Genomic DNA, 461,373 nt, shown 5'->3' on the forward strand with positions numbered 1-461,373 from the left:
CACGCCTTTCCTTTAGAGCCTTCTCGCCAGAGGTCCATCCGGGTTGTGCTGCGTAGTTCAGCAGCAGATTGGCGATCACCGCTCCGATATCAAAGCCCATGGGTCCGTAGTAGGCAAATTCAGGGTCAATGACCTTAGTCGATTCGGTCGTTACGAAAATGCTGCCAGTATGAAGGTCACCGTGCAGAAGCGCTTCGGTTCGTGTCAAAAACTTTTCTCGCAGCAAAGCCACTTCCAGGTGAAGCACTTGATCTGTACGTAGTGCCTCTGCTTCGTCTTCGATGTACGCACCATAGTTGTTATTATCTGAGAACCGATACGGTTCATCCAGAATCAGATCCTCAGTTATTTTGCAGAGATCCGGGTTGATAAAGCGTTTAACCAGGTCTTTTTTATCCTGCTGATTCATGCCCAAATCTGAGGTAAAGAAGAGCGTGCGTGCCAGAAACTCCCCAATATGATTAGCGAAATATGGATAGGTGTTTCCTTCTATTAGTCCCTTGCGCATGATGGTGTGTGAGCTAAGATCCTCCATCACGGTCAACGCAAGCTCATCGTCATACGCCAGTACCGCAGGAACCAATTCGGGGCAAATGTGGTGTTCCTGCTGAAGTGCCTCACGTTCAATACGGGCACGATCCAGTGAAAGCGGCCAGGATTCACCCACAATTTTTACATAGGGAAGTGCCTGCTTGGCAATGATACTCTTGTTAGATTCAGAATCCGTAATATGAAAAACCAGATTTAAGTTACCATCACCGATTTCTTGGCATTCCAAACGGGCTTCCTGACTAAAAAATCCGGGGATGTTCTTCACGAATTCGATTGCTTCTTCAGTCGTTAAAGGATGATATTGGGACAACGAAGTCACCTCCATAAAATGTGCGCATGTAAATAGTTTGAAAATATCACAATATTAAACCAAGTATTTTGATAGGATAGAGAAAGTATAACGAAAATCATTGAAGTTTTGTACATTTTTTTTATGGGGATTGAAAGAGGAAGAAAGGAGTACCCTTTTTTTGTTTCGTCTCCGTATAGAGAGGGTAAATATGAAACAGACGTCCGGCAGGTGATATTAGGATGCCCGCTGGCGTCTTACCGTCAGCAATGACGGTGATGGATACGTAAACGTTCCTGAAAATCAATTTGATGAAAAAGGAAGGGATTTATGATGGCTAAAACAACAAGTAACTCGAAAAATACGCAAACCAAATCGGTGGAGGAACTTTTAAACCGTCAAGTCGCTAACCTCAATGTGTTATATGTAAAAATTCATAACTATCACTGGTATGTGAAAGGCTCCAGTTTCTACACACTCCATGTTAAATTTGAAGAGTTATACAATGAAGTGACATTGAAAATGGATGAGATCGCCGAGCGTTTGCTCGCGTTGAAAGGTTCTCCTTCCGCAACGTTGAAGGAATACCTGGAGCTGTCGTCTATTCAGGAAGCAACCGGCAACGAAGATGCTCCTAAGATGGTACAAACCTTGATCGAGGATTTTGCAACTGTATGCGAGGAGTTTCAGGAAGGTATCGAACTGGCGGAAAGCAATTCCGACCAGCCAACTGCAGATTTGCTGATTGGTTATAAAGCGGATCTGGAGAAACATATGTGGATGCTTCGCTCTTATTTGGGCTAATTGGCAGAATTTCGCTCCATCACTTAATGCCTAGTTCGGTGAATTTAATTCCACTCCATAGTGATGGGGTTACGCTCTGAAATAAACTCTCTACATGTAAAACGCTACTGACGTCATGCTGTCAGTAGCGTTTTTATGGCTGAAAAGAGATCATGCATCTCATGTTTATTGTATAAATTTATAATTATATGAACAACCACAGGATGAATTTTGCCATTTGTGTGCCCGGTAGGGTGAACATTTTATGAAGAAAGTTGGATAACGTGTGTCTGTTGGTTGCACCCTTAAAGATATTTATTATAAAATAACTTGAGAATCATTGAGAATCAGTTTAGAATGATTATAAATAAATTTTTAAATATTACTTGAAATCAGGGGGCTCCCCTGTTTAAATATACTTTCTGATTTCGACACCACACTACATTTTTTGGAGGGTATTGCGAATATGGCTACAAACTTTAAGATTGAAGGTCTCAAAGCGACCATTGAAGGCAAGGAAATTTTGAAAGGTATTAACCTCGAAATGAAGGGCGGAGAAATCCATGCCATCATGGGTCCTAACGGTACGGGTAAAAGTACACTCGCGTCTGCTTTGATGGGTCATCCTAAATATGAAGTCACAGATGGCAAAGTAACTTTGGATGGAGAAGACGTGCTGGATATGGAAGTGGATGAGCGTGCACGTGCAGGATTGTTCTTGGCGATGCAGTATCCGAGTGAAATTGCAGGGGTAACGAACTCCGACTTTTTGCGTAGTGCGATTAACGCGCGCCGTGAAGAAGGACAAGAAATCTCCCTGATTAAGTTTATCCGTCAAATGGAAAGCAAAATGAAAGAGCTTGAAATGAACCCTGAGTTTGCTCACCGTTACCTGAACGAAGGCTTCTCTGGTGGTGAGAAAAAACGGAATGAAATTTTGCAAATGATGATGATTGATCCGAAAATTGTCATTCTTGATGAAATCGACTCCGGTCTGGATATCGATGCTTTGAGAATCGTGGCTAGCGGTGTCAACGCTATGCGTTCCGAAGAGCGTGGTTTCCTTATCATTACTCACTATCAACGTCTGTTAAACTACGTTAAACCAGATTATGTACATGTGATGATGCAAGGACGTATCGTTAAATCTGGTGGTCCTGAGCTTGCTGAGCGTCTGGAAGCGGACGGTTACGACTGGATCAAGGAAGAGCTGGGTATCGTTGATGAAACTGTAGGACAAGAGGCGTAAGCCGGAAGCGAGGAGGAAAACTAATGACTACACAAACAATCCTTCCGGTAGATTCCGAGCAACTGCGTGTTCTGTCCGAACGTAACGGCGAACCATCTTGGTTGGCCGAAGACAGACAAAAAGCACTTGAGCTTGCAGGCAAACTGGAGCTTCCGGTATTTGAAAAAACAAAAATCGAACGTTGGAAATTAAACGATTACGGTCAACATAAACAGAGTGAGGTCATTGCATCGGTAGGGCAGGTTCCTGCAGCCATTGCTGATCTGGTCAAAGAGCAACAGGAGGGCGGTCTGATTATTCAGCGCAACTCCGGCGCGGTATATGTGAAACTGAGCGAGGAATTGGCGGCGCAAGGCGTCATTTTCACGGATTTGCAAACAGCGGTTAAAGAGCATGCTGACTTGGTTAAAGCTCATCTGAACACAGTTATTAAGGCTGAAGAAAATTCATTATCTGCATTGCACGCAGCACTCTGGAACGGTGGAGTATTTGCTTATGTGCCTAAAAATGTAGAGCTGAACGTTCCGCTTCAAGCTGTATTCCTGACGGACGATGCGACTGCAACGTTTGCACCGCATGTGCTGCTCATTGTCGAAAGCCACAGTTCCGTGACGTACGTAGATAACTATGTATCTGCGGATTTGGCGGCACCTGTTCTTCATAACGGTGCGGTAGAAGTTGTTGCAAATGCAGGAGCTAAAGTACGTTATGCGACAGTCCATCAGTTTGGAGAGCAAGTAACGGATATTTCGATTCGTCGTGCCACGTTGGGAAATGACGCAGCTATCGAATGGATTGTGGGCGAAATGAACAACGGTAATACAGCAAGCAATACCATGTCCGTGCTCAAAGGCAATGGCTCCAATTCGGATGCCAAGATCATTGCTGTTGGTTCTGGCTCACAAAAGCTGAACTATACGACACAAGCACAGCATTTTGGTAAAAATTCCGCTAGTCAGATGATTACGCGCGCAGTAATGCGTGAAGAAGCGTCTTCCATCATTAACGGAATTACAAAAATTGAAAAAGGTGCTACCAAAGCAGACGGTCAGCAAACAGAACGTGTTCTGATGCTCAGCCCGAAAGCGCGTGGTGACGCTAACCCGATCCTGCTGATTGATGAAGATGATGTAACGGCAGGTCACGCAGCATCGGTTGGTCAGGTTAACCGTGAACAAGTGTATTACTTGATGTCCCGCGGGATTAGTCGTGCAGAAGCTGAACGTCTGATTATTTATGGCTTCTTGGCACCTGTCGTATCTGAAATTCCGCTCGAAGGACTTCAACATCAGCTGCAAAGCCTTGTTGAAAGGAAGTTAGGCCAATGAATACTGCATTGATCCGTGAACAGTTCCCGATTTTACATCAGGAGATTAACGGTCATCCGCTGGTTTATTTGGATAATGCGGCCACTTCGCAAAAACCGCTGGCGGTCATCGAGGCGATCAAGCACTACTACGAATATGATAATTCAAATGTTCACCGTGGGGTGCATACCTTGGGTAGTCGCGCAACGGATGCTTATGAAGGTGCGCGGGAGAAGGTAGCCCGCTTTCTGAATGCAAAGCGCAGTCAGGAAATTATTTTTACAAGAGGAACAACAACGGCGCTGAATCTGGTCGCTTCTTCCTATGGCAGGGCTAATTGCCAGGCAGGTGATGAAATTGTCATCACACAAATGGAGCATCACAGTAATCTGATTCCGTGGCAACAGGTAGCCAAAGCCACAGGCGCGACTTTGAAATATATTCCACTTCAAGAGGATGGTAGCGTTGATCTTGCTGATGTGGAGAATACCGTTACAGAAAATACGAAAATTGTAGCGATTGCGCATGTCTCCAATGTGCTTGGTGTTGTGAACCCTGTCAAAGAGATTGCAGCTATTGCGCATCGCAACGGCGCAGTCATCGTTATAGACGGTGCACAAAGCACACCACATATGAAAGTAGACGTGCAAGACATCGATGCTGACTTTTATGCCTTTTCGGGTCACAAAATGTGTGCTCCTACTGGGATCGGAGCACTGTATGGCAAGAAGGCGCTGCTGGAAAATATGGAGCCCATTGAGTTCGGCGGTGAAATGATCGACGATGTGGGATTGTATGAATCCACATGGAAGGAGCTTCCTTGGAAATTCGAAGGTGGAACCCCGATTATAGCCGGAGCCGTTGGCTTGGGAGCTGCCATTGATTTTCTGGAAAGCATCGGACTGGACGCCATTGCACAGCATGAAAGCCGTCTGGTCGACTATGCTCTCAAACGTCTCCGTGAAGTGGAGGGGTTGACGATTTACGGACCAGCAGAACGTCATGTCGGACTTGTAACATTCAACCTGGATGATGTGCATCCGCATGATGTAGCTACCGTATTGGATAGCAAAGGGGTGGCTGTACGTGCAGGCCATCATTGCTGCCAGCCATTGATGCGCTGGTTGAAAGCCAGTGCGACTGCACGTGCCAGCTTTTACCTCTATAACACGGAAGAGGAAGTCGACGCTTTGGTCAGCGCCTTAATCCAAACAAAGGAGTATTTTGGCGATGCAACTTGATGACTTGTACCGACGCGTGATTATGGATCATTATAAAAATCCGCGCAATCGCGGACGTTTTGAGGACGATGCCGTTACGGTGGATTTGAATAATCCTACGTGTGGTGACCGGATTTCTCTTCAACTCAAAACGAAAGACGGCGTGGTCGAAGATGCCCGTTTTACTGGCGAAGGCTGCTCGATAAGTATGTCCTCAGCTTCGATGATGACAGAAGCGGTTAAAGGAAAAACGATTGATCAGGCACTGGATATGGCGAGCCGCTTCTCTTCTTTAATGAAGGGAGAAGCCGTCGAATTCGATGATTATGAAGAATTGGAAGCTTTGTCAGGCGTAAATAAGTTCCCGGCCCGCATCAAATGTGCGACACTGGCTTGGAACGCGCTGCGCAAAGGGATTGATGAAGATAAATAATTTAAATAGAACAGAGGAGGTTTGAGAAACATGGCCAAGAAAGCACCGGAAATGGAAGAGTATAAATATGGCTTTCGTGACGAGCACAAGTCCATTTTCCAAACAGGTAAGGGTCTCACTCCGGAAATTGTAAAGGAAATCTCCAAAATTAAGGATGAGCCAGAATGGATGCTGGAGTTCCGTCTGAAAGCACTGAAACAGTTTGAAAAAATGCCAATGCCAAACTGGGGCGGAGATCTGGATGAACTGGATTTCAACGATATCCAGTACTATGTAAGACCTTCCGAGAAACAAGGGAAGACATGGGAAGAAGTTCCGACGGAAATTAAAGAAACCTTTGATAAACTGGGTATTCCTGAGGCGGAGCAAAAGTTTTTGGCTGGTGTATCCGCACAGTATGAATCCGAGGTTGTCTACCACAGTATGCAAAAGGAACTGGAAGATCAGGGCGTTATTTTCATGGATACCGATACGGCGTTGCGTGAGCATCCTGAGATTCTGAAAGAGTATTTTGCAACAGTTATACCTCCTGCGGACAATAAGTTTGCTGCACTGAACAGTGCGGTATGGTCAGGCGGTAGCTTCATCTATGTACCAAAAGGTGTGAAATGTGAAGTTCCATTGCAGGCTTACTTCCGTATTAACTCGGAAAACATGGGTCAATTTGAGCGTACGCTCATTATTGCCGACGAAGACAGCTTTGTGCATTATGTAGAAGGTTGCACGGCTCCAATTTACAGCACGAACTCGCTGCATAGTGCTGTGGTCGAAATTATTTGTAAGAAGAACGCACGCGTTCGTTATACAACGATCCAGAACTGGGCACCAAACATCTATAACCTGGTAACCAAACGTGCGGTTGCAGAAGAAAACGCAACGATGGAATGGGTAGATGGTAACATCGGTTCCAAGTTGACGATGAAGTATCCAGCCGTTGTATTGAAAGGCCGTGGAGCGAAAGGGATGGTCCTGTCCATCGCTGTTGCAGGCAAAGGCCAGCATCAGGATGCTGGTGCGAAAATGATCCACTTGGCACCAGATACCACATCCACAATTGTATCCAAGTCGATCAGTAAGCACGGCGGTAAAGTAACGTATCGCGGATTAGCTTCATTCGGTCGTCAGGCTCAAGGTGCAAAATCGAATATCAAGTGTGATACGCTGATTTTGGATAATCAATCAACTTCAGATACTATTCCTTATAATGAAATCATGAATGACGACATTACGCTTGAGCACGAAGCAACGGTTTCCAAGGTATCGGAAGATCAGCTGTTCTATCTGATGAGCCGTGGTTTGACTGAAGCAGAGGCAACGCAAATGATCGTTATGGGCTTTATTGAGCCGTTCACCAAGGAGCTGCCGATGGAATATGCGGTAGAAATGAACCGTTTGATCAAGTTCGAAATGGAAGGCAGTATTGGTTAAAACGCAGTAATCCTTGGTGTGACAAGGTTTTTGATAGAAGGCGAACTTTTTAAGTTCGTCTTCTTCTATTTTTTCCGTAATGTCTAAAAAGACTTCGGCAGTTTTCTGAAACCGCTTTTATAAGGGGAGATGGAATTAAAAAAATTATTGTTAGGACTGCGGATAATTGCCTAGCACTTAACTATGTTTGCTTAATAGGATATTGTAAAGCCACAAAACATAGGAGGCAGGCAACGGATGCAGAAGAATAAACCTACAGTAAAGAAGAAAACAATCTCTTCTAAACAGACACAGAGGCATGTACATGAATTTGAAGGTAGTACCAAACTGGCTGAAGAAGGCGCAGACCGACATAATCACCGCTTTGCAGGTGTTACTGGGCAAGCGATTCGAGTTGGAAGAAGTCATGTCCATGAAATTGATCTTTCAAAAACTGATTTCGTGAACCATTTTCATAATCTGAGAAGGATTAGAACAGGACCCGCTATTCCAGTCGGAAATGGCAAGCACGTACATTTTGTTACAGGCCAAACCACATTAAATGATGGTCATGTACACCAGTTCAATTTCGCAACATTGATTCAGGAACCTCTTATTTAATAAACAAATGTAGCAAATAATATAGTAGTAGAAACGCGTTTTTATTGTTTTTGATCGTTGTAAATTGTGACTAGGTTAATGTCCGTAACATAAAAAGAGGCTGTCCTTCGTAGAAGAACCTACGAATCAAGGACAGTCTCTTTTTATTCGCGTAGCCTGGGCTTCGGCAAAACATTTCGTTCCACCGAAGTAACGCCGGGAGGCAGTAGCGGATCAGGATTCCAAATAAATTTCATCAATGGATACATGGCGTTCCCTAGACAAATCTACATATTCATCATCGTTAATTCTCACTAAGGGTCTGAAGTAATCAGCAGGATTGTTCAGAATAATCGTTCCTGTCTGCCCTGTAGTCAGCAGAACCTGCTTATTAATGAAATTAGGAAGCATATGTCTGATGAACACTTGGGTAGCTTCTGGGTTTAGATGTCCAAAACTCATGCTGTGTAGCTCGCGTAATACGGCGAGTAGCTCCTGCTTCGTCTGGTACACACGATTGGAAATCATCGCGCTATACACGTCTGCAATAGCTGTTATGCTGGCAAAAGGATGAATTTCTTCCTTGAACAGTCCATGGGGATATCCACTTCCATCTTCACGCTCGTGATGCTGCAAGGCAACAATTGCAGAAATCTCATCGCTGGTTGAATTGCGAATAATATCATAGCCATATAGCGAATGTTTTTTCATCTCATGGAATTCTTCGGGTGTCAGTTTATCCGGTTTGTTCAAAATTTCATCCGGTATCATGGATTTGCCTATATCGTGTAAATATCCGGCTTTACCAGCGGCATAAGCTTCTTCTTCTGTATATCCAAGCCATGTGGCAATGTAATATGACAGTACACCTACTTGGAGAGAATGATTATAGGTATAGTGATCTCCCCGCTCCATAATTAACAGCAGAGATACGACATCTTTTTGACGAGCCAGCTCTGAAACGAGAGGGCCGAACAGTTCATCAACTCGATATTCATCAAATTTTCCAGTTGAGGAAGCTTCGAGAAACATGCTTTCAAAGCCACTGATCGTCTGCTCCATGAGGGGAACGGCGCGTTTGAGGGATTCAGGGGAAGCTGGAACATCGGGGGCAAAGTCAACCGGAATGCTCGCAGAACCGGCATCAATGTCGATATAATCGACACCATGCATAATGAGTTTGGAAATGTCGTCATGCTGAAGCTCGGTGCCCTGAATCATGACAGGTACACCGTGCCCGTTGTATGTATCGGATTTGAGGCGATCTCCCGGCTTGGCATCGGTAACGTGAACTCTCATGTGCTAACCTCCTTATTGTCGTAAATTTGTCGAAAATATGAAACAACCCTAATATATCAAGAATTATATGGGATGACAACGACTAAATTACTATTATTCCAAGCTGTAAAATAGGTCCCAGGAACCCGTTTCCTATCAGATACCTACAGTAGATAACGTCAATGCTTTTCACTATGTTTATGATGTGAGATTGTTCAGAGAGTACAGCGAAGCTTAAGGACTATGTCCACTCATATGTACCATATTGCTAAATAACATGGTATGCTTAAACATTAGAAGCTCCAAAGTCGATATATATAAAGTATAGAGGAGGGCGGTTATGGAGATGACGACTCGGCAAACGTTGACCATTTTGCATACCAATGATATCCATAGTCATTTTGGCAGTATGCCTTCGATAGCCGCGATGATCGATGAACGAAGAGCCGCATCACGGGATGCGCTGCTTGTGCTCGACATAGGAGACCACATGGACCGGATGGCCCCCGAAACGGAAGGAACGCTCGGTGGGGCAAATGTGGATGTGATTAATCTAACAGGATACGATGCAATTACGATCGGTAACAATGAGGGACTGACTTTTACCCCGGATATGATTGAACAGGCATATGCGGGGATTCATTGTCCGGTCGTATGCGGCAATATGACAGAGCGTGCTACGGGGATGAGCCCTTCGTGGATGAAGGAATCCCTTATCGTAGACAAAGCTGGAATCAAGGTCGGTTTACTCGGTGTGACGGCTCCTTTTGTAGAGTTTTATCAATTGCTGGGCTGGGATGTGCTCAATCCGTTTGAGGTGCTGGGGAAGCAGATCGCGGCACTGAGAAAGCAGGTTGATGTTTTGGTCGTGATGTCACACCTGGGTCTACCTTCCGATCAAAAATTAGCGTCGCAGTTTCCTGAAATTGACGTTATCCTTGGAGGTCACACCCATCATGTGCTGGAGGAACCGCTTTGGATCGGAAAAACAGCTTTATGTGGGGCGGGTAAGTTCGGAACGCTGCTGGGTGAAGTGACACTAAGTCGTAACAATAGCCTCGAACCGTTTCGAGTCACGTCAGGCGGCGTAGTTCCTGTAGATCAGACACTACTGGACGAAAAAGTGGCATCGGCCATTGTGGTGCATCGCAGACAAGCAGAGCGTGCCATGGAGAGCACCATTGCGGTGACGGATCGGAAACTGGAGATCGCATATGATCAGGAATCCCCTTTTGGGAATATGCTGGCACAAGCGGTGTCCCATTTTACAGGAACAGAAATTGCCCTCGTCAATGCGGGACAACTGCTCGGCCCATTACCTCAAGGGGATATCAGCAAAGGAATACTACATTCCTTATGCCCTTCGCCGATTAATGCCTGTGTTATGAAGTTGCGGGGAAGAGATATTCGGTTGGCGCTGGAGCAGTCCTTGCTGCCTGAATTTACAGACAAGCCCATGACGGGCTTTGGCTTCAGAGGCAAAGTGCTTGGCACGATGTGTGTGGAAGGCTTGGCCATTCAGTATGACCCTGGCCGTGCTCCTTATGAAAAAGTGACGGACATTCGTGTAGCGGGTCAACCTTTGGAAGAGCATGAGGAATACACAGTGGGCACGTTGGATATGTTCACTTTCAAAGCAGGTTATGAAGTGCTTGCGAACGGAACAGATCTCCGATTTATGCTTCCAGAATTTTTACGGGATTTGATTGAAATGGAGTTGAAGCGTCCGGGCGCGATGGAAGAATGTTTTGCAGCTAGGTGGCTTCAGGTATCAAAACAATCGGGAGAGGATTAAGCTGCGACTGGTACCTGTTACATTATTGAGAGCCGGCATGAAGCTGGGCAAAAAAATATACAATGAAAACGGAATGGTGCTGCTCTCGGAAGGTGTTGAGCTTACTTCGCGATTGATTGAACGTCTAGGCCAAGTCGGTATTGGATATGTATACATTGAGGATGCTGTGACAGAAGATATCGTCATTCCTGAGATGATCCATGAACAGACAAGGGCCGCGGCGCTACAGGAAATCAAAAAGCAGTTTCAAGGGTTGTCATCCTACTCCGTAGATCATAAGCACAAATATTTTGGCAAGTCATTTTATAAGGTGATGGAATCCATTCTGGACGATATTGGAGGCCGTCAGGACACCATCATTATGTTGATGGATATCGGGGCCGCGGATCAGGATTTGTATCATCATTCTTTGAACGTATGTTTATATTCACTAGTACTTGGAATATCCAATGGCTACGATAATAACCAGCTCATGGAGCTGGGGATAGGTTCACTACTGCACGATATCGGTAAAATGAAAATTTCACCTCAAGTACTCTATAAGCCGGGTAAATTGACGGATGAGGAATATGAGCATATGAAAACACACACGGTGATCGGCTACAAGCTGCTCAAAGACGAACCTGGAATTCCCTTGTTGTCGGCTCATTGTGCATTACAGCATCATGAGCGTATCGACGGCAGCGGATACCCACATGGTTGGAAAAAGGACCAGATCCACGAATATGCGAAATGGATCGGTCTGGCGGACTCGTACGACGCAATGACAGCAAGTCGGATATACAAACAGGCTTTGTTGCCTTATGAAGCGATGGAAGTGCTGTACGCCGGGGCAGGAACGTTATATGAGCAGCGAATGCTGGAAGCCTTTCGTGATTGTGTAGCTATTTACCCCCTGGGACTCTCTGTGGTGCTCAACACGGGGGAAGAGGGGGTCGTGGTGCGTATACATCCCAAAATCCCGCAAAGACCCGTCATTCGCATTGTAAGGGACCGGGATGGGCAGGAAGTGAAGGCACCTTATGATGTCGATTTGTCCGTATCCCTCTCGGTTATGATTACAAACACATTGGGCGCTACTGCTGCCCCTTTCGGAGGAGTACACGTAGATTAGCAGATGATGTGGAAGAAAGCATGCAGGCACTTTACACATCATGATATGATAATTATACGTCTTTTGAGGTTAATAACAGAAATAAGGTGAAAACATAATGACAGTTCTACAAAATAACACGCTACCCCAAATATCGCCAACCTATGATCCGTGGGACCCGATTGTCTCACTGCGTACACATGGTCGTCATTTGCTAACGAGTGTGGAAATGACCGTAACGCATCTATGTAATATGCGCTGTGAGCATTGCGCTGTTGGCGACATGCTGGTTATGAAGGAGGCCCCTTTCCTGCCGTTAGACCTAATGCTGAAGCGTCTGGATGAAGTCGAGCATCTGGAGACCATCAGTATTACAGGCGGGGAACCTGCTTTACTCGATAAAACAGTGGATGAAGTGATCGTTCCACTGCTGAAATATGCCAAAGAGCGCGGTATTCGCTCGCAAATCAACTCCAATCTGACATTAGATATTCGCAGATATGAGAAGATGCTTCCTTATCTGGATGTGATGCATATTTCGTTTAACTACTTGAATGCGGACGATTTTTATGAAGTGGGTTTTGCAAATACCGGCCGACCGACTCCACGTGCGGGCGCTGTTCGCCTGTATGAAAAAATGATGGAAAATGCCCGCAGATTGAGTGAAATGGGAATGTTCATTTCAGCTGAATCCATGATTAATTATCGGACACACACGAAGCTGGAGGGCATTCATCAGTTAATCAATGAAATGGGATGCCGACGGCATGAAGTTCATCCAATGTATGCGTCGAATTTTGCCTCTGCTTTGCCTGTGCTTTCACTCGACGATATGCGAAACTCTATCCATAAGCTGCTGGATGTACGTAATCAGGACATGTGGATGTTGTTTGGCACATTACCGTTCTTTGCTTGTTCGGATCGGGAAGAAGACCGCAAACTGCTTCGCCGCTTGCGTCAGGAACCGAATATTACGGTGCGTAATGATCCGGACGGAAGAAACCGTGTGAATGTGAATATGTTCACGGGTAGCGTGTATGTGACGGATTTTGCAGACATTCCGGCTTTCGGAAACATTCAGGAAGACAGTCTGGACGATATTTTTGGTGAATGGCTGAATGAGCATCCGCTGAATCAGACTGTGAATTGTCATTGTGATGCCGCTGCCTGTTGTGGACCGAACCTGCTCGTGGCGGATATGTACTACAAAGGAATAGATTTTAAATCAAGAAAAGCATTACAATTATGAGTATTTTTGCATGATTCTAATTAGCAGCTTCCAATCAATAAAATTTGGATTGAATTGCTTGCAAACCAAAAGATGCAAAATGCAAACTATAGAAATGGGGAGTTCGTATTGGATGGTCATACCGAGTTTCATTGGGGATTGCTAGCTGTGAATCTCCTCTTGGTACTGCTGCTTGTCTTTCTAAATGGTGTATTTGTGGCCGCAGAATTTTCGTTGGTCAAAATGCGCCAATCCCGATTGACGCAGCTCCAAAGCGAGGGTCATCGCCTGGCAGGCTATGCGCTGAAGGTGAACCAAAAGTTGGATGCTTATCTGTCCGCCACCCAATTGGGCATTACGCTGGCTTCATTGGGCCTAGGTTGGATTGGAGAGCCAGCAATATCCGGCTACCTGATAGAGCCACTCATGCACAAACTCGGTGTAACTGACGGTACACTGATTACAACGGTATCCGTTATCGTCGGATTTTGCGTAATTACCTTTTTGCATATCGTATTGGGGGAACTGGCGCCAAAGTCCTTAGCGATTCAGAAGACCGAAGGTGTGGCGTTGTTTTTATCGGCGCCTTTGCTGCTTTTTTATAAGGTCTTTCTGCCTGTGATCTGGGTATTGAATGCTGCGGCAAACTTACTGTTGCGTGCATTCGGCATTCAGCCGGCGAGTGAAGCCGAAGCGGCTCATTCGGAGGAAGAGATTCGTATATTGATGAATCAGAGCGCCAAAAGCGGTGTGATTGATAAAGACGAAATTAAGCTAATGGATAATATTTTTGATTTTTCTGACTTGCTTGCCCGCGAAATTATGCTGCCGCGTACAGATATGGATTGTTTGTACACGAATTTGTCGTTTAAGGAAAATCTCAAGATTATCAGCGAGACCAAGCATTCCCGCTACCCGGTAGCGGTTGAGGATAAAGACCAGATTATCGGTTTTGTCCATATTACGGATCTTCTGCTAGCTGAGCAGGGAGAGCAACTGGATCTGGCTTCGGTGGTACGTCCTATTTTGAATGTGCCGGAGTCCATGGAAGTGAGTCACGTGCTACGCCTTATGCAGAAAAAACATTCCCAAATGACTCTCGTGGTAGATGAGTACGGCGGAACGGCCGGGCTGCTGACAGCGGAGGAAATTTTGGAGGAAATCGTCGGGGATCTCTATGATGAATTTGAGGATGAACGCCCGAGCGTGGAAATGAAGGAGAACTTCATCTCTGTGGACGGCCGTATGCTCATTGAGGATGTCAATGATTTGACTGGAGTGAATATTGAAGACGACGAGGTGGATTCCATCGGGGGATGGCTGTTCAAGGAATTGGAAGGCATTCCGGTGAAAGGGAAGAAAATTGAGTTTTATAATCTTACCTTTGAGGTGGAGGAAGCGACAAGGCTTCGCATAATGAGAGTGAAGATTCACCGCAAGCCTGAGCCTGTGATTGAAGATGAGCTTTCTACCGATTGATTCCTGATCCACAGAGATAGGTAAGATCAGTTGAGGTATGTAAGTTATTATAGAGTGCTGAAGAAAGAGCTTTTAAATCCACGTACCGTGGTTTTAAAGGCTCTTTTTTGATTAGAAACAGTTCTATAGTTATTTTCTTTGAACAATTATTTTTATCTGTGATTTTTTGTTCGAGACTTGGGCGATGCGGCATATGTTGAATAGTAAAGCAGATGGATCAATCAAAGGAGGTCCCGGCCCGTGAAATTTCCACAGCAAGGTGAGTATGCCCCGTTTGTCGGCCCGTTCGATCCGTGTCCACCCGTCCTGTGCAAGACTTATGTGCTTCCGCCAAACTTATTTGTACAATTTCAGCCCCCTGGTCTACCGCAATTCAGTCCAGATGAGGCGCTGACGAAGGGAACGCTATGGCCTTTGCTTTACAGCCCTTATGAGCCTATGAGAAATCAGGGGGGAGGCGAGTAGAATGGAGAATCCAAATCAGGGTCAGTCCCCAAACCCATTCCAACAGCAAAATCAGCATGAGAGTGGGGATTCACAGCAGAATCAATATCAAAGCCCCTATTCAAATCCGTATCCGTATCAGTATCAGAACCAGAATCAGAACCAGTACCACCAGAGCCAAACACAGGATTACAGTCAGCCCAGAAACCCGGCCCAAGGCTATACGCCCCAGACTAAGCCGGGTGATGCACAGTTTTATGCGCTGTTGGAGAAGCTTCAGGCGGTAGATTTTGTATTGGTGGAACTGAATTTGTATCTCAATACACACCCGGATGATTTACAGGCTATCGAACAGTTCAATAAGCTGACGCAGGAAAGAACGGCGATTGCTAACGAGTACCAGATCTTATATGGGCCTTTACAAAATTTTGGCCGTGCCTATTCCAAGTATCCTTGGGAATGGAACCAAACTCCTTGGCCGTGGCAGGTCTAGGTAGGTACAACCTTTTATAAAGGAGGAACATGAATGTGGGTATATGAGAAAAAACTGCAATATCCCGTACGTGTCAGCAAATGTGATCCTCATATGGCCAAACTGCTTATGGAGCAGTATGGTGGAGCGGATGGCGAGCTGGCGGCGGCTTTGCGGTATCTGAATCAGCGGTATACGATTCCGGATAAGGTTATCGGCGTACTTAATGATATAGGTACGGAAGAATTTGCGCACCTCGAAATGATTGCGACTATGATTTACAAGCTGACCAAGGATGCGAGTGTAGAGCAAATGAAGGCAGCCGGGCTGGGGGAATATTATGCGGCGCATGATCATGCGCTGTATTACCAGAGCGCAGGCGGAGTTCCTTTTACAGCGACCTATTTTCAAGCCAAGGGTGATCCAATTGCGGATTTGTATGAGGATATTGCGGCAGAAGAAAAGGCGAGAGCTACATATCAGTGGCTGATTGATTTAACAGATGATGTGGATTTGCAGGATAGTCTGAAGTTTCTGCGTGAACGCGAAATAATCCATTCGCTCCGTTTCCATGAGTCTGTGGAAATTTTGAAGGGGGAAAGAGACCGGAAGAAAGTGTTCTGAGAAAATGATACACAAGGTCTCTTGGTGAGCTTAAGCTTGCAGGAGACTTTTTTCTTTTGAAGTAATCTAAGCTATGAAATGGTCGTTCCCAAGGAGTAGCAATGGGCATTTTGTATATAAGAGGGGGCAAAAATAAAAGCCCCCAAAAATTGCAGGCTGTCAGCCCGGGTATCGTGCCGAGCACATATCGGCATGATGACTAAAAGGCCGACTACATTAAACGACCTTCCCCGGCGCGTCTTTCTCATCCCTATTGCTTCAGTTGTGCAAAATATTGCTCGTTATATAACACGCTTGGATGGGTAGGATGGTGCAACTTTGCTATGCGATGATGCGATTTTGCCTTTTCGATGTCACCGATTCGGTCGTAACACAGGCATAATTGCAAGTGTGGAAACCAGGTATAGTACGACGAATTGGTTAAGGCCATCACATCTTGTGGAGGCTCTATCAGCGTCGCCTGGCGAAACCAGTAAATGGCTAGAGTGTACCGTTTGTCTTCAATCAACAAATTGCCAAAGACACAGCAGAACTGGGCGCGTGGTACATCAAGGTTAAGTGTGCGAAGCAGAGCCATACGCTGTTCCTGTTTTTGACCCTGGTGAGCGTAGCAATCCGCTAGCTTAAAGCAAGCAGCAATCCGATCTTCAATCCATCCGAGATCTAGACCCAGATAGTGTTTGTACTGCTGGATGGCTTCTAGTATGCGGCCGTTATCATAAAGTTCATTAGCGAAGTAGTAGTGATCTCGTTCAGAAAATGCGGTGCCTTGCTCCCGATGCTTGAGATAGATATGCAAATTACGATCAGTGTAAGCACGTGTCTTTTTATGAGTCACTGCCATATTACTGTGAAAGGTACTGCCTGTCACATTCAGGAATTCGTGAACAAATCCGATCCATCTGAATTTACGATCACGTCGCACCATTCGGTTTCTTTTGAGCTTATGCAGCGGCTGCCCCTGTTCATCTACAGATAGCACATAATCCATCGTAATGCTGTCATACGAGACGGTGGCTTGTTTTTTCCAGTCGAGAAATGCCAGTCGGTCTTGCTCTTCTAAGATGTCGTCGGCATCCAGCCAAAATTGATATTCCTGTGTTGCCTGATCAAACGCATAATTGCGGGCTGCGGAAAAATCATCACACCATTCAAAAGGGTATATCCGAGCGTTGAACGATGCAGCTACCTCTTGGGTACTGTCGGTAGAGCCAGTATCAACGATAATGATTTCATCTACCAGGTCATGGACTGATTTCAGACAGGTATGAAGTGCTTCTTCTTCATTTTTGACAATCATACATAAGCTGACAGTTACCATGCTCTTTGTCCCTCCCAAAAAACTTGATATAATCTCCATTTTATGTAGGATAGCTTGCTCATTATGTAGTAATTCCGATGGAGCATTTAGAGGATGTGTAATGATCATAAATTCAAACTGGCTCTAATAAATTAGAAAATCAAAGTCTGATATGAAGGGGGAGGAGATTGTGCGAAATTCGATTTATCAAGTGCGACCGGGAAATAAATTTGATGGCTAAATGTAGTTGGAAAACAGGTGGAAAACAGAAAAAAGGCAGTTAACTGGATGTTAAGATTGTATTTTTGTATTGATGTCGTTTTCATTGATATTTCCAGGTGTAAGTCCATTCATACCACGCTCACTCCTATATCGCTTGGTCGCAATTATGGTATGCCTTAGGACATGGAGGGAGAACGGTTTATGAGGCTTCTACCTGATGGAGGCGTTGAATCATGCGTATACTAATCGGTAGCCCGGTGCACCAGAAACCGGAAATATTGTCTTTATTTCTTCAAGCTTTGGAGCGACTGGAGGCACCTGACGTGCTGCCCGATTATTTATTTGTCGATGATAATGACAATCCGACTTCAAGCCAATGGCTTGCCGATTTTTCCAATCGGCTGCCGGGCAGGGTTTTGCCCTTGTTGACAGGCTCACAGCAAGTGGAGAATCGAAGTGATGAGCACACTCATTATTGGCCGCCTGCCCTCGTCTGGAAAGTGGCTGATTTTAAAAATCGTCTTATTGATTATGCACTTCAGCATAATTATGACGCGCTGTTTTTGGTCGATTCAGACCTGATTCTTCATTCCCGTACCTTATGTAAACTGGTAGAGGCGGAGAAGGATATTGTATCTGAGATTTTCTGGACACGCTGGCAGCCGGAGGGGCCTCTATTGCCTCAGGTGTGGGTTAGTGATGAATATAATTTGTTCCATCGTGAAGAAGGCGAAGTGTTGTCGTCAGAGGAGCGAGCGCAACGCGAGTTGCATTTCATACACCAATTGCACGTTCCTGGTTTGTATGAGGTGGGTGGTCTAGGCGCTTGCACCCTAATCCGCAGACGTGCACTGGAAGCAGGGATTCACTTTGGTAAAATCAAAAACGTTTCCTATTGGGGAGAAGATCGACATTTCTGTATTCGGGCAGCTGCATTTGGATTTCCACTTTTTGTGGATACACACTATCCGGCGATGCATCTGTACCGGGAAGCGGATAGAATGAAGGCAGAGCAACTACTATTCACCCTAAAGTATTTTACAACGAGTGCTGTTCATACGGACCATTCAGAACATTTAGCATATCTGGATCACTCCTATACTTCTACTAACTCTCCTGCCTTCAATCGTTCTGCATCATCAAGTCCCTCTAAGTTCCCTGAACCTCCTGTTATACCGTATGATCTCCGTGAGTCAGCTGTCTTTGCCAAGTACACTGCAGATTCTTTTGCTGTACCACAAACATTCTCTGGTCCACGACAAAGTGAACTTCATACGCCGCCTGTCTGCAAACCCAAATTGACGCTGACCATGACGGTATACAATGAGGCAGATCGCAAGCTCATTGACGTGCTGCGGAGTCATCGGGAATATATTGATGAAGCGGTCATTATTGATGATGGCAGTCAGGATGATAGCGGAGAGTTGTGCCGTGAGATTCTAAAGGGAATCCCATTGCGTTTAATACGCAATGAAGCAGCTTCTTTTACCAATGAATTAGAGCTGCGAAAACAGCAGTGGAGAGAGACGTTGGCTTCCTCTCCCGAATGGATATTAAACATGGACGCTGACGAAATGTTCGAATCCCGTTTTGCTCAAGGGGTACATTCGTTGTTAGCGGGAACGAAAGCGGATACGATTTGTTTCAGGTTGTTTGATATGTGGAATTCCACGCATTATCGCGATGATGATTATTGGCAGGCTCATCAGTATTACCGTCCTTTTTTAATTCGATATAAGGAAGGGTTCTCTTATAAATGGAAGGAGCAGTCCTTGCACTGTGGGAGATTTCCCGAAAATGTGCTTGACCTACCCAGTGAAATCAGCAACTACCGCATCCAGCATTGGGGATGGTGTACACCTGCTATTCGCATGGCCAAATTTCAGCGATACCAGTTGCTTGATCCAAGTGCTCGTTATGGCTGGAAAGAGCAATATGAATCTATTTTGGACCCGAACCCCCGACTCACGCTTTGGGTAGATCAGGACAACATAAATGCAGAAAAAGAAACTGCACCAGAGTATGAAGCTGCCGATGATGTGAACGCCATGGATGTTGCTGAGATTGCGAGTGTCCAGGTTATTAATAATTCCGACCTACAAATAAAAAGTGAAACAAAGGACTTACTTTATAGTAAATGCAAACTGTGTGGCTCATCTGACACGGCAGTATTTCATAGCTATGAACGCTTTACCTTGATGGGATGCGGCTCCTGCGGATTGGTTTTTCGTAATGATGTGGATCATATACAGCCAGAGGATATGATTGCAAAAATTTATAATGCCGAATGGGTTGCTATGCGGGATAGTGCAGCAGCTTCAACTTATGGAGATCATGCCCTTTTTGGACTCATGCTGCTGGATATGTTCAGTACCGGTAAAGGAAAATTGCTTGAGATTGGATCAGGTACCGGAGAATTTATTCATGCTGCCCTTCAAGCCGGCTGGGATGCAGTGGGCATTGAACCTTCCATAGACTCGCGTGCTTACGCCAAATACAAATATGACGTGGATTTATTGCCGGGTTACTGGGGTGATGAAGCCGAAGGAGATACTCAAACCGAAGAAGCACATGAAATACAGGAATTGAATGAAGAACAAGAAGCAGAAGAAGATACTGACTTATCACTGGATCACAAATACGAGGTCGTAGCATGCTGGCATGTGCTGGAGCATATTGCAGACCCTGTTGCATTTTTGACAGATTTACGCGAACAGATTCAACCTGACGGAACGTTGTATATTACGGTGCCCAACAAAAATTCGTTCACCAATGAGGCTTATGGCGTTTACTCGCCTTTATTTACGGAGGAAGATCATTTGTATCATTATTCTGAGCACACGCTGGCGCTCTTACTGGCAAAGTCTGGCTTGCGCTCAGTGGCTATGTTCACCCGCCAACTTCCCTCTGGTTTGGATGCCTTGCTGCAAGCCCATCCTTTGTACGGTGATCTTGCCTTTACGGAGCAAATGGGATTGTTGGCCAAACTTCAAGGCGAGAAACGGGGTCATGAACTGTGCTGTGTCGCAAGAGTAATTTAATCATCCCTAAAAGGAGGCAGCATCCATGAATATGTCTGACCCGTATCTGTCTCGCTTTTTTGTATATTCTGATCCCAGCTCCTCCAGCATGATTTACAGACTCCCCCAAAGCTGGTGGAGTCGCCCCTATGAGTATGAGTGGTGTCTTCAATTTATGTCTGGGCAAGATACAGTGCTGGACGCAGCATGTGGAATCCCACATCCATTCAAATTTGAGTTGGCCCGCCGTTGCGCTCAGGTCTATGCCTGCGATCTGGATATTCGGATCGTTTCCGTGGATGCCATTTTGGCCGAGGTGCGGCGGGATATCGGAGAGGAGGCCGCCGAGCGCATTCAGGAGATTTTACCGGTTCGGCTCCACTCCGCACATGCCAATCTGACGGCTCTGCCCTATGAGGATGCCAGTTTTGACAAAATTGTATGTATTTCGGTGCTGGAGCATTTAACACCTGATGAATCTTTGGCAGCCTTACGTGAATTTCACCGGACCTTACGCGATGACGGAATGCTTCTGCTGACGTTTGATTACCCTACAGTGGACCTGTCAGCGATGGAGCAATGGATAGAGCAGGCGGGATTTTCGTATTGGAATGGTGTGGATCTCAAGCTTCCACGGGGTGCTTTACACACGGATATGTGGGGCGGTTTGCATTGTTTCAGGACTGTTTTAAAAAAACATAAGAGTTAGCAGTATGCGCAATGAGGTTTACACGGACCTCTCTTATTGCTTATCATGAGAGGGGTTAAAGTTGTAAACCTACATAGGAAAGGAATGACTGATAACTACATGAACAATGCACCTGTGTTGAAGAAACCTGAGGCTATGGTATTTGATATGGACGGTACACTTTTTCAGACGGAGACGCTATTGCTTCCTGCGTACCACAAGCTGTTTGATACGCTGCGCGCCGAAGGGCTTTATGAAGGAGAGACTCCTCCCGAGGAGCTTATTTTGAATAGTTTGGGCATGCTGCTGGATGAAATCTGGAGAAGAGTGATGCCGGAAGCCAGCGAAGCGGCCCATAGAAGAGCGGACGAGCTGCTGCTTCAGCTGGAACTGGAAGGATTGAAGAACGGAAGTCATGCCCTGTATCCACATGTAAAAGAAACACTCCAGACCCTTCATGAGCAAGGTGTCCGATTGTTCGTAGCTAGTAACGGGCTGGAGGACTATGTAAAGGGAATCGCTGCTGCGTATGAAATGGTTCCCATTTTTGAAGGACTGTACAGCGCTGGGGAGTACAGCACGCTTTCCAAAGTGAATTTGCTGGAAATTCTGTTGAGCAAGCACGATATTTCGAACGTATGGATGGTAGGAGATCGTTCCTCAGATGTGGAAGCAGGCAAAAAGAACGGACAGACGGTGATCGGTTGCGCTTATGCTGGATTTGGTGTGAACGATGAATTGAAGGGGTCCGATGCGATTATTACAGACTTTACGCAACTGCTTACACTTTATAAAAGCGCCGAGTAACTGTGAAACACAGGTAATTGGTTATAAATAGGCTCGACGCACCATATAATTAAAACATGCTGGTAGTGTAGGGCAGACGAAAAAAGAAAGGAAGGCAGCCACTTTACGCGGAGCCTTCCTTTGTCTTATTCTCTGTCTTATTCTCTGTCTTATTCTCTGTCTTATTTTCTGTCTTATTTTCTGCTTTATCTTCTGTTTTATCTTCTGCTTTGTAGTCCGTCTGAGGCTTAGGATTAATTTGTGTGTGGTAGACCCACAAGGCATATTCCATGGGCTTGGCGATGGAGCGGCGATAGGTTTCTTTTTCACCAATACGTGAAAAGACCTCACGGGCTGGCTTCGGGTTGACTTCCAGCACGTATATATGACCGTCCTTATTAATTGCCAAATCGAGCGCAAGCTCGCACAGTGCCCCGTAGCTTTCTTCCAGATACGCAGCAATGTCCAGTCCGAGTTTTTCCCCTTGCTTGATGATTTTCTCTCTATGGCTTTCATCACGAATCCATTGCGTCAGCAATTGGCTCATCGGTACCGCCTTGCCTCCACCATGCAGGTTGGAAGTGACACTCCGATGCGCCCCGATTCGCCCGGCACATCCGGTTAGCTCCCATACTCCTTGGCTATTTTTCTGCACCAGCATACGGTAATCATGGACTCTGCCATTCGGCAACTGCACAGGAATGCCTTCCTGAACAATGTAGTTATCCATGTTCCAGCTGCTCAGACGCGGCTCCAGACGGTCTAGACGTACCCGCTGCTGGGGAATAATATGGCGTTTGCGATTGCGGCCCTCAATCAGATACAGGCCTCCTTGCTTGTTAACAGGTTCAATACGTAAAATGCCGCGGCCTCCCGTACCGTTAATCGGCTTGAGGTACACTAGTGAATTCTGTTTGAGCATCCGTTTTACACTATGAAATCCACTGAACAGCTCTGTTGCAGGCAAATGGGCGCGAAAGGCAGACCTTCTCGCAAGCTGCTGATGAATGACCCACTTGTTACTCAGCGGTCGGTTTAAATATACAAGGTCTGTGTATTGCAATCGGAACTGCTTCAACTGACGATATCGCTCACTGCGCTGTACCCGGCAACGGTCGAAAATCATATCTGGAAACTCTCTCCATTTTCGGGTCCATTTTCCGCTGTGTGGATCATAGATTTGGGCAAGGAGCAGCCTGCGATCCTTATGGACATCTGCAGGAGTGAATACATACATATCCAGTCCCAGCCTTTTCCCTTCTGCAATCATGCGCTCATATATGTCGCGCTCCTCCAATTGCTTCTTGTTGTTCAAATACAAGGTCATGATGCCTAGGACAGGTTTTGGCACAGCATTCCACCTTCCTCTGCCGTCTGCTTATCTTGGGATAACTCCCCGTGAAATATCAGCGTGGGTTTCCCGGTCGGTCCAGTCGTCATTTCGTGCGCAACAAGTCCAGCGCGGAAACAGGTTTTGAGACTGGACATATTGTCGGCGGCTACGCTGCACGTCAGACGGCGCAGCTGTTTGAGCTGGGCGGACAGCAGTCTAGCGCCCAGTCTGCGGCCCCGGTAAAGCGGACGAACAATTACGATGCAAGCATCCTTCCCGTAATTCAGAGCGAGGGAAAATCCCGCAATCCGCAGCCCTTTCTCCGTGCGCACATAGGCGCACAGGAGGGAGGAGCCAGGGGTGTTCAATTGCTCGGGCGTTAAAACTGCCAACTGCCGCAGAGCATTACGAGTAATGCGCATGCCCCCTGAGCTACGGGCCAAAAACAGCAACTGTCGTCGTCTCAGCAGCCAGCTTCGGGCAGGCAAATGTTGAACATCGCTAATTTGCGGCATGATTCCACTTCCTTGATCATGATTTCATTCGTCCGGCCAAAAATGAGCTGTACTGGAATATGCGTCTAAGCGACTTTTGGCGGATTTCCGGCTCGTCAAATTTCATCGGTTTGGCATTGGCTTCAAAAAACCAGAGGGTTCCGAGCGTATCCACGCCCAAATCCATGGACATTTCGCCATGAGAAAGACCGGATGCGCGTTCAATTTGACGTGCAATCTGTATGGCCGTACTTTTAACTTTGTTCAGTAGATCCGTGCTGTCCTCAGGCCCAAACAGTGAGGACAGTAGCTTGAACGGGTCCTCTACACTCCCGCCACGCGGGACATGTGTGGTGATGCTCCCTTTACCCGCCAGTCTGGCACCGACCCCGGTTATACTCCAGGAGCCACGGATATTTTTTTGTACCAGGATACGCAGGTCGAAGGGTTTTTTCTGATAGGTTGCCAGATCGATACCCTGTTGAATGATATAAGGCGAGTTGCCTGCTTCCTGGCGGATACGTCCCCACAGCCGGGACAGCGATACGGATCTGTAGGTTACACTTTTTTTGTCATGCTGAATGGTCAGTCTGTAAGCCATTAGATGGTCTGGACGGAATTTAAGAATCATAATCCCCTTTCCGGCTTTACCGTTTTCCGGCTTGAGATACAGGTATGGATACGCAGACAGCATTTTTCCTAAGGAAGACAGATTGCTTAACCGTTTGGTTGCCGGAACAAGCTGACGAGTGGCTTCCGAGGTACGCAACCACTTGAACAGTTCCCATTTGTTAAAAAAGCCTGGATTGTACAGCTCAATGCCTGAGGCATGTGAAATTTCATCCAACTTTGTGCGCACAGAGGTTTTAAGTTCATAATTACGGTTGGGGATGCGATTATAAATGACCTGTGGAGGTGGGAAATTCTGTTCCTCCCACGTCTGTAAGCTCTTGTTGAAGACATAGCCCTTAACCGTCTCATCTGCCAGTTTCAGGTCCCTGACGGTCACAATGTACACCTGATATCCCATCCGTGTTCCCGTTTCAAGAATATCCCTGAAATTGCGCTGATTGCCCTTGAAAAATTGCCCTTCGTCGTGCACTGTCAATACAGCAACGACTGGCTTATGCTCCGCCCGGGTATTCATAGTTCCTCTTTTCTGCGGAATTTACTGAGGTAAAGACAGTGGTCCAAAATATGCTCCACGGATGCTTTACCCTCCGCACGCAACGATGGATGCTGAAAAATGGATCGGCCTGGCTTGGAGTTGGCTTCAAACATCCATACCTTTTCGTCCTGATCAATGCCCAGGTCAAAGCCGATTTCACCCAGTAGATGCTGGTGATGGTGTTCAATGGCTTCTGCGAGCGTAACTGCTACGTTCTTGGCACGTTGAAGCACTTCACCCGCCCGGTCTCCGAATACCCGGTTCAACGCTTGTTCAGGTGTCATAAGGGAGCCGCCATTTTTGATATGGGTTGTGACACTGCCACGTCCGGATTTTTTAGCTCCAATGCCGACAACGACCCACTGGTTATTTCCATTTTTATGCATATGGAACCGGAAATCAATCGGGCAATTGTCAATCTCGATCAGCTGGATGCCCTGTTGAATGACATAACCCTTTAGCATCTGTCCCTGATTGGAGTGAAGCATCCTGAGCATGGAGTTAAAAGAGGTGAATTTTAGCAATACATTGCTATTTTTCTTACGGTACCTCACATAATATCCTTGCTTGGGAACATGGGACAGACGGTAGATTCCTTTACCGAGACTGCCTCCACTTGGCTTGTAATAAGCAAATTGATGTCGCTCCAGCATACCTCGGATACGTTCAGAGCTGGGATTCGTGTATGATTCAGGGACATAGCGGTTAACATCTGGGTTATTCTCCAGCAGATTATAGATATCGGACTTATTGAAAAAGCTCCAGTTAAAGAAGGGAATTCGTTTGCGGGAAAAGCGTTCGCGTAGTTGATTGATCGCCGGGGAAAAATCAGAGCGACGGCTCGGCAAACGATTATAGATCACGTCTGGCAAAGGTACAAGTTTACGTGTAAATTCCCCGCTGGATGACAGAAAATAGCCGTTAATCGTATCATTTTGCCAGTTGATGTCCCGAGGGGTGAAGGCAAAAATATAAGATTTTTTGCTGCCTTCCTTCAGCAGTTGCTTAATAAAGCCTGTGCGTGATCCGAAAGGGCGAGTGGTGGAGGTGGTACCGTCAGACAGCACGCCAATCAACGGCCCTAGCTGTATATCACCATCCAGATTTCGCAAATAGATGGACCCGCTTTTGGGAACACGGATTGCGTTACGTAAGCCGGAGGTCAAGTATAGATGGCGTCCCGCCTTCTGAATTGGTTTTACTGTAGCGGGGATCTGATCCTTACCGAGCCGCAGACGAACGGACTTGGCTCCGGATAATTTAAGGCTTTTCAACAAGGCAGTGGATATATACGCCACCTTGTCGGGCTGCTGTGAGAAATGCACATTGCAATGCGTTAAACTCATCTGTTTATCCTCCTATACCGTATGTTCAAGGGAGGCGTCCGCGCCCTTTGGCCCTGTCGCTTTGGAATGGGTCATTAAATATCGAGCATATTCGAGCGGGCGGTTGACCGACTGGAAAGCGCACTCTGGCTGACGGGTCTGAAAAAAGGAGGCCCGCCCAGGTCGGGAATTAACCTCCAATAGCCAGATGTTCCCGCTCCGGTCAATACCGTAATCAATTCCCAACTCGCCAAGGCGGCCATAACGTTCCTCCAGCGCCCTGGTAATGGTCAAGGACAGCGCCATCATCTGCCCGATGATGAGACGCGTGGTGTCCGCGCCAAATTGTTCACGAAGGTAAGGCTCAGCCGGATGGGCTTCGCCCCCACCGTGCAGATTAGAAGTCAGGGTTCCTTTTCTGCCTTCTCTTACGGCAAAGCCCGTCAGGCACCAATAGCCGTTGCCATCCTTTTGCATGAGTGCACGAACATCAAAGGGATGATTGCTTTGGCTTGTTAATTTCAAATAAGGCTGCACGATATAAGCGCGTTTGTGTGCAATTCCGTGGATCCATGACAATCCTGCATCCAATTCGGAAAATAAGCGCCGGAACGGGCGGTTACGGGAGTCTCTACCCTGTACAAGTAGTCCCTGGCCTCCTTCTGCCAGCCGGAGATACAGTGTGCTCTTGCCATGTGTTCCGGTCTGTGGCTTCATAAAAAGCTCCGAATGGCGTCGTAGCCATTCCACAAGCTGAGTCGTGTCCCGGTAAGGCGCCGTAGGCGGCACAAAGGGACGCACTTTATCTACCGCATGCAAAGAGCGATACACCTGCCATTTGCCAGGTAAGTTACGCGACCAGTAGATGAGCTTGCGCGATTTTTGCTCCGCCATGTCTTCCAGTGTGCGCCTGACATTCTGGCTCTCTTGGATATGGAGACAGCGGTTATACACAATGTTCGGCAACGGAAAGCGACCGGATGTCCATACTCCGTTACGATAAACATAACCTCGTATGGAGTGATCTTCAGGTGAGACTCCTTCGGCGGTAAACGCCATTACGCTAAGACCAGAGCGCCTGCCCAACAGACTTAGCCTGCGGCAAAAATCGGCTTCGGTAATAGGGGGAGTGACAGCCTGATTCCGGCTAACAAGCACGCCCAGCGTACCTGGCACAACAAGAGACACCGACAACAGCTCCTTTGGCAGCCAGACTCTGGAAGAGATGAATTCATTTGAAGCCGGCTGAATAACAGCAGTATTCAATCATTTTTTTAACGGACGGGCGAGTTTTCTGATCATTTAACGGCGTGTTGTCATTCTTCGATGGCTTCGAATTGACCTCCAGCAACCAGATTCGCCCCGTGCTGTCTATTGCCAGATCAATACCAAATTCCGCGAAATGGGCGGGAATTGCTTTTTCCACTCCGCTTGCGATATCCAGTGCTGCTGTTTTGAGAGAGGTATGCCCATTCGATTTAACGGTTGCGGGCAGCGTGGTTTTGGCAAGTGCTTCCTTGACTGTACTCAGCGTGCCGCCTCTTGCCAGATTGGACACAAAGTGGCTTCCTCCAGCGATCCGGGCGACAATGGATGTTACGGTCCAGGTTCCGGACAAATTTTTCTGTACAAGCGCACGAAAGTCGACCGGACGCTTACCGTGATCAATCAAGGTAAGTCCCTGTTGGAGTTGAAAGCGTGTTGTTTTCATTTTTCCCGCTAAGCTTTTGTACAGCTTATCTACGTTGGCATACGTTTGCTTGCGGGGCGTGCCCGCTGTTGTGGATAACACCGAAAAGGTGCCATCGGTTTGCTTGTTAATGCGCATTATGCCTTTACCCAAGCTTCCGCGCACTGGCTTGAGAAAAACAGCGGGATACTGGTTGCACATTTTTTTGAAAACAGCAAAGGTTTGCAGCAAGTGGGACTCGGGTAAATACTTGCGCAGGGAAGAATTTGATTTAAGCGCATCAAATACTTCATTCTTATCCAGAAACTTTTCGTTAAAAATGGTCGTGCCGTACTGCGATTTTACTTCTTTCATGAAATGCTGTACGCTAGTTCTGTTCTCGAGTTTACGGGAGGTAAGACGATTATTGACGACATCGCCGGCGGGCATGACCGTCTTTTTCCAGCCTCCGTCATACACCCATCCCTGAACTCGCCCGGGCTGACTTCCGATATGCTCCGGGGTGAAAAAATACACATATGCTCCTTGTCTGCGGCATTCCCCGACTAGTTCACGGCAGAACAGGGTGATCGACCCGAAAGGCTTGTCGGGTTGTTCGGGATAGTCCCGACTGACCAGCACGCTAATAAGTGGGCCCACTCGAAGTGTCCGGCGACCTCGGCTGTAGGTTACTCGCAGATCACAATTGGCATGAAGCCCCATTTTTCGGGCTAGCACGCTTCCCACACGTAGGCCGCTGTAGCGGGGCACCGATATGACGGTAACCTCTTGGCGGAACGAACCGAAGGCGAGCTGAACGGGGTGGCCAGCGGATATTTTCCATTTGCGAAGCAGGGACTCGCCGACCATGAGTACGTCATCCTGCAAGATGCCCGATCCGATGATTTGAATCGTTGTTTTTTTGATGGACATCGTGGATCTCCTTCCGGGCAGCAACTTGATGTCTTGAAAGTAACGGGAAACGTGAATGGGCTGTAATAGCACTGATTCATCATATGAGGACATATATCCCTTGGTGATTGACGGACAATGTGAAATGTTGACACTAAACTTGTATTGGAGGAATAAACAATCATGAACATCTATGACAAAGCCCATGATTTAGCGAAAGCATTGAAGGAAAGCAAAGAGGTAGAGGAAATTACGTCAGCGATGAAGCTGATCGAAACCGATCCAGAAGCCAAGAAAATGCTCGACGATTTCCGTGAACGCCAAATGGAAGTACAGCAACGGATGATGAGCGGCGATATGCCAGCACAGGAAGAGATGGAAAAGATGGAGAAGCTGTTTGAGGTACTTAGCTTGAACCTCAACATCCGACGCCTGTTCGACGCTGAACGCCGCCTGAGCGTGATTATTGAGGACGTTAACAAAATTATTGCAGACAGTCTTCAAGATTTGTACGGTTCATCTCTGTAAGTTTGTCTCATATTCCTTCCTGTCCTCTCATAGACTAGATACATAGAGTCACAGGGAGAGGAAGGGATACGATTGGGTTCTTTTAAAAAATGGAAACACGGTTTGTACACACTGATTGCGCTGGCTATGGTCTTGGTTGCGTTACCACGCATCTCGCTTGCAGGCGGTTTGAACTGGGTCAACGGCTTTGGGATAGTATGGGTACTTTTTGCGCTGCTAGTCATCGGGGCGAACATGCATTTTTTGCTGGGTGTGGATGAGGAAAAGCGCAAAACGCTGGAGCGTGTGCGGCGGGCCAAAATGCAGCAGTGGCAGATGAAATGGGATAAAAAAGCTGACAAAGGCAGCATGCAGTGAGTTTTTTTAGCTTGTCCTGGGCTTGCCCCCAGATTACAAATCAATCATAGTAAGAAGCGGTCCTTGTAATAGAGGGGATCGCTTTTTTGCTATTTCCGAAGTAGAAAACTCAAAATGAGCAAAGGTCTAAAATAAAGGGATTTTGTGCTATAATAGATACAGAATGATACAGATTGAACGTTGGGGGTGTAACAGAGTTGGACGGGCTAGATGAAACAGTTACGAAGCATGAGCAGCTATTGCGACATATCGAGCAGTTGAAAATAGGCTCCAAAATTTCTGTGCGCAGGTTGGCTAAAGAAATGAGCGTCAGCGAAGGAACGGCCTATCGAGCCGTGAAGGAAGCCGAGAACCTGGGAATTGTCATTACCAAGGAACGGATCGGAACAGTACGAGTGGAGAAACGCCCGCGCGGCTTGTCCGAGCAGCTGACCTTTGCAGATGTCGTGAATATTGTAGAGGGACATGTGCTGGGCGGAAGTGAGGGGCTGGAGAAGCCCTTGCACAAGTATGTGATCGGAGCGATGCGCGAGGAAGCTATGGCCCGATATATTGACGCAGGCAGTTTGCTGATCGTAGGTAACCGTGAGGATGCGCATTCGCTTGCATTGGAGCAGGGGGCAGGTGTGCTGATTACAGGGGGATTCGGTACGAGCCGAGAGGTTAAGCAGCTCGCAGACAAGATCAGTCTGCCGATTATTTCCTCACGCCATGATACTTTTACAGTGGCATCTATGATTAATAGAGCCATATTTGACCGCTTGATCAAAAAGAAAATTATGCTGATTGAAGACATTGCGGCAGGCAAACCGAAAACGTTGACCTTGAAAATCAACAGCACGCTTACCGAGTTTGAAGAACTTTCGGTGACGACTGGACATCATCATTTTGCAATAGTGGATGAATGGAATCGTTTAATTGGTATCGTCAGCCGCAAAGATGTGGAGGGGCTTCAACCTGAGCATACGATGGATAAATGTCTGATCCGCAATCCGATAACGGTCACTTACCAGACCTCGCTGGCTTCAGCCGCGCAAATGATGGCGTGGGAAGGTGTGGATTACTTGCCGGTCGTGGACCGCAATCGCAAGCTGCTCGGGTCCGTTACACGGCGTGAGGTGCTGGAGGCGCTGCGTAATGCCCAAAAGCAGCCACAACTTGGCGAGACGTTCGACCAGTTGATCTGGAACGGGTTTGCTGAAGAGCGTAATGAGGATGGATCGTTATTTTTCCGCGGTTTTATCATTCCGCAAATGGCGACCAATTTAGGCACGATCTCGGAAGGCGTACTGGTCAACGTGATGACACAAGCGGGCTACCGGGCAGCTAGAGACATGACCGGCAAGGATTATGTGCTGGACAATTTGACGACTTATTTTATTAGACCCGTACAGATAGAGGATGCTGTCGTTCTTCGTCCGTTGTTGCTTGAGATGAGCCGTCGCACCTGCAAGCTAGAAATTGCAATTTCACGGGAAAATCATTTGGTATGCAAAGCAGTGATGACGCTTCAATCCATTGAACATGGTTAGTCTACCAATGGATTGGAGCAAGGCGTGAAGTCGAATAGATCGACTTAGTGGCTTTCAGGCAGTCTTTCTTTTGCCTCCAGCCAAATTTGCAGCACACCTTCCATTACAAGCATCGTTTTGACCTGGATCGTATACTCCTTGTCACGAACGGTGTATTTTTTTTGGTGCAGCAACATACGTACCAGCTTGCTGTCAGAGTCAATCTCAAACATATCTCTGCCACGCAGCACCTCCAGATCACGACTGACACGGCGTAGAAGTTCCTTTAGGTTGATAGAATCAATTTTTTCGGCCGAAGCTTCCTCTGGAATCAGCTTGATTTCTTTGACAACGGTTTGGCGCTTGCTGTATTTACGCAATGTTTTGTTGTCCTCCTCGGCTTGCTGGAGCTGGAATTGAAGATCCTGGTTGTTCGTCCATAGCTGATTGAAGCTGGCATGCCAGATGGCATTGTAGATCATTCCTCCCGTAATCATACCGAGTACAAAGACGGAGGATAATTGCATAAAAGGGCGCAGGCGCTCAAAAGGGGGGACTCTCATAGTCGTTTCACCTCACGGTCGTCCGTTGCCGCATACCCACTTGACCAGTTCTGCACCCATATGAGCGCCTAAAAAGGCGAAAATCAAATACAATATCTGCTTAATAGCAGGTGACAAATTACCATCCAACATATTGCTTTCAATGACCCGGATCGGGTCCATCGTCCCCCCCACAGCAGCGGCAAGCGCCCATATTTTAATTCTTCCAGCAACCTCCAGCATCGTCTGGGTAGGCGGCTGAAGCGATACCACAGCTCCCATTCCGCCGAGCATGGCTCCCCCGAGCACGATGCCGAAGGCAATGAAGAAGTCGAGAATCGCTTTGGATATAAAAGTGCTCATGCTCTTTTCCTCCTTAGGTATACGAATCAGGACCGCGCTTGTCCGCCGAGGTCTGTACTTTTATTCTATGGGCGCTACTAACGCGGATATGATAAAATAGTTTGAAGAAAATCAAGCGGTGAAAGGAAGAGAAGCGCATGAGTTCATTTGTCCATTTGCATGTTCATAGCGAGTACAGCCTGCTGGACGGCGCGGCTCGTACCGCGGAGTTGGTCAAACAGGCATCAGCTTACGGAATGAAGGCGCTGGCCCTTACAGATCACGGGGTCATGTACGGTGCCATTCCTTTTTATAGAGCGTGTGTAGAGAACGGCATTAAGCCGATTATCGGGTGTGAGGCCTATATGACGGCAGGATCGCGCAAGGAGCGTGGCAGCCGGAAGGATCAGCCCATATATCATTTAATTTTGCTCGCCAAAAATAAAACAGGCTATCAAAATCTGATGAAGCTGTGCTCCATCGGCCATTTGGAGGGCTTTCACTACAAGCCGCGCATCGACATGGAGGCTTTGGCTGCCCATCATGAAGGAATCATATGCCTGAGCGCTTGTTTGGGCGGTGAAGTGCCACAGCATTTACTGCATGGTCGGGAAGCTGAAGCACGACGAGCAGCGGAACGATATCGTAACATTTTTGGCGATGATTTTTATCTGGAACTCCAGGATCATGGTCTATCGGAGCAAAAACGCGTAAATCCTCTCTTGATCGCACTGGCGAAGGAACTGGATATTCCACTGGTGGCGACGAATGACGTGCATTACTTGACTGAGCCAGATGCGGACGTGCAGGACGTTCTGATCTGTATCGGGACAGGGAAGACAGTTGACGATGAGGAGCGCTTGCGTATACCAACACGTCAGTTGTATCTGAAAAGTCAGGAGGATATGGCTCGCTTATTCCCACATGTGGCAGAAGCCATCGCCAACACGGTGCGTATTGCTGAAAAATGCGAACTGGAGCTGGAATTCGGTCAATCCATTTTACCTGAATATCGTCCACTGCCGGAAGGAATGACCTCTTCGTCCTATTTACGCAATTTGTGCGTGCAAGGGCTGGAGCGTCGCTATGGAAGCGATCCCAGATGGGAGCAGCCGGAGGAACGGGAAAGGCTGAACCAACGGCTAAGCTATGAGTTAAATACCATTGACAGTATGGGTTTCAGCGATTATTTCCTGATTGTATGGGATTTTATTGCCTTCGCTCATAAGCATAAGATTGCAACGGGACCGGGGCGGGGTTCCTCAGCAGGCAGTTTGGTTGCCTATGTGCTTAACATCACGAATGTCGATCCGATGAAATACAACCTGCTCTTTGAACGGTTTCTGAATCCCGAACGAATTAGTATGCCGGATATAGATATTGATTTTAGTGATGAACGGCGTGACGAGGTTATCGACTATGTAGTACAGAAGTACGGAAATGAGCATGTAGCGCAAATCATTACCTTTGGAACGCTGGCGGCAAGAGCCGCTGTCCGTGACGTCGGTCGTGTATTGAACGTGCCATATGGCGAGGTGGACAAGGCAGCCAAGCTGATTCCGGCGCAGCTAGGCATTAATATCCGTCATGCGCTGGAAATCACCCCGGAGCTGAAAACGCTATATGAAACGAAGCCTAAGACACGTGAACTGCTGGATATGGCGATCAAGGTTGAAGGAATGCCTCGTCATGCTTCGACACATGCTGCAGGTGTTGTCATTTCGCGGACTCCATTGACCGATGCGGTTCCGCTTCAACAGGGGAGTGAAGGGGTACCTTTGACGCAGTACTCGATGGAAAATCTAGAGCGCATTGGTTTGCTTAAAATGGATTTCCTTGGGCTGCGTACGCTCTCCATTATTGAACGATGCATACACTGGATTGCGGAAGACCATGGAGAAACCCCTGATTTTAGCCGTATTCCCGATAATGATCCGCATACCTATGACTTGCTGGGCAAAGGAGATACAGGAGGCGTATTCCAGCTGGAGTCGGCCGGTGTACGCCGGGTACTCAAGGATTTGAAGCCGAGTGTATTCGAGGATATCATTTCTGTCCTGGCTTTGTATCGTCCGGGCCCGATGGGCTTTATTCCTAACTTTATACAGGCCAAGCATGGTCAGATTGAGATTTCTTATCCGCATCCTGACCTGGAACCGATCTTAAAGGATACGTACGGTATTATTGTGTATCAGGAGCAAATCATGCAGATTGCTTCGCGCATGGCGGGTTTTTCCCTGGGAGAAGCCGATCTGTTGCGCCGGGCTGTGTCCAAGAAAAAGCGCGAAGTGCTGGATCTGGAGCGCGGGCATTTTGTCGAAGGCAGTATCAAGCAGGGATACACGGAGGAGGAGGCCGGAAGGGTTTACGATATGATTGTCCGTTTTGCTGACTACGGCTTCCCACGTGCTCATGCAGCTGCTTATGGTGTGCTAGCATTTCAGACGGCTTATTTAAAGGCCCATTATCCGGTACAATTTATGGCTTCAATGCTGACAGCGGTGATGGGAAGTCATCGGAAAGTGGCTGAATATGTTGTCGAATGCCGTCGTATGGATATCGCAGTGTTGCCACCTGATGTGAATGAGAGTGGGGTGCTGTTTACTCCGTTACAGCAGGGAGGCATCCGCTTCGGCCTGGCTGCGATTAAAAATGTCGGCACACAGGCGATGGAGAGCATTCTCGCTGTTCGCAAGGAACGGCCTTTCGACAGCCTGCTCGATTTTTGTCGACGTGTCGATTTACGGGTATGTAATAAGAGAGTAATTGAATCGCTTATTCAGGCAGGGGCCTTTGATTCGTTGACGGGTCATCGGGCACAGTTGCTTGCCATGCTGGATGAAACGGTGGATGCAGCCGTCAAATGGCGCAAGGAACGGGATGACTTGCAAATTGATATGTTTGGTTTTGTGGAAATGCCCAATTGGGATATCGAATATCCCAATGTACCCCAATTCAGCGCCAGCCAGCAATTAGAGCTGGAACGTGAACTGCTGGGACTGTATTTGTCGGGGCATCCGTTGGATGATTTTGAGTCGCTGTTGGAAAGTAGCGAGGCGGATCGTTTGATGGAGCTGGGCGATGTCCCCGATGAAACGGTTGTTGTGACTGCAGGCATGGTAGTGTCACTCAAAACAATTACGACCAAGCAGGGTAAGGCTATGGCCTTTATTGAGTTGGAGGATCAGATTGAGCGCTGTGAGGTTGTGCTGTTTCCTGAGGTATGGAAGCGAAGCCAGCAGTGGATTGAAAAGGGAGCTTTGCTTACGCTTCGAGCCAAGATGCAGCAGCAGGACGAGCACTTCAAGCTCCTTGCGGATGAGACCGCCCCGCTGGCGGAAGACTCGCTGGCACGGCTCCTCCAACGCCGACGTGCCAGTACGCGTTCGTCCGCAGTAGCTGGAACATCCGTACCAGCTACTGGCTCTGCTGCTGGCGGTCCAGGCGGAAGAGCGTCACGTGTGTCGCCCCCGCCTTCGGCAGCCCATGCATCTGCTTCGCCTCAGCCGAAGGCGGCCCGTCCCGTGACGGCTGCTTCACCGCGCGGAGCCGAAGCCGATCGCGGTGAGCAGGTGCCGGGCCCGCGCAACTCGGAGCCAACCACTCGTCAGCGGGTGTTTGTCAAAATCACTCGCCAGGCCGAGGAGGACGCCAGCTTGCTGGTCAGTCTCAAGGCACTGCTACAGGAGCATCCCGGTGCTATGCCTACCGTACTTTTTTATGAGAGCAACCAGCGTCTGCTGGCGTTGAGCGATGCTTATAACATTAAGCCTTCTCCTCAGCTTTTTGATCAAATGGAGTCGATGTTGGGTGAAGGCACGGTGAAAGTCAAATGATAGGCACACAGCAAACCGCCCTTATTGTAACGGTTTAATGAACATTTTCCTTCCCTCCCGCATACACTTGGAAAACTGGCGGAACAGGAGATTCAACACGTACCCTGCACCATAAGGCCCCGTACGGTGAAAGAATAGAACTGCACGGTGAAAGCGGGAGGGAAATTATGTCCTATGAATATGCAGAAACTTTGTTAAATCGCAGAGGCATTCGGATCGAGTCCATTGCGGACATTGTTTTTCAGCTTCAGCTAAAATATTATCCTCATTTGACGATGGAAGAATGTATAGACAGTGTCAAAGCGGTTTTGCAAAAGCGCGAGGTTCAATATACGTTGCTCACAGGTATTGCGCTTGATGAACTGGCCGAAAAAAAACTTCTCCCCCAGCCATTGCAAGCCATTATGGAGGCTGACGAACCGCTGTACGGAGTGGACGAGACACTGGCTCTTGGAATTACGAGTGTGTACGGCATGATTGGCTTAACCAGTTTTGGTTATTTGGATAAGGAAAAGACGGGGATTATTGAACAGCTGAACCAAAAAGGCAATGGTATTCATGTGTTTTTAGACGATCTTGTCGCTGGACTGGCTGCCGCTGCTTCTTCGCGCATTGCACATCGGAGCCTCCATGCCAAGCACTATCCTGCATCATTGGACGCTTAATTGACCTGTGTAAACAGAGTTGATGATTTTCTAGGCCCTCCGACGGAACTTGAATGATCAGGAGGGCTTTTGTTGCGGGAAAAAAGTAAGGTATGTTATCATGAGTCTATTATATGGGCTCAAAACTTGAGGCTTAGGGGGTAGAAACAAGGCATGTGGACGGTGATTTATATTGCACCGACGGCCAGACTGGCTGACATGATTAAGCTCAAACTGTCTGAAGAAGGTTTTATGGTGCAGGCCCGGGCCATCAGCGCATCCAAGCAACAGTTTGAGATACTTGTGCCTTCGGGTGAAGTCGAAGAAATTCAGGAAGTGCTTAATTCGATTTTGCGCCCTTGAGTCCGGAACGGCGGAAGTGATACAGCAGCATGAGTGGAACAAAGGATGCACGATCGGCGGTAATGTTTTAGTAACAGGCGTTGACGTGTGTATGAACATAATGCTTAGAGGTGCCGCATAGACGGCAGAGGACCTTGTATCGGTTACGGCTGACAAATAAACGGCTGGAGAGGTGTAGTTGTGTTTAAAGATTTATTCCAAAAGAAGCGTAAATACGCGACCATCCCTTCGGAACGGGCGCTGAGCGGCGATCAAGCGGACATGCCGGATCGTCCCAAACGGGAAATTCCCGAAGGTCTTATGACCAAATGTGGCAAGTGCGGAAGTATTCAATACAGCAAAGAACTAGAGAAAAATTTGAAAGTGTGTCCGGTGTGCGGATACCATATGCGTTTGAATGCAATGGATCGTATTCGCATGGTGCTCGACGAAGACACGTTTACGGAATATGATGCCGATATGATTTCGGTTGACCCGCTGGACTTTCCAGGATATGCGAGCAAGCTGGAGCAACAGACCCTGAAATCTGGCTTGCGAGAGGCTGTCGTTACAGGCGACGGCCTTATTTATGGACATCCTGTTGTTGTTGCTGTGATGAGCTTTGACTTTTTTACTGGCAGTATGGGTTCGGTCGTAGGAGAGAAAATTACCCGCGCCATTGAGCAAGCAATAGACAAGCGTCTGCCACTAATTATTTTCTCAACTTCCGGCGGGGCACGTATGCAGGAAAGTATTTTAAGCTTGATGCAGATGGCCAAAACAAGTGCTGCTCTTGCTCGTCTGGATGAGCAGGGCTTGCTCTATATTTCTGTTATCACCGACCCGACTACAGGCGGAGTATCCGCCAGCTTTGCTACGCTTGGAGATATTAATATTGCGGAGCCAGGAGCTGTATTCGGCTTTGCAGGGCGTATTGTAATTGAACAGACAATCAGACAGAAGTTGCCGGATGATTTTCAAACATCCGAATTTAATTTGCAGCATGGACAATTGGATATGGTTGTACACCGCAAGGAACTGCGTGATACCCTCGGGCAACTGCTTGATCTGCACAGTGTGAAAGGGGTGGAATAGATGGCTGGTGAATTGCCTTATGAAAAGCCCCTGGTCGAGATGCGACAGAAGATCGAAGAACTCAAGCAATTCGGACAGGATAAGCAAATTGATTTTACAGATGAAATCAACCGTCTCGAGGAACGTTATCTCGAGATGGAAGAAGAAATATATTCGAACATTACAGCACCACAAAAAATGCATTTGGCCCGTCATCATCAAAGACCAACGTCTCTTGATTTGATTGAGCAGGTGTTTACGGACTTTATTGAATTACACGGCGACCGCTTGTTTGGAGACGATCTGGCGGTTGTGGGCGGAATTGCCAAGCTAAATGGTATTCCGGTGACCGTCATTGGTCAACAGCGTGGTAAGGATACGAAAGATAATATTGCACGTTTTTTTGGTAGTGCTCATCCGGAAGGATTTCGTAAAGGCTTGCGTCTTATGCAGCAGGCTGATAAATTCAAACGCCCTATTATTACATTCATTGATACGAAGGGCGCTTATCCGGGTAATACAGCAGAGGAGAGAGGTCAATCGGAAGCGATTGCCCGCAACTTGCGGGAGATGGCAAAGCTTTCGGTGCCTGTTATTTGTGTGGTCATCGGCGAGGGTGGAAGCGGCGGTGCGCTTGCGTTTGCAGTCGGTAACCGTGTGCTAATGCTGGAACATGCCATTTATTCGGCCATTTCTCCAAACGGTGCTGCCTCGATTCTATGGAAAGATGCTTCCAAGGCCGATCAGGCAGCTGAAGCCATGAAGATTACGGCTAATGACCTCCTGCGCATGGAAATTATCGAGGATATTGTGCCGGAGCCGAAAGGGGGCGCGCATCGTAACTATGAAGTGACCGCTGCCGCAATCAAGGAGCTATTGGAACGTCATCTGGCAGATCTTACGAATATGAGCTGCGATGAATTGAGGGAAGATCGGTATCAAAAATTCCGAAAAATAGGTCAATACACCTTCTTGAAGCCTTCGGAATCTGAGCCTATGTTGTAATACGCTGTAAACGGGTAACAATAAATATGACGAACTTCCTATACAAATAGGAAAAAGTGTAGTAGATTTAATTGTTGGAAAAAGATATAAAGAGTAGCACCTTTGAAAACGGAGGAAAAACCCAAATGCGCAAAACTAAGATTGTATGTACCATCGGTCCTTCCAGTGAGTCATTGGAAAATGTGAAGAAACTGATTTTGGCTGGTATGAACGTAGCCCGCCTGAATTTCTCTCACGGTGATTTCGAGGAGCATGGCAACCGGATCAAAAACATCCGTCAAGCTTGTAAGGAGCTTAACAAAAACGTTGCTATTTTGCTCGATACGAAGGGGCCGGAAATCCGGACAGGAAAGCTCGAAGTTGAACCTATTGAGCTTGTTCAGGACGAGTTCATTACGCTGACAACGGAAGAAATTCTCGGTACGCAAGATCGTATTTCTATTACGTACAAAGATCTTCCCTCGGACGTGGAGCCCGGCTCCACCATTCTGATCGACGATGGTCTGATCGGACTCACCGTTATTGAAGTATCAGGCACTGAAATCAAATGCCGCATTGTTAATGGCGGAACGATCAAAAGCAAGAAGGGCGTTAACGTTCCAGGCGTCGCTATTTCTTTGCCTGGTATTACGGAGAAAGATGCTAATGATATCATTTTCGGTATTGAGCAGGACATTGATTTCATCGCGGCTTCTTTTGTTCGTAAAGCAAGTGATGTGCTGGAAATCCGCGAATTGCTGGCGAAACACAACGCAAGTCATATTCAAATCATCTCCAAAATAGAAAATCAGCAAGGTGTTGACAACCTGGACGAAATTTTGGAAGCTTCGGATGGCCTGATGGTTGCCCGTGGTGACCTTGGTGTGGAAATTCCTGCTGAAGAAGTGCCTCTGGCGCAAAAATTGATGATTAACAAATGTAATGTAGCTGGCAAGCCTGTCATTACGGCAACACAAATGCTGGATTCCATGCAACGTAACCCGCGTCCAACTCGTGCGGAAGCAAGTGACGTGGCAAATGCTATTTTTGACGGAACAGACGCAATTATGCTGTCCGGCGAAACAGCTGCGGGTAAATATCCGGTAGAATCCGTATTGACGATGTCACGTATTGCAGAAAAAGCTGAGTCCTCTCTGAACTACCGTGATTTGTTCAAAAAACAAAGAACGGCTCAAGAAATTAGTATTACAGAAGCAATCAGCCAATCCGTTTCTATTTCTGCACTTGACCTGCATGCCAAAGCGATCCTGACGTCCACACAAAGCGGAACAACGGCGCGTATGATTTCTAAATACCGTCCAGAAGCTCCGATTATTGCTGTGACAACACAGGAAAGAACAGTTCGTCGTTTGGCTCTGATCTGGGGTGTACATGCAGTACAAGGCAGACCAGTCGTTGACACAACAGACAGTCTGTTTGACAATGCGCTGGAAGGCGGTCGCAAATCGGGTCTCGTTAAAGAGGGTGATTTGGTTGTGATTACTGCGGGCGTACCACTTGGTGATTCCGGTTCTACGAACCTGATCAAAATTAGCTGCGTTCCAGCACAAGCGTAATTGTAGCCTCTACGAAATAATACAGAGACTGTATCTATTCGTTACAACAAGCAAAAGAGCATTCAAGTCAATAGGACTTGGATGCTCTTTTTTTATTTTGTTCTCTAGCTTTTAATCTCTCAGTCCTTCTCGTCGTGTGAAATCAAGAAATGCCTGTTGCATCAAGTTCATGTGTGTATCTTGTTGATACACGATGTTTATTTGATAATGGCTCTTATTGTTATCAGCCTCGGGATAAGGAAGCCATTCCACCGAGGGAACAGCATTTTCATTATTATCGACTCCACTTGCAGGAAAGAAGGCAAGCGCTTCTCCGCCGCTTACGACTTGCTTTACCGCTTCCCAAGAGTTGATTTCCAGATGAGGCTTAACTAGCGAGGAATACTGATCTACAACTGATGAACCGCTATATTTTACCCATATGTGCTTGTCCAGCATATCGGGTCCATCGACCTCCTCTGATTTGGATGCAGGTGCAAGTGCAGATGCAGAACGGATAACTCCTACTTGATCTGAAGCCACTGGCTCTGCCACCGTATACTCTGGAAGAGAATCTCTATCGTCGAGAAAAGCAAAATCAATTTCTCCCTGTTTCAGTAGCTGCTTAATGGCATCCGGGGATTGAATCTCCAACTGAATACGACATTCTGGATATTGTTGAGCAAACTTAGCCATCAAAGTGGGGAGGAGATACGTACCTGATATCGACTCTGCACTCAGATGTAATTGACCCTGGGATTTCTCTGTCCATTCATCTACAGCTTGTCTAGCTTCTTGCTCCAGAGAGATGATCTGCTTTGCGTAAGGTAATAATTTTTTTCCAGCTTCCGTTAGCATAATCCTGCCTTGTTGAAGAGAGAATAGGGAAACACCCATTTCCTTTTCCAAGCTTTTCATATGAAAACTGACGGTAGGTTGTTTAACTTGCAAAGCTTCGGCCACATCCGTCGCCTTATGGAATTTGTCGATCAGCATCAAGATACGCAATTTTAGAATATTCATGGAATCCAACAGCTCTCCTTATATGTCATTCATATGTGAATTTCAAACTATAGATTAATTATATACCGAAAAATAATTTATCTATCAATATTTTATATTTGTTTTACAAAACCACGTCGTTCGTCTAACATTCCAGGCCTACAATGTAAAAGTGTTGATGGTCATAAATAAAAAACCGTCACTTAACTAAGGGGAGGACAATAAAAAATGTTGAAAAAATGGCCGTTCATTCTGATGACTCTCACCATGGTATTTGCACTTGCAGCTTGCGGATCAGGTAACAATGCTGCACCACAAGGAGAAACTGCTACAGGAACAGACAATAAAGCAGCTGCTGAACTGACAGGAAATATTCTGGCTGTTGGCTCCACTGCACTTCAACCATTGGTAGAGCAAGCGGGACAAAAATTTATGGCTGTCGATAAATATAAAGGCATTGCAGTTCAAGTACAGGGCGGCGGTAGCGGTACTGGCTTGACTCAGGTTTCCGGCGGACAAGCGGACATCGGTAACTCCGACGTGTTTGCAAAAGAAAAACTGGAGAGCGGCGCAGATGAGCTGGTCGATCACCAAGTAGCTGTTGTAGCCATGTCAGCGGTAGCGAATCCTAAAGTAGGCGTTACAGACTTGAAAAAAGATCAATTGGTACAAATCTTTACAGGTAAAATCACGAACTGGAAAGAGGTTGGCGGCGCGGATCAAAAAATCGTTATCGTGAACCGTCCAAGCAGCTCCGGTACTCGTGCAACATTTGAAAAATATGCTTTGGGACAAAAAACGGAAGATCTGCCGGGCTCCATTCAAGAAGATTCCTCCGGTACTGTGAAAAAGCTGATTGCTGAAACACCGGGTGCGATTGGTTATCTGGCTCTGTCCTACATCGACAACACAGTAACTACTTTGAAATACGATGGCGTTGAAGCTAACGTTGAAAATGTAGAACAAGGTAAATATCCAGTATGGGCTTACGAGCATATGTACACTAAAGGTGAGCCAAAAGAGCATGTGAAAGCATTCCTTGACTACATTCTGTCTGATGAAATCCAAAAAACGGATGTCGTAGACTTGGGATACATTCCAGTAGCAGGTATGCAAGTGAAACGTGATGCTGACGGTAATATCACGAAATAAGGAGAGCCACAATCTCCTGTTCGGATGAACGCAGCTAACGCGAGTATATTCACGAAGAAGAGGCGGACTAGCGTCCGGCCTCTATTCTTCGGTTAAAGGAGTTACAGTATGGAACCAATTGAAGGGAAGGCATACATGGAACAGAATAAACGATCCCGAGTTATGAAAGAAAGACATTACTGGGAAGAATGGACCGGCCGCATATATACGTCGGTTTGTGTCGTTTTTTTAGTTGCAGTCATTGTCTCCATCGTATATTTTGTTGCCTCCAAAGGTGTAGCTACATTTGCGGTGAATGGAGTCAGTCTGCGAGAGTTTTTCTTTGGAACCAAATGGAGCCCGGATGGCGAGCCTAAGTCCTTCGGCGCGCTTCCGTTTATTACGGGTTCTTTTGCAGTAACCATACTGGCGGCTTTAATTGCCAGTCCGCTCAGCTTATGTGCGGCTTTATTTATGACGGAAATCGTGCCGAAATCGGGTAAACGTATCCTTCAACCCGCGATTGAATTATTATCTGGTATTCCGTCGGTTGTATATGGCTTTGTCGGCTTGACCGTGATCGTCCCGCTGCTGCGGAACGTGTTTGGAGGACAAGGTATCGGCATTCTGGCAGGGTGCCTAGTGTTGTCAGTCATGATTTTGCCGACGATTACGAGCATTATGGCGGATGCGTTGTCTTCCTTACCGGGGGGGCTGCGTGAATCCTCTTATGCTTTGGGTGCTACCCGCTGGCAGACAATTGCCCGTGTTATTATTCCGACGCTGTTGCCTGCTCTTTTAACAGGAATTATTCTCGGTATGGCTCGTGCGTTCGGAGAAGCGTTGGCTGTACAGATGGTAATCGGGAATGCTCCGCATATACCGCATTCCTTGCTGGAATCCGCTTCGACCTTGACCAGCGTCATTACACTTAGCATGGGGAATACAGCAATGGGCTCCGTTCATAACAATGCTCTCTGGAGCATGGCGCTTGTTCTTCTGCTCATGACATTCATTTTCGTGCTGCTGGTAAGGCTGCTTGAAAGGAGAAACCGGGTTTGATGAAAGCTAAAACGACCGACAAGATCGCTACATTTGTAATCTGTTTCTTCGCCTTGTTCATTGTTGCACTTTTGGTGGGATTACTGGGCTTCATTTTGGCCCGCGGAGTCAGTCATATTTCTTTTGACTTTTTAACTAGTGCTCCCCAAACATTACGTGCAGGCGGTGGCATTGGCCCACAACTATTTAATTCCGTATTTTTGTTAATCTTAACTTTGATTATCACCATTCCGATTGGCTGGGGCGCAGGTATTTACATGGCGCAATATGCAAAGCCAGGGAAAATTACGGACTTTATACGACTTGTCGTCGAAGTATTGTCCTCGTTCCCGTCTATCGTCATCGGATTGTTTGGACTACTACTTATCGTAAATACGTTTGATTTTGGCTTTTCCCTCTTATCAGGAGCCTTGGCTTTGGCCGTATTCAACCTGCCGCTGATGGTTCGCACAACTGAGCAGGCTTTCCGAGCTGTGCCGAAGGAGCAAAAGGAAGCTGGACTTGCGCTTGGATTGTCCAAGTGGAAAATCATCACCTCCATTTTGTTGCCAGCTGCGCTGCCAAGCTTGATTACGGGTACCATTTTGGCCGCAGGCCGTATTTTCGGGGAAGCCGCTGCATTGCTGTTTACAGCAGGGATGAGTACGCCGCCGCTTGATTTTACCGATTGGAATCCATTGCATGCCAGATCGCCTATTAACCCGATGCGACCTGCTGAAACATTGGCTGTTCATATTTGGAAGGTCAACAGTGAAGGCATTGCTCCTGACTCCAAAGATATTGCCGCAGGCGCTTCTGCAGTATTGGTACTGCTCGTACTTGTGTTCAACCTGAGTGCAAGATGGTTCGGAAGAGTTGTATACCGCCGCCTGACAGCAGCCAAACGAATGGATTAGAAAGGGGATGGAGAACAATGGAACATGTGATTACGCGAACGGCAAAAACCGCCACACCAGCAACATCCGTTCAGTCTACGCGTTCGGAACAGCTTGCGGGGCAACCACCGCATCCGTTCAGTACTGAGGATTTGAGTATTTATTATGGCAGCTTTGAGGCTGTGAAAAAAGTGAATCTGGCCTTTCCCGAGCAGACAGTGACTGCCCTGATCGGGCCTTCCGGCTGCGGTAAATCGACCTTTTTGCGCTCCCTTAATCGGATGAATGATGAGATTGCGTCTTCCTCTACAACGGGGCACATCTGGATGGATGGACAGGATTTGACGGCACCGGAAACGGACGTGATCAAGCTGCGTCAGCAAATTGGCATGGTGTGGCAGCGTCCCAACCCTTTTTACAAATCCATTTACAATAATATCGCCTTCGGTCCCAAATACCGTGGGGTGCGCAAGAAGAAGCAGCTTGATGAAATCGTCGAAAGCAGCCTACGTAAAGCAGCATTATGGGATGAGGTCAAGGATCGCCTTCACGATTCCGCTCTGGCGCTGTCTGGCGGGCAACAGCAGCGGCTTTGCATTGCACGTGCACTATCCGTTCAACCGAAAATTCTATTGCTTGACGAGCCAGCCTCCGCGCTGGACCCTGTGTCTACAGGCAAGGTAGAAGAGCTCATTACCGAATTAAAAAAAGAACTGCGCATCGTTATTGTGACGCACAATATGCAGCAGGCTGCACGAATTTCCGATTATACTGCTTATTTTTATATCGGAAGTCTGGTTGAACATGGGAAAACGAACGATATTTTCACGAATCCTGAAAATGAGCTGACTCAGGAGTACATCATGGGTCGATTTGGTTAAGCGATGTTGCTAATCGACCTATTTTATATTAGCTCCACGTAAAATCCTCTTACTAATCCAGCATTAGTAAGAGGATTTTTATTGTTTTCAACGTTTTGTAACTTTTTTAATCTATTAGTAAATTAAAATATATTGATCGTTTGGGTATATTTTCATATAATACAACTAACTATTTATCATGCATAAATAGTGGTTCGGTTCCCTTCGCTATCAAAAAGAATCTTCAGCAAGAATATATAGGGTTAAACTGAACGCAAATACCCAATTCAAAATAAGGGAGAGGTTCAAATGAAGAAGAAGATGTGTCCAACCGTAAAGATGATAGCGCTTTCAAGTTTGGCGATTACAGTAACGTCAGGACTCCTAAGTCCCTCATGGGCTGCGGCACAGGAGATGGTGCCGGCTACATATGATTCAGGACGTGAATCGGCGACTGCTTCTTATGAGCTTACCACAGATTCAGCTGTGGGACGGGACGTTTATGGTGGCGATGTAAATTCAGGTGTTTTGGATCGTGAGCAATTATTTGGGCTGTCGGCTGTGGCGAAGCCAACCGCTGTTGTGAATACAGACAGCCTCCTGAACAAAATGCGCGACTTTAGCAAGTTCTCTACGGGGAATACATCGAAGGATACTACGCTTGCCTTAAATATTGTATCCTGGCAATTGCCACATGGCGGATTCTTCAAAGCTATGGAAAAGAATTATAAATCCAAATGGGATGGCAAAACTGCACGCTCCACATGGAAGAGCAAGGATGGTGTTGAGCTCGGAACGTTCGATAACGAGGCCACGACAACCGAGATTCGCTTTTTAGCGGATGTATACAAAAAAACCAAAAATAAAGACATTAAGAACAGTGTACAAAAAGCAGTCGACTTTGTTCTAACCTCTCAATATTCCTCCGGTGGCTGGCCTCAGGTATACCCTAAACGTGGTAATTATTCCGATGCTGTAACTTATAATGATGATGCGATGGTTAGAGTTATGGTTTTGGCTGACGATATTGTGAACAAGAAGCAGCCGTTTGATAGCGATATTTTGGACGATGCATCTCGCTCCAGACTTCAGCAAGCGCTAAACAAAGGTGTCCAGTACACAATTAAGTCTCAAATTGTAAATAATGGTACACCGACAATCTGGGGTGCACAGCACGATCCGGCTACTTATGCATCTGTTGAAGCCCGGGCATTTGAGTTACCTTCCAAAACAACTACGGAATCAGTAGGCATTACTGCTTTTCTCATGTCCCAGCCGCAAACCGCTGAAGTGAAAAAAGCGGCTCAGAGCGCTTTGAAATGGTTTGACGCGAACCGAATCGACGGTATCAAATACAATCGTCAAGGTCCGGAGTTTTTCCAAAAGGACGCATCAAGCGTAATGTGGTATCGGTTCTATAATGTGGAAGACAACAAGTATTTCTTTTCAGATCGGGATGGTAAAAAGTATACTGACATCATGAAAATTAGTGAGGAAAGACGACTTGGTTACGCTTGGGCGGGAAGCCAGGCTAAGAGCTTGCTTAAGCTGGCTTCGGATAGCGGATATTATAAACTGTCCAAGCCGTTGCCACAATAATAAAGGCATTATTATATATGATTTGCGAGGGTGGACCGGTCGGTCTGCCCTCTTTTTGTTCCTGGGCTGTAAATATGGTTTAATGGAGAGAGGGCAAAATAGAGATAAAGATGCACAAAGATAGGAGAGCTTGTATGACTCAAGAGGAGAAACAAACGGAATTACGCTGGTATGGCGCACCGCTACGTGTCCGTTATCAGGAAAGCGACCAGATGGGGGTCGTATATCATGCAAATTATTTGAACTGGTTTGAGATCGGGCGCACCGAAATGATCCGGCAGGCGGGCTTTAACTATCGGAGCATGGAGGAACGAGGAGTCTTGCTGCCAGTTATTGAAATCAATGCGAAATATGCGAGTCCCGCTCGATATGATGATTTAATTACCATTTATACCGCAATTACGGACTTCTCCAGACTACGTCTAAACTATATCTATGAGGTTCGACGGGTAACGGACGATGAGCATCAAAGGTATCTGGGAAAGGTATGGACCCAGGCAGACACGCTGCCGGGAGAGCTGCTTGTCACAGGGATGACACGTCACGTATGGTTGAACACCGAATGGAAGCCTGTTCGACTAGATCAGGCGCTACCTGAGCTGTACACTGCATTAAGGTTTGCTTTTACAGGCGGGGAGGGGCAGAAGTCATGATGATGCGTAAACGTCTGTGGCTGTTGCTGCTGCTCATTCCTTTGGTGGAGCTGTACGGGTTTATATGGGTAAGTCATTGGATTGGAGCTGGCAAAACGATTTTACTCATCATTCTGACGACCCTAATCGGGGCTGCCATGATGCAATTTGAAGGTCGTAAGGTGATTGCCGATGCGAAAAATGAGATGAACCGGGGACAAATGCCCGGCCGTAAAATGCTGGATGGATTATGTGTCTTTTTCGGTGGAAGCTTGCTGCTTATCCCCGGATTTTTAACAGATATTATTGGTTTTACGTTGGTATTCCCTTTAACACGAGCGTTGTACCGACGCTTTTTATTGAAGTGGCTGGAGAAAAAAATGAAAAACGGCAGTATTACGTTTCGGCGGTTTTGACGTGAACTGCCGTTTTTCCTATCCATGATCTAGCGGACTCTTCCAGCGAGAATATAGTTGCGCAAGTCCTGAATGACATTCGCGCGATTCAGTGCATCAACGACAATCAGTGATACAGGTCCGATAATTAATCCTAAAACGCCAAATAGCTTGAGCCCGATGAACATACCGATGAGGGTGGGAAGCGGGTTCAAGCCCACGCTGCTGGCCAGCACCTTAGGCTCCACGATCTGTCGTCCAATCAACAGGGTGATATAAAGGATCGACAATCCTACCCCTAGTGCCAAATTACCAGACATATACGCATACAGTATCCACGGAATCATCACAATGCCAACCCCCAAATAAGGTAGCAAGTCCACCAGCCCGATCATCAAACCGATGGTAAAGGCGGATTCCACACGCAATATGAACAGCCCAACAATGACTGTTAATGCCGTAATGGAGATGATAATAAACTGTGCACGCAAATAGCCGTAAAGTGCTTTACGCAGATCGTGCCATATATCCGACAATGGTTTGCGAATTGTATCAGGAATCGTGTTTGAGAGCATCCGACTATGTCGGTCCCAATCCTTACTAATAAAAAAGGCTGCTAATACAATAACCATTAGAACTGCTCCCATATTAGGCAGAGAGGTTAGCAAGTTCAAAACTCCATTAAAAAATTGAGCGACTAGCGTAGTGACAGCCGAACTCACGGTTTGAGTTGTCTTATCAATATTACTGTTAATGGTATGTTGGTAATCCGGATTATCCCGGATAAAATGGTTAATTTCAATAATTACATTTTGAATCAAATCGCTTTGTGTCCAATCGATAAACAGACTTTTAAAACGCTCAATATGTCCGTCGAAAGTCATGGCCAACTTTATAACTTCTCGGACCATGCGGGTGATTGCCGCAGATAGGATAATTGCAATTCCACCTAAATATACAAATAATGAGACCGTGACAGCCGTCCAACGCGGCATACGGGCTTTGTTACGCAGAAAACCAACTAGTGGATTCATGGCATAAGCCACAAGCCAGGCGAATAGGAAAGGATAGATGAGAGGGAAAAGCGCATATATGCCCAGTAACAGAGCTACAATCACGATTGCCACCCATAGAGCACGAAATATGCGATTCAGGATTAACCGGCTCAAGCTCTCACGGCTCCTTTCTTTTACGATAGTTTTTCATAAAATAAATGCTCTACTATACATATGCGGGAAAGGGGGGAGACAAGACCTGTGTAAAAAAGTGCAAATAAATCAATATTTTTTGTAAGGGGTTTCAAAAATTTCTTTATGGAAGCGATAAAACATTTGAATGTGTTGGAATAGCCCTCAATGTTCACATAAACGACAAAATCCAGTATAGTGAAAGAAGGTTTAAATATTGACATATGGCGTTAACATTACTCAGCTATTTAAAAGACATATCTTACTTTTGAAAATGTTTACATTGCAAGTCCGTTCACAATGTTTTTACAAAGGAGAGATGTAACGATGACAGCGACTAAAGGTCTGGAAGGGATTGTAGCGACCACTTCCTCCATAAGCTCTATCGTAGATGGCGTTCTCACGTACCGGGGTTATAACATTGATGATTTGGCTGTTAACGCCGATTTTGAAGAGGTAGCTTATTTGTTGTGGTTTGGAAAATTACCTGACCAAGAGCAATTGCAGGAGCTCCGCAACCAGTTAAGCGATTACGCTGCTATTCCGGATGAAATTGTTACTCAATTAAAGTTATACCCGAAAAATTTGAGCACGATGGCTGCCTTGAGGTCAGCCGTATCGTCTCTCGCTTTGTATGACCCAGAGGCGGATGATATGTCGAGAGAGTCTAATGTGACTAAAACCGTCAAGCTTCAGGCGCAATTGCCCACCATTGTGGCAGCCATAGCACGTATACGCGAGGGCTTGGAGCCGATTGCGCCTAAAAAAGGTATTTCCATCGCTGAAAACTTTTTGTATCAGCTGACTGGCAAGGAGCCAGAGGAGACAGCTATTAAAGCGTTCAATCAGGCTCTCGTGCTGCACGCCGATCATGAATTAAATGCTTCTACCTTTGCTGCGCGTGTAACGGTAGCCACATTGTCGGATATTTATTCCGGAATCACGTCTGCAATTGGAGCTTTAAAAGGACCACTGCATGGTGGGGCCAATGAGGCTGTGGCCAAAACGCTGGAGGAGATTGGTGGTTTGGATCAGGTGGACTCCTATATTCAGGCGAAACTGGATAACCGCGAAAAAATTATGGGCTTTGGACACCGTGTCTATAAAAACGGTGATCCACGTGCCAAGCACTTGCACAAAATGTCCCGCGAGCTGGGGGAAATGAACGGCGACACAACGTTGTTTGATATGTCAGTTCGAATCGAGGGAATTGTAACAGGGCAAAAAGGCTTGAAGCCCAATGTGGATTTTTATTCTGCCTCTGTGTATACCCAGCTGGGTATCAAGAGAGACCTGTTTACACCTATTTTTGCTGTGAGTCGTGTATCCGGGTGGACCGCACACATTTTAGAACAGTATGAAAATAACCGCCTGATTCGTCCTCGTGCCGAATATACAGGTCCATTGGATCAAAAATATGTATCACCAGAGTTGCGCTAATCCCTTGTCGAAGGAAGATTGAGGTTGTATACCCTGAATTTAAAAAATAAGGTACAATAGAGGGGACGACGAAAGATGTACGTTTTTGTCTGTGATAAAGATCATGTCTTTCGTCCTGTACCCATTCATATCTGAGGAGGAAAAGGAACTTATGGCGAAATTTGAAAAGTTTGAGCTCCCAACTGAAGGCGAAAAAATTACGATTGATAACGGTCAACTACAGGTTCCAAACCATCCGGTAATTCCGTTTATCGAAGGTGACGGCACGGGTCGCGACATCTGGAAAGCTTCCAAGCGTGTACTGGACGCAGCTGTAGAAAAAGCATATAACGGCAGCAAAAAGATTGCCTGGTATGAAGTATTCGCTGGTGAGAAAGCTTTCAATACATACGGCGAATGGCTCCCTAACGATACTTTGGAAGCCATCCGTGAGTATATTGTAGCCATCAAAGGTCCACTTACAACACCTATTGGCGGTGGTATCCGTTCGTTGAATGTGGCATTGCGTCAGGAACTGGATTTATACGTATGTCTGCGTCCTGTTCGTTATTTTAACGGTGTTCCTTCTCCAGTGAAACGTCCTGAATTGGTAGACATGGTTATTTTCCGTGAGAACACAGAAGATATTTACGCGGGGATCGAGTATGCTGAAGGGTCCGAAGACGTGAAAAAGGTTATTCAGTTCCTCCAGCAAGAGCTGGGTGTGAACAAAATCCGTTTCCCTGAAACCTCTGGTATTGGAATTAAGCCAGTTTCTTCCGAGGGTTCAAAGCGTCTGGTACGGGCAGCCGTTCAGTATGCTGTTGACCACGGACGCAAGAGTGTAACGCTCGTACACAAAGGTAACATTATGAAATTTACCGAGGGTGCCTTCAAAAACTGGGGTTATGAAGTGGCTGAGGAAGAATTTGCAGATAAAGTATTTACTTGGGCTCAATATGATGTAATCAAGGAAAAAGACGGTGAGGATGCGGCAAATGCAGCTCAAAAAGCAGCTGAAGATGCAGGCAAAATCATTATCAAGGATGCGATTGCTGATATTGCACTTCAGCAAGTACTGACTCGTCCTTCTGAATTTGATGTGATTGCTACGCTCAACCTGAACGGGGACTATCTGTCCGATGCTCTTGCTGCCCAAGTTGGTGGAATTGGTATTGCGCCAGGTGCAAACATTAACTATGTAACAGGGCATGCTATCTTTGAAGCTACACATGGTACAGCTCCAAAATACGCCGACAAAGACGTAGTGAACCCTGGTTCCGTAATTCTGTCGGGCGTAATGTTGCTTGAACACTTGGGTTGGAAAGAAGCGGCTGACCTGATCTACAAAGGGCTGGAGACGTCCATTAATAAGAAGATTGTAACTTATGACTTTGCTCGTCTGATGGATGGTGCTACACAAGTGAAATGCTCCGAGTTCGCAGATACCATTATTAGTAACCTGTAAGGAAGGGGAATACCACTTGTCCATTCAACGTAAAAAAATATCCATTGTTGGTGCCGGTTTTACCGGTGCCACTACCGCATTGCTGCTGGCTCAAAAGGAGCTAGGTGATATCGTGCTAATCGATATTCCGCAACTAGAGAATCCGACCAAAGGCAAGGCGCTTGATATTTTGGAGGCCGGTCCGGTACAGGGATTTGACAGCCAGATCACGGGCACTTCCAATTACGAGGATGCAGCTAACTCGGATATCGTCATTATTACAGCCGGGATTGCACGCAAGCCGGGTATGAGCCGTGATGATTTGGTAAATACGAACGCAGGAATTGTAAAATCCGTTTGTGAGAACGTAAAGAAGTATGCGCCGGATTCTATCGTCATTATTCTGAGTAATCCGGTAGATGCTATGACCTATACTGCCTATCAAACGCTTGGGTTCCCGAAAAATCGGGTTATTGGCCAATCAGGTGTGCTGGATACAGCGCGATATTGTACCTTTATTGCACAAGAACTGAACGTTTCCGTCGAAGACGTGCGCGGCTTCGTTATGGGTGGTCACGGTGATGATATGGTGCCCTTGGTACGCTATTCCAGCGTTGGAGGTATACCTATCGAAACCCTGATTTCGCAGGAACGTATCGAAGCGATCGTACAACGTACACGCGGAGGTGGCGGAGAGATCGTTAACCTGTTGGGTAATGGTAGCGCATATTATGCTCCGGCAGCTTCGCTTGCACAGATGACAGAAGCGATTGTAAAAGATAAAAAACGGATTATTCCGGTCATTGCCTACCTGGAGGGAGAGTACGGCTATCAGGATTTATTCCTTGGCGTACCGACACTTCTTGGCGGCAATGGCATCGAAAAAGTGTTCGAGTTGGAATTGACAGCCGAAGAAAAAGCAGCGCTCGATCAATCCGCCGAATCGGTCCGCAGTGTGATTAAAATAGTTACCGTATAGATTCAACTTTCTACTAAGACGGTATACTTTTACTTGAAGAGGTGTCCCCAAGCCATAGTCATGGCCGCCGGACACCTCTTTTACTTTTAAGTAATCTATTCGTTTTCTTCCTTATTCCTTTGCTTTGACCCACTTCCCCGGTATAATAGAGTTCATATGTATTGATAGTTGCATGAGGATTTTGCAAAATCCTGGCATAGAAAAGCATGTCCCAAAACACTGAAAAGATGGTAGTCATTCGTTGGAATATGATCGTTCTATGGAAAAAAGTTTGTAAGAAAACAAAGAAATGGAGGTTGTAAAGAATGTTTTTTATTCACATTATTGGATCACTGGCGATGGGTTTTTATTTATTGCTCCCCTTCGTTGTGGGCAAAATCGACAAATTGGCTCCTAGCGTGCAGGAAGGAACGATATCGGCTGTTCAGCTATTGAACCGGTTGGCTCAATTTGCACTGATCCTTGTGCTTGTTAGCGGTATCTATATGATTTTTCCCTGGGGTTCTTATTCGGTAGCATGGATCGTTGTTGTTTTGCTGCTGTTTCTCTCCATTTCTGGTATCGCGGGAGCCATGGGTAAGCCGTTACGGCTGTCGCTGGAAGCGATTCGTAGCCAACAGCCTATTACGCAATACGCTGGCAAAATGCGAATGTTCAGTACACTGCTTGCCGTCTTCCTGATTTTAATTACGTTTTTAATGGTATACAGCCATATTATTTAATTATGCATTTGGTGAGAGCCTATAATCGAATGATGACAAATGCTAAGTTGAAAAAACGGTCTGTGCTGAATAAGCATAGGCCGTTTTTTTTGTGCGCTCAAATAACTACATTTTTCTTTTTTCGTTTAACGAATAACTTTGTGTGGTAAATCAGGAGTAGAGTGGATGCAAATGTTGCATCCTATAAAATATCTGATTTTGAAGGGAGAATGTACAATGCCTAAAAGTAATCAACCTCAGCAAACCTTGCCCCCACAGCATCAGGACCAGCAACCGGGGATTGAGTCCAAAATGTCGCCTGCACCCCAGTTTGAAAAACCAACTTATAAAGCCGCTGGCAAGCTAACAGATAAAGTTGCACTTATTACTGGTGGAGACAGTGGAATTGGACGGGCTGTAGCTGTCACGTATGCCAAAGAAGGTGCGGACGTAGCTATCATCTACTTGAATGAGCATAAGGATGCGGAAGAAACAAAACGTCAGGTAGAGCAGGAGGGACGCAAATGCGTGTTGATTCCTGGCGATATCGGAGATGACCAATTTGCCAAAAAAGCGGTTCAACAGACGGTTAACGAGCTGGGCAAGCTCGACATTGTCGTAAACAATGCGGCAGAGCAGCATCCACAACAAAAGCTGGAGGATATCACCAAAGAACAGTTGGAGCGCACTTTCCGTACGAATATTTTCGGTATGTTCTTCCTGACGCAAGCAGCATTGCCGCATTTGAAGAAAGGGAGCACTATCGTCAACACTACATCGATTACCGCGTATGCTGGGAACAAGACACTCATTGATTATTCATCGACCAAAGGGGCAATCACATCCTTTACTCGTTCCCTTTCACTCAATTTGGCGGATCAAGGTATTCGGGTGAACGCTGTAGCACCAGGGCCAATCTGGACGCCCTTAATCCCGTCTACATTTGATGCCAAGACGGTCAGCGAGTTTGGAGGAGCTCAGCCAATGAAGCGTCCGGGTCAGCCGGAAGAATTGGCGCCAGCCTATGTGTACCTTGCTTCAGACGATTCTTCATATGTAAGCGGACAGGTTATTCATATCAATGGCGGTGAAGTTATAAACGGATAAGAGGACAAGAGAAAGGCTGGGGCCGTGTTATGCTCTGGCCTTTTTTCTTTTCACAGTGGAACATAATGAAGGTAGCCTGTAGAATGAGACTTAACTTACATAAAGGATGGGCATATTTTATGAAATCGTTTCGTTTCAGGCTTACCCTGATCATGCTGATTTTGATTGGCGTATCTGTCCTTGCTGCTGGAATCACGATGGGACAAATTTTTAAAAATTCGAATATGAAGGTGCTAGAGGAGAACATGGGACGGGAGATCGACCTGCTTCGCGCTACATTCCCTTTTGTAAATGCAGATGCCCTATCCAGCACGGATTATGTCTCTTATTATTCTCAAAAGGCGAAGGAAATTGCTCGTCTGACGGAATCTAGGGTGACCTTCATTCGCAAGGACGGGACGGTGGTTGGCGATTCGTTAAGCGATCCGCGTAAGATGGAAAACCACGCATCACGTGATGAAATACGGCAAGCCACGGCGGAAGGAATCGGTCGGACAATACGCTACAGCGAAACCTTGCAGCGGAACATGCTATACGTTGCAGAGCCTGTTGTATCGGACAAGGGATTTGACGGATATATCCGTTTGTCCATGAGTCTGAAAGCGGTGGAGGAGGGAGTACGGCGCGGCTGGACGGCCATCGGGATTGGTCTTGTGTTGCTGTTTATTGCTGCTGGATTGGTGAGCTATCGTATTGCTCGCAGCCTGACCTCGCCTATTGAACATATTACAGGGGTAGCCAACCGCATATCAGGACTGGATTATGACGCAAGAGTCGGTGTACAGCGCCGGGATGAGGTAGGGCAATTGGGTGAAGCCATTAATCGTATGGCTGACAGTCTCCAAAACCAAATGAAAACGATACGTGACAATGAGGATCTCCTCCAGAGCGTTATGAGTAATATGACAGGCGGGATTCTAATGATTGATGCAAGTGAGTGTATTGCGCTTGTAAACCGTGAGTCTGAGCGAATGCTCGGTGTCGTGGGTAAACGGGTGACGGACAAGCCGTATCATGAGCTGAAGAAGCACTATGAGCTCACAAAGCTAATTGAGGGCAGCATACAAAGCCGAGAGAGGCTGCATGGTGAGGTTCATTTGTACAATCCCGAGGAGAGACTCGTGTTGCTGGACGGTGTCCCGATGTATGAGGATGAAGGCGGATACCGCGGGATGCTGTTCCTTTTACAGGATATTACGGCCATTCGACGGTTGGAAAATATGCGGAGCGAATTTGTGGCTAACGTTTCTCATGAGCTAAAAACACCGATTGCCGCGGTCAAGGGCTTTGCCGAGACGTTACTCGGTGGTGGGGTTAAAGATGAAGAGACGGCCCGTTCATTTTTGCAAATTATATATGATGAAAGCGAACGATTGAATCGGCTGATCGGTGACATTCTGGAGCTATCCAAAATTGAATCCAAGCGTTCTCCGCTGGATTGCTCGCCGGTGCACGTTTCGTCGTTCATAGAATCATTGCTGGAAAAACTGAACAATGTTGCGGCCAAAAAAAGAATTACGCTACACATGGATATCCCGGATGAGCTGTTTATGGAGGCAGATGAAGATAAGCTTCAGCAGATTTTCCTGAACCTTTTGTCTAATGGCATCAACTATACACTTGATGGTGGCAAGGTAAAGATTAAGGTTCTAACGATACAGCGGGAGAATGACACGGAAAAGGTCGTATTTACAGTCAGTGATACAGGTATTGGAATTCCGAAGAAGGACCTGCCACGTATCTTTGAGCGCTTTTACCGGGTGGACAAAGGACGCTCGCGCAACTCTGGCGGAACGGGGCTGGGATTGTCGATCGTCAAACACTTGGTCGATTTGCATCATGGCACCCTTTCGGTGGAAAGTGAGCTTGGATTGGGTACCACATTTACAGTTGAATTACCGCTATTGCAACAGGAAGAATGAACTAGAACATTTTTTACATTCTGTTAACAATGCCGTGATAAAATAAACGGGTGTCGCATGAGTATGGAAAAGGTTTCAGGATTTTGACCAATGCGCCTTTAACAGGTAAACAGGAGATGAAGTTATTTATGGGACAACGCTTGCTGGTTATTGAGGATGAACCAACGCTTGCCAGATTGCTATCCTACAATTTGATACAAGAAGGCTTCGAAGTGGACACGGAGGATCATGGCAGTGCCGGGTTTGAAAAAGCTTCCAGAGAGTCCTACGATTTGATCCTGCTGGATTTGATGTTGCCGGGAATGAACGGACTGGACATTCTGAGCAGACTTCGTCATCAGGGGCTGACGACGCCTATCATTATCTTAACGGCCAAAAACGGTGAAGCCGAGGTTGTCCAAGGGCTGAAGTCGGGTGCGGATGATTACATCACGAAGCCTTTTGGCGTTTCTGAGCTGTTGGCCCGCGTGACGGCTGTGCTGCGAAGAACTTCCGGCGGGGATGAAGGAGTGTTGTCTGATCAGAAAGATAGCTCCAAAATTCAATTGGGCGAGCTGGAGATTTACCCTGAAAAATATGAAGTCATTCTTGGAGGTCAGTCCATCAGCCTCAGACCAAAGGAATTTGAGGTGCTTCTTTATTTGTCCCGCAAGCCGGGTGTGGTATTGACCCGAGATGATCTGATGAATGCTGTTTGGGGTTTTGACTACATTGGCGGTCAACGGACCGTGGATGTGCACGTCAGTTCCTTACGTAAAAAGCTGGAGCTAGATCCCGACTCGGTTCATATTGATTCGATCCGTGGAGTGGGATATAAGCTGGTTGTAAATAAAAAAAGAAGCGCTTCTCATTTATTATAAATGAGGAGCGTTTTTCTTTGTCCAAAGCAGTTTCCGGCGACTTTTGTGTCCATTTCGTGATTTTACATTTCATTAACAAAACTAGTCGCCAGAATCAACAAATGACCGATATGATGTTCCCGTCACTCCAAGTAGTTAAAAAAAGGGGACTTCAGAACGATGATAACGGAACCAAAGACCCAGCCGAGTTCCACTGCCGTGATTGAACGTGAAGCATACAAGCCGATTACTACCTATGTGCCATGCCGGGAGGTTCCGATCATTGGTACGGACATGTCTTGTAAAGAACTGTTAGCACTTATGAAAACACAGGAAGATATACCTTGTGTTATTGTTGTGGATAAAAATGATCTTCCACTGGGCATTATTATGAGAGATGCGTACAATCGCCATTTTACGGGCAGATTTGCTGCGGCGTTGTTCTATGACAAGCCTGCGGCCATATTTGCTGACCCCGATACATTAATTGTGGATTTGAAAAGCCGGGCATCGGACATTGTGGAACTGGCGATGTTGCGCGAAGAACAGCGTTTTTACGATTGTGTGTTGGTTAAGAAAGGCACACAATTACTCGGCGTACTCACGATTCGAGATATCCTGTCCGTCGTGCAGCGAATGCAAAGAGAAGCGGACGAAGAGCGGGGCGATGTGATTCGGCATAGCTATGACGGAGTCCAGCGTATTCAGCTGACCGTGCTGGATGCAGCTAAAGAGGCCGATGACAGTGTGCGGCTAACCCGCTCAATGAGTGAATTATCCCGCCGTGGCAAAGTAGAACTGGAGGATGTTCTGCTCTCCTATCGTGCAGTCACGGAGCAAATGAAGCGTCAGCATGAGCAGATGACGGCGCTGACCCAATCGCTGAATGACATTGCGGGTATGGCTTCATCCATTCGTGCACTGGCAGATCACAGCGGACTGCTGGCGATTAACGCGTCCATTGAAGCGGCGCATGCTGGCGAACACGGGCGAGGCTTCCAGATTGTGTCTCAGGAGGTGCGGAATATGTCACTCCAGACGAAAGCCTTTTCCACGCAGATTACAGGCTTACTCACCCATATTGAGCAAATGCTGCGTGACACCGCTGAACTGACGGATACGAGTATGCAGCAGATTCATACAGGCTCTCAATTTATAACTGCTGGAACACAAACATTTGCCAGACTATTGCAGGCTGTCGATGAAATTGAAGCCAAAAACAGCGAAATGTCCCGTTCCGCAGAGGAAGCGGCTTTGAATGCAGCCGGAATTGCGCAGGAGCTTGAGCTCATGCTAAGTTCTTGATCATTTTACATACCGTTAACAAATCCACCACACTGAATTTACACACAGCTTATATAATCTTCATATTGTGCAAATCAGGTGCAATGCTTGAGGCTCATAACTGCAACACGAAGGAGATCATAAATCCATGAATGATTCCGTAATCCGGATAGATAAGCTGAATTTATATTATGAGAAATTTCACGCGCTGAAACATATAAACCTCGATATTCCTGAAAAAACGGTAACTGCCTTCATCGGTCCGTCCGGCTGCGGCAAATCAACCCTGCTGCGTACGCTGAACCGGATGAATGACATGATACCGGGAACGCGTATTGAGGGCACTGTGAGTATCGCAGGCCAGGATATATACGGCGATACAATGGAAGTAGAAGCCCTGCGCAAGCAAGTAGGAATGGTTTTTCAACAGCCTAACCCGTTTCCCAAATCCATTTATGACAACGTGGCCTACGGACCGCGTCTGCATGGAATTCGGCAAAAGGACAAGTTGGACGAACTGGTCGAGCAAAGCCTGCGGCAGGCGGCACTCTGGGAAGAGGTCAAGGACTTTCTGAAGCGTTCAGCTCTGAGCTTGTCCGGTGGACAACAGCAGCGGTTGTGCATTGCCCGGGCGCTTGCTGTACAGCCGGATATTTTGCTGATGGACGAGGCGACATCTGCGCTAGATCCGATCTCCACGATGAAAATTGAAGAACTGGTTCAGGAATTGCGAGATACGTATACCATTGTCATGGTGACGCATAACATGCATCAGGCAGCGCGTGTGTCCGGTCGAACTGCGTTCTTTTTGAATGGTGTTGTGGTGGAAGCGGCGGATACAGAGACGATGTTTTCCACGCCGCAAGATTCACGTACAGAAGATTATATTTCAGGGCGATTTGGCTAAAGCCTACCAGATGAATATGCCAGAAGGGGTGACTTCGAAATGATACGTAGAAAAGGTTTTGATGAAGGGTTAGATGAACTGAGAGCCGTACTGCGCGAAATGGGTGCACACGTTTCGAAGGCGCTCGATCAGGCCATTGAATGTTTGCAGACCAAAAATATAGAATTGGCTCAGCAGGTGGTCAAAAATGATGCATCCCTCAATACGCTGGAAGAGAATATTCTCGATATGGGTTCCAAGCTCATTATTACCCAGCAACCGGTAGCGAAGGATTTGCGCCGGATCATTGTTGCATTTAAAATTTCCAGTGATCTGGAACGAATGGGCGATCTGGCACTTGATATTGCCAAGGTGACACTTCGTTTGGAAGGGCAGCAGATCATTAAGCCGCTGGTGGATATTCCGCACATGGCTTCCATTGTTAAAGAAATGATAGATGATGCGATCAAATCCTATTTGGATGAAAATACAGATCTGGCCTACAAAATGGCCAAAGAGGATGATCGTGTGGATTCCATGTATAGCCACATGATCAGCGATCTCTACGCCTTTATGGTAGAAAAGCCGGCAGAGGCTTCACAAGCCATGCTGCAACTGCTTGTAGGACGATACATTGAACGAATTGGTGACCATGCTACGAATATCGGTGAAAGCACTGTATATCTCGTGACAGGGGAGAGACCAGATTTGAACCAGTAGAGCTTTCAGGTATATAGCGGTTGTTTCTGACCCAGACTTGTCTTTGAGCAAAAGGCAAATTTGGTTAGGAAGCAGCCGTTTTTTTCTGAAAAAGGAGTCTTGTATGTTAAGATAGGAAGAGGAATGCGTAAAACGTAAGAACGTTACGAATGCATTGATGAACTTGCGAGGTGCTAAATGGATAAACTCATGCTTATAGATGGTAACAGTATCATTTACCGGGCGTTTTTTGCTATGCCACCGTTAACGAATTCGAGCGGGCAGCAGACGAACGCGGTGTACGGATTTACGACGATGTTATTGCGGCTCTTGGAGGAGCACAAACCAACACATATTCTGGTTGCCTTCGATGCCGGTAAAATAACGTTTCGCCATAAAGGATACGAGGATTACAAAGGTGGACGGGAGAAAACACCGCCAGAGCTGTCCCAGCAATTTCCGTTGCTGAAAGAGCTATTGACCGCTTTCGGCATTGCTCAGTTTGAACTGGATGGCTATGAGGCGGACGATATTATAGGCACCCTGTCCAAGACAGCGGACGAAGCCGGTTTTAATGTGCTGGTCGTGACCGGGGACAAGGATATGCTTCAATTGGCTTCAGACCATGTCACAGTCGGCTTGACCCGCAAAGGGGTTACTGAGGTGGAGACGTATGGACCTGAGCAAATTCAGGAACGATATGGCCTGAAGCCGCTGCAAATTATTGACCTTAAGGGTCTGATGGGCGATACGTCGGACAATATTCCTGGTATTCCCGGCGTGGGTGAAAAAACAGCGCTCAAGCTGCTGCATCAATACGGTTCAGTCGAAGAAGTGCTGGCGCACACGAATGAGCTGAAGGGCAAAATGAAAGAACGCGTAGAGACACATGCTGACGATGCGCGAATGAGCAAAGATTTAGCGACCATTTATCGGGATGTAACGTTGGACAAGCAGCTGGAAGATGTGGCCTTCGGCGGGCTGCAAGCAGAAACGGCCGGGCCAGCTCTGGCGAAGCTGGAGTTCAAGTCCTTGCTGGAGCGTTTATCCTTTTCAGGTGAGGTTGGCAGTACTGGGGTAGACGTAGAGGAAGCCGCGGCTGACGTAACAGTGCTGGATGAGCAGCGGATTAGCGAATTGGTAGAAGTGTTGGATCGTGTGGATGTGCTGCATGTTGAGACGCATGGTGATAATCCGCATCATGCTGACATCGTAGGTCTGATATTTGCCGCAACGGGACAGCAGTTTTTTATGACACTGGATGTACTGCAAAGCGATGCAGCTACACCTATTCGCGCATGGCTTGCTGACCCTGAACGCAAAAAACGCGGTCATGATCTGCATCGAACGGATTTGGCTTTACACTGGCATGGAATTGAGTTTGCAGGTGCCGAGTTTGATGTGCAACTGGCAGGGTACTTGCTGGACCCAACCGATGCAAACCAGACATTGAGCGGATTGGCAGCCAAATATGGCTTGTCTTCGATCCGTCCAGACGAAGAAGTGTTCGGCAAAGGAGCAAAATATAAAGTCCCTGATGTGGATGTACTGTCCGATCATGTGGCGCGTAAGGCAGCGGTGATTGAAGCTTTGGTGCCTGTGCAGCAGGCTGAGCTGGAAAAAACGGAAATGCATAAGCTGTTTCATGAGCTGGAGATGCCGTTGTCCCGCATTTTGGCGGATATGGAGAAGCAGGGTATTTTGGTGAACGTAGAAGAACTGCGCGCTTTGGGGAAAGAATTTGAAGCCCAGATTGCAACGTTGGTGGGTGAAATCTACAGCATTGCCGGAGTAGAGTTCAATCTAAATTCGCCCAAGCAGTTGGGTGAGATTTTGTTTGATAAACTGGGTTTGCCTGTCATTAAAAAGACGAAAACGGGTTACTCGACTGATGCAGAGGTTCTGGAAAAGCTGGCCCCCTATCATGATATTGTACAAAACATTTTGCAGTACCGTACAATTGCCAAACTCCAATCGACGTATGTCGAAGGATTGCTTAAAGAAATTTCGGAGAAAACGGGTAAGGTGCATACGTATTTCCGGCAGACGGTTGCAGCAACTGGACGCTTGAGCAGTCAATTTCCGAATTTGCAAAACATTCCGATTCGTCTCGAAGAAGGTCGCAAAATCCGTAAAGTATTTGTTCCGTCCGAACCGGGCTGGTCTATTTTGGCGGCAGACTACTCACAGATCGAGCTGCGGGTGCTGGCTGATATTTCGGATGATGAACGTTTGAAGGAAGCCTTTGTCCACGATATGGACATCCATACCAAGACCGCATCCGATGTGTTTGGTGTAGCAGCGGAAGATGTAGACTCCAACATGCGGCGTTCTGCGAAGGCAGTCAACTTTGGGATTGTCTACGGAATCAGTGATTATGGTCTGTCACAAAATTTGAATATTACGCGGAAGGAAGCGGCTCGCTTTATCGACCAGTATTTTGACGTGTTCCAAGGCGTTCGCCGTTACATGGATGATATTGTGAAGGATGCGAAGCGGGACGGCTACGTAAAAACGCTGTTGGAACGCAGACGCTATTTGCCGGAGATTAACGCCAGTAATTTCAACCTGCGTTCATTCGCTGAGCGTACAGCGATGAATACGCCGATTCAAGGTACCGCAGCCGATATTATCAAGTTGGCGATGGTACAGATGGATAAGGCGCTACGTGAACGTAATCTTCGCAGCAGAATGCTGCTCCAAGTACATGATGAGCTTGTGTTCGAGGTTCCGCCTGAGGAAATGGAAACGATGAAAGAGCTTGTCCCGGCTACCATGGAAGCTGCATTAAAGCTGGCTGTGCCGCTCAAAGCCGAAGTAAGCTATGGCAGCAATTGGTATGAGGCCAAGTAAGATATTTCAATGAGTAGATAGTCCCAATTTGACGCTGCTTCCGTTATAATATAGGGTGAGGTGAAGACATCATGCCGGAATTACCGGAAGTAGAAACAATTAAACGAACGCTAAACGAGCTTATCGTTGATAAACATATAGATCATGTCACCGTGAATTTACCGCGGATCATTCAACGGCCCGATGATATCCATGCTTTTGCGATGGAATTGGCCGATCACCGGATTACAGGGGTGGAGAGACGCGGAAAGTTTCTGCGGATTTTGCTGGACGGGCTGGTGTTGGTCTCCCATCTTCGAATGGAAGGGCGATATGGATTGTATTCGCAACATGATCCTGTGGAAAAGCATACCCATGTCATCTTTCATTTTAAAGATGGTACGGAGCTGCGTTATCAGGATGTGCGCCAGTTTGGCACGATGCACTTATTTCCGGCAGGACAAGATTTGCTGGAAAAGCCGCTGAACAAGCTTGGTTTGGAACCGATGGACGAGGCCTTTACACCGGAAATGCTGCGTGCCGCTGTTGGAACTCGTTCGACTTCGATCAAGGCAGCGCTGTTAAACCAGTCATATGTGGTGGGCATCGGGAATATTTATGTAGATGAATCGTTGTTTAAGGCGGGGATTCATCCAGCACAGCCAGCCAAAAGCCTAACGGATAGCCAATTTCATGTCTTGCATGAAGCTATTGTCTCCACGCTGGGTGCGTCAATTCAGGTTGGAGGCTCGTCCATTAAATCGTTCGTTAATGGACAGGGCAAAACGGGCGACTTCCAGCATCAATTGCAAATCTATGGACGTAACGCGAAGCCTTGCATTAACTGTGGCACATTGATCGAAAAATCTGTCGTAGCCGGACGTGGCACACATCATTGTCCGGTCTGCCAACCTCTGCGCTAAACAGGCACAGTCACCCCAAGCCCATCCCTCTCATATATTGTTCCAAGTACCAATACTGCGGAGGGTTTCGGTTGTTATAAGGCCCTGCCTTCGCAATGGGAGGGAATTGGAGTGGCTAATCATTGGGGAGCCCTGCTGTTACTGGCATTTGCGCTAAGTTTGGACAGTTTCGGAGTCGGTGTTACATATGGTCTGCGCAAAATGAAAATTCCACTGTTGTCGATTGCTATCATCTCCGTATGTTCAGGTTTGGTGATTGGCATATCCATGCAATTGGGCGCATTACTATCTCGTGTCCTGTCTCCTGTATATACGACCGTTTTCGGCGCTGTCATCCTGATCTGTATCGGCTGTTACTCTTTGTTTCAAGCTCTGCACCGCAAAGAGGATTCGCTAGAGGATTCAGCGGAGGCCTCTCGGGGGCTGCTTCTTACAGAACAGACTGAGCCAGTGAGCAGATCTGTTCTTGGAGAGAAGAAGATTATAGAGGATGCTGATACAGAGTCTTTCCTTAGCTCAAGAAAAGATCTGTCGGCAGAAGCTTCTATAGAGCAGCAGGAGAGAACGCTATTTTCTCTGGAGTTCCGCAAATGGGGACTTGTTATTCGGATTCTTCGAAGCCCGTCTGCTGCGGACATGGACCGTTCCGGCAGTATATCTGCTACCGAAGCGGTTTGGCTGGGTATTGCATTATCGGTCGATGCGTTCGGAGCGGGATTAGGGGCAGCTATGCTTGGTTTTCAGCCATTGTCTACTGCGCTGGCTATTACGCTATTCAGTGGAACATTTTTGATTGCAGGGATGAAGGCAGGCTTCTTTCTATCAGCATTTCGATTTATGAAGGCGCTGGGTGTATTGCCGGCATTATTACTGATTATGATGGGCATATTGAAGCTGTTATGAGGTGAAAGAGCATGAATATCGGATTAACCGGAGGTATTGCTACCGGAAAAAGCACCGTGTCGGCTCTTTTGGTCGCCAAAGGTGCGCTGCTGATCGACGCAGATGCCATTGCCCGGGAAGTGATGCTTCCGGGGCATCCGGTGCTGGCGGCGGTCATACAGCATTTTGGACAAGCTATAGTGAACAGTGACGGAACCCTGCACCGCAAAAAACTGGGTGAGATTGTATTCGGAGACCCTGCCCAGCGGCAGGCACTTAACGATATTACACATCCTGCTATTCGTGAGGAAATGCGTCTGCGTATGGAAGCATATGAACGGGAACAGCCGGACAAGCTTGTTTTGGCAGATATCCCGTTAATGTACGAGTCCGGGCTGGAGAGCTTGTACGAGGAAATTATGGTTGTGTACGTACCACGTGATATTCAGCTCCAGCGTCTGATGCTCAGAGACGGTCTGACGGAGGAGCAAGCTGGACTTCGGCTGTCCGCACAAATGGATATTGAACAAAAGAAAAACTTGGCCGATATCGTTATCGATAATAGCGGAACACAGTCTGAGACGAAACGACAAATAGATCAATTTTGGCAGCGGAAGGGACTTGCATGAATATTTTGCGAAAGAAAAGAGTCCTGCTCACTTTGTTTGTCGGGTTTGTCCTGATTCTGTTCCTCAATTCAAATTGGATGTCTTGGTTCTATCCGATTCAATATAAGGATGAGATTCGGCAGTATTCACAAACGTATGAAGTGGACCCATTTTTGGTGGCGTCTATTATCCGCGTGGAAACCAATTTTAAAACCAGCAAGCAATCGCATAAGGGTGCACTGGGCCTGATGCAGATTATGCCGAATACAGCAAATTGGATTATGGACAGCGCCCAGATTCAAAAGGTTCCGCTGGACAGTGTCAAGCACGAGCCTGGCACCAATATAGAGCTGGGAACCTGGTATTTGCATAACCTATCCATGAAGTTTCAGGATAATCCTGTAGCGATCGTAGCTGCTTACAATGCAGGGCCGGGTAAAGTTCAAGAGTGGCTCGATAAGGGAGTGTGGGATGGAAAAGAAGAGTCCATTAAGCAAATCCCTTTTGGTGAGACACGACATTATGTACAGCGGGTCATTTATTACTACAGGCAATACACGAAAATTTATAATGATTTTTAAATGACAAGTTAATGACATGATGAGCCTTTTCGCTTTAAAATGAAAAAAGCGCAGGACAGGCTGTTTTTAGCAGCCCGTCCATACACTTTTTCTTGTTATTTCTGCATTATTACCGCGATTATTGGTATTGACCTGCCAATTGTTGTTCGGCGATCGTTACTAGGCGTTTTGTGATGTAGCCCCCGATCGAACCGTTCTCATAGGAAGTCATGTTACCTTGGTATCCATCTTGAGGAATGCTGATACCCAGCTCTTGAGCGATTTCATATTTCATTTGCTCCAGAGCACCGGAGGATCTGCTGACTACCAGATTGTTGGAGTTGCCATTGTTTCCTTGTGCCATTGTTGTTCACCTCCTCGCGATGTGGTAAACATATTATGATCCGTTTTGACAAAATTATTACTAAAAATCTTCGGGAATTTATTGGAAAAAGAAAGTGGTGAGATTATGAAATGTCCGTATTGTGCCTACAATGGCACGAAAGTGTTGGATTCGCGACCTGCGAATGATAACAAGTCCATCCGTCGCCGCCGTGAATGTGAGCAGTGTGCCAGGCGTTTTACTACCTTTGAAATGGTGGAGGAAACCCCACTCATGGTCATCAAAAAAGACGGCAGCCGTGAAGAGTTTAGTCGTGATAAAATGCTGCGCGGTCTCATTCGAGCCTGCGAGAAGCGCCCAGTATCCGTCGAGCAATTGGATATGATCGTATCCCAGGTGGAGAACGCTATCCGCAACACAGCAGCCACAGAAGTGGATAGCCAGCAGATCGGGGAGCTGGTCATGGAACAGCTTTACCCAGTGGATGAAGTCGCCTACGTACGTTTTGCGTCCGTCTATCGTCAGTTTAAAGACATCAATATGTTTATGAAGGAACTGAAAACACTGCTATCTAAAGATACAGCCAGCGACTGATCGCTGACTGTATCTTTTCTGGGCCATGGAGGGAGAAAATTATATTTTTTTATAAAAGTATTGACACAGGGTTGGAAATTTTATATGATATAGAAGTCGCTTGAAACAGTTGATTCACTTACATATTTGGGGCCTTAGCTCAGCTGGGAGAGCGCATCGCTGGCAGCGATGAGGTCAGGGGTTCGATCCCCCTAGGCTCCACCAAACTTTTATTATGGACTCTTAGCTCAGTTGGTAGAGCAGTTGACTCTTAATCAATTGGTCCAGGGTTCGAGTCCCTGAGAGTCCATCCTTTAGAAAAACGGCAGAAATGCCGTTTTTTTGTCGTTGATTAGCATGGTTTATAGAATTTTATGGAAGGTTAAGACTCAAAATCTGTTAGCTACATGCATTTCTTGAATGAAGAGTAGTTCAATGAAAACAATATTTTAGTGAATTGCGTCATAGGGCATCTATCGTATTTTAGTGTAATTTAGATAAATAAGAAAGATAAACAAATTCATCCTGAAAACTGCAAAAGACAAAATTGATTTTAAAGTCTGGAGTGCTGAAAAGTGATTAGAAAAGCGAGTATTATGCATGTTTTTCCTGATTATTATGAAGAGTATAAGCACCGCCATGACAAACTTTGGCCAGAAATGGCTGAAATGCTAAAAAGGCACGGTGCACACAACTATTCAATATTTCTTGATGAGGAAACGGGGAGCTTATTTGCATTCTTAGAAATTGAAGATGAAGAAAAATGGGAACAAATTGCTCAAACAGATATTTGCCAAAAATGGTGGACTTATATGGAGCCTTTAATGGAGACCAATCCTGATGACAGTCCTGTGTCAAGAAATTTAAAGGAAGTATTTTATTTGGAATAATAAATATAAAGAAAATGCTAAATCCGAATTTGTATCATTCCCGAACTGAGGGAGCTGTTTCATGTTCATGAAGAAGATATGGTTTTACTTTGCGAATTTATATATAAATTCAAAGCTAAACGTAAAGCTTTTCTTAACGATTACATTGATTATGCTGACAACACTAGTATTTGTATTAGGGGGCCTTCAATATGCCTTTTCCCTCTATGATGAGCAAATCTATGCAAAATCCTCACAAGTGCTGATGATGTCGTCCAACAATGTAGAAGAGAAGCTTGAAAGAGTAGAAGAAGTTAGTTATAACATAGCAGTCGATCCGTATATTCAAAAAAATTTATTAGATCTTCAAGGAAATGTAAAAGGCTATGATTTCTATCGTCTTGAACAGAAAATTGGAGATGAATTGGAGAAATATGTGGATCCGGCAAATTACGTTCATTCCATTTATCTGTACGATTCAGCAGGTAGGGAGTTTGTGGCCGGGGATAGTAGCGATCCAATAAAGAATAAAGATAGGGAACTTGCTCTTAGTCAGGCGGATAAGGATGAGGGTAAAAACCATTGGATGGAGCTGGAAGGATATAATGGGGATTTAATTTCTGTTCGCCTTATCCAGTCTTATGAGAACCTAAACTTTGAAACCATTGGCAAACTGCTTATTCGTGTTGATTTAGACAAGATTGTAAGCGGTTTACCAAAACCTCATGGAGAAATAGCAGGAAATATTGTGATTACAAAAGAAGATGAGGTTTTTTATTCGGAAAAAGGAATAGATGATTTTAAAGAATATCATTTCAATGCAAAAAATGACCAAGGCTATAGTATTGAATACATTAATGGGGAAAGAACCTTTGTCAGCCATATTACAACCGATTTTAAAGACTGGACATATTGGAGCATCATTCCCTTTAACATGATGTTTTCCAAGATTACTGCTGCGAAATATACCTTGGTACTGGTTTTTATGTTAATGTTTGTTTTTCTTATTTCCCTTGGTTTTAAATTTTTAAGAAAGTTTACGAATCCCATTCAAGAATTAGCATCTACCATGCAGGAAGTCCAAAAGGGGAACTTTCACGCAGTAAATTTATTAAATCCCTCTATAATTAATGAAGGCGAGATAGGGATTCTTTATCGGAATTTTATAACAATGATCCAAAGAATTGATGAGTTGATCCAGGAGAACTTTTCTAAGCAGTTGCTGATAAAGGAAACTGAATTTAAAGCACTGCAGGCTCAGATAAACCCACACTTTTTATACAATACACTGGAATCTGTTAATTGGTTGGCTAAAACAAATAAACAGAAGCAAATTTCAAGCATGGTAGAAGCCCTTGGTCATCTTATGAGATACTCCACAAATTTTAACCGGGATATTATCACTTTCGAAGAAGAACTTGAGATTTTAAAAAGCTATTTAACAATCCAAAAATACCGGTTTGACGACCGGATTGATTTTCAGATGGACTTTCCCTCCCATATTGCAAAATATAAGATTCCAAAGTTAATATTGCAGCCGCTTCTGGAGAATTCGTTCAAGCATGCAGTTGAGCCTTCCATCTATTTGTCAGTTATTAAATTGCATGTTTATCAGGAAGAGGACAAGCTATTTATTCGGATAGAAGATAACGGGCCTGGCATAGATCCTCTAATCCTTCAAAAAGTAAAAGAAGGCAAAATAAATCCTATAGGTACTGGAATAGGATTGAATAATATCGATGATAGGATCAAGCTTTATGCTGGTGAACAGTATGGTTTAAGAATTGAAAATCTTTCGGGAAAAGGGACCGCAATTACGGTAGTTTTACCTGTTCAAACGGGGTGATAGAATGTCATATAAAGTGTTATTGGTAGATGACGAAAGAATTATTGTCGAAGGTATTTCCAGTGTGGTCGATTGGGCAGCATTGGATACGGAGCTTGTAGCAACGGCGAGAAACGGGATTGATGCTTATGAGAAAATTGTTGAACTAAAACCTGATATTGTTATCAGTGATATTAAAATGCCTGGTATGGACGGACTTAGTCTTATTTCAAAGGCGCATAAGAAATATCCTTCTATAAAATTCATCCTATTGTCCGGATACAGTGAGTTTGAATACGCGAGAACCGCCATGCACTATGATGTTAAAAATTATTTGTTAAAGCCATGTAATGAGGATAAAATTACAGCTGCACTTAACGATACCGTTAATGAACTAAATGAAAAAAAGGTTCAGGAAACCTTTATTAATGAAACGTGGGAAAAATATCAAAACGCTCAACCTTATATCAAAGCACATTTGTTAACCGAATTCTTAACGAGTAAAAACTACTTAGATAATGATTTATCATTCTATGAGCAGCTTTTTGATTTTGAAATAAATAATCAGCAGTTAAGAATCGTTCTTTTTATGATGGAAGGTTATTTTTCTTATGAACATTTGTTTGCCATCAAAAATATTGGAGCTGAGATCCTCGACTCTGTCTTGGTAACTACCAATATTGGTGAATATGCACTGTTCCTTATCAAGGATGATCATGACTCGGAAAAATTATATCAACAAATTAAACAAATAAGAAAGACCATTTATCAATATTTCAAAAGAGATACCACTGTTGCCATAAGTGAAGGGAACTATTTCCGAAACGCTAGGAACTTGTACCTTGAGGCAATGGAGTGTTTGGAGCATCGTTTTTATTTGGGGGAAGGAAGCATTATAACGAGAAAAGATATTTTACCGGCAAATACAACCGTCCCCAATGATTTTATTATCGATGAGCAGCAACTTGTTCTAAAAATCAAATCCGGGCATATCCAGGATGTATGTAAAGAAATAACCAGTTTTTTTGAAAAAATGACGGATTTACGGCTAGGGATTGATTCGACAAAATCCTTTTATATACAGCTCTATATTGCAATTGTGCAGACGGTAGATACAGATCGCATGCAAGGTTACCTCAAGGGAACATCTGCACTGTTAGAGATGGAAACTGTCCAGCAGATGAAAGACTATATCGAAGCAATAGCCAGCAAAATGACCAATGAGTACTATAATCGTCTCAAGTCAAAACAGTCTTCCGTAATTAGTAGAGTAATAGAAATTTTAATCGAGAATCTAGGTAATCCTGATTTATCACTAAAAATGGTAGCCAATGATATTCTATATATGAATCCAGATTATCTGGGAAAACTGTTCAAACAGGAAACGGGCCAGAGATTCTCAACCTATCTTACTAAATTAAGAATTGAAAAGGCAGTGGAGTACATTTCAAAAATGGACGATGTGAAGGTGGGCACGTTGGCCAAAATAATCGGTTTTGGTGACAACCCCCAATACTTTAGTCAGGTTTTCAAAAAATATACTGGTTATACACCTTCTGAATACCGAAAAGGTACATGAATCCACCGCTTGTTTTGCCAGCTAAGAGCTAACAACGAATAATATAGGCTCACTCGCAAAAGGGAGGCTAAAGCTTGAAAAAGTTTGGCTTGTTATTATTTGCTTTTATAATGTTCCTTTCAGTCGCTGCTTGCAATTTAAACAATATAGGAAATAATGAAGAAGAAAGTGAAAAAGTAACCCTGCGCGTGGCATGGTGGGGTGACCATTCCAGACATGAATATACGTTGAAAGTTATTCAAATGTATGAGAAAGAAAATCCAAATGTAAAAATTGTAGAGGAATATGCCAACTGGGAGGATTATTGGAAGAGGCTTGCTCCAATGGCTGCCGCTGGCCAATTACCAGATGTGATTCAAATGGATAGAGCCTACCTGTTTCAATATGGTGAAAAAGGTCGACTGGATGATTTAACTCCGTATATAAAAAATGGGACGATTGATATTCGATCCATTGATGAAAACGTCATTTCCGGTGGAAGGATTACAGATAAATTATATGGCTTCACACTTGGATCGAACGTTCTTTCTGTTATTACAAATGATAATCTGTTAAAAGAAGCTAGTATTAAAATTGAAGATGAAAATTGGTCTTGGGATGACTTCGAAAAAGTAGCAATCGAGGTCAAAAATGCTACAGACGTATACGGTACAAATGGAATGTACCCTGCCGATGTATTTTTCCCTTACTATTTAAGAACACAAGGTTCGCGTCTTTATAATGAAAAGGGTACAGGCCTTGGTTATACGGACGATCAATTATTCATTGATTACTTTAAAAGGCAGCTTAGGTTAGTTGATGCAAAGGCCTTCCCTACTCCAGAAGTTCAAGCACATGTAGCAGGAATTCATGATGAATTTATCGTAACAGGAAATGCAGCAATGAGTTGGAACTGGTCCAATCAATATTCAGGATTTGCCGAATCGGCTAAAGCACCCTTATCAATCAAACTGCCTCCTGAGTACGGGAAGGAAACTGCTTTATTTTTAAGACCGAGTATGTTCTTTTCAATCCCTAAGAGTTCAAAACAAAAAGAACAAGCGGCTAAGTTCATTAATTTCTTTGTAAATAATATGGAAGCCAATAAGTTGATCAAAGGTGATCGAGGTGTCCCCGTATCTTCAAAGGTGATCAAAGGAATCAAGCCAGAATTATCCGAAGTTGAAACCAAAATTTTTGATTATGTTGAAAAAGTGTCTCAAAATGTACACACCACGGATCCGATTGATCCACTGGGCCATTCGGAAATAATGAAAGCGCTTGATAATATATCCGAACAGATTTTATTTAAGAAAATTACTTCGGAAGATGGAGCGAGGTCCTTTAGAAAACAAGCTGAAAGGATTTTAGGAAAAAATAAGTAATCAAAACACCTTCAAGAGAATTCATCCGTATCGTCAGATATGGAGATAACCTTGGAGGTGTTTTTGCGTTGGCAACCAGAGTGAGTTTCCCCGTGGGCATAACAATGAAAGCAATCAGTCTATTGAAACAAGTATGTTTTTTAAACGTAATCCACTGTTTTTTTTATAGTTTCAAGAAAGCACTTTCAATACAATAACAGTATAAGTGTAAGCGATGACAAATGAAGATAAAGAGATCATTATTTGGAGGGATTGTTGTGTTGCAGGTAAAAGCTTTCGAAAAGAAAGAGGTCATTGATCGTATTCATTTATTAATGAATAATCTCACACAAATCAAAGACCAAAGCGGTGAATTTTTACTCAATTTTGACGGGTTAATTGTGGATGATAAAAGCTGGAATATTTGGAACTGGCCTCAGGGTGTAGGGTTATATGGAATCTATAAATATTGGAAATTAACTGATGACCCAAGAGCTTTGGATATTATCAATGAATGGTTCAATGCAAGGATCCAAGAAGGTGCACCGCCGAAAAACGTCAATACGATGGCGCCGCTATTAACATTGGCATTTTTATATGAAGATACCGGAAACCAGACATACCTGCCGTATTTGGAGGATTGGGCTGAATGGGTAATGCATGATATGCCTCGTACAAAAGAAGATGGGTTACAACATATGACCTATGGACCGGAGAATAAAAATCAGCTTTGGGACGATACCTTAATGATGACTGTGTTGCCTTTGGCGAAAATCGGTAAGCTGCTAAACAAACCTGAATACCTGCAAGAAGCCAAAAAGCAGTTTCTAGTCCATATCAAATATTTAACGGACAAAAAGACAGGCTTATGGTTCCACGGCTGGACATTCGAAGAAAACCATAATTATGCCGAAGCACTTTGGGCAAGAGGAAATTGCTGGATTACCATTGCGATTCCCGAGATTATTGAGATATTGGAATTGGAAAAGGGGGATTTTCTTCGTGAATTCCTAATTGATACATTGAACAGGCAAATTGAAGCTCTTGCCAACTATCAGGATGCAAGCGGATTATGGCATACACTAATTAATGATCAGACCTCTTATTTGGAAGCCTCAGCTTCAGCTGGATTTGCATATGGAATTTTAAAATCCATTCATAAGCGGTATATCGACCAGGACTATAAAGAAGTCGCCCACAAGGCTATTTGCGGAATTATTAATGAAATTAATAAAGAAGGAGCATTGCAAAGGGTATCTGTAGGAACAGGTATGGGAGATACTTTAGAATTTTACAAGGAAATCAGACAGACTACCATGCCTTATGGACAATCGCTGGCTGTGCTTTGCCTATCCGAATATCTTCATACTTATATCTAATACAACCCCAAAATGGAGGAGAGTAAAGTGGTTAGACAACCCAAATTTATTAATTATTTGTCCTATGGGTTAGGTGATTTCTTAGGGGCAGGCGCGTTTGCATTGACAGCAGCATGGTTGCTTTTCTTCTTAACAACTTTTTGTGGACTAACTGCCATTCAAGCAGGTTCTATTTTCGCTATTGCTCGGATTGTTGATGCGATTGCAGCGCCAACTATGGGATATATTACAGATAATTTTCATAAAACAAAACTTGGCCGTCGCTTTGGAAGACGAAAATTCTTTATATTAGCCGCCATTCCACTTGTACTTGTCTATGCAGCCATTTGGGTTTCCGGTTTTTCTTACTGGTATTACTTATTAACCTATATTTTGTTTGAAATTGTATACTCCATGATTTTAATTCCTTATGATACACTTGCCGCTGAAATGAGTAACGATTATAAAGTGCGTTCGAAGTTTACAGGTGCAAGAATGTTTGTTGCTCAGGCTTCAGCTGTATTCGCTGCATTTATTCCTGGCCGTCTTGTGGAAGCATTGGGTAAGGATGATCCTCTTACATTCCTGTACTCAGGTATTATTTTCACTGTCATATTTGTAGTGGTATTGTCACTGCTTTACAGAAATACATGGGAACGTCCTCTTGAAGAAATACCTGAAGAGGAAGTGATTGGTAATAGAACTTTTTTACAAAATGTTCATAAGATCTATGCGGATTTATTCTCGACTTTACGAGTAAAAACATTCCGTCACCATCTGGGTATGTATTTGGGTGGATATTTAAGTCAGGATGTATTCAACGCCGTATTTACATATTTTGTTGTTTTTGCTCTCCTGCAAAATGCCGTTGCCGCATCCAACTTATTAACCTTTATGTATGTCATGCAGCTTTTTGGCGTATGGATTGCTCTTACCTTAACGATTAAATTGAATCCTGCACCCGCGTTTAGAACTGCAATTTCTCTCTTTATCGCAGGAGTTATTGGATTTATTGTATTAAAGGTCACTGGAACGCTAAATAACACTGTTTTACTGTTTGCTATGATTGGAATTTGCGGGTTGGGACGCGGTGGTTTGAACTACATCCCATGGAACAACTACGCATTTATTCCAGACGTAGATGAAGCTTTAACTGGTCAAAGACGTGAAGGTGTGTTCGCCGGTGTAATGAGTTTGATCAGAAAAGGGACTCAGGCGCTAGCAGTTTTTTTAGTAGGTGTTGCATTGCAAGAAGCAGGCTTTGTATCCGGGCAAGCATCACAACCGGATTCAGCTGTAACAGCTATTATTTCTATCTTGCTGTTTGGTACGCTCTTCTTTTTGGTGGGTGGATTGATTATATCCTATCGTTACAAATTAACTAAAGAAAATCATGTCGTTTTGATGGATGAAATTAAACGCTTGAAAAATGGCGGCTCTAAAAAAGAGGTTACATCGGAAGCCCGACAAGTTTTTGAACAATTAACAGGTTGGGAATATGAAAAAACATGGGGAAATAACCCTGTGGGGTATGAAAATCTTAAAAAATATAAAGATAATCATGAAACCAAACATGAAGTAATGGTATAAGTTTGAAGCTGGTTTAATTGAAATGATCAAGTCAATAAAGCAGGTCATTGGATTTCATATGATACGGCTTTTTGAAATCTAAAATGGAGGACGGCTATGAATGCAAATTTAGGAATTCGGGCACACGATATTGAAAACGTTTCTTTACAAGAAGCAGTGAATATCATATCAAGTAAAAGTCTAACATCCGTTCAGTTAGCCGTAAGTAAATCACTACATGAAGTGAATACAAAATTAGGAAGTTTTAGTCCTGGCATTGCTCACTATATAAGTAGTATTTTTCGGGAAAAAGATGTGCAAATAGCGGTTTTAGGTTGCTACATCAATATGATCCACCCTGACCCAAGTCAAAGAAGAAAAGAATTGGATCGATTCAAGGAGCATATTCGGTTTGCACGTGATTTTGGCTGCAGCATTGTTGGAACCGAGACGGGCAATGTAAACCCGGAGATTGTCTATACCGAAGAGAATTTTACTGAGAAGCCTTTTTTGGATGTAGTGGAAAATGTCAGAGAACTTGTAGCGGAAGCAGAAAAGTTCGGTGTAATCGTAGGAATTGAGGGGGGAATTAATCATCCTATTCATACACCGGAGCGAATGAGAAGATTGCTGGATAGTGTTCCGTCTAATAATCTTCAAGTTATCTTTGACCCGGCTAACTTTATTTCCCTAAATAATTATCAAAACCAGGAATCTGTTTTCCAAGAAGCATTTGATCTTTTTGGAGACAAAATCGTGATTATACATGCAAAGGATTTCATTATTGAGGATAATGCGATAAAGTTTGTGCCTGTTGGAAAAGGGATATTAAACTATAATTTTCTACTGAAATTATTAAAAGATAAGAAACCTTATATAAATATTCTATTAGAAGAAACAAAGGAACAGGATATCGACAAGAGCGTTGCTTATATAAATGGGTTATATGCTTCTTTCCATGTTGACTGAACGTCTCTGCAAGTAGCACTAGCAACCCATTGTTCGCGAGTGTAACTTTGATCTTTGTTTCATCGCAGTTCGCATTTTACAATAACATGAGTTGAGTTCCTAATCATTGAACTGGACTAAGTGAAAACCAATATGATGTCAAAAAGAAGGGGGAACGATGTATCGTATCATTGATTTCGTACTCAATCTGCTCCATGCAAAGCCTGCGGAATAAACAAGGCGAAGCTTGGTATGGAGCGAAATATTTCGCCTGTAGGGATTAGTTATTGGCAGACGCAGGCTTTGCCCTTAAAATGTAAAATTTATTTTAAGGAGCGAGCCCTACATGAATTATTTGAAGGTAACTGATCTACTTCCTGATGATTTGCTTAAGGAAGTAGAGGGTGCCCATTGACGAACTCTCAGAACAATACGGACTCTCTGTAGACCGCATTAAGAAAATCGTATATTCAAAAAAATAAAAAATGTGCCCGCAGAGATGATCTGTGGGTTTTTGTTGTCCTCTTATAAGTATAACGTTACAAATATTTGATAAAAGAACTTGGCATATATCCGAACTTCCAGAATCTTTACAATAAGGTTATTACAGAAGAGCAGGAGGTAAATAATGAAGTATACTCAGAAAAAATTTGAAACACATGACTTTTTAAGGATTAGAGATTTTTTAAAACACTCCCGGAAAAGTAGCCCTTACCTCAAAAATTGGTTTATAGATCGATGGAATTTTTGTGGATATTGGGGACAAATCATGCACAATACATTTGAAATGTGATCTGAGACTGTTGGGATTTGGGAGGATGAGCATAAAGAAATTGTTGCTGTTGTTGCTTGGAAAGCAGTTATTTATGAAGCCATAAAAAGAGTCAAAGACAAAGGTGTAGAAAGAATTTTTGTGGGTTCTGATCAGTCCTTTTATCTTTCGGTGGGGTTTTCATTAGCATATTCAAAAGAAGTATGGCAAAAAAGAACAACCTTGTTTAACGCTGACTGACATAATCGGCAAGTGATTTGAGATACTCGTCATTCACCAATTTTCTTGGGGCGAATACGGCTGTTAAGAAAATTAGAGATTTTGAACGCGCGATTTTTTCATCCATCATGGAATGGTCGGCTTCAGGTAAATGAATCACGGACAGCAGTTCTGGAGGTATTTTCTGGCGATAGACTCGCTCGGTATCCTTTACATCAACATTAATATCTTTGCCAGCCAGAACCAAGAGTATAGGAGAATGGAAGTGACTTAATTCTTCGGTGGAATCAGACAGAAAATTTTTGCCTATAAAGCTCCATCTTTCTTTGGAAATCATATCGTCAGGATCGGCTATGCTTAGATATTCTTCATAAGAAGCATGTTTTTTCAGTAACTGTAGAATTTCTTGATCGTAGTTCAATGTCTTTTGAATTTCTTGCGGAGTAGCTCCTTCTTGTTCCATTTCTTTTCTGGTATTAAATTGTCCTTGGGAAATCCAGTTCACGGCAGGCGATACAAGGATGCTGAATGCAATATCATGCTCCTCTTTAACGATCTTCGGAATGACCCATCCTGCTTGACTGGCTCCCCATAGGCCGATTTTTTGCTTATCAATCATCGGTAAGTTTCTTGCCCAGTCTATTGCATATCGGATCTCCTGTGCACGGTCCTCCATGCTTTGGTCCAGCCAATTGCCAGGAGCGCTGTTAATACCGGGCTTATTCAGTGACAGGGAGGCATAACCCTTGGAAGCGAACTTTTCCCACAGTGGTTTGTATCCATCATCATATGTGTCATTAATAGGACCATCCCCATGGACAAAAACAACCAATCCAACCTTTCCCGAATAGTTCTTAGGCAAAGCTAATGTACCTGTTAACAGCCCTTTAGGTGTCGTAATTTGTATTTTTTCTTCTGTCATCTTGTAGGAATTTTGATATAGAACAACTAGTATCAAGGCAACAGCCAGAGCTGCCGCAATACCAAAAGTAAGCTTGAATGTTTTTTTCAACGATGTTCTCTCCTCGAATGCAGATTCTCTTTCCAACTCATCAGATACCATACAGGCTCCTTGAACCAAAAATGCCGTAACCCATTATACTTGGATTGTTCTACTTTAAACGCCAGTTTGTGATACAAACGGATAGCCCCTTGGTTCTTATGCGCTACATGAAGCGTCAATGCATGAAACCCAGATTCAACCGTAAATTGCTGTGCGAAAGCTAGAAGACGGCGTCCTATTCCCTGGTTACGATGACTTGAACGAATCGCCAAATGATCAATGTAACACTCATTTGCAGCGGGGGTATACTCCAGCGCATGCATACCTGTCAAAAATTTAAATACATTGAAGCAACCAAACTGTTTTAGGAGCGGAGCTAAAGAAATGGGGTTTGTTTCAGGAAGTGAAGAGGAGGTGGCCTTCCATTTGAGGGAAAGAACACCGACAACATCTTCGTTCTCTTTGGCTACAAATTGTTTCATAGATGAAGAATAAGGATTTTGAACCCAAATCTGCATTAACAACTGCTGTATAGCTTGATCCTCCAGTGTAACAAGAGATTGGAATTTTGCTTTAAACGATTCGACTAAAAGACTGCAAACAGCTTCATGGTCTTGTTTCTGGTATGCAACAATGTCAAAGGATTTTGCACTCATTTAACGCCCTCCAAGATTTATTCTACTTTAACCTGAATTTCGTATTGCAGCTTGTTGTTGTCGAACATCGAAAGATAAGATTTTTCTACTAGAACAATCTTGCTTTGGCAGTTATATTGGTGATGAGCTACATATCGTTCCATTTGTTTGATTTCATAATCAATCTCAGGTTCTTCAATGACGGAAAGATGCTTATAAAGATAGTTGCCCTCTTCCAGAATATAGTCAGCCACATCCGCCGTTTCATAACATAGCTTCGCCTGTCCAGCATCTGACAAGTAATGCAGGTCATTTTCAAATAATCGAGGTGGGGCAGGGCGGTGTTCAAATAGGTTTCCGGCAGTGAGCTCTTGACCATTCTCCAATGCAAACCATAGCTTTAAATGACGGGGACCTAATCGTTTGACCTGATACTCATCGTCCTGCTGGGTCCGATTATTATGTTCTTCTAACACTTTATGAATAAACTGTTCATGCATCTTCAAGTTAGCTATTTCAGCCTGTACCTTCTGCAACGAATGCTCTAAAAGCTGGTTATAGTCATCGGCAGCATAGGAAGTCATACATTCTTGAATCTGACCCACAGGGACATTTAATTTGCGTAATAATAAAATATGCGAAAGCTGATAAATCTCATGAAGACCGTACATTCGATATTGATTTTCTTCTGTATGTGATGGATACAGGACTCCCTTTTCTTCAAAATAACGCAGTTGATGTACAGATACATTCATGAGCTGAGCAAGCTGGCTGATCGTAATGTGTTCTTTCAATGACAGGACTCCTTACTGATATTTGAATAACTCCACTATAAACCTTAGGTCAGACCTAGGGTCAATCGAAAATATCAAATCAAATCTTGGATAGGCGTAGGTGTCGAGCATTTGATGCCCACACCAAGGGGGAGACTGGAGAGTTTACCTGTCGGTGATAACCCGTTATAATCATAAGATTAGTGAGCATAAACAAGATGCTCCGGATGAAGGTTAGAATGGGGAAATCATGTTGAAAACTTTTAAAAAGGTATACATTGAGATAACGAGCATTTGCAATCTCGCATGCAGTTTTTGTCCTCAAACACAGCGTGTCAAAAAATTTATTGATCCGGAAGTCTTTCGAAATGTGCTTGATCAGGTCAAACCACATACGGATTACATCTATTTGCATGTAAAAGGGGAGCCGTTGCTCCATCCGAAAATTGATCTTTTGCTGGAAAGTGCTCATGAGAAAGGCTTGAAGGTCAATATAACCACCAATGGTACCTTGCTGCCGAAGACCGGACATAAGCTGCTTGGGCAACCAGCGCTGCGTCAGATGAACTTCTCTCTCCACAGTTTTGACGGGCATGAAGGCTCCGTGGATCGAGAAGGATATTTGGGTAATATTTTCATGTTTGTAAGAGAAGCGGTGAAACACAATGTCATTATTTCGTTCCGTCTCTGGAACTTGACTGAAGATAATTTGACTAATGTGCAGCGTCAGCGCAACCGGGAGACACTTGAACGACTGGAGCAAGAATTTGGACTGGACTATCGGATTGAGGAAAAGGTGATACCGGGCAGTGGGGTCAAAATCGCACCAAACGTTTATTTGAATCAAGACCATGAATTTGAATGGCCGAGCCTCAGTGCCCCGGAAGATGACGGAAAAGGCTTTTGCCATGCACTCCGTAGCCAAGCGGCGGTATTGGTGGATGGAACGGTGGTCCCTTGCTGTCTGGATGGAGAAGGTGTCATTAATTTAGGTAACGTGCATGAGCAATCTTTTTCCGACATTGTGGAAGGGGAGCGTGCAAACCGTCTGTACTTCGGGTTCTCTAAGAGAGAAGCGGTAGAAGAGTTATGCCGAAAATGCGGGTACCGCAAACGATTTGGAACATAACGGAGATTTGGCAGGTGGAGACCTCGAATCTCTGACAAATATTTACCTCCGTTTTGAGTTTAGATCCTTAGGGAAAATCCGCTAAACATCAAGGATTTCTTGGTGTTTAGCGGATTTTTTGCATACGTAAAACATATTTACATTCAACTATTAACCAGCGCTTTGGCATACTGTTTGCCTGCCGAGAGAAGGCTGTCACTCAGTTTAGGATCATTAACAGAACGTGCAAGCACAAGAGAACCGACCATACTGCTGAACAATGCGCTACTCTTGGACAGATCCATTCCTGCCAAATTGGAGATAAACGTAATCATTCGTTCCAACTCCTGCGTGAATATCTGCCGGATTTCTTCGGAAGAACGGGCTATTTCTACGGAAAGGGCAGGAATAATACAGCCTATTTCGGTTCGATCGCGGTGATGGGTGCTTAAATAGTAGTCGATGACAACATTGATTTTGGGAGCTTGCTTTTCTTGGTCAATGGCCTCCTGAAGCAGTGCGAGGGTATCGCTGACGGCATAGCGACAGGCTTCGGCGACTAGCTGTTCTTTGTTATCAAAGTGTGAATAAAACCCGCCGTGAGTTAATCCGGCCCCTTTCATAATAAAGGGAACACTTACATCGTGAATACCGTTGGCGCGGAAAGCCTGGGCAGCACTTTCAACGATCTTACTCCGCACTTTCATCTTATGGCCTTTTGGATAAGGCATTGTAATCACTCCACGGGTTCATAATGCTAACTTTAAAATATTATAATCATCATAATAAAACGTGTCAATTTGTCTTCCTATAACGACAACTTCAGAAAGGCTGATCAAGACTATTGACGCATTTAAAATATGATGACTATAATATATTATGGTCGTCATATTTTGAATCATGCTATTTAACAGGAGGTATTAATTATGAGCAAGCTTGAATCTGTAGAAACACTGGTCATTGGATCAGGGCCAGGAGGTTATGTGGCGGCATTGCGTTCTTCTCAGCTTGGAATGAAAACGGCGATTGTTGAACGCAGTCAGCTAGGTGGAGTGTGCACGCATGTGGGCTGCATTCCATCCAAGGCTTTGATTGCAGAAGCACATCGCTATGAGATACTCAGGCAGGTAAATCAGGCAGATGCAGCGGTGTCATTCGTGAATGCTCAGGCTTTCAAACAGGGGATTGTGAATAAGCAGGCAGGCGGAGTTGGCTTTTTAATGAAAACGGCAGGTGTGAGCATTCTGGAAGGGGAGGCAAGCTTGGTTGATGGGCATACAGCCATCATCAATCAAAATGGAGCGGAACAAACGATATCCTTTAAGTATGCCATATTGGCAACCGGCTCCCGTCCAATCGAACTGAAAGCATTTCCGTTTGGCGGACGTATTTTGTCCTCTACAGAGGCGCTTTCGCTTTCAGAGGTTCCGTCCAGCCTGATCGTGATAGGTGGTGGATATATTGGCATTGAGCTTGGACAAATGTATGCCAAATTTGGAACAAAGGTAACGATCCTGGAGGGAGGGGAGCGGGTGCTGCCGGGATTTGAGACGGACCTTGTGGCCCCTGTTGTTAAGCAATTGAAAACAGATGGTGTAAGCATCGTAACCGGGGCGATAGCCGAAAAAGTCGTGCAGAATACGGATACTATTACGCTGCATTATTCAAAAGATCAAGAGCAGCATCATGTCACCGCTGAGTTTGTATTAGTTACTGTAGGCAGAAAACCGAATACGGATGGCAGATTAGGATTGGAGCACATTGGCTTGCCACTGACGAGCAGGGGGTTGATCGAGACAGACGAGCAGTGTAGAACGGCTATTCCGCATATTTTTGCCATTGGAGATATTACGGAGGGTCCAGCCCTTGCCCATAAGGCTTCCTATGAAGCGAAGATTGCGGCAGAAGCGATTGCAGGTCAAGCTGCTAAAGTGGATTATAAAGCCATGCCGTTGGTTGTCTTTTCTGAACCAGAGCTGGCTAGTGTTGGCCTAAGTGAAACAGAAGCAAAGGAAAAAGCTTTACCGATTGTCATTGGCAGGGCTTCCTTTGCAATTAACGGCAGAGCATTGGCGCTAAGGGCAGCAGAGGGGTACATCAAAATCGTAGCAAAGCAGGGGTCGGGGATCGTACTGGGGGCGCAAATCGTCGGCGTTGAAGCTTCAACACTCATTTCCGAGCTTGCTCTGGCTATCGAGATGGGAGCAACCGTAGAAGACTTAGCTCTAACCATTCATCCCCATCCTACATTGGGAGAAGTAATCATGGAGGCTGCGGAGAATGCGATCAGAAAAATGGACCGTCCAAAGTAGAGGCTCCGTATGAAATCACTTCATTGCCTGTGAGAATAATTATCAACTATAATATATTATAGTTTGAATATGAGTTTGAGCAGGTACGTGGATGGTTTGGATCGGGGGCTGAACAAAAGCAATGAAGTTGAATGATCACATTTTGCTGTGGAATCATGTTTTTATACAGGTGATGGATGTTCGTCATAAGAAGATCGAAGAAGGGGAGGAGCTAAGAACCTATCGACTTCCTGCCAGTGCGTTCTTGTATGCCGTTCGTGGAAACGCACGGGTACGGTTGGATAACAGTATTCACAGGGTAGAGCGTTTCCATGTACTGCATGGCGGAAAAGGAATGTGCCTGAGTATCCTGGCGGAAGAGGTGCTTGAATATTACATCATTTTGTACAAGGCAACGTTGGCCCTGCCTAGCCGCAAAGAGATTGCACAATTGCTGGAAAAGGAAAATCCTTTTCAGAACCAGTATGCTTTCGCACCTCATTACCCACTGCCCCTGTACGATAAAGTGAAGCTGTTGGAGCAAGAATGGCGTGAAGCTTCCGGACTTGGCAAACTGCATGTCAAAGCCTTATTTCAACAATTTGTATATGAGTTGTTGCAGCAGTTGTATCGGCAGGGCATTGAGCCTCTTAAGCCCGACCTGGTGTCGCAGGCTGTAGCCTATATTCGTGAGCATTTTAGTCGGTCTATGACACTTGAGTCCATTGCGGAGGAGCTAGAGTGCAGTACCGGACATTTATCAAGGTTGTTCAAAAGTAAAATGCATACCAGTCCGATTCATTACTTGGGCCAAGTAAGAGCAGATCGAGCGGCAGAACTGCTAATGCAGACGGACGCCACTTTGCAGGAGATCGCAGAGCGTGTGGGATATCCAGATGCCCATTCTTTAAGTCGCAGCTTCAAGAAATATAAGGGACTATCTCCCGTACGGTTCAAAAAGGAGCGGGAGCATCATGCCCAGAAGCAAGATCAGGATTTGCCCCAAACGATGCTTAAATATGCCCTTCAGCGGACATCTGTCGCACGTTATACTGATATTGATTATCAATATCGGTATCATACGGAAGGGGATTTATTCATGTACGGAAGAGTCAAAATAACGGCCATGATGATTATGCTGTGTTTATCATTGATGCTGGGAGCTTGCTCGGCTCCGACAAATACAAATGGAAGCTCGCAAACGAAGGCTAATCATACAGCGACATCATCCAGCAGTGATGGACAAGCGACAGTGCAAGCACAGACAAGAACGGTTAAGACATTAAAAGGCGATGTGGAAGTACCTGCAAACCCGAAACGAGTGGCATCGGATCAGTATATGGGTCATCTTTTGAAGCTGGGGATTATTCCGGTGGGGGTCAGAAGCTTTATGCTGAATGAGGCTTGGATTGATCAATCGGGATATCCCAAAGAGAAATTGGCCGGAATCAAGGATCTCGGTGAATTTCCTATGGATTTGGAGGAACTGACCGTTCTGCAACCGGATTTAATTATCGGTTCAATCGAAAAGAACATCGACAGCTACCAAAAGGTAGGAACGACCGTGTTCCTGCCGTATTGGGAGGGAGAATCTACAGCGGGGCCGCTGGATAAATTTCGCAGAATTAGCGAAATCTTTGGCAAGCAGAAAGAAGCCGAGCAGTGGATTACTGAATATGAGAAGAAAGCTGCAGAGGCTAGAACGAAAATTCAAGGTATCGTTAAAGACGGAGAGACGGTTTCAATTGTACAAGTCGCCAATAAATCGATATATGTTTTGGCAGCGAAAGGCGGCAATTACGGAAGTCCAACCATTTATCAAATGCTAAAGCTGCCACCTACAAAGAAAGCACAGAACATGAAAGAAGGATTTGAAAATATCTCGCTTGAGGTTTTACCCGAGTATATGGGAGATCACATCTTTGTATACGGTTCAGAAGATGAAGGGGATAATCAGATTCTGCATAGTGAGCTATGGAAAGGCCTTCCGGCTGTAAAAAAAGGACAGGTTTATATGTACGGTTCATTCAGCGATAAAGGGGATGAGTTTGTGATGGAAGACCCTTATTCATTGGAGCTTCAATTGGATACCATAGTTAATCTCTTACTAGCCCACAAAAAATAAAGCTGAATACAGCTATAAAAATCGAAAATACGTTACCGATGAAACACTTGATTCATAGACAAAAAAAACTGCTAAAACGAGGGTAAACCTCTGTGTTTAGCAGTTTTTTTGTCGTAATTCAACAGAGGCACTCACCTCAGTCGCTTATTGTAGTCGTCACCACGCCATTAATGACTGCCGTTCGCTGCAACGTCCTCGTTTACAAAAAACAGTGACTATTCTCACAAAAAACGACATCTTCCGACACTGGAATGCCATATTATAGTAAGTGTTGATAGGCTATAATCGTAGCAGTGAAAACGGATTGTCACAAAAATTTATTAGAGTCAGGATTGGTGGTTCATATAATGAAGCTGGCAACAAAATTAACCTGGATGATGCTCATCATACTGCTTCTCGTAGGCTCCTCCATTGGATACTTCGGATATCGTACTGCTTATCATCAAGTGGATGAAGCTGCTGGGATCGAGCTGGTGGGTTGCGCCAATATTACGACTGGCCTTATAGATCCTGCGGATATATCGGCTCTGGTCAGTGGAGATAACAGCAAACTTGCTGCCATTGAAGACCGGATCGGCTGGATTGTAGCACATAAGCCTATTTTTAAGGAGGCTTTTATTATCTCTTTGGATGGAAAAATTTTGGCCGCTGATGCCAACTTCAAGCAAAGAGGCTATCAAGCTGGCGATTCCTTCTACTTCACGGACGAAGACAAAGAAATGATAACTACCATGAAGCATTCAGCATATTCCAAGGTTTATACATATGAAGGAACCTCGCTCAAAACTGGATACGGTCCCATTTATCAGGACCATGATCCCACCAAGCCCATTGTTGCACTGATGGCCATCAATTTTGACGGCTCGTTAATTCAGGAACGGACGTTGGATATTATTGTTCAGCCCTTTATTATTGGCGGCTCCATTTTCATCGTGGCTATCCTTGTTGTTTACCTGTTGATTCGCCATATGGTAAGTCCGCTTACCAAGCTGTCAGCCTCTGTGAACACCATTACCAAGGGCGACCTTACCCATGAACCGCTTCTCTTCAAAAACAGGGATGAAATCGGGACGTTGGCCCGCGACTTCAACGATATGACCATGAACCTGCGCAACCTGATTACTCAGGTCAATGACACCTCTATGCTGGTCGCTTCTTCCTCTCAAGAGCTGTCTGCCAGCGCACAGGCAACGAACCGTGCTGGAGAGCAGAGCGTGAATGTTACGATTGAGTTGGCTGATGGGGCGCATACCCAACTGCAAAACCTGGAAGGAAGCTATAAAGCTATTCAGGATATGTCCCGCTTCATCAGCGATATTGCTGGCAATGCGGACATCGCAATGAACAAGGCCGCGGATAATGTCCAGAAAGCACGCCTTGGCCGGGAATCGATGGATTCCACCACCTCCCAAATGGGAGTTGTCAGCGAAAGCATCGGCGATCTCTCAAGCATTATTCATACGCTTGGCAGCCACTCCAAGGAGATTGAGAACATTGTCGGCACCATTGCCAGCATCGCCGAGGAGACCAACTTGCTGTCTTTGAATGCAGCGATAGAAGCTGCGCGCGCCGGAGAAGAAGGTCAGGGCTTTGCCGTTGTCGCTGGCTCTGTCCGCAAACTGGCCGAACGTTCTGCCCATTCTGCCACACAAATCAGCGAGCTGATTAGTCTGATTATCGCCCAAATGGACAAAGCAGGCGAAACTATGAAGCGTTCCACGGACGAAATGATGCAGGGCAAGGAGTTGATCATATCAGCCGGGCGCTCCTTCTCCGAAATTGAAGTCTCCATCTCCGACATGTCTTCCCAAAGCGAGCAAATATCAGCCACAGTTCGGGATCTGGCGCTGATCTCTGAAGGGCTCGTTGAAGCCATTCAGAATACCGTAATGGTCTCTAACCATACGGCTAAAGGGGCAGAGTCCCTGTCCGCCTCTTCGGAGCAACAGCTTGCTGCCATGCAAGAAGTGGAATCCTCCGCAGCGCTCCTCTCATCACTGGCCGAGAAGCTTCAGGTGCTTGTGGAGAACTTCAAGATTTAAATATTCGAGGTTCAAAGAGAAATAAACCGCTAAAGACGAGGGGAAACCCTGTGTTTGGCGGTTTTTTTATAGTAATTTTACGAAGGCTTTCTCTCAGTCGCTTATGGTAGTCGTTACTGTGACATTGTTGACAGAGGTTGAGGAAGCACTAGAGTTGAAATTAACAATTTCAACGACTACTGTTGCACCAACAATCAGGCCTGTATTTATAATTAGATTTGTAGCAGAAAGCGTTGTTAAGCCGCCTCGCTGCAACGTTCCATTTACAAATACATTGTAGTATCCACTACTGGTCGGAACAACAAGACTGTTTGCCGCGACTGAAGTACCACTATCATTCGTAAAACTTTGTGCCGGGATAGTAGTCACTCCACCTAATATATTACCAAGCACGACGATAGCTGTGTAACGATTAACCACTGGAGTGACATTGATACTTGTTGTAATAGCAATGTTTCCAGATACGATACTGTCTGCCTCCAGATAGATTCGAATAATAGACATAGGAATTCCTCCATTCCTAATATTCCAGATAAATATTATAGTTTATGTGAATATTCTAGATATGGATTGGATGGGGAGGAGTCTTCCAATTATTTCTCTTTGTTCAAGCTTCTTTGGGCCCGGGTTACTATTCGCTTCGTTTCTTTGGTATCCGAAGTCATCAGCCAAGTATTGCGAGCTCCTTTTCGTTGCACAGGGTATACAGAATCATAATACAATTATAGCTTCTCTAAGGTATTTTGACCTCTATTACTCACTTGTTTGCGCTAGAGTGAATAATGAATTTTGGGGAATCTGTCGGATTTATGTAAAGGAGAGGTTGGTATAAAATAGATATGCATGTCTGATAGTAGTTACATAAAGAGTGAGGGAATAACGATGATTAAATTAAAAGATGTAGGCAATTTCGAGGTTATTCCTGAGATAGCGATGCATATCGTTCAAGGCAATATATTTGCTTTACGTCAAGCTCTGACCGAAGGCTGGGATATAGAACAAGGAATCGTACTCAGCAAATATACGACATTAAGTCCATTGGATATTACACTCATCACTGAGCAAATGGAAGTCTTGAAGCTACTGGTCGATGAGGGGGTTCAACTTAATGTGAAGGATAATCCCGCATTCCTGACGGCTGTTCGCTATGGTACCGAAGAGATTGTCCGTTATGTGGTTGCTCATGGCGCCAAGCTGGACGGGAAAAATCATGTCAAATCCGGTGCCTATGAGCAAGCCTACTACGGTAACAAAAGCAATATGCTGCTTATCCATGAGTTGGGCCTCGATATGAAGCAGCATGCTGGAGCAACACTCCGCAACGCAGTTAGTAAGCATGACCTGAAAACAGTAGCATTACTATTGGAACATGGCGTAGATATTAATTTCAATGCCCCTAATATGGTATATCCTTATAAAGCCACGCCTTTGACAGTGGCGGCACGCAACAATGATTTTGCGATGGTGAAGTATTTGGTTCAGCAAGGAGCTGATGTGACGCAGGCAGAAAAAGATGGAGAACGGGCATATACAATTGCACTAAGTAATAAAAACGTAGAAATGGCTGAGTATTTAAAGTCTGTAGAGCCTCCAGCATTTCATAATCTGGAAAATAAACGGCATGCTTTGAAAAGCTACAAGCTTTCAAAGGATATTGTTGCCTTTCTGATGGGGGATCAGCTCCGTGTGGATCTGCCAGAAAATGATCTTGATATTCAATTTGTTGAGTTCTTCTCATTCATAGATACGGTTGAGATGAAGGTGGGTCGGCAAAAGCTGTTGCGTCTGTCTCTAAAAGTAGATAATTACTCGGATATTATATTGGTGTGGAATCCGAAGCAGAAGTGCCTGGGTTATTATGACGAGGAGCATCAGGAATATGCGGATGTGTGCAGCTTTGCCGAGTTTCTTGCACAGCCGGAAGATTATCTGGAGAAGATTATTGAGGGTGAATATTTATCATAACGAGGTGAGCCATGAATGCGGTATGCACGCAGTCATGGCTCTTGTTATTTTAAAATACAGCGCTAGTGTACACAGGTGCCTAATGCCCATCAGGAATGGTTACGTATGAGCTGAATGAGATTTAGAGTAGCGGTAGATAGGGGTTCGTTCTTGCGGGTACAGATGGCGATTGAATTGAGAAGCTGGATGTCTTCTACATATACCCGGCACAGCTCGCCGCGTTCTACATATTCACGCACGACCAGTGAGGACACAAAGTTGGCACCATATCCGGCAATAACTGCGGTAATCGCCTCATGCAGCCCTGTGAAGTTTAGGGTGACTTGGGGTGCGGGGGCATTATAGGTTCGACATAAGGAAAATAATCTCTCCCGTGTCGAGCTTCCCTTTTCACGCATAACAAAGGGTTCATGCATCATTTCCAATAAAGAAACCTGCTGATTTGCATACCGATGATCTGGAGCTACCACGAACCACAGCTCATCACGAAATAGTTCTTCGGTCTGAATCGTATCGGGATATTGCTCCGGCAGTCCCCCATAGATAGCCAAATCCACTTCTATATTCAATAGTTGCTGCAAAGCATCGTTGGAATTTGTAGTGTTAATCGTCATTTCAACATGTTCATATTGCTGTTTGAATTTTGCAATCCAGGCCGGAATGAGAAAATGAGCCGGTAAATAAGTAGCCGCTAGCCGGATATGACCATGGGCTCCATCACGATAATCTTGTGTAAATTTTTCGATTTGCTGTTCGACAGCAAAGAGCCGTTTGGCGAGTACAGCAAGCTTTTTACCAGCATCCGTTAAGGCAATCCCTCTTCCTTGCGGCATGAGCAGTGTGAGGGATATTTCTTTTTCAAATTTTTTAATCTGGGCGGTAATCGCAGGTTGGCTAATATTTAAAAGTTCAGAGGCACGTGTCACACTCCCTGTAGAGGCGACCACGTGAAATAAGCGTAATGCATGCAGGTTCAAGACCATACTCCCTTTCCGACAGATTCATAGATGTAGATTATGAATAGAGCAAAAATATATATTATTTTTATAATAATAATTCATTTACAATCAAATTGTAAGTTAATCCAAAGGAGAGTGGAGCGAATGAATCAAACGAACACGTGGGATCAAGTAGACCAGTATATCTCGGAGAGTCTCATTCCGCATGATGCTATCTTGGAACAAGTATTGGCTACTAACCAAAAGGCGGGACTACCTCCGCATGATGTATCCCCCAATCAGGGAAAGCTATTAAATATCCTTGCTCAAATGCAGGGAGCGCGACGTGTGCTGGAGATCGGTACTTTGGGAGGCTACAGTACAATCTGGTTGGGAAGGGCGTTGCCGAAGGGTGGAAAAATAGTTACGCTGGAAGCCAACCCGATCCATGCTAAAATTGCCCGGTCGAATATATCGTTGGCTCAGTTGGATGGAATGGTGGAACTTCGGGAGGGAGAAGCTTTGGAGCAGTTAGCACAGATGAAAGAGGAGGAAGTTGACCCCTTTGATCTTATTTTTATCGATGCGGATAAACCCAATAATCCATTTTATCTGGATTGGGCACTTTGCTTCTCGCGTCCTGGCACCGTTATTATCGGTGATAATGTTATCCGTGAAGGAGAAGTAATTCAAGCTTATAGCACAGACCCTCGCGTGCAGGGAGTAAGAAAGTTTTATGATATGCTGGCTGAAGAATCAAGAATTACAGCTACAGCTATCCAAACCGTGGGGAGCAAGGGGTATGACGGTTTCGTCATTGGAATCGTTAAGGACTGAGCATGAAGCGTCTCGATTAGCTAAACACAGAGGAGAGCGTTCCCAGTGTTTAGCTTTTTTCTGAGTAGAGAAGGTTGGGACGATTTGTGCGCTTAATGGTAAAATGGTGCTGATGGATGCATCAGAACGTTTTTGAACGTTTATTGCTGAATTCCTATGTAAGAAGAATGAATTTACATAAAAGCAGATGGATTTTCTTTAAAATGTAAACGCAATCATGATGATTGGAGCGGGAATTCACCATTTTGTAAAAAAATGAAGCAGATATGAATTTTTTTGAATCTTTTTGAAGAAAAATGATTGTTTTTTGTCAAGTTTGTGGTACGATATAAACAGTTGGAGGAATGAAAATGCTGACGGAAGAAAGATACAATTTGATAATACAGCGCTTACAAGAACGTGGTGTTGTAAAGTTGCAGGAATTGGCTGATTTGTTGGGAGCTTCTGAATCAACAATTCGGCGCGATTTGATAGATCTTGAGGGCCGTCAGTTGTTAAAACGGATTCATGGTGGGGCAACCTTACTGAATCAGAAAAGTCAGGAACCTGGCATGGAAGAAAAAACATTCAAAAACGTTCAACAAAAAAACGCAGTCGCCCGTATGGCAGCCAAAGAAATTTTGGATGGCGAATGTATTTATCTGGATGCGGGAACAACAACGATGGCGATGATTCCTTACATTGAAGCTAAAGACGTGACGGTCGTGACGAATGGTCTATCTCACGTAGAAGCACTGGTAAGCAAAAGAATCAGAAGCTATCTACTGGGAGGGATGATGAAAATTCATACCAAAGCCGTAATTGGGAGTATTGCCCTACAAAATTTGGACAATTTTCGATTCGACAAGTGCTTTCTAGGAACGAACGGGGTGGATATGGAAATGGGGTATACGACTCCTGATCCTGAAGAGGCGCTAATCAAGCGACGAGCCCATCAGCTGTCTGGCAAAACGTATGTGTTGGCCGATTCTAGCAAAATTGGAGAAGTAACCTTCGCCAAACTATTCGAGCTCAAGGAAGCTATACTTATTACCGAATCGATGCCAGAACGCTCACGCCGATCCATCGCTCAGAAAACTAAGATAATCGAGGGATAACAATGATATATACAGTAACGCTGAACCCTTCCATTGATTATATCGTGGAAGTTGACGATTTGAAGCTTGGTGATTTGAACCGGATGAAACGTGATTTAAAATTGCCAGGTGGTAAGGGGATTAATGTATCACGTGTACTGAACCAGTTGGGAGCAGATAGCACGGCGATTGGTTTTCTCGGAGGATTCACAGGCAGGTTTATCGACGATACATTGCGGGAAGAATCCATTAAAACTGATTTTGTAATTATCGAAGATGACACACGGATTAACATTAAGCTCAAGCATGGCGATGAAACGGAAATTAACGGTTTGGGACCTGCGATTCGTGAGCAAGAGGCCGATGCGTTGGTGCAAAAGCTGGCGGGACTCCAGAAAAATGACATTGTCGTCTTGTCAGGAAGTATCCCGCCGTCACTTGGAGGAGACTTCTATGATCGGCTGATTAGCGTATGCCAGCAAACTGGAGCTGAATTCGTCATCGACACCACAGGTGAGGCGCTGATGAAGGCACTGATTCATAAACCGCTGCTCATCAAGCCGAATCACCATGAGCTGGCTGAGTTGTTTGGCGTAACTATTCATTCAAAGGAGGAGATCATCACTTACGGTCGTAAGCTGCTGGAAGCAGGTGCAAAAAATGTACTGATTTCCATGGCAGGAGAAGGGGCTTTGTTCATTACGGCAGATGAAGTGTATCACGCAAATGTACCAGCAGGAACGGTGAAAAATTCTGTAGGCGCAGGTGATTCAATGATTGCTGGATTCGTGGGTACGCTGGCTCTTCATGGCGATCCGATCGAAGCATTCCGTGCAGGAGTGGCATCCGGAAGCGCAACTGCGTTCTCCGATGATCTGGCTACTAGAGAGAAGATTGAACAATTACGACCGCAAGTCACGATTTCAAAACGGTAATCCAGCTGCATCATGAGCTTATTATGCGTGTCTCGACACGCTGATCGAACTTAGGAGAGTGTGAAAAATGAGAATAACAGACCTGATGATTAAAGAAACGATGATCATGGACCTGCAGGCGACGACAAAAGACGAGGCGATTGAGGAGCTCATCTCTAGTCTCGAAGCAAGTGGACGTATTAATGACCGTGCCTTGTTTAAAGAAATGATTTACAAACGTGAAGCAGAGTCCAGCACTGGAATCGGCGGCGGCATTGCGATGCCGCATGCCAAGACCAAAGCCGTGAATGAAGCGACTGTCGTTTTCGCCAAAAGCAGTAAAGGTGTAGAATTCGAATCGTTGGACGGTGAGCCGGCAAAAGTGTTCTTTATGATTGCGGCTCCGGAGGGAGCAGCAAATACGCATCTTCGCACACTGGCTGCCCTTTCCCGGCTGTTGATTGATACCGATTTTATCGGGAGCCTTATGAAAACGCAAACACCGGATGAAGTAGCTATGCTGTTTGATACCAAGCAGGCGGAAGAAGAAGCTGCCAAGAAAGCAAAAGAGGCTGCCAAAGCACAGCAAACGCCAGACGTTATCGTTGGCAATCCGAATTCTGACGAGTTTGTGGTTGCAGTGACCGCTTGTCCTACAGGCATTGCACACACGTTTATGGCAGAAGATGCTCTCATTAAGAAAGCGAAAGAAATGGGTGTAAATATCCGTGTAGAGACGAATGGCTCGGAAGGCGCACAAAACGTACTGACAGCGGATGAAATTCGCCGTGCCAAAGGTGTAATCGTCGCAGCTGACAAGAAGGTTGAAATGGCCAGATTTGACGGTAAACCTGTATTGCAAAGACCGGTAAGCGACGGTATCCGTAAATCTGAGGAACTGATCCGCAAAGCGCTGAACGGCGATGCCCCAATTTATCGAAGTGAAGGTAAAGGCAGTGCTGAAGAGTCGAAAGCGGAGAAGAGCAGCGTGGGCAGCAAAATCTACAAGGATTTAATGAACGGTATTTCTCATATGCTGCCATTCGTTGTAGGCGGGGGGATTTTGTTAGCAATTTCCTTCTTGATTGAACAAGTGGCAGGAGAAGACAATGTATTGTTCCAACTGTTGCAGACAATTGGCGGTGGAACAGGTGCGTTCCACTTCCTGATTCCGATACTGGCCGGATTTATCGCGATGAGCATTGGAGATCGCCCGGCACTGATGCCAGGTATGGTTGGGGGTCTGATGGCTGTAAACTCTAATGCAGGCTTCCTTGGCGGTCTGGCAGCTGGTTTCATGGCTGGTTATGTGGTGATCTTCCTGCGTAAAGCTTTTGCAGGTCTGCCGAAAGCGCTGGATGGTTTAAAACCAATCTTGTTATACCCTGTATTTGGACTCCTAATTTCAGGCGCGATTATGTTCTACCTGTTCGATCCGATTTTTGGTGGTATTAACACGTGGCTTGTCAATGTTCTGAACAATTTGGGAACAGGTAATGCAGTTATTTTGGGTCTGATTCTAGGCGGAATGATGTCGATTGACATGGGTGGACCTTTTAACAAAGCAGCTTACGCATTTTCGATCGGTGTCTTTACTTCCAGTGGTAACACGAACGGAGCTATGATGGCGGCTGTTATGGCGGGTGGTATGGTACCTCCGTTGGCGATCGCATTAGCTTCGACGTTCTTCAAAAATAAGTTTACTGAGCAAGAGCGCAAGTCTGGCTTGACGAACTATGTACTTGGATTGTCCTTCATTACGGAAGGAGCCATTCCATTCGCAGCTGCTGATCCTCTGCGTGTCCTGACCTCTTGTATTGTAGGTTCAGCGATTGCTGGTGGTCTGACGCAGTTCTGGCAAATCAATCTTCCAGCTCCACATGGCGGAATTTTTGTAGCAGCTCTTGCCAACCATGCATTGCTGTTCTTGCTTGCAGTCGCGATTGGTTCCGTGATTTCCGCGCTCATTCTGGGATTGTGGAAAAAACCGCTCGAAGCGAAATAACGGGTATCACAGGAGTAAAAAAATAAAAAGAGGGCCACATTTCCTTAGGCCTTCAAAATAGTAAAGCCGCTAAACACCAGGTTTCTGAGTGTTTAGCGGCTTTTTCTTTATGCAAAGGTGTCGGCTTTGCCTATATAGCTTATTAGTAGTTATTGCATTGAGCTATAGCCTACAAAGCTCCTTAACCAACTGCATAAACAGCTTTCGGGCCGAAGACATATACTGCTGGTGATGGTTGTTTTGTAGCAGTCCAATGGGAATATTCGAGTCTGTTAATTGGAGGGGGACGGTGATCAGTTCCTTCGGCAAAGGCATTGACGATAGAACCACTCCAACTGAAGGAATCGTTTTTACGAATGAGGGGATCGACGAAATTTGGCTGACAGTATAAAAAAACGGCATCGACGGGAAGCGGGAAAGCTCTTTTTCCAGTCGGATATGGTACAGGCAGTTTTTCCCTCCCGCTATAAGCGGATATTCATACAAATCCTCCAGCTGAAGCTCACTTTTTGCCGCGAAGGGATGATTACGGGACACAATAAAGGCGATGTGTTCGTTATACAAGGGTTCAAAGTGTAAGGAAGGAATCGAGTGAGGTTCCCCAGAGATTGCAAAATCCAGTGTACCGTCCACCAAAGCATTTGCGAGTGCATCCGTGTTTCCAACTGTAAAATGGCACGTAATATTCGGTTTATGCTCTCGAAACTGCTGCAGAACCAAGGGCAGTACAGTAGCCGCCACCGTTTCAATCACACCGATATGGAGCGTGCCAATCTCCTCCTTTTTCAGAGACTTCGCCTGGTCCATTACAAAATTCCAATGCTGAATAAGCCCGTCTATCTCCTCGGCATATAGTTTGCCTGGGGACGTTAACTCTGCATCCCAACCCCTTTTAAAAAGTTGAAATCCCAGCTCTTTCTCTAGCCTCTGGATTTGGCTCGTGACTGTAGACTGAGCGTAGTTTAATTTGGCAGCAGCTTTTGAAAACGTTCCTTCTTCGATTATGGTACGAAATGTAGTTAATTCTTTCAGATCCACGCATGCTCATCTCCATCGGTCAAATTGAATATATTTATGATTATTTTCAATTATACAGATGAAAGCAAGGGGAGTACAATTATCTTATCCCAACGGATAGGAGAGATGAACATGCCATTTGTACGAGTTGGCTACATGGAGCAGCAATACACAGAGCAAGAGCTGCCTTGGATTAGCCGCTGTATCATGAACGCTTTGATCGAACATTTTCAGGTTCCGGAAAAAGATTACTTTCAGGTTTTTCATGCTCATAAGCAAAGCGAGTTTTATTATAGTCCCGATTATTTGAATGTACCCAGAACAGACAAGCTGCTGTATATCCAAATTACAATGGGGACGGGTAGAACTACGGAACAAAAAAAGAGTTTCTACCAAAAGTTAGCGGAGCTCTTATCTATTGAATGTAAGATTAGACCGGAGGATGTATTTGTGACACTGATAGAGACTGAATTAGAGGATTGGTCCTTTGGCAACGGACTTGCCCAGATGATTGTATGAAGCATAAATTGATCAGATCGAGTGTTCGGGAAACGATCGGTGATTTTGCTCCCGCTTTTGTAGGTTATACAGAGGATGTTCTTTTTGGAGATGTATGGAGAAGAAGTGAGCTATCTCTCAGAGAACGGAGTCTCATCACCGTCTCCGCATTGGTAGCGGGTGAGCATGTAAATCAACTTCCGTATCATCTGAAACTGGCCAAGGAGAACGGGATTTCGGAGGAAGAACTGGTTGAGGTCATTACACAGCTTGCCTTTTATGTAGGATGGCCCCGGGCAGCCTCAGCTATTCAGGTTGCCAAAGAGGTGTTTTGCAAAGAGAAAGAGAGTTAAGCATGAACCCAAAAGCTGCTAAGCACAAAGGATTCCGAGTGTTTGGCGGTTTTTTGGCATGTTTGTATTGTTATTCTGTATTGAAAGCGGTATAGTAAGGGTAATTGAATGAGGGGTGAAGTGCCCTTCGGGATTGTTACTGGTAAGCAGGCGATACCCAAATAATGACTAATTGATTTAGTCGTTATTTGGTTTTTTTTGTTATTACAAACTTTGTCATTACATCAATGAGGTGAGCAGATAAATGATCATCCGGCAAATTTTTAACAACAATGTCATCCGAGTCGAAAATCAGGTGGGTCATGAATTTGTTGTCATAGGGAATGGCCTGGGCTTTAAAAAGAAAAATGGTCAGAGGGTCGATGAGGAAAAAATAGAAAAAACCTTTGTATTAAAGTCGGATAAAATTCCACAAAAATTAATAGATCTTATTGGGGAAACATCTGTAGAGTATTTAAAGGTGGCGGATGAAATTGTAGGCGGCGCAAAAAAGGAAATGGGAGATATTTTTAGTGATAATATCTATATTTCTCTGATTGACCATATTCAATTTGCCATCTCTCGATACAGAAAATCCGTGGGACTTAAAAATTCACTCTTATGGCAAATTAAAAAATTTTACAAAAAAGAATTTATGATCGGAATGAATGCATTGGACATCATCCATGCTCAATTTGGCATCCAAATGGATGAGCATGAAGCAAGCTTTATTGCTATGCATTTTGTAAATGCAAGACAAGACGGTCAGGGAATGAAACAAACGGTTGAGATCACCGAGGTCATTGATGACATTTTCAACATTGTAACCGATTACTATCAGATTACACTGGATGAAACTTCGTTCAATTATTCCCGGTTTATTACTCATTTGCAGTACTTTGCCCAACGATTGCTGAGCAATGAACAAGAACAACTAGCTTCAGGGGATAATTTCTTGTATGACCAAGTCAAAGATAAATATGAGAGGGCTTTTCAATGCACCCAATTAATCAATCAATATCTGGAATTAAAGCATGAAAGTGCTATGTCAATTGACGAAAAAGTGTATTTGACGATTCATATACAGCGTGTAACCTCCAGAAACGATATGGCTACTTCTTAGAAAAAAAAGCTTGCAAACGATTTCTAAGTGATTTATAGTAGGCTCACAACTTAAATATAAGGATTGTTACTGGTTAAGCAGGCGATACCTAAATGAATGGCAGTGATCATTTTCTTTGATCATATAGGCCTCTCGTTTAGGTATTTTTTTGTTTTCAGGCAATCTGCCCAAGAGGAGAATGAACATGGACCATAAGAAAATGGGCGAAGACATCGTACGTCTCGTTGGAGGAGAAGAAAATATCAATGGGCTTGTCCATTGTGCTACACGACTCCGATTTGACCTGAAGGACTCACGAAAAGCTGAAAGAGAAGCGCTTGAGAAGCACGAGGGGATCATTACAGTTGTTGAAAGCGGAGGACAATTTCAAGTTGTTATTGGCAGCCATGTTGCCTATGTATATGCGGAGATTATGAAAAACAGGGATTTTGGATCGAATTCCTCTACAGCGAGTGAATCCAGTGGTAAAAAAACATCGGTCATATCCACAATCTTTGAAGTTATTTCCGGCAGTTTCTCCCCGTTGATTCCGGCGATGGCGGGCTCGGGAATGATAAAAGCACTCCTGACGGTTTTGACCTTGCTGGGATGGATGTCTGCAACAAGTGATACTTATATGATCCTGTCTGCTGCAGGGAATGCTGTGTTTTACTTTTTGCCGATTTTACTTGGGATCACGCTTGGTATAAAGCTGAAGGCGAATCCTTATGTAGCTGGTGTGATCGGTGCGGCTCTCATGGAACCCAACTTTACGGGGCTGATGGACAAAGGCTCTGATGTATCGTTTTTAGGAATACCGGTGGTCATGATGAACTACTCCGCCAGTGTTTTCCCGATTTTCATATCCATTAGCATATATGCGTTGGTGGATAAGTTTTTGAAGAAGATCATTCTTAAGGATTTACAACTATTTTTAGTTCCGATGCTGGCTTTAATGATTATGGTTCCGCTATCTGCGATGGCTTTCGGACCTTTCGGTACAGGGGTAGGAGATTGGATTTCTTCAGGTGTGACATGGTTAATCGGTGTAAGTGGAATTTTATCAGGGATTGTTCTTGGCGGTTTTATGACCTTTATGGTCGTCTTCGGACTTCACTGGGGTTTTACACCCATTACGATTCAAAATATCGGTGTTGGCGGTGATCCGATTGAGGCGATGGCTGCAGCAGCTGTATTTGCTCAAATTGGTGTCGCATTTGGTATCTTCCTGAAGGCGAGAAAAGATAAAACACTTAGAACTCTTGCCGGTTCCACGAGTATTACAGGATTGCTGGCTGGTGTGACAGAGCCGATTGTGTATGGTCTGGTGCTTCGTTATAAACGTGTCATTCCGATTGTCATTATCGCAGGCGCTCTAGGCGGAGCTATCAATGGATATTTTGGAGTGAAAATGACGGCTTATGTTTTTCACAACATTTTTGCAATTCCAGTATATACGCCAACCTTAGTTTACGTTATCGCCATTGCATGTTCATTTATAGCTGCAACGATGCTGATCCTTATTTTTGGATATGAAAGCAAGGTGAAGGGGGAGGCCCCAGAAACAGTTGAATCCGTGAAAACAGCAGAACCAGAGCCTGTTGTTACAGCAACCAAGGCCGTTGATATCAAGAAAGAAACGATATACAGCCCGATCACAGGCAGGACCACACCATTGAGTCAAGTAAATGATTCTGCATTTTCTACAGGGGCCATGGGAAAAGGATTAGCCATTGAACCGTCTGTCGGTGAGGTTGTAGCCCCAATAGATGGAGTCGTAACCTCGCTGTTCCCCACAGGACATGCCATAGGATTGACTTCCAATGCGGGTACAGAGATATTAATTCATATCGGAATTAACACCGTTGCGCTGAAAGGGAAGCATTTTAATCCAGTGGTTAAAGAAGGCGACAGCGTGAAACAGGGTGATTTGCTAATTCAGTTTGACAGGGAACAGATTATAGAAGCGGGATACGAAATCGTAACGCCTGTCATCGTCACACTTACGCAACATAAAGTGGACGTATTTGAGACAAATCAGGAGCAGGTCCAGAAAAATGAAGTATTGTTAACTTTGGTTGTGTGATATTGGCAAGCATCATCATGACATATATGAATTGCGAACATCAGAAGGATATAACTATAACTGGAGGGACTATATCATGAAACATAATCAATTGAAGGCATTTCCTGAAAATTTTTTCTGGGGAGCTTCCACTTCCGCTTATCAAGTAGAGGGTGCATGGGACGAAGATGGAAAAGGACCTTCTGTCATTGACATGGCTAATCACGTCGAAGGGGTCACTGATTTTAAGGTAACCAGTGATCATTACCATATGTTCAAAGAAGACGTAGCTCTGATGGCTGAAATGGGCTTTAAAGCATATCGTTTCTCTATTGCTTGGACACGTATTTATCCCCAGGGCGCAGGTGAAGTTAATCAGAAGGGAATCGCGTTTTACAGCTCATTAATTGACGAACTAATTAAATACGGAATTGAACCGATTGTTACTATGTATCATTTTGATCTGCCTTATGCTCTTGAAAAACAAGACGGTTGGTCGAAGAGGGAGACGATTGATGCCTTCGAACAGTATGCCAAAACATTGTTTGAGAACTTTGGAGACAGGGTGAAATATTGGTTAACCATTAATGAGCAGAATATGCTGATTCTTCATCCCGGTTCTATTGGCACATTAGATACAAGTCTGGAAAATCCACAAAAGGTACTGTATCAACAAAATCATCATATGTTAGTCGCGCAGGCGAAAGCAATGGTATTGTGCCATGAAATGCTACCTGACGCGAAAATTGGACCAGCGCCGAATATCGGGGTTATCTATCCAGCCAGTTCCAAGCCGGAAGATACACTGGCGGCTGATAACTATGCAGCGATTCGCAACTGGCTCTATCTGGATATGGCTGTATTTGGCCGTTACAATCACATTGCGTGGAGCTATTTGGTCGAGAAAGGCTATGAGCCTATCATTGAAGAAGGGGATATGGACATTTTAGCGAAGGGGAACCCGGACTTTATCGCATTTAACTATTATACCTCTCAAACCGTAGGAGAAAGCTTAGATGACGGAAATGATTTTTCACATACAGGAGATCAGCATGAAATTGTGGGTGAACCCGGAGCATATCGAGGTTCCGTCAACCCCAACCTGCAAACGACAGAGTTTGGTTGGGAGATTGATCCGGTCGGTTTTAGAACCACATTACGCCAAATTTATTCTCGCTACCACTTGCCTTTAATCGTGACAGAAAACGGCTTGGGCGCTTTTGACAAGCTTGAAGAAGGGGATGTAGTGAATGATCCTTACCGCATTGACTTTTTCAAGAAGCATATTGAGCAGATTCAACTGGCTATTACAGACGGTGTAGAAGTATTCGGCTTCTGTCCGTGGTCTGCGATTGATCTTGTTAGTACCCATCAGGGCTCCAGCAAGCGTTATGGGTTTATCTATGTGGATCGTGAGGAGTTTGATCTCAAGGATCTGCGTCGTATTCGTAAACAAAGCTTCTATTGGTATCAAAAGCTGATCTCCACAAACGGTGAAATTCGTTAATTAAAGCAGCCGTGAAAAAGCACCTCCTTGAAATGGAAGATTTCCATTTAGGGAGGTGTTTATATTTTTTAAACCTTAGGGGAGAGGCTGATTTCATTTAAGCAACAATTATCCCTTTTCCAGAAGTGTGATTATGTATTATATAATAGAAGAAACACAAACGGAAAGGACATCATGCATTGACCTTACAACAATTAAAATATGTCATTGAGGTTGCCAATCGTGGCTCCATGAATGAGGCGGCGAAGCGGTTGTTCATTTCCCAGCCCAGTCTGTCGAACGCGATTCGTGATTTGGAGGAAGAAATTCATATCACCATTTTTGAGCGTACCAATAAGGGGATTTCTTTGTCCAAGGAAGGCGTGGAATTCCTCGGTTATGCACGCCAGGTCGTTGAGCAGGCGGAGTTACTGGAAAGTCGCTATCTGGATGCCAAGCCTTCACCACAGCATTTTGCTGTGTCCACGCAGCATTACGCTTTTGCTGTAAATGCATTTGTGAATCTGGTGAATCAATATGGTCAAGAAGAGTATGAATTGGCTTTACGAGAGACCAAAACCCATGAAATCATACAGGATGTCAAAAGCCTGCGCAGTGAGATTGGAATCCTGTATCTGAACGAATTTAACGCCAAGGTCATTAACAAGCTGCTAAAAGATGCGAATCTGCAATTCAATAGCCTGTTTACGGCCAAGCCGCATATTTTTATCAGTGCCAATAATCCGCTATCCCGACAGTCTATCGTGACCATTGATCAGCTTCATCCGTATCCGTATTTGTCCTTTGAACAAGGGGAGTACAATTCCTTTCACTTTTCCGAGGAGATTCTCAGTACGTTGTCACATCCCAAAAGCATTCGTGTCCATGACCGGGCGACCCTTTTTAATTTGCTCATTGGCTTGAACGGCTATACGATTTCTACCGGGGTGATCAGTGCGGATCTGAACGGTAACGACATTATTTCCGTCCCTCTGGAATGTGATGAGTCTATTAATGTGGGATGGATTTGCCATAAAAACGCTGCGCTCTCCAAGCTGGCTACCGTCTATGTAGAAGCGTTGCATGAGGCGATAGGGGAATAAAAGGTTGGATATAGCCTTAGGCTATAACTAGCTATAGTTTATTGGAGTTACCTTATAACTGAAAATGTATGTTATCTTTCTTACAAGAACTTCACTACAGAAGCGAAAAAGGAGATAACCCTAATGAGCAGCATCCTTGACAATGCATCCCAACGTAAAGTGACCCCTTTTAGACATGATATGGTCGGCAGCTTTTTGCGCCCGCAAGCGATTAAAGACGCCAGAATTCAATTTCAAAATAATGAAATCTCTGCGGACGAGCTGAGAAAGATTGAAGATAACGAAATTATCAAGCTAGTGGAAAAGCAAAAATCCGTAGGACTTCAAGCTGTGACAGACGGTGAATTCAGACGCTCCTGGTGGCATCTTGATTTTATGTGGGGTCTGGACGGCGTGGAAAAGGTACAGCTTTCGAACGGTTACCAATTCCAAGGTGTGGAAACAAGAGCGGAAACCGCACGCTTGTCCGGTAAAATCGGACATTCCCGTCATCCTTTCATTGAAGATTTCAAATTCCTGAAGCAAGTAGCAGGAGAGGATGCGATCGCGCGCCAAACAATCCCGGCACCTGCGCAATTCCTGGCCGAGCTGTTGCGTGGAGAAAATAAAGAAACAACCGATACGTATTACAGCAATCTGGATGAGCTGGTGACGGATATCGCCAAAGCTTACAAATCCGTGATTCAAGCGTTGTACAATGAGGGCTGCCGCAGCTTGCAACTGGATGATTGCACATGGGGTATGCTCTGTGATAAAAACTATTGGGAAGCTAGACAGCATGCGGGTGAGAATGTGGAAGATACCAAAAAGCTGTTTGCCCGTGTGAATCAGGAAACGGTGAAGGATCTTCCAGCCGATTTGGTCGTTACGACTCACGTATGCCGTGGTAACTACCATTCCACCTGGGCATCTTCTGGCGGCTATGAGCCTGTAGCCGAAACTCTGTTCGACATCGACAACATCGACGGCTACTACCTCGAATTCGATACCGACCGTGCAGGTGATTTCACACCGCTTAAGCATCTGAAAGATCAAAAGCAGGTCGTACTGGGCCTCGTTTCCTCCAAAACGGGTGAACTGGAAGACAAGCAGACGGTTATTAACCGTATTAAGGAAGCGACTCAATTCGTCGACATCAACCACATCTGCCTCAGCCCACAATGCGGCTTCGCTTCGACAGAAGAGGGCAATATTCTGACAGAAGAACAGCAGTGGAAAAAGCTTGCTTTCATTAAAGAGATTGCAGACGAGATTTGGAAGTAAGGGTTATAGGGGGATAAATAGGTTTTATTAACCAAAGGTTTCTGCTATATAAAAGACTAGGTGAAGGTGTCATTCATCATTAGCCTTGGACATTATTGAAAAAGAGTGTCTCATGAGTCTGTAAAATAGATTGTGCAAACTCCTAAACCTAGTAAATGGAAGTAATCGAATGGTTACGGTGGGGAGTGAGTACGGCGAACAAGAGATTGCTGTTCCTCGGGATCAATTGGATGGATTTGAGACTGTCGTTGTTAAGAAGCATCAGCCCAACGTAACGGGCATTGAAGACCAAATCATGGCCCTGTACGTCAAAGTAGTCAGCATCCGTGAATTCAGGATCACTTTCAGCATCTGTACGGCGTCGAGGTGTCCCCGACGCCCATTTCCAGTGTCACGAACAAGATCATTCCGCTCATCAAGGAAAGGCAGAAGCGGCCACTTCAAGGCGTGTACGCCATCGTATACATGGACCTACCGACTTCAAGGTGAAGCAAGATGGGGCCATTGCGGACAAAGCGGCCTACATGGTCATCGGCATGGATTTGGATGGTAATAAGGATATATTGGGCATGTGGATGGACGAAAACGAATCCTCCAAGTTCTGAATCAGCGTGCTGAATGACTTGAGAAATTGCCGGGTTCAGGACATTCTCTTCATCTGTGTGGATAACCTGAGTGAGTTCTCTAGGGCCACTGCCGCCTGCTATCCCGAGACTGAAATTCAAAAGTGCATCATTCACTAAATTCGCAATTCCACCCGGTACGTGACTTACAAAGATCTCAAGAAAGTCACCGCCGATCTGAAGCCGATTTACAAGGCAACTACCGAGGAAGGCGCACAGTTGGAGCTGGAATGTTTCGAGGAAATCTAGAGTGTAAAATACCCGATCATTGTACGTTCCTGGCAGAACTACGGGGAAGAACTTTCGCCCTTTTTTAGTTATCCACCGGAGATCCGTAAACTGATTTACACTACAAACATGATCGAAAGCTACCCTGGCAGTTGCGTAAAGTGACGAGAGGCAAGAGTATCTTTCCCACCGATAAAGCTCTGCTTAAAATGCTCTGCCTGGCGACGATGGATGTCACCCGCAAATGGACGGGGCGCATTCAGAATTGGGGCCAGATGTTGCTACAACTTTCCATTTTCTTCCCGGAAACGAGTTGGCGACCACCTACATTAGAAATGCGAAATCCCCCTCCCGGGGGATTCAATCAATAAGAGTTTACATAAAAATTTTGAAAGACTCTGCCTCATCAATCGTAAAAACCAAAATAATGATGGATATTTTGAACTGTGTGATTTTGAAGGCTAGATTTTTGTCCTTTGGCACACTATTTTCGTGTTATAAAATATCTAGAGTCAACTATTTCTTTGCTAATAACTCATCAGCTTTAGCAAAGTTTTCCCCCTCTCTCACTAGTCAATTGTCTGTTTTCTTTCATACCGTGCCGGTCAACATCTTCGAAAAAAGAGTATCCTTCTCTATGTAGTAATATATAACAAATTTTTACATAAAATTATTGACAAGCCCTCTTACCTGGGGTTACATTGGCAATCATTTAATTTAAATTCAGTGGAAGAACGAAATAGGTGATCCTCCCTTTAGGTCACTTTTTTTCCCAATCAGCAACTACATCACAATTCTCTTCTTGTCGCAAGTGATGGTTGGAATGTAGTTCAATCCAGACACGCGCATGTTATTGATTATCGGGGCATCATTCATTGCGATCGTCTTTGTTGGATATTTTGTCTCTAGCATAGAGGAAAACAGTAACAATTGAAGAATTAGAGAATACCTAGGAGGCTACTAAATATAGATCCTACCGAGGACATTCAGTTCATCTCCTGGATTCGCCCGGTTTTTTGCCAAGGTAAGCCATAAGTGGCTTGGAAAAATGAGACGTGGTCTACGCGAGAACATTCGAGGGGCCCTTTCGTGATTGGTATAGACAATGTAGTCCTTGGCACCGTTACTAAAAATTCGCATAATGTTCAACAATTATAATTGATAGTGTGAGGACTTTACTTTTAAATTATTTATTAACTAATAAACGGGAGACTAATCGGGAAAAACTATTTTTTGTGGTTTGCGGTTAATTTACGGTGATTTTCCCGAAAATTAATGGTAAAATATAAATATATTAATATATGAATGATTATTATCCGCTTAATGGAAATTTTTTTATGCGCTGAAAATGAAGTCAATCTAGTACCTAATACTAAGATTGGGAGGAATGAATATGGAAATCTCATCTTACAACGAGTACTTGAAACTGGATGGGGTAGATGATGGAAAGTATTTAATATATAACAGTTTAACTAACGGTTTGGGAGAAATAAAAAAGGATTTGTATGATGCTCTTGTTAATAAGGATTTTTCTCACCTTATACATTGTGAAGAGTTGGAACATTTAATTCAGGGACAATTTATATACATGCATCCCATTGATGAGTTGGAGACAATGGAGAAACTGTTTACTGCAACAAGGTATCAGAAACACACATTACACCTCACTATTTTGCCTACCTTTAATTGTAACTTTAGATGCTCTTATTGTTTCGAGAACCTAACGGAAAAATCGGGTAATCGTTCATTTACAACTCAAGTACAGCAAGATATTTTGAATTATGTACAAACCTCTATGGAGGCTTCAGATTTGAAGCATGTAGTTGTAAATTGGACGGGGGGAGAGCCGCTTCTTGAGTTTAAGAAGGTCACCCTTCTTATGGAGAAAATGAATGCAATGGCTGCGGAAAAACACATCGAAGTGTCACACGATATGGTAAGTAATGGATATTTACTTACTAGGAGGCGTGCTGCTGTTTTGAGGGATTTGGGCTTGAAAAATATTCAGATTACAATAGATGGTAACAAATCAAATCATGATAAAAGAAGAGTTCTGGAGAACCGACAGGGGACATTTGATCAAATTATAGAAAATATTAGAGAAACATGTGATCTAATTCACATAAGTATACGTTCAAATGTGGATCTCCATAATGTAGATTCATTAGAGGAATATATGGATTATATAATGCAACAAGACTTCAAGGAAAAGGTTAGCATCTATTTCTCTGCTACCACCGACTACGTTGCGGGAGGCTGTTCAAGTAGCGGTAGCTGCTTTGCGAATCAGGAGTTTTCGGGAATCATCCTGAGCTTGTACGAGAAAGCGTTAAGAAAAGGGCTAAACATTTCCTATTACCCTCAGTATGCTCCTGTTATCTGTGCTGCTATTGCAGCCAATTCAATCGTTGTGCAGCCAGATGGATGGATTCAAAAATGTTGGAATACCGTAGGAAACCCCAAGTATACCATAGGTCATATTAGTAATTTAATAAATTTAGATCAACGTGCAGAGAAGTGGCTTGATTATTCACCCTATAAAGTTGAAAAATGTCGAAGTTGTTCTGTTCTACCTTTGTGTGGTGGAGGATGTGCGCAACAAGCATTTGAAAGTAATGACAAGCAGCCTGTTTGCTGTGAATACAAATATAATTTAAACGAAATGTTAAGATTTAATTATTATCGACTTGAATTGTAAGCCTCACCTTTGTCTGTATCTAATCTGTTGTGACTTGAAAGGAGGTGAGGAAAATGCGTTGGATTATTGAGCCTAAAGCACTTCAAAGCTCAGTTGTACCAGCTGGTTTTTGCTGGGTAGATAATAAACATGGCTGTATTATGTATAAATCTTAACCTTAAACATCTATGGCCGCCTGTCTTATGTTAACAGGCGGTTATTTCTCTACTCGAAAAATCGAATAAGTATGTATACAATGCATAGGGGGTTAGATGAATGTATAGCATATTACTTATGGATGATCATCTTGAATCAGGTGAGGTTACTAAGTCATTTATTGGACAAGAAGGATATTTTTGTGTCACACGTGTCGCCTCTACAATCGAAGCTGCAGAGGAAATGGTGAAATATAGTTTTAATCTCTGTATTTATTATCTGAATAAGATTATCTTGGAAGAATTAGAGCATATACGTGGGATTCAGGCTATACCTATACTATTTGTCGGTCAGGTTCATACGTATACAATGATAGATAAGTTATTACACATGGGAGTTATAGCATTTATTGATAAAGAATTTTCCTCAGAACAATTGATTCGAGCTGTTCGAAGTGCATTGGATGGAATCGCCGTTTTACCCGTATCTCTGTTACAACAGCTGCATCACCATGAAGGAATGATGGATTATGTACCGCTTAACAACAAGGAGCGTTCTATTTTAGAGTGGATTGCTGAGGGAAAAAGTAACAAGGAACTCGCTACTATTTTCTGTGTCAGCCAACGGACAATTGAATATTATTTAACTAATATTTTTAATAAATTCAAAGTTAGTTCCAGATTAGAGGCTGTAATTGCCGCAAAACGTAGAGGGATTATTAATGTGTAAGGCTACAATTCTTCAGCAAAATAGTAATATAAATATATCATAGCGTGGCGACCAGTGAAATAAATGAATACTATGTTTATTATGACGGGGGCTAAGTGATGATTGTATTTTTACTAAAGTATAGATACAAGTTAATGTTGCTCATCACATTTATTATTCTGTCGAGTCTAATGAATATGTATATGGCCTTTATCTTCAAAGACCTGGTAGACGTTGTTACCGTAGGGAGCGAGCAAGAGTTTGTCGGGACAGCTATTTTGGCCTTATCTTTTATTGTGATAGGTGCAATTCTTAGGCTATTAACTAATTTGTTCCATGCTTCTTATATTCAGAAGACGATGTTATATTTGAAAGAAGTTGTTTTCGGACATATTATGAATAAAAGCCTGACTCAGTTTTCTGCTTATAACAGTGCTAAATATATATCTATTTTTAGTAATGATATCAAGATGATTGAAGATGACTATTTTAAAAACATATTCTCGTTAATTGGAATGTGTATCTCGTTTTCAGCATCCTTAGTTGGCATGTTTCTGCTCAGTCCTACTATTGTAATTTGTCTTCTTTTGTTAACGCTCTTATCCATGTTTATCCCTCGTATGTTTGAGAAAAAACTGGTAAATCGAAAGAGAAAAGTGGCCGATGCTGTAGAGAAATTCATAATTAATACGAACGATATGTATTCAGGATTCGCAGTAATTAAGAGTTTTGGCATTGAGAAGTATGTCAAGGGGCAATATGATCATCTTAATAGGGAAGTAGAAAAAAATAAATATGCATTTTTGAGATTGAGTGCATGGGTTACCTCTATAAGTGAAGTTTTCGGCGGCTTTATGTTTATTTCGGTGTTTATCATCGGTAGTTTTCTCACATTACGGCAGCTTATTACCTTAGGGACCATGATTGCTTGTGTACAATTGACCAATAGTATCGTCAATCCAATACAAATGAGCATTCAATATATAACTCAGATTAAATCATTACGTGATATATCGGCAAAGATTACAGACTTTTTACATACAGAGCATCAGGATGTAGCGTACATTCACAAACCGACGATTAAGAATAAGATTTCACTAAAAGAAGTATCTTTTGGTTATAAAGAAAACAGTTTTAATGTTCACAGGTTGAATATGGAATTGCAACAGGGAAAAAAATACGCCTTGGTAGGGCCGAGCGGATCAGGAAAATCAACTGTGTTACGGCTCCTTATGAAACAGTATGAGAACTATGAAGGTACGATTAGTGTGGACGATGTGAATTTAAAGGAGATTGATGTTGAGGAGTGGTGCCGATTGGAGTCTGTACTACATCAGGATGTTTTTTTATTCGATAGCAACATTAGGGATAATATTTTACTATACCAAACGTATTCAAATGATGAGATCGCTGACGTAATCCTAAAATCCGGTTTGATTACATTAATAAATAAGTTGCCAGAAGGTATAGATACCCAGGTTGGAGAGAAAGGAAGTATACTGTCTGGGGGGGAGAAGCAAAGGATAGCGATTGCAAGAACCTTGATACGTCATACTCCCTTATTGCTAATGGATGAACCGACTTCGTCACTAGATTATGAAACGGCAAATGCTATTGAAGAAACTGTACTGGATTTGGAGAACACTACTTGTGTGATGGTTACTCATCGGCTGTCAAAATCAGTGCTAGAACGATATGATATGATCTTTGTATTCGCTGATGGAACAATTGTGGAGCGGGGAACATTTTGTGAATTAATTGAGCTTCAGGGGTATTTTTATCACATGTATGGGATGGCTGAGGAATCAGCTATGATACGAGATAAATGAAGTTTAGTGAATTAATGAACTTTTCTTATTTGTTCTAACCTTCTGGCAGCGGATACCCAGCGTCTGCAAGAGCCACAGTGCCTTCTTGTGGTTCATCCAAACTCAGTGATCGTGAAGCAGTAACAATTGGAACTGGCGGTATCCATAAATTCATTCGTAGCGTCGATATACCGCTTGAATCAGTGCCTTTGCTTGCCATCCCGGTCGGTATCCTTGCGCTTCAAATAGGCGTAATATTCACCTCTAGACACCCCGAACAACAGACAGAGTTGGATCACCAGGTATTCGGTTGCTAACTTTGCGATCATAGCATTTTTTTGTTGCTCTCCTCCTGCTTCCAGTTTTCCAAACACTTTTTAGCATTTCATTCTCCCGTTTCAACTGTTGCACATACTGATCTTGATTCTTGTATTCTTCATGTTCCCCCTGTTGGACTAACAAGCCGAATTCGCCTTGCTCACGATACTTCTTATCTATCGCTTGACCTGATTCTGAATCTCCAAATGCTTGGTAATCTGTGGATAGGTCCACTTTTCTTCGAGATGTAGGCTAAATGGCCCTTATTTTACAGTGTCAGCATAAGTCTATAATTTTCTCCTTTTTTTGCGGGCATAAAAAATGCAACCCTAGAATTTCTCTCGGTTGAACCCGGGGATTTTCCAATGTTCATTATAGAGGACACTTTATAAGCCACAGGTGGGCTAGCTTGGTTTTCTTAATTGAAACATTTCATTCTTCTTTAGTTGATAATCTCCCGTATCACATTCTTCGCCAAACGTACTTTCTCAGGACTCGATTTTTTGAGCATCGTAATAATTTGTATAACATCTTCATCAGATTCCACGATTTTTGGGTCCTCGCTTACATATGAAAACAACTGAACTAAGTTTACGTCTAGTGCTTTTGCAATTTTAGCTACATTTATCAAAGAAACATTCTTTTCTCCACGTTCGATCTGTCCAATGTATGTAAAATGAAATCCACCTTTTTCCCCAAGAGCTTCTTGTGAGAGGCCTTTTTCTTTGCGTAACACTCTTATTCTAGCCCCAACTAGCTTTAGTACTTCTTTGTCCTGCATTTATCTACACCCCTTCATACTAAAAAGTGTAGACAAGATTTTCTTGGGTAAACATGAGATTAAGAATCGTATATTTAGCATTGATTATATCTATAAGTATTATTTTAGGGTGTAATAAGACTAATATTGAAATTCTCTGGAGGAATAGATATGAAAGAAGCTCCTTCTACCTTTATTCCAAGTTCCACTCAACCGTCCAGACCCTCACAACACCTACATAATTCAATAACGGATTTTCACACTCTATCCCAATACCACATGAAACTAGCCCAAATCCTGTACAAGCACAATCAACTCCAATGCTGCATAATCCTATGTGACTGGGCGTTAACCTCCATGTTAAAAGCTCTATATATGAAAGAAAACAACAGCCTTTTCCCTCCCGGATTCCTGTCTATGAATGATCTGCTGCACTTATTACATACCGAAACCAACCCGGGATTGGATGTTGTCGTATTTATAGGCACCACTCAATTTCTTTCATCCCAGTTAGAAACCCCGCTCCTTCAAAAAATGAAGTACAAGGATGTGAGCAGGTTACTGCGAAGAACGGACGACATTCTCTGCCAGTTGTCATCCAGAGTGACTAGCGATTCATGCGAGACGTATCAGTCCATTTTCTGAGAGGCTCCTCCATGCCAAATAAACTTGCCGATTCGCCCTGTCGTTATCCGCTTTTCTACATACGATAAGAGTAAGCTTTAACGCAAGGAGGGATTCAGACATGGGTGAAGTAGGTTACGGTGGAGCATGGACATCCACAGGAGCGATTTTGGTATTGTTCATTTTGCTGGTAATTATTACTAAGTCTTTTCTGATCTAACAGCAGGTTAGCATCGCTTAAATCCACAAATCGGCCTTCTTTCACGACATCGTGAGGGAAGGCTTTTTTATGCAGAATGGGTGTTAGTCCAGCATGTTGTCTGGCTCTGCAAGCATTGTTATACTTTATATACAGGGAGATTTTCCCTCAAATATTTAGCAATACGGATAGCGTAAGACGTGGAAAAACGGAAAATCGCTGACTGAAATCAGGAGGATCGCATGATGAATACGGCAAGCAGTCCATTTCAATTTACAACAGATACGGCGACTCTTTGCCTATTTGATACGCAAGCTCTTAAGCATCGTTTGGACGATGATCCGGATTGGTGGTCTATCGAAGAGGACGAGCTGGGTGAGTTGAATGCGGGAAATGTAGCTTTTTTGAATCTGGGAGCCGACGGGACCTATGAGGTTTTGATGACAGATCATATTGACAAGCCTGCTGTACGACTGTTTTTGAAGGTTCCCTCAGGCAACCTATTTATTGGAGCAGGGGAGGAAGCCACAAGTGGTGGACTGGAGCCTGAATGTGTATGGGGAGGGACGTTCCTTTCTGTGCAACCGGGACTTTATGAATGCTTGGCGAGCAAAGAAGACAACCGTATTTATCTTTCTTTAAAAAAAGGAAGCGAAGGCAGCAATAGCTTTACAGGTCTGATTCGATTGTAGGTTGCAGGATCAACCCGTAACGGCCCATACAAGCCACCTGAAAAGGTGAAAGCAGGAACAACCGGAACCGGGGAAAATGGAAAAAGGGCTATCCCCACGGCTTACACATCCGTGAAGACAGCCCTTTATCCGTCTATTGATACTTTACAATAATGGCATTGCTGATTTGGCGGCCGGGTGTGGTGAGGTAGGAGCCGTTGTAATACAGCCCGCTGGAAGCACCGCCGTCTAGATTCATGGCCTGATAAGCGCCGGCCTGCTTCATCATTTGGGCGAGTTGCGGTATAGTCGCTCCACTCGTGGTCAGGAGGATCAGCTTATGATCCCGACTCATTCCTATTGCGCTGCGGGCGCCGCCGCCTGTTAATATTTTTGGGTCCTTGAAGCCTTCGGCTTTGACATTTAGGGAAACCTGTCCATTTGTGACCAGACGAGGCCCAGCTTGCAGGGCACCTTCGACGTTACCTTGGCTTAATCTTTGTTCAAAGGCAGAACCCGACACCAGTTCAGCTAAATGATTAGCATCGTAGGTGAAGACCGTCCGTTGGTCACCGGAGCTTTTTTTCAACATCTTTCCGTGACTGACCAGGTAGCCGTAAGGCGTTTTGTAGGAGCTTTTGGTATAGGCGTCAAAGAATGTGCCATTTATGGCTACAACCGCTTGATTACGTTTGGCGAGACTGCTTAAGTCTTCCACTTTGCCGATAGTATTGCCTGCCAGAGCCACATCCAGGCTTACCTTGGGATGGAGCATAGAGATGGTGACCACCTTAGCGGAAAAGGTACGAGATCCGACCTTGAAGCTTTTATGAGCCGTCGTAATGGGTGTAGTATTTCCGGGTAGCTTACCGGTAAGTACCGGAAGCGTGACGGACGTTGTACCCTGCTTAATGCGTACAGCTGAGGTTTCCTTTTGCCATGAGACTTGCAGGTTTAGATATTGGCTGATGAACTGCAAGGGGACATAGGTCGAACCATTATCGGTAAAAGGAGCATTTTGCAAACGGACCGTTTGATCGTTCACTTTGGCAGTAGATTTTCCGGTAAATAGGGTGATCCGAGTATTGCCTTGCACAATTTCTATTTTTTTGTCCGCTGCCGTCATGTTGAGTGTGATTCTTTCATAGCTGTTCAGGAGGCGGAGCGGGATGAAGGAGTGGTTACTCTGGTCCACATAGACCAGCATAGGTGCCGGGGCAGCAGCGTAGATCGGGGTTACAAGTAATAGCAAGGACAGGATAACAAGTGCGATGATTCTTTTCATGAATAGATCAATCTCCTTATGTAGTCTTGACACTTTACGAGGTGCTTGTACTTATATCGGGTTTTATGAGTTGTAAATGTATGTTATGCGAATTTTGAGTGTTTAGCTGATATAGGAAGCGGGAGGTTGGAGATGAGCATTGGCTAGTGGAATGTGCAGAGGAGGGTACAGCCGTAACCAACGAACAGGACGAGTATATTCCCAAGTGGGTGCCGGATCGTCAGGTTCAAACCTGGTTTGAGCTGGCAACCTTCGAAAGTATTGTAGAAGTCCTTAAGGCTGCCGGACAGCCAGTGACGCTTCAGATGGTGATTATGGCGGTAAAATACTATGACAAACGAGATGCCTTTCTGGACTATGAAGAGGTGAAGGCAGTGACAGACCTGTGGTCTGTGCTGACAAAGGTGAGAAACCACCCTACATAATGAACAAAGCCTGTAGAACAAACGGGGCATACATACACTGGATGGGGGAAGCGAATGAGTTGGTTGAATCATGAAATGGCAGCAAAGTGGCGACAGGAAGGAAAAAGGTATGCCGCAGATGTGAATGAATTTGTCAGAGTCGGCATGGAAAGTGAATGGCAGCAGGAGCAATCAGAGCCAAAGCAGGACGAACGCCCCAAGATGGCCAAAGATATTTTTCGTATGATTCAGGAGGCAAATCAGGCTGGTGAAATGGAGCAGTTACGTCGAGAGATTCCAGCCGCGTCTTGGCCGCTTACACCAGCGTTCGAGGAGGCTTTGCAAGCCGTTAGGCCAATAGCTTTTGTGAATGGAGGCAATGAAGTCATTCTACATGCGGGCAATCCTCGGGAACGTGGGACGATCTATGTGACGGGAAAAGATGGAATCTTGCAAATCCCCGGACTGCATCGAGTAGGCTGTTCGCCGGACGGGACTTATTTTGCGTTGGTGGATGAACAGGGGATTCGTATTGTTCGTCAACCGGACCGAAATCTGCAAGGAGAAGAGACAGCACATTTTCAGTGGAAGGATATACAAGGCCGCTTAAAAGCATCCATTCCTGATTTGGAGTGCTTGGGAGATGAGGAGCACCCTGAGGATATATTAGATGAAGTGATTCCGTTTGGCGATGGACAGCGACTTCTGCTGGTTTGCGGTTACGGCGTTTATTTGCTGGGTGTTGATCAGGTGGATTTGATCCATCCCCAGGCGTCTGAACGAAGAAAACTAGAGCTGGAAGACACGATTGTGGATATGGCCCATGGAGCTGTGTCGAGGGATGGACGCTGGATCGCTTACGGCAGCCAGATGAGTGAGCATATGCTTATGGATCTGTCCGATAAGACGGTGCATACATTGGAGCCAAGTTCTAGTTATCCGCATTATGCTCTATTTTCCAAAGATGATCTGGACGTCTGGTACAATGCCTGTCATTTCTACAACGGTGCCACCATTCAAGTGTCGATTGCTGAGGTGGAGCAGGGTCTTGCTCAGAATAAGGAAGAATGGCCGATAATGAATGAAGAAATGCGAGTATACGCTGCAACAGCGCTGACGCAAGGATCTATTTTGGGTGATGCCTACGGTTATCTCCGTCTGATTGACAGGGAGGGTCGTGAACTTTGGCGCTATTTTGTCGGCAGTACGATATCCGGGCTGGCAGTTACACCTAATGAAAGTATGTTGGCGGTTGGAACGTATGGCGGTATGCTTCATTTGATTGATTTGCAGAGCGGCACGAAGGACGAATATAGCATTGGCACCGCGCCAATTCACGAGACAGCGCGTTGGGTGATCTGGTGTAACTATGAGCCATTGCGCTGGTAATACTAATATTCCGCAAATGGTGATAAAAGCAAGTTCTGATAAGCTGAACTTAAAAAGTGTAGTAACACATGATTACAATGCTATTTTCAGATAGAGGGCTTTGGCATTAACCCATGATGCAAAATGTGAATAGAGAGGAAAGAGGTGTAGGACATGGACAAGAAAGCGGATATTCGTACATCCATGAAGGAACTATTTGCTCAGATGGATGAAGCCTTTTTTATGGATGTGGAAGAAAATGTACCGATTGAAATGCGTGATGGGAATGTCGACGAGGAGGGATGGATCAAGTGGAAGCCTCTCCCTTCGCAGATTACTGAACAGGAAGTTCGGGAGATGGAGGAAAAATACCATTTTGAGCTACCGCCCCTGCTGAGGAGTTTTATCATGTCCTACCATTATGTATCTTTACAATTCGATAATGAATCCATTCCGGGAGTATACTGGAGCGATTGTACGTTTGTTGAGTTTCCACGTCTGCCTGTAGGTCAGGGCTTAAAGGCATTTTATGATTTGATCGATCAATGGTCACCTCTGCTATCAGCAGGCTACATTCCTTTTGCAATAGCAGAGGACGACCAGGGTCCCGTTTGTTTAAATGTAGGCAGCAGACATAAGGACGGCGATTATCCTATTGTTTGGTTCTTTCATGAGGACCTACAGCATTTGGATGAGGATGAGCTGCGGATCAGGAGTAATCTGCTTCCCCATGTACAGGGGCTGTTTCCATCTTCTGTTGAAATGTTTAACGTTATGTTTAAGCACATTAGACACTAGCGATTTCCTAAAATGTAATTTTACTGCTCAGTCGACCGAGATATTGACATAAAAAATGAGGAATGTTATAAAAAAGGTAGGCTAGCACTCGAATGATGGGAGTGCTAACAAAGTTGAATCGTTTGCATAGCTCATATCTGCTGGCCTTACATAGGTTCATATCTGAAAGGAGATATCCGAATGGAGAAAAAACAGTTTCAGGCTGAGTCCAAGCGTCTGCTAGAAATGATGATTAACTCGATTTACACGCAAAAGGAAATTTTCCTAAGAGAGCTGATCTCCAATGCAAGTGATGCGATTGACAAAATTTATTACAAAGCATTGACGGATGATCAACTGGTCTTTGACAAAGAAAATTATTATATCAAAGTAACTGCCGATAAGGATAACAGAACGCTAACCCTGCGTGATACCGGGATTGGTATGACCAAGGAAGAACTAGAAAATAACCTGGGTGTTATTGCTAAAAGCGGCTCACTGGCATTCAAAAATGAAAATGAATCCAAGGATGGTCATGACATCATCGGTCAATTCGGCGTCGGCTTCTATTCAGCTTTTATGGTAGCTGATGTGGTTACCGTGACTACCAAGGCTTTGGGAAGTGATACTGCTTATAAATGGGAATCCACAGGTGCAGACGGGTATACCATTGAAGCAGCTGAGAAGGACGAGGTTGGAACCGAGATAGTTCTGAAAATCAAAGCAAACACCGAAGATGAGTCCTACGACGAATATTTGGACGAGTATCGTTTAAAAGCACTGATTAAAAAATACTCCGACTTTATCCGCTATCCGATTAAAATGGATATTACAGGCAAGCGTCTGAAAGAGGGAAGCGATAACGAGTTCGAGGATTACGAAGAAGAACAGCTTATCAACAGCATGGTTCCTATCTGGAGAAAAAACAAAAGCGAGTTGACCGACGAGGATTATCAAAATTTCTATGCGGAAAAACGCTATGGCTACGACAAGCCGCTCCAGCATATCCACGTCAGCGCGGATGGCGCGGTAGTGTACCAAGCTATTCTGTTTATTCCTGAAAATATCCCGTTTGATTTCTACTCCAAGGAATATGAAAAAGGGCTGGAGTTGTATGCCAACGGTGTGCTGATTATGGAAAAATCTCCTGACCTGCTGCCGGATTATTTTAGCTTTGTCAAAGGTATGGTTGACTCCGAAAGCCTGTCACTCAACATTTCCAGAGAAATGCTGCAGCATGACCGTCAGCTGAAGCTGATTGCCAAAAATATCGAAAGCAAAATCAAAGGCCAATTGCTGACCTTGCTCAAAAATGACCGGGAGAAATATGATCAATTCTACAAATCATTTGGCAGACAATTGAAATTTGGTGTCTACAACGATTACGGAAGACATAAAGAAACTCTCCAGGATCTGCTCATGTTCTACTCTTCTACAGAGAAAAAGCAGGTTACTTTGGACGAATACGTATCGCGTATGCCAGAGGATCAGAAGTATATTTATTATGCTTCCGGCGAGTCCAACGAGCGTATTGAAAAACTGCCGCAAACCGAAATGGTGGCCGATAAAGGCTACGAAATTCTGTACTTCACCGATGATATTGATGAGTTCGCTATTAAGATGCTCTTAAGCTACAAAGAGAAAGAATTCAAATCTGTATCGAGCGGCGATCTGGGCATTGAGCCTGACGAAAACGAGAAAGAAACAGAAGCAGAACAAAACGACAACAAAGAGCTGTTCGAGTACATGAAGGGCTTACTGGAAGGCAAGGTATCCAGTGTTAAAGCCTCTAAGCGCTTGAAGACACATCCGGTATGTCTGTCCGCAGACGGCGAAGTGACGATTGAGATGGAGAAAATCTTGAACGCCATGCCTAATAACGCCGATGTCAAAGCGAATAAAGTGCTGGAAATCAACGTAAACCATGCGGTGTTCAACTCTTTGAAAGAAGCTTTTGCCGAGGATAAGGAGAAAGTAAACCTCTATACGGCATTACTGTATAATCAGGCTTTGCTGATCGAAGGCTTGCCGCTGCAAGATCCGGTTGAATTCACGAATGATATTTGCAAAATCATGGTTTAAAAAGCTTTACTGTATAGAGCCGTTCCCATACTGGGGGCGGCTTTATTTATCATAAACGCTTCTTAAAGCTCCATAATAGGTCATATAGCGCTTACAGAAAAAGGGATGGGCCCACACAATGCCGATCATACTCAATACAAAGGAGGGCGATTACATGAGTCTGGATCGAGCCAGCGAGGAACTCCAAAATTTAAACCGAAGTGAGCTTATACAGTTGGTGGAAAAAATCATCAAAGGTGAGGGAACAGAAGAGGAAATCGACAGCATGCTGACCATAGTGATGCAAAATACGCCCCATCCGGGGATCAGTGATTTGATCTACTGGGATGATCGTGATTTGAGTGCGGCAGAGATCGTAGATGAGGCATTACGCTATCAGCCCATAATTTTACCCCCACATGAATCTTCTTCATAGGATGCGGAGGGGTGGTCTTTTGTTTAGAAATAAGATAATATTAACTCTTTAGGGCTATGAGCACTATATTTAAAAAAACTTCCGTTAAATGCGTGCTGACTTCCCTGGAGTGTATGGGGTAATGTTTGTTTTCTGCACACTTTACGGAGCTTTTATTCCTGATTTTGGGATTTGTAAAGTTTTTGTGACATGCTCCTGTGAATTTTGATACAGCAAATTGTCGTTTTTCTTGATTATTTGGTGGGATGTCTTTATAATCATTTTGTTTGCAAGAATGATTAGCGATTAGCGTATGGAATAAGGAGGTTATTTATTTTGGGAAAAGCATTGATTATTGGCGCCGGTGGCGTGGCCAGCGTTGTGGTGCATAAATGTTGCCAAAACCCAGATGTATTTGAAGAAATTTGTATCGCAAGCAGAACTGTTGAGAAATGCGATGCGCTTAAAGAGAAGCTGGGTGGAGGTCGTACGAAGATACAAACGGCTCAGCTTGATGCTGACAACACCGACATGGTCATTGACTTGATTCGAAGCTTTCAACCGGATGTAGTTATCAATGTGGCTCTCCCTTATCAGGATTTGACGATAATGGATGCTTGCCTTGAGACAGGTGTTCATTACGTTGATACGGCGAACTATGAACCGCCGGATACGCCGAAGTTTGAATACAGCTGGCAATGGGCCTACAAAGAAAGATTCGAAAAAGCAGGAATTACAGCTCTGCTGGGCAGCGGTTTTGATCCAGGCGTAACTGGAGTATTTACGGCTTATGCTCAAAAGCACTACTTTGATGAAATTCATACGATTGATATTGTGGATGCGAATGCAGGGGACCACGGATATCCTTTTGCAACTAATTTTAATCCGGAAATCAATATTCGTGAAATTACGGCGAAGGGCCGTTACTTTGAAAACGGAGAATGGATTGAAACTGAGCCACTTTCTGAGAAAAAGGTATACGACCTTCCTGAAATTGGACCGAAAAATATATATCTTTTGTACCATGAAGAACTGGAATCTCTTGCAGTGAATATTAAAGGCGTGAAAAAAATCCGCTTCTGGATGACGTTCTCGGACAATTATCTGAATCATTTAAATGTACTTCAAAACGTAGGTATGACTTCGATCGAGCCTATTGATTACGAAGGACAACAAATCATTCCACTGCAATTCCTGAAAGCTATTTTGCCAGACCCGGCTTCTCTGGGACCAAGAACAAAAGGCAAAACGAACATTGGTTGCATCATCCAAGGCGTGAAAGATGGGAAGCCAAAAACATATTATGTTTACAATGTTTGTGATCATGAGGAATGTTATGCAGAGGTTGGCTCCCAAGCCATTTCTTACACAACTGGTGTTCCTGCCATGATCGGCGCAATGCTTATCATCAAAGGTATCTGGAAAAAACCAGGCGTTTACAACGTTGAGGAATTTGATCCAGATCCATTTATGGAAGCACTAAATAAACACGGATTGCCATGGCAAGAGAACTTTACGCCAACGTTGCTTGATTGAGGTCTGCGATGAATATTGATATTACAGGACTTCCATCACCTTGTTATCTTGTTGACGAAAGACTTCTTGTCAAAAACCTTGAGGTTTTAAATTCCGTCCAAGAGCGGACAGGCTGCAGTATTTTGCTCGCTCTTAAGGGATTTTCGATGTTTTCGACCTTTCCTCTGGTTGGCAAATACTTAAAAGGCGTAACCTCCAGTTCGTTGTTCGAGGCACGACTTGGTCGCGAAAAAATGGACAAGGAAGTTCACGTATACGCACCTGCTTATGTTGACAGTGAATTTGATGAGCTATTGGAGTATGTTGACCATATTGTTTTCAACTCCTTTGATCAACTGAAACGCTACAAAAGCAGAGTGCAAGGCGTAACTTCCAAAAAAATTGACATCGGCATTCGGGTTAATCCGGAATATTCGGAAATCGAAACGCCGTTGTATGATCCTTGCTACAACAACTCCAGAATGGGTGTGACCCTGGCTAACTTTAGACCTGAGGATCTGGATGGCGTGGACGGTATTCATTTTCATACGATGTGTGAACAGAATTCAGATACGCTGGAGCGCACCATTAAAGTTGTGGATGAGAAATTCGGGCCATACATTAAGAACATGAAATGGCTCAATTTCGGCGGCGGTCACCATATTACCAGAGAAGACTATGATCTGGACACGCTGGTACGCTGTATTCAATATTTTCAGGATAAATATGGTGTGCAGGTTTATCTGGAGCCAGGCGAAGCTATTGCTTTGAATACTGGATATCTGGTGGCTACCGTATTGGATACGATGAAAAACGGAATGGATATTGCCATTCTGGATACTTCGGCTGAATGTCATATGCCTGATGTGCTGGCTATGCCATATCGTCCGAATATCATTGATGCAGGCAAGCCTGGTGAGTATGCTTACACCTACAGACTTGGTGGACTTACGTGCTTGGCTGGAGATGTGATTGGAGACTATTCCTTTAAAGAGCCATTGAAGCCGGGAGACAAGCTTGTATTCTGCGACATGGCCCATTACACGATGGTCAAAAACCACATGTTCAACGGAGTCAACCTGCCAGCCATCGCCAGCTACAACGACGAAGAAGGCATTAAGGTAATCCGTCAGTTCTCCTACGAGGACTTTAGCTCACGTTTGTCGTAAGACAAGGGTAATGTGAAATAACAGAGTGTACCGAATGAAATGACTGAACTACAAAAGCCTCGCCCCTTGAGATAGGGACGAGGCTTTTTGGCGTAGTTAGTGATTTATTGATTTTTATTTGCCTTCTGTATGTATCCAATATAACAGCAGGCATTAAATAATGATTAACAATTTGGTAAGTTACATAAATTTAATTAGTCTACCTTACAACTTCAGAAGAGATTTTATAGTCAAATATATGTCCTCCAGGTTGAAGCCCTAGCGCAGAGACTACTAGGTAGTATTCCTTACCTTTTTCAAGATTTACATTAAAAGAATATTGACCGTCTCTTGATCGTGTAACATATTTACCATTACTATCGTAAATTCTTAGTTCCAACCAAGAATCAGAATATCTATCTCCCTGAATTGTAAATTGAACATTGTTTGATTCAAAAGCCTTAAATGTAAATACATCATAGTTTTCCCAAGTTCCTTGTACTTTTTCCCCGAGGGTTCCAATGACAGCATCACCTATAAAATAATAGTTAGCTTGTTCAAAACTATTATTTGGCTCCTGTTCATGATATTCAAGTACGGAGGCAAGAGTTGATTCCCTTTCTACTGGTACAGGATTTGCCTCTTCGGCTAAAGCGACACTGGCAGTAGTACTCAGCATAAGTGTAAGGCCTAATGATGCTAACAACATTTTTTTCATGAATAAGAGTCCTCTCTTTTTTAGGATTTATATTCATTTATATGAATATATTAGTAACCGACATGAGCTATTGTATATTATTTACCAGCAAATTGGAATAATGAAAAGGGATATTTATCAATAAAATAAATATAATAGAATATTTTGTTACAGAATTGCATTTCGCTTGTTTACAGGTTTTTTCCAGGGCTTCTGTTTAAAGGTTAGGTTTCTTGGAGGAAAATATATATGGTATACTCATTGGATTAGGAACAAACTTCGACATGAGTTGGGGAAATAAATTGTAACGATAGGCAGAGGTGAATTGCACATGTTCGATCCGACCGTTTTTGATAATTTAAAAGTGGCGATGGAGAATGCAGTATACGATCTGGATAATTTGGATTCACGTATTGACATTACACAGCGGATTGACAGATTGGAAATGTCTGTGATGTCACGTGAATTTGCTGTCCAATTCAGACTGAGAGAACACCCGAGTGTGACAGCAGAGATTCAACTAAAGGCGGATTTAAACAACTTGGCTGCGGAAATTTTGGAAATCAAAGATCAAGTTCCGGGATGTGTCTTGTTGCTGAGTTTTTACATGGAAATTCGTGAGATTGAGTCACAATGTAGCCGGATTGAAAATATACTGACCGAAATTTGGAAGCCCGATCTTCGACCGGTACAAACGCTTAGTCAGATTTACGGAGAAAAGATGTCTACATACCAAAACAGGATTGAACTCCGATTTTCCAGACAAATTAACGAAGATCAGATGGAAGACATTCCAGAGCTGTTGGAACACATATTGCTGACGCTTATGGAATTAAACAAGGTCTAAAGGGTTAAGGCTCTAATGTAAATGACATTAGTAGACCAACAAGTTAGTTAGAGGAGTTGAAAGTATAAATGAATGAACTTGAATTCTCTCAAGTGTATGCGATTATGGAGGCTTCTTTTCCTGAAACGGAATGCAGAACATCCGAGTCACAGAGGGCTCTGCTTCATCATCCGTGTTATCGTTTACTTACCAAAAAAGACGAACAAGGGCAAATAATTGCCTTTCTGGCGGGATGGGAGTTTACAGATTTTCGGTTTGTAGAGCATATTGCCGTAGATTCGGCTATACGAGGTGGCGGGTTAGGTAAAGAGCTTATGAGCACGTTTATTTCACAGTCTGGTAAACCGGTAGTACTGGAGGTTGAGCCGCCAGTGGATGAATGGACTCGGAGAAGAATTGGTTTTTATGAACGTTTGGGGTTTCATCTGAACCATTTTGGCTATGTACAGCCCCCATTAAGAGAAGGACAGGCTGATCTGCAGCTTCAAATTATGAGCTATCCAGGTGCGCTGGCTGAACAGGATTTTGCTCCGTTTAAAGAGATTTTATATACCGAGGTCTATGGGTTAAATAAGAAGACTATATAGCTAAAGGTGCTTCATTATCGTTCATGTTTTGTCCATGCCATTACAAATTCTTTCTCGTTAGTTTTGGTATCAACAGATTCCGCTTGAATGGTAAATCCATTTTTAGTATAGAAGTTGAATGCTTTCGTGTTCGACTGGTATACCTTTAATTGAATCTCATTATGTTGCTTTTTGATCCAATCTAGTAGTAACTTGCCATAGCCTTTTCTTTGAGAATCAACACGTATAAACAGAGCCGCCAAGTATCCATCCAACATGGAAATGAAGCCGCCAATGCTATGATCATCTTGTATGATAACGTAGTTTTGAGCGAGAGGAAGGTACCTGTTTTCCATCTCGGTAACTTGTGATGCCCAATACTGCGGAGCAATAAAATGATGGGCTTCTATAGAAGCATCTAGCCAGATGGCTGCCAACTCGTTGAGCTCTTCCACATTTGCGGGTCTAATCGACATTGCGTCTCCTCTTTCACAGTGAAGTATGTAATCTTATAGATGATGTTGAAATAAAAAAGACCGTCCGAGGACGGTCTTTCTACCCGTGGCGCTTAATTAAAGCTTTGATCCGTATCCCGCGCCTCCGTCAACTCTGTAAATTAGAGAAGAACGGACCGGGTAAGGGATACGCTCAACATGTGATTATTGATGTTGACGCACCTCCTTTCCTGATGGACCCATTTTACCATATATGGTTTGCGATATCCAGTGATTTTCTTATATTTGCGGAAATGATTCATAGAAAATATAATATAAAAATAGCTTGATTTTATGTTCTATGGGAGATATAATCTAAATTATCGTGATTGAAAAACATCGGTGTGAATACATAATATGCGGTCGTGGCGGAATTGGCAGACGCGCACGGTTCAGGTCCGTGTGGGCTAACCCCCCGTGGAGGTTCGAGTCCTCTCGACCGCATCATAGCCTAACATTTACAGGTTCTTGGATTGGCTGGATGCCACCAAGAGCCTGTTTTTATATGGTTAAGATGCGCGTACCATTATAACTATTTTATTTATACTGAAATATATATTTAATATAGTCTTTTGCACTCTGATCAATGTCATCGTCGCTTGCTTGAAACGAGGCTCCGAAGACAGCGAAATAGGGTAATGTTATGGCGCCAACATGCACTGCGCTTGCCTTAAAAGGTGCTACAACTTCTTCTACAGTAAAAGAAACGGAACCAGTAGGTGAGTAATTTTCTTTTTTATCGCCAATGGACATGGCTATCCCTAGCTTCTTTCCTTTTAGCTTATCACCTTGTGAAACATAAGCCCATCCATGAGTAAAAACATCATCCAACCACTTTTTTAATAAAGGTGGGTAACTATACCAATATAAAGGGAATTGAAATATGATATTACTATGTGCTTCAAGTAACTTTTGCTCTTTCAAAACATCAATGCTCCAGTTTGGGTACTCTTTATAAATTTCGTGAATTGTAATTTCATTGGTATATTGAAGTAATTCTCGTTTCCATTTGTTATTTACTCTAGAATCTTCGATATTGGGATGAGCTAAAATCACAAGAGTTTTCATCATAAATCACCTTTCTTACGTAACATATTTCCCTTTGTAGATGCTCTATTATTATTCTGTATGCTTCAAAAAAAGTAAATACACACAATAAAGTAAGATAGTTACTTGAAAGTGTGCATTGGACTTAGAGTGAAGATATGCAATTATAGATTTAATTAGATAAACTTGTTATTTTAGTGTTGAAGAGGTGGTACTATGAAACAATATAATTTAGGTATAGAAGCAACACTTGAGATCATCGGAGGTAAATGGAAATCACTAATCATTTGTTTATTAATATCTGGTAGAAAAAGGACAAGTGAATTACAGCGTAGTATTCCGGGCATTTCTCAAAAGGTTCTTATACAGCAACTTCGCGAACTTGAAAAGGATGGTATCATAGGTAGACATGTGTATAATCAAATGCCTCCAAAAGTGGAGTATTATATAACGGAATATGGAATTACAGCAAATGAAATTATTGACTTAATGTGTTCTTGGGGGAGAGCTAATATCAAAATAAGACAACAGCAGGGTGAAGATGTGATGTTGTTAGATAATGATTCAAAATGAATAGTGGAGTAAGAAAGCGTTGTAGACTATGATGTTTACGACGGTTTTCTTCGGTTGCCTTCAAGTGCTAGGTTATATGTTGAGCCGCGAGCTGATTTGCTATATAGTTATGACTGGACAACCATTCCATCCATATTAAATGAATGCCAAAGTAGGGGGACCCTTGCAATGATTATCAAACCGAAAATTCGTGGTTTCATATGTACGACTGCACATCCTGCAGGATGCGCGGCTCATGTTAACCGTCAGATCAACTACATCCAAGACAGCACATCAATACAAGGAGCTAAAAAGGTACTTGTGATTGGAGCATCTACTGGATATGGGCTGGCTTCTCGTATTGCTGCAAGCTTCGGTCTGGGAGCGGATACCATAGGGGTATCCTATGAACGTCCCGCATCAGAGGGGCGCACGGCTTCAGCAGGCTGGTACAATACGGTAGCCTTTGAAAAAGCGGCCAGAGCAGCTGGCTACATAGCAGAAAGCATTAATGGAGATGCTTTTTCTCATGAAATTAAGCAGGAGACGTTGAAGCTGGTAAAGGAAAAGCTGGGCAAGGTAGACCTGATTGTGTATAGTGTCGCTTCACCGCGACGGACACATCCCGATACGGGTGAAACCTTTAATTCCGTTCTCAAGCCTATCGGACAGTCTTTTTCTAATAAAACAGTGAATACCAATACAGGTGTCGTATCAGAAATTACGCTGGAACCGGCTACGCAGGAGGAAATTGAGAACACCATCACGGTAATGGGTGGCGAAGATTGGTCCTTGTGGCTAAAAGCGTTGGAAGAAGCTGATCTGCTGGCTGAAGGGGTAACCACACTGGCTTACTCGTATATTGGTCCCGAAATTACGGAGGCTATCTATCGTAAAGGAACCATTGGCCAAGCTAAAAATGATTTGGAAGCTACAGCACATACTTTAACAAAGCAACTGGAGCGTTATCATGGAAAAGCTTACGTTTCTGTGAATAAAGCTTTGGTTACACAATCCAGTTCGGCTATTCCAGTCGTACCTTTGTATATTTCTTTGCTGTTTAAGGTCATGAAGGAAAAGGGACTGCACGAGGGATGTATTGAGCAGGCACAACGTCTGTTCGAGACGCTATACAGTGGGTCCACTGTGGAAACGGATGAAGAAGGACGCATACGTCTGGATAACTGGGAAATGAGAGACGATGTGCAACAGGCTGTCAAAGCAGCTTGGTCCGAAATCACTACAGAAAACGTATCTGAATTGGGCGATCTCGAACAATACCGTCTGGATTTCCTCCAATTATTTGGATTCGGGTTTGATGAAATTGATTATGAATTAGACGTTAATCCAGAAGGTTGATACAACTTTATAAGTGAATATTTGTAAAACAAAAACGGGTACTCTCAAGCGATGCAATTGCTTAAGAGACCCATTTTTTATGTATACTGTCAAAAAAACAAACTCACTAACAGCATTTATCGAGAATTAGACGTGGAAAGTGACTTACGGTGCAGCAAGCGAAAAACGGCAATGGTTATGATAATCCCCGCAACGCCAAAGACTGTAACAGAAGTCAGGGCCCGATAAGCTTGCCAGCCGAACAAAAATGCAATACCACTGCCAAACGTTGTACCTGCCAGTAACCCAAGTGCGCAGGCAATATCCGTTCCAAATTTCATAAACATGTTCCTTTCGAATATATAAATTAAAAAGTAACTTGTACTTTTTCTCTGGACTTGGACACACACTTGTGCGTACAATTAAATAGTAATCGTTTTCAAACGGAATCTATTAATCATTATGGATCATTCTTGTGCAAATTATTCCTTTTTCAGGAGGCTGATGAAATGAATATGAATGAACAGATCAAGCTGTGGAACGAAGAGGCGCAGGCTAGTAACGCTGACCATCCTCACCGAAAGGTTGAATTGTGTATCGAGGTACGAGATGGAGCACTGGAGTCTGTTGTTCCTTATTTGAACCAGCTGGATTATCGTCATGTAACTCTGGTAGAAGATGAGCATACTTCGGCAGCGGCAGGAAAAAAAGTGGCTGAGCTGATCCGTGAGGCAGGTTTGACAGTTGATGTAGTTCGCTTACCTCCGAATGCTGTAGGGGATGTCATTGCTGATGAAACCTATATTATGAAAGTGCTGCTGGGTGTGGTGGATAAGAGTCAGGCTGTACTTGCTGTAGGCTCCGGCACGATTCATGATCTGGTTCGCTTCGTATGTTATAAAATGAATCGTCCGTTCTTGTCAGTACCGACGGCTGCTTCGGTGGATGGTTTTACCTCCGCAGGCGCACCACTAATTGTGGACGGCAGCAAGCAGACATTCCAAGCAGTTCCGCCAGAGGCGATCTTTGCTGATTTGTCCGTGCTGGCAAATGCGCCACAGACGATGACTGCCGCGGGTTTTGGCGATATGCTCGGTAAGTTCACCTCACTAGCGGACTGGCATGTTTCCAGAGATTTGGGAAACGAGCCATATTCACCTGTGGCTAATCGCATTACTGAGGAGGCTCTGCGTGATTGTGTAGAGCATGTCGATGAGATTGCGGCAGGCAGCAAGGCTGGTGTCGAGGTATTGATGAATGCGCTGATTGCATCCGGTATTTCGATGCTGATGATAGATCATTCTCGTCCAGCGTCAGGGGGAGAGCACCATATTTCCCACCGAATTGAAATGGATTTTATTGCAGAGGGACGCAAGCAAGTTTTGCATGGTGCTAAAGTAGGCGTAGCATCCGCATTGCTGTCTGACCTGTACAGGGATTTAGCAGCCAGTCAGGATGTAGAGGCTTTTAAGGTGTATCGGGCTTTGCCTACGTCGGAGCAGATGCGTGCATGGCTGTCTCAGGTTGGAGGCCCATCTACCATTGCCGAGCTGGGGGTTACGGAGGAACAGCTTGCTCGTGCATTGCGCACGGCTCATACCTTGCGTGATCGCTATACTGGACTCAAATATATGAATGAACATCAATTGCTTCGTTCGTAATGTGCAACATTTACGCAAATTGTCCTTAGATATCCGGCCAGTTATGTGTGGCAAGGAAGGGATAAGTGAATGGGTTTACACCTCCGGCAGCAATACGACGATATCCTCCTCCTGTAACATTTGTATGTACAAATGAACGGTATGCTATAATCGTGGAATATGAACAGGTACACGATATTGCAAGTACGGAGGAAATTATGGCGCCCAAATATATACAAGTTAAACAGGAAATTTTGTCCTGGATTCATTCATCTAAACTGGAACCACAAAGCCAGCTTCCATCTGAGCATGAAATGTCTGAACAATTTGCCGTTAGTCGGCAAACGGTGCGTCAGGCGCTGGGTGAGCTGGTGCAGGAAGGCTGGCTGTTTCGGATGCAGGGCAAGGGAACCTTTGTCGCGACACGGGACAGCAAGCAGCCCGAAGATCCAAAGACGATTGGAGTCATTACAACCTATATATCGGATTATATTTTCCCATCCATTGTACAGGGAATTGAATCTAAATTGAGTCGCCAGGGCTACAAGATGCTGCTGTCAAGCACAGGTAATGACCCTGAGCAAGAAAGTCAGTGCCTGGAAATGCTGTTGAGTCAACCGCTGAGTGGAATTATTATTGAACCGACCAAAAGTGGAGAGCGTAACCCTAATCTGAACTATTATTTAACCGTGGAAAATCGCCAAATCCCTTATTTAATGATCAATGCGCGTTATGAGGAAATGGATGCGCCATGTCTGCGAGTAGATGATGAAAAGGGTGGTTTTTTGGCGGCCGAGCATCTGATTAAGCTGGGACACCGACGCTTGGCCGGATTTTTCAAAACCGATGATATGCAAGGGATTCTTCGTATGAAAGGATTTGTGGCTGCTCACCGCAAATATGGAGTGAAATTACACCCGAACGCAGTAACGACTTACCGGACAGAAGAAAAAAATGAGATTCCGCTACAACGTGCGTCGAGGCTGCTGGCGATGGAGGCGGGAGAGCGTCCTACTGGATGGGTGACCTATAATGATGAGCTGGCTATTCGACTCCTGGATATTGTACGTTCGGCGGGCCTGAACATTCCCAATGATCTATCGCTGGTTGGGTTTAATGATTCATTTTTGGCGACAGCAACGGAAATCAAGCTAACGACAATTCGGCATCCAAAGGAAGAATTGGGGTTACGTGCTGCCGATACCATGCTGTCGATGATTGAAGAAAAGGGGTATCATGAAGAAGATCGTCAGTTAATTCTACCGCCTGAGCTCATAGTTCGTGAATCTACGGGGCCTGTCCAGGTAATGCCTGGAGAACACTAGGCTGGAAGATCAGTCGCTTTTATTTCTTAACATGTAAGGACAAGTTAGTAAGTATACAGCTTCAACGCTTAATATTTGATGGCATGTTTCTCGTCATACCGAACAGTCTGTTTTCTGGATTGCAGAAATAGGCTGTTTTTGTTATATTTTTTCTGAAAATGAGTATATAAATCTATCGAAAAAATACATAAAAAAGACTAGCTAAGTTGTACGTACAAGCATATAATGAAAGCGGAACCAAGAATAAAGGGTCGTTACAACCCGCCTGTAATTTCCCATATGAAGCTGGTTTTAGTCACCTCCTCCATTGCAGATTTCAGAAATGATAGTAAAAGGTGTGCCTTATACATAGTAGAACAATTGAAAAAGGAAGTATGGGTGGCCAATTGGCTCTTCCAAGGCGCGGCCTATGAAGAACTGAAAGCGGAGCAACTGGTTGTAATGAATCTACAAGGCGATATTGTCGAGGATGACCTTCGGCCTTCGTCAGATACGCCTACACATCTGGCATTGTACCGTTCTTTCGTTCTGAATACAGAATTCACCTCAATGGATCAGGCGCTGCTGGATAAGCATTTTCTGCGCAAGCATGGGGCCGAACGCTTATGATGGTCAACGATAAAGGAGGAGGCACACAAATGAGCAAGTATACTATTGGTGTCGATTATGGAACGGAGTCTGGCCGTGCGGTCATTGTTGACCTGTCTGACGGAGCTGAAATTGCTACACATGTAACACCTTACCGTCATGGAGTTATTGATGAAGTATTGCCTGGTAGCGGACGCAAATTGGATATGGATTGGGCGCTGGAACATCCGGCTGATTATATTGAAGTGCTTACTACTTCCGTACCTGCTGTTATGAAGGAGACAGGGATTTCTCCAGACGATATCATCGGGATTGGAATTGATTTCACAGCATGTACGATGCTGCCGATTGACGCGCAGGGACAACCGTTGTGCTTTGACGAGAACCTGAAAGATAACCCGCATAGTTGGGTGAAGCTGTGGAAGCACCATGCAGCACAGGATGAAGCGGACCGTTTAAATGACATTGCCTCGCAGCGCGGAGAGGCGTTTCAGCCCCGCTATGGAGGGAAAATTTCTTCCGAATGGATGATCGCAAAAATTTGGCAAATTCTGAACGAGGCACCGGACATTTATGATCAAACAGACCGCTTTGTAGAAGCGACCGACTGGGTAATTTCCCAGCTCAGCGGGGAACTGAAACGTAATCAGTGTACAGCTGGCTACAAGTCTATTTACCATCATCGCGATGGTTATCCGGATCGTGAATTTTTCAGAGCGCTCGATCCGCGTCTAGAAAATTTGACGGATACGAAGCTGCGCGGTGAGATTTATGAATTGGGTGCCCGTGCGGGTGGATTAACAGAGGATATGGCTGCAAAACTCCGACTGAATCCGGGAACGGCAGTAGCGGTAGGCAATGTGGATGCACATGCGGCTGTTCCGGCAGTAGGCGTCGTCACACCAGGCAAGCTGGTGATGGCGATGGGAACTTCCATTTGCCATATGCTCCTCGGTGAGGAAGAAAAAGAAGTAGAGGGTATGTGTGGCGTTGTAGAGAACGGAATTATTCCGGGCTATTACGGGTATGAGGCTGGACAATCGGCGGTAGGAGACATTTTCGCATGGTTTGTGGATCATGCTGTTCCCGGCGAAGTGAAGGAGCAGGCAGCTGCGGAAGGTGTGAACGTCCATGTATGGCTGGAGCGTAAAGCGGCTGAGTATAAGCCGGGTGAAACCGGATTGCTGGCCCTGGATTGGTGGAACGGTAACCGTTCTCTGTTGGTTGACACCAACCTGACGGGGCTGATTGTCGGATATACGTTGCTGACGAAGCCAGAGGAAGTGTATCGTACATTGCTGGAAGCAACTGCGTTCGGAACACGTAAAATTGTCGACGCGTTCCATCATAACGGCGTGCCGGTAGACGTATTGTATGCGTGCGGTGGATTGCCGCAGAAAAATCAACTGCTGATGCAAATTTATGCCGACGTAACCGGACGAGAAATTAAGGTTGCTGCTTCCACCCAAACTCCTGCGTTAGGCGCTGCTATGTTCGCAGCAGTGGCTGCGGGAGCTGAAGCTGGAGGGTACGACGATATTGTCGTAGCAGCGCGTCATATGGCACGTGTACGGGACGAGAGCTTCAAGCCGATCCCTGAGAACGCAGCCGTGTATGATAAGCTGTACGAGGAATACAGCCGTCTTCACGACTACTTTGGACGTGGAGGCAACCCGGTGATGAAAAAGCTAAAGTCCATCAAGGAAGAAGCCGGACGTTCAACTGAAACGGCAAGCATTCATTCTTAAGAAACTGACAAAATATAAGCAAGCAGTATTTAAAGCTCTGTTATCTAAAAAGCACAGTACGCCGAGGAATCGGCAGACTGTGCTTTTTTGCATTTTATATTCTGTGAATTACATGATGTGAAAGTCTCAGCGGATGAAAGATGGTAATGCGTTCCTTTCAAAGACTTTCATGAAAATTACAAGCGTTTCTCTTTTACGGACATTTTTACTTTTTCAGCATGGCATCAGCAAACAAAATGGATTTTGGAATACGGAAAAACTGTTCCGCCTGATCCTGGAAGGTTTGCGAAGGAACGGTACCCTGATGCAACCATTTCCGAAATGTACCGGGGTGAACGCCAATCCAATGACTCACATCGGTCACCGAAATATCATGTACCATGCATAGACCCGCCAAGATCCGATTTTTAACCGGAGAACGAGTCACAGTCCGTTTCATAAAACGGGACGGCGCTGGTTGACAGATGAGTGGTGAACGCCGGACAACCTCTTCATTAAATAGAATATGGTGCGGATAACCAAGTGTATTACACGTCTTTTCCAGATTAGTGTTGCCGGGAATGCGACCTTCATATACCCACGCACTGACACTACGGGAGGAAATGGAAAGCTCCTCGGCAAGTTGGGACAGTTTAATGTCATTAGCCATCAAAACGGCAAGCAAAACGCGATTGCGCACTTGACAGCGTGTTGGTTTACGAAAACGTTTGACACGCACGCCTTTTCCCAAATATTTGCGATTGATCAGAGACCACGCCTGAATGGAATGTTTATCTTGTTGTTTAGGCATATACCCTCCGATTTTTTTAACCACATACTACTATACCCGAAGGGGGGTTTGCAAGTGACTCCTCTCCTGATTTTCTTTTAATCCCATGGGCTTAACCGGTTTATGGAAAATAAGGTCCATTTGTCCTATAAAAGTGGAAGTTTAAGGTGTCGATATATTAAAATGTGACATTATTAATGGAAATGGAGGTAATATGTTCTTCTCTTACGATTGTAAGGATGTACAGAGAGAAAAGTGGGTCTTTACAGCCCAATATGCATTTTTTTGACGAGAAAAGGGAGGTTATACAGCTAGATGATTTGTAAAAAGGTAGTGATATGGTTTCTGACGGCGATTTTAGCGATTAACACCTTGCTGTGTCTGCCTGTTGTAGCAGGAGCAGAAAAACAAGATGCAACGGGCGGAATACAACAAGGTCATGCAGGTTCGGTACAGAAGGAGCTTTCTGATGGAACAGTTTCTTTCAATCCGCCCACTTCTGTAACAAACAGCGTTTATAATGCACTCATGATGAGCTTGGCGGCAACGGTGGAGTATACGTCAATCGTTATCGAACCTGGGGAAACCTATGAATTCGAGAATACAGATACGATCAGTAAGTCCATATATAGCAACGCTTCTCAATCAAAAGGCATTTTGTACGATAGTGTAAGTTACAAAGAGGACGGAGACATCAGCACTGTCCATATGGACTATGGCATAAGCCCCATTGGTGTTCCTGGGGGAGGCACAGCGTTTATTACGAATACAGGAACAGCAGCATTAACCGTAAAAGTAACGGATGTCTTCACCTACAGTACATCGGAGGACCCGGCACTAGAGCGAGTTACGGTCTCTAAAAATGAAAGCTATCGGATTGTGAATGAAGGATGGACTGCCCGTTCGATTCAGCATGATGGGTCAAATGCAGACAATCGCCGTTTTGATTACGCAAAATACAAGGCAGACGGAACTTTATCCGCATCTGATCTTAATAGCATTGCTCATCCCTCTTTGGGTGATGGCGAGGAACTGATTATTACAGGTTCCACTGCCAATGCGGTGACCTTCGGATTTCCATACGGCAAATACAGTATAGAAAGCACCGGCGAGCCGGCTTATGCACGGGTTACCCTAAATCAGGGGGAAAGCTACCAATTTATCAATGTGGGAACCCGATTGGATACGGTGGAAAGTGACGGTACATCTAAAGATAAGCTTGACTATGTTGTTTATCTGGCAAACGGAACAGAGGCTTCACGCGGCAGTGGCACTACGGCGAAGCCGCAGATTGCTGTGGACAGATACGCGGTAATTACCCAGGTCACTGCAAACCCGGTGACATACGGGGCTCCGTATCGCAATTTTATTGCCCGTCCAGTGGGTGGAGATGCAATCAGCCGTGTGGAGCTTGAGGTAGGCAAGAGCTATATTTTCCACAATAATGGTACGCTAATGAATCCGATCTACAATAACTCCAAAAAGATAGGAAGCTTGTTCGACTATGCTATTTACAAGCCGGATGGAACGGTAAATTCCTCTGGTTTTAACAGCCAGTCTGGTCCCATGATCCCGCCTTCGGGATATGCCATTGTGACTGTGATCGGTCCGAGTCCTATTATCTTTGATTATACAGATGATTTTTCCTGGGAAACTAGCAATGATCCTGCCTTTTTACGCGTAACACTGTCTAAAGGCGAAAGTTATGCTTTTACTAATATTAGTGATCATTTGAGGAATCTGCACAGCACAGCCAGTACCGTTAAAGGAAAATATGATGTGGTTCTGTACAAAGCAGATGGTACAGAGCAATCCAGGCGCAATACCGGGAACTCAACCTTTTTGGTTGGTGCAGGTAAAAAGGCCAGTGTGACGGTAACCAGTGACACGCCAATCACGTTTGGTGGTATCTATAGGAGTTTTAAGGCCAGTGAGGATGACGATGGTATCGGGCAAACGACGCTGGAGCCGGGGGATTCATATGAGTTTCGTAATCATGATAGTCAATCAAATTCATTGCGGCATGACAAAAGCAGTGGCAATGCACACTTTGATGCTGCAAGTTATAAAGTACTTCGATTACTGACATCAGATCATTTCAACAATACAGTGGACCCAGAGATTGTCGCTGGCGGTAAAGCAATTGTCACCAATGTATCAGATCGGCCAATTACCTTTACCTATAGCAATAAGGTGGAGGCTTTGCTTAGTGGGCAGGCAGCCTTCCATCGAATTACATTGAAACGCGGTGAAAGTCGGAAATTTATAAATGTAAGCACTTTGGACAAGGCCTTGGATGTCATTTCAGTCAGCGGTATGAAGTGGAATTACATGAATTACAAGGCAGACGGGACGGTGTACAGCCAAGCGAATGATACGACTCAATTGCCATTAGTACAGGCTGGAGGTTATGCCATTGTAACGACGGTTTCGGATGTACCAGTGACTTATGGAGCTGTGTTAGGAATATTCGACGTTGAGGATGCTCAGGTGCCGACAGGCAATCAGATTACCATTAAGCAGGGAGAAAGCTATGTATTCCATAATACTGGTTCACAGGCTTCCTCATTAACCACAGATGCTTCAAACGAAAGCCGCCGCGGAAGTCAGGAGGCCCCTATCGTGACGAATGCGAAGGCGGCTGGTGGAACGTATCAATATACCGTTGCGGATCAGGCTGGAAAAGTGATTCGTGAACATAAAGAGGCTACAGATACTCAACAGCAAGTGCCAGCTAACGCAAATATTCATCTTGCCGTAGCTGCAGCTGCTCCTGCTGTTAACTTTGGAGCGCCATATCGTGTGTTTGCTGTAAAAAATAACGATGACAGCAAGCTGGACGAGCTAATTGAGCTTATAGATAAAGAAGCTGACTTTACGGTAGGCCAACAAGGGAAATATCGGTTTACACCCAAAGAAGACGGGATTTACCGTTTTGCGGTGAAGGAGAAATCCAACTTTGCTGCGCAGCAACCAATTGTAACCTTGTTTACGGACTCTGATTTTAGTAACCAGCTTGTCTCTTCAACAGAGCAAGCACAAATATATGGTTGGGATTACACAGTCTTAGAGTACGAGATGAAGGCAGGCCAAACCGTTTATGTGAAGCTGACAGAAACCAATAGCGGCGCATTACAAACCGTAATTAAGGCAGCACATATGGCGCTTGGTAAGGATACTTCATATGAATATGGAAAAGGGAACCGATTGAAAAAAGTTATTTTGTTCACCGGTGATCAAATTCAACTGGATTATGACTTAAACGGAAACGTCATTAAACGGACGAAAAAGGTATTTCCTTTTACAGATTAAAAGGATGTCTTTGTTTCGAAAGAACATTACAGATAGTTAGATGTACAGGCATTATTAAATAGGGGTGAGCGAGTGTTTAAACGTTATATTTGTAGTCTACTATGTGTGCTGATGTTGCTGGGTCCATGGAGCACATGGGCATATGGAGAAGAAGGGAACGAAGATGCAGCAGCTTCTCAGTCTTCTACTCCACAGATTATTACCAGAGCATGGCTTGCACAGCAAACAGGTAAGGATCAGGCTTGGGTCAATGCACAGTTATCCAAAGGCTATACTTTATATGATATTTATAAAGCTTGGCAAAAAGATGGTGGAGAAAACTCATTACCGGAACAAAGTCCAAGCTTGTGGGTACAGCAGAATGGACTGACATTGAGCACAAATGCAAAGGCGGAACCGTCTGATGAGTCGGCTGAGCTGAAGGAAGGTGAAAAGCCCACTCAGGCCGCCCAGGATGAAAAGGCAACTCAACAACCGCTAGATAAGGAAGAGGATAAAAGCACCGGCTCCAGACACGACTGAGATGGTTATACCATCCATACCCCGTGTAAATGATTCCGTATATGCGCTGATTCCAGGAGAAAACAGTCTGATCGGGCAGGATTTACTTCAACAAAGTTTGTTGCAGGTATCTGCTACAACAGATGTGTATGCTCCTTTTGATCATAAGTTCTTCTATGGAGTTGTTTATTCGACTAATGAAAGAATTAATTTGAGTGCCAGTGCTAAGGCAAAGGCAAAACTGCAGTTCTATACTCTCGATGAATGAACGATAAAACATCACTTTCTCATAAAGGAGTAATAAGGGGATATTGTCATATAGAATATGGGAATACTGGTAAATGGAGAAAAGTGTATTTAGCACACTTTTTATTTACTGATCGTTCTCAATATGTTAAATTAATTGAAGGAGGGAAATGAAATGTCGAGAAGTAAGGAGTTTGATGAGACCGAGGTATTGGATAAAGCGATGCAGCTTTTTTGGGAACAAGGCTACGAGAAGACCTCAATGACAGACTTGGTTAAGCATATGGGAATCCATCGCAGAAGTTTATATGACACATTTGGAGACAAACATACCCTTTTTCTGATGGCGCTGGATCGTTATGACAATAAAATCAGTGATTCTCTTTCAAGAGGAGTTAATCGATCCCAAAATGCTAAGGAAGCACTTCAATCTGTTATTAACATTATGATCTGCGGAGAAGAAAATTCGCCAACAGGATGTCTAATGGTAAATTCGGCAGTGGAGTTGGCTGTGCGTGATGCTGCTGTTAATGAAAAATCTATTTGCGCGTTCTTAAAAGCAGAGCAACTCCTCAAGGAAATCATTCTTTGGGGGCAGAAAGAAGGTGAGTTCACCTCTGAGTACGATGCTGAGGAATTAGCGGAATATCTGCATAATGTAGGAGTTGGGTTAAGAAGTATGCTAAGAACTTCAATTCCTATAGAGAAGCTTCAGCGCATAGCCAATATGTCAATGAGGATTTTGGAAACATGAACAACCCTTTATTTTTCATTTTTTAGAATGAATGTTCTTGTATTTTGTGTTATTTTGAGCACAAACTAAAACCCACAAACAAAATTGTGCACTCAATTTGATACCATTATTATTGCTAATATTCGCTGTGACTTAGAAAATACCATGAATCGATAATTGTTCACACAAAAAATAGAGGTGAAATTGTAGAATGAAAAAAACTGTACTTATTACAGGAGTATCAGGTGGAATTGGGAAAGAGTTAGCGGATCGTTTCGCTAAGGATGGATTTAATTTGGTGTTAGTGGCTCGTAGTAAGGGGAAACTTCTTGAGCTTGCAAAGGAATATCAGAAGAAGCATGGAACCCATGTGGTAGTCATTGCCAAGGATGTTGCGTCACCTGGCGTACCTGAGGAGATTTTTACAGAACTTAAGGAGAAAGGGATCGTAGTTGACTACCTTGTTAATAATGCCGGCTTCGGCTTATATGGAACATTTTTGGAGACGAACCTGGAAGAAGAAACGAATATGATTGATGTTAATATTAAGGCTTTGACAATTATGACAAAACTGTTCTTGCCGGACATGGTCAAAAGAGGTCAGGGCGGCGTGATGAATGTAGCTTCCTTGGTGGCTTTCTTTCCGGGACCTATGATGTCCATTTACTACGCAACGAAAGCATATGTTTTATCATTCACCGAAGCTCTTGAAAACGAACTGAGTGGTACGGGAGTGACTGTGACGGCATTATGCCCAGGAGTTACGTCAACCGGCTTTGTAGACCGTTCGGGCATGGGCGATTCAAAATTGATAAAGAATGGTGCAATCATGGAGGCTGGTCAGGTGGCTGAGGAAGGGTATAGGGGCTTCTTGCGTGGCGATACTATCATCATACCTGGGACTCGCAACCGACTAATGGCCTTTATTCCGCGGTTACTGCCACGCAAATTGGTTACCCGTATGGTTAGATCCACACAAAACAGAACGGGGCACTGATTTCACTTTCTACAAGCTAAATTCGCATTCTGCAATAATTATCAAAAGCTTTTTATCAAGTATGAAGAATAATTGTGCTCTGTCGTGGGGAAGATGTAAGTTTTCTTAAGAATTTCAACCGCTTAAAAGTTAAAGATACAAGTCAAATTCCCTTGATAAAAATACTTTACTGATCGTTCTAAAAATGATAAGATTGCTCTAGGTTAAAAAAACCTTCATTATGATCAAAATAGAACGATCATTCTCTAACGGTCGTTCAATTAAAAGGAGAGAATTGCATGAAGTATACAGTAATTACAGGAGCAAGTTCAGGAATTGGTTATGAGACTGCGTTGGCGTTTGCTGCTCGGGGAAAAAACTTGATCATTGTTGCCAGAAGATTAGATAAGTTAGAAGAACTTAAATCAAAGGTTAAGGAGATAAATTCAGATCTTGATGTTGTTGTTGTTACAAGTGATCTCTCGGTTACTGATCAGGCATACAATTTATATAAGGATTTGAAGAGATATCAAATTGAAACATGGATTAATAACGCAGGGCTTGGAGAAGGAGCCTTTGTTGCTGATCAAAAATTGGAAAAAGTAGAGAATATGCTGAGAGTGAACATTGAATCCTTGACTATTCTTTCTACGCTCTATGTTAGAGACTATGCTGATGTAGAAGGCGCTCAGTTGATTAACGTATCTTCAGCACTTGGATATGCTATCGCTGTAGGCAGTGTCACATACTCTGCATCCAAATATTATGTTAGTGCCTTTACTGAAGGGCTTGCTAAAGAATTGGAACTAAAAGGTGCAAAATTAAAGGCGAAAATTCTAGCACCAGCTATTACGGAGTCAGAATTTGCACAAAAATCAATAGATGCTGAAGCTTTTGATTTTAAAGCAAACATGCCTAAATATCATACTTCTAAGCAAATGGCTGGTTTCATGGTGGAGCTGTATGATAGCAACGAAGTGGTAGGAATTGTAGATCAAAATTATACTTTCAATTTAAGAGGACAAATTTATCCAGTAATTTCAGAATTTTAAATCTAGTTGTAAATCTGTGCAAACTCAATTAATCTCACTTAAATAGGAGGAATAAAATGGAAAAATTATGGAGTAAAACAAAAATTGGAAACATGGAATTGCCTCATCGACTAGCGATGGCGCCAATGACACGCAGTAGAGCACAAGAAGATGGTACACCTGGAGAGTTGGCTGCACTTTATTATGCTCAACGTGCCTCCTTGGGACTTCTAATTACGGAAGGCGCACAACCATCAGACGATGGTCAAGGATACTTAATGACACCTGGAATCTATACAGAAAAGCATATTGAAGGATGGAAAAAGGTGACCAGTGCCGTACATGAAGCAGGCGGATACATCTATATCCAGTTAATGCATGCTGGTCGTGTGTCACACCCTGACAATACACCGCACCATCGACAACCTGTCGCGCCATCTGCAATTGCTCCGGGGATAGAAACGTTTACAGCTACAGGTATGCAGGAGATCCCGGTACCACGTGAACTAAGTAAAGAAGAAATTCAAACAACCATTCAAGATTATCGAAAAGCCGCGGCTGCAGCTATTGCAGCAGGTGCAGACGGTGTTGAAATTCATGGAGCAAACGGATATTTAATTAACCAATTTATTGGAGAAAATTCAAACACGCGGACTGATGAGTATGGTGGTTCTATAGAAAATCGCGCTCGCTTTGCGATTGAAGTAGCCAAAGCTGTCGTTGATGAGATTGGCCCAGAGAGAACTGGCTTCCGCATTTCTCCAGGGACGCCTCTTGGCGGAATTCAAGATGGTGAACAAGGGCCAGAGCTTTACCGTTACTTGACGAAAGAATTAGCTAAATTGAATTTAGCATATCTTCACGTCATGCACCTTGGAAATGATGAATTGCTCCAAGACATTCGTTCTTTATGGACTAATCCGCTATTAGTCAATCGGGCTGGGCGGACAATAGACAATATCAGTGTTGATATTGACAGCGGCCTTGCTGATTTAGCACCTGTTGGAGTATGGTCATTAGCTAATCCGGATTTCGTAGAGCGACTTAAAACAGGCGCTCCATTAAATGAAGCAGATTCTGCAACATTTTATGGCGGCGGAAGCAAGGGGTACACGGATTATCCTACCTTGAAAGAATTAGAGCACAAGGAAAGTAAGTAACTGGATTTAAAATAAAATTGACAATTATTGAAATGCTCAAAATGGCGTACAACTGAAAAATTGTACGCCATAAATTTATCTATGAAAAAAACGACTTAAAGAACAATTTTTTAGAGAAATCCTATTTGGATACAGCCTCTTGGATCAGCATAAAGATCAGTGCTTGACAAGTAAATTGTTCTATGCCAATAAGTATTTGCTGCTTTAAGGAACTACTCCAGGTCATTCTAGAACCTGATATTTGCTTCATTAAAATTAGTTGTGCACATACAAATATTAACTGATTAATTATGGAAATATCTTTTATCAAGCATTGCTTTTTGTGCTTTGATCCATCTGCACCTCTATAAGGAAACAAAAGGAAGGATGTCAATTAACAATGAAAACACTTATGAAAGCAGCTCAAATTACTAAATATTCAAAAAAAATCCATGCTCAAGTCAATGATATTCCTATTCCAGAAATTGCTGACAACGAAGTTTTGGTAAAGGTCAAATCTGCCGCCGTTAACCCGCTCGAAATGTTAGTTATTACAGGTAGCGTGAAACTGATTCAAGATTATAAATTCCCGCTGACACTTGGTAATGAATTGGCAGGGATTGTTGAAAAAGTAGGTAGAAATGTAAAAGGATTTTATATAGGTGATGAAGTGTACACACGACTACCACTAAATAAAATTGGTGCTTTTGCGGAATATGCTGCGATTGATGCTGATGCAATTGCGCCTATGCCTAAAAATTTGTCCTATGCAGAAGCCGCTGCAGCAGCATTGACTGGGCTTACGGCGTATCAAGGCTTGCATGAAGAACTTGAGGCACAGTCTGGAAAGTCTGTATTTATCCCAGGTGGATCGGGTAGTTTTGGTCAAATGGCTGTCCCGATTGCAAAGGATATGGGGCTAAAGGTTATTGTTAGTGGTAACTCACAAGCACGCGAACGTACTTTAGAAATTGGTGCAGACCAATATTTAGATTACACTAAGGAAAACTATGTTGATTTGTTGTCAAATATTGATTATGTGATAGATACCTTGGGAGCCAAGGAATTCGACAATGAATTGAAAATTATTAAACCAGGGGGAAGACTGCTCTCTCTGAAAACGGGACCAAATAGACGTTTTGCAGAAGATCATCATTTTCCATGGTGGAAACAAAAGCTATTTTCTGTTGTTGGAGCAAAATATGATAACAAGGCCAAAAAGAAAAATGTGGAATATCGTTTTATCTTCGTTCGTTCTGACGGCGCACAGTTAAAAGAAATTACCAAAATTATTGAAAAAAATAATATTGTTCCACCGCTGCATCCAAAACAGTTTACTATTAGCGAAATAAATGAAGCGTTAGAATTAGTCGCAAATGGACGTCTGAAGGGGAAGGTGATTATAAATTTCTAAGGAGAACACGATGAAAGCAGTCCAAATAAACGGTTACTCGAAAAAGCTGGAGGCTCACATCAATGATATACCCATCTCCAGAATAGACAAACATCAAGTACTAATAAAAATGTATGCTGCAGGTGTTGATCCACATCTCAAACTAGCGATTAATGGAAAGGTGCGTGTATTTGACCAATATAAGTTTCCATTAACCCTAGGCATTGATGTTTCAGGTGTAATTGAAGCGGTGGGTCAAGAGGTTAGAAATTTAATAACGGGTGACAGAGTATATGCGCTACTGCCCCTGAATACAATGGGAGCTTTTGCAGAATACGTTGTTGCTGATGCAAGTATTGTTGCGAAAATGCCCGGAAATCTTTCTTTTGAAGAAGCCGCAGCAGTTCCATTATCAGCTTTGACGGTTGTGCAGGCATTGAATGTACTGAAGGTGAAAGCTGGCTCGAAGCTGTTCATTCCCGGTGGAACGGGGGGCTTCGGACAAATTGCCATTCCGTATGCAAAATCAAAAAAACTTTTCGTAGCTGTCAGTGGTGATGAATCGTCTCGCCATGTAGCATCATCTATTGGTGCAGACCATTTTATTGATTATCAAAGGCAAGATTATGTTAAGCTACTGAAAGATTTCGATTACGTGATTGACACCCGAGGTGCAAGCGAGTTCAGGAAAGAATTAAGTATATTAAAATCTGGTGGGAAATTGTTATCATTGATTGCTGGGCCCAATGCAGGTTTTGCAGCTCGACAAGGTGGATTTTCAACGATACAGAAAATTATTTTTAGTGCGATTGGAATGCCATTTGACATAGCGGCGTATCTTCAGCATAAAACATATGATTTCTTATATGTTCAGCCCAATGGCATTCAATTAAAAAATATTACTCAATGGATCGATGAAACAGGTGTGAAACCAATAATTGATTCGACATTTCCATTTTCACAAGTGAATGAAGCTATTGCAAAAATCGCACAAGGAACTGCAAAAGGGAAAATTATTCTAACTACCAAGGAGGTAGAAACAACAAATATTTGACAAAGCTTATTAATTTTATTGTCAAATGTTATCCATGACTCAGATATCCCAAGAGTAGGTATTTCACGTTATACCTATAAGTTTTCTGAATGCTCACTTCAATGTATAATGAATGCACGAGGTGATGATTATGGCAAGACATAAAGAATTTGAGGTAAATGAAGTATTGGATAAAGCAATACATCTTTTTTGGGTGCAAGGTTATGAAAAAACTTCGATGCAAGAATTGGTTGAATATATGGGGATTCATAGAAGAAGCATCTATGATACTTTTGGTGATAAGCATGCTTTATTTATGAGTGCACTTAAAAGATATGAAGCTATTCAAAATAACAAAATGAGGCTATTGGTTGAGAAGCAAGAGCCGGTTAAACAATTATTACAATATTTTTTGCAGACCACTTTAGAGAAAGAAGGAGATCCTCAAGGGTGTTTCCTCGTGAATTCTGGTGTGGAACTAGGCATGTTAGATCAAGAGGTATCTTCTTTTGTTGAAGATAGCTATACAAAAACTGAAAAATTATTATACGAACTTATTCTTATTGGTCAGCAAACAGGTGAGATCGCAGCTAAACTTGACCCTGAGGTCCTTTCCCATTACTTTATGAATGCTTGGCTAGGATTACGTACAATGGTCAAAACAGCAACCAATCAAGAGAAGTTATCGGGTATTATTAATACAACACTAAGTATTTTAGATTAAAAAACGAATCTTAAAGCCCCTGATCTGAATTGGGTAGGTCAGTGGTACTTTAAGAACGATCTCTGCGCGAGAAGTGAATAAAATTCAAATTATGTGATGAATGAAGGAAGCTCGACTTTATTAAAGATAATCTCAAGTAATTATATGGAAATAATAGAATGAACATTCTATATTAGATAACTTCGTTAGCTGCATGTATGGCATTATGAATAGTTCGAAAAAGTAAGATGTTCTGCTCAAAAAAACTAAAGGAGTAAAAAAATGAATATTTCTGAACAAGTCGCTTTTGTTACTGGTGCGAATAGAGGTCTTGGTCGCCAACTTGTACTTGAACTTCTCTCCAGAGGGGCTAAGGTTTATGCGGGGGCTAGAAATCCTGATTCAGTTGACATTCCCGGAGTAATACCTGTAAAACTTGATATTACGAACCCTCAGGAGGTATCAGCAGCTATTCTAGCAGCAAAGGATGTTACGCTTCTGATCAATAATGCAGGCACGTCTACCGACACTTCTTTACTTGACGGAGAACTAGATAAAATACACTTGGAGTTTAATACACATGTCTTTGGTACATTATCTATGGTCCGTGCTTTCGCACCTATTATAGCAAAAAATGGTGGAGGTTCAATTCTGAATATTCTTTCAGTGTTATCTTGGGTTAGTATGGGAAGGGAAGGCGCTTATACGGCTGCAAAAGCGGCAGAGTGGGGACTGACAAACGTATTGCGCTTAAATCTGTATCCCCAAAAAGTGAGAGTCGCTAGTCTTCATGTGGGATTTATGGACACAGATATGACGGCAGGCGTTGAAGCTCCTAAATCCAATCCTGCGGATATTGCCAAAATTGCTATTGATGGTTTAGAGTCAGATAGCTTTGAAATTATTGCCGACGATGTAAGCCGCACTGTACAAAGTGGTCTTGCAGGCGGTGTTGCTGCAATATACCCACAGCTCACCTAAAACACGCTGTAATGGGTTCTAAACTTTTGACTAACAAAGCAGTTGAAAAAGGTTTCAGTGTTTACATTAAGCTATGTTTGCAGCATGTTAGTAGAGACTATTTCAAGAAGTTACATCGGGTTGCTTTCCATGTAAGACCGCTTGAGAAAGTGAAAGGTGAGCCCAATACTAAACATAACTTCTCTGCAGATAGCCAATTACCGATAGAAGATTTAATTATTCTCTCAGAAGCTATTAAAACATTGAGACCATCCGAAAGAAAGGTACTTTATCTTAAATTTATGCAGGACCAGACAGATTAGGAAATTGCAGAATCTCTGGGGAGTACTAGACAAGCGGCTACCAAGTTAAGAAAGAAAGTATTACTAAAATTAAAAAGCCACCTGGAGAAACTGAAGTGCACCCCTTAGAATAGACATTGGAATAAACCCCTGGTTTATCCGATGAAATCTAGGGGGTGCATTTTTTATGCCAGGAAAAAAAGAACAAAGTTTAAGGAGTGAGTATACGTTTGAAACCAAGATAGAGGCTATACGACTCCATATCGAAGAAGGTTGGACGTATCGTAGACTGATGGAGAAGTTTGGGATCGCAGATCGACATCGATTAAAAGAATGGATGCGCAAATACAAGGAACTTGGTGAATTCGGGCTAATGGACCAGCGAGGGCGACGTAAGGAGTACATTGATCAGGATAGGTATGTACAGAAGTTGAAACGGGAAAATGACATGCTAAAAAAGTGTTTGGAAATCTGGATACAGGAGATGAAGCGCACAAATATGTAACCATTGAGAAAGCTGCGAAAGACTATCCCATTAGCAAACTATGTACGCTTTTCAAAGTCGCAGGTCTTGGGAATCCGCTCACAAATTCGCCGGAAGCATCGCTGCAACTATGCTTCTTCTACGGAAGGTCGTGTGGCGAAAAATCTGCTAAAACAGGATTTCAAGGTGGACAAACCTAATCAAAAATGGGTCACAGATATCACGCAATATCGTGTGGGGGATTGCTGGTTATATTTGTCTGCGATTAAAGACTTGTTCAATAAGAAATTATCGCGTACCAGTCGAGCCATAGAAATGATAACGAACTGGTTTTACAGACGTTTCGACAAGCCTGGAAACAGCAAAAAGACGTGACTGGCCTCATCGTTCACAGCGACCAGGGATTCCAGTACACGTCCCATGCGTACCATGACATGTTGCCAAAGGTTGGCGCCCGGATCAGCATGTCTCGCCGAGGCAATTGTTATGATAATGCCTCGATGGAGAGCTTCTTCTCGCATCTCAAAACGGAAGGGCTCCTATCCATATGATATCCGAAATATGGACGAGGCACAAAGGAGAATAGAAGAATATATTCGATTTTACAATCAAAGTCGACCACAACGAAAGTTAAATAAGCTGCCTCCAAGAGAGTATTCGGAAGCAGCTTATAGCCTAGGGTCTTTTTCAGTGTCTATAAAATGGGGTCTTGACCAAAGGAACAGCTACGAATACAGGGGGCATTTTTATTCAAAATGTTAGCTATGGTTATAATGGACAATTAGTTTTCAAAAATGTTTGGATAGCACCGACGAGTATCAGCAAACCGTTGCTGACTCTATATTTATTGAACAAGAAGGCATTATCATTAAAAAAGATGGAAGGACTATTAACACTCAATTTTCCAATTCAAATGAATTACTTGATAAGTACCATATTAAACTGATAAGCTGGGACTCTACCCCACCAATCAAGGATAATTTTCCTGAAGCCAAATAATAAGGAAGATGAAAAATTCCTTTTTTCGAGAAGGGGCTTTATTAGACCACAAACGAGACTAATTCTCGCTTGTTTAGCAATAATCAGTTTTCAACGCGTGTATATTATGTCATTATCAAAGCTGCAAAGGACGACTACACGAGTAACTTAAAACAAAATTATAAAGCACTTGAAATTCCTTATGGTGATTTTTTTTGCGTCCCCGTATAATTCTATAAATCTAGTAACATAACTATGACATTTGGGGGATATAGCTTCTTTACAGGAGAAGGCATAAAATCCATTTCCGTTACTCGGGAGCTATGAAACAGCACCACAGAACTTCAATACTTGCGAGCCAGATGGTTATGATTCCGCAAAGTGCAGGTTTATTAATGAGGCGATCCTTACCTTCATTTTCTTCTGGTAGGTTCTACTTCCATCAAAAGAATCTACTAATCGCTTGTACTCTTCTTAACTCCGGCCAATTTATTCACAACTTTGTAACCTTCTCTGGCAGGGGGGTTGCGAGATTGTTTTCAAATTGTTTTACTATATTTACCTACTATAGTCTGGTAATCTATTAATATATATAGGGGGAACGAAAAGACGTCCGGTTCAGTCGGTTCAGATGCGTTTATGTTCTATATGTTGAGTGAATGTCTATATTGCCATGTCCATATCGTCATGTCTGTATAACTTCATAGACAAGCTAGAGATAGCTCCCGCACATTATAAAATACAGCACAGGATGGTGTAATGAATGAAGCTTTTAAAAGTAAAATGGATGGCTGTATGCTTGATGGCAATCTGTTGTTTGGGGTTGCTAGGTATACATACGAATACGGCGAGTGCACAAGCGAAGGCTCCTTTGCTTGGAGTCAATGATGTGTTGCTAGATTCGAATACCATTCAGCCTGTAATGAAAAATGATAAGTTGTATGTTCCTATCGTTACATTAGGGCAAAAGATGGGGATTTCTACTTCGGCCAACGGAAATACATTGGTACTGACTGGACATAATCGCAGCTTTACGCTGGATTTGAACAAGGGGGATGTGTTCGAGCGTGGAGATCGTACAATGGTGCCAATTCGCACTTTGACCGATGCGTTCGGGTTCACTATTACGCTTCCAACAAGTAATCTGTATCGAATTCAGAACGCAAATGCTAGTTTGTCTGATGCACAATTTTTAAATACATTCGCGACACAAATTAAACAGTACGCAGCTGTCAAACCGGGCAAATCCAGCAATACAGGCAACAAGGGAACTGCCTCATCATCCAGCCGTACGATTTATTTGAGCTTCGATGACGGTCCTACGGCGCATACTTCGCAGCTGCTGGATATTTTGGACAAATATAATGCGAAGGCTACTTTCTTTATGCTGGGACCTGAGATTCGTCAACATAGCGCAGTGATGAAAAGAATGGTAGAGGCGGGTCACGGTTTGGGCTTGCATGGGATGACGCATCAGGTGAAGAAAATCTATGCATCCCCGGCAGCAGCACTCGCAGAGATGAATCAGGATAACGAGATTTTATTTCAGGCCACAGGGAAACGCACTTCTTTGATTCGTACACCTTATGGCAGCAAACCATATTTGAAGAAAGCATACCGCGATCAACTGACGGGTGCAGGCTATCATATTTGGGACTGGAATATCGATTCCAATGATTGGCGTTATACTAAAAATCCAGAGCATTTTGTACAGACTGTCCTAAGTGATATTAGAAGATTGAAAAAGCAAGGCAGAACACCAGTCGTTCTTATGCATGATAAGCCATCTACGATCAAGGTTCTTCCACAAATCATGGCCGCTTTGCAGAAAGAAGGATATTCGTTCGAGCCGTTGAATGATAACCTGACTCCGCTTAATTTTTGGAATGATCATCGTTAATTGAATAGCATGAAAGAAAAGACACCTTTTCAACCATTATATAGTGGTTTTGAAGGTGTCTTTTTGTTGTATTCGCTCGGAATTGTGAAGTTTGCAGCATTCTTTATATGAATCTATGAATTCATGTCTATGCACAGGTCATATGACTTTACGGGTTACCACGTCGCTGCATATATTACAGTAACCGCCCCGAGAGGAGGAGAGGTATGAATATTAATCCGAGTATGTTTAGTATGATTTGTGCTACCGCAGGAGCCCTTATTACGTTTGCCTTTGGCGGCTGGAATCAGCTAATGGTGCTATTCACGGTTGCAATGGCTGTTGATTATGTGACTGGAGTCGCCGCAGCAATTAAGACTGGGCAAGGTTTAAGCAGTAAAGCCGGCTTTTGGGGGCTGGCGAGAAAGGCTCTAATGCTAATGGTAATTTCTTTGGCGCATCACGTGGATCTCCTGATGGGTACCGAAATCATGAAAGGGGCAGCGACGTATTTTTATTTATCCAATGAATTAATCTCTATTACGGAAAACTGTTCACGAATGGGTCTGCCGCTCCCACCGAAGCTCAAGAATTTTTTTGCCCTATTAAAGGACAAGGAGTCTGATGGTAAAAATGGCGGAAAAGATCACTAGAATTACAAAGTTTCTTTCCGTATGTGGGGCGTTATGATAAAATTTTCAAGAGAACATTTTAAGATAAGGAGCCTATACGCATGATTAAACATATTGTTTTGTTCAAATTGAAAGACCGCTCCCCCGAAAGCATTGAGCACACAGCATCCATCTTGCGCAGCATGAACGGCAAAATCAAAGAGCTGCTGTCACTCGAAGTAGGTGCGGATGTGATTCGTTCGGAACGTTCTTATGATATTTCCCTTACCGCTGTTGTCGAAACACTGGAGGATTTGCAAACGTATCAGGTACACCCTGTGCACCAGGAAATTATTGTACACATGAATGAAGTGAAGGATGTATCTATCGCAGTTGATTATGAAATCTAAAGCGATTACTGGAGGTGCAGGACCTTGTATTATGTCAACCGGGAACAAATTGAGCTTCGACTAGGGGCTGTTCCCGACATTGTCGCCGGACTTCGCCAGACTTCTGCTGCCTGGAACGGCGATCTGTTGCAGGGGCTAGTGCAGGAGCGCTGTCTTCATCTGGCAATTGAGACGGTAACGGACGTAGGAAGCTATATCATCGACGGATTTATTATGCGTGACGCTAGTAGCTATGAGGATATTATCGGTATCATTCATGAGGAAGGTGTACTGGATGATACCGTATTTCATTCGCTAGTAGAGCTGGTAGGCTTACGTAAACCCCTAGTACAGGAGTACTTCCATTGGGACCGGACAAGCCTTCACCCGCTTACACTAAAGCTGCCTGGGTTGCTGGAGCTTTTTGCATCTAACGTGCATGATTATTTAAATAAGGAATTGGGTCCCCAGCCCGAGGGAGTGTAAAGGCAAAAGTGACGGATAAGTATATCGTACCCGAAATGCCCACTAGGCGCATGATCATGACATTATTAAAAACCCAGGGACCTGTGGGCGTCGGAAGCTTGGCAGCTCAATTGGGCATTACCGAAATGGGAGTGCGCAGGCATCTCAAATTGATGGAGCAGGATGGTCTGATCGTGGCTACGATCGTGAGACAGGCTATGGGACGCCCGACGTTTTTATACAGCCTGAGCGAGCAGGGAAGCGAGCAGTTTCCTCGTAATTATGATCATCTGTTACTGGAACTGTTAGAGGAGCTGGACGAAGAGCAGGGAATGGAAGCTGTTTACTCGCTGTTTGATGGTAGAAAACGTAAAATGATGAAGCGCTACGCCCCTCACATGGAGGGGAAGACTACACTGGCCTCACGTGTGGAAAAGCTTTCGGGCATCCAGAATGCTTCCGGATATATGGCAGAGTGGCGCGAGGAAGAGGATGGTAGCTACTCTATTGTGGAATACAATTGTCCTATCTCTCAAATTGCAGGCCGTTACCGCAAGGCTTGTGAATGCGAGCAGCAAATGTTTGAGGAGCTGCTTGATGCCGAGGTTGTTCGTGAGGATTGTTTGGCGGATGGGGGCCGTTGTTGCCTGTATCGTATCCGCTCTAAAAAAAAGTAAAACTTTTCAGGCTTGTTTCCTGTATCATGACAAGCTCTCCATGCTTATAATGCACTAACAGATGGGCATTCGCCCGGGCACAAGGGAGAGATGATGATGAAGGAGAACTGCAAAAGTTTTATCCGAGGCGCGTTGGCAGGCAGCATTGTTGGTTCGGTTGCTGCTTTGTTATTTGCCCCTAAGTCAGGTCGTGAGCTGCGTCAGAATATTACAGATCAGGCGCGCAACGTAAGTGATAAGGGACAGGAGCTAGCGGGGAAAATTTCAGACACCTCAATTGAGTATACTGACAAAATTAAGGAGACTGCCTCAGCCGTCATTCATGAAATTGGGCAATGGCGTAAAAAGGGTGAAATTATTCCTGAGGTTAGTATTTCATCAGCGACTGTTCAAGAAGAAACGGAAAAAGATGCTCTGTAACGGTCTGTAAAACGTAGGTGAAACACTGAATACAGTTTGAATTCGTGGCTTCTCCCGTTGGGGTGGAGCCTTTTTATTGATCACTTCCTCGTTTTAGGGTAATCTTTTGGGGTACCTTTTACACGAATACGACATAAGGTATGTAGCAACGGATAGCTTTCCGAGATGAAACAACTCATATTTGAACAAAAAAGGAAGCGGTGTGTACGTGCAGCAAGCGATTGCAATATTGGATTCCGGTGTAGGAGGTTTGACGGTTGTAAAAGAAGTCATGCGTCAGCTTCCACGGGAAAAAATCATTTATTTTGGAGACACTGCGCGCACTCCGTATGGCCCCCGACCATCGGAAGAGGTTAAAAAATTTACAGAGCAAATGGTTGATTTTCTGATTCAATTTGATCCGAAAGTCATTATTATTGCTTGTAACACGGCTACTGCCGCGGCATTGGACTATATAAGCCAAAAGGTATCCATTCCGGTGATCGGAGTCATCCACCCCGGGGCTCGTGCTGCGATTAGCGCGACTGCTACCGGGCATGTCGGGGTGATTGGGACTGTCGGTACGATTCGAAGCGGAGCGTATACAGCTGCGCTCAAGCAATTGTCTCCTTATGTAGACGTGGTGAGCCATGCTTGTCCTGCGCTTGTTCCATTGGTGGAACAAGGGTTATTCCGCTCCAAGATGACATCGCAGGTTGTGGAGGAGACATTGAGACCTATTCAAACGTATCCGATTGATTGTCTGATTCTTGGTTGTACGCATTATCCTTTTTTGAAGGAAACGATTCAAGAAGTCATGGGGCCTGCAGTAAAGCTCATTAGCTCGGCAGATGAAACGGCGCGTGAGACGAGTACTATTTTGTATAACAAAGGCAAGTTGGAAGCTGGGGACGAAACGCCGGTACATCAGCTTTTTTGTTCCGGCGATCCTGAATTGTTCCAGCGCATTGCCGCACAGTGGCTCGGGGAGCAAATTCGCCAAACGCCTGTCGTCTGGCAAGTCACCAATTTGGATTAACGAGACAGCCGACTTTTTTTGTCATTGGACAAAAGAAGTCGGTTGTTTTGCTTTTCGCTACATCAAGACACGCCGCGTCTGCATAACATGCAGTAAGGCAGATGGAAGGGGCGTAGTAAGATGAGGGAATATATCGTTCAAAAAGGAGATACATTGCACCGGGTCGCCTCGGCTTTTAAACTATCGGTGGATACTTTGATCGTAGATAATCCGTGGGCCGCCACGCAACCCTACCTGATTAGTGGTCAAGTGTTATATATTCGTCCGTCTACGGATCGTAAATACGTTATTCAGCCTGGTGAGTATGCAAGACAGATTGCCAAGCAGTTTGGTGTGGAGCTTGATGAGTTACGGCTAGCCAATCCAGGACTTGCGGAGCATGATTTTACGGAAGGAAAAACAATTGTTATTCCTGAAGACCATCAGGATCAGATTGTACGATTACGTGGAGAGTATGGATATGAAGATTTAAAGGAAGACCTAGCGACCTTGGCCCGCAGATATCCGTTTATTGAAGTTGGCAGCATTGGCACCAGTGTCATGGGGAAGGATATTCCTTATGTACGTATTGGGCAGGGAGCGCGTAAAATTCATGCCAATGCTTCTGTTCATGCTAATGAATGGCTGACGACGCCTTGTTTGCTGCGTTTTATAGAGCAATATGCACAAGGGATCGATGGGACTGAAGAACATATAGGGACCTCTCAATGGGTGTATGGAGGTTCTCCGCAGGATTTGCTGGAGCATACATCCCTATGGGTGGTTCCGATGGTCAACCCGGATGGAGTAGAGCTGGTGCAACAAGGTGTACTCCCAACTCATCCGTTGTATCATGACCTCAAAAAGTGGAATGAAGGACGTGCTGATTATCGCGGTTGGAAGGCCAATATTCGTGGTGTCGATCTCAACGATCAATTTCCGGCATATTGGGAAGAAGAGGTACGCAGACGCGGTAAAATAGGTCCGTCTCGACGAGACTATGCAGGACCTGCACCTTTGTCTGAACCAGAGTCCAAGGCGCTTGCCGATCTGACGGAGCGCGAACAGTTCGACATGGTGTTATCCATACACAGTCAGGGACAGGAGATCTATTGGAATTATCGGGATCTAGAGCCTAAGGAGAGCCGAGATTGGGCCTTACGGCTAGCTGCCGCAACAGGGTACCGGGCGGTAAAGCTGGGTGGGAGCGATGCAGGGTACAAGGATTGGTTTATACAGCGATTTGGTAAACCAGGGTTTACCGTTGAAGTCGGTCTAGGTGTAAATCCGCTGCCCATGCGTGATTACGATGATATTGCAGCAGAAGTGGGCATGTTAATGGCAACAGTGCTGTCATGGTGAAAAATTCGGCCTACTGAAACGTATCGAATCATTTGCGCGTATTAGGAGGAACACGTTTTTTTATAAGTGTTCCTCTTTACATGTCCCTTCAATGGGGTATATATACTTAGGAGCATTGGAAATGGAGTGAACAACCTATGAAGTGGAAAAGATTACTATCTCTCCGTCAATGGTCACATGTATTTCGTCGTATGCCCCGATTTATTACTTCATCAAGGATTCCGCTGGGAGAAAAATTACTCTTTGCGGTGCCTGTGTTGCTCTATTGGGTATTACCTGATGTCATGCCATTTATGCCCATCGACGATATTGGTGTGACTCTATTGCTTATGAATTGGTTTGTCACCCGTGCCGAACGAAAATATCCAGATGTGCTTGAAAAGCAGCATGTGCGTGTTCGGTAGATAAGCTTATGAATTTCGTGATTGCGATTTTTCACGATTTTCTTTACAATAGGAATATTGCCTTTTGCTATGCTGAATATAATTGTGATCTATTGGCTCATGATGATGTTTCAGACGCAGCTATGCTGCCATAGTACCTCTTTCCCTCTGGGATAGAGGCTAATTATTTGAGTTGTTGATTTTACCCGCTAGGTTGTGTGGTGTGGATATGTATCCAATGAACCACATTTCATTTAATGAATATGAAGGAGATGAAGTTTGATGAACTGCAAAATCACTCGTAACGCAGCTAAAGTATTGAAACTTGAACTGGATAAGGAAGAGAACCAAGGGAAGAGCCTGCGCGTTGTTATTACTCATGCTCATGGAGATCATGCTCATTACGGGCTGGATTTGGACACGCCTAAAGAAACAGATACTGTCGTATCTACAGATAAAGGCATTGACGTAATTTTGGAAAACGGCCAGCCGCTGCTGGATGGTGTAAAAATTGATTACTTGTACTTCCCCGAAGAAGGATTTGTCATTACTAACCCTTCCCAAGGTAATCACGGCGACCACTAAGCCGGAGCTCGGAGGGATGACAGATGGCCAATGATATTCGCGTATGTGATGAATGCAATCATATCCGCTTGAAAACGATCTTGCCCAAGTTGCAAAAGATGGCACCGGATGCCGAGATCAAAATCGGCTGCAAATCGTATTGCGGTCCTTGTGGGAAACGAGCGTTTGTATATGTGAACGGACGTTATGTGAGTGCGGCCACAGAGGATGAAGTATTGGAGAAGGCTGCGCGCTTTATCAAATAGTTCCAGTACGCCAGCATTCGCAATTTTTGAATAGTTCCCCTTCTTCTGATCCATGCTAATGGATGTAGACCACTGCCCAGAAGGAGGAGTGACACATGGCCCAATATGATTCTAATCTCGACAATCACAGTGTTGAGGCTCAAACACAAAACTCGGTGGACAGGCTCCACAATGCCGTCTCTCAGGCATTGTCACATCCGGCTGAGCAACTGATTGAGCAGGCGGAGCAATCTCGCACTCATGCTGAACATGCCATACAGCAGGCAAAGGATAGCCTTGGTGACGACTCAGTAGAAGTTGCGGAGGACATGCTTGGTGAAGAGGTACAACGGCTTGAACAAGCTAAAAAAACGTTGCGTTCCTAGCGCAGTCGAGTGACAATCCATATAAAAAAGCACGATCCACAGCACTTACAAGCTGATGGATCGTGCTTTTTTGTTATATACAGGGCAGTTATGCGATCAACATCCTTCAAGGAGTCCGGGGAGGATGCTATGTTAGCAACCTCCTACAGAAAGTCTATTAGATAAAGAAGGAGTTACTTCTTTGTTTGTGGTTCCCATTCGCGAATAAGATCGTAAGTGATAACCTGATCGGATATGTTCAACCGATTGAGAGCTTCGGTATATCCCGGTCCGCAGGCGTTAACATCTGTAGGCTGGCCTGTACTCAGGTTGTAACAGGTCCCTTTGGAAAATGTACCGTCCTCAGATGGAATGTAGTACACTCGTCCATCTGTGAAAGCACCAGTACGCAGTACAACCATACGAGGCTTCCCGCTAAACAGATCGTTTCCCATAAAATGATATGGTTTTGTAGAAATCCCAAGTAGGTGCATTACGGAAGGCGTCAGATCCAACTGACCTGCCGGTTCCGTATACGTGCCCGCCTGACTTCCGTCAGGAAGATGCACAAGCAATGGCACCTGATTCATGATTTTCTGCATGTCCAGATCCGTAAGTGGCTTGCCTAAAAACTTCTCATACAGTGCTTTGTCTTTAATAGAATTGTCATGATCCCCATAAAACATCAGGATCGTATCATCCCACAGTCCGTCTTTCTTCATCTGATCTACCAATTCGCCCAGTGCTTCATCTACATAATGGACAGATTTCAGATAGTCTCCGAACATGGTACCTTCAAACTCGCCAACGTCCAAATCTACCGCGTCAGGTGACAGGTTGTACGGATGATGGCTGGAGATACCGACCATATAGGCGTAGAACGGCTGCTTAACTTCGGTGGTGAGATCATTGAGCGTTTGACGGAAAAAGGATTTATCTCCCAGGGACCAACCCAGTGGCTCATCTATTTTAAAATCTTTTTTACTGTAGAACTTGTCATAGTTCATTGCCTTATACATGGTGTAGCGGTTCCAGAAGCTGCTGTCGTACACGTGAAACGCATTGGGACTATACCCAGTATCCTTCAAAATGGAAGGTAACGTATCGAATTTATGGTCCGCATAACGGATAAATACCGAGCCAGTAGGGAGCGGATGCAGCGAAGCATGTGTAGAGAAGTCCGCGTCCGAAGTACGACCCTGCGCAGTCTGGTGAAAATAATTATTAAAATACATGCTTTCCTTCGTCAGTTTGTCAAAGTTAGGCGTAATCGCTTGACCGTTGATCTGTTTGCCGATAAAAAAGTTCATGAACGCTTCAGCTTGAATGACCATCACGTTTTTGCCCTTATACTTGCCAGATAGATCATTTTTAACCTGAAGCAACTTCTGGTGCTGATTAAACCATTCCTTATCCTTATCGGATTCTGCTTGAGCCAATGTTGGCTGGGGACCAAGATGATCCTGACCATAACGGTAGATGTCATATCCATGAAATCCGATCAATCCGGTTACGTTGTACAAGGCCATCGACCACCAGTTGCCGACAAATATGCCAGTTGCCCACGTGGAGGTATAATATTTGATCGGCCCAAATGTCAATACATAGCCAATCAGGAAGGCCAATGCTCCTTTGGAGAAGCGAAGCAGGAACCTCTTTGTGAACGAGCTTCGGGAAGCTTCTAAATAAGTATCATTCGTTGTAAGTCGACGTCGTAAGGAAGCCACAAATATGGCATACGGAATGAATAGAATCCAGTCTGCAAAAAAGAAAAGGTCCCACCAGTACATAAGGGATGCGATACTTCCGCCCAGAGAATCAACTTGTCCGGCTTGAAGTAAGACGGGAATCGTAATGAAATCCTGGAAATACCGATAATAAACCATGTCGGAATAAATGAGCGCGGTGAGCAAAACATCGAGCACCACAAGAGCAATCAAACGTCCGCGACGTGGCAGCCATAAGGTCCAGAAGCTCACAAGTAAAAGCGAACCAATAGCGATGACATAATCCAGCGGATTCATGTCAATATTTTGGGCATGCAAGTTATAGTGAATCAGTACGAGCTTGCCGATCATAAGTACAAAAAACAGACCTAATCCAAAATATCGAGACAGCAGCATTCTGCTGAACGTGTTACCAGTGCGACTTGCACTGGACGTGCGAATAACCAACACTTTACCCCCTCCGGCAGAAATGTTCGGCTAGTATAAACTATATATTAACGTAATGTTAAAACCGAAATGCCTTTAATTATTATAGCGCTCATCTCGCGCATTTCAATGATTAAGTAAAGAAAATACAGCACAAATTAGGCCAGAAGAACGAACAGAGGGTTCGTTTCCTGGCCTAAACTTCATCATATTTAAGGCTGCAACGGCGAAGTATCTTTGCGGCGCGGAGGCAGAGGGCCCAGATACTGATAGTATTGGCATTCGATCCGGCCGTTAAACAACTTCCGGCGCTTGTCTGCTTTACGGCCCCAATAATGCTCAAATTGCTTGGTGGAGCTGATGGCAAAGAAGGACCAAGTCTTCATCTCGGCTGCCGTGCGTGCGAGTGAACGGATCAGCTTTTCCACCTCGGATTGCTCGCTCAGTCTCTCGCCATAAGGTGGGTTTGTAATCATCACACCATATTGTCCTTCGAGTCTGACTTTAGTTACAGGCATTATCTTAAGAGGGATGTCTTTAGCAAAGCCTGCTGCTTTTACAGCTGCCTCAGCAACTTGTATGGCATTTGGATCGATATCGCTACCTGCAATCTCAAAAGGAATGTCATCGCGGGTCAAATCCATCGCTTCGTCGCGAGCCTGATCCCATAATTCTCTGCCAATGACAGGCCAGTCTTCCGAGTTAAAGGTACGTCTCAGGCCTGGCGCAATGTTCCAGGCTTGCATGGCAGCTTCGACCAACAAAGTACCGGAACCGCAGCATGGGTCATAGAATGGTCGGTCAGGGCTCCAGCGACTAAGCTGAATAAGAGCAGAAGCCATTGTTTCTTTGAGAGGCGCCTCTGTAACGAGCTTACGGTAGCCGCGTTTGTGCAGTCCTGGACCGGTCGTATCAAGTGTCAGCAACGCACGATCATTCAATAGAATAACCTCAATGACGTAACGAGGGCCATCTTCAGCAAACCAATCTGTGTGGTAGGTTTCCTTGAGCTTCTCTACAATCGCCTTCTTGACGATTCCCTGACTGGCTGGTACGCTACTAAGCTGTGATTTGTGCGAACGTCCCTCTACGGGAAATTCACCATCTACAGGAATCCAATCCTGCCAAGGCAATGCTTTGGTACCCTCGAACAGCTCGTCGAAGGTAGTTGCAGCAAATTCACCCATTTTTATAAGCACGCGGTCTGATGTGCGAAGCCACAGGTTACACCGGCATATATCCATATAATCTCCGGTAAAAACGACGCGGCCATTTTCAACGGTCAGATCTTCGTATCCGAGTTCTCTGAGTTCCCGGGCCACGACGGCTTCAAGTCCCATTGGCGCAGTTGCAATTAGTTGCAGTTGAGTCATTAAACGTATTCACTCCGTCCCCATAATCATGTAAGCTTGGTTCAATCCCTATAGTATAGGTCATTGTACTCGAAGAGACAAATCATTAAGGTAAAAAATTTACGAAGGACACCACGTCCAACCTGCGCTATGATTAAGCAAGAAGGAGAGATGAACCGTGGAAATTACACCAAATATGACGCCTGAACAATATGTAGACCAGCTGGTACAAGAAGATGAAGCACTGCGCAGTATTAGGGAGGCTATCGTTAAAGAAGGTATGCCAGAAGTATCCGTTGCTCATCCTTACGGAAAACTGTTGACCTTTCTAATTGAAGTATCTGGCGCACAGCATGTACTGGAAATCGGCGCATTAGGCGGCTACAGTGGATTATGTCTGGCCCGTGGGCTAGGAGAAAAGGGCCGCATTGTGTCACTTGAGCTGAAAGAAGCGTACGCAGCGCTGGCACATCGACATATGGAAAACAACGGCTACGGTGACCGTGTCGAATACCGTATCGGACCCGCAGCGGATAGCTTGAAGGAACTTCAGGAAGAGGGAAGAACTTTCGATTTTTTCTTTATTGATGCAGATAAGGAAAATTACCCAGTGTATCTGGAATATGCGATTGCTCTGGCGAATCCGGGTGCCATTATTGCGGGAGACAACTGTTTCCTTCGCGGACGGACGCTGAATACGGATAAGAACGGCCCTGCCGTCCAGGCCGTGAGACGTTTTAACGAAACGATAGCAACAGATCCGCGGCTGGTCAGCACGCTTTTGCCAGCGTACGATGGATTGGCGCTAGCTCGAGTTAAATAGCGTTTACTCCCTATGTATGGCTATACAAAAAAAGAACCTCTTGTCCACGGCGGCGTGGACAAGAGGTTCTTATCTGTTAAGGCAGGCTTGTCTTACCTGGAGGTTATCTTACCTAAAATCAGGTGTAGCCTTACGATCAAAAAGCTTCATGCGTACCCAGAATATGTTGACGATTAACAGGACACCTGACATGATAAACAGTCCTTCGATGCCGATAAACCCGGATAGCACCCCGCCAATGACAGCACCCAGCATATTTCCGAGCGCTAGCGAACTGGTATTGAAGCCGAAAGAACGGCTTTCCATTCCTTCCGGTGTATACGTGCGAATCAACGCATTTACGCTTGGTAGCAGACCGCCCATAAATACACCCATGAAAAAACGGATAATGACAAGTTGCCATACTTCATTGACAAAAGCCTGTGGAATGAGCATAACCGCCGTTCCGAGCAGTGCAATGGTCAAGATCTTGTGCGCCCCTATCTTGTCACTCAATCTTCCAAGGAGCGGTGCAGCAACCATATTGGATACGCCTGTAATAGCCGTAACGAATCCGGCAATCAGCGCAATTCCTTCTGCCGATCCATACAGCTTTTGCACATACAACGGCAGCAGAGATACCGTACTGATCATGGCAAACTGGAGCAGAAACGTTACGGTGAACAAAGCCGGAAGCTGGGGCGTATGGCTTAGCTCCTTTAATCCGGCAAGAACCGAAATTTGCGGTATGCGTGCAGCTTCCGTTTTGCTGAAATTTTCTTTAACCAGAAACATTGCGATAAGCGAGGCTATAAAAATTAGAGCGCCTGTAATATAGAAGATCGGTCTGAATCCGACCCAGTCAGCCAAAAATCCGCCTAGCAGAGGGCCGAGAATCGTGCCAGCCATCTGACCGGATTGCATAATCCCCATAGCGAATCCGGTTCGCTCTTTGGGAGTGGTACCCGACACTAGGGAAATCGATGCCGGATTGAAACCCGAAATCGTACCGTTCAGCAGGCGAAGCGCCAGCAGTTGCCACGGGTGGGTGACCAAACCCATACATCCGATGACCAAAGCCATACCAAAGCCTGAGCGAAGCAGCATGACTTTACGTCCATATCGGTCAGCCAGCTTGCCCCACAAAGGCTGGAACATAAATGAGGTCAAAAAGTTAGCGGCAAAAATAACTCCGGCCCATAGACCAATATCGTGCTCTCCCTTCACATGAAGGTCCTGAGCCAGATACAGGGCGAGGAACGGAGTAATCATCGTAATACCCGCATTGACCAGAAACTGACCGAACCAAAGCACAATGAGATTGATTTTCCACGTCTCCCACGTTTTCAATGTGCTTTCACTTCCTTTCTGCCCATTCTCATCCTGTTGTAAATCCTACTTATCAAAGCATAACTTCTCCGGAGCTTTAAAAAAGCCATTTCTCTAGTATAGCACACTTCATTGAAACTTTATCCAAATGTCATGGGTTTGTCATGGTTTGTTCGAGAGCTGCGGTTGTTACGACTCTTGAAAAAGGGCATAATAAAATATAGTATTTATGATTCGAACTGGAGGCTGAAGTCATGACCTACAATGATACTTTTATCCGCGCTTGCCGCAAGCAAGCTGTGGATCATATTCCCGTATGGTACATGCGGCAGGCTGGAAGGTATGACCCTGAGTATCGCAAAATTAAAGAAAAATACACGTTGCTTGAAATATGCCGCCAGCCCGAGTTGGCCGCAGAAGTGACTTTGATGCCCGTGCGCAAGCTTGGGGTGGACGCTGCAATTTTATATTCTGATATTATGAATCCGGTAGCCTCGCTAGGGGTTGATTTTGATATTGTCAAAAATATTGGCCCGGTTATTGATAATCCGATCCGGTCAGCTGCAGACGTAGATAAGTTGCGTCCAATTGATGTGGAACGCGATTTGGGTCATATTTTGGAAACGATCCGTATTTTGGACCGTGAACTAAACGTGCCATTGATTACGTTCGCTGGAGCACCTTTTACTATTGCAAGCTATTTAATAGAAGGAAGACCCTCCAAAGGATATATTCGCACCAAAGCGATGATGTATGGAGAGCCTGAGCTGTGGCATCGCCTGATGGATAAGCTAGGGGACATGGTTATTACATACGTGCGAGCCCATATCGCTAATGGCGGTAAGGCTTTTCAATTGTTTGATAGTTGGGTAGGTGCGCTCTCGCCTTATGATTTTCAAACTTTTGTGTTGCCGACTATTACACGTATTTTCCATGAACTATCTGATCTGGATGTACCTAAAATTTATTTCCCGGGCGTAAGCTCTGGTGAATTGCTCCCACACTTGAATGGGTTAAAAGCCGATGTGATTGGACTGGACTGGCGGGTAAGTATACCTGAAGGACGTCGTCGCTTGGGGAACGGTTTTGGTGTACAGGGAAATCTGGATCCTTATGTGCTTACTGCGCCAATCGATGTTATCAAGCAGTATGCGAAAACCATTGTAGATGAAGGCATCTTGGAGCCAGGTTACATTTTCAATCTCGGTCACGGTTTATTTCCTGAGGCCTCGCTAGATAAGCTAAGAGAGCTTACTAATTATGTACATGAGTATTCCCGCTCGGTTTTGTCAAAAAATGAATACATTAGAAATGTTAAGAGGTGATCTGCTAATGAAAACCAAAGTGGGTGTACTGGTCATGTCCTACGGGACGCCGGAGAGTCTGGATCAGGTGGAAGCCTATTATACACATATTCGTCGCGGTAATGCTCCCTCGCCGGAGCAGTTAAAGGAATTAAAGGATCGTTATGAAGCTATTGTGGGCGGTGTGTTTCCGTTGCGGCAGAATACGGATCGGCAGGTTCAAAACCTGCAGGAAACCTTAAATCGGGAAAATCGCAATCCTGACATTGAATTTGTCTGTTATCAGGGACTCAAACATGCCAAACCGTTTATTGAGGACGGTGTGGAAGCCATGGTGCAAGATGGCATTCGTGCAGCGGTGGGTGTCGTGCTGGCTCCACATTATTCCGTTATGAGTGTAGGCACTTATATTAAGCGCGCACAGGCTAAGGCACAGGAACTGGATCTGGCCATATCATTTGTGGAGAGCTATTATCTTCATCCAAAGCTGATTAAGACGCTGACTGAACGTGTAAACGCCAAACTGGCCCTTTTTGAAGAAGCTGGAGCCAAGCGGGATGAGGTTCGTGTTCTGTTTAGTGCGCACAGCTTGCCTGAACGGATTTTGGCTATGGGTGATCCTTATGTTGAGCAATTAATGGCTACATCGCAGGCTGTTGCGGACAAGGTGGGAATTACCAACTGGCAGTTTACGTGGCAAAGCGCCGGTCGTACAGCAGAGCCATGGCTGGGGCCAGACATTTTGGATACCATGCACAGTCTTAAAGAGGAGCAAGTGGAGTATGTGCTGGCTGCGCCAGTTGGCTTTGTTTCTGATCACTTAGAGGTGTTATACGATCTGGATATCGAAGCACAGGCGTTGGCGAAGGAATTGGATATGCGTTTTCAGCGTATTGATTCACTCAACAGTGATCCACTGTATATGGAGACACTTAGTGATGTCATCATAGACCAATGGAAAAAGGGATGAGGACATAATGGAGCAAAAGTTACGTAATATTGTAATTGTAGGCGGAGGCTTGACCGGTCTTAGCACTGCTTTTTATACACGAAAAATGTACAAAGAAGCTGGCTATACACCTCGAATTACGCTGGTGGAGAAAGCTTCCGTGCTGGGCGGGAAAATTGAAACGCTGCATAAAGATGGTTTTGTAATTGAAAAGGGGCCAGATTCCTTTCTGATCCGTAAAACGGCCATGATAGACCTGGCAAAAGAGCTGGAGTTGGATCATGAGCTGGTGAGCACAAATCCTGAGGCTAAAAAGACATACATTTTGCATGAAGGACAGCTTCATCCGATGCCTCCTGGGCTGGTGCTGGGGATTCCAACAGAGCTGAAACCCTTTTTGCGCAGCGGCTTGATCTCTCTAGGCGGGAAAATACGGGCTATGATGGATTTTGTCATTCCGCCTCGCCGTGTACCGGGAGATGAGGCATTGGGTGATTTTATTGAACGCCGACTGGGCAAAGAAGTGCTGGAAAATGTAACCGAGCCACTGCTGGCGGGGATTTATGCTGCCAACATGAAGACACTAAGTTTGCAGGCGACCTTCCCACAATTTGCTGAGGTAGAGCAACAATACGGAAGCCTCATTCACGGGATGATGACAGGCCGAAAACCAGCTGAAACACATACGGGTACGAAAAAAAGCGCCTTTTTGACCTTCCGTCAAGGCTTGCAAAGTTTGGTGCATGCGTTGCTGAATGATTTGTATGACTGTGATTTACGCACCGGAATTGCTGTTACAGAATTCGCAAAGACAACGGATAGTGGAGACAGCCCATATCGCGTTATGCTGGACAATGGAGAGACGCTAGAGGCAGATGATATTTTTGTAACGACTCCCAACTTTGCTGCTGCGCCGCTATTGCGAGATCATGTCAATGTGGCTGCACTGGAAGCCGTTAATTACGTCTCCGTAGCAAACGTGGTCATGGCCTTCGATAAAACAGATATTGAGAATGTCTTTGACGGTTCTGGTTTTCTGGTCCCTCGCAAAGAAGGACGCAGCGTGACCGCTTGTACATGGACGTCTGCCAAGTGGCTACATACTAGCCCGGATGATAAGGTGCTGTTGCGCTGTTACGTAGGGCGAGCAGGAGCTGAAGAAACTGTAGAGTTACCGGATGATGAGCTGATTGCACTGGTACGTAAGGATTTGAAAGAGATGATGGGAGTTACAGCAACTCCGTTGTTCACGGAAATTACACGTCTTCGCAATTCCATGCCGCAATATCCGGTAGGGCACCCGCAGGCTATAGCTGATTTGCGGGAAGATTTACGCACTGCCATGCCGGGAGTGTATGTGTTGGGTGCTGGCTATGATGCGATTGGTTTGCCGGATTGCATCCGTCAGGCTAAGGAATGGGCCTCCCATGCCGTCCAAACGACACAGCAGGAAGCGGTCAAGGTACAGGTGTAAATGTTCAATGATGAACCCTTCGCGATGCAGGCGAGGGGTTCTATTTATATTGAAATTTGATATATAATGGAGAAGGTGTAAAATTCGCCAGCTAATAATGAAGTTATGCATATGCAATAGCATAGAAGGAGTGAAGAATGTACCCTCCCAGATCACAGAGAAATGAAGGTCGCAAGAAAGCAAGAAAACCAAAAATAGGCAAGGCTTGGATCATTACGAATCTGGTCCTGCTGCTTATGATCGTAGGTCTTTTCGGTTATTATTACATATTTGAACACGACAACAGTGGATCTCTTGCGGAAAATGCAGGGTATTCGCAAACGGAGAAGAAAATCCAAACGGAATCTGCTAGTGAAGAGCGACCTACTCCCTCGGTCAGTGAAAATGTTACAGACTCGTCAAATAAACAGCTGGACGAAGGCCCCCATGCAGATAAGCAATTTGCTGACGATGAAACGAAGCAATCTGCTGCTTCAGACACAAGCCATCGTCCCGCGGCAACGTCTGACACAAATGCTCCCGAAGGCAGCTCTTCAGGAGCAAAATTATCCTCGGGGAAAGACGGGCAGGCAGGGAACGAAACGTCCAAGGATGTATACGACGGTAATCCATCCGCCGATAAGGGAGGAACGGAGGATGTAAAAAAATCCAAAACAGACGGTGCAGATTCTCCGACAGTCACGCTTCGCTTTGTAGGGGATGTGCAATTTTCCGGTAAAGTTGAGCAGCGATTGGAACAGAATGGGTTTGATTTTCCGTATCAATATCTCGGAAACTTGTTTCATAAAGACGATCTGACGATTGCCAATCTGGAAACGCCCGTGACAACGAATGGTGTGGGTGCGTTAAATAAAACGTATGTGTATAAATCTTCGCCCAAGGCGTTAACTGCGTTGGCTGCGGCAGGGATAGATGCTGTCAATTTGGCCAACAATCACATTTTGGATCAGGGCACAGGCGGATTACTGGATACACTGAAATATCTGGATGAAAAAGGTATTGCCCATGCTGGAGCCGGACGTAATGCAAAAGAAGCGTATGCGCCGCATTATTTTGAACGTAAAGGGATCAAAATTGCGTTATTAGGGACTACACGTGTCATGCCTGAAGCCAACTGGAATGCGGGCGCCAAACTGCCCGGTGTAGCAGGAGCCTATGATTCGACCGCTATCGTAAAGTCCATCCGTGAGGCACGAATGCAGGCCGATCTGGTGATTGTCATTGCCCATTGGGGGAAGGAGCGCGCTACTGCACTTGAGCCCCATCAGACCGAGTTATCGCACGCTTTTATTGATGCTGGAGCTGATCTTGTCATTGGCGGTCATCCACATGTGCTTCAAGGGATGGAGCAATATAAAGGTAAATGGATCGCATACAGCACAGGCAATTTTATTTTTTCTAAATCAACGGTGCCAGCCACTTGGGATACAGCGATATTTCAGGCAACCTGTACCCGAAAAGGGGCTTGCGAAATGAAGCTGACCCCTTACCGGGCGGAGCTGGGTCAACCGATCCCATTGAAGGATACGGAGGCCAGCAAAATTTTGCAGAGAGTGGCGGCACTGTCACCGGGAAATGTCTCGATAGGGACGGATGGTACAGTAAGCGCTCAATAGAAGTTCGAAAAGAAACTTTTTATATGGAAATTGACGGAATGATCGTATGAGGGACTCCTTTGTGGATGGAGGTCATAACAAGATGAATCATTTGTGCGTGGCTCACCGCGGTTTTTCGGGGATTGCTCCCGAGAACACGATGGCAGCCTTTAAGCTTGCGTTGGAGCAGCCGTTTGTACACTGGGTTGAGCTGGATGTACAGCTGTCAAAGGACGGTGTTCCGGTGGTAATTCATGATTTTACGCTGGAGCGAACGACGAATGGTACAGGGAAAGTAAAGGATTCAGACTGGAAAGCATTGCAACAACTTGATGCTGGTAGCTGGAAAAGTGCAGAATACCGTGGAGAAATGATCCCTTCCCTTGCACAGGTACTGGATTTATGTCGTGGCCGCGTATCACTCAATATTGAGCTTAAAACAGCGGGAGATATGTATCCGGGACTGGAGAAAGCCGTACTCCGTGAAATTGTGATAAGAGGGATGGAGGAAGAGGTGGTATTAACCTCTTTTGAGCGTGCCGCATTACGCCGGGCTAAGGAGCTGTCTCTTGAGATCCGTACCGGATTGATTATCGACGCACGTCCAGATGATTTGGCAAAGCAACTGGAGCAGCTACAATGCACTTTTTTATCCATGGGCTATCCGCGTTTGGATCGAAACCTGATGAAAGATCTCACTGGACGCGGTATTACTGTCATGGCGTGGACGGTGGATGACCGCCGTATAATGCGGAAATTGTCCTCATTGCATCCTGAATTGATGATTTGCACCAATTGGCCGGATCGCTGGGAGCAGGTTTTTTTGCTTTCCAAGCACCGGATGTGGCACTATATACGTAAACTTATTCGTTAATCAATTGGACTACATACGCGGGAAGGGTGACGGAACGTAATGAACGTGGAAATTCGTAATGTTTACTGTGTTGGGCGCAATTATAAGCTGCATGCGGAGGAGCTGGGTAATGAGGTTCCCGCAGAACCGATGATTTTTTTGAAGCCGTCTCATGCGGTTGTGCCGCTGGATGGCGCCACACTGGAGCTTCCTCAGGGGCAGGGAGATATTCATTTTGAGACTGAGCTGGTCGTGGCTGTAGGACGTAAATACGAACCAGGCATGTCCGCAGATACATGTCTGAACGCATTTGCATTCGGCATTGATTTTACCCTGCGTGATGTACAAAGTGTTCTCAAGAAAAAAGGCCATCCATGGACCGCCGCCAAAGGCTTTAAATCGTCTGCTCCCGTGACACCATTCCTGCCTTTAGAAAAATTGGACATGCTGGAGCAGCAGGATTTTTCCTTGATCAAAAATGGACAGGAAGTCCAGCGTGGACATGTTAAGGATATGATTTTTTCTATCCAGCACATCGTCGAATATATAGCGACTCATTATGGGCTGGGTGAAGGAGATATTATTTTTACAGGTACTCCAGCAGGAGTAGGGCCTACAGCAAGCGGGGATCGCTTTGAGCTTTTCTGGGGGAGTGATCGTCAGGGGAGCTTCACCATCGCATAAACTTGTGAACGGCATCTTGAAGAGGATTAAAAAAGGGAATGTTCTTGGTAGTTGGGAAATAAAGAGCGATTCCCTTAGAAAAGCATTGTGAAGGCCGTGTCCTGTGCCAAAGCATGGGACACGGCTTTTATATAAGTGTAGAGCATTGTACAATAATATACAGAACGAAAAAAGAAAAACGGAGATTCATTTCAAAAGCGGGGGTATATCATGGACTGGATCATCGGATTGCTTTGTGCTGCTGTGGTGGCGGGAGCTGCATTTTATAAAAAATCCTTAACCTTATCTGGCTTTGCCGCGGCTGTACTGATGGGAACCGTATATTATGGGGCGGGTAACCTGTTCTGGTTCGGCACATTGCTCTTGTTCTTTATCACGTCGACCCTCCTGTCGAGGTTCAAAAAGGAGCGCAAGGCTGAGCTGGAAAAATCGTATGCCAAAACCGGAAACCGGGATGCAGGCCAAGTATGGGCCAATGGGGGATTAGGTATGCTGTTATGCCTGGGCTATGCGATATGGCCTCATGTTACGTGGCAGCTGGCTTTTGTCGGTGTCATGGCTACGGTAACATCCGATACGTGGGCAACGGAATTCGGCAGCCTGAGTCGTAGGCCACCCCGTTCGGTGCTTAACGGGAAGGTGTTGGCACCCGGAACCTCAGGAGGAGTATCTGTATTGGGAACGGCTGCGGCCTTGGCTGGGGGTGTACTGATCGGCATAGGTGCATGGGGCTTTGGACACGCCATAGGAACGCCGAGCTTGCCGTTATGGCTGTGGGCACTGGTTGGAGGTATATCCGGTAGCGCCGGGGCCTTTGCTGATTCCTATCTAGGTGCTACGGTGCAAATGATGCGTTCCTGCACGGTTTGCGGACGGGAAGTAGAAGTAGACTCACATTGTGGACAAACGACGGTCTATGTACGAGGCTGGCGTTGGATGAGCAATGATCGAGTGAATAGCATTAGTTCTATTTTCGGAGGATTGGTCGCTCTTGCAGGTATTTTTTTTATACACTGAACACAGGGCTGGAGATCATTAAAAGGAAAAAAATTGTGTTAAGAATTGACCGTGTTTCAATCCTTGTATAAGGAGGTGCTAAGATGGGCGATATACACGGAGATAAATATGAAGCTATTTTGGACGCCGCTTACACCGTCTTTGGCACCAAAGGCTTTTATGAAAGCAAAATTTCCGAGATTGCAGAACAAGCGGGAGTTGCCAAAGGCACAGTATACTTGTACTTTAAAAGCAAAGAGCAGCTATTTACAGCAGTCACACGTAGAGATTGCGAGCGATACCTAGCCGAAATGCAAGGCGCATTAATCAATCGTACTTTGGGAGAAGGACTGCTGCGGATGGCAAATTTGCATCTGCACTACTATTTCAAGCGCAAGCAGCATACTAAATTATTTTTTATGACCCCCAACAGTGACCCCGATTTAATGGAGTTTATGTGGGGATTTATTCAGGACTATACTGATTTGGTCAAAAATAAACTGGCGTCAGAGGGTGTACAGCAGTCCGAGTTTCATGCGAAGGCATTCATTGGTATGTTGGAACGCCTAAAAATGGATATTTTATTGAATAAAGATTTCCGCGAATGTGACGTGGATCAGACGGCTGAATTAGTGGCGAACTTATTTATGCATGGCTGTAAAGCCGGGGTACAAAAATCCTGACATCTTGTTGCTAAAAAACCGTACTGACTTCGTTCAGGTAACGGTTTTTTTAATCATTGGCTGTGTCTGTGTTAAAATAAAAAGGATGCATCACAAAATTGGGGAAGAGTAGGGAATCCGTATGAATATTATGACCGTTGAACATATAACGAAAAGCTATGGCGAGAAAATGTTGTTTGAGGATGCTTCCTTTGGTATGGATGAACGTGACAAAATAGGGGTGGTCGGTGTAAATGGTACCGGCAAATCAACGTTTTTACGGGTAATTTCCGGCTTAGAGCCGCCAGATGATGGCAATATTGCAGTGAACAACGATGTGCGAATTCAGTATTTAGCACAAAATCCGGAGTTTGATCCCGAGATGAAGGTACTCCAGCATATTTTTCATGGCAACCAGCCTGAGATGAAAGCGGTGCGTGAATATACGGAAATCATGGAGTTGTTGGAGTTAAATCCGGGTAGCGAGGAGCTTCAAAACCGTCTATTGCGAGCGAGTCAGCAAATGGATACGTTCCAGGCATGGCAGTTGGAGAGTGAGGCCAAAAATATACTTACCCGACTGGGGATCACCCAGTTTGAGTCTCGTATGGGCGTTCTATCCGGCGGGCAGCGTAAGCGGGTGGCTTTGGCGGCGGCTTTGATCCAACCCTGCGAGTTGCTCATTCTGGACGAGCCTACAAACCATATTGATAATGAGTCCGTTGAATGGTTGGAGCAGTATTTGCAAAAAAGACGTGGTGCGTTGTTAATGATCACGCATGATCGCTATTTTCTGGATAGAGTTGCAAATGTCATGCTGGAGCTGGATCATGGCCGCCTTTTCCGTTATGAGGCTAACTATACCCGTTTTCTGGAGCTGAAGGCAGAACGCGAGGAGCGGGAAGCGTCTACGGAACAAAAAAGGAAGAACCTGCTGCGTAATGAGCTGGCCTGGATTCGTCGTGGAGCAAAGGCTCGTTCCACCAAGCAGAAAGCGCGTATTGACCGATATGAGCAGCTTAGGGATCAGCAACCGGAAGCTCGTTCTGGATCTGTAGATATGTCTGTCGCCTCCACACGTCTGGGTAAAAAAATATTGGAGATCGAGCATCTGTCCAAATCGGTAGATTCCCGTAAGCTGATACAGGATTTGAGCTACATTGCGGTTCCTGGTGATCGTGTTGGTATCCTAGGTCCTAACGGTAGTGGGAAATCCACCCTGCTCCAAATGATTGCACAGCGTGTAGAACCGGATTCCGGCAGTGTTGTGCTGGGGCCGACCGTGAAGATAGGCTATTTTACTCAGGAACATCAGGAAATGAACGAATCACTGCGTGTTATTGAGTATATTAAGGAAGAAGCCGAAGTGATTCGTACAGCAGACGGTTCGACGATTACAGCTGCACAAATGCTGGAGCGTTTCCTGTTTGCACCAAGCGCGCAATGGACGGTTATTTCCAGGCTGTCCGGGGGTGAAAAACGGCGCTTGTATCTGCTTCGTGTTCTGATGTCGGCACCGAATGTGCTATTGCTGGATGAACCAACAAATGATCTGGATATTCAAACCCTTTCCGTTTTGGAAGACTATCTGGATGAATTCCCGGGCGTGGTGTTTATTGTTTCTCATGATCGCTATTTCCTGGATCGGACAGTGGACAAAATACTGGCGTTTGAAGGGGATGGACAGGTACGTGTACATGTAGGCGACTATAGCGAGTATGCAGAATGGATCAGTAAAAATGCTCAATCTTCTGTGAACACGTCTGTCTCGACGAGTACGGCTTCCTCGAATCGCTCTTCCGCGCCTAAGTCTGCGGGTCCTTCCGATTCAGTCAAGGAGACAAGTAAAACCAAGCTTAAATTCACCTTCAAGGAACAGCGGGAATATGAGCAAATTGATGAGCTGATTGAACAAGCCGAACAGAAGTTGGCCGACATTCAGCGGCAGATGGAAGAGTCTTTCAGTGATTCAGCACGACTACAGGAGCTCATGGCTGAGCAAGCAAAGGCCGAACAGCATCTGGAGCACCAAATGGAACGCTGGACCTACCTGAATGAGCTAGCCGAGCAGATTGAACAAAGTAAATCTTAAAAACACAAAAGCAAGTCACCATTCAGAATGGGGCTTGCTTTTTTTATCGAATTATTAATACGTTTTTCATATTAAAAGCAAGTGAATTATATATTTCTAATATTAAATTACAGTGGGTATAATGGATTGCATATGGAGGGGAGGAATTGAAAATGGAATATCGTAAACTTGGAAAAAGTGGTTTGATGGTAAGTGAGATTGCATTGGGAAACTGGATCACCCACGGTGCTCAAGTGGATGATACCATAGCGCAAGCCTGTGTAAAGGCTGCACTAGACTCAGGGATTACCACGTTTGATACCGCTGATGTGTATTCGGATACCATGGCGGAAACAGTTTTAGGTCATTCTTTAAAGGGAATACGCCGTGAAAGTATTGAATTATGTACTAAGGTTTTTCATCCCACAGGTACCGGACGGAATGATAAAGGGCTGTCTCGCAAACATATCATGGAGGCCTGCCATGCCTCTCTTCGACGCCTACAAACGGATTATATTGATGTATATTATGCACACCGTTTTGATCCAACCGTATCGCTTGAAGAAACTTTTATGGCCTTATCCGATTTGGTGCGGCAAGGGAAGGTTTTGTATGTAGGAGTAAGCGAGTGGACAGCAGAGCAGATTAAGCAAGGAGCTGCTCTGGCTAGGGAATTAAAGGTCCCTTTCGTGGCAAGTCAGCCCCAATATTCCATGTTGTGGCGTGTCATTGAAGCTGAAGTGATTCCCGCTTGTGAGCAGGAAGGAATTGGCCAGGTGGTTTGGTCACCTCTGGCACAAGGTATCCTTTCTGGTAAATATGCAGCAGACAAGCCGTTACCCGAGGGTTCACGAGCTTCTACGACAGCAGGGTCACCATTTTTCGAACGTTTGGCTGGACAATGGTTACGTAAAGAAGTCCTTTTGGCAGTAAAGAAAATTCAGCCGATTGCAGAAGAATGCGGACTGACGCTGCCCCAGCTTGCAGTCGCATGGGTTTTACAAAACCCGCAAGTGTCCTCAGCTATTATCGGTGCTTCCAAGCCCGAGCAGGTTAAAGAGAACGTAAAAGCTGCAGGTGTCCGTCTAGATGGGCAGGTCATGAGACAATTGGATAGCATTTTAAATGGTATTGTTGAACGTGATCCGAGAAAAACAGGTTAAGATATACAATCAAGGAAATTTACATGTCTAACTCTTCGTTACAAGCTGTTTCTTCAACCACTTCCAGAAAATGAGTCAGAACAGTTTCATGTGCACCTGTTTTCCATGCAGCATAAAGTGGGATGGACGGAGACTCTTCTTGAAAGGAACGAAATACGACATCACTGCGTTGAAAGACAGAAACGGAAGTAGGGACAATGGAGATACCTATACCAGCCGCTACCAAGTTAACGATCGTATACATTTGAACGGCTTCCTGTACGATTTGAGGCTGAAATCCGTGTTGTCCGCAAAAGTCGAGTATGAGATTATGAAAAGAAGCTCCCATATGAGGCGGAGACAGGATAAAAGATTCGTCCGCTAAAGAACGTAAAGACAAGGTTGAATGGTGGGCTAACGGATGTGCTTGAGGAAGAACGGCCATGAGTGATTCGTTGGTGTAAAGACGAGAAGTGATATGTATAGATGGATCTGTACTGCGCAGGAAGCCCACATGAACTTTACCATCGTGTATGGCTTTCAGTTGTTGGACAGATGTCATTTCAAATAATGTAAGCTTCACATCTGGGAAGCGCTCTCGGAATTTCTTCAAGGCATTAACCATCAGACTGCCAGAGGCTGAATCTACAAAAGCGATGGATAATTGTCCGAATTTCCCCTGACTTGCAAGCTGTGTGATCTTAATAGATCTTTCCAATTGTGCAACCATATTTCTGGATTCTTCTAAAAATATCGCTCCTGCTGACGTAAGTCGAACTTGTCTTTTAGTTCGTTCCAAAAGCTTCACACCAAGTTCTTCTTCAAGGCTTTGAATTTGTTGGCTCAAGGGAGGTTGGGTGATATTCAGTTTTTTCGCAGCACGGTTAAAATGCAGTTCTTCCGCTACTGCGATAAAGTAACGTAGTTTTTTCAGATCCATAGCTGTGATTTCCTTTCACTAAGCCTTCACCGACCTATTCTCCAGTGGAACAGGTCGGTTTTTATCGTTCGAATTAAACTGTCACATAAGCTGCAAGCAGACGTGCAGTGTTCACCACGGCCTGCTTGTGCGTGCGCTCCATTGCATGGGAGGCGTGTACGCCAGGGCCGATCAAAGCAGCCCGGATGTTATTACCTGCTCTTAGTGCAGCCGAAGCGTCCGAACCGTAGTGCGGATAAATATCTACCGCATACGGAATATTTAGCTCTTTGGCCAGTTCAATCAGACGGGTCGTCATATTATAGTCGTAAGGCCCGGAGGAATCTTTGGCACAGATAGAAACATCCGTTTCCTTGCAGCTCAGATCTTCACCCATACAGCCCATGTCGACAGCTATCATCTCACTGATTCCTTCAGGTATGTAAGCCGCTCCGTGCCCCACTTCCTCGTAGTTGGAAATGAGCAATTTAACGGTATGTCGAGGCTTCCAGTTTCCATGTACAGCAGATTCCAGTAGACCAAACAGTGCAGCTACACTAGCTTTATCATCCAGATGCCGTGACTTGATAAATCCACTCGGTGTTACGACTGGACGCGCATCGAACGAGATAAAATCGCCCACCGCAATACCGAGCTGAAGCACGTCTTCTTTTGACTCAACAAGCTCGTCAATCCGAACCTCCATGTGGCTCTCCTTGCGCTCAAAGCTTCGTGCATCATCATAGACGTGCACGGATGGATGGCTGGACAGAATAGTGCCCGTAAACGTTTGTCCGCTTCGGGTATGAATAAGGCAGTATTCGTTCTCAATACTGTTCATCATGAAACCGCCGACGGATGTCAGACGTAGGGTACCTTGTGCTGTAATCGAACGTACCATCGCGCCCAATGTATCCACATGTGCGCTCAGCGCCATCGTACGGTCCGTTTCCTGACCTTCCAGAGTCAAGATGGCACCGCCTTTTGCATTCCATTCGATGGGTACCCCGAGGCTCTCAGCTTCCTTACGAATCAGCTCCATCACATGGTGTGTGTACCCACTGGGACTGGGCGTGTTCAGTAGCTGATTTAAAAAGTTCATTATATAATTCTCATTTAATTGAATCGTCATTTGTTGCTCCTCCTCATTTGGACAACCGATCAGGGTTAGAGGACGGTTGCTCTATATCTTGGTCGAAAGTAGACCCTGTGCTGGAAGAACCAGTCTTGTCATAGGTCACATCCGCGTTTGCTTCCACCGTGGATGTGTGCTCTTCTTGTAATGTATGAAGCTGAGTAGTCAGACGTTTAATCTCTCTCTGAAGCCTATATTGGCGGAAAATACCGAAAGAACCGACAATAAGTCCACCTAGAAGAGTGCAACCAAGAATAAGCAGAATCAAAGGAATGCTAACCATACTGAATAGAAGGTTCACTTGAACCGAATTCACATTAATAACAGCAAATACAGCTGTTAACAGAGCAATAACAAGAGCTGCGATCAAAGACCATTGTGTTTTCAAAATGCCACCTCCTCCCGTTACATTATAAAATCCCTTGCCCGCCATGGACAAGGGATTTATCCGTGCATCATTTCAATGCTGGATTTTAAGTGCGCACGGTTTTACTTTCCTTCAGTTAGCTTTTCCATTTCTGTAATGACTTCTTCGAATACGCTCATCGCTTCGCGGATCGGCTGCGGAGAGGACATGTCAACGCCAGCTTTTTTCAAAATATTAATTGAATAATCACTGCCACCGCTCTTTAAGAAGCCCAAGTAACGGTCAACGGCTGGTTGGCCTTCTTCCAGAATCTGTTTCGAGAAACTAGTTGCTGCCGAGAAGCCAGTAGCATATTTGTAGACATAAAAACTGTTATAAAAATGAGGGATACGTGCCCATTCCATTTCAATGTCTTTGTCTACCTTCATGCCAGGCCCGTGATATTTCACATTCAGATCATAGTAAATTTCCGATAAAAGCTGCGGTGTAAGGGATTCCCCCTGTTCAGCGCGTTCATGTACAATTTTCTCAAATTCCGCAAACATGGTTTGACGGAATACCGTTGTGCGGAATTGATCTGCATAGTAGGTGAGAAGGTACATTTTCTCTTTCGGATCGGTTGATTTGTTCAGCAGGTAGTCCATTAGCAACGCTTCATTGGTTGTGGATGCCACTTCAGCTAGGAAAATGGTGTACTGTGCATCTCTATACTTCAATGCGTTGTCTGAATAGTACGAATGCAACGCATGCCCCATTTCATGAGCAAGTGTGAACATGCTGTTCAGGTTATCTTTATGGTTCAGCAGCACATATGGGTGGGTACCATAAGCTCCCCAACTGTATGCACCAGTACGTTTGTTTTCATTTTCGTATACATCGATCCAGCGCTCATCATAGCCTTTTTGCAGCGAAGCCAGATAGTCCTCGCCCAGTGGCTTAAGGCCTTCTTTTGTTTGCTTTTTGGCGTCTTCATACGTAATGTCCATCTTGTATTCGTCCACAAGCGGAGCGAACAAATCATACATATGGAGCTCATCCACACCTAACAACTTTTTACGCAGCTTGATGTAACGATGGAGCAGGGGCAAGCTTTCATGAATGGTGTCAATGAGATTCGTATACACTTCCTTCGGAATATTGTCACCGTACAGTGACATTTCCAGTACAGAAGGGTATTTGCGAACACGAGAATAAAAAATATTTTTGTTTACATTGGCACTTAGTGTAGAAGCAATTGTATTTTTATTTTTGGCATATGTGTCATATACCGCTTTAAAAGCACGTTCGCGTACTTCGCGGTGCGGACTTTCGAGGAATTGAATGTAGCTGCCATGAGTCAGTTCAACCTCTTTGCCGTTCTCATCCTTAATTTTTGGAAACTTCAGATCAGCGTTGTTGAGCATGCCAAAAATCGTTTGCGGGGCTTGAGCCAGATTGCCAACCTGAGCGAGCAGCGCTTCTTCTGTCTTGCCCAAAATATGTGCTTTTTCCCGCTTCATTTCTTGAAGTGTAAACCGATAATCTGCAAGCTTCGGATCTTCAATGAAGGCATCGAGCTGATGATCCGGCAGTGCCAAAATTTCAGGCGTCACGAAAGAAAGAGACTCGCTAACCTCAACGCCTAATTTTTTGGCTTTTTGCGAAAGACCCTGGTATGTAGGTTCAGCTGTATCCTCATCATGATGCAGATGTGCGTACACATATACACGCTCGGTTTTAAGCGACAATTCATCTTCCAATTTAAAGCAGCTGCCAATCGACTCTGCTGAATTGAGCTTGCCTTGGAATTGTTCAGCCTTTTTGGCTAGTTGTTCGACTTCTTCGTATTCTTGATCCCATGTTTTGCGGTTGGGAAACAAATCTTCCAGTTTCCATGTATTTTCCACTGGCGCATCAGCGCGTTTTACAATTTCACTCATGGAGAGCCTCCTCTGATCGAACGTAATGTGGGGTAGGGCTGCGGCAGTAAGGGACGGATGCCAAAACGAAGAAACCGCCACGCTTACCGTAAGCAGCAGGGCAAGAGGTTTTACAGGATGCATGTAACGGCAGATCCTCCTTATACCATGGCTTGTTATGCCATAGTATGACCTCTTACGCCCGAAAGTATAATTTTCCTTACTGTGGGTTGGAACCTATATTTAATAAGCTGTATACAATAAGATAAAAGGCAAGGCAAACCATGATTACAGCAGTGAGGGCCATCCACTTTTTGAGAGGAGTCGGTATCGTATCACGCTTCATGATCAGCACTCCGCCCAGCGTGAAGGCCAGAATAATGAAGATGAGATAGCTGTTGGACACCATGAATAGGCTAGACCTGTTTGAAAGCGTTCATGATCCGCTGCCACTCTTCCTCATTATCTTGAAAGGACTGCTTGGGAAACCGATTTTGAGCCCAATGCATCAGCGCCGGACGGCTTAAAAACGTGTGGGCTTCCTCGCCCCAATCATCGGATATTTCCCGTAGAACGATGTAACGGCCCTGCACCTCGACAGTCATCATGTTCCAATTGTCTTTTTTGTATATTTCGTGTTTTTTCATCATATGCATGTCTCCGATTTTATAGATGTTTTGGTTCATGATACCGCAGTTTCCGCCGCAAAAGCAAATCATTCCAGCCCGAAAAACCAGGAAAAACATCAATTGCATTGTGAAAAAGCATGAAGTATAATATGGATATTCGCCATAGATGGCGGTATTTTTAGGAGGTTGTTCACTTGAAAGGTACAGTTAAATGGTTTAACGCAGAAAAAGGTTATGGCTTCATTCAAATGGATGGTGGCGAGGACGTATTCGTACATTTCTCCGCAATCCAAGGCGACGGCTTTAAAACTTTGGAAGAAGGTCAAGCGGTTGAATTCGAAATTACTGAAGGTAACCGTGGACCCCAAGCAGCTAACGTAATCAAACTGTAAGTGTAACTGAATTGTAAGAATGGTTCCGTTTCTACGGATGTCTTATATATTACGGTTAAACTATGAATTGAGAGCGCAGTTCCTTAAATTTAAGGAACTGCGCTTTTTTGCGTAAATACGTTTATGATATGAGAAGATTGAGCAGGAATGGGGTATTATACGTAATAAAACTAGGCAGAAGACATCTTAAATTGAAGGAGTTGAGAAAATGAGTGCAGCAGAGGCTAGTCGTAAGCCTTCCCTGATTGAAGGTCCTATTGCCAAAACGCTGTTTATGTTCTCTTTGCCGATGCTGTTCGGAAACATTCTGCAATCCCTGAATGGAACGATCAATTCGATCTGGGTTGGAAAGTTTCTGGGAGAAGCCGCATTGACTGCCGCTTCCAACGGAAATATTATTATGTTTTTTCTTATCAGTTCAATTTTTGGCGTCACCATGGCGGCCACTATTATGATCGGACAAAATATCGGAGCAGGAGACGTAGCTGAAACCAAGCGTGTAGTAGGTACAAGTGCAGTCTTTTTTCTGGTGCTCGCTTTTGCTATAGGTATTATCGGATTTTTGAGTGCGCCTTGGATTCTTCATGTACTCAATACACCTGCCGAATCGGTGGATATGGCGATCACGTATACACGTATTATTTTCGCAGGTATGCCCTTTTTGTACGGCTATAACTACATAATGACTGTAATGAGAGGGGCTGGAGATTCCAAAACACCATTTTATTTTCTAATTGTTTCCGTCGTACTGGATGTACTACTCAACCCGCTGTTAATATTCGGATGGGGACCGATTCCTGCTATGGGCATTGGAGGTTCCGCTACTGCTACCCTGATCGCTCAAGGGATCAGCTTTGTGTTGATCCTCATTTACCTATATCGAGTAAAATATTTTTTGCGCATTACTTCTTCAGAGCTTCATTTACTCAGATTTGATTGGAAGATTATTTGGACCCTAATCCGTAAGGGAGTGCCGATGGGGTTGCAAATGATTGCCGTCTCCACCAGCGCGATTGCTTTAATGAATCTGATTAATGGCTACGGAACAGTGGCAGCAGCAGCTTATACAGCAGCCAATAATTTGTCCAGCTATGTGCAGATGCCGGCAATGGCGTTAGGTGCAGCTGTATCTTCCTTTGCCGCTCAAAATATCGGAGCCGGACGTTGGGATCGAGTGCGCATGACAACCTGGATTGGGATTGTGTATAATTTTGTGTTGACTGGTGGAGCTGTGGTATTAATTTACATGTTTAACCGTCAGGCCTTGCTCATGTTCCTTCCTTCTACGGGGGGTGCATTGGAATTGGGTATGCGGATTAATCTGATCACTTTGTGGTCTTTTGTTATATTCGGTGTTACCAATGTCATTACAGGTGTTGTTCGATCAACGGGTTCCGTAATGATACCGCTTTTAATTACCATTATTTCATTATGGGGCATTCGTATACCTTTGGCCTATGTATTTGTTGATGAGTATGGTCTAGATGCTGTATGGTGGAGTTTTCCTGTAGGTTTTGCTATCTCTGCCGTAGCAGTCATTTTCTATTATGCTTTCGGGAAATGGAAGCAGGCAAGCATGGGAGAGGGAATCCAAGGCGTGAAGCCAGCAGATGACAAGGGATAGGTAGGCCATTTATACTATTTGCGATTAAAGTCTTATAAGGATAGATTTTGTGTAACTCCTATTTTTGACTAATTAAACATTACAGGTATAAAGTCTTTTTGTGAGAATAGCTCATTTTTCTTGAATTTTAAAGAAAAAAGTGAGGTTGTTCATTTGTGCTAAAAGGACGAACATATTATAATGGATATGGTTTGGATAGGTATAATTACGTAGACAACAATGTGGAGGCACCGTCATTTGAGTTATGTTGAGCAAGGACGTTATCAAGTACCGAGAGGCCCCATAGGTCTAATGAGCCGAATGTACAAGCACATTCTCCCTGAAACGAAACTAGAATTGAGTAACTGGAAGAGCAAGGCCGAACAAATTCCGGACCCTGAGCTGCGAAGCCAGGCGCTTGCGAGCATAGCGGATAAGACGTTTCACTGCGTGGGTGGGGCGGTTTATGCCGCAGCCAATATGTCTGCCCGTCAGACGCTAATTCCGCTGATCGTAGCGTATCAGACCATTAGTGATTATCTGGACAACCTGTGTGATCGCAGTACGTCCATGGACCCGGATGATTTCAGGCTGTTGCATCAGGCTATGCTGGATGCGGTTAATCCGACGGCTAGGCCAGTGAATTATTATGAGTTGCGTCGTGAGCAGGAGGATGGCGGTTATTTGACCGGGCTGGTGACAACCTGTCAGTCTTGTGTAAGCAGGCTTCCGGGCTATGAGGCGGCAATGCCTTACGTTCAGGATTTGGCGCGATTATACACGGATTTGCAAGTATACAAGCATATTAAACCCGAGCTGCGGGAACAAGCGCTTTTGGACTGGTGGTCGCTTCATAAAGACCGTACACCAGAGTTGCGCTGGAATGAGTTTGCTGCGGCTACCGGTTCAACTCTGGGGGTCTTTATGCTGTTTCTTGCTGCCAGCGACCAGCATCTGACCGATGCGGGGGCTGCCTCAATACATGCATCGTATTTTCCACATGTGTGCAGTCTTCATATTTTGCTGGATTATCTAATCGATCAAGACGAAGACCGGAAGGGCGGAGATCTTAACTTTTGCAATTATTATGAAGATACCGACATGATGCTAGACCGGATCGCCTACGTTGTGAATCGGGCGCGGGCTGATATTGCAGATGTCCCTGCCAGCTCCTTTCACCGGATGATTATCGAGGGATTGCTGGCTTTATATTTATCCGACCCTAAAGTTAGCGAGCAGCAGGACGTTCGCGCTGTTTCGAGACGTTTAATGAAAAATAGTCCGCTCATGCGTTTGTTTTTCTTATTAAACAGTCGATGGATAAGAAGGCTTATATGATTATTTTGAGGAGGTCATAAATCATGACAGCAGTTAAGAAAATTGCAGTATTAACAAGTGGTGGAGATTCACAAGGGATGAACGCGGCAGTTCGCGCCGTCGTACGTAGCGGATTGTATTTTGGACTGGAAGTATTCGGGATTCAACGCGGTTATCAAGGCCTTTTGAACGATGATATTTTTCCAATGGATCTGAGAAGCGTCGGAGATATTATCCAACGTGGGGGTACTGTACTTCAATCTGCAAGATGCCTGGAATTTACGACTGAAGAAGGGCAGAAAAAAGGCGCTCAAATCTTGCGTAACCGTGGAATTGACGGCGTAGTCGTGATTGGTGGCGACGGTTCCTATCAAGGAGCTAACAAACTGACCAAGCAAGGCATTAAAACCATGTGTCTTCCGGGTACGATTGACAATGACATTTCCTTCACGGACTACACTATTGGTTTTGATACAGCGGTTAGTATCGTAGTGGATGCAATCAACAAGCTGCGTGATACGATGTCATCCCATGAGCGTTCATCCATTGTGGAAGTTATGGGACGTCATTGTGGCGATATTGCTCTGCATGCAGGTCTGGCTTCTGGCGCAGAAACGATTTTGGTGCCTGAGGTAGAATTTGACCTGAATGAAGTATCCGATCGGATGAAACAAAACTTTAAGCATGGCAAACGCCATAGTATCATTATCGTTGCTGAGGGTGTAGGCAAAGGCGAAACAGTAGCACAGGTTATCCAAGAAAACTGTCCGGATTATGAGCCTCGTGTTACAGTGCTTGGACACATTCAACGTGGAGGCACACCAACAGCGTTTGACCGCAACCTGGCGAGCCGTTTGGGTGACTTTGCTGTTCGCCAATTGATCGAGGGCATATCTGACAAGGCTTGCGGAACGATCGACGGTAAGTTGGTGGCTACAGATATTGACAAGGTTGTAAATACCAAAAAAGATTTCAATATGGAGCTTTATGAGCTGGCCTTGCGTTTGTCCCAATAATAAGAGCCTTTATGTAAAATAGATCGGCTCTGATATTGGAAAAGATCAAAATTATGCGGATGACCCGAGTCATCCGCTATTTTTTTAGCTTTGAGTCCTATCAGGAGGTAGTCATACATGTACCTATTCAAAATCGAAGTGGACAGTTCGGAAGGAGCGCTGACCGTCATTCTCGCTGCTGAAAATGAAGAACAGGCATTTGAAGAGATTGAACAACATGTGGAGAGACACTTTCTTTATCCTCCCAAGCTGAACGAAGTGGCTATTGTGGAGAAAAAACGAATAACTTTAGGCGCAGCATATGTAATTGAGACACGCAAAGGCTAAATAGCCTCTGCGTGTTGTTTTTTTTCGGAGAAACGACGTTGTACTTTTACCAGACGCCAGAGAAGTAAAATAGCACCTACTGCCAACCCTGTAATCAAACCGATCCAGTAGCCGTAGGGCCCCAATGAAGTCCAGCGTGCCAGTATATATCCTACAGGAAGCCCAATGACCCAATAGGAGAGGAATGTGAGCAAAAAGGCTGGATTGACGTCTTTATACCCGCGTAGCGCTCCTTGTGTAGGTGTAGCGACAGCATCAGATATCTGAAAGAAAATCGCATAGATTAGAAAATGCTGTGCCAATTGAATGACCTGCGGATCGGTGGAGTAAAGTCGAGCGACCTGTTCACCCCAGATAAGCAGTACAATAGCTGTAATCAGTGATAAACCTACTGCGCTGCTGATACCCATTACACTATAAGCTTTGGCATCCCGTGGGCGAGTAGCTCCTGTTTCATAGCCAACCAGAATCGTAAGTGCCATGCAAATGCTGAGTGGAATCATATACAGCGTAGATGCAAAGTTCATGGCGGCCTGATGTGCGGCTATGGTAGCTGTATTATAGCTGCTCATGAAGAGAGTGACAGCTGAAAAGACGGCAGTCTCAAAAAATATAGCAAATCCAATCGGTACTCCAATCTTGATGAGCTCTTTCAAAGCACCAGCAGCAATCCCATATATTTTGTTAAAGATTCGGTACTCGGCAAATATTTTTCCACGATGCACAGTGATACCGGCAACCAGCATGATGATCCAGTAGGTGGTCGCCGTTGCTACCCCTGAGCCCACACCCCCCAGACGCGGAAAACCCCAGTTTCCATAAATAAGTAGATAATTTAACAATACATTGATGGGTAACGACATGAGCGTGATTAACATCGTAAAGCGGGTTTGTCCCAATGCATCCATAAAGCTTCGGAGCACAGTGTAGGCAAATAGAGGAACAATCCCGAAGGCCATGGCACAAAGGTAGTATAGGGCCACATTATGAACTCTCAGTTCCAAATTCATACCGTTCAAAATAGGTTTGACCAAAATAATGCCAGCAATCAAAACGACCATAGACAGGGCGAGAGAGAGCCAAAGTGCTTGAATGACATAGTAGGAGACTTTATCTTTGCGCTGTGCTCCCACCAATTGAGATACAATGGGCGTGATAGCCATAAGTATTCCGTTAAGGCCTGTTTGTACAGGAACCCATAGGCTTACTCCAATGGCTACTCCAGCCAGATCGGCAGGGGAAAAGTGTCCCGACATATTCGTATCAAAAAAAGTCATGGCAGATAGTGCAAGCTGGGTAATCAGGATAGGGAGCAAAATGTAGAAAAGCTGCTTCCATTTCTGCCCCGTTGTTAGTGTCAATTGCATTTTTGTTTTCCTCATTTACTAGGGATTGATTATTTGTATATATCATAACATGTAAGTATTTATTGTAAGGGATACCGCTACATTTGAACAGTAATAAAAAAGACTGCACCCATTCGCCAAACAACGGGACAGCCTTCGAAATAATTATATAATTTCTAAATTTTGTATAATAAAACGAGAAGTCCGGAGAGATAAATTATTTGTACGTTACTCCACTTGTATAGCGGTTTGTGGCATTCCAGAGTAAATATTCATCCACTTTCATATCCTTAAGCGCTCGAATTTGATCCTCTACTTGAGTTTTCCCATACTTGGCATAATGTCCGCTCCCCAACCAACTTGCGGTAAAATCCTGGATCCAAGGACGAATAATTGGCTTTAGCTTGCCCGTCGGATCGAGCTTTTTGTGTGTATCGGCCATGGAGCCTTTAATCGTCTGGTAAGGATTCTTATCGGGGTCTTTTACTCCGAACCAGCCTGTGGTGTAGTGACTTGGATAAACCATGGGCGAAATGACATCCACATTTTCGGAGATTTTAGTGAAATCCTGTCCGATCCCCTCCGCAGCAGGAACGGATGCGGCATATCCGAAAATATCTACCGATACTCGCACACCTAATGGAGCAAGCTCTTTGCGGGCATATTGTACGAATTCAGCGACTGCATCCGAGCGGGATTGATCTGATTTGGTATATTTCAGCTTGTCTGCTCTTTTCTCAAAGCCTTCGGGAAAACGTACATAGTCAAATTGAATTTCCTTAAAACCAAGTTTGGCTGCTTCCTTAGCGATGGCGATATTATAATCCCATACTTCTTTATTATAGGGATTAACGAACCCGTCTCCTTTGCCGTTTTTCCAGACAGAGCCGTCAGGGTTACGGAAAGACATCTCGGGATTTTTGTTGGCCAGTACCGTATCTTTAAATACGACAATACGAGCAATCGGGTAGACACTATGCTTTTTTAATCGGTCCATCAAACCGGAAATATCCCGAATGAATTTTTGCGGCTTGCCCAATTTGAGCAGCTCGGGATTGGTTGTTGGATAAGTGATGTACCCTGCATCGTCTTTAATATCGATAACCATGGAATTGAGCTCTGTCTTGTCAAGCAGTTCAAGCAACTGGGTCATACGCGAACCGCCTGCGCTATAAGCCGTGACATAGATGCCCTTGATAGCAGGAGTCGTCGGTTGTGGGTCAATTTTAACTGGAGGATTGGAGGCATCCACCTTCATATTATTGTGCTGAGCCTGAATCATGGCGCTGCTAATTGTTGTTGACACCGTATCTTTTACATTTGGAGCGTTGGCTGACTGATCCCCGTTTCCGCCTATCCCCATCGCCAATAGCATAATTGCCCAAATCATATTCATTTCCTAACTCTCTCCCTTATGTATGTCGCTTACCTGATTATACGTAAAGTTATGTATCGAAAAACAACACGCTTGTAACCAATACTGGAATCATCAGGCACAGTCTTACATGATTAACCCAACCGGTGCTCATTGAATCCATAAAAATGCATAAATAATGCCGCTCTCTTCGCGGTCGTAGATGCAACCGGAAGAAGCGGCACTTGGTAAAGAAATTTATTGAAGATAATTATTGTCTTGATGCTCGCAAATACTGTACTGAATAATTTCTAGCGCATCCGTTGGCTTGAGTATGGCCATCCCGTCCCGAAGCACAATCATCGAGTTCAGCTCATCCTTTTTGAGAGAAGGGAGCATTTCCGGGTACCATCTTAAGACAATGTCGGACAGTTTTACCGTTTCCATTTCCACAAAAATCACCCTTTCCTGCTCGGAATCATTCCAAAAGAATCATCCAATACGATTCGGAAAAGCAAAGTGCCTGTGAAATAGCAGGTAAAGCTGGTCTTTATATACTATGGGAACAGCGCAGATATAGTGTACCACAGAAACTGTATTTTGACACTTGGGTTTGTGCTTATCTTCGGCGAAATGAACCCATCACCCCAACCGTTTCCACAATATTGACAAAAGCAGAAGGGTCCACTTCTTTAATGATGCGTTTTAATTCAACTAGCTCGTAGCGTGTCGTGACAGTCATCAGCATGTCCTTTTCGGTATGTGAAAATGCGCCTTCAATTTTTATTTTGCTAACACCGCGTGGTGTGGTCAACATCCGCTCCAGTAGCTTGTCGGTGTGTTCTGTAATAATGTAGACGGTAATCTTCGTGTGACTGACATAGATTTGATCCAATACCTTGCCAGTCACAAAAATAGATAGCATCGACGCAAGTGCAATATTCCAATCATCGTTCAAATATCCTGCTGCAAGAATGACCAGTCCATTCATGCCAACAAGTACAGTTCCTACGGGGAAGTCACGATAACGAGTGACGATGGAACCGATAATGTCAAAACCGCCCGTAGACCCCCCTACCCGAAAGGAAATTCCTGCTCCAACGCCGATCATCACCCCACCAAAAACGGAGGCCAGCAGGGGATCCGACACGACAGATTGCACCGGTACCCACGCCAAAATCCACGTTGTAACGACAACGGATAGAATGCTGAGGCTAATAAAACGCTTGCCTAAAATAAACCAGCCTGCAATAAGCATCGGGATATTGATAATAAAATACATCGCGCTGATATCAAATTTTGTGAAGTAGCCGATTAACATGGAAAGCCCGGCTACTCCTCCGCTCAGCAAGTGGTGTGGCACGAGAAACAGATTAAAACCGCATGCAATGGCAGCGGCTCCAAGAATGACAGTTAAGCAGTTTAACACTATTTTTAACAACTTAATTTCACCTCATTTAAATTATACGGGAAGCAACTTGCTGGTATTCATGAATTGTTCTGTGCTATAATGCGATGTGGATATTCTTGAGTAGGGACCTATGTCCAGAGAAACACTTAAAATTTAAACTGTTTTAAAAAGGATAAATTCGTTTAAGATGTATCGGATAGGTTCCCCAAATTCATTACAGAAAGATGCAGTTATAGGTCTAAATAAACTGTCACTGTATTGGGGAAAACTTATACAATAATATCGCTACTTAAGAATACAGACAACATTGTGGATTGTCCACCACATCCACCATTATGAAGGAGTTTGAATAAATTTGACGACATTTGCAGAATTTGATCTTGAACCGAAAGTAATTCAGGCGATTACAGAACTGGGTTTTGAAGAAGCAACACCAATTCAATCCCAATCCATCCCGATTGCACTGCAAGGCAGAGACATGATTGGCCAAGCCCAAACAGGTACTGGTAAAACTGCTGCGTTTGGTATTCCGCTGATCAACAAAATTTCTAAAAGCGACGAAAAAATCAGAGCCCTGATCATGGCACCAACACGTGAGCTTGCTATCCAGGTAGCTGAAGAAATCGAAAAACTCTCCCGTTTCAAAGGTCTTCGTACTTTGCCAATCTATGGTGGACAAGATATCGTACGCCAGATTCGTGCTTTGAAAAAGAAACCTCAAATTATTATTGGTACGCCAGGACGCTTGCTTGACCATATTAATCGCAAAACCATCAAGCTGGAAGATGTAAACACAGTTGTTTTGGATGAAGCAGATGAAATGTTGGATATGGGCTTCATGGAAGATATTCAATCCATTCTGAAGCAAGTTCCAGACGAGCGCCAAACGATGCTTTTCTCGGCTACAATGCCTCCTAATATTAAAAGATTGGCTGAGCAATTCCTCAAAAATCCTGAGCATGTTTCAGTTATTCCTAAACAAGTTAGTGCTCCACTGATTGATCAGGCCTATATCGAAGTTCCTGAGCGTCAAAAATTCGAAGCATTGAGCCGTTTGATCGACATGGAATCCCCAGAACTTGCTATCGTATTTGGTCGTACCAAGCGTCGGGTAGACGAGCTGGCTGAAGCTCTGCAAAAACGCGGATATTCTGCAGACGGTTTACACGGTGACTTGTCTCAAAATCAACGTGATGCTGTAATGCGTAAATTCCGTGACGGAAGCATTGACGTGCTCGTAGCGACTGACGTAGCTGCCCGTGGTTTGGACGTTTCCGGCGTAACTCACGTTGTGAACTTTGACCTTCCGCAAGATCCAGAAAGCTATGTTCACCGTATTGGACGTACTGGACGTGCAGGTAAAGAAGGGGAAGCTTGGTCTTTCGTAACGCCTCGTGAAATTGACCATCTGCACTTTATCGAACGTGTAACTCGTCACCGCATTCCACGCAAGCCGCTTCCAACGTTGGCTGAAGCTCTGGAAGGCAAACAACGTATCATTGCTGAACGTCTCCTAGAGGCTGTAGAAAGCGGTGAGCTGAACGAGTACAAAGGTTTGGCTATTCAAATGCTGGAGCAATATGATTCTGTACAACTTCTCTCCGCAGCTCTGAAACTGATGACTGGTGAGAAAAGAGAAGCATCGATTGAGCTGACTCCAGAAGATCCGATCCGTGCAAAACGTCGTAAACCAGACGTGCGTTCTGGCGGTCGCAAGCCTTCCAACTATAGCGGTCGCAGCAACGGTGGTTACAATTCCAACCGTTCTGGCGGTACCGGCGGTAGTGGAAGTAAAGGTGGATATGGCGGTTACAACCGCGGCAAAGAAGGCGGCGGTGGCTACAACCGTGATTCCGGAAGCCGCTACAGTGGAGATCGTAAACCACGCCCGAGCAGCAATGGGGAAACTCGTCGTCCTGCAAGACGTGAAGATTCCTCTTCCGAATAAGAAATGAAATAATGAAAAGTCGAAGCAGATGAAGCTTCGGCTTTTTTGTTATGATTGATCAGTATGAATGAACCTTTTAGCGATCTGCTTTAATGGGTCACGTATTGATTTCTCTGGCGTATTAGGGCTGAAATACGGTATGATATAGTCAAGAGCCGGAATTTATAGGCATAGCAACATGAGTCTTGGAACTGCCAAGGCTTGCGGAGGGAGAGACTGACATTGGAGTTTAAAGGAGCTATGGGTGGTATTTACCGCCTCACCGAGTGGATTACCCGACTGGCGGCTACAAATTTATTATGGGTGTTATGTTCGTCGCCTTTTGTATTCTGCCTCATACTGAAACTACTTGTAATGAATCAGAATTTGGCTAATGAGTCTTTACAAATGAATTGGGCGATGGCTGTTTTGGCACCGCTTACTTTATTTCCAGCCACATCGGCTATGTTCACAGTGGTTCGCAAATGGGTAATGGGGGATACCGATACGGGCGTGTTTCGTACCTTTTTTAAAGGGTATAAAGAGAATTATAAGCAGAGTCTGATCGGGGGTATCTTTTACACATTGCTGTTTGTCATCATGTATGTGGATTATACCGTATATATGACACAACTCAGCAACTTGCAAATCGTGGGCGTTATTATGCTTATTCTTATCATTATTTTGCTTGTGTCTATGTTTAACTTCTTTTCGATGGTAGCTCATTATCATATGTCTACCGGACAAATTATTAAAAATGCGGTTTTACTGACGCTGATTCGACCATTCCGTGTATTTTCCACCATGCTCGGCAGCGCCGTTGTTATATTTATCGGAGTCAAATATCCTGTGCTTTTCCTATTCTTCATCGGCAGTGTGGTGGCCTGGTTCGCTTTCTTTAATTTTTATGGAACATTCCTCAAAATGCAGGATCAAATGGAAAAGATGAAGCAGAAAGATGAAGATACGGCAACCATTGAAGACAAGAAAAGTGATAACCTCTAAAAATAAAACATATTTCTCCTAGCATTTACTTTCTGAGTGAGAAGCGCTATAATAAGGTCACATCCTGCGATGCACGTTACGGTCATTTGTTGTTTTGAACCAATGACAATGTCTAGGGAGATCTATACGGATGAACAGCTGAAAAGCCCTGTCAATTCCTGACAAGGGGACTTCAAAAGTTTATTCTGCGGTCACCCACCTGCTAAAGCAGGTTCAGAAGACGCTATGGTCGGACGGCATCGGCGGGTACTCCAAAGATAACGAATACACTCTGTTCATGCTTCGTGCAGAAACAGGGTGTTTTTTGTATGCAACAATGTTAAACTAAGACATGAGGTACTAAGGTCGCATACCACAGGTATGGTCGGTTAACTTTTTGTTGTTTAACGTTTTTATAAAGCGCTTGCAGCAAAAAAACCGATGTGCTGCATTATGGCAACGATTATCGTGAAGGAGGAAATGTCTTGTCGTTGAAGAGGACTCTGGTAGGGATTGTGCGCAGCCAAGAAGGTACAAGCGACCGGGTCAAGGACCCCCAAATGAAGACACGCTATTATAACTTATCGAGAGACAAGGCTTGGGAAGAAGTATCATCTATTTTGAAAAAAATTCCTGGCTACAAGGTACTCCATGAGGTAGCATCTGTAGGTGAGATTACGTTAGAGAAGCGAACGGCGTTCGGTAGAACCGTCGACATTACCGTTTCTATATTGTCCGTCTCGCCAGTTCGGAGTGCGGTGGATATTTATTCTGCTTCACGCGGATCGCTAGGGGACTTGGGCGCGAATTACCGCATCATTTTGCAATTGTTCGCTGTGATTGACAAGAAGCTGTCCGCTCATAAGGTCGTGCAGTGATTGTAGATGTGTGAGCAGTGTTGTGGCAGCCAAACGTCAAAAAAAGCGAGGAAGGCAACCCTTCACTCGCTTTTTTAATATTCAGTCTTGATTTAGACGAGTTTTTTCACTGCTGCAATCGCTTGCTCATAGTCAGGGTGCTCGGACATTTCGCTCAAGTATTCTACGTAAGCGATTTTGTCATTTTGATCAATCACAAAAATAGCTCTATGATCCAAATGGAATTCCTTAATGAACACACCATAAGCTTCGCCGAAGGAATGATCCTTATAGTCGGACAGTGTCAATACGCGGTCGATACCGGCAGCACCGCACCAACGAGCTTGAGCGAAAGGCAGATCGACGCTGACAGTCAGCACCACGACTTGATCCCCAAGGGAATCAGCTTCCTGGTTAAAACGTCGAGTCTGTGCGTCACACACGCCTGTATCCAAAGAAGGAACAACACTGATCAATTTGACTTTGCCTGCAAAGTCTTGGAGCGTAGCTGCTTCTAGCAGGTTTTTCTGTAATTTGAAATCAGGTGCCTGATCTCCAACCTTCAGTTCAGGACCTAAGAGTGTCAAAGGATTGCCTTTAAAAGTAGCAGCTCCTGTACGTTCTTGTGCCATATGTAATAGCCTCCTTGGTTTTTAGCATTGGTTATCGTTGCCGAAATCTATTATAATCTTTTATAAAAGACATTGTCCAATTTGAATAAGGTGGAGACACCCATGAAGGAAGGATTGCCTTGATTTTTTTACGTTATGAGAACTGGAAAAGTTATTTGCGGTTTTACCCAGTAACCTGTCTGATTTTGCTCATTAATATTGTGATGTTTATTGTACTCACCGTACAGGGTGGATCGGAAAATAGTTTGACGCTGATCCGATATGGAGCTTTGATTAATGAAGCGCCATTCACTGATCAACTGTGGCGATATGTATCAGCCATGTTTTTACATGCAGGATTTGATCATCTTCTGTTCAATTCCTTCGCCATACTCGTCTTCGCTCCTCCGCTGGAGCGTTTGCTGGGGTCCTTCCGCTATGTGTTATTGTATCTGGTCACGGGCATTGTAGGGAACATACTGTCCATCGCGCATTACAATATGATGACGGAAACGACAGTCTCTGTAGGAGCTTCAGGAGCGATTTATGGCATCTATGGAGCATTCCTATACGTTGCCCTGTTCCAGCGGTCACTGATGGATGACGCCTCGCGCAAAACGCTGTACACGCTGCTTGGGTTTGGTATCCTGTTTTCTTTCGCTGTAGCGAACATTAACTGGACCGCTCACTTCGGGGGATTGCTCAGTGGGTTTTTCCTTTATGGATTAATGATCAGATTGACTGGCCAACGCAAACGTCACTAAAGACAGTTTTACCGTTAGTTAGTAGGGGAAGAAAGAGGATGATGTTCGATTGACGTCTTCTTCCGGATGTTGAAAAACAGATTGGAGCGAATATCGGAGTGGAATTACGACAGTTACAATACTTCATGAAGGTAGCGCAAAAAGAACATGTCACTCAGGCAGCCGAGGAGCTACATGTGGCGCAATCTGCGGTAAGTCGGCAAATTCATCAGCTTGAAGAGGAGCTGGGAGTCAATCTTTTTATGCAAAAGGGTCGCAATTTGCAGCTTACGCCAGTGGGACAACTATTTTGCAAACGGGTTGAGACGATTATAAAAGATCTAGAGCGAGCTGTTTTGGAAGTTCATGAGTTTTTGGATCCTGAGGGGGGCGAAATCCGCATCGGTTTTCCGCACAGTTTGGGGATTCATCTTATTCCTACGGTGGTGGCTGAATTCCGAAAGCGGTATCCCAATGTTAAATTCAGATTTAAACAGGGGATGTACCCGAGTTTAATTCGTGATGTGTTAGCGGGTGAGGTGGATTTGGCTTTTGTATCTCCTTTTCCGGATCGTCATGATCATGTAGAGGGGGACGTGGTACTAACCGAGGAGCTGTTTGCTGTTCTCCCGCCCAATCATCCTTTAGCTACGGCCAAACACATCACGCTGAGTCAGCTTAAAGGAGAAAAATTCATCCTGTTCAGAGATGGGTATTCGTTACGTCCGATTGTCTGGCAGGCTTGTCTGGAGGCGGGATTTACGCCGGATATCGCTTTTGAAGGTGAAGAGACAGATACGATTCGCGGATTAGTTGCGGCCGGTATGGGAGTCAGTCTTTTGCCTGAAATGGCGTTGTTTCAGACCAACCCGCTTCAACCTGCAAGAGTGTCGATTGTTGATCCAGAGGTCACGCGAACTATTGGCTTGATTCATCGCAGAGATGACAAACTACCCTTAGTTGCAAAGTCATTCCGAACTTTTTTGTTGCAATATTTTGGCCTTAAAGGTAGTGCTGCTACTCCGAATGGAAGTGCTAAAGCGGATTTAGGGCAGTGAGTATAGCTGATTGGTTTTAGATAAAGGAAAAAGGTTGTTCCTCTTGGTGGAGGAACAACCTTTTTTTGTAATACAAGCAATTAATCCCGGCTGTTAAAGATACCGATTAAGCGGATTAGTTCCAGCAATGAAACGAGAGCTGCAGCCACATAAGTTAATGCAGCAGCATTTAATACTTTGGCTATACCCCGTTCTTCATCACTACGGATAAACCCTTCGGAAACCATAATTTCTCGGGCACGGTTGGAAGCATTAAATTCAACCGGTAATGTAATTAATTGAAAAGCAACAGTAGCCGAGAAAAAGATGATACCCAAACCAATCAGGTTCGTGTAGCTGAATAAGAAACCGGCAATCAGCAGAAACGGTGCAATCCCGGAAGCGAAGTTTACGATCGGAAAGATCCGGTGACGGAGTGCCAGCATGGGGTAATGCTCTTTATGCTGAATGGCATGACCAACCTCGTGACAAGCTACGGCAACTGCAGAAATGGATTTTTCATAATAAACGGGCTCGGACAGCCGTACGACTCTTTGTATTGGATCATAATGGTCAGATAAAGCACCAGGTACTGGTTCAATAGGTACATCATGCAAACCATTGCGATCCAGCATATGCCGAGCAGCATCATAACCGGTCAACCCATTTTCATTTGGGACATCAGACCATTTATTAAAAGTACCTTTTACACGGAATTGCGCCCATAAGGATAATCCGAACGCAAGAATAATCAATATATACATACCCATCATAAAGCAACCCTCCATTATTGTTCATCACTAGCCCGGGCATCTACATCATAGAACTATGCTCCAGCAGATACTTCAGAGCTTCGATACAAGCGGCACTTTGTGGTAGTAGACCAGTAAGCAACTTGCGCGCTTGAACGGGTTTGAGCTGCCCCAGAAGAGGCTGTAGTTCATTGACTTCACGTTCTAGACGCTGCATGTGCATCTCTAGACTCGTTAGTTTGTCCGTGACGTGCTCTTCCCCCGCGACCGAGTTCCATTTAATCAGTGTCTGTCTGATTTCCTCGAGGCTATACTTCTCTTGTTTCATTTGGTTAATACGTTCAAGCCTGTTTAAGGTTTCATCATTATAGAGCCGATAATTTTTCAATGATCGTTCTTCAGGTGTGATCAAACCAAGCTTTGTGTAATAATCAATAGTTCGTTCGCTGACACCAGCCGTCTTGGCTAGCTCACCAATTCGATACAGCTTCATATCCCCATCTGTCTTCACCTCGCGCTCTTCGTTCAACCTTCAATATTAGCATTTGCAAACGGAGTGTTTATAAAGAATATTTTACATGATTCCCAACCATACAGTCAAACGTCATGCTTTTTTTTGGATAGAAACAAGCTACTTTTATGGTTAGTAAATGTGACATGGAGTGTTTGGGACCACGTTTTTTTAACATAATAAAAAAAATCTTGTCAACTTTCATGTATTCTGATTATAATGACAATAAGAATTTCACGAAATGTAAAGAAACTTAACATTCGAGGGAGTGGGCTTCATGAGAAAAAAGTGGTTAGTTGTATTATTGGCCATGCTGACAGTATTAGCTTTTCCGGTAGGTGCGTTTGCTGCTGACGGTCCGACAAATATTCAACTTCAAGCTGGGCTAAACACGGCCTTTACGTTCTTGGCATTTATACTTGTATTTTTTATGCAAGCGGGATTTGCATTGCTGGAGGCAGGCTCGACACGAATGAAGAATGCGGGCCATGTCGCTGGTAAAACGATTCTCACCACGGGTGTTGCGGCTTTGTCCTTCTGGGCACTTGGATTTGGATTCGGCTTTGGTAATGATGACGGCAACGGATTTATGGGACTGACGGGTTTCTTCATGAGTGGTACGGATGCTGCAGTATCGTTTGATGCTCTTTCAGGTTTGGATGTTCCGATTACAATTATGTTTTTGTTCCACTTTGCTTTCGCTGCGGTATCACTTTCTATCGCATGCGGGGGGATGGCAGAGCGTGCAAAATTAAGTGTATACATTATCTTCGGTATTTTATTCTCCATCGTAATCTATCCGGTTGTAGCTCACTGGGTGTGGGGCGGCGGATGGCTTGGTAAGTTGGGAATGCAGGATTATGCCGGTTCGACGGTAGTCCATTTGACAGGCGCTACGGCGGCACTTGTCGCTACACTGCTGCTCAAACCGCGTCTGGGCAAGTTCAATAAAGATGGCAAGCCGAACATTATCCCTGGTCATAATCAGGTGTACTCTATCTTGGGTGTTATTATTCTCTGGTTTGGTTGGTTTGGATTTAACCCAGGTAGTGCTGTATCGGCAATGAACGACGGATTCTTTGGATATGTGGCCTTGACTACCAATATTGCTGCCGCGGCAGGTGGAGTTTTCGCTTTGCTCGTATCCTGGATGGTATACGGAAAGGCAGATATTCCTGCTATGCTAAACGGTGTGCTGGCGGCTTTGGTTGCCATTACTGGTTCTTGTGCCTTTGTAGCACCTTGGGCGGCACTGGTCATTGGTGCAGTTGCAGGGATCGTCACTTTCTTCACAGCGCAATGGTTCGAGCGTGCAAGAGTAGATGACCCGGTATATGCTTTCTCCGTGCATGGTGTTGCAGGGATGTGGGGCGCAGTGTCCACAGGGTTCTTCGCTACTCCTGAGCTTGTAAAAATAACAGGTGTAGGTCAAGCGGGTCTGTTCTATGGTGGTGGATTTACACAATTAGGAGTACAGCTGCTTGGACTGATTGGCACCTTGGCTTTCGTGTTCGTCATTTCCTTCATTATTTTGGGTGCGATGAAAGCAATTATGGGTATTCGCGTTACGGAAGAGGAAGAAACGATGGGACTGGATATCAGTGAACACGGTACGTACGGCTATCCTGAGCAAATGAAGTTGGTTGCCGAGGCTGAAAAGCGTTCTGGAATTGTGAACTAATATGTAAAATATAAAGAACCAGTATGGATGAGCGGAGGAGATGGAAGTATGGAACTGCAAAATATGGCCCCTTGGGTGAGTTCCGCCGAAGCGATTGATCATGCAGATACACCTGAATCGCTAAGGCAGGCCAGGGTCGACTCTCAAAAATGGCTGCTGGCTTCCCAAGCCTCCGCTCCGTTATCAGACTGGTTACGAACGGCGAATGAAATGCATGACCGCATCGCGGCCAGAGCTGTACAAATGTGCGAAAAAGGGATGGTTGAGGATGGCTTCGGCCCTCCTCCCGTCCCTTACGCATTTATAGCCTTCGGAAGCATGGGGCGCTCGGAATCGACGCTGTGGAGTGACCAGGATAACGGTATGATTATCAGTGACACAATTTCTGCTGACAAAGAATTGTATTTTAGAGAGTTTGGTCGCAGAGTGTCTGCGATGTTAGAGTATTTGGGATATCCCAAATGTGAGGGGAAAGTAATGTGCTCGGAGCCGTTGTGGCGTCAAACATTGTCTGGATGGCAAAAACAGCTAACGAAATGGTCGGATGATTTTGCTTGGGAGCCGATCCGTTATCTGATTATCTCGTCTGATATGAGGCATATCGCTGGAGATGAGCGACTATCTGCAAACTGGAAACGAAGTTTTTATGAGTTGTTCCGAAAACATCCTGATTTACCCTCGGCGGTACTTAGGAACACAGTGAGGCATAAAGCGACACTTAATATTTTAGGTCAGATCGTTACCGAGCGCTTCGGTGAGCATGCGGGCGATTTTGATGTGAAATACGGGTTGTACATTCCGCTGGTGAACGCAGTCCGTTTTTTGGCGTTGCAACATGGTGTAGAGGAAACCTCCACCTTCAAAAGGCTCAGTCGTCTCGCATCTCTGGAAGCGGCACCGTTGCCTTTACTCGATGCTTGCGAGCGAGCCTTTCGGATTGCGCTTCAGCTACGAATGGCTACGCCAGTGAAGGAGAATGATGGATTGCTGGTCAGCAATGGCTACCTGGCTGTAAAGCCGCTGAAACAAAGTAAAGGCTGGCATGAGTTGCGCGAGGCGCTTTCGACGGTACGACGGCTGCATCGTGCGTTGCAAAGGCAGTTGCGATTTATGGAAGGGAGAAGGTCATGAAGGAACCAGCGCAGGGAAGTGGCTTCTGGAGCGCTCTCCGCAGAGGAGGAGTGCCGTCTGCGATCGCGTCTGTAATGGGGGCTCCTACGGCTCAGCAGATGGCGTTTATTCGCTCCTTGACCCGGGAGCAACGGCGCTCTGAAGTATTGCGGACCCCGCTGGATCGTTTGGAGACGGTAGTTTTTGATCTGGAGACAACGGGATTTTCAGCACAGCATGGAGATGAGATTTTATCGTTCGGGGCGATTCGGGTTGTCGGGGACATGATTATGGAAAAAGAGCAGTTTTATACGCTTGTTAATCCACGGACTGTGATTCCTGAGCACATTACCGAGCTAACTGGGATTACCCGGGAAATGACGGATCAAGCTCCACCACTTATGAATGGACTGCACGACTTTATGTCCTTTGTAGGTGGGCGAGTACTTGTAGCACATGCTAGCGCTCATGATAAGGCCTTTTTGAATGCTGCATTATGGAAAACATCTAAAGTCCAATTGACTCATCGTGTTCTGGATACGATGATGCTTGCCAAATGGCTCGAGCCACAGCAACATCAAACCTACAGTTTGGATGAATTGTTGGCCTACCAATCCATTCCGATTGAAGGGCGGCACCATGCGTTAGAGGATGCGAAAATGACTGCTAAGCTGTGGGTTGCGTATGTTCAGGAAATGCTGAAGCGTAACGTGACCAATTTGGCAGATGTCTATGCGCATTTAAGTCATGCCTGATTCAGTACAGGGCATAGCATTTATATACACATAAAAACAGCAAGTTCGCGATTTCGTGGGTTTGCTGTTTTTTTGCGTCCTGTTCAGATTTAGAAGGTTAGAGGTGGGAACAGTATGGGCATCCTATGGAGAAGGTAAGGGTCATTTAGATGAAAGACAGGTGATAAGACGTGAAAAGATTTCTTTTCATCAGAGCGATGGTTATGCTGGTTGTGGTTGGGGCTTCATGTGGATTTATTGCAAACACAACTTATGCAGCAAGCCTGTCCATAAAAAATGTACCATTAAAAGAGGAATATGGTAGAGAAAGACTTGAAGCTGAGAAAGAGGTAGAAGCTAAAACACAAGCGGTAGAGGTAATGAAAAAGATAAAGCCTGGGCAACGGCTTCCTTCTATGATTTTAAAGGGGTTAAATGGCAAGTCCTACGATGTAGGGGCCACGCGCAATAAAGCTTTGGTTATTAGCTTTTGGGCTTCGTGGTGCGACCCGTGCCGATTAGAAGCGCCTATGCTGAATGAGTTGTATAGTAAGTACAAAGATGATGTGGATGTTTATGGTATCAATGTAACTCGCTATGATCGATTGGAGGATGTACAGAAGTTTTCCCGCTCTTTGGATCTCCAATTTCCCATTTTACTTGATGAGCAAGGAGCATTGTTTGAACGATTTGGAGGGGTGGCTTTTCCGACCCATGTACTGGTTGATCATCATGGACAGGTCCGCGAAATCATAATTGGTATGCTCGATGAGCAGGAGTTGGACCGCAAAATAGAAACTCTTCAAAAAAAGAAGGTGTCTTTGGGAGCCGAGTAGACAGCCAAAGGCACCTTATAGCTCATGCGAGCACCTGATTAGTGATTAACTAATCCATGATGAGTAAGCTCTGCCTGATCGTTTTTTGGAGTTGGTGCTTCCAACAATGCGTAACGGAAACTGTCCAAGAGAGCTTCCCAGCTGGCTTCAATTACATTTTCGGATACACCTACGTTACTCCAGACGTCCTCGTAATTTTTAGACTCAATGAGCACACGTACCTTGGCGGCGGTGGCATCCTTTTCGTCAAGCACACGTACCTTGTAGTCAGCCAAATGCATGTCCCGCAAGGCAGGGAAATATTGAGAAAGAGCCTTGCGGAGTGCGTTATCGAGCGCGTTGACAGGACCGTTGCCTTCAGCTGCGGTATAGACACTCGTCCCTGCGACATTCAGTTTCAAGAATGCCTCGGATACGACCGGGCGGCCGGCTGTTTTCTCTACCAGCACTTTAAAGGACTCAAAAGAGAACATTTCCTTCACTTCACCACCTGCTTCACGAATGAGCAGTTCCAGCGAAGCATCTGCACCTTCAAACTGGTATCCCTGATGCTCCAGTTCCTTGATGCGGCTAATTACGCCACGTGCCTCATTACTGGACGGGTCAAGGGTGATGCCCAGCTCTTGCGCTTTGGATACCACGTTGCTTTGCCCGGCCAGTTCGGAGACCAAAACCCGCTGCTTGTTCCCCACGAGTTCAGGAGCGATGTGCTCATAAGTTCGCGAGTCGCGTAGAATGGCTGACACGTGGATGCCCCCCTTATGGGCAAAAGCTGCATTGCCAACATAAGGCTGGTTCACAGGCATATTGACGTTGGCGACTTCGCTCACAAAGCGGGCTGTATTGTGGAGTTGATTTAACTTTTCAATATCTAGACAGTCGTAGCCCAGCTTGAGCTGCAAATTAGGAATGACGGAGCATAGGTTAGCGTTACCACACCGTTCACCGTAGCCGTTGATGGTACCCTGGACCTGCCTTGCGCCTGCTTGTACAGCACTTAGAGAGTTCGCTACTGCCAATTCGCAGTCATTGTGTGTATGAATACCCAACTGTGACCTCGTTATCTGGCTTTGCAGCATGGTGACAATTTCCTGAATCTCATGCGGTAGGGTACCGCCGTTTGTATCGCACATCACGAGCCAATCCGCGCCTGCTTCCTCAGCTTTTTTCATTACGGCCATTGCATACTCGGGATTGTTTTTATATCCGTCGAAAAAATGTTCGGCATCAAAAATAACCTCCATGCCCCCTTGCTTTAAAAAGGCGATGGAGTCGTAAATCATAGACAGATTTTCCTCCAGTGTCGTCTGTAAGGCGGTGTGTACATGAAAATCCCATGATTTACCCACAAGTGTAGCAGCCTGAGCGCCGGATTCCAGAATTCGTTGCAGATTGACATCCTGTGCTGCGATGCTATCTTTGCGTCGCGTGCTGCCGAAGGCGACAATCTTTGCCTGAAGGCCCAGCTCTTGTACCCGTTTGAAAAATTCGATATCCTTGCTGTTGCTTCCGGGAATCCCGCCTTCAATATAATGAACACCGAGATCATCGAGTTTTTTGGCGATTTTCAATTTGTCATCAGCAGACAAGCTAATTCCTTCTCCTTGAGTGCCGTCTCGCAGCGTTGTGTCAAAGATAGAAATAGCGGTGGACATGAGGGACTCCTCCTTTGCGGATTGCTCAGATTGGTGATGCTCTGCTTTTTTAAGTATATTAATTTAGTTGTTTAACGCTTAAAAACAGGAAAGCGTTAGTTTGTCGTGTTCGTATGTTAGTCGATTATATCAACTTATGACTTCAATTGTAATATATAATTATCATTTTTAGCCGCAAAACCATTATTTTTATGTAAAATAGAAATAGCATTTAAAAGTGCCTCAAGTATAAAATCAAAACACATATTCCCGCGATGACGGGTGAATTTACAGTTAAAAAGAAGGGTTGAGCATGAAAGATGTCAGTGCTTATTATCCGGCTGGTGGGCGAGTTATTCTGCATGTGGATATGAATGCATTTTATTGTTCCGTTCATGCAGCGGAGGAGCCGGAGAAATATAAGGGACTGCCTACCGCGGTGGCAGGCAGTAGTGAGCTGCGCAAAGGTGTAATTGTAACCTGCTCTTATGAAGCCCGACGATTGGGCATTTCAACAGGGATGGTCGTTCAGCAGGCTCGCCGGATCTGTCCACAGCTCATTGTAATACAGCCTGATTTTCACTTGTATCGTCGTTATTCCAAAGCATTTATGAGCATTGCATATTCGTATACGCCTATGCTGGAAGCGACTTCAATTGATGAGTGCTATCTGGATATTTCTGGCTCCAAACAGTTTGGAACACCTATGGAAATTGCTGAGGAAATCCAGCGCAGAGTAGAAGACGAGTTGGGTCTGCCCTGTTCAATTGGAGTTGCTCCTAACAAGTTGCTGGCCAAAATGGCTTCTGATCTGAAAAAACCACGCGGGATATCTATTCTACGTTTGCGTGATGTACCCAATATTTTGTGGAACCTTCCTTGTGGTCAATTGTTTGGTGTGGGCCGCAAAACGGCAGATAAGCTTCTACAAATGAATATTCGTACCATTGGGCAACTGGCTAAGGCCGATGAGCATATGCTGGTTGGCGTATTTGGTGTGACGGGTTCGTGGTTAAAATTGGCCGCTAACGGAATTAACCATTCACCAGTCAGCACTGAGCGGGAGCCAAACAAGTCCATTGGTCACACGACTACCCTGCCTATGGATGTGGTAAAGCTGGAAGAAGCCCAACGGGTACTTCTTAACATTAGTGATCAGGTGGCTCGGCGGCTTCGACGACACGGTATGCTGGCAGGAGGTATACAATTGACGATTCGGACGCCGGATATGAAGACCTTTACGCGTTCTCAAGTCAGGAGCACTCCTACGGAAAGTGCAGAGGACATATATAAGGAAGCTTGTGCGTTGTATCGTCGCCATTGGGGAGAAGATAAGCCTGTGCGCTTACTGGGGATTACGTTACAGCAGCTCATTCCAAAGGAGGAAGCGGCCGTTCAAATGGATCTATTTGAATACCAGGATCAGCCTAAGAAAGAAAGCTTATTGAAGACGATGGATGCGCTGCGCGACAAGTTTGGTGAAAATGCAATTTTGACCGCTGGGATGCTGGGAGATGATCCCTCGGTACTTCTTCGCAACTCCAAGCTGCGCGGAACTTCGCTGCAAAAAGACAATCTACCAACTCCGGAGTGAGCTTTTGGATAGATTATTGCAAGCATCAGAAGCTTACGTTATAAGCATTTTTTACACGAAGGATAAAGGAAAATAATTTGTAATAATATTGGGTTTGTATTAATATGTGAATAGAATGTAAAAGCTGGTTTGTTTGATTGTATAGGAGGAAGAGAAAAGTTATGGCTAAATACACTTGGGTAGAAAAAGATACATGCATTGCTTGCGGAGCCTGTGGCGCTACAGCACCTGACATTTATGATTATGATGATGAAGGTTTGGCTGAAGTGATCTTTGAAGGGGATGCAAACCAAGGCATCAAGGCAATCTCGGATGATTTGTTTGATGATATGCAGGATGCTTGTGACGGTTGTCCTACAGATTCCATTAAAGTAGCAGACGAGCCGTTCAATAAAGAAGGTTAAGCATAAGCTTCTTTGATAGGCACAGCACCGACAGCTCCCTTCGCCGTATAACGGTGAAAGTAAGCTGTCGGTGCTGTTTTTTTTAGATTATAGAATGGTTCAGCGGAGCTGAGCCATTCTATAATCGCAAGAAAAACTTCTGCCAAACGCGGTCTGGCTTCCATGAAAGTCCATCTATAGACGTTTTTTTTATGTGCTGTCCATCGAGTCTATTTTTACCGATATACATAATAGGAAGTATGCAAGATTACACGATCAGGAGGATCCGATGAACCATTCGCCTCATCTTAAATCGTATGTAAAAAAACACCCTGATAATAAAATGGCCTGGTATTTACTCGGCAAAGAGTATGAGAGCAGCGGTCAGGAGGGGAAGGCAAATTATTGCTTCAATCGCGCAGGAGAAGTGTTCGAAGCCTTCGAGCATAAACAGATTCCGGCAGACGTATGGATGGAATATCAGGATAAACTGGTTCAGATGTCCAAGGAGAAGGAGCGAAGGACGGCTCGAACACGTCACCTGTTAACTGCGTTAATGGTACTACTGCTCATATGGGTTCCTTCAGCCAATTCACCGAGACCTTCAAATGAAAATACATCTGTTCCATCCGGAACTGAGCAGGCAGCAATTGATAATATTGAAGTTACGAAAGTGGCCACTGCTGATCCGAAGGAGATGGCCCAGATCGGTGTGGTTGGTGGTGTGTTTACGGCTCAAGCTCGAAAAGGGAGTGGAGCTGGAACGGGGCTTACTGATATGTTGGCTAAGACTAGCCGATTGCCGTCCAAGACTACGGTGTTGGGCATGGAGCAAGGGGGCTCGTGGCTGCTCTGGAGAGAGGGCATGAAGCCATTACTTAGTGTACAGAACAAAGGAAACGGCGGATTAGCTGTTCAGTCTTACGACGCCACTGCGTGTGCTTGCAAGCCGTCAGACAGTGAAAATCTTCGCAAAGCAGGTCTAAAATGGGCTGCTGGACAGGAGGAATTAGCTGTGTTGAATAGCTCGATGCGTGCTTTTCGCTCACAGCATCAACGTCTTCCCCAGAGTCTTGATGAACTGACTCGAGACTTTCCCGCTAACACGATGTACGGTACGACAGACGGGATGAAGAAGGCTTTTACACCTTTGCGTAATTTACTTGCTTCACCTGGACAGGGAACAGGGAAGGCAGTAGATTTAGACGCTGACTCGTCGGCCGAAAGCAGTCCATTACTGGCATCGTCATTGCACGGACGACCTTTTCTAGGGCAACCGCTGCGAATTGTGGTGGACAAATCCAAGCACAGGCTCGCTCTGGTAAGTGGCAATGTACTTATTCGAAATTATCCTATCGGTTTGGGTGGAGAAAGAACACCAGAAGGGAAATTTGTGATTACCGATAAAGTAGTAAATCCGAACGGTAAATCCAACGGTGAGTTTGGTAGTCGTGGAATGCAACTGTCTGCAACGAATTATGCCATTCATGGCACGAACGAGCCGGACAGCATTGGCAAAAATGAGTCGTTGGGTTGCGTCCGAATGGGTAAAGAGGATGTGGAGGAATTGTTTGCACTCGTACCTTCGGGTACGGAGGTGGTCATTGGTAACGGGGGATTGCCTGATCAAGTGATTGTGCCTGGTTCTCGATTTACAAGTGAGCCGCAGCATGACCAGACAAATCCCCGCAAAACCTATCACTGGCTAAATTAACGTTTTGATGCTATTGCTACTTGGTGTTTAACGATTTCCTGCTTGTGCTAAAACAATGACCAGAATAATAACAATGATGAGGAGAACAAAGCTGACGGCGGTCCATACAATCGCTTTCTTGTTCACCTCATCCTTTTTCTTTTGCAGACTGGGCGGCTTGCGCTTGGTCTTCATATCAGCAATCCCTCTTTTCTAACGGGCTAAGGTCTTGTCTTACTATGTCCATTGTAAATGGTTTGATTATACATTTTCAATGACATCTCCATGACAACTGAATTGTTCTGATACTGCACCTCGCAAATTACTTTCTTTTTGGTATGGAAAAAGCTAAACTATTTTGTAGAGATGTTTTTTTAGGATTGTGCAAGGGCATAGAACGGAGTGGATGAATCGTGTTGTATCGAAGGATTGCGAAACCTGTTTTTTTTAAAATGAGTCCAGAGACGGCCCATCATGTAGTGATTGACGGTTTAAAACATGCGGGCTCACTTCCTGGTGGAGCAGCGACACTGCGAGGGATGTACGGAGTCAAGGAAACGGAGGATCTTGCCGTTGATCTGTTTGGCATTCATTTTCCCAACCCGATTGGACTGGCTGCAGGACTGGATAAAAATGCAGAAGCGGTTACTGGTTTTTCTTCTATCGGGTTTGGATTTATGGAAGTGGGAACGGTGACACCTGTGGGACAGCCCGGCAATGATCGGCCCCGTTTGTTCCGACTACCTCCCGATGAGGCGTTAGTCAATCGGATGGGCTTTAACAATCTAGGTGCTGAGAGCATGGCCAAACGTCTGGCTGCACTCAAACATCGACCTGTTCCGGTCGCAGTTAATATCGGTAAAAATAAAATCACGCCCAATGAGGATGCTCATAAGGACTATGAAAAGTGTATTTCCGCACTGTATCCGTATGCGGACTTCTTTGTAGTGAATATTAGCTCGCCGAATACGCCGGATTTACGAAAGCTCCAGCATGGTCATGAACTGAAGTCGCTATTGGAAGCGGTTCGGGCAGAGATGGGAGTCCAGGCGAAAAAGTATGGCAATGCCAAGTCTGTACTGGTTAAAATTGCGCCGGATGTATCGGATGAGGAATTGGAATATATGACAGACGCGATTGCTGCCAGTGGAGTAGATGGCATTATTGCGACCAATACAACAATATCCAGAGCTGGTCTGACGCACCGAAATGCGAGTGAAACAGGAGGGCTGAGTGGTAAGCCGCTGCGTGACCGTTCCACAGAGGTCATCGGACGGGTGTACCGCCAGACGAAAGGGAAGCTGCCTATTATCGGATCAGGCGGCATCTTCACGAGTCGTGATGCCTATGACAAAATTAAAGCAGGCGCAAGCCTGATTGAAATTTATACAGCATTGATCTACGAAGGGCCGGAAGTGAATAGGGCTATACATGCTGGCCTGCGTGAGCTGCTTCGAAAGGACGGCTTTAGACACATTAACGAGGCTGTTGGTGCAGATCACAGATAAAAAAGTGTTGTCGGAAGAGACAGGAGGTACGGGGATGGACGGAAGAGACTGGGGAACATTTTTACTGCCATACGATCAGGCGGTGGAAGAGCTTAAGGTCAAGTTCAAAACAATGCGTGCGGAGCTGAAAAAGCGCGAGGAATACGCTCCTATCGAATTCGTAACCGGACGGGTTAAAAAAATATCAAGCATCCTCGATAAGGCGAAGAGATTACAGGTTCCTTCTGATCAGCTGGAGACGGGAATCGAGGATATTGCAGGTATTCGCATTATGTGTCAATTTGTAGAGGATATTCGGCGGGTGGCCGAATATATCAGAAGACGTAAGGATTTGACCGTACTGTATGAAAAGGACTATATCACCAATTATAAAGACAGCGGCTATCGCAGCTTTCATATGATTGTGGAGTATCCGGTTCAGACAGCAGTGGGGCTGAAAATCGTGCTGGCAGAGATTCAAATCCGTACTTTGGCTATGAATTTTTGGGCAACCATAGAGCATTCTCTTAGCTATAAGTATCGTGAAAGCTTGCCTGATAATATGCGCACACGATTGAAAAAGGCAGCTGAGGCAGCCTTTGTATTGGATAATGAGATGTCTTCTATGCGTCTTGAAATATTGGAAGCGCAGAAAAAGTTTGAGGATGAAGCCAATATCGTATCTAAAGTGCTAACAGGTATGCACCGGCTGTATTTCTACCATAAGATCAGTGAAACGATTGATGCGCAGCGCAGATTTAATGAACTGTGGGAACGGCACGACATGGAAGGAATCAAGCTGCTTCACGATGAGGTTAAAGAGATGCTAGAAGCCTCTACCAAGGAAGAAGACAGGGATGAATATTAAATGGCAAACCTTTCCTACGAACCGCTATACGTGACTTATTTGGTATACTTCAATCGGGATCGGGATTACTTTGAATGTCATGAGGTACTGGAAGAGCTGTGGCTTAAGCTGGACCGTGACCCTGTATATAAAGGTTTGCTGCAAGTTGCTGTAGGACTGTATCATTTTCGAAATGGTAACTATCGTGGTGGACATATGATGCTGAATAGTGCGGTCCACCGGCTGGAGCATGCTCCTTCCCAGGCGCTGGGCATTAATATGGCGAAGCTGGTGGACGAGGCGCGCGTTTGCGCCCGTCAGCTTGCTGAAGCTGTTATGATCGGTACGGAAGAGCTCCAGCATCAACCGCCGGTTTATCGGGATTTGACGATTGAAATCGTCGAGCCTGGGCTGCGCCGGGCCGTGGAGAAGGCATCGTCGTCCATTCCAGTTAACATCCCGCAGCAGAGAGGTCCTCGGCGTGGGGAAAAGCATGAGCAGCGTCAGCAGGCGCTGGAAGCTTCAATTAGGCGAAGACAGGCCGCTGAAGGCTTAGGCTCTGTCTCGGCGGAAACGAAGGATGCGCCTTGAGTTTGAAGCACATGATAAGCAAGCAGCCCGATCCGTTTCATGGGGATCGGGCTGCTTTATCGTTTCAGGTGTGTGAACGTTTGACTAGGAGGTTACGTTCTTTTTATATTTCTCAAAGAAGGCTTTGAAATCGTCGAGTGTGTACCCATTGTCCGAAGGACTTTCCTTCAACCCGCCTACCATACGTTCCTTTTCCACGCCTTTTTCGTAATAAATGAGCGTAGGGGTATACTCAATCTTATACTTGTCCCAGCCATCCTCATACTCACGCAGGTTAAATTCGTGCATCGTAATGTTCTCCTGCTTGCTCAAAGGCAAGAGCTTGGGAGTAGTGGCGCGGCAATGCACACAGTCGGACGCGAAATGATAGACGAAGAAGTTTTCCTTTTTGTCAATTTTGCTCTGTAGATCTTCCGGCTTAATAATTTGCTGATAGTTCGGGTCATTCAGCAGCTCTTGAGTAGCAGGATTTAACGAGGCTGTGGAAACGCCATACAGCTTGTTTTTAGTGCCTGAATTTAAAGCGAGCAGCACTCCAAGCAAAATGACCAGCACAACAAAAAAGCCGATGACAGGTATAAGCTTTTTTTTGTTGGATTTTTGTGCGTTCAATGCAATCTCTCCTATCAAAATTCAAAATATGTAGCTATGAATCTCATTATTATACAACATTACAGCTTGTAGTGAAAGTTTGTAAATCACACCGATATTGCAGGATAACAGGTTGAATATGGTACAATAAAATTTATTTTAAAAGGACAGGATGATTACGATTATGGGTGTACAGCTCCCCACAGCATTTGTAAAGCGCATGGAGCAATTGCTCGGCGATGAATTTGAAGCATTTATGACCGCCTATGACCACACGCCCCATGCCGGGATTCGCGTCAATACGTTAAAAATTCCGATGGAGGACTTTAAGGAACGTTCTCCGTTCGAACTGCGGCCGATTCCGTGGTGTGCCACGGGTTTTTACATTCCGCACGGTACAAAGCCGGGATTACATCCTTACTACCATGCGGGGTTGTACTATGTACAGGAACCGAGTGCAATGTCTCCAGTTGAGCTGCTCAATGTAGCTGAGGACGAAGCTGTATTGGACTTGTGTGCTGCACCGGGCGGGAAATCGACCCAAATAGCTGCCAAACTACAAGGAAGCGGCGTATTGGTGACAAATGATATTAGCACGGACCGAACCAAAGCGTTGGCTAAAAATGTGGAATTGTACGGTGTGCGTAATGCCGTGGTACTGAATGAAAGCCCGGATCGAATCGCCGCTGCCTTTCCACATTTTTTTGACAAGATACTAATTGACGCACCTTGCTCGGGAGAAGGTATGTTCCGCAAGGATGAGGATATGGCAAAACAATGGGAAACGCATTCGGTGGATAAATGTGTAGTCATGCAACGGGACATTTTGCGTGTAGCGGCCTCAATGCTGAGCGCAGGAGGGAGAATTGTCTATTCGACCTGCACCTTTGCGCCAGAAGAAAATGAAGGAATGATCGCAGAATTTCTGGGGGCTCATCCCGATTTTGACGTAGTCCCTGTTCCATCGGAAGCAGGCTTTGCACCGGGCCACCCGGAATGGATGAGTGAAGAGGTCGCGGCAGCACACCCCGAACTGCGGGGAACAGCACGCCTTTGGCCGCATCTCGTAGAGGGAGAAGGCCATTTTATCGCTGTGTTGCAACACCAGGGTGGTCGTATCACTGGGACGGAAGATCACACTGAATCAGAGGATTTGACTCCATTTGAGGACAAGAATGACAGGGTGTTGAACATAGATGCAGCGTATCCACGGAAGAAGCAGTTTTTGTCCGTCAAGGAAGCGCTGACGCCAAGCGGTCAAGGAAGACATGCGACTGGTGAGCCTAAACGAAGTGGTAAAGGAATGGACGGGAAGTCCGGTAAAGGAAAGTCCGCGCGCGGCTTGGGTGGCAATAAGTCTCGTTCTGGCAAAGAGAATGTAAAATCCGCTGCATGCTCCCCACAGGATGTGCTGGAGTCCTATCACCAATTTGTGAAGGAGCAGCTGGAGGTGTGCTTAACAGGCTATACGGTGGTTTACGGAGATCGCATTTATCAGTCGCCACTGGCATCACATCGTTTGGATGGCCTTAAGGTGGTGCGACCAGACTGGTTTATGGGTACCGACAAGAATGGTCGCTTTGTGCCTTCACACCCGCTGGCGGTGGCATTACGCCCTTCAGAGGCGGTTAGAAGCATCAATCTCTCCAGTTCAGATGCTGAGGCCATCCGGTATTTAAAAGGTGAGACCTTGTCCATCCCCGTTGAGAGAATGGCACTGCGGAACGAAGTCCAGCCCAAAGGCTATACTCTCGTGTGCATTGATGGTTATTCGGCTGGGTGGGGCAAATGGCAGGACGGCATGCTCAAAAATGAATACCCTACAGGCTGGAGGTGGACATCGGTATGAGTGGAAAAGGGAGACAAACGCAACGTTTGGACAAAGTTTTAACCCATATGGGATATGGCTCCCGTAGTGATATCAAGAGACAGGTGAAGCAAGGGATGATCACGGTAAACGGGAGAACCACCAAGGATAGCGGCTTACAGGTTCATCCCTACCAGGATCAGATTGAAGTGAACGGGGAACGTGTTGTTTTTCGGGAGTATATATACATCATGCTGCACAAGCCACCGGGCGTCATATCTGCAACTGAAGATACAAGGGAGCGGACGGTGCTGGATTTGCTGAGTGCGGAAGAACGACATTTTGAGCCCTTTCCAGTAGGACGCTTAGATAAAGATACAGAAGGACTATTGTTGTTGACCAACGACGGTAAGCTAGCGCACGAACTACTTTCTCCACGGCGGCATGTCCCTAAAACGTATGAGGCTACCGTGTCGGGTCATGTCACGGAGGAGGATATTCATCAATTTACAGCAGGAGTGGAACTGGATGATGGGTATGTTACCCTTCCCGCGCAGTTGACCATTCTTCGTCACGAACATCCGTACCAGGCAGATGGAGAAGTCATTTCCTATATTTCGCTTGTAATCCATGAGGGTAAGTTTCATCAAGTGAAGCGTATGTTCGAGGCGGTTGGTAAAAAGGTGACCTATTTGAAAAGAACGGCCATGGGGCCATTGAAGCTGGATGAACAGCTTCCAATGGGCAGCTATCGAGAGCTGACTAGTGAAGAACTGGCATGGATCGGCCGGGATATAGCATCTGCGACGTCAGAAGTTTGATAGGCAGATTAAATATAAATAACGCACAGGCTCTTATGAGATTCCTGTGCGTCATTTTATGATATAGACAACCAGACAGAGAATTATTCAAACTTAACGTTCAACACTGAATCGCAGTTTACGAATTATTGTGCGCGTGCTGCCCGGCTTTTTTTCACTTCGGCTGCTTTATAAGCTGTAACCTTGTTTTTACCTGTCGTTTTGGATATGTACATTGCTTGATCGGCCTGCTTGACCAGTTCATCCGGGTTCATTTCCTTCTTCACTATACTGTATCCGACACTGATCGTGACAATGCTTTCTTCCGCGACCCGCTCGCGGATACGTTCTGCGACATGTCCAACCTTGGCACGTCGATCCACAACCATTGCGACCAGTTCCTCGCCACCGTATCGTCCAGTCAGTCCGATTTCATCCAGTTCATCCTCCATAATCTGTGCGACCTGTTTGAGTACTTCATCCGCACGAGCATGGCCCTGTGTATCATTCAGCTTTTTGAAATTGTCAATATCGCAAAAAATGACCGAAACGCGGATTCCTTGATCCATATATCGCCGTAGTCGTCCCGAAAAATATTTACGGTTATATAGCCCTGTCAGGCCATCGGTGATGGAAGAACGGTAAATCCTTTGGAGCAGCTCCACAATCCGTTCAAACAGGATGATGAACAACGTAGTGTAGTACAGCAATGGTAAAAATGACATATATAGGACTGCGTTTGAACTGCCTGCTTCTTCAGGGATGTCATTTCGCAACCACAAATAGCCGAGCCAGAGCAAATACATGAATAAGCCCGATACATACTTCTTTGGCTGCCCGATTCGTGGGGTTATGAACACAAGGCTCAGTATAAGTACCAGTACTCGATAAAACAGAGTGAACCCAACGAGTTTCGCTGCGCTGATCCAAGCGGGCAACAAACCTGCAGTCCAAGCAATAACCGGCAATATCAATAACGCACCCAGCAGCAGCAAAGTCCATGTCTGCACACGTTTCAGCTTCCGGTAGAGTTGAAATACGGCGGCATTGATGAGCACGAAGGCAGACGCCTCCAGCGCATTTTTCCACACGATTCCTTGGAGTTGCATCTTGCCTCCGCCTGCTGAATAGAGATTCATGGCTTCATATGTCATAATAATAATAGCGGCAACCGAAAAAAGGATATAGGCTTTTTTTCGTTGTCTGCTATATATGATCACGCACATCAGTGCCATCATGAGTATAATATACAAACCGCAGGCTGCACTTACGGCCCCGGCCAGAGATGGGAAACCCAAGGTTCCCGATAAGGACAACAACGTCAACATCACCGACTCCATTTGCAAAAATAGTCAATCTATTGAACGGATGATATCGTTCCGATACAATAGACAGGATTTATCCCATTTAAAATGTTATAATTTTCTTTTGTGACTAACATTTATTCTCAATATATCATCTTTCAGAAAATCCGGAAACCTATACATACAATCTGTGATCCGGGCAGTTTAATGCTTGAAAGGGGAAGCACGTCATGAAATTGCTACAGGCTCTCTTTTTCCCACCCGAGCAACCGGGAGGCGTTTCATCCATGATTCCATATCTGCAAGAGCGATTTACATCCCCCCGTTGGGAAATGGAGCTATTTTCAATCCCTAAACGGATTCGCAACAAGGGTAGGGACGAAGTAACTTTTGATACCTTTGACTGGACGAGATATGAACAATATCCAATTGTCCAAAAATATATTCAGACGTACCGTGACTATTTGTGGTGGACACGGCTTCGTATTCAGAAGCCCTATGACCTCATTCATGCCCATCATCCTATTGCCGGAATCGCCATGAAAACTGTTTTTCCTGACATTCCGCTCGTACAGACGATTCACTCTTCCTATGAGAAGGAGTTAATTCTAAACGGGAAAATAGAGGAGAACGGGCCTGAACACCAATTCTTGGTGTCACTGTATGGGGAAATGGAGCAGAAGGCGGATCGCTTGATAGCGGTATCTCATTCTTTTCAGCATTACTTAACTCCTTACGTTCAGAATCCGCAAGACATTGCAGTCATTCCGAACGGATATGATGAGAAGCGCTTCAAGCCCATTCCACACGAAAATGAAGTAACACAGCTCATAACCGTTTGCCGCCTTGTTCCGGCGAAAGGACTGGATATTTTATTGCGGGCCTGTGCTGAACTAAAAAAAAGAAATCTGGAATTTGTGCTTCATATTATTGGAGACGGTCCGGTTCGCCCTGAGCTGGAAGAGATGGCACGACAGCTCGATATATACCATGAGACGATTTTTTATGGATATACCCTTCATCCAGAAGAGTTTATGCCTTTCTTTGACGTATTTGTTTTGCCTTCTCGGGCGGAGGCCTTTGGTTCGGTATTTGCGGAAGCAGCGTTGAGTTGTCTGGCATTGGTAGGTACAGAAGTGGGAGGAATACCGGAGCAGATTGAGGATGGGGTAAATGGCCTGCTCGTGCCACCCGACAATCCGAGGGCACTGGCAGACGCTTTAGAGAAGGTCATTGCTGACCCTGCCTATCGTTACGAGTTGGCTAGATCTGCCTGCGATAAGGCTAAATCAAGCTATTCTTTAAGTCGGGCGGTTAACGAGTTGAAGAAAATGTATTTGAAATTTCCACATTAACCATGACGAGTATCACCTGGTTTGGAATCGGAATGCCGAAAGCTGGAGCGAGGACGTGAGGAACGGAAAGGTCTCCCGCGTCCTGCTATGATCAGTTTACTAACCCACATCAGACTGAGCATTCCGAAAATAGGATAAAGGACAGATAACAGTGAACTGAAGCCGAACTGACTGATTAAAAAACAGGTGAGCATAATGAATAGTGTGATAAGCTTGGGCGAAATTTGGACATGCTGACGAATTTGCAGACTGACTCCATAAATGTCGGCTACAAAGGTACTGAAGATTTCCATGAAAATGAGTAGAATGTATATGATTTCGACTAAGGCACCCAGACGGTAAGCAATGCTTCCCATAGGGATTTCAAATTGCTGAATACCCGGCATATGTGCTGACATGGCAAAGTGCGCAGCCATCAGCATAAATCCGACACCAATTCCTCCCAAAACTCCGCCCCAGCGGATGGTTCTTCGGGAAAAGGTTTGGCTGCCAAGTGGTACAAGCACGGCTTGGGCCATAGTTAGGTTGAAGGACGTGTACAGCAGTGGAGAGAGCAAGGTTCGAAATGTACTGTGATCTGTCGTATTCGTAATAAAACTCTGAGGATTGGGCATGGAGAGCGTGCTGTGAACGAGCAGAAGAGACATAATGATCATCAAAGGGACAACCACAGTGTTCATGTGCAAGATGGCTTTAATGCCTTTACTTAGCAGCAAATAAGTTCCAATCAGTGTAATAAGCAGTCCGGTTTGGTAATGCAGGTGAAGGTGCTCTACAAAAACAGAGCCGGCTCCTGCCAGCATGACGCTGTTTACGCCAATCAGCACGATGAGTGTGAACCAGCTAATCCATTTCCCGGCATTGGCGCCAAAAAGATGTTTGTTCAGGTCCTCGTAGGATTTGGCTGAAATATCATGAGCGATCAGCATCATTTTCGTACCCAACCATACAAATATGATTGTGGATAGCATAATAGTGAGTGTAGCCCAACGACCGTACTGCGTAAAAAATTGCAGAATTTCTTGTCCGGTAGCAAATCCGGCACCGACGATTGTACCGATGTATGTAAAAGCAATCTGAAAAACATGAATATTACGTTTCATCCCCAGTCCCTCCTTGCCTGCTTGAATAACGCTGCAGCGAGCATATAATACAAACTATGTTCAACTGAAATAGGACATGACTGGATGAGACTGAAAATAATTAAAGTGAATTAATGAATAGCTTGACGGGAGCGTAATTTATGGGTCAAATCCTTGCATGGATACTGGAATACGGATATTTGGCAATGTTCGGCTTGCTTGCACTTGGAGTAGCGGGTATGCCGATACCCGACGAAGTGCTAATGATCGCCTTCGGCGGGCTCGTGTCTCAAGGGCACTACAACTTCATTGCTGCACTGGCAGTCACATTTTTCGGTAGTATGACGGGTATGATGCTTAGCTACACACTGGGGCGTCTGCTGGGCAAACCACTTTTGCATCGATACGGAAAATGGGTGAGGCTTACGCCTTCTAGAATTGCCTCTTCTGAAAATTGGTTTGGGCGCTATGGTACCTGGGGAATCCTGTTCGGATATTTTGTCCCCGGCTTGAGACATGTATCCTCATATCTGGCAGGTACAACCCGTCTAGGCGTTTTTCGCTATATCAGTTATGCGTCAGCAGGAGCTTTGCTGTGGTGTGGTACATTTTTGGGGATTGGACATGCGGTGGGCATGCATTGGGAGCAGGTGGCGAAGCTAATGGAGAAGGTGACGCATCGGATAGGGCTGGTCGTTATTCTTTTAATCGTTGTGGGAGGAATCACCGCATGGTTCTGGAACAAGCGTAAAAAAAATGTCACATGACCGCATGGAAAGCAGCTATAGCTTGAAAGCGGCGGGTGAAGTATGGTACTTTTACCGCATAGGAATGCCGTGGGAGGTCATGTAATGGAAGTATTAAAGAAACGAATTTTAAATGAAGGCGTGATTGCATCAGATCAGGTGCTGAAGCTGGATGGTTTGCTTAATCACCAGGTTGATCCAGAGCTGACAATGGCAATGGGACGAGAGTTCGCAGCACGTTTCCGGGAAGAGAAGATCACCAGAGTAGTGACCGTGGAGTCCTCAGGCATTGCCATCGGGTTTGCGACAGCATTGGAATTGGGTGTACCGTTGGTATTTGCTCGTCGTAAAAAGACCCTATTAGCTGATCCAGACGCGCTATGTGAACGCGTACCTTCGTTTACTAAAGGTATTGTTACGGATATTATGCTGTCTCGTCAATTTATTCACGAAGATGACCGTGTTCTGTTCATTGATGATATTATCGCTAATGGTGATGCGGCGCGAGGCATGGTTAAAATCATTCAACGCTCTGGAGCGGAGTTGGTTGGATTCGGTGTCGCGGTGGAAAAAAGCTTTCAGGCCGGAGCGAGAACCATCCGTGAGCAGGGTATTCGTGTAGAGTCATTGGTCAAAATTTCGTCGTTAGCTGACGGCAAGATTGAGTTTGCTGAATAGTAACAATTCAAAACTCCTGATCCTTATTTCTAATAATAACCTTTGCATGAGCTTCAATTTCGCTTATAATATAGATAAGGTTTTGGAGAGGAGGCAGCAACATGGGGAAAGAACAATTGACCGAACAGTTTTTTCTGGAAAAACTGGCAGCGGCTAAAGTACACTTTGAGCGTGCCTTGGATTGTAAGCATACGGAATTCGACGATTTGTATCCCTATATGATTGAACATCCTCAGTTTTTTTGGTATAAACGCTATGTGGCCTGGTCTGAGTTGTTGACGTTGGTTAACCTATGCGAAGAATTGTCCTTCTCTTGGAAAGAAGAATTTACTGCTCACCAAGTGGAGTATGTAGATCAGCGAGTGTTGTCTGCACAAGTGCTGGACTTCTGGTACGAGAAGAATGATACAAAAGAACATGATCACAGTGTAAATCAGTCGGGATAATTTGTCGCTCTGTTGGCAATCCATATAAGTAGTAAGAGAGAAGAGACCTAAATGATTCGCTTAGGTCTCTTTTTAAACTTTTTTCATGTATATAGAATCATGGTTGCTGTGTTAAAAAAGTGAATAAGGAGGGGACAAGGATGATTATGGACGAAGAATTGGATGCTTATCGACTCTCCGGTGAAAAGGTGCGTGTCGTACGCGATGGATTGGAGTCCAACGATGTTGTTGGCATTGTACTGGCATGGGATGATGAACAGGTGCTTATTCGCCGCCAGAATCGACGTGTGGTCAAATTGGATCGCAGCTATACATACCAGCCGTTCAGCGAGCCGCGTCACAATCCGATAAATCTGGATTAGGAATGGGTTGCAAATGGGTGTTGGATAAAAATAACTGGGTGATCCATTAGGCATACAGAAACTCTAAATCGGACACAGTAATGAAGGAAAATACAACAGAGAGGACGTGCTGTGTCAATGACGGTTATGGACGAAAAAGTACATGCATACAAGGATCAAATCAGCCATTTGGAAGATCAGTTGCCCGAGGTAGTTCATGCATATCATCGCTTTACCGGAGAGTGCTTTCAAGCCGGAAGCTTAGATGAGAAAACCAAGCAACTGATTGCGCTAGGCATTGGCATATTTGCCAACAATGAAGTATGTACGTTTTATCACGTGGACGAGGCGCGGTCCAAAGGAGCCAGTGATCAGGAAATTATGGAGACCATTGCTGTAGCCGCAGCGGTAGGTGGAGGACATGCTCTAAGTCAAGGGGTTACGCGTGTACAGAAGGCGTTGCAATAAAGCGAATCATTAATAGATATGCTTATATTTCTTCATAGCGAATATAGATCGATTTGGATATATGATGAATATGGAAAGGAGCTTCCGAGCACAGTTGGTGTCTGCGGAAGCTTTTTTCTTTTGCGTGGTTGTTGTGCGGGGATTATGCTCTTCTGCTTGCAGCAAAAGCAGCAGGGCGAGACGTTTTACGCTTATAGGCCAAAGAGGATGTAACCAAACTTCGTTCAACGATGCGTAGAGGTTTGGAAGTTGAATTGTTTGGTAATTCGGGGCGATGTTTCTCTAGTAAAGGAAGGGCAGCTGTATGAGGCATAGAGGTCGAGAGCCCCAGATATGCTCGCATCCGCTCATACATTTCTTTACGGAATGCTGGCATTGCCATACGGAACTGCTCTTTATTGCCTTTACTTATATAGGTGGCGTGAACGCCGGAGTGGTTTTGTTGTATGTCTAGAACACGAATGTGATATTTATTAAATTCATGTTTTATTTCAGATAGCAGGATTCCGGTACGATCTACACCTGCGTTAACCATTTCGACATAAAGATCAGGGGTTTTCAGCATACCGCTTTCTTCAAGAATTAGGCTGTCCCGCTCAAATACTTTTTGAATAAAGGTAAGGAGCAGATAACTTTTCACAAGAGACCATTCAAGCTGAGTAGTATCTAAAGAGGTCATTACCATTCACCGCCTTAGGAAAATGTGATGATAATTCATAACCGATTGAAGAAAAGGAACCTTCGTTCCCAAGAACCTATGTTCTTATTTTAGTTTATTATTCCTTTTTTATCAAGAGGAAATTAACGAACATAAAAGGTTTGACATCTAGATATGACCATGGTATGATCTATCTTGTCGCTAAGAAAGATTGATCTTTCGAGGTATATGACAACATATATGCGGTCGTGGCGGAATTGGCAGACGCGCACGGTTCAGGTCCGTGTGGGCTAACCCCCGTGGAGGTTCGAGTCCTCTCGACCGCATCATCTTATAATATACAGGTTCATGAATTGCTTTTGTAGCAGTTTATGGACCTTTTTGTATGCTTAAAAGATTTAAGTTGTTACTGCAAGACCTGTGTCGAAGAAATTTCTCCGAAGCTATGAGAACAGGATAATAAGTCTACTGTTGGAATGACCTTATAAGCGCATTCCGGTGGATTTTTCCCCATTTCTATTATGAAGTCGATATTTTCACCTCTTCTATCTCTTTTCTTCCAGCCTTGCCATGCTTGATCTTCTTTCAGTTCAATCTACTCAATATGCTTACCAATGGCTGTGGAAATTTTCCTAATTGAATCTACTGAATACGAGACTTTTGGAGGCACTCAAAAAATAACAAATAAAACAACCGCCGCTCGTAAGATGTAGCGGCAGTTGTTTAGAATTAACTACATGGAATAACTGTATCAAAACTCAACATCTCTTTTTTTCTTGGAGCGCGCCCCTGCCAAACGGACAACTAGCGAAGCTACCACCAAAATTGCAGTTACACCCACAAGGATAACAAAAAAGGATTGATCAAAAGCAGAACGGCCCGCATCTTTCAGTGCTTCTGCAGCCTGGGCAGGCAAACCCTCTGCAGCTATGAGCGCTTCATCCAGGCTGTCTTTCACATTCGCTGGAACGTGGAGTCCCGTAGGGACTTTCATAGCTAGGGAATACGCAAGAGTTGACATGCTTCCGATGATAGCAATCCCCGATGCTCCCCCCATTTCATAGGCAACTTCTTCAATCGATGCAGCCATGCCTGCTTTGTGTGCCGGGGCATAGTTCATAATGGAGTGAGATGCTGCTGTCATACCTGCTCCCAAACCCACACCAAGTAAAGCCAATCCAAGAATCTGCCCGGCCATGCCTGAATTAAATTGCGTGAGATAGATGCCCATTCCCAGACCGGCAATCAGAAGAGAGAAGCTTTTAATACGGATAACGTCATAGCGATGCAATATGGACCCGGTTAAGGGGCCAGCAATGAGAGATGCAATCGGTATGCTGATCGTGTACAGTCCTGCTTGGAGAGGCGACAGACCTTCCACCAGTTGAAGACGCTGGGTTACAATATATTGAATCCCCATCTGTGTAAATGCACCCACCAAGGCAGTTATAAATCCGGTGCTGAACCTTGTAATTTTAAATAAAGTAAGATCAATAAGAGGGCTAGCGCTTTTATTTTGACGACGGATAAAGATGATAAGTGCCAAGACGCCGATAACCGCACCTATTACGGCCAATATTGGAGACCCGTCACGACGGGCAAACTCTTTGATGGAATAGATGAGTCCCACCATGGCGATCATGATTTGGATGGAGCCGGTAAGATCCCATTTTTTCTCTTTATTGCCCGCATGTTTTGGAACATAAATCAGAGTTAATGCAAAAGCAATGATCGCAATCGGCAGGTTAATCAAAAATACAGAACCCCACCAAAAATGCTCTAAAAGAAGCCCCCCGACGATAGGACCTAGTCCTGCTCCTCCTGCAGAAACGGAGCCCCAAATGCCGATCGCGAATCCACGCTCGCGTTCATCTGTAAATGTAACCCTAATGATTGACAAGGTAGCGGGCATCATCATAGACGCTCCGACTGCAAGAAGAACTCGAGACGCCACCAATACAAAGGGCACGGGGGAAAAGGCGGCAGTAAGCGAAGCAGCAGCAAATACAAGCAACCCGAGGGTAAAGATTTTTTTATAACCCAAGCGGTCCCCAAGCGTTCCCATTGCTGGCAGCAGACCCGCCATAACGAGCGAGTAGCCATTGAGAATCCATAATTTTTCTGACGCTGATGCACCGAGGTCATGGGTTAAGCTCGGCAATGCGGTATACAGGATGGTCATATCCATCACAATAAGCAAAAGAGCGCTTGATACGATAGCCAGAACCAACCAGCGTTTGAATTTAGACATGTTGTTCCTCCGTGAATACAAATTTAAGTTATTACAATTTAAAACCTTAATCTATAGGGTTACCCTATAGTCAAGTGCTAATTCTCGGGATAAAATAGACATACTAAACTTCTAAAACATAACGGAGGAATGAGTTATGTCAAAAAGTCACAGCCCATACTTTACTACCAGTGAGCTGGCCAAAACTTGCGGAGTCACCAAACATACCCTGTTCCATTATGATGAGATCGGGCTCTTGAAACCAGAATTCACAAACTCAAAAGGCTATCGTTTTTACTCCATTCAGCAATGCTATGCGCTTGATATTATTAATGTACTAAAGAAGGCGGGGAGCTCACTACTGGAAATCAAGGAATTTATTCAGAATCAGAATACGCCTCTGCTCATAGAGCTATTCAAACAGAAACTACATGACCTGGAAGTGGAACGGATTAGAATAAAACGGATGCAAAGCCTATTGAAAGGTGCCATTGAAATGACGGAGCAAGCCAAGGGAGAGTTACACGATGGACCGTCGATAGAAGAATGTGAAGAGGAATATTTCATTGCCACTCAACTGGAACAGGGTGATGGTGATAAGGAGTTTGCTCACAAATTAAGTGAACATCGAGATTATTGCGAAAATCACTTTACTGATTATGAGTTTCCGATCTGGACTATTTTATGTAAGGATCGGGTAGTGTCAGGGGATTATTATTCGGACTATATTGCCAATAAGCTAAAGGCTCCGACTGTAGGAGAGAGAATAGTTGCCAAACCCAAAGGCCTCTATGCTGTCTTAAATCACAGAGGATCATATGAAACAATGTCTGAAGCGTACTCCGTTATAAAAGAGTATATAGCGAGTAAAGGGATGACTGTGTGCGGGAGTGCGTACGCAGTGGATTTGCTCAACTATTTCGCAGAAAAAAATCCAGACGACTATGTAATACGGATATCGGTTGAGGTTTGTAAAGGGAGAAAATTTCTTTTATAAGGCTATCTTTTAAGATATGATAGAAAATAACGCACTTTATGATGAAGCTATTGAAAGGTTGGATGTAAGATGGAGAAAGCAACTTTTGCAGGTGGATGCTTTTGGTGTATGGTGACTCCGTTTGAGGAGCAGCCGGGCATTCATGGCATTGTCTCAGGCTATGCTGGAGGGACGATTCCCGATCCGACCTACGAGCAGGTTAAAACAGGAACTACAGGTCACTACGAGGTGGTGCAGATTACTTTTGAGCCTGAGCTGTTTCCTTATGAAAAGCTGCTCGAATTATATTGGCCGCAAACAGATCCTACCGACGGGGAAGGTCAATTTCAGGACCGAGGTACACAGTATAAACCCGCAATTTTTTATCATACAGAGCAGCAACGTGAGCTTGCGCAACAGTCCAAGGAGCAGTTGGCACAAAGTGGACGTTTTGATAAGCCAATTGTAACGGAGATTCTTCCTGCTTCGATTTTTTATCCGGCAGAGGATTATCATCAGGATTACCACAAGAAAAACGTGAAGCACTATAAGGAAGATCGGGCCCAATCAGGCCGTGATGAATTTATCGACAAGAACTGGTAAGCAGTTTTAATATACGTTTCTACGCACTGTAAGGCAGATCAGGGATTATTCCATGAGTCTGCCTTATACATATTTAGACGAGGTTACTCACACAATGAAGGGACAGAGAAGGAGGCTGACCCGCAATGAGTACACGACGGAAGCTACACATGAGAAACATAATAAAAAAGGCTTTAAAGGCATCTCGCGGCCGAAAAGAGCCAGCTTATGTACCTGTATTCCATTCAAGCTCCAAAATACGAAGAACTGTAGTGCTCTGTATTTCAGTCTGTATGCTATTCATGGTTTGTAGTACTGGTGTTGCAGAAGCAATAGACAAACAGGACCAGCGGCAAAAGATGGTTGCCGTCATTATCGATGATCTGGGAAACAACATGAAAGGGACTGAGCAGATTTTAAATTTACCCGTTAAAATCACCGTTGCTGTAATGCCCTTCCTACCTACAACCAAACAGGACGCTATGGAAGCGCATAAGCACGGTCATGATGTCATCGTCCATCTTCCAATGGAGCCTAATCAGGGAAAGCCCGAATGGCTTGGACCCGGAGCAATTAAGGCTAATATGACGGATGAAGAAGTGCGCGCCAAGGTGACAGCAGCCATTAAGGATGTTCCTTATGCGATAGGGATGAACAACCACATGGGTTCCAAGGTCACTTCAGATAAGCGCATTATGTCTATTGTTCTTGATGTTTGTAAGGAGCATGGACTATTTTTTGTCGATAGCCGTACTAATTATTGGTCAGTGGTGCCTGAACTTGCCGCTAAAAAAGGAATGCCACCGGTGCGCAATGATGTTTTTCTGGATGATGTCCATACACTCGCTCATGTGAATCGGCAACTTACAAAAGTGGTTGAGTGGCTGGACGAGCACGATACATGCGTAACGATTGGGCACGTCGGTGTTTCTGGCATGTATACATCCTCTGCTCTTCATTCATCGGTCCCCAAGCTAAAGGAGCACGCCAAATTTGTGGGTATTAGCGATTTGGTGCGTGCTGTATGGGGATGGACTGGAGACCCAGCCACTAACACTACCATGCCGTCAGATGCGCAATAATGCCTTCGGCAACAGCTTCAGCAATGCTTTTTTGACCGCGATCCCCGGAAAGCATGGCTCTGTCCTGTTCGTTACTGATAAATCCGGTTTCCACAATTACAGCGGGATGCTGGATTTTATTCAGAAGATAAAAGGGTTTTCCGTACACTGTTTCTCTATTCATGCAAAATAAGCGGTTTAATGAATGCTGAATCCGTTCAGCCAACAGATAGCTGCTGCCTTCATCCTGATACAGCACAATGGGCCCCCGTTTTTCGGTACGTTTGGTCCAATTGACATGCAGGCTTACAACCAAAGCGGTCGGCAGTTGTTCTGTTAGACTTTTACGTTGAGCCAGGTCTTTAAGGTGCCGGGATTTGGACTGCAACCAACGGTTATCGTCACTCAGTGCGTAGTCCTTGTCCCGATTTAGGACAGCAGGGTAACCCTGGGAGCGTAAGATCAAGTACAGCTTTTGAGCAATGGCGAGATTGATATCTTTTTCCAAAAGCCCTTTGTGACTTGTTCCACCATCCACACCGCCATGACCTACATCAATCAGGACAACGGGCTTGGCAAAAGCGTGGTAGGACGAATGTACGTTGGATGGACCCTCTGTATACTTGTTCGGTTCGTTACTTTTCTCGTTGGGCTGAGCAGCTATATAGGTAAATGGGGCAAATACAGCACTGCAAAGGATGCATAGGCTCAACCCCAGCCCTTTCAGCCATATCTTGTTTAACTTTTTTTTTCGCACGTTCTATTCCTCCAGTGGACGAATTAATTGTTTACTGAAAAACCAGGCATAACAGACATCAAACCTAAAGCAACGTAGCTGCCTTCAAAACATAACAATTAGCCTTGAGGTAACTGTTATGTTGAAGATAGTATGTTCCATTTAAGGGAAACCATGCATAGTTATTCCCACAGGGGTTAGACCTTTTGGAAAATGAGCAAGCTAGTTGTATCTTCACCTAACGTGTAAATCCGATATTTTCAGGCAATGTGAATGGACATGATAGGGGCAGAATGGAGGAGGTCATGGAGGATGGCGAAGAGTGACGAACTGGTGACGTATATTACGCAGCGGATTGTTCGCTATATGGAAACGCCGCGTGATGTTCGGCGCAGTCAAAAACAAGCCAGAGAGCCGTGGGTGAGCAAATGGTTTGGCATGTTGCCTCTGGCTCTGAAAATGTGGATGAAATCCACACGCAGAGAACGAAGAGAGCGACATTAAACTCGCCAAAGAGACCACAAGAGGCATAGGGTATGCCATTTGAGGTCTCTTTTTGTGTTGTAGGGATCATTCCGAATCATTTTGCGTGTTTCTTAATAACTAAGAGTCCAAACGATAAAATTCACCAGCTGACAATAACTGTTTTAATGGTACAAATCGGGACAGTCCATGATGGTAGGTTAACGCATATAAATTGGGTTGGGACGGATGATCTGGGGATATCCAGGACTGATACCCACTAATGGATAAGGGCCCTCCAAAGGCAAAATTGATATTTGTGGCAGAAAATATAATACGCGGTGAAATGCTCAGTGTATCCATAAATTGGGCTGTGTTATGGACAGAAAGTTTTTGCTTGGGTTGAAGCCAACCCAGATCGTCATAGGGACCAAAAGGATCAGACGAGACTGCAACCGCTTGCGCCTGTGTTTTCAAAAAGGGTACAGTTGAAGAGAATGCGTTGTTCTGAAGCTTATGTTTCCAACTCCCATCTGCCACTTCTACAGGTAACGGATCGCCAGTTACAGCATCAATACATATTTCGCTGCCTGTAGAGGAACGCACCAGCCAGTAGGCTAGTAGCGGTTCCTCATACATAGGTGTGATTTGCAGCTTGTCGATAGATGAAAGATCAGTATCTGTGAGCGACACCAGGGATTGACGAAGTACATCCATACTATAAGGCCCGCCAGGACCATTCCCGTATTCGTTGAGTTGATATGCGCCATTGGAGTCTGATCCGATAATCAGGTAGCCGATGTATTCTCCCGCACGGTTTACTTGAACAAGCCAACTATGGGTTCCAGGTCCGAGCGGATGATAGCTAAGCTCAGCATCTTTCCACGAGGCAAAAGGGGGCTGCGACGATAGGGATTGTACCGTGTTGTCCGCAGTCTGTTTTACGTCTGCGGGCACGCCTTGCTCCTCAGTAGGAAAACTTGCTGAAACGTCACCCGGGGAAGGGGTAACAGGACTCGTGGAGTTCAATGGAGGAACCCACGAGCTTTCGTTGTAGAGAGACACCGAGTTTAATTTGTTGCCTTGTGCGACTGAGGGAGCCGCATGAATGGAAGTGAACGGACAGACTGCGGACAGGCCGATCAGAACAGCTGCGATCATACCTATGCTATAGTGCCCGGAATGACTCTTATTCAATGTAATCCACCTTTCTGTCGGCTTGATTGCCCGACGGAGGCATTCTTTTTTATCCAGCATACAGCCTGTCCGATAAAAAGACTGCTGCACCTTGTCGGCGTAAATGTCGTATCCAGGTTCGTTTTTTGCTGTCGATACATAGGAGACATGTTTAACCAAACTTGTGGTTACAGCAGCGGAAACTGATGTAGGCTGAAGCAAGATGTTACAAGCTGACGATACCTCTGCAACTCTCCTGCGAAGGAGCGAGAGATATCGGTTACCGCAGATGAAATATCCCGCAGTTAATGGCGGATACGAGTACCTTAGGCTCATATTGCCATACCATTTCTTTACGACGGGCTTGATACTGCTCCGATATGGCCTCTTTTTTATCCTCTTCCTCTTTCTGCTCCTTGATTAGATCATCGTAGTAGTGGTCAATAACCTCCAATTCCTCGCGCAATCGTTCCTTCGCCTGCTCAGCCCAACCATAATCTTGCTGACGGAGTTGTTCAGTGAGGTAGCCTTCAAGCGAGGTGGAAGCTTCAGGGACAGATAGCTTGGCGGGCTGTACATGCATATTGCCTGCCAGCAGCGGGCTGAGCTGCCGGGTTTCGAGCATGGCGCCAAAATCGGTTACAATGGTGCCGCTTTTGAGCGAAATACCTAGCCACTGAAGTTCCTCACGCTTCAAATCGCAGGCGAATTCAATCTTATAGCAAATGCTGAGCCAAGCTTCATAGACTACGGGAGAGCGGGCAGACAGCTGACGGGCATCAGGTTGCTCAAACAAATAAACATATTTCCCTCCATCCCGTGCGGCTTCAAAAATTTGATGCAGCCGACGGCTTCCGTATCGAAGCTCCTCCTGCAAAATACGTCCAGGTCCTAATTGTGGTAACGTCGGTACATGACCGAAGTAACGCCCCATGACCTGATCCTGTGCTGTGTTGCCTGATGCTGGAGTTGGCGGCGTATGATCGGCTAAACGTTCCTGTTCTGTGCGATAGGCTTCCCCATCAAAGATGAAAGTGAAGGACATCGTCTGCGCTGGAACGCCAGTACGCTCTACGTATCCCCAATAGTAGGGGCGGTTTGTTAGGGCTTTATCCGCTTCTGGAGAAAGCTTGACGGTTACATGGTGGGGCGACCTCTCGATGACACTACATCCGGTAGCTTCCAGATAGGTGTGGACAAAACGCTGGACTTGCTGTACATTCATGGTCAAACTAGCGACCTCCTTTCACACTGCGTCGAGCTTTGCCCGGAGGAACCGTATTGCCTGCTAAGCCTAATAAATTCTCGGTGTTTGGCTGCTCTGTGCGCAGTTGTTCCATCTCCTGTTTGATGGAATCTAGCGAGTGGCCCAGATTTTGCATTTTTTTGCGAATTTCATCATCGCTACTGGATTCAAGCATAATTTTATACAAACTTTTTTCAATGGATTCTTTCTTCTCAAACTTCTCCAGAATAACGTCCAATCCGCCAATGACCATCTCAAACATATTTATCTTTTCATGCAGCAGATGCAGGATATGCTCCTCAATCGTTCCAGTTGTGGACAAGTTAAAAATATTAACATCATGCGTCTGTCCAAGTCGATGTACCCGTCCGATCCGCTGCTCCACGCGCATGGGATTCCACGGTAAATCGAAGTTAATCATATGGTGACAAAATTGCAGGTTAATGCCTTCACCACCCGCTTCGGTGGCAATCATGACCTGAATGCGCCCACGGAACAGATCCATCATCCAATCCTTGCGTCCACGGTTCATACCGCCTCGGTAAGGAACAGCAGATAGGCCACGGTCACGGAAATAGTTCAGCAAATACTCCTGTGTGGCTCGGTATTCTGTAAAAATGATCACTTTTTCGTTCATCTGACGGATAAGCTCAAGCGCTTTTTCTGCTTTGGAATTGGCCTTGATCGCTTTAATGTGTGCAACCAAATCCCAGACACGATCGCGTAGAGGAGAGTCTGGAGCCATCTTTTTGGATAAATTGACCAGCGTCACGAACACAGCGTCCCGGCTGCTGCACACTTCCCGTTGAAGGGTGACGAGAGACAGCATGCTACTTAAATTTCCGCCATTCGCCTGGTATTGCTCTTTGACAAAAGAGGTCACCCCATCGTACAGCGCTTGCTCTTCCGGCGAAAGTTCCAAGTGAATGTTAGAAACATTTCGTTTGGTGAATTGAACCGGGCCTTCTCCGCGACGATTGCGGATCATGACTTTAGACAGCTCATCCTTGAGCTGATCTTCATTTTTAGGCAGACGTTTATCTACAACAAAGTTGGCTGAAAAATCGCCATGTCTTCCCAATTGACCGGGCTTGAGCAGTGTAATCAGGTTAAACAGCTCAGACAGATCGTTTTGTACAGGTGTTGCTGTCAGGAGCAAACAATATTTTTTACGCAGCTTCATAATGAACTGGTAGTTGGATGTCTTTTTATTTTTCAGCTTATGAGCCTCGTCTATAATGAGCAGGTCATAATCGGTATCTAGCAGGATGTTACTATGGGGCTCCCGCTTGGCGGTATCCATAGAGGCCACGACGACCTCGGAAGACCAAGAATACGCTTTCTTCTGGGCGACAGCGGGAATACCGAATTTGCTGTTCAGCTCACGCACCCATTGTAGGACCAGGGATGCGGGTACAAGAATAAGCACTTTGGAAGCCAGCCCGCGAACCAGATATTCTTTTAGGATCATTCCAGCTTCGATCGTTTTGCCTAGGCCGACTTCATCGGCAAGAATGGCACGTCCGGACATTTGAAACAGTACCTTCCGAGCGGTATCCAGCTGATGGGGTAGTGGAGTGAGGTCTTGCAAATGCTGTAGACATTGAAGCTCATCGAAGCTCGGCACCAGCTTGGCTTTTTCAGCCTCAATGGCCAGCTGATACAGATTCCAATCTCCCCAAGGGCCACCTTTGCGTAGGCGTTGGTCCAGCTCATCCTGCCAGCTTCGATCAAATTGCACCGGAACAGGCAGTGGCGCTTGATTGTGTATATGCGGGGAACTTGTCGATTTGGCTTTCATGATGATTCCCTCCCTCCTGGTAGTAGCACAGTTGAAGCTCTTGGTTCTGTCACATATGTGGCATCTATTTAGCACAGATCGTAGATGTAGTATGGACGGAAAAAGATATCTTCATAACAGGAGGGATGAAATCCTTTAGCTGCCTTCCATTAACTTTTGGAGTTTACTTTCCGTAGAGGTTTGCGCATTGGGGGTGTAAATGCTACAACGGAGATCAACACTGCCTTGTACCTGAAGAGAAGTCAGGTCAAATAGCATTTTGCCAGCCTTGGCATGTCGAAATTCAATGAGCACCTCCGGTGCGGAGCTTACTTCGCTCTGATTCCAAAGCTCGTTAAACTCTGGGTAGGCCTGGCTCATATTTTGTATAAATTGTGCATACCAGGGGTCTGTCACGTATTGCCCGTAATAAGCGCGGAAAATAGCAAGGAATCCCTTTACAAAGTGTTCCCAATTCACGGCTAGACTTTTAAACTCCTTTTTGGTGAATAGCAGTTCAATCATATTGCGTTGCTCATGGGGTAGCTCGGCAAAATCCAAAAAAACATGAGCAGCAGCGGCGTTCCAGCCGACAATATGACAGCGCCGATCTGAAATAATAGCAGGGCAGTAGTGCAGCTCTTGTACGATCTTTTGCAGAGAGGGGGAAATGACGGCTTGCTCTGCAGGAACAGGAAGGCTGTGAGACCCGGCCTCGATCGCCAAATCATACAAATATTTGCGCTCGTCTGTGTTCAACTGCAATGCGGCAGCAATAGCATCCAACACAGAGGCGGACACCTTAATATCTCGTCCTTGCTCCAGCCAGGTATACCAGGTCGTACTGACACCTGCCAGTTGAGCGACTTCTTCTCTGCGCAAGCCTGGTGTTCTGCGACGTGATCCTTGGGGGAGACCGACCATATGTGGGTGTAGGCGGGCTCTTTTTGTTTTTAGAAAAACAGATAGTGCTTCCAGACGTGCTTCCGTTTTCATAGGTATTTTCTCTCCATTCAATGGGTATATCCGAAGTGAGCAAATAATGCGTTTACTATAGTAGTGTTCATTATACCAGGATAAACAAACACTTGTAATAGGATAAGACAAGGTTAAAATGAGGATTATAAGTAAGTCACCGAGCAGGAGGAATGAATAGCTTATGCAAAGAGTAGTGATAACAGGTATGGGTGTCGTTTCCCCACTGGGTAATGAAGTGGACACGTTGTGGAAGAATTTGCTGGAAGGCAATTCAGGTATACGTAAAATTGATACATTCGATGTGTCCGATTTGAAAGCACAAATTGCTGGACTGGTACAGGATTTTGATGCAGAAAAGCAATGGGGACGTAAAGATGCTAGACGAATGGATCGGTTTACTCAGTTTGCATTATATGCGGCAGAGCAAGCGCTCAAGGATTCCGGTCTGGAACTGGATCACACCGATTTGGAGCGTGTTGGTGTTTATGTGGGATCGGGAGTCGGCGGTTTGGATACGTTGGTGGACAATGTAGATGTGCTGCTACATCGTGGACCGGGTAGAGTTAGCCCAACGCTGGTACCTATGATGATCTCGAATATGGCTGCTGCTCAAATTAGTATCGCGTTTGGAGCGATGGGACCTACGCTTTCACCCGTGACGGCTTGCTCTATTGGGAATACAGCAATTGGAGAGGCGTTTCGGACGATTCGTACAGGAGATGCGGATGTCATTTTTGCCGGTGGGGCTGAAGCGGCGGTAACTAGATTGGCCTTGGCGAGTTTCGCTAATGCGACTGCCTTATCCACACGTAACGAGGAGCCTTCTATAGCAAGTCGACCTTTTGATCAGAATCGGGACGGCTTTGTCATGAGCGAAGGTGCAGGTATTCTGGTACTGGAGTCACTGGAACACGCTATCCGACGTGGTGCGGAAATCTATGGTGAGGTCATCGGTTATGGAGCCAGTTCGGATGCTTATCACATGGTTGCACCGCATCCCGAAGGAACCGGAGCTTACTTGGCGATGAAAGCGGCCCTTCGTTCGGCTCACATCTCCCCTGAAGAAGTGGACGTGATTAGCGCCCACGCGACGAGTACGTCTGTCGGTGATGTCGCTGAGACCCTTGCAATCCACAAGCTTTTTGGTGATTATGCCTATCAGATTCCGGTTACTGCGAATAAGTCCATGCTGGGTCATATGCTGGGGGCTGCGGGCGGTGTTGAAGCGATTGCACTTGTGCAAAGCCTGCGAGAAGGTATCATTCCGCCAACCATGCATCTGGATAATCCAGACCCTGCTTGCGATCTGGATTATGTGCCTCACGAAGCGCGCAAGGTTCCACTAAATATTGGGCTATCTAATTCTTTCGGCTTCGGTGGTCATAATGCGGTTATTGTGCTGAAGCGCTACGAGTCATAATTTGTAAGGAGTTATTGAAACCTCAGGCATTCTATCCGGCTGGATAGAGCACCTGAGGTTATTTTAATCGAAGAATAACAGATTCATTTTAGAGAAGAGATAGAGTAAGATGAAGGAAACATTTGGAGGGACGGGAAACCATGATTTTAATCAGGAACATACAACCAGCAGACGCTGAAGCGTATTGGAATTTGAGACTGGAAGCCCTGCAAATGAACCCTGAAGCTTTTGGAACCTCCTATGAGGAAGCTGCACAAGTTCCATTATCTGATGTGGTGAAGCAGATACAAAATAAACGAGATCATTACATACTTGGCGCATTTACACAGGATCATCAGCTGGCTGGTATGACTGGGTTTAGAAGAGAGCAAAAAATAAAAACGCAGCATAAAGGAACGATTTGGGGAGTTTATGTACCATCGACCTACCGAGGTCAGGGGATCGCTAAAAAACTTTTATTGGAAGTCATCAGCCAAGGTAGAAAATTGGAAGGTTTGAAGCAAATTAACCTGAGTGTGGTAACTACCAATCAAGCTGCTGTTAAGCTGTATAGGAAGTTGGGATTTGAAACCTATGGTATAGAAAAGAATGCTTTAGAATATCACGGACAGGAATATAATGAGGAGCTCATGGCTTATTTTTACTAAGGGTGAAAGGTTTTGAAAAAATGAAAATTGACCGATTGCTTTCTATCGTCATTTTGCTGCTAAAGAAAAATAGAGTACAAGCGAAGGAACTGGCTGATTTATATGAGGTTTCGATCCGGACGATCTATAGAGATATTGAAGCGATTAGTATGGCAGGTATTCCGGTGGTGACTTATCAGGGAGCCAATGGGGGAATCGGTCTGATGGAAGGATACCGCCTGGATCGCAGTATGCTGACGGATAACGATGTCAAGGACATTGTGATGGGGCTGCAGAGTTTGTCCTCGTCGTTGGGCGGCCCAAATGTGTCGCGGTTACTTCATAAATTTGAAAGTATTATACCGGAGTCCGGGAAAGAGCAATTTAGTGTCCAAACCACACAGTTTATCGTTGATCATTCGGGATGGGGAAATCAAGCTGCACAGGAAGGCAAATTGAAAAAGGTGAAAGAAGCAATGAGCCAAGCGCGTACTCTCGCTTTTACCTATCGAAATGCGGAAGGAGCCATAACGGAACGAAATGTTGAACCGCATACGCTCGTTCTGAAAGGACAACAATGGTTTGTATATGCGTATTGTCCCGATAGGGAGCAGTTTCGTCTATTCAAACTCTCCCGCATGAGTGACCCTGTGGTTACAGAGACTGTTTTTGCTCGCAGGGATCTTTCTTATGAAGTGCTGCCGTGGAATGAGGGACGGATGGAGGCATCCAGAGCCGTACAACCATTTACGCTACAATTTAACCGTAACTCAAGGCATTTGGCGGAGGACTGGTTTGGTGTAGAAGCATTGACCGAGCAGGAGGAAGGGATCTATACGGTTTCAGTCCCGTTTCCCGAGGATGCATGGGCGTACGGATTTATTTTAAGCCTGGGGCCGGATGTGGTTGTCAAGGAGCCAGCCCATTTGCGAGACAAGATTCATAAGATGGCGCTACGTATTGCGTCTAATTATGAAGAAGTTCGGGAATCATCTTAGATTAAGTAAAACAAACCTGACCCATAGTTGTCAGGTTTGTTTCGTTATACTGGTGGCATACCTGATATCAGTTAGCGAAAGGGGATTTACAAGGATGGATAAAGTTTGTCAAAGTTGCGGGATGCCGCTGGAGCATGAGGATCAATATGGAACGGATGCACAACATCATAAAACGGATGAGTATTGCAAGTATTGTTACAAGGAAGGCGAATTTGTACAGCCTGAATTGACTATGGAGGGAATGATTCAGCAGTCTGTGCCTTTCCTGGTAGAGAAGGGGATGCAGGAAGAAGAAGCGACTTCGATGCTGCGTAATTACCTGCCGTTTTTGAAACGATGGCGGTCCTCAGAGGATACGGGGCTTACACTAGATGGACCCATTCGGGAAGAATATCGAGGTGAGATCCGTTTGATTGGGTTGCAAGCACGTACCAGTAATCAGAATGAACAAACATCTCACGGGATCATTCCAAACATGTGGGAACGTTTTTGGAGTGAGGACGTGCCTGGTCGGATAAAGGAAAAAGCAGGACATGCTTCTGTCTATGGTTGCTATACTGACTATGAAAATGGAGCTTTGGGCGAGTATACATTTTTTATCGGGAAGGAAGCGGCTGTAGATTTCCAGACTCCTGACGATCTTGAAGAACTTGTCATTCCGGCTGCACGCTATGCTATTTTTCAGGCAACTCAGGAACCTTCTTCTGTCTTCCATGTATGGCAGACGATTTGGGAGTGGGCTGCCATGGGACAAGGGGAGCGGACATACACAGGTGATTTTGAAGTGTATGGCAGTCCAGATGAACCTGTTTTGATTTATATTGCAATCAAGTGATGATTTTGTCGTGACAGAAGAGAACCGCCTGGCCATTATTGTGGACCAGCGGTTTTTTCTGATTCAATCAATAGCAGTCTCCCCATCAAGTTAAACGTCGAGTTACAGCCCAAAAGATGAGAGCCAGAGCACTGACACCAGCTCCTAATAGACACACCCCGTTCCATCCGGCATAGATGTACATATGAGTGGAAGCAATGGCCCCGGTGGCGCTACCGATGGAATAAAATATCATGTAGCCTGCAGTAAGTCGGCTCCGTGCCTCAGGGCGAACATTGAAAATCAGGCTTTGGTTGGTGACATGTACAGCTTGTACGGCCAAATCCAAAAGTATTACGCCAAGAACTAAAGCGAACAGAGAATGCTCGGTGTAGCGGATAGGTAACCAGGATAGCAGCAATACAACTAGTGCGATACCCGTCGTCCGTTGTCCCAAGCCCTGATCGGCAAGACGCCCTGCTCGTGCTGCTGCTAATGCCCCGGCGACTCCAGCCAGGCCAAAGGCTCCGATGGCTGTATGTGAAAGAGATAGAGGCGGGGCACTGAGAGGTAACACAAGCGAAGTCCACAATATGCTGAACGCCGTAAAAATGAGCAGCGCAAGGACAGCACGAATGCGCAAAATTCGTTCTTGCACGAACAGTACGATAACCGAGCGGAGCAGTTGCGGATAGGAAAGTGTCACACTTGTGGGTTCGTTCTTTGGCAACACCCGCAACAGAGCTACAGCCATAAACAGCGTAAGTATAGCAGAAACAAGGTAAACTGAACGCCAGCCTGCCAGATCAGTTAATACACCGGCCACGGTTCGTGCCAGCAGAATGCCGATAACGACTCCACTGGTCACCAGACCTACGATACGCCCACGTTCAGTCGGATTAGCCAAGGTAGAGGCGAAAGCCACGAGTGTTTGAGTGACTACAGCCAGCAGTCCAACCATTGCCATTCCCATAAGCAGTATTGTACGGGTAGGAGCAAAGCTAACCACGATTAGTGCCAGCACGGATAGCAGCATTTGCCCTGTAATCAGTCGCCGTCGATTCAAAAGATCGCCAAGCGGGACGAGCAGCAATAATCCCAACGCATAACAAATTTGCGTGATGGTAATGACCATGCCTACCGATGAGTGCGTAATGCCAAATTCGTTTGCCAGCGCATCCAGCAATGGCTGTGCATAGTAAATGTTAGCGACAGCCAGCCCGCAGGCTATGGCAAACAAGAGTGCCACAGATCGGGACAAGGAGGGAATGGGGGCTGTTTCGGCAGCATTTGCTACCGTTTGATGAGGGAGGAGTACCGCTTTTTCTTCTGACGTCTTCATTTTCACATACCACGTCGCTTTCTGTAAGTTACATACCGTTGAGTATAATATACCGATTGGTATGTAATGAATTTAGGTCAATATAACTCGTGTATATATAAAATGTCAAGAGTTTATCGTGTACATATTTGACAGTTTCTTTTCCTGATCATACAATCTTAATATACTGAACGATATGAAAAGAAAAGAAAAGAAGGAGCTGCTTATGGTTCGACCACGGGAATTTGATGAAGATCAAGCGTTGAATGCAGCGATGCAAATTTTTTGGGAAAAAGGATTCGAGGCTACATCTTTAAGTGATTTAACCTCCAAAATGGGAATTCAGCGCCCTAGTATTTACGCTGCTTTTGGAGACAAGAAGCAATTATTCGAAGCCGCGCTGCGCAAATATACGCAATCCCACGCTGCTTATGTACGCTCTAGACTACAAAGTAATTCTTCTGTAAAAGAAGCGTTTTACAATTTTTTTGGAGGAATCGTGGCAGAAGAGTACGAGGATGGGTCTAATAGGGGATGCTTTTGTATTAATACGATGGTAGAACTAGCCCCTCATGATGAGAAATTTGAAATTTTAACCAGAGAACATCAGATGTATCTATCTGCCGTCTTTCAGGAAACCCTTGAGCGTGGTATACGATCAGGTGAGCTGGAGGCTAGCATGGACGCACGAGCTCTGGCCCATACGATGGTCTCTTTGTTAATCGGGATTACCGTGATGATGAAATCACGTCCAGCGCGCTCTTTTGTAGATCAGGCGGTTGCGACTTTACTTATATTACTGGATGGGAAATAGAGATGAAGGGAAGAAGCAGGGATGCCACAGATAAAGGCCGTTCAAACCCCGATTGGAGCATTGTATGGACGAGATGCGATCTATTTGGACCATGTGCATATGAATTATTCGAAGAAGGAGCTAGTTTTGAAGGGAGAGATTAATGGGGGGCTGGCAGCGGAAGCAACAGATGGTTTTGTGCCCTACGAACTGATATTCACAGAAGTCTACTACTTCAACATGATTGAACTGGACGTCGCTTTGCACCTGTCTGATCGGGAATATACGCAGGGCAGCAGCTTTGATGAGCTTACAGATACGCCGTTATTGGCTACAATAGCAAGCGCACGGGGGAAAAATCTAAAGCACCTCATGCTGAAAACCTATGACGATATTGTAGAAATTGCCTGTGGAGACTATAAGATGACTATATAAACGAGTTAATTTTTAGAAGAGGAGCAGGATCAATGGATACCCAAATTGAACTATTAAACGTGACAATACGTGTGATGCAAGGGGATATTACCCGTTGTATGGCGGATATTATTGTCAATGCAGCAAATACAAGCTTGCTGGGTGGCGGTGGCGTAGATGGCGCGATTCATAGGGCTGGCGGTCCGGCTATCTTAGAAGAATGTGTAAGTATCAGAAACAAGCAGGGTGGATGTCCCGTAGGAGGTGCGGTCTATACAACAGCTGGCAAGCTGGATGCCCAATATGTTATTCATACCGTCGGCCCTATGTGGAATGGTGGCGACCATCGGGAAGAGGAGCTATTGGCGAAATGCTATCAGAATACACTTAAATTGGCTTTAAAACTGAATGCAAGAAGCATGGCCTTTCCGAATATCAGCACAGGCATCTACCGTTTCCCGAAAGAAAAGGCGGCGGATATTGCTATACAGGAAGTGACACGTTTTGTACGTGAACATGCAGCTTTGAATGAGATTATTTTTGTTTGTTTTGATGCGGAAAATGCTCAGTTATACAGCCGTAAGTTACAAGATGGTGTTAAGGATATTCAAAAAGATACAGTTGAATGAGAGAATACATGCGTGGAAATTAGGGGGGATCATGAATGCATGAGGAGCAAAACCAGAAACATTGGCCGGTGTGGGCTACGGAGCCTGTAAAAATAGTGAATCCTGATCCTGCCTGGTCAGAGCAGGGCTTAAAGATCATTCACCAGTTGCGGGAGTTATTACTGCCGTTTAAGGTGACGGAAATCGAACATATAGGAAGCACGGCAATTCCCAATCTTTCCGCTAAGCCCATTATTGATATTATGGCAAAATTAGAATCTTGGGATCAACTGGAACAGATCGTATCTGCTTTACAACCAGCAGGCTGGAACTATGTTCCGCCTGAATTGGACGGTCGGGAATGGAGAAGATTTTTGGTTAAAGTGGAACAGGATCAAAGAAAGGGACATCTGCATCTCATACTGAAATCTGATGAGCATTGGGATCGGCAGCTATTGTTTCGGAACCGACTTCGTGAACAGCCTGAGCTGATTCAGCAATATGATGTATTAAAAAGGCGGCTGGCGATGGAAAATCAGCATGATCGTGAAGCGTACACGGAGGCCAAGACTGATTTTGTGCAAAACGTTCTGAATACCGGACATCCTAAAGATTAGGATGTCCGGACTCCCGAGTACTTTCCGACCAGGCGCCGAAATCTCCGACATTTGTTATTGCCGTGTAGGGGAATGGCCGGAAGGCTTGCCAGCACACCAGAAAAAGCTTATTCAGAAGTTGCTAAAGTAACTTTCATCCAGTACTCATGTTCATTTCATGATAGGAAAAATCGTATTTATAGACGTTTTAAGAATACGCTGATGCGTTCCAAAGCCATTTCCAACTGTTCTCGTGATGATGCATACGAGCAGCGGATAAAGCCCTCGCCGCCTGGGCCAAATGCGGAACCGGGTACAGTAATGACTCCTTCTTCTTCCAGCAACCGCTTGGCAAACTGCTCTGAGCTTAACCCTGTGTGCATAATGGAGGGAAAAGCATAGAAGGCACCGTTTGGTTCGTGACATGGCAGTCCTGTCTGACATAGGCCTTCAACGAACCATTTTCTACGCAGATTGTAGGATTCCATCATACGATCTTTTTCCTCCAGCCCGTTACGCAGGGATTCAATTGCGGCAATTTGCCCGATAATAGGAGCGCACATGGCGGTATATTGATGAATCTTCAGCATAGCTGAAATTAACTCTCTTGGGCCGCACACGTAGCCGACCCTCCAGCCTGTCATCGCAAATGCTTTGGAAAAGCCGCTGATGAGCAGGGTGCGCTCTTTCATTCCCGGCAGAGCAGCGAAGCTTACATGCTTCTGTCCATAGGTCAGTTCAGCATAAATTTCGTCTGATATGACGACAAGATTATGCTCCTCAACCAGGCGGGCAATCGGTAGCCAATCCTCATAGGTCATCACCCCACCCGTCGGATTATTCGGATAACAGAGAATAAGCACTTTGGATCGTGGAGTCAGCTTGGCTTGGAGTGCCTCAGCTGTCAGCTTGAACTGCTGATCCGCAGAGGTTTCAACCGTTACGGTATGTCCTCCGTTCAGAAACGTGATGGGCGAATACGAAATATAACATGGAGCCGGAATGAGTATTTCATCGTGTGCGGTGATCAGGGCGCGTAGTGCCAAATCCAGTGCTTCACTGCTGCCAATGGTAACCATGATTTCATCTGTTGGGTTGTAGGATGTGCTGAAGCTGCTCTCCAGATACCCGGCAATCTCTTCACGAAGCTCGGGAAGTCCAGCATTCGGTGTGTATGATGTTTTACCATTTTCCAGTGCTGTGATACAGGCCTTTCTGACATGTTGAGGGGTCACAAAGTCAGGTTCACCGACACCAAGCGATACAATATCTTTTCTGCCTGTACTATATTCAAAAAACTTACGGATGCCTGAAGGTGGCATTTCCCGTACAGCTGGAGTCAAAAAATCGGTTATAGATACTACTGTCGATACATTTGTCATGATGATTTCCTCCTTTTTGAAAAACAAAAAAACCCGCCCCTGTAAAAGGGACGAGTTTATACCCGTGTTACCACCCTAGTTTCATTCCATAGGAAATGACACTCTGTTCACGTATCCATCAATACGTGTTCCGGTTAACGCTGGAAAGGCGGCAGAGCTTACTTCAGGTTCAGCCCGCTTCTCAGAGATGGCGTTCGGCTACCCTCGGAATGTTGGCTTTCACCTGCCCCAACTCTCTGCAAATCCGCTGTATAGCTTACTCGTTCTCGTCATTGAAATTTGTTACTGTATCAAGTTAGGTGTAATTATAAGCACAACATTTTAGGATGGCAAGTCTTTTTTTTATAAACTTTAAAGACACATCATCATCATTGACGACTGGAAAATAACGTATATAGTGGTATCAAGGGGAATGTGCCCCGGATTTCAATGTGTTATATGACTATATTGCCAGAGAGGAATGGTATCCATATGAACGTATTTGAACGCTTTAGCAGTGAAGTTTTGCCGGCGGATTGGAGCTGGATCAATGAGCCGGCTGAATGGAGATTCGATGATTCCAAGTCTTTGCAAATTTCTGCACCTTCACAGGCAGATTTCTTTAGGGATCCGTCAGGCGCAGCGACTAAATCGTCCGCACCCTTTTTGCATACAACGCTTCAAGGTGATTTTACAATATGGACGAGGGTCCGTGTTGATATGAAGCAGCCTTATGATTCAGGATGCTTGATGATGATGGCGGATGATACCCACTGGGCTAAGCTGTGTTTTGAATATTTTGAAAGCACTCCATCTATTCTTAGTGTGGTCACTCGGGATACATCCGATGATTGTATCTCTGGGGCGATGGACGTGTCCAATCCGTATTTACGAGTGGCACGAGCTGGAAATTGCTTTGCATTCCATTATTCATCAGACGGTCAGCATTGGAAGCTGGCGAGATATTTTGGTATGAATGTTCCTAACCAGCTAAAAGTTGGAGTTGTTGCTCAATCCCCGGTGGGGGAGGGCTGTGCTGTTACCTTTGATGCCTTGACGATAACAAACCATGTATCCGAGGACATACGAAACGTGGAGTAAATAGACAAAGGCTTTCTCTCTAAGTATGAAAGCGCTATAAAACAGGACTTAAAAAGACGTATATACGCATACTCAGGCAGGAGGTAGATGGAAACTTGCTGTTAAGAAGGAATGGCTACAAGCTGCCCAGTTTGTTGGGAGTGCTGCTTGTAGCTACGTTGGGCTGTTTCGGACTCATTATGTATTTACAGTCCACAAGCGGAACGAGGATGTATCAATTTCTGTATTGGGATATATTCCTGGCCTGGGTTCCGGTCTTTATCACTCTGGGAATGATGGCTTTATCCAGACTGCAAAGTACAAAAGTGAGAAGTATTCTTTTATTTTTCTCTTCAATTGTATGGTTGTTTTTTCTGCCGAATGCTCTTTATTTGGTAACTGAGTTACTTCATGCGTTTCGTTTTTACGATGTGAATCCTGATACACGTTTTTGGTTGAACACACAATTTTGGTTAATCTTATTTACGTCTTTTTCAGCAGCAGGGCTGGGCCTTTTTCTTACATCCCTTTGTGTATTGGTAATCCACCATATGTTGAGGAGGATTTGTTCAGGTGGGCTCGCATGGACTGTAGTTTTTGTGTTGTTGTGGCTGGCCAGCTTAGGCGTATATATAGGCAGATTTGCTCGCTGGAATAGCTGGGATGTATTATTGCAGCCACTGGTGCTCCTTGCGGATATTTGGAGATGGGGAGTACATGCAGGACCAAGGCTTCATTTGCTGTCCTTTTGCTGGCTGGTGTTTGGGATAGCAGTCATTTTTTATTTATTGATCTATATCTCTTTAAGTGAGAATCAGGATGTTTAGGCCGAGGACATGTATTCAATGAATACAGGCTTCGGCCTATTTTTTACACGTGTAGTGTCAAGAGCTGGTATTGTCCTCCCCATGCACATCGTAAAGCACGCGCACAAGCAGATCCTGACTGAAATTCCCGAATCTTTTGCCAAAAATAGTGAGCCCTCCTTTGTTTTCCGATTGATCGGTTACAGATAAACGGAGTGTAATGTCGCTTTTATAGTTAAGGTTAATATCGTCTATTGTGACTTCGGATATGCGGCACCCGTCAATGAAGCTGCCATGCTGATTGATGCGAATTAATTTGAGCATACCATATTGATTCAAATGCGGTGGCCACCAATCTGGATTCAGAACCCCCGGCACTTCTCCAAAATCTCCGGCGCTGGTCCAGTGCCCAATAGGGATACCATTAATATGAAAACAAATGTCAGAGGGATATTCCTCACAATAGCAGGGTGCTTCTGAGCCCAGTTCTGCGGAGAATTGAATTTCTTTAAAGGACTGATTCGCTTTCAGATAGTTGGGGATGCGGTATTCCAAAAAGCCTTCAGCCATCCAGATCATTTCCGACTCCAGCCGCCCGGGATCTGCAAAATAGCGTGGATCATCAAAATCGCCGATAATGCTGTCTCGGGTCACCAATCCACAAGTGGGGGACGCTTGGTAGTTACTATAATGACCTACGCGAATCTCAACCTCATACACATTTTTTTGTTCTCTACTGCGCAAATCTACCATCAGCTTATCCTTGTTCAAATAACACATTTTTCGGGTACCGTGCTTGCCGCTCACGGTATTGATCTCCACAAGGCCGCATTCTTCCAACTTTCGAATATGCATTGTAATGGTACCGTTGCTCAAATTAAGTTTGTTTGCAATGTCATTCATACTTTGGCCCTGATAAGCAAGTAGCTCGAGAATTTGAATGCGGATTTCGGAACCCAGTGCTTTAAAAATATCTAACCCTGACATTAAGTCCTTAATATAAATCATAGCTATAGACCATCCTTATCTATAAAAATTGTGATGTAAGCGCTTATATTTTTTACTTTGATTTATGTTAAAATAAAATCAAAAAGAAGTAAACTGCTTTTTTGTAAATTTTTTTTACTAAATAAAGAGGGGAGTGAATTAGACTCCAAATTAGAGATTATTTCATAAATAAATCGTATTTAAGTTTTATTGCTAGTTTTTTAGATGAAAATTAACTTAAATACGATTTGATTTTACTTTTCATGTTACTCTAATCTATGTTTTATAATTATTTAAAAAGATTGAAAAATACATTGACGAACTGAGGAAGAGCATGCTATATTTTGTTTGTAAACGAATTCATTATTGATAAAGTAAAATGTTAATTATATGGTACATGAGAGGGATGATAATCACAGCGGCAATCAACAACGGGTTGTGTACCGCACAGTTAAAGATTAGGCCGAGTGGTATAAAGTTATTTTAGCACCAAATGTATGCGGTTTCATTTAAATTTAGGAGGGGTCGCGTTGATAAAGAAAAAAAGTTTTGCAATAACAATGGTTGTTCTGTTGTTAATGGTGGCTGCACTGGCTGGTTGTAGTGGGGGAAGTTCCAGTAGTGATGGAAGCAAGGAACTGACATTCATGTTCCGTGGTGGAACTGATGAACAAAAGGCATATAAGGAAGTAATTAAGAAATTTGAAGAGGAACATCCTGGCGTAAAAGTTAAAATGGTCGTGACGGCAGCGGATCAATATGCTACAAAGCTAAGAGCTGCGATCACAGGAAACAATCTTCCAGATATCTTTTACTTTGCCCCTGGAGATGTGAAAGCTTATGTAAACAGTGGGGTGTTGAAGAATCTCACTCCTTACATTGAGAAGAACAAGGACATTAAACTGGATAACATCTGGAAATACGGTATAGATTTGTATCGCTATGACGGTAAAATGGCCGGTCAAGGAGATATTTACGGTATGCCGAAGGACTTAGGTCCATTCGCACTCGGCTACAACAAAACGATGTTCGAAAAAGCGGGCGTTCCCTTGCCTGACAAAGACAAACCGTATACATGGGATGAATTTATCAAGGTTAGCCAAGAGTTGACTAAGGATACCAATGGTGACGGCAAGCCAGATCAATACGGTACAGGCTTTAACGTTCAGTGGGCATTGCAAGCCTTTGTTTGGAGTAATGGGGCTGATTGGCTGGATGAGAGCAAAACTAAAGTAACGATTGATGATCCGAAATTTGCGGAAGCGCTTCAGTACTTTGCTGACATGCAAAACAAATATAAAATCACACCTGGTATTGAACAATCACAAACATTGGACACATACCAACGTTGGATGAAGGGCGAAATGGCATTCTTCCCGGTAGGTCCTTGGGATATGAGTACATTTGAAAAACTGCCGTTCGAATATGATTTGCTGCCGTTCCCAGCCGGATCGACTGGCAAATCGGCAACATGGATTGGTTCTCTGGGTATCGGCGTTTCCTCTAAAACAAAATACTCGGATGAAGCTGTTGAACTGGTTAACTATCTGACGACTTCTAAAGAAGGAATGAAGCAGCTCGTAGATGCCAAGGTACAAATTCCGAATCTGCTGGACATGGCTGATGAGTGGTCCAAAGATACAAAAACCAAGCCTAACAATAAACAGGAATTTATTGATATCGTAAATGACTATGGACGCTCATTACCAGGCAACTATACGTATAATGCAGAATGGTACGATATTTTCTTCACAGATATTCAACCTGTGCTGGATGGTAAAATTACGGCGGCAGATTATGTGAAACAAGAACAACCGAAGATGCAGAAACTGCTGGATAAAGCGGTGGAGCAAGAGAAAAAATCACAGAAATAATGCGTAAATAGAGGAAAAAAGGATGATGTTAGTGGCTGAATATCATGCTGCTAACATCATCTTCATTCCAAATTAGAAACAGAGGTGAGCCCTGTGATAACCAAATCTAATCTCTACCGCAAAGAGAAGGTATATGGATACTTATTTATTCTTCCACCTATTCTCGGTCTGCTAATCTTTACGTTATTCCCGTTTGTCTATTCGTTATACGGCTCTTTTACAGACTGGGACGGATTGGGACAAATGAACTTTATTGGTCTCGACAATTTTAAAGATTTATTTAGCGATGAGCTCTTTTATAAATCGATGTACAATACTCTTTTCTTAATGCTGGGTATTCCAATCGGTCTTGTACTAGCTTTACTGCTGGCACTAGGTTTGAATCGCAAGATTCCAGGTACGACAACATTTCGTGTGATTTACTATATCCCGGTTATTTCTTCATTGGCTGCCGTTTCTATTATGTGGAACTGGGCGTACAACGGAGACTACGGTTTGGTGAACCAATTCCTCGAAATATTCGGTATTAAGGGTCCTAACTGGCTGATGGATAAGGATACGGTCAAACCAGCCTTGATTCTCATGACCGTCTGGAAGGGTCTTGGATATACGATGTTGCTATATTTGGCAGCCCTGCAAAGCGTGTCTCGCTCTTATTATGAAGCAGCAGAGCTAGATGGAGCTAGCGGATTCCAAATGTTCCGCAATATTACATGGCCAATGGTGAAACCAGTAACCTTCTTCCTGGTCGTAACTAATATCATTGGTGGTTCGCAAATCTTTACTGAAATGAACATTATGACACCTACAGGGGGTCCGGAATACTCATCCGCCTCAATCGTCTTTTATATTTGGGATAAGGCATTTAAAAACCTGCAAATGGGATATGCCTCCGCGATGGCTATGATTCTCGGCATCTTCATTTTTATCGTAACTTTGATTCAATTCAAAATGAATGAAAAATCATCCTTTGATGGGGATTGATTTTCGCGGAAAGGAGTGAGTCTGATTATGTCCCATAGTCAAAAAACGAAAGTTACCAATATCATTATCTTTATTGTACTAGCGATTGGAGCGATTGTGATGATCGCGCCGCTGCTTTGGATGCTGTCCACTTCGGTGAAAGAAAAGCAGGATGTCTTTGCTCTTCCACCAGTATGGATACCAGAGGTGTTCCAGTTTGGCAAGTATAAGGAGATTTGGGAAGCAGGACCTTTGTTAAGCGGGATCAAGAACAGTGTGATTGTGGCTGTAAGTGTTACCGTTGTGGGTACCTTTACATCCAGTGTGGCCGCTTTTGCATTTGCAAAGCTGAGATTCCCTCATAAAAACAAACTGTTTTTGGCACTCATCGCATCTATGATGATTCCATACCCAACGGTTATGATTCCACAGTTTATGATGTTTTCCAAACTTGGCTGGGTCGATACACTTTTGCCTCTGATTGTTCCAGGTTTGTTCGGAAATGTAGTTATGATCTTCTTCCTGCGGCAGTACTTGCTTAGTGTACCGGATGCCATTATCGAAGCTGCGAAAATTGACGGAAGTTCTTATTTCCGACTCTACTCGTCGATTACGTTCCCGCTCATTAAGCCAGCAGTTGCGGCACAGCTTATTTTATGGTTCATGGGGATTTGGAACGATTATTTGGCACCTATTATTTACTTGAACTCACCAGAAACGCAGACACTGCAGCTGGTTATCGCGAATTTTAATGCGACTTACGCCATTCAGACGGACTATCCGCTTATCATGGCAGCATCGATTATAGCCTTGTTACCTGTACTGATTATATTCTTGATCTTCCAGAAACAAATTATTGAATCGGTTGCCATTTCGGGTGTCAAAGGCTAATTGACACTTGGAGGGTACGGATGAAATATGTAAGGCAGTCACAATATGTAATGGGTAAAGGAAGGAGGAGAATAACAGTTATGGTTATGCTGCTCATGCTGGGTCTATCCGGCTGTGGGGATAACACTCCGGACCCTGTGTATCCGCAGGCTCCGCCTCCCGATCACTTGTATGATCAAAGTTCGATTAACGATGAACAGCGCTGGACCATTAACAATGCACATGACCCGGCGATTATCAAAACAGATCAAGGCTATTATGTCTACTCAACGGATGTAAAGACAGGTGGAGAATTGAGACCTGGTGTTATGGTACGCAAATCGACTGATCTGATTCACTGGAACTGGGTTCAGTATGCACTCCCCGGCATTCCAAAGGAAGCGGAGGCGTGGTCATCAGCAACCAATCTGTGGGCACCGGACATCATCAAGATGGGTGATACCTATCGGATGTATTACTCCGCTTCTACCTTTGGCAGCACACGGTCTGCGATCGGATTGCAGACATCCAACTCCCCAGAAGGCCCTTGGAAGGATGAGGGGCTGGTCGTTAAAACAGGAGAGCATGACAAGCTGAATGCGATTGATGCCAATCCGGTGCTGGATGCAGAGGGAAATCCATGGATGGTATACGGCTCTTTTTTCGGCGGTATTTACATTACGCCGCTTGATCCCCTGACTGGAAAGCTTAAAGAGTCCGGCTATGGCAAAAATATCGCTGCCAGAGATCGGGCAACTGAGGACGGTGCTGTAGAAGGGCCTTACATTGTGTACAATCCAATGTTCCGTAAATACTACTTGTTCGTCTCGTATGATTCTTTGTTCGAGGACTACAATGTTCGCGTTGCTCGCTCAGATTCTATCACAGGGCCTTATGTGGACATTAATGGACATGACATGGCAGATATCAGCTATTTGCCTCAATACGAGATTGGAAACAAGGTATTGGGCGGTTATCGGTTCAGCGAAGGAGAAGGCTGGGTTGCGCCAGGTCACAATTCTGTCCTGAAGGACGGTGCGGATTATTATATTGTACATCATGCGCGGGGAGAAACGGACAAGAGCTGGCCGTACCTGCATGTACGCAAAATATTATGGACGGCAGAGGGCTGGCCGGTCGTCTCTCCGGAGCGCTATGCGGGCGAAAAGGAGCAGGATATACCCAAAAGGCTATTATCCGGCAACTGGGAGCGCATCGTGATAAGGCAGGAAGTAGATGGTCAGGTGGAAGCTGAACCGCTCCGTCTGGAAGATGGAGGTCGGGCAACCAGTGGTTCTCTTGAAGGTCACTGGAGCTTTGATGGCAAGCGTACTCTAACAATGGATTGGGGCGATACATCCGAAGGAACAAAGGAAGAACTGTTATTGCTTCCTTCATGGGACTGGGAGCTCGGCCGCCATACTCTAATTTTCACGGGTATGAATGAAAAGGGAGTTTCCATTTGGGGAAAGCGTATCAGCGATTAATTGTAGGAACTACATACTACACATAGAGGAGAGAAAAACCATGAATCAATCTGTACCCTTTAATAATCCGGTCATTGAGCAACGTGCAGACCCTTGGATTTACAAGCATAGTGACGGATACTATTATTTCACCGGATCTGTGCCAGAGTATGACCGCATTGAGGTTCGACGAGCAAGTACTATTCAAGGCTTGAGTACAGCAGAGCCTGTCGCAGTATGGCACAAATATGAAACGGGCCCGTTAAGTGCGAACATTTGGGCACCGGAAATTCATTATATTAACGACAAATGGTACATTTATTTTGCAGCAGCTCGTACAACGGAAACGAAGGAAGGCCTGTTCGACCACCGGATGTTCGTGCTGGAAAATGATTCAGCTAATCCTCTGGAAGGGGAATGGGTGGAAAAAGGACAGATCAAAACCCGTTGGGAGACGTTCGCCCTCGATGCGACAACCTTCCAGCATAATGGAGTTCTGTATTATGTGTGGGCTCAGAAGGACCCGGACATCGTCGGTAATTCCAATCTGTATATTTCTGAAATGAGCAATCCATGGACGCTGCGCGGTGAGCAGGTCATGATCTCCACTCCTGAATATGATTGGGAAATCATCGGTTTTAAGGTGAATGAAGGAGCAGCGGTTCTGAAACGGAACGGGCGGATCTTTATCAGTTATTCAGCTAGCGCCACAGACCACAATTATTGCATGGGCCTGTTGACAGCAGATGAGAATGCGGATTTACTTGATCCGAAATCATGGACGAAATCACCTGAGCCGGTATTCTGCACCAATGAGGAAACAGGACAATTCGGGCCAGGTCATAACAGTTTTACGGTTGCTGCTGACGGTAGCGATGTAATCGTATATCACGCCCGGAGCTACAAGGAAATTACAGGTGACCCGTTGTATGATCCGAATCGTCATACACGTGTTCAGCCGTTCAACTGGAAGGAAGATGGAACACCTGATTTTGGTATTCCAGTACCAGATGGCGTTTCTGTTGGTAAATAAGCGAAATCTGTTATAGATGGTTGACGTGTTGCACAGCGGCACTGTAACTTTCTAGAAATCATAGGTAATTATGATTCGACTGCGTATAACAAGAGTAATAAGATATCTTCTGAGCCTTCAGGCTGGAGGATATCTTTTTGCTTTTGGGACGGCAAGGAGGACTCTTTTCAAAAACTTCGATTTCTGCTATATTTAAATCGTAATATTTACGAATTGATCAAGGGGTGGAAATCTCGTGAACGAACGGATCGATCCGTTTACCATTAAAAAGGTTGAATACCTGCTGAATGGCTATATTGCGCTAAAGGTGCCAGGCTACGTGCGTTCTGACGTGCGGCTCATTTATCAAATAGAGGATAGTTGTTTGATCTTGACGGAAGAAAGGCCTTCTAATGAAACTGAGTTGTGGGATCGCACGGACATTGTCCAATTTCGCTGGGAAGAAAATCATTGGCATGTATATGCCCGGAAAGAGGCTAAAAGCTGGCAGCGCGTAAAAGAGATTGCACCTAACCCGTGCTTTGAAGAGCAGCTCGAACAGGTAGAAATAGATCCAGCAGGTATTTTTTGGACAGGTTAACGAAGTGCAGAATGATAAGTTCGGAAGATGGAGGTAATGGGAGTCGTCCCGTTAAACTGTATATGGAAGTAAACAGGCTGACCGTAATTCCTTATATGGAAGTTACGGTCATTTGTTTTGTCTGGGGTGGCACTGTCTAGTTTTCCGTTTCCATGTCTTGTTATGAGATTTGTTACGGGTACTGTAAATCAGGGTATGTGAACACAGAGCGTAATTACGAGTGGGGAGCGGTGTGTAGTGAATGAGCAGCAACGTAATGACAGACAAGGGCGCGTAGGTGAGCAGAATCAACCGGAACATGAGATAAGACAAGTAGAGCGGGAGTGTGAAGCATTGTATCCAAAAGGCAGATCCCGAATTGCACTGACAGGCGCCAGTGGTTATATCGGGCATAATCTGCTGCAGAGGCTGACTGAGCATGCAGATGTCATTGCCTTATCCCGCAGTGGAGATCAGCGTGAAAATACAGAGCACGTGGAATGGCGATCGTGTGATTTTTTTTCCATGGAGGATGCAAATCAAGGATTACAAGGAGCAGATTATGCCGTATATCTCATTCATTCCATGCTGCCCTCGGCGAAGCTGACACTTCGCAGATTACCAGTCATGATTCTGCCTCGTTGGACCCGAACCAAGACCCACCCGATTGCATTGGAGGATATTTTGAATGCGCTGGATCGGAGCATCGGCAACCGTACTCTTGATGAACAAATTATAGATGTAGGCGGGCCGGAGGTTATTACATATAGAGAAATGATGCAAAGAACAGCAGAAATAATGGATAAAAAGCGTCGCTTTTTTAATTTGCCATTGCTGACTATCAAACTGTCCCGCCTTTGGGTTACCCTAGTGACTGGAGCCCCCAAAGAGATGGCTTATCCGCTGATTGAAAGCTTGGCTCATCCGATGGTGGCGCAACGGAAACATAAGGTTCAAGGCATCAGCGATGGGAAGATTTCCTTTGACAAAGCAGCTCGAACCTCACTCGAGCAGGAAGAAGAATATCGGCATAAGAAGAATTCCCATAGCAAGTCCAAAAAGCCGTTAAAATCAGCAATTCGATCGTTAAAATCTGATGTACGCTCGGTGCAACGGATCAAACTCCCGCCTGGTAAGGATGCAACATGGGCCGGGGAGCGCTATTTGGCCTGGCTTCCGGTCTTTGCGAAACCTTGGGTGCGTGTCGAGACAGGGGGCCCGGATACTTATCAGTTGTATCTCTTGGGTAGTCGAAAGCCGTTGTTAGAAATGATTTATGACCGTGCGCAGAGCACCTCTGAGTTTGCACTCTATCGAATCACAGGTGGTACTTTTGCCACTGTAAAGGAAGACCATCGCGGCAGGCTTGAGTTCCTGCAAATTCCCTGTACAAATATTTGCGTCGTAGCCATTCATGATTATGTGCCATCGCTGCCTTGGTTTATTTATAAATATACACAGGCCAAAGTACATTTGGGGGTTATGTATGCGTTTGGCAAGTATGTCAAGCGGTTGATTGATACAAATGTTTAATATTTTCCACGAGATGGAAGCTACAAATGTATGGTAAAGTGTAATATATACAAGGTTTTATCCAAATGTCCTATCCAAAGTCTCCTGTGCATACCGAATCCGAATCACACGAGGTGAGAAAAATGCTGCAATCGTTAAAAGCCATTGCTAATTACAGGAAAGAAAATGATCTGGCCTGGGATACACCGACTTGGTTAAAGCTGCTTGTTTCGGCTGAGGAGCGTATTGTAAATTTGGAACGCATTCGATCTATAGGTGAGTTAAAGGATGCCAATCCTGTACTGGATTACGTGGAGCGTACGTTGCTTATTTTGGACGGACTTCCATTGTCATTCTGGGTTAAAGAGCTACTGGAGGATGTTTTGGTATGGTCTGAGACAGCCAAAGGAGGCACAGTCCGCGAGCGGCTACGCTGGCAGCATGAGGGTATTAATTTATTTGTACATAATATCGGCTCCTCCCAACTGTATGTCAGACAGGCCCAAGCGGAGTCCCCTGCGTACCCTCGCAATAGCATGACCCGAATTCTGATTGAGACGCATGGATTGATCGGGCAATATATACGGGGAGAAATTCCTTTTGCGGAAAATCGACTGCTGCTTGAAATTACTCGTAAGGGCTGGCTGAGCTCTGAGGAACTGGAGCTTGTTTTACGGGCCCTGAACGAGTGTATTATCGCCGGGGTAGAACCCGCATTATGGGACCAAGTACGCAGTGAAGTAGAGCAGCTGATCGGCTGGATTGCATGGGATAACGCACCTGTAGTCTGGAGTGTAAAGGAGCGACTGGAGAGATTACGGTCGGTTTCGATTCATGAAGGAGAGCCGTTCGAGCAGGCTTACACAGAACTAGAGCGGGAGTTGAATGTAGAGAAGGCGCTGGCTCCGTTGGAGAATCGGACACTTTGGTATGTAGAATCAGCTTTGCAGGATTTTTCACTTCAAGAACTGGTAAAGGTATTCTTACTCACATTGAGGGATGGCACGGGGCAGGAACAGCCTGCAACCGTTCGCCATATCAGTTTCGAATCGCTCATGAATACGATGTATTATGACTATCGTGGTGTCAAGAAAATTAACGTATATAAAAAACGAATGATAGAAAAATATTTAAGTGCACTGTCTTGGCAGGACATTTCAAAAGGAAAACGGAAGCATAATCCTCACTTGAGTGTGATCGTGGAGCATAAAGAGGAGCTACCGAGTACTGTATTTTTTAATTTTGTATTTTCATCTGCGGCTGAGAAACTGATCGATTTTTGTATTGAGGCAGAAAAAACGCCTCTGTATGACAAAGCAGTCCTGCTGCTGTTCGATCTGTTCGGATTACGGCGTGATGCTTATGATCGCTTTCACAATGAGGAAACGTATCTTACAGATATGAACCAGACCGTAGATTACAAAAGGGTCATTTTAGATTATGTGACGGGAACCCGCATACTGGATATTGGACCCGGCGGGGGCGTGCTGCTGGATCTGATCGAACAGGAAAGACCAGACGCGAAGCCATTAGGTCTTGATATTTCTGTGAATGTCATTGAGGCACTTAAACGTAAAAAGCAATTGGAGCGCCATCGTTGGGATGTCATCAAAGGAGATGCGCTTCGGTTGGAGGAATATGTGGAAACGGAGAGCATGGACACGGTCATCTTCTCTTCGATTCTTCACGAGCTCTATTCCTACATTGAACGAGATGGAATTCGGTTCAATCCACAAACGGTGGAGGCTGCTTTGCAGAGCGCCTATCGTGTGCTTGCACCCGGCGGGCGTATCATCATTCGTGACGGTATTATGACCGAACCAGTAGAGCAGCGCAGACGAATTCGATTCTTGGAGCCGGAGGGAATGGAATGGCTGATGCGGTATGCGCAAGATTTTGCAGGCCGCCACATTGAAATAGAGCGTGTGGGGGAGCATGAGGCTGTTTTGCCAGTAAACGATGCGATGGAATTTCTATATACCTATACATGGGGGGCGGAAGCCTATGTGCATGAAGTGCAGGAGCAGTTTGGTTATTTTACCCCGTCACAGTATGAAGAGTGTATCCGTAACACACTTGGATCACAAGCGATTATCCGGGTGAGCCGCCATTATTTACAGGAGGGCTATGCCGAGGCGCTGTCCAGCCGTGTTGAGTTCATGGATGAGCAGGGCCAGCGGGTTCCTTTGCCAGACAGCACCTGTCTGATCGTGATTGAGAAGCCGAATAATAGGGCTGGAGTTGCTGAATGATTTTTAATTTGAACAAGAGAATGCCTTCTGATTTGTGCCAAGCACGATTAGAAGGCATTTTTTAGAAAGCTAGTGGAGGTGTGTTCATGTATGTCCTCGCAGGTGGAAATATCTGGGTATGACCCGCAGTGGACTGAAGAGTATATGCAAGAGCAAAGGAAAATTGTAGAGGCTCTCAAAGATGTATGTGTCGGCATAGAGCATATCGGTAGTACGTCCGTTCCTAATCTGGGAGCCAAGCCTATTATTGATATTATGGTTGGAGTAGAAGAGTTGGCAAGTCTTCAATCCGAACATCGAGAGCGTCTACAAGGGTTTCAATATGAATATGTACATAAGCCTGATTTTCCAGAGAGAGCTTTCTTTCGCCGTGGAGAATGGGGAGCTGGAACTCATCACTTGCATATTTACAAGTATAAAGGTGAGCATTGGGAAAACCATCTATTGTTCAGAGATTACTTAAAAGCGCATCCTGATAGCCTGCGAGCGTATGATACTTTAAAAAAAGATTTGGCGTACCAATTCAAATATGACCGTGCAGCGTATACCGAAGCCAAAGGACCATTCATTCGGCAGGTGATTGAGCGGGCGAAGCTTGAAAGATATAGGCAGGGACAGATGAATTCTTAGTACGCATGGACAAGGTGGAGGAATGATGAAGAATATGATGCTTGATGCACAGGTAACGCCGAATGGTTTAAAAGACAGAATGATGCTGCTGTCAGCGCTGGACATTATATTGTCCCCAGAAGATTGGTTACGCACGTATCGTATGCAGTCTGAATGGTCTGGTGATGTATGCCTGGGTGAGGTGAACAACGGCGCTGGAGATACGATTCATATGCTATGGACGCGTGGAGGTGTGCTGTTGAAGGGTTTTGACCACGAATCCCCTGTAAGTCCTCATGCGAGAGACGAATATGAGGTCTGGCCGGGCATGTACGACGGTGTGCCTGATGATATGATGGAGCTTTTGGAAGACGAAGCGCTGGAGAAGGAGGACGTTACCTTTTGTATGTGGAGGGAAGCGGAAGATAAGGAGTGGCGTATGGGCAATGCGAACATTCCCGAGGCGTATGACGATGGCGCATCCTTTTTGCTGGGGAAAATTATAGTTACACCGGAGGAATATCAGGATTGGGCTGAAAGTTACTATGAGTTGCCGATTTCTCTAGGGGTGGTAAGCCAGATTTTCAACGGCGTTCCGATCACTGCACAGATGATCTCTGTGCTTCATCCACAGCGTAACGTTACGGAAGCGATAAAGGAGCTAAAGCAGCATGGCGTTCAGGTGCACGAAAGCTAAGAATACAGATTTGTTTTTCTTGACAAGTTTTGTATATAATACAGGAGAAATGGCTGGGTAATCACCTCGAATTAAAGGAGCTGTGTTGAAGATGTCCAAACGTTTGATTCCTTACATCACGATGGATGGAAATGCAAAAGAAGCAATCGAATTTTATGAAGAGGCATTGGATGCTCAACTGCTTTTTATTCAAACCTTTGGGGAAATGCCGGAAAACCCCGATTTTCCCATTCCCGCAGAGGTCAAGGAACGTGTGGGACATGCTACCCTTAAAGTGGGTGAGACAGAGCTCATGTTTTCTGATACCTTTCCTGGATCACCGTTTAGCAGCGGAAATCAGGTGAGCATCTGTATTACAACCGATAGTGTGGAGCAAGCTCAAAAAATGTTTCATGCTCTACAGCAAGGAGGACAGGTGGGAATGCCTTTGCAGGAAACTCATTTTAGTCCCGCTTATGGAAATGTAACAGACAAGTTTGGTGTCACCTTTCAAATGTTCACAGAGGCTCGGTCTTAAGAAATGGAAAACGGCTTGATTCCGCTACTTTAGCGATCTGGCCGTTTTTTTTGCGTGCATGTCCTCGTTTGAAAAATAAATATACATACATAAAGTATGGGAAGTGATATCTTTTTTTACGTATAGTTCATTTCCTAGAATAAATAATGATTTTATTAATGTTGAAATAGAAACAAAAATATATTATATTATGTTGTTAATGCACCAACGGGTGGGAGGACAGGCCATGAACAAAGAAGAACAGGTCATAATGGGTTTCAGGGACTTATATAACAAGATGGTTTGGCTTAATAAAGATAAGATGGAAGATAGTCTTAAGGGTTATAAGTCTTCTGAAGTACATTGCATCGAATACATTGAAAGAAATGTAGATTCCAACGTGACAAAACTTGCGGAGTCCCTTTATATGACTAGCGGTGCCATAAGTAAAATAACTAAGAAGCTCATAAAAAAAGGCATTATCGAAAGCTACCAGAAGCCGGATAACAAGAAAGAAATCTATTTTAGGCTTACGGAGCAAGGGAAAGTAATTTATAAAATCCATGAGGAACTGCACAAAGAGTTTCAAGAGCGGGATAAAGCTGTATTTGAACAGGTAACCGAGGAACAATTTGATAGTATGATTAGCTTCCTGGAAAAGTATAGTAGGCATTTGGATGCAGAAATAAAGAAACAGGGTATAGATATTAAGTCGGAATAAATTTGAATAATGAAAATCAAACCACAGGCAGCCGGGCTCTATTGAGAACGGGCTGCATTTTTTTTGCCACTATTTTGTTGCCGAGGAAGCAAAACTGTGATACGATATTTTTGCTTCCTAGGAAGTAAAATGACAAATTTTTAAGGGGAGAATTTAAGTGTTCAAATTTAGATCACACAATGAACAGAACACAGAACAAATTGTAGATAAACACGCTTTAATATTCGGTCTTATCTCTGTGTTTCTTTGCGGAATAGGCTTCAGTATCATAGCACCTGTCGTCCCATTCTTAGTACAGCCTTATATAAGCAATCCGGGAGAACAAGCTATCGTTGTTACGTTGCTGACCTCTGTTTATGCATTCTGCGTGTTTTTTGCGGCTCCCGTACTTGGAGCTTTGAGCGACAAATATGGCCGTCGTCCATTGCTCTTAGTATGCCTTTTGGGTTCCGCAATCGGGTACTTGGTTTTTGGCATAGGAGGAGCTCTATGGGTACTATTTGCTGGGCGTATAATAGAAGGTATAACAGGCGGGAGCATAAGCACGATCTTCGCATATTTTGCAGACATCATTCCTCCAGAACAGAGAACCAAATACTTTGGATGGGTGAGTGCGGTTGTAGGTGTAGGCACTGTCATTGGCCCAACTCTAGGCGGATTACTCGCCAAGTTTGGTTATTCTGTACCCATGTATTTTGGAGCAGTCATAACTTTATTGAATGTTGTTTATGGATTCTTTTTTATGCCTGAGAGCCTTGACAAGAATAATAGACTGAAAGAGATTACCTTTGTAAGACTGAATCCATTTACACAGCTTGCAAACCTGCTTTCCATGAAAAACTTAAACAGGCTACTTGTCTCAGCGTTCTTACTTTGGATACCCAACGGATCTCTACAGGCCGTTTTTTCTCAATTTACAATGGATACCTTCGGTTGGAAGCCTGCACTAATCGGACTTATGTTTTCAATTATGGGCTTCCAAGACATCATTTCACAAGGTTTCATCATGCCAAAGCTTTTGATAAAACTTAATGATAAACAGATAGCCATTCTTGGAATGGTTTCGGAGATTATAGGCTACAGTCTTATTGCGCTATCTACTTTGTTCTCATTCTATCCTCTTTTTATCGCTGGAATGTTTATATTTGGTTTTGGTGATTCGATCTTTGGGCCTTCATTCAATGGGATGCTCTCCAAGTCTGTCGATTCTAGTGAACAAGGAAGGATTCAAGGAGGTAGTCAATCTATTCAGGCTTTAGCAAGAATGATTGGGCCTATCATTGGAGGTCAAATCTATGTGTCACTTGGTCATGCCGCACCCGCTTTTATGGGTATGATCCTTATAGCAGCGGCAATACCAGTTTTATATAAGCGAACGAATATAAATGAGGATTTTGCAAAAATCTCATAAGCGACTTTCAATGAACAAGATATAGATCGAAATGGTTTAGTTCGTCTATATCTTGCACTTCGGAGCGACTGGAATCGAATTTTGCAAAATCCTGAAATATGTAAACTATCAACTTTCTTTAGGCAATAGGGTTTCAGAACTTAGGGACAAGTTCTGAAACCCTATTTGTTTACAGTTTGAGCCATCCGCATGCGGATGGCTCTTCATAGTATCACCTTGCTAAATTAATTTCATGTATTTGTACTTATACGCCAAAATTAAAATCATCATCTGTCAGCGGCTCTACATTCATCGCCCGCACATAGCCGTTTCCTTTTTTAGAGAAGAAATCATGCTGCTTAGTGTGGGTGCTGATGCCGTTGAATACAATGGGATTAACTTCTTCTTCTTCAAACAGTGGATCAAAGCCCAAGTTCATCATGGCCTTGTTGGCGTTGTAGCGCAAAAAGACTTTCACATCGTCTACGAGTCCAATAGGAGTGTAAATTTGCTCGGTGTATTGTTCCTCGTTATTGTGCAAGTAGCGGAGCAAGCCTACCAGCGTCTGGTAAAGATCACGTTGTTCTTCCTCGGCCAATTCTGCATAAATCTCCTGTGCCAGTACACCTACGTACACACCGTGAATACTTTCATCCCGCAGGATCAAATCGATAATTTCTCCACTGCATGTCAGCTTGCCTTGGCCCGCCAGATAAAGAGGGTAGAAGAAGCCGCTATAAAATAAATAGCTTTCTAACAGCACCGACGCTGCCATCGCGAGATACAGGTCTTTGGGAGTGTGGATATTCATATAATACTGACGAATGGTTTCTGCCTTGGTTTGGAGATGTGGATTCTCTTCCACCCAGCGGAATACACCGTCAATTTCTTCCGTGGAAGCTAGCGTTGTAAAGATGCTACTGTACGACTTGGCATGAATTTGTTCCATCATCGCCATAAAGCTTAGTACGGCTTTGCGTTGCAGTCCGTCCACATGCTCCATAATTTGCGGCATGCCCACGCCGCCTTGAATGGTATCCAGTAGCGTCAATCCGCCCAGCACCTTCATGTAGGCTTCTTTTTCGATATCACTGAGGGTTACCCAGGACATTTTATCGTCAGACAACGGGATTTCATCATCCGTCCAAAATTGCATAATGTTCTGGTTCCAGAACATCAGTGTGAAATCATCGTCCGAGCGATTCCAGTTTACAGCTTGTATACCTGTCATTGTTAGCATTCTCCCTTCAGCTTGCGAGATTCCCTGGAAACACATATTGAAATAGTGCAGGCGAATCATCGTATGCTTGACATACGGAAGCTGTATCCGCGAGGGTCTTGTCCAGTCCCGTAAAGGTCTGAACCACACGCTGGATACAGCTTCTAATGCAAAGCATCCATATCTATTCAAAATCTAATTTTTATACTACAGCTTGTTACCATTTATGCTTTAGATGGAGCAGGTGAGGCACTCTTCTACAGACAGCTTTTTGGTGCGTGTGTAGTATAACGATTTAAGTCCTTTGTGTGCGGCGTACAGATAGCAACGTGCTAACTGACGCGTAGTCACGTCACTGTTCACATGAAGCACGGTCGAAATTCCTTGGTCCACGTGCGGCTGGATTTCTGCAATCAGATCAAGCACTTTGAACTGATCCATTTGATAAGCGGATTTATAGAAGAACACGTTATCCTTTTGCAAATAAGGCATTGGATAGTAGGTCGTCGAATTGGCATAGGTACGGGTTTCAATCTGCTCAACAATCGGCATGACGCTGGATGTTGCATTTTGAATGTACGAAATGCTAGCAGTCGGCGCAATTGCCATACGATAGGCGTGGTACAGGCCATTTTTCATCACATCTGCTTTTAATTTGTCCCAGTCCGCTGAAGTCGGAACATAGATGCCTTTGAACAACTCTTGCACACGTGTAGTTGTCGGACGATAATCTGTGTTCAGGTATCGGTCAAAATATACGCCTGTCGCATAATCCGATTCCTCAAATCCATAAAAGCTTTGTCCAGCTGCTTTCGCAATTTCCATACTCTTTTCGATGGAATGATAGTTCATCGTCATGAAGAAGGTACGGACAAAGTCTTTTGCTTCATTGCTTTCATACGCAATTTTGTTTTTGGCAAAGTAGCCGTGCAGATTCATAACACCCAGACCGACGGAGTGCATTTCACGATTCGCTTTCGCAACACCTGGTGCATTAGCTACTTGGGTCATATCGCTGACTGAAGTGAGCGCGATCATACCCTCATGAACGGATTCGCGAATTTTACCATGTTCCATCACATTTACAATGTTCAGAGAAGCCAGATTACAGCTCACGTCCCGGCGGATAGTATCCTGTTGTCCGTAATCTGTAATTTCGGAAGTTTCCTGCAACTGGAAGATTTCCGTGCATAGGTTCGACATCTTGACTTGACCCACGTTTTTAAGAGCATGTGCCTGGTTCGCGTTACTTTTGTTCATGATATATGGATAACCAGACTCCAACTGAATCATGGCAATTTTCGTCAGCATGTCACGTGCGCTCATCGCTATTTTTTTCTTCACCCGATCGTCAGCGAGCAGCGTGTCGTACATTTCATCCAAATCCATGTCGTCCAGATGCGTTCCATAGGCTTTGAACACACTGTAAGGAGCAAATACATGCAGCGGTTCATTATCTTGAGCCAGCTTGTAAAAGCGGTTTGGCACCAGTAATCCAATAGAAAGTGTCTTGAGACGTACTCTTTCGTCAGCATTGATTTTTTTGCTATCCAGGAACTCAAGCACGTCCCATCCGAAAATGTTGTAATAGGCTGCGCCAGAACCTTTACGTTGTCCCATTTGATCTGCGTAGGAGAAGCCGTCTTCCATCAGCTTCAGCACAGGCATTATGCCTTTTGCTGCGCCTTCTACACCCTTAATTGCTTCACCGCGTGCCCGCAGCTTCGAAAGGTTGACCGCAACACCGCCGCCGATTTTGGACAACTGCATGCAAGTGTTCAGCACATAGTTGATTGAGTTCAGGGAGTCGTCCATTTCGAGCAGGAAGCAGGATACCAATTCCCCACGGCGGCTTTTGCCTGCATTCAGGAAGGTTGGCGTCGCTGGCTGGAGACGTTGCTCCATCATCGAGCGGGACAACAGGCGTGCCGTATCGGCGTTACCGCGTCCTAAATGCAGCGCGACAGCAGCAACCCGGTCAGGGTAATGTTCCAGATAGACTTTACGGTCGTTACTCTTCATTGCATAGTCAGTATAAAACTTGGATGCTGCCATATAGGAAGGAAATTTAAAATTATAGCTATGAGTGATATGGAAAATATCATTAATTTCGTCAGCCGTGTAGCTGTTATAGAAATTTTCGTAATAATCATTCTCAATCATATACAGCACTTGAGCGGCTGTGTCAGCAAACTTCAAACTCCGTTCCTGAACTTCCTTCATAAATTCTGCTACAGCCTCTTGGTCCTTTTCCAATTGGAAAAAGCCGTCTGTATCGCGTTTCATCAACATGTTGTTCAATTCAATATGCCGCAACTCGGCTCACCTCCTGTTTAAAACGCTCTACATCTCCGAACGTTCCAGATAATTCAAATTTACTAATTACGGGGACATTATAGTGGTCGGCAATCAAATCCGCACTTTTGGCAAATTTCTCACCCCAGTTACGGTTGCCGCTTGCAGCTACACCAACAAGGTTTTGTGCATTTTTTTTCAAAAAGGAAGATACCCTCTCAGGTATCTGCCCAAACCCGGTTGTATATGTAATAAGTACGTAAGGTTCTTCTATAGTCATTTGCTCCTCAATCTGAACCGCTGGAAGCTTGAGCTTGTTTATAAATCTTTTTACATTGCCGGTCTTGGAATCATATGCAATCAGCATGGTATGCAACCTCCTTAAACAATTAACGAAAAAAGAAAACGGCATTGCCCGAGATCCATCATAGCTGGAATCCCTTGCTGGCTGTGCCATTTAAAATTTTTGACTCTATATTTACATGTATTTTCATACCTGTATCTTCAAGGTATCGGGCATAAATACGTTTTTTACACTATATTTAGAGTACATTCTCTATTTTATATCTATATATAGTTTTGTCAATCGGTCTAGAGGGGATCAGCGGACCCAGATCGGGTATAAGTCCAAGCGGGGTGCGGAAAAGAGCGAAAGAACTTTTTTTTCGTAAGTATGTTAAAAAAGTATTGGAGTTTTTGAGGGTGAAGATGTACGATTTGTCAATGGGCAATAGAATGGAAAATTTACATTTTACTGTAGAAAGGATGAAGCAGATGGGAAGTGATTTTATGGAATTTCAATCGTTTAATATGATCTTTTTTATCGTATTTGGACTCATTGCTTTTGTAATGATAATGGGAATTGTCAAAACGATAGGAGCGGGCCTGTCCAATCAAGCAGCCGAACGGGTACAACGTTCATGTAAGGTTGTGGATAAACGGACGAGAGTGCGTGGGGGATCAGGCGATTTTTCAGCTTCGACATATTATTATATCACCTTTGAGTTTGACGGGGGTGAGCGTATGGAGCTGGAGGTGAAGGATACAGACTTTGGTATGATTGTGATCGGGGATCGTGGGGAGCTTCATTATAAAGGTACACGTTTTCTGGAGTTTGTGAGAGTAATGGAAGCGTAAAGGTGTTGGCGGGGAGTTAGTATTGCCAAAACAAATACATAATTGGAGGGAAGATTACGATGCCGCATATCATTGGAAAACGAATAGTATTGAGAGAATACCGTCAAGAAGATATACCAGCTATCCGAAAATGGGTCAATGACCCGGAAATCACACGTGGTTTAAGCGACGTGTTTATCTACCCGCATTCACAGGTGAATAGCGAATCCTTTGTACAGATGATGATTGACGGCAACCCCGAGATCAAAGGTTTTGTCATTGCGCATAAAGACACACTGGACTATATCGGACAACTGGACTTATTTAAAATTAACTGGGTGAATCGGCACGCCACCCTTGGAATTGTGATCGGACGTGACGGTGACCTGGGCAAAGGCTACGGTCGGGAAGCAATTCGCCTAATACAGAAATTTGCATTTCATACGCTGAATCTGCATCGGCTGGAGCTGGAGGTCTATGCGTTCAATGAACGTGCACACCGTTGCTATTTGGCATGCGGCTTCAAGGAGGAAGGGCGGCTACGGGAAAAGCTATTCAGGGAAGGGCAATATTATGACATTATTCAGATGGGGATTTTGCGAAGTGAATATGAGGCTGCAGAGCAAGCGACGGAATCCTGAGAGTGCAACCACATAAGCTATTTTACTCCGTCAGCTTTCTTCAATTTTTTATGAGTGAAATCACGGGGACTACACTCATCCTTTTTCTATTAGCTAAAGGACTTTCTTTGCAGAGTGCGAACTTCTTACTAGTTGTATTCTTTGTAAGTATTTTTTTGTTTGAGATACCCACAGGGGCTATTGCAGATAAGTATGGAAGAAAAATTTCTGTTATTTTGGGACTTTGTTGTTTTCTACTCTATAGTGTGTTGTTCGTTTGGACAGATCATATCGGGGTGCTTGTGTTTGCGCAAGTCTTTGGGGGTCTGGCTATATGTTTACAATCAGGTTCGTTGGAATCATGGGTTGTGGAAAATAGTGATAAGCCCATGGAAGTTCTTTTTACAACCTCTAACAGTATACAGTACATTTCGGGATTTATTTGTGGTCTGTTGGGAGCCTTCCTCGCAACTTTTAACTATTCACTTCCATGGGCGGCCAGTATTTTATCTATTATTGTATGTATTTTTCTATGTTTCTTTTATATGGATGAGGAGAACATTGCTCATCGAAAGACGTCTACTACCCGTATTAAAACGATTATCGGAGAAAGTGTCCGTATCGGTTTTGAAAATAAGTCTATCTGGATTGTGTTTATGATTGGCTTATTTATCAGCTTTTCGAACTCGGCGGGGAATACATTTCAACAGCCACGTCTGGTTGGCCTTTCTGAACAAGGGATTTGGATTATGGGGTTTATCAAGGCAGGGTATTCACTATGTATGACTTTGGGAAGTTACCTGGTTCGAAAGCTAGGCGCACGATACAGTGATGTACATATACTCATGTATGCTTGCGGTATGATTGGGATATGGCTCATTTTAGCCGGTGCGTTCAACACATTTTATCCTGTACTGCTTACCTTTTTAATCTATGAAATTGGGCGCGGCATGTATCCGGTTGCCAAACAAATTTTTCTGAACAAAAGAATCTCTAATGAGTATCGTTCTACACTACTATCTCTGGATTCTGCGATTTCACAATTAGGCATGTGCGTAGGTTTAATCGTGACAGGTATCATCAGTCGTAATTTTACGGATTTGTCTTCCGATCAAACACCTATTCAAATATCTTGGGTGATGTGTGGCGGGATTGCGTTGATTCCTATTATTTTATTGTTTTACGTCAATCGTGTTTCAGGGAAAAGTAATTCTTGGAAAGAAAAAGAAACCAAACAGAATGTTTAATGTAAAAGTTAATATAGAAGGGCTGAACAGCATTGTCTGTCAGCCCTATAATATTTCATTAAAAGACAAACCCTATTTTTCGCCGTACCACAACTTCAGGCGATTTTGGATTAGTCCAGTGTAGATTTCTTCAGCTTTTGGCACACCCGCCTGATCCAGCTCTTGGAGCATGCGGTCATACACAGCGTCGAACTGATCTGGCTTGGCAAGTACGGCCTCAGGAATCCGTTTGCGTACAATGTCCTGTGACTTCTGATAAATAACATTGTAATTCGTATTAGTCGGAACGGGCATGTTGTAGGCAGCCCCCCACTCTTTTACCGGAAAATCCTTTTCGTTCGGGAACAGGTCTTTCCACGTCTGGGCTTTGTATGCCTGAAGGGACTCCTTTTCGGCTTGACTATAATTTTCGGTAATCATCTCCGGATAATTGGTTGTGTAATAGTTGCCAGAAGGGTCCTTTACGCTATCGCCGTAATGTGGCCCCCATATCCAGTACAAACCGATACCTGACTCTCTGCTAAAAGAAGCATTATCGGTGTTTTTACGTTGTTGCACATCTGCCGGAATGACTCGTTTGCCGTTCTCTACGTTGTAATGCTGGCCTTCAATTCCCCAATTGCGTAAAATTTGTCCTTCGTCGGAGGCCAGAAAATCCAGAAACTTGATAGCTCGCACCGGATTTTCACATGAGGTTGTAATTCCGATCCCGGATGCGGTATCGAAGCCAATGGGCTGAAGGGAATGATCCTCGTATTTCTCATTTAAAGTGACTGGAAAATGGGCGTAAGTGAATTCATCCTTACCTGCTGCCTTGAGCGCATTTTCGGCATCTTGATAGTTCCATTCCTGATCAATGAGTCCGATGACACGGCCTGCGGCGATTTTGGACTTATACTGATCACTTTTTTGCACAAAAGTATCCTTATCCAACAGTCCTTCATTGTACATATGGTTCAACCAACGGAAATATTCACGTTCTTCTGGGCGCTTGTAGTGAAGAATTGCTTTGTGTGTTTTAGGATCAATATAATATTCGCCATCGTCGGGTCCACCTGTAGCAGTAACAGCCGGGTTAGTCACTGTAATTTGAATTTTCCAGTCTTCGGCATCAAGTGATAGGGGGATGGTTCGCTGGCCATTGGTGGTAGGGTATTTGGCGACATAATCTTTAAGTGCTTTTTCAAAATCTTGAACGGTGCGGATTTTAGGATATCCAAGCTTCTTAAGTGCCTGATGCTGGATTTCGAAGCCGGCTTGTGCATCAAACGCGATGTGATCCACACCCAAATTGGTCGGGATCGTGTAGATGGCTGGATCTTCACTACTATATTTAATACGATTAAAATAATCTCCATACACTTTCTTAATGTTAGGGCCGTATTTGTCAATGAGGTCGGTTAGGTCAATGAGTGCCCCGGCATCGACCAGCTTGCCAATGTCTGATTTGGGGTACACGAGATCTGGATACTCTCCGCTCGCTGCCATTAAAGCAAACTTTTCCTCGCCTCGGCCATTGACAGCATGTTCAGCATTTAGCGTAACGCCCGTTTTCTTGATAATTTCCTGCCCGACAGCATCCTTCATGTTGTTCCAGTTGGAGCTGGAATCACCGCCAAAGAAAGTAAATGTAATAGGGCTGGTGTCATTAGGATCTTCCTTTTCTGCCTTACTGCCTGTTCCGTTCGCACAGCCCGTTGTAACGAGCAGCAGCAAAGACAGGAGCAGGATGGAGCTCTGACGTACCGACCTGTTCATGAACATTTGCAAATCCCCCTTAATAAGTATGATTTACACAATGTAAGTGCTTTCAATAGTAAATTGTAGGAAATAAAAAACCTCACGTCAAGTTATTTATAATTGTTTGTTATGTGGTTTGTTTTTTTATTAAGCAAACATATTTTGGTGGAGGGTGTGGATTTGTACAAATCTATCATTTGATGATCTAAAACAAAGTATGCTACGATGGTACCAGTTTATAGGTACACCCGTGTATTAGAAAGGTTAAGGTAGAAAAAGATTCCGAATAGGGTTGGGTGAGAAGATGCGTGGAAAAGTAACGTTGCAAGAAATTGCGGATGCGGCGGGCGTTTCAAAGTTCGCTGTTTCGCGTGCACTGTCAGGCAAACCCGGTGTAAGTGAAGAGACAAGGGCGGCTCTGGTCAAGCTTGCTGCCCAGATGGGCTATTTTCGCAGTCATCCCAAAATGACAGGGGTAGAGCCTCGGGACACAGATCCCAGAGAATGGTCGGGTACCGTGCTAGTGTTATTTCCGAATATTAGGTACCAGAACAGGGAATCCAGGTACTGGGGGCCTGTATTTGAAGGGATTTCCGAGCGTCTGAACCGTAAGGGTATGGATATGATCACGTTAACGGAGCCCTCGACTGAAGATACGTTTTCTCTACTGAACCCGGAGGCGATTAAAGGGATTATCACAGTAGGGACGATTTCAACTTCGTTGTTGCTAAACATTTATCGGATGGGTATTCCGGTCGTTATGGTAGATCATTGGGATTCTGCATTTTTAAGTGATACGGTGTTTACAGATAATCGCACATGCATGAGTGAATTAATGAAGGACTTGCTGTGCAGGGGCTATACCCGCTTTCAGTTTGTGGGTCATATTGATGACGCTCACAGTTTCTACGAACGCTGGGAAGCTTGTCGTTCCACACTGGAAATGAGCGGAGTAGAATTGCGGCAAAATAAAGCCCTTCTTCACGGAGGAGCGCAGGCGCTTGCCGAGGAAATGGACAAGTTGTCTGAGGACGAACTGCCTGAGGTTTTTGTATGTGCTAATGATGTGACTGCTGCGCAGGTCGTGGATGTGCTGAAAGAAAAGGGGATTGACGTTCCAAGGCGTTGCGGAGTGACCGGGTTTGACGATACGAATGAACAAATGCCGATTTATGCCACGGTGAGAGTGGATAAGGAATTGCTGGGAATGCGTGCAGTGGACCAGTTGTTGTGGCGCATAACGAACCCGGACTCGCCTGTCGAGAAAAAGTTGCTACATGCTGAGCTATTCGTACGGGAAGTTCATGCACCCCGGATCAGTCGGGAAAATGATGACCGTGAGCGTTCCATCAGCACAATCACATATAGTTAATGTCCAGATACGTGTTTGACACCATACACCGTGAAGACGAAGGAGGTCGCTTTTAGCCTGTTTAGGGGCAGAGGGCGACTTTTATTTTGTATTTTGTCATTTGTTCCAAAAAACAATTGACTACTTTGTTAGCTTGGTGTTATTTTTGTTATGTTACTTACAAATCCAGATGTTCCCAATCATGCTTATAGGGAGGCTTGTGACGATGGTTAATGTGATAGGGTTGGATGGCTGGAGGTTTAGGGAAGCACAGAGTGATGAGTGGCTCAGCGCGAAAGTGCCGGGTTGTGTACATACCGATCTTTTACGACATGGCAAAATTCCTGATCCGTTTATCGGTATGAACGAGATGGAGGTACAGTGGATTGATAAGCAGGATTGGATATATGAAGCCCATTTTGAGATAAATGCAGATCAGCTTCAATGTCAATGTGTAGAGTTGGTGTTGGAAGGTCTAGACACATACGCGGATGTAAAAGTGAATGGTCAATCTGTCTTGTCAGCCAATAATATGTTTCGGGTATGGAGACAAGATGTGAGGGCATTTGTTCAGCAAGGGGAAAATCGGCTGGAAATCAGTTTTCGTTCTCCGATTGCTGAAGATGTACCCAAGCTGGAAAGCTTAGGTTATGGACTCCCTGCACCCAATGATCAGTCCGAGATAGGTGGTTTGTCCGACAAAAAGGTAAGCGTTTTCGCACGCAAGGCTCCCTACCACTATGGTTGGGATTGGGGACCGAGGCTGGTGACGAGCGGTATCTGGAGAGAGGTCCGGATCGAGGCATGGTCCGGTCTGATCGTGAGAGACTTGTTTATTCGACAGGACGAGGTGAATTCGGTAGGGGCTAAACTCATGGCAGTGGTAGAGATCGAAAATGCAGATGAGATTAGAGATGCCGAGTTGCGTATTTCCGCTGACGGGAAGGTGTGGTCCAAGCCAGTTCGGCTGCTGAAGGGGAAGCAGCCGGTGGAGCTGGAGCTGGAGATGAAGAAGCCGAAGCTGTGGTGGTGCCGTGGACTGGGGGAGCCGCATCTATATACGTTTGTGGCCGAATTGGTGGAACAAGAACAAGGAGCTGTAATCGCGGAAAAATCGGTAAAAACGGGACTGCGCTCCATCCGTCTTGTACGTGAACGGGATGCAGCAGGAGAGAGCTTTTATTTTGAGCTGAACGGAATTTCGGTGTTTGCAAAAGGGGCTAACCATATTCCGAATGACAGCTTTGTCACTGAAGTTACGATGGAACGATATCGGTATGAAATTGCCAGTGCAGCAACCTCGAATATGAATATGTTGCGGGTGTGGGGTGGCGGTATTTATGAACAAGACGTATTTTATGAGCTTTGTGATGAATACGGTTTGCTCGTGTGGCAAGATTTTATGTTCGCCTGTAGCATGTACCCAGGGGATGAGGATTTTATGGACAATGTGGCACAGGAAGCCGAGGACAATATCAAGCGGCTGCGTCATCATCCCTGCATTGCCTTATGGTGCGGCAACAATGAGATCGATTCTGCATGGGCGCATTATGAAGAGAACGGAGGCTGGGGCTGGAAAAAGGACTACACACCTGAGCAACGGGAGCGCCTGTGGGATGATTATGAAACGCTCTTTCATCGGATTCTACCGGAGGCTGTACACACCTGGTCTGCGCAGACAGCATATTGGCCCTCCTCCCCACTGATTGACCTGACGAGAGATCGGAACCAGCATGCCCATCGGTCTTCAACTGCAGGTGATATTCATTATTGGGGTGTATGGCACGCGTCTGAGCCGTTTGAGAATTACCATGTACATGTGGGCCGTTTTATGAGTGAATATGGTTTTCAGTCCTTTCCTGAATACAAGTCCGTTCGTACTTATGCGGAAGAGAAGGATTTGGAGCTGGAATCTGCGGTGATGCTGGCACATCAGAAGAACGATGCGGGCAATCGTCTGATTAAAGAATATATGGGGCGGTACATGCGAGAGCCAAAGGATTTTACAAGTTTTCTTCCCATGAGCCAAATTTTACAGGCAGAAGCAATGAAAGCAGCTATAGAGGCGCATCGTCGTCACAAGCCCTATTGCATGGGAACATTATACTGGCAAATGAATGACTGCTGGCCCGTTGCCTCCTGGTCGAGTATGGACTATTTTGGTCGTTGGAAGGCGCTCCAATATACGGCTAAGCGCAGCTTTGCCGATGTGCTGTTGAGTGCAACAGATACAGAACAGGGGAATAAGGCACTGCATCTGGTCAACGATACACTAGAGCCGATATCAGGTACGCTGCGGCTGACGCTTTTGCATATCCGTAGCAGCCAGGCTATTCGTGAAGAGAATGTTAAGGTAAAGCAACCAGCAGGCGGTGCAGGAATTGTACATATACTGCCTATCGACAAATGGCTGAGTGGCCTGAACCGGGCGGAGCATATGCTGGTCGCGCGTCTGACACAGAATGGTGAACAGGTGGCCTCTGGTGAAATTTATTTTGCAGACACAAAAGAGATGGATTTACCGCAGGCAAAAATTGAAGTGACAGAGATTCAGGGAAGCGGAGGCAGCAGATTCATGCTGTGTTCGGATGTACTTGCCAGACACGTGTGGCTATCGGCAGAGCAGGAAGGTATTTTCAGTGACAACCATCTGGATCTGGCTCCCGGTATTCCAAAAACAGTGGAATTCTTGGCCTTGCGCAACGGTTCATCAGCATTTGTGGCAACTGCGCCGGGTACATTGACAGTACATTCATTGGTCAATTGGATACAAGGTTAGACAGCAGTAAAAGCTTATCCGTCTTTAAGTAGATGATGGATAGGCTTTTTTTATAATATAAATTTATGTTTATGATATGTAAAGCGTTTTCATAATGTTAATATACATAACAAAAGAGGGCTTTCGATTTAAGCGATAACAGATCATTTGTAAGAAATCTATCTATTTAGCATCTAATTTTGGTAGAATAGGTTCAAAGTATAATCAAAGCCGTATTAAAACTGACATCGCGAGTATGCTTAGTGTTGAGCGGAGCCCTATAGAGAGGGTCATGAAAGCATTAGGCGGCAGGGGGGAGGACATGATGCGAAAGAGCTGGTACAGGAGATTGCTTTTTTCCTATTTCCCGATTTTTATGTTAACGGTGTCGATCCTCATTTTTTTATCCTTCCTGATTGTAAACGAAATATCGCGCAATGAAACTGGAAAGGCGAATCGGATTACAACCGGATTTGTGATGGACAGTGTGGAGAAGTCGCTGACAAAGGTAGAAATGGACGTATTAAGCGAGGCGGAGACGAACAAGAGCTACAGTTCTTTTCTGAATGGGCAGGCGCAAAGTGGCAGCACGATGCTGTATGGGCTAGTTGGAAGCCTGCGCGCGCTTAAGGATAATCATGAACTGGTACATTCCGTTTATATTTATCGAACGAAGGATCACACGGTGTTAACGAGAAGTGGACTTCAAGATGCTTCAACATTCGGTGATTATCCGTATATTGAGCAGGCTCTTCGGTCGGAGGATCGGCAGTGGTCACCTGTGCGGGAATGGACGGAGCCGGGAACACATACGTCAGAACGTGTGATTTCAATGCATAAGCGCCTCCCGTTGCCTTTTGGAGGACAAGGGCTGCTGGTAATCAATATCGGTGTGTATCCGTTGCAGCAAATGATTGGTCAAATGACGAATCCGACAGTTTCCTATCTGGTGATTAATGATGCTAGCGGTCAAACCATTTATCCAGCTGCATCCGGTACAAAAGATGCTGTAAAAGCAGAGGACGGGCAGCAACTGACTCATCTGATGTCCCCCCGGCTGGGATGGAGTTTTGAAAGTGGTATTCGTGCCGGACAGTTGTTCGAGTGGGTGTCTGTTATCTCTTACGTCTGGATTGTAGTTGGATTGGCTGTTGTTATATTAGCGGTGATCTACATTATTTATGTGACTCGCAGAAATTACAGGCCAATTCAGCTGATGATGCAGCGTATTCAACAACTGCCCAGTCGTCCGGGTGAAGAAAACAACAAGGATGAGCTGTGGATGATTGATCATGCGTTGCAAAGTCTGATTCGGCAAACGATCGATTATGAACAGCAGGAGCATGCGAATATACTCATTCGGCGGCGGCAGCTGTTCCTTGATCTTATGGAAGGTACAGGCACCGAAACGGTAGAGCTTCGGCTGAATAATCTTTCTCCTTTTGCGGATGGCGGGAAGAGAGGTGTTACTCTGGTCTATGCTGTCATGGTGGTAGAGTTGCACGATCTGGATCTGCCACAAACAGCAGACGGTAGCAGACGTTTAGAGGATCATGGGGGCGAAGATCAGCGTTTAAGCCTGTCGTTGCTTGGTATGGTACAGGAACTAGCAGCTACCTATGGATGGCAGGGCTGGGCAGAATGGATGAGTCGTAAAAGAATCTCCATTTTATTGCGGAAAGAGGTAGAAGATGGGGAAGGCTTACTGGGTGTGAAGCTGCAAGAAATGGCACAAACAGGCTGTGAGTGGCTGCATGGGCATCTGGGTGTACAGCTCACGATTGGGATAGGTGGCCAGATTCACGAGTTGGAGCATATTCAGGATTCTTATCGGTCCGCCATTTCTGCCCTAAGGTACCGGTTAACGCTGGGAGTACGTGATATTGTGACCAGTGATCAGGTTCCGCAAGCCAATGACATTCCATTATACTCATATTTGCCGCTGATTTCGGAGACGATTCGTTCTTTTCGGCTGGCGAGCCACGATTGGCGTGTACAGCTGGAAGGACTATTTGAAGCGATGGAAACAGACAAGATGAAGGATGGAGATATTTTAACGGTAATGCAGTGGATGCAAGAGCTGCTGGAACGGGAAATGCGTGAGATGAAGGATGTATCGGGGGCGCTGGATCGTTATTTTAACGGACCGGAAGCAGAAAGATGGAAATGTGAGGTCGAGTCTGCGTCTTCATTGGCTGTGATGCATACGCTAATGCTGGAGCACATGACCACTGTGTATCGGACTTATGTTGCCGCCAGTGAAACCAAAAGCTACCGGGCTATGGTTAGCGAAATGAAGCAATATATTGAAGAGCACTATACGAATCCGGATTTATCGTTAAATCATTTGAGTGAACGTTTTGATGTGTCACCTAAATATGCTAGTCATCTATTTAAAACAGAATTTGATATGAAATTCGTTGATTTTTTGACTCGGCTCCGTATGAATCATGCCCAGCAAATGCTGTGTAATACGACCGAAACAGTTCAGCATATTGCGACTCAGGTTGGTTATGCCAATTCGATTACCTTTGGGCGGGTATTTAAGCGGGTAGTCGGCGTAACGCCGGGAGATTATCGCAAGCTGAGATTAAAACCGGAGGATTCATTAACAGGGGGAGCGCTATAGGCGCTCGCCTTTTTTGTTTTTTCATTAAAAGGGGGAGTAAAGCGCGTCAGTTTATGGGGCGGAATTTAGTTTATTGCGGCACAGGTGTTCAAATGCGATACTTATGTCCATATCTTGAACCTACAGGGCGTCAACAGCCGATGTATTGGCAGGCATGATGGCGAACCGGAATGACGGAGGATGGCTATGGCGGACATGTATGTACAAAAGCAACACAGGGATGAGCCGAAGGCTTCCGGCTGGGCCGCAGGCATTGATGTTGGCGGGACGAAGACGCTGATCTGTATCGGCACAGCAGAACAGCAAGTAGTGGTGAGGCATAAATTTCCGACGATTCATACGAAGGATGCCCATTTTTTCTTTGAGAGTTTATTCGAGGAGCTGGAACATTGTCTAAAACAGGAAGGCTTGTCGCTGGCACAGTTAAAAGGCATAGGTATCGGTTTCCCCGGTGTGGTAGATAACGATAGCGGAACGATTACCCACGCCCCGGCAATTCCATGGAGTGTTCAAGATCGTATACATGGCGACAGTACGCATGGCGGTAATGCGCATGAAAGTATACGATCTATTGTTGCACACCGATACAGTGGTCGCTTGGTGCTGGATAATGATGTGAATATGGCTGCTTTGGGAGAACAATGGTTAGGGGCAGCTCGGGGATTACGGCATGTGATGATGATAACGGTGGGAACAGGTATCGGTTGTGGCCTTATTTTAAATGGAGAGATGTATAAGGGAGCCGCAGGCGGAGCAGGTGAATTGGCTTATTGGATTGCAGGCGAGGAACAGGCACGGCAAGCAGCAAAACAAAAAGGGACGGACGAGTTCGGTGTGTTCGAATCTTTGACATCGGGTACGGCGATCACGCGCAGTGTAAAATCAGCACTCGCCTCTGGCATACCAGGTACACACATGATCCAGCTAGCAGGAGGAAGCAGAGATGAGGTAGGGGCGAAACATGTTTTGCAAGCGGCGTCCGAAGGGGATGTAGAAGCACGGATGATTTTAGAGCCTGCACTAGTGCATATGGCGATGGCTTTGACGAATGTGATCAGCCTGCTGAACCCGGAAATGATCGTTGTAGGTGGCGGTGTAGCAGAAGGTAACACGTATTATTTGGATGAAATTCGGCAAAGAGTAGCCTTATGGACGGATACTCCTTGTACTATTGTACCTGCTGGTCTAGGTAATGAAGCCGGGGCCATCGGAGCATTGGCTACGATTCTGGACAGCTCGGTACGCTAAACAACAGGGAGGTTTCCAGATGGTGGGCTCACAAATGCTGAAGCTACGAAGCTTCTATTTGTTTATTGGCTTGGCAGGGGGCATGTTTAATCCGTATTTGACACTACTGCTGGTTCAGAATGGATTAACGAGCAGCAGTGTCGGTGTTCTGATGGCGATGGGTACGCTGGTATCCATTTTGGTTCAGCCGATATGGGGAATTATTGTGGATCAATATCGTCAAATGCGGCTGGTGCTCATTTTGAGTGTAGCGGTTCCGGGAATTATGGCTGTATGTTATCATTCGGAGCGTTTTGTTCTGATGGCGCTTGTGTATTCCATTATGGCAATATTTACGGCAACGCAGGCGCCGATTGCGGATTCCTATGCGATTGTAGCGGCCAAGAAGGCAGGAACGACCTATGGCAGTATACGATTTATGGCGAGTATAGGCAATGCGGTGGGCGGTTACGCCGGGGGGCTATTTGTATCGCTGTTATCTGTGACTATGATGTGGGTGCCTTTTTTGGTGCTGAACAGTCTTGCGGCCCTGACGGCGCTAGCGTTGCCGAAAAATACGGAGGAAGATCTCGTGCTGCGCAAATCGTTTTCGGACGGCATTGGTCAATTGATCCGCAACAGGACATTTTTAATATTTTTGGGGGGCAGTTTTTTAGTAAATCAGACGTTAACCGCATTCAACACCTATTTTGTATTGGCCTTTAAGATGTCGGGAGGACTTACGAGTTTGGTCGGGGTTGCTCTGCTGATTGCGTCCATTACGAATGTCCCCTCAATGCTACTCGCTTCACGAGTGATTCGAAAGATTGGGTTAGAGAGAACTCTTTTGCTAGGGGCAGTCGCTTATATGATTCGATGGGGAATTCAATTAGCTTTTCCCGACCCTACCGTTATGATTGCTGTGCAGGTGCTGCACGGATTGTCATTTGGTTTTTTCTACATCGCAGCGGTCGAGTATGTTTCACATGTAACTGAAAAGGATATGCAAGCGACCGGACAAAGCGTGTTCAATATGGTATTTGCCGGGCTGGCAGGGATTGTAGGTAATTTGTTAAATGGCTTTCTTCTTCACGCTGGAGGACCGCAATTAATGAACCTGGCGTGTCTGATCAGCGCAACCTTGGGGGCATTAATGATGGTTTATGTATCACGTAGCCGTAAGGATGGGAAAACAGGGAAGGTACGCAAGCTATCCATGAGCCTCCCTTCAGAGACTTCACAGTAGGAGTAGTGACGTTAGTATTTCATTGAAATTAACAAAATGTAGTGTGAGCATCGCGCCCCTGATGAGGGTGAGGATGCTCTTTTTTTTGTGTTAAATAACGTGATATGGAATTATAGCTCACACAAAACGAACAAAGAAAATGGTTTATTCACAGGAAAATAGTGATTTTTAATAAAAGTAAGCGCTTCATCATATTCAGTAATCGCTTTCAATCAACCGGTTTATGATTGGAAACTAGTTTATTGTCAGTTTTCCTGCGGTCATGTCATACTAAGGCACATCCCGGATCAAAAGGGACAGACTCATGCCGATGCATGATATGCCATAATCTCCTCATCAGAAGAGGCGACGAACGGGAAAAGCAGACAAAGGGGTGTTCAGGAATGAGTGGGAATAAGGCTGGAGGAACATTGAAGAAGCTTCGTCTGCTGCTTGCAGCTACGGTTGCACTGTCGGTTGTATTGAGCGGATGCTCGTCGGGTGAGGCGGACAAGGCTTCGACCGCTACCGGAAACAAGGGTGGTTCATTGAAGGTTGAAATTTTTGACAGAGGCAATACACCTCAGGGCTATACCATTACTGACAGCTATTTAACCCGATATGCAAAAGAAAACTTTGGCAAACCCAACGATATTGATCTGACGTACGTACCCGTTCAGCGCTCCGAAGAAGTAACCAAGCTGAATGTTCTGATGGCTAGCGGTGGTGATGTACCTGATATCGTGTTCACTTATGATTCCGGAACCTTTGAACGGTATGCGGAGCAGGGTGGACTGACAGACTTGACCCCTCTGCTGAATGAGTACGGCCCAAATCTTAAAAAATTCCTCGGTGAAGATACGCTCAGCTACGGTCAGGTGGGGGGCAAGCAGTTCGCCATTCCCGGCAAGCGTACCATATTAGGAAAATATTCCTCTTTTATTCGCCAGGATTGGCTCGATACGCTGAATATGCCTGTTCCTAAAACGACAAATGAACTATACAACACGCTAAAAGCGTTCAAGGAAAAAGACCCTGGCAAGACCGGCGGCAAGGTAGTTCCACTGGGGATGACGATGGAGCCGGGGCAATATGATCCGCTGTTGTGGTCTTTTATTAAGCCAGTGACAGATGAGCAGAAATATACGCTAACCCAAGAGCTGGGTTCCCGTGACTATCCAATCCTGCTACCTGGATTCAAGGATGGAGTTCAGTTTATGAACAAGCTTTACAATGAGAATCTGATCAGCAAGGACTTTGGTCTGGATAAGGACAAAAAACAGCTGACTCAGGATATTCAGAGCGGAAATACTGGTTTTTTCAGTGAAGATTACGACAACATCTATTATAATGACTCCGCCTATCCGAATCTGTTGGCTAACCAGTCCACAGCGAAGCTGACTCCAATGGACCCTTATACCAACAGTGAGGGTAAACACGCCAAGCCAGAATTTGCATCCAATGGACTCTACATTATGGTACCTAAATCCAGTGAGCATGCCATTGAGGCGATCAAGTATCTCGACTGGATGTCTTCCGAGAAGGTGCTGCTTGATATGCAAAATGGTGTGGAAGGCGAGAACTATACCTTGAAAGACGGAATTCCAGTTGCCAAGGAGAAACCGACACAAGAAGCTCAGGATCGTATCTATAATCAGGGTGATGTGGTCATTATTGCGAATGGCAAGATTGCAGGAGACGATAACAAAAACAAGGAAGCCTTTGTTTTGGGTATGCCGTCCCAATTCCAGGAGGATGTTCGCAAGGCGATGGATATTTCCAACACGGACACAATTTCACCAGTGAAATTTGACCATCCGATTAAAGCCGAGTCCAAATACAGTAACTCATTGCTGGATAAGTTTGACGAAATGGTCGTTAAATCCGTGATGGTGCCTCCGGCGCAGTTTGATGCAACATTCGAAGCGGCGTTGAAGGATTATATGGTGAGTGGCGGTCAAGCGATACTGGATGAGCGTACCGAAGCTTATAAGGCCATGACAGGCAAGTAAGAAGGCGGAAAGTAAAGGAGGAGACAGCGCATGAAAGGGAACGTTTACTTCCGCAGATATTGGCAATTATACGCGTTGCTTGTGCTGCCCCTGGCCTACTTCATTGTGTTCAAATATGGTCCGATGTGGGGCGTACAGATCGCGTTTAAGGATTTCAACTTTTTTCAGGGAATTACAGGGAGTGAGTGGATCGGGTTCGATGCGTTTAGAGAAGTGTTTCGTATGGACGATTTTTATCGAACGCTGCGCAATACCATCGTTCTAAATCTGCTTGATTTGCTGGTATCTTTTCCAGCACCTTTAATCTTGGCGATTTTGCTCTATGAAATGAAAGTAGTCTGGTTTAAAAAGCTGTCACAAACGATTTTGTACGTTCCCCATTTTATTTCGTGGGTGATTATCGGCGGGATTGTGTACCAGGTGTTTGGTACGCAGTCCGGCATGATCAACAATGTGCTTACTTCACTCGGGTTTCAGGCGATTCCATTTTTGACAGATAAAAATGACTGGGTACTCACCTACCTGCTGACAGGGGTGTGGCAAAGTGCAGGCTGGGGAACGATTTTGTACCTCGCAGCCTTGACCGGGATTAACCGGGAATTGTTCGAAGCTGCCGAGGTAGATGGTGCAGGACGCATGAAAAGAATTTGGTATATTACGATCCCTGGCATGAAAACGACAATTGCTACGCTGCTTATCATTAATTTGGGTAATATGATCACCATTGGCTTTGATCGTCCTTATGTAATTGGAAATGTGGCGGTTCGAGATTATTCTGATGTACTTAGCACGTTTGTATATCGCATCGGGATGGAGTCCGGGCAATATACGCTGGCTACGGTGGTGGGCCTGTTTCAGGCTGTGGTTGGTCTCATCTTCGTATTAGGCGCTAACTATGCCTCCAAGAAACTGACAGATGAAAGTATTATGTAAAGGAGCTGACATCTGATGAGTGAACGTACTGCAAATCGCACCTTTGATATCGTAACCACCGTGTTGGTGGCTGTGGCTGTACTGCTGTGCTTGGCCCCGTTTATTCACATTTTGTCTATTTCCTTTAGCTCAAACCGGGCCATTACATCCGGTGAAGTTACTTTGTTCCCGGTTGAGTTCAATTTAAAAGCATACGGAAAGGTCTTTTCCGATATGAGCATGATCCGTTCGCTTGGGTTTACGGTTATGCTGACGGTGATCACGACAGTGCTGAGCATGTTAATGACAATTATCGCAGCATATCCATTAACGAAGAAACACCTAAGAGGTCGTAAAACGATTATGTTCATCATTGTAGTAACGATGTTTTTCAGCGGCGGCATCATTCCTGAATACATTCTGGTGCGCGACTTACATTTGTTGAATAATATGTGGTCCCTTATTTTACCCAGTCTGATCAGTCCGTTTTATTTAATTATTCTAATTTCTTTTTTTAACGGGATTCCGGAAAGTTTGGGAGAAGCAGCAGAAATTGATGGCAGCAGCCAGTTCGGCACTTTGATTCGGATTGTACTGCCGCTGTCCCTGCCCGTGCTGGCGACATTAAGCTTGTTTTATGGTGTAGGCCGTTGGAACGGATTTCAGGATACGCTGATGTATATTCAAAACCCCGATTTGTTCCCTTTACAGCTCAAGCTGTATCAAATGATTCAAAATAATATGGTATCCGAGCTAACCAGGCTGGAAGGAGCCAGTGGCGCAAGAATTACGCCCGAAGGGTTGAAGGCAGCAAGTGTCATTTTTGCAACGGTTCCAATTCTGCTAGTGTATCCGTGGCTGCAAAGATATTTTGTCAGCGGCGTGATGGTGGGAGCGGTGAAAGGATGATGACAATGAAGGCGAAGGGGGAATATTCCTTTTCCACCTGTTGGAATATTAAAAAGCATACGGTCGGCCGAGAACTTGTAGAGGAAATCCGTCAGTTGGGCTTTAGCAGGGTGGAGTTGAACTATAACATTACCCGGGAAATGCTGACGACGATTGAGCCTATGATTGAGCGGGGAGAAATCGGCATATCGAGTGTGCATAATACATTTCCTCATACACCAGACCCGGATTACGGCACGGATTCCGTTCTGCTCGGGTTTGACGATGAAAGCAAGCGACAACGTGCGATAGAGCTGCTGGTGCAATCTGCGGAATATGCGCATCGTTATGGTGCAAAAGCGGTAGTTGTGCATCCCGGAGAGGTTCCATTTCCATATGATATCAGTGAGGAACTAGAGGATATTTTCAATGAGCAGGGCAGGGATTCTGCTGCTTATCAAACGTTATGGGGCCAAATGCTGGAGCGTCGGAATTCACTGAGTGGGCACTATGTACAACGCATCCGTGATAGTCTGGAAGAAGTGTGTGACCGCATCGCATCCAAGGGATATGATGTAGCCATTGGCATTGAAACGCGTTCACGTTGCTATCAGATGCCTACGTTGCAGGAGGCAAAGACGATTATAGATCGTTTGAAGGGTGCACCTGTCTATCTGTGGTATGACATTGGACACGGTATGATTATGGACCAAATGGGACTGTACGACAACGCCAAGGAAGCCAATGAAATGATCGACTATATTCTCGGTGTTCATATTCATGAAACCATTGGATTATCCGATCACTGGTGCCCTTATATTCATAGTGGTGATCTGGAGTTCTTCGATCGTTTCGTGAATATTATCCGGCAGGCCCCTATTAAGGTTTATGAGCTGAAAGCAGCTTGTCAGCCGGAGGATATTGAACGTAGCCATGAGTTGCTGACAAGTAAGATAGCGAAGCTTCAGCCGCAAGGATGATAAACGATTATGCATATTACAGGGGTTGAGAGGAATGTATAGTAAAATCGTAGCGATCAACGATGCCTGGGTAAAACCAGGTATGGACCATCAGGTACTGGATGCTGACAGCCGTTATTACGGCGGAGTGACTGATGATGATAATGGAATCGCTTGGCCTAATCATTCGGTCGGTACTCCTGCCGCAATGGCGATCTGGGCGGCAGCGCTCGTCAATCCAGATTCTGCATATTATCGGAATGAGGATGTACTCATCCGACTGGAGCTGGCTGCGCAGTACATGCTACGTGTGCAGCATGAGGACGGTTCTATTTCACCGGGCTGGACCAATTTTCACTCGCCACCGGATACAGCGTTCGTGGTGGTAGGCTACGCCCAGGTCTATCAGCTGCTGGTTGGTGACGACTGGCTGGAGCTGCGCCGGGTGATTGATGCGATCCGCTTGTTTCTGGAGCGGACGATCCCGGTCATGCTGACCGGAGGTTGCCATACGCCAAATCACCGTTGGGTATTGTGTGCTGCGCTGGGATTTCTACATGAGCTGTTTGACCTGCCCGAGACGCTCGTGCGGGCTGAGGCTTGGCTAGCCGAAGGGCTGGACGGGACGCCAGATGGCGAATGGACGGAGCGCAGCAACGGAATTTATAATGCCGTTAGCGATATTATGCTGATTCATGCTGCCCGATTATTAAAACTGCCGGAGCTACTAGAGTCGGTGCGCCGTAATTTACGCATGATGGTGTACCTTGTCCACCCTGATGGCGAAGTGGTCACAGAGTATTCAGGGAGACAGGATTTTGGGGTGATCATGAACTTATCTTCTTATCTTCTACCATATGCCATGCTGGCTACAGAGGATGAGGACGCTATATTTGAAGCGATGGCTGTCGCCGCTATTCAAGTCATGGATCATCCTGGCGGTGTTCCTATCAATGCAACTGTGCGCTTTTTACTAGATCCGCGTTTGCAAATTCGTGAAGTATCGCCGGCTACATTACCTGTCACCTATAACCAACTACTGAACGGAGACTTCCCAAGGGCTGACTATCTGAGTCGAATGGATGAGGCAGGCCATCACCAGCAGATTTATCATAGCCGACTGCATACGGACTTTGGCGCACCAGTCGTTCGATATCGGCAGGAGGACACCAGTGCCACGCTGATGACCGAGGCTTCATCGTTCCTATCGTTGCGGCACGGAGATGCACGATTATTGGCAGTTCAGGCTGCATCGTATTTCTCGCCTGGTTTTGTACCCATGCAGAAGCTGACAGCTCACGAACATGGTTGGGCTCTGTCGGGCACACAGGTCAAAGGTTATTATGGCCCTGTAGCGACCTTAGATCTGCCGCCTACCTCGCAGGAGGAAGTCAGTCCGTGGTACTTGCTTCCGCATCACAAACGGCCATTAACCCATGAACAAAAGCATGAAATTCGGGTCGATGTGGATCGTCAGGGTGATGTGTGGACGCTTCGTTTTCGCTCAGAGGGTCCAGTAGATTGCATGGCACAGATTAGTTTTATTTTTGGGCGCGAAGGACGCTTCACTTGCGGGGAATACCGGCTGATTAACGAAACGGTTCAATGTTGGACTGGTGGTATGGCGCGCTATGAATCTGGGAATGCGTGGTTTGAGCTGATGGGAACAACCGTAGAGCATATGGCTAATTCGGTAAGGGGAGCCACTCTCCCCATGGATTGCCATACATTGCTGGTCAACTGGATGGCTCCGTTTGATCAGACGATCCGCATTCGTATGTCGCCTTTACCTGTGAGTGAAGTCTAAAACACAGTAAGCATCTATTTTTCGGGGATGAGGTCAATTCCCGGAGAACAGATGTTTTTTTATGTTCATTTATGCCGAGGTAGAGCGCTTCCATTGAGCTTGAAGCCATTGTGGTGTACACTGTCCAGAACAGGTGTAAATTGGAACGTCAGGAAGGCAGGACGGTTACAAGGAGGAAAAGACACATATGTATGCCCGTTTAAGATCGTTAAATTATCCGCTAAAACTCTATGTTTTTTTAGCACTGGCCTTATGCTCCGTAATCAGTACATTGTGGATCATTAACGTGCGACTGCCCTCAGGGGGCCGCCCTTATCTTTTTATTTGGTGGAATATGATGTTGGCCTGGATTCCTATGCTGTTGACGCTACTGCTTGATGTAATGTACAGCTCGTGGAGGCGGGGAACGAGAACATTTTTACTCTGGGTTACGGGGGCGGCATGGCTTTTCTTTTATCCCAATACACCCTATTTGATCACAGATTTGCTGCATGTATTCGCCAGATATCCATTTCTCGGGGAGCAACGTTTCTGGGGAAATCCGTACTTTTGGAATCATGTACTGGGAATGCTGCTGGTAGCCGTACTTGGCCTGACAATGGGTTTTGTATCGCTCGAATCCGTACGACAATTGGTACAGCGTGCACGGGGTGGGCTTGTTAGTTGGCTGTTTATGCTGGCGGTACTCTTGTTGAGTAGCCTGGGTATTTACATTGGCCGTTTCTTTCGAGGGAACACATGGGATATTGTTTCTGCGCCCTCTCAACTGTATGCACAGGTATCTTCCATATGGGCAGACTCCTTGCAACGTACTCATTTTGTGGAGTTTAGTGGGATGGTATTCGTCATTTTGCTCGTCAGCTATGTATCCACGATGTGCGTAGTCTGGATGGGGAACAACCGCCAGGACGAATGGCGTCGCTGGTGATTTGATTGCAGCTGAGTGGCTGAATATCATCAAAAAATGTAAAAACAAAGGAGGAATAGCTACAATGAACGGACAGAATCGATCCGATATCCGCGCTGGTCTTCAGGTAGATATTGTACTTAAAAAGGATCAGCCTACCGGTAAGCTGACACGCGGAACGGTGAAAGATATTTTGACCAATTCCCCGCGTCATCCGCATGGAATCAAAGTGCGTTTGACAGACGGACAGGTTGGGCGTGTCAAACATATCGTAACGAACGAAGGCTAGAGCTTTGGGCTGAGGAGGAATGAAGATGAACCAGGCAACGGCATGGTCTAAAAATGATCGCTACCCGCTTGTTTTACTTGTATTGCTGGCGCTTGCCCTCATTTGGTCCTTGATTCGCCCGGCGGATTATTTTACATGGGTACTGGAAGTTCTCCCGGCGGTTTTGGGAGCTGTGCTGTTGGCGGCTTTGTACCGTAGATTTCGGTTTACCAATCTGGTATACACCCTAATCTGGCTGCACGCATTGATCTTGATTGTCGGTGGACATTATACCTATGCCGAAATGCCACTGTTCAACTGGATTCGGGATACGTTCGGACTGGAGCGCAATTATTATGATCGACTTGGGCATTTTGTACAAGGTTTTGTACCCGCACTCATTGTCAGGGAAGTGCTGTTGCGTAAAACGGCCTTGGGAAGCGGGAGCTGGCTCACTTTCCTCACGGTTAGTGTATGTCTTGCGATCAGCGCTGTGTACGAGCTGATTGAGTTTGCTGTAGCCAAGGTAACCGGAACGGCAGCAGAAGCCTTTTTGGGCACACAAGGAGATGTATGGGATACCCAATGGGATATGCTTCTTGCGTTCATCGGTGCCTTGACCGCAGTGATTTTGTTGAGTGGGGTACATAACAAGCTGCTGAAACAATTAAGGTATTAGCAGAATTTATTTACCTCGCCTTTTTCATGCTATCTGGAATTTCGCTGTTTTTGAAGGCTACATTCGCGTCATGGGACGGCTGTCAAGGTGTAGGGTTGCTGCGTCCATGTAGCTGTCCAGTAGCCGTTCAAAAATACGGTCCCACGTCTGCTCCAGGCTGTAGGCTCTACCCGCTCTGGACATCGAATCGCGAAGTGAGGCATCCTCGTACAACAGGTGTACAGCTTTGGCAAAGGCAGCGGCGTCCCCAGCAGGACACAAAAGCCCTGTTTTTCCATGGATTAGATTATCTTTTACCCCGCCTTCATTGGCACCGACCACAGGTGTACCGCTCGCCATAGCCTCCAGTACAACGTTGCCGAAGGTTTCCGTGGTGGAAGGGAAGAGAAATACGTCGGCTGCGGCGTAGAGTTCAGCTAATTCCGGGCCTTTCACAAAACCAAGCCAGTGGACTGCATGCTCCGGCACTCCTATATCCGCTGCAGTTTTGACCTTATACAATGGACCATCTCCTGCAATGACCAGCACAGAGGCTGCGCGGACGTCGTCGGGTAACTGGAGATAGGAATCCAGTAACGTGTCTATCCCCTTTTCCGGTGCAAGCCTGCCCACATACAAAATAACAAATGCATCTGCATGAACGCCCCATTTCTTCCATACTGCATACCGGTCCACCTTTGGTTGAAATCGGTCAGTATCAATGCCTCTACTCCAGATTTCGAGCTGCCCCATTCCTTTATTGCGCAACAATTCCATGGTTGATTGAGAAGGGACATACACCCTTTCGCAATGTCTGTGAAACCAGAGCATGTATTTCCATAACGCAGGTTCAAGCCAGCGAAGCTTGTAATATTCGAGGTATTTATCAAAGTGGGTGTGATATGAGGCGACGAGTGGAATATGGTGTTTGGCTGCGTAGCTTGTTCCATACAGGCCAAGGTTAAACGGAGTAGCGACATGAATCAAATGCGGGGAAAAGGCTAACAGACGCTCGTTGATCTGTTTGGCGTTGGGGATCGCAAGTCTGCATTCCCGGTACAATAAAAAGGGAATACTTCGAAATCGCTCCACACCCGGCCCAGAGGGCAGATGATGATCTGCCTCCGGTGCGAAGACGAGCGTAGATACTCCATGTGTCTCCAGATAGCCAATCCATCGTTCCAGGGTCAGAGCAGCGCCATTCACGTCAGGCGTATACGTGTCCGTAAATAATGCAACTCGAAGCATGCCTTCATTCCTCCTCCGCCATTCTCATTTATCCTATGACGTTCCAGGGGAGTCCGCTTGGAGGCTCCGGCTTTTATTGTGTCATGATTTTGTTTACGGGCTTGCCGGGTTTTGTAAAAGCTGGCCCGCGGACGGGCGCTTTTCTCGGAACATTCTGTAATAGACGAGGGAGGACAAAATATAGAAAACACCTGTCATGCTGAATGTGATGGCATAGCCCCAGTAGTTGCCATAAGTTGTAACTAAATAGGCTTGTACAGGTCCCATACCTGCGGTGCCTAGCATCCAGGTCGTCTGGAGAATGGAGTTGGCAATGCCACGATTTTTATCTGACACACGTTCGACGAGAATGGCGGTTTGCAGCGGATTGGCTGCATTCATTAGTGCTTGCCTGAATAGAAAGCTGATGGAAGCGATCCATAGCACGTTCGTAAAGCCTGTAATGAGAAGGAACGGTAGCGAAAGCAGTTGGAAGCCAACTACAGCTCTGACCAGTCCAATTCGGCTGCCGAGGGTAGGTCCGATCAACATGGAGAGGATGGTCATGAGCTGGCCGAGTGCAATCAGTAAACTCATTGCGCTGAGCGATACGGAGAAGCGGTTCGTAAAATACAAATTAAGATACGGGATGACCAGACCTGAACCCAGTCCAAGAAAAAACTGGGCAAGAACAAATTGTCCAATAACCCGGCGATCAGAAGCAGCAGCAGGCGTCTCCGAGGCAGGTATATCGGATGTACTGTGCGGCGTATGTACTTGTTCTGTTTGAGGTGAAGATTCGGCAGGAGCTGGTGCTTCTAAGGTTGCCGTAGTTTTTGTGATGAATAATAGAGGAATAAAGGCGGTCAATGTTGCCATTCCTCCAAGGAACAGAGCAACCCGCAGACTGGATAGTGGTGTGATTCCCCACGTCTGCAGCCCATCTGCGAGTACGCCACCCCCGAAGCTGCCTAGGACTTGGGCTGCCAGTACAAGAGCTGAGTAATAGCTGAATATTTTTAAGCGTTGGGCTTTACTTATGCTTTCCGCTAAAAAAGGCACAGCCAGCACCTGAATAAAGGCGGCGAATACACCTGAGATTACGGCAAATACCAACATGCTTCCGCTGGTATCTGTAAAGGTACGGGCGAGAAAGGCCAGGCCGCTGAATAACGCGCCGATGACCAGCATATTTTTGCGGCTCGTCCGATCCCCCAAAAATCCGACCGGAATGAACAGTAACGCCGTCGCTAGCGCCTGCATGCTGACCACTTGGCCGTTCATATCATCGTCAAAGCCAAGCTTTTGGACATACAGGTTGTACAGCACAGAAAACATTCCTGTACCCATCTGGTACAGCAGATTGGCCATAAAAAACAATCGGATATTACGCGGCCACTTTCGGGGCTCTTCTAACATTTTGCTAATCCATGACACGATGAGTTCCTCCTGTGACGTTGTTGCAAATAAGTTAATTCTGTTGATATGTATTCTATCAGGAACTGTACATTTCATAAATATTCCTGATCTCCGATTGTTTTGGGTAATAATAAAGCATGGACTTTACATTGAATTTTCATTATAGTAATTCGGTATGAATAAATTTGAAAGGTAAGCAGGAGGGATGGCTTTGGCTTTTGGAGCACGGGTGTTAAAAACGGGAATCGCAGTGACGCTCGCCCTTTTTCTGAGCACGCTTTTGAACACCCATTCGCCTGTGGGGGCAGCGATAGCCGCTATTTTTGCCATGCAACCGTCGATATATAGGTCGTGGCGTTATTTTCTGGATCAACTCCAAACAAGCACACTAGGTGCAATTATGGCGTTGCTGGGCGGAATGGTATTTTCGAATGAGCCGATTGCAGTCGGACTGGTATGTGTATTGGTACTTATGATATGTCTGAAAATAAATATGGCGGATACGGTTGGATTGACACTTGTGACCGTTGTTTCTGTAATGGAAGCCTCAGGGGACTGGAAATTTGCGGTGACCCGCTTTGCGCTAACTTTGATTGGGATTGTGTCTGCTTTTGTCATCAATGTTAGCGTTTTTCCCCCGAAACCGAAAAGGCAGTTTATTAATCAGATTCAAAATGTATTTAACAGCATGTCTTTGTTGCTGCGTACTGCCATTTCCGATGAGATTAAGGAGTCTGTCTTTAAAGAGGAAAAAGGAAATTTGGAGGGAGCCATTAAATCGTTGTCGGACAAATATCATTTGTTCGAGGAAGAGCAGAAGAAGCTCAATCGCTCTAAGTTTAGTCAAACGAGACAAATGGTAGTATACAAACAAATGCTCGGAAGTTTACACAAGGGATATGAGGTACTGGATGCAGTGGAAAGGCACTACTTCCAGTCTTTACGGCCAAAGGGAACGGATGCTTTTTTTGACAGTCATCTGGAGCTACTGATTCGTTTTCACGAGCATGCTCTACTGAAATTCGAAAATAAGCTAAAACCGAATGAGGACGAAAGTGAATTGTTTCAGCAAGCCAACGGCGAATTTATGAAGCATGCGATTACACGTTTTGACCATTGTCAGGAAGGAATGCTGCGGCTTTCCATTGTGGCTGCGGCGATGTACGACTATGGTCATCAGCTGGAGAGGTTGAGCAGACTGGCCGATCATATTCATCCTGTAGAAGAGAGCAGATAGGCGAATTTCCTAAAAGAAAAGCGACCACATTCATCAATCAGATGGCTGGTCGCTTTTTTATGTAATGAATTCAAGTGTGTAAGAACAGGTTAATAGAAGGTTGCCAGAACGCACAAAAAAAGCCCGCTGGTTGCGAACAGGGACTGAACTTGCTACAATAGAGGATGCTCTGTTTTATGGTGAAACCATATGCATAAGTTGTGAATCACACTTCTTTTTACATTATAGCATGCTTCAAAGGATTAGTCAATTTTCCCGGATCAGGGGGATGCCGCGAGTATGCCCGGGTCCATAATAGAGCATAGTTTGTACGCAAGGGAGCCCTGCGTGGAGCAGGAGGAAACGGAACAGGAGCGATGTCAGTGACTACTGAACAGCAATGGAATGAAGAACAACGAAGAGTAGAAGATGTGACCGCAGTGATTAGCGGGCGTATTCGGAAGCTAGAGACAGAGGTTGGTTCTGTGCGCGGAGATGTCGTCGATATGCGTAAAGACTTCTGGGATGAGGTAACGATCAATTTCAGTGAGGCAGATGATGTGGGCGAGACGTCCACCAGTTTGCGTCAGCAGTCTGAGATTTTGTCTGAGCGGGAACGAAGACACAAGCACTCTACAGAGGCGTTAGGTCGTTTGAAAAAGTTGCTTGATTCACCGTATTTTGCACGCATTGATTTTGCTGAGAAAGGGCAGACTGCGGAACGTGTTTATCTGGGGATTGCCTCCCTGCTGGATAATCAAGATGAGGAGTTTCTGATCTACGACTGGCGCGCGCCTATTTCCAATCTTTATTACGATAACATGCCGGGGCCCGCTTCATATAAGAGCCCGGCAGGGGAGATGGAAGGGGAACTCACGCTCAAGCGCCAATTCTCGATCCGTGATGGACAGATCCGTTTTATGTTCGATACAGGGGTGACGATTGGAGACGAACTTCTTCAAGCAGTATTGAGCCGCAGCTCGGATGCTCAAATGAAAAGTATTGTCGCTACCATCCAAAGGGAGCAGAATCGCATCATTCGTGATGATCGAAGCCGGATGCTCATTGTTCAGGGGGCGGCAGGAAGTGGCAAAACCTCTGCTGCGCTTCAGAGAGTAGCGTATTTGTTGTATAAGTACCGGGATCGCTTACGAGCAGATCAGGTCGTGTTATTTTCGCCTAACCCGATGTTCAACAGTTATGTATCGACAGTATTGCCTGAATTGGGTGAGGAAAATATGCTTCAGGCCACGTTTCAGGAATATTTGGAGCGGCGTTTGGGCCGGGAGTTTCAGTTAGAAGATCCATTTGAACAGCTGGAATATGTGCTTTCAGCGTCGTTACAGCCTGGGTATGAAGCCAGGATGGAGGGTATCCGCTTTAAGTCGTCCAAGACATTCTTGCATGTGATTACAAGCTACAAGACGTATTTGGAACAGGAGGGAATGCGTTTTAAACCCATCCGCTTTCAGGGACGTGAGGTAGTTTCAGTAGAGCAAATGGCACGCAAGTTTTATGAATTCGACTCTACGGTGCGGCTGGCGAACCGATTGGAGCTGCTGCGGGATTGGATGCTCAAAGAGCTGGCCCGCTTTGGTAAGGAAGAATGCTCCGCCCCATGGGTGGATCAACAGATGGATCTGATGGAGCCGGAGGATTATCAGCGTGCCTATAACCGCATGCGCCGTAAATCCAAGAATAAGGGCGATACCTTCGACGATTTTACGCGTGAAAGAGAAATATTGGCGCGTATGGTGGTCAGTGACCGCTTAAAGCCCCTGCGCAAATGGATTAAGGCGCTTCGCTTCGTAGATACGACCCGGCTCTATAGCGAGCTGTTTATGAACGAGACGCTGCTGAGCCAACTGGCGAATCATGCAGAGCTGCCCGTCATCTGGGGTGAAATTAGTCGACAAACTCTGGAACGAATTCAGGCTGGGGAGTTAGCGTATGAGGATGTGACACCCTTTTTATATTTGCGTGAGCTGATGCTGGGTTTCCGTTCTAATAGCAACATCCGTCACGTGTTTATTGATGAAGCACAGGACTATTCCCCATTCCAACTGGCTTTCTTCAAGCGCTTATTTCCACAGGCTAAAATGACGGCACTGGGTGATTTTAATCAGGCTATCTATGCCCATGCCTCGGTGCTTCAGGATGCAGAGCCATTGTATGACTTGTATGGTGCAGATCAGACCGAAATGATTTCCCTGACACGCAGCTATCGCTCAACACAGGAGATTGTTGAATTTACCCGGGAAATGGTCGCTGAGGGAGAGCACATTGTACCGTTTAATCGTAAGGGTGAGAAGCCTCTTGTAACCGAGGTGCGTTCGCGTGAAAAGTTGCATCAACAGATAGCTGGGAATGTCACAGAATTGTTGGCAGAAGGCTATGAATCCATCGCAGTGATTTGTAAAAATGCTGACGAAAGCGCGGCAGCCTACGAAGCGCTGGAAGGAAAGCTGTCAGTGAAGCCAAAATTAATTAAGAAAACAACTCCTGCTTTCGAAAAGGGGATTCATATCATTCCGGCCTACCTGGCAAAAGGCGTGGAATTTGATGCGGTCCTGATTTATGACGGATCAGCGAAACAATACCAGCGTGAGAGTGAGCGTAAGTTATTCTACACCGCCTGTACGCGAGCGATGCATCTGCTGCATATTTATAGCATAGGGGAGATTACGCCATTCGTGAGTTTACGGGATTCGGATACGTATACCCGCAAAGTGGAAGAAAGTGATCGTGTTCTATAGAGAGGACATTGTGCAATCAGCTGGGGACCAATGCCTTAGAAACCCTTGCGATGATTGAATAGATGTAGAGTTGGCTGGCATTATGGAGCGTATTCCAGTAACATAAGCAAATAAGCAAAACAGGTAAGAAGCATAAACGGAGGTTACAAACGTAATGGACATGAAGAGTGTATTTCAACGCCCGCCGCTGGCGGACTGTGTACCCGAGTTGGTAGCTACAGCTAGAGGAGAGCGCAAGGCATCGCTGGTGATCCGCGGAGGAACACTGGTCAATGTGGTATCGGGCGAGTTGCTGCCGGGCATGTCTATTGCTGTGCAAGGTTCTCGTATCGCTTACGTCGGTAGGGACGTCAGTCATACGATTGGAGAAGACACCATAATCATTGAAGCGGAAGGCCGCTATATGGCACCGGGGTTACTGGACGGACATTGTCACATCGAAAGCACACAGCTGACCGTAACTGAGTTCGCTAAGGCTGTACTGCCGCTGGGAGTGACGGGTGGTTTTTTTGACCCGCATGAAATTTCTAATGTACTGGGTCTAAAAGGGCTTCGTCTGATGCTGGACGAAGCACGTACGACACCGCTGGCTGCTTACATGCAGGTGGCTTCTTGCGTGCCGTCCACAGGTCCGGAGCTGGAAACGACAGGTACCTCCTTCGGCCCGGCGGAAGTCGCAGAGGCGTTAAGCTGGGGCCCGGATATGATCGGGCTGGGCGAAGTCATGAATTTCCCTGGTGTCGTCTATGGAGACGATGTGATGATCGGGGAAATTCAGGCCACGCTGCGCGCGGGCAAGGTGGCGGATGGCCATTTTACATGGGCCTCCGATGATTGGCGGCTGCCTGTCTATGCAGCCGCGGGAATTACGGGCGACCACGAGTGTGTCACGCCCGAGGATGTAGCCGAGCGTATCCGGCTCGGCATGTATGCCAAGATGCGGCAAGGCTCCGCATGGCATGATGTGGCCGAGACGATCCGAGCCAGCACGGAAATGGGTCTCGACACGCGCCGTATGATGCTGGTAACGGATGACCGCAGCGCAGAATCCTTGCTCCATGAAGGGCAGATGGATTTCGTCGTGCGTCATGCCATTGCACAGGGCGTCAAGCCCGTAACCGCGTTTCAGATGGCCACGCTGAATACGGCAGAGCGCTTCGGCGTGGCACGGGACATCGGATCGATCATTCCGGGTGCGATTGCCGACATTATTTTGCTTGATGGCCGATTGGCCGAAGTGAATGTGACGGCTACCATCGCAGCGGGCCAGCTGGTGGCCGAGCACGGTCAAATGGTCGCCGATTGGGACGGCTTCGTTTATCCTGCGGAAGTGATGGACACCGTCCATCTGGGGCGAGAGCTGAGTGCTGCAGATTTCCGCATTGCGGCTCCAGTACAGGAGGGAGATGTACCTGTACGGGTGATTCGTGTTACGGAAAATCACGTGGACACGAAGGAAGTGCGGATGACGGTTCCGGTCCGTAATGGAGAAGTCACGGCAGATCCTGCACAGGATTTGTGCAAAATAGCCGTTTTTGAGCGCCATCATGCCAGTGGCAGTCACGCGGTTGCACTTGTAACAGGTGTGGGCTTCACCGAGCCGGCTGCGATTGCCATGACCGTCGCGCATGATAGCCACAACCTGCTCGTCATTGGTAATGATGACGAGTTCATGACCCAGGCGGCGAAGCAGGCTGTTGCCCTGCGTGGTGGCGTGGTCGTCGTATCCGCCTCGGGTGAGACGCGCTTCCCGCTGTCTATCGCCGGGCTGATGTCCCCAGCTCCGTTTGCAGAGGTGGCTGCGCAGTCCGAAAGTATCAGCCGGGCGCTTCAGCAATCCGGCTGCATGCTGAACAACGCGCTGATGACACTGTCACTGCTCGCATTGGTCGTTATCCCTGAAATCCGTCTGTCGGATCAGGGGCTTGTCGTGATCGGAGCGGATGGCATCCGCAAGGTATCTCTTTTCGTGGAAGAGGATGCTGTGGAAGTCTGATAGAACACGTCGCTGGGGGTTATCCTGCAGGTCTGCCCAGACCTGAGGGATAACCCCTGTTTTTCATATACGAAGCCAAAAAAGTTACCTTCGATTCCTTTATAAAAGTCAAGGAGCGGTGAGCAGATGCATCCCTATTATCGTTCATTAGAAAAGATGGCTCATCATGCCTCGATTATAGAGCAGGATTGGAACAGGTTTGTAGAGCAAACCCGTGTGAAGCATGTTCAGCTGGGAATTTGCCTTTTATCTTTTGGAGACGAAAAAAGTGTAATAAGAAAAAATCACATTATACAGTTGTGTTACTTATAATCTTCAGAAAACCGTTCTTCCCAGCGGTAAACATTAACTGATTAATGGATTTTCTTGCGGTATCGTTAAACAAATACCACTCATCTTTCGATACGTCATGAACTAAAATCTCTGGATATTCTGTTGAAAGTTCAGATGGAACAGGACTAATTAAAGAATAAATATCAAAACGAACTAAGCTTTTCCCTTTTTGGTCTAAGAAATCATATTGTGCATTTTTATAATAAGACCCAAATGTGTCAATAGTGAAGCTCCAAGAGTAGTTTGCAGGTGCTTCAACCTTTTCACCTATGTTTTTTGCGAAAATATTATAAATGGTTTCATTAAATGCATTTACATTAATTTGCTGAACTACGCCGCCCATAAACATATGGTATTCATATTGCAATGCTTTTACTTGTACACCGTCTATGAACAATGGTTTAGTATCAACAGTCACTGCAAAGTTGTTGTAATTGACATTACAGCCAAACGTCTCTGCAATAAAACGAAGTGGAACATATATGCGATTATTTTTCGTGTATGGTTTTACATCAAGCAGTATCTTTTCTCCGTTTTTTTCCGCGGTGCTTCTATTTATTGCTAATTTCACTTTCATATCGCTTTTAGCGAGAATAACCTCGGAATTGGACCATTCGACGCTAGCCCCCAAACTTTCACTAATAACACGTAGAGGTACCATTGTGCGTTTGTTCTTCATTTCGGGCTTCACATCGGATGTAGTAGTCACACCGTCAACTTTGATTTGATTTTCTGCTGCATAAGTAGTGGAGGATGAAATAAATAAAAAAATTATAAGAAAAGCCCCAAAGAAAGCTTTTTTCATAAATGATTGCTCCTTTCTTGGTTAAATTTGTTGCGCAGCAACTTTACCCCATATTAAGACGCAACTGGATAAAGATCGTTGCGCTGTCCTGTCTGTTAACTTAACGTAACAACCAGTTTGTACTATTTAATTAACTTCCTATATTTACCGTTTTAAAATTTCTAACCTTCCCGGGGAATTATGTCGATAACATTGAATATTATTCATAAATTTAATCAAAGTAAATCCTTAGGGGGAAAGATAATGAGAATACAGCTAAAAGTTGCGATTTCTCTAGCATGTTTAATGATGCTTATAGGTTGTTCAGCCTCACCAGTATCACAGCAGACGACCAAGATTACACTTTTGAATTCCAAAGCTGAAATAAAAACTCAATTAGAAGAAGTAGCAAAACAATACAATCAAGAGCACCCCGGAGTATCTTTAGAGATTATTACCGCTCCAGAGGGAACGTCTGCATATCAAAAGCTGATGTCGATGTACGGCTCAGGAAGTGCAGCAACCATGTCGATGCTTGATCCGGGAGACACTCAGCAATTTCTGGATAAGGCCCTTGATTTAAGTAAAGAAAAGTGGGTAGCCGATACAATAGAAAATGGACTTGACACCGTTAAGAAAAGCAATGCTGTGCTGGGATTTCCATTCGCAGTGGAAGGCTACGGATTAATATACAATAAGAAAGTGCTGGACAAAGCGACAGGGGGTTCTTTTGATGCTTCCTCGGTAAAAAGCAGAAGCAGCCTGAACTCATTAATGGCTAGGATTCAGAAGACGGGAGTAGCACCGGTCATGCTTTCGCCAATGGACTGGTCTCTCGGCTCTCATCTTTTAGCTTTGTCTTATTCTGTTCAGCCTGGGGGTTTTTCAGAGTTTGTTAAAGGTATGCAGAACAACTCCATCGATATGTCCCAAAACAGTGTAATGTCTGGATGGGTACAAACTTTAGACCTGCTCAAGGATAACAGCATCAATAAGCACTCGCCTTTGGACAGTACATATGACGATGGAGCCAAAGCTTTGGGAGAGGGCAAGGTAGGGCTTTGGTTTATGGGCAACTGGGCGTGGGCTGGAATTAAGAGCAATGATACAGCAAATGAGGAATACGGCTTTTTGCCCCTTCCATTAAGCGATAATACGGATGATCCTAACAATGCTAAGATTACAGTCGGTGTGACAAAGTATATATTCATCGACTCCAAAACTACCACACCTCAGCAGCAAGAGGAGGCAAAGAAGTTTTTGAACTGGCTGGTATACGAAAAGTCTGGACAAGAGTTTTTAGTTAACAAGGCCAATGTTATAACGGCGTTCAAGAATATTGACTTGGAGCCTACCGATCCCTTGAGTAGATCGATCAAGTCATATATGTCGAGCGGAAAGACGCTGCCGTTTATGGCAACCCTCCCACCTGATCATGGGGCCATCACAGGAGCATCTATCCAAAGCTACATCAGTGGAAAGATAGATAAGGCTGAGCTGTTGCGCCAAATACGCATATACTGGAAAGCTCAGCAGTGATGACACGAGACCAGTCACGGGAGGAAGATAAAGATGTTTAAATTAACGCTAAAGAAAAAAATAATTAGTGCAGCGCTCATACTGGTTATCGTACTGTCCCTTTCAAGTGTAATAGGCGTCATTAAGATGTCGGAAATGGGGGAGGCTTCTGATAAGGTAAATAACAAGTCTTTGCCTGCGGTTATTCTTCTTCAAGGTATGGATAAGCAGATTACAGAAATCGATAGACTCACCGTTCGAATGATACTCGAAGAGGATGCTGCTGTTCGCAGCACTTATCAAGAGGAACTAACCAAAGCTACAGCTTCAATGGATAAGAGTGTAAATGAATATCAAAGTTTAGCCTCTACGGCAGAGGAAAAAGAACTGTTCACCAACTTTTATGGTCAGTGGGCAATGTATCTTCGCCATCTCAAAGTGGTTTCCGCTGCCATGGAAGAAAACGACAAAGTGATGGCCTACATGATCATTCATGGAAATTCTTCTATTTATAAGGCAGCATTAGACGATGTAACTAAACTGAAGCTACTTAATGAGCAGTACGCCACGGATGCAGCTAATCAATCGAGTGATTCCTACTATTCAGGTAAACTGTTTATGATTTCTCTGACTATCATATGTACAATCCTTGGAATTATCGGTTCTTTTTTACTGGCTCAATCGTTCACTAAGCCCATATTAAAGATAGCGGAACAGATGAAGCTGGTAACCGGGGGGAACCTACAAGTGGAACCCCTTAGGGTCCGATCAAAAGATGAGGTCGGGGAACTGGCATCCGATTTTAATGAAATGTGCGATTCACTGCGTAACCTTTTAAAGGAAGTCGTGGATAACTCTTTACTGGTTGCCTCTACAGCAGAACAGTTAACGGCCAGTGCGGAACAGACAAGCATTGCAACCGAGCAGATAGCAGTAAGTGCCACTCAAGTCGCAGAAGGATCTCAGACACAGCTTGCAGATATAGCTGAAACGCTGAATTACACGGTAGGCGTTTCTAAAAGTGTAGAGAACATAACCAATCGCTTTGTGAATGTGGCGAATCTTACAACCCAAGCACAAGAAAAAGCAAACAACGGGAAAACCCAAATGTCTTCCACTGTCTCTCAAATAAGAGATGTGCATACCAAGGTAACTCAATCCGCTGAAGTGGTAAATATTCTAGGAGAAAAGTCTGCGGAGATCAGACAGATCACAGCTATGATCCGTGATATATCAGCCCGAACCAACTTGCTTTCACTAAATGCGAGTATAGAAGCTGCGAGGGCGGGAGAGCAGGGAAAAGGGTTTGCGGTTGTTGCTTTTGAAGTACGCAATCTGTCGGCACAAGCAAGTGAAGCAACAGGCAAGATCTCTTCTCTGGTCAACGAAATCACCTTAAGAACAGATGAAGTTGTGATTTCAATGAATGAAGGTGTTCAATCTCTGAATGAAGGCATGATGCTTGTCGAAGGTGTAGGTAACGTTTTTTCTGAGATTGTAGGTGCCGTTGAAGAAGTGAGCGGTGAGGTGGACACAGCAGCTGTAGAAGCAAGATCCGTAAATGAAGGAACCGTTTCTATGGTGGAATCTATGAGAAAAATTGCTGAAATCTCCGAACGTGCAGCAGATTCTACTCAAACAGTCGCAAGCGTAGTCGAGGAAACTACTGCATCCATGCAGGAAGTGTCTGCAGGTGCTAACATGCTTGCCAAGAGGGCGGAAGAGATGAATCAAACGGTGTCGGTATTCAAGATTTAAAATAAGCTTCAAATCAACTGGAGTTAAGAGCGGCAGCCTTGGACGAGAAAAACAAGTCCTAGACTGCCGCTGTTTTTTTAAGCTCAAACCATTAGATTACGAATGAACTGCTTCAGCTTTTTTGGCTGCTCTTTTCAGATCTTGTTTACGGCGTTCCTCCAGATACCGCTCCCCATTCTTCTTGTCTGCTGTCAGTGTAAAGCAGGATATGATGGTGAACAGGCCTGCAATGGAACCCAGAATTACATAAGTAATCGGGAAATTTAATACTTCATACATATGCCCCACAATGGGCGAGAAAATGGAAACCACCAGGGAGCCCATAAACAAATACAGCAGGTACATGGTGGAGGACAGGCGCTGGTCAAAGTTAACGGTAATGTATTTGAAGATGGCCACCAGAATAAGAGGTTTCTCCAGGGAGTGAATCATCTTCATTGCAGCTACCCATATGGAACCGAATGGCAACGAAGAGCCGATAATACGCAAAGACATAATCGACCCGGCAATAATTAATGCCCATTTGGCGGTCGTTTTGTTTACAAACCAAGGGGTAACGAAAAGGAACACAAATTCCAGGAAAACCTGCACAGCGCTCAAATCGCCAAGGAATTGATTTCCTTCCGCTTTGGAACTGAACTGTGATACGAAGTATGTGGCAAACTGTTGGTCATATACCTCATAAATTTGGGTCACCCCAACCATGAATAGCATAAGAAACCAGAACTTTTTGGTACGTACGAGATGCAGCACATCAATTAGCTTCAACGATTCTGTTTTCTGTTGCTCCTGTCCGGAAATTTCGACTTTGGTCAGGAAGATGCAGATCATGGCAACAACGGCAGATACCGAGGCAATCCAGAAGGTCAGATTTACATTGATATTGATGACTCGTCCCGCAACAAAAGTAGCCGCCGCCCACCCGAGTGAACCCCACATACGAACCCGCCCGTATTCAAAGCCATATTTACGCGAAACTTTGTCCATATACGAATCGACGACACCGTTACCTGCATTAAATACTAGGCCGATAAATAGCGCACCAACAATGGCACCAATGACGAACTGCGTTTGAAGCAATGGACCGTACACATAGATAAAAAAGGGTCCGACGAGCAAAAGGATTGTAAAGAGTATGTACAGCAGATGTTTTCTCAAGCCCAGCTTGTCAGATAAGTAACCGAACAGGGGCTGCATGATCAAGGCGACGATTGAATTAGCCGCGTATAAAAATCCCGTATAGGTTTCTGAAATTCCCAGGCTTTGTCCCAGCCAAATGACAAAAAAAGACATGGCGGCAGACCATGTAAACAGATAAGCGAAGTTAAAAATACTCAGAGACCAATAGTTGCGTTTTGCCAAATTCATCATGTTTAAGCACCCCTTTAAATTGTAGCGGCTCCAATTGTATACAACGTCAATATGCATTGTCTGTACTATTAATTGTAAGGATTATTCAGATGCTTCCATAGGGCATTTTCCCAAGATTTCCTGTGCTTATTACAATCAGTTGATAATTCGAATAAAACAGCCGATCCTGATATGGATTATATATGGTAAAATATACAAAATGGATATGTATTACTCTTTCGAACAGAGATGAAGAATGTGATGATTTTAAAGAAATCTAACATAGCGAACGCTTGAGAGTTAACTCACTTTCCTTATCCCAAAGCAACCCGGTAGTTCTTGATGTAAGCGATATGACAGTAACATGAGAACATGCTGTTACATGGGTGTTTGAAGTAATTAAAAACTTTTCGAAACCTACCGGGTGTGTGTAACTACATCTACGTCTTATAAGAAATAAGTCCTAAGTGTAAAATTCCCTTATAGTTCATTAAGCTCACTAAGTAGGAGGAGAAACATAGGGGGCATCATAATTGTAAAAGCAAGGGGATGAAGTGATTTATTTTGCAAGTACAAAGTTACTTGAAACAGTGATCGTATATGGAGTATTGTGTAACGACGAGTTATGACGAAACCCACTCACCCTAAAGGCACAGGTTATCACTGGGCTCAATAGACATTGCTAACATCCAGATAGAAGTAGGTGCGAATCGAGGATACGGCAGTCTTTATAGTTGCCATGTTTACGTTGATTAAAAACTTTCCTACACTAGTCAGAAGGGGGAGCGGATGGCTGTCCCTGATTGGTGCTGGTCATTTAGATCGAACTGAGCATTATTTGTGAAAAGAAAAGCACCAGATTACATACTCTAGGCAATCAGATACCGTTCTTTGGATGCAACAATGGGCTACGTCCCTATTAACATATATTATACAAATTAAAGAGAAAACGAATAAAAACAAAATGTTGTGAATTCGTAGTTGGAGGATTTATTATGTCGAAAAGTGTTTCTTCGTCCTTTATTATCATTATAGGATCAATGCTATTTGCCTTATTTTTTGGTGCAGGGAATCTAATCTTTCCACCTATGCTTGGGCAAATGGCTGGGAAGAATGTATGGATAGCCAATGCAGGTTTCTTGGTTACCGGAGTTGGCTTACCATTACTAGCCGTCACAGCCTTTGTTTTTTCGGGCAAAAGCAATTTGCAAACTTTAGCGAGTCGTGTACATCCTGTATTCGCCATTGTCTTTACAACCATTCTTTATCTAGCCATCGGGCCTTTATATGCAATTCCTAGAACCGGTAGTGTGTCATTTGAAATTGGAGTAAAACCTTTTTTTTCAAACAATGCAGATCATCCTGTCGCACTTTTTGTATTTACTATCCTTTTTTTTGCAGTTGCATGTTTGTTATCACTTAATCCTACAAAAATTATTGATGTAATCGGAAAGTTTTTAACACCCATTAAATTGACATTCATTGGATTACTTGTGATTGTAGCTATTATTCACCCAATAGGAAAGTTCCAAGAACCTGCGGAGGGTTATACATCGAATGTCTTTTTCAAAGGCTTTCAAGAGGGTTATTTAACATTGGACGCTCTTGTAGCCTTTATTTTTGGAATTATCATTGTGAATGCAATTAAGGATAGAGGAGTTACTTCCAAAAAAGAGTTGATGATCATTTGTGCCAAAGCGATAGCAATTGCGGTTATACTCTTAGCTTTTATCTATACGTCTCTTTCATACATGGGAGCTTCTAGCGTTGAAAAATTGGGTGTTTTAGGAAATGGCGCTGAGGTGTTAGCTAAGGTTTCCTCCTATTATTTTGGATCATATGGTTCTATTCTATTAGGCTTAATGATTACAGTAGCTTGTTTAACGACAAGTGTGGGGCTTATCACTTCCTGCTCTTCTTTTTTTCATGGATTATTTCCAAAAATCTCTTACAAAAGAGTTGCTCTCATGTTATCTATATTTAGTACCCTTGTAGCCAACATAGGTTTAACACAGCTCATTAAGGTTTCAACGCCAGTATTAATGGCAATATATCCTATTGCTATTTCTCTAATATTTTTAACTTTTTTACATCCCGTATTTAAAGGAAAGTCAGAAGTATATCAAGGCAGTTTGATATTAACCTTTATCATTAGTTTATTTGATGGCTTGAATGCTGCTGGAATAAAAATTAATGTAATTAATGATTTTTTCACTCATCTTCTTCCATTATATAATGTAGGGTTAGGGTGGTTAATTCCCTCTGTTTTAGGAGGCGTAGCTGGCTACATATTTACTAAGTTAAGAGGAAGAAAAATAATTTTAGTACTTATGAAGCCCAAAAAAAATAAATGATTTATCCTATGCATATTAGTCTGTTATATAAGGGACAGCAAGCGCCTGATCTGCTTCGTGCTGCTTACGGTACTGCGAAGGGGTCAGGCCGTTCCATTTTTTAAAGGTCGCAATAAAATAGCTTAGATTGTCAAAACCAACATCCAGCGCAATATCAACCACTTTGCGATCACTTTGCTCCAGCAACCTGCAAGCCTTTTGAATCCGATGATAGTTAATATATTCTACCGGGCTTTTCTGAACCATCTGCTTAAAAAAACGGCAAAAATGCCCCTCACTCATTCCAATCTCATCTGCGATCTCCCGTAAACGTATAGGCTCATGAGCATGACTGTTAATATACGCCAGCGCTTTTTTGATCCGTTCAACTTTATTGCGTTGCCCCGCCATAATCACATCCTCTCCGTTAGCGGGGGTCATGTGTGGGTACAGACAGGCGATCGTGCTATAGAGCTGCGCCTTGGTCGCCAGTTCACGGGCAGGCGCATTCTGCTCATGGCTGGTGATAATGTGTCGCAATGCAGCCAGCACCTCTTGCTCCCAGGGCTGCACGCCGCGAATGTGAGGGGGAGGGACAAGCTTTTTACTGATAAATGGGTCAATAAACTGCGTTTGCACCGTATCCTGCGTGCGGCTGTGCAGCATGTCGGGGTGAAACACCACCGCAGAGAATACGCAGCGAGCGCTTTTTTGTAAATAACCTGCGTGAAGCTCACCGCTGTTGACAAAAAGAGCTTCACCTTCGTTCACCTCCGTATAGACCATATCCGTCTGAAATACGGCGCTCCCCTGTTCCACTACGATAAACTCCATCTCCTCATGCCAATGGGACTCCAGTACACTATTTCCATTTAGCTGCTCTACGCTCGGATATACGCTAACCGGATACATGGGATTGCCGTGAATGCGATTTTCCCGCAACATTTCTCTTTGCATTTCTATGACTCCTTTTCCGCAAACTGATTTATATAGAAAACATCAAAATATTGATACAATACGTCAAAATAAAAGAAGTAAACCCTTACATAAATCAATATTATTATAGTAAGGATTTCGAAAAAATCCAACAAGCGATTTGGAATCAAGAATATAAAGATCGAGACGGAGGAAGGAACAGATGAAATTTACAGATGGCTATTGGTTGGTTCGTAAGGGCTATGAAATACAAAATCCTGCTGAAATCCGTGATATCGTGACGGACGATGCTTCCATGACGGTATATGCAGCGACCCACCGGATCGAGCATAAAGGAGATACGCTGAACGGAGCGTTGCTGAAAGCGACCTACAGCTCGCCTATGCCGAATGTCATTCAGGTGCGTCTGAACCACCATAAGGGACGGGTCCATCAGGGACCGAATTTTGAAATTCACACCTTGCCAACAGAGGTAGACATTACGGTGGATGAAGACGTAGCGGTACTGAAAAGCGGCGATCTGAGTGTGCGAGTCGACCGTGGGAAGAGCTGGGATGTAGGCTTTTATGTCGAGGATCGCAAAGTCACAGGCAGCGGACATCGGGGACCAGGCTATATTACAGACCCGCAGGATCAGCCTTTTTTCCGGGAACAGCTGGAGCTTGGCATCGGTGAGTACGTATACGGACTTGGAGAGCGTTTCACTCCGTTCGTAAAAAATGGCCAGGTGGTTGATATCTGGAATGAAGATGGCGGGACTAGCAGTGAGCAGGCATATAAAAACATTCCATTCTATCTATCTAATAAAGGGTATGGTGTGTTCGTCAACCATCCAGAAAAGGTATCCTATGAGATTGCATCGGAAAATGTATCAAAGGTTCAGTTTAGCGTCTCCGGCGAATCGTTAGAGTATTTTATTATTGGTGGAGCTAACCCTAAAGAGGTACTGGACAATTACACCAAGCTGACGGGTAAACCTGCATTACCACCAGCCTGGACCTTTGGTTTGTGGCTGACCACTTCGTTCACAACAGATTATGATGAAGCGACAGTGAACCATTTTGTGGACGGGATGGCTGAGCGAGATCTGCCACTCTCGGTATTCCATTTTGACTGCTTCTGGATGAAGGAATACCAATGGTGCGATTTCCAGTGGGATCAAGATATGTTCCCAGACCCGGAAGGCATGCTGCAGAGATTGAAAGCAAAGGGCCTCAAAATTTGTGCATGGATCAATCCATATATTGCGGAAAAATCCACTTTGTTCGATGAAGGCATGGAGAATGGCTATCTGGTCAAAACTGCCGATGGCGGTGTGTGGCAATGGGACATGTGGCAGGCGGGGATGGGGCTGGTTGACTTCACGAATCCGGCTGCAGTCGCATGGTACCAGGATAAGCTGAAGGTGTTGGTAGATCAGGGGGTGGATTGCTTTAAAACTGATTTTGGCGAGCGCATCCCTACCCATGTGGTATATCATGACGGCTCTGATCCACTGAAGATGCATAACTATTATACGCATTTGTACAACAAGGCTGTATTTGATGTGCTGGAGGAAAAGCTGGGTAAAAATGAAGCAGCGTTATTTGCGCGTTCCGCTACAGCCGGGGGGCAACAGTTCCCGGTTCACTGGGGCGGAGACTGCTCGTCGACGTATGAGTCGATGGCGGAATCCTTGCGAGGCGGTTTGTCGCTTGGTTTGAGCGGCTTCGGCTTCTGGAGCCATGATATTAGCGGCTTTGAGTTAACGGCTGCGCCGGACGTGTACAAACGGTGGGTACAATTCGGGCTTCTGTCCTCTCATAGCCGTCTGCACGGAAACGAATCCTATCGCGTGCCTTGGCTGTTTGATGAAGAATCAGTCGACGTGGTGCGCAGCTTTACAAAACTCAAATGCTCGCTAATGCCATACCTGTATCCTTCTGCTGTGGAATCCTCGGTAAAGGGACTGCCGATGATGCGGGCTATGGTATTGGAATTCCCGCAGGACCCAACCTGTGCAACGCTGGATCTGCAATACATGCTGGGGGATTCCATTCTGGTAGCCCCGATCTTTAATAAAGAAGGCAACGTGCAGTATTATGTACCAGAGGGTAAGTGGACAAATTTACTTACGAATGAGAGCGTGTCAGGTGGTCGTTGGGTTAACGAGCATCATGATTTTACAACTTTGCCTGTGCTCGTGAAGCCGAACACACTGTTGGCAATCGGTCATGAGAACAGTCGTCCGGATTATGATTATGCTGATCAAGTGGCGCTTCATTTGTTTGAACTTGGTGAGGGGCAACAGGCTCGAACGTTTATCGTGAATACGTCAGGTGAAGAAGAGCTAACGGTTACTGCTAGCCGCAAGGATTCTGTCATTACGGTGAAGGCAGAAGGTGCTGTTAAACCATGGTCGATAGTCCTGCGCGGTATCCACGAGGCTGTTCAAGTGGAGGAAGGCAGCAGCCAGTCGGGAGAACAGGGTGTAATCATTACACCAGCTTCCAGCGGACAGCAAGAGCTTACTATTCACTTGGGCTAGGTAAGGCGCTAGAAAGTGGATGAAGTATGTCACAATGTAGCGATTATATGCAAAAAAGGGTTTGCCTGATCCAACAGGCAAGCCCTTTTTGATGCAGATTTTTGATAGAGACCAGTTGCAACTTTTAGCTTCGGTATTATTCCTATTCATTCTGCTGGAGTAGCAGCGGTACAATATACTGCCGGAAAATATCCACAGGAGTCCGTTTCTTTTTGAATTTATCAGCGGTAACGACAACAACCATGTCATACGACGGGACGACAACAATATATTGCCCACCAAAGCCGAGAGCGTAAAAATAGTCCGTTTCAGTTCCTGTCTCTGTTTCATCTGAAAAGGAAGAAGTCCACCAGTGCCAGCCGTAAAATGCTTTTTGTGGTTTGGCAGCGGGAAGAAACGGACGGGTTGAATATCGGACTGTCTCTGTTTGGATGATCTGCCGTCCTTCCCAGCCTCCTTCGTTCAGATAAAGCCGCCCGAATTTGAGCATGTCCATCGGCCTGAGATGCAGTCCGAATCCACCCGTATGAGTACCCTGAGGATCGGTTTCCCAATGATAGCTTTCGATACCGAGCGGTTGGAATAATTGCTGCTCGGCAAATTCAGCAACTGTTTGTCCAGAAACATTACGTAGTATGGTGGCCAAAAGTTGAGAACAGCCAGAACTGTATTCCATTCGACTACCTGGCACATCTGATAATGGCTGTGAAAGCACAAATTGCACCCAGTCTGACGTTTTGCTCATGGTAGGAAAAGAATTTTGTCCGCCAAATTCCGTCCAGTTAAAGCCTGCGGACATCGTCAGCAGATGTTCAATCGTAATATCACGCTTACGAGAATCACTATCTGTGGCCAACTGGGGAAAGAATTCGAGGATCGGCGTCTCCGGTTTCGGTCCCCGTTGCTGGTCCATAGCGATACTAACTAATGCGGAAATCACGCTTTTGGTACAGGAATTTATTTTATAGAGTTCATTAGCAATTTGAGGTTCACGATAGTAATTCATGATCATGTTACCCTGCTGCTCAATAAGGCAGCTGCGGGTTTCCAATTCGTTAAGCACGTGAATAAGCGGTTTGAGTTCCAGACTTTTCATGCAGATCCTCCTTGAGGCTTATGGCATAGCAATACATAGTATATCATTTTAATAGTCCAAAATTCGAAGAGTACAAACTGAAAACAGTTCATTTACTAATTTTGAATTTTTTTGTTCTTTCATATTAAAAAAGATATATATGTTCACTAAATAGACACAAATATATTTAAAAATCTATACACTTTTTCTGTTTCATTCAAAAAAACAATCGAATAAAACGATATATAGTAAGTTGGACATTTTATTCAGAAATAACTGGGGGACCGATTCATGAATTTAACAATTAAGGCCAAAATGATTCTTAGCGCGATACTGATTCCGAGTGTGATTGCGGCTATGCTGCTGACCAATTACATTTTAAGCGTACATAGTGAGAATGAGTACAAGGATATTATGAATCGAGAAGAGGCTATTGCGTATAACTCGAAGTCTCTTCAATTTTTGTTAAACGGCATATCTAATGATGAGCGGGCATATTTGCTAACTCGTGATGAACAGTACGGGCGAGAGATCGGAAACAAGCAAAGTGAAGTTGCAAAGTTGCTACAGGAGACAGAAGCTCTGCTTAATACAGGTAATGAGGATTCTAAGAAAAAGATGACTGATCTCAAGACAGGGATTAATACTTACATGAATCAAGTTCATCGTTTACTGACTACAGCGGGGTATCAGAGTACAAGAGACGATGCTTTCCCGCCATTTTCTGATTTGCTCGATGATTTTGAAAACGAACGGGTGTTGCGTAAGCAACTTGATACCAAGGTAGTAGCCTTTGTCAAAGCTCAAGAAGATATGGTAATGGTGAAAGTACAGCAAGCGCATCAAACGATGACGAATACATCTTTGATTACGAGTATTGTAGGACTTCTAGTTATCATTTACAGTATTGTTCAATCCATCGTTTTGATTCGTTCTATTCGTCCATTACACCATATGAATGAGCAGCTGTTGGAAATGTCTGAAGGAGGGGGAGATTTGCGTAGCCGACTGGATATTACGTCCAAAGACGAAATCGGTATGATTGCAAGCTCCTACAACAAGCTTATTGAGGGGTTCCGCAGTATTATTGTGGATGCTCAGGATACGGCGCGTACATTAACCGTAACCGCAGAGCGGGTTAGCGTAAGTACAGAGGAAATGAATCAGGCCAATCGTCATACTTCCGGTGTAATGGAAGAGCTAGCGGCTGGTATGGAGCATCAGGTCGATGATATTACACAAACTACAGATACCGTAAAAGAGCTAGCCCACGAACTGGAGCATATTGCAGCTACGAGCCAGCAGGTGTATGAGTTGTCTGATACAGCCGCTAAAGATGCAGAAGCAGGAGAACAATCTATAGGTCAGGCTATGCGTCAGATGGAGAAGGTAAGCGAAAGTGTAGACAGCTCTGCACGTGCTGTACGTTCACTTAGTGAACAGGCCGAACAGATTGGCATGATCGGAGCTGTTATTACCGGAATAGCCAAACAGACAGGAATGCTGGCGCTCAACGCGTCGATTGAAGCGGCAAGAGCCGGAGAGCAGGGCAAAGGATTTGCAGTTGTAGCCTCTGAGGTAAGAAGATTGGCCGAGCAGGTATCGGTTTCAGCAGCAGAAATCACACAATTTGTGCAAAATATTCAAGAGCATGTTGGAAATGTGGCTTCCAGTATGCAGACAGGGACGGTTGAAGTGCAGTCTGGCGTAAAGGTTATGCAATCCGCAGAAACCGCATTTCGTCAGATTGGAAGTTCCATTCAACTGGTCAGCGAACAGATTCACAGTGTAAATCGGTCTGTAGAACAGATGTCCGGCGGATCCGAGCGCATGGTGGAAGCAGTAGAACGTATTCGTGAAGTAGCAGAGCAGTCGGCAGGGGGAACCCAGAGCGTCAGTGCGGCAGCTGAAGAGCAGCTGGCTTCCATGGAGGAAATTGCATCATCCATTCATACACTGGCGGATATGTCGCAACTGCTAAATGCAAGAGTCGGTGGATTTAAAGTGTAACCGCATAAATCCCCACCAATGTAAACACAATAACATTTGTTGAACGAATCAGAACAGCTGTGTTATTACTTTTGCAAAGGTGGTAACGGGATGCAACAAAATAAAGGGAATCTGCTTGCGTTAGGTTCCATCCCGCTGATGATGACGCTGGGTAATTCCATGCTGATTCCTGTTTTACCGGAAATCGGACGTAAGCTACATGTAAGTTCTTTTCGGATTAGCATGTTGATTACAGTATATGCGGTGGTGGCCATTTTACTGATACCGATTGCGGGCTATCTCTCCGACCGATTTGGCCGTAAGGCGGTGATTGTTCCCTGTCTGATTCTGACTGTGATTGGAGGGGGGATTTCTGCGGCGGGAGCATGGCTGCTTCACGATTCGGCAGCATACTGGACCATTATTGGAGGCCGTCTACTTCAGGGTGCGGGAGCGGCAGGGGCTTTTCCTATAGTCATTCCGCTTGTAGGTGATCTGTATGAGAACGAGGATGAGGCCAGCAAGAACCTGGGCGTAGTCGAGACCTACAACACATTCGGTAAAGTGTTAAGTCCGATCCTCGGTGCCTCGTTGGGAGCAGTTCTATGGTTTTTGCCATTGGCAGTAATTCCAGGCCTCTGTCTGATTTCGCTCATTTTGGTGCTTTGGCTGATCCATGCGCCCAAACGTAAGAACCAACCGATTATGTTTCGAGAGTTTGTGGGAAATGTGAAGCGGGTGCTTGCTGAAAAAGGACGCTGGCTCTATGCTATTTTCGCTATGGGCGGTATTTGCATGTTTGTCATTTTTGGCGTCTTGTTCTACTTATCCGACATACTAGAAAGTCGTTACAACCTCCGTGGAGTCTGGAAAGGTTTTGTGCTGGCCATTCCGCTTATTTCCCTCTGTCTGTGCTCTTATGTAGGAGGCAAGATTATCGGCAAGCACAAAAAGCGCATGAAATGGATCGGTTTCAGCGGTTTGGCCATATTGACGATCAGCTTTGCCATTCTCGGATTTTTTCAACATATTTATGCGGTGATTGGGTTGTTTACGTTAGGGGGCGGCGGAATTGGGCTCGCATTGCCTTGTTTGGATGCCCTGATTACGAAGGGAATTGAAAAAGAGGAGCGCGGAACCATTACTTCGTTGTACAGCAGCATGCGCTTTGTCGGGGTATCGCTAGGTCCTCCGGTTGTTTCCTTGCTGCTGGGTCGCAGTGGACATGGTCTGCTCTTTGGCGTGATGGCCGCAGTGGGAGGCATTGCAGCTCTGCTGATGCTGTTTGCGGTCAAACCCAAGCAGGATGAACCCACAGATGACAAATCCAGTGACCGTATGAGTGTAAATGAGGAGCTAACAGGGGTGGCCCGAGAAAAGCCTCTTTCTTCCAAGCTAAGACGCAAAACTCCTGCGAAATAAATGAAAAAGCACCCGTTGTCCATGAAATCATGGCAACGGGTGCTTTTGATAACTGAGCAAGTATATACTAATATTCATTTGTAAATCATAGTCTTACCCTTCTAGAGGGACATGCGTCTTAGGCCTACGGCTTGCGACGATTTGTATGACATAGATTAATAAGAATAGTACAATAAACAGCGAGGAAAGACGGTACATCCACGCATAATCACTTGCTTTGGCGATAATGCCAAGTATAAGCGCTCCGGCTGCAACCCCGAAATCGAGGGAATTGAGAAACATACCGTTTGCCATGCCCCTCTGTTTAGGAGACACGACCTGAATCATCCAGGTTTGCAGGGTCGGCTGCATGACACCAAACCCGATACCGTAGCAAAGAGCAGACATATACATGAAGACATCACTGTGCGCGTAGGAAAGTAGGATCAGACCGCCAATTAAAAACAGGGAGCCGGGGATGAGCAGTGCTTTTGCCCCTTTTTTGTCATAAATACGGCCTGAGAAGGGACGCACGATAAGCACGGATACTGCATTAAACAGGAAAAAGTAGGCCGGGTGCGCCAGATTTGCTTCATCCCCGTAAAGCGCCATAAAGCCGAGTAACCCACCATATGTGATAGACATCAGCATGTTCAACAAAGCGGGAACCCACAATTTACGGTTAAATGCCGGTTTTCGCCCTTCTTCCAAAGGAACCATAGGTGGTTCGATGTGCCCTTTGGGTAGTGTACGAATGAGCCAGTAAGCCAAAGGGAATATAACAATAATGACAGCTGCTGTTGTATAGGCGAGCAGGTTAAAGCTCCCGTATTGCAGCATTGAGATGCCAATGGTCGGCCCAATCGACATCGCTAGACTGGTGGATAAACTAAAATACCCCATTCCTTCACCAAGGCGCTTGGACGGGATGACGTCAGAGGCCATCGTTGGAAAAGCCGTACTGCTCATACCGAAGCCGATCCCGAATAACATCCGCATGAGCAGCAGCACTGTAATCGTCGGCGAAACACTGTACCCCAGCGTTCCTGCCAATGCAAACAGCAGCCCCACGAAGATCAGAGTGCTGCGATGCCCTTTTTCCAGCATACGGGCGGAAAAGAGCCGTGCCGCAATCGCACTTAAAGCAAATAAAGTGGTAACGAGACTAACCTGAACGGAACTAGCGTGGAATGTATTTTTCACATAAGAAGGAATAGAGGATAGAATCATCTGTAATTCCAAAAACAAAAATAAATTGGAAACCGTAAGAACAATAAATTCCTTGGTCCAAAGAGGTTGCTTGCTTTGTTGCATATTAATCGTTATCTCCTTGTTTTTCTGATTCGGTCATGTTGGCGTGAATTTGTAAAAGAGTCTGGCGGAATTGCTCCAGATCGGCTGAGGAAATTCTTCTTACAAAATCGTGATTGGCATCATATTCGATAGGAAGAATCTCTTTTACAAGCTGTCGGCCTGCTTCAGTCAAATGAAGTAAATAGGCTCGACGATCCTGAGGGCTATTCACACGCCGTACCCAGCCCTTCTTGTCTAATAAATCAATAATTCGAGTCGTGGTCGGCTGGTCCTTCACGGCCTTAGCTGCAATTTCTTTCTGATTTAAACCCTCAGCCTGATAGATTTGGTACAGAACCGACCATTGCTCTGGGGAAATATCATAAGGTTTGAGGCGCTGTAGGAGCTGCTGACTCATTTTGCGGTGAGTAATCCCGAGCAGCATCCCAATGGAACAATCGGGAGGTAAGTTATTCATAAGGTACTCCTTTCTGTTTCCCGTACATAAATTACTTTGAAATTAATTAGTTGTTACAACAATTATATGGATAACAAGTTGTTTTGTCAAAAAAAGTTGTTCAGCATTTTTGGTTCTTGCCCTCGCTAAAGGCAAAACAAAAAAACAGCCCGTAAATTACGGGCTGTTTGGGTTTTAAAAAAAATCGTTTGCCATGACTGGCAAATTAAGCTTTAGGCACGGATTCCCAATCCTTCAGGAAGCGTTCGATGCCACTGTCTGTCAGCGGGTGCTTCCACAGGGAAGGGAGCAAGGAGCCTGGAATGGTGGCGATATGAGCACCAGACAAGGCAGCATCTTCTACATGCTTAATGTTGCGAATGGAAGCCGCAATGATTTCGGATTTCAGACCATGAATGTCCAAAATTTGTCTCAGTTCACGAATGAGCTTCATACCGTCAACAGCAATATCATCCAGACGTCCTACGAACGGGCTGATAAAAGTAGCGCCAGCCTTGGCTGCCATCAAACCTTGAGCCGCGGAGAAAATCAGGGTTACATTCGTTTTGATTCCGTTCTTGGTCAGCTCGTTACAAGCGTACAAGCCGTCCTCGGTCATAGGCAGCTTGATAACCACGTTCGGTGCCCACTTGGCGATATCATAAGCTTCCTTGAGCATATCTTCAGCCTTCAGACCAATAACCTCAGCACTTACGGGACCTTCAACGATACTGCAAATCTCCTGAATGACTTCCTTGAACACTCGACCTTCTTTAGCGATCAGTGAAGGGTTCGTTGTTACACCATCAACCAGACCCAAACGTTCAATACGTTTGATTTCTTCAATGTTACCAGTATCCAAGAAAAATTTCATTTGATTTCCTCCTCAGGTTTATATAATACATAATACATATCACATGCGATGTACAATAGTTCATTTAAATGTAGCATATTGCACACGTTAAACTTATAATTAGTATGTATTACATTCTTAATTGTGACACATTTTAAATTTGAAAACAAGCTGTGTATGATTAAAATTTGATGAATTGTCGGAAGATGCTGAAATTTACCGATCCATGCTCACTTATAATATATACTACCCCACTCCATAAGGAGGTAATCATTATTCAACTGTCTGAAAGACAGCAGGAAATTGTTGATATTGTCCGGCGTCTGGCACCTGTTACGGGGGATAAAATTGCTGAAACACTGGGACTGACACGTCCGACTCTCCGTTCTGACCTTGCTCTGCTCGTTATGCTCGGGCTGGTGGATGCCAAGCCGAAGGTAGGCTACCTTCCAGGACGTTACCCCAAATATGATAGTCATATCGGCAACATGCTCAAAAAGCTGACTGTGGCGGATATACTTAGTGATCCGATTTTGATTTCCGGTGACGCTACCGCCTATGATGCGGTGCTGATGCTGTTTCAGCAAAATACAGGCACGCTGATGGTCACAGGGGAGGAACAGGAGCTCATTGGAATTGTTACCCGCAAGGATTTGCTGAAGGTCATGCTGGGGCATACCGATCTTCACACCGTCCCGGTGACCATGGCAATGACGCGCCGGGCCCAAATGACGACGCTTGCTACAGAAGACACTTTACTGGAAGCGATATCGAAACTGATTCGGCATCAGGTCAATTGTCTTCCAGTTTTGGACGAGCAATGTAGCTCCTCAACTCCAATTCGGGAGTTGGTAGGGCGGGTTACGAAAACGGACATCATGAACGCCATTCTGAGCTTGACAGAAGAAAAAACGTAAAACATGAATAAGGGGGCCTTGTATGTACTGGTTGGCCATGCTGACGATGCTGATTGACCATGTCGGACTTGTGTTTTTTCCGACGGATCCGGCTTGGAGAATTGCTGGCAGGCTTGCTTTTCCAATCTACGCGTACGCGCTGTATTTGGGATATACTCATACCCGAGACATGCGGAGCTATATGCTCCGTCTACTCGGACTGGCTCTGATTTCTCAGGTGCCCTATATGCTGGCGTTTGATGTACTTAGACCGAACGTAATCTGGACGCTATTGGCCTCGTTGCTCGCGCTGGCTGCTGCATCCCACTTGAAGCATTGGACGGCTGTAACGGGTCTGTACGTCCTTTCAGCTCTGGTTATGGAGCTCAGCCAGATGGATTACGGAGCCTATGGACTGCTGTTGGTTCTCATTTATCGATACACCCGTTCATACATGATGATTGCAGCCCATTTTGTTTTGAACGTAGTGTATGATATGGTGCATCACGCGAATCTCCAACACTTTAGTCTGCTGTCCAGCATTCTGATCGTATGTTTTGCAACTGGAGAAAGCGGATTTTATAGTCGGGTACCGCGCTGGTTGTGGCGTAGCTTTTACCCGGTACATCTGGCTGTTATCGCCACAATTCGCATCTGGTCCTAATCTACATCTCATACAACAAAAGAACCTTTAAAACCACGACATAATTGGTTTTAAAGGTTCTTTTTTATCCTTCATTAAGCTAGCCAATGTTTAGGATACCTTGTTGGGACCTTGGGCAAAAGGAAGTGGGCGAAGAGGAGCACCTTCCTTCATGTATTGCACCAATACTTCTGGAATATTGTGTATTCCACCTGCATTGACACGATAGCCGTTCATTTGCCCCGGCGAGTTAATCCCCCGTTTGACCGTGAATGTAACGTCAATTCCCAAGGAACGGCAAATTTCCAGCGTCTCCTTGGTATACCCACCATAAGGGAAGGCAAGTACATTCTGATCATTGTGTAGATGCTTGAACAGCTTCTTGTCAGCCATGTCCAAGTCGGTATAAACCCGCTGTTTGAACTCATTCTCTGTTTCCATTCGCCCCAGCTTTTTCGAATACACAGGCCCCATCAGAAGCGGCTTTTGTTTGGTGCGCGCTGTGTTGGAGTATCCGTAAGCATGCTGGTCATTGGTATGATTGTAAAAATCAATGCCTTCGGCATGCATCTGATGAATTTGATCCCATGTCAGCTTTGGAATACCAATGTGTTTGGGATTGCTGATCGTGGACGTAATGAGAAAATTGGTTGCCGGAACCTGATACTTTTTCAACACGGGAAAAGTGTCCGTATAAAAGGACTCATAGCCATCGTCGAATGTCATGAGTACCGCATTATCAGGAACCTTGGCTTTATGTAAAATAAAGTCCGTATACTCTTTCATCGTGATCCAGTGGAAGCCGTTAGCCTTCATCTCATCCAACTGTCTCGTTAAATTACTAAGCTTGAGAGCGCCGGGATCAGGTGGAGTCTTGGTCACCTCATGATACATCAGGACAATGACTTTGTTTTGGTAATAAACTTTATCTGGCGTAGGCGTCAGTGAGAATAAATGGCGCACCAGTCGATCTGCATTAGCTGTACGTGTACGATGAGTCCCTTTAACTGTAGGTGTGTGGTATATGCTACGTGCTTCATACAGCAAAATCCCTAAAATAGCCAACAAACTTATGATTAGCAATGTTCTTTTAAAAAAAGTGTGTTTCATTGAATGACATCCCCCGCATGCAAAAAATTCTGAAAGTATAGAGGTTTATACTAAATATGAAACTAGCAAAATCTAGTCTATCATACCGAAAACATGCGGGAGAAATATCACAACTTTGTTACCTCTGTGTTGCTTTTACAGATACCGATGAAGAGGTCGGGAAGTAACCGATCTCGACGGCATGCTGGATCATGTTCTGAATAAAATTCAGGTCGGTTGCCGGGCATTGAACGCCAGCTTGTTCCAGCAGAGCTGCGGTTACAGAGCATCCGTAACGATAAGCTGAATCCTTGGCTCCATCACCTTCCAGTTGTCCCATAGCAAGATGAAGTGCATCCTCCTGGATGCCGGAAGACGGATTTAGCAGCCAGACGCTGTAATCGTCAAAAGGCAGGGTTTCTACTGCGTAACCGAGTTGGTTTACCATAGCGATCAGTTCATCATATGGCAGTGGGTTCGGATTGCAGATATGGAAAATGCGGTTTGCGCTTTTTTGATGAACGGACAGCTCTACGATAGCACGGCTGGCGTAATCAATCGGCGTGAAGTCCGTATGCCAATCGGCTTGTGGTGCTTTACCCAGCAGCAGCATCGCCTTCATCATACGATAATAAGCATTGCTGTCGATATTTCGCTGGAAGCGTCCGTTGGCCGAATGAGCTGTCAAATTACCCGCGCGATAGATCGAGACAGGCGTACCCGCTTGAGCTGCTTGGAACAATAGCTTCTCTGCCGCGAGTTTACTGTTCGTGTACAGGTTGTCCACGTTCAATTCGTCTGGGGAGGCAGAAAGCTCCAATGCCGACTCCCATTTTCCCTCGTTTGCAAGATCCTCCGGTATCCCCATAGTGGAGACATGATGGAAGGACACTCCCGGCTTGGCTTGGGCAATTTTCAGCAGTTCCAGTGTACCGATCACATTCGTGCGATCGAAAGCTGCCGAATCACCAAAATGGCGAACGTCAGCGGCGCTGTGAATGATGCCGTCGATTTGGTGCTCCAGCATATGGCGGTCGACGGAAGAGAGACCAAGATCAGCTTGCTCCAGATCCCCATAGACAGCCTTTACCCGTCCTTCGATCAAGCTGGAGATATCTTGTCCAAAATATCCCGTCAATACGGACTGAATACGCTCGATACCGGATGGACCGTCCTGAGAAGGGCGTACCATCGCGTATACTTTGGCTTCTGTCCGTTGTAGTAGGTCATACAGAATGTGCGAGCCTAGATAGCCTGTAGCTCCGGTCAACAAGATCACGCGCAAGTCGCGGACTTCAGCTAAGTCAGAAGCACCAGACAACTCAATAGGATGCTCATTCAAGTCCATTTTTTCTTGAGGAATCGCGAGTGACTTGCGTTGCGGCGTTTGTTCCGTACCTAATTGTTCCACGTATTCAGCAAGCTCACGAATGGTTTTGTAGCGGAAAAAGTCTCCGATGCGCAGCGCGCCATAACGCGGCTTCAGAATAGCCAGCACATGAATGACACGAAGCGAATCGCCCCCGATCAGGAAGAAATCATCGGTAGCGCCGATGTTATTTTTACCAAGCACTTGAGTCCATGCTTCGGCAATAAGTGTTTCGGTTCCTTCTCGGAGAGGTTCCCCGCCAAATGAAAGATCAGACGCTTCCGGTAGTGGCCGCAGGGCCAGCTTTTTGCGATCGATCTTGCCAGTTGGTGAAATTGGCATAGCTTCCAGATGAACGACATGGCTTGGTACAAAATACGAAGGCAGCTTGCCCCCAATATAAGACTGAATAACGTCCTGTGGAATGAATTGTCCATCCGAAGTGGTGAAATAGCCAACTAGCATGTTCTGATCTGTGTGATCTTTGACGGCTACCACAGCGACGTCCTGAACACCTGGATGTTTGGAAAAATGGTCTTCAATTTCTCCAATTTCAATCCGATTTCCTCGAATTTTGAGCTGCGAATCCTTGCGGCTTACGTATTCAATCGTACCGTCTGGCAGCAGCTTGGCGATATCACCCGAGCGGTACATTTTTTCACCCGGAACAAAAGGATTGTCCACGAACGATTGGGCTGTACGTTCTGGCTGATGGAGATAGCCATGGGCCAATGCAGGAGTAGCAATGCATACTTCACCCGGAATATTGACAGGGCAAAGCTTGTTATCATCGTTAACGATATACACTTTGTAATTGTAAATCGGCTTGCCGATCGGAATATTGACGACATGCTCAGGCACGGCACCACGGACCCGATGGGTCGTCGTCGCTACGGTGCATTCGGTCGGTCCATATACGTTTACGATGTCGGTATCTGTACCGAATTTGCTTTGGAACGCTCGAACTTGTGAGCCGTACAGTGCTTCGCCTGCTACAGTAACAATCCGTACCTTAGCGAGTTTGCGATAGCCTTCGTCTGACAAATACGTAGATAGCTGATTAAAGAATACGGTCGGCAAAATGGTAATAATCGTCGTGCCTGTACGTGCAATGGCTTCAGCGAATTCTTCAACAGATACACGTTCTTCGGAAGACAGCAAGTACAATTTTGCACCGTAAAACAAGGCTCCAATTGTATCCCAAACGGATGCATCGAAGCTGTAGGTCGCAAATTGGGTCAATACATCCTGAGGTGTAATGTCGCAATCGCGTTGCACGACAGCTCCTAGGTTAACGACACCGCGGTGAGCAATCAGGGCACCTTTCGGTTTGCCTGTAGAGCCGGATGTATAGATGACATAAGCTAGATCATCCGGACTTACATTAACGTTCGGATTGCTTGCAGCATAGCCTGCCAGTGGCCCGTTAATCGCTAAAATTTCTTTTACCGTCTCAATGGAACCGCACAGTTCAGTCGCTTGTTCCATGAGTGCGGAAGTTGTTAAGACAAAAGGAGAACGCGTGTCTTCGACAATGTAGCTACTCCGGTCAGCGGGGTGGGCGGGATCAACAGGTACATATACGCCTCCGGCTTTCAGGATACCAAGCAGTGAAATGACGGTCTCTAAGCTCCGTTCCATGAAGATGGTCACGAATTCACCTTTGGTAAGGCCTTTGGATAACAAGACACGTGCGACTTGGTTAGCACGTTCGTTCAACTCACGGTACGTGTACTCTCCAGTGTGTGAAGCAATAGCCGGACGATCAGGGTATTGTGAAGCCGCCTCCTCAAACATTCCATGAATAGTTTGGTGCTCAGGATATTTCACGACTGTATTATTTAAAGCTTCGTGAGCAGCTCGATCCGCATCCGATAATATATCAATTGAATTCACAAGTGCATGGCTGTTGGTTAGCGCGCCACGCAAAAGGGTTTCAAAGTATTCTGCGTATCGGACAATCGTTGTTTCCAGCAGGAGTGATTGATCATATCGTATCTGTATTTGATAAGCGCCATTGTGTTCACTAACAGCCCAGTCCATAATACGGGATTCTACACCGCTGTCCGTAGGCAGATTTGCCGAAAATGAAGTATCGGCTTGTGGTTCCGCAAGGTATGCATTAGGCTCACGGAGCATCTCCTGAAATAAGCCTGCTAGTTCATGAAAAGTCGTTTCCTTTTCGACTGTCAGCGAAGCTGTAAGCAGACCGGTTTGCGGCACAAAAGTAGAAAAAGAAACTTCTTCTTCTGCGGATAGGCGATATACCCATGCAGTATATGCTGATAAGAGCAACGCTTGTTTGTCTTCCGCAGTTTTTTGCTGATTTAATTGTTCCGAGATGGACGCTTCTAGCTCTACTTGATAAGTAGAGGATGTATGCTTGCGTTGTATACGTGCACAATCCAAGGGAACTAGGAATGGGGATGGGGTTGTTTGTGTGCTGTTTTGTAGTAATGAAGCCATTACGCTAACCTCCTGAATGTATGATGTCTTAATATAAATGGTAAACTCAGTAAATGCCTCCGATCCCTTCAAATGCATGAACAGGTGGGAGGCATTACCGAATGATTTACTTATGAAAAAAATTTTGGAGTCGATAAATGGTTATTATGATTTGGTACGGTTGGTGTCTGCAATTTTGAAATAAGATGTAATTTCTTGAAGCTCTTCAGACATGGATGTCAATTTATGGGATGAATCAATAATCGAATCCAAAGAAGCTTTTTGTTCCTCCACCGTTCGCACAATGTGAACACTGTTATTGGCTGTTTTGGTTACGGTGGAAGAAAGATCGTCTGCTGTTGCTGTCATTTCCTGTGTACCCGCAGATATTTGCTCAGTAGCACTGGATACTTCTTGGATTTGCCATGCTACATTTTTAGTTGCTTGAAGAATATCATTGAACAGCACGCCTGCTTGTCCGGCAACGACGATTCCGTTTTGAACTTCAACGTTTCCTTGCTCCATCGACTTCACAGCTTGTCCGATTTCACTTTGAATTTCTTCAATCAGGGACGTAATTTGTTTGGTTGCATCCGCAGATTGTTCTGCCAGCTTACGTACTTCACTGGCAACAACGGCAAAGCCTTTACCTTCTTCACCAACACGGGCAGCTTCAATAGAGGCGTTCAGAGCGAGCAGGTTGGTTTGACTGGAGATGCCTGAAATGGTACTGATGATATTGCCAATTTCCTGCGAACGACTGTCCAGCAACTTGATGATACGGGAAGTATTGGTTACTGTATCGGTAATCAAGTGCATTTGGGATGATACCTTACCTACAATCTCGTTGCCTTCATTAGAACGTTTCTCTACCGAATTGGCTTCCTCCGCAACATTGGAAGAACTAGTGGCAATATTTTGAATTACCGAAGCCATTTCAGCCATGGCACGTGCACTATCACCTGTTGCTTTTTCCTGCGAACGGATATTCTCCGTGATTTCACTGATGTTTTGATTGATGATGTTGGAATTGATTCCGTTTTGCTCGCAGATTGCGAGTAATTCCTTGGCAGATTCATTGACTTCATCAGTTGTCTGCTTCACTTTGGTCATAATGCTGTTAATATGACTTACCATATTGTTGAAGTTCTGATTCACGAGTCCCAAATCATCATGACCTGCATGAATTTGAACATCCAGATTTCCTCTGCTTACTTCACTGATACCGTACATCAGTTGCTTAATCGGGGACAGCGTGCGTTTCACAACCCAATATTGAAGCGCCAGGCAGATCAGTAGGAAAATCACTAAAATGGTAGCGCCGCTAATGAGCAGCTTGGTCAATCCTGCAGGTACGGCACCGGCATCTGCATCGACTGCAAAATATGCAAAGATTTTGCCACTTGGATCTTTAATTGGAGTCATCAAAGTCGTCCATGTACCAAAAGAATCATCGTAGAAGCTGGTGAATGTTGGTTTGCCACTGTCCAGCATACCGGTTACGCCTACTGCCACAACATTGGGTTGCTCGTACATGGAGCCAACGAGCAGCTTATCTTTTTCAAATGCTTCTCTGAGATCCGTTGGCATCGCCACAATAGATGTTAGATTGCCATTTTCGAGCTCCGTCCCGAAAATATAGGCATGAGAGATATTCGGATTCGTCGCCATGATGTTATCTAGGTATGCGCGGAGTTTGGTTTGAACGGGTCCATCATAATTTTTCTCTTGAACCGCTTGGGTTACTTCATCGGAATTAATGCCCTGGGCCCACTTCAATGTGATTTTTTCCACTTGCCCATGCAATTGGTCTATCAAAATCGTACGTTGGATCAAATAACTGGACACAATAAGGACTAGCCCAATCAATACGATGTTGAAGAAGGATAATAATAAGTTTTTGGTGAAGAATGATAAGCTACTCCACTTTTTCAAAATGTTCCACTCCCTGGTTGTATTTTTGTATATGGTGTTGAACCGCTTATCGAATGAGATAATCAAGTCCCCCTTACAAACATATTAATCGAGATAATAGACCCTTGAATTTTATGTAATAGGTCTTAAGTCCTTTTATAGACAAGTATGATATCCCTATATATATGTCGTACGAAAAGCCCTTGAAATGAATACCTTACACAATAAAAAATTAATTTTTAATAGGTAAACGCTGTCTGTGTTTCAGTATATTCCAATTTATACTTCTACTTGAAATTCGACTTCATTACAGTCCATAAGCAACTATTCAACAGAAACCATCATACTTTATAATAGAGTCAAATGCACTTATCAATTTGGGACATTTTTCATATTTGACGTTGGAAATGCTTGATTTATCGCGGTTTTTGTGAATTGTTTGCGAAATGAGTCCTTATATCCATGTAAAGAGAAGAGGGATAAGAAGAATGTCCAAGCTTACGATTTTAAAGGTTGAGAGTAATCATGAGGATCTGCATGAGTTGATTCAAAGGCTGGATGAGGACTTGCTGGAAAGGTATCCTGCCGACGAAATTTACTTGGTCGATTTTTCCAATCCGAAAGTTAAAGAAATGGTTTTCGCTGTTGTGTATGTGGACGAAAAACCGGTGGCTTGTGGAGGGCTTAGGCCTATAGATGCGGAAGAAATGGAGCTCAAAAGGTTTTATGTCGATTCCTCTTATCGCAGACAAGGAATTGCGGTGAGTCTATTATCTTTTTTGGAAGAGGAAGCCAGCAAACGGGGAGTTGTAAGAATTAAACTGGAGACCGGAGCGGCTCAACCTGAAGCGATTGCTCTCTACACCAAACGGGGATACGAACCTATTGAACGGTTTGGGGAGTATGAACACGATGAAAACAGCCTTTGTTATGGTAAAAAGCTGTCTCTGTTATTATAAAGCGTTCTCTTATAAAATGGATGATGATCAATACTAGCCTATATAGCGGGAGAGATGATAATGAATTTGAAGCAAAAAGCGGCCGAAAAAGCAGTTGAGGCGATTCAGGACGGCATGAAAGTAGGACTTGGTACAGGCTCGACAGCCTTTTGGGCTATTCAAAAAATCGGTGAGCGTGTAGCGCAAGGATTACATATACAGGCTGTAGCTACATCCCAAGCCTCGGAGGATCAGGCCAGGGAGCTGGGAATTCCCATCATTCCGTTTGATCAGATTGGAAGGCTTGACGTTACCATCGACGGTGCAGATGAAGTGAACGAGCAGCTGGTACTGGTGAAAGGTGGAGGCGGAGCCCTGCTGAGAGAGAAAATTGTGGAAAGCAATAGCGACCGATTAATCATTATTGTCGATGAGTCCAAGGATGTGAAGGTGCTGGGTGCATTTCCTTTACCCGTTGAGGTCGTACCCTTTGCCAGTGAATGGACGTTGGCGGCCTTGCAGCAGACGGGCTGTAAAGCAGAATGGCGTATGAAAGACGGCGGGCGCTTCCTTACGGATAACGGTAATTATATTGCCGATTGTCGCTATGGTACGATTGAGAATCCGCAGGAGTTGGAAATCCGCTTGAATCAAATTCCGGGTGTAGTCGATAACGGACTGTTCATTAATATGGCGGACCAGGTTATTATCGCACGGGCCAATGGACAGATCGACGTCCGTAACAAGTAATGTCTAGGACCCGCCTGCTTCATCATGTGGCATTGATGTTATTGATTTTATATACAGGGCTTCTATTATATTGGATGTTTCTCGGTTTTGGTCGTACATTACGACCAGGACCCCCGTATTCGTATAATATTGTTCCGTTTGATACGATTAGGCAATACTGGCGGGCAATGGAGTCGTTTCCTTTTCGGGTATGGGGTGTTAATTTGCTCGGTAATATTGGCGTATTCATTCCCTTCGGTATCCTTGTGCCTATCATTTGGGTGTCCATGCGAAGTATAGGCAGTCTGTTGTTAACGATAGTGATCGCACTGGTCATTCTTGAGGTGTCCCAAATGCTGCTGGGCGCAGGTACAATGGATGTAGATGACATCATACTGAATGTTCTGGGAGTATTATGCGGCCGTGTCGCCTACGTATTTGTACGTAAGAAGTTAGGGATAACAACATAATCGTCCCGCTCTCTGGATCAGTGCTTTAAGACTGGCTGAGAGCGGTTTTTTTTACATAATGAACTGTAACTTTCACATTAAAGCCGGTAATCCTCCATTAATAGGTGGCAGGAGCAGGGGAGGAACGCTTAAACTTGACAAAAGTGAACAATTAAGATATCTTGGAATAAAGATATGAGTAACGGAGGATGTTAATATGTCTGTAAAACCAGATGATCAGGACTTAGCACTTAATTTGTTCGTTGTTCTGGCTCGTGCTTATAATTCGGTCACGTCCCGTACGAATCGGGACATTCATAGTCATGGATTAAATACAACAGAATTTGGAGTGCTTGATCTGCTGTATTATCGGGGACCACAGCCTTTGCAGAAGATTGGAGAAAAGGTACTAATCTCTAGTGGGAATATTACGTACGTGGTAGATAAACTTCAGAAAAAAAACTTGCTTACCCGTCGTGCATCACAAGATGATCGGCGTGTGATTTATGCAGAATTGACTGATGATGGACGTCATTTCTTTGAGCAAATATTCCCGCAACATCATCGTGTCATTATGGAGACCGTGGATGGCTTATCTGTGGAAGAGAAGGAGCAGGCTATTCATCTGTTAAAAAAGCTTGGACTAACTGCTGAGGGGCAGAAGAGTAATGGATCATAAATTGTGCGTGTGCAGGTTAAATCTGTTTTAGATAAAATACCGACTTCTCGGTATTTTATTTTTTTGTCGTATTTTGGGGAAGTAGGGTTAATGTAGAGACGCAAATCAGGTATAATTGTCTAATAGTCACGTCCGGAACCAATCCCCAGTACCTGTTTCGAATACAAAACCTTGTCGGGGAAGGAGCTGTACATGAGCATACAGCAATATACCGCAGGTGAGTCGCTATTGATGCAAGCAGGAGCTTTGGCTGAATTAGTTACCCATAAGCAATACGAATTACAGCCTGATCTTTTGCAGCGTTTTGGGGATAACGGTAAAATAAAGACAAAACAGGATTCTATATATAGTTTGAACTATTTAGCTGAAAGTGTAATCATGAACAGCCCTATTTTATTTACACAGTATGTTTCCTGGTTAAAAAAGCTTCTGGAGGGTTTCGGCATAACTCAAGAAGATTTGAGCATCAATTTCAGATTAATCCAGGAGACGTTGGTAGAGCACTTCGATCATACGGATAAAACCATGGTGCTGGAGCATCTGAATTTGGGGATACAGCAAATTGGGAAGAAAGAGGAGTATGCCTCTTTTATTACAGATGATAATCCCTATGCTGCTGACGTGGCTCAATATTTGAAATATTTACTCTCAGGTAATCGCAGACAGGCTTTGGATTGGATCGTCCGTTTGCTGGATGAGGGTATCTCTATTCAACATACGTATAAATATATTTTTCAAATTTCGCAATATGAAATAGGCCGTCTATGGCATGAAGGCAAAATCACCGTCGGCCAAGAACATTTTTGCACTGCCGTGACTCAATTTATTATTTCCAGCCTGTACCCCAGATGGATGGGGAGTGGAAGTAAGGAACGCTGCCTCGTGGCGTCGTGTGTAGGCAGCGAGCAGCATGAAATTGGTCTGCGTATGCTGGCTGATATATTTGAAATGGATGGTTGGGATACGTATTATTTAGGCGCTAATGTACCTAACCGGAGTCTGGTTCAGGCCATTGTGACTTACAAGGCGGATGTGGTGGCTATCTCAGCTACCATGGCTTACCATGTCCATTTAGTGAAAGAGTTGATTGCTCTCATTCGACAAGACCCAACTACTAGCCATGTGAAAATTATGGTCGGAGGCTTGCCTTTTAATCTCGATTCCCACTTGTGGCAGGAAGTAGGGGCGGACGGATACGCACCAGGTGCGGAGGAAGCGCTGGAGGTTGCAGGGGACTTACTTTCGCTCAGGAAATAAGGTTAGTTTTGTGAACCTGTAAGTCATTTTGTAAAGGGGGCCTTTTAATATGAAGGAACCGACAGCAGAAATGGCTGTCCTGCGGAAAACGGTCGAACAATTAACGGATGAGATTGTGAAAAGCAAGGCTGAGGAAGAAAAGCTGCTGAATGAATTTTCATCAATGAACAACGAACTGGTCAATCTGCAGCGTCAGCTTGCCAAAAGTAATGCGGAATTAACACGGACGAAGGAAGAAGCGGTACGGGCTAATGACCTAAAGAGCACTTTTCTGGCTGTGGTTAGTCATGAATTCAGAACGCCAATGAATGGAATACTTGGAATGATCGAAATGTTAGGTTCATCCAAACTTTCCCCAGATCAACGGCAGGCCATCGGTGTGATACGTGAGTCAGCCTCCCTGTTGTTGAACATGATTAATAATCTGCTTGATATATCCAAAGTGGAAGCAGGACAGATGGAACTGGAGATCGGAAATGTCAGAGTTCAGGCGATTATGAGCCACGTTGCTCAGTTGTTGGAGCCGCAAATCTATCAGATGGGTAACCGGTTAAGTATAGAGACCGATACCAGTGTGGCAGAGCATCTGGAGGGAGATTCGGCAAGGATCATGCAGATCTTGCTCAATCTGTTGAACAATGCGAATAAATTTACGAGTGAAGGATTGCTCATCGTTCGAACAAAATTAGTGGAGGAAACAAAAGTTTCCCAACGTGTTCGATTTGAGGTGCAGGATTCGGGTATTGGGATTTCACCGGAGGATCAGAATAAGCTGTTTCAGCCCTATGTACAGGCCGGTGAAGGAAGCGCCTCCCAATATGGAGGAACAGGTCTGGGGCTATGGATATGCAGTTCATTTGTGGAACTCATGCAGGGAGAAATTGGGGTCGTCAGTGAAGAAGGCCAAGGCTCTACGTTCTGGTTTGAAATTCCCTTCATGAAAGGATCGGAGCAGGCAGACGAAATGGAGAAGCATGAAAATGGTGATTTGAAGGTATTTAGCGAGTTGCTGCGTGAGCACAGTCATTCTCAAACTATTTTGGTGGCCGAGGATAATCGGGTGAACCGTCAGGTGGTGCAATTACAGCTTAACCACTTGGGATTCCAGCATATTGATTTTGCTGAGGATGGACAAGCTGCTGTAAGAGCGGCCTCCGAACGATCCTACGCTTGTATTCTAATGGATCATCATATGCCTCTGCTGAATGGTCATGATGCGGCGAAAGCGATCCGCCAGCGGGAAGCAGAAAACCAGCAACCACCTGTACCGATCATTTCTTTGACCGGAAATGTGTCCGAGGAGGATCAGGCACGGAGCCGGGAGGTTGGAGTGAATGATTACTTGATGAAGCCAGTAACGATTGAAAAGCTCTCTGAAAAGCTTGTCAAATGGCTTCCAAAGCCGGAAACCGAGCCGATTTTGGATGAGGAAGTTATACGTGAAATTATGCTGCTGGACGAGGATGGCAGCACGGGACTACTGGAGTCATTGGTCGAAATGTATACTAGTGATACACCTGCCAAAATCAATAGGTTAAGAGAACTGGCTGCTGCGGGCGAAGCCACAAAAGTAGTAGAGGCTGCTCATGAGTTGAAATCAGGCAGCGTGAGTCTGGGTGTCGGGCGTTTGTCCTCGTTGCTGTCCGATATTGAACAGCTTGCACGGGAGAACCGACTTGAGAATGCGAAAGCGAAGTTGTCTGCGCTCCAATCTGTCTATCAAGCAACGTGTTTAGAACTGGAACGCTATATTCACCACTGCTAGACAGGTTTCCCCCTTGTTAGACTTGCATACGGAAGGAGGACGTAAGAGACATATATGAAAGAACAGTTGCGTTCCATTCACCCGCTGGCCTGGACGATTATTGTCGGTACTATTTTTGGGCGGATGGCGACATCCATGAGTATCCCGTTTTTGTCTATTTACCTTACCACCCGTCTAGGGGTGTCCCCCTTTCATACGGGGGTGATCGTATCGGTCAGCTCGTTGGTCGGCATTTTTGCCAGCTTTTACGGTGGATATATTTCAGATCGAATCGGACGACGTAAGGTGATGCTGGTGTCCATTGCGAGCTGGGCGCTTGTATTCGTTGCTTTTGCGTTGGCGGAAGCGGCCTGGGCCTTTTTTGTCATTAATGCTCTGAATGGACTGTGCAGATCCTTGTTCGAGCCAACCTCACGGGCACTGTTATCAGATGTAACCCCGAAGGAGAAAAGACTGCTTATCTACAATATGAGATATGCAGCCATTAATGTTGGGGTGGTGGCAGGGCCGTTGCTTGGTTTAATGTTAGGATCTGCATCCACTGGTACGCCGTTTATGGTAGCTGCTGGTGTGTACGCATTGTACGGGGTACTGTTGTTGATCCAATTTGCCCGGTATGCATCGGATCTGCATATAGGTACAACGGCGGGAGAGGCTCCACTGCGGATGGGCGAGGCATTCCGTACAGCCAGCCGTGATCCGGTGTTTATGCCGATTTTGCTGGGAACAGTATTTTGTGTGATGGGCTATGCTCATTCCAATTCCACAATGCCTCAATTCTTGTCCTTATCCTTCGAGGAAGGAACCCGGTGGTTTACATACATGCTGACGGTCAACGCGGTTTGTGTATTGGCATTTCAATATCCGCTGGTGCGACTGGCAAGTCGATTTTCCCCGGTGAATTCCTTGATTGCAGGGAATATATGTATTGCGGTCAGCCTGTTGCTGTGCGGTATGCTAAACTCAGGCTGGATGTTTATACTGGATATGGTGCTGTTTACGGTTGGTGAAGTGTTATTGTTCACGATGTTGGACGTACTGATTGACCAAATTGCAGATGCTCAATATAAAGGGACCTACTTCGGTACAATCGGCTTTAATAATTTGGGAAGCGTGCTGGCTCCTTTATTTGGTGGCTGGTTGCTGGATATCTATGGTCAAACGGCGCCGCTTGCCGTTTTTGTTCCGGTTGCCCTGTCGGTTGTGATTGGCATTCCGTTCCTTCTGGTCGCACGCCGCCGTCTGGTGCAGCGTACAGCACGGATCGCGGCTCAAGGAGGAGAATCGGTGCAGCAACTGTCATCATAAAAAGGGAGTTGAGTGCAGGATGAAGTCGGAAGAAAATGTGCTACGAATCATACAATATATGAATGATCCGCAGGTACTGCAAGACTTGCACTATGTGCGAGAGCTGAAGTTGCCGCAAGGATGTATTGCCGCAGGCTATGTACGTAACCGGGTTTGGGACAAGCTCCATGGCTATACAACTGCTACACCTTTAAACGATATTGATGTTATTTACTTTGACCCGAAAAATACGCTAGAGGAACGAGATGAGTATCTAGAATTGTCCTTGAACCGTAAGCAGGCCGGACGTAACTGGTCTGTCAAAAATCAGGCTCGGATGCATATTCGCAACGGAGAGGCTCCTTATTCCTCGATAGAGGATGCGATGAGCCGCTGGCCAGAGACGGCAACGGCTGTGGCGGTTAGATTGAATGACAAGGATCAAATAGAGGTCATTTGTCCGCATGGATTGGAAGATCTGCTGGATATGCGGGTACGGCAAAGCCCTTTGTTTCGTCACACAACGGCTTTTCGTCAGCGTGTATTTGAGAAGCAGTGGCTTGATAACTGGCCGTTGCTTATTATGGAGAATTAGAGGTAATCCTAATTTCAGGATATTAAGGAGAGACGACAAATAATGTTTAAAAATATAAAAACAGATTCAGATCGTGAGGAGGTTCTGGAGCTGTTAACCTACGCTGTGCTGGATCATCCTGAACGCGGAGAAGCAGCTTTACGTACCTATCAAGCCTCGGATGACTGGAAGCTGTTCGGTGTAGAAGATGAAGGACTTATTGTAGGTATTGTTGGCTTTGAGGAGCAGGAGGATGGAACAACCGTAATTCGCCATCTGGCCGTGTTGCCTGAAAACCGTCATAGAGGGTATGCCAGAGGTATGCTGCTTACGCTTATCCAGGAGCGTAATCCGAAACGGCTTACTGTGGACACGGATGCGGAGGGGGCAGATTTCTTCCGCAATGTGGGCTTTGCCGTATATGGATCAGAGGATTTGCCGGATGGTGGGCAATTCCATTGTGTATATGAAATAGACGAAGAATAAGCGAATCTCCGGGTCCCGCGTTCCTCTTTCTACATAAGATATGTTATGTAGAAAGAGGGAGGTGGGTTTCATTGGCGTACCAATATACAGCGATTGGAGATTCTTTAACAACAGGTGCGGGGACGTTGCTGAGCGGCGGATTTGTACCTATCTATCGGCGAATGGCAGAAAGACATCTCCGTACGCCAGTCAGTTACGAGAATCTGGGAATCAACGGGCTGACATCGCAGGAGTTGCTGTCAATGGTCCGTAACAATCCGCTTTTTCGGTCGGCGCTCAGCCGGGCTGAACTTATAACGGTAACGATCGGCGGGAATGATCTGCGCCCATATATCAGCGCTCTTTCTGGAGGTTCCGGCTTGTCGGGTTCTTCCATTCCGCAAGCACTGAATCACACCAAAGAACATGTGCGCCAAATTGTACATGCTCTGTATCAGATAAAGTCCGGTCAGCGTGAGCCATTTATCATCCGAATGGTGGGATTATATAATCCTTTTCCAGGGGTAAGGGAGGCAGGAGTATATGTGCGCCAGTACAACTCGTTTCTCTATACATTGGGCGGACCGAATTACCAGGTGGCGAACATTTATCCCGCATTTGAGGGCTATGAACGGGCACTACTTTCGTTAGACCGGGTGCATCCGAACAGTCGTGGTTATCGTGTGATTGCGGAAGAGCTGAATCGGCTTGGTTATGCGCCGTTACGCTGAGCGTGAGAGGATGCTTTGGATCGGACAAAGTATATTAAAGAAAAAGGTTCATCATGGCAGTAGAAACTGACCATCATGAACCTCTTTTTCTGCATTGGGCATGCTACATTTCTAAAATAGCTTTCAGCTTGGTGCAGTCCGCCTGTAACTCGGGCAGCTGACCCAAAAATAGAAGGAAGGCTTTCACGTGAGCTATTTCCACGTTTTCTTCCGAGAGTTCACCCTTTAATCTGCTTAGGATTTGCACATATTCATTCCGGGGAGCTTCATTTAATTTAGTTTGTTTCAGAACCGTATCCATACATTGCAGTGCATAGGAGATTTGTTTTCCCTTGGTCCAGATTTGATCAGAATCTTCATGGAATACGGAATCGCGGCCCCACATGATTTGATGTTGAACATCAGGGCTCAGCATTCCTTGTGCCAGCATATCCGTAATGCTGAGCATAAATTCAGCCAGTGTTTTATGCTCCGTCGAGGACAGTTCTGAATCGCTCATTCGGAAGGAATTAATAATGATACTTTTGATGACAAAATTGATATCGTGCGCATAGTCACGTATAGATTGTCCATAAGCATCAATTAAGAAATCAACCATCACGTTAGACAAATAATGTTCAACACGATCAATGGCTTGTGCGATTTTTTCTTCCTTAGAACCGATTAAAGGGACGGAGTATACCAGCAAATGAACTTTATTCTTATAAATCCGGCCCAGCGCAATCAAATACAGTTGTCTCAACTTTTCACGGGAAGGTAGCTGGTGCTTCAAATAAAGTTCTTTAATATCTGCATCAAGAAGTTTTTCAATCAGGACGATTGTCCCCAGCAGCAACTCTTCTTTACTTTGAAAGTATTTATAAAAGGAAGCCTTGACCATCCCGCTTTTGCGGGCAATTTCATCGACCGAGGTGGCATCGTACCCTTTTTCAGAAAACAGGGAAAGGGCGGCATAGATAATATCTTCACTCGTTATTTTTTTCATTGTACCCCCAATTTTTTGCTCTGTCTCTTTAATTTCCAGCGGGCAATAACCATATACAGGGACGGAACCACAAACATCGTAAGAATGGTCGAGTACATCAATCCAAACATAATGGTATACGCCAGCGGTCTAAACATAAGCTCTCCAATAAGCGCAATCGGAATCAGACCGACAATGGCTGTCAGTGAAGTAAGCAATATGGGACGGAAACGCGCTTTGGTCGCTGCAATAACCGCCTCCTTCAGTTCGATCCCTTCACGTCTTGCATCCTCAATAAACTCAATCAGCACAATGCCGTTACGTACGACAATACCTGCCAAGGTCATTAAGCCCAACACGCCCATAAAAGTAATCGGTGTATTTAGAATGAACAAGCCAAGAAATCCGCCTGCTGCTGCCATATACACGGTAGTCAATATGATGAGTGGAGTCGAGAAAGAATAAAATTGCAAAAAGATCAGCATGAAGATTAATAGGATGACGACAACATATAACCATCCTATTTCTGATAAAATGTCATCTTGTCCTGAAATCTCGCCGCCAATTTCCCAAGTGTAGCCTGGAGGAAATTTAATGTCCTGCAATTTAAGCTTGACATCCTTCATGACTTCGGAAGCTGTACGGCCGTGAACTTCAGCTTCAACAGTAATCGAACGCTTTAAATTATAATGGTTAATTTTTTGTGTTGCAAAGGATGGTTTCAACTCAGCCAATTGAGATAAAGGGATTTGAACACCATTGGCATTGGTCACATTCAATTGCTGAAACAAAATTTCAGGATTTTGATCGGTTTGGCTTAGCTTCAGCTTAATATTTATCAAATCTTTCCCCGTATCAAATCGGCTAAAGCTCACGCCATTACCCATTAACAAGAGTGTACGTGTCAGATCATTATTGCTTACCTGATATTGATCCATCGCTTGTTTGTTGATTTGGAAATCCAACGTATAGCCTTCATTTTCCATATTGTCTTGTATGTCCTGTGTTCCTCTGGTAGCCATAATGCCTTCTTTTAACTGCTGTGACAACGAACGCAACTGATCTACATCATTGCCTAAAATCCGAATGGAGATCGGCTTACCGAGAGGCACCCCCACTTTGGCTATTTTCAAGGAAATGGATTGACCCGGATAACGATCCTTTAAGATGGAGGGCCATTTGTCTGCCATTTCATCGGGATCAAATGCACCTTCTTTCCCAATAATAGCAATTTGACCCACGGTTGTGCCTGTTTTGGCGTCAGCGGTCATATCTTGAAACAACCGGGGAGCGTCGCCGCCAGCCGCATAACTGATCGTTTCCACATGAGGTTGCTGCTTCACCCATTTGGCAATATCCTCGGTGACCCGCTTGGTTTCTTCTATAGAAGTACCTGTAGGCATACGCACATTAATGCTTAATTCCGGATCGTTGGTTCTGGGGAACAGGTCGATCGGAATCAGAGCAAGTATGCCGTACAGCGTGGTACTGATCAATAATCCTAATGCAGCATATAATCCAGGTTGCTTAGTGACTCTCGGAATCAGCTTGCTGGTATATACGTTACGAAGAGCATCAATTTGTTTTCCCAGCAGTCCCGACGGCTTCATGGTGGAGTTGGGCGTTTTTTGATTTCGTTGTCCATACCATTCTCTAAAGATTGGGATGACGGTAAAGGACATGAGCATGGAAGCCAATAACGTAAAGATAACAGCAAACGGTAATGGTTTGATAAGGGAGCCTGCATCGCCTGATAAAAAGAACAGCGGGGCAAAGGAGGCTACAGTTGCCAGGGTTGCGGTCAAAATGGAAATGGAAACTTCTTTCGTTCCATTTAATGCTGCTATCTTGGGACTCTCGCCCAAGGTCATCATTCTGCGTTCAATATTATCATTAACCACCACAGCATCATCGACTAGAATCCCCATTACAATAATTAAGCCAATGACCGTAACCTGATTCAATGTTATTCCGAGCATAGGGAGAATAATGAGACCTATGGCGATTGAAATAGGAATAGCCAGTGCCACAAAAGAGGATGTAATCAGATTCAAGCCCAATGTACATACGATCACAACCGCCGCAATGGCAAACAGCAATTCACGGGTCAAGCCATGAAAAATATGATCAATCCGCTCGGTCTGTGAAAATAACGTATTTAGTTGAAACGTATTAGGCAGATTTGGTTTTAACAACTGCATTTCTTTATTTACTTTGCTATAAATCGTGTCTACGTCAGAGCCGGTATTACCGTTAATCGTCAGTGTAATAGCTGGTTTACCGTTAAAAAAGGCCATATAGCTGCTGGTGTTATGTGTAAGCAATACGGTGCCCACATCACTGAGATACACAGGAGCGCCGCTGTCTGTTCTGGAAATAATGACTTTACTCAAATCCTGAGCATCCTTGGACTGCTTTACATTCAAGCGATAGGTACGTTCATTGTAATCCAGATTGCCTATCGGATATTGATCATTTTCCTTCTGCACTGCACTCATGAGCTGTTCCCAACTGATATGGTACTGCTGGAGCTTTTGAGCATCAATTTGAATCTGAACCTCTTGATCCGGTAATCCCTTGATTGTTACTTCCGATACACCGGGAATGGTTTTTAATTGATCCTTCCACGATTTCACCATATCATTTAGTTGATACAATTGCTCCACAGAGTCCCCCGTGATGGCGTAGGAATGGATAAATACCTTATTCAAATCATCGTTAACGAGAGGCTTTTGAGCATCTGTGGGCAGAGAAGACTGGGCATCGTTCATTTTTTTGCGTAATGTATCCCAGGCTTCTGTGGCATTGGCGTTGCCTTCTGTCTCAATGATAATCGTCGAAAGTCCATTTTCGGATGTAGAAGAAATCTTTTTAATATGATTGATTTCTTTCATTTTTTGTTCCAGAGGCTTTGTGACCGTTTGTTCTACCTTTTGGGGTGTAGCTCCAGGGTAGAGGGTCGTGACCACAGCGGTTTTCTTGATAATATCCGGCGTTTCCTGCCGGGGAAGCTGAGAGACACTATACAGCCCGGCAACAATCGACATGATAAAAATAAAGAGGGTCAGTTTTTTCTTTTTGATAAAATATGCAATCATTTGCTCGTTCCCCCCATGATCTGAACGAGCAGCCCATCGTAGATCAGGTTTACTCCGGTGGTAACGATACGATCCCCGACATTCAGCCCCTTGGTAATTTCGAGCTTATTGTTGGACATCTGACCGACATTCACGACCGTCTTGACCGCTTTGTTGTTCACCACTTTATAGACAAAAGTATCTGTACCGTTATTAATGACAGCCTTGGCTGGGAGCAAAATTCGCTCACTTTGGGTCAATTGGCGTCCTGCCTTTACGACTTGTCCCGGGGCCCAATCATGCTGGGTGTTAGGAACAATCACTTCCACGTTGATACTGCCCGTATTGGTGTTGGTGGCCGGATAAATTTTACTGACCGTTCCTTCTCTGTTCTCATCGTACAGTTGAAGCTGGACGGTCTGACCTTGCTTCCAGTTCGTGATTTCATGATCGGGAACAGGGAGTAGCACCTTGAGCTTGTCGATTTGTCCGATACGATATATCGGCTGTCCAGTGCTCGTCAATTGTCCCACCGTTGCCTTTTTCTCCAGAATAACGCCGGAAATGGGGGCTTTTAAAGCTGTCTTGGAGAGGGAAAGTTCGGCTTGCTTTTTGGCAATGACCGCCTGTTGATATGCCGCAGTTGAGTTATCTCGGGTGGCTTCTGCCTGTTCTTTCGCAGCGATAGCAGCTTCTTTCCCGGCTTGGGCTTGCCGCAAGCTGGATGCTGCCGATTGCCGATCTTCTAATGTGGCTCCCTCCTGTATTAAGGAGAGGGCTTCTTGCGCATCCTCCAGATCCTTGGAGGCGTTGGTTAAAGCGAGCTGTGCATTTTCATAATCGTTTTTGGTTGCAGCTCCCTGATCATATAAAAGCTTGGTGCGTTCAGCGGTAGCCTGTGCTTTAGTCAAAGCGGACTGTGCTCTTTGCACTTTGGTACGGACCTGTGCCCTTTCCTGCTCACGGGCACCCTTGTTCACTTTGCTAACTCCAGCTTGAGCTGCTGCCTTTTGCGCGTCGGCGGATTGAATGGAGGCATCTGCACTTGAAATGGCAGCTGTAGCATTTTTGATACCTGCCTGTGCTTCAAGAATAGCTGTACTAGCCTGCTCCAGTTGTAGCTGGTAGCTGGATGAATCAAGCATCGTCAAGATCTGCCCTTGGGATACGGAGTCTCCCACATTGACAACTGTGTCGCGAATCAGTCCGGATAACTCAAAAGATACGGAGGTATCCTCATAGGGCTGTAGTGTGCCTGAAAGGTCAAAAGAAGCAGACAGCGGTTCTTTTTTTACAACCATCGCTTCCACCTTTTGATTTTGTTGTTCCACTGCTTCTTGATCACTCGATCCTGTAGATGAGCAAGCTGAGGTGAACAGAAGAATGAATATAGCAGATATGTAGAGACTGTGTTTCAACAAGATGATCGTCCTTTCCGGTTTTATACTTTTGAGTTTATTTATAAACTCTAAGGTTTATAAGCGGATTATATGACCAGATTTGTGGCATGTCAATAACAGGTTACAAAATAAAACGCTGATCAGGAGGAACAAAATGATTCGATTCAGGTCGATGGAGGAGCTGTGTGGATAAAACGTAAAAACGACCTTTCTCAAAAGAAGAGAAAGGTCGTTAAGGTAAAATATAGATCCGTCTAGCCTATTAATTTACGGAATAAGCTGCGTACAGCCCACTTGCGCTCACTTCGTTTACGGTATTTGGGCAGGGAACGATAGACAGCAATGGACTGGTTAAAGGCTACAGTGGCTTCATCCTTGCGTCCCAGCATACGGTACATCAAGCCTGTCAGATAATAGCCCTCGCTGGAAGAAGACTGAATCTCCTGAAATTGCTGCAGATAATGAAGTGACTTATTTACGTCACGTTCTTTGAAAGCAGCGGCTAAATGCAAATAAGGCTCACCGTATTGCACCCGCGGGTTAATGTCCAGTGCTTTCAGTAAATCCTGTTCTCCATCCTCCAGATGGTTTGTGTGTACTTCAGCCGTTCCCCGTGCGTTCCAATAGTCTGCTGATTCTTCATAACGGGATTGAATTTCCAATAACAGCTCCAAAGCCTGAGGATATTTCTTGCTTTCGATCCAGATACGAGCCAAATTGAACTTGGCAGCCACATCGTTAGCGTTTAGCGTAATCTGTTGGCGCAATCGAGCGGCATTGCGTCTTCTTTTCCATGGTTTGCTGATGCTGGGCAATACACCGACAAAGCTGCGGTCCAATATGTAGATCACGATTAGAAGTACGAGCATTGCCAAAAACGGGTTGCCGAGCAAACTCCATAGTAGAGAGAAAATTAAAAATTTCCCAATCATTCTGCTCCAATCCTCCTGTGCATGTAACAATCCATACTTTCCACATTATAGCATAGGGTCACTTTAAGGGTCATTAGCATGATGAGATTTGGAAGGATGGTAGAGGGGGCGAGAAGAAAAATACTTATTTGTGATGCTCGATGTATAGTTTTACGAGAAAAGGAACCTTTTTTTATTCCCGCCAAAAGGTTGAACAGTCTGCCTTATCCAAAATATTAAACTCGATCATTTTCTCAAGTAATGAGAAATCAACTGGACTATCCCACTGGATACGTACCAACTGCTTGGTGTGATCATAGCCAGCCTGCACAATTAACTCAGAAAAATGATTAATCCCTGCCTTTTCAGGGGCAACGGCCAAATGATGTTTGGCTACGCTAAAGCCAATAATAAATGTGCCGTGATCCGTAAACATAGGCTGACTCCACGCAATTTTTGCCATTAAATTTGGAAACTTCTTGGTTACCCAAGCCAAAACTTCTTGCGTTCGGGCCCGATGTTGGGGGTTATCAATATGCGCTAAATATTCTGCAAAAGCTTCCATGTTGTTCCCTCCTTAATAAAAATTTTATCGTTCAGAAAAGTTCCTCAAACCTATTTGTCATTAAATGATTTAACTATCATTTTATCGCAGCAACATGTTTCTCAAGGAGTAATTGTCTGTTGAAAAATACAAAAATATATTTAGATATAAAAAATACCTTTTATGCCCTGTTATATTCCTCAGCAAGAATAGAGTACAAATATGAATCATGAAACTCGCCTTTGTAATACCAGTGTTCACGCATTAGCCCTTCACGTTGCATTCCGATCTGTTGCATAACCTTCTCAGAAGCCTTGTTTTCTGGACGACATGTTGCATAAATACGGTGGACAGCAAGTGTGCTAAATCCAAAGTCTAGTAACGCTAGTGCTGCCTCTGCTGCATAACCCTTCCCTTGATAATCTGGGTTCAAAACGTAACCCAATTCTGCATTAGTATCTTTGACATGAATACCCATACCGCCGATCAGGATTCCATTGTTTTTCAGACAAACGGCTAGTTCGTAGTCTTGTCGTGGCTGTTCCTGCTGTGAAGCTAGAACTTGTTCTATATATGCCTTTGTATCTTCTTCTGTATTCGGTCCCCAGGCTGTATATCTAGTAACTTCAGGCAATGACGTGTACGTATGTATACTTTCCCAATCAGATCTGCAAATATCACGAATGATGAGCCGATTTGTCTCAAATTGCATAATTATTTATTCCTCCTGTCTATAGTCAAAAGACTCTACCTAGTATTTCAAAACGATTAATACCTCAATCCAATTTTTTAAGCGATCGTAGCCTTTAACGTTATGACCTCCATTTTACAATGAATCCCGACCTTTTGCCGCCTGAACGCAATCCGCAAGGGAGCGTCCAGCAAAAGGCAATTAGAAGATAATGAATGTGGACTGGAATAGCCTACTGTTATTGACTATCTGGTTCGTCCTAAAACAGCCTGCGCGCTGTTACGAAACGTTTCTGCCATTTATCGTCAAGCGTGTCAAAATGAACGCCGCGTTCTTTGGAGAATGTATGCAGCAATTTGTTGTTCCCTGCATAGATAGCCACATGGCCGATCTCTAGCCCGCGTGCGCTGAAGAACAGCAGGTCGCCTTTGCGCAGCTCGTTCAGCCCGACCTCCCGCCCTTCTTTAGCCTGATCGTAAGAGACACGGGGGAGGTCGATAGAGAGCGTATGCTGGAACACTTCCCCCACAAAAGAAGAACAATCAAAGGTCGATGTCTGTCCGGTTGCTGCGCCGAATTCATAAGGGGTACCGAGAAATTTCTCTCCGTAGGCGATGAGTTCATCTCCCTGCCGTTCCGCCAGGGATGGGCTGGAATAGTCGCTGTATTTTGGTTTTGCCGATATGTATCCAGTCAGGTTGTCTTTAGTGCGCACTTCCAGCCAGAGAGCATTGACCTCGCGGATGACGTGAACCTTTTCGCTGGCTGGAATAAGCCGCAGGGAAGGGGAAGCTCCCGATGAATCCGGTTCGCTGCGCAGGTTGACCCTGGAAAGAACTGTTGTGAAAAAATCGTCCCTGGAGGCAATCCGGATTGTCCGGGTAAGGGCATCCCACTTCACTGTGCTCCCAAGTGCTTCGCTCACAAAACGCAGTGGAATCATCGTGTTGCCCTCAACGATCTGTCCCGGAACATTCAGGGACATCGTTTTGCCGTTTAGGGTGGCAGCGAGTTCCCCAATGTGGTAGGTCAGCACCGTGTCGGTTTTGGTTGCTGTTACGGTTTTGCTGAATCCGTTCCAGGAAAGCACAGCTCCTTGCGCCTCAAACAACTGACGCATGGGGACGAGCGTTGTCCCGTCTAGCAGCAGCGGCTGGGCGGCAAGCTGAAGCGGGTGGTCATCCACATAAACGGTCGTCACCGGAGTCAGCGGTTCCGACTTTGCATAAGACGGGTTTGCTTGGAGCAGCGATACTGCCAGCAGAGCCAGCAATACTCCCTTGTTGATTGTCATGCTATCATCACCTCGTTGTTAATGTGTTCATCAAAGTTGTACGAGGCTTCCTCCGATTAGTTGTGTACCAAATATTGGGTTCACTTAAAAAACAAAACAAACAAAAATAAAACCAACAAATATCTGTGTTTTATTATTGACATCAAAATAAAATAAAGATAACATTATAAATGTGAAATGTTTCACTTTAGAGAATAATTCCATATTTATCGAGGCAACAAGAAGTGAATCCTTTAGGAGGCCGATTTTATATGAGCGCACATGTATTTTTTGTACCATCTATCAATCTTATGGGAACAGGCTGTTTGCATGAAGTTGGGCCGTATATAAAAGAACTAAATTTAAACAAAGCTTTAGTCGTTACGGATAAATTTTTGATGAAGAGTGGCATTGCAGGCAAGGTTACATCTTTGCTAGATGATATTGGATTGAACTATGCGGTATACGATGAAGTAAAACCAAATCCGACCTGTAAAAATGTACATGATGGTGTTCAGTTTCTGCAAGAAAACGGATGTGACTTTTTAATTTCGATTGGCGGAGGATCACCACAGGATACGGCTAAGGGAATCGGCATTATTGCTACCAACGGGGGACATATAACCGAGTATGAGGGCGTTCATAAATCCAAGCATAAATCGCTTCCTATTGTGGCTATTAATACCACAGCAGGAACATCGGCTGAAATCACGATCAATTATGTCATTACGGACGAAGAGCGCAAGGTCAAGATGGTTATGGTTGATAAGAATAGTGTAGCTACGATTTCGGTCAACGACCCTGAGCTGATGGTAGACAAACCCGCCGCGTTAACGGCAGCTACAGGGCTAGATGCTTTGACCCATGCTATTGAAGCTTTGGTTACGCCAGGTTCCTATCCTGTAACGGATGCGACTGCGTTGGCAGCAGTAGAGATTATTTTTAATCATTTGGCTCGTACAGTGAGCAACGGTCATGATATAGAAGCACGTGAGCAAATGGTATACGCTATTTTCTTGGGAGGACTTGCATTTAATAATGCCGGATTGGGTTACGTTCATGCGATGGCGCATCAGCTTGGCGGCGTATACGATTTGCCTCATGGTGTTTGCAATGCCATGCTGCTGCCAATTGTGGAAGAGGAGAACGCCAAGCATGTACCAGAGAAGTTTCGTGCCATCGCTAAGGTCATCGGTTTTGAAGATAAGGGGAAAACGGATAAGGAATGCGCAGACTATGTAATCCAAAGAATCAAAGACCTGTCGAAGGAAGTAGGGATTCCTTCCAAACTTTCTGAACTGGGTGTAAATGAAGTGGATTTGGATCTGCTTGCCGAGAACTCAATGAAGGATGCTTGCGCTCCGGGCAATCCGTTCATACCTAGCAAAGAACAAGTTATCGAGATGTTTAAGAAAATTCTTTAAATAAAAGAGGCAATTATTTTACTATATACTATAAGGGCTGTCCCAGGAACTGATCGAAAAATACTGGGAACGGCCCTTTTTATTCGCATTTTCTGCTAAGAGATTTGTGAGACTAGAGATAAGACAACCCCATTGAAGATTAAAGGCACAGCTCTCTCGGCTAAATCTGTAGGAGACTCTTTTTTTCCTTCCACATTCCAGCGAAAGGTTACACCATAAATGGACCAGCTTAAAATGGTCGCGGCAAGTTCTAACGTTCTTTGGTCTGTATTATTGGCTTCTCTTGTTATGAGTTGAAGTATGAATTGCTCTAATTGATTTTTAATATGTTCTTCCAGGATCGGTGCGACTGAATTATATTTATGAACGCATTGGTTACTTGAGTCGTGATAGTCACATAACGAAAGAATAAGTTTCTGAATGATCTCCTCCGACAAACGTGCCTCAGCATCAATCCTCTTAATAACATACTCCAAAAATGCATCTGACAAAAGGGTTTCAAGCAGTGCATATTTATCTTGAAAATGTGCATAGAACGTGGCACGGTTAATGGTGGCTTTTTGGGTAATGTCATTGATCGTAATCGTGTAGAAGTCTTTCTTATTTAATTGGTCAACGAATGCGTCGAGAATTAATCTACGTGTTCGAATGACGCGCGGATCGTTTGGGTTGGGTGAGGTTACACCAGGCATCCTCAAGACACTCCTTTCAGGTAAATCAAATGATTCCCCCATTATAAACATGTGTTGTTTTGTCAACAAGTGAATTTAGATATACAACAATTTTATAACCCTTTTGGTTAAGCAACAGAATGAACATTTTGTCGGTTGAATGATAAATTAAACATTGCTAACATTTCACTTGCACCCCGTTTGATGGTGCACGAGCCTTTTATAGAATCGCTAAAAAGCGATAAAAGAAAATGAGGAGGTACAATCCTTGAGTAATCAACCGCAAAATGTCCATTCAACAGAAGCTTTATTTCAACCTTATACCATTCATAATCTGACCCTACAGACTCGTATTGTAATGCCAGCAATGGGCCGCGCTTTTTCACCACATGGTGTGCCAGGACCGGATGTAGCCGCTTATTATCGCCGTCGCGCAGAGAATGGTGTAGGTCTTATTATTACTGAAGGTGCAGTAATTGACCATCCGGCTGGAACAAGTGAGCCGAGGATACCTAATTTTTATGGAGAAGCGGCTTTAAACGGTTGGGCTGAAGTGGTCAGACAGGTTCATGAAGCCGGTAGCAAAATTTTTCCACAGCTTTGGCATATGGGGATGGCTCGTCCTTTGGGATCTCAGCCGAATCCCGAAGCGCTATCGATTGGTCCATCGGGGCTGGATCTGGAAGGCAATAAAGTGACCGAGCCGATGACAGAAGAAGAAATCGCCAAGGTCATTGGCGCCTATGTCGATGCAGCTGCGAATGCAAAACGACTAGGCTTTGACGGCGTTGAAATTCACGGAGCACACGGCTATCTGGTTGATCAATTCTTTTGGGAGAGAACGAACCAACGTACGGATCGCTATGGTGGTGATATCATAAAACGTGCTCAATTCGCCATTGAGCTTGTGGAAGCTATTCGTGCTGAGGTTGGCCCTGACTACCCTATTGCCATGCGCCTATCCCAATGGAAAATGAATGATTACAACGCAAAACCGTTCGATACACCGGATAAACTGGGGCAATTCCTGAATGTGTTGGTACAAGCGGGCGTGGACATCTTCCATTGCTCGACACGTCGCTTTTGGGTACCTGAATTTGAAGGCTCCGATTTGAGCTTTGCCGGATGGGTGAAGAAGCTGACTGGAAAAACTACGATTACGGTTGGCTCTGTAGGTCTGGATGAGGATTTTGTAAGTTATACGGAAGGGAAAGGGGCAGGACACCAAGATATTAATGAACTTCTGGAACGGCTGGACAACAATGAATTTGATCTGGTAGCTGTTGGGCGTGCGCTTCTGGGCGATCCTGCATGGGCTACGAAAATACGTGAAGGCCGAATTCATGATCTTCAAACCTTTACACCTGAGGTACTTCAAACGCTCAACTAAAACATATCATACTTTGAACACCTCTTCATTTCATAAATAAACACTGTAAGCCAAAATACTCAAAGTCAGGTAAGGAACTTTGGTGTTTTGGCTTTTTTATGCGTCTGCAATAGTAGTCCACCATGAACCATTTTAGATTAAGTCATCACAGATTCCCATTTGTTCACTTTTTTATTCAAGAACTCCTGGAGTTCTTCTTCATTGCTGCTTAACTTATAAAATAAGGAAAGGGCAACCAGAATCACGTCTGCACATTCTTCTTTGACATCAGATATACTCAACTGCTTATATTCGCTTCCGCTTGCATTCACATAGGAGAGCATGGCTTGAGAAGTTTCTCCTACTTCTTCGGACAATTTAAGAACCATCTGCTCTAAAGTTTTCTTTTCTTGGGTACTCAAGTATTTTAATCCTAGTTCTTTGAATCATTCATATACTAAAACCAGATCAGACTGAAACCAACACTTGATATATATAGATGTCTATGTAATAATGCTTGTATGTTAAAAAATAATGCAGCTGCACTGATAGGAACCATTAGAGACTCGATCAATAAATTGATTGTGTCTGAGCTCGAATCGAATGGAATTGAAGGAATTGTTCCTACTCATGGTGGAATTCTAATGTTCCTTTATCAAAAGGACGGGCTTTCCATTAAGGAATTGACGCAAAAAATTTCTCGTCAGCAACCCACTGTCACTGTTTTGATCGACAAGCTAGTGAAGTTGGGGTATGTCGAAAGAAAAAAAGAAAGGGAGGATAGTCGAGTTACCCTGATATTTCTGACCGATAAGGGAAGAGAAATAGAGCCTGTATTTGAGATGATCTCCAATAGATTACAAGAAACCATCTATGATGGTCTCAAAGATGAAGAAAAAGAACAGCTGGAATATTTGCTGGAGCATGTAAAAAACAGATTATAATTTTTTTGAATAAATGTATAGATATCTATATTAATATCAAAATAACAATAAAACATCTGGAGGTTATTAAAATGAAACATCTTATTATCTATGCTCACTCTAACGCAGAAAGCTTTAATCACGCGATACTCGAAACGGTTGTAAATACTCTGAAAGAAAAAGGTGACGAAGTCGTTGTACGTGATCTATATGCCCTTGATTTTCAACCTGTATTAAAACCTGAGGATACTGCCGCTATGAGAGCAGGGCAAACTCCGGCTGATATCAAAGTGGAGCAGGAATACATCTCACAATCGGATACGATTACTTTTATTTCTCCCATCTGGTGGACAGGTCTTCCGGCTATCCTGAAAGGTTACGTTGACCGTGTATTTGCATACGGATTTGCATATACGGCTGGTGCGGAAGGGATTAATAAGCTGCTTACAGGTAAAAAAGGTTTTATCGTGAATACACATGGTACTCCCAACGCGATCTACGATGAAATCGGTATGACCGCAGGATTGAAGATCACATCAGATACGGGAATTTTTGATTTCGTTGGAATTGAATCCGTCGGTCACTTGCTGCTTGGAAGTATTGGTTACCTTGATGAAGATGGCTATAAAGGACTGCTGAAGCAAGTCCAAGACACTGTTAAAACGGTGCTGTAAAGTCAGCTCATATTCTTTTAGAAACGTAAGAGATTCTTTAAATGATGAGGTCAACCCGTATTTAGTGGTTGGCCTTTTCTTGTAAATGCTAATACTTCTCCAACATCCCGGTTCATAGATCTTTTGAAGTTTAAATAGCATCTTGGAGCAGATGTAACTGGACATTCAAGGGTGTGTTGAAGCATGACTCTATGATCTTTCGACGGTTTTGGAATGTCCCTCTACGATTAAGTACATGTAAACGTCAATAGGGTCCTCACGTTCAATTTTAAAACCAAACCGTTCATAAAGACGTCTGGCTGAGCTTCCTTGCAGAACATTTAAGGTTACATGTTTTCCTTTTACATGATTTTGTTCTAGCAGATTTTTTAATATTTGACTGCCGACCCCTTTACCTTGGTAACTGGGATGAATATAAAAATGCTCCAATAAATAACCGTCTAATTTCGGTTTAAAAGCTATGCAGCCCACAAAAAAAGAGTCTTCCTCAATGATCCAGGTATGGACAGAATCGAATGCATCACGAAAGCGTTGACGAACTTCCTCTTCATCAAACCTTCCTAATCTGGTTAAATCGTTCCGCAGTACAATCGCCCGTAAATTAGCAATGCTTTCAACATCCGAATTGTGGGATTGGCGAATAGTAAGCTGTTTCATCTTATGTAACAACTCCTTTATCGTAAACAGGCAAGAGGTGATCAAGCTTATTTTTTCTTATTCGACGCTGAGCTCATTAACCCTTGTATTAAAATTCACAAATATTTCATTGTTATTATCGTGGGCAATTCATTATAGTACATAGTATTAATAGTTAACTGTATGTATTATGTGTTTTGCGGAGGTTCACTATGAAAGATTATGAACTAAGGGACGAATTGAGAGAATCCGTTAACCGGATTTATGACATGGAATTATTCAGTAGCCTGACGGAGCTTGTTCAGGGGGAAAACCATGTGCTTCAATATTTAGTTCAGCATCGGGATGATGAAATTAATCCTTCCTTACTCAGCGATCATCTGCATGTATCCAGATCAAGAATTACGGCAGCGCTTACGGGATTAAGGAAAAAAGGCTATGTGACTATGGAAATGTCTGAGCATGACAGACGACGAATGTGTGTAAGGCTCACAGTAGATGGTGAATCCTTGATCAAACAGAAGCAACAGAGAATTGAAGGTTATTTTGAAGCGCTTGTAGTAGGTTTGGGTGAGAAGAATGTGAAGGAATTTATACGGTTAATTGAGCTTTCTTTGAGTATTATGAATGCGGGTTCTACTGAAAAATAACATAATGTGAGGGTGTACCGGGTGAGATATAAAATAATAGCAGACAGCTGCTGTGATTTAACGAGAGAGCTTAGAGAAGAGATGCAAGTTACTACGATTCCGTTAAATATGACGCTGGGAGATAAATGCTTCGTAGATGATGACACATTGGACTTGCCTCAGTTTATGGAAGAAATGAAAGCCTGTACTACCAAAATTGGATCCGCATCACCGTCACCTATGCTGTATAAGGAAGCCTTTCAAGGTGCGCATACTTCTTTTGCCATTACATTATCCAGCAACCTGTCCAGTTCGTATTCCAGTGCATTGGTAGGAAAAGATATGGCGGAAGAAGAGGGGGCGGATGTTCATGTATTTGATTCGAAAAGCGCTTCGGCTGGACAGCTCTTGTTAGCTCTAAAACTACGCAAGTTGATTGACGAGGGGTATCATAAAAGCGAAATTATTTCTTCCTTGGAGAGCTTTATCAGCAAGATGAAAACGTACTTTGTTTTAGAAAATCTGGATAATTTGGTTAAGAACGGACGGATGAATAAAATCACAGGAAAGATACTTTCACTCTTGCATATCAGGCCTATTTTAGGCTCGGATGGTGACGGGAATATCGCATTTTTTACTCAAGCACGCGGTCAGAATCAAATTATCGAAAAGCTGGCAGATACTATTGAAAAAAGTGGCCGGGCTACCGAAGGAGAAAGCATCGTCATTACTCACTGCAATAATCCTGGGCTGGCGGAAAAATTAATGAATGCGCTGAAGAAACGCTATCAATTTAAAGATATTCATATTGTGTCCACCAGAGGGATTAGTTCAATGTATGCCAATGACAAAGGGATCATTATGGCCTTTTAAAAATATTCAGGGTTTATCCTCGCTGTATGGATAAACCCTTTTTAGTACACTGAAACTTTGCGGGAGTTCAAGCCTATCTCAATTTTCTAATGAGGACAGAAGCGTTTATGCTGGCTTGAGTTCCTCCGGCTTGTGTTTGCAGGGTAACAGCAGTAGTAGAGCTATGGTTTCGCAGAGTAAGGACGTCACCGCATGCCAGAGCGAGGATGGCTTGCCCTGTGTTCTGTTGTGTCCCGGCTCCTGAGCCGTATACAGTTCCCACAGCCAGTGCGCCATTAATAAAGATGGCGAATTGGTTAGGTTCCACACTGGACACCGAAAAGTGAACTTCATATTTTCCAGCATCGGATACAGCAATCTGTGTAGTTCCTGGAACATGAGCAATTCCAGGTGTAAGTATACTGTTCGTATCCAAAATGACATCCCCTTCAATCGGAACAACTTGGGGCTTCACATTATAAATATAACCGAACTGCGCTAAATCACCTATGGTTCCAGAATCCCCTTCAGGCCCTAAAGCGCCATGATTAATATTCACACTTACAAGTTGCTTTTTGACGATGATATCTTTTCCAAACCCTTTCCGTTTCGAGCGGACTTTTCTCTTTGGGGGCTTCTCCTCAAACTTTTTTTCTAACTTATCAAACCAGGCACGGACAAAAACATTTTTTTTACGGCCTTTTTTTCGTTTTAATTCAGGATGACCCAATACAAACACCTCCATATGGTTTGTTGTATACTACTCCATTCATCTAGAGGAGGCATGGATATCTGTCCTGTGATTCATAGGAAACGATCTATTTTGACTAAAAACAGGCTGCTGTACATGGTGCATTCGTCTAGTATGTAAAAAAGCACCTTTGAATGTGCACTTGGATGACAACCAAGGAACAGACAAAGGCGCCAGTAGAGACGTGTCTCATGATGAAGCGGTTTGAAGCCGTTTTTTGCGCACATATAGGGCGTACAAGATGCCCCCAAGCAGGCATAGAATACAGGCGAAGCCTGCCAGCAACCACGCCGAAGAGACTGCTCCACCACGATCCATGCTATTTCCGAGCCATAATGGCAGCAGAGCTCCCCCAACTCCACCTGCGCCGATAAGCAGGCTAGTGGTAGATTCTTCTGTACCCGGCATCATTTTGCTGGCAAAAACAAGTGCGATGGAGAAGATGCCGGACATGCCCAGCCCCAGCAGTACAATAAGGATAAAGGCGCCGGCAGTGCCTTTGATCAGTGGGAACACGCACAGCAGCACGGTCGCTGCCAGCGAGCTCAGGGCGACAAAGACACCGTAGCCGTATCGATCGGCAATGTAGCCTGTGAATAACCGGCCGGTAGCCATTGCTAACCAGAAGCAGGTGACACTAAGTGCTGCTTCGGCTTGTGTGAGACCCAGCCGTTCGATGAACATGGAGGGCAGGAAATTAGCCAGGCTCATCTCTGTCCCTACATAGATAAAGAAAAAGACGATAAATAGTGCAAGTAGCTTCCAATTGCCTATAGGGCTACCCTTAGAAGCCTCCACCGTGGGGGAGTTGGGTGAGCTAGTGGAACGCGTATGGTTATCACCTTGATGTTCCTGTTGGTCTAATACAGCGTCCAGCGTGCCGAAGGACCCGCGCAGCCAAGCTATGACGGTGACGGCTGCAAACATGGAAATGATGGGAAAGGCCAATCGCCACCAACCGAGAGCAATGAGCTGGCTGGCGATAGCGGGCATAGCCAAAGCGCCAATCCCAAAAAAGACTTCCAGACGGCTCATAGCCGCGCCCGTTCCTTGAGTAATACCGCTAATAATAATAGTGCCAATGAGTGTTTCTACCATACCGAAGCCAAACCCGGCTGCTGCCCCGACGGCATATAGCCAACCCCAAGGCGGCAACAATGAGTACAGCACTTCAGCCGCGCACAGCAGGAGCAGGGCGAATACCAGACTTCGGCGTTTGCCGAAACTCCGGGCAAGCCACGGCGACAGCAGGACTCCAGCCAGAAAACCGGAAAATTGAGCGAAGATTAGGCTTCCGCCGTCCGTATAGTTCCTACCGTAATGCTCTAACAACACAGGCAGTAGGGAGCCTACAACCACGTGTGCCAGGCCGATTAAAAAATAAGATAAGCTGCCGATCCATAGCAGTCGTTTCATGATGAACTCCTTTGATACCTAGATTTGACTCATGCAGCAAGCTGAACTGCATGAGTCAAATCTGAGTGATTATGATAGCTCCAGTACTTGAAAGCCGTAGCCTTCAATAGAAATATCTCCTTCCAGGTATTTACCACTGATCAGCTCATTCCCTTTCTGATCATCCAAATGATATTGCTGCGTCTGGGCGTTATGATTCAGAACGAATAGATATGATTTTCCATCTTTGGTCCGTACAGTGGCTTCTACACCCGCAGGAGCGCGCAGCAGGGATGGAATCCCTTTTTGCTCACAAACGTAGCCCAGCAGGCCATCAAGGAAAGTCTCTTCAGGATCTGAAGCAACGTACCATGCCTCACCTTGACCGAAACGATTGCGTGTCAGCACTGGCATGCCCTGATAGAAATCATCGCCGTATTCGGCCAGCACCTCGGCGCCTTCGCTATGCAACAAGTCGCAGAGCAGACCGCATTTATATTCACCTTGTAATACGCCCACCTTTTCTTTCAATACAATGCGATTGTGTGATTCCGGCAGAAGCGCGTCAATTTCTTCCACCCAGATCCCGAGCAAGTTACGTAGTTTACCAGGATATCCTCCGGTTGTGACCAGATCGTTTTCATTTACAATGCCACTGAAAAAGGTCGTTACGAAGGTGCCGCCATGCTCTGTGAATTGTTCCAGCTTCTCGGCGGTACCCGGCTTGACCATGTAGAGTACAGGCGCGATAATGAGATCATATTTCTGGAAATCTGCATCAACAGAAACCAGGTCTACCTGTACATTCCGCCGGAAGAGGGGAGCATAATACTTGTGTACCTGATCCATATATTTCAAGGCGACAGAAGGGCCGCTTGATTTTTCCAAAGCCCACCAATTATCCCAATCGAATAAAATGGCTACTTTGGCATTAACGGTCGCGTCAAGTAGCGTGTTGCCTAATGCGCCAAGCTCACTGCCAAGCTGTGCCACTTCGCGAAATACACGTGTGTTCTCATGCCCGGCATGCTCAATGACGGCCCCGTGGAATTTCTCACAAGCGCCGATCGAGCGGCGAAGCTGGAAGAACATGACCGTGTCCGCGCCATGCGCGACTGCCTGATAGCTCCATAACCGCATAACGCCGGGCCGTTTAAGCGAATTATACGCCTGCCAGTTCTGCTGGCTCGGTGTTTGCTCCATCAGCATAAAGGGTTGCCCATCCTTCAAGCCGCGCATCAGATCGTGCGCCATCGCCGTATAGCTTATCGGAGTATTGGCCCCGGGATAGCTGTCCCAAGATACAATATCCATGTACTTAGCCCATTTAAAATAGTCCAGTTGCTTAAAAAAGCCCATCAGATTGGTTGTTACCATGGCATCGGGAACATGTTTTTTAATCGCGTTATATTCCAATAGGTAGCAATCCAGCATACTGTCTGAATTGAAGCGCGCATAATCGAGGGATATGCCCTGAAAGCAGGAGTGATTTTCTCCCCAATGCTCGCTCAGATTATTTGGCGGTACAATTTCATCCCAATCATAGAAGGTGTGACCCCAGAAGGAAGTATTCCACACCCGGTTTAGCTCTTCCAGTGATCCGTATTTTTGTTTGAGCCACACACGGAATGCGGCCGCGCAGTTATCACAATAGCAATCCCCGCCGTACTCATTGGACACGTGCCACACGAGGATCGCGGGATGGTTTTTGTATCGTTCTGCCATTCGGTCAGCCATCTGCTCCGCGTATTTACGATACGTTGGACTGTTCGGACAGGAGTTGTGGCGGCCACCGAATTTCCGCTTCCGTCCGTCAGCGTCCACCCGGAGAACGTCGGGATAGCGGGTAGCCATCCAAGCAGGGTGCGCTGCCGTGCTAGTAGCTAGACAAACGAAGATATCGCTTTCAAAAAGACTGTCAATCAATTGATCCAGCCATTCAAAATGATATGTGATTTCGTCGGACTGAATTTTGGCCCATGAGAATACGTTGACCGTGGCGATATCAATCCCTGCTTGCCTGAACATCCGTAAATCTTCCTGATGCGTGGCCTCATCCCATTGCTCAGGATTATAATCTCCACCGTAAAATACTTTAGGAAGTTTGCTGCTTATCATGCCAATCACCTCTGTATATAAGAATAATTCTATCTTATAATACAAATAACTGCTTTTTAAATATAATAAAATGAACGTGTATATAACAATATGGATCTACATGTAAAATACATACCCGCATACGCCGGAGGTGCTTTTTATGATTTTAACTCCCCATCATTTAAGATTTTTCCTGACTACGCGTGAGCACTCTTTACCCCTTTTTATTGAAAGTATCGGATTTAACAGCAGGCAGGAGGATGTGTCCCGTCCAGAGGGCTATCCGTGCTTTCACTGGATTCAGACGGTGTCCGGTGAAGGGATGTTTACATTTAAAGGGGGGACCTTCCGTCTGGGAGAGCAGTCCGGGGTTCTGCTGCTACCCGGGGAATCCCATGCATACAGACGGGCGACCAAGGTATGGCGAACGTTATACATTACATTTGACGGCCCCATCGCCGCTGCTGTATTGACCGCACTGGGATTAAAGCATACGCGTGGGTATCATTGGGACCCGGATAGCGAGCTACACAGCTTTGGGGAAACTATGCTCCATTCCATGGTTAGTGAACGTGATTTGTCTGGATTAGATGCTTCGGCCAATATGTATCGTTTTCTGACTCTACTGCGTAAACATGGACAACATAGCTCGATGCCTTCCCTATCCCATAATGTTGAACGTTTAACCCCTGTACTGGCCTTTATGGAGCAAAATTATGCCAGTCCAGATGTGGGCCTAGGTGATATGGCAGTTATGATGAATGTCAGCTCCCGTCATTTAAATACATTATTTAAGCAAGCGTTTGGTGTGACTTCTTATGCTTATCTGATTGTAATTCGGCTGCGTAAGGCCAAGGAAATGATGACGGAATATCCGCAATTAACAGTAAAGGAGATTTCGGAGCGAGTAGGATTCCGAGATGCCAGTCATTTTGTGGCAACTTTTCGCCGAGCTGAAGGAATTACCCCGGAAAGGTTCAAATTACTGTATACATAAGGGTATTTTATCGAAATACTCTTTCTTACTCGGGAATGCTCTTTTTAGGGAGCATTCCTTATTGTTTTTTTCAGGATGAGGGAGTATAAAATAATAGTTCATTTGTTTCATCAATCTGATGTGCAGGTGACATAATAAACATAAGATCCATAGTTCTTTTGCAAAACCCTCATCCAAAGAAGGAGTCAACGAAATGCTGAGTAAAGTCAAAAGATTATTAATCGGTCGTCCGCGAAAGTCGACGGCCCTTGAAGATGAGAAACTGAATAAGCTCAAGGCACTGGCCATTCTGTCCTCAGATGCCTTGTCCTCTGTAGCTTACGGAACGGAGCAAATTCTGCTGGTTTTAATTACAGCTGGCTTCGCTGCCCTATGGTATTCCATTCCTATATCCATTGCGGTATTGGGTTTGCTGATCATTCTGATCCTGTCCTATAGACAGACCATATTTTCCTATCCTGGTGGTGGCGGAGCGTACATTGTTGCACAGGACAATTTAGGAAAGAGTCCGAGTCTGATTGCAGGTGGTTCTTTGCTGGTCGATTATATTCTGACGGTAGCAGTTAGCTCATCAGCAGGTACAGATGCCATTACATCTGCGTTCCCGTCGTTACATGATCATCGGATCGCCATTGCTCTGATTATGATTATCTTTTTGACTATTATGAACTTGCGCGGGGTGACAGAATCTGCCTCGGTGCTGGCTGTACCGATTTATTTATTTGTTGTTGCCATTTTTGTTTTGATTATTAGCGGTATTATTCATTACGTGGCAGGGGGAGCTCATGCTGCAGCACCGCAATTTGGAGCTACGGTATCCAACGTCAGCCTGTTCCTGCTACTGAAGGCGTTCAGCTCGGGTTGCTCGGCGTTAACTGGGGTAGAAGCTGTCTCGAATGCCATTCCGAATTTCCGCAAGCCAGCTGCGAAAAATGCAGCAACTACACTAATGATGATGGGTTTGATTCTCGGATGTATGTTTATCGGAATTAGTTTGCTGGCTTATTGGTACGGTGTTCGTCCTAATCCGCATGAAACGGTCATTTCGCAAATTGCGAACGCCACTTTCGGGCGTGGTGTGATGTATTACATCATTCAGGGCGTAACGGCGCTCATCTTGTTTTTGGCGGCGAATACAGCCTATTCGGCCTTTCCATTACTTGCTTTTATGCTCGCGAAGGACAAATACATGCCGCACATGTTCATGGTTCGTGGAGATCGACTCGGATACTCTAATGGTATCCTGTTTCTGAGTATCTTCTCGGCATTGCTGGTCATCGTATTTGGCGGCAACACAGAAAATCTGATCCCGCTTTATGCCGTAGGGGTATTTATTCCGTTCACGCTCTCGCAACTTGGCATGATGATTCGCTGGATACGGCTCAAACCGCCAGGCTGGATCGTCAAGCTTGCTATTAATACGGTTGGGATGCTGACCACGCTGTCGATTACGCTCATTTTTATCTTTACTAAGTTTAGCCAGGTGTGGGTAGTCTTTATCTTTCTGCCTTTGGTACTGTATTTCTTTATGAAGATCAACGGGCATTACAAAAATACGGCTGAACAACTGCGCATTGATATTACCAAGGATAAACCCATGGTGAAAGGCAATACGATTATTATTCCGGTGGCAGGTATTACGCGAGTCGTTATGAATACGATCAGCTATGCCAAAACCTTGTCGGACAATGTGGTTGCCGTATATGTGGGTGTGGATGATGAAGCGATTCAAAAAATGGAACAGAAGTGGGAAGAGTGGGATGTGGGCATACGTTTAGTAGTGCTGAGATCCCGTTATCGCAGCATCATTAATCCGCTCCGCAAGTTCATCGATACAGTAGAGTGGAAAAAAGCAGACGAGGACCATATCACTGTCCTCATTCCACAATTCATCACCAAGCACTGGTGGGAAAATATTCTACACAATCAGACCAGCTTACTGATGAGAGCTTATTTGATTAACTACAAAGACGTGATCGTAACGACCGTACCTTTTCATTTAAACAAATGAGGATTTTGCAAAAATCCCATAAGCAACTTCCGATGAACAGGATATAGATCGAAATGCTTTAGTTCGTCTATATCTTGCACTTCGGAGCGACTGGAATCGAATTTTGCAAAATCCTGAAATAAAGTCACTGCCAATTAGCCCATACTCATTTGCGTGAGCTGACTATAGCAAGGACAAAATGAACATCTTTTGGCCGCATTTCTTTGCGGTCGGAGGGTGTTTTTTTTTTGCATAACAGAGATATTTACTTTAGTGATACATTTTGTGTATTATAGATACAAAATGTATCATTTGAGACTGTTATGGAGGGATACGATGCCCGAAGCCAAGGGGAAAATGGAAGATGACAAGCTGCAATTTGTAGATACGCTGAGGGCGCTGGCCATTATTGGAGTTTTACTTGTGCATGTCAGCCAGCATGTAGACGGATTAAGCGGATGGTTGCAAAAAGGCTTGAGTGTAGGAGCTAAGGGTGTCGCTTTATTTTATATGGCCAGCGCTTTTACGCTATTTCTGTCCTTGAACAGACGTTCGGGTGACAAGAGGGAAAGAATTTCAGCTTACCTGTTGCGTCGTTTTTTTCGAATTGCTCCTTTGTATTACGTGATGTTAGGAATCTATTTAGTTGTGAACGGGACAGGTCCACGATTCTGGCTTGGAGATCAGGAGGGAGTCACTGCCGCCAATATCGCAGCTCATGTCCTGTTTTTGAATGGTCTGAATCCGTACTGGATCAACAGCATTATTGGTGTGGAATGGTCCATTGCGGTGGAATGTATGTTTTATCTGTTTATCCCCCTATTATTTAAGCTGATCCGATCAGTCCGCCATGCGACCTGGTTTGTTGTGATGGCGCTTGTGGTAAGCTTCGGGCTAAATACGGTATTTGTTCAATATCCGTGGATTAGTGATCACTCATTATGGGGGCACTATCTGTATTTATGGTTTCCGAATCAATTGCCTGTCTTTGGGCTAGGTATATTGTTGTTTTTCATTTGGAAAGACGAGCGGCACTGGAAAAGTATAGACCGGCTCAGTGGGGGGTTGCTGCTGGTTTCTGTGCTATTTGCGTTTTTTGGAGGCATGACTGATTATCTCATAGGTGTAGGGTTGCTGCTGGGAGCGTATGCTTTGTATCACTGGCAGCCGATCTGGCTACTTAATCGGGTATGGTCATGGATCGGCCGTTTTAGCTACAGCATGTATTTGACGCATATGCTGGTTCTGGGGCTAATCGTACAGGTTAAAATCCCTTTTGCTCCCCTAGTCAGCCTCACACTTATGTTTATCATGACGTTACTATTCACCATCGGACTATCCTGGTTTACCTACTCGTGGATTGAACAGCCCGGCATCCGTTGGGGGAAAAAGCTTATATCACGTATGAAGCCTGTGCACAAGCAGGGAGATTCGGTCAAAGAAAGTGTTGCCTAAGCTGCAACTTGAAGTAGCATCCGATAACATTTGGTTGAAGTGCTTGAATAAATCTATGAAATAATTGAAAAGACCTCTTGAAAAGTAGCTCCCAGCCCTTTATATTCGATGTACATCCAAGTTTTTGAATACACCGATGAGGTTTGTTGGAATTGTAAAGGAGATGCATGCATGCTTTTGAAGCCAATCGGCTTTTTGCTTTTCTCCACGCTTGAGGGAGTAGCTGTTTTTGCGCTGATTTTGAGTATTTTTAAAGTTAAAATGACCCCTTATCTATGGCAGGCCATTTTTGTTAACCTGATTATGAATTTGCAAAGTTATATGCTCCGAGAGGAGTTCTCCTTTTCGTATTTGGTGCCTGTCGTAAATATGCTGCTTTTTATTTTTTTACTCGCTACGGTCGTGAAGATTCCGATTGTGTGGTCCGGTATTATGACGGTTACAGGTTATTTTGCATATGCCGTTGTTCAGTCGGTATTCCTAAAAGTCATGTTCGGCAACCTTCCGGTTTCTGAGTTGCAGGATGGGTCCTTGAAGGGCTATCTGCTACAAGTGGTAAGCGCGGCAGTAGGACTGCTTATTTCATTGATGTTGTATCGAAAAGGGATCGGCTTTTCCCCTAATTTCAAGAAGCTAAAGTTCAAAGAGGAATATGGCATTGTCATCACGCTGATTATCCTGTCGCTCATTTCAACTTCTATTGTGCTCTACTATAACGAGGTATGGTTAAATATGATATTTTTTGCACTGGTTTCGGGATTTTTCATCTATTATGCAATCGGAAAGGAATACCGGGATGATTGAAGCGATGGCTTTCAAACTTGCTAACCAGATCAAACGTACCGTGCCTGATCATCCTGCCTCTGTCGCGGTCCTTAAATACGCACTTGCTCTCATTCTGAATGCGTCCATGATCATCGTGTTAACACTATTCGCCTCAATCTTCACGGGGCGGATGGTAGAGGCTGTAACGATTCTCGTCGCTTTCGCCCTACTGCGCCAAATATCAGGAGGCATTCATTTGAAAACGGGCATGGCATGTGTGTTGGTGACCTCAGCAGCTTTTACTTACATATCCTGCATTGCCTTAAATAGTTGGTGGACAAACCTGTTTACCGGAATAGCTCTCATTCTCATTTTATGTTTTGCCCCGTCCAGAATTGAAAAGCAGTCGCGCATACCAGTACGGTTTTATCCCCTCTTGCGACTGTTATCCTCTTTGCTTGTATGTACTAATTTTGTAATCGGTTCCTCTGTAGTGGCTGTTGCTTTTTTGGTCCAAAGCCTAACATTGATCCGGGGAAGGAGGTGAGTGGAATGATGAGGAAAATGGTATATGGATTAGCTACATCGTTGTCTATGTTTGCAACATTTGCTGTATCAGTGGCGAGTTACGTGTATGTTTATCAAGGGGATACACCCGAGGAACTGCTGAAATAAACAAAATGCCGAAATAGAAAAATGATACATAGAGCTGCTATTAAGCAGCTTCTTTTTATGCAAAAAAAATCAGGCGCTCCATTAAAGAGCGCCCGAATGGGAGAGGAGAAACCGGACGAAGAGCTTATGGGGAAACGTAAGTCTTCTCCGCGGTTGTCTACGACATTGGTTGAATGCCGATATCCTAAGGATGCCCAGGGAATGGTTTTTTATACCTGCCTCATCCTAAGTTTTTCAAACGGCGGTGCATGTGGTACGATAGCGTCATAATCTTATATGGTTATGAACACATATAGAAAATAGGTGAGTTTCAGCGTGAGAGTGGTATCGGGTAGTGCCAAAGGAAGGCCGTTAAAGGCAGTTCCCGGCACAGGGACGCGGCCGACCACGGATAAGGTCAAGGAAGCGCTATTTAGCATGATAGGTCCTTATTTTGATGGGGGAGTCGTACTTGATCTGTTTGCTGGCAGTGGTGGCCTGGGTATAGAGGCGCTTAGCCGGGGAATGGACAAGGCTGTTTTTATTGATATGGAATCCAAAAGCATTGATGTCATTAAAGAAAATTTGCGAAAAACTGGATTGGAAGGGCAGGCTGAAGTGTTCCGCAATGATGCCGGACGAGCGCTCAAGGTGCTGGCAAAACGTGGAGCTCTTTTTGATGCTGTTTTTCTGGACCCACCCTATCGTCTCAAACACGGAGATGAATTAATGAGCCGTATGGCTGAGTTGAACTTGCTTCGTTCAGATGCAATCATCGTGCTGGAGTATGAATCAGGACATGAATATCCGGAAAGCTTTGGGCCGTTCGAACAGGTCAGAAAAGCAGTCTATGGTGAAACGGCGTTATCTATTTATCATTTTGCAGCCGATGCTTTGTCGGATGTCGTAGAACATACAGAAGCCGGAGGGGTCAAATTCGGCATCAGCGAATCAGACGGGGAGGATCATCATGATTGAGCACAAACCACGTATTGCCGTATATCCGGGAACCTTTGATCCCGTGACGATGGGGCACCAAGATATTATTCAAAGAGCAGCCAGACAGTTTGATCTATTGATTGTCGCGGTTCTTAACAATATTAGTAAAAATCCGCTGTTTTCACTTGAGGAACGAATGGAGTTACTGCGAACGGTAACTCGCGATATCCCCAACGTTGAAGTGGACAGCTTCCGTGATCTGACAGCTAATTATGTACGTCAAAAAGGGGCCCAGGTTATTGTCAGAGGAATCCGGTCGGTGACTGATTTTGAATATGAGCTGCAATTAGCCTCTACAAATCATAAGCTGAACCCGGATGCGGAAACAATCTTTATGATGACTAATCCGGCTTATTCATATCTGAGTTCCAGTATGGTGAAGGAAATTGCGCATTTTGATGGCAAGGTTGTAGATCTGGTGGCACCGGAGGTGGAAGACGCACTGCGTGCGAAGGTCAACGCGAATCGCGGCGGCTCCACCATGAAGTCATAAAGGAAAAGGCCAGCAGGGTAACTATAATTGTACCTAGCAGTGCAATGGACAGTACGGTTAGTTGCCAGGGGTACATAGATGTTCCTTCAATTTGTGTTAATAAGCCGCTGGCTCCGGCCATGACAGGATGCGTGGCGGATTCATTTACGCTTTCCGCAAAAGAAGACACAGAACTGCGACTGACGTAAGCGGGAGTTGTATTGCTGAAGATGCGGCTAAGCGGGACCCATGTCGCCAAGGTAAGTCCAAAAGCAATGATCCCATGGAGCACTCGTGACAGGGTGAAGGTGATACCCTTGTCGGAAGGCCTGGTGACGGCGGTAATTTGAAGCCAGCCGCACAGGCCGCCCCAGCCCAACACAGCACTGATCAGGGCTGCTTGTGTACGGAGATCGTAGGGAAGACGGCTGATTTCATAGGAACCCAGATGGATTTCCATCCAGGCAGGCCATATGAAAGAAAGCGATCCTTGGCCTGTATATATGGACAGCAGTCGAATCAGTACGGAAAAGAAAATAATGAATCCACCTGTCACCATCAGCGTCTGTACAGCATGGGATACGGTTTCGCCCAACAGTTTTCCGAAACTGCGGCCGTCCCGTTCTCTGGCAGAGCGGGTAGCTTCCCATGCGGATCGGATCAGGGAGGGAGAAGTACGGGAAACTGAGGTGCGCCGGAGGGCAGCTGGCGTTTCCCGTTTTTGCAATTCTTTGGACGGTACAGGTAGTCTGGCTGTGATCCAGCCTGCCAGCAGCCCGGAAATCCAGTGAATGGCAAGTAACATCACGCCTGCGGCAGCATTGTGCAGTAGCCCTGTCCCGATGACGAGCAGGATGGTAATCGGATTACAGAAATGAGCGATAGCGGTTAGACGTCGAAGCTGAAACGCGGTCATATCCTCCTGCTGTGCCCATTGGCGCACTGCTTCCGCAGCAGCCGGGAATCCTGCGGTCAGGCCGAGGGCCAACACCCAGCCGCTTCGCCCGGGTAGACGGAACCAGAATCGCATAAACGGCTCCAGCAGGACACCTAGTCCATGTACTAGACCAAAGGCGATGAGCATTTCGGACAGCATCAAAAAAGGCAGCATGGCCGGGAAAATAATACTCCACCATAGCTTAAGGCCTTGAGTAGAGGCTTGAAATACTTTTTCTGGTGAGGCGACAACAGCCAGTACAAGTAAAATGGCTCCAAGGCCAAGCAGTACGGTTGTCCAATAAGGAGCGGAATGGGCTTCCTTTTGCATCAAAGAATTCACCTCTCATAAATATACTAAGGAGAGTCGGATGCTGTCTCCAGCGTTTATTCACGTTCGTTGTCTTGGGATAGGTTGTTCGTATACGTTGTCGTAAACAATGTATGCTTTTTCGGAAGGCTTGAGAACATGTGGTGCAGAGGCACTTGGGTAGGATAGGAGAAGTTAGGCTGCAAGGGGGGAGAAGCAAATGAAACGAATAAACCGGAAAAAAGTTTTTTTTACAACCGGTTATGTCTTAATGCTGGCTGCAATGGTCTATGTGCTGGTCTATATGCCAACCCCTTATCTGATCTATGGACCAGGTGGGGCAAACGAGATCAAACCGATGGTTAGAGTCCAGGAGGGGGACAGCATCGAACGGGGGACCTTTATGATGACGACGGTATCGGCGCGTTATGCCAATGTTATCATGTTGGGAATGTCCAAGCTGGACCGCAATTCGGAGATTCAACGCAAAGAGGATCGTCTGCATGGAAGAAGTGAAGACGAATATGCGGCAGAACAGGTATGGTATATGGGGGATTCCCAATCTTCCGCAATGGAGGCTGCCTACACCCGTGCCCATGTCCCCTATCGGATTGTGCCAGATTATGTATATGTATTTAAGATCCCGGGATCGAACAGCGTTTTCGAGCCTGGAGATGAAATATTGGAGCTGAACGGCGTGAGGGTGACCGATAATCGGTCCATTCGGAAGGCTTTGGAGGACGAAAAACCGGGAACAATGGCTAAAGTGAAGCTAAAGCGCGATGGAAAGTTGCTGACCGTGCAAGCTCCCTTAACGACCATCACGGACAGTGAGACAGGCAAGCAACGTTCCGGATTTGGCGTCAGTATTGCCACGGTACAGAAGGTAGAGCCGAAGGATGGACGTAAAACGATTCATTTTACATCTACGGATGTTGGCGGTCCTTCGGCAGGTTTGATGTTTACCATGGAAATCTATAATCAACTGACACCAGGTGATCTGAGTAAGGGATATCGTGTAGCAGGTACGGGTACTATTGATAAGGACGGTCAGGTTGGAGCAATTGGTGGTGCAAAGTATAAAATAGTTGCTGCTGACCGTCAGGGTGCGGATTTGTTTTTCGTCCCTGCGGATAATTATAAAGAGGCGAAGGCCAAAGCTGAGCAAATTGGAACCCGGATGAAGCTTGTTCCGGTTCGCAAGCTTGGCGATGCGCTGAATTATATGGAAAAGCTGCCCATCAAACCATAATGGGCGGTCGCAAGTAATCAGCATACATGTCGCGGATGGCGGGACGTGGCATCCCGGCTGCGTGTATGGCGGCTGCGGCTGTATCCCAGTCCAGCTGAGGATGTGATCCGGCAGACAGCTTGACCCATACCGGAAGGGTGGCTGTCTGCTTCATACGTGCCAGCAGCTCGCGTCCAGCCCTGTTAAAGCCGAGCACGCGGATATAGCCCGGACCTTTCGCCAGCTCAGCCGGAGTCATATCGGCTTTGGCATGATTCAGCAAAATATGTGTACACATCCGCTGAAGCTTCGTACGAGTATAGCGCCTTGTCTTGATTGCGACGAGCAGGGCCTCCACAGAAGGCTGGGGCAGCGTGTACAGCGATTGCCGCAGACGATGCTCCAGCCCTTCGGTGACCTCGTGCAGCTCCGCCAGCTGCTGCGGGCTACGTGTGATCAGGGCGTTCAGCAGCGGCTGGCTGAACGCTTCCCAATGCAGCGGCGCGCGTTCGGCTTGCCACTCGCGCCGCAAAATCTCCAGTGTCGCCGCAGGTATGTACGGCGACGCAGCCACCGGCCCGCCGTCCAGCAGCAGACGGCGGATGGCCGTGGCGCTGGCGATGACTCCGTCCGCAGGGGCCACGGCTTCATGGTAGCCTGATCCCGTGCGGGCTACCGTGAAGGGCTTGATTGTGCTGCCCAGCCGTTCCAGCGCAATCAAGTAATGCAGCCCCAACGTATTGTTGGGCTGCTGCATGAGGGCGGCGAGCGCAGCGCCGTCCTCTCCTTCGGCCGCCAGCGCGGCTGCGGCTCCCGCGTAGGCAGCGGGATAGCTCGTGCCGCTGCTTAGGCGCTGCGCGATGCCGGCCTTGAGCTCGGCCGGCTCTGCCGCCAGCACGCGGGCCAGCGCGCGCAGCGGGGCGATGTCTCCGCTCTCGCTACCGAAGCAGAGTGCGTCGACGATGCCCGTCGCATGGAGCAGGGCGACCGCTCCGCGGGCAAACCATTCTGCAGGCTGGACGGCATAGGCCACAGGCAGCTCCAGAACTAGGTCCACACCCATGGCGAGTGCCATTTCGGTGCGGGACCATTTGTCTGTAATCGCGGGTTCGCCCCGCTGAAGGAAAGGGCCACTCATCACAGCCACTGTGCGCTGTGCACCAGTGATGCGAAGAGATTCCTCCCAGTGATGGACATGTCCGTTATGCAGGGGGTTGTACTCTACAATCATACCGAGTGTTTTCAAGACCGTATGTCGGCTCCTTTCTTAAAGTAGCTTATTGGGTAACTATTTTGATAATAATGGTTAAGTACCCGTGAATGATTGTTTTCAGGGCAGCTATACTGATTTTTCATCGTCGGCATGAACAAGACCATTGAGACCTGGACGAAAAAGCTTTATACTCGCATTATTGTACACGAAGAGTGGCGGGGGTACGAATACTCATCGGTACATGTTTAGCACAATACATTTTTGCTTCTGCATAAAACTTGTCGAACCATTGGAAAACCGGTGGATTTGTGAGTGGTGTAAAGTGAAAGGTGTTGACAAACGACTCGATCAGTCGGTATAATAATTTTTGTTTGTTTGGAGTGATAGTGATGCAACTATTTTTTCGCAAAGTAGCAACAAGTGACGGTCCTTTTCCTATCCGTGAATCTCTTAATGTGAGTGAATTGGTGGATGATCGCGCTGATGTTACGGCCGTTTCCCCGCTGGAGACCGACATGGTCGCCGTTAGTCTGGGTCAAGGCTTGATGAGCGTGGAAGGCACGTTGACCGCAGGTCTGGACATGCTGTGCTCACGCTGTTTAAGCCCGATGCACGAGGATTTAAAGATTGAATTCCGTGAACGGTTCAAGCAAACCTCTTCGAGTGTTGAAGAGGAGGATGAAGATGGCGATTTTATCGCAGTGACGGAGGACTCCTTCGACATTGCACCGTATTGTGAAGAACTGTTTGTACTGCATGTGCCGTTTGCGCCTTTGTGCAGTGAGGATTGTCAGGGAATCGCACCAAAGACCGGACAAAACTGGAGTATTGGCTCCGATGACAGTAACGATGGCGATACGGAAAAGATTGATCCGCGTCTGGCAGGGCTTAAGGATTTTTTTAAATGAGAATTGAGTTCAATTCTGAAAAATCATCATCCGCTTGTGCCGGAGAGTTACTGAACCGATGCGTGGATGTTGCAGGCTTGATTCACCGGCTGTAAGATAATTGCTTATGGCATTTTCTTCCAGTCTTGAATGAGATAAGAAGTCATACCCGTTATGCGGGTTGATCTGGTTAAGGAGGTGGGAATAATGGCAGTACCTCAACGGAGAACATCCAAAACTCGTCGCGACAAACGTCGTACTCACTTTAAACTGGCAGTACCAGGTATGGTGAAATGCTCCGAATGCGGCGAATTGAAACTTGCTCACCATGTGTGCAAAGTTTGCGGAACGTACAAAGCTAGAGAGATCATCTCTCAATAATGTCCGATAAGCGGATTCTTTGGAATCTTCGCAGGAAGAGTAGCGCTTCACTTCAGTGAGGCGCTACTTTTTTTTGTCTGCATGCTTCCTTTTTACGTCAGCATGCTATATACTGTTTTAGTACCAGGTTCTAAGAAAGAAGGGCCGAAGAGGTTCCTTTATACATACAAGAAGACAAATCGGCTTGAAGTTTCGCCGTTAGAAAGTGAAGTAAAGTAACCCGAACTGTCGTCTGAACGACAGTTTATTGTAGGGAAAGGAGGCATCACTGACATCGAACGTTTGCCGAAGAGACAGAGACAGCAGCGGCTGACTCAATTAATTGATGATAATCCGTTCGTAACGGATCAGGAATTGACAAGACAGCTGAAGGTAAGTATTCAGACTATTCGGCTGGACCGGATGGAACTGGGAATCCCAGAATTGCGGGAACGGCTAAAGCTGATGGCTGAGCGCTCCTACGACCAGGTTCGTTCCTTGCCTTTGCATGAAGTGATCGGGGATATCGTTGATCTACAGTTGGATCGAAGCGGTATTTCGATTTTTGAGATTAAAGAGGAACATATTTTTTCGCGTACTGGCATTGCGCGGGGGCATTATGTATTTGCCCAGGCCAATTCATTGGCCGTTGCCGTGATTAATGATGAGATAGCATTGACTGCGTCAGCGGATATACGCTTTGTCCGCCCGGTTCATTTAGGTGAGAAGTGCATTGCCAAGGCATATGTACGCTCAAATCCAGAACAAAAAGGCAAGGCTAAAGTGGAAGTCTTTGCCTACGTAGGAGAAGAAATGGTGTTCCAAGGCAACTTTGTCATTTATCGCTCCACGGAGGAAGAGTATAGCGAAGGAGGAAGTCAGCATGCGGATCGCCATTGATGCCATGGGGGGAGATAATGCTCCTGAGGCGATAGTAGAGGGCGCGCTATCTGCGGCGGCGGAATGGAAGGATACGGACATTACGCTGGTTGGTGACCGGGAACGAATTGAATCGGTTCTGAACGGTAGGGCGTTGCCGACGAACCTCAGCATTCGCCATGCATCCGAAACGATAGATGCGCAGGACGAGCCTGTAAAGGCAGTGCGCCGTAAAAAGGATGCCTCGATGGTCGTAGCTGGTCGAATGGTCAGAGAAGGCGAAGCGGATGCCATGATATCCGCAGGTAATACAGGCGCGCTAATGACCACAGGGTTGCTGGTGGTTGGAAGAATGGAGGGCATTGAACGTCCGGCTCTCGCGCCGATGATACCAACGATAGATGATCAGGGTATTCTGGCGCTAGACCTGGGAGCCAATATGGATGCCAAGCCTGAGCATCTTGCCCAGTATGCACTGATGGGGAGCTTGTATCGTCAGAAAGTTCACGGTGTGACTTCTCCAAGGGTGGGTCTGCTGAATGTGGGGACCGAAGCTGGGAAGGGCAATGAACTGACGAAGTTGGCATATCCACTTATTGAGCAGTTACCTGTCAATTTTGTGGGTAATGTTGAATCGAGAGATGTGTTAACCGGGAATTGCGATGTACTGGTGTGCGATGGATTTGCTGGAAATATCATGCTAAAATCGCTAGAGGGTACAGCCGGGGCCATATTTTCTCTCTTAAAAGAGCAATTCACCAAATCCTTGAAGACCAAGCTTGCGGCAGCCTTGATTATGCCTGAGCTTCGCATTCTGAAAGGTAAATTGGATTATAAAGAGCATGGCGGGGCTCCTTTGCTGGGTTTGAGTGGACTCGTCCTGAAAAGTCACGGTTCGTCTGACGGCGTTGCCGTCAAAAATGCGGTAAGGCAGGCTCGTACGGCCTTGCAAAACCGGTTGGTGGAAAGTATATCCAAGGAAATCAGCAGGAAGTGAGTGACGATATGAATAAATTACGGCCGGTTGGTGTTATCGGAACAGGGAAATACGTACCTGAGAAAATTCTGACCAATAAAGATTTGGAAGCAATCGTAGAAACGAGCGATGAATGGATTGTCAGCCGTACAGGGATTCAGGAGCGCCATATTGCGGCTCCAGAGCAGGCTACATCTGATTTAGCTTATGAAGCAGCGATTAAGGCGTTAGAGTCCGCGGGTATGACGGCACAGGATCTGGATTTAATTATTGTAGCTACGGTTACACCGGATATGGCGTTTCCGTCAACTGCCTGCATTCTTCAGGACAAATTGGGAGCCAAAGGCGCAGCAGCTTTCGATTTGTCTGCGGCATGCTCGGGTTTTGTATACGGACTTGCTACGGCAACGAGCTTCATTAAGACAGGTATCTATAATAATGCATTAATCATTGGGGCAGACTGTCTTTCTCGGATTACAGATTATACCGACCGCAATACCTGTGTTCTATTCGGAGATGGTGCAGGAGCTGTAGTGATTGGCGAAGTGCCTGAAGGTAGAGGATTCCAATCCTTTGATCTCGGGGCTGAAGGTGCCGGAGGCAGCTTACTCAAGTTGGAAGCAGGAGGCTCGCGTTTGCCTGCGAGTGCAGACACACTGGAAAATAAACAGCACTATATTTACATGAACGGACGCGAAGTGTTCAAGTTCGCGGTTCGTGTTATGGGAACGGCAACGGTCGATGTGTTGGAAAAAGCAGGGCTGTCCAAAGATGATATTGATCTGTTCGTTCCGCATCAAGCCAATGTTCGCATCATCCAATCGGCGATGCAACGTCTGGATTTACCAGAGGAAAAGGTAGTTGTTAATGTTCATAAATATGCGAATACATCGGCAGCATCAATCCCTCTCGCTCTTGTGGAAGCAGCTGAGGAAGGCCGCATGAAGGAAGGCGACCGTGTATTAATGGTGGGCTTTGGCGGTGGCTTGACCTGGGGAGCGTCGGTTCTTGTCTGGTAATAAGATGGAAGTTTTGATATAATATTGAATTTGTGTAGTGTTTTACAGGACAAGCATTGGATACAGAGAGGTGCATACACGATGGGCAAAACGGCATTTATATTTCCCGGTCAGGGTTCACAAGCTGTAGGTATGGCTAAAGATGCTTATGAAGCAGTTCCAGCTGCAACAGAAGTATTTCGCCAAGCGGACGAACGGTTAGGGTTCGCACTAAGCACACTGATTTTTGAAGGGCCGGACACAGCTTTGAAGCAAACATCCAATACGCAGCCTGCACTGTTAACAGCGAGCATTGCGTTGTATGAAGCGTTCAAGGAAAAAATGGGCATTCATCCCGATTATGTGGCTGGACACAGTCTAGGAGAATACAGCGCGCTAGTCGCTTCCGGTGTCCTCGCATTTGAGGATGCGGTTGAAATCGTTCGTACACGTGGCGAGTTCATGGAGCAGGCCATTCCTGATGGGCAAGGCGGGATGGCTGCTGTGTTGGGAGCTGATCGTGAAGCATTGTCAGCATTGTGCCGTGATATTACGGAGTCTGGTCAACTGGTCGAACTAGCCAACATCAATTGTCCCGGACAAATTGTTGTATCTGGTACGAAGGAGGGCGTAGCTGCTGTCGCTGAACGTGTGAAGGAAGCAGGAGGCAAGCGTGCTATTACTCTGGAGGTTAGCGGTCCTTTCCACTCGTCATTGATGAAGGAAGCAGCGACCAAGCTCTCCGGCAAGTTGGGGGCTGTAACTTTCTCCAGAGCTCAGGTTCCGGTTGTTGCCAATGTAACAGCTAAACCTGTACGTGAGGGGAGCGAAATTCGCCAACTGTTGGTGGATCAGGTCTATTCTCCGGTACTGTGGGAAGACAGTGTAACATGGCTACTAGAACAAGGTGTTGACACCTTTGTTGAGTTTGGACCGGGAAGTGTATTGACTGGACTGGTTAAAAAAATCGACAAAACGGTTAAGCTGTATAATATAAGCAGCCTGGAGTCGTTTGCTTCTGTAACGGAAGCCTTGGAGGCCCGTTAAAAGTATAATCATTGCCTTAACGGGTTATATACTTGCAAGGGGGGACTATGATGTCTAAGCCATTGAGTGGAAAAACGGCGCTCGTTACGGGAGCGTCGCGCGGAATTGGCCGTAGTATTGCGCTGGCGCTGGCTGAAGCAGGTGCTAATGTGGCGGTAAACTATGCTGGTAGTGAAGCGGCTGCGACTGAGGTAGCAGAGCAGATTCGTGCCAAAGGTGTAGAGGCTATTACAGTTCAGGCTAATGTCGGTCGCGCTGACGAAGCAGATCAGTTGATCAAGGATGTGATTGGCGCTTGGGGCAAGATTGACATCCTGGTGAATAATGCTGGCATTACAAGAGATAATTTAATCATGCGCATGAAGGAAGAGGAATTCGATCAGGTGATCGAAACGAATCTGAAGGGTGTGTTTAATTGTCTTAAGGCGGCAACACGTCCAATGATGAAGCAACGTTCTGGCCGAATTATCAATATCTCCTCCGTGGTTGGTGTACTTGGCAACGCAGGCCAAGCCAACTATGTTGCTGCTAAAGCAGGGGTAATTGGTCTTACCAAATCCTCTGCTCGAGAGCTTGCTTCGAGAGGTATTACAGTGAACTGTGTGGCTCCTGGATTCATCGATACTGAGATGACGCAGGTGCTGGCTGATGATTTGCGTGACAATATGCTGAGCGGTATTCCGCTGGCCCGTCTTGGACGGCCTGAGGAAATTGCTGACGTGGTGCTGTTCTTGGCCTCGGATGCTTCCTCATATATGACGGGCCAGACTTTGCATGTGGATGGCGGCATGTATATGTAGTAGCATGTTGCAATCCGCATGCCCCGATGAAGAGTTGTCAATGAAAACTCTCTTCTATGGCATTTTAATTGTAATTTTCGTATAATACCTAAGAGGAGGTGAGCCGGATGTCCGATGTATTGGAGCGCGTAAAACGCATTGTCGTTGACCGTTTGGGAGCCGACGAAGCCGAAGTTACACTTGAAGCATCTTTTAAAGATGATTTAGGCGCTGATTCTCTCGATGTAGTTGAATTGGTAATGGAATTGGAAGATGAGTTTGATATGGAAATCTCTGATGAAGATGCAGAGAAAATTACAACTGTAGGTGAAGTTGTGAAGTACATACAATCTCATACCTAATTCATGTCATCAAAAGTCCCGTTCTGTTACAGGCGGGACTTTCTCCTAATTATACAGATTGAACTAAAGACGGAATTGCCGCGTGTTTTTGAGTCTGGCTCAGCTTCACTTAGTCAAAGGCTGAGGAGTATGCGGCATTACTAACTTTAGTTGATTCTATATTATTTTTACGCACAAGAGAGTGCGGTCTTAAAATACAATATGCAGTAGACATAGAGGTGATTATCTTTGAAACAACGTGTTGTCATAACAGGAATGGGTGTAATCACTTCGCTGGGACAGGATTTGAACACACTATGGGATAATCTGATGGCTGGAAAATCCGGCGTCAGTGAAATCGAAGCTTTTGATACAAGTGAGTACACTACGAAAATAGCCGCTTCCATTAAAGATTTTAATCCAGAGGATTATATTGAACGTAAGGATGCGCGTAAAATGGACCGCTTTGTGCAGTTTGCGGTTGCTGCTAGTAAATTGGCGCTTGAGGACAGCGGACTTGTAATCGGAGAAAATGCGGATGCTGAGCGTGTTGGTGTATCTGTCGGTTCCGGTATTGGCGGATTGGGAACTTGGGAGGATCAGCACAACGCACTGATTGAAAAAGGACCTAAACGCGTAAGCCCTTTCTTCATCCCGATGATGATTGCTAATATGGGTTCCGGTCAAGTGTCGATTTCACTCGGTGCTAAAGGCCCCAATACATCACCAGTTACGGCTTGTGCCACGGGCAGTCATGCTATTGGTGATTCCTTCCGCATGATTCAGCGCGGTGACGCAGACGCCATGATTTGCGGAGGAGCTGAGGCGACTATTCGTCCGATTGGTATGGCTGGATTTTGTTCCATGCGAGCAATGTCCACGCGTAACGACGAGCCTGAAAAGGCAAGCCGTCCTTTTGATACCGAAAGAGACGGGTTTGTTATGGGCGAAGGCTCTGGTGTTCTTATTCTGGAATCGTTGGATCATGCTTTGAAGCGTGGTGCGCGTATTTACGGTGAAGTGATTGGCTACGGTCTTTCTGGCGATGCCCATCATATGACGGAGCCTGATCCAGAGGGAGCGGCACGCTGCATTAGAATGGCGATCCGTGATGCTGGATTAAATCCTGAAGAGATTGATTATATCAATGCACATGGTACATCTACGCCAGTCGGTGATAAATCCGAAACGGAAGCAGTCAAGAAAACGCTGGGAGAGCATGCTTATAAGGTAGCGATCAGCTCAACTAAGTCGATGACAGGGCATTTATTGGGTGCAGCGGGCGGCGTTGAAGCCGTGATCTGTGGTCTCGCCCTTCAGCATCAGACGATTCCGCCAACGATTAATTTGGATAATCAAGACCCGGCATGCGATCTTGATTATGTACCTAATAAGCCGAGAAAAGCGGAACTGAATGTGGTTATGTCCAATTCCTTTGGTTTTGGCGGTCACAATGCTACGGTTATTCTAAAAAAATATGAAGCATAAGGGGTCAGTTCGTTGAGTGGAGACTTGAAGCAATTACAGCAGAAACTTCATATTCAATTCAACAATCGGCAGCTTCTGAAGCAGGCCTTTACGCACGCTTCCTACGTAAACGAACATCGGTTCAGTCAGCATGCAGACAATGAGCGTCTTGAATTTTTAGGTGACGCTGTTCTGGAACTGACGGTGTCCGAGCAATTGTACAATCAGTACCCTAACCGACCCGAAGGCGAACTCACCAAGCTGCGTGCAGCTATTGTCTGTGAGCCTTCTCTGGTGAAGTTTGCTGTCGGGCTTGAGTTTGGGCAATATGTACTGCTTGGAAAAGGTGAAGAGTTGACAGGTGGACGTACTCGTCCGGCTCTGTTGGCTGATGTATTCGAAGCGTTCGTAGGTGCGCTTTATTTGGATCAGGGTCTGGAGGCCGTCCGGTCGTTTCTGGAACGTTATATTTTTCCTCAAATTGTATTAAACGGTAAGCTTCAGATGAGTGATTTCAAAACAGAGCTTCAGGAACTGACGCAGCATCATAACATGGGGATGCTTGAATACAAGATTGTAGAGGAGCGCGGACCAGCCCATGAGCGCGAGTTTGTAGCTGAGGTATATATGGACAGCGAACGGCTAGGGGCAGGTACGGGACGCTCCAAAAAAGAAGCTGAGCAGCAAGCGGCGGCAGTAGCTTTAAACCGTTTGAAGCTGGCAGAATCGTAATCGGTACCTGAGCAGCCCGGACGGGTTACGCAAGCAGGGGACACAAAGTAAGAGCAAAGGGCAGTCCGCGGGGAGTCCCGGCCCGTAATGGCGAATGGACTGCGTTTTGCTCTTTTTTCGTGGCTTTGCTGGTGTAATGTGAGTGTCGGTACTGTGCTTTATACAAGCTAGTTTATGCTACAATAGGGATAATTCATATCAATCAGGTATACGGTGTTGTACAAGCATATTTGAAATGTTAGAGGTGAGATTGAGCATGTTTTTAAAGCGCATTGAGCTGGCGGGCTTCAAATCATTTGCAGATAAAACGGAAATGGAATTTGTCCGCGGCATTACGGCAGTCGTCGGACCCAACGGAAGTGGAAAAAGTAATATTTCCGACGGGATTCGTTGGGTGCTTGGCGAACAGAGTGCCAAATCACTGCGTGGCGGCAAAATGGAGGACATTATTTTTGCGGGTAGTGATGCTCGTAAGGCTGTTAATTACGGTGAAGTATCGCTTACGTTGGATAATGAAGATCAGGCGTTGCCTCTGGATTTTGGTGAAGTCACGGTAACACGACGTGTACATCGAAGTGGAGATAGTGAATATTTCATTAATCGGCAATCATGCAGACTCCGAGATATTACAGAGCTGTTTATGGATACAGGGATTGGTAAAGAAGCTTATTCAATTATTGGGCAGGGACGCATTGAAGAAATTCTGAGTACCCGATCTGAGGATCGTCGAGGTATTTTTGAGGAAGCTTCGGGTATCGTAAAATATAAATCGCGTAAAAAAGATGCGGTTCGCAAGCTGGATGAAACGGAGCAAAATTTACTGCGAATTCACGATTTGGTTAGTGAACTGGAGGATCAGATTGGACCGCTTAAGGAGCAGTCTGAAAAGGCGATTCATTTTAAAGAGCTGCGCGGTGAATTGAAATCCAAAGAAATTTCAATGTACGTCCATCAAATTGAACAAATTCATACTTCGTGGAGCGATGCGACTTCCAAACTAGCTTTGCTGCAGCAAGAGCAACTTCAGTTGTCTACGGTGGTGTCCCGCCACGATGCGATGCTGGAAAGCGACCGCAACGAATTACGCCAGCTGGAAGAGCAAGTAGAGCGGTTGCAAAGGGATCTGCTGCAATACAGTGAAGCGACGGAGAAAAGTGAAGGCTACGGCGAATTGCTCAAAGAGCGCACACGCAATCTGGAGGCTAATCGGGAACAATTGATCTTATCACTTAGCACAAGCGAATCACGGCATTCCGAGCGCAGGAGTGAACTGGATCAACTGAACGAAAAGCTGTCTGCACTGAATGTAGAGCTTGACGAGTTGCGTGGGCGGCTGTCTGACGAAGAGGCCAAACTGATTGGTGTTACAGGCGGAATCAGCCAGGAGCAGGAAGAAAGCCTAAAGGGTGGTCTGCTGGAGCTGATGAATCAGATGGCACAGGCGCGTAACGAAATTCGTTATACAGACCAACAGAAGGAAGCATTGGAACGGCGTGTGACTCGCGTAAGTGACGAATCCGGCAAATGGGAAGCCCAGAAAGTACAACTTGAACAGCGCAAAAAGGGATTGGAAGCTGCTGTTCAGAAGCTGGGGCAGGAAATCAGTAGTTTGCGTAGTGGCTATATTCAGGGAAGTGAAAAGTACCAAGCCCTGCAAAAACTACTGGAAGAAAACCAGGGTACGGTTCGTAAATGGGAACAAAAACGAGAGGCTCTAATTTCACGGCGAGATACGATGAAGGAAATGCAGGATGATTTTGACGGCTTCATGCTTGGAGTTAAAGAGGTATTGAAGGCTGCACGAAAAGAAACCTTGCACGGTGTACATGGAGCGGTAGCGGAGCTGATTCGGGTGCCTGAGCATTTAGAGCAGGCGATGGAGACCGCTTTGGGTGCTTCAGTTCAGCATATCGTGATGGAAAATGAATCCGTATCCAGACAGGCGATCAGTTTTCTAAAGCAACGTCAACTGGGCAGAGCGACATTTTTGCCTATGGATGTTATCCGCCCGCGTCAAATCGGCGCAGGGGAACGCCAAATTGCAGAAGGCGCTGAAGGCTTTGTCGGGATCGGTGCAGATCTTGTTCAGTATGATGATCGATATGCCGGAATTGTAGGCAGTCTCTTGGGGAATGTGGTCATTGCCCGTACGTTGGAAGATGCAAACCGTATTGCGGCCCGTTGCCAATATAGATACCGCGTGGTCACTTTGGAAGGCGATGTTGTCAATGCAGGGGGTTCCATGACTGGGGGAAGCCAGTTCAAGAAAAATGCTAATCTGCTTGGACGTAAACGTCAGCTGGATCAGTTGGATCAAGACATTGTAGATACGGAGCAGCAAATTGCAAGGTTGCGCCAGAGTGCAATAGATACTAAACGCCAGCTGGAGGAGACACAGACCCGTCTGGACGAGTTGCGTCAGGGCGGCGATGTGAAGCGCGGTGAAGAGCAGCAGATGGCAATGGAGCTCAAGCAACTGGAGCATGAACTTCGTCATGTTCTGGAGCAGGTCGCAGCGTCTGGTCAGGAGAAAAAGGGCTTTGATCAGGAAATCAAGGAGCTGGAAACTTCCCGTGAAGAAGCGTTGATAAAGTTGGCTGCGCTGGAGGAAGAAGAGAAGAAAACGCATCAGGCCATTCACGCTGCGGAATTTGCCCGTAAAGCCAACGAATCTGCCAAAGAGCAGCTGCAGGGAGAGCTCACGAATCTTAAGGTAAGAGAAGGAAAGCTGGACCAGGAGCGCTTTTCATTGGAAGAGCAGCTGCGCAGATTGCGTGGGGATTATGATACTCTTGGTAAGGATTCGAGACAAAACAAGACCTTGCTTGCTTCCATCGAAGCAGATTTGCTGACCAATGAGCAGGAGACCGTGAAACAGATTGAAAATCTCAATCAATACCGTTTGAAAAAGGAAGAAGCCGCACAGCAACTGGAATTCAAGCGGGCTGCACGCAGCAGCTTGTCCAAAAAGCTGGAAGTGGCTGAGAACGACACGAAAGAACAGCGAATTCAGCTCAAGTCAGTGGAGGAGTTGCTTCGTCAAACGGAAATTGGAGTAAATCGACTTGATGTGGAACTGGAAAATGTTCTGAAAAAATTAAGTGATGATTATGAACTCAGCTATGAGTTAGCCAAGCAGCGTTACCCTATACCGGAAGATATTGAAGGTACGCAGAGTGAAGTAGAAAGGCTCAAACGGGGTATTTCCGCGTTAGGTGAGGTGAATCTAGGCGCCATTGAGGAATACCAGCGTGTGCATGAGCGTTATACGTTTCTTGATGAGCAAAAGTCTGATTTGGTGGAGGCCAAGACAACACTTTATCAGGTTATACGTGAAATGGATGAAGAAATGTCCAAACGCTTTAAGACTACGTTCGATGCTATTCGGCGCGAATTTGGAACGGTATTCTCCAAGCTGTTCGGAGGCGGACGTACTGATCTCGTGCTGCTTGACCCGGAACGCTTATTGGAGACGGGAATTGACATCGTAGCTCAGCCACCGGGCAAAAAACTGCAAAACTTGCAGCTACTGTCGGGCGGTGAGCGTGCGTTAACAGCGATGGCGTTACTATTTGCCATTTTACACGTTAAACCTGTTCCATTCTGTGTACTCGATGAAGTAGAGGCTGCATTGGACGAAGCAAACGTGGTGCGTTTTGCCCAGTATTTACGAGAATTCTCGGAGCAGACACAGTTCATTGTAGTCACACACCGCAAGGGCACAATGGAAGAATCTGATGTGCTGTACGGGGTTACGATGGAGGAAGGCGGGGTTTCCAAACTCGTATCTGTCAAGCTGGATAATGATGAAGCTGAGATTGCCTGACATTAAATAACATACTTTCAGACCAACGGAGGGAATCCATGAGTTTCTTTAGGAAATTGAAGGAAAGCATTGCAAACAAAACTGAATCTGTCACAAAACAGTTCAAAGATGGTTTGGAAAAAACACGTAAAGGTTTTGTTGAAAAAGTAACGGACTTGATGATTCGCCGTAAAAAGATTGATGAGGAATTTTATGAGGAACTGGAAGAAATTCTGATCGGAGCAGACGTAGGCGTCAACACGGTTATGAACCTCATTGAAGACCTGCGAGTAGAAGTGAAAAAGCGCAAAATCGAGGACGCATCCGAGTTACAGCCTGTATTGTCGGAAAAGCTGTCCGAGTTGCTGCGGGGTAATGACAATAGTCAGCTCAAAATGAGTCCTGACGGGATTACAGTCATCTTATTCGTGGGAGTCAATGGCGTCGGCAAAACGACAACCATTGGCAAGTTAGCTCATCGTTTTAAACAAGAGGGCAAAAAAGTATTGTTGGCTGCTGGGGATACGTTCCGGGCGGGTGCGATTGAACAGTTGGAGGTATGGGGCGAACGGGCAGGTGTAGAGGTTATTAAGCAGCAATCCGGTTCCGATCCGGCTGCGGTTATGTTTGATGCCGTACAGGCTGCCAAGCAGCGTCAAGTGGATGTTTTGTTGTGTGATACCGCAGGACGTCTTCAGAATAAAAGCAATCTAATGGAGGAACTGAACAAAATTTTCCGTGTGATTCAACGCGAAATTCCAGATGCTCCTCATGAAGTGTTGTTGGTACTTGATGCGACGACTGGACAAAATGCACTTAACCAAGCCAAGCTGTTTGGTGAGAAAAGCGGTGTAACCGGACTGGTACTAACGAAGTTGGATGGTACAGCGAAGGGCGGGATTGTTGTGGCCATCCGTCAGGAGCTGAATTTGCCTGTTAAGCTGGTGGGCTTAGGTGAAAAAGTGAATGATCTTCAACCGTTTGATTCCGAGCAATTCGTTCATGCGTTGTTTGCGGGGTTGATTCAGGAAGAGACGGTCGAAGCAACTGCTACAGGCGAAGAAGAACAGAACTGATACGTTTAAAGTAGGCCTTCATGCCACGTTTGGGACTAAGTAGTCATCCTGTTGCTGCTCAAGCTCGCCCAGATGTATAATGAAAGCAAGAGGTCTGTCGATGCCGTATATGTAATGTATCTTGTATGTAAAATATAAATAAGGAAGCCGGGTGAAAAACCGATGGCAAACACCTATACCTACTCCCGACGGGAAGAAGTAGCCAACGCCATTACACATGGAATTGGAGCCGTTTTAAGCGTGGCAGCGCTTGTGTTACTCATTGTTTTTGCTAGCATGAAAGGAACCACTTGGCATGTCGTCAGCTTTACGATTTACGGGATTACGATGCTGCTGTTGTACACCAATTCAACGTTGCTTCATAGCCTGCGTGAAGGGAAAATGAAGGATTTGTTCGAAATATTCGATCATTCTTGCATTTACCTGTTCATTGCAGGTAGCTATACCCCGTTTATGCTCGTTGCACTGCGAGGTACTCTGGGATGGACATTGTTTGGTGTGATTTGGGGGATTGCACTGTTTGGTGTGTTGTTCAAGGCGTTCTTCACCAAGCGCTTCCTGTTTATGTCTACCGTGTTTTACATTGTGATGGGCTGGCTCATCACCATTGCCTGGAATCCTCTGGTTGCGACTGTTCCCGCCGGAGGGATGACGTTATTGTTTGTAGGTGGTCTTATGTATACGTTGGGCACGATTTTCTATGTGTGGCGGGCATTTCCATATCACCATGCGATCTGGCATCTGTTTGTTTTGGCAGGCAGCATACTTCATTTTCTGGCTGTTCTGCTGTATCTCACTCCGGTAAGGGTTTAAGTAACAGTGGGCAAAAAGCCGATCCGTACTTCCGTTTAAGGGTAGTGGATCGGCTTTTTTTTGTATGACAAGGGATAACGCTTGACATCTTCTTTTCTTTTATGTATCATAAGGAACGTTGAAAAGAACTGTAAAGTGTTTTTCCTTGACGATGGAGGTATACAAGATGAGTCAGGAGAATCGGCTGGAAAAGACAAACCGGATTAACCGACTGTTTGACTTCTATGAACCTCTGCTTACAGAGAAGCAACAGATGTTTTTAAAATATTACTTTCATGATGATTTTTCTTTAGGGGAAATTGCATCGGAATTTCAAATTAGCCGTCAGGCAGTATATGAACATATTAAACGTGCTGAACAGGTATTGGAAATGTACGAGGAAAAGCTTGGTTTGCTAAGTAAGTATGAGCGTAGAATCCAAGATCTCGAAGAATTAAATAAGACGTTGTATGAGGCATTCGGTAAAATCGGTGAGTCCGATGAAGGCATTCTGCAACATGTCCATCAAATTGTAAATCGCCTGCAGGAATTGTAGGACATATAGATATAAGAACAAACAACCCTGGTAGACAAGGAGGTGCGAAAGTATGGCATTTGAAGGATTGTCGACTCGCTTGCAAAATGTATTCAGTAAACTGCGCGGCAAAGGAAAAGTGTCTGAGGATGATGTAGCTCAGGCGATGCGTGAAGTACGATTAGCTTTGCTTGAGGCGGACGTTAACTTCAAGGTTGTAAAGGACTTTATTGCCAAGGTAAAGGAGAAATCCGTTGGTAAGGAAGTGATGGACAGCTTTACGCCAGGCATGGTCATCATCGACATCGTGAACAAGGAACTGACCGAGTTAATGGGTGGCAGTCAGGCCAAGCTTGCCAAAGCAAACAAACCGCCTACGGTCATTATGATGGTGGGTCTCCAGGGCGCAGGTAAGACGACGACGTCTGGTAAACTGGCGAAATTGTTGCAAAAGCAAAATCATCGTCCATTGCTTGTAGCTGGTGATATTTATAGACCAGCCGCGATCAAGCAGCTTCAGGTCCTTGGTGAGCAGATTAATACTCCTGTATTTACTCTGGGAGATCAGACAAGCCCGGTAGAAATTGCAAAACAGGGTTTGCAGCATGCTAAGGATAATGGTAATGACTACGTTATTATAGATACTGCGGGTCGTCTTCATGTTGATGAAGAGCTCATGGAAGAGTTGCGCCAGATTCATACCAACGTCAAGCCGGATGAAGTTCTACTGGTTGTAGATAGCATGACGGGGCAGGACGCGGTTAACGTTGCAGAGCACTTTAATAGTAGCCTCGAGCTAACGGGAGTTGTACTGACGAAGCTGGATGGTGACACTCGTGGTGGTGCAGCTTTATCGGTTAAGGCTGTGACGGGATGTCCGATCAAGTTTGCTACATTGGGTGAAAAGCTGGATGCGATGGAGCCGTTTCATCCTGAACGGATGGCTTCACGGATTTTAGGTATGGGTGACATGTTGTCCCTGATTGAAAAAGCGCAGTCCAATATCGACGCCGATAAGGCGAAGGAAATGGAACGGAAAATGCGTAATGCCGAGTTTACTTTTGAAGATTTTCTGGAGCAAATGGATCAAGTTAAGAAGCTTGGCCCAATCGACCAGATTCTTGATATGATTCCCGGTATGGGCAACATGAAGCAAATGAAAGATATCAAAGTGGATGACAAACAGATGGGCCGGATTGAGGCTATCGTTCATTCTATGACCACACAGGAAAAGCAAAACCCAGACATGATTAATCATAGCCGACGCAAACGTATTTCTGTAGGCAGTGGAACATCACTGGCTGAGGTAAATCGTCTGATAAAGCAATTTGACGAAATGCGTCGCATGATGAAGCAGTTTTCAGATATGATGGGACCTAAGGGTGGCAAAAACAAGGCTATGAAGCAGTTGAAGAGTATGGGTAAAGGTATGAAGTTTCCTTTCCGCTAAGGCCATTAGGCCCTTGGAATTATGGGATAACAATATACAGTCTACTTTTTGAAGGAGGTGAATTTTCGTGGCAGTTCGTATTCGTCTGAAACGTATGGGTGCACATAAAGCTCCTTTCTATCGCGTCGTGGTATCTGATTCTCGTTCCCCGCGTGACGGTCGTTTTATCGAAGAAATCGGTTACTACAACCCAATCACAGTACCAGCGGTTGTAAAAATTGATGAAGATAAAGCGCTGAAATGGTTGCAAGATGGTGCACAAGCATCCGACACAGTCCGTAACTTGCTTAGCAAAGCGGGCGTAATGAAAAAGTTTCATGAGTCTAAACTACAGAAATAAGGTGCTGATACGGAGGGTCAACCATGGAAGAATTAGTGATAATCATTGCTAAGGCTTTAGTCGATCATCCGGAAGATGTAACCGTGAAGACCTTGGAGAAGGATCGGCTTGTTGTATATGAGCTTAGTGTGCATCCTGAGGATGTAGGCAAAATCATTGGTAAGCAGGGTCGTATCGCCAAGGCGCTTCGCACTGTGGTTGCATCAGCAGCCGTTAAGATGGATAAACGGGTTACCGTAGACATCATATCTTAAAGATATACGAAAGTGGGTTAGGATGTATGTCCTAACCCTTTTTCGTACATGATGAAGATGATATGGAGCGGGACCGATTACAAGCAGGAGGAACACGATGCAACAATTGTTTAATGTCGGAAAAATTGTGAACACCCATGGAATCCGTGGGGAGCTTAAGATATTAACGACGACAGATTTCCCAGAAGATCGTTTTGCTAAAGGTAGTGAGCTTTTGATTGTTCCGGCGGAAGGTAAAGCGCCGATCCCCGTAACTGTTGAAACAGCGCGTTTTCAAAAAAATATGGTTGTCGCTAAATTTAAGGAGTATCACAATATTAATGAAGTTGAAAAATATAAAGGTACATTGTTGAAGGTATCTGCTGAGCGGTTAGGCGAATTGGAAGAAAATGAATTCTATTTTCATGAAGTAGTCGGCATGGAAGTGGTGACCGAAGACGGAAATGAGCTCGGCGTGGTCAAAGAAATTTTGACTCCGGGAGCCAATGATGTATGGGTAGTCAAAATGCCTAAAGGCAAGGAACTGCTATTGCCGTATATAGAGGATGTTATTTTGGATGTAAACGTGCGTGAAAAACGGGTTACGGTACGCTTAATGGAAGGTCTGCTGTAATGAGGGTGGATGTGCTGACCCTGTTTCCAGAGATGTTTGATGGAGTATTTAATGCAAGCATTCTGGGAAAAGCAAGGGATAAGGGAATTGTATCACTGCAAGCGGTTAATTTTCGTCAGTATGCCGGCAACAAGCATGGACAAGTGGATGATACGCCCTATGGCGGTGGGGGCGGCATGGTTTTGAAGCCTGACCCTATTTTTGCTGCCGTGGAAGCGCTGTTGGATAAATCAGAGCAACCAACATTAGAGACAGCCGATGAAGTTATCCAACATGTAGGGGTAGAAAGTAACACAGACATAAAATCTCCGCGTATCATTTTGATGTGTCCACAAGGCGAGACTTTTACGCAAAAGAAAGCGGAAGAGCTGGCTAAAGAGGACCATCTTATTTTTATATGTGGGCATTATGAGGGTTATGATGAGCGTATTCGAGAGCATTTGGTGACGGATGAGCTTTCTATCGGAGATTATGTATTGACTGGTGGTGAGCTTCCAGCCATGGCCGTCATTGACAGTGTGACACGGTTGCTACCAGGAGTGCTGGGGAACGAAACGAGTGCGGTAACGGACTCGTTTAGTACGGGGCTGCTGGAGTACCCCCATTATACCCGGCCTGCGGAGTTTCGGGGCTGGAAAGTACCCGATGTACTCCTGTCAGGGCATCACGTCAATATTGATTCTTGGAGACGACAAGAGGCGTTACGTCGCACGATGGAACGCCGACCAGACCTGTTGGAACAGGTTGAACTGACAGGCAAGGAGCGCGTGTGGATTGAGAAGCAGCGCAAATCTGACTGTTTGGGGGATAAGCAATAAAGCGCCTTAGACATGAGTGGATTTGAAAGCAGGCGGTGACCTGTTTTATAATGGAGTCAATTAAATAATGTTTGGTCAAATCCCTTTTTGTTGTTGCAATGCGGTATCCTCCATGATACAATACATCTGTTGTGTGTAATACGGTGGTCCTCTGTGGATGATGAAGGAAACGGTTGTGTTTCCAGAAGAAGCATGAACACCTGTACGGAAGGAGGGAGTCATAGATGAATATCGTCCAAGCGATCACTGAAGAACAACTGCGTAAAGATTTGCCTAACTTTCGTCCTGGTGACACTTTGAAAGTGCACGTGAAAGTTATTGAGGGAACTCGTGAGCGTATCCAGTTGTTTGAAGGTGTTGTAATTAAACGCCGTGGTGGTGGAATCAGTGAGACTTTTACAGTTCGTAAAATTTCTTACGGTGTAGGTGTGGAAAGAACTTTCCCGCTTCATTCCCCGAAAATCGATAAAATCGACGTGGCTCGCCGTGGTAAAGTGCGTCGTGCGAAGCTTTATTATCTTCGTGAACTGCGCGGTAAAGCAGCGAGAATTAAAGAAATTCGTCGTTAATACAACGAATAACGAAAGGGGCTTGGTTACAAGCTCCTTTCGTTTTTTCTACGTACATAGGGAACTGTGGATTATTGACCGTAAAGAGAGGACAGTGAGCTATGGAGCAAGAAGTAGGACAAGGAGCTGTACAGCAGCCAACTGATCAGGATGGTACGCCCAAGCGTAAACCAAAAAATGAGATTTTTGAGTGGCTCAAGGCCATCATTATTGCGTTAGTGCTTGTCTTTTTAATCCGCTGGCTTCTCTTTAAGCCGTTTATTGTGGATGGCCCGTCGATGCAGCCTAACTTTCATACCGGAGAACGCGTCATTGTAAATGAGATTTTGTATGATTTTCGTGCCCCTAAACCAGGCGAAGTGATCGTGTTTCATGTGCCGGAGGAAGGAAGAGACTTTATCAAACGCGTCATTGCCGTTGAAGGAGATACGGTCAAGGTAGAAGGTGACACGATTACAGTAAATGGTAAGCCGATTCAGGAAGCTTATTTGAAAGCTCCTTTAGAAGAAGCGCATCAGAATGGCGAGCTTTACAACAAGTTTACAAATTTTCCAAATGAGAAGTTTAAGGATGGAAAAGTTCCGGCAGGGCATATTTTTGTAATGGGAGATAACCGTTCCAATAGTACAGACAGTCGGATGATTGGATATATTGATTTGAAGGAAGTCGTAGGTCGGGCTGACGTTATTTTCTGGCCGGCGAAAGATATGCAGTGGATTAACCACTAGAATAACTAATAAGCAGCATAGCTGCCGTAATCCTAACTAAGAGCTTAAGGGTAAAAGTAGGAGTTACGATCAATGGGGTGATGACGGTGACGATTCAATGGTTTCCTGGTCATATGACCAGAGCGCGCCGCCAAATTGAAGCAAAATTAAAGTTAATTGATTTGGTCATTGAGCTGATTGATGCTCGATTGCCGCTCTCCAGCCGAAATCCAATGATTGATGATATTTTGCAAGGTAAGCCGCGGATGATTATTTTGAATAAAGCAGATTTGGCGGACCCGGTAGTATCACAGCAATGGATTGCCTATTTTAAGGAGCAGGGGCATGTGGCCCTTCCGGTGGATGCCACAACTGGGACGGGACTAAAAGAAATTCCGATTCAGGCTAAGCTGCTGCTTAAGGAAAAGATAGATCGGCAGATTAGGAAGGGAATGAACCCGCGTCCTATGCGTGGGTTGATTGTTGGTATTCCGAATGTCGGTAAATCGACACTGATCAACCGAATGGCGGGACGTAATATTGCAGCTACGGGTGACCGTCCAGGGGTAACGAAGGCACAGCAGTGGATCAAGATCGGAGAAATTGAATTGCTGGATACACCAGGTATTCTATGGCCTAAATTTGAGGATCAGAATGTAGGCTATCGTCTGGCAGTTACAGGTGCGATCAAGGAAGAAATTCTGAATGTCGAGGATATTGCCTTTTTTGCGACTAAATATTTGGTTCAGTACTATTGGGATGCAATGGCAGAGCGCTTTGAGCTCACCGAACGTCCTGAAGATACAGAAAATCCTGATGAAATTGTCAACGTTATGGAAGCGATCGGACGTAAACGTGGCTGTATTGTTAGCGGCGGACGTGTAGATCTCGAAAAGGCGTCAAAAATCATTTTGCGTGAGCTGCGTGCAGGGAAGCTGGGACGATTCAGTTTGGAAGCTCCTTACTGATTTTACTGGTACACCGATGCAGAACATAGCATTTTGTGGCAAGGAAGAACCTTCCCCATCTCTCCGGAGAGGAGGAAGGTTTTTTTTGGTATTTGAAGGTAGTTAGAAAAGGGTTTTGGACGGTGAAGGTCTGTGGTAAGCTGAATTCAATCGCTAGAGCTACGGCATGAATGACGCGTTAAACTACATATAGATGGGCAGGTATTGAATATGGAAAATAAAGAGATTGTAGTGAAGGACATGCTACATTATGAAAAAAAATGCTGGGAGCAGTCTTGTGAGCGGATTGCAGGTATTGACGAGGTAGGTCGTGGATGCCTGTTTGGTGATGTTGTGGCCGCAGCAGTCATTTTACCAGTGGGTGAGTTACTGGAAGGTGTGGATGATTCCAAAAAATTGACGGACAAGAAGAGAGAAGCTTACTACGAGCTGATTATGGAGAAGGCTATTGCTGTAGGAGTTGGCTATGTAGACGCGCACACGATTGATGATATCAATATTAAGCAGGCAGCTCGTTTGGCTATGAAGCAGGCTATTGAGGCTTTACATGTATCTCCTGATTATTTACTGGTGGATGCAGAAAAGGTAGATGTGCCTATTCCTCAGCTCTCTATTATTAAAGGAGATGCGAACAGTCAGTCCATTGCGGCGGCCTCTATCATCGCCAAAGTAACCCGTGATCGGCTGTGTAAAGGTGAATGGGATGCGAAGTATCCGGAATATGGGATCGGTATACATAAAGGTTACGCTACCAAGTTGCACAGGGAACAAATTTTGGCGCTAGGACCTACAAAGATGCATAGACGCAGCTTTCTGGGCAATTTGTTGACGGAGCAACCGACGCTGTTTGATCTGTAGTTACTTATTATGAATCGGGACAATGCCGATATAAAGTATAACTAATACCATAAGCCCCTTTGAATGGGGAGAGTGAGAGGAGGGGCGATATGAACATCGGATCTGTATTTCGTGGATTACTTGGAGATGTGAAGGCTGGAGAGGCTAAAAAACTTGATATGCAGCCAGGTCAGGTCGTACGAGGAGTCGTGCTAAAGGTGTCTGAGGACGGCGGTGAGGCTGTGCTGCAAATACAAGGTTCTCAGGTCAGGGCAAAGCTGGAGACCCCTCTTCAACCTGGACAGACTACAACGTTTCAGGTTCAACCGGCTTCCCCCAGCGGAATGACGGTGCTTAAGCCTCTGAACGATGTGGCCAATACACCACAGCAAACCGTAGCGCTGACAGATGTATTGGAATCGGTGGGACTGCCGGATACAGCTCAGAACAGGGAGCTTATACAGGCAATGCAAAAGAATGGTGTGCCGTTGACGTCGGAAAATGCGGCTTCTTTGCGAGAAGCTATGGCGAAGCAAAGCGGCAATGTACAATTGGGAACGTTTGTGCAGGCGGCGGCAGTTGCCTTTCAGCGGGGACTTCCATTGACGGCAGAAAGCATAAACGGATTGCGTCAAGCGATGTTTGGGCCTCCTTTAAATGATCTGTTGTCTTCGCTGGAGCAAGAGCTTGAAATGGTATTAAAACAGCAAGCACAGGTAATATCCACTGACCGTTCAGTGGGGGAATCGACAGCTATAAAGAACGCTGACCGAATGTCTGCTAGTCCAACAGGTGCTTCTTCTGTGGTGGTAGATGGACAGGAAGGCCAAGCTCCTCTATTGTCTAAGGATGCTTCTACCGCTGCAAAGCAGGCAGAAGCTGGACAAACCACAGGCGGCAAGGAATTGTTAAAAGGGACTCAAGCAGCCAACCTTGCTGCTGCAGTGAGTGAAGCGAGTGCTTTGGCAACAGATTCAGATACTGCGACGGGGGCTACATCTGCAGCCAAAGGGACTGCTTCAGGAGAATCGGAGGCAGCCAATGGACGCGGAGTGACAGTGGCATCGGAAGCTGGCGTAAATGCGCCAGAATCGAGTGCTGATGCATTAAATGGTCCCCGCACCAGAGTGGAGCAGTCACAGTCACAGCAAGCTACTGCGGCAAGCACACAGGATGCGGATGGCGCTCCAGCGGCTGCCACGGCAGAGCCTGCAGGGGCAAAGCCCACCTTAACCGCAGCCACGGCTGACCGTCTCTCCACACAGCAGGCTGGTGCCCCTGTGCCGCAATCCACAGCAGGCAACACTGCTGCGCCAGAGGTGCCGCTCCAGCGGCTGCGCACGTTGCTGCAAGAGCTACGCGCGGCGGTGCCGCCCGCACTGAGCACCGCTACGCCAGAGCCGCCCGCAGCGGAAGTGGCGCAGCGGGCGGCTGGCGCCTCGCGGGCCGCAGACGCCACTGCATCGCAGCCTGCAGCGTCCAGCCCGCAGCTCACCCCCACGGAAGACCCGTGGGTGGGCCGCGTACTGAAGCTGCTCGGTGCAGAGCACGAGCAGCAAGTGCACCGCGCGACTACACAGGTCGCGCAAGGGGCGGCGGCACGTATGGAGCCGCCAGAGGGAATGCCCCAGACGCTGCCGGGATTAGCGGCTGCGTCTGGGGACACGGTGTCAGCAGACGCAGACACCGTAAAAGGGGCGCTGCTCCAGCTGATGAGCAGTGACGATCTGCCGCCCGCTTTGAAAGAGGCGGCCCAACAGGTTGTACAGCACCTGACAGGTCAGCAGTTGCTGCTCAACACAGACCGAACGGCGCCTTTTGCGCAAGTACACATGTTTATTCCGTTCGTTGGACCGGACGGTCGTGAAACAGCTACGATCCAGATTCAGTCACGCCGCGGCAAACGAGGAGAGCTGGACGCCTCCAACTGTCGTCTTTGGTTTGATTTGGACATGAAGGGGCTTGGACCGACCCTGGTAGATGTCCAGGTTGTAGATCGGATTGTAAGTGTCAAGCTTCATAATGATCATGAATGGGCGGCTTCGTTGTTAACCAGTGGGCGTGAATCCATTCACACAGCGTTGGAGTCACTAGGATACCAGCTTCTATCGCTTCGTACCGAGCCCATGCCCATAAGGACTGAACAGAACAGCCTCGCCTCTTCTGAAGTACAAAGCTATGTGCCTCAGCCGTATAAAGGAGTCGATCTTAAAATATGAAAGAGCCGTTGGAACCTCCTTCTCCTTCCATAAAGAAGGCGGTCGCCCTTAAATATACGCCTGGTGAGAGCGAAGCACCGATTGTCGTTGCCAAAGGGAGCGGCCGTATTGCGGATAGCATTTTAGAAAAAGCTAAAGAACATGGTGTTCCAGTACAGGAGGATGCTGCGCTGGTAGAAGTACTATCCAAACTTGATTTGGACGAACAAATCCCTGCTGAGCTCTATCAGCTGGTAGCAGAGGTGCTTACCTATATATATCAAATGGATCGGCTTGCATCAAGGGATGACTGGTGATGCGTAATGAGATGAAGGCTGGAAGCAAGGACCAACGGAAAGCCAAAGGAGCGATGGGCGAAGAGGCAGCAGCTTTGTTTTTAGAAAACTTGGGTTACCGAATCATAGAGCGTAATTGGCGATGCCGCAGTGGTGAAATAGATCTGATTGCCAAGCAGGAGCATATACTCGTGTTTATTGAGGTACGTAGTCGAAGTAGCTCCAAATATGGAACGCCAGCAGAATCAGTTACTGCGCGTAAAATAGCCCAAGTTCGCCAAACAGCCGCTGTATATTTGCATATGAACGGGATTGGAGAAGCTCCAATCCGCTTTGACATGATTTCTGCACAATTAACTGACGAAAAGGCAGTTGTTACAGACCATTTAATAGGCGCATTTTAAAAGAGTAAGAGCTTTTTCGAAGGTAAGAGTGCGGGACTGAATTCATATGTACAGGTTGACAGGAAGGAAAGCTACAGGTATATTTTATTGAGAATAGTTATCATTTTCATCTGAAAATGAATATCGAGAAGTTGTACCTGTGAAGGAGGATTTACGTGACAAAGCATACCTTTAGTGAACATGTCATAGATGTAATTCAGGAACGCCGGACGATTAAACGATTTAAATCCGACTCCATTCCGGTAGATACGATCAAAGAGCTGCTGGACGTCGCTGTGTGGGCTCCTAATCATAAAATGCGTGAACCGTGGCGTTTTCTGTTATTTGCTGGTGAAGGACGGAAAAAGCTTGCAAAAGCAATTGCAGCCGACATCGGTAAGGACAACAAGTTTGAGAGCGGCATTTTGCACAACCCGATTCAGCTTTTAGTAGTGCTGGAAGAAGACCCGCGTCAAGCGGTTTGGGATGAGGATTTTGCAGCGGTCAGCGCGCTTGTACAAAACTTTATGCTTGCCGCATGGAGCAAAGGAATCGGAACGTTTTGGGTGACAAAGCCATTTTTGTATTCGCCTAAGTTCCGTGAGCACTTGGGAATTCAACCGGGTGAGAAGGTAATAGGAATGATATATGCAGGCTATCCTGACGTTATCCCGGAATCAAGACCACGTACTCCGGCAGCCGATAAGCTGACCTTGTTTGACAAATAATCTGTCGTCAGATAAACTTAGTCAAGATTTTTGAAAGCATGGTTCGGAGCTAAAATTTCGAACATCACATTTGCAAAGAATGAAAATTTGGAAGCACCTTTTTTCATATATGCAATGATTCCCGAAAGGGAGCATTCCAATATGAGGAGAGGTGCTTTTTGATATGTATGGAAAATTACATGGAGCTTGTCTGTATGGAATAGATGGCGTTCTGATTGAAGTTGAAACTGATTTGTCCAATGGCTTGCCTCAGACAGCGATTATAGGATTGCCGGATTCGGCGATTCGAGAGGCAGTGGAGCGTGTCAGAGCAGCAATTAAAAACTGTGGCTTTAAATATCCCTCCCAGCGTGTCACGATTAATTTAGCTCCTGCTGATTTGCGTAAGGAAGGTTCATCTTTTGACCTTGCTATCGCTTTAGGGTTGCTGACAACCAGTGAACAGGTCGTTTTACCCGTGGGAGAACGGACGCTGTTTATTGGCGAGCTGGCGCTGGATGGCAGTATTCGCCCTGTGAATGGGGTACTGTCCATGGTTGATCTGGCCAAGCGAGAAGGATTCAACTCCGTGCTGCTTCCCCAGGAAAACGCAAGCGAGGCTCGTCTGATTACGGGTATACGTATTTACGCTATACGGCATCTAGCAGATCTTATTCCGATTGAAGATCGTGCACAAGGGACTGTTGATAGGCAAGCGACAAATCAGAGTTGTACTGCCAGTAAACAAGTCATGATCTGTTCCTATGACCATTTACCTCAGGCAGAGCAAATACCGTTGTGTGAGAAAGAAGAGATAACTAGTAACATGGAGGATTACAGCGATGTGCTGGGTCAGCTGCACGCCAAGCGTGCGTTAGTCATCGCTGCAGCCGGAATGCATAATATCCTGCTTATGGGACCGCCGGGGGCTGGGAAAACCATGCTCATCCGCAGGTTGCCATCTATCCTTCCGCCTTTGACTGAAAAGGAGGCGCTTGAAGTCACCAAAGTATACAGCGCTGCCGGGAAGTGGAAGGAGTCATCGCCTCATCTGATGAATATTCGTCCCTTCCGTTCGCCTCATCATACGATCTCTGCTGCTGGTTTGGTGGGTGGGGGAGGTATACCCAAACCAGGAGAAATCAGTCTTGCACACCGGGGGATTTTATTTCTGGATGAGTTGCCTGAGTTTAGCCGTCATGTACTAGAAGTGCTGCGCCAACCATTGGAAGACCACAATGTTACGATCAGTCGTTCACGTGCTGTTTTTAAGTATCCGGCGCATTTTTTACTTGCTGCCTCTTTAAATCCATGTCACTGTGGCTTTTTCGGAAATGATACGGAACATCAGCGCTGTACCTGTTCACCTGCAGCAGTAGCCCGCTACCGTTCACGTATTTCCGGTCCACTGCTGGATCGGATTGATCTTCAGCTTGAAGTATCGCAGCCGAAGGATTGGCGGGAGGAAAAAGAATCATTGTCATCCGCTGAAATGCGAAGGCAGGTACTGGCTGCTCAAGCGATACAAATCCATAGATACAGCAAGCTTCCCTTTTCATGGAATAGTGAGCTGTCCGGTCAGATGCTTCGTAAATACGCCGTATTAGAAAAAAATGCAGCAGAGTTGCTTGACCAGACAATGGACGCACTCGGTTTAAGCATGCGCGCGTATGATCGAATTCTCAAGCTTTCGCGTACCATTGCAGACTTACATGACTCAGAGAAAATTTTGACTTCACATGTGGCTGAAGCTATTCAATACCGCCATATGGATAGAGCAAATGCCAGTTTTCCCAAAAATTAAAAAGGCGATAAAACTTAGTAGTTATAACACGATCATTTTTATGAAAGAGTTTTTCCAAAGGGTATGTACAATAGAAAATGGAAAAAAGGACAAAAAAAGCTCCAGACAATAAAGATCTGGAGAAGAAAAATAAGATTATGACATTAGTGATTATACTATGAGTATATCAGTTTCGTATATACGTTTATGCAGCATCTCCCATGTTACTTGATGGAAAAAAACAAACAGTCTTTAACGAAGGGATAGCTGAAAGGATAACAAGCCCCTCGACAAAAACGGTTGAGGGGTTTGTTGTGAAATTCATTCTAACGAAACTATTGAATCCATGAAGAGAGATGAAGACGTCCCCCTACATGTACTAAATAAAATCTAAGTTACAAAACGTTCAGTTTCACTTCAATATTACCGCGGGTAGCGCGGGAGTATGGACATTGTTCGTGTGCGCCTTCCACCAGTTTTAATGCAGTTTCATGATCTACGCCTTTTACCAGTACATCGAGGTTTACTCCAATTCCGAAGCCGCCGTCTTCCACTTTGCCGAAATGGACCGTAGCTGTTACTTCAGTACCTTCATGCTTAACACGTTGCATGCGAGCAACCATATTTAAAGCACTGTCAAAGCAAGCGGAATAGCCTGCTGCGAACAATTGCTCTGGATTCGTACCTGCACCGCCTGCGCCGCCCATTTCTTTTGGGGTATCAATATCTAAACGAAGTTCAGGGGAAGAAGACTCGATATAACCGTTACGTCCACCAACCGCTTTTACTGTTGTTTCATACATTTTTTGTTGAATGGTCATCATAATCCAATCACTGCCTCTCGTTCAATTTATATTTTACACAATTTAATTTATCAAAATAATTATTGTTTGTAAAGTATTTTGTGCAATTAGCATGTATTTTATTATATAATGTGCTAAAATAATGACGAAAGTAGGTGATCAGACAGCATGGAAAACAATCCTAATGAAGGTACAGCGTTGAAACTTGATAATCAGTTATGCTTTGCCATATATGCATGCTCCAGAGAGATTACGAAGCTATACCAGCCTTATCTGGAAAAGCTCGGTGTGACGTACTCGCAATATTTGGTACTTATCGTGCTCTGGGAGCGTGAAGAATGTACAGTGAAGGAATTGGGGGAGGCACTATATTTGGACTCCGGCACACTAACTCCGCTATTGAAGAGATTGCAGAACGCCGGGCTTATCGATCGAAAGCGTTCCACTCAAGATGAGCGTAAGGTGCTGATTTCTTTGACGACAGAGGGAAGCGCATTACGGGAAAAAGCTCTGTCTGTACCAGGATGCATCCAGGAAAAAACAAGTATGACTCATGATCAATTTGGGTCGCTTCTGCTCCAGTTCAATGATCTGCTTGATCGTGTTCATCAAGCGAATGTACAAATTGAAAAATCATAAGGTATTTCCAGTTGCTCTTGCGAATCTTATGGCATGAGTTGTTCTCAGCTGAAAGAAAAAATACCTAATAATGCTTGAAGAAATAAAGTGCCTCTTAATGCGGATTAGGTAATCCCATGTTGTAGAGGTGCTTTTTTTTGTGTGAATTTGTATTAATGGTAATATCCAATAATATCCAAGTATTCGATTTTTGGAATGATATTGATATCAAAATACTGTAATTCATGAGGTTAAATTATAAGGAAAGCGTTTTAAAAACATGTTACAATGATGTAGGTTTAGTATAGATTTCCTTGTGAACCGCCCTTGTTGCAGTCATGTTGATAGGAGGATTCCAGAATGAATATCCATGAATATCAGGGTAAAGAAGTATTAAAGCAGTACGGAGTGGCTGTACCGAACGGTAAGGTTGCCTATACGGTGGAGGAAGCCGTTGCTGCGGCAGAATCGCTTGGAAGCGCTGTTACGGTGGTAAAAGCACAAATTCATGCTGGTGGACGCGGTAAAGCGGGTGGCGTGAAAGTTGCCAAAGGTTTGGATGAGGTGCGCACATTTGCTTCTGAAATTTTGGGTAAGGTGCTGGTGACGCATCAGACCGGACCTGAAGGTAAAGAGGTCAAACGCCTTTTGGTTGAGGAAGGCTGCGATATTCGTAAAGAATATTACGTCGGCGTTGTCGTAGATCGTGCGACTGGACGTATCGTAATGATGGCCTCAGAAGAAGGCGGTACGGAAATCGAAGAGGTGGCTGCAGCCACTCCGGAGAAGATTTTTAAAGCGGTTGTTGATCCAGCGATTGGACTTCAAGTGTATCAGGCCCGTAAGTTGGCGTATGACATTAATATTCCCAATGAACTGGTAAACAAAGCGGTCAAGTTTATGCTGGCGCTATACGAAGCTTTTGTGGACAAGGATTGTTCGATTGCAGAAATCAATCCCTTAGTCGTTACGGGTGATGGGAATGTACTGGCGTTGGATGCCAAACTGAATTTTGATTCTAATGCGTTGTTCCGTCATAAGGATATTTTGGAATTGCGTGATTTGGATGAAGAGGATGAGAAGGAAATTGAGGCATCTAAATACGATCTAAGCTATATCGCTCTGGACGGAAATATTGGCTGTATGGTCAATGGTGCGGGTTTGGCGATGGCAACCATGGATATTATTAAATATTACGGTGGCGATCCGGCCAACTTCCTGGACGTAGGGGGCGGTGCGACGACGGAAAAGGTAACCGAAGCGTTCAAAATCATTTTGTCCGATCCGAAGGTAGAAGGAATTTTCGTGAACATTTTCGGCGGAATTATGCAGTGTGACATCATTGCGAACGGCGTCGTGGAGGCTGCCAAACAGTTGGGGCTGACTCGTCCGCTTGTTGTCCGTCTTGAAGGGACGAATGTTGAGCTCGGCAAACAGATTTTAGCAGAATCCGGTTTGAATATCGTGGCAGCCGATTCTATGGCGGATGGTGCCCAAAAAATCGTCGAACTTGTTCAATAGCCTGTTTGCATTCCGATATGCCGAATAAACGATAGGGGATGTGAAGATCGTGAGTATTTTGGTCGATAAGCATACAAAGGTGATTACACAGGGGATTACGGGAAAAACGGCGTTGTTTCATGCCAAGGGTGCACTTGATTACGGTACACAGATGGTAGGTGGCACCTCTCCAGGCAAGGGGGGCACCGAGGTAGAAATTACACTGGAGAACGGACAACAGGTCAAATTGCCAGTGTTTAACACAGTGAGCGAAGCCAAGGAAGCTACTGGCGCAACAGCGAGCGTGATTTACGTGCCACCGGCTTTTGCAGCAGATTCCATTTTGGAGGCTGTAGATGCGGATTTAGATCTCGTGATTTGTATCACGGAGGGCATTCCGGTGCTTGATATGATCAGAGTCAAGCGTTTTATGGAAGGTAAAAAGACCGTTCTGATTGGGCCTAACTGTCCAGGTGTTATTACACCAGGAGAATGTAAAATCGGTATTATGCCAGGTTACATTCATCTACCAGGTCATGTAGGCGTTGTGTCACGTAGCGGTACTTTGACCTATGAAGCAGTGCATCAGTTAACGACCCGAGGTATAGGACAATCTTCCGCGGTTGGTATTGGCGGTGACCCCGTTAAAGGTTCAGAATTCATTGACATTTTGCAACGTTTCAATGAGGACCCCAACACTCACGCTGTCATTATGATCGGAGAAATTGGTGGTACAGCCGAGGAAGAGGCTGCCGAGTGGATCAGGGACAATATGACGAAGCCAGTGGTTGGTTTTATCGGCGGTGTGACTGCGCCTCCAGGCAAACGGATGGGGCATGCAGGTGCCATTATTTCTGGCGGAAAAGGAACGGCCAAAGAGAAAATTGCCACGCTTGAAGCCTGCGGAATCAAGGTGGCACCGACTCCTTCCGAAATGGGCTCGACACTGGTAAGTGTGCTGGAAGCACGTGGTATTTTGAATTTGTGTACGACACATTAAATCGTGTTCCTTCATTAATATAGAGGCCATAAAACTGCATCGAAATTTGCCGCAGGCTAGTGTATAATGAAAGAAAGGTAAGCAACCTTTTTATCTTCTGAGACAGGGGATGAAAGGGTTGCTTTTTTTGCGTTAAGACAGGCTTGTCAGGGAAACGCTTGCAAAATGATTCATTGTGCCACAAAATAAGGGAGGGTTCACTCTTCCGTGAATGGGGGAACCATAGTTTGGAAGAAAGATGGCTTTTGTTAGGCTTACATGAGTTAGAGGGAATCGGAAGAAAAACAATTCAGCGTATTTGGTCGAGTGACTATCAATTGCATGAGCTACTGCATTTTAGCGAACAGAAGTGGATCGAGATAGGGTTAAGCCCTGCTCAGGCACGCATTGCTGCTCAGTGTTATGATGAAGAATGGGTGCATGAACGATATCAGCGAGTTCAATCCGGTGATATTGGAACGGTAACTTATGTGGACGAGGATTATCCCCTATTAATGAAGGAAACAGTTGACCCACCTTGGGTAATGTATACAAAAGGGGATAAATCACTTTTGCATACATGTTCTGTAGCCATGGTAGGAACTCGCGTTCCCACCGCTTATGGACGTAGAGCAGCGGAGATACTAACAGAGGGATTATGTAATGCAGGGATTACAATCGTTAGTGGATTGGCGAGAGGGATTGACAGTATTTGTCATGAAACAGCCCTGCGCCGGGGAGGAAACACGATTGGTGTACTGGGAACAGCGATTGATCAAATTTATCCTCCCCAAAATGCGTCTTTATTTGCAGAGATGGCTAGCAAAGGCTTGATCTTATCAGAGTATCCTCCAGGCACGAGGTCGCATCCAGGAATGTTTCCACAACGTAATCGGATTATAGCCGGTCTAACGAAGGGAACACTTGTTGTCGAAGCAGATGCAAGAAGTGGCTCCTTGATTACAGCTGATGCTGCACTGGAGGCAAATCGAGATGTGTTTGCTGTTCCCGGACCCATTACGTCACCGAAGAGTAGAGGTACGCTGAGCTTGATTAAGCAAGGGGCAAAAACGGTCACTGAAGCTTCGGATATTATTGAGGAGTATGAAGCAGATTTGCGTACAAGGGAGGTTTCTTCATACAATAGAGAGCAGAGTCTTAATCTGAAGGAGGTCTCCAAAGTGCCAGAAAGTGAGACTTCTGAGGAAAACCGTGTCATACTGTTGCTTGAACAGGGAACCATGACACTGGATGAACTGCTTGATGCTACGGCATGGGAATTTGGACTTTTACACGCAGTTCTGTTATCGTTAATCATAAAAAAAAGGATCGCCCAGCTAGCGGGCACAAAATACAAGCTTATTTAGTAGTTGTTTTTGCAAAGTCCTTAGTTAGTAAATGCACAAATTCAATTTTAAACATCAGGTGGAGGGCAGTATGGCATTCATACGCGTCGCGGATTCCTACTCCTTCCCCACTTCCTGAAATGTGTTGACATTATGACTCGCAGCAGCGGAGCAGATGGAATCTTTCTGAAGAATCTCAACGATCCGGAAGAATGACCAATCTGTGAAGCTCTCTATCGCGTCATAACTCACCACATTTCAGGAAGTCTATCATATTCATGTGTGTAATTGAGAGGAGGAAGAGCCTATGGCGGATTCACTCGTCATCGTGGAATCGCCTTCCAAGGCGAAGACGATCGGCAAATACTTAGGCAGCAAATATATCGTCAAGGCTTCCATGGGTCATATCAGGGATTTACCGAAGAGTCAGATTGGCGTAGAGGTCGAAAATGATTTTAATCCCAAATACATTACCATTCGAGGTAAAGGCTCAATTTTAAAAGAATTAAAGGATGCCCGAAAAAAAGTAAAAAAAGTATATCTGGCGGCTGACCCGGATCGCGAAGGTGAGGCTATTGCCTGGCATCTGGCGCATGCGCTGGAACTGGACGATACAGCAGATTGCCGTGTTGTATTTAATGAAATTACGAAGCAGGCTGTCAAAGATGCTTTTAAAACACCCCGTAAAATTAATATGGATTTGGTCAATGCTCAGCAGGCACGACGGATACTGGATCGACTTGTTGGCTACAAAATCAGCCCGTTGCTCTGGAAAAAGGTAAAAAAGGGCCTATCCGCTGGGCGTGTGCAGTCGGTTGCGGTGAAAATTATTTTGGACCGGGAAAACGAGATCAGTGAGTTTGTACCAGAAGAATACTGGACGATTACAGCTAAACTAGCTATTAAAGACAGTACCTTTGAAGCGAAATTTCATAAGCTACGCGGTGAAAAGAAAGAGCTCTCTAGCGAAGCGGATGTACAAGAAGTGTTGGAGGCTATCGGAAAATCGTCTTACAAGGTACGCGATGTTAAAGAGAAAGAGCGTTTACGCAATCCTTCTCCTCCATTCACAACAAGTTCCTTGCAGCAGGAGGCGGCTCGGAAGCTCAACTACCGTGCATCTAAAACGATGTCTGTAGCTCAGCAGCTATATGAGGGTGTGGATTTAGGTAAAGAAGGGACCGTGGGTCTGATTACGTATATGCGTACGGATTCCACACGGATCGCCGCTTCAGCTCAAGAGGAAGCGAAAGAATTAATTATTCAAAAATATGGCGAAGCTTTTGTACCTGAAACTCCTCGTCAATATTCAAAAAAAGCGGCCAACGCTCAGGATGCGCATGAAGCGATTCGTCCAACCTCTGCGTTACGCGATCCGGAAACAGTTAAGCCGTTTATGAGTCGGGATCAGTTCCGTTTGTACAAATTGGTATGGGAACGTTTTATGGCCAGCCAGATGGCTTCTGCTATTATGGATACTTTGTCCGTAGATATTGAAGCGGGTGAGACGATATTCCGGGCAGCAGGTTCTAAGGTTCGTTTTCCAGGTTTCATGAAAGTGTATGTAGAGGGAAATGACGACGGTAAAACCGAAGAAGATAAACTGCTGCCACCACTTCAACCAGGCGATAAATTAAAAAAAGAAGCGGTTGAGCCGAAGCAGCATTTTACACAACCGCCTCCCCGTTATACGGAAGCGCGACTGGTGAAGACGCTGGAAGAACTGGGTATAGGACGTCCAAGTACGTATGCGCCAACGCTGGAAACCATTCAGAAACGTGGGTACGTTGCTATTGAAGAGAAGAAGTTTTTCCCTACAGAGCTGGGCGAATTGGTCATCGAACAGATGGAGGAGTTCTTCCCAGAGATTCTGAATGTGGAGTTTACAGCTAATATGGAAGGTGATCTTGACCACGTCGAAGAAGGCGAAGGTAATTGGGTCAAGGTGTTGAGTGACTTTTACGAGTCATTCGAGAAGCGACTTGAAGTGGCTGAAGAAGAAATGAAAGAAATTGAAATAAAAGATGAAGTATCCGATGTCATTTGTGATAAGTGTGGCAGCCAAATGGTGTATAAGCTTGGCCGATTTGGTAAATTCCTGGCCTGTTCTGCTTTTCCAGATTGCCGTAACACAAAGCCAATTGTTAAGGATATCGGGATTAATTGTCCTACATGCGGTGAGGGCCATGTCGTCGAACGACGGAGTAAAAAAGGACGTGTCTTCTATGGATGTGACCGCTACCCGGAATGTGATTTTGTTTCCTGGGATAAACCGTCCATTAAGCCTTGCCCAACTTGCAGTAGCCTAATGGTCGAAAAACGTACAAAACAAGGAACGAAGCTCAACTGTACTGTCTGCGATCACAGCGAAATGCTGGAAGAGAGCGATGAGAGCGTAGAGACTTCTTAAGAACAACAATAGCAGGGGGATTTAAACGTGAGTGAACTACAAAAGGTAACGGTCATCGGAGCAGGTTTGGCGGGCAGCGAAGCTGCCTGGCAAATTGCAAGCCGTGGAGTGCCAGTCAAGTTATATGAAATGAGGCCGGTTGTAAAAACACCAGCACATCATACAGATAAATTTGCCGAACTGGTATGCAGTAATTCCTTGCGGGCAAACGGCCTAACGAATGCAGTAGGCGTACTGAAGGAAGAGATGAGAATACTGAACTCCTTGATTTTGAGTGCAGCAGATCGTCATGCAGTTCCGGCTGGCGGTGCATTGGCAGTGGATCGTGACGGATTTTCCGGTCATATTACTGATACGCTTCATCAACATCCTTTGATCGAGGTTGTTAATGAAGAGCTTCAGGAAATCCCACATGACGGTATTGTGGTCATTGCGACGGGGCCTTTAACTTCTCCAGCTTTGTCGGAACAGATTAAATCGCTGATGGGAGAGGAGTATTTTTATTTTTACGATGCGGCAGCCCCGATTGTAGAAAAGGACTCTATCGATATGAGCAAGGTTTATCTGGCTTCCCGTTATGATAAGGGGGAAGCAGCGTACTTGAATTGTCCGATGAACGAAGCGGAATTTGATGCTTTTTATGAGGCTCTGATTACAGCTGAGGTAGCGCAAGTCAAGGAATTCGAAAAAGAAATTTATTTCGAAGGCTGTATGCCCATCGAAGTGATGATGCAACGTGGGAAACAAACGGCATTGTTTGGACCGATGAAACCTGTAGGTCTCGTAAATCCACATACAGGTGAACTGCCCCACGCAGTTGTTCAGCTTCGGCAGGACAACGCTGCAGGAACGCTGTACAATCTGGTTGGTTTTCAGACTCACCTCAAATGGGGGGAGCAAAAGCGTGTATTTTCAATGATTCCGGGTCTCGAAGAGGCGGAGTTTGTACGTTACGGTGTGATGCATCGCAATACCTTTATTAATTCTCCGCAGCAACTTCATCCAACCTATCAGTTCAAGGGAAGAAGCAATCTATTCTTCGCCGGACAAATGACCGGTGTAGAGGGATATGTGGAGTCGGCGGCTTCTGGTCTGCTGGCCGGGATGAATGCGGCACGAGCAGCGCGTGGACAGGAAATGTTTGTATTTCCTGCAGAAACGACATTAGGCAGCATGGCGCGGTATATTACGACCGCTGATTTTAAGCATTTTCAACCGATGAATGCAAACTTTGGTTTGCTTCCAAAGTTGGAGAAACGGATACGTAACAAAAAAGAAAAAAATGAAGCTCTCGCTAATCGCGCGCTGGAAAGTTTGCACGGTTATATCAACGAAACGGGAGTTATGTCAGCTGAAGTACAGGCATAAGGATGAAGGAAAAGGAGGAGCGCGTTATGGATATGTCCTTTCATGCTACCACCATCTGCGCTGTACGCCACAATGGCAAAGGAGCTATTGCGGGTGATGGACAGGTAACGTTCGGCAACAGTGTTGTAATGAAGCAGACGGCAAAAAAAGTGCGCAGATTGTATCGTGGTCAGGTCGTTGCGGGATTTGCGGGTTCGGTGGCAGATGCTATCACGTTATTTGAAAAGTTCGAAAATAAGCTAGAGGAACACCACGGAAATCTTCAAAGAGCAGCCGTGGAACTGGCCAAGGACTGGCGTCAGGATCGTATTCTGCGCAAGCTGGAAGCTCTCATGATTGTGATGGACTCATCTGGAATGCTGCTCATTTCTGGAGGTGGCGAAATTATCGAGCCGGATGATGATGTGCTTGCGATTGGCTCAGGTGGTAATTTTGCTTTGGCGGCTGCCCGTGCTTTCAAACGCCATGGCTCTGGCATGGAAGCAAAGGACATGGCACGGGAAGCGCTAGAGGTTGCTTCGGAAATATGTGTGTATACGAACAATCAGATTATCGTGGAAGAACTGTAAATCGGCTCTGAGTATTCAAGGGTGGAGGAGTGCAAAATGAATAATCAATCGTTGACGCCCAGACAAGTGGTATCCGAGCTGGATAAGTATATTGTCGGACAAAAGGAAGCTAAAAAATCTGTTGCTGTTGCCTTGCGTAACCGTTATCGGCGTAGTAAGTTGCCGGATGATATCCGGGATGAAATTGTGCCTAAAAATATTTTGATGATCGGGCCGACTGGTGTGGGTAAAACTGAAATTGCACGTAGACTTGCACGGCTCGTGGGAGCTCCTTTTGTCAAGGTAGAGGCGACCAAATTTACAGAAGTGGGTTACGTGGGTCGTGATGTGGAATCCATGGTGCGTGATCTGATGGAAACCTCCATTCGCATCGTTAAGTCGGAACGAACAGAGAATGTGAAGGACAAAGCGGAGGACATGGCAAATGAACGGATTGTCAGCATTCTTGTACCTGCAGAAAAGTCAAACAAATCGCAACGCAATCCCTTTGAAATGCTGTTTGGCAATAACACGGGAACTTCGGTAGAAGAAGAACCACCACAACAGGATGGATCTTTGGCAGAAAAGCGCCGTAAGGTTAAATTCGATCTGTTGTCCGGTAAGCTTGAGGATGATGTTATAGAGATTGATGTGGAGGATACTGCACCCAATATGCTCGATATGTTTGCTGGGCAAGGGAATGAACAAATGGGTATGAATATGCAGGAGATGTTCGGAAGTTTTCTGCCTAAGCGGACGAAGAAGCGCAAGCTATCAGTCAAGGAAGCTCGCAAGGTGTTAATTCAAGATGAAGCTGCCAAATTGATCGATATGGATGATGTGATTCAGGAGTCTGTGAAGCGTGCTGAGCAATCCGGTATTATTTTTATTGATGAAATAGATAAGATTGCCAGCCAGGGGAAGGGGAGTGGCCCCGATGTGTCGAGAGAAGGCGTCCAGCGCGATATTTTACCTATTGTCGAGGGATCTACCATCATGACCAAATACGGTCCGGTAAGAACAGATTACATTCTGTTTATTGCTGCAGGAGCTTTTCATGTTGCAAAACCATCTGACCTGATCCCTGAGCTTCAGGGCCGTTTTCCAATCCGTGTGGAATTAAGTAGCCTGACTTTGGATGAGTTTGTGTCGATACTGACGGAGCCTAAAAATGCGCTGACCAAGCAATACACTGATTTACTCCGTACTGAGGAGATTGAAGTCGAATTTTCTGCGGAAGCGATCCGTGAGATTGCCAGCATTGCTGAGTCTGTAAATCGCAACACCGAAAATATTGGCGCACGTCGTTTGCATACCATTCTAGAAAAGCTGCTGGAGGATCTGTCGTTTGAAGCACCAGAGCTTACATTGGATCGTATGATCATTACCCCGGAATATGTACGTGAGAAGCTGGGAGATATTGCCCAAAACAGGGACCTTAGTCAGTATATTTTATGAATAGGGTTTCTAAAAATAAGGTGTGTGGTCCAGAATAACACTATCTTGCACCGTCGTTTAGACCTAGATAATGGTCAAGTTGATGATTTTTCTGTCTATTCCAAAAGTAGGACGTATAATCTTTTACAGGTGTAAAGTGCTAAAAAAACATTCATTTTCTTGAAATAAACCTGAAAAATTTAACATTTTATGCATCTAAAGCCCTCTTTTTTAAAAAAGATAGGGCTTTTTTCTTATTGTAATTAGGTCCCAACTCTACGAAACTTAGAATATATGACAGAAAGTTATTATTTTCTACTTAAGACCTAAAAGAAATGTATAATTATGAAATTTTATTGTCGAAAAAAAGTGAAAAATCTTGTTTTATTGAATCTTACTTTGGAGTAGACGCTGGGAGGGAGGAGCTAAATGAATCTGCTGGGTGATATGAGCTTTCAAAAGCTTCAGGCAGGTGTACAGGCGGCAAATACGAGACAACGTGTGATGGCCGACAATATATCCAATGCGGATACCCCGTATTTTAAGCGTTCGGAGGTTTCATTTGAAGAACTGCTTCAGCAGCAAATGGACGGTGATGTCACACCACTACGTGGAAAAGTAACCAATTCAAGACATTTTCAAATAGGACCTGTGAACTCCATTCCAGATGCCACGGTCACCAAAGATGGGTACTCAGTCATGAATAACAATATGAACAACGTAGATATCGACAGAGAAATGAGTCTTATGGCTGAAAATCAACTAAGATATAATACCTACATCCAAGAAATTAATGAGCGCATCAAAATGATGAGAACAGCGGTAGAAGGGAGATAGGACTAGGTGAAGATTAACAACGGCTTTGATATTAGTGCATCTGCTCTTACGGCCCAACGGTTGCGGATGGACGTTATATCTAGCAACATTGCCAACGCAGAGACAACTCGGGCGAAAGTAGAGAATGGACAAGCAGTTCCATATCGGAGAAAAACGGTTGTTTTGGAGCCGAACCAATCTGGCTTTGCCGATGTTTTGAAGGCTCAAATGGAAGGAAGTAGCACAAGCGCTGCTGGCGTTAAGGTTTCGCAAATTCAGGAAGATCAGTCACCTTTGAAGCCTGTGTACAATCCGGGTCACCCGGACGCTGATAAAGATGGCTATGTATATATGCCTAATGTAGACATTATGAAAGAAATGGTCGACATGATTTCCGCAACACGCTCATACGAAGCCAATGTAACAGCTCTGAATGCATCAAAGGCTATGGTTTCCAAAGCGCTTGAAATCGGTCGCTAAGTTCTAGGACTACTAACTACTTAATAGGGAGAGTAAAACATGATTCAGAACGCCATGTTTAATGTACAGACACCGGTAATACAGCAGATTCAATCGCCTAACAATGAGTTGACGAAAGCGACGCCTTCCGAATCCTTGAAGGATTTTGGTTCCTTCCTAAAGGATGCTCTCAATGAAGTAGGGCAGCAGGAAGCCGCTACGCACCAGATGTCCGACCAATTCATGGCAGGCAAAGTTGATGTAGATCAGGTCATGATCACTTCCCAACAAGCGCTGCTTTCCCTGCAGCTTACTACACAGGTCCGAAACAAAGCGATCGAAGCCTATCAGGAGATCATGCGTACACAGATGTAAAGAGGGTTTAGCAAAGTTTCGGATGGGGTGACGGAGTGAACGAGAGAATCGCCCAATATCGGGATAAGATTTCCGGGTATTGGAATAATTTCAGCAAAAAACAGAAGATATTACTTGTTTCGACATTAGCATTCATCATTATCGCCGTTGTAGTGCTAACGATGCAGTTTACCAAAACCGAGTATGAAGTGGCTTTCCGAGATTTAAATGCTAACGATGCTGCCGGAGTCATTAAATATCTAGATTCTGCGGGAATACCGTATCAACTTAATGCTGGTGGGACACAAATCTCAGTCCCAACCGCTAATGCGGATAAGGCGAAGGTAGATGTTGGGTCTCAAGGCCTGATTCAGAAGGGTTCAATCGGCATGAGTGCTTTTGATCAGTCCTCCTCTGCCATTGGTATGACGGAGAACGAGTTCAATGTGAAGTACAATAATGCATTGAACGGCGAAATACAGCAACTGTTGGAACGGATGGATGGTGTCCAAAGCTCCAAAGCTGTCATTAACATGCCAAAGGAAAACATTTTTGCCGGACTTGAAGAAAAGGACAAAGCCTCCGCTTCGATTCAAATGGAATTCGAGCCTGGCTTTACTCCAAATCAGCAAGCGATCGACGGATATTTTAATCTGGTAAAAACGGCCGTACCGAATTTGCCAGTGGAAAACATTACGATCACCAATAAGGAATATGAGTTGATTCCAACGGCCAAGGGCGGCCAAGGTGGGCTCACTAGTGGTGTTCAGGAAAACATGGCTCTACAGAAGAAGTTTGAGAGCGATGTAAGGAATAATGTTCAACAATTTTTGTCGAAAATTGTTGGAGACGACAAGGTAAATGTGCTGGTTATGTCCCAGCTAAATTTCGACAAAGTAACATCAAAGGAACAAATGGTCACACCTGTTGATCAAACGAAAATGAAGGGTATTGAAATTAGTGCCCAACAAATTCAGGAAAGCTATACGGGCAGTAGTGGACAAACCGGAGGAGTTGCAGGAACAGGAACACAGGATGTTCCAGGCTACCCCGGAGGAGCTAATTCCGGCAATACCAGCTCAGATAAGAGCTCAAGTACGATTAACTACGAAGTTAACCGAATTGCAAGGGATATTATCCAAAGTCCGTACACTGTAAAAGATTTAACCATTAATGTAGCAGTTGAACCACCAACAGGTCAGCAAACGTTAGATACTGCAACTCAGACAGCAATTCAAAATATTTTGGTTAATATTGTAAGAGCGTCATTGGCGAATTCCGGTACTACTATTACAGACGCTGATTTGGCTAAGAAGGTTTCAGTGTTCTCACAAGCTGTTCCAGCGCCTGCGAGCACGAATACATTCTTCTCAGCTTCCAACCCTTGGCTATGGGGAATCGGAGCTGCTGTTCTGGCACTGCTGGCGGGTGTAATCTTCCTCATCGTACGCGGTCGTCGTAAGCAGGAAGAAGAGTTGGATGAAGAATTGCAACTCATGCCAACGCCGACGGAGTTCCCGTCTATTACCATGGAAAGTGTGACAAATGAAAGTCAAGTGCGTAAACAGCTTGAAAGTCTGGCGAAAAAGAAACCCGACGAATTCGTCAATCTGCTTCGTACATGGCTGGCTGACGAATAGAGGTGAGTTCATTGGCAAAGGCAAGCAGTCAAGGTTTAACGGGAAGACAGAAAGCGGCTATACTTCTGATCACAATGGGACCAGAGGTATCTGCTCAAATATTCAAGCATTTGCGTGATGAGGAGATCGAGCAACTTACATTGGAAATTGCCAATGTGCGGAAGGTCGATGCCATTGAGAAGGACTCCATCATGGCCGAGTTTCATCAAATTTGTTTGGCTCAGGAGTACATTTCCCAAGGCGGTATTAATTACGCTAAAGAAATATTGGAAAAAGCACTCGGATCGCAAAAAGCAGTTGAGGTCATTAACCGTCTAACAGCGACGTTACAGGTAAGACCGTTCGATTTTGCTCGCAAGGCTGATCCAAACCAGATATTGAATTTTATACAGAATGAGAATCCGCAAACGATTGCTCTCGTGCTTTCGTACTTGCAATTCGAGCAAGCGGCTGCAATTCTGTCGTCTCTGCCACAAGAAAAACAGGCAGATGTGGCCCGGCGTGTCGCTGTCATGGACAGTACATCTCCGGAAGTTATTTCCCAGGTGGAACGAGTATTGGAGCAAAAGCTGTCGGCAACCGCGACGCAGGATTACACGAATGCGGGCGGTATCGAGTCTATTGTTCAGATTTTGAATGGCGTAGACCGCGGAACCGAACGTACGATTCTCGACTCGCTTGAAATTCAAGATCCAGAACTGGCTGAGGAAATCAAGAAAAGAATGTTCGTGTTCGAGGATATCGTCAATGTGGACAACCGTTCCATTCAGCGCATTATCCGCGATATCGACAATGCAGATTTGCAATTGGCGCTTAAAGTGTCCAGTGAAGAAGTACGCGATGTGATTTTCCGAAATATGTCGAAACGTATGGCAGAAACCTTCAAAGAGGAAATGGAGTACATGGGACCGGTGCGGTTGCGTGATGTGGAAGAAGCACAGACACGTATCGTATCGACAATCCGCAGATTGGAAGAGGCCGGTGAGATTATAATCGCACGCGGCGGAGGAGATGACATCATTGTCTAACTTGATCAAATCTTTCCAATATGTTCCTGTAGAGGCTTTGAAAACAATTGATGTGGCACATACGTATGCGCCAGAAACGACGGATGAAGAAATCACAACTGAATATACGGAACCGGAGCCTCAGCGAGATCACGAGGCTGAACGGCTGCGGGATGAAATGCTGAATGATGCTAAGGATTTTGCCGAACGTCAGGTTCGCGAGGCAGCTGAAGAAGCGGAACGGATGCTTCAGGAGGCACAGCAGCAGATTGAAGCTTGGTGGCAGGAACGACGCGAGCATGACGAGCAGTTAACTCAGTCGTTAAAAGCTGATGGGTTTCAGCAAGGATATGAAGAAGGTCAGAAGCTGGCTGAGGCCGAGCTCCAGACGAAATCAGAGCAGATGATGGAAGAAGCACAGGATATTCTGCGTCAGGCCTATGAGATCAAGGAACAACTGATTCAGGAAGCTGAGCCTTTCCTGGTTGAACTGAGTAGTGCTATTGCTGAAAAGGTCATTGAGAAACAGCTTAGCCTTGAGCCTGAATACACGATTGAATTAATTCGTAAAAATTTGGCTCGTAAGCGGGAAAAAGGAACCATTACATTGTGTGTGTCGCCTCAGCATTTCGCATTTGTGCAAGGTGCGCGAGAAGAATTGTCATTAACTGTCGATTCGCAGGCAGAACTGCAAATTATTCCTGATGGTACCGTGAAAGATCGCGGTTGTGTTATCCGTTCTTCCTTTGGAAGTGTGGATGCGCGGATTGATACGCAATTAGCTGAGATCAAAAAGGAATTACTGCGTCTGGCACATGAGAATGAGGAGCGAAGACATGAAGGGGCTTAATGCGCAGCGCTACATGGATCATTTGCGCCAGCTGGACCCGGTTCGGGTAAATGGCAAGGTTACGCAGGTTATCGGCCTGATGGTTGAATCGGAAGGTCCAGACGCCAGTATCGGGGATGTTTGTTACATTTATCCGGGTAAAACGGCAAAGCCGTTGCAAGCGGAGGTTGTAGGCTTCAGGGACAATAAAGTGCTTCTGATGCCACTTGGAGAACTGCAATCCATTGGTCCCGGTTGTGATGTAGTAGGAACAGGGAAGCCGTTGAATGTGCAGGTCGGGTCTGAGCTGTTAGGCAAAGTGCTGGACGGCTTGGGTCAGCCTCTGGATGGTTCATTGATTCCCTCGCGAATGGCGAGATATTCAACCTTCAATATTCCGTCCAATCCGTTGAATCGTCCGCGTGTGCAGGAACCAATCAGTATCGGGGTGCGCGCTATCGACGGGTTGCTTACTATCGGTAAAGGACAACGGGTTGGTATTTTTGCAGGTTCGGGTGTAGGTAAAAGTACCTTGATGGGAATGATTGCTCGTAATACGGAAGCCGATGTGAATGTAATTGCCTTGATCGGGGAACGTGGACGCGAGGTGCTGGACTTTATTGAACGGGATTTAGGTCCGGAGGGACTAGAACGTTCCGTGGTCATTGTGGCAACTTCCGACCAGCCTGCGTTAATCCGTATTAAGGGTGCACTTATTGCAACGACGATCGCGGAATATTTTCGGGATCGCGGGTTAAATGTCATGCTGATGATGGATTCAGTTACCCGGTATGCGATGGCCCAACGTGAAGTGGGACTAGCCGTAGGGGAGCCACCAGCAATGAGAGGGTACACACCTTCCGTGTTTGCTAGTCTACCTAAGCTTCTAGAACGTGCAGGGACTGGTCCTACTGGCTCCATAACCGCTTTTTATACGGTACTGGTCGATGGTGATGATATGAACGAGCCCATCGCGGATGCAGTGCGCGGGATTTTGGATGGACACATTGTCTTGAATCGTGGGATTGCGAACAAGGGACATTTTCCCGCAATTGATGTGTTAGCTAGTATTAGCCGGGTTATGAAGGATATCGCACCACGAGATCAGATAGACGCTGCCGAGAACATTAAGCGCTTGATGGCCGTTTACAAAGATTCGGAGGACCTGATTAATATCGGGGCCTATCAGCAGGGTTCAAATGCAGAAATTGACGAATCCATGGAGCGTATACGGGATATATGGGATTTTACAAGACAAAGAACAGATGAAAAGGCTGAGCTGGACGAGGTAAGGGAGCGTTTGATTTCTGAATTTACGAGGAGATGAAGGTTGAACGATGAGATTTCAGTATTCCTTTCAGAAAGTTGTAGACTTGAAAACCAACGAAAAGTCACAGGCCGAATGGTTGCTTTCCAGTGCTGTCGGACAATTGCAGGCTGAGGAGCAGACATTAACACAGCTTGTAGGCGAAAGGAATCGGGTCATATCAGCCATTCAAAAGGCTGCCGAGGATTGCGCGCCACTCTCTACCATTCAGGAATTACAGGCTTATGTTAATCATCTGGACCAATGTATTACACGCAAGCATAGGGATGTTCAATATGCGCAGCAAAATGTGCAAAGCAAACAAACCGTTTTGACCGATAAAATGCTGGATGAACAGGTTTGGCTGAAAGCGAGAGAGAAGGCCAACGTGAAATTCCAACAGGAAATGCTCCTGCGCGAGCAGAACGAGCTGGATGAAATGGCTTCCGTGCGATTTGCCATGAAAGCCCGGTAAGCGGAAAGTCATAGGATACGCATATCAGCTGCCTGAGGAGGAAGACGATGGCACAGAAGTTAGCAGAAAATGAACTGGATATGGATTTAGGTAAAGAATCAGGCGGGGGATTTGAACGGTTTATGTTTTTCCTGATTCCGATTGTGTTCACAATCGTTCTGGTCGGGGTCCTGCTTACATTGTTCAATATGGACTTCAGAAGCGAAATGATTTCATTAGGAAACAAAATACCAGTTGTTAAAAATTGGGTGCCTGAACCGAAAGATAAGGCTACCCAGACGAAAGAGGCAGATCAGAAGGCACAGTCTGAAAGTTCTGAAGCAACCATTCAGCAGTTAAAGGCAGATTTAGCCAAGCAGACGGAGGAGCTTAAAAAGGCTACCGCTGCTAAGACGACACAAGATAAAAAGGTTACTGAACTGCAGAATCAGATCAATACGCTCCAAACGCAACAGGAACAGCAGCCACAGGCCAGTCAGCAGGGACAGGCTGGTACGCAAACTACAGGTGGAACAACAAATGAAGATCCTTATGTAAAACAGGCCAGAGATCTTGCTAGCATGTATGAAGGAATGACAGCTAGTAAAGCGGCACCGATTATGGAGAATCTGACTACGGAAGAGACTGTGCAGCTGCTAAGCTACATGGACCCTGCCAACAGTGCAAAGATTTTGCAAAAGATGGACGCTAAAAAAGCAGCCGATATTACTATGGCTCTGAAAAACGTAACGCCATCTACGGATTTGTCAGTTGCTGCGTTGCAGTCTCGTCTGAAAAAGGATCAAGGTACCACAGCTGGCACGACGAGTAAGAGTTTGCAAAGCACTCAAATCAGTAGCACATTTGCTTCCATGGACAAGAAGAGCGGTGCCGAACTTATTTTACAAACTTACAAAATCAGTCCAGACAAGGCATTAAACATATTAAATACAGTAGATGATTCGACACGTGGTTCTTTACTACAAAATATGTCTGCCAAGGATGCGGCTCAGACCGCAAAAATTTTGAACAAACTGATGGGCAGTAAGTAATTTAAATGAAGGGAGGTGAAAAATAAATGACCCTTATTTCTCAAAGTGTATCGCTCAGCTCCAGTCAGACAGCTAGCAGTACGACAGCCTCAACAACGAGTACAGCCACGGCTGCCGGAGCAACCACGGGTGCTTTTAATCAAACACTTACGCAAATGATGACAGGCGGGCAAACGGGCTCAGCAGGCACAGATGCGAACGGTTCTCCATTAGTTATGGTACTTCCGTTGATTGCAACCGGAGAATCCGCAGAAGCTCCAACCGAGCCGCTGGTCGAAACACTGGCTCCTTTGCTGCAAAATCTCGAAAAGCTGGATGATCAGGTAGCTGCCGATCCTGCACTGCTTGCAACTCTGCAAGCGTGGATTCAGCAAGTACAACAGTTTTTGCAAGGCGACGGAACAAATCAACAGTTAAACGGTGGAGAAACGACAGAGGCGACAGGCTTAACAGCCTTGGCAGCCAACCCGGCTACTCTTCGATTTGCATTGCAGGACGCTTTGTCACAACTAGCCAATGTAGCAGAGCAGGCTTCTGGAGACCAAAAGTCCCAGGTGGCACAGTTGCTACAATCGCTCCAAAGCGCAACGGCAGGGACGGGAGCTATTTCCGATGAGCAGTGGAATGGTGTAATGAAAGCTGTGGAACTTGCTGATGGTGGGGATTCACAAGCGGTTCAGCCTTCTGCAAATCGAGCAAATGGTACTCAGACCGTAGCTACAGCTACTACAGACAAACAGGTTGTTGTTTCTCAGCAGCAAGCAAGTCAGGGCGAAACTAATCAGCAAGGTTCAGAAGGGCAACGTTCATCAACTAATGTTCTCGTTCAGTCTACAGTTAAAACGACTGGAGCGGATGAAGCGAGTGCATTCGTAGATGCAACTGAGCAAGCGGATCCGACAGCAACTGACAATCAGACTCCAGTGATCACGACTGCGGGACAGCTTTCGGTACAAACGCAAGGAACAACACCTTCGGCTCCGGCTCAACCAGTCGTACATGTACGGCAATTTGCCAAGGAGATGACCGAATTTGTAGTGCAGAAACTTGACATTGTAAAACACACTGGTTTGACGGAAGCGACTATCATGCTTCGTCCAGATCATCTGGGCCAGCTGGAGGTTAAGCTGACAATGCAAAATGGTCATCTGGTTGCCCAGTTCATGACTGAGCATAGCGGAGCGAAGGATTTGCTGGAACAGCAAATGTCGCAGTTGCGTTCGAGTCTCCAGAGCCAAGGTATCCAGGTGGATAAGGTAGAAGTAACGCACAATGAGTCGCTTTCCTCCCATATGTATCAGGATGGACGCGGATCTGGAGCTAATCAGCAGCAGCAGCAATCCAATCAACGTTCCAAAGCTCGAGGTAGAGAAGAGAGCGAGGATGCTTTGAAGGTAGCTGAAATGGCAGAAGAGCTTCGTAACTGGACAGCAGAACAACGCGCAGATGATATGAATCGGACAGGCTCCTTTACAGCACAAGCGTAATGATGGAGGTGAGAACACAATGACGACTACAGACAACAATGTATCCACCAGTAACGTCTGGCCGAATTACAATGTGAACAATGTCAAAACAGCAAGTGCCAAGGATACTAAAACGATGGGTAAAGATCAATTTTTGAAAATTTTGATCACCCAGCTACAAAATCAGGATCCGATGCAGCCTTTGGAGGATAAAGAATTTATCGCTCAAATGGCCCAGTTTTCCTCGGTGGAACAACTGATGAACATTTCTACGCAGTTGAATGCATTGGGACAGTCTTTAGGTACGGCTTCCGGTTTGATAGGAAAAGAAGTCAGCTGGATTGAGGCAGGTAAAAAAGACTCCATTACAGGTGAAACAGGTGCGGGTACAGTAAAAAGTGGAATCGTGGATTCCATCGTTATTCGCGACGGTGTGCAGTATGCCAAAATGGGAGCAGCTGAGGTGGCATTAAAAGATGTAACATCAGTGAGCCAGGCTAACACAACGACTCCCGCTACGGATACATCGGATACTTCATCTTCTTCCTCTACTGGAAGCGGTGAGAACTCATGAATGACAGGATAACGGTCGGACGCCTTTTTCCCGCCAATGTGCCCCCGGCAGCAATCACACAAAACCGAGTAAATTCGGTATCCAAGGATGCCAGACCGTTCGGTCAGGTGTTGCAGGATCAGGTGCTCAAGCTGAGCAATCATGCGGCCAAGCGTCTGGAGCAGCGGGGAATAGAGTTGAGAAGTGACCAAATGGCGAAAATTAACTCTGCTGTGGATAAAGCAGCTGCCAAAGGCGCCAAAGAATCATTGATTTTAATGCAGGATATGGCTTTGATTGTAAGTGTTCCTAATCGAACCGTTGTTACCGCGATGGATAAGAAATCCATGGAGGATAACGTATTTACGCAGATAGATAGTGCTGTAATTATTTCATGAAAAATGTATACGAAGTGGCTGGCCCGAATAGGAAAGCCATGAAAAAGCCGCGGATCGACTGATGCGGTCAACTAAGCAACCAATCAGAGGAGGATTTATACTCAATGTTGAGATCAATGTATTCAGGTGTATCGGGCATGAAGGGCTTTCAAACGAAGCTGGACGTTATCGGTAACAACATTGCAAACGTAAATACTACAGGCTTCAAGTCCAGCCGAGTAATGTTCAAGGATATCTTGAGCCAAACGAGTTCAGGCGCAAGTGCACCAGACGGAACAACAACCGCCGGGCAGAATGCCAAGCAGGTAGGTTTGGGGGTATCGGTCAGCTCAATTGATACACTGCATCTTCCAGGTAGTGCAATGACTACGAACAACCCAACGGATTTACGTATTAACGGTGACGGATTTTTCCTGGTCAAAATGAATGATGCACAGGAAGTCCCTTATCTGACTCGTGCGGGTGATTTCCACATAGATGCAAACCGGAATCTGGTTACTTCCGATGGATTTTTTGTGGGAGATTTGGGTGGAGATCCCATCACACTTGCTGACAATGTTACGGCAGTCTCTATCTCACAGGATGGCACGATTGTACAGCAATTAGATGATGGTACAGTGGATAATGGCACGCAAATTGGTATAGCTAGAGTTACTAACCCGGAAGGTTTGGAGAAAATTGGAGGCAGCCTGTATCGTACAACGGTCAACTCCAACATTGATGCACTTGAGCCTGGAGCAGCCAACTCAGAGGGGCGTGGAGCTATCATCGCGGGTCAGCTGGAAATGTCCAACGTTGATCTGACAGGTGAATTTACCGAAATGATCGTAGCTCAGCGCGGATTCCAGGCGAACTCGCGTATCATTACGACCTCGGATGAAGTGCTTCAGGAAGTTGTAAACTTGAAACGATAATCTCATTTAAACGCGGAGGAGTAGTAGCTCCTCCGCACCTATCAGGAGGTTGGTGTTACGATGATCCCGTTAACGCGGCTGAACGGCTCGCCTATGTGGCTTAATGCGCTGCTCATTGAGACTGTGGAGGAAACACCGGATACATACGTCACTTTGGTGACGGGGAAACGGTTGATTGTATTGGAAAAAGCGGCAGATGTCGTCTCCTTGATCAAGGGTTACAGCCGTGAAATCGGCATGCATGCCGCCACGATAAAAGTGCAACAAATGGAGGAAGACGAATGAAGAAGATGCTGCCATGGCTCATTACAATTTTACTCGCGATTACTTTGATTGCAGGCGCGGCCTTTGTACTTATACCAGCGCTTAGCGGGAAGAAGTCGGAAGTCATACCGAATGCGCAAGCTGCTCAGGCAGAACAACTTCCAAGATTGTCAGCAGATGAATTGGTGGAAGTGAGTTCTGAAATTACTGGTATCAAAACAAATCTGGCAGATGCAGATTACATTGTTCAGATGAACCTATCTTTTCAATTGAACGATGCCAAAGCAAAAGAATCTTTTGAAAAAATCAAAGACATCAGTATTAAGCCCATCGTTATTCAATTACTTGCAGACACCAAACCTGATGAGCTCAGAACGGCTAAAGGCCGGGACCAGTTCAGTGACAAGCTGACGGATCTCATCAACAAGTCGCTCCCTGAAGGTCACCTGGGGAACGCCAAAATTACAGACTTTTTGCTGGCAGCCATTTGATTCCAGGTGAACTTGTCAGGAACACGTAAGGGGGTGAATAACATTGGTGGATGTACTGTCACAAGGGGAAATTGATGCCCTTTTAGCAGCTCTTTCGTCCGGTGAAATGGATGCGGAAGAACTTAAAAAGGAAGATACCCAAAAGAAAGTTCGCGCTTATGATTTTAAAAGAGCGCTTAGGTTTTCCAAGGATCATATACGGAGTCTGACGCGGATACACGAGAACTTTGCACGGTATCTGACCACATATTTTTCAGCGCAGCTTCGTACTTTTGTCCAAATTAATGTCGTTCAGGTGGAGCAGCTTCCTTATGATGAATTCATTCGCTCCATTCCGAAAATGACCATTCTAAACATTTTTGAAGCTGAACCGCTGGAAGGCCGTATGGTGCTTGAGGTTCACCCGAACGTAGCTTATGCCATGTTGGACAGGCTTCTCGGAGGAACAGGTTCGGCACCGTCAAAGGTTGCTGCGTTGACCGAAATCGAGACGACGATCATGGAGCGAATTTTCAGTCGTACCTTTGATAGCCTGCAAGAGGCTTGGAAAACGGTACTGGACATTGAACCGCGCCTAGAGGCGATGGAAACAAATCCGCAGTTCATGCAGATTGTTTCGCCGAATGAAACGATTGCTCTGATTTCGCTTAGCACCAAAATTGGTGATACCACAGGGATGATTAACCTCTGTATCCCGCACGTGGTATTGGAACCCATTATGGCCAGACTGTCCACGCACCAGTGGTTTACATCCGAAAAGAAATCAAGGGCGCCCGAAGAGATCGACGCCTTGAGATTACGGGTCACCAAAGCAGAGCTCCCTATTATTGCGGAGTTGGGTGAATCCCGGATAAATGTAGCCGAGTTTCTGGGTCTTTCGGTAGGGGATGTCATTTCATTGAACAAGCCTGTCAAAGAAGGACTATCCATCCGGGTAGGCGAGAAATTGAAGTTTATGGGAAGTCCCGGCATGGTAAGAGATCGTGTTGCCGTACAAATTGATGAAATTGTCAACGAAGGAGTTGAAGAAATTGACGAGTAAAGACTATTTGTCCCAGGAGGAAATCGATGCCTTGCTGAAACAGTCTGAAGCGGGGACGGATTCTACTCCCGCAGGCAAGACCGTTGACGATTTTCTGACTCCTCTGGAGCAGGATGCTCTCGGGGAAATCGGTAATATAACGTTCGGCAGCGCAGCTACGGCTCTTTCCACACTGCTCGGTCAAAAGGTGGATATTACGACACCTAAAGTTTCAATTATTACCCGTTCTGAATTTGAAACTGCATTTCCAAAGCCACACGTAGCTGTACATGTAAATTATGTCGATGGATTCGAGGGTATTAACTCACTCGTAATCAAAAAGCGTGATGCACAAGTGATAGCGGACTTAATGCTTGGTGGTGAAGGAAACCCAGTAGATGAAGAATTGAATGAAATCCACATCAGTGCCGTGCAGGAAGCGATGAACCAGATGATGGGATCTTCGGCGACCTCTATGTCTACCATGTTTAATCGTTTTGTTAATATCTCTCCACCGGGGATTGATATTTTGGATCCTATGCACGGTGATGGAGTATCCAGTCTGCCGGATGAAGAGACGCTTATTACAGTATCCTTCCGGTTATTGATCGGGGATCTTATTGACTCTACGCTGATGCAACTGTTACCTGTTAATTTCGCCAAAAAAATGGTGAGCATCCTAATGAATGGCGGAGAGGATGAGGAACAACCGCAAGCGTCCGCACAGCAGGTAGCTGCAACAGCAGCTCCTGAAGCGCCGCAACAAGCTAGCGTTCCGCAGCAACCGCCTGCACCAGCCTATCAGCAGCCGCCTGCAGCCGCGCAGGCGCCGCAAGACCCAAGCTATGGGCAACAACCGCCAATGTATCCTCAAGACCCGGGATACGGGCAGCAGGGCGCTCCAGGCTATGGAACACCGGGTTATGGAATGTCAGCTGGTGTACCACCGCAAGCTCCTTACGGAACGCCTCATCACTACGGCGCAGTACCGGGACGTAATGTAAATGTACAACCTGTACAATTTTCTAACTTGCAGTCCGGTGCATTTGCGCAAGTGGATGAAAACAATTTAAATTTATTGATGGACATTCCCCTTAGAGTCACCGTAGAATTAGGAAGGACCCAAAAGCAAATTAAAGATATTCTGGAGCTCTCACAAGGTTCAATTATTGAACTGGACAAGCTTGCTGGTGAGCCGGTGGACATTTTGGTTAACAACAAACTGATTGCCAAGGGCGAGGTTGTCGTAATCGACGAGAACTTTGGCGTGCGTGTAACAGATATTGTAAGCCAATGGGACCGTATTCAAAAATTACAATAAAAGCATAATTTAGGGAGGATTTATTTCAGATGGCAAACCGTATTTTGATCGTGGACGATGCTGCATTTATGAGAATGATGATTCGGGACATCCTGTCCAAAAATGGATTTGAAGTAGTAGGAGAGGCCCAGGACGGATCACAGGCCATTGAAAAATTCAAAGAGCTTCGTCCGGACCTGATTACGATGGATATCACGATGCCTGAAATGGACGGCATTGCCGCTCTGAAGGAAATCAAACAAATTGACGCGAACGCAAAGGTTATCATGTGTTCCGCGATGGGTCAGCAAGCAATGGTTATTGATGCCATTCAAGCTGGCGCAAAAGATTTTATCGTTAAGCCTTTCCAATCGGATCGGGTTATCGAAGCCATCAACAAAACACTGGGTGTGTAAGGCGCACCCAGTATGGATACACAACAGGGTGCTTCTGACGCATTGAGTACATCCAGCAATATAGGCAACATTGCCTGGGTCCTTTTCGTGCTAATCTTTATCATCGTACTGATCGTGTACTTGATACGGTTTTTGAGTAAAAGAAATCAGAGCTGGTTCAGCAACCGCTCCGTTCGCATACTGGGAGGCGTGGGACTTGGTCCCAATAAATCCCTTCAGCTTGTTGAAGTTGGTAGCAGTGTGTACCTCATTGGTGTGGGAGAAGATATCCGGCTTGTTGACAAAGTATCCGATCCTGAAGAAGTGGAGCAAATTTTGGCCGCACTGGAGCAAGAAGCTTCTCTGCAGCGCGGCCCGATTGCCCCGCTGTTCGCTAAAATTGCGGATAAGCTTCGCCGGAACAACGCGGCACAGCAGCAGCCTGAAGAGGAAACATCTTTTCACGAGATGTTTGAATCCAAGCTTCGGCAAATGCCGAATCGCAAGGATAAACTTGAAAAGCTGCGCAATGAGGAGAATACTACAGATCGGTCGGGAGATTCATGAGAAAAAAGATTATACTTGCATGTTTGCTGCTTGTCTTGTTCAGCTTCATTTCGGTGACGGCGGCCTCTGCGGAACCGATTCCGAACATTGATATTCAAGTCGGCAATTCGGACAAAGGACAGCCCGGTGCCACCTCGCTGTCTATTATTTTACTTATTACTGTCATTAGTGTAGCGCCCGCGTTGCTTGTACTTATGACAAGTTTTACGCGAATTGTGATTGTGCTTGGCTTTGTGCGAACTTCGCTGGGAACCCAGCAGATGCCGCCTAATCAGGTGCTTGTCGGACTGGCTTTGTTTCTCACTTTATTCATTATGGCACCGACGTTCTCAGCTATGAATGAAACTGCCCTTCAGCCGTATCTCAAGGGGGATATAACACAGTCTCAGGCGCTGGATAAGGCATCGGTACCGATCAAGACCTTTATGTTCTCTCATACACGTGAGAAGGATCTACTGCTCTTTATGAAATACACCAAGATGGAAAAACCAAAGAATTATCAGGATATTCCACTAACGGTGATGGTTCCGGCTTATGCAATCAGTGAGTTGAAAACGGCATTTCAGATGGGCTTTATGATTTTCATACCATTTTTAGTTATAGACATTGTGGTGTCGAGTACACTCATGGCTATGGGGATGATGATGCTACCACCGGTAATGATTTCACTTCCTTTTAAAATACTGCTTTTCGTACTTGTAGATGGTTGGTATTTGGTTGTCAAATCATTGCTTCTGAGTTTTAACACATGAATACTTCATGCAAGGACAGCAATCAAGGAGGACGGCAATGACTTCGGAGTTTATTATTTCCCTGGCTGGGCAAGCGGTGTACATTGTACTCAAGGTGAGCGCTCCGATGCTGATTTTGGGGCTAGTCGTGGGTTTGATTATCAGCATTTTTCAGGCGACAACCCAAATTCAGGAGCAAACACTGGCCTTTGTTCCGAAGATTGTCGCCGTATTGCTGGCATTGCTTTTGTTCGGGCCCTGGATATTGACCACATTAGTGGACTTTACGTATAACATTCTGGACAATTTGTACAAATATATAGGTTAGGCTGAATGTTATGAACATATTGTTACAGAGTTTTCCTGTTTTTTTGCTGATTTTTTGTCGGATTACCTCATTTTTTGTAGTAGCGCCTATTTTTTCAACCCGAGGGGTACCTAATATCTTTAAGGTCGGAATTTCAGGATTTCTAGCTTTGGTCGTGTATCTTACATATGGTACTCATCAACAGGTACCGACCGATGTAGCGTATGTGCTGTTAGTGGGCCGTGAAGTGCTGATTGGGTTGTTATTGGGGTTTACTGCATATCTGTTCATGACAGCGATCCAAACCGCAGGTTCATTTATAGACCTACAGGTAGGTTTCGGAATGGCGAGTGTGTTTGATCCCATGACAGGGGCTTCAACGCCTTTAACGGGGAATTTCAAGTTTGCCATAGCTGTATTGTTCTTTTTAAGTATAAATGGGCACCATCATCTGCTAAATGCTATCTTATACAGCTATGATTGGGTGCCGTTGACAAATGATTTTTTTGTAAAGCTGTATGGTGGCAGTGTAACTGAATTCCTGGTACGTTCTTTTGCGGAATCATTTATGCTTGCTTTTCAAATTGCTGCTCCCATTGTAGTGGCTACCTTTTTAACAGATGTGGGACTCGGTTTTTTAGCTAAAACAGCGCCACAATTCAACATTTTTGTTATTGGTGTACCTCTTAAAATTATTGTGGGACTGTTCATGTTACTGCTTCTCATGCCAAGTTTTGCTTTTATATTCGAAAGATTGTTTTCTGTGATGTTCGAATCCATGCGCAACTTGTTGGATATTATGGGTAATCGTCCTTAATGTCTGGTCTGGAGGAACGTAGTTTGTCATTTAAATATGCTATGAACCTGCAGTTGTTCTCAGGGGAAAAAACGGAAAAAGCTACACCCAAAAAGAAACAGGATGCAAGACAAAAAGGGCAGGTTGCCAAAAGCATGGAGTTGCCCGCCGCTGGTGTCCTGCTGGTTACGTTTTTTTGCCTCATGATTTTCGGCGGGTATTTTAAGGATCATGCAGTTCGACTATTTCGAGATATTTTTGTGAATCGGCTCTCTATGGAGGTAACGCCGAACACAACGCTACTGATGATGGGCGAGTACGGCGTGCAAATCTTGATTATGCTGGCACCTATTTTTATTGGGGCTATTGTCATCGGGATAGTAGCGAATTACATGCAGATCGGTTTTTTATTAACCGGAGAGGGTATTACGCCCAAGTTTAGCAAGATTGATCCGATTAAAGGATTCAAAAATATTTTTTCCATGAGGTCATTGGTTGAATTCCTGAAATCTGTTTTAAAGATGACCGTAATTGGTTATCTGGTGTACAGCGTACTCTGGAAAACAAAGGCTGACTTACCCAAACTAGCTGAAATGTCCGGCGATCAGATGTTGAGCTTTACAGCTTCATTAACAATGGAACTGGGGCTCAAAATTGGTGTAGTGCTGTTCGTTTTAGCGGTATTGGATTATATGTATCAACGTTACGAGCATGAGAAAAACCTGAAAATGTCCAAGCAGGACATTAAGGATGAATACAAGAAAATGGAGGGTGACCCGCTGATCAAGGGGAAAATTCGCGAGCGTCAGCGCCGTATGGCTATGCAGCGTATGATGCAGGAGGTTCCTAATGCAGATGTCATCATCACCAACCCTACGCACTTTGCTGTGGCATTGAAATATGACGGTTCGGAGATGGAAGCGCCGCAGATTATTGCGAAAGGGCAAGATTACGTTGCACTCCGAATTAAAGAAATTGCCAAGCAAAACGGCGTAATAACGATGGAAAACAAGCCGCTAGCGCGGGCGCTGTTTCAACGAGCTGAAATCGGGGATGCGATACCAGCTGATCTATTCCAGGCCGTTGCCGAAGTGCTGGCGTATGTATATAAATTAAAAGGTAAAGTGAAATAAAGGGATCGGAGGGCTAGAGACCCGTGAAAATAAAAGAAATAACTGTCCTTGCAGGCGTCATCGGTATCGTTCTTATGATGATTCTCCCGATCCCATCATGGCTGCTGGATATCCTACTCGTCATTAATATTTCTATTGCTTTGATGATTCTACTCGTTTCTATGAACACGAAGGAAGCATTACAGTTCTCTATTTTCCCTTCATTGCTGCTCATTACAACGTTGTTTCGTTTGGCACTTAATATTTCTACAACCAAACTTATTTTAGGTGAGGGCCATGCAGGGGAAGTAGTTGCAACGTTTGGTAGTTGGATTGCAGGAGGGCAAATTGCCGTCGGTTTTGTTGTCTTTCTCATTCTCGTGGTTGTACAGTTCATTGTTATCACCAAGGGATCTGAGCGGGTTGCTGAGGTAGGCGCACGGTTTACATTGGATGCGATGCCGGGTAAACAAATGAGTATTGATGCTGATCTGAATGCAGGTTTGATCAATGAGCAGCAAGCCCGTGAACGACGCAGTAAAATCGAACGGGAAGCAGATTTTTACGGAGCGATGGATGGTGCGAGTAAATTCGTTAAAGGTGATGCCATTGCTAGTATTATCATTTTGATCATTAACTTGGTTGGCGGCTTTATTATCGGTATGGCCGTTCAGGGAAAAGGATTTCAAGAGGCGCTGTCGACTTATTCTGTCCTCACCATCGGTGACGGACTGGTCAGCCAGATTCCCGCACTGCTCATATCCACGGCGTCAGGCTTGATTGTTACGCGGGCTACGTCAGATGGCAACTTGGCAGAGGATTTAACTGGACAGCTCTTTTCTTATCCAAAACTGATCTACATTGTGGCTGCCACAATTGCATTATTGGGGCTTTTCACACCTATTCATATCATTACAACTCTCCCACTGGCGATTCTGCTGTTTTTCGCGGCTCGAAGAATGCAGGGCAATATGGAGCGCAAGCAGATAGCTGATGAACAGCTGGAAGAGGAGCAACAAATTGAAGAAGTCCGTAGTCCGGAAAGTGTCATTAATCTGCTTCAGGTAGATCCAATTGAATTTGAATTTGGATACGGGTTAATTCCGCTGGCGGATACACAGCAGGGCGGGGATTTATTGGATCGGATTATTATGATCCGTCGTCAATGTGCTTTGGAGCTGGGTTTGGTTGTGCCGGTCATTCGTATTCGGGACAACATTCAGCTCAAGCCTAACGAGTATGTAATTAAAATTAAAGGTAATACCGTGGGCGGCGGAGAGCTTCTGTTGAATCATTACCTGGCTATGAGTCCAGGATACGACGATGATTCTATTACAGGAATCGAAACGACGGAACCAGCCTTCGGATTGCCTGCGCTCTGGATTGATGAGAACACCAAGGATGTTGCGGAACTATCGGGTTATACCGTAGTTGATCCACCTTCAGTTGTAGCTACTCATCTTACGGAGACGATCAAGAAACATGCTCATGAGTTGCTTGGCAGACAGGAAACACGGTCGCTGGTCGACAATCTCAAAGAGAATTATCCAGTGCTGGTGGACGACCTTATTCCTTCTGTGCTTGCGATTGGGGATGTACAAAAAGTGCTGGCCAAGCTGTTGAAAGAAAAAATCTCCATTCGCGATATGGTGACTATTTTCGAAACGCTAGCTGACTACGGTACTTATACAAAGGATCCCGACGTGCTGACTGAATATGTCCGTCAGGCGTTGTCCCGCCAGATTACGCAGCAATTTGCCCAACAAGGGGAGACGTTACGCGTTATTACAGTGGGACCAGGATTGGAGAAGAAAATTGCTGAAAGCGTGCAACAGTCAGAGCAAGGTAGCTATTTGGCTCTTGATCCGGTGTCTACGCAAACGGTGTATCAAAGAATGATGGAGCAAATCAACCGCCTTATTCAATCTGGACAGCAGCCTATTGTGTTAACGTCACCGACAATTCGTATGTATTTGCGGCAAGTGATGGAGCGGACGATGCAGGATGTCCCGGTGCTGTCGTACAGTGAGCTGGAGCCGAACGTTGAAATTCAAAGTGTCGGGGTGGTGAACTTATGAGAGTGAAACGATATGTAGTGGATACCATGCCAGAAGCTATGCTGCAAATCAGGGGTGACTTAGGAACAGACGCCGTCATTTTAAGTACAAAGGAAATGAAGGTCGGCGGTTTCATGGGAATGTTCAGTAAAAAGAAAATCGAAGTGGTTGCTGCGGTAGAGGAGAAGCAACCTCAAAAGCCACGACGGTTTGGACCCTCTTCACAAGAGCTTGCCCAGGCGGCTTCACCTCTAATGAACGCTCCTGAACAGCCAGAAAAACCATTTATGCCTGTGGTTCCCAGACAAGCTGCTCCAGAAGCTTATCGACGGGTAACGCAGATGACGGGTAGTTCCAAAGAAGAACAAGCTGAATTAACGATTAATGAAGAACAAGCTGCTTCAACAACTGAGCATTTGTCATCTAGGTCTGCTAATAATCTGGAGACTATATCTCAAGCACTTGATCATGAAGCATTGCTTTCGAACATGAAATCATCCAGTGAACTGTTTAAACAGCCCATTGAAGTAAGTGCTCCAGATAAGAGCGGAGTAGAGGAAAATCAGGCTCTGCTTAATGAATTGCGGGAAATGAAAGCCATGATGACTCGGTTTTCCCGAAATTCTTCATTGGAAAGTACTTGGCCGGAGCCGCTGCAAGAGATTTGTGAGCGTGTGCTGGAGCAGGAAGTGGAACGAGATTTGCTGGAGTATTGGCTCGAACAGGTATATGTGCGTCGGAGTGAGCACCCTTTTGCGCCTGAAACTTTTGATTGGGAACAAGCCTTTCGTGATGAAGTGGCCAGTTTTATTCAGACAAGACTGGACAAAGGGATCTCCAAAGATACCAAAATTGTGTATGTGGCAGGTCCTACCGGAGTAGGGAAAACGACGACCATTGCCAAGTTAGCAGCAGAGCAGTTGTTTAAGCATCATCGCAAAGTTGGATTTATTACTTCTGACACGTACCGGATTTCAGCCGTCGAGCAACTGCGTACATATGCTACGATTTTGAATGTACCGCTTGAAGTTGTGCAATCTCCTGGTGACGTCCACAGAGCCATTCAACGTCTGGAACATTGTGACCTGATCCTCATGGATACCGCAGGACGAAATTATCGTAATGAATTACTTGTTTCGGAACTGCAAAGTCTGCTTTCGCCTATTAATGAAAGTGAAACGTATCTGGTACTCAGTCTGACATCCAAAAGTAAAGATATGCTCAATATAACTGGACATTTCAGTAAGTTTGGTCTTGGTAAGGTTGTATTTACTAAGATGGACGAGACAGGTAGCTGTGGTGGGATGTTTAACCTTTTGCATCATTTTCCGATGCAGCTGGCCTATATTACCAATGGACAAAATGTTCCTGACGACCTGCTTCATCCTGATACAGAAATGGTGACAAGCATGCTGCTTGGACCCAAAGCATCAACAGGAGTTAACGGAGATTCCATATGAGTGACCAAGCCCAATCACTTAGACAAATGGCTTCTTCATTGGATAAATATCGATTGCCCCCACGTAATCGTCAAGCAAAAATTATAACGATCACCAGTGGTAAAGGCGGGGTGGGCAAATCCAATTTCACGCTGAACTTTGCTCTGGCTTTGCAATCCCTTGGTCGAAAGGTACTTGTGTTTGATGCAGATATAGGTATGGCCAATATTGATGTATTAATGGGAGCCAATTCACAATACAATCTTCTTCACCTGCTAAAACGTGAGAAATCAATTGATGAAATTATTCAAACGGGTGTAGGTGGTTTGCCTTATATTGCTGGAGGATCGGGCTTGAGCGAATTGTTTACGTTATCGGATAACGATCTGAATTATTTTGCCGAAGAAGTAGAGAAAATGGCGGCAGATATGGATTACATTCTATTTGATACAGGTGCAGGTTTATCCAAAGAAAACCTTAAATTCATCACTTCAGCTGACGAATGCCTGGTCGTAACCACACCGGAACCGACGTCCTTAACAGATGCGTATGCGCTAATTAAAGTCGTCAGCGGGTTACAAAAGGATACGGTATTCAAAATTATAGTCAATCGTGCCGATAACGATAATGAGGCCCGTCAAGTTGCCGATAAGATCGCACTGGTTGCGAAACGCTTTTTGGAGATCGAAATCCCGTTGCTTGGACATATCAGTGATGATACTCATGTCATGCAAGCAGTCAAAAGACAAGTACCTTTTATGGTTGCTTTTCCGGGATGTGCGGCTTCAAGAGATGTATTGAATCTGGCACACCGTTTTGCAGCAATGCCACAGATTCCGCAATCAGATGCATTAAGTGGAATTAAAGGGTTTATGCAAAAATGGTTGCGGCGTTCTGTACATTGATTTTGATGAGAGGAAACAGAGGTGTTTAACATGTGTGCTTACCAGGTGCTGGTTGTAGATGATTCGGCCTTTATGCGCAAAATTATTACAGATTTAATTGTAAGGGATGAGTCGTTCAACATCGTAGGTACAGCCGCCAATGGCAAAGAGGCTGTAGAGAAAGTGAAGGAATTGCAGCCCGATTTGGTCACCATGGATGTCGAGATGCCTGAAATGAATGGTCTTGAAGCATTGCCATTGATTATGGCAGCCCATCCGCTACCTGTTATTATGCTGTCAGGCATTAATGAACAAGGTATGAAGGAGACCATCATGGCTCTGGAGGCAGGAGCTTTCGATTTTATAAGAAAGCCTTCCATTGCTCATGCGCAAGATATTGAGCAAGTGAGCAAGGCGCTGCTGGAACAGATGCACACTGCTATGCAAGCAGTGCGGAGCCGCCTGGAACGCAAGGAAGCTAATGAGCGCAAAGCTGCATTGGAACAAGCGAAAAAAACGCCGCAGGAAAAGCCTCCAGGACAGGCTGTGACTGAGAAACGAACAGGCAGTCAAGCTTCGACAGACAAGCCTCCTGTTGTTCCGCTTGCTCCTTCACCTGCTGCATCAGCTCAGCCGAAGCGTGATGCTGGCAAGTCCGTCCCGGCAACAGCCAAGCAGGAAACTAAGCGACAACAGTCTGGAACATCCGTTACAGCGGAGCGCATAGAACAGCCAGCTGCTCAGCCAAGCAAGTCAGTCCAAGCACCTACTGTTCAGAAGAAGGAAGACTTGTCCAAGGGGATGGGACGAACACCAGGGCAACTAAACAGTTCTAATACGGCCGCTGGCAAATCGCTGCATGGTAAGGATAAAGCAGGGCTGGTTAAGCCGGAGCCCCGTAAGACGGTGATTTCATCAGCTACGCCTACTCCTGCGGCTGCTACGCCTCCAGTAACGGCACCTACAGTTCCTGCCACATCTAAGGGATTTTCTCTTAAAAAAGGTGTGCACACGTCCAGCTTTCGCAAACTGGTGGCGGTGGGATGTTCTACGGGCGGCCCGCGGGCGCTTAAGACGCTGTTGGAACGCATTCCTGGTGATTTTCCTGCTCCAATCGTTATCGTTCAGCATATGCCGCCAAACTTCACTCGTTCGCTGGCACAACGCTTAAACACGTTAAGTCCACTCCGAGTTGTGGAGGCTGAGCAGGGAATGACACTGGAGACTGGAACGGCCTACATTGCCCCAGGGGGATATCAACTAAGAATTGTGCCAGGAGCCGGTGGTAAATACACTGTGTCACTGAAGATGGAGGAAGCTCGCAATGGTCACCGTCCTTCCGTAGATACGATGTTTGAATCGTTGCTCTCGTTAACCTCGTTGGAGCGGCATCTAGTATTGCTCACTGGAATGGGGAGCGACGGGGCCAAAATGATGAAAAAGCTTTATGATGCTGGGGTAAAATCCACATTTGCTGAAAATGAGGAAACTTGTGTAGTGTACGGAATGCCCCGCTCTGCAGTAGAGTTAAAATGTGTGCGTCACCTTCTGCCAATGCAGGAGATCGCCCCCAAGCTTGTACAAGTTGTGAAATAATCGGAGTGTAACTCATGGAGGAGGTGTCTCACAATGGACATGAACCAATATTTAAACATGTTTATTGATGAGTCGAATGATCATCTGCAATCTCTTAACGAAAAAATGCTTCAACTGGAAAGCAATCCAACCGATCTAGGCATCGTTCAGGTGATTTTCCGTTCTGCCCATACCCTCAAAGGAATGGCTGCTACAATGGGATTTGAAGACCTAGCATCGCTAACTCACCAAATGGAAAACGTTCTTGATCTGGTACGTAACAACAAGCTGGCGATGCATGAATTTATATTCGATACCTTATTTAAAGGATTGGATGCTTTGGAGTCCATGGTGCAGCACATTACAGAGGGAGGCGACGGAAAAGCGGATGTCTCCTCTATTGTATCTTCACTACAATCCATCGTGAGCGGGGATTTCCAAAAGTCCGGCGCAAATGCTGCCACTGAGGAGCCTCCATCTAAAAAAGTGGACAAAAACGATAGTGCTGGGCTTGTCTTGGATCAGTTCCAGTATTCTGTACTGGAGCAATCTATTTCCGAAGGACATCGTGTTCACTATATACAGGTAACAATCAGCTCAGAGAGCCAGTTGAAGGCGGCGCGTGCTTTTATGGTGTTCAATACGCTGGAAAACTCTGGTGAAATCGTCAAGGCCTATCCGTCGGTACAGGATATTGAGCAGGAGAAATTCGAGCAAAGCTTCTCGTTATATTACATAACGCAGAAAGAAGTTGGGGAGCTGGAAAAGGAAATCGCGGGTATCTCTGAAATTGACACTGTCTCAGTGGTACAACTAGATCAGGAATCGCTTAAACAAATGAGCGAAGTTACTGCTGGACTGGCTGAGACTGCTGCGGTACAGGAAGCTCCTGTTGCCGTGCAACCACCTGCTCCATCCCAGCCGCAGTCTCCAGCTGCGGCCTCTGTGGCTAAGCCAGCTGCAGGTAAGGCACCAGCAGCTAAGGCAGCTGCGCCTACGCATAACCGTACGATTCGTGTAGATATTGAACGTCTGGATGTACTTATGAACTTATTTAGCGAGTTGCTCATTGACCGTGTGCGGTTAGAGCAGTTGGCAAGTGAAGCTTCCAATCCAGCACTGACAGAAACGGTAGAGCACATGAGTCGTGTGAGCAGCGATTTGCAAAACGTCGTTCTTAAATTGCGGATGGTACCAGTAGATACTGTTTTCAATCGTTTCCCGCGTATGGTGCGCGATCTGGCCAAATCGCTGGATAAAAAACTTGATTTGGTTATTACTGGAGCAGAAACTGAAATGGACCGCACTGTTATCGACGAAATTGGCGATCCTCTGGTGCATTTGCTTCGTAACTCCGTGGATCATGGCATTGAGTCGGTAGCCGATCGGATAGCAGCTGGTAAACCTGAGACAGGAACGGTTAACTTGCGTGCTTTCCATAGCGGAAATAACGTATTCATCGAGATTGAAGATGACGGAAATGGTATTAATCGCGATAAGGTACTAAACAGTGCTATTTCTAAAGGGATTTTGACGGCAGAGCAAGCAGCGGTCATGACCGACGAGGAAGCCTATCAGGTATTGTTTGCTCCGGGCTTTAGCACAGCTGCAGTCATTTCAGACGTATCAGGACGCGGTGTCGGTTTGGACGTTGTTAAATCCAAAATCACCGCTTTGGGTGGCAATGTTACGGTTCACTCTACACTGGGCCAAGGCACAAATTTCTCTGTGCAATTGCCGCTGACTCTATCCATTATTGCAGCCATGATGATACAGATCGGTTCTGAAAAATATGCGATTCCATTGTCCTCCATTGTAGAGACTGCGATCGTCAAACGGACACAAATTCGTTCTGTACATGGCAATAAAATGATTGCTTTCCGCGATTCTCATATCCCGCTCATCTCCTTGAGTCAGCTGTTTGAGGTACCGGACTTCAATGAAGATGAAGAAGAAGAGACAGAGGTCGTGGTCATCCGCAAGGGAGACCGTCTGGCAGCTCTTTCCGTACAGGACTTTTTGGGACAAAGTGAAATTGTGCTTAAAAATCTGGGCAAATATCTTCCAAACATCCAAGGAATTTCAGGCGCCACGATTCTGGGTGACGGTCAGGTTGCTTTGATCATTGACCCGAATGTTTTCATTAAATAATGTCTTCATCAGAAATGAAAGAAATGTGAAGTTGCTGACATCAATAAGGAGGGTTTTTAGACATGGGAGAAGAAATTAAAGTTATCGTATTTAAGCTTGGTGAAGAGGAATACGGTGTTGAAGTAGAAAAAGTCCAATCTATTGAACGCATGGTGCCGATTACACGGGTTCCAAGAACCTACGATTTTGTTAAAGGCGTATTCAACATGAGAGGCGTAGTCATTCCGGTTATTGATCTTCGTGGCCGATTTGGATTACCTGAAGCTGAATATACCGATCAAACTCGCATCATTATCGTTGCAGTGGGCGAAATGCAAGTCGGCTTTATCGTTGATTCAGCGAATGACGTTATTGACCTGAATACTGACAATATCGAGACACCACCGGAAGTGATTGGCGGAGTTAAGGCTAAATACCTTCGCGGAGTTGCTAAAATTGGTGAAGAGCGCTTGTTGATTATGCTGAACTTGTCCGAAGTCCTGAATCGTAGCGAAATGAACCAGCTGGAAGGCTTAGAGGATTAATATATGGAGAACCTTGGAAATCTCGAAGACTTCAAATTGGATGTTTTGAAAGAAGTCGGCAACATTGGCTCGGGGAACGCTGCTACAGCGCTCTCCCGGCTTCTCAATAAACCGGTCGATATGGGTGTGCCCAAAGTACAAATGCTGCCCTTTGAGGAAATTGCCGAGAAAGTCGGCGGCTATGAGCAACTTGTTGTTGCAATATTTTTTAGGGTAGAAGGGGAAGCCCCCGGCAATCTATTCTTCATATTGCAGCCTCAGGCGGCAAAAAGCTTACTTTCCCGTTTGGCGAATATTCCTTCAGATGACGAGGACAGTTTTAACGAAATGGAGCACTCAGCCCTGTCGGAGATCGGAAACATTTTAGCAGGCTCATACTTGTCTTCGCTGGCAGACTTTACGCGTTTATCTATGTATCCAACAGTCCCTGCGCTGGCGTTGGACATGGCAGGAGCAATTCTCAGCTATGGACTGCTGCAGTTTGGGCAGATGGGGGATGCTGCATTATTGATTGACACATCGTTTCTGGAAGGGCAGAATCAGATAGAGGGTCAATTTTTCCTGATTCCTGATCCAGAATCGTTCGGGAAAATCTTTAGGTCGTTAGGAGTCCCGATGAACGATGATTGAGGATAAAAGCATCATTAAAGTCGGTATGGCTGACTTAAATGTTACCAGTAACCCGAACTCGATTCGCACGACAGGACTTGGCTCTTGCGTCGGATTGACTCTCTACGATCCTCACTTGAAACTGGCAGGTATGGCACATGTGATGCTACCATCCTCGGATATTGCACGTGAAGGGCAACTGAATATTGCTAAATACGCCGATACGGCGCTGCCCGAGTTATTTGAGCGGATGCTGAAATTGGGTGCTGAACGACGCAGACTGATTGCCAAAATGGCAGGGGGAGCGCAGATGTTCGCCTTTGCCGGTAGTGGAGATACCATGCGCATTGGTCCACGCAATGTAGAATCATGCAAAGAGATGCTCGTAGATCTCGGCATTCCTTTGATTGCGGAGGACACAGGTGGTAATTATGGACGAACGATTGAGTTGGACTCTGAAACTGGCGTTTTGAATATTCGAAGCGTACAAAAAGGTGTAAAGGAATTATAAACATGTTATTTGGCAGCTTACGCATTAATCTTTGGTCTGGAGTAGTCGGATTTATTCTGACTTTTGTGTTGTCCGTTGGCAGCAATCTGCTGACCACGAGCTTAATTCGTGGCTTGATCGCCTTCGTTTTTTGGTTCCTACTTGCATTTGTGCTGCGCTGGACACTAGGTGTGGTAGCGCGGCCAGATCTGGGGAATGCCCAAAGCCGGGCAAGCTCTCAGGTAGATGGCGTAGGGGGGAATCTGGACCTGACAACACCAGACGAAAATGAAGACCTGAATGAATTGCTGAAACCGAAACCAGAGCAGACGGACGAGGGGAATAATGGTTTTGCACCTTTAAACCCACCTAAGCTGGTTTCCAACAAGGACCCTGAAGAATTGGCCAAGGCCGTTCGTCACCTGACAGACAAATAAGGAGGGTGAAGCCGATGAACGAGCGAAAAGCCGCTCATTTAAACCATTCCGAACTATGGGAACAATGGAAAGAACACGGTGACAAGGAAGCAAAAAAACAGTTAATTGAAAAGTATCTCCATATTGTGGAATATGTGTCAGGCCGTCTTGCAGTAGGCTTGCCTAAAAATGTATCCAAAGATGATCTGGCGAGCAACGGCGTTATGGGTTTGATTGACGCTTTAGAGAAATTTGACTATGAGCGTGGCTTGCAGTTTGAGACCTATGCTTCTTGGCGTGTTCGTGGAGCGATTTTGGATGGTCTTCGTCAAGGGGATTGGGTTCCTCGTTCAGTTAGGGAAAAAGCGAAAAAAATCGAGGATGCCTACCAGCACTTGGAACAAAGATATCTACGCACGGTAAGCGACGAAGAGATGAGTCATTATTTGGACGTTTCTGAGAAAGAGTTTCAAAATATGATCCAGGAGGTCGCCGTTATGTCGATTGTCTCCCTGGAGGACCCGATCCGCGAAGAGGAATCGGAAACACGGCTTTCCCTTTTGGTGGACGAGAAGGCGAAAAATCCGGATCATAAGGTCAATGAATTTACACTTCGTGATGCCCTTGCACAAGGCATTGATAAATTGACTGAAAAAGAGCGTATCGTTGTTTCTTTATTGTATTACGAGGATTTGTCACTCAGCGAAATCGCTGAGGTCATGTCGCTATCTCCATCGCGAATTTCACAGTTGCATTCCAAAGCAATATTACGTCTGAGAGCGACATTGGACAAACAACGGGATTTGCTAATGCGTAAAGATTAACGTACGGGAGGTTACAGTAACAGTTAGACGGAAGGAGCACCCTTGTGGAGAAGCAATATGCTTTGGACCAGTTTTTAAAAGTGGTTGTCTCACCTGACAAACAAACCGCCTACTTGGAGTTTGCCAAACGTGAAGAAGGCTTTGCCTGTTCTGTGGAAGAATTAGAGCGTTTTCTAAGCAACCAAAAAATATCCTACGGTTTAATGACCGATGCAATTCGCGTATTTGCGGCAAGTCCGGAAGATCATTTCTTCGGAAAATTACTGATTGCTCAGGGAAAGCAGCCGATTCATGGCACAGACGGAAAAATTAATCTGGCTGATATTGTGACTGGCGAAGATGCACATAAACCGCTTGAAACCGTGGATGGACGGGTGGATTATAAAGAATTAACTCGTTTAAGAAATGTGAAACGTGGTCAACTGATTGCCGAACGGGTTGATCCTGTGCCGGGTGTACCGGGGATTGCTGTAACCGGAGAGGAAATTCCTTTTCTTCCAGGTAAAGAGGCGCGTTTTAAAGTCGGAAAAAATGTAGTGATCCATCCAGAAGGTGTTGCGATGTATGCGGCTATTGATGGACTGGTGACTACGACTGAAAAGGGCAAACTTAATGTATTCCCTGTATATGAAGTGAACGGGGACGTCGATTATAGTGTCGGTAACATTGATTTTGTTGGAACCGTCGTCATTCGTGGGAATGTCTTGACTGGTTTTCGAGTTCGGGCGGCTGGCGACATTCGTGTCATCGGTGGTGTGGAAGGCGCTGAAATTGAGGCGGAAGGTTCAGTTGAAATCAGTGGCGGTATTATCGGATATCATAAGGGGTTCGTGAAAGCTGCACAAAATGTCAAATGCTCATTCATACAAGATGGTAACGTGATTGCCGGAGGCGATATACTTGTATCCCAGAGCATCATGCATTCCCAGATTAAAGCGAGTGTAAATGTACTCTGCGAGGGGACTAAAGGGCTTATCGTAGGTGGCAGTGTACAAGCTGGTAAAAAGGTAGTGGCTCGTACCATCGGTAATACGATGTCCACAGCTACTGTTATCGAAGTGGGTGTGCTTCCCGAACTGCGCGATGAACTGACAGAACTCCGCGCACGTTTGAAGCAGCAGACAGACAGTCAGGATAAAACGAATAAGGCTCTTACCATATTGGATCAGCTTGCCGCCGCCGGACAGCTTGCACCTGAAAGAATGGCTATGCGAATCAAGCTGACATCTACTAAAAAATCTAATGAACAGGAGCTTTTGGAAACCAAGTCCAGAATGCTTGAAATTGAACGAACATTAGAGGATACAAGCCGCGCACGGGTAGAAGTGAAAAATGTAATTTACGGTGGCTCTAAAATAGTTATCGGCAGATATACAAAATTTATTAAAGATTCAGTGGAAAGAATGGCGTTTTATTATCACGAAGGAGACATCAGCATGTCCTCCTACGTGTAATTCGGCACACTGAAAAACAACATTCAACATTGTATTCCTTGAAAGACAGAACGGATGCCCAATCGGAAAGGGTGTGGTCCAATGAGCTTGAAGGCTGTTGAATTGCAAATTGCCGTACCTCGCACCAGCGAAGCAGGAAAATACCAAAGTGAGTCCCAGCAGCGGCCGATGAATGATCAAGCATTGCTTGGACAAAAGGCCGCGTTGGAGACGGAAAACATGCGTCAGCGAAGCAGTGCCGTAGACCAGTCTGCGGAAACATTCGTCGGTGAGCGACAAACAGGAGGACAAAGCAGAGATTCTTCCCAGCAGAGCCGCTCCCGTTCAGATGAGTCTGAGCTACCTAAGGAGCATCCGGCAGAGCATCCGTTCAAGGGACACCATATTGATTTTTCGCTCTGATCCGACAGGTGGAGAAGCGTTATTAAAGGAGACGATGGGCAGTGGATCAACCATGGATTTATATTGTTCTGCTGGGCGCCGCAGCTGTTGTCTACGCCTGGCTTCTGCCTAAGCGTCAGCCAGGCCGGGGAACAGAAGAGGCCGTTGTCCAAAAGGTGGAGGCCACATTGGAGCAATATATGGCCGATATTGAAAACGATAATGACGAGTTGATTGAGCTCGTTTCGGGTATGAAGCAGGAGCATACAGTTAAACAGGTGGCATTACAGGAGCAAGTAGCTGAGCTTCGGAGCCGTATCGTGGAGCTTGAGCGCCAGGCTATGTTTGCTACTGTCTCTATGCAAACCGAGCCTGTATCTAAGGAAATACAACATACAGCTACTTCTCATCAGGCAGCGGTTGCATACGGTCAATTTCAAAGTCCGCAACCTGGAATGTCTGTGCAGGAAGGCTACTCTGGTTCAGAAGCTCCCCTCATAACTATGGAGGAGCAGACGGTATTACAAGACCCTGAAACTGAGCAGGAAGCAGAGTCCATCCGTGATCGTTATCAAGAGTTGTTTGCGCTGCATGAGCAAGGCAAGTCGGTGGACTATATAGCCAAGCAATCAGGCATTCAACGGGGTGAAGTACAGCTCATATTGCAACTCGCGGAGCGGGAGGATGTAACGTGATCAAAAACCGTTCATTTATGCTAGGCATGGGTACTGGTCTGATAACGGGGGCATTGCTGTTGCAACTGGCAATGATTGGTCAGGGACAATCGCAGCAATCTTCCGCAGACCCGAAAAACATGACGCGAGAGCAATTAGAAAAGGCAGCAGCCGAATTAAATCTTCAGATCAGTGACAGCTCTGATCCGAAAATGACAGAAGAGGAATGGCGTAATAAGGTGATCAAGGAAGGTAATAAAACTCCGGTTGCACCCCAAAAGGCTAAACCAGCTCAAACGCCGGCAACACCAAAGGCACCTGCAAACAGCACATCCTCGGCTGCGTCTAAACCTTCGACTAGCACATCGGTTCCACAAAGTCCGACTAAGCCGCAAACTCAAAGATCTGGCACTACAACGACTCCCAATATCCCCAAGCAGCCTGCCACCCCACAAGTGCAGTATAGCATTGCATCGGGAAGCAATTTGAGAAGTGTGGCATCAGGATTGCAACGGGCAGGGGTCGTATCTGATGCTAGTGCATTTGAGGCAGCAGCTAAGGCTCAAAAAATCAATACCAAAATTCGTACCGGTACCTATCAGTTTGCTAAGGGTGAGGATTTCAGTTCTATCATTACTAAAATTACGAAAAAGCCGTCCAACTGACCAGACTGGGAAGTGGGCGGCTTTTATTCTTGCTGACAAGTTCGATGAGAGGCGTAAAACGTCACATTTTGCGTTGTTCCAACTATTGTCGAAAAGTTGGTTGCAACGATGCAAGTGTTATGGTATATTAATTGACGGTGTTAAAAACGCACGTCGGTTAATTTTATAAAGGGTGCTTTCCAATGGAAAGTCTTTATGAAAAATGATGTCGGCGGAGGACACACAAAAAACCAAACTTAGGAGGTGCGTGAAGATGGCAGTAATCTCCATGAAACAGCTTTTGGAAGCTGGGGTTCACTTTGGTCACCAAACACGTCGCTGGAACCCGAAAATGGATCGTTATATCTTCACTGAAAGAAACGGTATTTACATCATTGACTTGCAAAAGACAGTGAAAAAGGTTGAGGAAGCTTACAACTTCGTAAAAAGCATTGCAGCTGAGAATGGTACAATTCTGTTCGTAGGCACGAAGAAACAAGCACAAGATTCCGTTAAAGAAGAAGCAGCACGCGCTGGTCAATTCTACATTAACCAACGTTGGTTGGGTGGTACGCTGACTAACTTCCAAACGATTCAAAAACGTATTGACCGTTTGAAACAACTGGAAGCTTGGGAAGAAGACGGTACATTCGCAGTTCTTCCTAAAAAAGAAGTTATCATTCTTCGCAAAGAAAAAGATCGTCTTGAAAAATTCTTGGGTGGTATCAAAAACATGAAGGGCCTTCCAAGTGCTCTGTTCATCATTGATCCACGTAAAGAACGTATCGCGGTTGCTGAAGCTCGCAAATTGGGTATCCCAATCGTAGGTATCGTTGATACAAACTGCGATCCAGACGAAATCGACTATGTTATCCCAGGTAATGACGACGCAATCCGCGCTGTTAAATTGCTGACAGGTAAAATGGCTGATGCAGTTATGGAAGCAAACCAAGGCGAAGAAACTACAGCATAATATTTCCATTAGGAAATACCTATATGAATTAAATGAAAAGGGTGGTTGGCAGGTGTATAACCTCTCACTACCCTTTTTTTAAGGAATAAAGCACGGTATACCACTGAAAATCAAATTTGGAGGGAAATAATATGGCAGTTAATGCTAGCGCAGTAAAAGAGCTTCGTGAAAAAACAGGCGCAGGAATGCTGGATTGTAAAAAAGCGCTTGAAGAAGCAAACGGTGATTTGACAAAAGCGGTTGAAGTTCTGCGCGAAAAAGGACTTGCAGCTGCAGCCAACAAAGCAGGTCGTATTGCTACTGAAGGTGTTGTTGAATCCTACATTCATGCTGGCGGCCGTATCGGCGTACTGGTAGAAGTAAACTGCGAAACAGACTTCGTAGCTAAAACAGACCAGTTCAGAGATTTTGTACGCGACATTGCAATGCATATCGCTGCATCGAACCCTCGTTATGTTCGTCGTGAAGAAGTGCCACAGGAAGAAATCGAAAAAGAAAAAGAAATCCTGAAAGCACAAGCTCTGAACGAAGGTAAACCAGAGAAAATCGTTGAAAAAATGGTTGAAGGCCGCATTGGTAAGTTCTATGAAGAGTTCTGTTTGTTGGAGCAATCTTTCATCAAAGATCCGGACAAAACAATCTCCACGCTTATCAACGAAAAAATCAGTACAATTGGCGAAAACATCTCCCTGCGTCGCTTTGTTCGTTTTGAACTGGGTGAAGGTCTGGAGAAAAAAGAAGACAACTTCTACGAAGAAGTTATGTCTCAAGTGAAACAATAATTACCAACGAACGGTAATTGCATATGGAAAAAACGGAAATGGAACACATCAGTGTTCCTTTTCTTGCAACAGGACACCTATCCTGTTACATAAAGTATAAATGATATTGGAGGGTGATCATTTGGAAAAACCTGTGTTTAAGCGTGTTGTCCTGAAAGTTAGTGGTGAATCGCTGTCAGGTCCTAACGGTTACGGTATTGATGCGGATACGATTGCGTCCATTGCCGAACAAGTCAAAGATGTGGTGGAACTGGGAGTAGAAGTTGCTATCGTGTGTGGTGGCGGTAACATCTGGCGTGGTATTGCTGGAAGTGCCAACGGAATTGACCGGGCCACGGCAGATTACATGGGTATGCTGGCAACAGTGATGAACTCACTGGCCTTACAGGATGCTTTGGAACAGATTGAAGTACCTACGCGTGTACAAACATCCATTGCGATGCAACAGATTGCAGAACCATACATCCGCCGTAGAGCTATCCGTCATTTGGAAAAAGGTCGGGTTGTAATTTTTGCAGCAGGTACAGGTAATCCGTTCTTCTCGACTGATACTACAGCTGCACTGCGTGCCGCTGAGATTGAAGCGGAAGTGATTCTGATGGCTAAAAATAAAGTGGATGGCGTATATTCTGCTGATCCGTTTAAAGATAGCACAGCTGAGAAATATGAGCAGCTTACGTATTTGGATGTGCTCAACAAAAATCTCGGTGTCATGGATTCTACTGCTTCCTCGTTGTGCATGGATAACAATATTCCGTTGATTGTCTTTGCTATTACAGAGCAAGGTAACATTAAACGTGTCGTGCTGGGTGAGAAAATTGGTACGATCGTCAAAGGGAGTGTAAATTAATGCCACAATCTGTGAAAAAGAGTGCTGAGGAGCGCATGCAAAAAGCAATCCAAGCATTGCAACGTGATCTTGCATCTTTGCGTGCAGGACGGGCGACACCAGCTTTACTGGACCGTGTGCAGGTAGAGTATTATGGTGCAATGACTCCAGTCAACCAGCTGGCGAATGTCAATACACCTGACAGCCGGACCTTGATGATTCAGCCTTGGGACAAATCTTCCTTGGCCGATATCGAGCGTGCTATACAAAAGTCCGATTTAGGTTTGACACCTTCGAATGATGGCAACACCATTCGTCTGAGCATTCCTGCTTTGACGGAGGAGCGCAGAACTGACTTGGTGAAGTTGACGAAAAAGAACGGTGAAGAAGCGAAGGTCGCTATTCGTAACATTCGTCGTGATGCAAATGATGACATCAAAAAAATGGAGAAAAGTGATATTTCCGAGGACGAATCTCGTAAATATCAGGAAGATATCCAGAAAACAACTGATAAATTTATTGCTGAAGTGGATAAAGTTTTAGCTGCAAAAGAAAAAGAAATTATGGAAGTTTAAAAGATTGGCAGCCCCTCCCTTACGGTGGGGTTTGTCTCTTTTCAAGCCTGAGGCACATTTTCAGAGAATGCTGGAGGAACTGGAATGATCAAACGGGTTCGGTCTTGGTGGAACGGGGAACAAAAACAGCAAACACCGGCCATTTCAAAAGACAATATTCCGCAGCATGTTGCTGTCATCATGGATGGGAACGGCAGATGGGCCAAACGGATTGGAATGCCGCGGATTGTAGGGCACCAAAATGGAATGAAGGCAGTGAAACGCACAGCAATTGCGGCGGATGAACTGGGTATTAAGTATTTGACTTTGTTTGCATTTTCAACTGAAAATTGGACGCGTCCTAAGGACGAAGTTGATTTTCTAATGCGCTTACCCCAGGAATTTCTGGCTATTGAGCTAGATGAGCTGATTGAAAAAAATGTGCAAGTGCGTATGATGGGAAACAAGGAACATTTACCTTCTCATACCGTTGAGGCGCTGACTGAAGCGACTCGACGAACTGAAAATAATACCGGACTTGTTCTTAATTTTGCATTAAATTATGGTAGTCGGTTGGAAATCACAGAATGCATGCAAACATTGGGCCGTCAAATTGCGGATGGGAAGCTTAAAACAGAAGATATAACATCTGAGCTGATCGGTAATACGTTGCTTTCTAGTGGTATGCCAGACCCTGATTTACTGATTCGAACAAGCGGTGAGCTTAGACTTAGTAATTTTATGCTCTGGCAGCTTGCCTACAGTGAGTTGTGGTTTACTGATATTTATTGGCCTGAGTTTAAGAAAGAACACTTATACGAAGCAGTGATCGAATATCAGCAAAGAACACGGCGGTATGGCGGACTGAAGTAAATGGAGGATGAAAGCCGTTGAGACAGAGATTAATTACCGGTATTCTGGCAGGCATATTCTTTTTGGCGATGGTCCTGTGGGGCGGCTTGGCCTACCATTTGCTTATATTGGCGATGGCCCTAATCGGATTTTATGAGTTCGCACGAATGACGCAGGTATCTCCTTTTGGAGGTACAGCAATACTTGGATACGTAAGCATATTTGCTTTTGTATTCCCATATGAACCTTTTGGTTTGCACTCACCCTTACCCATTGCCAGTATGCTTTGGCTGGTAATGATAGCTTTTATGATCATCACGGTAGGAACGAAAAATAAAATCCCGATTCAAACGGTAGCTATACTATTCCTTGGTACCGTTTATATAGGGTTTGGATTTTCGTATATAGCGGAATCACGTCATATGGAACATGGACTGTTATGGACTTTTTTATTGTTGGCTTGTATTTGGGCAAGTGATGCAGGGGCATATTTTGTAGGCAAAATGGCAGGGAAGACGAAACTATGGCCTGCGATCAGTCCAAACAAAACGGTCGAAGGATCCATTGGCGGCATTGTTTTAGCGTTGGTTATAGCTCTTGTATTCGCTGGATTATCAGATGGACTGCTGCCATGGGGCAAAGCCATCGGCATCGGTTTGTCATGTGCAGTTGTGGGACAACTGGGCGATTTGGTACAATCTGCATACAAACGAGTGTACAGCATTAAAGATTCCGGTAATCTGCTGCCAGGGCACGGTGGTATACTAGACCGCTGCGACAGCTGGATTGTCGTTTTTCCATTTGTACATATGCTGATGCTGCTTCCATGAGTCTGTTGATTACAGTTTATGCTCAGGCTTAATCTCTATGCTGTCACTCTGCGCTACTAGAAGGATGGAACCAGTAGCATAGTTGCCTGAATAACAAACAATGAGCTCCTGGCTAAAAGTGATTTTCAGGATAGGAAGGTGCATCATGAAAAGAATTACAGTACTTGGTTCAACCGGATCTATTGGAACTCAAACGCTGGATGTAGTGTCCATGCACCCGGATCAGTTTACTGTTGAGGCTTTAGCAGGTGGCTCTAATATAAAGTTACTTGCTGAGCAGGCGCATCTCTATAAACCCAAAAAAGTGTCTGTGGGTACTCGGCAGTTGGCGGATGAAATTCGTCCTCTACTGCCTTCTGGAATGGAACTGTATTGGGGAAATGAAGGACTCGTTGAGCTTGCTGCGAACACAGAGGCGGATATGGTTGTGACGGCTGTAATGGGCAGTGTCGGATTGCACTCCACGCTGGCCGCGATTGAGGCTGGAAAACAGATCGGTTTGGCCAATAAGGAAACACTGGTTACTGCTGGTCATCTGGTCACAGCGCGGGCTCGGGCGAAAGGAGTGCCGTTGCTGCCGATTGACAGTGAGCATTCAGCTATTTTCCAATGCTTGAATGGTGAGCGTATGAAAGATGTGGCACATATTACCCTCACAGCATCAGGGGGTTCTTTTCGAGATTTGACAAGAGAACAGTTGCTTGAAGTTACAGTGGAAGATGCACTCAAGCATCCCAATTGGTCAATGGGGGCCAAAATTACGATTGATTCAGCAACGATGGTAAACAAGGGGCTGGAAGTCATTGAGGCGCATTGGCTATTCGGACTTGATTATGAGCAGATTCATGTGTTGCTTCATCCAGAAAGCATTATTCATTCCTATGTTGAGTTTCAGGATACAAGCATTGTTGCTCAACTTGGGAATCCGGACATGAGAGTACCCATTCAATATGCATTGACTTACCCTGAGCGTATGAAGTCCCCGGCGAAGCCGTTGTCGCTGGCTGAAGTGGGTAGACTCCATTTTAAGGAAATGGATTATAATCGTTTTCCTTGTTTAAGGCTTGCCTTCGAATGTGGTAAAATGGGTGGTACAGCACCGACCGCATTTAATGCTGCTAATGAGATTGCTGTTGCCCGTTTCCTGCGTGGAGAAATTTCTTTTCTGCATATTGAAGCTATTATTGAACGTGTGCTGGAGCGGCATGTCAATGTGGCTAATCCTGATCTTTCTGTGATTGAAGCCTGTGACGGAGAGACTCGTAGCATAGCTGCGGGGTTATAGGCTAATGTTGGGTTAGAAACGAAATGTGATTCTCTTGTGCGGGATCGGAGAATAATGATAATCTAGGAAGACAAACTCGATCTCATTGAAAGGGGAACGGAAACGATTGGAAACGATTCAAATAGTGTTGATGACGGTGCTCATGTTTTTCGTCATAGTGACGGTGCATGAATGGGGGCATTATTATTTTGCCAAGCGCGCCGGGATTCTGGTACGGGAGTTTGCGATCGGTTTCGGTCCGAAACTGTTTTCTTATAAAAGAAACGAGACGCGATTTACGCTGCGTTTGTTGCCGTTCGGTGGCTTTGCCCGCATGGCGGGAGAGGATCCGGAGATCAATGAAATTGAGACCGGACAAACGATTGCTGTACGCGTAACGGATGACGTCGTTAAAACCATCTATCTAGATCAACTGGATAATCGCAAGAATGTGGTACGCGGCGAAGTGTTGGATATTGATCTGGAACAGTCGTTAACTTTAAAATTGGATGTAGATGGCGAAGATCAGCAATACACTGTACACCCGCAAGCGATGATGGTAACCAAAGGACAATCCATTCAGATTGCACCAAAGGATCGGCAGTATGGGAGTAAAACAGTAGGACAGCGTGCGATGGCTATTTTTGCTGGACCACTGATGAATTTTATACTTGCCTTTATTCTGTTTGGTCTTCATATTCAGATGGTCGGCATACAAGTGGACAACCCGACTTATGTCCAAATTAGTGAAATTACAGCAGGTATGCCCGCTGCTGAAGCTGATTTGCATAAGGGAGATATCATCGAATCGGTGAATGGAATAGCCATTGGTGCGAATGTTGAAAACATGATCAAACTGATTGCGGATTCTCAAGACAAGCCGATGAAGTGGACGGTTCGCCGTGATAATAAGACCTTTGATCTTACTATTACACCTCGTGCAATGGAAGGACAAAAGGGTGGCAAGGTGGGCATTGTGCCTGAACTTCCAAAACGCCAAGCAGGTGTGGGTGAAACGTTCAAATTTGCCGGACAATCCATGGTCAGAACGACCGATATTATTTTCCAAGGATTTAGCCAGCTCATTCAACGTTTTTCTATCAATGACTTGGGAGGCCCGGTACGTACTTTTGAAGTGACAGGGCAAATTGCCAAGCAGGGGATTGAGCAGTTGACGTATTGGACTGCTATAATGAGTCTTTATCTGGGGATATTTAATTTATTGCCTATTCCGGCGCTGGATGGAAGCAGACTTGTTTTCCTTGGTGTGGAGGCGGTAAGAGGACGTCCCGTTGATCCGAGCAGGGAAGGAATGGTCCATTTCGTTGGTTTTGCTATGCTATTCCTGCTTATGATTGCGGTCACGTATAATGATATTTTACGCTTAATTAATGGTTAATTAGAGACGGACTTATATAAAAACGGTCTGTATGGGAGGACATGCATTTCTATGTCGAATGATAAACAGTTTGTCGAGGAAATTACGCCGCAGAGCGAAGATTTTTCCCGATGGTATATTGATGTTATTAAAAAAGCAGAACTGATGGATTATTCCCCTGTTCGCGGATGTATTGTATTCCGCCCCGATGGTTTTGAAATTTGGGAGCATATCAAGGAAGCCATGGACGTGCGCTTCAGAGAAACAGGCCACCGTAATGCCTATTTTCCAATGTTCATTCCCGAAAGCTTTTTTCAAAAGGAAAAAGAGCATGTCGAAGGGTTTAATCCTGAACTACCTTGGGTAACCGAGGCTGGTGGAGAAAAGCTGGAAGAGCGTCTTGCAATACGTCCGACTTCGGAAACCATGATAGGTCATATGTACTCCAAATGGATTCAATCCTATCGTGATCTGCCGGTGCTTATTAACCAATGGGCTAACGTAGTGCGTTGGGAAAAACGCACGCTGCCTTTCTTGCGCACAAGTGAATTTTTGTGGCAGGAAGGTCACACGGCCCATGAAACAGAAGAAGAAGCACGTGAAGAAACGATGAAAATGCTGGAAGTATACCGTGAGGTTATTGAGGAAGTTCTAGCTATCCCAGTTATTACTGGACAGAAAACACCTTCTGAAAAGTTTGCAGGTGCGAAGGATACATTTTCACTGGAAGCGATGATGAAGGATGGACGGGCGGTACAAGCTGGGACTTCCCACTACATGGGGACTAATTTTGCCGTTGCATTTGACATTAAATATTTGAGTCGTGAAAACAACCTGGAATTCGCGCATACGACTTCATGGGGAACAAGTACACGTTTGATCGGCGCACTGATTATGGTCCATGGAGATGACCGTGGTCTAGCATTGCCTCCTAAAGTTGCGCCTACGCAGGTTATTATGGTTCCAATTGGACCACCTAAGAAGCGTGATGCGGTTATCGCTCGTGCAGATGAACTATTTGCTGAGTTGAAACAAGCGGGAGTGCGTGTTAAAATGGACGACCGCAGTGATGTAAGCCCAGGCTGGAAATTTAATGAATATGAAATGCGCGGTGTTCCGGTTCGTATGGAAATAGGGCCTCGTGATATGGAAAACGGCGTCTGTGTGCTCGTATCCCGTATCAGCGGTGAGAAAAAAATCGTGCAGCAGGATAATCTGGTTGAGGAAGTACACGCGATGCTCGCACAGGTACAGCAGGAGATGTTTGATCGTGCGAAAAATTTCATGGAAGAAAATTTCTATTCCGTCGATACGTTGGACGAAATGAAGACTCTCATGGAGGAAAAACGCGGTTTTACTTTGGCAGGTTGGTGCGGATCTGAAGAATGTGAAGACAAAGTTAAAGAAGTGACAGGTGCTACAAGCCGTAATATACCGTTTAAAACAACCGAGCAAAAGTCCACATGTTTGTGCTGTGGCAAACCTGCCAAGCATACAGTAGTGTTCGCACGGGCGTACTAATATAGAAGTAGGGCAATATCACTATACTCACTTCATTCTTTTCGCTGACATGGTAGCTGTTACGGGACAATGTTCCAAAGGATCTATGTCGTTGTGAGGAGGATTGAAGAGGGTTACGAAAAGCTTTTGCGGTCGGAGATGTTTTTGACGCAGAAGCTTTTCATGTTTTCAGAATGGTAGATTTGAAATTGGGGGGAGAGCCATGGGCGGAGCTGAAGAAAAGAGAAAGCGGCTGGAACTGCTGATGAAGCAGGTTGTGATGCCGACGGGAGTGGTTGAACCTTATTTTTTGGACGGTTGGATTGATCAAGTGGAGATTAGCCGTACCAATAAGGATTGGAATATCACTATTGCCAAGGAGACACTGGTCCCCGCTCAGGTGTATCGTACGTTCTGTATTCAAGTACAGGAAAAAATGAGTCACATTGCAAAAATTACGTTCCGTTTTCAGTATAGTGAGCAGATTCAGCCGGGTGATATCATTAGTGAATACTGGAAACTTTTTCTAGAGTGGGTACATCGTGAGATTCCTTCTGTTAACGGTTGGTTGAATCGGGCTGTGCATGAGTGGGAAGACGGTCTATTATTGCTAACGATGAGCGACAGTATGTCATTGGAACTGGCGCGTAAAAAGCAGATAGATCAAGCTATCATCAAATTTTACAATAAATATTTCGGGCTCTCTATGCGCATTAAAGTCCAGGTGGGTGAAAGTAACCAGGAGGCATTACAGCAATTCCAAGAGAAGAAGATGCAGGAAGAACGCGAAGTTATTCAGCAGATGATGGAAAGTATGGAATCCGAAATGCCGCCTTTGGATGAAGAAGAAGGAGACGTACGGCTTCAATTTGGTTATGACATCAAAGAACCGGCTGTTCCGATGCAAGATATTCAGGACGAAGAAAAGAAAGTCACCTTACAAGGGACAATCTTCGGTTTGGATAGTAAAGAATTGCGCAATGGCAGTACGTTGTTTACGTATTATTTGACCGACTTTAGTGATTCCCTGCAAATGAAAATGTTTGCTAAAACTAAAGAAGATCTGAAGATCCTCAGTTTGTTGGCTAACGGGAAATGGGTCAAAGTGCGGGGGCGAGTTGAATATGATCGTTTTATGCAAATTCCCGAGCTGGTTATGATTCCTTCCGATCTAGTTGAAGTACAGGCTCCACCCACACGTAAGGATAAGGCAGAGGAAAAACGGGTTGAGTTCCATCTACACACAAAGATGAGTGCAATGGATGCTGTCGCCTCGATTGATCAATACGTCAAAACAGCCGCCAAATGGGGGCACAAAGCGATTGCGGTCACCGATCACGGTGGTGTGCAATGCTATCCTGATGCAGCAAAAGCAGCAAAGAAAAACGGAATTAAAATGATCTACGGTATTGAGGCCAACGTGGTTAATGATGCCGTTGAGGTTGTAATGCAGGCACAACCATTAAATTTGAAAACAGCGACTTATGTCGTTTTTGATATTGAAACCACCGGTTTATCGGTTACACAGAATAAAATTATTGAGATTGCGGCTGTAAAAATGCATGATGGCAAAGAAGTTGATCGTTATGCTACCTTTGTCAATCCGCATGAGCGTATACCATATAATATCCAGCAACTGACCAACATTAACGATGAAATGGTCAAGGATGCTCCGGATGTAGAACCTGTTATGAAGGAGTTTGTAGCTTTTGCTGGCGATGCTGTATTGGTTGCCCATAATGCGCGATTTGATGTCGGCTTTATCCAGGCCACCCTTCGAAATATGGGTTTACCTGAAATGACCAATCCGGTACTGGATACGCTCGAACTGGCTCGTTTACTGTTTCCAACGATGAAAAACCACCGTCTGAATACGCTGACGACCAAATATAAAGTGGCGCTCGAAAGCCATCACCGGGCCATTGACGATACAGTCGCACTGACTGAAGTGCTGAATGGCTTGCTGAATGATGCGGAACAAATTAAGGGTTTAAAAATGCTCGATCGTCTGAATGATTATGTGGGTAAGGATTTATCGACCGTTCGTCCTTTTCACTGCTGTATTTATGCCCTCAACCCGATTGGTAAAAAAAATCTGTACAAGCTGGTTTCGATGTCTCATACCGAATATTTCAAGCGTGTGCCTTGTATTCCTAAATCAAAATTGTCAGAAATGAGAGACGGATTGCTTATTATTTCTGGCTGCGAAAAAGGAGAGTTCTTCGAGGCTGTGTTGAACAAGTCCGAGGAAGAGGCCGAGGAAATTGCACAGTTTTATGATGTGTTGGAGATTCAGCCTTTGACAATGTATATGCATCTAGTGGAAAAACAACTGGTAAGCGGTCCTGATGCTCTGAAAACGGCGATACGCAAAGTATGCGAAATTGGACGGCGACTTGATAAGCCCGTAATTGCCACAGGTAATGTTCACTATTTGGAAACTCGAGATAAGCTGTACCGTGATATTACGATACACGGCATTACGGGATTTAGCCCGCTAAAAGATATTCGTAAGCCAGATGCGCATTTACGCACCACAGACGAAATGCTGGCAGAATTCGAGTTTTTGGGCGAGGAGAAAGCCTATGAAGTCGTTGTGAAGAATACCATTGAGCTGGCGGATCGGTTTGAGGAGCTGGAGCTGTTCCCTGACAAGCTGTTTACACCTTTGCTGGATGGGGCGGACGAGGAAATCCGTAACACTTGCTACGAGACGGCTAAATCCATCTATGGTGAGGAATTGCCCGAGGTGGTTGTAGCCCGCCTTGAAAAAGAACTGGAGCCGATTATTAAATACGGTTTCTCTGCCAACTATCTCATTTCCGAGCGTCTGGTTAAAAAGTCTAATAAGGATGGATATCTGGTAGGTTCACGGGGTTCTGTTGGATCTTCTGTGGTCGCTACCTTTCTCGGAATTTCCGAGGTTAATCCACTGCCTGCACATTATATTTGCAATAATCCTGATTGCAGACATAGCGAATGGATTTTGGACGGTAGTGTGCCGAGCGGATTTGACTTGCCGGACAAAAACTGTCCGAACTGTGGCGGCAAATTAAAGGGTGAGGGACAGGATATTCCGTTTGAAACGTTTCTTGGGTTTAAGGGAGATAAAGTTCCCGATATTGACTTGAACTTCTCTGGCGAATATCAGCCTGTCGCACATAACTATACGAAAGTATTGTTTGGTGAGAAAAGTGTATTCCGTGCTGGAACCATAGGTACAGTTGCCGAAAAAACTGCCTTTGGCTTTGCAAAGAAATATGAAGAGGCGCATCATAAAAAATGGCGTGGGGCTGAGCTGAACAGGCTGGCTTCGGGCTGTACAGGGGTCAAACGTAGTACAGGGCAACATCCAGGCGGAATTGTCGTTGTTCCCGATTATATTGAGGTCGAGGATATTACGCCGGTACAGTATCCCGCCGATGATACAAGCTCAGAATGGAAAACAACGCATTTTGATTATCACGCTTTTGATGCGAATCTACTCAAACTCGATATTCTGGGTCATGATGATCCGACTATGATGAGAATGCTTCAGGATTTGACCGGTGTCGATCCTACGACCATTCCAATGAATGATCCTAAAGTGATGAGCATGTTCAACTCCACGGAGGCGCTCGGTGTAACACCCCAGCAAATCCGCACGCCTGTAGCAACCTATGGTGTACCAGAGATGGGGACGAAGTTTGTACGCCAAATGCTAGTAGAGTCGCAGCCAAGTTCTTTTGCTGATTTACTGCAAATTTCCGGACTGTCTCACGGCACGGGCGTATGGTTGGGGAATGCACAGGAACTGATTAAGAATAATACCTGCAACATCAAGACTGTAATTGGTTGCCGTGATGATATCATGTTGTTTCTGATTTACAAGGCAGGGATGGACGCAGGTCTGGCCTTTAAAATTACGGAGAGCGTACGTAAAGGTAAGGGGCTTAGTGCCGAATGGATTGAGGAAATGAAAAAATGCAAGGTGCCACAGTGGTACATTGATTCCTGTCTGAAAATCCAGTACATGTTTCCGAAGGCGCATGCTGCAGCCTATGTTATTTCAGCAGTGCGCACAGCGTACTTTAAGCTGTATCATCCGATTGAATATTATGCGACTTACTTTTCAGTACGTGCAGCTGATTTTGATATTGAACTGTGCTGTCAGGGATATGATGCAATCGCGCGGAAGATTGTCGAAATCGAGCAGCTCGGCTTTCAGGCACCTCCCAAAGAAAAAGGGATGCTTCCGATCCTAGAAATGGCTCTGGAAATGACGGCTCGCGGGTTTAGTTTTAAATCCATTGATTTGTACCGTTCCGAAGCTACACGCTTCAAGGTCGATGGAGATTCACTCATTCCGCCATTCGGAGCTCTTCAGGGAATTGGAGACAATGCAGCACGTAACATCGCAGCCTCCCGTGAACAGGGTGAATTTTTGTCTGTCGAGGATTTTCAACAAAAATCGAAGGCAAGTAAAACCATTGTCGAAATGCTATCCCAGTTGGGATGCTTTCGAGGTCTGCCAGAGAGTAATCAGCTGTCTCTGTTTTAATCCGAACTACAGTAGTCAAGCTCTGGCACTTGTCACATAACTATGGTTATGTTATAATTTTTTTGGTAATCATGGAGATAAAACCGTTGCTAAAAGAGTGGGGAAACCCACTCTTTACTGTTTGATATACAGTTACAACGTGAAAAGGTTATTTTTGGGCACGAAACCGGTACGCCGGTTTATTTGCAGTGAGCCCGAAATGAACATTACATCAAATGAAAATGAAAATGCCGGTGATGGAGAAGCATTGTCCATGGCAATAGGGCGTCTTTTTTTCACCACAGGAAAGTTCACTTTTGGAGGTTATAATCTTTGAGCACACCAAAGATCAAGTCAGTAGTAGAAGAAATGGCCCAACCTTACCTCGATGAGCATGGTTTTGAACTGGTCGATGTCGAGTATGTCAAAGAGGGCAGCAATTGGTTTCTTCGCGTTTTTGTAGACAAAGACGGAGGAATTGATCTGGACGACTGCAGTATGATCAGTGAATATCTGGGTCAAAAGTTGGATGAAAATGACCCTGTTTCTACAGCATATTTTCTGGAAGTGTCTTCACCAGGCGCCGAAAGACCGCTGAAAAAAGCGGAGGACGTTACTAAAGCGGTAGGCAAAAACGTATTCGTTACTACATACGAGCCGATCAACGGCCTGAAGGAATTCGAAGGTCGTTTGCTTTCTTTTGAAGATGGGGAACTCACCGTTCAAAGCGGACAAAAGAAGCATGTTATACCTTATGACAAGGTAGCTGGTGCAAGGCTCGCGATCATATTTTAATTCAGATTTGACTGTTGCTGTTTGACATGTACTACATGTTTTTTTTACCTCGTGTGCCGACCAGTACGCAGGTGCATCATTTGAAAGGGGGAGCAGTAATCCATGAGTATGGATTTTATTGAAGCAATGAACGAGTTGGAAAGAGAAAAGGGGATCAGCAAGGATGTGCTGTTTGAGGCCATTGAAGCAGCCTTGATTTCCAGTTACAAACGGAATTTCAACACCGCACAAAACGTGCGTGTTGATATGAACCGCAACTCGGGAGTCATTAAGGTATATGCCCGCAAGCTGATCGTTGAGGAGGTATTGGATCCTCGCACCGAGATTTCGTTGCCTGCGGCCCGTGAGATTAACCCGCATTTTCAGTTGGAAGATATCGCTGAAATTGAAGTCACACCACGTGATTTTGGACGGATTGCTGCACAAACTGCGAAGCAGGTCGTGACCCAGCGTATCCGCGAAGCGGAACGGGGACTGATCTACAACAAGTTTGTGGACAAGGAAGAAGATATTGTAACAGGAACTGTACAGCGCCAAGACCCACGTAATATTTATATTGATCTTGGTAAGGTGGAAGCGGTTCTTCCGTTGGGCGAACTGATGCCTAATGAGAAATTTAGCCATCTGGATCGGATTAAGGCTTATATTACCAAGGTAGAGAACACAACCAAAGGACCGCAAATTATGCTGTCCCGATCACATCCGGGTCTGCTTAAGCGTTTGTTCGAACTCGAAGTGCCTGAAATTTTTGATGGTGTTGTAGAGATTCGTTCCGTAGCGCGTGAAGCAGGCTTCCGTTCTAAAATCGCGGTTCATTCCCGTAACGCCGAGGTTGATCCGGTCGGTTCTTGTGTGGGTCCGAGAGGAACACGTGTACAGACCATTGTGAACGAGCTGCGTGGCGAAAAAATCGACATTGTACGCTATTCCGATAATGTTGATGAATACGTGGCTAATGCGCTGAGTCCGTCCAAGGTGCTTGAAGTGCAGGTATTTGAAGAAGAGAAAATGGCGCGTGTTATTGTGCCTGATTATCAGCTTTCTCTTGCTATTGGTATCAAAGGGCAAAATGCTCGCCTAGCTGCTAAGCTTACGGGCTGGAAAATTGATATTAAGAGTGAAACACAGGCGGAGGAAGAACTCGGCAGACCGAGAACATCCACCGATGAAATGCATCAGGATTCCGTTTCTGTAGATTAAGCGGAGTGTAGGGGGGTTAATGCATGAAACAGAGAAAGATACCTTTGCGCAAATGTGTGGCCTGTCATGAAATGATGCCAAAGAAGCAGTTGATCCGTGTCGTCAAAACCCCTGAAGACGAAGTGTTGATTGACTTGACTGGCAAAAAGTCGGGACGCGGCGCTTACTTGTGCGGCAAAGCCGCCTGCTTCAAGCTGGCTCAAAAGAGCAAGGCACTGGATCGAGCATTGAAGCACTCGGTTCATCCTGATATTTATGAGCAGCTAAGTCGTGATTTTGCTGCCGTCGAGGAAGAATTCCTGGCGGCACAAGGCAGCGTGCAGGATGAATAAGGCGCTGTCTGGATTGGGTCTTGCCATGAGAGCTGGCAAGCTGCTAACAGGTGATGAGATCGTTTATAAAGCGATCAGGTCTTCAGAAGCCAAGCTGGTCATTCTTGCGAAAGATGCTTCAATGAATACTCAAAAGAAATTCCGCGACAAATGCGGGACGTACAAAATCCCCTTATTGATAGGATTTGACCGGGAAAGCTTGGGAAGCAGTATCGGCAAACCTGAACGGGTTGTGCTGGCTGTGACGGATCAAGGATTCGCGAAATTGATCAAGAAACATGCGGGGATAATGTCGGAGGTGGAGTATATTGAGTAAACAAGAAAGCAAAGACAAAGTGCGGGTATACGAATACGCCAAATCGTTGAACATGAGCAGCAAAGAAATTATCACCATTCTTAAACGGCTGGATATTCCCGTGAACAACCATATGAGCGTCATGGAACATGATGCCGTAGGTAAAGTGGAAAGTTTTTTTAAGAATATTAAATCCAATGCTGCGGCCAAGCAAGGCGGAGCAGGTACGGCGCAAGTAAGCTCGAATCAGGCCGGTTCAAGCCAGAATAGTAATCATTCAACTGAACAAACCAAAAATCAACAGGAAAAGCAGGTAAGTATGAATAGGACAAACAACAACCAAAACAGTAACCGAAGTAGCGCTCCAAAAGCGCAAAGCAGCCAGCAGGGCGGTCAAAACCGCAGCCAACAAAGTACTAGCAGACCAACTGGTCAGCAAAGCACACAGAACCGCAGTAACGGTCAACAACAGGGAGGACAACAGCGTCCCGGCGGTAACACAGGTTCGCGTCCTCAAGGCAACCAGAGCACTAACTCACGCCCTCAGGGAAGTAGTCAGGGTGGTACGGCAGTAAGAACGTCATCCTCCACAGGAAGCAACAATGCAAACCGTAGTGGTGGCAACCGTACAGGTAGTAACTCCAACAACGGTGGTAACCGTTCCGGTCAAGGACGTTTTGACGATAACCGTCAAGGCGGCGGACGTGGTGGTAACGGTGGTCGTGGAGGCAATAATCGCGGCGGCAGCAATCGTGGCGGGAAATTCAACAATCGTGGTAAAGGTCAACAACAGGAGCGTCGCGAGAAAATCGACAACACGCCTAAGAAAATTATTGTGCGTGGTGAGATGACTGTAGGCGAAACAGCCAAGCTTCTTCACAAGGATGCGTCAGAAGTCATCAAAAAGCTGATTGTGCTCGGAACAATGGCGACCATCAACCAGGAACTGGATATGGATACCATCCTCTTGCTTGCCGGAGACTTTGGTGTCGAGGTAGAAGTGAAAATTCCTGTCGAAGAAGATCGTTTTGAAACCGTGGAAGAAAATGATGATCCTGCGGATCTCAAAACACGTCCACCGGTTGTAACGATTATGGGTCACGTCGATCATGGTAAAACAACTTTGCTGGATGCCATTCGCTCGACTAATGTAACCGGTGGTGAAGCTGGCGGTATTACACAGCATATTGGTGCATACCAAGTTGAAATTAACAGCAAAAAAATCACTTTCCTGGATACACCGGGTCACGAAGCCTTTACTGCTATGCGTGCACGTGGTGCCCAAGTGACAGATATGACGATTATCGTGGTTGCAGCTGACGACGGTGTTATGCCACAGACGGTCGAAGCTATTAACCATGCGAAGGCGGCAGGTCTGCCAATTATCGTAGCTGTGAACAAGATCGACAAACCGGATGCCAACCCAGATAAAGTGAAGCAAGAACTCACTGAATATGAATTGGTACCTGAAGAGTGGGGCGGCGATACAATTTTCGTCAACGTTTCCGCGAAACAAAGAATGGGTCTGGAAGACCTGCTCGAGATGATTCTGCTCGTAGCTGAAGTGAATGAGTACAAAGCGAACCCGAACAAACGGGCACGTGGTACCATCATCGAGGCAGAACTGGATAAAGGTCGCGGTTCTGTAGCCCGTATCCTCGTTCAGAACGGTACACTGAAAGTCGGCGATGCTTTCGTAGCGGGTAACTGCTTCGGACGTGTGCGTGCCATGGTCAACGATAAAGGTCGTCGTCTTAAGGAAGCAGGTCCTTCCACTCCAGTTGAAATTACTGGTTTGACAGAAGTTCCACTTGCTGGCGATCCATTCATGGTGTTTGAGGATGAGCGCAAAGCTCGTGCTATTGCTGACAGACGTGCGATCACGCAACGCCAATCTGATCTGGGCAGTAATACCCGTGTAACACTGGATGACCTGTTCCAACACATCAAGGATGGCGAAATGAAGGATCTGAACGTCATTATAAAAGGTGACGTACAAGGTTCCGTCGAAGCGTTGAAAGGTTCCTTGAACAAGATTGAAGTCGAAGGTGTGCGCGTTAAAATTCTTCACAGTGGTGCAGGAGCAATCACCGAATCCGATATTATTTTGGCAGCAGCTTCCAATGCTATTGTCATTGGTTTTAATGTTCGTCCGGATAACCAGGCGAAATCTACAGCGGAAGCTGAAAAAGTGGATATTCGTCTACACCGTGTCATTTACAATGTCATTGAAGAAATAGAGCAAGCCATGAAGGGCATGCTGGATCCTGAATATAAAGAAAATGTGATTGGGCATGCTGAAGTACGTAACGTATTCAAAGTTACTAAAGTCGGTACGATCGCTGGTTGTATGGTGACATCCGGTAAAATTACTCGTTCAGCAGAAGCACGCCTGATTCGTGATGGTATCGTCATTTTTGAAGGTAAAATCGACTCACTGAAACGCTTTAAGGACGACGCAAAAGAAGTTGCCCAAGGTTACGAATGCGGTATTACCCTTGATGGCTATAATGATGTTAAGGAACTCGACATTATTGAAGCGTTCGTCATGGAAACAGTGGAGCGCTAACGGCAGAGAGGTGAGCATCCATGGCTAAAATACGTACAGGTCGGGTTGGCGAGCAGATCAAGAAGGAGCTAAGCCAACTCATACAAACTGAATTAAAAGACCCCCGCATCGGTTTTATCACGGTAACGGGTGTCGATCTTACAAATGATTTGTCCCAAGCGAAAATATACTTGAGCGTGCTCGGGGATGAAGAACAAAAAAATTCTTCCCTGAAGGCATTGGACAAAGCGAACGGTTATCTTCGTTCTGAACTCGGCAAACGGATACGGCTGCGCCATATTCCTGAGTTGATTTTCAAAATTGACGAATCTATTGCTTACGGCAGTCGAATTGAAAAACTGCTGAGTGATATCGACAAGGATGAAAAATAAAACTTTTAGTTTATCTGAAGGAACCATGAACTGAATGTAAAGGAGAAGGCAATGCATACCTATGAACAGGCGCTTCAACAAGCGAAGGAATTTATTCTGGAGCATGATGATTACCTGATCGTATCGCATGTACAGCCGGACGGAGACGCAGTCAGCTCCACCGTAACGGTGGGCTGGCTTCTCTCATGTCTGGGGAAGAAATTTACCATGCTAAATGAGGGACCTATTCCCAAGCGTATGGATTTTTTATGGCATGCCGATGAGATTATGGATATGAGCCAGCAACCGCCAGAACGGAAATACAACCGGATCATTTGTGTAGATTGTGCGGATTACCGTCGTGTTGGTTTGACAGAGCAGTTTTTTACGGAAGATGCCATTATCCTGAATATTGATCATCATCCAACGAATGATGCGTATGGTACAGTTAATGTGATTAAGTCGGATGCTGCGGCAACAGCAGAAATTCTTTTTGACCTACTGAAAGAGTTTGCAGTAACCTGGGATGTTGAAATAGCTACGGCTTTATATACAGGGTTGCTAACGGATACAGGAGGTTTCCGTTACTCCAACACTTCACCGAAAGTGATGTCTACCGTGTCACAGCTACTTGCTTACGGTGTAGATGGTCCATCTTTATCCGAGAAATTGCTCGAGGAAATGACTTTTCCACAAATGAAGGTGCTGACAAAAGCATTGCAAACGCTCACGATGTCGGAGGATGGAAAAGTTGCTTGGGTCGTAGTATCACCTGACGACATGACGGAATGTGGCGCTGTAAATGAGGACTTGGAAGGCATTGTGAATTATCCAAGAAATATTCGTGGAGTTGAGGTAGGCATTTTCTTTAAGGTTATTAATGATCAAGCGGTCAAGGCCAGCTTGAGGTCGGCAGGGAATGTTGATGTAGCTGCGCTGGCTCAATCATTTGGGGGCGGTGGACATGTACGTGCGGCTGGCTGCCGTCTTGAGGGTAAGCTGGGAGATATCATTGAGACAGTTGTAGGGCGGGTGAAGTCTGAGCTATGAACCCGATAAAGAAGGAACAGGCAACTTGGGAAGGCGTTCTACCTGTCTATAAACCTGCTGGATTTACCTCTCATGATGTGGTGGCCAAGGCTCGCCGTTTATTAGGTATGAAGCGAATCGGACACACTGGAACGCTTGATCCGCAAGTAACTGGTGTTTTGCCTTTGTGTCTGGGACGTGCCACCCGTGTGGTGGAATACATGCAAGAGCGGCCCAAGGAATATCGGGCTACACTGCGATTAGGAATTGCCACGGATACCGAAGACCTGACTGGGAAAATCACGGAAGAGAGTGAACGTCCAGTAGAGGTGACGGAAGTGGAAGTCAAAGCGGTTTTGAAGCGTTTTGTTGGTACGATTTCCCAAGTACCTCCAATGTACTCCGCACTAAAAGTGGATGGCAAACGTCTATATGAGCTGGCTCGAGAAGGCAAAACCGTGGAACGCAAAAGTCGTGAAGTGAGCATTTACGAGTTGGAAATGACGGGATTCGCGGAGACGGGGACGTATGTGGATATTTCTTTTCGTGCCTTATGCTCCAAAGGTACTTATATCCGTACACTATGTGTTGATATTGGTCGTGAATTAGGATATCCTTCAACGATGGTTAAGCTGGAGCGAACCATGTCTGCGGGAATTCCTGCGGAACGTTGTCTGACTTTCGAAGAGATAGAGCGTTTCGTAGCGGATGGCAGTCTTGGAGAGCGACTTATTACAACTGATCAGGCGATTGACTATATGCCTGAGCATATAGTGGCTGAAGCCAAGGTAACTGCGGCTCTGCAAGGCCAACGCCTGTCGCTGAATATGATTTCACCACCTGTGACGGACAACCAGCCCTTCCGTTTGTATAAAGAGGATAAAACGTTTTTAGGCATATATGGTCGGGATGAATCAGACGCGATCGCTCCCATTAAAGTTTTTTTACCTTGAATTGTGCTATAATTTTGACGAAGTTAGTCAAATGATGTGAAATGCAGGTGAATTAATAATGATTACCGTATCGTTATCTTATCCATTGAGTGATGAGCTTTTGCAGCAATGGGGACATCCACAGGTCACGGCGATCGGTCAGTTTGATGGTCTTCATCTGGGACACGCAAGCGTGATACGTAAGGCCGTTGCGCTGGCTCGTGAACAGCAAGTGCCGGTATCTGTCATGACATTTCATCCTCACCCAAAGGAAGTCATGAAAAAAGGTGATTATGAAGGTTATTTAACACCGCTTGCGGACAAGCAGACTTTTCTGGCTGATATGGGTGTGGACGTACTTTATATTTTGAGTTTTAACGAAGATTTTTCCAAGGTCAGCCCTGAGGCGTTTATGAGCGACGTGCTGCTTCCATTGCAAATTCGTACAGCGGTAGTAGGCTTTGATTTTCGGTTTGGCCACCGGGGAGCCGGGCATGAGGATACCCTTCGGAAGCTGGGAGGAGAGCTGATGTCTGTACACACCGTATCACCGTTCGAACTGGATGGGGACAAGGTGAGCAGTTCTGGCATTCGCCGTGCTTTACAGAACGGGGATCTAGCGCATGCCTCTCGCTGGTTGGGACGTCCTTATCGTATCCAAGGTACTGTAATGGATGGAGAGAAGCGCGGACGTACGATCGGTTTTCCGACCGCTAATCTCAAACTGAATGATACCTACGTGATTCCGATCAAGGGTGTTTACGCTGTACGGGCGCTTGTAGGCGATCGTTGGATAAATGGTGTAATGAATGTAGGGGTTAAGCCTACTTTTCATGAAGGTGTGCTGAATCCGTCGTTTGAAGTACACCTATTTGATTTTAATCAGCAAATTTATGGGGATTCTGTGCTTGTGGAGCTTCACCATTACATCCGCCCTGAACGCAAATTTTCTTCGGTGGATGAGCTGATCAGCCAAATTGGCAATGACGCACAAACGGCTAAAAAGCTGTTAGGCTAATTTATTTACATAAGACAGGCGCTGTGTTATACTGACTTATGTTGTGTAAACAACGATGAACCTTAGCTTGGTTGTCCGCTTTCACCGGCGGCTACGAGGCTAATGGCGATTATAATGAAGGAGGTGAACAGGATGGCATTGACTCAAGAGCGTAAACAGCAATTGATCGAGGAGTACAAAACTCATGAATCCGATACAGGATCACCAGAGGTACAAATCGCTATCCTTACTGAAAACATCGTCAACTTGCAAAGTCACTTTCGTTCGCACAAGAAAGACCATCACTCCCGCCGCGGGTTGTTGAAAATGGTCGGTCAGCGTCGTAAACTTTTGGCTTACCTGAAGAAGACTGATGTTAAACGTTACAGTGCGTTGATCGAGCGTCTCGGACTGCGTCGTTAATTTTCAGACATGTAATGAGAAAAGAAGCCTGGTTGTTCACCGCTTGTCCCTGCTAAGGCGACGGCGGACAGCAGCCGGGTTCTTTTTTGAAATGAGGAATCTTTTTTTGAATTACATATCCTAATTTGTCTGCTAGCTTCTTATGAATAAGCCCTGCGCAGGAAATACTGGATATGTATAGAACTTTTACAATGAAATGAAATGGAGGGATACCATGGAGCAACGCGTAGAAATGCAGCTCGGCGGAAGAAAGCTGGTGCTGGAAACAGGACGTCTTGCGAAACAAGCCAATGCGGCAGTTAAAGTGAGCTACGGAGAAACAGTTGTGCTTTGTACCGTGACCGCTTCCCGTGAACCGAAAGATTTGGACTTTTTTCCCCTGACCGTAAACTATGAGGAAAGATTGTATGCTGTAGGGAAAATTCCTGGCGGATTTATTAAACGTGAAGGACGTCCGAGTCAAAAAGCGATTTTGTCGAGCCGTTTGACAGACCGTCCAATTCGTCCATTGTTCCCGGAAGGTTTCCGGAATGATGTACAGGTGTTGAACCTGGTTATGAGTGTCGATCAGGATTGCGAACCTGAAATTGCTGCAATGATCGGAACCTCGGCAGCACTTAGCATTTCGGATGTACCTTTTAATGGGCCAATCGGTGGAGTCGCTGTAGGACGTGTAGACGGGCAATTTGTGATTAACCCGGATATTGCACAGCAGAATGCAAGCGATCTGTACCTGGTTGTAGCCGGAACGAAAGATGCCATCATGATGGTAGAAGCCGAAGGCAATGAGATTCCAGAGGAAGTTATGCTGGAAGCTATTATGTTCGGTCATGATGAGATTAAGAACATTGTGGCAGTCATTGAACAATTGATGCAAGTAGCAGGTAAAGAGAAAATGCAGGTTAAACTGCATGCTGTTGATGAAAAAGTGAACAGTGAAGTACGTGCTTATGCAGCTGAACGTTTAATGGCAGCTGTTAAAATTGCAGAAAAACATGCCCGTCAAGAGGCGATTGATGCAGTCAACGAAGAGACAGTTGCCCATTTTGAAGCACAATACATAGAGACACCTGAGCTTTTGAGCGACGTGAGCGAAGTTCTCTATGATATCGTCAAGGAAGAAGTACGTCGTTTGATCACGCATGATAAAGTGCGTCCTGATGGTCGTAAGCTTGACGAAATTCGTCCGATTGAAAGCGACACTAGCATTTTGCCGCGTACTCATGGTTCGGGCTTATTTACACGCGGTCAAACGCAAGCGCTTAGCATTTGTACACTTGGTGCATTGGGTGATGTACAAATTTTGGACGGTATTGATCTGGAAGAAACAAAACGTTTCATGCATCATTACAATTTCCCGCCATTCAGCGTAGGTGAGGCTCGTCCTTTGCGTGCGCCAGGCCGTCGTGAAATCGGACATGGTGCTCTTGGTGAACGTGCACTTTCCAAAGTAATTCCTTCCGAAACTGAATTTCCATACACCATCCGTTTGGTTTCCGAGGTACTGGAATCAAATGGTTCGACTTCACAAGCTAGTATTTGTGCAAGTACACTGGCTATGATGGATGCAGGTGTACCGATTAAAGCTCCGGTTGCAGGTGTAGCGATGGGATTGATCAAGGATGGAGACCATGTTTCCGTATTGACTGATATCCAAGGGATGGAAGACCACCTGGGCGATATGGACTTTAAAGTTGCTGGTACCGCGGAAGGCGTAACTGCCATTCAAATGGATATTAAAATTAACGGTATTGACCGCCAGATTTTACAGGATGCGCTCAAGCAAGCTAAAGAAGGACGTTTGTTCATTCTTAGCAAAATGATGGAAGCGATCCAGAAACCACGTGAGCAGTTGTCTCCGTATGCTCCAAAAATTATGACGATGCACATTAACCCGGACAAAATCCGTGATGTTATTGGAGCTGGTGGTAAAATCATCAACAAAATCATCGAAGAAACCGGCGTGAAAATCGATATTGAACAAGATGGTCGTGTGTTCATCGCTTCCACAAATCAAGAGATGAATGAAAAAGCACGTTCCATTATTGAGGGTATCGTAAAGGAAGTCGTGGTCGGTGAGATTTACATCGGTACAGTAAAACGGATTGAGAAATTTGGTGCATTTGTTGAAATTTTACCGGGCAAAGATGGTCTGGTTCATATTTCTCAACTGTCTACTGAGCGTGTAGCCAAGGTTGAAGATGTAATTGCTATTGGGGATACAATTACGGTGAAAGTAACCGAAATTGATCAACAAGGTCGTGTCAATCTGTCCCGTAAGGCTGTTCTGACTGCAGAAGCACCTGCAAAATCCTAGGTACCTGCAGTTGCAGACTAGAAAGGCAGGAGTAGCTTTTCGTATTAACAGTACAAGGGATTTGAATAGCATTGTTTAAGCTTTTGGAAAGAGGCAGAGCTACGTTTCTGGCTCTTTTTTCATACATATGCACAAGCTGCGCCAAAGTAGGCTACTAGAGGCTACTGCGTCATAGTTCTTGTCCTCCCCGCATACAATGTGGACAAACGGGCGGGAGGATGAAGGAATCATGAGTAGGGCAAAAAGAGCAGTGTGGGTGGTAGCCAGTTTAGCCATCACACTGGTAATCGGACAGTTTAGCGGGGTTCGTGACTTCGCTAATCAATTACGCAATGGAGACGCTATAGGAGTTGGGGAGCCTAAAGCTGAAACAACGATGGCGATGGCGGCTTTACCCGATAATGCGCTTATGCAGCGACTAAGAACAGAAGCAGCCCGTCAGCGACGGGAACCAGTTGATGCCAAGATCGACAGGGTATGGAAGGCTATTCCAGGCTATAACGGACTGGAGGTGGATTTGGATGCTACCTATCGCAAAGCGATTGCATCTCCGGATCGACCCATTCAATATGTATATCGGCAATTGGCACCTAAAATACATTTAAATCAGCTTGGTAATGTTCCAATTTACAGGGGCAATCCCGAAAAGCCAATGGTATCCTTCATGATCAATGTAGCATGGGGGAATGAATTTATCCTGCCGATACTGAACACGCTGGATCAGGCAAAGGTCAAGGCCACATTTTTTCTTGATGGAAGTTGGCTGAAAAAAAATCCTGAACTCGCCAAGGAGATTCAAAAAAGAGGACATGAGCTTTCGAATCATGCTTACTCTCATCCGAATATGAGCCGTCTGAGTCGGGCCAGAGCCACACAAGAAATTGAAAAGACACAAGAGCTTCTTCAAGAAACTTTGGGCGTCAAAAATAACTGGTTTGCCCCTCCATCGGGCGATTTTAATCAGCAAACGGTGGATATAGCAGCAGAACGTGGGCTCAAAACAGTGTTGTGGACATTGGACACTGTAGATTGGAAACATCCGTCACCAGAATCGGTGATTAACAAAATCAGTAGTAAGGTTGAATCAGGCACACTGATATTGATGCACCCAACAGATTCCTCAGCGGCTGCTCTCAAAGGCATGATCCATGCCATTCGTAGTAAGGGACTTGTGCTCGGAACTGTCAGTCAGACACTTTCCCCTGATCGACAGCTACCTGCTCCGGTTGAGTGAACGTCTTTTTTCTGTTAGGATTGAACATTATGGCTAAGTATGCAATTCAGTTTAGGAGGGCCAATCGTGGAAAGAATTCAACTCAAAAACGGCCTAAGAGTGGTCATTGAAAAAATTCCAACCGTGCGTTCTGTTTCTTTCGGTATCTGGGTTAAAACCGGCTCCCGGAATGAAACGCCGGACAATAGCGGTATTTCTCATTTTATCGAACACATGCTTTTCAAAGGAACAGAGCGTTTTAACGCTAAGGAAATCGCTGAGCAATTCGATGCCATCGGAGGAAATGTTAATGCTTTCACTTCGAAGGAATATACATGCTATTATGCCAAGGTGTTGGATGAGCATCTACCGATCGCAGTTGATGTGCTGTCTGATATGTTTTTTAATTCCAAACTAGATCAGGAAGAATTGGCAAAAGAGAAGAATGTGATTTTGGAGGAAATCTCCATGTACGAGGATACACCGGATGATATGGTGCATGATCTTGTATCTCGCGCGGCCTATGGTGAACATCCACTGGCTTATCCGATTCTCGGAACCGAAGATCACCTGCTTGCTATGAATAGCTCACATCTCAGCCGTTATATGAGGGAGCATTATACAATTGACAATACAGTTATCAGTGTGGCTGGTAATGTTGATGATCGCTTGGTAGAATTGTTGGAGCGACATTTTGGACATTTTGATAATCATGGAACCGTTTCGCCGCTGACAGTACCTGCGTTTAACGGTGAGCTGTTGTATCATAAGAAAGCAACGGAGCAAAATCATATTTGTTTATCCCTGCCTGGATTTGCAACGGGTGACGAACTCCAGTATGCTATGGTTTTGCTGAATAACGCGATCGGCGGTGGCATGAGTTCACGTTTGTTTCAAGAAATTCGGGAAAAGCGTGGACTGGCTTATTCGGTCTATTCCTATCATAGCTCCCATGCGGACAGTGGTATGTTCACGATCTATGCAGGTACGGCTCCTAAGCAAACAAAGGACGTGCTGGATTTGACGCTGGAGCTTTTACGAGATGTGGCTGTCAACGGTTTGGACGCTAATGAGCTTCGTAAAGGTAAGGAGCAATTAAAAGGAAGTTTGATTTTAAGCCTTGAAAGTACAGGTAGCCGGATGAATCGGCTTGGAAAAAATGAATTGATGCTTGGTCAGCATTATACGCTGGATCAAATGATCGAACATATCGAACAAGTGACGGCAAATGATGTGAACAAAGTGCTGGATCGTATGTTCTCGGAGCCGTTTGCCCTGTCGATGGTGGGAGCGAGTGATTCAGCGGTAAAGGATATGAGGAGGGACTATTTTGTTAACTTACGTGGAAATTAACAGACTCGCGGGCAATGAAGATATTGAGCTGCCCCGCAAAATGTCAGAGCTTGCATCAGGGTTTGACTTGTATGCAGCAGTACAGGAAAATCTGGTACTGGAACCCGGCAAACGTTGCCTCGTTCCAACTGGATTTGCAATAGCTATGCCAGCGGGATTGGAGGCACAAATCCGTCCGCGAAGTGGACTGGCTCTTAAGCATGGTATTACTTGTCTCAATACACCGGGAACGATTGATGCGGATTATCGTGGGGAGATTAAGGTACTTCTTATTAATTTGGGTGAGGAATCGTTCACGATTACGCGCAATGAGCGAATTGCACAAATGGTATTTCAGGTTGTACCTGAGGTAGAGCTGAAACAAGTAGACCAATTATCTGAAACAGTGCGTGGTGCTGGAGGCTTTGGCCATACAGGACGCTGAGGCTATGGTTGGTTTGCGATGTACGAATGTCTATTTTGTAAAATCTTCAAATTTACTTGCTTAAGAGTAAGCATGCAAATAAAGGTCGCCTCATAAAGGGGCGGCTTTTTTTGTGTTTTTTCACCCCTCTCCGGGCACTCGCATAGACTAAAAGCATATCGTGTCTCGGAAAGGAGTGATCCGGATGCTAACAGGAATACGCGTCGTTGTTTTGGGTGGCGATGCGAGGCAGCTTGAGGTAATCCGCAAATGTGTGGACATGGATGCTACCGTCAGTGTGGTCGGTTTTGACAAGCTTGAAGTACCACTCAAAGGAGTGACACTAGAACCAATGTCTGTCAAGCTGCTGGAATCGTCAGACGCACTGATTTTACCGGTGGTGGGATGCGATGAGGAAGGCAACGTAAATGCACTTTTTGGAGCACAGAAGCTCCAGTTTCTGAATGAGCATGCTGCTGCTCTTCCACCGCATTGTGTTGTATATACAGGGATGGCGCGGGCGTACTTAAAAGAAATTTGTACCAGACATGAGTTAAAGCTGGTAGAGCTGCTGGAGAGAGATGATGTGGCCATATACAACTCTATACCTACGGCCGAAGGCGCACTGATGATGGCCATTCAGCATACCGATTTTACGATTCACGGTGCAGATTGTATGGTTCTAGGCATGGGACGGACTGGATTTACCATGGCAAGGGCACTACAGGGGTTGGGAGCCAGAGTGAAGGTTGGAGTACGGCGGGTAGAGGATGCAGCGAGAGCCGTGGAAATGGGTTGGAAGCCTTTTATGACAAGGGATTTAGCGCATGAGACAAAGGGAGTTGACTTGATTTTTAATACAATACCCTCTATGATTATCACAGCGCAAATCCTGTCTAAATTGCCATTGAGCACCGTGATTATAGATCTTGCTTCCGCCCCGGGCGGATGTGATTTCCGTTATGCGGAAAAGCGTGGAATCAAGGCTATGCTTGCCCCTGGTCTTCCCGGTATTGTTGCTCCCAAAACTGCTGGTGCCATTATAGCGAATACGCTGGTGCAGTTGTTAATGGAAGATAATCCTGATCGGGGGGATGCACAATGAGTTGGCAAGGGAAAACAGTAGGTTATGCAATTACAGGCTCACATTGCACATTTGAAGAGGTAATGCCTGTTATACAGCGCTTTGTTGATGAGGGTGCGAAGGTCGTTCCTATTATATCCAATACAGTACTAACAACGGATACTCGCTTTGGTACTTCGCAAAGTTGGCAAAAACAGTTGAAAGATATAACAGGGAATGATATCATTTCTACAATTGTGGAGGCTGAGCCACTGGGTCCCTCCCAACTACTTGATGTGCTAGTGATTGCACCTTTGACGGGAAATTCGATGAGTAAGTTAGCGAATGCGATGACAGACAGTCCGGTTTTGATGGCTGCCAAGGCGCAATTGCGCAACGGTCGTCCACTTCTTTTAGCCATATCTACTAATGATGGACTGGGTCTAAATGCTGCCAATATCGCCAAATTACTCGTAGCCAAAAATATCTTTTTTGTGCCGTTCGGACAGGACAATCCAGTTAAAAAGCCGAACTCGCTTGTAGCTAACATGGAGTTGATTCCAGAGGCTGCTTATGAAGCATTGCAAGGCAAACAGCTTCAGCCGATGATTGTGGAACGCAAGACCCCATGAAGTACTATAGTTAACTGCTGAGCATCCCTCGCCTAGAAGATGATTCGATATTGTATCGGGTCTAATTTCTTGTTGGCGGTGGATGCTTTCAGAATAAAAAATGGTTTTTTAGTCGAGAAGGGGAGATACACCAGATGAGCAATAGAAAGTTTAATGTAGCTGTCGTTGGAGCGACAGGCGCTGTAGGAGAACAGATCGTAAATCTGCTGGAAAAACGGGATTTTCCTGTGGACAAAATCAAATTTCTTTCTTCGCCTCGTTCTGCCGGCACGTTAATTAGCTTTAAAGGTCAGCAAATTCCAGTAGAGATTGCTACCCCCGACAGCTTTGAAGGAATCGACATTGCTTTGTTTAGTGCAGGTGGAGACGTAAGTAAGGAATTGGCGCCGCATGCTGTTCGTCATGGGGCAGTTTGCATTGACAACACCAATGCATTCCGAATGGATCCGACAGCTCCTCTTGTAGTGCCTGAGGTGAATAGCGACAAGATTGCCGAGCATCAAGGAATTATTGCGAACCCGAACTGCTCCACCATTCAGATGGTAGCTGCTTTGAAACCATTATATGATCAGTATGGCATCTCTCGTATCATAGTATCCACATACCAGGCCGTTTCCGGGGCTGGAAGCCGAGCTATTGATGAATTGAATCGTCAAAGCGCAGCGATTCTTAACGGTGATGAAGTTCAGCCTGATCTGTTGCCAGTAGGCTCGTTGCCAGTAAAGCATCAGATTGCTTTCAATGCTATCCCGCAAATCGATAAATTCCAGGACAATGGTTATACACTGGAAGAAATGAAAATGGTACGTGAAACGAAAAAAATACTGGGTGACGAATCTGTGGACGTAACAGCAACGTGTGTACGTATTCCTGTTGTATACGGTCACTCGGAATCTGTATATGTAGAACTTAAAAAAGATTATGATTTAGAAGAAATCCGCAATCTGCTGGCTTCGGCACCGGGAGTAACGCTAGTGGACGATCCTGCTGCTCAGCTTTATCCACTGGCATCCGAAGCTGCTGGAAAACCTGACGTATTTGTGGGGCGTGTACGCCGTGATTTGGGCAATAGCCGTGGATTGAATTTGTGGGTTGTATCCGATAATCTGCTCAAAGGAGCGGCATGGAACGCGGTGCAAATCGCGGAAATTATTGCTGCAAACGCGGAGTAACGTTCCGATATGGGGGAAGAATAATGGGTATTTTGGTGCAAAAATTTGGGGGAACCTCGCTGTCCACACCTGAAGCACGTCAACTTGTGCTGGCACATGTGAAGCGGGAGCTGGAACAAAATCTTCAATTGGTTGTTGTTGTGTCGGCCATGGGGAGAAAAGGAGAGCCTTATGCCACCGACACGCTGCTGGATTGGGCGGCGTCTAACGGCGACAGTCTTCCGAAGCGCGAGCGGGATTTACTGCTGTGCTGTGGTGAAATCATTTCTGCTGCTACATTATGCAGCCTGATGGAGAAGGAAGGTATTCCTGCTACGGTGCTAACTGGGGCACAGGCGGGCTTTATTACGGATGATCAATACGGCAATGCTCGTATTTTGGATATAAAGCCAGACCGTGTTGTTGAAGAGTTGAACCAAGGCAGAGTTGTCATTGTGACAGGTTTTCAGGGACAAACAGCAGACGGTGATATGACTACCTTGGGTCGGGGAGGCAGCGATACGTCAGCTACTGCTCTGGGTGCTGCTCTAGATGCGGATATGGTTGATATTTATACGGATGTGAATGGTATATTAACCGCCGATCCGCGCATTGTGGAAAATGCAAAGCCACTTACACATGTTAGCTATACGGAGATTTGCAATATGGCTCATCAGGGAGCAAAGGTTATCCATCCTCGTGCTGTTGAAATCGCCATGCAGGCTAATATCCCGGTCCGTGTTCGCTCTACCTTCTCCGAAGGAGAAGGTACGTTAGTTACCCACCCGGAAGGCTTTAAAGACGTGCAGGCAGACATCGTAGACCGTTTCGTGACCGGTATTGCGTATGTCGGCAATGTCACTCAGATTAATGTTGAATTAAAGCCGGGTTTGGAGCACTTGCAATTACAAGTATTCAAATCTATGGCTGAACATGGAATCAGCGTTGACTTTATTAACGTAACTCCATCGGGGGCAGTTTATACTGTGTTCGATCATGATGGAAGCAAAGCGGTTGAAGTATTGAACGGTTTGGGTCTAGAACCTAAGATACTGGCCGGGTGTGCTAAAGTTTCTGTCATAGGCGGTGGTATCAACGGGGTACCGGGCATTATGGCGACGATTGTGGAGGCATTGGCAGAATCAGACGTACAGATCCTTCAATCAGCAGATTCCAACACAACGATCTGGGTACTTGTTAAAAAAGAAGACATGGTGCAGGCTGTACGCGCATTGCATAATAAATTTGAACTCCATCAATAGGCGCATTGTCCGTGCTCGGACTTGCAAAAAGGAGGCAGCATGGTGAACTTCGGCAGATTGATTACCGCAATGGTGACACCTTTTGATTCGCAAGGAGAGATTGACTGGACTGCATTGTCCTCGTTGATTGATTACTTAATAGAAGAACAGCACTCAGAGTCACTTGTTGTATCTGGAACAACAGGGGAGTCTCCTACCCTGAGCGATGATGAAAAAATCAAGTTGTTTGCATTTGTTGTAGAAAAAGCAGCTGGACGATGTAAAATTATTGCCGGGACTGGAAGCAACAATACGCGTCACTCTATTCATCTAACTCGTGCCGCGGAGCAAGCAGGAGCAGATGGTGTTCTACTGGTAGTGCCATATTATAATAAACCGAATCAGGAAGGGATGTATCAGCATTTCCAAAGTATTGCAAACTCCACATCCCTTCCAGCTATACTGTATAATGTTCCAAGCCGTACTGGAGCGAGTCTAACAGCTGAAACAACGCTGCGTCTTGCACAAATTCCGAACATTGTGGGAACCAAAGAATGTGCATCACTTGCGCAGGTCACACAGATTGCAGCGGCAGCGCCAGAAGGTTTTCTGGTTTATTCCGGGGATGATGCTTCTGGGTTGCCTGCTATGGCTGTAGGTGCTTATGGTATTATCAGCGTAGCGAGTCATGTGGTAGGTGCTGAAATGAAGCAGATGATCGATTCACTTGTAGGAGGACACTCGCAGGAGGCAGCAAAGTTGCATCAGCAGTTGTTCCCGATTTTCAAGGGTTTGTTTGGCTGTCCTCATCCTCTGCCTAATCCTGTGGCAGTAAAATATGCATTGGAATTACGGGGGATTAAGGTAGGTTCGGTTCGGTTGCCACTCATTCCTCCAACTGAGGATGAAGCGGAATTTATTAAGAAATTATTTACCCGCTAAAGAGAAATAGGAATGTAAGCTGTTAATTAATACTAAGGAAGTACCCTTGTTAAGGGCAATCGGTAGGTACAAAACCGATAGGGCTTATTGTCTGACAAGGTTCTCCAGCGTGAAGGGCGTTCTTATAGGACGTCCTTTTTGCTGTGCTTTTAACCATGCATGTAGATAAAATGACAGATACTAATGGTTTCAGACGGCAATGGGAAACCTAGCGTAACGAACAGGATGACTTGTTTTTTCTTATTTTAATCATGTATAATGGGGTCAAGTGACTGGGTGCGGTATTTTTTTGAAAATTAAATAAACAAATCAAGGTACGACGTCCAACTACCATAGGAGGTTTAGATTCATTTGTCTAAAAAAACAAACAACGATAAATTGATGATTTTCGCTTTGGGCGGCGTCGGTGAAATCGGGAAAAATATGTATGTCGTTCAATACGGCAATGACATTGTCGTGGTGGATTCCGGTCTGAAATTCCCGGAAGAGGACATGCTGGGCATTGATATCGTTATTCCTGATATTTCCTACCTTACAGAGAACCGCGACAAAGTAAGAGGCATTGTGCTGACTCATGGTCACGAGGACCATATCGGCGGTTTGCCTTACGTGTTGAAACATTTGAATGTACCAGTATATGGTACCAAATTGACGCTGGGATTGGTGGAAAATAAGCTGAAGGAAGCGAATCTGCTTGGTGAAACCAAACGTATTTTGATCAATGCTGATTCTGAAATCAAGCTGGGTTCCACATTAAAAGCAACTTTCTTCAGAACCAACCATAGTATTCCGGATTCTGTAGGTGTATGTATTGATACTCCTGAAGGCGCTGTTGTTCATACAGGTGACTTCAAATTTGACCATACTCCGGTGAACGGACAATATGCAGATTTGCAGCGTATGGCTGAAATTGGCACACGTGGCGTACTGGCTCTTTTGTCAGACAGTACAAATGCCGAGAAACCGGGCTTTACACCTTCGGAAAAGAGCGTTGGTATTGTCCTGGAAGACATTTTCCGCAAGTCGAGACAGCGTGTAGTCGTAGCCACTTTTGCTTCTAACGTACATCGTATTCAGCAGGTAATTAATGCTGCTGAAGCTACGGGACGTAAAGTAACAGTTATTGGTCGAAGCATGGTTAATGTCGTAGGTATTGCTTCGGACTTGGGCTATTTGGAAATTCCAGATGGAATGCTGATTGAGCCTGAAGAAGTTGGCAAAATGTCAGCGGATCGTGTAGTTATTCTCTGCACAGGCAGTCAGGGTGAACCGATGTCCGCTTTGACAAGAATGGCTCGTTCCACACATCGAAAGGTTGACATTCTTCCAGGGGATTCAGTCATCATCGCAGCTACTCCGGTACCGGGTAATGAAAAATACGTTGGACGCACAATTGATGAACTGTTCCGTCTGGGTGCCAATGTATATTACAGCGCAGCTAATCCAGGTATCCACGTTTCTGGACACGGAAGCCAGGAAGAACTCAAGCTGATGCTGAATCTGATGAAACCAAAGTTCTTCTTGCCAATTCATGGTGAGTTTAGAATGCAACGTCGTCACGCTCTTCTTGCTGAAGGCGTAGGTATAGAGCCTGAAAATATCTTCATCACGGATATCGGTGAAGTCATTGAAATTCAGAATGGCGGAGCACGCAGAGCTGGTAAAGTTACAGCAGGTAACGTACTGATCGATGGACTAGGCGTAGGGGATGTAGGAAATATCGTATTGCGCGACCGCAAATTGCTGTCACAGGACGGTATTTTGGTGGTGGTTGTCACGCTGAGCAAGCAAGACGGAACGATTAAATCCGGACCAGATATCATTTCCCGTGGTTTCGTATATGTCCGTGAATCGGAAGGTTTGCTGGATGAAGCGAATCGTATTGTCTCAAGTACACTGCATAAGCTCATGAGTGAAAATGTAAATGAATGGGCTTCCCTCAAGACAAATGTCAAGGATGCACTAGGTCGCTTCTTGTATGAGCAAACTCGTCGCAGACCGATGATCCTGCCAATTATAATGGAAGTGTGATTCAATTGAAATTT

At 45.3% G+C, this 461,373-nt stretch carries 433 protein-coding genes, 4 tRNA genes, 1 other RNA gene, 3 pseudogenes and 1 other annotated feature (1 of these 442 running past the window's edge); of the genes and pseudogenes, 347 read left to right on the forward strand and 94 right to left on the reverse strand.

Annotated elements, in window-relative coordinates:
• On the reverse strand, positions 1 to 862 hold the 5' portion of the coding sequence (mtnK, locus tag KAI36_RS08170; protein WP_025719240.1) for an S-methyl-5-thioribose kinase. 362 nt of this gene lie to the left of the window's left edge; the window shows 862 of its 1,224 coding nt (coding positions 1–862); its start codon is at positions 860 to 862; its stop codon lies off the left edge, out of view.
• A 312-nt stretch (positions 863 to 1,174) separates the two neighbouring features.
• Here mtnK and KAI36_RS08175 point away from each other — a divergent pair, with 312 nt between their 5' ends.
• From KAI36_RS08175 to KAI36_RS08205, 7 genes are all read left to right on the forward strand, one after another.
• Positions 1,175 to 1,645, forward strand: coding sequence for a Dps family protein (locus tag KAI36_RS08175; RefSeq protein ID WP_013309551.1), 471 nt, complete (start codon positions 1,175 to 1,177; stop codon positions 1,643 to 1,645).
• Between the two features lie 445 nt (positions 1,646 to 2,090).
• Entirely contained in the window at positions 2,091 to 2,873 is a 783-nt protein-coding gene (gene sufC / locus KAI36_RS08180; protein ID WP_013309552.1) for a Fe-S cluster assembly ATPase SufC, read from the forward strand.
• Positions 2,874 to 2,896: 23 nt separating this feature from the next.
• Positions 2,897 to 4,201, forward strand: a complete 1,305-nt coding sequence (gene sufD / locus KAI36_RS08185; protein ID WP_025719242.1) for a Fe-S cluster assembly protein SufD — start codon at positions 2,897 to 2,899, stop codon at positions 4,199 to 4,201.
• Positions 4,198 to 5,421, forward strand: coding sequence for a cysteine desulfurase (locus tag KAI36_RS08190; RefSeq protein WP_103744406.1), 1,224 nt, complete (start codon positions 4,198 to 4,200; stop codon positions 5,419 to 5,421). Before sufD ends, KAI36_RS08190 begins: the two co-directional genes overlap by 4 nt.
• On the forward strand, positions 5,411 to 5,833 hold the full coding sequence (gene sufU, locus KAI36_RS08195) for a Fe-S cluster assembly sulfur transfer protein SufU (protein ID WP_013309555.1): 423 nt from the start codon (positions 5,411 to 5,413) through the stop codon (positions 5,831 to 5,833). The genes KAI36_RS08190 and sufU overlap by 11 nt, the downstream gene beginning before the upstream one ends.
• Positions 5,834 to 5,863: 30 nt before the next feature.
• Positions 5,864 to 7,261 carry a Fe-S cluster assembly protein SufB gene (gene sufB, locus KAI36_RS08200; RefSeq protein WP_025719247.1) on the forward strand — a complete coding sequence of 466 codons (1,398 nt, stop codon included), beginning with the start codon at positions 5,864 to 5,866 and terminating at the stop codon, positions 7,259 to 7,261.
• A gap of 237 nt (positions 7,262 to 7,498) precedes the next feature.
• Positions 7,499 to 7,861 carry a YmaF family protein gene (locus tag KAI36_RS08205; RefSeq protein WP_025722545.1) on the forward strand — a complete coding sequence of 121 codons (363 nt, stop codon included), beginning with the start codon at positions 7,499 to 7,501 and terminating at the stop codon, positions 7,859 to 7,861.
• 213 nt (positions 7,862 to 8,074) lie between these two features.
• Here the strand turns inward: KAI36_RS08205 and KAI36_RS08210 are convergent, their stop codons facing one another.
• Entirely contained in the window at positions 8,075 to 9,139 is a 1,065-nt protein-coding gene (locus KAI36_RS08210; RefSeq protein ID WP_023987887.1) for an HD-GYP domain-containing protein, read from the reverse strand.
• A 319-nt stretch (positions 9,140 to 9,458) separates the two neighbouring features.
• Between KAI36_RS08210 and KAI36_RS08215 the strand changes: the two genes are divergently transcribed.
• From KAI36_RS08215 to KAI36_RS08245, 7 genes are all read left to right on the forward strand, one after another.
• Positions 9,459 to 10,913, forward strand: coding sequence for a bifunctional metallophosphatase/5'-nucleotidase (locus KAI36_RS08215; RefSeq protein ID WP_103744405.1), 1,455 nt, complete (start codon positions 9,459 to 9,461; stop codon positions 10,911 to 10,913).
• The gene (locus KAI36_RS08220; RefSeq protein ID WP_025722542.1) at positions 10,867 to 12,027 is read left to right on the forward strand and encodes an HD-GYP domain-containing protein; all 1,161 of its coding nucleotides are present in this window, start codon (positions 10,867 to 10,869) and stop codon (positions 12,025 to 12,027) included. The genes KAI36_RS08215 and KAI36_RS08220 overlap by 47 nt, the downstream gene beginning before the upstream one ends.
• Positions 12,028 to 12,124: 97 nt before the next feature.
• Complete coding sequence (gene yfkAB / locus KAI36_RS08225; protein WP_023987890.1) at positions 12,125 to 13,255, forward strand: radical SAM/CxCxxxxC motif protein YfkAB; 1,131 nt, start codon at positions 12,125 to 12,127, stop codon at positions 13,253 to 13,255.
• A gap of 108 nt (positions 13,256 to 13,363) precedes the next feature.
• Complete coding sequence (locus tag KAI36_RS08230) at positions 13,364 to 14,713, forward strand: hemolysin family protein (protein WP_023987891.1); 1,350 nt, start codon at positions 13,364 to 13,366, stop codon at positions 14,711 to 14,713.
• Positions 14,714 to 14,953: 240 nt separating this feature from the next.
• Entirely contained in the window at positions 14,954 to 15,178 is a 225-nt protein-coding gene (locus tag KAI36_RS08235; RefSeq protein WP_025722540.1) for a spore coat associated protein CotJA, read from the forward strand.
• A gap of 1 nt (position 15,179) precedes the next feature.
• Entirely contained in the window at positions 15,180 to 15,650 is a 471-nt protein-coding gene (locus tag KAI36_RS27185; protein ID WP_258043242.1) for a spore coat protein CotJB, read from the forward strand.
• A 33-nt stretch (positions 15,651 to 15,683) separates the two neighbouring features.
• On the forward strand, positions 15,684 to 16,253 hold the full coding sequence (locus KAI36_RS08245) for a manganese catalase family protein (protein ID WP_013309567.1): 570 nt from the start codon (positions 15,684 to 15,686) through the stop codon (positions 16,251 to 16,253).
• A gap of 250 nt (positions 16,254 to 16,503) precedes the next feature.
• Here KAI36_RS08245 and KAI36_RS08250 read toward each other — a convergent pair whose 3' ends face one another.
• Complete coding sequence (locus tag KAI36_RS08250) at positions 16,504 to 17,574, reverse strand: glycosyltransferase family 2 protein (RefSeq protein ID WP_103744404.1); 1,071 nt, start codon at positions 17,572 to 17,574, stop codon at positions 16,504 to 16,506.
• A 434-nt stretch (positions 17,575 to 18,008) separates the two neighbouring features.
• Between KAI36_RS08250 and KAI36_RS08255 the strand changes: the two genes are divergently transcribed.
• The 3 genes from KAI36_RS08255 (at position 18,009) to KAI36_RS08265 (ending at position 22,290) form a co-directional block, all read left to right on the forward strand.
• Positions 18,009 to 20,816: a bifunctional glycosyltransferase/class I SAM-dependent methyltransferase gene (locus KAI36_RS08255; RefSeq protein ID WP_220027470.1), complete on the forward strand. Its 2,808-nt coding sequence runs from the start codon at positions 18,009 to 18,011 to the stop codon at positions 20,814 to 20,816.
• A 25-nt stretch (positions 20,817 to 20,841) separates the two neighbouring features.
• Positions 20,842 to 21,504, forward strand: a complete 663-nt coding sequence (locus KAI36_RS08260; RefSeq protein ID WP_220027471.1) for a class I SAM-dependent methyltransferase — start codon at positions 20,842 to 20,844, stop codon at positions 21,502 to 21,504.
• An 84-nt stretch (positions 21,505 to 21,588) separates the two neighbouring features.
• Positions 21,589 to 22,290 carry an HAD family hydrolase gene (locus KAI36_RS08265; RefSeq protein ID WP_220027472.1) on the forward strand — a complete coding sequence of 234 codons (702 nt, stop codon included), beginning with the start codon at positions 21,589 to 21,591 and terminating at the stop codon, positions 22,288 to 22,290.
• Positions 22,291 to 22,393: 103 nt separating this feature from the next.
• Here the strand turns inward: KAI36_RS08265 and KAI36_RS08270 are convergent, their stop codons facing one another.
• The 6 genes from KAI36_RS08270 to KAI36_RS08295 are packed head-to-tail and all read right to left on the reverse strand — an operon-like array spanning position 22,394 to position 29,191.
• On the reverse strand, positions 22,394 to 23,620 hold the full coding sequence (locus KAI36_RS08270) for a YheC/YheD family endospore coat-associated protein (RefSeq protein ID WP_220027473.1): 1,227 nt from the start codon (positions 23,618 to 23,620) through the stop codon (positions 22,394 to 22,396).
• Entirely contained in the window at positions 23,602 to 24,117 is a 516-nt protein-coding gene (locus KAI36_RS08275; RefSeq protein WP_071640155.1) for a GNAT family protein, read from the reverse strand. Before KAI36_RS08275 ends, KAI36_RS08270 begins: the two co-directional genes overlap by 19 nt.
• Positions 24,118 to 24,133: 16 nt before the next feature.
• Positions 24,134 to 25,243: a YheC/YheD family endospore coat-associated protein gene (locus KAI36_RS08280; protein ID WP_103048112.1), complete on the reverse strand. Its 1,110-nt coding sequence runs from the start codon at positions 25,241 to 25,243 to the stop codon at positions 24,134 to 24,136.
• Positions 25,240 to 26,610 (reverse strand): YheC/YheD family endospore coat-associated protein, encoded by a 1,371-nt coding sequence (locus tag KAI36_RS08285; protein WP_220027474.1) that lies wholly within the window; start codon positions 26,608 to 26,610, stop codon positions 25,240 to 25,242. The genes KAI36_RS08280 and KAI36_RS08285 overlap by 4 nt, the downstream gene beginning before the upstream one ends.
• A 12-nt stretch (positions 26,611 to 26,622) precedes the next feature.
• On the reverse strand, positions 26,623 to 27,777 hold the full coding sequence (locus KAI36_RS08290) for a YheC/YheD family endospore coat-associated protein (protein ID WP_220028073.1): 1,155 nt from the start codon (positions 27,775 to 27,777) through the stop codon (positions 26,623 to 26,625).
• Positions 27,778 to 27,820: 43 nt separating this feature from the next.
• Positions 27,821 to 29,191 (reverse strand): YheC/YheD family endospore coat-associated protein, encoded by a 1,371-nt coding sequence (locus KAI36_RS08295; RefSeq protein ID WP_220027475.1) that lies wholly within the window; start codon positions 29,189 to 29,191, stop codon positions 27,821 to 27,823.
• 162 nt (positions 29,192 to 29,353) lie between these two features.
• Between KAI36_RS08295 and KAI36_RS08300 the strand changes: the two genes are divergently transcribed.
• The 3 genes from KAI36_RS08300 to KAI36_RS08310 all read left to right on the forward strand — a co-directional run bounded on the left by KAI36_RS08300 (position 29,354) and on the right by KAI36_RS08310 (position 31,587).
• Positions 29,354 to 29,698, forward strand: coding sequence for a YlbF/YmcA family competence regulator (locus tag KAI36_RS08300; protein ID WP_013309578.1), 345 nt, complete (start codon positions 29,354 to 29,356; stop codon positions 29,696 to 29,698).
• Between the two features lie 72 nt (positions 29,699 to 29,770).
• Positions 29,771 to 30,055, forward strand: coding sequence for a hypothetical protein (locus KAI36_RS08305; RefSeq protein ID WP_013309579.1), 285 nt, complete (start codon positions 29,771 to 29,773; stop codon positions 30,053 to 30,055).
• 197 nt (positions 30,056 to 30,252) lie between these two features.
• Positions 30,253 to 31,587 (forward strand): DRTGG domain-containing protein, encoded by a 1,335-nt coding sequence (locus KAI36_RS08310; protein ID WP_013309580.1) that lies wholly within the window; start codon positions 30,253 to 30,255, stop codon positions 31,585 to 31,587.
• A 44-nt stretch (positions 31,588 to 31,631) separates the two neighbouring features.
• Here KAI36_RS08310 and KAI36_RS08315 read toward each other — a convergent pair whose 3' ends face one another.
• Both KAI36_RS08315 and KAI36_RS08320 read right to left on the reverse strand, forming a co-directional pair.
• Positions 31,632 to 32,129, reverse strand: coding sequence for a sporulation membrane protein YtrI (locus KAI36_RS08315; protein ID WP_023987904.1), 498 nt, complete (start codon positions 32,127 to 32,129; stop codon positions 31,632 to 31,634).
• Between the two features lie 12 nt (positions 32,130 to 32,141).
• The gene (locus tag KAI36_RS08320; RefSeq protein WP_013309582.1) at positions 32,142 to 32,471 is read right to left on the reverse strand and encodes a YtrH family sporulation protein; all 330 of its coding nucleotides are present in this window, start codon (positions 32,469 to 32,471) and stop codon (positions 32,142 to 32,144) included.
• Positions 32,472 to 32,608: 137 nt separating this feature from the next.
• On the opposite strand from KAI36_RS08320, the gene KAI36_RS08325 reads away from it, so the two are divergent.
• The 6 genes from KAI36_RS08325 to pyk all read left to right on the forward strand — a co-directional run bounded on the left by KAI36_RS08325 (position 32,609) and on the right by pyk (position 40,907).
• Positions 32,609 to 36,286, forward strand: a complete 3,678-nt coding sequence (locus KAI36_RS08325; RefSeq protein WP_220027476.1) for a DNA polymerase III subunit alpha — start codon at positions 32,609 to 32,611, stop codon at positions 36,284 to 36,286.
• A 167-nt stretch (positions 36,287 to 36,453) separates the two neighbouring features.
• Positions 36,454 to 36,951 (forward strand): phosphatidylglycerophosphatase A family protein, encoded by a 498-nt coding sequence (locus KAI36_RS08330; RefSeq protein WP_025721683.1) that lies wholly within the window; start codon positions 36,454 to 36,456, stop codon positions 36,949 to 36,951.
• A gap of 153 nt (positions 36,952 to 37,104) precedes the next feature.
• On the forward strand, positions 37,105 to 37,293 hold the full coding sequence (locus KAI36_RS08335) for a hypothetical protein (protein ID WP_013309585.1): 189 nt from the start codon (positions 37,105 to 37,107) through the stop codon (positions 37,291 to 37,293).
• A gap of 180 nt (positions 37,294 to 37,473) precedes the next feature.
• Positions 37,474 to 38,367: an acetyl-CoA carboxylase, carboxyltransferase subunit beta gene (gene accD / locus KAI36_RS08340; RefSeq protein ID WP_013309586.1), complete on the forward strand. Its 894-nt coding sequence runs from the start codon at positions 37,474 to 37,476 to the stop codon at positions 38,365 to 38,367.
• Positions 38,368 to 39,351 (forward strand): acetyl-CoA carboxylase carboxyltransferase subunit alpha, encoded by a 984-nt coding sequence (locus KAI36_RS08345; protein ID WP_220027477.1) that lies wholly within the window; start codon positions 38,368 to 38,370, stop codon positions 39,349 to 39,351.
• A 125-nt stretch (positions 39,352 to 39,476) separates the two neighbouring features.
• Positions 39,477 to 40,907 (forward strand): pyruvate kinase, encoded by a 1,431-nt coding sequence (gene pyk, locus KAI36_RS08350; RefSeq protein ID WP_025722006.1) that lies wholly within the window; start codon positions 39,477 to 39,479, stop codon positions 40,905 to 40,907.
• Between the two features lie 111 nt (positions 40,908 to 41,018).
• On the opposite strand, the gene KAI36_RS08355 is transcribed toward pyk, so the two are convergent.
• The gene (locus KAI36_RS08355; RefSeq protein ID WP_220027478.1) at positions 41,019 to 41,909 is read right to left on the reverse strand and encodes a LysR family transcriptional regulator; all 891 of its coding nucleotides are present in this window, start codon (positions 41,907 to 41,909) and stop codon (positions 41,019 to 41,021) included.
• Positions 41,910 to 42,116: 207 nt separating this feature from the next.
• On the opposite strand from KAI36_RS08355, the gene KAI36_RS08360 reads away from it, so the two are divergent.
• The 7 genes from KAI36_RS08360 to KAI36_RS08390 all read left to right on the forward strand — a co-directional run bounded on the left by KAI36_RS08360 (position 42,117) and on the right by KAI36_RS08390 (position 48,463).
• On the forward strand, positions 42,117 to 43,040 hold the full coding sequence (locus KAI36_RS08360) for a phosphate ABC transporter substrate-binding protein PstS family protein (protein WP_220027479.1): 924 nt from the start codon (positions 42,117 to 42,119) through the stop codon (positions 43,038 to 43,040).
• 108 nt (positions 43,041 to 43,148) lie between these two features.
• On the forward strand, positions 43,149 to 44,081 hold the full coding sequence (gene pstC / locus KAI36_RS08365; RefSeq protein ID WP_013370343.1) for a phosphate ABC transporter permease subunit PstC: 933 nt from the start codon (positions 43,149 to 43,151) through the stop codon (positions 44,079 to 44,081).
• The gene (gene pstA / locus KAI36_RS08370; protein WP_013309592.1) at positions 44,081 to 44,977 is read left to right on the forward strand and encodes a phosphate ABC transporter permease PstA; all 897 of its coding nucleotides are present in this window, start codon (positions 44,081 to 44,083) and stop codon (positions 44,975 to 44,977) included. The genes pstC and pstA overlap by 1 nt, the downstream gene beginning before the upstream one ends.
• Positions 44,978 to 44,994: 17 nt before the next feature.
• Positions 44,995 to 45,837: a phosphate ABC transporter ATP-binding protein PstB gene (gene pstB, locus KAI36_RS08375; RefSeq protein WP_220027480.1), complete on the forward strand. Its 843-nt coding sequence runs from the start codon at positions 44,995 to 44,997 to the stop codon at positions 45,835 to 45,837.
• Between the two features lie 288 nt (positions 45,838 to 46,125).
• Positions 46,126 to 47,415 carry a pectate lyase gene (pelA, locus tag KAI36_RS08380; protein ID WP_220027481.1) on the forward strand — a complete coding sequence of 430 codons (1,290 nt, stop codon included), beginning with the start codon at positions 46,126 to 46,128 and terminating at the stop codon, positions 47,413 to 47,415.
• A gap of 134 nt (positions 47,416 to 47,549) precedes the next feature.
• Complete coding sequence (locus KAI36_RS08385; protein ID WP_025722002.1) at positions 47,550 to 48,068, forward strand: acyl-CoA thioesterase; 519 nt, start codon at positions 47,550 to 47,552, stop codon at positions 48,066 to 48,068.
• Entirely contained in the window at positions 48,065 to 48,463 is a 399-nt protein-coding gene (locus tag KAI36_RS08390) for an FxsA family protein (protein ID WP_025722001.1), read from the forward strand. The genes KAI36_RS08385 and KAI36_RS08390 overlap by 4 nt, the downstream gene beginning before the upstream one ends.
• A 29-nt stretch (positions 48,464 to 48,492) precedes the next feature.
• Here KAI36_RS08390 and ytvI read toward each other — a convergent pair whose 3' ends face one another.
• Positions 48,493 to 49,611, reverse strand: a complete 1,119-nt coding sequence (gene ytvI, locus KAI36_RS08395) for a sporulation integral membrane protein YtvI (RefSeq protein WP_220027482.1) — start codon at positions 49,609 to 49,611, stop codon at positions 48,493 to 48,495.
• 345 nt (positions 49,612 to 49,956) lie between these two features.
• On the opposite strand from ytvI, the gene citZ reads away from it, so the two are divergent.
• The 15 genes from citZ to KAI36_RS08470 all read left to right on the forward strand — a co-directional run bounded on the left by citZ (position 49,957) and on the right by KAI36_RS08470 (position 66,738).
• On the forward strand, positions 49,957 to 51,069 hold the full coding sequence (gene citZ, locus KAI36_RS08400; RefSeq protein ID WP_220027483.1) for a citrate synthase: 1,113 nt from the start codon (positions 49,957 to 49,959) through the stop codon (positions 51,067 to 51,069).
• A 151-nt stretch (positions 51,070 to 51,220) separates the two neighbouring features.
• The gene (icd, locus tag KAI36_RS08405; protein WP_025721998.1) at positions 51,221 to 52,516 is read left to right on the forward strand and encodes an NADP-dependent isocitrate dehydrogenase; all 1,296 of its coding nucleotides are present in this window, start codon (positions 51,221 to 51,223) and stop codon (positions 52,514 to 52,516) included.
• Between the two features lie 16 nt (positions 52,517 to 52,532).
• Positions 52,533 to 53,474 carry a malate dehydrogenase gene (gene mdh / locus KAI36_RS08410; protein WP_028542892.1) on the forward strand — a complete coding sequence of 314 codons (942 nt, stop codon included), beginning with the start codon at positions 52,533 to 52,535 and terminating at the stop codon, positions 53,472 to 53,474.
• A 305-nt stretch (positions 53,475 to 53,779) separates the two neighbouring features.
• Positions 53,780 to 54,196 carry a hypothetical protein gene (locus KAI36_RS08415; protein ID WP_220027484.1) on the forward strand — a complete coding sequence of 139 codons (417 nt, stop codon included), beginning with the start codon at positions 53,780 to 53,782 and terminating at the stop codon, positions 54,194 to 54,196.
• A gap of 216 nt (positions 54,197 to 54,412) precedes the next feature.
• Entirely contained in the window at positions 54,413 to 55,282 is an 870-nt protein-coding gene (locus tag KAI36_RS08420) for an SDR family oxidoreductase (RefSeq protein ID WP_220027485.1), read from the forward strand.
• Between the two features lie 119 nt (positions 55,283 to 55,401).
• Positions 55,402 to 57,204, forward strand: a complete 1,803-nt coding sequence (gene pnpS, locus KAI36_RS08425) for a two-component system histidine kinase PnpS (protein WP_220027486.1) — start codon at positions 55,402 to 55,404, stop codon at positions 57,202 to 57,204.
• Between the two features lie 128 nt (positions 57,205 to 57,332).
• Positions 57,333 to 58,064, forward strand: a complete 732-nt coding sequence (locus KAI36_RS08430; RefSeq protein ID WP_013309604.1) for a response regulator transcription factor — start codon at positions 57,333 to 57,335, stop codon at positions 58,062 to 58,064.
• A gap of 159 nt (positions 58,065 to 58,223) precedes the next feature.
• The gene (locus KAI36_RS08435) at positions 58,224 to 59,348 is read left to right on the forward strand and encodes a methyl-accepting chemotaxis protein (RefSeq protein ID WP_220027487.1); all 1,125 of its coding nucleotides are present in this window, start codon (positions 58,224 to 58,226) and stop codon (positions 59,346 to 59,348) included.
• A 127-nt stretch (positions 59,349 to 59,475) separates the two neighbouring features.
• Positions 59,476 to 60,234, forward strand: coding sequence for a phosphate ABC transporter ATP-binding protein PstB (gene pstB / locus KAI36_RS08440; RefSeq protein WP_220027488.1), 759 nt, complete (start codon positions 59,476 to 59,478; stop codon positions 60,232 to 60,234).
• 39 nt (positions 60,235 to 60,273) lie between these two features.
• The gene (phoU, locus tag KAI36_RS08445; RefSeq protein WP_023987923.1) at positions 60,274 to 60,933 is read left to right on the forward strand and encodes a phosphate signaling complex protein PhoU; all 660 of its coding nucleotides are present in this window, start codon (positions 60,274 to 60,276) and stop codon (positions 60,931 to 60,933) included.
• Positions 60,934 to 61,110: 177 nt separating this feature from the next.
• Entirely contained in the window at positions 61,111 to 63,765 is a 2,655-nt protein-coding gene (polA, locus tag KAI36_RS08450) for a DNA polymerase I (protein WP_209941559.1), read from the forward strand.
• A gap of 71 nt (positions 63,766 to 63,836) precedes the next feature.
• Complete coding sequence (gene mutM, locus KAI36_RS08455; RefSeq protein ID WP_076292499.1) at positions 63,837 to 64,667, forward strand: DNA-formamidopyrimidine glycosylase; 831 nt, start codon at positions 63,837 to 63,839, stop codon at positions 64,665 to 64,667.
• 111 nt (positions 64,668 to 64,778) lie between these two features.
• Complete coding sequence (locus tag KAI36_RS08460) at positions 64,779 to 65,570, forward strand: MntP/YtaF family protein (protein ID WP_025721990.1); 792 nt, start codon at positions 64,779 to 64,781, stop codon at positions 65,568 to 65,570.
• A gap of 11 nt (positions 65,571 to 65,581) precedes the next feature.
• Positions 65,582 to 66,178, forward strand: coding sequence for a dephospho-CoA kinase (coaE, locus tag KAI36_RS08465; protein ID WP_023987927.1), 597 nt, complete (start codon positions 65,582 to 65,584; stop codon positions 66,176 to 66,178).
• Positions 66,175 to 66,738 (forward strand): lytic transglycosylase domain-containing protein, encoded by a 564-nt coding sequence (locus KAI36_RS08470; RefSeq protein ID WP_023987928.1) that lies wholly within the window; start codon positions 66,175 to 66,177, stop codon positions 66,736 to 66,738. The genes coaE and KAI36_RS08470 overlap by 4 nt, the downstream gene beginning before the upstream one ends.
• A 118-nt stretch (positions 66,739 to 66,856) precedes the next feature.
• Here KAI36_RS08470 and KAI36_RS08475 read toward each other — a convergent pair whose 3' ends face one another.
• Entirely contained in the window at positions 66,857 to 67,081 is a 225-nt protein-coding gene (locus KAI36_RS08475) for an alpha/beta-type small acid-soluble spore protein (RefSeq protein WP_013309613.1), read from the reverse strand.
• Between the two features lie 105 nt (positions 67,082 to 67,186).
• Here KAI36_RS08475 and nrdR point away from each other — a divergent pair, with 105 nt between their 5' ends.
• The 10 genes from nrdR to KAI36_RS08525 all read left to right on the forward strand — a co-directional run bounded on the left by nrdR (position 67,187) and on the right by KAI36_RS08525 (position 77,145).
• The gene (gene nrdR / locus KAI36_RS08480) at positions 67,187 to 67,654 is read left to right on the forward strand and encodes a transcriptional regulator NrdR (RefSeq protein WP_013309614.1); all 468 of its coding nucleotides are present in this window, start codon (positions 67,187 to 67,189) and stop codon (positions 67,652 to 67,654) included.
• A gap of 128 nt (positions 67,655 to 67,782) precedes the next feature.
• Positions 67,783 to 67,858: transfer RNA gene (locus tag KAI36_RS08485), tRNA-Ala, on the forward strand.
• 12 nt (positions 67,859 to 67,870) lie between these two features.
• Positions 67,871 to 67,943: transfer RNA gene (locus KAI36_RS08490), tRNA-Lys, on the forward strand.
• 265 nt (positions 67,944 to 68,208) lie between these two features.
• Complete coding sequence (gene rhaM / locus KAI36_RS08495) at positions 68,209 to 68,523, forward strand: L-rhamnose mutarotase (protein WP_025721987.1); 315 nt, start codon at positions 68,209 to 68,211, stop codon at positions 68,521 to 68,523.
• A gap of 67 nt (positions 68,524 to 68,590) precedes the next feature.
• Positions 68,591 to 70,348 (forward strand): cache domain-containing sensor histidine kinase, encoded by a 1,758-nt coding sequence (locus KAI36_RS08500; RefSeq protein WP_220027489.1) that lies wholly within the window; start codon positions 68,591 to 68,593, stop codon positions 70,346 to 70,348.
• A gap of 4 nt (positions 70,349 to 70,352) precedes the next feature.
• On the forward strand, positions 70,353 to 71,906 hold the full coding sequence (locus KAI36_RS27535; protein ID WP_220027490.1) for a response regulator transcription factor: 1,554 nt from the start codon (positions 70,353 to 70,355) through the stop codon (positions 71,904 to 71,906).
• Between the two features lie 74 nt (positions 71,907 to 71,980).
• A complete protein-coding gene (locus KAI36_RS08510; RefSeq protein ID WP_220027491.1) occupies positions 71,981 to 73,270 on the forward strand; it encodes an ABC transporter substrate-binding protein in 1,290 nt (429 codons plus the stop codon).
• Between the two features lie 257 nt (positions 73,271 to 73,527).
• On the forward strand, positions 73,528 to 74,628 hold the full coding sequence (bglB, locus tag KAI36_RS08515; RefSeq protein ID WP_220027492.1) for a beta-galactosidase BglB: 1,101 nt from the start codon (positions 73,528 to 73,530) through the stop codon (positions 74,626 to 74,628).
• Between the two features lie 27 nt (positions 74,629 to 74,655).
• Positions 74,656 to 76,197: an MFS transporter gene (locus KAI36_RS08520; protein WP_220027493.1), complete on the forward strand. Its 1,542-nt coding sequence runs from the start codon at positions 74,656 to 74,658 to the stop codon at positions 76,195 to 76,197.
• A 96-nt stretch (positions 76,198 to 76,293) separates the two neighbouring features.
• Positions 76,294 to 77,145, forward strand: a complete 852-nt coding sequence (locus KAI36_RS08525; RefSeq protein ID WP_220027494.1) for a sugar phosphate isomerase/epimerase family protein — start codon at positions 76,294 to 76,296, stop codon at positions 77,143 to 77,145.
• Between the two features lie 977 nt (positions 77,146 to 78,122).
• On the opposite strand, the gene KAI36_RS08530 is transcribed toward KAI36_RS08525, so the two are convergent.
• The 3 genes from KAI36_RS08530 to KAI36_RS08540 are packed head-to-tail and all read right to left on the reverse strand — an operon-like array spanning position 78,123 to position 80,547.
• Positions 78,123 to 79,127, reverse strand: a complete 1,005-nt coding sequence (locus KAI36_RS08530; protein ID WP_220027495.1) for an alpha/beta hydrolase family protein — start codon at positions 79,125 to 79,127, stop codon at positions 78,123 to 78,125.
• On the reverse strand, positions 79,124 to 79,774 hold the full coding sequence (locus KAI36_RS08535; RefSeq protein WP_220027496.1) for a GNAT family N-acetyltransferase: 651 nt from the start codon (positions 79,772 to 79,774) through the stop codon (positions 79,124 to 79,126). The genes KAI36_RS08530 and KAI36_RS08535 overlap by 4 nt, the downstream gene beginning before the upstream one ends.
• 17 nt (positions 79,775 to 79,791) lie before the next feature.
• Positions 79,792 to 80,547 (reverse strand): helix-turn-helix domain-containing protein, encoded by a 756-nt coding sequence (locus tag KAI36_RS08540; RefSeq protein WP_103744397.1) that lies wholly within the window; start codon positions 80,545 to 80,547, stop codon positions 79,792 to 79,794.
• A gap of 229 nt (positions 80,548 to 80,776) precedes the next feature.
• Here KAI36_RS08540 and KAI36_RS08545 point away from each other — a divergent pair, with 229 nt between their 5' ends.
• On the forward strand, positions 80,777 to 81,655 hold the full coding sequence (locus tag KAI36_RS08545) for a radical SAM/SPASM domain-containing protein (RefSeq protein WP_103744396.1): 879 nt from the start codon (positions 80,777 to 80,779) through the stop codon (positions 81,653 to 81,655).
• A gap of 143 nt (positions 81,656 to 81,798) precedes the next feature.
• On the opposite strand, the gene KAI36_RS08550 is transcribed toward KAI36_RS08545, so the two are convergent.
• Positions 81,799 to 82,365: a TetR/AcrR family transcriptional regulator gene (locus tag KAI36_RS08550; RefSeq protein ID WP_103744395.1), complete on the reverse strand. Its 567-nt coding sequence runs from the start codon at positions 82,363 to 82,365 to the stop codon at positions 81,799 to 81,801.
• Between the two features lie 195 nt (positions 82,366 to 82,560).
• Here KAI36_RS08550 and lpdA point away from each other — a divergent pair, with 195 nt between their 5' ends.
• From lpdA to KAI36_RS08565, 3 genes are all read left to right on the forward strand, one after another.
• Positions 82,561 to 83,946, forward strand: a complete 1,386-nt coding sequence (gene lpdA, locus KAI36_RS08555) for a dihydrolipoyl dehydrogenase (protein ID WP_103744394.1) — start codon at positions 82,561 to 82,563, stop codon at positions 83,944 to 83,946.
• A gap of 121 nt (positions 83,947 to 84,067) precedes the next feature.
• Positions 84,068 to 86,050 carry an AraC family transcriptional regulator gene (locus KAI36_RS08560; protein WP_103744393.1) on the forward strand — a complete coding sequence of 661 codons (1,983 nt, stop codon included), beginning with the start codon at positions 84,068 to 84,070 and terminating at the stop codon, positions 86,048 to 86,050.
• Between the two features lie 347 nt (positions 86,051 to 86,397).
• Positions 86,398 to 88,092 carry a methyl-accepting chemotaxis protein gene (locus KAI36_RS08565; RefSeq protein WP_025719695.1) on the forward strand — a complete coding sequence of 565 codons (1,695 nt, stop codon included), beginning with the start codon at positions 86,398 to 86,400 and terminating at the stop codon, positions 88,090 to 88,092.
• A 93-nt stretch (positions 88,093 to 88,185) separates the two neighbouring features.
• Here KAI36_RS08565 and KAI36_RS08570 read toward each other — a convergent pair whose 3' ends face one another.
• On the reverse strand, positions 88,186 to 88,596 hold the full coding sequence (locus tag KAI36_RS08570) for a DUF4183 domain-containing protein (RefSeq protein ID WP_103744392.1): 411 nt from the start codon (positions 88,594 to 88,596) through the stop codon (positions 88,186 to 88,188).
• A gap of 378 nt (positions 88,597 to 88,974) precedes the next feature.
• Between KAI36_RS08570 and KAI36_RS08575 the strand changes: the two genes are divergently transcribed.
• The gene (locus KAI36_RS08575; RefSeq protein ID WP_220027497.1) at positions 88,975 to 90,057 is read left to right on the forward strand and encodes an ankyrin repeat domain-containing protein; all 1,083 of its coding nucleotides are present in this window, start codon (positions 88,975 to 88,977) and stop codon (positions 90,055 to 90,057) included.
• An 89-nt stretch (positions 90,058 to 90,146) separates the two neighbouring features.
• On the opposite strand, the gene KAI36_RS08580 is transcribed toward KAI36_RS08575, so the two are convergent.
• Entirely contained in the window at positions 90,147 to 91,034 is an 888-nt protein-coding gene (locus KAI36_RS08580; RefSeq protein WP_220027498.1) for a LysR family transcriptional regulator, read from the reverse strand.
• A 126-nt stretch (positions 91,035 to 91,160) separates the two neighbouring features.
• On the opposite strand from KAI36_RS08580, the gene KAI36_RS08585 reads away from it, so the two are divergent.
• From KAI36_RS08585 to KAI36_RS08600, 4 genes are all read left to right on the forward strand, one after another.
• Positions 91,161 to 91,832: an O-methyltransferase gene (locus KAI36_RS08585; protein ID WP_220027499.1), complete on the forward strand. Its 672-nt coding sequence runs from the start codon at positions 91,161 to 91,163 to the stop codon at positions 91,830 to 91,832.
• A gap of 350 nt (positions 91,833 to 92,182) precedes the next feature.
• Positions 92,183 to 92,929 carry a DeoR/GlpR family DNA-binding transcription regulator gene (locus KAI36_RS08590; RefSeq protein ID WP_071640183.1) on the forward strand — a complete coding sequence of 249 codons (747 nt, stop codon included), beginning with the start codon at positions 92,183 to 92,185 and terminating at the stop codon, positions 92,927 to 92,929.
• Positions 92,930 to 92,931: 2 nt separating this feature from the next.
• On the forward strand, positions 92,932 to 93,843 hold the full coding sequence (gene pfkB, locus KAI36_RS08595) for a 1-phosphofructokinase (RefSeq protein WP_220027500.1): 912 nt from the start codon (positions 92,932 to 92,934) through the stop codon (positions 93,841 to 93,843).
• Between the two features lie 67 nt (positions 93,844 to 93,910).
• The gene (locus KAI36_RS08600) at positions 93,911 to 95,827 is read left to right on the forward strand and encodes a PTS fructose transporter subunit IIABC (RefSeq protein ID WP_220027501.1); all 1,917 of its coding nucleotides are present in this window, start codon (positions 93,911 to 93,913) and stop codon (positions 95,825 to 95,827) included.
• A gap of 162 nt (positions 95,828 to 95,989) precedes the next feature.
• On the opposite strand, the gene KAI36_RS08605 is transcribed toward KAI36_RS08600, so the two are convergent.
• Positions 95,990 to 96,865, reverse strand: a complete 876-nt coding sequence (locus tag KAI36_RS08605) for a LysR family transcriptional regulator (protein ID WP_220027502.1) — start codon at positions 96,863 to 96,865, stop codon at positions 95,990 to 95,992.
• A 111-nt stretch (positions 96,866 to 96,976) separates the two neighbouring features.
• On the opposite strand from KAI36_RS08605, the gene KAI36_RS08610 reads away from it, so the two are divergent.
• The 12 genes and pseudogenes from KAI36_RS08610 (at position 96,977) to KAI36_RS08660 (ending at position 110,914) form a co-directional block, all read left to right on the forward strand.
• Positions 96,977 to 97,363, forward strand: coding sequence for a tautomerase family protein (locus KAI36_RS08610; RefSeq protein WP_220027503.1), 387 nt, complete (start codon positions 96,977 to 96,979; stop codon positions 97,361 to 97,363).
• Positions 97,360 to 97,695 carry a carboxymuconolactone decarboxylase family protein gene (locus tag KAI36_RS08615; protein WP_134904364.1) on the forward strand — a complete coding sequence of 112 codons (336 nt, stop codon included), beginning with the start codon at positions 97,360 to 97,362 and terminating at the stop codon, positions 97,693 to 97,695. Before KAI36_RS08610 ends, KAI36_RS08615 begins: the two co-directional genes overlap by 4 nt.
• A gap of 244 nt (positions 97,696 to 97,939) precedes the next feature.
• On the forward strand, positions 97,940 to 98,797 hold the full coding sequence (licT, locus tag KAI36_RS08620) for a BglG family transcription antiterminator LicT (RefSeq protein ID WP_028542871.1): 858 nt from the start codon (positions 97,940 to 97,942) through the stop codon (positions 98,795 to 98,797).
• Positions 98,798 to 98,981: 184 nt separating this feature from the next.
• Complete coding sequence (locus KAI36_RS08625; protein ID WP_220027504.1) at positions 98,982 to 100,862, forward strand: beta-glucoside-specific PTS transporter subunit IIABC; 1,881 nt, start codon at positions 98,982 to 98,984, stop codon at positions 100,860 to 100,862.
• Positions 100,863 to 100,938: 76 nt separating this feature from the next.
• Positions 100,939 to 102,348, forward strand: coding sequence for a glycoside hydrolase family 1 protein (locus KAI36_RS08630; protein ID WP_220027505.1), 1,410 nt, complete (start codon positions 100,939 to 100,941; stop codon positions 102,346 to 102,348).
• A 179-nt stretch (positions 102,349 to 102,527) separates the two neighbouring features.
• The gene (locus KAI36_RS08635; RefSeq protein WP_023987954.1) at positions 102,528 to 103,430 is read left to right on the forward strand and encodes a LysR family transcriptional regulator; all 903 of its coding nucleotides are present in this window, start codon (positions 102,528 to 102,530) and stop codon (positions 103,428 to 103,430) included.
• 123 nt (positions 103,431 to 103,553) lie between these two features.
• Positions 103,554 to 104,693 (forward strand): 5-methyltetrahydropteroyltriglutamate--homocysteine S-methyltransferase, encoded by a 1,140-nt coding sequence (locus KAI36_RS08640; RefSeq protein ID WP_220027506.1) that lies wholly within the window; start codon positions 103,554 to 103,556, stop codon positions 104,691 to 104,693.
• Positions 104,694 to 104,868: 175 nt separating this feature from the next.
• A pseudogene (locus tag KAI36_RS08645) lies at positions 104,869 to 105,877 on the forward strand (IS256 family transposase); the annotation flags it as partial.
• A gap of 391 nt (positions 105,878 to 106,268) precedes the next feature.
• Positions 106,269 to 106,478 (forward strand): annotated as a pseudogene (locus KAI36_RS27680) (amino acid permease); the annotation flags it as partial.
• Between the two features lie 459 nt (positions 106,479 to 106,937).
• Positions 106,938 to 108,242 (forward strand): radical SAM/SPASM domain-containing protein, encoded by a 1,305-nt coding sequence (locus KAI36_RS08650; protein ID WP_220027507.1) that lies wholly within the window; start codon positions 106,938 to 106,940, stop codon positions 108,240 to 108,242.
• Between the two features lie 255 nt (positions 108,243 to 108,497).
• Complete coding sequence (locus KAI36_RS08655; protein ID WP_220027508.1) at positions 108,498 to 109,106, forward strand: response regulator transcription factor; 609 nt, start codon at positions 108,498 to 108,500, stop codon at positions 109,104 to 109,106.
• A gap of 134 nt (positions 109,107 to 109,240) precedes the next feature.
• Positions 109,241 to 110,914, forward strand: coding sequence for an ABC transporter ATP-binding protein (locus tag KAI36_RS08660; RefSeq protein ID WP_346730203.1), 1,674 nt, complete (start codon positions 109,241 to 109,243; stop codon positions 110,912 to 110,914).
• 34 nt (positions 110,915 to 110,948) lie between these two features.
• Here KAI36_RS08660 and KAI36_RS08665 read toward each other — a convergent pair whose 3' ends face one another.
• The 3 genes from KAI36_RS08665 to KAI36_RS08670 all read right to left on the reverse strand — a co-directional run bounded on the left by KAI36_RS08665 (position 110,949) and on the right by KAI36_RS08670 (position 111,992).
• Positions 110,949 to 111,113, reverse strand: coding sequence for a hypothetical protein (locus KAI36_RS08665; protein WP_220027510.1), 165 nt, complete (start codon positions 111,111 to 111,113; stop codon positions 110,949 to 110,951).
• On the reverse strand, positions 111,094 to 111,222 hold the full coding sequence (locus KAI36_RS27200) for a hypothetical protein (RefSeq protein ID WP_258296382.1): 129 nt from the start codon (positions 111,220 to 111,222) through the stop codon (positions 111,094 to 111,096). Before KAI36_RS27200 ends, KAI36_RS08665 begins: the two co-directional genes overlap by 20 nt.
• Before the next feature lie 431 nt (positions 111,223 to 111,653).
• Positions 111,654 to 111,992 (reverse strand): helix-turn-helix domain-containing protein, encoded by a 339-nt coding sequence (locus KAI36_RS08670; protein ID WP_220027511.1) that lies wholly within the window; start codon positions 111,990 to 111,992, stop codon positions 111,654 to 111,656.
• Positions 111,993 to 112,716: 724 nt separating this feature from the next.
• Here KAI36_RS08670 and KAI36_RS08675 point away from each other — a divergent pair.
• A complete protein-coding gene (locus KAI36_RS08675; RefSeq protein ID WP_014599622.1) occupies positions 112,717 to 112,815 on the forward strand; it encodes a hypothetical protein in 99 nt (32 codons plus the stop codon).
• 221 nt (positions 112,816 to 113,036) lie between these two features.
• On the forward strand, positions 113,037 to 113,486 hold the full coding sequence (locus KAI36_RS08680; RefSeq protein ID WP_220027512.1) for a DUF6386 family protein: 450 nt from the start codon (positions 113,037 to 113,039) through the stop codon (positions 113,484 to 113,486).
• 133 nt (positions 113,487 to 113,619) lie between these two features.
• Here the strand turns inward: KAI36_RS08680 and KAI36_RS08685 are convergent, their stop codons facing one another.
• Entirely contained in the window at positions 113,620 to 114,750 is a 1,131-nt protein-coding gene (locus KAI36_RS08685) for a phosphodiester glycosidase family protein (protein ID WP_220027513.1), read from the reverse strand.
• A gap of 146 nt (positions 114,751 to 114,896) precedes the next feature.
• Here KAI36_RS08685 and KAI36_RS08690 point away from each other — a divergent pair, with 146 nt between their 5' ends.
• The 7 genes from KAI36_RS08690 to nspC all read left to right on the forward strand — a co-directional run bounded on the left by KAI36_RS08690 (position 114,897) and on the right by nspC (position 122,459).
• Positions 114,897 to 115,175 carry a DUF7716 domain-containing protein gene (locus KAI36_RS08690; RefSeq protein WP_258382271.1) on the forward strand — a complete coding sequence of 93 codons (279 nt, stop codon included), beginning with the start codon at positions 114,897 to 114,899 and terminating at the stop codon, positions 115,173 to 115,175.
• A gap of 54 nt (positions 115,176 to 115,229) precedes the next feature.
• Positions 115,230 to 116,543 carry a WD40 repeat domain-containing protein gene (locus tag KAI36_RS08695; RefSeq protein WP_220027514.1) on the forward strand — a complete coding sequence of 438 codons (1,314 nt, stop codon included), beginning with the start codon at positions 115,230 to 115,232 and terminating at the stop codon, positions 116,541 to 116,543.
• A 153-nt stretch (positions 116,544 to 116,696) separates the two neighbouring features.
• Positions 116,697 to 117,320: an SMI1/KNR4 family protein gene (locus KAI36_RS08700; RefSeq protein ID WP_220027515.1), complete on the forward strand. Its 624-nt coding sequence runs from the start codon at positions 116,697 to 116,699 to the stop codon at positions 117,318 to 117,320.
• Positions 117,321 to 117,500: 180 nt separating this feature from the next.
• Positions 117,501 to 119,381 carry a molecular chaperone HtpG gene (gene htpG / locus KAI36_RS08705; RefSeq protein ID WP_071640203.1) on the forward strand — a complete coding sequence of 627 codons (1,881 nt, stop codon included), beginning with the start codon at positions 117,501 to 117,503 and terminating at the stop codon, positions 119,379 to 119,381.
• 154 nt (positions 119,382 to 119,535) lie between these two features.
• Positions 119,536 to 119,796, forward strand: coding sequence for a bacteriocin immunity protein (locus KAI36_RS08710; RefSeq protein ID WP_220027516.1), 261 nt, complete (start codon positions 119,536 to 119,538; stop codon positions 119,794 to 119,796).
• Between the two features lie 315 nt (positions 119,797 to 120,111).
• Positions 120,112 to 121,311 carry a saccharopine dehydrogenase family protein gene (locus tag KAI36_RS08715; protein WP_013309649.1) on the forward strand — a complete coding sequence of 400 codons (1,200 nt, stop codon included), beginning with the start codon at positions 120,112 to 120,114 and terminating at the stop codon, positions 121,309 to 121,311.
• 8 nt (positions 121,312 to 121,319) lie between these two features.
• A complete protein-coding gene (gene nspC / locus KAI36_RS08720) occupies positions 121,320 to 122,459 on the forward strand; it encodes a carboxynorspermidine decarboxylase (RefSeq protein ID WP_013309650.1) in 1,140 nt (379 codons plus the stop codon).
• Positions 122,460 to 122,658: 199 nt separating this feature from the next.
• On the opposite strand, the gene KAI36_RS08725 is transcribed toward nspC, so the two are convergent.
• On the reverse strand, positions 122,659 to 123,156 hold the full coding sequence (locus KAI36_RS08725; RefSeq protein ID WP_220027517.1) for a hypothetical protein: 498 nt from the start codon (positions 123,154 to 123,156) through the stop codon (positions 122,659 to 122,661).
• Positions 123,157 to 123,466: 310 nt separating this feature from the next.
• Here KAI36_RS08725 and KAI36_RS08730 point away from each other — a divergent pair, with 310 nt between their 5' ends.
• The gene (locus tag KAI36_RS08730) at positions 123,467 to 123,982 is read left to right on the forward strand and encodes a hypothetical protein (RefSeq protein WP_220027518.1); all 516 of its coding nucleotides are present in this window, start codon (positions 123,467 to 123,469) and stop codon (positions 123,980 to 123,982) included.
• A 68-nt stretch (positions 123,983 to 124,050) separates the two neighbouring features.
• On the forward strand, positions 124,051 to 124,569 hold the full coding sequence (locus KAI36_RS08735) for a GNAT family N-acetyltransferase (RefSeq protein ID WP_220027519.1): 519 nt from the start codon (positions 124,051 to 124,053) through the stop codon (positions 124,567 to 124,569).
• Positions 124,570 to 124,583: 14 nt separating this feature from the next.
• Here KAI36_RS08735 and KAI36_RS08740 read toward each other — a convergent pair whose 3' ends face one another.
• Positions 124,584 to 125,024: an N-acetyltransferase gene (locus tag KAI36_RS08740; protein WP_220027520.1), complete on the reverse strand. Its 441-nt coding sequence runs from the start codon at positions 125,022 to 125,024 to the stop codon at positions 124,584 to 124,586.
• Between the two features lie 377 nt (positions 125,025 to 125,401).
• On the opposite strand from KAI36_RS08740, the gene KAI36_RS08745 reads away from it, so the two are divergent.
• Positions 125,402 to 125,486, forward strand: a tRNA-Leu gene (locus tag KAI36_RS08745).
• A gap of 93 nt (positions 125,487 to 125,579) precedes the next feature.
• Here KAI36_RS08745 and KAI36_RS08750 read toward each other — a convergent pair.
• A complete protein-coding gene (locus KAI36_RS08750; RefSeq protein WP_220028074.1) occupies positions 125,580 to 126,110 on the reverse strand; it encodes an NAD(P)H-dependent oxidoreductase in 531 nt (176 codons plus the stop codon).
• A 195-nt stretch (positions 126,111 to 126,305) separates the two neighbouring features.
• Here KAI36_RS08750 and KAI36_RS08755 point away from each other — a divergent pair, with 195 nt between their 5' ends.
• Together KAI36_RS08755 and fabV are read left to right on the forward strand one after the other, a co-directional pair.
• Positions 126,306 to 126,662 (forward strand): winged helix-turn-helix transcriptional regulator, encoded by a 357-nt coding sequence (locus KAI36_RS08755; RefSeq protein WP_220027521.1) that lies wholly within the window; start codon positions 126,306 to 126,308, stop codon positions 126,660 to 126,662.
• 168 nt (positions 126,663 to 126,830) lie between these two features.
• A complete protein-coding gene (gene fabV / locus KAI36_RS08760; RefSeq protein WP_220027522.1) occupies positions 126,831 to 128,000 on the forward strand; it encodes an enoyl-ACP reductase FabV in 1,170 nt (389 codons plus the stop codon).
• 116 nt (positions 128,001 to 128,116) lie between these two features.
• Here fabV and KAI36_RS08765 read toward each other — a convergent pair whose 3' ends face one another.
• Positions 128,117 to 128,320 carry a hypothetical protein gene (locus tag KAI36_RS08765; protein ID WP_220027523.1) on the reverse strand — a complete coding sequence of 68 codons (204 nt, stop codon included), beginning with the start codon at positions 128,318 to 128,320 and terminating at the stop codon, positions 128,117 to 128,119.
• Between the two features lie 168 nt (positions 128,321 to 128,488).
• Between KAI36_RS08765 and KAI36_RS08770 the strand changes: the two genes are divergently transcribed.
• The 4 genes and pseudogenes from KAI36_RS08770 (at position 128,489) to KAI36_RS08785 (ending at position 133,280) form a co-directional block, all read left to right on the forward strand.
• The gene (locus KAI36_RS08770; RefSeq protein ID WP_220027524.1) at positions 128,489 to 129,640 is read left to right on the forward strand and encodes a sn-glycerol-1-phosphate dehydrogenase; all 1,152 of its coding nucleotides are present in this window, start codon (positions 128,489 to 128,491) and stop codon (positions 129,638 to 129,640) included.
• Between the two features lie 197 nt (positions 129,641 to 129,837).
• Positions 129,838 to 130,944 carry a GntR family transcriptional regulator gene (locus KAI36_RS08775; RefSeq protein WP_220028075.1) on the forward strand — a complete coding sequence of 369 codons (1,107 nt, stop codon included), beginning with the start codon at positions 129,838 to 129,840 and terminating at the stop codon, positions 130,942 to 130,944.
• Between the two features lie 348 nt (positions 130,945 to 131,292).
• A pseudogene (locus tag KAI36_RS27205) lies at positions 131,293 to 131,469 on the forward strand (class II aldolase/adducin family protein); the annotation flags it as partial.
• Positions 131,470 to 131,582: 113 nt separating this feature from the next.
• The gene (locus KAI36_RS08785) at positions 131,583 to 133,280 is read left to right on the forward strand and encodes a ribulokinase (protein ID WP_220027526.1); all 1,698 of its coding nucleotides are present in this window, start codon (positions 131,583 to 131,585) and stop codon (positions 133,278 to 133,280) included.
• Positions 133,281 to 133,485: 205 nt separating this feature from the next.
• On the opposite strand, the gene KAI36_RS08790 is transcribed toward KAI36_RS08785, so the two are convergent.
• The gene (locus tag KAI36_RS08790) at positions 133,486 to 134,070 is read right to left on the reverse strand and encodes a helix-turn-helix domain-containing protein (RefSeq protein WP_007429779.1); all 585 of its coding nucleotides are present in this window, start codon (positions 134,068 to 134,070) and stop codon (positions 133,486 to 133,488) included.
• Positions 134,071 to 134,364: 294 nt separating this feature from the next.
• Between KAI36_RS08790 and KAI36_RS08795 the strand changes: the two genes are divergently transcribed.
• The 27 genes from KAI36_RS08795 to KAI36_RS08925 all read left to right on the forward strand — a co-directional run bounded on the left by KAI36_RS08795 (position 134,365) and on the right by KAI36_RS08925 (position 156,218).
• Entirely contained in the window at positions 134,365 to 137,361 is a 2,997-nt protein-coding gene (locus KAI36_RS08795; RefSeq protein WP_220027527.1) for a hypothetical protein, read from the forward strand.
• A 72-nt stretch (positions 137,362 to 137,433) separates the two neighbouring features.
• Positions 137,434 to 137,883 carry a hypothetical protein gene (locus KAI36_RS08800; RefSeq protein ID WP_220027528.1) on the forward strand — a complete coding sequence of 150 codons (450 nt, stop codon included), beginning with the start codon at positions 137,434 to 137,436 and terminating at the stop codon, positions 137,881 to 137,883.
• A 1-nt stretch (position 137,884) separates the two neighbouring features.
• Positions 137,885 to 138,130: a hypothetical protein gene (locus KAI36_RS08805; RefSeq protein ID WP_220027529.1), complete on the forward strand. Its 246-nt coding sequence runs from the start codon at positions 137,885 to 137,887 to the stop codon at positions 138,128 to 138,130.
• On the forward strand, positions 138,127 to 138,282 hold the full coding sequence (locus KAI36_RS08810) for a hypothetical protein (RefSeq protein ID WP_220027530.1): 156 nt from the start codon (positions 138,127 to 138,129) through the stop codon (positions 138,280 to 138,282). Before KAI36_RS08805 ends, KAI36_RS08810 begins: the two co-directional genes overlap by 4 nt.
• Position 138,283: 1 nt before the next feature.
• On the forward strand, positions 138,284 to 138,862 hold the full coding sequence (locus KAI36_RS08815; RefSeq protein ID WP_103048045.1) for a TetR/AcrR family transcriptional regulator: 579 nt from the start codon (positions 138,284 to 138,286) through the stop codon (positions 138,860 to 138,862).
• A gap of 190 nt (positions 138,863 to 139,052) precedes the next feature.
• Positions 139,053 to 139,838 (forward strand): SDR family NAD(P)-dependent oxidoreductase, encoded by a 786-nt coding sequence (locus tag KAI36_RS08820; protein ID WP_103048044.1) that lies wholly within the window; start codon positions 139,053 to 139,055, stop codon positions 139,836 to 139,838.
• A gap of 278 nt (positions 139,839 to 140,116) precedes the next feature.
• Entirely contained in the window at positions 140,117 to 140,869 is a 753-nt protein-coding gene (locus KAI36_RS08825) for an SDR family NAD(P)-dependent oxidoreductase (RefSeq protein WP_103048043.1), read from the forward strand.
• Between the two features lie 56 nt (positions 140,870 to 140,925).
• The gene (locus tag KAI36_RS08830) at positions 140,926 to 142,008 is read left to right on the forward strand and encodes an alkene reductase (RefSeq protein ID WP_103048042.1); all 1,083 of its coding nucleotides are present in this window, start codon (positions 140,926 to 140,928) and stop codon (positions 142,006 to 142,008) included.
• Between the two features lie 379 nt (positions 142,009 to 142,387).
• On the forward strand, positions 142,388 to 143,401 hold the full coding sequence (locus KAI36_RS08835; protein ID WP_220027531.1) for an NADP-dependent oxidoreductase: 1,014 nt from the start codon (positions 142,388 to 142,390) through the stop codon (positions 143,399 to 143,401).
• A gap of 10 nt (positions 143,402 to 143,411) precedes the next feature.
• Complete coding sequence (locus tag KAI36_RS08840) at positions 143,412 to 144,434, forward strand: NADP-dependent oxidoreductase (RefSeq protein WP_220027532.1); 1,023 nt, start codon at positions 143,412 to 143,414, stop codon at positions 144,432 to 144,434.
• 130 nt (positions 144,435 to 144,564) lie between these two features.
• Positions 144,565 to 145,137: a TetR/AcrR family transcriptional regulator gene (locus KAI36_RS08845; RefSeq protein ID WP_103048040.1), complete on the forward strand. Its 573-nt coding sequence runs from the start codon at positions 144,565 to 144,567 to the stop codon at positions 145,135 to 145,137.
• Between the two features lie 261 nt (positions 145,138 to 145,398).
• Entirely contained in the window at positions 145,399 to 146,097 is a 699-nt protein-coding gene (locus KAI36_RS08850) for an SDR family oxidoreductase (protein WP_103048039.1), read from the forward strand.
• 468 nt (positions 146,098 to 146,565) lie between these two features.
• A complete protein-coding gene (locus KAI36_RS08855; protein WP_258382272.1) occupies positions 146,566 to 146,883 on the forward strand; it encodes a helix-turn-helix domain-containing protein in 318 nt (105 codons plus the stop codon).
• Between the two features lie 305 nt (positions 146,884 to 147,188).
• A complete protein-coding gene (locus tag KAI36_RS27685) occupies positions 147,189 to 147,413 on the forward strand; it encodes a transposase (protein WP_481856520.1) in 225 nt (74 codons plus the stop codon).
• 10 nt (positions 147,414 to 147,423) lie between these two features.
• The gene (locus KAI36_RS27690; RefSeq protein ID WP_220027533.1) at positions 147,424 to 147,624 is read left to right on the forward strand and encodes an IS3 family transposase; all 201 of its coding nucleotides are present in this window, start codon (positions 147,424 to 147,426) and stop codon (positions 147,622 to 147,624) included.
• 979 nt (positions 147,625 to 148,603) lie between these two features.
• Positions 148,604 to 149,740, forward strand: coding sequence for a polysaccharide deacetylase family protein (locus tag KAI36_RS08870; RefSeq protein WP_220027534.1), 1,137 nt, complete (start codon positions 148,604 to 148,606; stop codon positions 149,738 to 149,740).
• 206 nt (positions 149,741 to 149,946) lie between these two features.
• Entirely contained in the window at positions 149,947 to 150,372 is a 426-nt protein-coding gene (locus tag KAI36_RS08875) for a phage holin family protein (protein ID WP_076292550.1), read from the forward strand.
• Between the two features lie 80 nt (positions 150,373 to 150,452).
• Positions 150,453 to 150,740, forward strand: a complete 288-nt coding sequence (locus KAI36_RS08880; protein ID WP_220027535.1) for a Dabb family protein — start codon at positions 150,453 to 150,455, stop codon at positions 150,738 to 150,740.
• 24 nt (positions 150,741 to 150,764) lie between these two features.
• Positions 150,765 to 151,205, forward strand: coding sequence for a DUF86 domain-containing protein (locus tag KAI36_RS08885; RefSeq protein WP_104495896.1), 441 nt, complete (start codon positions 150,765 to 150,767; stop codon positions 151,203 to 151,205).
• Positions 151,206 to 151,213: 8 nt separating this feature from the next.
• Entirely contained in the window at positions 151,214 to 151,861 is a 648-nt protein-coding gene (locus tag KAI36_RS08890; RefSeq protein ID WP_025722989.1) for a helix-turn-helix transcriptional regulator, read from the forward strand.
• A gap of 96 nt (positions 151,862 to 151,957) precedes the next feature.
• On the forward strand, positions 151,958 to 152,281 hold the full coding sequence (locus tag KAI36_RS08895) for a YtxH domain-containing protein (RefSeq protein ID WP_025722988.1): 324 nt from the start codon (positions 151,958 to 151,960) through the stop codon (positions 152,279 to 152,281).
• Positions 152,282 to 152,489: 208 nt separating this feature from the next.
• Positions 152,490 to 153,299, forward strand: a complete 810-nt coding sequence (gene racE, locus KAI36_RS08900) for a glutamate racemase (RefSeq protein ID WP_276572467.1) — start codon at positions 152,490 to 152,492, stop codon at positions 153,297 to 153,299.
• 120 nt (positions 153,300 to 153,419) lie between these two features.
• Positions 153,420 to 154,640, forward strand: a complete 1,221-nt coding sequence (locus KAI36_RS08905; RefSeq protein ID WP_220027536.1) for a M14 family metallopeptidase — start codon at positions 153,420 to 153,422, stop codon at positions 154,638 to 154,640.
• Between the two features lie 137 nt (positions 154,641 to 154,777).
• On the forward strand, positions 154,778 to 155,044 hold the full coding sequence (locus KAI36_RS08910) for a hypothetical protein (RefSeq protein WP_023987991.1): 267 nt from the start codon (positions 154,778 to 154,780) through the stop codon (positions 155,042 to 155,044).
• 261 nt (positions 155,045 to 155,305) lie between these two features.
• Positions 155,306 to 155,608 (forward strand): iron-sulfur cluster assembly accessory protein, encoded by a 303-nt coding sequence (locus KAI36_RS08915; RefSeq protein WP_013309686.1) that lies wholly within the window; start codon positions 155,306 to 155,308, stop codon positions 155,606 to 155,608.
• A gap of 23 nt (positions 155,609 to 155,631) precedes the next feature.
• Positions 155,632 to 155,853, forward strand: a complete 222-nt coding sequence (locus KAI36_RS08920; protein ID WP_007429791.1) for a YuzB family protein — start codon at positions 155,632 to 155,634, stop codon at positions 155,851 to 155,853.
• Positions 155,854 to 155,948: 95 nt separating this feature from the next.
• Complete coding sequence (locus KAI36_RS08925) at positions 155,949 to 156,218, forward strand: hypothetical protein (protein WP_023987992.1); 270 nt, start codon at positions 155,949 to 155,951, stop codon at positions 156,216 to 156,218.
• A gap of 173 nt (positions 156,219 to 156,391) precedes the next feature.
• Here the strand turns inward: KAI36_RS08925 and KAI36_RS08930 are convergent, their stop codons facing one another.
• Complete coding sequence (locus KAI36_RS08930) at positions 156,392 to 158,374, reverse strand: LTA synthase family protein (RefSeq protein ID WP_220027537.1); 1,983 nt, start codon at positions 158,372 to 158,374, stop codon at positions 156,392 to 156,394.
• 188 nt (positions 158,375 to 158,562) lie between these two features.
• On the reverse strand, positions 158,563 to 159,723 hold the full coding sequence (locus tag KAI36_RS08935; protein WP_220027538.1) for a THUMP domain-containing class I SAM-dependent RNA methyltransferase: 1,161 nt from the start codon (positions 159,721 to 159,723) through the stop codon (positions 158,563 to 158,565).
• A 157-nt stretch (positions 159,724 to 159,880) separates the two neighbouring features.
• Between KAI36_RS08935 and KAI36_RS08940 the strand changes: the two genes are divergently transcribed.
• The gene (locus KAI36_RS08940) at positions 159,881 to 160,525 is read left to right on the forward strand and encodes an O-methyltransferase (RefSeq protein WP_023987995.1); all 645 of its coding nucleotides are present in this window, start codon (positions 159,881 to 159,883) and stop codon (positions 160,523 to 160,525) included.
• 108 nt (positions 160,526 to 160,633) lie between these two features.
• On the opposite strand, the gene KAI36_RS08945 is transcribed toward KAI36_RS08940, so the two are convergent.
• A complete protein-coding gene (locus KAI36_RS08945; protein WP_013309691.1) occupies positions 160,634 to 161,854 on the reverse strand; it encodes an MFS transporter in 1,221 nt (406 codons plus the stop codon).
• 233 nt (positions 161,855 to 162,087) lie between these two features.
• Between KAI36_RS08945 and hemE the strand changes: the two genes are divergently transcribed.
• The 10 genes from hemE (at position 162,088) to KAI36_RS08995 (ending at position 173,584) form a co-directional block, all read left to right on the forward strand.
• A complete protein-coding gene (hemE, locus tag KAI36_RS08950; RefSeq protein ID WP_023987997.1) occupies positions 162,088 to 163,158 on the forward strand; it encodes a uroporphyrinogen decarboxylase in 1,071 nt (356 codons plus the stop codon).
• Between the two features lie 7 nt (positions 163,159 to 163,165).
• Entirely contained in the window at positions 163,166 to 164,107 is a 942-nt protein-coding gene (gene hemH / locus KAI36_RS08955) for a ferrochelatase (RefSeq protein ID WP_220027539.1), read from the forward strand.
• Positions 164,108 to 164,114: 7 nt separating this feature from the next.
• Entirely contained in the window at positions 164,115 to 165,560 is a 1,446-nt protein-coding gene (gene hemG, locus KAI36_RS08960) for a protoporphyrinogen oxidase (protein WP_220027540.1), read from the forward strand.
• Between the two features lie 137 nt (positions 165,561 to 165,697).
• Positions 165,698 to 167,176, forward strand: a complete 1,479-nt coding sequence (locus tag KAI36_RS08965; protein ID WP_220027541.1) for a CapA family protein — start codon at positions 165,698 to 165,700, stop codon at positions 167,174 to 167,176.
• An 82-nt stretch (positions 167,177 to 167,258) separates the two neighbouring features.
• Entirely contained in the window at positions 167,259 to 168,029 is a 771-nt protein-coding gene (locus KAI36_RS08970) for a glycerophosphodiester phosphodiesterase (protein WP_220027542.1), read from the forward strand.
• A 39-nt stretch (positions 168,030 to 168,068) separates the two neighbouring features.
• Entirely contained in the window at positions 168,069 to 168,692 is a 624-nt protein-coding gene (locus KAI36_RS08975) for a fumarylacetoacetate hydrolase family protein (RefSeq protein WP_071640237.1), read from the forward strand.
• Between the two features lie 210 nt (positions 168,693 to 168,902).
• Positions 168,903 to 169,709: a DUF92 domain-containing protein gene (locus KAI36_RS08980; protein WP_220027543.1), complete on the forward strand. Its 807-nt coding sequence runs from the start codon at positions 168,903 to 168,905 to the stop codon at positions 169,707 to 169,709.
• 83 nt (positions 169,710 to 169,792) lie between these two features.
• A complete protein-coding gene (locus KAI36_RS08985; protein ID WP_220027544.1) occupies positions 169,793 to 170,371 on the forward strand; it encodes a TetR/AcrR family transcriptional regulator in 579 nt (192 codons plus the stop codon).
• Positions 170,372 to 170,492: 121 nt separating this feature from the next.
• Positions 170,493 to 172,442, forward strand: coding sequence for an ABC-F family ATP-binding cassette domain-containing protein (locus tag KAI36_RS08990; RefSeq protein WP_025722305.1), 1,950 nt, complete (start codon positions 170,493 to 170,495; stop codon positions 172,440 to 172,442).
• Between the two features lie 152 nt (positions 172,443 to 172,594).
• The gene (locus KAI36_RS08995; protein WP_220027545.1) at positions 172,595 to 173,584 is read left to right on the forward strand and encodes an aldo/keto reductase family protein; all 990 of its coding nucleotides are present in this window, start codon (positions 172,595 to 172,597) and stop codon (positions 173,582 to 173,584) included.
• A 19-nt stretch (positions 173,585 to 173,603) separates the two neighbouring features.
• Here the strand turns inward: KAI36_RS08995 and KAI36_RS09000 are convergent, their stop codons facing one another.
• From KAI36_RS09000 to KAI36_RS09025, 6 genes are all read right to left on the reverse strand, one after another.
• Positions 173,604 to 174,503: a LysR substrate-binding domain-containing protein gene (locus KAI36_RS09000; protein ID WP_220027546.1), complete on the reverse strand. Its 900-nt coding sequence runs from the start codon at positions 174,501 to 174,503 to the stop codon at positions 173,604 to 173,606.
• A gap of 73 nt (positions 174,504 to 174,576) precedes the next feature.
• The gene (locus tag KAI36_RS09005) at positions 174,577 to 175,614 is read right to left on the reverse strand and encodes a M42 family metallopeptidase (RefSeq protein WP_220027547.1); all 1,038 of its coding nucleotides are present in this window, start codon (positions 175,612 to 175,614) and stop codon (positions 174,577 to 174,579) included.
• A 13-nt stretch (positions 175,615 to 175,627) separates the two neighbouring features.
• Positions 175,628 to 176,050: a LapA family protein gene (locus tag KAI36_RS09010; protein WP_049827665.1), complete on the reverse strand. Its 423-nt coding sequence runs from the start codon at positions 176,048 to 176,050 to the stop codon at positions 175,628 to 175,630.
• 56 nt (positions 176,051 to 176,106) lie between these two features.
• Positions 176,107 to 177,903 carry an oligoendopeptidase F gene (pepF, locus tag KAI36_RS09015; RefSeq protein ID WP_220028078.1) on the reverse strand — a complete coding sequence of 599 codons (1,797 nt, stop codon included), beginning with the start codon at positions 177,901 to 177,903 and terminating at the stop codon, positions 176,107 to 176,109.
• A 199-nt stretch (positions 177,904 to 178,102) separates the two neighbouring features.
• Positions 178,103 to 178,291 carry a hypothetical protein gene (locus tag KAI36_RS09020; RefSeq protein ID WP_025715827.1) on the reverse strand — a complete coding sequence of 63 codons (189 nt, stop codon included), beginning with the start codon at positions 178,289 to 178,291 and terminating at the stop codon, positions 178,103 to 178,105.
• Between the two features lie 7 nt (positions 178,292 to 178,298).
• Positions 178,299 to 178,532 carry a hypothetical protein gene (locus tag KAI36_RS09025; protein ID WP_013309704.1) on the reverse strand — a complete coding sequence of 78 codons (234 nt, stop codon included), beginning with the start codon at positions 178,530 to 178,532 and terminating at the stop codon, positions 178,299 to 178,301.
• A 173-nt stretch (positions 178,533 to 178,705) separates the two neighbouring features.
• Between KAI36_RS09025 and KAI36_RS09030 the strand changes: the two genes are divergently transcribed.
• From KAI36_RS09030 to KAI36_RS09050, 5 genes are all read left to right on the forward strand, one after another.
• Complete coding sequence (locus KAI36_RS09030) at positions 178,706 to 178,903, forward strand: cold shock domain-containing protein (protein ID WP_013309706.1); 198 nt, start codon at positions 178,706 to 178,708, stop codon at positions 178,901 to 178,903.
• A gap of 208 nt (positions 178,904 to 179,111) precedes the next feature.
• Entirely contained in the window at positions 179,112 to 180,527 is a 1,416-nt protein-coding gene (locus KAI36_RS09035) for an MATE family efflux transporter (protein WP_220027548.1), read from the forward strand.
• A gap of 237 nt (positions 180,528 to 180,764) precedes the next feature.
• Entirely contained in the window at positions 180,765 to 181,844 is a 1,080-nt protein-coding gene (locus tag KAI36_RS09040; RefSeq protein ID WP_013309708.1) for a tetraprenyl-beta-curcumene synthase family protein, read from the forward strand.
• Between the two features lie 23 nt (positions 181,845 to 181,867).
• Positions 181,868 to 182,839 carry a 6-phosphofructokinase gene (pfkA, locus tag KAI36_RS09045; protein WP_023988013.1) on the forward strand — a complete coding sequence of 324 codons (972 nt, stop codon included), beginning with the start codon at positions 181,868 to 181,870 and terminating at the stop codon, positions 182,837 to 182,839.
• Positions 182,840 to 182,956: 117 nt separating this feature from the next.
• Complete coding sequence (locus tag KAI36_RS09050; protein WP_013309710.1) at positions 182,957 to 183,166, forward strand: DUF3906 family protein; 210 nt, start codon at positions 182,957 to 182,959, stop codon at positions 183,164 to 183,166.
• Here the strand turns inward: KAI36_RS09050 and KAI36_RS09055 are convergent.
• The 4 genes from KAI36_RS09055 to KAI36_RS09070 form a co-directional block, all read right to left on the reverse strand.
• Positions 183,163 to 184,533, reverse strand: a complete 1,371-nt coding sequence (locus KAI36_RS09055) for an MATE family efflux transporter (protein ID WP_220027549.1) — start codon at positions 184,531 to 184,533, stop codon at positions 183,163 to 183,165. The two genes, KAI36_RS09050 and KAI36_RS09055, sit on opposite strands and share 4 nt — an antisense overlap.
• A gap of 196 nt (positions 184,534 to 184,729) precedes the next feature.
• Positions 184,730 to 185,908 (reverse strand): putative glycoside hydrolase, encoded by a 1,179-nt coding sequence (locus KAI36_RS09060; RefSeq protein ID WP_220027550.1) that lies wholly within the window; start codon positions 185,906 to 185,908, stop codon positions 184,730 to 184,732.
• Between the two features lie 216 nt (positions 185,909 to 186,124).
• Complete coding sequence (locus KAI36_RS09065; RefSeq protein WP_080683009.1) at positions 186,125 to 186,313, reverse strand: hypothetical protein; 189 nt, start codon at positions 186,311 to 186,313, stop codon at positions 186,125 to 186,127.
• Between the two features lie 172 nt (positions 186,314 to 186,485).
• A complete protein-coding gene (locus KAI36_RS09070) occupies positions 186,486 to 187,307 on the reverse strand; it encodes a YitT family protein (RefSeq protein ID WP_025722295.1) in 822 nt (273 codons plus the stop codon).
• A 325-nt stretch (positions 187,308 to 187,632) separates the two neighbouring features.
• Between KAI36_RS09070 and cshA the strand changes: the two genes are divergently transcribed.
• From cshA to KAI36_RS09090, 4 genes are all read left to right on the forward strand, one after another.
• Positions 187,633 to 189,225, forward strand: a complete 1,593-nt coding sequence (gene cshA / locus KAI36_RS09075) for a degradosome RNA helicase CshA (protein ID WP_220027551.1) — start codon at positions 187,633 to 187,635, stop codon at positions 189,223 to 189,225.
• 222 nt (positions 189,226 to 189,447) lie between these two features.
• The gene (locus KAI36_RS09080) at positions 189,448 to 190,209 is read left to right on the forward strand and encodes a YesL family protein (RefSeq protein ID WP_025720102.1); all 762 of its coding nucleotides are present in this window, start codon (positions 189,448 to 189,450) and stop codon (positions 190,207 to 190,209) included.
• Positions 190,210 to 190,267: 58 nt separating this feature from the next.
• Positions 190,268 to 190,462: non-coding RNA, 6S RNA (gene ssrS, locus KAI36_RS09085), on the forward strand.
• Positions 190,463 to 190,673: 211 nt separating this feature from the next.
• Positions 190,674 to 191,066: a DUF1499 domain-containing protein gene (locus tag KAI36_RS09090; protein WP_013309718.1), complete on the forward strand. Its 393-nt coding sequence runs from the start codon at positions 190,674 to 190,676 to the stop codon at positions 191,064 to 191,066.
• 92 nt (positions 191,067 to 191,158) lie between these two features.
• Here KAI36_RS09090 and tpx read toward each other — a convergent pair whose 3' ends face one another.
• Positions 191,159 to 191,677 (reverse strand): thiol peroxidase, encoded by a 519-nt coding sequence (gene tpx / locus KAI36_RS09095; protein WP_053325164.1) that lies wholly within the window; start codon positions 191,675 to 191,677, stop codon positions 191,159 to 191,161.
• Between the two features lie 119 nt (positions 191,678 to 191,796).
• On the opposite strand from tpx, the gene KAI36_RS09100 reads away from it, so the two are divergent.
• Positions 191,797 to 192,420, forward strand: a complete 624-nt coding sequence (locus tag KAI36_RS09100; RefSeq protein ID WP_023988021.1) for a rhomboid family intramembrane serine protease — start codon at positions 191,797 to 191,799, stop codon at positions 192,418 to 192,420.
• Positions 192,421 to 192,518: 98 nt separating this feature from the next.
• Positions 192,519 to 193,457: a glutamate biosynthesis transcriptional regulator GltC gene (gltC, locus tag KAI36_RS09105; RefSeq protein ID WP_023988022.1), complete on the forward strand. Its 939-nt coding sequence runs from the start codon at positions 192,519 to 192,521 to the stop codon at positions 193,455 to 193,457.
• 80 nt (positions 193,458 to 193,537) lie between these two features.
• On the opposite strand, the gene KAI36_RS09110 is transcribed toward gltC, so the two are convergent.
• Positions 193,538 to 194,209, reverse strand: coding sequence for a zinc metallopeptidase (locus tag KAI36_RS09110; protein ID WP_013309722.1), 672 nt, complete (start codon positions 194,207 to 194,209; stop codon positions 193,538 to 193,540).
• Between the two features lie 40 nt (positions 194,210 to 194,249).
• Positions 194,250 to 194,681 carry a MerR family transcriptional regulator gene (locus tag KAI36_RS09115; protein WP_049816952.1) on the reverse strand — a complete coding sequence of 144 codons (432 nt, stop codon included), beginning with the start codon at positions 194,679 to 194,681 and terminating at the stop codon, positions 194,250 to 194,252.
• 295 nt (positions 194,682 to 194,976) lie between these two features.
• Here KAI36_RS09115 and KAI36_RS09120 point away from each other — a divergent pair, with 295 nt between their 5' ends.
• From KAI36_RS09120 to KAI36_RS09135, 4 genes are all read left to right on the forward strand, one after another.
• Positions 194,977 to 196,380 carry an ammonium transporter gene (locus tag KAI36_RS09120; RefSeq protein WP_220027552.1) on the forward strand — a complete coding sequence of 468 codons (1,404 nt, stop codon included), beginning with the start codon at positions 194,977 to 194,979 and terminating at the stop codon, positions 196,378 to 196,380.
• A 48-nt stretch (positions 196,381 to 196,428) separates the two neighbouring features.
• Complete coding sequence (locus KAI36_RS09125; RefSeq protein ID WP_220027553.1) at positions 196,429 to 197,511, forward strand: DUF294 nucleotidyltransferase-like domain-containing protein; 1,083 nt, start codon at positions 196,429 to 196,431, stop codon at positions 197,509 to 197,511.
• The gene (locus KAI36_RS09130; protein WP_023988027.1) at positions 197,508 to 198,245 is read left to right on the forward strand and encodes an exonuclease domain-containing protein; all 738 of its coding nucleotides are present in this window, start codon (positions 197,508 to 197,510) and stop codon (positions 198,243 to 198,245) included. The genes KAI36_RS09125 and KAI36_RS09130 overlap by 4 nt, the downstream gene beginning before the upstream one ends.
• A gap of 170 nt (positions 198,246 to 198,415) precedes the next feature.
• Positions 198,416 to 199,060 (forward strand): TlpA family protein disulfide reductase, encoded by a 645-nt coding sequence (locus KAI36_RS09135; protein ID WP_220027554.1) that lies wholly within the window; start codon positions 198,416 to 198,418, stop codon positions 199,058 to 199,060.
• Positions 199,061 to 199,098: 38 nt separating this feature from the next.
• Here the strand turns inward: KAI36_RS09135 and cimA are convergent, their stop codons facing one another.
• On the reverse strand, positions 199,099 to 200,715 hold the full coding sequence (gene cimA, locus KAI36_RS09140; protein WP_220027555.1) for a citramalate synthase: 1,617 nt from the start codon (positions 200,713 to 200,715) through the stop codon (positions 199,099 to 199,101).
• 292 nt (positions 200,716 to 201,007) lie between these two features.
• On the opposite strand from cimA, the gene KAI36_RS09145 reads away from it, so the two are divergent.
• A complete protein-coding gene (locus tag KAI36_RS09145) occupies positions 201,008 to 202,288 on the forward strand; it encodes a DNA polymerase IV (RefSeq protein ID WP_023988030.1) in 1,281 nt (426 codons plus the stop codon).
• Positions 202,289 to 202,449: 161 nt separating this feature from the next.
• Positions 202,450 to 202,692 (forward strand): ferredoxin, encoded by a 243-nt coding sequence (locus tag KAI36_RS09150; protein WP_023988031.1) that lies wholly within the window; start codon positions 202,450 to 202,452, stop codon positions 202,690 to 202,692.
• Here the strand turns inward: KAI36_RS09150 and KAI36_RS09155 are convergent.
• Positions 202,689 to 202,856 carry a hypothetical protein gene (locus KAI36_RS09155; RefSeq protein ID WP_220027556.1) on the reverse strand — a complete coding sequence of 56 codons (168 nt, stop codon included), beginning with the start codon at positions 202,854 to 202,856 and terminating at the stop codon, positions 202,689 to 202,691. The two genes, KAI36_RS09150 and KAI36_RS09155, sit on opposite strands and share 4 nt — an antisense overlap.
• 104 nt (positions 202,857 to 202,960) lie before the next feature.
• Here KAI36_RS09155 and KAI36_RS09160 point away from each other — a divergent pair, with 104 nt between their 5' ends.
• Positions 202,961 to 204,385: a L,D-transpeptidase gene (locus tag KAI36_RS09160; RefSeq protein WP_220027557.1), complete on the forward strand. Its 1,425-nt coding sequence runs from the start codon at positions 202,961 to 202,963 to the stop codon at positions 204,383 to 204,385.
• 27 nt (positions 204,386 to 204,412) lie between these two features.
• Here the strand turns inward: KAI36_RS09160 and KAI36_RS09165 are convergent, their stop codons facing one another.
• A complete protein-coding gene (locus KAI36_RS09165; RefSeq protein WP_023988033.1) occupies positions 204,413 to 204,559 on the reverse strand; it encodes a hypothetical protein in 147 nt (48 codons plus the stop codon).
• A gap of 218 nt (positions 204,560 to 204,777) precedes the next feature.
• Here KAI36_RS09165 and KAI36_RS09170 point away from each other — a divergent pair, with 218 nt between their 5' ends.
• Genes KAI36_RS09170 through KAI36_RS09180 form a run of 3 tightly spaced genes read left to right on the forward strand, consistent with a single transcriptional unit; the run spans position 204,778 to position 207,289 of the window.
• Positions 204,778 to 205,872 (forward strand): quinone-dependent dihydroorotate dehydrogenase, encoded by a 1,095-nt coding sequence (locus KAI36_RS09170; protein WP_220027558.1) that lies wholly within the window; start codon positions 204,778 to 204,780, stop codon positions 205,870 to 205,872.
• Between the two features lie 34 nt (positions 205,873 to 205,906).
• Positions 205,907 to 206,719, forward strand: coding sequence for a GTP diphosphokinase (gene yjbM / locus KAI36_RS09175; RefSeq protein WP_023988035.1), 813 nt, complete (start codon positions 205,907 to 205,909; stop codon positions 206,717 to 206,719).
• On the forward strand, positions 206,720 to 207,289 hold the full coding sequence (locus KAI36_RS09180) for a DUF309 domain-containing protein (protein ID WP_220027559.1): 570 nt from the start codon (positions 206,720 to 206,722) through the stop codon (positions 207,287 to 207,289).
• Positions 207,290 to 207,373: 84 nt separating this feature from the next.
• On the opposite strand, the gene KAI36_RS09185 is transcribed toward KAI36_RS09180, so the two are convergent.
• On the reverse strand, positions 207,374 to 207,901 hold the full coding sequence (locus KAI36_RS09185; RefSeq protein ID WP_013309735.1) for a thioredoxin family protein: 528 nt from the start codon (positions 207,899 to 207,901) through the stop codon (positions 207,374 to 207,376).
• A gap of 163 nt (positions 207,902 to 208,064) precedes the next feature.
• Here KAI36_RS09185 and KAI36_RS09190 point away from each other — a divergent pair, with 163 nt between their 5' ends.
• Together KAI36_RS09190 and KAI36_RS09195 are read left to right on the forward strand one after the other, a co-directional pair.
• Positions 208,065 to 209,729 carry an RsmB/NOP family class I SAM-dependent RNA methyltransferase gene (locus KAI36_RS09190; protein ID WP_220028079.1) on the forward strand — a complete coding sequence of 555 codons (1,665 nt, stop codon included), beginning with the start codon at positions 208,065 to 208,067 and terminating at the stop codon, positions 209,727 to 209,729.
• On the forward strand, positions 209,726 to 210,508 hold the full coding sequence (locus KAI36_RS09195; protein ID WP_220027560.1) for a pseudouridine synthase: 783 nt from the start codon (positions 209,726 to 209,728) through the stop codon (positions 210,506 to 210,508). The genes KAI36_RS09190 and KAI36_RS09195 overlap by 4 nt, the downstream gene beginning before the upstream one ends.
• Positions 210,509 to 210,633: 125 nt before the next feature.
• Here the strand turns inward: KAI36_RS09195 and KAI36_RS09200 are convergent, their stop codons facing one another.
• Positions 210,634 to 211,815 (reverse strand): GGDEF domain-containing protein, encoded by a 1,182-nt coding sequence (locus KAI36_RS09200; RefSeq protein ID WP_220028080.1) that lies wholly within the window; start codon positions 211,813 to 211,815, stop codon positions 210,634 to 210,636.
• A 206-nt stretch (positions 211,816 to 212,021) separates the two neighbouring features.
• Between KAI36_RS09200 and KAI36_RS09205 the strand changes: the two genes are divergently transcribed.
• Positions 212,022 to 213,146 (forward strand): glycosyltransferase family 4 protein, encoded by a 1,125-nt coding sequence (locus tag KAI36_RS09205; RefSeq protein ID WP_023988040.1) that lies wholly within the window; start codon positions 212,022 to 212,024, stop codon positions 213,144 to 213,146.
• Here KAI36_RS09205 and KAI36_RS09210 read toward each other — a convergent pair.
• Entirely contained in the window at positions 213,143 to 214,249 is a 1,107-nt protein-coding gene (locus KAI36_RS09210) for a YkvI family membrane protein (protein WP_220027561.1), read from the reverse strand. The two genes, KAI36_RS09205 and KAI36_RS09210, sit on opposite strands and share 4 nt — an antisense overlap.
• A 140-nt stretch (positions 214,250 to 214,389) precedes the next feature.
• On the opposite strand from KAI36_RS09210, the gene KAI36_RS09215 reads away from it, so the two are divergent.
• The 5 genes from KAI36_RS09215 to KAI36_RS09235 all read left to right on the forward strand — a co-directional run bounded on the left by KAI36_RS09215 (position 214,390) and on the right by KAI36_RS09235 (position 216,907).
• On the forward strand, positions 214,390 to 214,995 hold the full coding sequence (locus KAI36_RS09215) for a DedA family protein (protein WP_023988042.1): 606 nt from the start codon (positions 214,390 to 214,392) through the stop codon (positions 214,993 to 214,995).
• Positions 214,996 to 215,079: 84 nt separating this feature from the next.
• Positions 215,080 to 215,652 (forward strand): xanthine phosphoribosyltransferase, encoded by a 573-nt coding sequence (locus tag KAI36_RS09220; protein ID WP_013309742.1) that lies wholly within the window; start codon positions 215,080 to 215,082, stop codon positions 215,650 to 215,652.
• 101 nt (positions 215,653 to 215,753) lie between these two features.
• Positions 215,754 to 216,098 carry a hypothetical protein gene (locus KAI36_RS09225; RefSeq protein WP_007429850.1) on the forward strand — a complete coding sequence of 115 codons (345 nt, stop codon included), beginning with the start codon at positions 215,754 to 215,756 and terminating at the stop codon, positions 216,096 to 216,098.
• A 140-nt stretch (positions 216,099 to 216,238) separates the two neighbouring features.
• The gene (locus KAI36_RS09230; RefSeq protein ID WP_220027562.1) at positions 216,239 to 216,460 is read left to right on the forward strand and encodes a hypothetical protein; all 222 of its coding nucleotides are present in this window, start codon (positions 216,239 to 216,241) and stop codon (positions 216,458 to 216,460) included.
• 117 nt (positions 216,461 to 216,577) lie between these two features.
• Entirely contained in the window at positions 216,578 to 216,907 is a 330-nt protein-coding gene (locus KAI36_RS09235) for a carboxymuconolactone decarboxylase family protein (protein WP_220028081.1), read from the forward strand.
• A 142-nt stretch (positions 216,908 to 217,049) separates the two neighbouring features.
• On the opposite strand, the gene KAI36_RS09240 is transcribed toward KAI36_RS09235, so the two are convergent.
• Positions 217,050 to 217,586, reverse strand: a complete 537-nt coding sequence (locus KAI36_RS09240; RefSeq protein ID WP_220027563.1) for a YhjD family protein — start codon at positions 217,584 to 217,586, stop codon at positions 217,050 to 217,052.
• Between the two features lie 221 nt (positions 217,587 to 217,807).
• Between KAI36_RS09240 and KAI36_RS09245 the strand changes: the two genes are divergently transcribed.
• A tRNA-Leu gene (locus KAI36_RS09245) sits at positions 217,808 to 217,891 on the forward strand.
• Between the two features lie 425 nt (positions 217,892 to 218,316).
• Here the strand turns inward: KAI36_RS09245 and KAI36_RS09250 are convergent.
• On the reverse strand, positions 218,317 to 219,816 hold the full coding sequence (locus KAI36_RS09250; RefSeq protein ID WP_023988047.1) for an MFS transporter: 1,500 nt from the start codon (positions 219,814 to 219,816) through the stop codon (positions 218,317 to 218,319).
• Positions 219,817 to 219,952: 136 nt separating this feature from the next.
• Here KAI36_RS09250 and KAI36_RS09255 point away from each other — a divergent pair, with 136 nt between their 5' ends.
• From KAI36_RS09255 to KAI36_RS09265, 3 genes are all read left to right on the forward strand, one after another.
• Complete coding sequence (locus KAI36_RS09255; protein WP_220027564.1) at positions 219,953 to 220,792, forward strand: MerR family transcriptional regulator; 840 nt, start codon at positions 219,953 to 219,955, stop codon at positions 220,790 to 220,792.
• A gap of 69 nt (positions 220,793 to 220,861) precedes the next feature.
• Positions 220,862 to 221,374 (forward strand): peptide-methionine (S)-S-oxide reductase MsrA, encoded by a 513-nt coding sequence (gene msrA / locus KAI36_RS09260; RefSeq protein WP_220027565.1) that lies wholly within the window; start codon positions 220,862 to 220,864, stop codon positions 221,372 to 221,374.
• 125 nt (positions 221,375 to 221,499) lie between these two features.
• A complete protein-coding gene (locus tag KAI36_RS09265) occupies positions 221,500 to 222,435 on the forward strand; it encodes a divergent polysaccharide deacetylase family protein (protein ID WP_220027566.1) in 936 nt (311 codons plus the stop codon).
• Here KAI36_RS09265 and KAI36_RS09270 read toward each other — a convergent pair.
• Positions 222,410 to 223,171, reverse strand: coding sequence for an N-acetylmuramoyl-L-alanine amidase (locus KAI36_RS09270; protein ID WP_220027567.1), 762 nt, complete (start codon positions 223,169 to 223,171; stop codon positions 222,410 to 222,412). The genes KAI36_RS09265 and KAI36_RS09270 overlap by 26 nt on opposite strands.
• A 291-nt stretch (positions 223,172 to 223,462) precedes the next feature.
• Between KAI36_RS09270 and KAI36_RS09275 the strand changes: the two genes are divergently transcribed.
• Positions 223,463 to 223,654 carry a YqzE family protein gene (locus tag KAI36_RS09275; RefSeq protein ID WP_023988052.1) on the forward strand — a complete coding sequence of 64 codons (192 nt, stop codon included), beginning with the start codon at positions 223,463 to 223,465 and terminating at the stop codon, positions 223,652 to 223,654.
• A 99-nt stretch (positions 223,655 to 223,753) separates the two neighbouring features.
• Here the strand turns inward: KAI36_RS09275 and KAI36_RS09280 are convergent, their stop codons facing one another.
• From KAI36_RS09280 to KAI36_RS09295, 4 genes are all read right to left on the reverse strand, one after another.
• The gene (locus tag KAI36_RS09280) at positions 223,754 to 225,010 is read right to left on the reverse strand and encodes a hypothetical protein (RefSeq protein ID WP_258296353.1); all 1,257 of its coding nucleotides are present in this window, start codon (positions 225,008 to 225,010) and stop codon (positions 223,754 to 223,756) included.
• Between the two features lie 58 nt (positions 225,011 to 225,068).
• Positions 225,069 to 226,019, reverse strand: a complete 951-nt coding sequence (locus tag KAI36_RS09285) for a YqhG family protein (protein WP_220027568.1) — start codon at positions 226,017 to 226,019, stop codon at positions 225,069 to 225,071.
• A gap of 1 nt (position 226,020) precedes the next feature.
• A complete protein-coding gene (locus tag KAI36_RS09290; protein WP_220027569.1) occupies positions 226,021 to 227,835 on the reverse strand; it encodes a DEAD/DEAH box helicase in 1,815 nt (604 codons plus the stop codon).
• A 135-nt stretch (positions 227,836 to 227,970) separates the two neighbouring features.
• A complete protein-coding gene (locus tag KAI36_RS09295) occupies positions 227,971 to 228,810 on the reverse strand; it encodes a helix-turn-helix transcriptional regulator (RefSeq protein WP_220027570.1) in 840 nt (279 codons plus the stop codon).
• Positions 228,811 to 228,973: 163 nt separating this feature from the next.
• On the opposite strand from KAI36_RS09295, the gene fabF (KAI36_RS09300) reads away from it, so the two are divergent.
• From fabF (KAI36_RS09300) to KAI36_RS09315, 4 genes are all read left to right on the forward strand, one after another.
• Positions 228,974 to 230,212, forward strand: coding sequence for a beta-ketoacyl-ACP synthase II (fabF, locus tag KAI36_RS09300; protein WP_023988058.1), 1,239 nt, complete (start codon positions 228,974 to 228,976; stop codon positions 230,210 to 230,212).
• Between the two features lie 140 nt (positions 230,213 to 230,352).
• The gene (locus tag KAI36_RS09305) at positions 230,353 to 230,859 is read left to right on the forward strand and encodes a GNAT family N-acetyltransferase (protein ID WP_220027571.1); all 507 of its coding nucleotides are present in this window, start codon (positions 230,353 to 230,355) and stop codon (positions 230,857 to 230,859) included.
• 20 nt (positions 230,860 to 230,879) lie between these two features.
• Positions 230,880 to 231,836, forward strand: coding sequence for a helix-turn-helix transcriptional regulator (locus KAI36_RS09310; protein ID WP_220028083.1), 957 nt, complete (start codon positions 230,880 to 230,882; stop codon positions 231,834 to 231,836).
• 94 nt (positions 231,837 to 231,930) lie between these two features.
• Positions 231,931 to 232,671 (forward strand): zinc ribbon domain-containing protein, encoded by a 741-nt coding sequence (locus KAI36_RS09315; RefSeq protein ID WP_220027572.1) that lies wholly within the window; start codon positions 231,931 to 231,933, stop codon positions 232,669 to 232,671.
• Between the two features lie 85 nt (positions 232,672 to 232,756).
• Here the strand turns inward: KAI36_RS09315 and KAI36_RS09320 are convergent, their stop codons facing one another.
• Positions 232,757 to 233,992, reverse strand: a complete 1,236-nt coding sequence (locus KAI36_RS09320; RefSeq protein WP_220027573.1) for an MFS transporter — start codon at positions 233,990 to 233,992, stop codon at positions 232,757 to 232,759.
• Positions 233,993 to 234,197: 205 nt separating this feature from the next.
• Between KAI36_RS09320 and KAI36_RS09325 the strand changes: the two genes are divergently transcribed.
• From KAI36_RS09325 to KAI36_RS09340, 4 genes are read left to right on the forward strand one after another with little or no spacing between them, the layout of a single operon-like run.
• Positions 234,198 to 234,785: a TetR/AcrR family transcriptional regulator gene (locus KAI36_RS09325; protein ID WP_220027574.1), complete on the forward strand. Its 588-nt coding sequence runs from the start codon at positions 234,198 to 234,200 to the stop codon at positions 234,783 to 234,785.
• A 21-nt stretch (positions 234,786 to 234,806) separates the two neighbouring features.
• Positions 234,807 to 235,199, forward strand: a complete 393-nt coding sequence (locus KAI36_RS09330) for a hypothetical protein (protein ID WP_023988064.1) — start codon at positions 234,807 to 234,809, stop codon at positions 235,197 to 235,199.
• A gap of 32 nt (positions 235,200 to 235,231) precedes the next feature.
• Positions 235,232 to 235,807 carry an O-acetyl-ADP-ribose deacetylase gene (locus KAI36_RS09335; RefSeq protein ID WP_220027575.1) on the forward strand — a complete coding sequence of 192 codons (576 nt, stop codon included), beginning with the start codon at positions 235,232 to 235,234 and terminating at the stop codon, positions 235,805 to 235,807.
• 35 nt (positions 235,808 to 235,842) lie between these two features.
• On the forward strand, positions 235,843 to 236,403 hold the full coding sequence (locus KAI36_RS09340; protein WP_220027576.1) for a GrpB family protein: 561 nt from the start codon (positions 235,843 to 235,845) through the stop codon (positions 236,401 to 236,403).
• A 176-nt stretch (positions 236,404 to 236,579) separates the two neighbouring features.
• Here the strand turns inward: KAI36_RS09340 and KAI36_RS09345 are convergent, their stop codons facing one another.
• Complete coding sequence (locus tag KAI36_RS09345; RefSeq protein WP_025723516.1) at positions 236,580 to 237,764, reverse strand: aminotransferase class I/II-fold pyridoxal phosphate-dependent enzyme; 1,185 nt, start codon at positions 237,762 to 237,764, stop codon at positions 236,580 to 236,582.
• A 43-nt stretch (positions 237,765 to 237,807) separates the two neighbouring features.
• Positions 237,808 to 238,046, reverse strand: a binding site (T-box leader).
• Positions 238,047 to 238,235: 189 nt separating this feature from the next.
• Between KAI36_RS09345 and KAI36_RS09350 the strand changes: the two genes are divergently transcribed.
• Complete coding sequence (locus tag KAI36_RS09350; RefSeq protein ID WP_028542799.1) at positions 238,236 to 238,844, forward strand: DUF1349 domain-containing protein; 609 nt, start codon at positions 238,236 to 238,238, stop codon at positions 238,842 to 238,844.
• Positions 238,845 to 238,939: 95 nt separating this feature from the next.
• Complete coding sequence (locus tag KAI36_RS09355; protein WP_220027577.1) at positions 238,940 to 239,650, forward strand: DUF1361 domain-containing protein; 711 nt, start codon at positions 238,940 to 238,942, stop codon at positions 239,648 to 239,650.
• 57 nt (positions 239,651 to 239,707) lie between these two features.
• Here the strand turns inward: KAI36_RS09355 and KAI36_RS09360 are convergent, their stop codons facing one another.
• Positions 239,708 to 240,637, reverse strand: coding sequence for an ArsR/SmtB family transcription factor (locus KAI36_RS09360; protein ID WP_025723513.1), 930 nt, complete (start codon positions 240,635 to 240,637; stop codon positions 239,708 to 239,710).
• A gap of 509 nt (positions 240,638 to 241,146) precedes the next feature.
• On the opposite strand from KAI36_RS09360, the gene KAI36_RS09365 reads away from it, so the two are divergent.
• From KAI36_RS09365 to KAI36_RS09425, 13 genes are all read left to right on the forward strand, one after another.
• On the forward strand, positions 241,147 to 242,490 hold the full coding sequence (locus KAI36_RS09365; protein ID WP_220027578.1) for an ABC transporter substrate-binding protein: 1,344 nt from the start codon (positions 241,147 to 241,149) through the stop codon (positions 242,488 to 242,490).
• A gap of 93 nt (positions 242,491 to 242,583) precedes the next feature.
• Positions 242,584 to 243,474: a carbohydrate ABC transporter permease gene (locus KAI36_RS09370; protein WP_013309768.1), complete on the forward strand. Its 891-nt coding sequence runs from the start codon at positions 242,584 to 242,586 to the stop codon at positions 243,472 to 243,474.
• 27 nt (positions 243,475 to 243,501) lie between these two features.
• A complete protein-coding gene (locus KAI36_RS09375) occupies positions 243,502 to 244,344 on the forward strand; it encodes a carbohydrate ABC transporter permease (RefSeq protein ID WP_025723511.1) in 843 nt (280 codons plus the stop codon).
• Between the two features lie 80 nt (positions 244,345 to 244,424).
• Entirely contained in the window at positions 244,425 to 245,810 is a 1,386-nt protein-coding gene (locus tag KAI36_RS09380) for an arabinan endo-1,5-alpha-L-arabinosidase (protein WP_103744389.1), read from the forward strand.
• 40 nt (positions 245,811 to 245,850) lie between these two features.
• On the forward strand, positions 245,851 to 246,822 hold the full coding sequence (locus KAI36_RS09385; RefSeq protein WP_103744388.1) for a glycoside hydrolase family 43 protein: 972 nt from the start codon (positions 245,851 to 245,853) through the stop codon (positions 246,820 to 246,822).
• 235 nt (positions 246,823 to 247,057) lie between these two features.
• Positions 247,058 to 247,402 carry a DUF3024 domain-containing protein gene (locus KAI36_RS09390; protein WP_258043234.1) on the forward strand — a complete coding sequence of 115 codons (345 nt, stop codon included), beginning with the start codon at positions 247,058 to 247,060 and terminating at the stop codon, positions 247,400 to 247,402.
• 237 nt (positions 247,403 to 247,639) lie between these two features.
• Positions 247,640 to 248,914 (forward strand): NAD-dependent epimerase/dehydratase family protein, encoded by a 1,275-nt coding sequence (locus KAI36_RS09395; RefSeq protein WP_258382274.1) that lies wholly within the window; start codon positions 247,640 to 247,642, stop codon positions 248,912 to 248,914.
• A 122-nt stretch (positions 248,915 to 249,036) separates the two neighbouring features.
• Complete coding sequence (locus KAI36_RS09400; RefSeq protein ID WP_220027579.1) at positions 249,037 to 251,145, forward strand: class I SAM-dependent methyltransferase; 2,109 nt, start codon at positions 249,037 to 249,039, stop codon at positions 251,143 to 251,145.
• Between the two features lie 90 nt (positions 251,146 to 251,235).
• The gene (locus KAI36_RS09405) at positions 251,236 to 251,775 is read left to right on the forward strand and encodes a GrpB family protein (protein WP_025723505.1); all 540 of its coding nucleotides are present in this window, start codon (positions 251,236 to 251,238) and stop codon (positions 251,773 to 251,775) included.
• 22 nt (positions 251,776 to 251,797) lie between these two features.
• Complete coding sequence (locus tag KAI36_RS09410; protein WP_258382275.1) at positions 251,798 to 252,451, forward strand: hypothetical protein; 654 nt, start codon at positions 251,798 to 251,800, stop codon at positions 252,449 to 252,451.
• Positions 252,452 to 252,542: 91 nt separating this feature from the next.
• The gene (locus tag KAI36_RS09415; protein ID WP_025723503.1) at positions 252,543 to 252,968 is read left to right on the forward strand and encodes a VOC family protein; all 426 of its coding nucleotides are present in this window, start codon (positions 252,543 to 252,545) and stop codon (positions 252,966 to 252,968) included.
• Between the two features lie 226 nt (positions 252,969 to 253,194).
• Complete coding sequence (locus KAI36_RS09420) at positions 253,195 to 253,668, forward strand: MarR family transcriptional regulator (protein ID WP_025723502.1); 474 nt, start codon at positions 253,195 to 253,197, stop codon at positions 253,666 to 253,668.
• Positions 253,669 to 253,825: 157 nt separating this feature from the next.
• Entirely contained in the window at positions 253,826 to 255,079 is a 1,254-nt protein-coding gene (locus KAI36_RS09425) for an MFS transporter (RefSeq protein ID WP_025723501.1), read from the forward strand.
• Positions 255,080 to 255,323: 244 nt separating this feature from the next.
• Here KAI36_RS09425 and nrdF read toward each other — a convergent pair whose 3' ends face one another.
• The 3 genes from nrdF to nrdI form a co-directional block, all read right to left on the reverse strand.
• Positions 255,324 to 256,289, reverse strand: a complete 966-nt coding sequence (gene nrdF, locus KAI36_RS09430) for a class 1b ribonucleoside-diphosphate reductase subunit beta (protein WP_025723500.1) — start codon at positions 256,287 to 256,289, stop codon at positions 255,324 to 255,326.
• 219 nt (positions 256,290 to 256,508) lie between these two features.
• Positions 256,509 to 258,593 (reverse strand): class 1b ribonucleoside-diphosphate reductase subunit alpha, encoded by a 2,085-nt coding sequence (nrdE, locus tag KAI36_RS09435; protein ID WP_220027580.1) that lies wholly within the window; start codon positions 258,591 to 258,593, stop codon positions 256,509 to 256,511.
• On the reverse strand, positions 258,580 to 258,939 hold the full coding sequence (gene nrdI, locus KAI36_RS09440; protein WP_016819181.1) for a class Ib ribonucleoside-diphosphate reductase assembly flavoprotein NrdI: 360 nt from the start codon (positions 258,937 to 258,939) through the stop codon (positions 258,580 to 258,582). Before nrdI ends, nrdE begins: the two co-directional genes overlap by 14 nt.
• A gap of 407 nt (positions 258,940 to 259,346) precedes the next feature.
• Between nrdI and KAI36_RS09445 the strand changes: the two genes are divergently transcribed.
• From KAI36_RS09445 to KAI36_RS09455, 3 genes are read left to right on the forward strand one after another with little or no spacing between them, the layout of a single operon-like run.
• Positions 259,347 to 259,709 (forward strand): DUF2500 domain-containing protein, encoded by a 363-nt coding sequence (locus tag KAI36_RS09445; RefSeq protein WP_069292104.1) that lies wholly within the window; start codon positions 259,347 to 259,349, stop codon positions 259,707 to 259,709.
• Between the two features lie 59 nt (positions 259,710 to 259,768).
• Positions 259,769 to 260,329 carry a GNAT family N-acetyltransferase gene (locus KAI36_RS09450; protein ID WP_220027581.1) on the forward strand — a complete coding sequence of 187 codons (561 nt, stop codon included), beginning with the start codon at positions 259,769 to 259,771 and terminating at the stop codon, positions 260,327 to 260,329.
• Between the two features lie 2 nt (positions 260,330 to 260,331).
• The gene (locus tag KAI36_RS09455; RefSeq protein WP_220027582.1) at positions 260,332 to 261,555 is read left to right on the forward strand and encodes an MFS transporter; all 1,224 of its coding nucleotides are present in this window, start codon (positions 260,332 to 260,334) and stop codon (positions 261,553 to 261,555) included.
• Between the two features lie 72 nt (positions 261,556 to 261,627).
• Here the strand turns inward: KAI36_RS09455 and KAI36_RS09460 are convergent, their stop codons facing one another.
• The gene (locus KAI36_RS09460; protein ID WP_023988087.1) at positions 261,628 to 263,319 is read right to left on the reverse strand and encodes an ABC transporter substrate-binding protein; all 1,692 of its coding nucleotides are present in this window, start codon (positions 263,317 to 263,319) and stop codon (positions 261,628 to 261,630) included.
• 280 nt (positions 263,320 to 263,599) lie between these two features.
• On the opposite strand from KAI36_RS09460, the gene KAI36_RS09465 reads away from it, so the two are divergent.
• From KAI36_RS09465 to KAI36_RS09525, 13 genes are all read left to right on the forward strand, one after another.
• Entirely contained in the window at positions 263,600 to 264,667 is a 1,068-nt protein-coding gene (locus tag KAI36_RS09465; RefSeq protein ID WP_220027583.1) for a LacI family DNA-binding transcriptional regulator, read from the forward strand.
• Positions 264,668 to 264,872: 205 nt separating this feature from the next.
• A complete protein-coding gene (locus KAI36_RS09470; RefSeq protein WP_220027584.1) occupies positions 264,873 to 267,425 on the forward strand; it encodes a beta-mannosidase in 2,553 nt (850 codons plus the stop codon).
• Between the two features lie 301 nt (positions 267,426 to 267,726).
• On the forward strand, positions 267,727 to 270,033 hold the full coding sequence (locus tag KAI36_RS09475) for a helix-turn-helix domain-containing protein (RefSeq protein ID WP_220027585.1): 2,307 nt from the start codon (positions 267,727 to 267,729) through the stop codon (positions 270,031 to 270,033).
• Between the two features lie 186 nt (positions 270,034 to 270,219).
• On the forward strand, positions 270,220 to 271,281 hold the full coding sequence (locus tag KAI36_RS09480) for an ROK family protein (RefSeq protein ID WP_220027586.1): 1,062 nt from the start codon (positions 270,220 to 270,222) through the stop codon (positions 271,279 to 271,281).
• A gap of 19 nt (positions 271,282 to 271,300) precedes the next feature.
• Entirely contained in the window at positions 271,301 to 272,506 is a 1,206-nt protein-coding gene (locus KAI36_RS09485; protein WP_220027587.1) for an MFS transporter, read from the forward strand.
• Positions 272,507 to 272,889: 383 nt separating this feature from the next.
• Positions 272,890 to 274,497, forward strand: coding sequence for an extracellular solute-binding protein (locus tag KAI36_RS09490; RefSeq protein WP_220027588.1), 1,608 nt, complete (start codon positions 272,890 to 272,892; stop codon positions 274,495 to 274,497).
• A gap of 30 nt (positions 274,498 to 274,527) precedes the next feature.
• Positions 274,528 to 275,430, forward strand: a complete 903-nt coding sequence (locus KAI36_RS09495) for an ABC transporter permease (protein WP_025721738.1) — start codon at positions 274,528 to 274,530, stop codon at positions 275,428 to 275,430.
• A gap of 15 nt (positions 275,431 to 275,445) precedes the next feature.
• Entirely contained in the window at positions 275,446 to 276,318 is an 873-nt protein-coding gene (locus KAI36_RS09500; RefSeq protein ID WP_220027589.1) for a carbohydrate ABC transporter permease, read from the forward strand.
• Entirely contained in the window at positions 276,315 to 277,277 is a 963-nt protein-coding gene (locus KAI36_RS09505; protein WP_220027590.1) for a sugar phosphate isomerase/epimerase family protein, read from the forward strand. The genes KAI36_RS09500 and KAI36_RS09505 overlap by 4 nt, the downstream gene beginning before the upstream one ends.
• Positions 277,278 to 277,311: 34 nt before the next feature.
• Complete coding sequence (locus KAI36_RS09510; protein WP_220027591.1) at positions 277,312 to 279,063, forward strand: hypothetical protein; 1,752 nt, start codon at positions 277,312 to 277,314, stop codon at positions 279,061 to 279,063.
• Positions 279,064 to 279,250: 187 nt separating this feature from the next.
• On the forward strand, positions 279,251 to 279,991 hold the full coding sequence (locus tag KAI36_RS09515; RefSeq protein ID WP_069080066.1) for a DUF1361 domain-containing protein: 741 nt from the start codon (positions 279,251 to 279,253) through the stop codon (positions 279,989 to 279,991).
• A gap of 64 nt (positions 279,992 to 280,055) precedes the next feature.
• A complete protein-coding gene (locus KAI36_RS09520; RefSeq protein ID WP_025721733.1) occupies positions 280,056 to 280,259 on the forward strand; it encodes a YwbE family protein in 204 nt (67 codons plus the stop codon).
• A gap of 25 nt (positions 280,260 to 280,284) precedes the next feature.
• Complete coding sequence (locus KAI36_RS09525) at positions 280,285 to 280,917, forward strand: DUF2238 domain-containing protein (RefSeq protein ID WP_220027592.1); 633 nt, start codon at positions 280,285 to 280,287, stop codon at positions 280,915 to 280,917.
• A gap of 57 nt (positions 280,918 to 280,974) precedes the next feature.
• On the opposite strand, the gene KAI36_RS09530 is transcribed toward KAI36_RS09525, so the two are convergent.
• Both KAI36_RS09530 and KAI36_RS09535 read right to left on the reverse strand, forming a co-directional pair.
• Positions 280,975 to 282,144, reverse strand: a complete 1,170-nt coding sequence (locus KAI36_RS09530) for a glycosyltransferase family 4 protein (RefSeq protein ID WP_220027593.1) — start codon at positions 282,142 to 282,144, stop codon at positions 280,975 to 280,977.
• A 93-nt stretch (positions 282,145 to 282,237) separates the two neighbouring features.
• Entirely contained in the window at positions 282,238 to 283,560 is a 1,323-nt protein-coding gene (locus KAI36_RS09535; protein ID WP_220027594.1) for an MFS transporter, read from the reverse strand.
• 187 nt (positions 283,561 to 283,747) lie between these two features.
• Between KAI36_RS09535 and KAI36_RS09540 the strand changes: the two genes are divergently transcribed.
• The 3 genes from KAI36_RS09540 to KAI36_RS09550 all read left to right on the forward strand — a co-directional run bounded on the left by KAI36_RS09540 (position 283,748) and on the right by KAI36_RS09550 (position 289,510).
• Positions 283,748 to 284,779: an FUSC family protein gene (locus KAI36_RS09540; protein ID WP_220027595.1), complete on the forward strand. Its 1,032-nt coding sequence runs from the start codon at positions 283,748 to 283,750 to the stop codon at positions 284,777 to 284,779.
• A 356-nt stretch (positions 284,780 to 285,135) separates the two neighbouring features.
• A complete protein-coding gene (gene helD, locus KAI36_RS09545) occupies positions 285,136 to 287,514 on the forward strand; it encodes an RNA polymerase recycling motor HelD (RefSeq protein WP_258382276.1) in 2,379 nt (792 codons plus the stop codon).
• Between the two features lie 154 nt (positions 287,515 to 287,668).
• Positions 287,669 to 289,510: an adenine deaminase gene (locus KAI36_RS09550; protein WP_220027597.1), complete on the forward strand. Its 1,842-nt coding sequence runs from the start codon at positions 287,669 to 287,671 to the stop codon at positions 289,508 to 289,510.
• Between the two features lie 289 nt (positions 289,511 to 289,799).
• Here the strand turns inward: KAI36_RS09550 and KAI36_RS09555 are convergent, their stop codons facing one another.
• The gene (locus tag KAI36_RS09555) at positions 289,800 to 290,648 is read right to left on the reverse strand and encodes a copper amine oxidase N-terminal domain-containing protein (protein WP_220027598.1); all 849 of its coding nucleotides are present in this window, start codon (positions 290,646 to 290,648) and stop codon (positions 289,800 to 289,802) included.
• A 243-nt stretch (positions 290,649 to 290,891) separates the two neighbouring features.
• Between KAI36_RS09555 and KAI36_RS09560 the strand changes: the two genes are divergently transcribed.
• Positions 290,892 to 292,166: an ABC transporter substrate-binding protein gene (locus KAI36_RS09560; protein WP_220028086.1), complete on the forward strand. Its 1,275-nt coding sequence runs from the start codon at positions 290,892 to 290,894 to the stop codon at positions 292,164 to 292,166.
• Between the two features lie 33 nt (positions 292,167 to 292,199).
• Positions 292,200 to 293,903, forward strand: coding sequence for a methyl-accepting chemotaxis protein (locus KAI36_RS09565; protein WP_220027599.1), 1,704 nt, complete (start codon positions 292,200 to 292,202; stop codon positions 293,901 to 293,903).
• Positions 293,904 to 293,999: 96 nt separating this feature from the next.
• On the opposite strand, the gene KAI36_RS09570 is transcribed toward KAI36_RS09565, so the two are convergent.
• The gene (locus KAI36_RS09570) at positions 294,000 to 295,274 is read right to left on the reverse strand and encodes an oligosaccharide MFS transporter (RefSeq protein ID WP_069291668.1); all 1,275 of its coding nucleotides are present in this window, start codon (positions 295,272 to 295,274) and stop codon (positions 294,000 to 294,002) included.
• Positions 295,275 to 296,248: 974 nt separating this feature from the next.
• On the opposite strand from KAI36_RS09570, the gene brnQ reads away from it, so the two are divergent.
• A complete protein-coding gene (gene brnQ, locus KAI36_RS09575) occupies positions 296,249 to 297,607 on the forward strand; it encodes a branched-chain amino acid transport system II carrier protein (protein ID WP_220027600.1) in 1,359 nt (452 codons plus the stop codon).
• 15 nt (positions 297,608 to 297,622) lie between these two features.
• Here brnQ and KAI36_RS09580 read toward each other — a convergent pair whose 3' ends face one another.
• Entirely contained in the window at positions 297,623 to 298,543 is a 921-nt protein-coding gene (locus KAI36_RS09580) for an AraC family transcriptional regulator (RefSeq protein WP_220027601.1), read from the reverse strand.
• A 181-nt stretch (positions 298,544 to 298,724) separates the two neighbouring features.
• On the opposite strand from KAI36_RS09580, the gene yicI reads away from it, so the two are divergent.
• On the forward strand, positions 298,725 to 301,049 hold the full coding sequence (yicI, locus tag KAI36_RS09585) for an alpha-xylosidase (RefSeq protein ID WP_220027602.1): 2,325 nt from the start codon (positions 298,725 to 298,727) through the stop codon (positions 301,047 to 301,049).
• 142 nt (positions 301,050 to 301,191) lie between these two features.
• On the opposite strand, the gene KAI36_RS09590 is transcribed toward yicI, so the two are convergent.
• On the reverse strand, positions 301,192 to 302,145 hold the full coding sequence (locus KAI36_RS09590) for a serine hydrolase domain-containing protein (RefSeq protein WP_220027603.1): 954 nt from the start codon (positions 302,143 to 302,145) through the stop codon (positions 301,192 to 301,194).
• 270 nt (positions 302,146 to 302,415) lie between these two features.
• Between KAI36_RS09590 and KAI36_RS09595 the strand changes: the two genes are divergently transcribed.
• Together KAI36_RS09595 and KAI36_RS09600 are read left to right on the forward strand one after the other, a co-directional pair.
• Positions 302,416 to 304,134, forward strand: coding sequence for a methyl-accepting chemotaxis protein (locus KAI36_RS09595; protein ID WP_220027604.1), 1,719 nt, complete (start codon positions 302,416 to 302,418; stop codon positions 304,132 to 304,134).
• A gap of 90 nt (positions 304,135 to 304,224) precedes the next feature.
• Positions 304,225 to 305,535 carry an MFS transporter gene (locus KAI36_RS09600; RefSeq protein WP_220027605.1) on the forward strand — a complete coding sequence of 437 codons (1,311 nt, stop codon included), beginning with the start codon at positions 304,225 to 304,227 and terminating at the stop codon, positions 305,533 to 305,535.
• 93 nt (positions 305,536 to 305,628) lie between these two features.
• Here KAI36_RS09600 and KAI36_RS09605 read toward each other — a convergent pair whose 3' ends face one another.
• From KAI36_RS09605 to fsa, 3 genes are all read right to left on the reverse strand, one after another.
• Complete coding sequence (locus KAI36_RS09605) at positions 305,629 to 306,828, reverse strand: MFS transporter (RefSeq protein ID WP_220027606.1); 1,200 nt, start codon at positions 306,826 to 306,828, stop codon at positions 305,629 to 305,631.
• 1 nt (position 306,829) lies between these two features.
• A complete protein-coding gene (locus tag KAI36_RS09610) occupies positions 306,830 to 307,285 on the reverse strand; it encodes a MarR family winged helix-turn-helix transcriptional regulator (RefSeq protein ID WP_023988117.1) in 456 nt (151 codons plus the stop codon).
• 205 nt (positions 307,286 to 307,490) lie between these two features.
• Positions 307,491 to 308,138, reverse strand: coding sequence for a fructose-6-phosphate aldolase (gene fsa / locus KAI36_RS09615; RefSeq protein ID WP_220027607.1), 648 nt, complete (start codon positions 308,136 to 308,138; stop codon positions 307,491 to 307,493).
• A gap of 185 nt (positions 308,139 to 308,323) precedes the next feature.
• Between fsa and KAI36_RS09620 the strand changes: the two genes are divergently transcribed.
• Together KAI36_RS09620 and KAI36_RS09625 are read left to right on the forward strand one after the other, a co-directional pair.
• Positions 308,324 to 309,034: a CBS domain-containing protein gene (locus KAI36_RS09620; protein WP_220028087.1), complete on the forward strand. Its 711-nt coding sequence runs from the start codon at positions 308,324 to 308,326 to the stop codon at positions 309,032 to 309,034.
• Between the two features lie 22 nt (positions 309,035 to 309,056).
• Positions 309,057 to 309,677 (forward strand): TraX family protein, encoded by a 621-nt coding sequence (locus KAI36_RS09625; RefSeq protein ID WP_220027608.1) that lies wholly within the window; start codon positions 309,057 to 309,059, stop codon positions 309,675 to 309,677.
• Between the two features lie 90 nt (positions 309,678 to 309,767).
• On the opposite strand, the gene KAI36_RS09630 is transcribed toward KAI36_RS09625, so the two are convergent.
• From KAI36_RS09630 to KAI36_RS09640, 3 genes are all read right to left on the reverse strand, one after another.
• Positions 309,768 to 310,766 (reverse strand): polysaccharide deacetylase family protein, encoded by a 999-nt coding sequence (locus tag KAI36_RS09630; protein ID WP_025718585.1) that lies wholly within the window; start codon positions 310,764 to 310,766, stop codon positions 309,768 to 309,770.
• 118 nt (positions 310,767 to 310,884) lie between these two features.
• Positions 310,885 to 314,580, reverse strand: coding sequence for a non-ribosomal peptide synthetase family protein (locus tag KAI36_RS09635; protein WP_220027609.1), 3,696 nt, complete (start codon positions 314,578 to 314,580; stop codon positions 310,885 to 310,887).
• Positions 314,581 to 314,724: 144 nt separating this feature from the next.
• Positions 314,725 to 316,494 (reverse strand): methyl-accepting chemotaxis protein, encoded by a 1,770-nt coding sequence (locus KAI36_RS09640; protein WP_023988122.1) that lies wholly within the window; start codon positions 316,492 to 316,494, stop codon positions 314,725 to 314,727.
• 467 nt (positions 316,495 to 316,961) lie between these two features.
• Here KAI36_RS09640 and KAI36_RS09645 point away from each other — a divergent pair, with 467 nt between their 5' ends.
• The 10 genes from KAI36_RS09645 (at position 316,962) to KAI36_RS09690 (ending at position 325,347) form a co-directional block, all read left to right on the forward strand.
• Complete coding sequence (locus tag KAI36_RS09645) at positions 316,962 to 317,432, forward strand: GNAT family N-acetyltransferase (protein ID WP_025718578.1); 471 nt, start codon at positions 316,962 to 316,964, stop codon at positions 317,430 to 317,432.
• Positions 317,433 to 317,492: 60 nt separating this feature from the next.
• Complete coding sequence (gene rpiA, locus KAI36_RS09650) at positions 317,493 to 318,161, forward strand: ribose-5-phosphate isomerase RpiA (RefSeq protein ID WP_220027610.1); 669 nt, start codon at positions 317,493 to 317,495, stop codon at positions 318,159 to 318,161.
• A complete protein-coding gene (locus tag KAI36_RS09655) occupies positions 318,161 to 318,610 on the forward strand; it encodes a VanZ family protein (RefSeq protein WP_023988125.1) in 450 nt (149 codons plus the stop codon). Before rpiA ends, KAI36_RS09655 begins: the two co-directional genes overlap by 1 nt.
• A 196-nt stretch (positions 318,611 to 318,806) precedes the next feature.
• Positions 318,807 to 319,268 carry a MarR family winged helix-turn-helix transcriptional regulator gene (locus tag KAI36_RS09660; protein WP_013309820.1) on the forward strand — a complete coding sequence of 154 codons (462 nt, stop codon included), beginning with the start codon at positions 318,807 to 318,809 and terminating at the stop codon, positions 319,266 to 319,268.
• 192 nt (positions 319,269 to 319,460) lie between these two features.
• Entirely contained in the window at positions 319,461 to 320,525 is a 1,065-nt protein-coding gene (locus KAI36_RS09665; protein WP_220027611.1) for a cobalamin B12-binding domain-containing protein, read from the forward strand.
• A 49-nt stretch (positions 320,526 to 320,574) separates the two neighbouring features.
• Positions 320,575 to 322,290 (forward strand): ATP-binding protein, encoded by a 1,716-nt coding sequence (locus tag KAI36_RS09670; RefSeq protein WP_220027612.1) that lies wholly within the window; start codon positions 320,575 to 320,577, stop codon positions 322,288 to 322,290.
• Positions 322,291 to 322,344: 54 nt separating this feature from the next.
• Positions 322,345 to 323,598 carry an MDR family MFS transporter gene (locus KAI36_RS09675; RefSeq protein ID WP_220027613.1) on the forward strand — a complete coding sequence of 418 codons (1,254 nt, stop codon included), beginning with the start codon at positions 322,345 to 322,347 and terminating at the stop codon, positions 323,596 to 323,598.
• Between the two features lie 19 nt (positions 323,599 to 323,617).
• Positions 323,618 to 324,172 (forward strand): nucleotidyltransferase family protein, encoded by a 555-nt coding sequence (locus KAI36_RS09680; protein WP_025718570.1) that lies wholly within the window; start codon positions 323,618 to 323,620, stop codon positions 324,170 to 324,172.
• Positions 324,173 to 324,214: 42 nt separating this feature from the next.
• Positions 324,215 to 324,637, forward strand: coding sequence for a GNAT family N-acetyltransferase (locus tag KAI36_RS09685; protein ID WP_023988130.1), 423 nt, complete (start codon positions 324,215 to 324,217; stop codon positions 324,635 to 324,637).
• 71 nt (positions 324,638 to 324,708) lie between these two features.
• Positions 324,709 to 325,347: a GDSL-type esterase/lipase family protein gene (locus tag KAI36_RS09690; protein ID WP_220027614.1), complete on the forward strand. Its 639-nt coding sequence runs from the start codon at positions 324,709 to 324,711 to the stop codon at positions 325,345 to 325,347.
• Positions 325,348 to 325,450: 103 nt separating this feature from the next.
• Here KAI36_RS09690 and KAI36_RS09695 read toward each other — a convergent pair whose 3' ends face one another.
• The 7 genes from KAI36_RS09695 to KAI36_RS09725 all read right to left on the reverse strand — a co-directional run bounded on the left by KAI36_RS09695 (position 325,451) and on the right by KAI36_RS09725 (position 334,228).
• Positions 325,451 to 326,332, reverse strand: coding sequence for a TetR/AcrR family transcriptional regulator (locus KAI36_RS09695; RefSeq protein WP_025718565.1), 882 nt, complete (start codon positions 326,330 to 326,332; stop codon positions 325,451 to 325,453).
• Positions 326,329 to 329,409 (reverse strand): efflux RND transporter permease subunit, encoded by a 3,081-nt coding sequence (locus KAI36_RS09700; protein ID WP_220027615.1) that lies wholly within the window; start codon positions 329,407 to 329,409, stop codon positions 326,329 to 326,331. Before KAI36_RS09700 ends, KAI36_RS09695 begins: the two co-directional genes overlap by 4 nt.
• Positions 329,406 to 330,809: an efflux RND transporter periplasmic adaptor subunit gene (locus KAI36_RS09705; protein ID WP_258296317.1), complete on the reverse strand. Its 1,404-nt coding sequence runs from the start codon at positions 330,807 to 330,809 to the stop codon at positions 329,406 to 329,408. Before KAI36_RS09705 ends, KAI36_RS09700 begins: the two co-directional genes overlap by 4 nt.
• Before the next feature lie 233 nt (positions 330,810 to 331,042).
• Positions 331,043 to 331,720, reverse strand: coding sequence for a tetratricopeptide repeat protein (locus KAI36_RS09710; RefSeq protein WP_025718558.1), 678 nt, complete (start codon positions 331,718 to 331,720; stop codon positions 331,043 to 331,045).
• A gap of 172 nt (positions 331,721 to 331,892) precedes the next feature.
• Positions 331,893 to 332,264: an iron chaperone gene (locus tag KAI36_RS09715; protein WP_025718556.1), complete on the reverse strand. Its 372-nt coding sequence runs from the start codon at positions 332,262 to 332,264 to the stop codon at positions 331,893 to 331,895.
• Between the two features lie 160 nt (positions 332,265 to 332,424).
• Complete coding sequence (locus tag KAI36_RS09720; RefSeq protein ID WP_220027616.1) at positions 332,425 to 332,955, reverse strand: GNAT family N-acetyltransferase; 531 nt, start codon at positions 332,953 to 332,955, stop codon at positions 332,425 to 332,427.
• Positions 332,956 to 333,193: 238 nt separating this feature from the next.
• Complete coding sequence (locus tag KAI36_RS09725; protein WP_220027617.1) at positions 333,194 to 334,228, reverse strand: C40 family peptidase; 1,035 nt, start codon at positions 334,226 to 334,228, stop codon at positions 333,194 to 333,196.
• Positions 334,229 to 334,479: 251 nt separating this feature from the next.
• Between KAI36_RS09725 and KAI36_RS09730 the strand changes: the two genes are divergently transcribed.
• Positions 334,480 to 335,631, forward strand: coding sequence for an iron-containing alcohol dehydrogenase (locus KAI36_RS09730; RefSeq protein WP_025718549.1), 1,152 nt, complete (start codon positions 334,480 to 334,482; stop codon positions 335,629 to 335,631).
• Between the two features lie 95 nt (positions 335,632 to 335,726).
• Here the strand turns inward: KAI36_RS09730 and KAI36_RS09735 are convergent, their stop codons facing one another.
• Positions 335,727 to 336,323 carry a TetR family transcriptional regulator gene (locus KAI36_RS09735; RefSeq protein ID WP_023988140.1) on the reverse strand — a complete coding sequence of 199 codons (597 nt, stop codon included), beginning with the start codon at positions 336,321 to 336,323 and terminating at the stop codon, positions 335,727 to 335,729.
• A 247-nt stretch (positions 336,324 to 336,570) separates the two neighbouring features.
• On the opposite strand from KAI36_RS09735, the gene KAI36_RS09740 reads away from it, so the two are divergent.
• Entirely contained in the window at positions 336,571 to 337,692 is a 1,122-nt protein-coding gene (locus tag KAI36_RS09740; protein WP_220027618.1) for an NADH:flavin oxidoreductase, read from the forward strand.
• Between the two features lie 137 nt (positions 337,693 to 337,829).
• Here the strand turns inward: KAI36_RS09740 and KAI36_RS09745 are convergent, their stop codons facing one another.
• On the reverse strand, positions 337,830 to 338,093 hold the full coding sequence (locus KAI36_RS09745; RefSeq protein ID WP_258382278.1) for a MazG-like family protein: 264 nt from the start codon (positions 338,091 to 338,093) through the stop codon (positions 337,830 to 337,832).
• Positions 338,094 to 338,192: 99 nt separating this feature from the next.
• On the opposite strand from KAI36_RS09745, the gene KAI36_RS09750 reads away from it, so the two are divergent.
• Positions 338,193 to 338,615 carry a MarR family winged helix-turn-helix transcriptional regulator gene (locus tag KAI36_RS09750; RefSeq protein ID WP_220027619.1) on the forward strand — a complete coding sequence of 141 codons (423 nt, stop codon included), beginning with the start codon at positions 338,193 to 338,195 and terminating at the stop codon, positions 338,613 to 338,615.
• Between the two features lie 71 nt (positions 338,616 to 338,686).
• Positions 338,687 to 339,268: an NAD(P)H-dependent oxidoreductase gene (locus tag KAI36_RS09755; RefSeq protein WP_028542747.1), complete on the forward strand. Its 582-nt coding sequence runs from the start codon at positions 338,687 to 338,689 to the stop codon at positions 339,266 to 339,268.
• A 189-nt stretch (positions 339,269 to 339,457) separates the two neighbouring features.
• Here KAI36_RS09755 and KAI36_RS09760 read toward each other — a convergent pair whose 3' ends face one another.
• Entirely contained in the window at positions 339,458 to 339,925 is a 468-nt protein-coding gene (locus tag KAI36_RS09760) for a GNAT family N-acetyltransferase (RefSeq protein WP_220027620.1), read from the reverse strand.
• 191 nt (positions 339,926 to 340,116) lie between these two features.
• On the opposite strand from KAI36_RS09760, the gene KAI36_RS09765 reads away from it, so the two are divergent.
• The gene (locus KAI36_RS09765; protein ID WP_220027621.1) at positions 340,117 to 340,554 is read left to right on the forward strand and encodes a MarR family winged helix-turn-helix transcriptional regulator; all 438 of its coding nucleotides are present in this window, start codon (positions 340,117 to 340,119) and stop codon (positions 340,552 to 340,554) included.
• A gap of 21 nt (positions 340,555 to 340,575) precedes the next feature.
• Complete coding sequence (locus KAI36_RS09770; RefSeq protein WP_025718529.1) at positions 340,576 to 341,406, forward strand: DegV family protein; 831 nt, start codon at positions 340,576 to 340,578, stop codon at positions 341,404 to 341,406.
• Positions 341,407 to 341,479: 73 nt separating this feature from the next.
• Here KAI36_RS09770 and KAI36_RS09775 read toward each other — a convergent pair whose 3' ends face one another.
• From KAI36_RS09775 to KAI36_RS09785, 3 genes are all read right to left on the reverse strand, one after another.
• Positions 341,480 to 342,115: a BclA C-terminal domain-containing protein gene (locus KAI36_RS09775; RefSeq protein WP_220027622.1), complete on the reverse strand. Its 636-nt coding sequence runs from the start codon at positions 342,113 to 342,115 to the stop codon at positions 341,480 to 341,482.
• Between the two features lie 210 nt (positions 342,116 to 342,325).
• Positions 342,326 to 343,552, reverse strand: a complete 1,227-nt coding sequence (locus tag KAI36_RS09780; RefSeq protein ID WP_220027623.1) for an MFS transporter — start codon at positions 343,550 to 343,552, stop codon at positions 342,326 to 342,328.
• A 69-nt stretch (positions 343,553 to 343,621) separates the two neighbouring features.
• Positions 343,622 to 345,649: a beta-galactosidase gene (locus KAI36_RS09785; protein ID WP_220027624.1), complete on the reverse strand. Its 2,028-nt coding sequence runs from the start codon at positions 345,647 to 345,649 to the stop codon at positions 343,622 to 343,624.
• 139 nt (positions 345,650 to 345,788) lie between these two features.
• Here KAI36_RS09785 and KAI36_RS09790 point away from each other — a divergent pair, with 139 nt between their 5' ends.
• The 8 genes from KAI36_RS09790 (at position 345,789) to coaD (ending at position 352,981) form a co-directional block, all read left to right on the forward strand.
• Positions 345,789 to 346,625, forward strand: coding sequence for an AraC family transcriptional regulator (locus tag KAI36_RS09790; RefSeq protein ID WP_023988150.1), 837 nt, complete (start codon positions 345,789 to 345,791; stop codon positions 346,623 to 346,625).
• Positions 346,626 to 346,818: 193 nt separating this feature from the next.
• Positions 346,819 to 348,636, forward strand: coding sequence for an APC family permease (locus KAI36_RS09795; RefSeq protein WP_025718517.1), 1,818 nt, complete (start codon positions 346,819 to 346,821; stop codon positions 348,634 to 348,636).
• A gap of 315 nt (positions 348,637 to 348,951) precedes the next feature.
• Complete coding sequence (locus KAI36_RS09800) at positions 348,952 to 350,070, forward strand: acyltransferase family protein (protein WP_220027625.1); 1,119 nt, start codon at positions 348,952 to 348,954, stop codon at positions 350,068 to 350,070.
• 171 nt (positions 350,071 to 350,241) lie between these two features.
• Positions 350,242 to 350,874: a hypothetical protein gene (locus KAI36_RS09805; protein WP_023988153.1), complete on the forward strand. Its 633-nt coding sequence runs from the start codon at positions 350,242 to 350,244 to the stop codon at positions 350,872 to 350,874.
• Positions 350,867 to 351,382: an accessory gene regulator ArgB-like protein gene (locus KAI36_RS09810; RefSeq protein ID WP_220027626.1), complete on the forward strand. Its 516-nt coding sequence runs from the start codon at positions 350,867 to 350,869 to the stop codon at positions 351,380 to 351,382. Before KAI36_RS09805 ends, KAI36_RS09810 begins: the two co-directional genes overlap by 8 nt.
• 5 nt (positions 351,383 to 351,387) lie before the next feature.
• Positions 351,388 to 351,510, forward strand: a complete 123-nt coding sequence (locus KAI36_RS09815; protein WP_023988155.1) for a cyclic lactone autoinducer peptide — start codon at positions 351,388 to 351,390, stop codon at positions 351,508 to 351,510.
• A gap of 315 nt (positions 351,511 to 351,825) precedes the next feature.
• Positions 351,826 to 352,467: a 16S rRNA (guanine(966)-N(2))-methyltransferase RsmD gene (gene rsmD, locus KAI36_RS09820; RefSeq protein WP_220027627.1), complete on the forward strand. Its 642-nt coding sequence runs from the start codon at positions 351,826 to 351,828 to the stop codon at positions 352,465 to 352,467.
• A complete protein-coding gene (gene coaD, locus KAI36_RS09825; RefSeq protein ID WP_013309846.1) occupies positions 352,460 to 352,981 on the forward strand; it encodes a pantetheine-phosphate adenylyltransferase in 522 nt (173 codons plus the stop codon). The genes rsmD and coaD overlap by 8 nt, the downstream gene beginning before the upstream one ends.
• Here coaD and KAI36_RS09830 read toward each other — a convergent pair.
• Positions 352,944 to 354,227, reverse strand: a complete 1,284-nt coding sequence (locus KAI36_RS09830; protein ID WP_220027628.1) for a nucleoside recognition protein — start codon at positions 354,225 to 354,227, stop codon at positions 352,944 to 352,946. The genes coaD and KAI36_RS09830 overlap by 38 nt on opposite strands.
• Positions 354,228 to 354,426: 199 nt before the next feature.
• On the opposite strand from KAI36_RS09830, the gene KAI36_RS09835 reads away from it, so the two are divergent.
• Positions 354,427 to 355,458: a YlbL family protein gene (locus tag KAI36_RS09835; RefSeq protein WP_220027629.1), complete on the forward strand. Its 1,032-nt coding sequence runs from the start codon at positions 354,427 to 354,429 to the stop codon at positions 355,456 to 355,458.
• Here the strand turns inward: KAI36_RS09835 and KAI36_RS09840 are convergent.
• Positions 355,448 to 356,683 (reverse strand): nucleotidyltransferase, encoded by a 1,236-nt coding sequence (locus KAI36_RS09840; protein WP_220027630.1) that lies wholly within the window; start codon positions 356,681 to 356,683, stop codon positions 355,448 to 355,450. The two genes, KAI36_RS09835 and KAI36_RS09840, sit on opposite strands and share 11 nt — an antisense overlap.
• A 356-nt stretch (positions 356,684 to 357,039) precedes the next feature.
• Here KAI36_RS09840 and KAI36_RS09845 point away from each other — a divergent pair, with 356 nt between their 5' ends.
• From KAI36_RS09845 to KAI36_RS09980, 28 genes are all read left to right on the forward strand, one after another.
• Positions 357,040 to 357,558, forward strand: a complete 519-nt coding sequence (locus KAI36_RS09845; protein WP_220027631.1) for a YceD family protein — start codon at positions 357,040 to 357,042, stop codon at positions 357,556 to 357,558.
• Between the two features lie 186 nt (positions 357,559 to 357,744).
• Positions 357,745 to 357,918 carry a 50S ribosomal protein L32 gene (rpmF, locus tag KAI36_RS09850; protein WP_007429979.1) on the forward strand — a complete coding sequence of 58 codons (174 nt, stop codon included), beginning with the start codon at positions 357,745 to 357,747 and terminating at the stop codon, positions 357,916 to 357,918.
• 282 nt (positions 357,919 to 358,200) lie between these two features.
• The gene (gene fapR, locus KAI36_RS09855; RefSeq protein WP_007429980.1) at positions 358,201 to 358,797 is read left to right on the forward strand and encodes a transcription factor FapR; all 597 of its coding nucleotides are present in this window, start codon (positions 358,201 to 358,203) and stop codon (positions 358,795 to 358,797) included.
• A complete protein-coding gene (gene plsX, locus KAI36_RS09860) occupies positions 358,781 to 359,773 on the forward strand; it encodes a phosphate acyltransferase PlsX (RefSeq protein ID WP_220027632.1) in 993 nt (330 codons plus the stop codon). Before fapR ends, plsX begins: the two co-directional genes overlap by 17 nt.
• 8 nt (positions 359,774 to 359,781) lie before the next feature.
• Positions 359,782 to 360,771, forward strand: coding sequence for a beta-ketoacyl-ACP synthase III (locus KAI36_RS09865; RefSeq protein ID WP_023988162.1), 990 nt, complete (start codon positions 359,782 to 359,784; stop codon positions 360,769 to 360,771).
• 81 nt (positions 360,772 to 360,852) lie between these two features.
• Positions 360,853 to 361,797 (forward strand): ACP S-malonyltransferase, encoded by a 945-nt coding sequence (fabD, locus tag KAI36_RS09870; RefSeq protein WP_220027633.1) that lies wholly within the window; start codon positions 360,853 to 360,855, stop codon positions 361,795 to 361,797.
• Positions 361,798 to 361,847: 50 nt separating this feature from the next.
• A complete protein-coding gene (fabG, locus tag KAI36_RS09875; RefSeq protein WP_025721716.1) occupies positions 361,848 to 362,597 on the forward strand; it encodes a 3-oxoacyl-[acyl-carrier-protein] reductase in 750 nt (249 codons plus the stop codon).
• A 107-nt stretch (positions 362,598 to 362,704) separates the two neighbouring features.
• Positions 362,705 to 362,938, forward strand: a complete 234-nt coding sequence (locus tag KAI36_RS09880) for an acyl carrier protein (RefSeq protein ID WP_007429985.1) — start codon at positions 362,705 to 362,707, stop codon at positions 362,936 to 362,938.
• Between the two features lie 228 nt (positions 362,939 to 363,166).
• Positions 363,167 to 364,405, forward strand: a complete 1,239-nt coding sequence (fabF, locus tag KAI36_RS09885) for a beta-ketoacyl-ACP synthase II (RefSeq protein ID WP_023988165.1) — start codon at positions 363,167 to 363,169, stop codon at positions 364,403 to 364,405.
• A gap of 12 nt (positions 364,406 to 364,417) precedes the next feature.
• Positions 364,418 to 365,116, forward strand: coding sequence for a ribonuclease III (gene rnc, locus KAI36_RS09890; RefSeq protein WP_013309856.1), 699 nt, complete (start codon positions 364,418 to 364,420; stop codon positions 365,114 to 365,116).
• Positions 365,117 to 365,372: 256 nt separating this feature from the next.
• Entirely contained in the window at positions 365,373 to 368,942 is a 3,570-nt protein-coding gene (smc, locus tag KAI36_RS09895; protein WP_220027634.1) for a chromosome segregation protein SMC, read from the forward strand.
• A gap of 38 nt (positions 368,943 to 368,980) precedes the next feature.
• On the forward strand, positions 368,981 to 369,997 hold the full coding sequence (gene ftsY, locus KAI36_RS09900) for a signal recognition particle-docking protein FtsY (RefSeq protein WP_220027635.1): 1,017 nt from the start codon (positions 368,981 to 368,983) through the stop codon (positions 369,995 to 369,997).
• 162 nt (positions 369,998 to 370,159) lie between these two features.
• Positions 370,160 to 370,810: a PAQR family membrane homeostasis protein TrhA gene (gene trhA, locus KAI36_RS09905; RefSeq protein ID WP_025721713.1), complete on the forward strand. Its 651-nt coding sequence runs from the start codon at positions 370,160 to 370,162 to the stop codon at positions 370,808 to 370,810.
• A 166-nt stretch (positions 370,811 to 370,976) separates the two neighbouring features.
• On the forward strand, positions 370,977 to 371,345 hold the full coding sequence (locus KAI36_RS09910; protein WP_069291713.1) for a putative DNA-binding protein: 369 nt from the start codon (positions 370,977 to 370,979) through the stop codon (positions 371,343 to 371,345).
• 52 nt (positions 371,346 to 371,397) lie between these two features.
• Complete coding sequence (ffh, locus tag KAI36_RS09915) at positions 371,398 to 372,774, forward strand: signal recognition particle protein (protein WP_013309861.1); 1,377 nt, start codon at positions 371,398 to 371,400, stop codon at positions 372,772 to 372,774.
• 67 nt (positions 372,775 to 372,841) lie between these two features.
• Complete coding sequence (rpsP, locus tag KAI36_RS09920) at positions 372,842 to 373,114, forward strand: 30S ribosomal protein S16 (protein WP_013309862.1); 273 nt, start codon at positions 372,842 to 372,844, stop codon at positions 373,112 to 373,114.
• Between the two features lie 23 nt (positions 373,115 to 373,137).
• Positions 373,138 to 373,368 carry a KH domain-containing protein gene (locus KAI36_RS09925; RefSeq protein ID WP_013309863.1) on the forward strand — a complete coding sequence of 77 codons (231 nt, stop codon included), beginning with the start codon at positions 373,138 to 373,140 and terminating at the stop codon, positions 373,366 to 373,368.
• 97 nt (positions 373,369 to 373,465) lie between these two features.
• A complete protein-coding gene (gene rimM, locus KAI36_RS09930; protein WP_013309864.1) occupies positions 373,466 to 373,981 on the forward strand; it encodes a ribosome maturation factor RimM in 516 nt (171 codons plus the stop codon).
• The gene (gene trmD, locus KAI36_RS09935) at positions 373,981 to 374,799 is read left to right on the forward strand and encodes a tRNA (guanosine(37)-N1)-methyltransferase TrmD (protein ID WP_220027636.1); all 819 of its coding nucleotides are present in this window, start codon (positions 373,981 to 373,983) and stop codon (positions 374,797 to 374,799) included. Before rimM ends, trmD begins: the two co-directional genes overlap by 1 nt.
• 224 nt (positions 374,800 to 375,023) lie before the next feature.
• A complete protein-coding gene (gene rplS, locus KAI36_RS09940; RefSeq protein ID WP_010346403.1) occupies positions 375,024 to 375,368 on the forward strand; it encodes a 50S ribosomal protein L19 in 345 nt (114 codons plus the stop codon).
• A gap of 101 nt (positions 375,369 to 375,469) precedes the next feature.
• Positions 375,470 to 376,096 carry a signal peptidase I gene (gene lepB / locus KAI36_RS09945; protein WP_013309866.1) on the forward strand — a complete coding sequence of 209 codons (627 nt, stop codon included), beginning with the start codon at positions 375,470 to 375,472 and terminating at the stop codon, positions 376,094 to 376,096.
• Between the two features lie 86 nt (positions 376,097 to 376,182).
• A complete protein-coding gene (gene ylqF / locus KAI36_RS09950) occupies positions 376,183 to 377,043 on the forward strand; it encodes a ribosome biogenesis GTPase YlqF (RefSeq protein ID WP_220027637.1) in 861 nt (286 codons plus the stop codon).
• Positions 377,044 to 377,253: 210 nt separating this feature from the next.
• On the forward strand, positions 377,254 to 377,901 hold the full coding sequence (locus KAI36_RS09955) for a ribonuclease HII (protein WP_209941739.1): 648 nt from the start codon (positions 377,254 to 377,256) through the stop codon (positions 377,899 to 377,901).
• Between the two features lie 89 nt (positions 377,902 to 377,990).
• The gene (locus tag KAI36_RS09960) at positions 377,991 to 380,099 is read left to right on the forward strand and encodes a DNA ligase (protein WP_220027638.1); all 2,109 of its coding nucleotides are present in this window, start codon (positions 377,991 to 377,993) and stop codon (positions 380,097 to 380,099) included.
• Positions 380,096 to 380,395: an EscU/YscU/HrcU family type III secretion system export apparatus switch protein gene (locus KAI36_RS09965; RefSeq protein ID WP_023988176.1), complete on the forward strand. Its 300-nt coding sequence runs from the start codon at positions 380,096 to 380,098 to the stop codon at positions 380,393 to 380,395. The genes KAI36_RS09960 and KAI36_RS09965 overlap by 4 nt, the downstream gene beginning before the upstream one ends.
• Positions 380,395 to 380,778: a YraN family protein gene (locus KAI36_RS09970; RefSeq protein ID WP_025723285.1), complete on the forward strand. Its 384-nt coding sequence runs from the start codon at positions 380,395 to 380,397 to the stop codon at positions 380,776 to 380,778. Before KAI36_RS09965 ends, KAI36_RS09970 begins: the two co-directional genes overlap by 1 nt.
• A 155-nt stretch (positions 380,779 to 380,933) precedes the next feature.
• The gene (locus KAI36_RS09975; protein ID WP_025723284.1) at positions 380,934 to 381,485 is read left to right on the forward strand and encodes a nitroreductase family protein; all 552 of its coding nucleotides are present in this window, start codon (positions 380,934 to 380,936) and stop codon (positions 381,483 to 381,485) included.
• A 163-nt stretch (positions 381,486 to 381,648) separates the two neighbouring features.
• On the forward strand, positions 381,649 to 383,268 hold the full coding sequence (locus KAI36_RS09980) for a YifB family Mg chelatase-like AAA ATPase (RefSeq protein WP_220027639.1): 1,620 nt from the start codon (positions 381,649 to 381,651) through the stop codon (positions 383,266 to 383,268).
• A 374-nt stretch (positions 383,269 to 383,642) separates the two neighbouring features.
• Here KAI36_RS09980 and KAI36_RS09985 read toward each other — a convergent pair whose 3' ends face one another.
• The gene (locus KAI36_RS09985; RefSeq protein ID WP_025723282.1) at positions 383,643 to 384,071 is read right to left on the reverse strand and encodes an organic hydroperoxide resistance protein; all 429 of its coding nucleotides are present in this window, start codon (positions 384,069 to 384,071) and stop codon (positions 383,643 to 383,645) included.
• Between the two features lie 147 nt (positions 384,072 to 384,218).
• On the opposite strand from KAI36_RS09985, the gene KAI36_RS09990 reads away from it, so the two are divergent.
• The 75 genes from KAI36_RS09990 (at position 384,219) to KAI36_RS10360 (ending at position 461,359) form a co-directional block, all read left to right on the forward strand.
• The gene (locus tag KAI36_RS09990; RefSeq protein ID WP_023988180.1) at positions 384,219 to 384,689 is read left to right on the forward strand and encodes a MarR family winged helix-turn-helix transcriptional regulator; all 471 of its coding nucleotides are present in this window, start codon (positions 384,219 to 384,221) and stop codon (positions 384,687 to 384,689) included.
• A gap of 339 nt (positions 384,690 to 385,028) precedes the next feature.
• Complete coding sequence (gene sucC / locus KAI36_RS09995) at positions 385,029 to 386,189, forward strand: ADP-forming succinate--CoA ligase subunit beta (protein ID WP_053325253.1); 1,161 nt, start codon at positions 385,029 to 385,031, stop codon at positions 386,187 to 386,189.
• A gap of 49 nt (positions 386,190 to 386,238) precedes the next feature.
• Positions 386,239 to 387,168, forward strand: a complete 930-nt coding sequence (gene sucD / locus KAI36_RS10000; protein WP_071640471.1) for a succinate--CoA ligase subunit alpha — start codon at positions 386,239 to 386,241, stop codon at positions 387,166 to 387,168.
• A 227-nt stretch (positions 387,169 to 387,395) separates the two neighbouring features.
• Positions 387,396 to 388,514 carry a DNA-processing protein DprA gene (dprA, locus tag KAI36_RS10005; protein ID WP_220027640.1) on the forward strand — a complete coding sequence of 373 codons (1,119 nt, stop codon included), beginning with the start codon at positions 387,396 to 387,398 and terminating at the stop codon, positions 388,512 to 388,514.
• A 286-nt stretch (positions 388,515 to 388,800) separates the two neighbouring features.
• Positions 388,801 to 390,903, forward strand: a complete 2,103-nt coding sequence (gene topA / locus KAI36_RS10010; protein ID WP_220027641.1) for a type I DNA topoisomerase — start codon at positions 388,801 to 388,803, stop codon at positions 390,901 to 390,903.
• 27 nt (positions 390,904 to 390,930) lie between these two features.
• Positions 390,931 to 392,271, forward strand: coding sequence for an FADH(2)-oxidizing methylenetetrahydrofolate--tRNA-(uracil(54)-C(5))-methyltransferase TrmFO (trmFO, locus tag KAI36_RS10015; RefSeq protein ID WP_220027642.1), 1,341 nt, complete (start codon positions 390,931 to 390,933; stop codon positions 392,269 to 392,271).
• A gap of 26 nt (positions 392,272 to 392,297) precedes the next feature.
• On the forward strand, positions 392,298 to 392,840 hold the full coding sequence (gene hslV, locus KAI36_RS10020) for an ATP-dependent protease subunit HslV (RefSeq protein WP_013309881.1): 543 nt from the start codon (positions 392,298 to 392,300) through the stop codon (positions 392,838 to 392,840).
• A 36-nt stretch (positions 392,841 to 392,876) separates the two neighbouring features.
• Complete coding sequence (gene hslU, locus KAI36_RS10025; protein ID WP_220027643.1) at positions 392,877 to 394,277, forward strand: ATP-dependent protease ATPase subunit HslU; 1,401 nt, start codon at positions 392,877 to 392,879, stop codon at positions 394,275 to 394,277.
• 408 nt (positions 394,278 to 394,685) lie between these two features.
• Entirely contained in the window at positions 394,686 to 395,093 is a 408-nt protein-coding gene (gene flgB, locus KAI36_RS10030; RefSeq protein WP_013309883.1) for a flagellar basal body rod protein FlgB, read from the forward strand.
• A gap of 6 nt (positions 395,094 to 395,099) precedes the next feature.
• A complete protein-coding gene (gene flgC / locus KAI36_RS10035; RefSeq protein WP_013309884.1) occupies positions 395,100 to 395,552 on the forward strand; it encodes a flagellar basal body rod protein FlgC in 453 nt (150 codons plus the stop codon).
• A 39-nt stretch (positions 395,553 to 395,591) separates the two neighbouring features.
• Entirely contained in the window at positions 395,592 to 395,906 is a 315-nt protein-coding gene (fliE, locus tag KAI36_RS10040) for a flagellar hook-basal body complex protein FliE (RefSeq protein WP_007430020.1), read from the forward strand.
• 35 nt (positions 395,907 to 395,941) lie between these two features.
• A complete protein-coding gene (gene fliF, locus KAI36_RS10045; RefSeq protein ID WP_013309886.1) occupies positions 395,942 to 397,525 on the forward strand; it encodes a flagellar basal-body MS-ring/collar protein FliF in 1,584 nt (527 codons plus the stop codon).
• Between the two features lie 11 nt (positions 397,526 to 397,536).
• The gene (gene fliG, locus KAI36_RS10050) at positions 397,537 to 398,553 is read left to right on the forward strand and encodes a flagellar motor switch protein FliG (RefSeq protein ID WP_013370674.1); all 1,017 of its coding nucleotides are present in this window, start codon (positions 397,537 to 397,539) and stop codon (positions 398,551 to 398,553) included.
• Positions 398,546 to 399,382: a FliH/SctL family protein gene (locus tag KAI36_RS10055; RefSeq protein WP_025723732.1), complete on the forward strand. Its 837-nt coding sequence runs from the start codon at positions 398,546 to 398,548 to the stop codon at positions 399,380 to 399,382. Before fliG ends, KAI36_RS10055 begins: the two co-directional genes overlap by 8 nt.
• Positions 399,369 to 400,688 (forward strand): flagellar protein export ATPase FliI, encoded by a 1,320-nt coding sequence (fliI, locus tag KAI36_RS10060; RefSeq protein ID WP_013309889.1) that lies wholly within the window; start codon positions 399,369 to 399,371, stop codon positions 400,686 to 400,688. Before KAI36_RS10055 ends, fliI begins: the two co-directional genes overlap by 14 nt.
• Positions 400,689 to 400,698: 10 nt before the next feature.
• Positions 400,699 to 401,142 carry a flagellar export protein FliJ gene (gene fliJ, locus KAI36_RS10065; protein ID WP_013309890.1) on the forward strand — a complete coding sequence of 148 codons (444 nt, stop codon included), beginning with the start codon at positions 400,699 to 400,701 and terminating at the stop codon, positions 401,140 to 401,142.
• A 47-nt stretch (positions 401,143 to 401,189) separates the two neighbouring features.
• Positions 401,190 to 402,173, forward strand: a complete 984-nt coding sequence (locus KAI36_RS10070; protein ID WP_220027644.1) for a magnesium transporter MgtE N-terminal domain-containing protein — start codon at positions 401,190 to 401,192, stop codon at positions 402,171 to 402,173.
• Between the two features lie 26 nt (positions 402,174 to 402,199).
• The gene (locus tag KAI36_RS10075) at positions 402,200 to 403,660 is read left to right on the forward strand and encodes a flagellar hook-length control protein FliK (RefSeq protein ID WP_220027645.1); all 1,461 of its coding nucleotides are present in this window, start codon (positions 402,200 to 402,202) and stop codon (positions 403,658 to 403,660) included.
• A 19-nt stretch (positions 403,661 to 403,679) separates the two neighbouring features.
• A complete protein-coding gene (locus KAI36_RS10080; RefSeq protein ID WP_025723729.1) occupies positions 403,680 to 404,213 on the forward strand; it encodes a flagellar hook capping FlgD N-terminal domain-containing protein in 534 nt (177 codons plus the stop codon).
• Positions 404,210 to 404,590, forward strand: coding sequence for a TIGR02530 family flagellar biosynthesis protein (locus KAI36_RS10085; RefSeq protein WP_023988192.1), 381 nt, complete (start codon positions 404,210 to 404,212; stop codon positions 404,588 to 404,590). The genes KAI36_RS10080 and KAI36_RS10085 overlap by 4 nt, the downstream gene beginning before the upstream one ends.
• Positions 404,591 to 404,694: 104 nt before the next feature.
• Complete coding sequence (gene flgF, locus KAI36_RS10090) at positions 404,695 to 405,504, forward strand: flagellar basal-body rod protein FlgF (protein ID WP_220027646.1); 810 nt, start codon at positions 404,695 to 404,697, stop codon at positions 405,502 to 405,504.
• A 60-nt stretch (positions 405,505 to 405,564) separates the two neighbouring features.
• A complete protein-coding gene (locus KAI36_RS10095) occupies positions 405,565 to 405,789 on the forward strand; it encodes a flagellar FlbD family protein (RefSeq protein ID WP_013309896.1) in 225 nt (74 codons plus the stop codon).
• On the forward strand, positions 405,786 to 406,259 hold the full coding sequence (locus tag KAI36_RS10100; protein WP_023988194.1) for a flagellar basal body-associated FliL family protein: 474 nt from the start codon (positions 405,786 to 405,788) through the stop codon (positions 406,257 to 406,259). Before KAI36_RS10095 ends, KAI36_RS10100 begins: the two co-directional genes overlap by 4 nt.
• Positions 406,260 to 406,302: 43 nt before the next feature.
• Positions 406,303 to 407,301 carry a flagellar motor switch protein FliM gene (fliM, locus tag KAI36_RS10105; protein ID WP_023988195.1) on the forward strand — a complete coding sequence of 333 codons (999 nt, stop codon included), beginning with the start codon at positions 406,303 to 406,305 and terminating at the stop codon, positions 407,299 to 407,301.
• Positions 407,291 to 408,601 (forward strand): flagellar motor switch phosphatase FliY, encoded by a 1,311-nt coding sequence (gene fliY / locus KAI36_RS10110; protein ID WP_220027647.1) that lies wholly within the window; start codon positions 407,291 to 407,293, stop codon positions 408,599 to 408,601. Before fliM ends, fliY begins: the two co-directional genes overlap by 11 nt.
• Positions 408,602 to 408,630: 29 nt before the next feature.
• Complete coding sequence (locus KAI36_RS10115) at positions 408,631 to 408,996, forward strand: response regulator (protein ID WP_010346372.1); 366 nt, start codon at positions 408,631 to 408,633, stop codon at positions 408,994 to 408,996.
• Positions 408,997 to 409,008: 12 nt separating this feature from the next.
• Positions 409,009 to 409,542 carry a flagellar biosynthetic protein FliO gene (locus KAI36_RS10120; RefSeq protein WP_023988197.1) on the forward strand — a complete coding sequence of 178 codons (534 nt, stop codon included), beginning with the start codon at positions 409,009 to 409,011 and terminating at the stop codon, positions 409,540 to 409,542.
• Complete coding sequence (gene fliP, locus KAI36_RS10125; RefSeq protein ID WP_013309901.1) at positions 409,539 to 410,294, forward strand: flagellar type III secretion system pore protein FliP; 756 nt, start codon at positions 409,539 to 409,541, stop codon at positions 410,292 to 410,294. The genes KAI36_RS10120 and fliP overlap by 4 nt, the downstream gene beginning before the upstream one ends.
• A 37-nt stretch (positions 410,295 to 410,331) precedes the next feature.
• Positions 410,332 to 410,601, forward strand: coding sequence for a flagellar biosynthesis protein FliQ (fliQ, locus tag KAI36_RS10130; protein ID WP_007430038.1), 270 nt, complete (start codon positions 410,332 to 410,334; stop codon positions 410,599 to 410,601).
• A gap of 10 nt (positions 410,602 to 410,611) precedes the next feature.
• The gene (fliR, locus tag KAI36_RS10135; protein WP_023988198.1) at positions 410,612 to 411,397 is read left to right on the forward strand and encodes a flagellar biosynthetic protein FliR; all 786 of its coding nucleotides are present in this window, start codon (positions 410,612 to 410,614) and stop codon (positions 411,395 to 411,397) included.
• On the forward strand, positions 411,397 to 412,509 hold the full coding sequence (gene flhB, locus KAI36_RS10140; RefSeq protein WP_023988199.1) for a flagellar biosynthesis protein FlhB: 1,113 nt from the start codon (positions 411,397 to 411,399) through the stop codon (positions 412,507 to 412,509). The genes fliR and flhB overlap by 1 nt, the downstream gene beginning before the upstream one ends.
• 23 nt (positions 412,510 to 412,532) lie before the next feature.
• On the forward strand, positions 412,533 to 414,566 hold the full coding sequence (gene flhA / locus KAI36_RS10145; protein ID WP_016820963.1) for a flagellar biosynthesis protein FlhA: 2,034 nt from the start codon (positions 412,533 to 412,535) through the stop codon (positions 414,564 to 414,566).
• On the forward strand, positions 414,563 to 416,005 hold the full coding sequence (gene flhF / locus KAI36_RS10150) for a flagellar biosynthesis GTPase FlhF (RefSeq protein WP_220027648.1): 1,443 nt from the start codon (positions 414,563 to 414,565) through the stop codon (positions 416,003 to 416,005). The genes flhA and flhF overlap by 4 nt, the downstream gene beginning before the upstream one ends.
• On the forward strand, positions 416,002 to 416,889 hold the full coding sequence (locus KAI36_RS10155; RefSeq protein ID WP_220027649.1) for a MinD/ParA family protein: 888 nt from the start codon (positions 416,002 to 416,004) through the stop codon (positions 416,887 to 416,889). The genes flhF and KAI36_RS10155 overlap by 4 nt, the downstream gene beginning before the upstream one ends.
• Before the next feature lie 30 nt (positions 416,890 to 416,919).
• A complete protein-coding gene (locus KAI36_RS10160) occupies positions 416,920 to 418,464 on the forward strand; it encodes a chemotaxis protein CheB (protein ID WP_220028090.1) in 1,545 nt (514 codons plus the stop codon).
• A gap of 33 nt (positions 418,465 to 418,497) precedes the next feature.
• Entirely contained in the window at positions 418,498 to 420,594 is a 2,097-nt protein-coding gene (locus KAI36_RS10165; protein ID WP_220027650.1) for a chemotaxis protein CheA, read from the forward strand.
• Positions 420,595 to 420,656: 62 nt separating this feature from the next.
• Positions 420,657 to 421,118: a chemotaxis protein CheW gene (locus KAI36_RS10170; protein WP_007430046.1), complete on the forward strand. Its 462-nt coding sequence runs from the start codon at positions 420,657 to 420,659 to the stop codon at positions 421,116 to 421,118.
• Between the two features lie 3 nt (positions 421,119 to 421,121).
• Entirely contained in the window at positions 421,122 to 421,748 is a 627-nt protein-coding gene (locus tag KAI36_RS10175; protein WP_023988204.1) for a chemotaxis protein CheC, read from the forward strand.
• On the forward strand, positions 421,741 to 422,238 hold the full coding sequence (locus tag KAI36_RS10180) for a chemotaxis protein CheD (RefSeq protein ID WP_010346358.1): 498 nt from the start codon (positions 421,741 to 421,743) through the stop codon (positions 422,236 to 422,238). The genes KAI36_RS10175 and KAI36_RS10180 overlap by 8 nt, the downstream gene beginning before the upstream one ends.
• Positions 422,239 to 422,240: 2 nt before the next feature.
• Positions 422,241 to 422,654, forward strand: a complete 414-nt coding sequence (locus tag KAI36_RS10185) for a hypothetical protein (protein ID WP_013309910.1) — start codon at positions 422,241 to 422,243, stop codon at positions 422,652 to 422,654.
• Between the two features lie 14 nt (positions 422,655 to 422,668).
• On the forward strand, positions 422,669 to 423,457 hold the full coding sequence (locus KAI36_RS10190; RefSeq protein WP_013309911.1) for a FliA/WhiG family RNA polymerase sigma factor: 789 nt from the start codon (positions 422,669 to 422,671) through the stop codon (positions 423,455 to 423,457).
• 44 nt (positions 423,458 to 423,501) lie between these two features.
• The gene (locus KAI36_RS10195) at positions 423,502 to 424,911 is read left to right on the forward strand and encodes a flagellar assembly protein A (RefSeq protein WP_023988205.1); all 1,410 of its coding nucleotides are present in this window, start codon (positions 423,502 to 423,504) and stop codon (positions 424,909 to 424,911) included.
• An 81-nt stretch (positions 424,912 to 424,992) separates the two neighbouring features.
• On the forward strand, positions 424,993 to 425,313 hold the full coding sequence (locus KAI36_RS10200; protein ID WP_023988206.1) for a hypothetical protein: 321 nt from the start codon (positions 424,993 to 424,995) through the stop codon (positions 425,311 to 425,313).
• A 41-nt stretch (positions 425,314 to 425,354) separates the two neighbouring features.
• Positions 425,355 to 425,987, forward strand: a complete 633-nt coding sequence (locus tag KAI36_RS10205) for a hypothetical protein (protein WP_220027651.1) — start codon at positions 425,355 to 425,357, stop codon at positions 425,985 to 425,987.
• Complete coding sequence (locus KAI36_RS10210) at positions 425,984 to 426,631, forward strand: endolytic transglycosylase MltG (protein WP_220027652.1); 648 nt, start codon at positions 425,984 to 425,986, stop codon at positions 426,629 to 426,631. Before KAI36_RS10205 ends, KAI36_RS10210 begins: the two co-directional genes overlap by 4 nt.
• 253 nt (positions 426,632 to 426,884) lie before the next feature.
• Complete coding sequence (rpsB, locus tag KAI36_RS10215) at positions 426,885 to 427,583, forward strand: 30S ribosomal protein S2 (protein ID WP_013309916.1); 699 nt, start codon at positions 426,885 to 426,887, stop codon at positions 427,581 to 427,583.
• Between the two features lie 131 nt (positions 427,584 to 427,714).
• Complete coding sequence (gene tsf, locus KAI36_RS10220) at positions 427,715 to 428,365, forward strand: translation elongation factor Ts (RefSeq protein ID WP_013309917.1); 651 nt, start codon at positions 427,715 to 427,717, stop codon at positions 428,363 to 428,365.
• A 121-nt stretch (positions 428,366 to 428,486) separates the two neighbouring features.
• Complete coding sequence (pyrH, locus tag KAI36_RS10225) at positions 428,487 to 429,215, forward strand: UMP kinase (RefSeq protein WP_013309918.1); 729 nt, start codon at positions 428,487 to 428,489, stop codon at positions 429,213 to 429,215.
• Positions 429,215 to 429,769: a ribosome recycling factor gene (gene frr, locus KAI36_RS10230; RefSeq protein ID WP_023988209.1), complete on the forward strand. Its 555-nt coding sequence runs from the start codon at positions 429,215 to 429,217 to the stop codon at positions 429,767 to 429,769. The genes pyrH and frr overlap by 1 nt, the downstream gene beginning before the upstream one ends.
• Positions 429,770 to 429,853: 84 nt before the next feature.
• Positions 429,854 to 430,621 (forward strand): undecaprenyl pyrophosphate synthase, encoded by a 768-nt coding sequence (locus KAI36_RS10235; RefSeq protein ID WP_023988210.1) that lies wholly within the window; start codon positions 429,854 to 429,856, stop codon positions 430,619 to 430,621.
• A 17-nt stretch (positions 430,622 to 430,638) separates the two neighbouring features.
• Positions 430,639 to 431,430: a phosphatidate cytidylyltransferase gene (locus tag KAI36_RS10240; RefSeq protein ID WP_025722351.1), complete on the forward strand. Its 792-nt coding sequence runs from the start codon at positions 430,639 to 430,641 to the stop codon at positions 431,428 to 431,430.
• A gap of 145 nt (positions 431,431 to 431,575) precedes the next feature.
• Positions 431,576 to 432,715 carry a 1-deoxy-D-xylulose-5-phosphate reductoisomerase gene (locus tag KAI36_RS10245; RefSeq protein WP_220027653.1) on the forward strand — a complete coding sequence of 380 codons (1,140 nt, stop codon included), beginning with the start codon at positions 431,576 to 431,578 and terminating at the stop codon, positions 432,713 to 432,715.
• Between the two features lie 106 nt (positions 432,716 to 432,821).
• Positions 432,822 to 434,093 carry an RIP metalloprotease RseP gene (gene rseP, locus KAI36_RS10250; RefSeq protein WP_023988213.1) on the forward strand — a complete coding sequence of 424 codons (1,272 nt, stop codon included), beginning with the start codon at positions 432,822 to 432,824 and terminating at the stop codon, positions 434,091 to 434,093.
• Between the two features lie 51 nt (positions 434,094 to 434,144).
• Positions 434,145 to 435,593, forward strand: a complete 1,449-nt coding sequence (gene proS / locus KAI36_RS10255; protein ID WP_013309924.1) for a proline--tRNA ligase — start codon at positions 434,145 to 434,147, stop codon at positions 435,591 to 435,593.
• Between the two features lie 202 nt (positions 435,594 to 435,795).
• Complete coding sequence (locus KAI36_RS10260; RefSeq protein ID WP_220027654.1) at positions 435,796 to 440,112, forward strand: PolC-type DNA polymerase III; 4,317 nt, start codon at positions 435,796 to 435,798, stop codon at positions 440,110 to 440,112.
• Positions 440,113 to 440,424: 312 nt separating this feature from the next.
• Positions 440,425 to 440,886, forward strand: coding sequence for a ribosome maturation factor RimP (gene rimP, locus KAI36_RS10265; RefSeq protein WP_013309926.1), 462 nt, complete (start codon positions 440,425 to 440,427; stop codon positions 440,884 to 440,886).
• A 102-nt stretch (positions 440,887 to 440,988) separates the two neighbouring features.
• A complete protein-coding gene (gene nusA / locus KAI36_RS10270; protein ID WP_013309927.1) occupies positions 440,989 to 442,086 on the forward strand; it encodes a transcription termination factor NusA in 1,098 nt (365 codons plus the stop codon).
• Between the two features lie 23 nt (positions 442,087 to 442,109).
• Positions 442,110 to 442,418 carry an RNase P modulator RnpM gene (rnpM, locus tag KAI36_RS10275; protein WP_007430067.1) on the forward strand — a complete coding sequence of 103 codons (309 nt, stop codon included), beginning with the start codon at positions 442,110 to 442,112 and terminating at the stop codon, positions 442,416 to 442,418.
• The gene (locus KAI36_RS10280) at positions 442,411 to 442,734 is read left to right on the forward strand and encodes a L7Ae/L30e/S12e/Gadd45 family ribosomal protein (RefSeq protein WP_013309928.1); all 324 of its coding nucleotides are present in this window, start codon (positions 442,411 to 442,413) and stop codon (positions 442,732 to 442,734) included. The genes rnpM and KAI36_RS10280 overlap by 8 nt, the downstream gene beginning before the upstream one ends.
• Positions 442,727 to 445,282 carry a translation initiation factor IF-2 gene (gene infB, locus KAI36_RS10285; protein ID WP_220027655.1) on the forward strand — a complete coding sequence of 852 codons (2,556 nt, stop codon included), beginning with the start codon at positions 442,727 to 442,729 and terminating at the stop codon, positions 445,280 to 445,282. The genes KAI36_RS10280 and infB overlap by 8 nt, the downstream gene beginning before the upstream one ends.
• Before the next feature lie 20 nt (positions 445,283 to 445,302).
• Positions 445,303 to 445,653, forward strand: coding sequence for a 30S ribosome-binding factor RbfA (gene rbfA, locus KAI36_RS10290; protein ID WP_010346342.1), 351 nt, complete (start codon positions 445,303 to 445,305; stop codon positions 445,651 to 445,653).
• Between the two features lie 51 nt (positions 445,654 to 445,704).
• Positions 445,705 to 446,682 carry a DHH family phosphoesterase gene (locus tag KAI36_RS10295; protein ID WP_023988218.1) on the forward strand — a complete coding sequence of 326 codons (978 nt, stop codon included), beginning with the start codon at positions 445,705 to 445,707 and terminating at the stop codon, positions 446,680 to 446,682.
• Positions 446,679 to 447,614 carry a tRNA pseudouridine(55) synthase TruB gene (gene truB / locus KAI36_RS10300; protein WP_220027656.1) on the forward strand — a complete coding sequence of 312 codons (936 nt, stop codon included), beginning with the start codon at positions 446,679 to 446,681 and terminating at the stop codon, positions 447,612 to 447,614. The genes KAI36_RS10295 and truB overlap by 4 nt, the downstream gene beginning before the upstream one ends.
• Positions 447,615 to 447,672: 58 nt before the next feature.
• On the forward strand, positions 447,673 to 448,611 hold the full coding sequence (locus KAI36_RS10305) for a bifunctional riboflavin kinase/FAD synthetase (protein WP_220027657.1): 939 nt from the start codon (positions 447,673 to 447,675) through the stop codon (positions 448,609 to 448,611).
• Positions 448,612 to 448,743: 132 nt separating this feature from the next.
• Positions 448,744 to 449,013 (forward strand): 30S ribosomal protein S15, encoded by a 270-nt coding sequence (rpsO, locus tag KAI36_RS10310; RefSeq protein WP_007430074.1) that lies wholly within the window; start codon positions 448,744 to 448,746, stop codon positions 449,011 to 449,013.
• A gap of 214 nt (positions 449,014 to 449,227) precedes the next feature.
• A complete protein-coding gene (pnp, locus tag KAI36_RS10315) occupies positions 449,228 to 451,330 on the forward strand; it encodes a polyribonucleotide nucleotidyltransferase (protein ID WP_220027658.1) in 2,103 nt (700 codons plus the stop codon).
• A gap of 229 nt (positions 451,331 to 451,559) precedes the next feature.
• On the forward strand, positions 451,560 to 452,564 hold the full coding sequence (locus tag KAI36_RS10320) for a polysaccharide deacetylase family protein (protein WP_220027659.1): 1,005 nt from the start codon (positions 451,560 to 451,562) through the stop codon (positions 452,562 to 452,564).
• Positions 452,565 to 452,630: 66 nt separating this feature from the next.
• Positions 452,631 to 453,896 carry a M16 family metallopeptidase gene (locus KAI36_RS10325; protein WP_220027660.1) on the forward strand — a complete coding sequence of 422 codons (1,266 nt, stop codon included), beginning with the start codon at positions 452,631 to 452,633 and terminating at the stop codon, positions 453,894 to 453,896.
• Entirely contained in the window at positions 453,874 to 454,320 is a 447-nt protein-coding gene (gene dut, locus KAI36_RS10330) for a dUTP diphosphatase (RefSeq protein ID WP_013309936.1), read from the forward strand. Before KAI36_RS10325 ends, dut begins: the two co-directional genes overlap by 23 nt.
• A gap of 184 nt (positions 454,321 to 454,504) precedes the next feature.
• Positions 454,505 to 455,404, forward strand: a complete 900-nt coding sequence (dpsA, locus tag KAI36_RS10335) for a dipicolinate synthase subunit DpsA (RefSeq protein WP_025720898.1) — start codon at positions 454,505 to 454,507, stop codon at positions 455,402 to 455,404.
• Complete coding sequence (locus KAI36_RS10340) at positions 455,401 to 455,994, forward strand: dipicolinate synthase subunit B (RefSeq protein WP_025720896.1); 594 nt, start codon at positions 455,401 to 455,403, stop codon at positions 455,992 to 455,994. The genes dpsA and KAI36_RS10340 overlap by 4 nt, the downstream gene beginning before the upstream one ends.
• A gap of 134 nt (positions 455,995 to 456,128) precedes the next feature.
• On the forward strand, positions 456,129 to 457,166 hold the full coding sequence (locus KAI36_RS10345) for an aspartate-semialdehyde dehydrogenase (protein ID WP_013309939.1): 1,038 nt from the start codon (positions 456,129 to 456,131) through the stop codon (positions 457,164 to 457,166).
• 23 nt (positions 457,167 to 457,189) lie between these two features.
• Positions 457,190 to 458,407: an aspartate kinase gene (gene dapG / locus KAI36_RS10350; RefSeq protein WP_220027661.1), complete on the forward strand. Its 1,218-nt coding sequence runs from the start codon at positions 457,190 to 457,192 to the stop codon at positions 458,405 to 458,407.
• A 39-nt stretch (positions 458,408 to 458,446) separates the two neighbouring features.
• Entirely contained in the window at positions 458,447 to 459,328 is an 882-nt protein-coding gene (gene dapA / locus KAI36_RS10355) for a 4-hydroxy-tetrahydrodipicolinate synthase (RefSeq protein ID WP_220027662.1), read from the forward strand.
• Between the two features lie 351 nt (positions 459,329 to 459,679).
• Positions 459,680 to 461,359, forward strand: a complete 1,680-nt coding sequence (locus tag KAI36_RS10360) for a ribonuclease J (protein ID WP_013309942.1) — start codon at positions 459,680 to 459,682, stop codon at positions 461,357 to 461,359.
• The last annotated feature ends 14 nt before the right edge of the window (positions 461,360 to 461,373 follow it).

The organism is Paenibacillus sp. S02 (genome assembly GCF_019454065.1).
Classification (GTDB): domain Bacteria; phylum Bacillota; class Bacilli; order Paenibacillales; family Paenibacillaceae; genus Paenibacillus; species Paenibacillus polymyxa_B.

Bases quoted from the DNA above. Each gene is read 5' to 3' on its own strand.
- KAI36_RS10160 (WP_220028090.1), top strand. From the start codon at position 416,920: ATGTGTGCTTACCAGGTGCTGGTTGTAGATGATTCGGCCTTTATGCGC.
- KAI36_RS09335 (WP_220027575.1), top strand. From the start codon at position 235,232: ATGGATACCCAAATTGAACTATTAAACGTGACAATACGTGTGATGCAA.
- KAI36_RS09655 (WP_023988125.1), top strand. From the start codon at position 318,161: ATGTCTAGGACCCGCCTGCTTCATCATGTGGCATTGATGTTATTGATT.
- KAI36_RS08320 (WP_013309582.1), bottom strand. From the start codon at position 32,471: ATGAGCACTTTTATATCCAAAGCGATTCTCGACTTCTTCATTGCCTTC.
- KAI36_RS10075 (WP_220027645.1), top strand. From the start codon at position 402,200: ATGACCCTTATTTCTCAAAGTGTATCGCTCAGCTCCAGTCAGACAGCT.
- KAI36_RS08245 (WP_013309567.1), top strand. From the start codon at position 15,684: ATGTGGGTATATGAGAAAAAACTGCAATATCCCGTACGTGTCAGCAAA.
- KAI36_RS09625 (WP_220027608.1), top strand. From the start codon at position 309,057: ATGTACTGGTTGGCCATGCTGACGATGCTGATTGACCATGTCGGACTT.
- KAI36_RS08385 (WP_025722002.1), top strand. From the start codon at position 47,550: ATGACTCAAGAGGAGAAACAAACGGAATTACGCTGGTATGGCGCACCG.
- KAI36_RS09715 (WP_025718556.1), bottom strand. From the start codon at position 332,264: ATGGAAGCTTTTGCAGAATATTTAGCGCATATTGATAACCCCCAACAT.
- rnpM (WP_007430067.1), top strand. From the start codon at position 442,110: ATGAAACAGAGAAAGATACCTTTGCGCAAATGTGTGGCCTGTCATGAA.
- KAI36_RS09845 (WP_220027631.1), top strand. From the start codon at position 357,040: ATGCAACTATTTTTTCGCAAAGTAGCAACAAGTGACGGTCCTTTTCCT.
- fliR (WP_023988198.1), top strand. From the start codon at position 410,612: ATGAACATATTGTTACAGAGTTTTCCTGTTTTTTTGCTGATTTTTTGT.
- pstB (WP_220027480.1), top strand. From the start codon at position 44,995: ATGGAACATGTGATTACGCGAACGGCAAAAACCGCCACACCAGCAACA.
- fabD (WP_220027633.1), top strand. From the start codon at position 360,853: ATGGGCAAAACGGCATTTATATTTCCCGGTCAGGGTTCACAAGCTGTA.
- KAI36_RS09205 (WP_023988040.1), top strand. From the start codon at position 212,022: ATGAAATTGCTACAGGCTCTCTTTTTCCCACCCGAGCAACCGGGAGGC.
- nrdI (WP_016819181.1), bottom strand. From the start codon at position 258,939: ATGCTGATTGCATATGATTCCAAGACCGGCAATGTAAAAAGATTTATA.
- KAI36_RS08630 (WP_220027505.1), top strand. From the start codon at position 100,939: ATGAAACATAATCAATTGAAGGCATTTCCTGAAAATTTTTTCTGGGGA.
- KAI36_RS08565 (WP_025719695.1), top strand. From the start codon at position 86,398: ATGAAGCTGGCAACAAAATTAACCTGGATGATGCTCATCATACTGCTT.
- KAI36_RS08420 (WP_220027485.1), top strand. From the start codon at position 54,413: ATGCCTAAAAGTAATCAACCTCAGCAAACCTTGCCCCCACAGCATCAG.
- KAI36_RS08335 (WP_013309585.1), top strand. From the start codon at position 37,105: ATGTGGACGGTGATTTATATTGCACCGACGGCCAGACTGGCTGACATG.
- KAI36_RS09990 (WP_023988180.1), top strand. From the start codon at position 384,219: ATGGAAAACAATCCTAATGAAGGTACAGCGTTGAAACTTGATAATCAG.
- KAI36_RS08915 (WP_013309686.1), top strand. From the start codon at position 155,306: ATGAACTGCAAAATCACTCGTAACGCAGCTAAAGTATTGAAACTTGAA.
- KAI36_RS08985 (WP_220027544.1), top strand. From the start codon at position 169,793: ATGGGCGATATACACGGAGATAAATATGAAGCTATTTTGGACGCCGCT.
- KAI36_RS08675 (WP_014599622.1), top strand. From the start codon at position 112,717: ATGGGTGAAGTAGGTTACGGTGGAGCATGGACATCCACAGGAGCGATT.
- KAI36_RS09415 (WP_025723503.1), top strand. From the start codon at position 252,543: ATGTCCAAACGTTTGATTCCTTACATCACGATGGATGGAAATGCAAAA.
- icd (WP_025721998.1), top strand. From the start codon at position 51,221: ATGGCGAAATTTGAAAAGTTTGAGCTCCCAACTGAAGGCGAAAAAATT.
- KAI36_RS09515 (WP_069080066.1), top strand. From the start codon at position 279,251: ATGTATGCCCGTTTAAGATCGTTAAATTATCCGCTAAAACTCTATGTT.
- KAI36_RS08695 (WP_220027514.1), top strand. From the start codon at position 115,230: ATGAGTTGGTTGAATCATGAAATGGCAGCAAAGTGGCGACAGGAAGGA.
- fliJ (WP_013309890.1), top strand. From the start codon at position 400,699: ATGAGATTTCAGTATTCCTTTCAGAAAGTTGTAGACTTGAAAACCAAC.
- KAI36_RS08995 (WP_220027545.1), top strand. From the start codon at position 172,595: ATGGAATATCGTAAACTTGGAAAAAGTGGTTTGATGGTAAGTGAGATT.
- KAI36_RS09350 (WP_028542799.1), top strand. From the start codon at position 238,236: ATGAACGTATTTGAACGCTTTAGCAGTGAAGTTTTGCCGGCGGATTGG.
- KAI36_RS09580 (WP_220027601.1), bottom strand. From the start codon at position 298,543: ATGCAAAGAGAAATGTTGCGGGAAAATCGCATTCACGGCAATCCCATG.
- KAI36_RS08810 (WP_220027530.1), top strand. From the start codon at position 138,127: ATGAACGATAAAACATCACTTTCTCATAAAGGAGTAATAAGGGGATAT.
- KAI36_RS10165 (WP_220027650.1), top strand. From the start codon at position 418,498: ATGGACATGAACCAATATTTAAACATGTTTATTGATGAGTCGAATGAT.
- KAI36_RS08590 (WP_071640183.1), top strand. From the start codon at position 92,183: ATGCTGACGGAAGAAAGATACAATTTGATAATACAGCGCTTACAAGAA.
- KAI36_RS09590 (WP_220027603.1), bottom strand. From the start codon at position 302,145: ATGAAAAGTCTGGAACTCAAACCGCTTATTCACGTGCTTAACGAATTG.
- tpx (WP_053325164.1), bottom strand. From the start codon at position 191,677: ATGGCACAAGAACGTACAGGAGCTGCTACTTTTAAAGGCAATCCTTTG.
- KAI36_RS09680 (WP_025718570.1), top strand. From the start codon at position 323,618: ATGAAGTCGGAAGAAAATGTGCTACGAATCATACAATATATGAATGAT.
- pfkB (WP_220027500.1), top strand. From the start codon at position 92,932: ATGATATATACAGTAACGCTGAACCCTTCCATTGATTATATCGTGGAA.
- KAI36_RS09375 (WP_025723511.1), top strand. From the start codon at position 243,502: ATGTCCCATAGTCAAAAAACGAAAGTTACCAATATCATTATCTTTATT.
- KAI36_RS09760 (WP_220027620.1), bottom strand. From the start codon at position 339,925: ATGAAACAGCTTACTATTCGCCAATCCCACAATTCGGATGTTGAAAGC.
- KAI36_RS08770 (WP_220027524.1), top strand. From the start codon at position 128,489: ATGAATATGAATGAACAGATCAAGCTGTGGAACGAAGAGGCGCAGGCT.
- KAI36_RS09290 (WP_220027569.1), bottom strand. From the start codon at position 227,835: ATGAAAGCCAAATCGACAAGTTCCCCGCATATACACAATCAAGCGCCA.
- KAI36_RS08830 (WP_103048042.1), top strand. From the start codon at position 140,926: ATGGAAAAATTATGGAGTAAAACAAAAATTGGAAACATGGAATTGCCT.
- KAI36_RS08845 (WP_103048040.1), top strand. From the start codon at position 144,565: ATGGCAAGACATAAAGAATTTGAGGTAAATGAAGTATTGGATAAAGCA.
- yfkAB (WP_023987890.1), top strand. From the start codon at position 12,125: ATGACAGTTCTACAAAATAACACGCTACCCCAAATATCGCCAACCTAT.
- KAI36_RS09785 (WP_220027624.1), bottom strand. From the start codon at position 345,649: ATGATAAGCAGCAAACTTCCTAAAGTATTTTACGGTGGAGATTATAAT.
- KAI36_RS09320 (WP_220027573.1), bottom strand. From the start codon at position 233,992: ATGAAGACGTCAGAAGAAAAAGCGGTACTCCTCCCTCATCAAACGGTA.
- KAI36_RS08260 (WP_220027471.1), top strand. From the start codon at position 20,842: ATGAATATGTCTGACCCGTATCTGTCTCGCTTTTTTGTATATTCTGAT.
- KAI36_RS10340 (WP_025720896.1), top strand. From the start codon at position 455,401: ATGAGTTGGCAAGGGAAAACAGTAGGTTATGCAATTACAGGCTCACAT.
- KAI36_RS08835 (WP_220027531.1), top strand. From the start codon at position 142,388: ATGAAAACACTTATGAAAGCAGCTCAAATTACTAAATATTCAAAAAAA.
- KAI36_RS09970 (WP_025723285.1), top strand. From the start codon at position 380,395: ATGCGTAATGAGATGAAGGCTGGAAGCAAGGACCAACGGAAAGCCAAA.
- KAI36_RS08710 (WP_220027516.1), top strand. From the start codon at position 119,536: ATGAGTCTGGATCGAGCCAGCGAGGAACTCCAAAATTTAAACCGAAGT.
- KAI36_RS09925 (WP_013309863.1), top strand. From the start codon at position 373,138: ATGGAAGAATTAGTGATAATCATTGCTAAGGCTTTAGTCGATCATCCG.
- fabV (WP_220027522.1), top strand. From the start codon at position 126,831: ATGATTATCAAACCGAAAATTCGTGGTTTCATATGTACGACTGCACAT.
- KAI36_RS08935 (WP_220027538.1), bottom strand. From the start codon at position 159,723: ATGACTCAACTGCAACTAATTGCAACTGCGCCAATGGGACTTGAAGCC.
- KAI36_RS08545 (WP_103744396.1), top strand. From the start codon at position 80,777: ATGTTGAAAACTTTTAAAAAGGTATACATTGAGATAACGAGCATTTGC.
- dapG (WP_220027661.1), top strand. From the start codon at position 457,190: ATGGGTATTTTGGTGCAAAAATTTGGGGGAACCTCGCTGTCCACACCT.
- KAI36_RS09060 (WP_220027550.1), bottom strand. From the start codon at position 185,908: ATGAATATGATTTGGGCAATTATGCTATTGGCGATGGGGATAGGCGGA.
- phoU (WP_023987923.1), top strand. From the start codon at position 60,274: ATGATACGTAGAAAAGGTTTTGATGAAGGGTTAGATGAACTGAGAGCC.
- KAI36_RS09400 (WP_220027579.1), top strand. From the start codon at position 249,037: ATGCTGCAATCGTTAAAAGCCATTGCTAATTACAGGAAAGAAAATGAT.
- KAI36_RS09750 (WP_220027619.1), top strand. From the start codon at position 338,193: ATGTTAAAAAATAATGCAGCTGCACTGATAGGAACCATTAGAGACTCG.
- KAI36_RS08295 (WP_220027475.1), bottom strand. From the start codon at position 29,191: ATGTCCATCAAAAAAACAACGATTCAAATCATCGGATCGGGCATCTTG.
- KAI36_RS09520 (WP_025721733.1), top strand. From the start codon at position 280,056: ATGAACGGACAGAATCGATCCGATATCCGCGCTGGTCTTCAGGTAGAT.
- KAI36_RS09110 (WP_013309722.1), bottom strand. From the start codon at position 194,209: ATGATGGGTATGTATATATTGATTATTCTTGCGTTCGGATTATCCTTA.
- KAI36_RS09460 (WP_023988087.1), bottom strand. From the start codon at position 263,319: ATGTTCATGAACAGGTCGGTACGTCAGAGCTCCATCCTGCTCCTGTCT.
- KAI36_RS08250 (WP_103744404.1), bottom strand. From the start codon at position 17,574: ATGGTAACTGTCAGCTTATGTATGATTGTCAAAAATGAAGAAGAAGCA.
- KAI36_RS27200 (WP_258296382.1), bottom strand. From the start codon at position 111,222: ATGATCGCAAAGTTAGCAACCGAATACCTGGTGATCCAACTCTGTCTG.
- KAI36_RS27535 (WP_220027490.1), top strand. From the start codon at position 70,353: ATGTCATATAAAGTGTTATTGGTAGATGACGAAAGAATTATTGTCGAA.
- KAI36_RS08855 (WP_258382272.1), top strand. From the start codon at position 146,566: ATGCCAGGAAAAAAAGAACAAAGTTTAAGGAGTGAGTATACGTTTGAA.
- KAI36_RS08390 (WP_025722001.1), top strand. From the start codon at position 48,065: ATGATGATGCGTAAACGTCTGTGGCTGTTGCTGCTGCTCATTCCTTTG.
- KAI36_RS10080 (WP_025723729.1), top strand. From the start codon at position 403,680: ATGACGACTACAGACAACAATGTATCCACCAGTAACGTCTGGCCGAAT.
- KAI36_RS08205 (WP_025722545.1), top strand. From the start codon at position 7,499: ATGCAGAAGAATAAACCTACAGTAAAGAAGAAAACAATCTCTTCTAAA.
- KAI36_RS08840 (WP_220027532.1), top strand. From the start codon at position 143,412: ATGAAAGCAGTCCAAATAAACGGTTACTCGAAAAAGCTGGAGGCTCAC.
- KAI36_RS09955 (WP_209941739.1), top strand. From the start codon at position 377,254: ATGGAAAATAAAGAGATTGTAGTGAAGGACATGCTACATTATGAAAAA.
- KAI36_RS09500 (WP_220027589.1), top strand. From the start codon at position 275,446: ATGAGTGAACGTACTGCAAATCGCACCTTTGATATCGTAACCACCGTG.
- KAI36_RS09570 (WP_069291668.1), bottom strand. From the start codon at position 295,274: ATGATGAATTTGGCAAAACGCAACTATTGGTCTCTGAGTATTTTTAAC.
- KAI36_RS09530 (WP_220027593.1), bottom strand. From the start codon at position 282,144: ATGCTTCGAGTTGCATTATTTACGGACACGTATACGCCTGACGTGAAT.
- KAI36_RS09050 (WP_013309710.1), top strand. From the start codon at position 182,957: ATGTACCTATTCAAAATCGAAGTGGACAGTTCGGAAGGAGCGCTGACC.
- polA (WP_209941559.1), top strand. From the start codon at position 61,111: ATGGATAAACTCATGCTTATAGATGGTAACAGTATCATTTACCGGGCG.
- KAI36_RS09595 (WP_220027604.1), top strand. From the start codon at position 302,416: ATGAATTTAACAATTAAGGCCAAAATGATTCTTAGCGCGATACTGATT.
- KAI36_RS08570 (WP_103744392.1), bottom strand. From the start codon at position 88,596: ATGTCTATTATTCGAATCTATCTGGAGGCAGACAGTATCGTATCTGGA.
- KAI36_RS08905 (WP_220027536.1), top strand. From the start codon at position 153,420: ATGAGGGAATATATCGTTCAAAAAGGAGATACATTGCACCGGGTCGCC.
- KAI36_RS09210 (WP_220027561.1), bottom strand. From the start codon at position 214,249: ATGAAACGTAATATTCATGTTTTTCAGATTGCTTTTACATACATCGGT.
- KAI36_RS09635 (WP_220027609.1), bottom strand. From the start codon at position 314,580: ATGGCTTCATTACTACAAAACAGCACACAAACAACCCCATCCCCATTC.
- hemE (WP_023987997.1), top strand. From the start codon at position 162,088: ATGACCTACAATGATACTTTTATCCGCGCTTGCCGCAAGCAAGCTGTG.
- KAI36_RS10320 (WP_220027659.1), top strand. From the start codon at position 451,560: ATGAGTAGGGCAAAAAGAGCAGTGTGGGTGGTAGCCAGTTTAGCCATC.
- KAI36_RS10095 (WP_013309896.1), top strand. From the start codon at position 405,565: ATGATCCCGTTAACGCGGCTGAACGGCTCGCCTATGTGGCTTAATGCG.
- KAI36_RS08470 (WP_023987928.1), top strand. From the start codon at position 66,175: ATGAATATTTTGCGAAAGAAAAGAGTCCTGCTCACTTTGTTTGTCGGG.
- KAI36_RS08790 (WP_007429779.1), bottom strand. From the start codon at position 134,070: ATGCCTAAACAACAAGATAAACATTCCATTCAGGCGTGGTCTCTGATC.
- rplS (WP_010346403.1), top strand. From the start codon at position 375,024: ATGAATATCGTCCAAGCGATCACTGAAGAACAACTGCGTAAAGATTTG.
- KAI36_RS08655 (WP_220027508.1), top strand. From the start codon at position 108,498: ATGTATAGCATATTACTTATGGATGATCATCTTGAATCAGGTGAGGTT.
- KAI36_RS08735 (WP_220027519.1), top strand. From the start codon at position 124,051: ATGAATGAACTTGAATTCTCTCAAGTGTATGCGATTATGGAGGCTTCT.
- KAI36_RS08175 (WP_013309551.1), top strand. From the start codon at position 1,175: ATGGCTAAAACAACAAGTAACTCGAAAAATACGCAAACCAAATCGGTG.
- KAI36_RS10200 (WP_023988206.1), top strand. From the start codon at position 424,993: ATGAGCTTGAAGGCTGTTGAATTGCAAATTGCCGTACCTCGCACCAGC.
- KAI36_RS09645 (WP_025718578.1), top strand. From the start codon at position 316,962: ATGTCCAAGCTTACGATTTTAAAGGTTGAGAGTAATCATGAGGATCTG.
- KAI36_RS08750 (WP_220028074.1), bottom strand. From the start codon at position 126,110: ATGAAAACTCTTGTGATTTTAGCTCATCCCAATATCGAAGATTCTAGA.
- KAI36_RS08215 (WP_103744405.1), top strand. From the start codon at position 9,459: ATGGAGATGACGACTCGGCAAACGTTGACCATTTTGCATACCAATGAT.
- KAI36_RS09410 (WP_258382275.1), top strand. From the start codon at position 251,798: ATGATGAAGAATATGATGCTTGATGCACAGGTAACGCCGAATGGTTTA.
- KAI36_RS10070 (WP_220027644.1), top strand. From the start codon at position 401,190: ATGGCACAGAAGTTAGCAGAAAATGAACTGGATATGGATTTAGGTAAA.
- flhB (WP_023988199.1), top strand. From the start codon at position 411,397: ATGTCTGGTCTGGAGGAACGTAGTTTGTCATTTAAATATGCTATGAAC.
- KAI36_RS09345 (WP_025723516.1), bottom strand. From the start codon at position 237,764: ATGACAAATGTATCGACAGTAGTATCTATAACCGATTTTTTGACTCCA.
- KAI36_RS08360 (WP_220027479.1), top strand. From the start codon at position 42,117: ATGTTGAAAAAATGGCCGTTCATTCTGATGACTCTCACCATGGTATTT.
- coaD (WP_013309846.1), top strand. From the start codon at position 352,460: ATGATTGAGCACAAACCACGTATTGCCGTATATCCGGGAACCTTTGAT.
- sufU (WP_013309555.1), top strand. From the start codon at position 5,411: ATGCAACTTGATGACTTGTACCGACGCGTGATTATGGATCATTATAAA.
- yicI (WP_220027602.1), top strand. From the start codon at position 298,725: ATGAAATTTACAGATGGCTATTGGTTGGTTCGTAAGGGCTATGAAATA.
- mutM (WP_076292499.1), top strand. From the start codon at position 63,837: ATGCCGGAATTACCGGAAGTAGAAACAATTAAACGAACGCTAAACGAG.
- KAI36_RS09275 (WP_023988052.1), top strand. From the start codon at position 223,463: ATGGCGAAGAGTGACGAACTGGTGACGTATATTACGCAGCGGATTGTT.
- lepB (WP_013309866.1), top strand. From the start codon at position 375,470: ATGGAGCAAGAAGTAGGACAAGGAGCTGTACAGCAGCCAACTGATCAG.
- KAI36_RS09215 (WP_023988042.1), top strand. From the start codon at position 214,390: ATGGGTCAAATCCTTGCATGGATACTGGAATACGGATATTTGGCAATG.
- KAI36_RS08600 (WP_220027501.1), top strand. From the start codon at position 93,911: ATGAGAATAACAGACCTGATGATTAAAGAAACGATGATCATGGACCTG.
- KAI36_RS09475 (WP_220027585.1), top strand. From the start codon at position 267,727: ATGATGCGAAAGAGCTGGTACAGGAGATTGCTTTTTTCCTATTTCCCG.
- KAI36_RS27185 (WP_258043242.1), top strand. From the start codon at position 15,180: ATGGAGAATCCAAATCAGGGTCAGTCCCCAAACCCATTCCAACAGCAA.
- citZ (WP_220027483.1), top strand. From the start codon at position 49,957: ATGACAGCGACTAAAGGTCTGGAAGGGATTGTAGCGACCACTTCCTCC.
- KAI36_RS08795 (WP_220027527.1), top strand. From the start codon at position 134,365: ATGATTTGTAAAAAGGTAGTGATATGGTTTCTGACGGCGATTTTAGCG.
- KAI36_RS09200 (WP_220028080.1), bottom strand. From the start codon at position 211,815: ATGTTGACGTTGTTGTCCTTATCGGGAACCTTGGGTTTCCCATCTCTG.
- KAI36_RS08345 (WP_220027477.1), top strand. From the start codon at position 38,368: ATGGCTGGTGAATTGCCTTATGAAAAGCCCCTGGTCGAGATGCGACAG.
- hemH (WP_220027539.1), top strand. From the start codon at position 163,166: ATGAAAACCAAAGTGGGTGTACTGGTCATGTCCTACGGGACGCCGGAG.
- hslU (WP_220027643.1), top strand. From the start codon at position 392,877: ATGAATAATCAATCGTTGACGCCCAGACAAGTGGTATCCGAGCTGGAT.
- KAI36_RS09910 (WP_069291713.1), top strand. From the start codon at position 370,977: ATGAGTCAGGAGAATCGGCTGGAAAAGACAAACCGGATTAACCGACTG.
- KAI36_RS08725 (WP_220027517.1), bottom strand. From the start codon at position 123,156: ATGAAAAAAATGTTGTTAGCATCATTAGGCCTTACACTTATGCTGAGT.
- KAI36_RS08275 (WP_071640155.1), bottom strand. From the start codon at position 24,117: ATGCCGCAAATTAGCGATGTTCAACATTTGCCTGCCCGAAGCTGGCTG.
- KAI36_RS10185 (WP_013309910.1), top strand. From the start codon at position 422,241: ATGTTATTTGGCAGCTTACGCATTAATCTTTGGTCTGGAGTAGTCGGA.
- KAI36_RS08685 (WP_220027513.1), bottom strand. From the start codon at position 114,750: ATGAAAAGAATCATCGCACTTGTTATCCTGTCCTTGCTATTACTTGTA.
- KAI36_RS08990 (WP_025722305.1), top strand. From the start codon at position 170,493: ATGAATATTATGACCGTTGAACATATAACGAAAAGCTATGGCGAGAAA.
- KAI36_RS09960 (WP_220027638.1), top strand. From the start codon at position 377,991: ATGAACATCGGATCTGTATTTCGTGGATTACTTGGAGATGTGAAGGCT.
- KAI36_RS08355 (WP_220027478.1), bottom strand. From the start codon at position 41,909: ATGAATATTCTAAAATTGCGTATCTTGATGCTGATCGACAAATTCCAT.
- KAI36_RS09980 (WP_220027639.1), top strand. From the start codon at position 381,649: ATGTATGGAAAATTACATGGAGCTTGTCTGTATGGAATAGATGGCGTT.
- KAI36_RS08740 (WP_220027520.1), bottom strand. From the start codon at position 125,024: ATGTCGATTAGACCCGCAAATGTGGAAGAGCTCAACGAGTTGGCAGCC.
- KAI36_RS09830 (WP_220027628.1), bottom strand. From the start codon at position 354,227: ATGCAAAAGGAAGCCCATTCCGCTCCTTATTGGACAACCGTACTGCTT.
- KAI36_RS08435 (WP_220027487.1), top strand. From the start codon at position 58,224: ATGATAACGGAACCAAAGACCCAGCCGAGTTCCACTGCCGTGATTGAA.
- KAI36_RS08475 (WP_013309613.1), bottom strand. From the start codon at position 67,081: ATGGCACAAGGAAACAATGGCAACTCCAACAATCTGGTAGTCAGCAGA.
- hslV (WP_013309881.1), top strand. From the start codon at position 392,298: ATGGATATGTCCTTTCATGCTACCACCATCTGCGCTGTACGCCACAAT.
- KAI36_RS08815 (WP_103048045.1), top strand. From the start codon at position 138,284: ATGTCGAGAAGTAAGGAGTTTGATGAGACCGAGGTATTGGATAAAGCG.
- KAI36_RS09735 (WP_023988140.1), bottom strand. From the start codon at position 336,323: ATGCCTGGTGTAACCTCACCCAACCCAAACGATCCGCGCGTCATTCGA.
- KAI36_RS09190 (WP_220028079.1), top strand. From the start codon at position 208,065: ATGGGTGTACAGCTCCCCACAGCATTTGTAAAGCGCATGGAGCAATTG.
- topA (WP_220027641.1), top strand. From the start codon at position 388,801: ATGGCGGATTCACTCGTCATCGTGGAATCGCCTTCCAAGGCGAAGACG.
- nspC (WP_013309650.1), top strand. From the start codon at position 121,320: ATGAATATTGATATTACAGGACTTCCATCACCTTGTTATCTTGTTGAC.
- KAI36_RS08255 (WP_220027470.1), top strand. From the start codon at position 18,009: ATGCGTATACTAATCGGTAGCCCGGTGCACCAGAAACCGGAAATATTG.
- KAI36_RS08615 (WP_134904364.1), top strand. From the start codon at position 97,360: ATGAAGCATAAATTGATCAGATCGAGTGTTCGGGAAACGATCGGTGAT.
- KAI36_RS09810 (WP_220027626.1), top strand. From the start codon at position 350,867: ATGATTGAAGCGATGGCTTTCAAACTTGCTAACCAGATCAAACGTACC.
- pyk (WP_025722006.1), top strand. From the start codon at position 39,477: ATGCGCAAAACTAAGATTGTATGTACCATCGGTCCTTCCAGTGAGTCA.
- KAI36_RS09865 (WP_023988162.1), top strand. From the start codon at position 359,782: ATGAATAAATTACGGCCGGTTGGTGTTATCGGAACAGGGAAATACGTA.
- KAI36_RS08700 (WP_220027515.1), top strand. From the start codon at position 116,697: ATGGACAAGAAAGCGGATATTCGTACATCCATGAAGGAACTATTTGCT.
- helD (WP_258382276.1), top strand. From the start codon at position 285,136: ATGTCAGTGACTACTGAACAGCAATGGAATGAAGAACAACGAAGAGTA.
- KAI36_RS08575 (WP_220027497.1), top strand. From the start codon at position 88,975: ATGATTAAATTAAAAGATGTAGGCAATTTCGAGGTTATTCCTGAGATA.
- KAI36_RS10170 (WP_007430046.1), top strand. From the start codon at position 420,657: ATGGGAGAAGAAATTAAAGTTATCGTATTTAAGCTTGGTGAAGAGGAA.
- KAI36_RS09835 (WP_220027629.1), top strand. From the start codon at position 354,427: ATGAAACGAATAAACCGGAAAAAAGTTTTTTTTACAACCGGTTATGTC.
- nrdR (WP_013309614.1), top strand. From the start codon at position 67,187: ATGAAATGTCCGTATTGTGCCTACAATGGCACGAAAGTGTTGGATTCG.
- lpdA (WP_103744394.1), top strand. From the start codon at position 82,561: ATGAGCAAGCTTGAATCTGTAGAAACACTGGTCATTGGATCAGGGCCA.
- KAI36_RS09380 (WP_103744389.1), top strand. From the start codon at position 244,425: ATGGTTATGCTGCTCATGCTGGGTCTATCCGGCTGTGGGGATAACACT.
- KAI36_RS09340 (WP_220027576.1), top strand. From the start codon at position 235,843: ATGCATGAGGAGCAAAACCAGAAACATTGGCCGGTGTGGGCTACGGAG.
- KAI36_RS09035 (WP_220027548.1), top strand. From the start codon at position 179,112: ATGAGTGCAGCAGAGGCTAGTCGTAAGCCTTCCCTGATTGAAGGTCCT.
- fabF (WP_023988058.1), top strand. From the start codon at position 228,974: ATGCAAAGAGTAGTGATAACAGGTATGGGTGTCGTTTCCCCACTGGGT.
- KAI36_RS09805 (WP_023988153.1), top strand. From the start codon at position 350,242: ATGCTTTTGAAGCCAATCGGCTTTTTGCTTTTCTCCACGCTTGAGGGA.
- KAI36_RS09405 (WP_025723505.1), top strand. From the start codon at position 251,236: ATGTCCTCGCAGGTGGAAATATCTGGGTATGACCCGCAGTGGACTGAA.
- KAI36_RS10245 (WP_220027653.1), top strand. From the start codon at position 431,576: ATGAAAAGAATTACAGTACTTGGTTCAACCGGATCTATTGGAACTCAA.
- KAI36_RS09665 (WP_220027611.1), top strand. From the start codon at position 319,461: ATGAGCATACAGCAATATACCGCAGGTGAGTCGCTATTGATGCAAGCA.
- KAI36_RS09660 (WP_013309820.1), top strand. From the start codon at position 318,807: ATGTCTGTAAAACCAGATGATCAGGACTTAGCACTTAATTTGTTCGTT.
- KAI36_RS09445 (WP_069292104.1), top strand. From the start codon at position 259,347: ATGGGAAGTGATTTTATGGAATTTCAATCGTTTAATATGATCTTTTTT.
- KAI36_RS08965 (WP_220027541.1), top strand. From the start codon at position 165,698: ATGTACCCTCCCAGATCACAGAGAAATGAAGGTCGCAAGAAAGCAAGA.
- KAI36_RS09325 (WP_220027574.1), top strand. From the start codon at position 234,198: ATGGTTCGACCACGGGAATTTGATGAAGATCAAGCGTTGAATGCAGCG.
- sufB (WP_025719247.1), top strand. From the start codon at position 5,864: ATGGCCAAGAAAGCACCGGAAATGGAAGAGTATAAATATGGCTTTCGT.
- KAI36_RS09490 (WP_220027588.1), top strand. From the start codon at position 272,890: ATGAGTGGGAATAAGGCTGGAGGAACATTGAAGAAGCTTCGTCTGCTG.
- KAI36_RS09125 (WP_220027553.1), top strand. From the start codon at position 196,429: ATGGAACTGCAAAATATGGCCCCTTGGGTGAGTTCCGCCGAAGCGATT.
- KAI36_RS10190 (WP_013309911.1), top strand. From the start codon at position 422,669: ATGAACGAGCGAAAAGCCGCTCATTTAAACCATTCCGAACTATGGGAA.
- flhF (WP_220027648.1), top strand. From the start codon at position 414,563: ATGAGAGTGAAACGATATGTAGTGGATACCATGCCAGAAGCTATGCTG.
- KAI36_RS09560 (WP_220028086.1), top strand. From the start codon at position 290,892: ATGAGAATACAGCTAAAAGTTGCGATTTCTCTAGCATGTTTAATGATG.
- KAI36_RS09985 (WP_025723282.1), bottom strand. From the start codon at position 384,071: ATGATGACCATTCAACAAAAAATGTATGAAACAACAGTAAAAGCGGTT.
- KAI36_RS09695 (WP_025718565.1), bottom strand. From the start codon at position 326,332: ATGAAAAAAATAACGAGTGAAGATATTATCTATGCCGCCCTTTCCCTG.
- dpsA (WP_025720898.1), top strand. From the start codon at position 454,505: ATGCTAACAGGAATACGCGTCGTTGTTTTGGGTGGCGATGCGAGGCAG.
- KAI36_RS08925 (WP_023987992.1), top strand. From the start codon at position 155,949: ATGGCCCAATATGATTCTAATCTCGACAATCACAGTGTTGAGGCTCAA.
- KAI36_RS09610 (WP_023988117.1), bottom strand. From the start codon at position 307,285: ATGAATAACTTACCTCCCGATTGTTCCATTGGGATGCTGCTCGGGATT.
- KAI36_RS09265 (WP_220027566.1), top strand. From the start codon at position 221,500: ATGAGTACACGACGGAAGCTACACATGAGAAACATAATAAAAAAGGCT.
- htpG (WP_071640203.1), top strand. From the start codon at position 117,501: ATGGAGAAAAAACAGTTTCAGGCTGAGTCCAAGCGTCTGCTAGAAATG.
- hemG (WP_220027540.1), top strand. From the start codon at position 164,115: ATGGAGCAAAAGTTACGTAATATTGTAATTGTAGGCGGAGGCTTGACC.
- KAI36_RS08330 (WP_025721683.1), top strand. From the start codon at position 36,454: ATGTCCTATGAATATGCAGAAACTTTGTTAAATCGCAGAGGCATTCGG.
- KAI36_RS09880 (WP_007429985.1), top strand. From the start codon at position 362,705: ATGTCCGATGTATTGGAGCGCGTAAAACGCATTGTCGTTGACCGTTTG.
- KAI36_RS09295 (WP_220027570.1), bottom strand. From the start codon at position 228,810: ATGAAAACGGAAGCACGTCTGGAAGCACTATCTGTTTTTCTAAAAACA.
- rpsB (WP_013309916.1), top strand. From the start codon at position 426,885: ATGGCAGTAATCTCCATGAAACAGCTTTTGGAAGCTGGGGTTCACTTT.
- KAI36_RS09565 (WP_220027599.1), top strand. From the start codon at position 292,200: ATGTTTAAATTAACGCTAAAGAAAAAAATAATTAGTGCAGCGCTCATA.
- KAI36_RS09630 (WP_025718585.1), bottom strand. From the start codon at position 310,766: ATGAAACACACTTTTTTTAAAAGAACATTGCTAATCATAAGTTTGTTG.
- KAI36_RS10100 (WP_023988194.1), top strand. From the start codon at position 405,786: ATGAAGAAGATGCTGCCATGGCTCATTACAATTTTACTCGCGATTACT.
- pelA (WP_220027481.1), top strand. From the start codon at position 46,126: ATGAAGAAGAAGATGTGTCCAACCGTAAAGATGATAGCGCTTTCAAGT.
- KAI36_RS09550 (WP_220027597.1), top strand. From the start codon at position 287,669: ATGGACATGAAGAGTGTATTTCAACGCCCGCCGCTGGCGGACTGTGTA.
- KAI36_RS08670 (WP_220027511.1), bottom strand. From the start codon at position 111,992: ATGCAGGACAAAGAAGTACTAAAGCTAGTTGGGGCTAGAATAAGAGTG.
- KAI36_RS09315 (WP_220027572.1), top strand. From the start codon at position 231,931: ATGGATAAAGTTTGTCAAAGTTGCGGGATGCCGCTGGAGCATGAGGAT.
- KAI36_RS10115 (WP_010346372.1), top strand. From the start codon at position 408,631: ATGGCAAACCGTATTTTGATCGTGGACGATGCTGCATTTATGAGAATG.
- proS (WP_013309924.1), top strand. From the start codon at position 434,145: ATGTCGAATGATAAACAGTTTGTCGAGGAAATTACGCCGCAGAGCGAA.
- KAI36_RS09020 (WP_025715827.1), bottom strand. From the start codon at position 178,291: ATGGTGTCCAACAGCTATCTCATCTTCATTATTCTGGCCTTCACGCTG.
- KAI36_RS09025 (WP_013309704.1), bottom strand. From the start codon at position 178,532: ATGATGAAAAAACACGAAATATACAAAAAAGACAATTGGAACATGATG.
- KAI36_RS09720 (WP_220027616.1), bottom strand. From the start codon at position 332,955: ATGCAATTTGAGACAAATCGGCTCATCATTCGTGATATTTGCAGATCT.
- KAI36_RS09065 (WP_080683009.1), bottom strand. From the start codon at position 186,313: ATGGAAACGGTAAAACTGTCCGACATTGTCTTAAGATGGTACCCGGAA.
- KAI36_RS08660 (WP_346730203.1), top strand. From the start codon at position 109,241: ATGTTGCTCATCACATTTATTATTCTGTCGAGTCTAATGAATATGTAT.
- KAI36_RS08875 (WP_076292550.1), top strand. From the start codon at position 149,947: ATGAATATTAATCCGAGTATGTTTAGTATGATTTGTGCTACCGCAGGA.
- KAI36_RS09505 (WP_220027590.1), top strand. From the start codon at position 276,315: ATGATGACAATGAAGGCGAAGGGGGAATATTCCTTTTCCACCTGTTGG.
- dapA (WP_220027662.1), top strand. From the start codon at position 458,447: ATGGTGAACTTCGGCAGATTGATTACCGCAATGGTGACACCTTTTGAT.
- KAI36_RS08650 (WP_220027507.1), top strand. From the start codon at position 106,938: ATGGAAATCTCATCTTACAACGAGTACTTGAAACTGGATGGGGTAGAT.
- ftsY (WP_220027635.1), top strand. From the start codon at position 368,981: ATGAGTTTCTTTAGGAAATTGAAGGAAAGCATTGCAAACAAAACTGAA.
- smc (WP_220027634.1), top strand. From the start codon at position 365,373: ATGTTTTTAAAGCGCATTGAGCTGGCGGGCTTCAAATCATTTGCAGAT.
- KAI36_RS08765 (WP_220027523.1), bottom strand. From the start codon at position 128,320: ATGAAATTTGGAACGGATATTGCCTGCGCACTTGGGTTACTGGCAGGT.
- licT (WP_028542871.1), top strand. From the start codon at position 97,940: ATGATCATCCGGCAAATTTTTAACAACAATGTCATCCGAGTCGAAAAT.
- KAI36_RS08870 (WP_220027534.1), top strand. From the start codon at position 148,604: ATGAAGCTTTTAAAAGTAAAATGGATGGCTGTATGCTTGATGGCAATC.
- KAI36_RS09600 (WP_220027605.1), top strand. From the start codon at position 304,225: ATGCAACAAAATAAAGGGAATCTGCTTGCGTTAGGTTCCATCCCGCTG.
- KAI36_RS08640 (WP_220027506.1), top strand. From the start codon at position 103,554: ATGAGCAGCATCCTTGACAATGCATCCCAACGTAAAGTGACCCCTTTT.
- rbfA (WP_010346342.1), top strand. From the start codon at position 445,303: ATGGCTAAAATACGTACAGGTCGGGTTGGCGAGCAGATCAAGAAGGAG.
- sufD (WP_025719242.1), top strand. From the start codon at position 2,897: ATGACTACACAAACAATCCTTCCGGTAGATTCCGAGCAACTGCGTGTT.
- KAI36_RS09700 (WP_220027615.1), bottom strand. From the start codon at position 329,409: ATGATTGCATATTTTATCAAAAAGAAAAAACTGACCCTCTTTATTTTT.
- KAI36_RS08585 (WP_220027499.1), top strand. From the start codon at position 91,161: ATGAATCAAACGAACACGTGGGATCAAGTAGACCAGTATATCTCGGAG.
- pstA (WP_013309592.1), top strand. From the start codon at position 44,081: ATGAAAGCTAAAACGACCGACAAGATCGCTACATTTGTAATCTGTTTC.
- KAI36_RS10295 (WP_023988218.1), top strand. From the start codon at position 445,705: ATGCATACCTATGAACAGGCGCTTCAACAAGCGAAGGAATTTATTCTG.
- rpsO (WP_007430074.1), top strand. From the start codon at position 448,744: ATGGCATTGACTCAAGAGCGTAAACAGCAATTGATCGAGGAGTACAAA.
- KAI36_RS09420 (WP_025723502.1), top strand. From the start codon at position 253,195: ATGAACAAAGAAGAACAGGTCATAATGGGTTTCAGGGACTTATATAAC.
- KAI36_RS08430 (WP_013309604.1), top strand. From the start codon at position 57,333: ATGGGACAACGCTTGCTGGTTATTGAGGATGAACCAACGCTTGCCAGA.
- KAI36_RS10085 (WP_023988192.1), top strand. From the start codon at position 404,210: ATGAATGACAGGATAACGGTCGGACGCCTTTTTCCCGCCAATGTGCCC.
- KAI36_RS08980 (WP_220027543.1), top strand. From the start codon at position 168,903: ATGGACTGGATCATCGGATTGCTTTGTGCTGCTGTGGTGGCGGGAGCT.
- KAI36_RS08910 (WP_023987991.1), top strand. From the start codon at position 154,778: ATGAAGTGGAAAAGATTACTATCTCTCCGTCAATGGTCACATGTATTT.
- KAI36_RS09005 (WP_220027547.1), bottom strand. From the start codon at position 175,614: ATGACGATTCAATTAAATGAGAATTATATAATGAACTTTTTAAATCAG.
- KAI36_RS10260 (WP_220027654.1), top strand. From the start codon at position 435,796: ATGGGCGGAGCTGAAGAAAAGAGAAAGCGGCTGGAACTGCTGATGAAG.
- KAI36_RS09010 (WP_049827665.1), bottom strand. From the start codon at position 176,050: ATGGCGGGCAAGGGATTTTATAATGTAACGGGAGGAGGTGGCATTTTG.
- fliI (WP_013309889.1), top strand. From the start codon at position 399,369: ATGAAGGGGCTTAATGCGCAGCGCTACATGGATCATTTGCGCCAGCTG.
- KAI36_RS10280 (WP_013309928.1), top strand. From the start codon at position 442,411: ATGAATAAGGCGCTGTCTGGATTGGGTCTTGCCATGAGAGCTGGCAAG.
- KAI36_RS10155 (WP_220027649.1), top strand. From the start codon at position 416,002: ATGAGTGACCAAGCCCAATCACTTAGACAAATGGCTTCTTCATTGGAT.
- KAI36_RS10235 (WP_023988210.1), top strand. From the start codon at position 429,854: ATGATCAAACGGGTTCGGTCTTGGTGGAACGGGGAACAAAAACAGCAA.
- ffh (WP_013309861.1), top strand. From the start codon at position 371,398: ATGGCATTTGAAGGATTGTCGACTCGCTTGCAAAATGTATTCAGTAAA.
- fliQ (WP_007430038.1), top strand. From the start codon at position 410,332: ATGACTTCGGAGTTTATTATTTCCCTGGCTGGGCAAGCGGTGTACATT.
- KAI36_RS09790 (WP_023988150.1), top strand. From the start codon at position 345,789: ATGATTTTAACTCCCCATCATTTAAGATTTTTCCTGACTACGCGTGAG.
- KAI36_RS27690 (WP_220027533.1), top strand. From the start codon at position 147,424: ATGGACGAGGCACAAAGGAGAATAGAAGAATATATTCGATTTTACAAT.
- KAI36_RS10120 (WP_023988197.1), top strand. From the start codon at position 409,009: ATGGATACACAACAGGGTGCTTCTGACGCATTGAGTACATCCAGCAAT.
- KAI36_RS10175 (WP_023988204.1), top strand. From the start codon at position 421,122: ATGGAGAACCTTGGAAATCTCGAAGACTTCAAATTGGATGTTTTGAAA.
- KAI36_RS09755 (WP_028542747.1), top strand. From the start codon at position 338,687: ATGAAACATCTTATTATCTATGCTCACTCTAACGCAGAAAGCTTTAAT.
- rpmF (WP_007429979.1), top strand. From the start codon at position 357,745: ATGGCAGTACCTCAACGGAGAACATCCAAAACTCGTCGCGACAAACGT.
- rpiA (WP_220027610.1), top strand. From the start codon at position 317,493: ATGAATTTGAAGCAAAAAGCGGCCGAAAAAGCAGTTGAGGCGATTCAG.
- KAI36_RS10345 (WP_013309939.1), top strand. From the start codon at position 456,129: ATGAGCAATAGAAAGTTTAATGTAGCTGTCGTTGGAGCGACAGGCGCT.
- truB (WP_220027656.1), top strand. From the start codon at position 446,679: ATGAACCCGATAAAGAAGGAACAGGCAACTTGGGAAGGCGTTCTACCT.
- KAI36_RS09255 (WP_220027564.1), top strand. From the start codon at position 219,953: ATGTCAAAAAGTCACAGCCCATACTTTACTACCAGTGAGCTGGCCAAA.
- KAI36_RS08210 (WP_023987887.1), bottom strand. From the start codon at position 9,139: ATGAGAGTTCACGTTACCGATGCCAAGCCGGGAGATCGCCTCAAATCC.
- KAI36_RS08880 (WP_220027535.1), top strand. From the start codon at position 150,453: ATGATTAAACATATTGTTTTGTTCAAATTGAAAGACCGCTCCCCCGAA.
- KAI36_RS09305 (WP_220027571.1), top strand. From the start codon at position 230,353: ATGATTTTAATCAGGAACATACAACCAGCAGACGCTGAAGCGTATTGG.
- KAI36_RS08785 (WP_220027526.1), top strand. From the start codon at position 131,583: ATGAGCAAGTATACTATTGGTGTCGATTATGGAACGGAGTCTGGCCGT.
- nrdF (WP_025723500.1), bottom strand. From the start codon at position 256,289: ATGACAGGTATACAAGCTGTAAACTGGAATCGCTCGGACGATGATTTC.
- fliP (WP_013309901.1), top strand. From the start codon at position 409,539: ATGAGAAAAAAGATTATACTTGCATGTTTGCTGCTTGTCTTGTTCAGC.
- KAI36_RS09465 (WP_220027583.1), top strand. From the start codon at position 263,600: ATGCGTGGAAAAGTAACGTTGCAAGAAATTGCGGATGCGGCGGGCGTT.
- KAI36_RS09385 (WP_103744388.1), top strand. From the start codon at position 245,851: ATGAATCAATCTGTACCCTTTAATAATCCGGTCATTGAGCAACGTGCA.
- KAI36_RS09235 (WP_220028081.1), top strand. From the start codon at position 216,578: ATGACGGTTATGGACGAAAAAGTACATGCATACAAGGATCAAATCAGC.
- trhA (WP_025721713.1), top strand. From the start codon at position 370,160: ATGGCAAACACCTATACCTACTCCCGACGGGAAGAAGTAGCCAACGCC.
- KAI36_RS08535 (WP_220027496.1), bottom strand. From the start codon at position 79,774: ATGAGTGCAAAATCCTTTGACATTGTTGCATACCAGAAACAAGACCAT.
- pstB (WP_220027488.1), top strand. From the start codon at position 59,476: ATGAATGATTCCGTAATCCGGATAGATAAGCTGAATTTATATTATGAG.
- KAI36_RS09730 (WP_025718549.1), top strand. From the start codon at position 334,480: ATGAGCGCACATGTATTTTTTGTACCATCTATCAATCTTATGGGAACA.
- KAI36_RS08820 (WP_103048044.1), top strand. From the start codon at position 139,053: ATGAAAAAAACTGTACTTATTACAGGAGTATCAGGTGGAATTGGGAAA.
- KAI36_RS08665 (WP_220027510.1), bottom strand. From the start codon at position 111,113: ATGGCAAGCAAAGGCACTGATTCAAGCGGTATATCGACGCTACGAATG.
- KAI36_RS09145 (WP_023988030.1), top strand. From the start codon at position 201,008: ATGAAAGATGTCAGTGCTTATTATCCGGCTGGTGGGCGAGTTATTCTG.
- pnp (WP_220027658.1), top strand. From the start codon at position 449,228: ATGGAGCAACGCGTAGAAATGCAGCTCGGCGGAAGAAAGCTGGTGCTG.
- KAI36_RS09685 (WP_023988130.1), top strand. From the start codon at position 324,215: ATGTTTAAAAATATAAAAACAGATTCAGATCGTGAGGAGGTTCTGGAG.
- KAI36_RS09540 (WP_220027595.1), top strand. From the start codon at position 283,748: ATGGCTTTGGCTTTTGGAGCACGGGTGTTAAAAACGGGAATCGCAGTG.
- KAI36_RS08730 (WP_220027518.1), top strand. From the start codon at position 123,467: ATGTTCGATCCGACCGTTTTTGATAATTTAAAAGTGGCGATGGAGAAT.
- KAI36_RS09555 (WP_220027598.1), bottom strand. From the start codon at position 290,648: ATGAAAAAAGCTTTCTTTGGGGCTTTTCTTATAATTTTTTTATTTATT.
- pepF (WP_220028078.1), bottom strand. From the start codon at position 177,903: ATGAGTGAAATTGTAAAACGCGCTGATGCGCCAGTGGAAAATACATGG.
- pstC (WP_013370343.1), top strand. From the start codon at position 43,149: ATGGAACCAATTGAAGGGAAGGCATACATGGAACAGAATAAACGATCC.
- KAI36_RS09360 (WP_025723513.1), bottom strand. From the start codon at position 240,637: ATGATTTATATTAAGGACTTAATGTCAGGGTTAGATATTTTTAAAGCA.
- KAI36_RS09130 (WP_023988027.1), top strand. From the start codon at position 197,508: ATGAAGGAACCAGCGCAGGGAAGTGGCTTCTGGAGCGCTCTCCGCAGA.
- KAI36_RS08625 (WP_220027504.1), top strand. From the start codon at position 98,982: ATGGACCATAAGAAAATGGGCGAAGACATCGTACGTCTCGTTGGAGGA.
- yjbM (WP_023988035.1), top strand. From the start codon at position 205,907: ATGGACGGAAGAGACTGGGGAACATTTTTACTGCCATACGATCAGGCG.
- KAI36_RS08920 (WP_007429791.1), top strand. From the start codon at position 155,632: ATGGCCAATGATATTCGCGTATGTGATGAATGCAATCATATCCGCTTG.
- KAI36_RS09225 (WP_007429850.1), top strand. From the start codon at position 215,754: ATGGGGAAAGAACAATTGACCGAACAGTTTTTTCTGGAAAAACTGGCA.
- KAI36_RS09155 (WP_220027556.1), bottom strand. From the start codon at position 202,856: ATGGAAGCCAGACCGCGTTTGGCAGAAGTTTTTCTTGCGATTATAGAA.
- nusA (WP_013309927.1), top strand. From the start codon at position 440,989: ATGAGTATGGATTTTATTGAAGCAATGAACGAGTTGGAAAGAGAAAAG.
- KAI36_RS09450 (WP_220027581.1), top strand. From the start codon at position 259,769: ATGCCGCATATCATTGGAAAACGAATAGTATTGAGAGAATACCGTCAA.
- KAI36_RS09795 (WP_025718517.1), top strand. From the start codon at position 346,819: ATGCTGAGTAAAGTCAAAAGATTATTAATCGGTCGTCCGCGAAAGTCG.
- KAI36_RS09480 (WP_220027586.1), top strand. From the start codon at position 270,220: ATGGCGGACATGTATGTACAAAAGCAACACAGGGATGAGCCGAAGGCT.
- KAI36_RS09470 (WP_220027584.1), top strand. From the start codon at position 264,873: ATGGTTAATGTGATAGGGTTGGATGGCTGGAGGTTTAGGGAAGCACAG.
- KAI36_RS08325 (WP_220027476.1), top strand. From the start codon at position 32,609: ATGAGTTCATTTGTCCATTTGCATGTTCATAGCGAGTACAGCCTGCTG.
- KAI36_RS08280 (WP_103048112.1), bottom strand. From the start codon at position 25,243: ATGAATACCCGGGCGGAGCATAAGCCAGTCGTTGCTGTATTGACAGTG.
- KAI36_RS09165 (WP_023988033.1), bottom strand. From the start codon at position 204,559: ATGAAGACCAAGCGCAAGCCGCCCAGTCTGCAAAAGAAAAAGGATGAG.
- flgF (WP_220027646.1), top strand. From the start codon at position 404,695: ATGTTGAGATCAATGTATTCAGGTGTATCGGGCATGAAGGGCTTTCAA.
- KAI36_RS08895 (WP_025722988.1), top strand. From the start codon at position 151,958: ATGAAGGAGAACTGCAAAAGTTTTATCCGAGGCGCGTTGGCAGGCAGC.
- KAI36_RS08190 (WP_103744406.1), top strand. From the start codon at position 4,198: ATGAATACTGCATTGATCCGTGAACAGTTCCCGATTTTACATCAGGAG.
- KAI36_RS09150 (WP_023988031.1), top strand. From the start codon at position 202,450: ATGGCTAAATACACTTGGGTAGAAAAAGATACATGCATTGCTTGCGGA.
- KAI36_RS08825 (WP_103048043.1), top strand. From the start codon at position 140,117: ATGAAGTATACAGTAATTACAGGAGCAAGTTCAGGAATTGGTTATGAG.
- KAI36_RS09195 (WP_220027560.1), top strand. From the start codon at position 209,726: ATGAGTGGAAAAGGGAGACAAACGCAACGTTTGGACAAAGTTTTAACC.
- KAI36_RS09965 (WP_023988176.1), top strand. From the start codon at position 380,096: ATGAAAGAGCCGTTGGAACCTCCTTCTCCTTCCATAAAGAAGGCGGTC.
- KAI36_RS10305 (WP_220027657.1), top strand. From the start codon at position 447,673: ATGATTACCGTATCGTTATCTTATCCATTGAGTGATGAGCTTTTGCAG.
- pfkA (WP_023988013.1), top strand. From the start codon at position 181,868: ATGACAGCAGTTAAGAAAATTGCAGTATTAACAAGTGGTGGAGATTCA.
- fsa (WP_220027607.1), bottom strand. From the start codon at position 308,138: ATGAAATTTTTCTTGGATACTGGTAACATTGAAGAAATCAAACGTATT.
- pnpS (WP_220027486.1), top strand. From the start codon at position 55,402: ATGAAATCGTTTCGTTTCAGGCTTACCCTGATCATGCTGATTTTGATT.
- KAI36_RS08680 (WP_220027512.1), top strand. From the start codon at position 113,037: ATGATGAATACGGCAAGCAGTCCATTTCAATTTACAACAGATACGGCG.
- KAI36_RS08265 (WP_220027472.1), top strand. From the start codon at position 21,589: ATGACTGATAACTACATGAACAATGCACCTGTGTTGAAGAAACCTGAG.
- KAI36_RS09230 (WP_220027562.1), top strand. From the start codon at position 216,239: ATGATTATGGACGAAGAATTGGATGCTTATCGACTCTCCGGTGAAAAG.
- KAI36_RS09725 (WP_220027617.1), bottom strand. From the start codon at position 334,228: ATGACAATCAACAAGGGAGTATTGCTGGCTCTGCTGGCAGTATCGCTG.
- KAI36_RS09485 (WP_220027587.1), top strand. From the start codon at position 271,301: ATGGTGGGCTCACAAATGCTGAAGCTACGAAGCTTCTATTTGTTTATT.
- KAI36_RS08610 (WP_220027503.1), top strand. From the start codon at position 96,977: ATGCCATTTGTACGAGTTGGCTACATGGAGCAGCAATACACAGAGCAA.
- KAI36_RS09815 (WP_023988155.1), top strand. From the start codon at position 351,388: ATGATGAGGAAAATGGTATATGGATTAGCTACATCGTTGTCTATGTTT.
- KAI36_RS09180 (WP_220027559.1), top strand. From the start codon at position 206,720: ATGGCAAACCTTTCCTACGAACCGCTATACGTGACTTATTTGGTATAC.
- KAI36_RS09055 (WP_220027549.1), bottom strand. From the start codon at position 184,533: ATGCAATTGACACTAACAACGGGGCAGAAATGGAAGCAGCTTTTCTAC.
- trmD (WP_220027636.1), top strand. From the start codon at position 373,981: ATGAGGGTGGATGTGCTGACCCTGTTTCCAGAGATGTTTGATGGAGTA.
- KAI36_RS09510 (WP_220027591.1), top strand. From the start codon at position 277,312: ATGTATAGTAAAATCGTAGCGATCAACGATGCCTGGGTAAAACCAGGT.
- KAI36_RS09000 (WP_220027546.1), bottom strand. From the start codon at position 174,503: ATGGATCTGAAAAAACTACGTTACTTTATCGCAGTAGCGGAAGAACTG.
- KAI36_RS10180 (WP_010346358.1), top strand. From the start codon at position 421,741: ATGATTGAGGATAAAAGCATCATTAAAGTCGGTATGGCTGACTTAAAT.
- msrA (WP_220027565.1), top strand. From the start codon at position 220,862: ATGGAGAAAGCAACTTTTGCAGGTGGATGCTTTTGGTGTATGGTGACT.
- KAI36_RS09605 (WP_220027606.1), bottom strand. From the start codon at position 306,828: ATGCAACAAAGCAAGCAACCTCTTTGGACCAAGGAATTTATTGTTCTT.
- KAI36_RS08755 (WP_220027521.1), top strand. From the start codon at position 126,306: ATGAAACAATATAATTTAGGTATAGAAGCAACACTTGAGATCATCGGA.
- KAI36_RS08850 (WP_103048039.1), top strand. From the start codon at position 145,399: ATGAATATTTCTGAACAAGTCGCTTTTGTTACTGGTGCGAATAGAGGT.
- KAI36_RS08805 (WP_220027529.1), top strand. From the start codon at position 137,885: ATGGTTATACCATCCATACCCCGTGTAAATGATTCCGTATATGCGCTG.
- KAI36_RS08975 (WP_071640237.1), top strand. From the start codon at position 168,069: ATGAACGTGGAAATTCGTAATGTTTACTGTGTTGGGCGCAATTATAAG.
- KAI36_RS08970 (WP_220027542.1), top strand. From the start codon at position 167,259: ATGAATCATTTGTGCGTGGCTCACCGCGGTTTTTCGGGGATTGCTCCC.
- plsX (WP_220027632.1), top strand. From the start codon at position 358,781: ATGCGGATCGCCATTGATGCCATGGGGGGAGATAATGCTCCTGAGGCG.
- KAI36_RS09120 (WP_220027552.1), top strand. From the start codon at position 194,977: ATGAGAAAAAAGTGGTTAGTTGTATTATTGGCCATGCTGACAGTATTA.
- rimM (WP_013309864.1), top strand. From the start codon at position 373,466: ATGCAACAATTGTTTAATGTCGGAAAAATTGTGAACACCCATGGAATC.
- KAI36_RS08525 (WP_220027494.1), top strand. From the start codon at position 76,294: ATGAATGCAAATTTAGGAATTCGGGCACACGATATTGAAAACGTTTCT.
- cimA (WP_220027555.1), bottom strand. From the start codon at position 200,715: ATGTCCACCGCTATTTCTATCTTTGACACAACGCTGCGAGACGGCACT.
- KAI36_RS09250 (WP_023988047.1), bottom strand. From the start codon at position 219,816: ATGTCTAAATTCAAACGCTGGTTGGTTCTGGCTATCGTATCAAGCGCT.
- KAI36_RS09115 (WP_049816952.1), bottom strand. From the start codon at position 194,681: ATGAAGCTGTATCGAATTGGTGAGCTAGCCAAGACGGCTGGTGTCAGC.
- KAI36_RS09675 (WP_220027613.1), top strand. From the start codon at position 322,345: ATGAAAGAACAGTTGCGTTCCATTCACCCGCTGGCCTGGACGATTATT.
- KAI36_RS08775 (WP_220028075.1), top strand. From the start codon at position 129,838: ATGGCGCCCAAATATATACAAGTTAAACAGGAAATTTTGTCCTGGATT.
- KAI36_RS09220 (WP_013309742.1), top strand. From the start codon at position 215,080: ATGGAAGTATTAAAGAAACGAATTTTAAATGAAGGCGTGATTGCATCA.
- KAI36_RS09670 (WP_220027612.1), top strand. From the start codon at position 320,575: ATGAAGGAACCGACAGCAGAAATGGCTGTCCTGCGGAAAACGGTCGAA.
- brnQ (WP_220027600.1), top strand. From the start codon at position 296,249: ATGTCGAAAAGTGTTTCTTCGTCCTTTATTATCATTATAGGATCAATG.
- KAI36_RS08560 (WP_103744393.1), top strand. From the start codon at position 84,068: ATGAAGTTGAATGATCACATTTTGCTGTGGAATCATGTTTTTATACAG.
- KAI36_RS09240 (WP_220027563.1), bottom strand. From the start codon at position 217,586: ATGACCTCTTTAGATACTACTCAGCTTGAATGGTCTCTTGTGAAAAGT.
- KAI36_RS09495 (WP_025721738.1), top strand. From the start codon at position 274,528: ATGAAAGGGAACGTTTACTTCCGCAGATATTGGCAATTATACGCGTTG.
- KAI36_RS08550 (WP_103744395.1), bottom strand. From the start codon at position 82,365: ATGCCTTATCCAAAAGGCCATAAGATGAAAGTGCGGAGTAAGATCGTT.
- KAI36_RS09160 (WP_220027557.1), top strand. From the start codon at position 202,961: ATGAACCATTCGCCTCATCTTAAATCGTATGTAAAAAAACACCCTGAT.
- fabG (WP_025721716.1), top strand. From the start codon at position 361,848: ATGTCTAAGCCATTGAGTGGAAAAACGGCGCTCGTTACGGGAGCGTCG.
- KAI36_RS09525 (WP_220027592.1), top strand. From the start codon at position 280,285: ATGAACCAGGCAACGGCATGGTCTAAAAATGATCGCTACCCGCTTGTT.
- fliE (WP_007430020.1), top strand. From the start codon at position 395,592: ATGATTCAGAACGCCATGTTTAATGTACAGACACCGGTAATACAGCAG.
- flgB (WP_013309883.1), top strand. From the start codon at position 394,686: ATGAATCTGCTGGGTGATATGAGCTTTCAAAAGCTTCAGGCAGGTGTA.
- KAI36_RS09710 (WP_025718558.1), bottom strand. From the start codon at position 331,720: ATGATTGGGAAATTTTTAATTTTCTCTCTACTATGGAGTTTGCTCGGC.
- KAI36_RS08415 (WP_220027484.1), top strand. From the start codon at position 53,780: ATGTTTTTTATTCACATTATTGGATCACTGGCGATGGGTTTTTATTTA.
- KAI36_RS09765 (WP_220027621.1), top strand. From the start codon at position 340,117: ATGAAAGATTATGAACTAAGGGACGAATTGAGAGAATCCGTTAACCGG.
- KAI36_RS08285 (WP_220027474.1), bottom strand. From the start codon at position 26,610: ATGAGTTTAACGCATTGCAATGTGCATTTCTCACAGCAGCCCGACAAG.
- KAI36_RS09620 (WP_220028087.1), top strand. From the start codon at position 308,324: ATGCTGAAATTTACCGATCCATGCTCACTTATAATATATACTACCCCA.
- frr (WP_023988209.1), top strand. From the start codon at position 429,215: ATGCCACAATCTGTGAAAAAGAGTGCTGAGGAGCGCATGCAAAAAGCA.
- KAI36_RS08300 (WP_013309578.1), top strand. From the start codon at position 29,354: ATGAACATCTATGACAAAGCCCATGATTTAGCGAAAGCATTGAAGGAA.
- sufC (WP_013309552.1), top strand. From the start codon at position 2,091: ATGGCTACAAACTTTAAGATTGAAGGTCTCAAAGCGACCATTGAAGGC.
- tsf (WP_013309917.1), top strand. From the start codon at position 427,715: ATGGCAGTTAATGCTAGCGCAGTAAAAGAGCTTCGTGAAAAAACAGGC.
- coaE (WP_023987927.1), top strand. From the start codon at position 65,582: ATGAATATCGGATTAACCGGAGGTATTGCTACCGGAAAAAGCACCGTG.
- KAI36_RS09330 (WP_023988064.1), top strand. From the start codon at position 234,807: ATGCCACAGATAAAGGCCGTTCAAACCCCGATTGGAGCATTGTATGGA.
- KAI36_RS09780 (WP_220027623.1), bottom strand. From the start codon at position 343,552: ATGAAACGACTGCTATGGATCGGCAGCTTATCTTATTTTTTAATCGGC.
- sucC (WP_053325253.1), top strand. From the start codon at position 385,029: ATGAATATCCATGAATATCAGGGTAAAGAAGTATTAAAGCAGTACGGA.
- KAI36_RS09800 (WP_220027625.1), top strand. From the start codon at position 348,952: ATGCCCGAAGCCAAGGGGAAAATGGAAGATGACAAGCTGCAATTTGTA.
- KAI36_RS09310 (WP_220028083.1), top strand. From the start codon at position 230,880: ATGAAAATTGACCGATTGCTTTCTATCGTCATTTTGCTGCTAAAGAAA.
- KAI36_RS08315 (WP_023987904.1), bottom strand. From the start codon at position 32,129: ATGAGAGTCCCCCCTTTTGAGCGCCTGCGCCCTTTTATGCAATTATCC.
- KAI36_RS08500 (WP_220027489.1), top strand. From the start codon at position 68,591: ATGAAGAAGATATGGTTTTACTTTGCGAATTTATATATAAATTCAAAG.